General features: G+C 67.5%; 429 protein-coding genes, 5 tRNA genes, 1 other RNA gene, 2 pseudogenes and 1 riboswitch (2 of these 438 only partly in view). Of the genes and pseudogenes, 250 read left to right on the forward strand and 187 right to left on the reverse strand.

All coding sequences use genetic code 11. From position 1 onward, the window contains the following. Positions 1–688 carry the start of a S8 family peptidase gene (locus OHA70_RS11965; protein WP_328331652.1) on the reverse strand. It extends 2981 nt beyond the left edge of the window, so the window shows 688 of its 3669 coding nt (coding positions 1–688); the start codon lies at positions 686–688; the stop codon falls past the left edge of the window. A 152-nt stretch (positions 689–840) separates the two neighbouring features. Further along, the gene (locus OHA70_RS11970) at positions 841–1263 is read right to left on the reverse strand and encodes a PASTA domain-containing protein (protein ID WP_328331654.1); all 423 of its coding nucleotides are present in this window, start codon (positions 1261–1263) and stop codon (positions 841–843) included. 83 nt (positions 1264–1346) lie between these two features. Here OHA70_RS11970 and OHA70_RS11975 point away from each other — a divergent pair, with 83 nt between their 5' ends. From OHA70_RS11975 to OHA70_RS11985, 3 genes are read left to right on the forward strand one after another with little or no spacing between them, the layout of a single operon-like run. After that, on the forward strand, positions 1347–2135 hold the full coding sequence (locus OHA70_RS11975) for a PrsW family intramembrane metalloprotease (protein ID WP_328331656.1): 789 nt from the start codon (positions 1347–1349) through the stop codon (positions 2133–2135). An 11-nt stretch (positions 2136–2146) separates the two neighbouring features. After that, a complete protein-coding gene (locus OHA70_RS11980; RefSeq protein ID WP_328331657.1) occupies positions 2147–3277 on the forward strand; it encodes a pyridoxal phosphate-dependent aminotransferase in 1131 nt (376 codons plus the stop codon). Beyond that, a complete protein-coding gene (locus OHA70_RS11985) occupies positions 3274–4215 on the forward strand; it encodes an ornithine cyclodeaminase family protein (RefSeq protein WP_328331659.1) in 942 nt (313 codons plus the stop codon). Before OHA70_RS11980 ends, OHA70_RS11985 begins: the two co-directional genes overlap by 4 nt. On the opposite strand, the gene OHA70_RS11990 is transcribed toward OHA70_RS11985, so the two are convergent. Further along, complete coding sequence (locus OHA70_RS11990; protein ID WP_328331661.1) at positions 4216–4947, reverse strand: alpha/beta fold hydrolase; 732 nt, start codon at positions 4945–4947, stop codon at positions 4216–4218. Between the two features lie 94 nt (positions 4948–5041). Between OHA70_RS11990 and OHA70_RS11995 the strand changes: the two genes are divergently transcribed. The 5 genes from OHA70_RS11995 to OHA70_RS12015 all read left to right on the forward strand — a co-directional run bounded on the left by OHA70_RS11995 (position 5042) and on the right by OHA70_RS12015 (position 10050). After that, positions 5042–5464: a MarR family winged helix-turn-helix transcriptional regulator gene (locus OHA70_RS11995; RefSeq protein WP_328331663.1), complete on the forward strand. Its 423-nt coding sequence runs from the start codon at positions 5042–5044 to the stop codon at positions 5462–5464. A 135-nt stretch (positions 5465–5599) separates the two neighbouring features. Continuing rightward, a complete protein-coding gene (locus tag OHA70_RS12000) occupies positions 5600–6706 on the forward strand; it encodes a DUF4185 domain-containing protein (protein ID WP_328331665.1) in 1107 nt (368 codons plus the stop codon). A gap of 272 nt (positions 6707–6978) precedes the next feature. After that, positions 6979–8247 carry an extracellular solute-binding protein gene (locus tag OHA70_RS12005; protein ID WP_328331667.1) on the forward strand — a complete coding sequence of 423 codons (1269 nt, stop codon included), beginning with the start codon at positions 6979–6981 and terminating at the stop codon, positions 8245–8247. Between the two features lie 4 nt (positions 8248–8251). Further along, positions 8252–9220: a carbohydrate ABC transporter permease gene (locus tag OHA70_RS12010; protein ID WP_328331669.1), complete on the forward strand. Its 969-nt coding sequence runs from the start codon at positions 8252–8254 to the stop codon at positions 9218–9220. Continuing rightward, a complete protein-coding gene (locus OHA70_RS12015) occupies positions 9217–10050 on the forward strand; it encodes a carbohydrate ABC transporter permease (RefSeq protein WP_328331670.1) in 834 nt (277 codons plus the stop codon). Before OHA70_RS12010 ends, OHA70_RS12015 begins: the two co-directional genes overlap by 4 nt. Before the next feature lie 10 nt (positions 10051–10060). Here OHA70_RS12015 and OHA70_RS12020 read toward each other — a convergent pair whose 3' ends face one another. Further along, positions 10061–10765, reverse strand: a complete 705-nt coding sequence (locus tag OHA70_RS12020; RefSeq protein WP_328331672.1) for a GntR family transcriptional regulator — start codon at positions 10763–10765, stop codon at positions 10061–10063. Positions 10766–10905: 140 nt separating this feature from the next. Between OHA70_RS12020 and OHA70_RS12025 the strand changes: the two genes are divergently transcribed. The 5 genes from OHA70_RS12025 to OHA70_RS12045 all read left to right on the forward strand — a co-directional run bounded on the left by OHA70_RS12025 (position 10906) and on the right by OHA70_RS12045 (position 15107). Beyond that, positions 10906–11847, forward strand: coding sequence for a glycoside hydrolase family 16 protein (locus OHA70_RS12025; RefSeq protein WP_328331674.1), 942 nt, complete (start codon positions 10906–10908; stop codon positions 11845–11847). 341 nt (positions 11848–12188) lie between these two features. After that, positions 12189–12686: an RNA polymerase sigma factor gene (locus OHA70_RS12030; RefSeq protein WP_328331676.1), complete on the forward strand. Its 498-nt coding sequence runs from the start codon at positions 12189–12191 to the stop codon at positions 12684–12686. Continuing rightward, complete coding sequence (locus OHA70_RS12035; RefSeq protein WP_328331678.1) at positions 12683–13396, forward strand: hypothetical protein; 714 nt, start codon at positions 12683–12685, stop codon at positions 13394–13396. The genes OHA70_RS12030 and OHA70_RS12035 overlap by 4 nt, the downstream gene beginning before the upstream one ends. A 122-nt stretch (positions 13397–13518) precedes the next feature. After that, positions 13519–14658 carry an endonuclease gene (locus OHA70_RS12040; protein ID WP_328331680.1) on the forward strand — a complete coding sequence of 380 codons (1140 nt, stop codon included), beginning with the start codon at positions 13519–13521 and terminating at the stop codon, positions 14656–14658. 26 nt (positions 14659–14684) lie between these two features. Continuing rightward, the gene (locus tag OHA70_RS12045; RefSeq protein ID WP_328331682.1) at positions 14685–15107 is read left to right on the forward strand and encodes a VOC family protein; all 423 of its coding nucleotides are present in this window, start codon (positions 14685–14687) and stop codon (positions 15105–15107) included. A 636-nt stretch (positions 15108–15743) separates the two neighbouring features. Here the strand turns inward: OHA70_RS12045 and OHA70_RS12050 are convergent. Beyond that, complete coding sequence (locus OHA70_RS12050) at positions 15744–16001, reverse strand: type II toxin-antitoxin system Phd/YefM family antitoxin (RefSeq protein ID WP_328331684.1); 258 nt, start codon at positions 15999–16001, stop codon at positions 15744–15746. 473 nt (positions 16002–16474) lie between these two features. On the opposite strand from OHA70_RS12050, the gene OHA70_RS12055 reads away from it, so the two are divergent. The 3 genes from OHA70_RS12055 to OHA70_RS12065 are packed head-to-tail and all read left to right on the forward strand — an operon-like array spanning position 16475 to position 18814. Beyond that, positions 16475–17716: an MFS transporter gene (locus OHA70_RS12055; RefSeq protein ID WP_328331686.1), complete on the forward strand. Its 1242-nt coding sequence runs from the start codon at positions 16475–16477 to the stop codon at positions 17714–17716. Positions 17717–17759: 43 nt separating this feature from the next. Then, a complete protein-coding gene (locus OHA70_RS12060) occupies positions 17760–18089 on the forward strand; it encodes an ArsR/SmtB family transcription factor (RefSeq protein WP_328331688.1) in 330 nt (109 codons plus the stop codon). Then, positions 18086–18814, forward strand: coding sequence for a cation diffusion facilitator family transporter (locus OHA70_RS12065; protein ID WP_328331690.1), 729 nt, complete (start codon positions 18086–18088; stop codon positions 18812–18814). The genes OHA70_RS12060 and OHA70_RS12065 overlap by 4 nt, the downstream gene beginning before the upstream one ends. On the opposite strand, the gene OHA70_RS12070 is transcribed toward OHA70_RS12065, so the two are convergent. Further along, positions 18815–20143, reverse strand: coding sequence for an ATP-binding protein (locus OHA70_RS12070; RefSeq protein ID WP_328331692.1), 1329 nt, complete (start codon positions 20141–20143; stop codon positions 18815–18817). Positions 20144–20348: 205 nt separating this feature from the next. Here OHA70_RS12070 and OHA70_RS12075 point away from each other — a divergent pair, with 205 nt between their 5' ends. The 4 genes from OHA70_RS12075 to OHA70_RS12090 all read left to right on the forward strand — a co-directional run bounded on the left by OHA70_RS12075 (position 20349) and on the right by OHA70_RS12090 (position 24119). Beyond that, entirely contained in the window at positions 20349–21416 is a 1068-nt protein-coding gene (locus OHA70_RS12075) for a hypothetical protein (protein ID WP_328331694.1), read from the forward strand. Continuing rightward, entirely contained in the window at positions 21416–22477 is a 1062-nt protein-coding gene (locus OHA70_RS12080) for a hypothetical protein (RefSeq protein ID WP_328331696.1), read from the forward strand. Before OHA70_RS12075 ends, OHA70_RS12080 begins: the two co-directional genes overlap by 1 nt. Positions 22478–22557: 80 nt before the next feature. Continuing rightward, positions 22558–23388 (forward strand): siderophore-interacting protein, encoded by an 831-nt coding sequence (locus OHA70_RS12085; protein ID WP_328331698.1) that lies wholly within the window; start codon positions 22558–22560, stop codon positions 23386–23388. Between the two features lie 35 nt (positions 23389–23423). Continuing rightward, positions 23424–24119 carry an NADPH-dependent F420 reductase gene (locus OHA70_RS12090; protein ID WP_442913884.1) on the forward strand — a complete coding sequence of 232 codons (696 nt, stop codon included), beginning with the start codon at positions 23424–23426 and terminating at the stop codon, positions 24117–24119. A 7-nt stretch (positions 24120–24126) separates the two neighbouring features. Here the strand turns inward: OHA70_RS12090 and OHA70_RS12095 are convergent, their stop codons facing one another. Then, positions 24127–24867 (reverse strand): hypothetical protein, encoded by a 741-nt coding sequence (locus OHA70_RS12095; RefSeq protein WP_328331702.1) that lies wholly within the window; start codon positions 24865–24867, stop codon positions 24127–24129. 48 nt (positions 24868–24915) lie between these two features. Between OHA70_RS12095 and OHA70_RS12100 the strand changes: the two genes are divergently transcribed. The 5 genes from OHA70_RS12100 to OHA70_RS12120 all read left to right on the forward strand — a co-directional run bounded on the left by OHA70_RS12100 (position 24916) and on the right by OHA70_RS12120 (position 30461). Then, a complete protein-coding gene (locus OHA70_RS12100) occupies positions 24916–25824 on the forward strand; it encodes an aminoglycoside phosphotransferase family protein (RefSeq protein WP_328331704.1) in 909 nt (302 codons plus the stop codon). A gap of 18 nt (positions 25825–25842) precedes the next feature. Continuing rightward, positions 25843–26301 carry a group II truncated hemoglobin gene (locus OHA70_RS12105; RefSeq protein ID WP_328331706.1) on the forward strand — a complete coding sequence of 153 codons (459 nt, stop codon included), beginning with the start codon at positions 25843–25845 and terminating at the stop codon, positions 26299–26301. A 170-nt stretch (positions 26302–26471) separates the two neighbouring features. Then, positions 26472–27539 carry a quaternary amine ABC transporter ATP-binding protein gene (locus tag OHA70_RS12110; protein ID WP_328331708.1) on the forward strand — a complete coding sequence of 356 codons (1068 nt, stop codon included), beginning with the start codon at positions 26472–26474 and terminating at the stop codon, positions 27537–27539. Between the two features lies 1 nt (position 27540). Further along, positions 27541–29502: an ABC transporter permease subunit gene (locus OHA70_RS12115; RefSeq protein ID WP_328331711.1), complete on the forward strand. Its 1962-nt coding sequence runs from the start codon at positions 27541–27543 to the stop codon at positions 29500–29502. Continuing rightward, complete coding sequence (locus OHA70_RS12120; RefSeq protein ID WP_328331713.1) at positions 29499–30461, forward strand: ABC transporter substrate-binding protein; 963 nt, start codon at positions 29499–29501, stop codon at positions 30459–30461. The genes OHA70_RS12115 and OHA70_RS12120 overlap by 4 nt, the downstream gene beginning before the upstream one ends. Positions 30462–30464: 3 nt before the next feature. Here the strand turns inward: OHA70_RS12120 and OHA70_RS12125 are convergent, their stop codons facing one another. Then, positions 30465–31808 (reverse strand): FAD-binding protein, encoded by a 1344-nt coding sequence (locus OHA70_RS12125; protein WP_328331714.1) that lies wholly within the window; start codon positions 31806–31808, stop codon positions 30465–30467. A 76-nt stretch (positions 31809–31884) separates the two neighbouring features. On the opposite strand from OHA70_RS12125, the gene OHA70_RS12130 reads away from it, so the two are divergent. Further along, positions 31885–32481: a ParA family protein gene (locus tag OHA70_RS12130; RefSeq protein ID WP_164597010.1), complete on the forward strand. Its 597-nt coding sequence runs from the start codon at positions 31885–31887 to the stop codon at positions 32479–32481. Positions 32482–33450: 969 nt separating this feature from the next. Here OHA70_RS12130 and OHA70_RS12135 read toward each other — a convergent pair. Beyond that, complete coding sequence (locus OHA70_RS12135) at positions 33451–34668, reverse strand: ROK family transcriptional regulator (protein WP_328331719.1); 1218 nt, start codon at positions 34666–34668, stop codon at positions 33451–33453. A 182-nt stretch (positions 34669–34850) separates the two neighbouring features. Between OHA70_RS12135 and OHA70_RS12140 the strand changes: the two genes are divergently transcribed. After that, a complete protein-coding gene (locus tag OHA70_RS12140; protein ID WP_328331721.1) occupies positions 34851–35702 on the forward strand; it encodes an SAM-dependent methyltransferase in 852 nt (283 codons plus the stop codon). Here the strand turns inward: OHA70_RS12140 and OHA70_RS12145 are convergent. Both OHA70_RS12145 and OHA70_RS12150 read right to left on the reverse strand, forming a co-directional pair. Further along, a complete protein-coding gene (locus OHA70_RS12145; protein WP_328331723.1) occupies positions 35699–36610 on the reverse strand; it encodes an oxygenase MpaB family protein in 912 nt (303 codons plus the stop codon). The genes OHA70_RS12140 and OHA70_RS12145 overlap by 4 nt on opposite strands. Positions 36611–36646: 36 nt before the next feature. Further along, on the reverse strand, positions 36647–38311 hold the full coding sequence (locus tag OHA70_RS12150) for a PHP domain-containing protein (RefSeq protein ID WP_328331724.1): 1665 nt from the start codon (positions 38309–38311) through the stop codon (positions 36647–36649). Positions 38312–38441: 130 nt separating this feature from the next. On the opposite strand from OHA70_RS12150, the gene OHA70_RS12155 reads away from it, so the two are divergent. Further along, complete coding sequence (locus OHA70_RS12155; protein ID WP_328331725.1) at positions 38442–38780, forward strand: PadR family transcriptional regulator; 339 nt, start codon at positions 38442–38444, stop codon at positions 38778–38780. Then, positions 38777–39808 carry a hypothetical protein gene (locus tag OHA70_RS12160; protein WP_328331728.1) on the forward strand — a complete coding sequence of 344 codons (1032 nt, stop codon included), beginning with the start codon at positions 38777–38779 and terminating at the stop codon, positions 39806–39808. Before OHA70_RS12155 ends, OHA70_RS12160 begins: the two co-directional genes overlap by 4 nt. Here OHA70_RS12160 and OHA70_RS12165 read toward each other — a convergent pair. Then, entirely contained in the window at positions 39772–40308 is a 537-nt protein-coding gene (locus OHA70_RS12165; RefSeq protein WP_328331729.1) for a GNAT family N-acetyltransferase, read from the reverse strand. The genes OHA70_RS12160 and OHA70_RS12165 overlap by 37 nt on opposite strands. Before the next feature lie 8 nt (positions 40309–40316). After that, entirely contained in the window at positions 40317–41612 is a 1296-nt protein-coding gene (locus tag OHA70_RS12170) for an XRE family transcriptional regulator (RefSeq protein ID WP_328331731.1), read from the reverse strand. 230 nt (positions 41613–41842) lie between these two features. On the opposite strand from OHA70_RS12170, the gene OHA70_RS12175 reads away from it, so the two are divergent. Beyond that, positions 41843–42019 (forward strand): hypothetical protein, encoded by a 177-nt coding sequence (locus OHA70_RS12175; protein ID WP_328331733.1) that lies wholly within the window; start codon positions 41843–41845, stop codon positions 42017–42019. Between the two features lie 368 nt (positions 42020–42387). Here OHA70_RS12175 and OHA70_RS12180 read toward each other — a convergent pair whose 3' ends face one another. Then, positions 42388–42759: a hypothetical protein gene (locus OHA70_RS12180; protein WP_328331735.1), complete on the reverse strand. Its 372-nt coding sequence runs from the start codon at positions 42757–42759 to the stop codon at positions 42388–42390. Between the two features lie 76 nt (positions 42760–42835). Between OHA70_RS12180 and OHA70_RS12185 the strand changes: the two genes are divergently transcribed. Further along, positions 42836–43267, forward strand: a complete 432-nt coding sequence (locus OHA70_RS12185) for a MarR family winged helix-turn-helix transcriptional regulator (RefSeq protein WP_328331737.1) — start codon at positions 42836–42838, stop codon at positions 43265–43267. On the opposite strand, the gene OHA70_RS12190 is transcribed toward OHA70_RS12185, so the two are convergent. Next, complete coding sequence (locus OHA70_RS12190; RefSeq protein WP_328331739.1) at positions 43254–44270, reverse strand: GNAT family N-acetyltransferase; 1017 nt, start codon at positions 44268–44270, stop codon at positions 43254–43256. The two genes, OHA70_RS12185 and OHA70_RS12190, sit on opposite strands and share 14 nt — an antisense overlap. A gap of 42 nt (positions 44271–44312) precedes the next feature. On the opposite strand from OHA70_RS12190, the gene OHA70_RS12195 reads away from it, so the two are divergent. Beyond that, positions 44313–45188, forward strand: a complete 876-nt coding sequence (locus tag OHA70_RS12195; protein WP_328331741.1) for a proline dehydrogenase family protein — start codon at positions 44313–44315, stop codon at positions 45186–45188. Here the strand turns inward: OHA70_RS12195 and OHA70_RS12200 are convergent. Continuing rightward, complete coding sequence (locus tag OHA70_RS12200) at positions 45185–46126, reverse strand: TolB family protein (protein WP_328331743.1); 942 nt, start codon at positions 46124–46126, stop codon at positions 45185–45187. The genes OHA70_RS12195 and OHA70_RS12200 overlap by 4 nt on opposite strands. A gap of 95 nt (positions 46127–46221) precedes the next feature. Here OHA70_RS12200 and OHA70_RS12205 point away from each other — a divergent pair, with 95 nt between their 5' ends. Then, positions 46222–47235 carry a LuxR C-terminal-related transcriptional regulator gene (locus OHA70_RS12205; protein ID WP_328331745.1) on the forward strand — a complete coding sequence of 338 codons (1014 nt, stop codon included), beginning with the start codon at positions 46222–46224 and terminating at the stop codon, positions 47233–47235. Here OHA70_RS12205 and OHA70_RS12210 read toward each other — a convergent pair. Continuing rightward, on the reverse strand, positions 47232–48680 hold the full coding sequence (locus OHA70_RS12210; RefSeq protein WP_328331747.1) for an MDR family MFS transporter: 1449 nt from the start codon (positions 48678–48680) through the stop codon (positions 47232–47234). The genes OHA70_RS12205 and OHA70_RS12210 overlap by 4 nt on opposite strands. Positions 48681–48796: 116 nt before the next feature. Here OHA70_RS12210 and OHA70_RS12215 point away from each other — a divergent pair, with 116 nt between their 5' ends. Then, on the forward strand, positions 48797–51079 hold the full coding sequence (locus OHA70_RS12215; protein WP_328335111.1) for an NACHT domain-containing protein: 2283 nt from the start codon (positions 48797–48799) through the stop codon (positions 51077–51079). On the opposite strand, the gene OHA70_RS12220 is transcribed toward OHA70_RS12215, so the two are convergent. The 8 genes from OHA70_RS12220 to OHA70_RS12255 are packed head-to-tail and all read right to left on the reverse strand — an operon-like array spanning position 51062 to position 61590. Beyond that, entirely contained in the window at positions 51062–51670 is a 609-nt protein-coding gene (locus OHA70_RS12220; protein ID WP_328331749.1) for a TetR/AcrR family transcriptional regulator, read from the reverse strand. The genes OHA70_RS12215 and OHA70_RS12220 overlap by 18 nt on opposite strands. Further along, positions 51663–53219: an AMP-binding protein gene (locus tag OHA70_RS12225; RefSeq protein ID WP_328331751.1), complete on the reverse strand. Its 1557-nt coding sequence runs from the start codon at positions 53217–53219 to the stop codon at positions 51663–51665. The genes OHA70_RS12220 and OHA70_RS12225 overlap by 8 nt, the downstream gene beginning before the upstream one ends. A 48-nt stretch (positions 53220–53267) precedes the next feature. Next, complete coding sequence (locus OHA70_RS12230; RefSeq protein ID WP_328331753.1) at positions 53268–54425, reverse strand: acyl-CoA dehydrogenase family protein; 1158 nt, start codon at positions 54423–54425, stop codon at positions 53268–53270. Beyond that, positions 54422–56365 (reverse strand): ATP-binding protein, encoded by a 1944-nt coding sequence (locus OHA70_RS12235; protein ID WP_328331755.1) that lies wholly within the window; start codon positions 56363–56365, stop codon positions 54422–54424. The genes OHA70_RS12230 and OHA70_RS12235 overlap by 4 nt, the downstream gene beginning before the upstream one ends. 5 nt (positions 56366–56370) lie before the next feature. Next, positions 56371–57945 (reverse strand): acyl-CoA carboxylase subunit beta, encoded by a 1575-nt coding sequence (locus OHA70_RS12240; protein WP_328331757.1) that lies wholly within the window; start codon positions 57943–57945, stop codon positions 56371–56373. Further along, entirely contained in the window at positions 57942–59075 is a 1134-nt protein-coding gene (locus tag OHA70_RS12245) for an acyl-CoA dehydrogenase family protein (RefSeq protein WP_328331759.1), read from the reverse strand. Before OHA70_RS12245 ends, OHA70_RS12240 begins: the two co-directional genes overlap by 4 nt. Beyond that, complete coding sequence (locus OHA70_RS12250; protein WP_328331761.1) at positions 59072–60805, reverse strand: acyclic terpene utilization AtuA family protein; 1734 nt, start codon at positions 60803–60805, stop codon at positions 59072–59074. Before OHA70_RS12250 ends, OHA70_RS12245 begins: the two co-directional genes overlap by 4 nt. Then, complete coding sequence (locus OHA70_RS12255) at positions 60802–61590, reverse strand: TIGR03084 family metal-binding protein (RefSeq protein ID WP_328331763.1); 789 nt, start codon at positions 61588–61590, stop codon at positions 60802–60804. Before OHA70_RS12255 ends, OHA70_RS12250 begins: the two co-directional genes overlap by 4 nt. 182 nt (positions 61591–61772) lie before the next feature. Here OHA70_RS12255 and OHA70_RS12260 point away from each other — a divergent pair, with 182 nt between their 5' ends. After that, positions 61773–62489 (forward strand): GntR family transcriptional regulator, encoded by a 717-nt coding sequence (locus OHA70_RS12260; RefSeq protein ID WP_328331765.1) that lies wholly within the window; start codon positions 61773–61775, stop codon positions 62487–62489. On the opposite strand, the gene OHA70_RS12265 is transcribed toward OHA70_RS12260, so the two are convergent. Beyond that, a complete protein-coding gene (locus tag OHA70_RS12265) occupies positions 62490–63647 on the reverse strand; it encodes an ROK family transcriptional regulator (protein ID WP_328331767.1) in 1158 nt (385 codons plus the stop codon). It abuts the gene before it with no gap. A 99-nt stretch (positions 63648–63746) separates the two neighbouring features. Between OHA70_RS12265 and OHA70_RS12270 the strand changes: the two genes are divergently transcribed. From OHA70_RS12270 to OHA70_RS12290, 5 genes are read left to right on the forward strand one after another with little or no spacing between them, the layout of a single operon-like run. Beyond that, positions 63747–65039 carry an extracellular solute-binding protein gene (locus OHA70_RS12270; protein ID WP_328331769.1) on the forward strand — a complete coding sequence of 431 codons (1293 nt, stop codon included), beginning with the start codon at positions 63747–63749 and terminating at the stop codon, positions 65037–65039. Continuing rightward, positions 65036–65986, forward strand: a complete 951-nt coding sequence (locus tag OHA70_RS12275; protein ID WP_328331771.1) for a carbohydrate ABC transporter permease — start codon at positions 65036–65038, stop codon at positions 65984–65986. The genes OHA70_RS12270 and OHA70_RS12275 overlap by 4 nt, the downstream gene beginning before the upstream one ends. After that, a complete protein-coding gene (locus OHA70_RS12280; protein ID WP_328331773.1) occupies positions 65986–66828 on the forward strand; it encodes a carbohydrate ABC transporter permease in 843 nt (280 codons plus the stop codon). Before OHA70_RS12275 ends, OHA70_RS12280 begins: the two co-directional genes overlap by 1 nt. After that, positions 66825–68132, forward strand: a complete 1308-nt coding sequence (locus OHA70_RS12285) for an SIS domain-containing protein (RefSeq protein ID WP_328331775.1) — start codon at positions 66825–66827, stop codon at positions 68130–68132. Before OHA70_RS12280 ends, OHA70_RS12285 begins: the two co-directional genes overlap by 4 nt. Before the next feature lie 4 nt (positions 68133–68136). Beyond that, entirely contained in the window at positions 68137–69093 is a 957-nt protein-coding gene (locus OHA70_RS12290) for a carbohydrate kinase family protein (RefSeq protein ID WP_328331777.1), read from the forward strand. Between the two features lie 105 nt (positions 69094–69198). Here OHA70_RS12290 and OHA70_RS12295 read toward each other — a convergent pair whose 3' ends face one another. Beyond that, positions 69199–69624, reverse strand: a complete 426-nt coding sequence (locus OHA70_RS12295; protein ID WP_328331779.1) for a MarR family winged helix-turn-helix transcriptional regulator — start codon at positions 69622–69624, stop codon at positions 69199–69201. 57 nt (positions 69625–69681) lie between these two features. Between OHA70_RS12295 and OHA70_RS12300 the strand changes: the two genes are divergently transcribed. Both OHA70_RS12300 and OHA70_RS12305 read left to right on the forward strand, forming a co-directional pair. Further along, positions 69682–70848 (forward strand): phosphotransferase, encoded by a 1167-nt coding sequence (locus OHA70_RS12300; protein WP_328331781.1) that lies wholly within the window; start codon positions 69682–69684, stop codon positions 70846–70848. A gap of 71 nt (positions 70849–70919) precedes the next feature. Then, entirely contained in the window at positions 70920–71636 is a 717-nt protein-coding gene (locus OHA70_RS12305; RefSeq protein ID WP_328331783.1) for a hypothetical protein, read from the forward strand. Positions 71637–71726: 90 nt separating this feature from the next. Here the strand turns inward: OHA70_RS12305 and OHA70_RS12310 are convergent, their stop codons facing one another. Both OHA70_RS12310 and OHA70_RS12315 read right to left on the reverse strand, forming a co-directional pair. Further along, entirely contained in the window at positions 71727–73052 is a 1326-nt protein-coding gene (locus OHA70_RS12310; RefSeq protein ID WP_328331785.1) for an NAD(P)/FAD-dependent oxidoreductase, read from the reverse strand. Positions 73053–73078: 26 nt separating this feature from the next. After that, positions 73079–73561 carry an Lrp/AsnC family transcriptional regulator gene (locus OHA70_RS12315; RefSeq protein WP_328331787.1) on the reverse strand — a complete coding sequence of 161 codons (483 nt, stop codon included), beginning with the start codon at positions 73559–73561 and terminating at the stop codon, positions 73079–73081. A gap of 147 nt (positions 73562–73708) precedes the next feature. Here OHA70_RS12315 and OHA70_RS12320 point away from each other — a divergent pair, with 147 nt between their 5' ends. The 5 genes from OHA70_RS12320 to OHA70_RS12340 are packed head-to-tail and all read left to right on the forward strand — an operon-like array spanning position 73709 to position 79136. Then, positions 73709–74896, forward strand: coding sequence for a polyamine ABC transporter substrate-binding protein (locus OHA70_RS12320; RefSeq protein ID WP_328331789.1), 1188 nt, complete (start codon positions 73709–73711; stop codon positions 74894–74896). A 5-nt stretch (positions 74897–74901) separates the two neighbouring features. After that, positions 74902–76068 (forward strand): ABC transporter ATP-binding protein, encoded by a 1167-nt coding sequence (locus OHA70_RS12325; RefSeq protein ID WP_328331791.1) that lies wholly within the window; start codon positions 74902–74904, stop codon positions 76066–76068. Further along, complete coding sequence (locus OHA70_RS12330; RefSeq protein WP_328331793.1) at positions 76065–76973, forward strand: ABC transporter permease; 909 nt, start codon at positions 76065–76067, stop codon at positions 76971–76973. The genes OHA70_RS12325 and OHA70_RS12330 overlap by 4 nt, the downstream gene beginning before the upstream one ends. Beyond that, entirely contained in the window at positions 76970–77779 is an 810-nt protein-coding gene (locus OHA70_RS12335) for an ABC transporter permease (RefSeq protein ID WP_328331795.1), read from the forward strand. Before OHA70_RS12330 ends, OHA70_RS12335 begins: the two co-directional genes overlap by 4 nt. After that, positions 77769–79136 (forward strand): NAD(P)/FAD-dependent oxidoreductase, encoded by a 1368-nt coding sequence (locus OHA70_RS12340; RefSeq protein WP_328331797.1) that lies wholly within the window; start codon positions 77769–77771, stop codon positions 79134–79136. Before OHA70_RS12335 ends, OHA70_RS12340 begins: the two co-directional genes overlap by 11 nt. On the opposite strand, the gene OHA70_RS12345 is transcribed toward OHA70_RS12340, so the two are convergent. After that, complete coding sequence (locus OHA70_RS12345) at positions 79133–80536, reverse strand: aspartate aminotransferase family protein (protein WP_442913885.1); 1404 nt, start codon at positions 80534–80536, stop codon at positions 79133–79135. The genes OHA70_RS12340 and OHA70_RS12345 overlap by 4 nt on opposite strands. Positions 80537–80678: 142 nt before the next feature. On the opposite strand from OHA70_RS12345, the gene OHA70_RS12350 reads away from it, so the two are divergent. After that, positions 80679–82289 carry an amidohydrolase gene (locus tag OHA70_RS12350; RefSeq protein ID WP_328331799.1) on the forward strand — a complete coding sequence of 537 codons (1611 nt, stop codon included), beginning with the start codon at positions 80679–80681 and terminating at the stop codon, positions 82287–82289. 63 nt (positions 82290–82352) lie between these two features. After that, complete coding sequence (locus OHA70_RS12355) at positions 82353–83777, forward strand: gamma-aminobutyraldehyde dehydrogenase (protein WP_328331801.1); 1425 nt, start codon at positions 82353–82355, stop codon at positions 83775–83777. A gap of 128 nt (positions 83778–83905) precedes the next feature. Here the strand turns inward: OHA70_RS12355 and OHA70_RS12360 are convergent, their stop codons facing one another. Further along, positions 83906–84736, reverse strand: a complete 831-nt coding sequence (locus OHA70_RS12360) for an LLM class flavin-dependent oxidoreductase (protein WP_328331803.1) — start codon at positions 84734–84736, stop codon at positions 83906–83908. A gap of 123 nt (positions 84737–84859) precedes the next feature. Here OHA70_RS12360 and OHA70_RS12365 point away from each other — a divergent pair, with 123 nt between their 5' ends. Further along, positions 84860–85780: an N-acetylglucosamine kinase gene (locus OHA70_RS12365; protein ID WP_328331805.1), complete on the forward strand. Its 921-nt coding sequence runs from the start codon at positions 84860–84862 to the stop codon at positions 85778–85780. A gap of 90 nt (positions 85781–85870) precedes the next feature. Then, a complete protein-coding gene (locus OHA70_RS12370; protein ID WP_328331807.1) occupies positions 85871–87133 on the forward strand; it encodes a hypothetical protein in 1263 nt (420 codons plus the stop codon). A gap of 546 nt (positions 87134–87679) precedes the next feature. Here OHA70_RS12370 and OHA70_RS12375 read toward each other — a convergent pair. After that, on the reverse strand, positions 87680–89743 hold the full coding sequence (locus OHA70_RS12375; RefSeq protein ID WP_328331809.1) for a YhgE/Pip domain-containing protein: 2064 nt from the start codon (positions 89741–89743) through the stop codon (positions 87680–87682). Next, entirely contained in the window at positions 89740–90588 is an 849-nt protein-coding gene (locus tag OHA70_RS12380) for a hypothetical protein (protein WP_328331811.1), read from the reverse strand. Before OHA70_RS12380 ends, OHA70_RS12375 begins: the two co-directional genes overlap by 4 nt. A gap of 58 nt (positions 90589–90646) precedes the next feature. Between OHA70_RS12380 and OHA70_RS12385 the strand changes: the two genes are divergently transcribed. Then, on the forward strand, positions 90647–91249 hold the full coding sequence (locus OHA70_RS12385) for a TetR/AcrR family transcriptional regulator (RefSeq protein ID WP_328331813.1): 603 nt from the start codon (positions 90647–90649) through the stop codon (positions 91247–91249). A gap of 146 nt (positions 91250–91395) precedes the next feature. Beyond that, positions 91396–92070, forward strand: a complete 675-nt coding sequence (locus OHA70_RS12390) for a hypothetical protein (protein WP_328331815.1) — start codon at positions 91396–91398, stop codon at positions 92068–92070. On the opposite strand, the gene OHA70_RS12395 is transcribed toward OHA70_RS12390, so the two are convergent. After that, positions 92067–93638, reverse strand: coding sequence for a molybdopterin-dependent oxidoreductase (locus tag OHA70_RS12395; RefSeq protein WP_328331817.1), 1572 nt, complete (start codon positions 93636–93638; stop codon positions 92067–92069). The two genes, OHA70_RS12390 and OHA70_RS12395, sit on opposite strands and share 4 nt — an antisense overlap. Positions 93639–93717: 79 nt before the next feature. Then, entirely contained in the window at positions 93718–94272 is a 555-nt protein-coding gene (locus OHA70_RS12400; RefSeq protein ID WP_203590290.1) for a MarR family winged helix-turn-helix transcriptional regulator, read from the reverse strand. A 198-nt stretch (positions 94273–94470) separates the two neighbouring features. Between OHA70_RS12400 and OHA70_RS12405 the strand changes: the two genes are divergently transcribed. The 5 genes from OHA70_RS12405 (at position 94471) to OHA70_RS12425 (ending at position 101274) form a co-directional block, all read left to right on the forward strand. Continuing rightward, positions 94471–95259, forward strand: coding sequence for a hypothetical protein (locus OHA70_RS12405; protein ID WP_328331823.1), 789 nt, complete (start codon positions 94471–94473; stop codon positions 95257–95259). Continuing rightward, the gene (locus OHA70_RS12410) at positions 95259–96710 is read left to right on the forward strand and encodes a hypothetical protein (protein WP_328331825.1); all 1452 of its coding nucleotides are present in this window, start codon (positions 95259–95261) and stop codon (positions 96708–96710) included. Before OHA70_RS12405 ends, OHA70_RS12410 begins: the two co-directional genes overlap by 1 nt. A 202-nt stretch (positions 96711–96912) precedes the next feature. Then, the gene (locus tag OHA70_RS12415; RefSeq protein ID WP_328331827.1) at positions 96913–99129 is read left to right on the forward strand and encodes a glycoside hydrolase domain-containing protein; all 2217 of its coding nucleotides are present in this window, start codon (positions 96913–96915) and stop codon (positions 99127–99129) included. Beyond that, entirely contained in the window at positions 99126–100439 is a 1314-nt protein-coding gene (locus OHA70_RS12420; RefSeq protein WP_328331829.1) for a glycosyltransferase family 4 protein, read from the forward strand. Before OHA70_RS12415 ends, OHA70_RS12420 begins: the two co-directional genes overlap by 4 nt. 31 nt (positions 100440–100470) lie before the next feature. Beyond that, positions 100471–101274, forward strand: a complete 804-nt coding sequence (locus OHA70_RS12425; RefSeq protein ID WP_328331831.1) for a metallophosphoesterase family protein — start codon at positions 100471–100473, stop codon at positions 101272–101274. Here OHA70_RS12425 and OHA70_RS12430 read toward each other — a convergent pair whose 3' ends face one another. The 5 genes from OHA70_RS12430 to OHA70_RS12450 all read right to left on the reverse strand — a co-directional run bounded on the left by OHA70_RS12430 (position 101275) and on the right by OHA70_RS12450 (position 107416). Continuing rightward, complete coding sequence (locus OHA70_RS12430; protein ID WP_328331833.1) at positions 101275–104472, reverse strand: ATP-binding protein; 3198 nt, start codon at positions 104470–104472, stop codon at positions 101275–101277. Continuing rightward, positions 104462–105085 (reverse strand): hypothetical protein, encoded by a 624-nt coding sequence (locus OHA70_RS12435; protein ID WP_328331834.1) that lies wholly within the window; start codon positions 105083–105085, stop codon positions 104462–104464. The genes OHA70_RS12430 and OHA70_RS12435 overlap by 11 nt, the downstream gene beginning before the upstream one ends. A 16-nt stretch (positions 105086–105101) precedes the next feature. Beyond that, positions 105102–106196 (reverse strand): hypothetical protein, encoded by a 1095-nt coding sequence (locus OHA70_RS12440; RefSeq protein WP_328331836.1) that lies wholly within the window; start codon positions 106194–106196, stop codon positions 105102–105104. Continuing rightward, on the reverse strand, positions 106189–106674 hold the full coding sequence (locus OHA70_RS12445; protein WP_442913886.1) for a DUF4365 domain-containing protein: 486 nt from the start codon (positions 106672–106674) through the stop codon (positions 106189–106191). Before OHA70_RS12445 ends, OHA70_RS12440 begins: the two co-directional genes overlap by 8 nt. Before the next feature lie 97 nt (positions 106675–106771). Further along, a complete protein-coding gene (locus OHA70_RS12450) occupies positions 106772–107416 on the reverse strand; it encodes a GNAT family N-acetyltransferase (protein ID WP_328331840.1) in 645 nt (214 codons plus the stop codon). A gap of 51 nt (positions 107417–107467) precedes the next feature. Here OHA70_RS12450 and OHA70_RS12455 point away from each other — a divergent pair, with 51 nt between their 5' ends. Continuing rightward, the gene (locus tag OHA70_RS12455) at positions 107468–108394 is read left to right on the forward strand and encodes a hydroxymethylglutaryl-CoA lyase (protein ID WP_328331842.1); all 927 of its coding nucleotides are present in this window, start codon (positions 107468–107470) and stop codon (positions 108392–108394) included. Here OHA70_RS12455 and OHA70_RS12460 read toward each other — a convergent pair. The 3 genes from OHA70_RS12460 to OHA70_RS12470 all read right to left on the reverse strand — a co-directional run bounded on the left by OHA70_RS12460 (position 108391) and on the right by OHA70_RS12470 (position 111011). Then, positions 108391–109221, reverse strand: coding sequence for a helix-turn-helix transcriptional regulator (locus OHA70_RS12460; protein ID WP_328331844.1), 831 nt, complete (start codon positions 109219–109221; stop codon positions 108391–108393). The two genes, OHA70_RS12455 and OHA70_RS12460, sit on opposite strands and share 4 nt — an antisense overlap. Positions 109222–109279: 58 nt before the next feature. Further along, entirely contained in the window at positions 109280–109975 is a 696-nt protein-coding gene (locus tag OHA70_RS12465) for an EcsC family protein (RefSeq protein WP_328331846.1), read from the reverse strand. Between the two features lie 124 nt (positions 109976–110099). Continuing rightward, entirely contained in the window at positions 110100–111011 is a 912-nt protein-coding gene (locus OHA70_RS12470) for a class I SAM-dependent methyltransferase (protein WP_328331849.1), read from the reverse strand. A gap of 97 nt (positions 111012–111108) precedes the next feature. Here OHA70_RS12470 and aat point away from each other — a divergent pair, with 97 nt between their 5' ends. Then, the gene (aat, locus tag OHA70_RS12475; protein ID WP_328331851.1) at positions 111109–111795 is read left to right on the forward strand and encodes a leucyl/phenylalanyl-tRNA--protein transferase; all 687 of its coding nucleotides are present in this window, start codon (positions 111109–111111) and stop codon (positions 111793–111795) included. Here aat and OHA70_RS12480 read toward each other — a convergent pair. After that, on the reverse strand, positions 111779–112468 hold the full coding sequence (locus tag OHA70_RS12480) for a TetR/AcrR family transcriptional regulator (RefSeq protein WP_328331853.1): 690 nt from the start codon (positions 112466–112468) through the stop codon (positions 111779–111781). The genes aat and OHA70_RS12480 overlap by 17 nt on opposite strands. A 122-nt stretch (positions 112469–112590) precedes the next feature. On the opposite strand from OHA70_RS12480, the gene OHA70_RS12485 reads away from it, so the two are divergent. Continuing rightward, complete coding sequence (locus OHA70_RS12485) at positions 112591–113052, forward strand: nitroreductase family deazaflavin-dependent oxidoreductase (protein WP_328331855.1); 462 nt, start codon at positions 112591–112593, stop codon at positions 113050–113052. Positions 113053–113056: 4 nt separating this feature from the next. Here OHA70_RS12485 and OHA70_RS12490 read toward each other — a convergent pair whose 3' ends face one another. Beyond that, entirely contained in the window at positions 113057–113845 is a 789-nt protein-coding gene (locus OHA70_RS12490) for a DUF899 domain-containing protein (protein ID WP_328331857.1), read from the reverse strand. Positions 113846–113957: 112 nt separating this feature from the next. Further along, entirely contained in the window at positions 113958–114443 is a 486-nt protein-coding gene (locus OHA70_RS12495) for a DUF1016 N-terminal domain-containing protein (RefSeq protein ID WP_328331859.1), read from the reverse strand. 74 nt (positions 114444–114517) lie between these two features. Here OHA70_RS12495 and OHA70_RS12500 point away from each other — a divergent pair, with 74 nt between their 5' ends. From OHA70_RS12500 to OHA70_RS12520, 5 genes are all read left to right on the forward strand, one after another. After that, on the forward strand, positions 114518–115600 hold the full coding sequence (locus OHA70_RS12500; protein WP_328331861.1) for an adenosine deaminase: 1083 nt from the start codon (positions 114518–114520) through the stop codon (positions 115598–115600). Positions 115601–115634: 34 nt separating this feature from the next. Further along, complete coding sequence (locus tag OHA70_RS12505; RefSeq protein WP_328331863.1) at positions 115635–116147, forward strand: GNAT family N-acetyltransferase; 513 nt, start codon at positions 115635–115637, stop codon at positions 116145–116147. Between the two features lie 68 nt (positions 116148–116215). Next, positions 116216–116911: a PadR family transcriptional regulator gene (locus OHA70_RS12510; RefSeq protein WP_328331865.1), complete on the forward strand. Its 696-nt coding sequence runs from the start codon at positions 116216–116218 to the stop codon at positions 116909–116911. A 149-nt stretch (positions 116912–117060) separates the two neighbouring features. Next, entirely contained in the window at positions 117061–118050 is a 990-nt protein-coding gene (locus OHA70_RS12515) for an ATP-binding cassette domain-containing protein (protein ID WP_328331866.1), read from the forward strand. Further along, positions 118047–118871, forward strand: a complete 825-nt coding sequence (locus OHA70_RS12520) for an ABC transporter permease (RefSeq protein WP_328331867.1) — start codon at positions 118047–118049, stop codon at positions 118869–118871. Before OHA70_RS12515 ends, OHA70_RS12520 begins: the two co-directional genes overlap by 4 nt. Here OHA70_RS12520 and OHA70_RS12525 read toward each other — a convergent pair. Further along, positions 118868–119290, reverse strand: coding sequence for a GNAT family N-acetyltransferase (locus tag OHA70_RS12525; protein ID WP_328331869.1), 423 nt, complete (start codon positions 119288–119290; stop codon positions 118868–118870). The two genes, OHA70_RS12520 and OHA70_RS12525, sit on opposite strands and share 4 nt — an antisense overlap. Positions 119291–119316: 26 nt before the next feature. Beyond that, positions 119317–120270, reverse strand: coding sequence for a helix-turn-helix domain-containing protein (locus tag OHA70_RS12530; RefSeq protein WP_328331871.1), 954 nt, complete (start codon positions 120268–120270; stop codon positions 119317–119319). 83 nt (positions 120271–120353) lie between these two features. On the opposite strand from OHA70_RS12530, the gene OHA70_RS12535 reads away from it, so the two are divergent. From OHA70_RS12535 to OHA70_RS12545, 3 genes are all read left to right on the forward strand, one after another. Beyond that, entirely contained in the window at positions 120354–120623 is a 270-nt protein-coding gene (locus tag OHA70_RS12535; RefSeq protein ID WP_328331873.1) for a hypothetical protein, read from the forward strand. A 189-nt stretch (positions 120624–120812) separates the two neighbouring features. Then, positions 120813–121754, forward strand: a complete 942-nt coding sequence (locus OHA70_RS12540) for a DUF6528 family protein (RefSeq protein WP_328331875.1) — start codon at positions 120813–120815, stop codon at positions 121752–121754. A gap of 45 nt (positions 121755–121799) precedes the next feature. Beyond that, positions 121800–122621: a class I SAM-dependent methyltransferase gene (locus tag OHA70_RS12545; RefSeq protein ID WP_328331877.1), complete on the forward strand. Its 822-nt coding sequence runs from the start codon at positions 121800–121802 to the stop codon at positions 122619–122621. A gap of 21 nt (positions 122622–122642) precedes the next feature. Here OHA70_RS12545 and OHA70_RS12550 read toward each other — a convergent pair whose 3' ends face one another. Next, a complete protein-coding gene (locus tag OHA70_RS12550; RefSeq protein WP_185441943.1) occupies positions 122643–122786 on the reverse strand; it encodes a hypothetical protein in 144 nt (47 codons plus the stop codon). Between the two features lie 80 nt (positions 122787–122866). Continuing rightward, complete coding sequence (locus OHA70_RS12555) at positions 122867–123361, reverse strand: CbrC family protein (RefSeq protein ID WP_328331882.1); 495 nt, start codon at positions 123359–123361, stop codon at positions 122867–122869. Between the two features lie 133 nt (positions 123362–123494). Between OHA70_RS12555 and OHA70_RS12560 the strand changes: the two genes are divergently transcribed. Further along, on the forward strand, positions 123495–124352 hold the full coding sequence (locus OHA70_RS12560) for a DNA-formamidopyrimidine glycosylase family protein (protein ID WP_328331884.1): 858 nt from the start codon (positions 123495–123497) through the stop codon (positions 124350–124352). Position 124353: 1 nt separating this feature from the next. Here the strand turns inward: OHA70_RS12560 and OHA70_RS12565 are convergent, their stop codons facing one another. Then, a complete protein-coding gene (locus OHA70_RS12565; RefSeq protein WP_328331886.1) occupies positions 124354–125346 on the reverse strand; it encodes a trypsin-like serine peptidase in 993 nt (330 codons plus the stop codon). 139 nt (positions 125347–125485) lie between these two features. Here OHA70_RS12565 and OHA70_RS12570 point away from each other — a divergent pair, with 139 nt between their 5' ends. The 4 genes from OHA70_RS12570 to OHA70_RS12585 all read left to right on the forward strand — a co-directional run bounded on the left by OHA70_RS12570 (position 125486) and on the right by OHA70_RS12585 (position 130922). Further along, the gene (locus OHA70_RS12570) at positions 125486–125803 is read left to right on the forward strand and encodes a rhodanese-like domain-containing protein (protein WP_328331888.1); all 318 of its coding nucleotides are present in this window, start codon (positions 125486–125488) and stop codon (positions 125801–125803) included. 140 nt (positions 125804–125943) lie between these two features. Beyond that, positions 125944–129333, forward strand: coding sequence for a phosphodiester glycosidase family protein (locus tag OHA70_RS12575; protein ID WP_328331890.1), 3390 nt, complete (start codon positions 125944–125946; stop codon positions 129331–129333). A 36-nt stretch (positions 129334–129369) separates the two neighbouring features. Beyond that, on the forward strand, positions 129370–130008 hold the full coding sequence (locus OHA70_RS12580) for a flavin reductase family protein (RefSeq protein ID WP_328331892.1): 639 nt from the start codon (positions 129370–129372) through the stop codon (positions 130006–130008). Next, positions 130005–130922 (forward strand): S66 peptidase family protein, encoded by a 918-nt coding sequence (locus tag OHA70_RS12585; protein ID WP_328331894.1) that lies wholly within the window; start codon positions 130005–130007, stop codon positions 130920–130922. The genes OHA70_RS12580 and OHA70_RS12585 overlap by 4 nt, the downstream gene beginning before the upstream one ends. On the opposite strand, the gene OHA70_RS12590 is transcribed toward OHA70_RS12585, so the two are convergent. After that, positions 130915–132705: a S9 family peptidase gene (locus OHA70_RS12590; protein WP_328331896.1), complete on the reverse strand. Its 1791-nt coding sequence runs from the start codon at positions 132703–132705 to the stop codon at positions 130915–130917. The two genes, OHA70_RS12585 and OHA70_RS12590, sit on opposite strands and share 8 nt — an antisense overlap. A gap of 198 nt (positions 132706–132903) precedes the next feature. On the opposite strand from OHA70_RS12590, the gene OHA70_RS12595 reads away from it, so the two are divergent. Next, a complete protein-coding gene (locus tag OHA70_RS12595) occupies positions 132904–133503 on the forward strand; it encodes a DUF642 domain-containing protein (protein WP_328331898.1) in 600 nt (199 codons plus the stop codon). 41 nt (positions 133504–133544) lie between these two features. Here OHA70_RS12595 and OHA70_RS12600 read toward each other — a convergent pair whose 3' ends face one another. Both OHA70_RS12600 and OHA70_RS12605 read right to left on the reverse strand, forming a co-directional pair. Further along, a complete protein-coding gene (locus OHA70_RS12600; RefSeq protein WP_328331900.1) occupies positions 133545–135323 on the reverse strand; it encodes an ABC transporter ATP-binding protein in 1779 nt (592 codons plus the stop codon). Then, complete coding sequence (locus OHA70_RS12605; RefSeq protein WP_328331902.1) at positions 135320–137083, reverse strand: ABC transporter ATP-binding protein; 1764 nt, start codon at positions 137081–137083, stop codon at positions 135320–135322. The genes OHA70_RS12600 and OHA70_RS12605 overlap by 4 nt, the downstream gene beginning before the upstream one ends. A 191-nt stretch (positions 137084–137274) precedes the next feature. Here OHA70_RS12605 and OHA70_RS12610 point away from each other — a divergent pair, with 191 nt between their 5' ends. Together OHA70_RS12610 and OHA70_RS12615 are read left to right on the forward strand one after the other, a co-directional pair. Further along, entirely contained in the window at positions 137275–138705 is a 1431-nt protein-coding gene (locus OHA70_RS12610) for an MFS transporter (protein WP_328331904.1), read from the forward strand. A gap of 52 nt (positions 138706–138757) precedes the next feature. Further along, positions 138758–139729 (forward strand): ArsR/SmtB family transcription factor, encoded by a 972-nt coding sequence (locus tag OHA70_RS12615; protein ID WP_328331905.1) that lies wholly within the window; start codon positions 138758–138760, stop codon positions 139727–139729. On the opposite strand, the gene OHA70_RS12620 is transcribed toward OHA70_RS12615, so the two are convergent. Beyond that, positions 139726–140754, reverse strand: a complete 1029-nt coding sequence (locus tag OHA70_RS12620) for a GTP pyrophosphokinase (protein WP_328331907.1) — start codon at positions 140752–140754, stop codon at positions 139726–139728. The two genes, OHA70_RS12615 and OHA70_RS12620, sit on opposite strands and share 4 nt — an antisense overlap. Before the next feature lie 177 nt (positions 140755–140931). Here OHA70_RS12620 and OHA70_RS12625 point away from each other — a divergent pair, with 177 nt between their 5' ends. The 5 genes from OHA70_RS12625 (at position 140932) to OHA70_RS12645 (ending at position 146005) form a co-directional block, all read left to right on the forward strand. Next, positions 140932–142125 (forward strand): ATP-binding protein, encoded by a 1194-nt coding sequence (locus OHA70_RS12625; RefSeq protein WP_328331909.1) that lies wholly within the window; start codon positions 140932–140934, stop codon positions 142123–142125. 61 nt (positions 142126–142186) lie between these two features. Next, complete coding sequence (locus OHA70_RS12630) at positions 142187–143041, forward strand: DUF3152 domain-containing protein (protein WP_328331911.1); 855 nt, start codon at positions 142187–142189, stop codon at positions 143039–143041. Positions 143042–143102: 61 nt separating this feature from the next. Continuing rightward, a complete protein-coding gene (locus tag OHA70_RS12635; RefSeq protein ID WP_328331913.1) occupies positions 143103–143876 on the forward strand; it encodes a hypothetical protein in 774 nt (257 codons plus the stop codon). Beyond that, on the forward strand, positions 143873–144532 hold the full coding sequence (locus tag OHA70_RS12640) for an alpha/beta fold hydrolase (RefSeq protein WP_328335116.1): 660 nt from the start codon (positions 143873–143875) through the stop codon (positions 144530–144532). Before OHA70_RS12635 ends, OHA70_RS12640 begins: the two co-directional genes overlap by 4 nt. 22 nt (positions 144533–144554) lie before the next feature. Then, a riboswitch (TPP riboswitch) is annotated at positions 144555–144682 on the forward strand. Continuing rightward, positions 144677–146005: a purine-cytosine permease family protein gene (locus OHA70_RS12645; protein ID WP_328331915.1), complete on the forward strand. Its 1329-nt coding sequence runs from the start codon at positions 144677–144679 to the stop codon at positions 146003–146005. It overlaps the preceding riboswitch by 6 nt. Here the strand turns inward: OHA70_RS12645 and OHA70_RS12650 are convergent. After that, positions 146002–146712 carry a flavodoxin family protein gene (locus OHA70_RS12650; RefSeq protein WP_328331917.1) on the reverse strand — a complete coding sequence of 237 codons (711 nt, stop codon included), beginning with the start codon at positions 146710–146712 and terminating at the stop codon, positions 146002–146004. The two genes, OHA70_RS12645 and OHA70_RS12650, sit on opposite strands and share 4 nt — an antisense overlap. A gap of 154 nt (positions 146713–146866) precedes the next feature. Here OHA70_RS12650 and OHA70_RS12655 point away from each other — a divergent pair, with 154 nt between their 5' ends. Next, the gene (locus OHA70_RS12655; protein ID WP_328331919.1) at positions 146867–147547 is read left to right on the forward strand and encodes a class I SAM-dependent methyltransferase; all 681 of its coding nucleotides are present in this window, start codon (positions 146867–146869) and stop codon (positions 147545–147547) included. A gap of 80 nt (positions 147548–147627) precedes the next feature. On the opposite strand, the gene OHA70_RS12660 is transcribed toward OHA70_RS12655, so the two are convergent. Next, positions 147628–148194, reverse strand: a complete 567-nt coding sequence (locus OHA70_RS12660) for a methylated-DNA--[protein]-cysteine S-methyltransferase (RefSeq protein ID WP_328331921.1) — start codon at positions 148192–148194, stop codon at positions 147628–147630. Then, on the reverse strand, positions 148187–148681 hold the full coding sequence (locus tag OHA70_RS12665; protein WP_328331923.1) for an RNA polymerase sigma factor: 495 nt from the start codon (positions 148679–148681) through the stop codon (positions 148187–148189). The genes OHA70_RS12660 and OHA70_RS12665 overlap by 8 nt, the downstream gene beginning before the upstream one ends. Before the next feature lie 360 nt (positions 148682–149041). On the opposite strand from OHA70_RS12665, the gene OHA70_RS12670 reads away from it, so the two are divergent. From OHA70_RS12670 to OHA70_RS12690, 5 genes are read left to right on the forward strand one after another with little or no spacing between them, the layout of a single operon-like run. Then, positions 149042–149605, forward strand: a complete 564-nt coding sequence (locus OHA70_RS12670) for a flavin reductase family protein (protein WP_328331925.1) — start codon at positions 149042–149044, stop codon at positions 149603–149605. Between the two features lie 12 nt (positions 149606–149617). After that, positions 149618–150685 (forward strand): ABC transporter substrate-binding protein, encoded by a 1068-nt coding sequence (locus OHA70_RS12675; protein WP_328331927.1) that lies wholly within the window; start codon positions 149618–149620, stop codon positions 150683–150685. After that, on the forward strand, positions 150682–151533 hold the full coding sequence (locus OHA70_RS12680) for an ABC transporter permease (protein ID WP_328331929.1): 852 nt from the start codon (positions 150682–150684) through the stop codon (positions 151531–151533). Before OHA70_RS12675 ends, OHA70_RS12680 begins: the two co-directional genes overlap by 4 nt. After that, positions 151509–152231, forward strand: coding sequence for an ABC transporter ATP-binding protein (locus OHA70_RS12685; RefSeq protein ID WP_328331931.1), 723 nt, complete (start codon positions 151509–151511; stop codon positions 152229–152231). Before OHA70_RS12680 ends, OHA70_RS12685 begins: the two co-directional genes overlap by 25 nt. After that, positions 152228–153565 (forward strand): LLM class flavin-dependent oxidoreductase, encoded by a 1338-nt coding sequence (locus OHA70_RS12690; protein ID WP_328331933.1) that lies wholly within the window; start codon positions 152228–152230, stop codon positions 153563–153565. Before OHA70_RS12685 ends, OHA70_RS12690 begins: the two co-directional genes overlap by 4 nt. 55 nt (positions 153566–153620) lie before the next feature. On the opposite strand, the gene OHA70_RS12695 is transcribed toward OHA70_RS12690, so the two are convergent. From OHA70_RS12695 to OHA70_RS12705, 3 genes are all read right to left on the reverse strand, one after another. Beyond that, the gene (locus tag OHA70_RS12695) at positions 153621–154550 is read right to left on the reverse strand and encodes a hypothetical protein (protein WP_328331935.1); all 930 of its coding nucleotides are present in this window, start codon (positions 154548–154550) and stop codon (positions 153621–153623) included. Between the two features lie 101 nt (positions 154551–154651). Continuing rightward, entirely contained in the window at positions 154652–155626 is a 975-nt protein-coding gene (locus OHA70_RS12700; protein ID WP_328331937.1) for a zinc-binding dehydrogenase, read from the reverse strand. Positions 155627–155649: 23 nt separating this feature from the next. After that, positions 155650–156294, reverse strand: a complete 645-nt coding sequence (locus tag OHA70_RS12705) for an NADPH-dependent F420 reductase (RefSeq protein WP_328331939.1) — start codon at positions 156292–156294, stop codon at positions 155650–155652. Between the two features lie 94 nt (positions 156295–156388). Between OHA70_RS12705 and OHA70_RS12710 the strand changes: the two genes are divergently transcribed. The 4 genes from OHA70_RS12710 (at position 156389) to OHA70_RS12725 (ending at position 159392) form a co-directional block, all read left to right on the forward strand. Then, the gene (locus tag OHA70_RS12710) at positions 156389–156742 is read left to right on the forward strand and encodes a winged helix-turn-helix transcriptional regulator (protein WP_328331940.1); all 354 of its coding nucleotides are present in this window, start codon (positions 156389–156391) and stop codon (positions 156740–156742) included. A gap of 79 nt (positions 156743–156821) precedes the next feature. Beyond that, positions 156822–157703, forward strand: a complete 882-nt coding sequence (locus tag OHA70_RS12715) for a glycerophosphodiester phosphodiesterase (protein WP_328331941.1) — start codon at positions 156822–156824, stop codon at positions 157701–157703. Between the two features lie 252 nt (positions 157704–157955). Then, positions 157956–158372, forward strand: coding sequence for an ATP-binding protein (locus OHA70_RS12720; RefSeq protein WP_328331943.1), 417 nt, complete (start codon positions 157956–157958; stop codon positions 158370–158372). A gap of 45 nt (positions 158373–158417) precedes the next feature. Continuing rightward, entirely contained in the window at positions 158418–159392 is a 975-nt protein-coding gene (locus OHA70_RS12725) for a DUF5926 family protein (RefSeq protein WP_328331945.1), read from the forward strand. Positions 159393–159622: 230 nt separating this feature from the next. Here the strand turns inward: OHA70_RS12725 and OHA70_RS12730 are convergent, their stop codons facing one another. Continuing rightward, positions 159623–160825: an arginine deiminase gene (locus OHA70_RS12730; RefSeq protein ID WP_328331947.1), complete on the reverse strand. Its 1203-nt coding sequence runs from the start codon at positions 160823–160825 to the stop codon at positions 159623–159625. A 216-nt stretch (positions 160826–161041) separates the two neighbouring features. On the opposite strand from OHA70_RS12730, the gene OHA70_RS12735 reads away from it, so the two are divergent. From OHA70_RS12735 to OHA70_RS12745, 3 genes are read left to right on the forward strand one after another with little or no spacing between them, the layout of a single operon-like run. Further along, positions 161042–161842, forward strand: a complete 801-nt coding sequence (locus tag OHA70_RS12735) for a glycosyltransferase family 2 protein (RefSeq protein WP_328331949.1) — start codon at positions 161042–161044, stop codon at positions 161840–161842. Beyond that, on the forward strand, positions 161839–163455 hold the full coding sequence (locus OHA70_RS12740) for a DUF2029 domain-containing protein (RefSeq protein WP_328331950.1): 1617 nt from the start codon (positions 161839–161841) through the stop codon (positions 163453–163455). The genes OHA70_RS12735 and OHA70_RS12740 overlap by 4 nt, the downstream gene beginning before the upstream one ends. Positions 163456–163487: 32 nt before the next feature. Further along, positions 163488–163838, forward strand: coding sequence for a cupin domain-containing protein (locus OHA70_RS12745; protein ID WP_328331951.1), 351 nt, complete (start codon positions 163488–163490; stop codon positions 163836–163838). Positions 163839–163856: 18 nt separating this feature from the next. Here the strand turns inward: OHA70_RS12745 and larC are convergent, their stop codons facing one another. Then, the gene (gene larC / locus OHA70_RS12750; protein WP_328331952.1) at positions 163857–165191 is read right to left on the reverse strand and encodes a nickel pincer cofactor biosynthesis protein LarC; all 1335 of its coding nucleotides are present in this window, start codon (positions 165189–165191) and stop codon (positions 163857–163859) included. After that, positions 165188–165916: a nickel pincer cofactor biosynthesis protein LarB gene (larB, locus tag OHA70_RS12755; RefSeq protein ID WP_328331954.1), complete on the reverse strand. Its 729-nt coding sequence runs from the start codon at positions 165914–165916 to the stop codon at positions 165188–165190. Before larB ends, larC begins: the two co-directional genes overlap by 4 nt. 130 nt (positions 165917–166046) lie before the next feature. Here larB and OHA70_RS12760 point away from each other — a divergent pair, with 130 nt between their 5' ends. Further along, entirely contained in the window at positions 166047–166562 is a 516-nt protein-coding gene (locus tag OHA70_RS12760; protein ID WP_328331956.1) for a DUF4446 family protein, read from the forward strand. Positions 166563–166677: 115 nt separating this feature from the next. Here the strand turns inward: OHA70_RS12760 and OHA70_RS12765 are convergent, their stop codons facing one another. Then, complete coding sequence (locus OHA70_RS12765) at positions 166678–168270, reverse strand: diacylglycerol kinase family protein (protein WP_328331958.1); 1593 nt, start codon at positions 168268–168270, stop codon at positions 166678–166680. Between the two features lie 257 nt (positions 168271–168527). Here OHA70_RS12765 and serS point away from each other — a divergent pair, with 257 nt between their 5' ends. Further along, positions 168528–169802 (forward strand): serine--tRNA ligase, encoded by a 1275-nt coding sequence (gene serS / locus OHA70_RS12770; protein WP_328331960.1) that lies wholly within the window; start codon positions 168528–168530, stop codon positions 169800–169802. Further along, the gene (locus tag OHA70_RS12775) at positions 169799–170596 is read left to right on the forward strand and encodes an HAD family hydrolase (RefSeq protein ID WP_328331961.1); all 798 of its coding nucleotides are present in this window, start codon (positions 169799–169801) and stop codon (positions 170594–170596) included. The genes serS and OHA70_RS12775 overlap by 4 nt, the downstream gene beginning before the upstream one ends. 163 nt (positions 170597–170759) lie before the next feature. Here OHA70_RS12775 and OHA70_RS12780 read toward each other — a convergent pair whose 3' ends face one another. Beyond that, positions 170760–171401, reverse strand: coding sequence for a WhiB family transcriptional regulator (locus OHA70_RS12780; protein ID WP_328331963.1), 642 nt, complete (start codon positions 171399–171401; stop codon positions 170760–170762). Between the two features lie 466 nt (positions 171402–171867). On the opposite strand from OHA70_RS12780, the gene OHA70_RS12785 reads away from it, so the two are divergent. After that, positions 171868–172683, forward strand: coding sequence for an HAD family hydrolase (locus OHA70_RS12785; protein ID WP_328331965.1), 816 nt, complete (start codon positions 171868–171870; stop codon positions 172681–172683). A gap of 1 nt (position 172684) precedes the next feature. Here the strand turns inward: OHA70_RS12785 and OHA70_RS12790 are convergent, their stop codons facing one another. Both OHA70_RS12790 and OHA70_RS12795 read right to left on the reverse strand, forming a co-directional pair. Continuing rightward, entirely contained in the window at positions 172685–173305 is a 621-nt protein-coding gene (locus tag OHA70_RS12790) for a bacterial proteasome activator family protein (RefSeq protein WP_328331967.1), read from the reverse strand. A gap of 32 nt (positions 173306–173337) precedes the next feature. Next, a complete protein-coding gene (locus OHA70_RS12795) occupies positions 173338–173868 on the reverse strand; it encodes a CGNR zinc finger domain-containing protein (RefSeq protein ID WP_328331969.1) in 531 nt (176 codons plus the stop codon). A 25-nt stretch (positions 173869–173893) separates the two neighbouring features. Here OHA70_RS12795 and OHA70_RS12800 point away from each other — a divergent pair, with 25 nt between their 5' ends. Continuing rightward, a complete protein-coding gene (locus OHA70_RS12800) occupies positions 173894–174094 on the forward strand; it encodes a hypothetical protein (protein WP_328331971.1) in 201 nt (66 codons plus the stop codon). Here the strand turns inward: OHA70_RS12800 and OHA70_RS12805 are convergent. The 4 genes from OHA70_RS12805 to OHA70_RS12820 all read right to left on the reverse strand — a co-directional run bounded on the left by OHA70_RS12805 (position 174091) and on the right by OHA70_RS12820 (position 178668). Next, positions 174091–176730 (reverse strand): ABC transporter permease, encoded by a 2640-nt coding sequence (locus OHA70_RS12805; RefSeq protein WP_328331973.1) that lies wholly within the window; start codon positions 176728–176730, stop codon positions 174091–174093. The two genes, OHA70_RS12800 and OHA70_RS12805, sit on opposite strands and share 4 nt — an antisense overlap. After that, on the reverse strand, positions 176730–177449 hold the full coding sequence (locus OHA70_RS12810; protein WP_328331975.1) for an ABC transporter ATP-binding protein: 720 nt from the start codon (positions 177447–177449) through the stop codon (positions 176730–176732). The genes OHA70_RS12805 and OHA70_RS12810 overlap by 1 nt, the downstream gene beginning before the upstream one ends. Continuing rightward, positions 177446–178018 carry a PadR family transcriptional regulator gene (locus OHA70_RS12815; RefSeq protein ID WP_328331977.1) on the reverse strand — a complete coding sequence of 191 codons (573 nt, stop codon included), beginning with the start codon at positions 178016–178018 and terminating at the stop codon, positions 177446–177448. Before OHA70_RS12815 ends, OHA70_RS12810 begins: the two co-directional genes overlap by 4 nt. 62 nt (positions 178019–178080) lie before the next feature. Then, the gene (locus OHA70_RS12820; RefSeq protein WP_328331979.1) at positions 178081–178668 is read right to left on the reverse strand and encodes a TetR/AcrR family transcriptional regulator; all 588 of its coding nucleotides are present in this window, start codon (positions 178666–178668) and stop codon (positions 178081–178083) included. Between the two features lie 54 nt (positions 178669–178722). Between OHA70_RS12820 and OHA70_RS12825 the strand changes: the two genes are divergently transcribed. Then, entirely contained in the window at positions 178723–179145 is a 423-nt protein-coding gene (locus OHA70_RS12825; protein WP_328331981.1) for a VOC family protein, read from the forward strand. A 32-nt stretch (positions 179146–179177) separates the two neighbouring features. Here the strand turns inward: OHA70_RS12825 and OHA70_RS12830 are convergent, their stop codons facing one another. The 3 genes from OHA70_RS12830 to mobA are packed head-to-tail and all read right to left on the reverse strand — an operon-like array spanning position 179178 to position 181659. Beyond that, positions 179178–180155: an NAD(P)H-quinone oxidoreductase gene (locus OHA70_RS12830; protein WP_328331983.1), complete on the reverse strand. Its 978-nt coding sequence runs from the start codon at positions 180153–180155 to the stop codon at positions 179178–179180. Positions 180156–180197: 42 nt separating this feature from the next. Further along, on the reverse strand, positions 180198–181079 hold the full coding sequence (locus tag OHA70_RS12835; RefSeq protein ID WP_328331985.1) for a phosphotransferase family protein: 882 nt from the start codon (positions 181077–181079) through the stop codon (positions 180198–180200). Positions 181080–181119: 40 nt separating this feature from the next. Continuing rightward, complete coding sequence (gene mobA, locus OHA70_RS12840) at positions 181120–181659, reverse strand: molybdenum cofactor guanylyltransferase (protein ID WP_328331987.1); 540 nt, start codon at positions 181657–181659, stop codon at positions 181120–181122. 337 nt (positions 181660–181996) lie between these two features. Here mobA and OHA70_RS12845 point away from each other — a divergent pair, with 337 nt between their 5' ends. The 5 genes from OHA70_RS12845 to OHA70_RS12865 all read left to right on the forward strand — a co-directional run bounded on the left by OHA70_RS12845 (position 181997) and on the right by OHA70_RS12865 (position 186959). Next, positions 181997–182788 carry a carbon-nitrogen hydrolase family protein gene (locus OHA70_RS12845; RefSeq protein ID WP_328331989.1) on the forward strand — a complete coding sequence of 264 codons (792 nt, stop codon included), beginning with the start codon at positions 181997–181999 and terminating at the stop codon, positions 182786–182788. 53 nt (positions 182789–182841) lie between these two features. Next, the gene (cobC, locus tag OHA70_RS12850; protein WP_328331992.1) at positions 182842–183879 is read left to right on the forward strand and encodes an Rv2231c family pyridoxal phosphate-dependent protein CobC; all 1038 of its coding nucleotides are present in this window, start codon (positions 182842–182844) and stop codon (positions 183877–183879) included. Between the two features lie 119 nt (positions 183880–183998). Continuing rightward, a complete protein-coding gene (locus OHA70_RS12855) occupies positions 183999–184655 on the forward strand; it encodes a hypothetical protein (protein WP_328331994.1) in 657 nt (218 codons plus the stop codon). Between the two features lie 59 nt (positions 184656–184714). Continuing rightward, positions 184715–185905 (forward strand): cupin domain-containing protein, encoded by a 1191-nt coding sequence (locus tag OHA70_RS12860; RefSeq protein WP_328331996.1) that lies wholly within the window; start codon positions 184715–184717, stop codon positions 185903–185905. Next, positions 185892–186959 (forward strand): sucrase ferredoxin, encoded by a 1068-nt coding sequence (locus OHA70_RS12865; protein WP_328331998.1) that lies wholly within the window; start codon positions 185892–185894, stop codon positions 186957–186959. The genes OHA70_RS12860 and OHA70_RS12865 overlap by 14 nt, the downstream gene beginning before the upstream one ends. Before the next feature lie 192 nt (positions 186960–187151). On the opposite strand, the gene OHA70_RS12870 is transcribed toward OHA70_RS12865, so the two are convergent. The 3 genes from OHA70_RS12870 to OHA70_RS12880 form a co-directional block, all read right to left on the reverse strand. Beyond that, positions 187152–187316, reverse strand: coding sequence for a hypothetical protein (locus OHA70_RS12870; RefSeq protein ID WP_328332000.1), 165 nt, complete (start codon positions 187314–187316; stop codon positions 187152–187154). A gap of 899 nt (positions 187317–188215) precedes the next feature. After that, positions 188216–188818: a gamma carbonic anhydrase family protein gene (locus OHA70_RS12875; protein ID WP_328332002.1), complete on the reverse strand. Its 603-nt coding sequence runs from the start codon at positions 188816–188818 to the stop codon at positions 188216–188218. Positions 188819–189108: 290 nt separating this feature from the next. Then, positions 189109–190329, reverse strand: coding sequence for an MFS transporter (locus OHA70_RS12880; protein WP_328332004.1), 1221 nt, complete (start codon positions 190327–190329; stop codon positions 189109–189111). Positions 190330–190503: 174 nt separating this feature from the next. Between OHA70_RS12880 and OHA70_RS12885 the strand changes: the two genes are divergently transcribed. Next, positions 190504–190592, forward strand: a tRNA-Ser gene (locus OHA70_RS12885). Between the two features lie 65 nt (positions 190593–190657). Here the strand turns inward: OHA70_RS12885 and OHA70_RS12890 are convergent. Both OHA70_RS12890 and OHA70_RS12895 read right to left on the reverse strand, forming a co-directional pair. Then, complete coding sequence (locus OHA70_RS12890; protein ID WP_328332006.1) at positions 190658–190963, reverse strand: hypothetical protein; 306 nt, start codon at positions 190961–190963, stop codon at positions 190658–190660. A 173-nt stretch (positions 190964–191136) separates the two neighbouring features. Further along, positions 191137–191553 (reverse strand): hypothetical protein, encoded by a 417-nt coding sequence (locus OHA70_RS12895; protein WP_328332008.1) that lies wholly within the window; start codon positions 191551–191553, stop codon positions 191137–191139. An 86-nt stretch (positions 191554–191639) separates the two neighbouring features. Here OHA70_RS12895 and OHA70_RS12900 point away from each other — a divergent pair, with 86 nt between their 5' ends. Then, positions 191640–192296, forward strand: a complete 657-nt coding sequence (locus OHA70_RS12900; protein ID WP_328332010.1) for a class I SAM-dependent methyltransferase — start codon at positions 191640–191642, stop codon at positions 192294–192296. Here OHA70_RS12900 and OHA70_RS12905 read toward each other — a convergent pair. Next, entirely contained in the window at positions 192293–193117 is an 825-nt protein-coding gene (locus OHA70_RS12905) for an alpha/beta fold hydrolase (RefSeq protein WP_328332012.1), read from the reverse strand. The two genes, OHA70_RS12900 and OHA70_RS12905, sit on opposite strands and share 4 nt — an antisense overlap. 163 nt (positions 193118–193280) lie before the next feature. On the opposite strand from OHA70_RS12905, the gene OHA70_RS12910 reads away from it, so the two are divergent. Both OHA70_RS12910 and OHA70_RS12915 read left to right on the forward strand, forming a co-directional pair. Further along, positions 193281–194012 (forward strand): class I SAM-dependent methyltransferase, encoded by a 732-nt coding sequence (locus tag OHA70_RS12910; protein ID WP_328332014.1) that lies wholly within the window; start codon positions 193281–193283, stop codon positions 194010–194012. Positions 194013–194075: 63 nt separating this feature from the next. Next, positions 194076–194618 (forward strand): dihydrofolate reductase family protein, encoded by a 543-nt coding sequence (locus tag OHA70_RS12915; protein ID WP_328332015.1) that lies wholly within the window; start codon positions 194076–194078, stop codon positions 194616–194618. Between the two features lie 6 nt (positions 194619–194624). Here the strand turns inward: OHA70_RS12915 and OHA70_RS12920 are convergent, their stop codons facing one another. The 4 genes from OHA70_RS12920 to OHA70_RS12935 form a co-directional block, all read right to left on the reverse strand. Then, complete coding sequence (locus OHA70_RS12920) at positions 194625–195383, reverse strand: nuclear transport factor 2 family protein (protein ID WP_328332017.1); 759 nt, start codon at positions 195381–195383, stop codon at positions 194625–194627. 58 nt (positions 195384–195441) lie between these two features. Further along, a complete protein-coding gene (locus tag OHA70_RS12925; protein ID WP_328332019.1) occupies positions 195442–196389 on the reverse strand; it encodes a sigma-70 family RNA polymerase sigma factor in 948 nt (315 codons plus the stop codon). Next, on the reverse strand, positions 196374–197396 hold the full coding sequence (gene trpD, locus OHA70_RS12930; protein WP_328332022.1) for an anthranilate phosphoribosyltransferase: 1023 nt from the start codon (positions 197394–197396) through the stop codon (positions 196374–196376). The genes OHA70_RS12925 and trpD overlap by 16 nt, the downstream gene beginning before the upstream one ends. 143 nt (positions 197397–197539) lie before the next feature. Further along, positions 197540–198424, reverse strand: coding sequence for an SDR family NAD(P)-dependent oxidoreductase (locus tag OHA70_RS12935; RefSeq protein ID WP_328332024.1), 885 nt, complete (start codon positions 198422–198424; stop codon positions 197540–197542). Positions 198425–198524: 100 nt separating this feature from the next. Here OHA70_RS12935 and OHA70_RS12940 point away from each other — a divergent pair, with 100 nt between their 5' ends. After that, positions 198525–199325: a helix-turn-helix transcriptional regulator gene (locus tag OHA70_RS12940; protein WP_328332026.1), complete on the forward strand. Its 801-nt coding sequence runs from the start codon at positions 198525–198527 to the stop codon at positions 199323–199325. Here the strand turns inward: OHA70_RS12940 and OHA70_RS12945 are convergent. Then, entirely contained in the window at positions 199316–200068 is a 753-nt protein-coding gene (locus OHA70_RS12945; protein ID WP_328332027.1) for a glycoside hydrolase family 16 protein, read from the reverse strand. The genes OHA70_RS12940 and OHA70_RS12945 overlap by 10 nt on opposite strands. Positions 200069–200148: 80 nt before the next feature. Between OHA70_RS12945 and sigJ the strand changes: the two genes are divergently transcribed. Both sigJ and OHA70_RS12955 read left to right on the forward strand, forming a co-directional pair. Then, a complete protein-coding gene (gene sigJ, locus OHA70_RS12950) occupies positions 200149–201021 on the forward strand; it encodes an RNA polymerase sigma factor SigJ (protein WP_328332029.1) in 873 nt (290 codons plus the stop codon). 87 nt (positions 201022–201108) lie between these two features. After that, positions 201109–202383, forward strand: coding sequence for an FAD-binding oxidoreductase (locus OHA70_RS12955; RefSeq protein ID WP_328332031.1), 1275 nt, complete (start codon positions 201109–201111; stop codon positions 202381–202383). 57 nt (positions 202384–202440) lie between these two features. Here the strand turns inward: OHA70_RS12955 and OHA70_RS12960 are convergent, their stop codons facing one another. Further along, the gene (locus OHA70_RS12960; protein ID WP_328332033.1) at positions 202441–203355 is read right to left on the reverse strand and encodes an SH3 domain-containing protein; all 915 of its coding nucleotides are present in this window, start codon (positions 203353–203355) and stop codon (positions 202441–202443) included. A gap of 224 nt (positions 203356–203579) precedes the next feature. Here OHA70_RS12960 and OHA70_RS12965 point away from each other — a divergent pair, with 224 nt between their 5' ends. The 3 genes from OHA70_RS12965 to OHA70_RS12975 all read left to right on the forward strand — a co-directional run bounded on the left by OHA70_RS12965 (position 203580) and on the right by OHA70_RS12975 (position 205040). Beyond that, positions 203580–204359 (forward strand): enoyl-CoA hydratase/isomerase family protein, encoded by a 780-nt coding sequence (locus OHA70_RS12965; protein WP_328332035.1) that lies wholly within the window; start codon positions 203580–203582, stop codon positions 204357–204359. A 117-nt stretch (positions 204360–204476) separates the two neighbouring features. Beyond that, a complete protein-coding gene (locus OHA70_RS12970; RefSeq protein ID WP_328332037.1) occupies positions 204477–204632 on the forward strand; it encodes a DUF6131 family protein in 156 nt (51 codons plus the stop codon). Between the two features lie 78 nt (positions 204633–204710). Next, a complete protein-coding gene (locus OHA70_RS12975) occupies positions 204711–205040 on the forward strand; it encodes a YciI family protein (protein ID WP_328332039.1) in 330 nt (109 codons plus the stop codon). Here the strand turns inward: OHA70_RS12975 and OHA70_RS12980 are convergent. Continuing rightward, the gene (locus OHA70_RS12980) at positions 205037–206443 is read right to left on the reverse strand and encodes an MFS transporter (protein WP_328332041.1); all 1407 of its coding nucleotides are present in this window, start codon (positions 206441–206443) and stop codon (positions 205037–205039) included. The genes OHA70_RS12975 and OHA70_RS12980 overlap by 4 nt on opposite strands. Positions 206444–206630: 187 nt before the next feature. Between OHA70_RS12980 and OHA70_RS12985 the strand changes: the two genes are divergently transcribed. Then, the gene (locus OHA70_RS12985) at positions 206631–206984 is read left to right on the forward strand and encodes a YciI family protein (protein WP_328335118.1); all 354 of its coding nucleotides are present in this window, start codon (positions 206631–206633) and stop codon (positions 206982–206984) included. Next, positions 206981–208213, forward strand: coding sequence for an RNA polymerase sigma factor (locus OHA70_RS12990; protein WP_328332043.1), 1233 nt, complete (start codon positions 206981–206983; stop codon positions 208211–208213). The genes OHA70_RS12985 and OHA70_RS12990 overlap by 4 nt, the downstream gene beginning before the upstream one ends. Before the next feature lie 34 nt (positions 208214–208247). Here OHA70_RS12990 and OHA70_RS12995 read toward each other — a convergent pair whose 3' ends face one another. Then, positions 208248–208421, reverse strand: a complete 174-nt coding sequence (locus tag OHA70_RS12995; protein WP_328332045.1) for a CsbD family protein — start codon at positions 208419–208421, stop codon at positions 208248–208250. A gap of 220 nt (positions 208422–208641) precedes the next feature. Here OHA70_RS12995 and OHA70_RS13000 point away from each other — a divergent pair, with 220 nt between their 5' ends. Then, entirely contained in the window at positions 208642–209337 is a 696-nt protein-coding gene (locus OHA70_RS13000) for a hypothetical protein (protein ID WP_328332047.1), read from the forward strand. A 308-nt stretch (positions 209338–209645) separates the two neighbouring features. Here OHA70_RS13000 and OHA70_RS13005 read toward each other — a convergent pair whose 3' ends face one another. The 3 genes from OHA70_RS13005 to OHA70_RS13015 form a co-directional block, all read right to left on the reverse strand. After that, positions 209646–210194, reverse strand: a complete 549-nt coding sequence (locus OHA70_RS13005) for a DUF4240 domain-containing protein (RefSeq protein ID WP_328332049.1) — start codon at positions 210192–210194, stop codon at positions 209646–209648. Between the two features lie 12 nt (positions 210195–210206). After that, positions 210207–211712: a hypothetical protein gene (locus OHA70_RS13010; protein WP_328332051.1), complete on the reverse strand. Its 1506-nt coding sequence runs from the start codon at positions 211710–211712 to the stop codon at positions 210207–210209. A 151-nt stretch (positions 211713–211863) separates the two neighbouring features. Next, the gene (locus OHA70_RS13015; protein WP_328332053.1) at positions 211864–212811 is read right to left on the reverse strand and encodes an aldo/keto reductase; all 948 of its coding nucleotides are present in this window, start codon (positions 212809–212811) and stop codon (positions 211864–211866) included. A gap of 103 nt (positions 212812–212914) precedes the next feature. On the opposite strand from OHA70_RS13015, the gene OHA70_RS13020 reads away from it, so the two are divergent. After that, the gene (locus OHA70_RS13020) at positions 212915–213523 is read left to right on the forward strand and encodes a transglutaminase-like domain-containing protein (RefSeq protein WP_328332054.1); all 609 of its coding nucleotides are present in this window, start codon (positions 212915–212917) and stop codon (positions 213521–213523) included. 95 nt (positions 213524–213618) lie between these two features. Here OHA70_RS13020 and OHA70_RS13025 read toward each other — a convergent pair whose 3' ends face one another. Then, positions 213619–214131 (reverse strand): AAA family ATPase, encoded by a 513-nt coding sequence (locus OHA70_RS13025; protein WP_328332056.1) that lies wholly within the window; start codon positions 214129–214131, stop codon positions 213619–213621. Continuing rightward, a complete protein-coding gene (locus OHA70_RS13030; RefSeq protein WP_328332058.1) occupies positions 214124–215317 on the reverse strand; it encodes a LacI family DNA-binding transcriptional regulator in 1194 nt (397 codons plus the stop codon). The genes OHA70_RS13025 and OHA70_RS13030 overlap by 8 nt, the downstream gene beginning before the upstream one ends. Before the next feature lie 200 nt (positions 215318–215517). Here OHA70_RS13030 and OHA70_RS13035 point away from each other — a divergent pair, with 200 nt between their 5' ends. The 11 genes from OHA70_RS13035 (at position 215518) to OHA70_RS13085 (ending at position 231844) form a co-directional block, all read left to right on the forward strand. Continuing rightward, positions 215518–217023, forward strand: a complete 1506-nt coding sequence (locus OHA70_RS13035) for a sugar ABC transporter ATP-binding protein (protein WP_328332060.1) — start codon at positions 215518–215520, stop codon at positions 217021–217023. After that, positions 217020–218138: an ABC transporter permease gene (locus tag OHA70_RS13040; RefSeq protein WP_328332062.1), complete on the forward strand. Its 1119-nt coding sequence runs from the start codon at positions 217020–217022 to the stop codon at positions 218136–218138. The genes OHA70_RS13035 and OHA70_RS13040 overlap by 4 nt, the downstream gene beginning before the upstream one ends. Next, complete coding sequence (locus tag OHA70_RS13045; protein ID WP_328332064.1) at positions 218128–219147, forward strand: ABC transporter permease; 1020 nt, start codon at positions 218128–218130, stop codon at positions 219145–219147. The genes OHA70_RS13040 and OHA70_RS13045 overlap by 11 nt, the downstream gene beginning before the upstream one ends. A 26-nt stretch (positions 219148–219173) precedes the next feature. Beyond that, entirely contained in the window at positions 219174–220265 is a 1092-nt protein-coding gene (gene rhaS, locus OHA70_RS13050) for a rhamnose ABC transporter substrate-binding protein (protein ID WP_328332066.1), read from the forward strand. Positions 220266–220278: 13 nt separating this feature from the next. Then, complete coding sequence (locus tag OHA70_RS13055) at positions 220279–220614, forward strand: L-rhamnose mutarotase (protein WP_328332068.1); 336 nt, start codon at positions 220279–220281, stop codon at positions 220612–220614. Position 220615: 1 nt separating this feature from the next. Then, positions 220616–221773, forward strand: a complete 1158-nt coding sequence (gene rhaI, locus OHA70_RS13060; RefSeq protein ID WP_328332070.1) for an L-rhamnose isomerase — start codon at positions 220616–220618, stop codon at positions 221771–221773. Continuing rightward, complete coding sequence (locus OHA70_RS13065; RefSeq protein ID WP_328332072.1) at positions 221773–223806, forward strand: bifunctional aldolase/short-chain dehydrogenase; 2034 nt, start codon at positions 221773–221775, stop codon at positions 223804–223806. The genes rhaI and OHA70_RS13065 overlap by 1 nt, the downstream gene beginning before the upstream one ends. A gap of 11 nt (positions 223807–223817) precedes the next feature. Next, complete coding sequence (locus OHA70_RS13070; RefSeq protein ID WP_328332074.1) at positions 223818–225278, forward strand: L-fucose/L-arabinose isomerase family protein; 1461 nt, start codon at positions 223818–223820, stop codon at positions 225276–225278. 9 nt (positions 225279–225287) lie between these two features. Further along, positions 225288–226811 carry a rhamnulokinase gene (locus OHA70_RS13075; protein WP_328332076.1) on the forward strand — a complete coding sequence of 508 codons (1524 nt, stop codon included), beginning with the start codon at positions 225288–225290 and terminating at the stop codon, positions 226809–226811. 6 nt (positions 226812–226817) lie between these two features. Then, positions 226818–227570 (forward strand): LuxR C-terminal-related transcriptional regulator, encoded by a 753-nt coding sequence (locus tag OHA70_RS13080; protein WP_328332078.1) that lies wholly within the window; start codon positions 226818–226820, stop codon positions 227568–227570. Between the two features lie 326 nt (positions 227571–227896). Beyond that, on the forward strand, positions 227897–231844 hold the full coding sequence (locus OHA70_RS13085) for a family 78 glycoside hydrolase catalytic domain (protein ID WP_328332079.1): 3948 nt from the start codon (positions 227897–227899) through the stop codon (positions 231842–231844). Positions 231845–231885: 41 nt separating this feature from the next. Here the strand turns inward: OHA70_RS13085 and ilvA are convergent, their stop codons facing one another. Next, positions 231886–233157 (reverse strand): threonine ammonia-lyase IlvA, encoded by a 1272-nt coding sequence (ilvA, locus tag OHA70_RS13090; protein ID WP_328332081.1) that lies wholly within the window; start codon positions 233155–233157, stop codon positions 231886–231888. Between the two features lie 230 nt (positions 233158–233387). On the opposite strand from ilvA, the gene OHA70_RS13095 reads away from it, so the two are divergent. Further along, the gene (locus tag OHA70_RS13095; RefSeq protein ID WP_328332082.1) at positions 233388–234254 is read left to right on the forward strand and encodes a hypothetical protein; all 867 of its coding nucleotides are present in this window, start codon (positions 233388–233390) and stop codon (positions 234252–234254) included. Between the two features lie 66 nt (positions 234255–234320). On the opposite strand, the gene OHA70_RS13100 is transcribed toward OHA70_RS13095, so the two are convergent. Genes OHA70_RS13100 through OHA70_RS13110 form a run of 3 tightly spaced genes read right to left on the reverse strand, consistent with a single transcriptional unit; the run spans position 234321 to position 237424 of the window. Continuing rightward, complete coding sequence (locus OHA70_RS13100) at positions 234321–235280, reverse strand: acetylxylan esterase (RefSeq protein ID WP_328332084.1); 960 nt, start codon at positions 235278–235280, stop codon at positions 234321–234323. A gap of 51 nt (positions 235281–235331) precedes the next feature. After that, positions 235332–235790 carry a hypothetical protein gene (locus OHA70_RS13105; RefSeq protein ID WP_328332086.1) on the reverse strand — a complete coding sequence of 153 codons (459 nt, stop codon included), beginning with the start codon at positions 235788–235790 and terminating at the stop codon, positions 235332–235334. 56 nt (positions 235791–235846) lie between these two features. After that, positions 235847–237424: an LCP family protein gene (locus OHA70_RS13110; RefSeq protein ID WP_328332088.1), complete on the reverse strand. Its 1578-nt coding sequence runs from the start codon at positions 237422–237424 to the stop codon at positions 235847–235849. A gap of 233 nt (positions 237425–237657) precedes the next feature. Between OHA70_RS13110 and OHA70_RS13115 the strand changes: the two genes are divergently transcribed. After that, positions 237658–237747, forward strand: a tRNA-Ser gene (locus tag OHA70_RS13115). A gap of 1053 nt (positions 237748–238800) precedes the next feature. Here the strand turns inward: OHA70_RS13115 and OHA70_RS13120 are convergent. Continuing rightward, the gene (locus tag OHA70_RS13120) at positions 238801–239694 is read right to left on the reverse strand and encodes an LLM class flavin-dependent oxidoreductase (RefSeq protein WP_328332090.1); all 894 of its coding nucleotides are present in this window, start codon (positions 239692–239694) and stop codon (positions 238801–238803) included. 60 nt (positions 239695–239754) lie between these two features. Beyond that, a complete protein-coding gene (locus tag OHA70_RS13125) occupies positions 239755–242169 on the reverse strand; it encodes a beta-L-arabinofuranosidase domain-containing protein (protein ID WP_328332091.1) in 2415 nt (804 codons plus the stop codon). 136 nt (positions 242170–242305) lie between these two features. Between OHA70_RS13125 and OHA70_RS13130 the strand changes: the two genes are divergently transcribed. Both OHA70_RS13130 and OHA70_RS13135 read left to right on the forward strand, forming a co-directional pair. Then, the gene (locus tag OHA70_RS13130) at positions 242306–243292 is read left to right on the forward strand and encodes a LacI family DNA-binding transcriptional regulator (RefSeq protein ID WP_328332093.1); all 987 of its coding nucleotides are present in this window, start codon (positions 242306–242308) and stop codon (positions 243290–243292) included. 87 nt (positions 243293–243379) lie between these two features. Then, positions 243380–243613 (forward strand): hypothetical protein, encoded by a 234-nt coding sequence (locus tag OHA70_RS13135; RefSeq protein ID WP_328332095.1) that lies wholly within the window; start codon positions 243380–243382, stop codon positions 243611–243613. Here OHA70_RS13135 and OHA70_RS13140 read toward each other — a convergent pair. From OHA70_RS13140 to OHA70_RS13155, 4 genes are all read right to left on the reverse strand, one after another. After that, a complete protein-coding gene (locus OHA70_RS13140; protein WP_328332097.1) occupies positions 243590–244003 on the reverse strand; it encodes a PPOX class F420-dependent oxidoreductase in 414 nt (137 codons plus the stop codon). The two genes, OHA70_RS13135 and OHA70_RS13140, sit on opposite strands and share 24 nt — an antisense overlap. Before the next feature lie 132 nt (positions 244004–244135). Further along, complete coding sequence (locus OHA70_RS13145; RefSeq protein ID WP_328332099.1) at positions 244136–246013, reverse strand: phosphoenolpyruvate carboxykinase (GTP); 1878 nt, start codon at positions 246011–246013, stop codon at positions 244136–244138. 325 nt (positions 246014–246338) lie between these two features. Further along, on the reverse strand, positions 246339–246995 hold the full coding sequence (locus tag OHA70_RS13150; RefSeq protein ID WP_328332101.1) for a hypothetical protein: 657 nt from the start codon (positions 246993–246995) through the stop codon (positions 246339–246341). Then, on the reverse strand, positions 246992–247549 hold the full coding sequence (locus OHA70_RS13155) for a hypothetical protein (protein WP_328332103.1): 558 nt from the start codon (positions 247547–247549) through the stop codon (positions 246992–246994). Before OHA70_RS13155 ends, OHA70_RS13150 begins: the two co-directional genes overlap by 4 nt. A gap of 99 nt (positions 247550–247648) precedes the next feature. Between OHA70_RS13155 and OHA70_RS13160 the strand changes: the two genes are divergently transcribed. The 7 genes from OHA70_RS13160 to OHA70_RS13190 all read left to right on the forward strand — a co-directional run bounded on the left by OHA70_RS13160 (position 247649) and on the right by OHA70_RS13190 (position 251121). Beyond that, positions 247649–248104 carry a cupin domain-containing protein gene (locus OHA70_RS13160; protein WP_328332105.1) on the forward strand — a complete coding sequence of 152 codons (456 nt, stop codon included), beginning with the start codon at positions 247649–247651 and terminating at the stop codon, positions 248102–248104. A gap of 35 nt (positions 248105–248139) precedes the next feature. Further along, positions 248140–248694, forward strand: a complete 555-nt coding sequence (locus OHA70_RS13165; RefSeq protein ID WP_328332107.1) for a hypothetical protein — start codon at positions 248140–248142, stop codon at positions 248692–248694. 107 nt (positions 248695–248801) lie between these two features. Further along, a tRNA-Arg gene (locus tag OHA70_RS13170) sits at positions 248802–248877 on the forward strand. A gap of 433 nt (positions 248878–249310) precedes the next feature. Continuing rightward, on the forward strand, positions 249311–249505 hold the full coding sequence (locus OHA70_RS13175; RefSeq protein WP_328332109.1) for a hypothetical protein: 195 nt from the start codon (positions 249311–249313) through the stop codon (positions 249503–249505). 5 nt (positions 249506–249510) lie between these two features. Next, positions 249511–250029 carry a DUF6879 family protein gene (locus OHA70_RS13180; RefSeq protein WP_328332110.1) on the forward strand — a complete coding sequence of 173 codons (519 nt, stop codon included), beginning with the start codon at positions 249511–249513 and terminating at the stop codon, positions 250027–250029. Then, positions 250010–250867 (forward strand): helix-turn-helix domain-containing protein, encoded by an 858-nt coding sequence (locus OHA70_RS13185; RefSeq protein ID WP_328332112.1) that lies wholly within the window; start codon positions 250010–250012, stop codon positions 250865–250867. Before OHA70_RS13180 ends, OHA70_RS13185 begins: the two co-directional genes overlap by 20 nt. A gap of 47 nt (positions 250868–250914) precedes the next feature. After that, positions 250915–251121, forward strand: a complete 207-nt coding sequence (locus OHA70_RS13190) for a hypothetical protein (RefSeq protein ID WP_328332114.1) — start codon at positions 250915–250917, stop codon at positions 251119–251121. Between the two features lie 145 nt (positions 251122–251266). Here OHA70_RS13190 and OHA70_RS13195 read toward each other — a convergent pair whose 3' ends face one another. Both OHA70_RS13195 and OHA70_RS13200 read right to left on the reverse strand, forming a co-directional pair. Beyond that, positions 251267–252316: a hypothetical protein gene (locus OHA70_RS13195; RefSeq protein WP_328332116.1), complete on the reverse strand. Its 1050-nt coding sequence runs from the start codon at positions 252314–252316 to the stop codon at positions 251267–251269. A 463-nt stretch (positions 252317–252779) separates the two neighbouring features. Then, entirely contained in the window at positions 252780–253283 is a 504-nt protein-coding gene (locus OHA70_RS13200; protein ID WP_328332118.1) for a hypothetical protein, read from the reverse strand. A 179-nt stretch (positions 253284–253462) separates the two neighbouring features. Here OHA70_RS13200 and OHA70_RS13205 point away from each other — a divergent pair, with 179 nt between their 5' ends. After that, positions 253463–253939 carry a hypothetical protein gene (locus OHA70_RS13205; RefSeq protein ID WP_328332120.1) on the forward strand — a complete coding sequence of 159 codons (477 nt, stop codon included), beginning with the start codon at positions 253463–253465 and terminating at the stop codon, positions 253937–253939. Between the two features lie 874 nt (positions 253940–254813). Here OHA70_RS13205 and OHA70_RS13210 read toward each other — a convergent pair. Together OHA70_RS13210 and OHA70_RS13215 are read right to left on the reverse strand one after the other, a co-directional pair. Then, positions 254814–255740 carry a bacteriocin fulvocin C-related protein gene (locus OHA70_RS13210; protein WP_328332122.1) on the reverse strand — a complete coding sequence of 309 codons (927 nt, stop codon included), beginning with the start codon at positions 255738–255740 and terminating at the stop codon, positions 254814–254816. A 249-nt stretch (positions 255741–255989) separates the two neighbouring features. Next, on the reverse strand, positions 255990–256658 hold the full coding sequence (locus tag OHA70_RS13215) for a DUF4304 domain-containing protein (RefSeq protein ID WP_328332124.1): 669 nt from the start codon (positions 256656–256658) through the stop codon (positions 255990–255992). A 147-nt stretch (positions 256659–256805) separates the two neighbouring features. On the opposite strand from OHA70_RS13215, the gene OHA70_RS13220 reads away from it, so the two are divergent. Both OHA70_RS13220 and OHA70_RS13225 read left to right on the forward strand, forming a co-directional pair. Further along, entirely contained in the window at positions 256806–257537 is a 732-nt protein-coding gene (locus OHA70_RS13220; protein WP_328332126.1) for a VOC family protein, read from the forward strand. A 162-nt stretch (positions 257538–257699) separates the two neighbouring features. Beyond that, complete coding sequence (locus tag OHA70_RS13225) at positions 257700–258377, forward strand: alpha/beta fold hydrolase (protein WP_328335120.1); 678 nt, start codon at positions 257700–257702, stop codon at positions 258375–258377. Here OHA70_RS13225 and mraY read toward each other — a convergent pair. Next, on the reverse strand, positions 258356–259441 hold the full coding sequence (gene mraY / locus OHA70_RS13230; protein ID WP_328332128.1) for a phospho-N-acetylmuramoyl-pentapeptide-transferase: 1086 nt from the start codon (positions 259439–259441) through the stop codon (positions 258356–258358). The two genes, OHA70_RS13225 and mraY, sit on opposite strands and share 22 nt — an antisense overlap. 51 nt (positions 259442–259492) lie before the next feature. Next, positions 259493–260446, reverse strand: a complete 954-nt coding sequence (locus OHA70_RS13235; protein ID WP_328332130.1) for a cyclase family protein — start codon at positions 260444–260446, stop codon at positions 259493–259495. A 123-nt stretch (positions 260447–260569) separates the two neighbouring features. Between OHA70_RS13235 and OHA70_RS13240 the strand changes: the two genes are divergently transcribed. Beyond that, a complete protein-coding gene (locus OHA70_RS13240; RefSeq protein WP_328332132.1) occupies positions 260570–261178 on the forward strand; it encodes a GNAT family N-acetyltransferase in 609 nt (202 codons plus the stop codon). Here the strand turns inward: OHA70_RS13240 and OHA70_RS13245 are convergent. After that, positions 261061–262314 (reverse strand): MFS transporter, encoded by a 1254-nt coding sequence (locus OHA70_RS13245; protein ID WP_328332134.1) that lies wholly within the window; start codon positions 262312–262314, stop codon positions 261061–261063. The genes OHA70_RS13240 and OHA70_RS13245 overlap by 118 nt on opposite strands. Then, entirely contained in the window at positions 262314–263780 is a 1467-nt protein-coding gene (locus tag OHA70_RS13250) for an FAD-dependent oxidoreductase (RefSeq protein ID WP_328332136.1), read from the reverse strand. Before OHA70_RS13250 ends, OHA70_RS13245 begins: the two co-directional genes overlap by 1 nt. 90 nt (positions 263781–263870) lie before the next feature. On the opposite strand from OHA70_RS13250, the gene OHA70_RS13255 reads away from it, so the two are divergent. The 5 genes from OHA70_RS13255 to OHA70_RS13275 are packed head-to-tail and all read left to right on the forward strand — an operon-like array spanning position 263871 to position 266486. Further along, complete coding sequence (locus tag OHA70_RS13255; protein ID WP_328332138.1) at positions 263871–264215, forward strand: ArsR/SmtB family transcription factor; 345 nt, start codon at positions 263871–263873, stop codon at positions 264213–264215. A gap of 42 nt (positions 264216–264257) precedes the next feature. After that, positions 264258–264956: an arsenate reductase/protein-tyrosine-phosphatase family protein gene (locus tag OHA70_RS13260; RefSeq protein WP_328332140.1), complete on the forward strand. Its 699-nt coding sequence runs from the start codon at positions 264258–264260 to the stop codon at positions 264954–264956. Between the two features lie 43 nt (positions 264957–264999). Next, entirely contained in the window at positions 265000–265743 is a 744-nt protein-coding gene (locus OHA70_RS13265) for an MIP/aquaporin family protein (protein WP_328332142.1), read from the forward strand. After that, positions 265740–266141, forward strand: coding sequence for an arsenate reductase ArsC (locus OHA70_RS13270; protein WP_328332144.1), 402 nt, complete (start codon positions 265740–265742; stop codon positions 266139–266141). Before OHA70_RS13265 ends, OHA70_RS13270 begins: the two co-directional genes overlap by 4 nt. 45 nt (positions 266142–266186) lie before the next feature. After that, on the forward strand, positions 266187–266486 hold the full coding sequence (locus OHA70_RS13275) for a hypothetical protein (protein WP_328332146.1): 300 nt from the start codon (positions 266187–266189) through the stop codon (positions 266484–266486). Positions 266487–266561: 75 nt separating this feature from the next. Here OHA70_RS13275 and OHA70_RS13280 read toward each other — a convergent pair. The 3 genes and pseudogenes from OHA70_RS13280 to OHA70_RS13290 all read right to left on the reverse strand — a co-directional run. Continuing rightward, positions 266562–266718: pseudogene (locus tag OHA70_RS13280) on the reverse strand (MerR family DNA-binding transcriptional regulator); the annotation flags it as partial. Beyond that, positions 266715–267068, reverse strand: coding sequence for a hypothetical protein (locus OHA70_RS13285; protein ID WP_328332148.1), 354 nt, complete (start codon positions 267066–267068; stop codon positions 266715–266717). The gene OHA70_RS13285 and the pseudogene OHA70_RS13280, both read right to left, overlap by 4 nt. A gap of 42 nt (positions 267069–267110) precedes the next feature. Then, positions 267111–267317, reverse strand: coding sequence for a hypothetical protein (locus tag OHA70_RS13290; RefSeq protein WP_328332151.1), 207 nt, complete (start codon positions 267315–267317; stop codon positions 267111–267113). 116 nt (positions 267318–267433) lie between these two features. Between OHA70_RS13290 and OHA70_RS13295 the strand changes: the two genes are divergently transcribed. Beyond that, a complete protein-coding gene (locus OHA70_RS13295; RefSeq protein ID WP_328332153.1) occupies positions 267434–267835 on the forward strand; it encodes a DMP19 family protein in 402 nt (133 codons plus the stop codon). A gap of 7 nt (positions 267836–267842) precedes the next feature. Here OHA70_RS13295 and OHA70_RS13300 read toward each other — a convergent pair whose 3' ends face one another. Then, a complete protein-coding gene (locus OHA70_RS13300; RefSeq protein ID WP_328332155.1) occupies positions 267843–268379 on the reverse strand; it encodes a hypothetical protein in 537 nt (178 codons plus the stop codon). A 30-nt stretch (positions 268380–268409) separates the two neighbouring features. Between OHA70_RS13300 and OHA70_RS13305 the strand changes: the two genes are divergently transcribed. Beyond that, positions 268410–269066: a hypothetical protein gene (locus tag OHA70_RS13305; protein WP_328332157.1), complete on the forward strand. Its 657-nt coding sequence runs from the start codon at positions 268410–268412 to the stop codon at positions 269064–269066. A gap of 24 nt (positions 269067–269090) precedes the next feature. On the opposite strand, the gene OHA70_RS13310 is transcribed toward OHA70_RS13305, so the two are convergent. Then, on the reverse strand, positions 269091–269564 hold the full coding sequence (locus OHA70_RS13310; protein WP_328332159.1) for a DinB family protein: 474 nt from the start codon (positions 269562–269564) through the stop codon (positions 269091–269093). 125 nt (positions 269565–269689) lie between these two features. Then, complete coding sequence (locus tag OHA70_RS13315) at positions 269690–270289, reverse strand: HD domain-containing protein (protein WP_328332161.1); 600 nt, start codon at positions 270287–270289, stop codon at positions 269690–269692. Between the two features lie 179 nt (positions 270290–270468). On the opposite strand from OHA70_RS13315, the gene OHA70_RS13320 reads away from it, so the two are divergent. Both OHA70_RS13320 and folK read left to right on the forward strand, forming a co-directional pair. Continuing rightward, the gene (locus OHA70_RS13320) at positions 270469–271377 is read left to right on the forward strand and encodes an NADP-dependent oxidoreductase (RefSeq protein WP_328332163.1); all 909 of its coding nucleotides are present in this window, start codon (positions 270469–270471) and stop codon (positions 271375–271377) included. A gap of 54 nt (positions 271378–271431) precedes the next feature. Continuing rightward, positions 271432–271938 (forward strand): 2-amino-4-hydroxy-6-hydroxymethyldihydropteridine diphosphokinase, encoded by a 507-nt coding sequence (gene folK, locus OHA70_RS13325; protein WP_328332167.1) that lies wholly within the window; start codon positions 271432–271434, stop codon positions 271936–271938. Between the two features lie 42 nt (positions 271939–271980). Here the strand turns inward: folK and map are convergent, their stop codons facing one another. Continuing rightward, positions 271981–272751, reverse strand: coding sequence for a type I methionyl aminopeptidase (gene map, locus OHA70_RS13330; RefSeq protein ID WP_328332172.1), 771 nt, complete (start codon positions 272749–272751; stop codon positions 271981–271983). A gap of 66 nt (positions 272752–272817) precedes the next feature. Between map and OHA70_RS13335 the strand changes: the two genes are divergently transcribed. The 3 genes from OHA70_RS13335 to OHA70_RS13345 are packed head-to-tail and all read left to right on the forward strand — an operon-like array spanning position 272818 to position 274159. Next, positions 272818–273111 (forward strand): helix-turn-helix domain-containing protein, encoded by a 294-nt coding sequence (locus tag OHA70_RS13335; protein WP_328332174.1) that lies wholly within the window; start codon positions 272818–272820, stop codon positions 273109–273111. Between the two features lie 9 nt (positions 273112–273120). Beyond that, a complete protein-coding gene (locus tag OHA70_RS13340; RefSeq protein WP_328332176.1) occupies positions 273121–273669 on the forward strand; it encodes an AAA family ATPase in 549 nt (182 codons plus the stop codon). A gap of 16 nt (positions 273670–273685) precedes the next feature. After that, positions 273686–274159, forward strand: coding sequence for a GNAT family N-acetyltransferase (locus OHA70_RS13345; RefSeq protein WP_328335122.1), 474 nt, complete (start codon positions 273686–273688; stop codon positions 274157–274159). Between the two features lie 39 nt (positions 274160–274198). Here the strand turns inward: OHA70_RS13345 and OHA70_RS13350 are convergent, their stop codons facing one another. Both OHA70_RS13350 and aac(3) read right to left on the reverse strand, forming a co-directional pair. Continuing rightward, complete coding sequence (locus OHA70_RS13350; RefSeq protein ID WP_328332178.1) at positions 274199–275038, reverse strand: alpha/beta fold hydrolase; 840 nt, start codon at positions 275036–275038, stop codon at positions 274199–274201. Positions 275039–275093: 55 nt separating this feature from the next. Beyond that, a complete protein-coding gene (gene aac(3) / locus OHA70_RS13355) occupies positions 275094–275912 on the reverse strand; it encodes an aminoglycoside 3-N-acetyltransferase (protein ID WP_328332180.1) in 819 nt (272 codons plus the stop codon). Between the two features lie 106 nt (positions 275913–276018). Between aac(3) and OHA70_RS13360 the strand changes: the two genes are divergently transcribed. The 5 genes from OHA70_RS13360 to OHA70_RS13380 all read left to right on the forward strand — a co-directional run bounded on the left by OHA70_RS13360 (position 276019) and on the right by OHA70_RS13380 (position 279483). Further along, positions 276019–276687, forward strand: a complete 669-nt coding sequence (locus OHA70_RS13360) for a fasciclin domain-containing protein (protein ID WP_328332182.1) — start codon at positions 276019–276021, stop codon at positions 276685–276687. A 3-nt stretch (positions 276688–276690) separates the two neighbouring features. Further along, positions 276691–276861 (forward strand): hypothetical protein, encoded by a 171-nt coding sequence (locus tag OHA70_RS13365; RefSeq protein WP_328332183.1) that lies wholly within the window; start codon positions 276691–276693, stop codon positions 276859–276861. A 226-nt stretch (positions 276862–277087) separates the two neighbouring features. Next, a complete protein-coding gene (gene fgd, locus OHA70_RS13370; RefSeq protein ID WP_328332185.1) occupies positions 277088–278092 on the forward strand; it encodes a glucose-6-phosphate dehydrogenase (coenzyme-F420) in 1005 nt (334 codons plus the stop codon). Positions 278093–278098: 6 nt separating this feature from the next. Beyond that, positions 278099–278923, forward strand: a complete 825-nt coding sequence (locus OHA70_RS13375; RefSeq protein WP_328332187.1) for a DUF72 domain-containing protein — start codon at positions 278099–278101, stop codon at positions 278921–278923. A gap of 11 nt (positions 278924–278934) precedes the next feature. Further along, positions 278935–279483 carry a hypothetical protein gene (locus OHA70_RS13380; RefSeq protein WP_328332189.1) on the forward strand — a complete coding sequence of 183 codons (549 nt, stop codon included), beginning with the start codon at positions 278935–278937 and terminating at the stop codon, positions 279481–279483. Here OHA70_RS13380 and OHA70_RS13385 read toward each other — a convergent pair. Then, on the reverse strand, positions 279480–279857 hold the full coding sequence (locus OHA70_RS13385) for a hypothetical protein (protein WP_328332191.1): 378 nt from the start codon (positions 279855–279857) through the stop codon (positions 279480–279482). The genes OHA70_RS13380 and OHA70_RS13385 overlap by 4 nt on opposite strands. A gap of 77 nt (positions 279858–279934) precedes the next feature. On the opposite strand from OHA70_RS13385, the gene OHA70_RS13390 reads away from it, so the two are divergent. Beyond that, entirely contained in the window at positions 279935–280321 is a 387-nt protein-coding gene (locus tag OHA70_RS13390) for a VOC family protein (protein ID WP_328332193.1), read from the forward strand. Here the strand turns inward: OHA70_RS13390 and OHA70_RS13395 are convergent. Next, positions 280311–280850 carry a GNAT family N-acetyltransferase gene (locus OHA70_RS13395; RefSeq protein ID WP_328332195.1) on the reverse strand — a complete coding sequence of 180 codons (540 nt, stop codon included), beginning with the start codon at positions 280848–280850 and terminating at the stop codon, positions 280311–280313. The genes OHA70_RS13390 and OHA70_RS13395 overlap by 11 nt on opposite strands. 62 nt (positions 280851–280912) lie before the next feature. Then, positions 280913–281272 (reverse strand): hypothetical protein, encoded by a 360-nt coding sequence (locus OHA70_RS13400; RefSeq protein WP_328332197.1) that lies wholly within the window; start codon positions 281270–281272, stop codon positions 280913–280915. 51 nt (positions 281273–281323) lie between these two features. On the opposite strand from OHA70_RS13400, the gene OHA70_RS13405 reads away from it, so the two are divergent. Then, positions 281324–282091, forward strand: coding sequence for an SDR family NAD(P)-dependent oxidoreductase (locus tag OHA70_RS13405; protein ID WP_328332199.1), 768 nt, complete (start codon positions 281324–281326; stop codon positions 282089–282091). Positions 282092–282127: 36 nt separating this feature from the next. Here OHA70_RS13405 and OHA70_RS13410 read toward each other — a convergent pair whose 3' ends face one another. The 3 genes from OHA70_RS13410 to OHA70_RS13420 all read right to left on the reverse strand — a co-directional run bounded on the left by OHA70_RS13410 (position 282128) and on the right by OHA70_RS13420 (position 284868). Then, complete coding sequence (locus OHA70_RS13410; protein ID WP_328332201.1) at positions 282128–283069, reverse strand: FkbM family methyltransferase; 942 nt, start codon at positions 283067–283069, stop codon at positions 282128–282130. A 69-nt stretch (positions 283070–283138) separates the two neighbouring features. Then, positions 283139–283933 carry an ABC transporter permease gene (locus tag OHA70_RS13415; RefSeq protein ID WP_328332203.1) on the reverse strand — a complete coding sequence of 265 codons (795 nt, stop codon included), beginning with the start codon at positions 283931–283933 and terminating at the stop codon, positions 283139–283141. Then, positions 283930–284868 (reverse strand): ATP-binding cassette domain-containing protein, encoded by a 939-nt coding sequence (locus OHA70_RS13420; RefSeq protein WP_442913905.1) that lies wholly within the window; start codon positions 284866–284868, stop codon positions 283930–283932. The genes OHA70_RS13415 and OHA70_RS13420 overlap by 4 nt, the downstream gene beginning before the upstream one ends. Positions 284869–284994: 126 nt before the next feature. Between OHA70_RS13420 and OHA70_RS13425 the strand changes: the two genes are divergently transcribed. Both OHA70_RS13425 and OHA70_RS13430 read left to right on the forward strand, forming a co-directional pair. Then, positions 284995–285765 carry a TetR/AcrR family transcriptional regulator gene (locus tag OHA70_RS13425; protein ID WP_328332207.1) on the forward strand — a complete coding sequence of 257 codons (771 nt, stop codon included), beginning with the start codon at positions 284995–284997 and terminating at the stop codon, positions 285763–285765. Between the two features lie 200 nt (positions 285766–285965). Beyond that, complete coding sequence (locus tag OHA70_RS13430; RefSeq protein WP_328332209.1) at positions 285966–286679, forward strand: hypothetical protein; 714 nt, start codon at positions 285966–285968, stop codon at positions 286677–286679. A 257-nt stretch (positions 286680–286936) separates the two neighbouring features. Here the strand turns inward: OHA70_RS13430 and OHA70_RS13435 are convergent, their stop codons facing one another. From OHA70_RS13435 to OHA70_RS13445, 3 genes are all read right to left on the reverse strand, one after another. Further along, complete coding sequence (locus tag OHA70_RS13435; protein WP_328332211.1) at positions 286937–287533, reverse strand: FMN reductase; 597 nt, start codon at positions 287531–287533, stop codon at positions 286937–286939. Then, a complete protein-coding gene (locus OHA70_RS13440) occupies positions 287530–288660 on the reverse strand; it encodes an LLM class flavin-dependent oxidoreductase (protein WP_328332213.1) in 1131 nt (376 codons plus the stop codon). The genes OHA70_RS13435 and OHA70_RS13440 overlap by 4 nt, the downstream gene beginning before the upstream one ends. A 79-nt stretch (positions 288661–288739) precedes the next feature. Continuing rightward, positions 288740–291085, reverse strand: a complete 2346-nt coding sequence (locus OHA70_RS13445; RefSeq protein WP_328332215.1) for a hypothetical protein — start codon at positions 291083–291085, stop codon at positions 288740–288742. 167 nt (positions 291086–291252) lie between these two features. Here OHA70_RS13445 and OHA70_RS13450 point away from each other — a divergent pair, with 167 nt between their 5' ends. The 6 genes from OHA70_RS13450 to OHA70_RS13475 all read left to right on the forward strand — a co-directional run bounded on the left by OHA70_RS13450 (position 291253) and on the right by OHA70_RS13475 (position 298677). Continuing rightward, entirely contained in the window at positions 291253–292296 is a 1044-nt protein-coding gene (locus tag OHA70_RS13450; RefSeq protein ID WP_328332217.1) for a LacI family DNA-binding transcriptional regulator, read from the forward strand. Then, a complete protein-coding gene (locus OHA70_RS13455) occupies positions 292293–293876 on the forward strand; it encodes an FAD-dependent oxidoreductase (protein ID WP_328332219.1) in 1584 nt (527 codons plus the stop codon). The genes OHA70_RS13450 and OHA70_RS13455 overlap by 4 nt, the downstream gene beginning before the upstream one ends. Before the next feature lie 63 nt (positions 293877–293939). Then, entirely contained in the window at positions 293940–295160 is a 1221-nt protein-coding gene (locus OHA70_RS13460) for an ABC transporter substrate-binding protein (RefSeq protein WP_328332221.1), read from the forward strand. Positions 295161–295210: 50 nt separating this feature from the next. Beyond that, positions 295211–296065 carry a carbohydrate ABC transporter permease gene (locus OHA70_RS13465; RefSeq protein ID WP_328332223.1) on the forward strand — a complete coding sequence of 285 codons (855 nt, stop codon included), beginning with the start codon at positions 295211–295213 and terminating at the stop codon, positions 296063–296065. Then, a complete protein-coding gene (locus OHA70_RS13470; protein WP_328332225.1) occupies positions 296055–296894 on the forward strand; it encodes a carbohydrate ABC transporter permease in 840 nt (279 codons plus the stop codon). The genes OHA70_RS13465 and OHA70_RS13470 overlap by 11 nt, the downstream gene beginning before the upstream one ends. Positions 296895–297000: 106 nt before the next feature. Next, a complete protein-coding gene (locus OHA70_RS13475; RefSeq protein ID WP_328332227.1) occupies positions 297001–298677 on the forward strand; it encodes a glycosyl hydrolase family 28-related protein in 1677 nt (558 codons plus the stop codon). A 25-nt stretch (positions 298678–298702) separates the two neighbouring features. Here the strand turns inward: OHA70_RS13475 and OHA70_RS13480 are convergent, their stop codons facing one another. The 3 genes from OHA70_RS13480 to OHA70_RS13490 all read right to left on the reverse strand — a co-directional run bounded on the left by OHA70_RS13480 (position 298703) and on the right by OHA70_RS13490 (position 301757). Beyond that, positions 298703–299059 (reverse strand): tetratricopeptide repeat protein, encoded by a 357-nt coding sequence (locus tag OHA70_RS13480; protein ID WP_328332228.1) that lies wholly within the window; start codon positions 299057–299059, stop codon positions 298703–298705. 159 nt (positions 299060–299218) lie between these two features. Continuing rightward, positions 299219–300094, reverse strand: a complete 876-nt coding sequence (locus tag OHA70_RS13485) for an aldo/keto reductase (protein WP_328332230.1) — start codon at positions 300092–300094, stop codon at positions 299219–299221. Between the two features lie 79 nt (positions 300095–300173). Then, entirely contained in the window at positions 300174–301757 is a 1584-nt protein-coding gene (locus OHA70_RS13490) for an alkaline phosphatase D family protein (protein WP_328332232.1), read from the reverse strand. A gap of 133 nt (positions 301758–301890) precedes the next feature. On the opposite strand from OHA70_RS13490, the gene OHA70_RS13495 reads away from it, so the two are divergent. Together OHA70_RS13495 and OHA70_RS13500 are read left to right on the forward strand one after the other, a co-directional pair. Then, complete coding sequence (locus OHA70_RS13495) at positions 301891–302373, forward strand: GNAT family N-acetyltransferase (RefSeq protein ID WP_328332234.1); 483 nt, start codon at positions 301891–301893, stop codon at positions 302371–302373. Further along, positions 302370–302960 (forward strand): DUF6461 domain-containing protein, encoded by a 591-nt coding sequence (locus OHA70_RS13500; protein WP_328332236.1) that lies wholly within the window; start codon positions 302370–302372, stop codon positions 302958–302960. The genes OHA70_RS13495 and OHA70_RS13500 overlap by 4 nt, the downstream gene beginning before the upstream one ends. Here OHA70_RS13500 and OHA70_RS13505 read toward each other — a convergent pair. Continuing rightward, positions 302940–303767: a hypothetical protein gene (locus OHA70_RS13505; protein ID WP_328332237.1), complete on the reverse strand. Its 828-nt coding sequence runs from the start codon at positions 303765–303767 to the stop codon at positions 302940–302942. The two genes, OHA70_RS13500 and OHA70_RS13505, sit on opposite strands and share 21 nt — an antisense overlap. Before the next feature lie 59 nt (positions 303768–303826). Here OHA70_RS13505 and OHA70_RS13510 point away from each other — a divergent pair, with 59 nt between their 5' ends. Further along, positions 303827–304297 carry a hypothetical protein gene (locus OHA70_RS13510; RefSeq protein WP_328332239.1) on the forward strand — a complete coding sequence of 157 codons (471 nt, stop codon included), beginning with the start codon at positions 303827–303829 and terminating at the stop codon, positions 304295–304297. A gap of 337 nt (positions 304298–304634) precedes the next feature. On the opposite strand, the gene OHA70_RS13515 is transcribed toward OHA70_RS13510, so the two are convergent. The 6 genes from OHA70_RS13515 to OHA70_RS13540 form a co-directional block, all read right to left on the reverse strand. After that, positions 304635–306065 carry a diguanylate cyclase domain-containing protein gene (locus OHA70_RS13515; protein WP_328332241.1) on the reverse strand — a complete coding sequence of 477 codons (1431 nt, stop codon included), beginning with the start codon at positions 306063–306065 and terminating at the stop codon, positions 304635–304637. Between the two features lie 254 nt (positions 306066–306319). Then, positions 306320–307078 (reverse strand): sugar phosphate isomerase/epimerase family protein, encoded by a 759-nt coding sequence (locus tag OHA70_RS13520; protein WP_328332243.1) that lies wholly within the window; start codon positions 307076–307078, stop codon positions 306320–306322. 32 nt (positions 307079–307110) lie between these two features. Further along, positions 307111–307926: a sugar phosphate isomerase/epimerase family protein gene (locus tag OHA70_RS13525; protein ID WP_328332245.1), complete on the reverse strand. Its 816-nt coding sequence runs from the start codon at positions 307924–307926 to the stop codon at positions 307111–307113. After that, positions 307923–309080 (reverse strand): dihydrodipicolinate synthase family protein, encoded by a 1158-nt coding sequence (locus tag OHA70_RS13530; RefSeq protein WP_328332247.1) that lies wholly within the window; start codon positions 309078–309080, stop codon positions 307923–307925. Before OHA70_RS13530 ends, OHA70_RS13525 begins: the two co-directional genes overlap by 4 nt. After that, entirely contained in the window at positions 309077–310240 is a 1164-nt protein-coding gene (locus OHA70_RS13535; RefSeq protein ID WP_328332249.1) for a Gfo/Idh/MocA family protein, read from the reverse strand. The genes OHA70_RS13530 and OHA70_RS13535 overlap by 4 nt, the downstream gene beginning before the upstream one ends. A gap of 46 nt (positions 310241–310286) precedes the next feature. Next, complete coding sequence (locus OHA70_RS13540; RefSeq protein ID WP_328332251.1) at positions 310287–311021, reverse strand: cupin domain-containing protein; 735 nt, start codon at positions 311019–311021, stop codon at positions 310287–310289. Positions 311022–311247: 226 nt separating this feature from the next. On the opposite strand from OHA70_RS13540, the gene OHA70_RS13545 reads away from it, so the two are divergent. Next, positions 311248–312951 (forward strand): threonine/serine ThrE exporter family protein, encoded by a 1704-nt coding sequence (locus OHA70_RS13545; RefSeq protein WP_328332253.1) that lies wholly within the window; start codon positions 311248–311250, stop codon positions 312949–312951. On the opposite strand, the gene OHA70_RS13550 is transcribed toward OHA70_RS13545, so the two are convergent. Next, positions 312948–313910, reverse strand: a complete 963-nt coding sequence (locus OHA70_RS13550) for a zinc-binding dehydrogenase (protein WP_328332255.1) — start codon at positions 313908–313910, stop codon at positions 312948–312950. The genes OHA70_RS13545 and OHA70_RS13550 overlap by 4 nt on opposite strands. A 54-nt stretch (positions 313911–313964) precedes the next feature. Between OHA70_RS13550 and OHA70_RS13555 the strand changes: the two genes are divergently transcribed. Genes OHA70_RS13555 through OHA70_RS13570 form a run of 4 tightly spaced genes read left to right on the forward strand, consistent with a single transcriptional unit; the run spans position 313965 to position 317493 of the window. Next, positions 313965–314759, forward strand: a complete 795-nt coding sequence (locus OHA70_RS13555; RefSeq protein WP_328332257.1) for an AraC family transcriptional regulator — start codon at positions 313965–313967, stop codon at positions 314757–314759. A 45-nt stretch (positions 314760–314804) separates the two neighbouring features. Further along, the gene (locus OHA70_RS13560; protein ID WP_328332259.1) at positions 314805–315392 is read left to right on the forward strand and encodes a TetR/AcrR family transcriptional regulator; all 588 of its coding nucleotides are present in this window, start codon (positions 314805–314807) and stop codon (positions 315390–315392) included. A gap of 5 nt (positions 315393–315397) precedes the next feature. Beyond that, complete coding sequence (locus OHA70_RS13565; protein ID WP_328332261.1) at positions 315398–316030, forward strand: VC0807 family protein; 633 nt, start codon at positions 315398–315400, stop codon at positions 316028–316030. Further along, complete coding sequence (locus tag OHA70_RS13570) at positions 316027–317493, forward strand: FAD-dependent monooxygenase (RefSeq protein ID WP_328332263.1); 1467 nt, start codon at positions 316027–316029, stop codon at positions 317491–317493. The genes OHA70_RS13565 and OHA70_RS13570 overlap by 4 nt, the downstream gene beginning before the upstream one ends. Here the strand turns inward: OHA70_RS13570 and OHA70_RS13575 are convergent. Beyond that, the gene (locus OHA70_RS13575; protein WP_328332265.1) at positions 317403–318650 is read right to left on the reverse strand and encodes a glycosyltransferase; all 1248 of its coding nucleotides are present in this window, start codon (positions 318648–318650) and stop codon (positions 317403–317405) included. The genes OHA70_RS13570 and OHA70_RS13575 overlap by 91 nt on opposite strands. Before the next feature lie 203 nt (positions 318651–318853). On the opposite strand from OHA70_RS13575, the gene OHA70_RS13580 reads away from it, so the two are divergent. The 3 genes from OHA70_RS13580 to OHA70_RS13590 are packed head-to-tail and all read left to right on the forward strand — an operon-like array spanning position 318854 to position 320981. Further along, positions 318854–319258 (forward strand): cyclic nucleotide-binding domain-containing protein, encoded by a 405-nt coding sequence (locus OHA70_RS13580; protein ID WP_328332267.1) that lies wholly within the window; start codon positions 318854–318856, stop codon positions 319256–319258. Then, entirely contained in the window at positions 319239–320240 is a 1002-nt protein-coding gene (locus tag OHA70_RS13585; protein ID WP_328332269.1) for an adenylate/guanylate cyclase domain-containing protein, read from the forward strand. Before OHA70_RS13580 ends, OHA70_RS13585 begins: the two co-directional genes overlap by 20 nt. 21 nt (positions 320241–320261) lie before the next feature. After that, positions 320262–320981 (forward strand): GNAT family N-acetyltransferase, encoded by a 720-nt coding sequence (locus tag OHA70_RS13590; RefSeq protein ID WP_328332271.1) that lies wholly within the window; start codon positions 320262–320264, stop codon positions 320979–320981. Between the two features lie 51 nt (positions 320982–321032). Here OHA70_RS13590 and OHA70_RS13595 read toward each other — a convergent pair whose 3' ends face one another. Together OHA70_RS13595 and OHA70_RS13600 are read right to left on the reverse strand one after the other, a co-directional pair. Beyond that, entirely contained in the window at positions 321033–322334 is a 1302-nt protein-coding gene (locus tag OHA70_RS13595) for a DUF1700 domain-containing protein (RefSeq protein ID WP_328332273.1), read from the reverse strand. Further along, on the reverse strand, positions 322331–322660 hold the full coding sequence (locus OHA70_RS13600; protein WP_328332275.1) for a PadR family transcriptional regulator: 330 nt from the start codon (positions 322658–322660) through the stop codon (positions 322331–322333). The genes OHA70_RS13595 and OHA70_RS13600 overlap by 4 nt, the downstream gene beginning before the upstream one ends. Before the next feature lie 322 nt (positions 322661–322982). Here OHA70_RS13600 and OHA70_RS13605 point away from each other — a divergent pair, with 322 nt between their 5' ends. Next, on the forward strand, positions 322983–323918 hold the full coding sequence (locus OHA70_RS13605; protein ID WP_328332277.1) for a helix-turn-helix domain-containing protein: 936 nt from the start codon (positions 322983–322985) through the stop codon (positions 323916–323918). Positions 323919–324048: 130 nt separating this feature from the next. On the opposite strand, the gene OHA70_RS13610 is transcribed toward OHA70_RS13605, so the two are convergent. From OHA70_RS13610 to OHA70_RS13620, 3 genes are read right to left on the reverse strand one after another with little or no spacing between them, the layout of a single operon-like run. Beyond that, on the reverse strand, positions 324049–325698 hold the full coding sequence (locus OHA70_RS13610; protein WP_328332279.1) for a glycosyl hydrolase family 95 catalytic domain-containing protein: 1650 nt from the start codon (positions 325696–325698) through the stop codon (positions 324049–324051). Continuing rightward, positions 325667–326359, reverse strand: a complete 693-nt coding sequence (locus OHA70_RS13615; protein WP_328332281.1) for a glycoside hydrolase family 95 protein — start codon at positions 326357–326359, stop codon at positions 325667–325669. The genes OHA70_RS13610 and OHA70_RS13615 overlap by 32 nt, the downstream gene beginning before the upstream one ends. A 45-nt stretch (positions 326360–326404) precedes the next feature. Next, positions 326405–328420 (reverse strand): Xaa-Pro dipeptidyl-peptidase, encoded by a 2016-nt coding sequence (locus OHA70_RS13620; protein WP_328332283.1) that lies wholly within the window; start codon positions 328418–328420, stop codon positions 326405–326407. A gap of 147 nt (positions 328421–328567) precedes the next feature. Between OHA70_RS13620 and OHA70_RS13625 the strand changes: the two genes are divergently transcribed. After that, the gene (locus OHA70_RS13625) at positions 328568–329581 is read left to right on the forward strand and encodes a LacI family DNA-binding transcriptional regulator (RefSeq protein WP_328332285.1); all 1014 of its coding nucleotides are present in this window, start codon (positions 328568–328570) and stop codon (positions 329579–329581) included. A gap of 29 nt (positions 329582–329610) precedes the next feature. Beyond that, positions 329611–330525, forward strand: a complete 915-nt coding sequence (locus OHA70_RS13630; RefSeq protein WP_328332287.1) for a 1,4-dihydroxy-2-naphthoyl-CoA synthase — start codon at positions 329611–329613, stop codon at positions 330523–330525. A 22-nt stretch (positions 330526–330547) separates the two neighbouring features. Here the strand turns inward: OHA70_RS13630 and OHA70_RS13635 are convergent, their stop codons facing one another. Continuing rightward, on the reverse strand, positions 330548–331417 hold the full coding sequence (locus OHA70_RS13635; RefSeq protein WP_328332289.1) for an RICIN domain-containing protein: 870 nt from the start codon (positions 331415–331417) through the stop codon (positions 330548–330550). Between the two features lie 365 nt (positions 331418–331782). Between OHA70_RS13635 and OHA70_RS13640 the strand changes: the two genes are divergently transcribed. The 4 genes from OHA70_RS13640 to OHA70_RS13655 all read left to right on the forward strand — a co-directional run bounded on the left by OHA70_RS13640 (position 331783) and on the right by OHA70_RS13655 (position 338668). Continuing rightward, positions 331783–332292: a sigma-70 family RNA polymerase sigma factor gene (locus OHA70_RS13640; protein ID WP_328332291.1), complete on the forward strand. Its 510-nt coding sequence runs from the start codon at positions 331783–331785 to the stop codon at positions 332290–332292. Positions 332293–332324: 32 nt separating this feature from the next. Then, positions 332325–333374 (forward strand): hypothetical protein, encoded by a 1050-nt coding sequence (locus OHA70_RS13645; protein ID WP_328332293.1) that lies wholly within the window; start codon positions 332325–332327, stop codon positions 333372–333374. Next, on the forward strand, positions 333365–337858 hold the full coding sequence (locus OHA70_RS13650; RefSeq protein WP_328332295.1) for an FtsK/SpoIIIE domain-containing protein: 4494 nt from the start codon (positions 333365–333367) through the stop codon (positions 337856–337858). The genes OHA70_RS13645 and OHA70_RS13650 overlap by 10 nt, the downstream gene beginning before the upstream one ends. Positions 337859–337936: 78 nt before the next feature. After that, complete coding sequence (locus OHA70_RS13655; protein WP_328332297.1) at positions 337937–338668, forward strand: potassium channel family protein; 732 nt, start codon at positions 337937–337939, stop codon at positions 338666–338668. Positions 338669–338780: 112 nt separating this feature from the next. Here the strand turns inward: OHA70_RS13655 and OHA70_RS13660 are convergent, their stop codons facing one another. Then, positions 338781–339089, reverse strand: coding sequence for a hypothetical protein (locus OHA70_RS13660; RefSeq protein ID WP_270134663.1), 309 nt, complete (start codon positions 339087–339089; stop codon positions 338781–338783). A gap of 47 nt (positions 339090–339136) precedes the next feature. After that, on the reverse strand, positions 339137–340048 hold the full coding sequence (locus tag OHA70_RS13665; protein ID WP_328332323.1) for a hypothetical protein: 912 nt from the start codon (positions 340046–340048) through the stop codon (positions 339137–339139). 152 nt (positions 340049–340200) lie between these two features. Between OHA70_RS13665 and OHA70_RS13670 the strand changes: the two genes are divergently transcribed. The 3 genes from OHA70_RS13670 to OHA70_RS13680 all read left to right on the forward strand — a co-directional run bounded on the left by OHA70_RS13670 (position 340201) and on the right by OHA70_RS13680 (position 360805). Beyond that, positions 340201–357342, forward strand: a complete 17142-nt coding sequence (locus tag OHA70_RS13670; RefSeq protein ID WP_328332325.1) for a hypothetical protein — start codon at positions 340201–340203, stop codon at positions 357340–357342. 25 nt (positions 357343–357367) lie between these two features. Further along, positions 357368–359905 (forward strand): right-handed parallel beta-helix repeat-containing protein, encoded by a 2538-nt coding sequence (locus OHA70_RS13675; protein WP_328332327.1) that lies wholly within the window; start codon positions 357368–357370, stop codon positions 359903–359905. Between the two features lie 75 nt (positions 359906–359980). Then, positions 359981–360805: an SGNH/GDSL hydrolase family protein gene (locus tag OHA70_RS13680; protein WP_328332329.1), complete on the forward strand. Its 825-nt coding sequence runs from the start codon at positions 359981–359983 to the stop codon at positions 360803–360805. Positions 360806–360822: 17 nt separating this feature from the next. Here the strand turns inward: OHA70_RS13680 and upp are convergent, their stop codons facing one another. Next, on the reverse strand, positions 360823–361464 hold the full coding sequence (gene upp / locus OHA70_RS13685) for a uracil phosphoribosyltransferase (protein WP_328332331.1): 642 nt from the start codon (positions 361462–361464) through the stop codon (positions 360823–360825). A 130-nt stretch (positions 361465–361594) separates the two neighbouring features. Between upp and OHA70_RS13690 the strand changes: the two genes are divergently transcribed. The 5 genes from OHA70_RS13690 (at position 361595) to OHA70_RS13710 (ending at position 364725) form a co-directional block, all read left to right on the forward strand. Continuing rightward, on the forward strand, positions 361595–361765 hold the full coding sequence (locus OHA70_RS13690; protein WP_328332333.1) for a hypothetical protein: 171 nt from the start codon (positions 361595–361597) through the stop codon (positions 361763–361765). Between the two features lie 261 nt (positions 361766–362026). Continuing rightward, positions 362027–362527 carry a tRNA adenosine deaminase-associated protein gene (locus OHA70_RS13695; RefSeq protein ID WP_328332335.1) on the forward strand — a complete coding sequence of 167 codons (501 nt, stop codon included), beginning with the start codon at positions 362027–362029 and terminating at the stop codon, positions 362525–362527. A gap of 28 nt (positions 362528–362555) precedes the next feature. Continuing rightward, positions 362556–362990, forward strand: coding sequence for a tRNA adenosine(34) deaminase TadA (gene tadA, locus OHA70_RS13700; protein WP_328332337.1), 435 nt, complete (start codon positions 362556–362558; stop codon positions 362988–362990). Between the two features lie 13 nt (positions 362991–363003). Next, positions 363004–363094, forward strand: a tRNA-Ser gene (locus OHA70_RS13705). Positions 363095–363216: 122 nt separating this feature from the next. Further along, the gene (locus tag OHA70_RS13710; protein WP_328332339.1) at positions 363217–364725 is read left to right on the forward strand and encodes a potassium/proton antiporter; all 1509 of its coding nucleotides are present in this window, start codon (positions 363217–363219) and stop codon (positions 364723–364725) included. A gap of 201 nt (positions 364726–364926) precedes the next feature. On the opposite strand, the gene OHA70_RS13715 is transcribed toward OHA70_RS13710, so the two are convergent. Together OHA70_RS13715 and OHA70_RS13720 are read right to left on the reverse strand one after the other, a co-directional pair. Continuing rightward, positions 364927–365490, reverse strand: coding sequence for a LytR C-terminal domain-containing protein (locus OHA70_RS13715; protein ID WP_328332341.1), 564 nt, complete (start codon positions 365488–365490; stop codon positions 364927–364929). Between the two features lie 24 nt (positions 365491–365514). Further along, positions 365515–365808: a type II toxin-antitoxin system VapB family antitoxin gene (locus OHA70_RS13720; RefSeq protein ID WP_020388608.1), complete on the reverse strand. Its 294-nt coding sequence runs from the start codon at positions 365806–365808 to the stop codon at positions 365515–365517. Positions 365809–365939: 131 nt separating this feature from the next. Between OHA70_RS13720 and OHA70_RS13725 the strand changes: the two genes are divergently transcribed. From OHA70_RS13725 to OHA70_RS13750, 6 genes are all read left to right on the forward strand, one after another. Further along, on the forward strand, positions 365940–366644 hold the full coding sequence (locus tag OHA70_RS13725) for a L,D-transpeptidase family protein (protein ID WP_328332345.1): 705 nt from the start codon (positions 365940–365942) through the stop codon (positions 366642–366644). Between the two features lie 230 nt (positions 366645–366874). Beyond that, positions 366875–368416 (forward strand): helicase HerA-like domain-containing protein, encoded by a 1542-nt coding sequence (locus OHA70_RS13730; protein WP_328332347.1) that lies wholly within the window; start codon positions 366875–366877, stop codon positions 368414–368416. A gap of 224 nt (positions 368417–368640) precedes the next feature. Continuing rightward, complete coding sequence (locus tag OHA70_RS13735; RefSeq protein WP_328332349.1) at positions 368641–369966, forward strand: GGDEF domain-containing protein; 1326 nt, start codon at positions 368641–368643, stop codon at positions 369964–369966. Between the two features lie 81 nt (positions 369967–370047). Further along, a complete protein-coding gene (locus tag OHA70_RS13740) occupies positions 370048–370593 on the forward strand; it encodes a SigE family RNA polymerase sigma factor (RefSeq protein ID WP_328332351.1) in 546 nt (181 codons plus the stop codon). Continuing rightward, entirely contained in the window at positions 370590–371054 is a 465-nt protein-coding gene (locus tag OHA70_RS13745; RefSeq protein WP_328332353.1) for a hypothetical protein, read from the forward strand. The genes OHA70_RS13740 and OHA70_RS13745 overlap by 4 nt, the downstream gene beginning before the upstream one ends. A gap of 120 nt (positions 371055–371174) precedes the next feature. Further along, positions 371175–371648 carry a hypothetical protein gene (locus OHA70_RS13750; protein ID WP_328332355.1) on the forward strand — a complete coding sequence of 158 codons (474 nt, stop codon included), beginning with the start codon at positions 371175–371177 and terminating at the stop codon, positions 371646–371648. A 57-nt stretch (positions 371649–371705) separates the two neighbouring features. Here OHA70_RS13750 and OHA70_RS13755 read toward each other — a convergent pair whose 3' ends face one another. After that, positions 371706–372914: a hypothetical protein gene (locus tag OHA70_RS13755; RefSeq protein ID WP_328332357.1), complete on the reverse strand. Its 1209-nt coding sequence runs from the start codon at positions 372912–372914 to the stop codon at positions 371706–371708. Between the two features lie 182 nt (positions 372915–373096). On the opposite strand from OHA70_RS13755, the gene OHA70_RS13760 reads away from it, so the two are divergent. Continuing rightward, positions 373097–373615, forward strand: a complete 519-nt coding sequence (locus tag OHA70_RS13760) for a SigE family RNA polymerase sigma factor (RefSeq protein ID WP_328332359.1) — start codon at positions 373097–373099, stop codon at positions 373613–373615. Then, the gene (locus tag OHA70_RS13765) at positions 373612–374670 is read left to right on the forward strand and encodes a hypothetical protein (protein WP_328332361.1); all 1059 of its coding nucleotides are present in this window, start codon (positions 373612–373614) and stop codon (positions 374668–374670) included. Before OHA70_RS13760 ends, OHA70_RS13765 begins: the two co-directional genes overlap by 4 nt. 55 nt (positions 374671–374725) lie before the next feature. Here the strand turns inward: OHA70_RS13765 and OHA70_RS13770 are convergent, their stop codons facing one another. Both OHA70_RS13770 and OHA70_RS13775 read right to left on the reverse strand, forming a co-directional pair. Next, complete coding sequence (locus OHA70_RS13770) at positions 374726–375223, reverse strand: DinB family protein (RefSeq protein WP_328332363.1); 498 nt, start codon at positions 375221–375223, stop codon at positions 374726–374728. After that, positions 375223–376014 (reverse strand): helix-turn-helix transcriptional regulator, encoded by a 792-nt coding sequence (locus tag OHA70_RS13775; RefSeq protein ID WP_328332365.1) that lies wholly within the window; start codon positions 376012–376014, stop codon positions 375223–375225. Before OHA70_RS13775 ends, OHA70_RS13770 begins: the two co-directional genes overlap by 1 nt. A 117-nt stretch (positions 376015–376131) precedes the next feature. Between OHA70_RS13775 and OHA70_RS13780 the strand changes: the two genes are divergently transcribed. The 3 genes from OHA70_RS13780 to OHA70_RS13790 all read left to right on the forward strand — a co-directional run bounded on the left by OHA70_RS13780 (position 376132) and on the right by OHA70_RS13790 (position 379563). Continuing rightward, entirely contained in the window at positions 376132–376497 is a 366-nt protein-coding gene (locus tag OHA70_RS13780) for a nuclear transport factor 2 family protein (RefSeq protein WP_328332367.1), read from the forward strand. 66 nt (positions 376498–376563) lie between these two features. Further along, complete coding sequence (locus OHA70_RS13785) at positions 376564–378012, forward strand: alpha/beta hydrolase (RefSeq protein WP_328332369.1); 1449 nt, start codon at positions 376564–376566, stop codon at positions 378010–378012. 105 nt (positions 378013–378117) lie between these two features. After that, on the forward strand, positions 378118–379563 hold the full coding sequence (locus OHA70_RS13790) for an alpha/beta hydrolase (protein WP_328332371.1): 1446 nt from the start codon (positions 378118–378120) through the stop codon (positions 379561–379563). Here OHA70_RS13790 and OHA70_RS13795 read toward each other — a convergent pair. Next, positions 379560–380426, reverse strand: coding sequence for an aminoglycoside phosphotransferase family protein (locus tag OHA70_RS13795; protein ID WP_328332373.1), 867 nt, complete (start codon positions 380424–380426; stop codon positions 379560–379562). The two genes, OHA70_RS13790 and OHA70_RS13795, sit on opposite strands and share 4 nt — an antisense overlap. 96 nt (positions 380427–380522) lie before the next feature. Here OHA70_RS13795 and OHA70_RS13800 point away from each other — a divergent pair, with 96 nt between their 5' ends. Then, positions 380523–381305, forward strand: coding sequence for a methyltransferase domain-containing protein (locus OHA70_RS13800; protein WP_328332374.1), 783 nt, complete (start codon positions 380523–380525; stop codon positions 381303–381305). Here OHA70_RS13800 and OHA70_RS13805 read toward each other — a convergent pair. Continuing rightward, positions 381302–381910, reverse strand: a complete 609-nt coding sequence (locus OHA70_RS13805) for a TetR/AcrR family transcriptional regulator (protein WP_328332376.1) — start codon at positions 381908–381910, stop codon at positions 381302–381304. The genes OHA70_RS13800 and OHA70_RS13805 overlap by 4 nt on opposite strands. Before the next feature lie 58 nt (positions 381911–381968). Between OHA70_RS13805 and OHA70_RS13810 the strand changes: the two genes are divergently transcribed. The 3 genes from OHA70_RS13810 to OHA70_RS13820 all read left to right on the forward strand — a co-directional run bounded on the left by OHA70_RS13810 (position 381969) and on the right by OHA70_RS13820 (position 383941). After that, on the forward strand, positions 381969–382730 hold the full coding sequence (locus tag OHA70_RS13810) for an oxidoreductase (protein WP_328332378.1): 762 nt from the start codon (positions 381969–381971) through the stop codon (positions 382728–382730). A 313-nt stretch (positions 382731–383043) separates the two neighbouring features. Beyond that, positions 383044–383193 carry a hypothetical protein gene (locus OHA70_RS13815; RefSeq protein ID WP_328332380.1) on the forward strand — a complete coding sequence of 50 codons (150 nt, stop codon included), beginning with the start codon at positions 383044–383046 and terminating at the stop codon, positions 383191–383193. Then, positions 383186–383941: a hypothetical protein gene (locus tag OHA70_RS13820; protein ID WP_328332382.1), complete on the forward strand. Its 756-nt coding sequence runs from the start codon at positions 383186–383188 to the stop codon at positions 383939–383941. Before OHA70_RS13815 ends, OHA70_RS13820 begins: the two co-directional genes overlap by 8 nt. A 161-nt stretch (positions 383942–384102) precedes the next feature. On the opposite strand, the gene OHA70_RS13825 is transcribed toward OHA70_RS13820, so the two are convergent. From OHA70_RS13825 to OHA70_RS13835, 3 genes are all read right to left on the reverse strand, one after another. After that, positions 384103–384417 (reverse strand): hypothetical protein, encoded by a 315-nt coding sequence (locus OHA70_RS13825; RefSeq protein WP_328332384.1) that lies wholly within the window; start codon positions 384415–384417, stop codon positions 384103–384105. Beyond that, positions 384414–384614 carry a hypothetical protein gene (locus OHA70_RS13830; RefSeq protein ID WP_328332386.1) on the reverse strand — a complete coding sequence of 67 codons (201 nt, stop codon included), beginning with the start codon at positions 384612–384614 and terminating at the stop codon, positions 384414–384416. The genes OHA70_RS13825 and OHA70_RS13830 overlap by 4 nt, the downstream gene beginning before the upstream one ends. Before the next feature lie 396 nt (positions 384615–385010). Further along, positions 385011–386228: an MFS transporter gene (locus OHA70_RS13835; RefSeq protein WP_328332388.1), complete on the reverse strand. Its 1218-nt coding sequence runs from the start codon at positions 386226–386228 to the stop codon at positions 385011–385013. 66 nt (positions 386229–386294) lie between these two features. Between OHA70_RS13835 and OHA70_RS13840 the strand changes: the two genes are divergently transcribed. Next, positions 386295–386720 carry a helix-turn-helix domain-containing protein gene (locus tag OHA70_RS13840; RefSeq protein ID WP_328332390.1) on the forward strand — a complete coding sequence of 142 codons (426 nt, stop codon included), beginning with the start codon at positions 386295–386297 and terminating at the stop codon, positions 386718–386720. A gap of 161 nt (positions 386721–386881) precedes the next feature. Next, positions 386882–387658 (forward strand): GNAT family N-acetyltransferase, encoded by a 777-nt coding sequence (locus OHA70_RS13845; RefSeq protein WP_328332394.1) that lies wholly within the window; start codon positions 386882–386884, stop codon positions 387656–387658. A 339-nt stretch (positions 387659–387997) separates the two neighbouring features. On the opposite strand, the gene OHA70_RS13850 is transcribed toward OHA70_RS13845, so the two are convergent. The 5 genes from OHA70_RS13850 to OHA70_RS13870 form a co-directional block, all read right to left on the reverse strand. Beyond that, positions 387998–388498, reverse strand: coding sequence for a GNAT family N-acetyltransferase (locus tag OHA70_RS13850; protein WP_328332396.1), 501 nt, complete (start codon positions 388496–388498; stop codon positions 387998–388000). Between the two features lie 104 nt (positions 388499–388602). Beyond that, positions 388603–389004: a VOC family protein gene (locus OHA70_RS13855; RefSeq protein WP_328332398.1), complete on the reverse strand. Its 402-nt coding sequence runs from the start codon at positions 389002–389004 to the stop codon at positions 388603–388605. Between the two features lie 218 nt (positions 389005–389222). Next, positions 389223–391709, reverse strand: a complete 2487-nt coding sequence (locus OHA70_RS13860; RefSeq protein WP_328332400.1) for a Tex family protein — start codon at positions 391707–391709, stop codon at positions 389223–389225. Between the two features lie 251 nt (positions 391710–391960). Beyond that, positions 391961–393451, reverse strand: coding sequence for an MFS transporter (locus OHA70_RS13865; RefSeq protein ID WP_328332402.1), 1491 nt, complete (start codon positions 393449–393451; stop codon positions 391961–391963). Positions 393452–393509: 58 nt separating this feature from the next. Further along, positions 393510–394145 (reverse strand): DUF624 domain-containing protein, encoded by a 636-nt coding sequence (locus OHA70_RS13870; protein WP_328332404.1) that lies wholly within the window; start codon positions 394143–394145, stop codon positions 393510–393512. A gap of 78 nt (positions 394146–394223) precedes the next feature. Here OHA70_RS13870 and OHA70_RS13875 point away from each other — a divergent pair, with 78 nt between their 5' ends. The 4 genes from OHA70_RS13875 to OHA70_RS13890 all read left to right on the forward strand — a co-directional run bounded on the left by OHA70_RS13875 (position 394224) and on the right by OHA70_RS13890 (position 398537). Beyond that, a complete protein-coding gene (locus OHA70_RS13875) occupies positions 394224–395303 on the forward strand; it encodes a LacI family DNA-binding transcriptional regulator (RefSeq protein WP_328332406.1) in 1080 nt (359 codons plus the stop codon). A 117-nt stretch (positions 395304–395420) separates the two neighbouring features. Next, complete coding sequence (locus OHA70_RS13880; protein ID WP_328332408.1) at positions 395421–396698, forward strand: extracellular solute-binding protein; 1278 nt, start codon at positions 395421–395423, stop codon at positions 396696–396698. Further along, complete coding sequence (locus tag OHA70_RS13885; RefSeq protein WP_328332410.1) at positions 396695–397639, forward strand: carbohydrate ABC transporter permease; 945 nt, start codon at positions 396695–396697, stop codon at positions 397637–397639. The genes OHA70_RS13880 and OHA70_RS13885 overlap by 4 nt, the downstream gene beginning before the upstream one ends. Further along, complete coding sequence (locus tag OHA70_RS13890) at positions 397632–398537, forward strand: carbohydrate ABC transporter permease (RefSeq protein ID WP_328332412.1); 906 nt, start codon at positions 397632–397634, stop codon at positions 398535–398537. The genes OHA70_RS13885 and OHA70_RS13890 overlap by 8 nt, the downstream gene beginning before the upstream one ends. Before the next feature lie 335 nt (positions 398538–398872). Here OHA70_RS13890 and OHA70_RS13895 read toward each other — a convergent pair whose 3' ends face one another. Beyond that, a complete protein-coding gene (locus tag OHA70_RS13895; protein WP_328332414.1) occupies positions 398873–399433 on the reverse strand; it encodes a hypothetical protein in 561 nt (186 codons plus the stop codon). Between the two features lie 89 nt (positions 399434–399522). Continuing rightward, positions 399523–400062, reverse strand: coding sequence for a TetR/AcrR family transcriptional regulator (locus tag OHA70_RS13900; RefSeq protein WP_328332416.1), 540 nt, complete (start codon positions 400060–400062; stop codon positions 399523–399525). A gap of 119 nt (positions 400063–400181) precedes the next feature. On the opposite strand from OHA70_RS13900, the gene OHA70_RS13905 reads away from it, so the two are divergent. The 3 genes from OHA70_RS13905 to OHA70_RS13915 are packed head-to-tail and all read left to right on the forward strand — an operon-like array spanning position 400182 to position 402337. Then, the gene (locus tag OHA70_RS13905; protein ID WP_328332418.1) at positions 400182–400952 is read left to right on the forward strand and encodes an MBL fold metallo-hydrolase; all 771 of its coding nucleotides are present in this window, start codon (positions 400182–400184) and stop codon (positions 400950–400952) included. Positions 400953–400991: 39 nt separating this feature from the next. Then, positions 400992–401687 carry a phosphatase PAP2 family protein gene (locus tag OHA70_RS13910; protein WP_328332420.1) on the forward strand — a complete coding sequence of 232 codons (696 nt, stop codon included), beginning with the start codon at positions 400992–400994 and terminating at the stop codon, positions 401685–401687. Beyond that, entirely contained in the window at positions 401624–402337 is a 714-nt protein-coding gene (locus OHA70_RS13915) for a phosphatase PAP2 family protein (RefSeq protein WP_328332422.1), read from the forward strand. Before OHA70_RS13910 ends, OHA70_RS13915 begins: the two co-directional genes overlap by 64 nt. Here OHA70_RS13915 and OHA70_RS13920 read toward each other — a convergent pair whose 3' ends face one another. The 6 genes from OHA70_RS13920 to OHA70_RS13945 form a co-directional block, all read right to left on the reverse strand. Further along, on the reverse strand, positions 402338–403723 hold the full coding sequence (locus OHA70_RS13920) for an ABC transporter substrate-binding protein (RefSeq protein WP_328332424.1): 1386 nt from the start codon (positions 403721–403723) through the stop codon (positions 402338–402340). A gap of 7 nt (positions 403724–403730) precedes the next feature. After that, positions 403731–404675: a carbohydrate ABC transporter permease gene (locus OHA70_RS13925; RefSeq protein ID WP_328332426.1), complete on the reverse strand. Its 945-nt coding sequence runs from the start codon at positions 404673–404675 to the stop codon at positions 403731–403733. Positions 404676–404684: 9 nt separating this feature from the next. Further along, a complete protein-coding gene (locus OHA70_RS13930) occupies positions 404685–405605 on the reverse strand; it encodes a carbohydrate ABC transporter permease (protein ID WP_328332428.1) in 921 nt (306 codons plus the stop codon). A gap of 85 nt (positions 405606–405690) precedes the next feature. After that, positions 405691–407895, reverse strand: coding sequence for an RNA polymerase recycling motor ATPase HelR (helR, locus tag OHA70_RS13935; protein WP_442913887.1), 2205 nt, complete (start codon positions 407893–407895; stop codon positions 405691–405693). Continuing rightward, a complete protein-coding gene (locus tag OHA70_RS13940; protein WP_328332432.1) occupies positions 407882–409081 on the reverse strand; it encodes a glycosyltransferase in 1200 nt (399 codons plus the stop codon). The genes helR and OHA70_RS13940 overlap by 14 nt, the downstream gene beginning before the upstream one ends. A gap of 136 nt (positions 409082–409217) precedes the next feature. Continuing rightward, entirely contained in the window at positions 409218–409589 is a 372-nt protein-coding gene (locus OHA70_RS13945) for a nuclear transport factor 2 family protein (RefSeq protein WP_328332434.1), read from the reverse strand. A gap of 210 nt (positions 409590–409799) precedes the next feature. Between OHA70_RS13945 and OHA70_RS13950 the strand changes: the two genes are divergently transcribed. Then, positions 409800–410555: a class I SAM-dependent methyltransferase gene (locus OHA70_RS13950; RefSeq protein ID WP_328332436.1), complete on the forward strand. Its 756-nt coding sequence runs from the start codon at positions 409800–409802 to the stop codon at positions 410553–410555. A 51-nt stretch (positions 410556–410606) separates the two neighbouring features. On the opposite strand, the gene OHA70_RS13955 is transcribed toward OHA70_RS13950, so the two are convergent. Continuing rightward, a complete protein-coding gene (locus tag OHA70_RS13955) occupies positions 410607–411266 on the reverse strand; it encodes a response regulator transcription factor (RefSeq protein WP_328332438.1) in 660 nt (219 codons plus the stop codon). A 155-nt stretch (positions 411267–411421) separates the two neighbouring features. On the opposite strand from OHA70_RS13955, the gene OHA70_RS13960 reads away from it, so the two are divergent. The 3 genes from OHA70_RS13960 to OHA70_RS13970 are packed head-to-tail and all read left to right on the forward strand — an operon-like array spanning position 411422 to position 414313. Next, the gene (locus OHA70_RS13960) at positions 411422–411964 is read left to right on the forward strand and encodes a hypothetical protein (protein WP_328332440.1); all 543 of its coding nucleotides are present in this window, start codon (positions 411422–411424) and stop codon (positions 411962–411964) included. Positions 411965–411992: 28 nt separating this feature from the next. After that, positions 411993–413165 (forward strand): sensor histidine kinase, encoded by a 1173-nt coding sequence (locus OHA70_RS13965; protein WP_328332442.1) that lies wholly within the window; start codon positions 411993–411995, stop codon positions 413163–413165. Between the two features lie 17 nt (positions 413166–413182). Next, positions 413183–414313, forward strand: coding sequence for a sensor histidine kinase (locus OHA70_RS13970; RefSeq protein WP_328332444.1), 1131 nt, complete (start codon positions 413183–413185; stop codon positions 414311–414313). Positions 414314–414743: 430 nt separating this feature from the next. Here the strand turns inward: OHA70_RS13970 and OHA70_RS13975 are convergent. Further along, a tRNA-Ser gene (locus OHA70_RS13975) sits at positions 414744–414831 on the reverse strand. Between the two features lie 79 nt (positions 414832–414910). Between OHA70_RS13975 and OHA70_RS13980 the strand changes: the two genes are divergently transcribed. Together OHA70_RS13980 and OHA70_RS13985 are read left to right on the forward strand one after the other, a co-directional pair. Continuing rightward, positions 414911–415543: a CatB-related O-acetyltransferase gene (locus tag OHA70_RS13980; RefSeq protein WP_328332446.1), complete on the forward strand. Its 633-nt coding sequence runs from the start codon at positions 414911–414913 to the stop codon at positions 415541–415543. Then, positions 415540–416043 carry a GNAT family N-acetyltransferase gene (locus OHA70_RS13985; RefSeq protein WP_328332448.1) on the forward strand — a complete coding sequence of 168 codons (504 nt, stop codon included), beginning with the start codon at positions 415540–415542 and terminating at the stop codon, positions 416041–416043. The genes OHA70_RS13980 and OHA70_RS13985 overlap by 4 nt, the downstream gene beginning before the upstream one ends. 22 nt (positions 416044–416065) lie before the next feature. Here the strand turns inward: OHA70_RS13985 and OHA70_RS13990 are convergent, their stop codons facing one another. Next, a complete protein-coding gene (locus OHA70_RS13990; protein ID WP_328332450.1) occupies positions 416066–416884 on the reverse strand; it encodes a TIGR03620 family F420-dependent LLM class oxidoreductase in 819 nt (272 codons plus the stop codon). 137 nt (positions 416885–417021) lie between these two features. On the opposite strand from OHA70_RS13990, the gene ffs reads away from it, so the two are divergent. Both ffs and nadE read left to right on the forward strand, forming a co-directional pair. Next, positions 417022–417118: signal recognition particle sRNA small type (gene ffs, locus OHA70_RS13995), an RNA gene on the forward strand. A gap of 79 nt (positions 417119–417197) precedes the next feature. Beyond that, positions 417198–418016: an ammonia-dependent NAD(+) synthetase gene (nadE, locus tag OHA70_RS14000; RefSeq protein WP_328332452.1), complete on the forward strand. Its 819-nt coding sequence runs from the start codon at positions 417198–417200 to the stop codon at positions 418014–418016. Positions 418017–418138: 122 nt separating this feature from the next. On the opposite strand, the gene OHA70_RS14005 is transcribed toward nadE, so the two are convergent. Continuing rightward, entirely contained in the window at positions 418139–419008 is an 870-nt protein-coding gene (locus OHA70_RS14005; RefSeq protein ID WP_328332454.1) for an alpha/beta fold hydrolase, read from the reverse strand. Between the two features lie 56 nt (positions 419009–419064). Between OHA70_RS14005 and OHA70_RS14010 the strand changes: the two genes are divergently transcribed. Beyond that, positions 419065–420237 carry an acyl-CoA dehydrogenase family protein gene (locus OHA70_RS14010; protein WP_328332456.1) on the forward strand — a complete coding sequence of 391 codons (1173 nt, stop codon included), beginning with the start codon at positions 419065–419067 and terminating at the stop codon, positions 420235–420237. On the opposite strand, the gene OHA70_RS14015 is transcribed toward OHA70_RS14010, so the two are convergent. Further along, complete coding sequence (locus OHA70_RS14015; RefSeq protein ID WP_328332458.1) at positions 420234–420698, reverse strand: MarR family winged helix-turn-helix transcriptional regulator; 465 nt, start codon at positions 420696–420698, stop codon at positions 420234–420236. The two genes, OHA70_RS14010 and OHA70_RS14015, sit on opposite strands and share 4 nt — an antisense overlap. Positions 420699–420715: 17 nt before the next feature. Then, positions 420716–421543, reverse strand: a complete 828-nt coding sequence (locus OHA70_RS14020) for an N-acyl homoserine lactonase family protein (protein ID WP_328332459.1) — start codon at positions 421541–421543, stop codon at positions 420716–420718. Between the two features lie 62 nt (positions 421544–421605). On the opposite strand from OHA70_RS14020, the gene OHA70_RS14025 reads away from it, so the two are divergent. Both OHA70_RS14025 and OHA70_RS14030 read left to right on the forward strand, forming a co-directional pair. Continuing rightward, the gene (locus OHA70_RS14025; RefSeq protein ID WP_328332461.1) at positions 421606–422694 is read left to right on the forward strand and encodes a Gfo/Idh/MocA family protein; all 1089 of its coding nucleotides are present in this window, start codon (positions 421606–421608) and stop codon (positions 422692–422694) included. A gap of 74 nt (positions 422695–422768) precedes the next feature. Then, on the forward strand, positions 422769–424394 hold the full coding sequence (locus OHA70_RS14030; RefSeq protein WP_328332463.1) for a long-chain fatty acid--CoA ligase: 1626 nt from the start codon (positions 422769–422771) through the stop codon (positions 424392–424394). A 41-nt stretch (positions 424395–424435) separates the two neighbouring features. Here OHA70_RS14030 and OHA70_RS14035 read toward each other — a convergent pair whose 3' ends face one another. Further along, the gene (locus OHA70_RS14035) at positions 424436–425206 is read right to left on the reverse strand and encodes a nucleotidyltransferase family protein (protein WP_328332465.1); all 771 of its coding nucleotides are present in this window, start codon (positions 425204–425206) and stop codon (positions 424436–424438) included. A gap of 66 nt (positions 425207–425272) precedes the next feature. Between OHA70_RS14035 and rfbA the strand changes: the two genes are divergently transcribed. The 5 genes and pseudogenes from rfbA to OHA70_RS14060 all read left to right on the forward strand — a co-directional run bounded on the left by rfbA (position 425273) and on the right by OHA70_RS14060 (position 431324). Beyond that, the gene (gene rfbA / locus OHA70_RS14040; protein ID WP_328332467.1) at positions 425273–426145 is read left to right on the forward strand and encodes a glucose-1-phosphate thymidylyltransferase RfbA; all 873 of its coding nucleotides are present in this window, start codon (positions 425273–425275) and stop codon (positions 426143–426145) included. Between the two features lie 36 nt (positions 426146–426181). Next, a pseudogene (locus OHA70_RS14045) lies at positions 426182–427789 on the forward strand (DNA polymerase III subunit gamma and tau); the annotation flags it as partial. A 1823-nt stretch (positions 427790–429612) separates the two neighbouring features. Further along, on the forward strand, positions 429613–430086 hold the full coding sequence (locus OHA70_RS14050) for a YbaB/EbfC family nucleoid-associated protein (protein WP_328332469.1): 474 nt from the start codon (positions 429613–429615) through the stop codon (positions 430084–430086). A 1-nt stretch (position 430087) separates the two neighbouring features. Then, positions 430088–430687: a recombination mediator RecR gene (gene recR / locus OHA70_RS14055; protein WP_328332471.1), complete on the forward strand. Its 600-nt coding sequence runs from the start codon at positions 430088–430090 to the stop codon at positions 430685–430687. Beyond that, complete coding sequence (locus OHA70_RS14060) at positions 430680–431324, forward strand: DUF5063 domain-containing protein (RefSeq protein WP_328332473.1); 645 nt, start codon at positions 430680–430682, stop codon at positions 431322–431324. The genes recR and OHA70_RS14060 overlap by 8 nt, the downstream gene beginning before the upstream one ends. A 3-nt stretch (positions 431325–431327) precedes the next feature. Here the strand turns inward: OHA70_RS14060 and OHA70_RS14065 are convergent, their stop codons facing one another. Together OHA70_RS14065 and OHA70_RS14070 are read right to left on the reverse strand one after the other, a co-directional pair. After that, positions 431328–432263: a hypothetical protein gene (locus OHA70_RS14065; protein ID WP_328332475.1), complete on the reverse strand. Its 936-nt coding sequence runs from the start codon at positions 432261–432263 to the stop codon at positions 431328–431330. 80 nt (positions 432264–432343) lie between these two features. Next, positions 432344–432490 carry a hypothetical protein gene (locus OHA70_RS14070; protein ID WP_328332477.1) on the reverse strand — a complete coding sequence of 49 codons (147 nt, stop codon included), beginning with the start codon at positions 432488–432490 and terminating at the stop codon, positions 432344–432346. 207 nt (positions 432491–432697) lie between these two features. Here OHA70_RS14070 and OHA70_RS14075 point away from each other — a divergent pair, with 207 nt between their 5' ends. Further along, positions 432698–433354, forward strand: coding sequence for a hypothetical protein (locus tag OHA70_RS14075; RefSeq protein WP_328332479.1), 657 nt, complete (start codon positions 432698–432700; stop codon positions 433352–433354). Here the strand turns inward: OHA70_RS14075 and OHA70_RS14080 are convergent. Then, positions 433339–434778: an MFS transporter gene (locus tag OHA70_RS14080; protein WP_328332481.1), complete on the reverse strand. Its 1440-nt coding sequence runs from the start codon at positions 434776–434778 to the stop codon at positions 433339–433341. The genes OHA70_RS14075 and OHA70_RS14080 overlap by 16 nt on opposite strands. A gap of 90 nt (positions 434779–434868) precedes the next feature. On the opposite strand from OHA70_RS14080, the gene OHA70_RS14085 reads away from it, so the two are divergent. Then, a complete protein-coding gene (locus OHA70_RS14085; RefSeq protein WP_328332483.1) occupies positions 434869–435480 on the forward strand; it encodes a TetR/AcrR family transcriptional regulator in 612 nt (203 codons plus the stop codon). Here OHA70_RS14085 and dinB read toward each other — a convergent pair. Then, positions 435455–436654, reverse strand: coding sequence for a DNA polymerase IV (gene dinB / locus OHA70_RS14090; protein ID WP_328332485.1), 1200 nt, complete (start codon positions 436652–436654; stop codon positions 435455–435457). The two genes, OHA70_RS14085 and dinB, sit on opposite strands and share 26 nt — an antisense overlap. Before the next feature lie 90 nt (positions 436655–436744). On the opposite strand from dinB, the gene OHA70_RS14095 reads away from it, so the two are divergent. Beyond that, positions 436745–437968: an MFS transporter gene (locus OHA70_RS14095; RefSeq protein WP_328332487.1), complete on the forward strand. Its 1224-nt coding sequence runs from the start codon at positions 436745–436747 to the stop codon at positions 437966–437968. A 4-nt stretch (positions 437969–437972) separates the two neighbouring features. Here the strand turns inward: OHA70_RS14095 and OHA70_RS14100 are convergent, their stop codons facing one another. Beyond that, on the reverse strand, positions 437973–438296 hold the full coding sequence (locus tag OHA70_RS14100) for an ArsR/SmtB family transcription factor (RefSeq protein WP_328332489.1): 324 nt from the start codon (positions 438294–438296) through the stop codon (positions 437973–437975). Positions 438297–438554: 258 nt separating this feature from the next. On the opposite strand from OHA70_RS14100, the gene OHA70_RS14105 reads away from it, so the two are divergent. Both OHA70_RS14105 and OHA70_RS14110 read left to right on the forward strand, forming a co-directional pair. Continuing rightward, complete coding sequence (locus tag OHA70_RS14105; RefSeq protein ID WP_328332491.1) at positions 438555–439823, forward strand: aspartate kinase; 1269 nt, start codon at positions 438555–438557, stop codon at positions 439821–439823. Beyond that, on the forward strand, positions 439820–440920 hold the full coding sequence (locus OHA70_RS14110; RefSeq protein ID WP_328332493.1) for an aspartate-semialdehyde dehydrogenase: 1101 nt from the start codon (positions 439820–439822) through the stop codon (positions 440918–440920). Before OHA70_RS14105 ends, OHA70_RS14110 begins: the two co-directional genes overlap by 4 nt. 46 nt (positions 440921–440966) lie before the next feature. Here the strand turns inward: OHA70_RS14110 and OHA70_RS14115 are convergent, their stop codons facing one another. Continuing rightward, positions 440967–441959: a helix-turn-helix domain-containing protein gene (locus OHA70_RS14115; protein WP_328332495.1), complete on the reverse strand. Its 993-nt coding sequence runs from the start codon at positions 441957–441959 to the stop codon at positions 440967–440969. A 362-nt stretch (positions 441960–442321) separates the two neighbouring features. Here OHA70_RS14115 and OHA70_RS14120 point away from each other — a divergent pair, with 362 nt between their 5' ends. The 6 genes from OHA70_RS14120 to OHA70_RS14145 all read left to right on the forward strand — a co-directional run. Next, on the forward strand, positions 442322–442669 hold the full coding sequence (locus tag OHA70_RS14120) for a hypothetical protein (protein WP_328332497.1): 348 nt from the start codon (positions 442322–442324) through the stop codon (positions 442667–442669). Between the two features lie 315 nt (positions 442670–442984). After that, a complete protein-coding gene (locus OHA70_RS14125; protein ID WP_328332499.1) occupies positions 442985–443851 on the forward strand; it encodes an ABC transporter permease in 867 nt (288 codons plus the stop codon). Beyond that, a complete protein-coding gene (locus tag OHA70_RS14130; protein ID WP_328332501.1) occupies positions 443838–444653 on the forward strand; it encodes an ABC transporter ATP-binding protein in 816 nt (271 codons plus the stop codon). The genes OHA70_RS14125 and OHA70_RS14130 overlap by 14 nt, the downstream gene beginning before the upstream one ends. 2 nt (positions 444654–444655) lie before the next feature. Continuing rightward, positions 444656–445750 (forward strand): glycosyltransferase family 4 protein, encoded by a 1095-nt coding sequence (locus OHA70_RS14135; protein ID WP_328332503.1) that lies wholly within the window; start codon positions 444656–444658, stop codon positions 445748–445750. Then, positions 445747–447072, forward strand: coding sequence for a glycosyltransferase (locus tag OHA70_RS14140; RefSeq protein ID WP_328332505.1), 1326 nt, complete (start codon positions 445747–445749; stop codon positions 447070–447072). The genes OHA70_RS14135 and OHA70_RS14140 overlap by 4 nt, the downstream gene beginning before the upstream one ends. A 1-nt stretch (position 447073) precedes the next feature. After that, positions 447074–447703, forward strand: partial view of a hypothetical protein gene (locus OHA70_RS14145; protein WP_328332507.1) — the 5' portion only. Its footprint extends 144 nt past the window's final position; the window shows 630 of its 774 coding nt (coding positions 1–630); its start codon is at positions 447074–447076; its stop codon lies beyond the right edge, outside the window.

Raw genomic sequence — 447703 nt, forward strand, 5'->3', positions numbered from 1 at the left:
GCACTGCGACCTTGACGCCGCTGCCCTCGTATCCGGCCTGCCATGCGACGGGTGCGCCGATCTGCGGCACGCTCTTGTCGAGGCTCGCGCGGACCCTGCCGTCGAGCCAGATCTTCGCGATGCCACGGCTCAGCGCGCGGGCGTTCGCGGTCGGGTCGAGCGACTTCCAGAGCGCGGGCAGCTCGTCCTTGTCGGCGCGAACCGCCGTGGCGTCGATCGAGTCGAGCGCGCGGGTGGTCGTGGTACCGGTCAGCGACTGGGAACGGGCGGCCGACTGATCGGCGTACCGGACGATCAGCGGCAGCGTGCTCGCGGCCGAGTCGCCGAAACCGTCGGCGACCAGTTCCTCGACATCGAAAAGGTTGGCGTCGAGCACGCCGGTCGAGATGTACGGGACGGCATCGCTCGGCAGTACCCGCAGGCCGCCGTCGACCTCGATCGTGTGGAACGCGATCCGCTCGCGCCCCGGCGCCGGGTGGACGCTGGCGGCCTTCTTGCCGCCGCCGGCGTCGGTGACCTCGACGACGTCACCGGTGATGAGGGTGATGGCTTTTCCGGCCGGTACGCCGGACGCGCGCGGCGTACCGGGGATGGTGGGAGGCGGTGCTGCGCCGGCGGGGATGACCGCGGCGACGCTCAGCGCCAGGACGGCCGCCACGGTGACGGCGGGCTGGATCCGGGAGGACATGGGCAGATCTCCTCTTCGAGAGGCGTAGGGGGCAGGGCACCTCTTTCGAGTGAGTCTGCAACCGGAACCCGGGTCTGTGCCCTGTCCATGGCTGCCGTAGCTGCGACATGGCGCAACCGCGCCACCGCGGCGAATTCCGGGCGAACGGCGGGTTATTCGCCGATCTTCTTCGACCGGAGCAGGATCTTGGTGTCGAGCGAGGCGGTGGTACCGCCCTCCGGCGACTGACTGACGACGACCCAGTTGCGGTCGTTGATCAGCAGCCGTCCCTGGCCGGTGGCGTCCTCTTCGGTCAGGTAATAGAAGCCGGCCGCCTGCATCGTGTCCTGGGCCAGCTGGTGGTTCAGCCCGACCACCTTCGGTACTACGGCCTCTCGCGCCGTCTGCGGCGGAGTCGGGGGCTTGCTGGCCGCACTAGTCGGCGTCGGCGTCGGCGAGACGATCGTCTCGGATGCCGTCGGCTGCTGGGTTGGCTGACTAGCAGTGACCGTCACGGTTGCCGCGGGGCGAGGCTGGTCGGAAACACCGCAGGCAGCGGCCAGCAACAGCAGTGGCGCGCACCAGAAGATCCTCATATCGCCACCCCTCTCTGTTCGAGGTTAGCCGGACACGCGTCGTCACGAGTGCGTCCGGCGCCCGGCGGGTGCAGGATCTGCCTATGAAGGCACAGCAGTTGGTGCGTAGGTGGGCCTGGGTCGGTACGTTCCTGATCGGCGGCGGGCTCTATCTGCTCGTCCTGGCGGTGCTGACCGACACCGGGAACCCGAACCTCTTCCCGACCATGATCCTCCTCGGCGCGCTCGTCGTACCGCTCACCTTCGTCATGTTCGCGGCCGGCCGCTCCGGTCGCTGGCTGATCGACGGCCCGACGCTGGGTGGCTCTCTGCTCTTCGGTGGTGTCGTCGGCGTGGTGGTCGCCGGGCTGCTCGAGTACGACGCGATGCGAAAGCTCGGGGCGCTCCCGATGCTCGGGGTCGGCCTGATCGAGGAGGCGGCCAAGCTGGTCGTGCCGGCCGTCCTGGTGCTCTTCTTCGGTCATCGCTACCGCCACTCGATCGGAGGCGGCATTGTGATCGGCGTCGCGGTCGGTACGGGGTTCGCAGTACTGGAGACGATGGGCTACGCGTTCGTCGCGCTGCTGCAGTCGGGCGGCAACGTGGGTGCGGCCGAGCAGACGCTGTTCATCCGCGGGCTGCTCTCGCCGGCCGGCCACGCCGCTTGGACCGGCATCACCTGCTGGGGTCTGTGGCGCTACGCCGTCGCACCGAGCGGCAAGCGATTCCTCGGGTTCCTCGGCATGTACGCCGTCGCCGTCGCCCTGCACACCACCTGGGACGGCATCGGCGGGCGGCTCACCTACGCGATCGTCGGCGCGATCAGCATCGGCCTCCTCCTCATCGGCCTCCGCCGAGCCCAGCGCGACGACGCTGATCGCCCAATTGCTTAAGGAGCCGATCGATGCCGAGTCTTCCTGACTTCAAGTTGGAGACGTACTTCTCGCGGTGGGAGTTCAGCGCGCGCTATCACCTGACCGCCTCGGACGCGCAGACGCTCGCGGTGTCCGAGTTGCTCGAGCTTGCCGATGAGGACGGGCTGCGGCGGTGGGAGACGTTGGCGCTGGGGTATACCGAGACGCGCGGGCTGCCGGCCTTGCGGGAGGAGATCGCTGGGACGTACGACTTCGTAGTACCGGAGGACGTGTTGTGTTTCGCCGGGGCCGAAGAGGCGATCTATCTGGCGATGCACGCGTTGCTGGAGCCCGGTGATCACGCGGTTGTACTGACGCCGAACTACCAGGCCGCCGAGACGATCCCGCTGGCCATCTGCGAGGTGACCGGTGTCGCATTGGTTGCCGAGAGCAACTGGTCGCTCGACGTCGACGCGGTCGAGTGTGCGCTCCGGCCGAATACCAAGCTGGTCTCGGTGAACTTCCCGAACAATCCGACCGGCGCCGTCCCGGATCCGGAGACCTGGCTGCGGCTGGTGCGCTTGTGCGACGAGCGTGGGATCACGTTGTTCAGCGACGAGGTGTACCGCGGCCTCGAGCTCGACCGCCCGTCCCTGCCACAGGCGGCCGATCTGTCGGAGAACGCTCTGTCGTTGAACGTGATGTCGAAGGCGTACGGCCTGCCAGGCCTGCGGATCGGCTGGATCGCATGCCGCGATCGAGCCCTCCTGGACAAACTGGAGCGGGCCAAGCACTACACGTCGATCTGCAACTCCGCCCCGAGCGAGATCCTCGCCCTGATCGGCCTGCGCGCTCGCGACCACCTGCTCGAACGCAACCGAGGCATCGTCGCCACCAACCTGCCGTTGTTCGAGGACTTCTTCAGCAACTACCCCGACCTCTTCGACTTCACCCGCCCGCAAGGCGGCTGCGTCTGCTACCCGCGCTATCTCGGCGCGGACGGCGTCGAGGCGATGTGCACCGACCTGGTCGAGCAGGCCGGCGTCCTACTGCTGCCCTCGAGCATCTACCACTCAGAGCTGACCGAAACCCCCACCGACCGCTTCCGCGTCGGTGTAGGCCGCCTCGCCCCCGAAGAAGCCCTGGCCGAATGGTCAACCTGGCTGGACAAACGCCAATGACCGCCGCTGATGGCGGTGGTGCTCTTCCTGTTCTCGGACTCGCTGAGATCAGCGCGCTCGCGACGCCCGACGTGATCTTCGCCGCCGTCAGGGAAGCGCTGATCGCCCATGCCGAAGGCCGCACGTCGGTCCCGCCGCCGATGGTGCTGGAGTTCCCCGACCACGCGGGCGACTGCCACGTGAAGGCAGGCCACGTCGCCGGCTCGCCGCACTTCTCGGTGAAGGTCGCCAGCACCTTCGCCTCGGTCAACAACGGTCTGATCCTCGTCATCGACGCAACAACCGGTGCCCCAGCCGCAGTACTGGCCGATGAAGGCATGCTGACCGCCTGGCGCACAGCCGCCGCCGGCGCCCTGATCACCCATGCCCTCACTCCACCCGAGGTCGACGAGGTCTCGGTCCTGGGCACCGGCGAACAGGCGCTCCTCCAGGTCACCTGGCTGCGCAAACTCCGCCCCATCACCAAAGTCCACGTCTGGGGCCGTCGCCCCGAAGCCGCCGCCCGCCTTTGCCAAGCCCTTCAACGCGAGGGCATCACCGCCACCGCCGATGCCCTCGAAGCCGGCGCCCCGTGCGTCATCACCACGACGGCCGCCAGATCCCCGTTACCCCTGAAGGCCTTCCGCGGCGCCGTCCACATCACCGGGATCGGCACCGACATGCCCGGCAAGAACGAACTACCGCCAGAGCTCTTCACCGACGCGCTGATCGTCACCGACGACCACGCTCAATGCCTCCACCACGGCGACTTCGGCAACGCGGTGAGAGCCGGTGTAGTACCGCCCGACGCAGACCTTCCGGTGGGAGCGTTCTTGAAAACAACCTCCGAAGCGCCGCGGCCTGGCAGGTCGATAGCCGATCTGACCGGCGTCGGCGCAACCGACGCGGCGGTAGCTTCCGCAGTGCTGACGACCCAGCAAGCCGCCTCGACTGAGTAGCTAGCTCAACTCGACGAGTTGGACCCGGAGGGCGCCGAGCAGCTCTTCGGGCGTCTCGAGCTGCGGCAGGTGGCCCGTGCGGGGGATCAGGGTGAAGGTCGAGACCGGGATCGCGTCCGCAAAGGCCTGCCCGTACTCCGGTCCGGCGATGCCGTCGCTCTCCCCCCACAGCACGTGCACCGGGATGTCGATCTCGCCGAGCCGCTTGGCGAGCGTCGGGTCGAGCATGGCCGGTCCGGTGTAGCCGATCAGCGCCAGTACGTCCGGGCTCGGACCGGTCGTCCCGGCCGGCGGGACGGGTGCCTTGCTCGGATCGTGGAAGGAGAAGGACCGGAGTTCGGCGACGGACAGGCCGCTGACATCGGTGATCGGGTGTCCCTCGACCTCGATGCCGATCCCGTCGACGATCACGGCGGCACTGACTCGCGGGTTGTGCTGCAAGGCGATTTCAGCGGCCAGCCAGCCGCCGAAGGAGTTGCCGAGCACGGTGACGTCGGTGAGATCGAGCTCCGCCAGCAGTTCTACGTACAGGCGGGCCAGCTCGGTGACGCTGGTGAGCCCTTCGGGTTTCGGCGTACCACCGAAGCCGGGATGGGTCGGCAGCAGCACCCGGGAGTGAGTGCGCTCAGCGAGCAGGTCGGCGAAGCCCGCCATCGTGGCGACACCACCGCCGCCGTGCAGGAGCAGGAACGGCCGGGTGCGATCGATGTCCTGGATGGTGAGTGCCGTCATGGAATCTTCCTAACGCGTCGATGAGCTATATCAGGAACCTTAGATCAGCTTCCTGATATAAGCAACCTTGTCTAAATGCGCTAGGGTGGCTGCCATGAAGTACCAACCGGGCGAGGTCGCACTGGCCGTCAAGCGCCTGCAATACCGCCACCACCGCGCGCTGAGCCACGCGCTGGCGCCGCTCGGACTCTCGCTCGTGCAGTGGGACACCTTGCGTCACCTGCATCGCAAACCGGATGCCTCGCTGCACGATCTCGCCGTGCTGACCTTCCAGACCGACCAGTCCTTCGGCTCGCTCGCAACCCGGATGGCCGACCGCGGCCTGATCGAGCGGGTCCCAGGCCCGGGTCGGGCCGTGCGGCATCAACTCACCGAAGAGGGCGCACGCCTACGCGCCGCCGGCCAGGACGCGGTGGACGGCGTCGTCGAATCCTCGTTCCAGGCCCTGACCCCCGCCCAGACAGACCAACTCGGCGACCTTCTGACCCTCGCGCTCGGCGCAGACCCCACTGCCTGAGCTGCCGAGCTAGTGGGAAATCGATTTTCGACGGTGGTCGAATAGGTCTGGCCGGGAGGGGAAACGTCTGCAAGGTTCGTAGTCGACCAGTGACTCGTCGTCATCGCCCATCACGACGTCTGGAAGGCACACGCCATGAAACGACGGACATTTCTCGGAAGCATCGCGGCGGCCGGAGTCGGTACTGCCGTCGCCCCAGGGCTGATCGCGCCCGCCACCGCACAAGCCGCGACCTGGAAGAAGCGGGTGACCGGCGCCGACCTCGACACCAACAGCCGCTGGCAGGTGGCCGGTACCGACCTCGGCATCCCGTACGTGCTCGAGAACGGCTCGATCGGCTACCTCTTCGGCGACACCTTCAACACGCCATGGCCTGAGCAGGCGAACAACGACTGGCGTTCACCGGTGATGTTGCGGTCGGCCGTTCATCCGGGGGCAGCCGGCGGCATCGTCTTCGACAGTGCGGCCAAGGTGGCCGGCAACGGCCGGGCGCCCGAGATCATGCGCAACGGCCACAACGGGATCGGCATCGACGGCCTCTGGGAGGTCACGGTGATCCCGAACGACGGCATCAGCTTCCCCGAGACCGGTCGCCAGCTCGTCTCGTACATGAGCATCGAGAACTGGAACTCGGCCGGCCCGAACGGCCCGCAGTGGAAATCCCGGTACGCCGGCCTGGCCTACTCCGACAACGGCAACGACTTCGTCCGTACCAACCTGAAGTGGTTCAACAGCGGCGACAACCTCGACCCGTTCCAGATGTGGACCATGCAGCGCGATGGCGACTACGTCTACGTGTTCTCGGTCCGCTCCGGCCGGCAGGACGGCCCGATGATGCTGCGCCGCGTCCCGTGGGAGCAGCTGTTCACCCCGGCGGCGTACGAAGGCTGGGGCTGGAACGGCAGCAACTGGGGCTGGGGCCGGCCGTGCTCGCCGATCCTCAACGGCCGCTTCGGCGAACCGTCGGTCCGGCGGCTGGAGGACGGCACCTGGGCGATGGCCTACCTGAACTGCGCCACCGGCAACATCGTCACCCGGACCGCGGCCGGCCCGGACCAGGCCTGGACGAACGAGAAGGTCCAGGTCACCTTCGCGCAGGAGCCCGCGCTGTACGGCGGCTTCATCCATCCGTGGTCGACCAAGGCCGCCAACGGCCTGCATCTGATGGTGTCCAAATGGACCCGCGATCCGGCCGGCCACAGCACGGCTTACCACGTCAGCCAGTACGCCGGAAGCCTCTGACAGCAGTTGTCTCCAACTAAACTGGTCCGGTAAACAACTTACCACCGGCGGAAGTGGTATGTTGCGCAATTTGCAACGCGAAATGCGGCACGCGCTCGAAAACGGCAGGTTTCCGGGAGGTTACCGCGAGAGTGCGCTCTCACGACTTAGTAACGGATACTCCTGAACTATTGACTGGTCAGCGGCCTCTGGGCAATTCTCTACGCCACTGAACGACAGGTTCATACCAGTCAGCCGGAGGCCGATCCGGCTACTTCGCCCGAGGTGATCCGATGAAGTTCCGTTCCCTTGCCGTCGCCGCAGTCGCGGCTCTATCGCTTACCGCCCTAGCAGCTTGTGGGTCCTCCGACGACACCAAGGACAGCGCCGCCGATGCCGGTCCGAAGACCATTGACGTCTGGCTGATGAAGGGCAGCGTCTCCGACGACTTCCTGAAGCGGTTCGAGGCCGGCTTCGCCGCCGACCACCCGGAGATCAAGGCCAACGTCCAGATCCAGGAGTGGAACGGGATCGGCCCGAAGATCATCGGCGCGCTGGCCAGCAAGGACGCGCCGGACGTGATCGAGGTCGGCAACACCCAGGTCGCGCAGTACTCGGCCAGCGGTGGCGTCAAGGACCTGACCGAGAAGAAGTCCGACCTCAAGGGCGACGACTGGATCGAGGGCCTGGCCGGCCCGGGCCTGTACGAGGGCAAGCAGTTCGGCATCCCGTACTACGCCGCCAACCGGGTCGTGCTGTACCGCAAGGACCTGTTCAAGGCGGCCGGCATCACCGCCCCGCCGAAGACCCGCGAGGAGTGGCTGGCCGACACCGCCAAGGTGAACACCGGCGGCAACCAGGGCATCTACCTGCCGGGCCAGAACTTCTACGTGCTGTCCGGCTTCATCTGGGACGAGGGCGGCGACCTCGCGGTCAAGGAAGGCGACCAGTGGAAGGGCGCGCTGGAGACCCCCGAGGCGCTCAAGGGGATGGACTTCTACAAGCAGATCCAGGCGCTCGGCAAGGGCCCGAAGGACTCTGACGAGGCCAAGCCGACCCAGACCGACGTGTTCGCGCAGGGCAAGGTCGCGCAGATGATCGCCGTTCCGGGTGCCGCCGAGCTGATCGCCCAGGCGAACCCGGCGCTGAAGGACCAGATCGGCTTCTTCCCGATCCCGGGCAAGACCGCCGACAAGCCGGGCGCCGTCTTCACCGGTGGCTCCGACCTGATCATCCCGGAGGCCGCGGCCGAGCAGGACGCCGCGTACACCTTCATCAAGGAGCTGGCCGGCGAGAAGTGGCAGACCGACCTGGCCAAGTCGATGAAGTACGTGCCGAACCGGACCAGCCTGGCCTCCGCGGTCGGCTCGGACGAGGGCGTGGCGGCGATGGCGGCCGGCGCGGCCAACGGCAAGGCCACCCCGAACTCCCCGAACTGGGCCGCGGTCGAGGCGAAGAACCCGATCAAGGAGTACCAGACCAAGGTGCTGACCGGCGGTGACCCGGCCGCCGCGGCCAAGGCTGCCGACGAGATCATCACCCAGGCCCTGAACGCCAAGTAGAACTATGGCTGTGGCAGAAGTAGAGACCACAGCAGCCCCCGCCCCCGAGCCCGGTTCGCCGGTCTCGGTCCGGCGGGGGCGACCCCTGTGGGAACGCCTCCTCCCCTACCTGCTGGTCGCGCCGACCGTCGTCGGTACGGCGTACCTGCTGGTGTATCCGCTGGTCCGCAACCTGCTGATCTCGTTCCAGAAGTTCGGCATCGCCCAGCTGATCCGCGGTGGCGCCGAGTTCGTCGGGTTCGACAACTACTCGAAGATCCTGAACGACGGGAAGTTCTGGGGCGTCGTCGGCCGGACCTTCGTGTTCACGGCGATCAACGTCGGCCTGATCATGGTGCTGGCCACCCTGGTCGCGCTGCTGATCGGTGCCCTGGGCAAATGGATGCGGTTCGCCGTGATGGGTGGCCTGGTGGTCGCCTGGGCGATCCCGGTGATCGCCGCGACGACCGTGTTCCAGTGGCTGTTCCAGTCCCAGCTCGGGGTCGTCAACTGGGTGCTGGTCGCGCTCGGGTTCGAGCAGTTCGACGGCAAGGCCTGGTTCGCGGACGGCAACTCGACGTTCGCGATCGTGGTGCTGCTGATCGTCTGGCAGTCGGTGCCGTTCGCGGCGCTGACCCTGTACGCCGCGATGACGTCGGTACCGAAGGAACTGCACGAGGCGGCCCAGATCGACGGGGCCGGCTCGGTGAAGACGTTCTGGCTGATCACCTTCCCGATCCTGCGGCCGATGTTCGGGCTGATCCTGTGCCTGGAGGTGATCTGGGTGTTCAAGTGCTTCGTCCAGATCTGGGCGATCAGCCAGGGCGGTCCGGGCGACGCGCTCCTGACGCTGCCCGTCTACGCGTACCAGATCGCCACCGTGCTGAACCGGTACGACCTGGGCGCGGCGATCTCGATGGTCACCGTGCTGATCCTGGCCGTGGTGCTGCTGGCCTACTTCCGGCAGATGTTCAAGGAGGAGGGCGAACTGTGAGAACCCGCCTCAGCCGCAAGATCACCCTGAACGTGGTGGCCCTCGGCGTCCTGCTGTTCTCGATCTTCCCGGTCTACTGGATGGTGCTGACCGCCTTCAAGCCGACCAAGGAGATCCAGGCCGAGACGCCGTCGTTCTTCCCGACCCACGTCACCTTCACGCACTTCAGCACCGCGGTGCACGCGGACGGCTTCTGGACCTTCTGGCGCAACAGCGGGATGGTCGCGATCAGCGCCGTACTGCTTTCGCTGGTGGTCGCCTGCGGCGCGGCGTACGCCGTCGGCCGGATGAAGTGGAAGGGCCGGCAGGGCTTCATCCTGATGGTGTTCATCGCCCAGATGACACCGTGGGAGGCGCTGCTGATCCCGATGTACGTGATCGCCCGCGACACCGACATGTTGGACAAGCTGCCGATCCTGACGCTGATCTACTTCATGATGACGCTGCCGTTCACGATCGTGACGCTGCGCGGATTCCTGAAGGGCATCCCCGTCGAGCTCGAGGAAGCCGCCCGGGTGGACGGCTGCAACCAGTTCGAGGCGTTCCGGCGGATCGTCTTCCCGCTGCTCGCGCCCGGCCTGCTGTCGACGTCGCTGTTCGGCTTCATCACCGCGTGGAACGAGTTCGCCTTCGCGAACCTGCTGATCATCAAGAACCAGGACCAGCGCACGCTGCCGGTCTGGCTCTCGTCGTTCAGCAACACGTTCGGTACCGACTGGGGCGCGACGATGGCCGCCGCGACCCTGTTCATGCTGCCCGTCCTGCTGATCTTCCTGGTCCTGCAGGGCCGCGTCACCACCGGCGTCGCCGCGGGTGCCGTGAAGGGCTGATCAGGCTGTATCAGTTCGGGAAGGTCAACCGCGTCGTGATCCGGTACCGGTCTCCTCGGTAAATGGAGCGGGTGTACTCGATCACGGCGCGGTCCGCGTTGCGGGTGACGCGCTCGAAGAGCAGTGCAGGTGAGTGCAGCGGGACGGTGAGCAGCTCCGCCTCCTGCGCGTCGGTCACTGTCGGCTCGGTGGTCTGGACGGCTTCGCGCGCGGCCACGCCGTACCGGGATCGCATCAGGCCGTACAGCGAGCCGATCTCGAAGTCCCGGCCGGTGATGCCGGGCACGAAAGCGGCCGGGATCCGGATCCGCTCGATGCACATCGGTGCGCCGTCGACCAGCCGCAGCCGGACCACCGAGACCAACTGATCGCCCGGCGAGATCTCCATCCGCTGGCCGAGCCGGGCACCGGCAAGCTCCAGCTCGAAGCTGATCAGCTTGCTCTGCCACGGGGTGCCCTCGGCCGGCGGCACCTGGAAGTCGCCGTCGGCGGTCGGCTCCAGCGCCTGATGGATCTTGCGCGAGCTGGTGAACGTGCCGCGGCCGTGCTCGCGAGTGATCAGCCCGTCCCGGGCAAGGTCTTCCAGCGCCGCGCGCAGGGTCGGGCGGGACACTCCGAGCGACTCGCTCAGACTGCGCTCGGAAGGCAGCGGCTCACCCGGGTTGCGAAGCTCGATCAACCGGAGCAGGCGGTCCCGTGCTTCGGTCCTCCTCATCAGGCAACTCTAGCAATCTTTACCAGTGGTTTGACCGCTCCGAGTGTCGTTCCCGCCGCAATTAGGCATTGACTTTACCAATTGGATAAGCCAAGTTGTGAGGAGATCTCTCCGCCCCGAGATGAAGGTGAGTGAACCTGATGGCTCGATCACGCAAACTCCGCATCACCGCGACGGCCGTAGTACTGGCTGCTCTCGCGGCCGGTACCGCCAGTACGACGGCGAGCGCGCGGCCCAGTCCCGAGTCGAAGCAGAAGGTCGCCGCGTGTGGCGCGTTCTTCGACGACTTCAACTACAGCTCCCGCACCGACCCGAACTTCACCGGCCACGACTGGAGTGTCCGGACCGGCGGGGGTGGCCCGGGCATCGAGGGCACCTGGACCGCGAGCAACGTGACCTTCCCGGTCGTCGACGGGCAGAAGTCGCTGCAGCTTCGCGCCGCGACCAACGGCACGGTCGGCGGCACCACGCAGTCGCAGGTGCAGCAGAACCAGGAGCGCTTCTTCGAAGGCACCTACGCGACCCGGTTCAAGTTCAGCGACGCCCCGGCCAGCGGCGCCGACGGCGATCACGTCAACCAGACCTTCTACACGATCTCGCCGCTCGACTACGACTGGGAGCCGACCTACAGCGAGCTCGACATCTCGGAGTACCTGCCGAACGGCGGCTGGGGCGAGACCGGCCCGGTCGACTTCATCACCAGCTGGAACACGTACCAGGCCGACCCGTTCGACGGCTGGCGGAAGAGCACCGCGCGCAACTTCAGCCACGCGGGCTGGCACACCCTCGTCACCACGGTCGGCGGCGGCCACGTGAAGTACTACATCGACGGCACGCTGGCCGCCGATCACACCACCGACGGCGCCGGCCACAACGTCTACCCCCGCCGGCCGATGACGCTCAACTACAACGAGTGGTTCATCGACCTGGACGGGCACAGCGGCGGTACCAGCGCCTACGTGCAGTCGGCGGACTGGGTCTACTACGCGAAGAACGAAGTACTGTCGCCGGCGACGGCCGCCGCGCGGGTGAACTCCTACCGCTCTGGCGGCACCACGCACGCGGACACAATCAGCTGCTGAATCAGTGACCCGTCAGTAGTGTGAGACGGCCTCCACGACCCATGGACTTTCGGTCCGGACCTGAGTACGGTCCGTAGCGGCGTCCGCACCACGCCACCGTCGGAGAAGGACCTTACGGTCCTCCTCCCAACTGACGGTGAGGTGCCGCCCGCCAGTGGTGCCTCACTGGTGGATGGGCAAGCAGTTCGTGGCAGCAGCTACGGGCTGATGGGGGCCCGTACACCTAGGTGGGGCGGCCGAGCGCAGTGCGCTCCCGCCCCACCGACTCAATTCTTCTGCGTTCACCCCCAACGCCGTACCGCACCTGTTCGTCTTGATGATTGACAGGGAAGGTGGTGCGCATGGCTGACTGGGAATCCGCGTTCGGCGAGCTGTTGCAGGCTCGCGGTGGCGCGTTGCGGTCCTACGCCTATCTGCTGACCGGCGATACCGCGGCCGCGGGCGACCTGGTTCAGGACGCGTTGTTGAAGGTGTTCAGCCGGCTACGGGTCGGCAGCGACGTGCCACAACTCGAGAGCTACGTCCGGCGAGCGATCCTCAACCAGTACGTCGATGGCCGGCGGCGGGCCAAACTGTGGCGGCAGGCCCAGCACCTGCTGGTGAATCCACCGGTGCACGAGGACGCGGACGTCGGTATCGCCGATGAGGTCCGCAGAGCGTTGTCGACGCTCTCGCCGAAGCAACGGGCCTGCGTCGTCCTCCGGTACTACGAGGACCTGACCGTGCTCGATATCGCGGACCAGCTCGGCTGCTCCGAAGGCACCGTCAAGCGCCACCTGTCCGACGCCCGGACGAAGCTGGCCAGCCAGCTCGGCACGACCGAGGAGAGCATGAGATGACCTCCCACGACTTGAAGGACCTCCTCCAGACCATGGCTGCCGACGGTACCGACCGGGTGTCCGTGGACGAGCAGACGCTGATTCCCCGGATCCGCTCGCGCCGTCGCCGGCGTACCGGAATCGCCGCAGCCATCGCCGCCTCGACGGCGGTTGTCGTCGCCGCGGGCGCGTACGCCGTACTCCCTGGCAGCGAGGAGCCGCCTGCCGCGGCACCTGCTCCGGTGAGGCCGACTGTGACGCTCGCCCCCGATGGTGTTCGGGGATTCGCCTGTGGAGGCGCGCTCACCTCGGCGCTGGCCGGCGACCCGGCGCTGCGCTTCGATCCGGCGACGCCGGTCGCGACGCGAGATGCCACCGGGCGGAGGCTGCGGATGGAGTTCAAGCTGACCAACACGTCGGACAAGAGCCTGGACCTGTTCGGCACCCCGTACGGCCCGTGGGTCGTCGTCGTGAAGGACGGGATCGTCGTCGGCGGCACGTCGGGTGAGGCCCAGCCCGGCAAAAGCTGGCCACTCACTCCTGGGCAGACCGTCAGCCTGGAGAGCGGCTTCTCGGCTTACCGGTGTACGCCTGGTGCAGCGGAAGGAACCGAGCCGCTCGCTCCGGGCAGTTACCAGGTCTACGCGTACAAGGATTTCACGCACAACACCGACACCGGCCGGGACAAGGTGATCGCCGCCGGCGGGCCCTGGACGGTGGAGCTGAAATAGCCGGCATCGGGAGTTTGCCGGATTGTCGGACAAGTTTTGCCGGGGTTTGACGTTCGAACCAGGGGCGGTGGGGGCAGACTGACCTGCGATGCAGTGGTTCCCAACCGCCCCTGGGAGATGCCGTGCCTGCTCTTCGATTAGTACGTCCTGCTGTGGTGATCGGCGTCCTGCTGGCGCTGGTCGGCTTCGGTGTCACCCCGTCGACCGCCGCGACGACGGCCAACCTCACCGTGAGTGCTGCGATCGGGCAGCAGAACGGTTCGGTCGGTACCGTCGTCGGGTACGTGGTCGGCCAGCCGACCGCGGCCAACACGGTGATCCGGAGCGCCTACACCGGCGACACCGCGCTCGCCTTGGCCGATTCGGCTTCGCAGACCTCGACCGGGTCGATGCTGTACGTGCAGATCCCGAGCGCGTTCCGGGCGCAGTACGGGCTGCAGACGAACCCGACTCTGCTGGGCAAGCAGATCACCGTCACCGGGACGCTGACGCCCTACTTCACGCCGCATGCGGGGCTGAAGGATCCGACGGCGTTCAGTGGTGGTGGCGGCTCAGACCCGGGTGATCCAGGCGACCCAGGCGACTACTATGCAGCCGCCTCCGGCAAGACCGGCGCCGCGCTGAAGTCCGCGCTGCACACGATCATCTCGAGCCAGACCAAGCTGACCTACGAGCAGGTCTGGAACGCGCTCAAGGACACCGACCAGGATCCGGCCAATTCCAACAACGTGATCCTGCTGTACTCCGGTCGCTCGCAGGCCAAGAGCACCAACGGTGGTGGCGTCAACGACTGGAACCGCGAACACGTCTGGGCCAAGTCGCACGGTGACTTCGGTACGGCGACCGGTCCGGGTACCGACGTACATCACCTGCGTCCTGAGGACGTGTCGGTGAACTCGGCGCGCGGCAACCTCGACTTCGACAACGGCGGCACGGCCGTGACGGAGTGCCCCGGGTGTACCGCCGATGGCGACTCGTTCGCGCCGCGGGCCGCAGTACGGGGTGATGTCGCGCGGATGATCTTCTACATGGCGGTGCGCTACGAAGGCGACGACGGCTGGCCGAACCTGGAGCCGAACAACTCAGTGAACAACGGCACCGCGCCGTACATCGGCAAGCTCACGGTCCTGAAGGCCTGGAGCGCCGCCGACCCGCCGGACGCGTTCGAGAAGCGCCGCAACCAGGTCATCTTCGACACCTGGCAACACAACCGCAACCCGTTCATCGACCACCCCGAATGGGTCAGCTCGATCTGGCCGTAAGTCGGCCGGCCGTTAGGTTTGATGGCATGAGCCCATCAGTACCGCGCTTCCACCTGGCCATGCCGGTCGACGATCTAGCAGCCGCCGCGGAGTTCTACGGCTCCGTGGTCGGCTGCGATCGCGGCCGCAGCTCCGACACCTGGATCGACTGGAACCTCCGCGGCCACCAGTTCGTCACCCACCTGGCCCCGTCGCGCCCCCAAGCGATCCACAACCCGGTGGACGGCCACGACGTCCCCGTCCCCCACTTCGGCCTGATCCTAGAAATCCCCGACTTCCACCAGCTGGCCGACCGCTTCCGCGCCGCCGGTACCCCCTTCGTCATCGAGCCGTACCTCCGCTTCGAAGGCAAACCCGGCGAACAATGGACCATGTTCCTCCACGACCCAGCCGGCAACGCCCTCGAATTCAAAGCCTTCGCCAACGACGCCGACGTCTTCGCCACCTAACTCACTGTCGCCGAGGTACTCCCCACGCCGGCGCCTCCGCTAGCTCCTGCGTCGCTCACCCGGCGCTGAGCTCCCACCCACCCCGGGGCGCGGGCTCTTCTGTCGCCCGCTTGGTGAAGGCGATCCGTCGTCGACCCAGCACGTGGTGCGCGGCAGTTGCCGTCTGAGCAACTGGCGGGCTCGCCGTCGCCGGGTGTATCCCCACGCTGGCGCCTTCGCTCGCTCCTTCGTCGCTCACACGGCGCTGAGCTCCCACCCACCCCGGGGCGCGGGCTCCTCCGTCGCCCGCTTCGCGAAAGCAGAGGTGGTCGCCATGGATCCCGATCGCAGGGCTGGCCACGGCCTCGCAGCCCAGGCATCCCCGGTCGCAGGGCTGAGCGTCGTTTGCAGCGCATGGGCGCCGTCACGATGGCTGGCGGTCCATGGCTGCCCGACAGGCGATCGCAACGTCCCCACCTCGGCGGGACGGTCCGTCGTAGACACAACCGGTGTTGCAGGCGGCGACCGCCCACCCTGCCCTCCAGTTCGTCGCCCCCTCGACAACGCCCGTTGTACTCGGCTGGCTTGGGCCGTCCCATCTGCCGCGTGGCGAATCGTCGAGCCCTTTGACAACTCGGCTCTTTGGCGGGTGTGACCTCAGCGTCTCTGCTCGGCGACGAGGTCGCTCACCGGACCGTCCGCGGGGGTTGGTATCGGGGCGGGCCGCTTGGGACGGCTGGGCGCCGTGACCTTGCCCTCGGCAACTAAGCGATCCAGCCTGCTCGCTGCCCGGATCGGCACGAGTTGCGCCACAGGCTTGCCGTGGCGGGTGATCGTGAAGGTGCGCCCCTGGCTTACATCTTCGAGGTAGCGGCCGAGGCCTACGCGTAGTTGCTGGAAGCCGAGCGTGTCCACCGGATCTCCTTCGTGGCTGGTGGATTGAGCCTAAGGAGCACCGATGCGGGCGGCCCAGGGCAGATCGCGGGGCAAGATGGGGCAGGTTGGATGGCGAAGACTTCGGTCTGTCCCGCTCGACAGGACATAGTCGCCAGATCCCGCTCCAGCTTCGCCTTCTCAGGCGGAGAACCCCAGCAATCGGACACTACGTCCTGTCGAGCGGGACGCCGACGTGGCGATCAGCCGACGACGGCGAGCCCCGCCAGTCGCTCAGACGGCAACTGCTCCGCACCACCTGTTGGGTCGACGACGGATCGCCTTCGCCAAGCGGGCGACGGAGGAGCCCGCGCCCCCGGGATGGGTGGGAGCTCAGCGCCGTGTGAGCGACGCAGGAGCGAGCGGAGGCGCCGGCGTGGGGTCTTGAGGCGGAGGGTTTCCAGCAGGCTCGAATGCCTCGGGTGAGGACCTTGGGGACACCTAGCGTCGACGGTATGGCGAGCAAGACGAGCTATCGGGATGTGTTTCAGGTTCGAGAGTTTCGGGTGATGTGGCTGGCTGAGTTGCAGTCGGTGGCTGGGGATCAGTTGGCTCGGGTGGCGTTGTCGATGTTGGTGTTCACCGATACCGGGTCGGCGGCCTTGACCGGGCTCACCTATGCGTTGACGTTCGTGCCTTCGCTGCTCGGCGGGATCTTTCTGACCGGGCTGGCGGATCGGTTTCCGCGGCGTGAGTTGATCATGTGGATCGACGGGCTGCGCGGATGTCTGGTGCTGCTGGTGGCGATCCCGGTGATGCCGTTCTGGTTGTTGTGCGTGCTGGTCGGGATCGTGTCGTTGCTCCAGCCGGTGTTCAAATCGGCGCAGGTCGCGCTGCTGCCCGAGGTACTGGGTGAGGGACGGTTCGCCACCGGGATGGCGATCCGGAGTATCACCATTCAGTCCGCCCAGATGGCAGGGTTCGCGGGCGGCGGGCTGTTGATCGCGCTCTTCAACCCGTACGTCGTACTGGCGATCGACGCCGTCACCTTCTTCGGCTCCGCGTTCCTGATCCGCTCCGGACTGAAGCCACGTCCGGCAGCCGACCGAGGAGGTGCGGATGGTGGTACCGGCGTACGGCGATCGTGGCGGGCGTCGGCCGGGGAGACCTGGGGACTGTTGTTCGCGGATCGCGGGATGCGTGCACTAGTCCTGATGCTCTGGCTGATGGCGCTCGTCGCGGTCTACGAGGGGATGGCTGCGCCGTACGCCGCTGTGTTCGGCGGCAGCTCGGTGATGGTCGGGCTGATCCTGGCCGCCGATCCGCTGGGGAGTGTGATCGGGGCGTTCCTGTTCAGCAAGTACGTTCCCGAGGAACGGCGGCCGAAGTTGCTCGGGCCGCTCTCGATTCTGGCGGCCGCTCCGGTGGCGGTGTGCCTGCTGCGGCCGGGGCTGGTGGCGTCGATCATCTTGTTCGTGGTGGCCGGTGGGTTCGGCACGATTGTCGTGATGCAGACGACGACGTCGATGACGGTCATGCTGCCGGATGCGCGGCGTGGGCAGGCGATCGGCATGTCCAACTCGGGGCTGACCACGGCGACCGGCGTCAGCCCGCTCTTCGCCGGAGTACTGGCCGACAAGACCGATGCGGTCCAGGCGGTGGGTTGGTTCGGCGCGGCCGGTGTACTCGCCGCGATCCCGCTCGCCGTCCTCTGGCAGCGTGCGAACCAGTCGGAGTCTGTCCCAGCGACCGATTGATACAACTTCCACTGAATACAGCTTTCGATGTACAGTCGCGGCTGTGGACACGATCAGTCGTAGCGAGGTGCTGGCTCGGTTCGGTCATGCGCTGTCGGATCCGACCAGGACGCAGGTGATGCTGGTCCTGACCGAAGGCGCGAGCTACCCGGCTGACTTGGCTGAGCGGATCGGCGTCAGTCGGCAGTCGCTCTCCAATCACTTGGCTTGTCTTCGTGGTTGCGGTCTGGTGGTCGCAGAACCCGAAGGCCGGCGGACCCGCTACGAACTGTCCGACCCAGCTCTCGGTACCGCCCTCGCTCAACTCCTCAACGTCGTCCTGGCAGTCGACCCTGCCTGCTGCCGCCCCGACGCAACAGGTGAGTGCCGATGACCGAAGCCACAAACACCCCTCGCCAGCTCCCCGCGATCGGCGAGCCACGTCTCCTCCCTCTTGCCACTCCACAGCCGTCTGCGGCGGAGGTCGCGAGGCGTCGGCAGTTGGGGCGGCGGGCTCAGGTGCTGGCTGGGGTAAGCGTTAGTTACAACGTGGTCGAGGCTGGAGTGGCGATTGCTGCCGGCACTGTCTCGGGGTCGGTGGCGTTGGTCGGGTTCGGGTTGGACTCGATAGTCGAGGTCGCCAGTGGGCTGATCATCTTGTGGCAGTTCCGGAGTCCGATGCCGGAGACGAGAGAGCGCCGGGCGCTGCGGCTGATCGCGTTGTCGTTCTTCGGGCTCGCGCTGTACGTCTCCATCGAGTCCGTACGATCCTTGCTCACCGGTTCGACCCCCGACTCCTCGACGGTGGGGATCGGCCTGGCCATCGCCTCGCTGATCGTCATGCCGGTGCTGTCGGCCGCGCAACGGCGTACCGGCAAAGCTCTGCAATCCAACGCGGTAGTTGCCGACGGCACCCAAACCCTGCTGTGCACCTACTTGTCAGCGGTGCTCCTGGTAGGCCTCGTGCTCAACGCGACGCTCGGCTGGTCCTGGGCGGATCCGATCGCCGGACTTGTCATCGCCGCGATTGCCCTGCGCGAAGGAATCCAAGCCTGGCAAGGCAAAGGCTGCTGCGCCCCCAACAGCACAGCCCACGCCTGCGAAGACGGCTGCTGCTGACTATCCGTTGACCCGGAACGTAGTGTTCCCGACCTGCCGGGTAGAGGTGACCCTGCCCGGCACATGCTGCCCAACCGGCTGAGTGATCGCCGGCGCCGGCGTACCAGGCAAGGCGACTCCAGAATGCGCGGCCGACTGCCCAACCCGCGTCTGGACCCAGTCCTGCAACCCGGGATCAGCCAGCGATACCCGCGACCCGTTCGGGCTCTCCCGCAGCATCCCGCGAGCAACCAACCCTTGCCGCGCCGCATCCACCTCTTGCCACTTGCCCGGCCCGGCCGCCTGCGTCTCGCCCGCCATCGCCATTCCGCGCGGTCCCCGTACTGCGACCTTCGCCAGCAACTCCTTCTCCGCCGGCGAGCAAGTGTTCCAAGCAGCCTGGTAGAACACCCGAGCCTGATCGTTCACCCGAGCCGTCGCCGCCTTCGCCACATCGACCGTGATCCCCTGCGGCGGCTGCGCGAACTGCAGCGCCGTCTCGGACAGATCCCGCAACCGGCTCGGACTGCCATTGGCCGACTTGAGCAGGTTGTCCACCGCCTCCGCCTGGTACGGAATCCCGTGCCGGCGCAGCGGATCCGTCACGGTCGGCCGCAGCTCGTCGTCCATCAGCGGCGCACATTCCCGTACGTCGAAACGCCCCGTGACACCAGTAGCGATCCCGGACATCCCACCGGACGCAGCCATCAGCCGAGTCGCAGCCATCTCGCCACCCGCCCCGACGAGGTACACCCGCTGCCCCTTGCGCTCCAGATGCGCCGACAACTCGGTCAATGCCGCCAGATCCCGCTCGGACGCGACATCGAGATTGTCGACCATCAGCATCACCGGCTGGCCCTTCTTGGCGGCCAGCTCGCCAAGGTTGTCGGCGAGCTGATTGAGCGTGCTGCCGACCCCGTCCTTGCCCGGCGCCTCCCATTGCTTCTTCACCACCGCTTGCACCGGCGCGACCCCGAAACGCAGTTCGGCGCCGCGTTGCTCGCTGCGGCTGCGCTGGGTGAGGTCCCGAAGCGTCTTCTTCAGCTTGCGCAGCGCGAAGTACCCGTGCTGTTTGCGAAGCCCACCGAGATCCTCGCTGACCGCCCGGACGAACCGGTTCTCCAGCGGCTCCCGCGGAGACGCGTCGACCCGGACGGCGATCCAGCCTCGCTGCTGCGCAAAGGCCTGCGCGCGGTCCAGTTCGAGGCTCTTGCCCATCCCGGGCGCGCCGGTGAACAGCACCGAGTTGCCCTCGGGTTCGCGCAGGTCGAGCGAGATCGGCCGGCCCAGCCGATCGGTCCGGGTGACCATGGAGGCCGGGCGCCGGGGCGTGCCGAAGACGCGACTCATGCACCCAGCCAACGCCGTGCAGCGGGCCGGCACGCGATCTCCAGATGAACATCCGGACAGCCGGCGCTGAACCCCTCAGAACACTTGATGCGGCCGGAAGCCGAAAAGTTGCGCTCAATAGCCAACTAATTCTTTTTCACCGGAAATACCCAGAATAATTCACCGTACCCTGGGATGTTTGCTCTTCCCGTGCCATTCTGCGCAAATGAGCACAAGGTTTCGGATGGCAATAACCGCATTGGCAGGAATGGTGTCGATACTGGTGGCGGCGCCCGCCACAGCGATGCCCACGGCGGCTCAGTCGCCCGACCCGAGGCTGACCGTCACGGCCGTGACGCTGGGCCGGACGGCGGTCGCCGTCTCCGGCCTCAACCGGGTCTCAGTGCCGGTCACGGTCAAGGCGGGCTACAACTCCGACGACCCGATCTATGCGAACACCCTGCTGAACGTGTTCCTGCAGCGGACCGGTGGGATCGGCGCGGTCCCGCTGATGGTCGCCGGACACCTGACCCGTACCGCCGGAACGCTGAAGAACGGCACCTGGACCGGCACCGTCGACGTGCCCTCGACCGCGAACGGGACCTTCCACGTGTTCGGCGTGCTGGCCGGCGAAACCCTTGACGGCTCGGACGGCAGCTCGACCACCGAGACGCTCTTCAACGGGCCGAACATCGCGGTCACCGGGCTGCACCAGCCGAAGCTCGGCGTCTCGGTGATCCCGAGGGTGGTGCCGTTCGGCTCGGGCTTCCAGGTCAAGGCCGCCATCTACGACTCGACGACCGGCAAGCCCTACAGCAGCCGGATCCTGCTCCAGATCGCGAACGAACATCTGTGCATCGAGTACGACGCCGGCTCGAAGTACACCGATGCCGCCGGCATTCTGTTCGCTTCCTTCCCGGCCGCTGCCGCTGACTACGTGACCTGTGTCCGGGTGCGCGGCAAGTTCTTCGACACCCTGGGGACAACCTTCGTCGTGCGCCGGCCCGGCATCGTCAGCGCCGTCCCGTCGAAGACCAGCGCGAAGGTCGGCACGATCGTCCCGGTCAACGGCTCCGTGCGCGGTGCACCGGCCGGCTGTGCGGTTGTCCTACAGCGCCTGTACGCCGGAACGCAATGGCGCGGCGTGAGTACCGGAATTGTCCGCAGCAGCGGCCGCCTCACCGTCAATGCTCAACCGCCGTACGTCGGCAACGTCAGCTACCGGGTCTCCTTGCCGACCTGCAACAACTACCAAGCCGGAGTCAGCAAGACCTTCGTGATCAGGGGAATCTGATGCGCATTCGAAGTACTCGGGCGGTGATCGCGGCGCTGGCCGTGATCGGGTCGGCGCTGGTCGCGTTGCCCGCGGCGCAAGCGATGCCGCCGGATCCGGACCTGTCGGTGACGAGCGTGACGCTGGCGCGTACGTCGGTCGCCGTCTCGGGGATGAACCTCTACCCGGTACCAGTGACGCTCAAGGCCAGCTACCCGCCGAGTAGTCCGCCGACCGCCCACAAGGTTCTCGCGGTCATTCTCGAGCGCTCGGGCGGTGTCGGTCCGCTCAACCTGATCGTCGCCGGAAACCTGGTGCGGACCGTCGGTACGGCGCAGAACGGTACCTGGACGGGCAATCTCAACGTCCCGTCGACGGCCAACGGAACCTTCAAGGTCAGCGGGGTGGTCGAGGGGGACAGCTACACCGGCGATGACGGCAGCAAGCCCGGCCCGACCTCGTTCGCGGGCCCGAGCATCGCGATCCGTGGCGTCCACATCCCGAAGATCGGTGTCTCGGTGGTCCCGCGAGTGGTGCCCTTCAACGCGGCGTACCAAGTCAGAGCTGCCATCTACGACTCCGCGACCGGTAAGGCCTACGGGACCCGCATCCTGTTGCAGGTCGTCCGGAGCAACCTCTGCGCCGAGTACGACGCCGGATCCAAATACACGAACACGGCCGGGCTCCTGGTCACGAACTTCGAGGGCTCGGGGGGAGACGTCAACCATTGCGTCCGCGTCCGCGGTCCGTACGTGGACCAGCTGGCCTTCCACTTCTACCCGCTCCGGCCGGGCATCGTCAGCGCCGCACCGGTGAAGACGAGCGCGCCCGTCGGCGAGGTTGTACTCGTCAACGGTTCTGTCAAAGGGGCGTACTTTCCGACGCCGCGCCCGGTGACACTGCAGCGGCTCTACGGTTCCGTGTGGCGCGGGGTCAGCAGTTCGACGGTTCGGCAGAGTGGCCGGATCACGCTGACGGCGCAGCCGCCGTCGGTCGGGAACTTCACTTACCGGGTGTACCTGCCGGCCTTCGCCTATTACCAAGCCGGAGCCAGCAAGACCTTCGTGATCCGCGGGACCTGAGGGCCGTTGGGCGGAGTGGGTTAGCCTAACTTAGGTATGCCTAACTCATTCCGCCCGACCGTCGAGAGGACCGTGCTCGCGTGAGTACCCCCGCACCCCGTAACCGCCGCGCCAAGCTGGGGGTCGTCCTCAGGACCGAGCGCGTCACCCCGCACATGATCAGGGTGGTGCTGCGTTGCGACGACTTCGTCGACAACGGCACCACCGACCACTACGTGAAGCTCCTCTTCCTGCAGCCCGGAGTGGAGTACCCGGAGCCGCTCGACATGGGTGAGGTCCGCGAGAAGCTGCCGTCCGACCAGTGGCCGACGATGCGGACGTACACCGTCCGCTCGTGGGACGAGGCCGGCAAGGAACTGACGATCGACTTCGTCCACCACGGTGACGAGGGCATCGCCGGTCCGTGGGCCGCGGCCGCTCAGCCTGGCGACAAGCTCTGGTTCAACGGTCCCGGTGGTGCGTACTCACCGCAGGAGACCGCCGCCTGGCACCTGCTGGTCGGTGACGAGAGCGCGCTGCCGGCGATCGGCGCCGCCATCGAGGGCCTCCCGGCGGGCGCGCACGCCAAGGTGTTCGTCGAGGTCGAGGACGAGACCGAGGAGCAGAAGTTCAGCGGCTCCGGCGAGGTCGAGCTGACCTACGTGCACCGCGCCGGCGCGACCGGCGAACGCGGCGACGGCCTGGTCGCGCTGGTCGAGGCGCTGGAGTTCCCGCCCGGCGACGTCCAGGTGTTCGTCCACGGCGAGGCAGGCTTCGTACTGCGGTTGCGCAAGCACCTCTTCGGCGAGCGTGGGCTCCCGCGCGGCCAAGTCTCGCTGTCCGGCTACTGGCGACTCGGCAAGAACGAGGACGGCTGGCAGGCCGAGAAGGCCGACACCGCCCGCAAGGAACGCGAAGCCGCCGGCAACTGATCCGTCCGGCCGGATGATTCCCAGCTGCTCTGGCGTTGTCGCCTCTGGGGGACAACTTCAGAGGAGCAGACGTGAAGATCGGCATCATCGGCAGCGGCAACATCGGTGGCACCCTGACCCGACGGCTGAGCGCGCTCGGTCATGACGTCTCGGTGGCGAACTCGCGCGGACCCGAGTCCCTGCGAGACCTCGCCGCCGAGACCGGCGCGACCCCGGTCGAGGTGAGCGAAGCCGCCAACGGCGCGGAGCTCGTCGTCGTGACCATTCCCGAAGGCAAGGTGCCGGCGCTGCCGGCCGGGCTGTTCGACGGTGCGGCCCAGGGGTTCGTGGTCGTTGATACAGGCAACTACTACCCGCAGCGCGACGGCCGGATCGCGGGCATCGAGGACGAGGGCCGGACCGAGAGCGCCTGGGTCGCCCAGCAGCTCGGGCAGCCGGTGATCAAGGCCTTCAACAACATCATGTCCCAGCACCTGCTGGAGAACGGCGTCGCGTCCGGCACGCCGGGCCGGATCGCGCTCCCGGTCGCCGGCGACGACCAGCAGGCCAAGGAGAAGGTGTTCCGCCTGATCGACGAGCTCGGCTTCGACGCAGTCGACACCGGCACCCTCGCCGACTCCTGGCGCCAGCAGCCGGGCTCACCGGTCTACGGCGCAGACGCAGACGCAGACGGGGTCCGCAAACTCCTCGCCGAAGCCACCCCCGACCGCCAGGCCGCCTTGAAGGGCTGAACCAGGTTCAGCGGGCCATCCGCCGTTCGAGGATCTCGGCGATGGCCGGCGCCTCGTTCTGCGGGAGTACCCAGTCCTCGCCCTGCGCTTGCAAGATGAGCGCAGGGCCGGGGCTGCTCGCCGGAGCCAGCTTCATCGCCACCGGGTACCTGAGCCGCTCAGCGCCCGACAGCGTCACCGCATGGACTCCGGTGACAGCGGCGAGCGGGTAGGACTTCTCCCGTACGGTGCTCTGTCCGTCAACGGTCTGCAGCACCATCTGCTCGTGCAACGTGACCCGGTCAGCCCCGACGGACAGCCGCAGCCGGGTCAGCCCGCGCATCCGGAAGCTCAACTCGTACTCCGAATCCGCCAGCTCCGCGATCGCCGGGCTCATCAAAGCGCGGAAGGCGTAGCGCCCGAAGCCCGAGCCGAGGATGGTACCGACGATCGTGATCGGCAGCGACCACAGCGCCAGCGAGCCAGCGCCGAGCACATCCGCATCGAACGTGGTGAACAGCGCCGTCACGCCCCCGAGCAGGAACCCGGCCTGAGGCCAGCGAGCAGGCGTGTAGCGGCTCTTCCCCAGCCGCCACCACCCGACGGCCAGCGCCGCGAGCGGAACAAGCGCACCCACCCACTTCACCGCGCCCTCATCGGAGGACGCGGTGATCCACAGGACCAGGCCGAGGAAGATCAGCGGGATGCCGAGATAGATGAACGACACAACCAGTTGCGCCTGCCGCTGCCTTGCCTCGAGTGAGCTCACCCGGAAAACCCAAGCACAGAGACCGACAGGCTCCTAAAGTTGCCAGCGATGACCGCGCTCTTCGAAGTACCGGCCCCGCTCTACAAGACCCTCTCCGACCAACTCGCGTGGCTCGAGGCCTCGCCCGCGCTGGCGGCGGAGTACCTCAAAAGCTGGCAGTTGCGCCTCGACGGCAAGCCTCTGCACGGGATGGCCTCGGTCGTCCTGCCGGTCGTCCGCGCCGACGGCACCCCGGCGATGCTCAAGCTCCAGCCGTTCACCGACGAGAACAAGGGTGAGGCGCTCGGCCTGAAGACCTGGAGCACCGACGACGTGGTCGAGGTGCTCGACGACGATCCCGCGACCGCCACGATCCTGCTCGAGCGGCTCGAACCACGCTCGCTCGCCGACGTCCCCGACGACACCGAGGCGACGACGATCCTGGCCGAGTTGCTCGGCCGGCTGTGCGTAGTACCGGCTCCGCCCGGGCTGCGGCGGCTGGACGACATCGTCGCCGAGATGCTGGCCGACGCGACCAGGCTGATCCCGCGCCTGGCCGACCCCGACCAACAGTCCCTCGTACGCCGGTACGCGGCACAGGCGACTGAATTGGTCCAAGAGCCAGGCGACCGACTCCTCCACTGGGACCTCCACTACGAGAACGTGCTCGCCGCCCAGCGAAAGCCCTGGCTGGTGATCGACCCGAAGCCGCTCGCCGGCGATCCGTGCTTCGAGCTGCTGCCGGTGCTGCACAACCGCTGGGACGACCTGGTGGCGACCGGTGACCTGCAGAACGCGATCCGGCGACGCTTCGACCTGATGCTCGAGGTGACTGGGCTGGAGCGCGAGCGTGCCGTCGGCTGGACGATGGTCCGGATCCTGCAGAACGTGCTCTGGGACCTCGACGGCGCCGAGGACGAGCGCGAGGACGAGGTCGATCCACATCAACTGGAAATCGCCCGTGCATTGACCCGCTGAGGATGCTTACATAATTACATGACTACGCCGACGGTATACGAGTGGGCAGGCGGTGCGGAGGCGTTCCGCCGGCTGACCGAGGTGTTCTACGACAAGGTCCTGGTGGATCCGATCCTCGCGCCGGTCTTCGCGCACATGAGCGACCAGCACAAGGAGCACGTGGCGATCTGGCTGGGCGAGGTGTTCGGCGGCCCGAGCCGGTACACCGATGAGCTCGGCGGCTACCCCGCGATGCTCGGTCATCACCTGAACCTCGGCCTCACGGAGGAGCAGCGCTCCCGCTGGGCCGCCCTGATCGCCGCCAGCGCTGACCCGGCCGGCCTCCCCGCCGATCCGGAGTTCCGCTCGGCCTTCGTCGCGTACATCGAGTGGGGCACCCGCATCGCGCTCGCCAACTCGCAGCCGGGCGCCACCCCGCCGCCGAAGGCCCCGGTTCCCCACTGGGGCTGGGGCGAAGCACCGCCGTACCAGCCCTGATAGTTGTGACATAACCGTGCCGCCAAGGGCTTTTGCCGCGGTGACCCCGGGGTAAGACCAGGTAAAGGTTGCAGTGTCAGACACCCGTCGGGGGAATCAGGGAACCAGGGCTTCGATATTGTCGGCGGTTCACGACGAACCCGGTGGCCGGGATGCGAGGGTGAACCATAGTGACCGCTCAGCTCGAGTACCCCGACTTGCAGGACAGCGAGGCGCTGCTGTCGATCCAGGGTCTGTGGAAGGTGTTCGGGCCGAAGGCGGCCCGGGTCCCCCGCCGGCCGGAGCTGGCGGCGCTCAGTCGCGCCCAGCTGCTCGACCAGACCGGCTGCACCGCGGCCGTCCGCGATCTGAGCTTCGACGTCGCCCCTGGTGAGGTCTTCGTCGTGATGGGCCTGTCGGGTTCCGGCAAGTCGACGCTGGTCCGCTGCCTGACCCGGCTGATCGAGCCGACGGCCGGCAGCATCTTCTTCGAGGGCGAGGACCTGCGCGCCGCCGACGAGAAGCGGCTGCGGACGCTGCGCCGGAGCAAGTTCTCGATGGTTTTCCAGCACTTCGGGCTGCTCCCGCACCGCAAGGTGATCGACAACGTCTCGTACGGGCTCGAGGTCCGCGGCGAGAGCAAGCCGGACCGCAAGCGTCGGGCACAGGAGGTCATCGACCTGGTCGGCCTCCGTGGCAACGAGAACCTGTACCCCGAACAGCTCTCCGGCGGCATGCAGCAGCGGGTTGGCCTGGCTCGCGCGCTCGCCTGCGACCCGGACGTGCTGCTCTTCGACGAGCCGTTCTCCGCGCTCGACCCGCTGATCCGCCGGGAGATGCAGACCGAGGTCGTCCGGCTGCACCAGGAGGTCGGCAAGACGATGGTCTTCATCACCCACGACCTGAACGAGGCGCTCAAGCTCGGCGACCGGATCCTGCTGATGCGCGACGGCGAAGCGGTCCAGCTCGGTACCGGCGACGAGCTCGTCGGGGCTCCGGCCGACGACTACGTGCGCGACTTCGTCCGCGACATCCCCCGGGCTGACGTCCTCACCCTGCGCTGGATCGTCCGCCAGCCGCGCGACGGCGAGGAGCTGGCCAACCTCGAGCTCGGCCCCGACGTCCTGGTCCGTGAGGCGACCCGGCAGGTGCTGGAGTCGCCGCACCCGGTCAAGGTCGTCGCCGACGGACAGTTGCTCGGCGTGATCGGCGACGAGGAAATCCTCGCCGTGGTCGCGGACCGGAACACCTCCGCCTGACATGGCGTCCATCACCGGCAACGTAGAGCTCCACGTCCGCAAGCCGCGGCGTGGGGTGATCGTCGGCGTCCTGCTGGTCGTCTGGGTCGCCGCCTGGTTCGTGCTGAAGGGCGTCAACACGCTCGCGCTCGGCGGGCAGGAGACCACGGGGCTGCACCGCTGGCTGACCGACCATCGCGACTTCCTGGGCAGCGGCAACGTGGTCCTCGACGGGATCCGGGGCGCCGTCGACCAGCTCGTCATCCTGCTGCAGGCGGTCATCTCGCAACCGTCGTACGGGCGGCCGGTTCCGGTGATCGGGTGGCTGGGGGTCGTGGCGGTCTCGGCGTACCTGGCCTGGGCCTTCGGGAACTGGAAGGTCGCGCTGCTGACCGCGGGCGGGCTGACCTTCCTCGGGCTGCAGGGGTTGTGGCAGGAGAGCATGGACACGCTCTCGCTGACCATCGCCGCTGTGCTGCTCGCCCTGCTGGTGGGCATCCCGCTCGGTATCTGGGCGGGACTGTCGAATCGGGTCTTCAAGGTCGCGACGCTGATCCTCGACCTGATGCAGACGCTGCCGACCTTCGTGTACCTCGCGCCGCTCACGCTCTTCTTCGCGATCGGCCCGGCCGCTGCGACGATCGCGACGCTGATCTACGCCGCGCCACCGGTGGTCCGGCTGACCGCGCACGCGATCCGTTCGGTACCGCGCGAGAGTGTCGAGGCGGCACGCTCGCTCGGCTCGTCGGGTGGGCAGACGCTGATGAAGGTGCTGCTGCCGATGTCGCGCAGTACGGTCGTCGTCGGCATCAACCAGACGATCATGGCCGCGCTGTCGATGGTGACGGTGGCCGCGCTGATCGACGCGCCCGGTCTCGGGCAGACGGTGCTGAAGGCGCTCCAGACGCTCGACGTCGGTGTCGCGTTCAACGCCGGCCTGGCGATCGTCGTACTGGCCATCGTGCTCGACCGGGTGACCACTGCTGCCGGCGACCGGCCTTGGCGTACTGCGAGCCTGCGGCGCAAGGTGCTGCTCGGCGTCGGTGCCGCGGCCGTGTTGGTGGCGGTCTGGTTCTCGCGGACCTACGTGTGGGCGGCCGAGTTCCCGACCGGTGCGAATGTCGGTTCGAAGATCGCGGTCGCGGCGGCTGATGCCACCAACTGGGTGCAGGACGTCTTCGGCGGGTTCACGTACGGCGTCCGCGACGCGGTCACCAAGGGCGTGCTCAACCCGCTCGAGGGGTTGCTGACCGAGTCGCCCTGGTGGCTGGTGGCTGCGGTGATCGTCGCGCTGGCCGCCCTGCTGGGGAGCTGGCGGGGCGCAGTACCGGCTGCTGTTTGTCTTGGTCTGCTGGTTGCGACCGGGGTGTGGCACGACAGCATGGTCACGTTGGCGTCGACGCTGCTCGCCACCGTCGTGGTCGTCGCCGTCGGGCTCGTGCTCGGCGTGTGGACCGGGCGCAACCATCGCGCGGACAGCTGGCTCCGGCCTGTACTTGACGCCGGCCAGACGATGCCGCCGTTCGTTTACCTCGTACCTTTCCTGGCGCTGTTCGGGGCCAGCCGGTTCACCGCGATCGCGGCGGCTGTCGTCTTCGCCGTACCGGTGACCACCAAGATCGTTGCCGACGGCATCCGAGCGGTGCCGGTCGCGACCGTTGAGGCGGCCAACTCGGTCGGCTCCAGCACCTGGCAGGTGATCAGCAAGGTGCAGTTGCCGGTGGCCCGCCGGGCGATCACGCTGGCGGTGAACCAGGGGCTGATCTACGTACTCTCGATGGTCGTCGTCGGCGGCCTGGTCGGCGCGGGCGCACTCGGGTACGACGTCGCCGCCGGCTTCGCGCAGAGCGAGCTGTACGGCAAGGGACTCGCCGCCGGGCTGGCCATCGTGCTGCTCGGCGTGATGCTCGACCGGATCACGCAGGCCGCGGCCGCGCGTACCCGGAAGTACAAGGGAAGATCTAGAGGAGACAACCTGTGGTGACCAACAAGCTCCGTACTGCTGGAGTGCTGACCGCCCTGGCGCTGGCCCTGACTGCCTGTGGCGGTGCGAAGGTCGGATCCGACAAGCCGGCCGCCGGCAGCAGTGGCAAGGAGTGCGGCACCTTCAACCTGACCGTCAGCCCGTGGGTCGGGTACGAGGCGAACGCGGCCGTCGTCGCGTACGTCGCGACCAAGGAGCTCGGCTGCAAGGTGGTGAAGAAGAACCTCAAGGAAGAGATCGCCTGGCAGGGCTTCGGTACCGGTGAGGTCGACGTGAACCTGGAGAACTGGGGTCACGAGGACCTGAAGAAGAAGTACATCGAGACCGACAAGGTCGCGGTCGAGGCCGGGTCCACCGGGGTCAAAGGCGTGATCGGCTGGTACGTGCCGCCGTGGATGGCGGCCAAGTACCCCGACATCACCGATTCGAAGAACCTGAACAAGTACGCCGACCTGTTCAAGACCTCGGAGTCCGGCGGCAAGGGCCAGCTGCTCGACGGCGACCCGTCGTACGTGACGTACGACGAGGCGCTGGTGAAGAACCTGAACCTGAACTACAAGGTGGTGCAGAGCGGGAGCGAGACCGCGCTGATCCAGGCCTTCCGGGACGCGGAGAAGAACAAGAAGGCGTTGCTCGCCTACTTCTACCAGCCGCAGTGGTTCTTCGACGAGGTCAAGCTGGCGAAGATCAACCTGCCGGCCTACAAGGCCGGTTGTGATGCGGTTCCGGCGAAGGTCGCCTGCGACTACCCGCCGTACGACCTGGACAAGATCGTCTCGAAGAAGTTCGCCGACTCGGGCAGCCCGGCGTACGACCTGGTGAAGAAGTTCAACTGGACCAACGACGACCAGAACGTGGTGGCGAAGTACATCGCCGAGGACAAGATGACCCCGGACGCGGCCGCCGAGAAGTGGGTCAAGGACAACCAGTCCAAGGTCGACGCCTGGCTCGGCAAGTAGGTCTTAGAAGATGCCCGGTCCGGGAGTCAGGATTCCGGCCGGGTCTGTTGTGTGCTTGACCTGTTGAAGGTGTGGCCAGCGGTCGCCGTAGTGGTCGGCCCAGTCGGCCTGGGTGAAGGCGACCGATTCGATCGGGTACCGCGTGCCGCCGAGCGCGCGGGCCCGGTCGTACAGGCGGCGATTCCTCGCCAGCAGGTCTTCGCTGAAGGTGGCCGTGGCGGTCATCAGGGTGAAGAGATAGACCCAGTCGCTGTCGTCTTGCTCCGGCAGGCGAAGCGATGGCCGGGTCAGCTTGGCGCGGCGGTGGGCGTAGAGCAGGACGAAGCCGCCGTCGCCGATGTCGTCGGGGGTGAGGCCTTGGACCACCTCGGTGACGTAGCGCTCGGCGTGCGTCTCCGGTAGCCAGACGGTGAACCAGGGCTTGGCCCGGTGGTCCCAGTCGAGCGCTTCGCGGAGTTGTTCGACCGCGACGTCGATCCGGGTGACGTGCGGGAGGAAGTCGTTGTCGCTGATCGCGGTTTCGGTGGGGGTGAGATCTCGTAGTACGTGCTGGTCGTCGGGCGGCGTCGCAGTCTCGTGGAAGGTGAAGGCGCTGAGGTGCTGGCCGTCGCCGAACTCGCCGTACAACTCGCTGACCTCTGAACGGTGCAGCAGAGTCCGGAAATCCCGGAAGAACTCGCTCATCTCCGAATACGAAAGCTCATGGCCCCGCACCCGCTCCGGCGCGATCCCCAGCCGAACAGTCGCTCTGGTGATGATCCCGTACTGTCCCAGCCCGGCCAGCACGGCCTCAAAGAGCTCCTTGTCGTGCTCAGCAGAACATGTCCGCAGCTCGCCGGTGCCGGTGACCACCTCCAGCTCGATCACCGAGTCGACCTGGCCCCCCGACTGGATCGCCGGTGGGATCCCACCCAGCGAGAGCGTGCCGCCGAGGGTGAGCCCGAGGAAGCCGGTGAGTGCCGGTGGAGCCAGCCCTTTCGCGTGTGCCGCGTTGGTGAGCTGCAGCCAGTCGACGCCGGCGTCGACGATCGCGTAGTCGTCGCCGATCTCGTGGATGGTGTTGAGCGCCGTCATGTCGATCAGCACGCCGTCGGTGAGGCCCTGGCCGTCGGTGGTGTTGGCGAGACCGCGGGCGACGACTGGGATGCCTTGTTGTGCGCAACGCCTGACGATCTCCTGGATGTCCTCGACGGAGGCCGGCCGGAGCACGCCTTGCGGCACCTTCGTCCGGTACCTCCCGGCATCCTGCGACACTCGCTCGCGGCTGGCTAGGTCGACTGAGTACTCACCCTGCAAGGAGACCTCCGGCGTACAGGTTGAAGGGCCGTTGAGCTTGTTCGGGGCCACCGGCAATTATCACGCGGCGCGCGAGCAACGCCGACGACACGCCGGAAATGTGGCCGGACCGGGTAGCGTCGGTTCCATGATCATCGTGACAGCTGCACTGAAGGGCGGGGTAGGTAAGACAACCACGTCGGTGTATTTGGCCGCGCTGGCATCTTCCAACCGTCGCACAGCCACCCTCATCGACGCCGACCCGCAGGGGAGCGCCGCGGACTGGATCGCCGACTCCGACGACGAGCACCTGGCCAGGATCGAGATCGCCGAGGCGCCGACCGAGCGGCTCCTGACGAAGGCGCTGGACCGGGTGCCACCGGAAGGCATCGGGGTGGTGGACATGCCCCCCTCCCACGAACGCCTCCTGAACAAGGCGCTGGAACGAGCCCGGATGGTGGTCATCCCCACCCGAGTAGGCGGCGTAGAAACCCCACGGGTGAAGGCCGTCCTGGAGCTGGTCCCCAAAGAAATCCCGGTCGGCCTGGTGATCTGCTCGGCCCGCACCTACACGCGTTCCTACCAAGAAGCCATGCAGCAGTACGCCGAGGAAAACATCCCCGTCTGGGGCACCATCCCCGAACGAGTCTCCATCACCGCAGGCCCCACCGGCCCCCTAGCCGAAGACGGCCTGGAGTCCTACCGCAAAGTCTGGCGAAAAATCCTAGCCGCCGCCCGCAGCTAGCCGCCGCCCGCAGCTAGCCGCCGCCCGCAACTAGCCACCCCGGCGCCGCCCTTCCCCCACCCGGAAGGGCGGCCCCGCACGCCCCACCACCACCCGCCCACCCGGCTCGTGGCGCTGGCCGCCATCTCGCACCTCGAAGCAGCCCGACCTCAGCCCACCCACCTCAGGGCTCGTGGCGCTACGCGCCACCTCGCGCCAGGAAGCACAGCCCTCGGCCCGCACCTCCAGTCAGGCTCGTGACGCTTCGCGTCACCTCGCACTCCAGAGCAGGCTCAGGCAACACCGCCCGCCTGGGCTCGTGGCGCTGGGCGCCACCTCGCGGCAGGGAACAGGCCCGCACCTCGCCGTCGGGCTCGTGGCGCTGCGCGCCACCTCGCGTTCTGTAGTACAGCGAGGCCCGCAGCACTGCGCCCACCTAGGCTCGTGACGCTTCGCGTCACCTCGCGAGCTGGATAAACGGCGGAAGCGGCTCCCCCTCGCCACAACACCACCCGGCCGGCCCCCGGCTCGTGGCGCCGGGCGCCAGCTCGCACCACGAAGCAGACTGCCCGGCCCACCCACGCCCTCACCGGGCTCGTGACGCTATGCGTCACCTCGTGGGTCTGCAAGGTGAGGTGCTCGCGGCTGGGATGTGTTCCGCTCGACAGGAAGTAGTCGGTTTCGGCGCGTCCGTCGGGCGCCGGCTGGGCGTGGGGAGAGGGCGGATCGGCGAGTACCTCCTGTCGAGCGGGACATAGGAGGCAGGGAGCTACGGGCCGGGTGGTCGGCTTGTAGCGCCGCAGGTTGGAGACGAGGGTGCCGATCGTCGGCGACGGCCTGCAGTCAGATCTCGGCGCGAGCCTGAGGAATGGGAGCCAAATACCCCCGATAAGGGTTAATAACCACCCCAAGTGCCCACTGAGAATCTCCGCGAAAGAGCGGCCGGATGGAGGTGGCGGCGGGGAGGTAGGCGGTGGTGTGCAGCGCGGGTTAGCGGCTGAGTGGGGGTTCGCCTCGGACGTAGGAGCGGATGACCGTGGCGGCGGCGCCTCGGGCCCAGTCGTCGAAGGTGTGGGAGCGGAGCATCAGGCGGCAGTCGCCGGCGGCTCCGAAGGCGTGTTCGGCGAAGGCTTGGCGCATGCGTTGGTCGTAGAGGTCGTAGTCGGCGACCCCTTCACCGGCGATGACCACCAGTTCGGGGCCTACCAGGTTGACCATGGCGGCCAGGGCCGAGCCGATGACTTCGCCGGCCCGGTCGAAGGCTTCGCGGGCGTGGTCGTCGCCGTTGTGGGCCAGGTCGATCGCGCCGGCGAGGTCCAGGTCCGGCTGACCAGTGGTCTCCCGTACTCGCGCCAGAATCGCGTCCGACGACGCGACCGTCTCCACACAACCCCGTCGTCCACAAGTACAGACAAGATCCCCCGGCGCCAACGGCAGATGCCCGAGCTCGCCCGAGACCCCGTGCGCCCCGGACACCACCTCGCCGTTGATGTAGAGCCCGCACCCGACCCCGGACCCGATCGTCACCACCGCGAACGAATCCGCGTCGACCCCGACGCCGAACCAGTGCTCAGCAACCGTCAGCGCGCGAACATCGTTCGTCACGACAACCGGCACCTTCAGCTGATCCGAGAGCAAGGCAGCAAGAGGCACGTCCCGCCACCCCATGAACGGCGAGTCCCGCACCACCCCGTGGGCAGCGTCGACATCACCCGAGACCGCGACCCCGATCCCGATCAGCGGCCCGGCCGGGTCGGCAGGATCGTCGAGCGTCTCGATCAGTTCCTTGGCCAGCTCGGCCAGCCGCTTGATCACCGACTCCGCCGACGTGTCGGTCACCTGCTGGTGCCGTACCGCGCGAATCCCCGCCCGGAAGTCCGTCGTCACGCCGATCAGATCGGTCGGCGTCACCTTCAGCCCGATCACCGAGATGCTGTCCGGTACCACCGTCAGCGGACTCACCGGCCGCCCGATCCCCAGCTCGACCCGGGTCCCACTCACCTCGTCAGCCGGTACTGCGATCAGCTGGTCGGTCACGAAGCCCGCCTCGATCAGCGGCGCGACCGCCTTGGTGACGGCGGCTTGGGAGAGTCCGGTGCGCCGGGCGATCTCGACCCTAGGGATCGGTCCCTGGGTCAGAATCCTGGTCAGCACCTCGACCCCCGCCGGAGTAGCGAGAGGCAGCGGGCGGTTCGGGCGCAACGGCACAGGACCAAACTACCGGCGTCCGGCGCCTTTCATCGCTCCGGGCGCACCTCTCAGCGCAAAACAGTGCGAATCACCGCAAAACCGTGCAAAGACCTCGTCGCCGCCCGGGGGATGACCGCCGGTCCGGTTTAGCCTCGCACCAGGGGGAAAACTACCGGGGGCGAGCGAAGCGAGGTTACTGAATGCCGGACCCGACGAGGCAGGATCCCGTCGTAGCCCCCGGCGTCGACGCCACCAAGCCGAGCGTCGCGCGTGTCTACGACGCGTTCCTGGGTGGCAAGGACAACTTCGAGTCCGACCGCGCCGTCGTCCGGCAGATCCTCCAGATCGCTCCCGAGCTACCCGACTGGACCCGCGAGAACCGCCGCTGGCTCGGCCGCGTCGTCGAGTGGTTGACCCGCGAGGCGCAGGTGACCCAGTTCCTCGACCTCGGCTCCGGCCTGCCGACCGCGCAGAACACCCACCAGCTCGCGCAGCAGATCAATCCGGCCGCCAAGGTCGTGTACGTCGACAACGACCCGGCCGTGATCGCGCACGGCAGGGCTCTGCTGGTCGACAACGACCAGACGTTCTTCGTACCGGCCGACTTCACCGAACCCGAGAAGCTGCTCGCCGATCCGATCGTCGCGGACAACCTCGACCTCGGCCAGCCGGTCGGGATGATCCAGGCCTTGGTCCTGCACCACCTCGAGGACTACGAGAAGACCCGCGAACTGGTCCGGACGTACGTCGACGCGCTGCCGTCCGGCTCGTTCCTCGCGATCAGCCACGCCTGCAACCCGCGCGACGGGAGCGAAGCGGCCCGGCTGTCCACGGAGCTGGAGGACAAGTTCCACGAGAAGTTCCCGTCCCTGCGCTTCCGCACCCCGGCCGAGATCACCTCGTTCTTCGACGGCCTGGAGATCCTCGACCCGGGCGTCGTCCGCCTCTACGACTGGTGGCCGCCCGAGGCCGTGCTCGAAGAGACGCCGGCCGCCGGCCTCCGAGCAGGCGCCGGCCAGATCCTGTACTGCGGCGTCGCCCGCAAGCCTTAGTCCGTCAAGGGAGACTTGTCGACATTCATCGCCGCCTCGAGCGTCGGTGACGCCAACGCCCACCGAATCGTCCGGGTCAGCCCCTCGCCGGCGGCCCGCACGACAGTGCCCTCGGCCAGCGGCAAGAGCGGCAACCGCAACGGCCACCGAGTCCACCAGGGCAGCAGCCCGACGGCCGCAGCAGTCAGTACTGCGTACGCCGGCCGCGCAGCAAGTGGTACCGGCGGATGTACCAGGATGAAGCGAGCCGCCTGCCGCGCTTCCGTAGTACCGCGCAGCTCCGGCCGGTACTCCTCCAACATCTGCCCCAACTCCGCCTGAGTCGTCGGCGGCTCCACCACGCCCAGCGCACGAGCAACCCGAGCAGTGTCCTCGACGTATGCATCCCTCTCAGCACTGTCGAGCGGCACAGCCCCGTACTGCCGATGCGCAGCCAGGAAGCTGTCCACCTCAGCCAGGTGCACCCACTTGAGCAAGTGCGGGTCAGACGCCCGGTACCGCACACCATCCGGGCTAGACCCACGCACGCGCTCGTGCACCCCGCGTACCCGGGCCACTGCCTCCTCCGCGTCGGCTGCAGCGCCGTACGTCGTCACAGCGAGGAAGTAGCTGGTCCGCTGCAACCGTCCCCACGGATCACCCCGGTAGCCCGAGTGAGCCGACACCGCCGCCATCGCCAACGGATGCAGCGACTGCAGCAGCAGTGCCCGGAGCCCGCCGGCGAACATCGAGGCGTCCCCATGCACGCGCCGGATCGGCCGGTCCGGCGCGAACCACCGAGGCCCGGGGGTGTCGTGAACCCGGGACCGCTCAGCCAGTGGATCCGGCCCGGCCACCTTCGTCAGGATCATCCGGGCAAGCCCGTCCCTCAACGGATTGAACAGGTTCTCCTGCGGAGTGGCGGACATGACTCCAGTCTGCCCACCACTCCAAGCCCCCGACCATCAGTGGGAGACGTCAACGAACACAGGGTTCGTGTACAGCCAAGTGTCGAGCCACGGATCGCCATCGCCGTTCGGGTGCTGGATCGGCCCAGCCGGGTCGATCTTGCGGCCCAGGTAGCCAGGACCGTTCCGCCTGCCGTCGCTGCCGCGCAGGCGGAGGTAGTGCGACCGCTCTGCCCGGCCAAGCGGGATGCGCAGCGTGTAGGTCCCGGTCTTCCGGTGTACGTCGACCTGCTCGACCACTCGCGTGTCCGGTGCCCGCCAGCTGTCCTTGTCAGGCGCAGTACCGGTCACCACGCCCCGGATGACGTCCAGGTGAGCCAGTTGCGGCAGCAGCCCGTGGAAGTTCGGACGGGTCGCACTGGTCACCGTGACCCGCAACTCGAGCCGCTCAGTACGGCGTACCTTCAACCGCCCGCCCAGCGTGACCCCGCGCTGCGACGACCCGGCCGGAGCCACCCGTACGTCGATGCCGTCAACCAGCTGTCCGTGATCCACCCAGACCCGCCCGGCCCGGAGTCCAGCCATCACGTCCAGGTAGCCGTACTTCGTCACGCCCACATGCGTCCGGCTGAACTGACCAGGCCAGAAGTCGCTACCGGCCTGCGGAGTACCCGAGTCGGTCGGGGACGGCTTCCACCCGAGCGAGTCGAAGTTCTGCCCGGGTGGGAACACCCCGTCGGTCCAGGTGTCCCAAATGGTCCGGTGGTTGTCGCTGTTCGAGGTGATCGAGAACAGCTTGCCCTCGGCGAGCATGGCGTCCCACAGTCCACCCACTGTCGCCGTTGCCCAGTCGAAGCCGCCGTACGTGCGGTACGCATCGTTCGGGTACCCAGGGAAGCTGCCGGTGCCCGGGTTGTTCACGTACTCGCCGCGCTGCGAGTTGGTCGTCCCGCGGTACGCGACCCAGGCCGGATCCGCGTCGCCCTGCGAACCGGGCGCGCCTTCCATGCCGATCATCACGCCACTGTCCCGCCAGGCCCTGATCTCGTGCGGCGAGTCGATGCCCAGCCGCAGCGGGTGGTTGGCCAGCACGAGTACGTCGTCGACGAACCCGCTCCGCTTCTGCGCGGCCAGCCACTGCAGCGCCTTGATCGCGTGTAGCTCGTTCTCGGGGGTATCGGCGGAGCGGTTGGTCAGCTTGCCGTCGTACTCCCGCTCGAACTGCTGGAGCAGCGCAACGTTGTTCGGCCCCGGCGCGACCAGCACGGTGCCGTGCTCCGCGGCCGGGATGTACCACTCGAGGCCCTGGAAGATCAGCATCCGCGGGTTCTCCGACCGCGCCTTCAGCACCTCGGCGTTCTCCGCGGCTGCGCCCTTGTCCGCGTGCCCGAAGTTGCTGTGCTCGGTGAACGCCATCCAGTCCAGCCCGAACTGCGCCCCGCGCTGCGCATGCTGGGTGAAGTCGTACTTCGCGTCATGGCTGTACCGGGTGTGCACGTGATGGTCCCCCACCAGATACACCAACTCCGGATCCCCGTGCGAGGTACTGGTGCTGGCCGCCGCCTCACTGGCTCCCGCGACGCCGCTGATCCCAGCAGCCGCGAACCCTGCCCCCAGTAGCCCGGCACCCCGGATCAACCCGCGCCGAGACACCCCCTGCGGATCCAATGCCTCTTCAGGAACCTCGGGATCGGCCCACTCAGGCACTTGCTGCTCGGTCATGACGGGAACCTTTCTTGTGCTGACAAGACACTGTCAAGGCCCGTCATGACGCGAAGATGTGCACCGGATGAACTGTCGCCCTATGTACCGATGGTTGTCATATACCGATGAACTGACTATCGTTCAGGGTATGCCTTCCACCGAGATGCGCGAGCCGACGTTCCTCGTCCTGGCCGCGCTGGCCGACGGCCGCAAACATGGCTACGCCGTGATCAACGAGGTGTCCACGCTGTCCAGCGGCCGAGTCACCCTCCGCCCCGGCACCTTGTACGCAGCCCTCGACCGCCTCCGCGAGGAGGGCCTGGTCCGCCCGGCCGGCGAGGAGGTCGTCGAAGGCCGCCTCCGCCGGTACTACGAACTCACCGACTCCGGCGCCGAGGCACTGACCACCGAGGCCGCCCGCCTGCGGGCGAACGCCGACCAGGCGATCACCCGGCTCCGGCTCCGCCCGACGGGGGGTGCGGCATGAGCGCGTTGTACAGGGGAGTGCTCAGCTGCTACCCCCGTTGGTGGCGGGAGCAGCACGGCGAGGAGGCCCTCGGCCTGCTGCTCGACTCCGCCGAGGCCCGCGGTCACGCCGACCCCAGAGACTTGCTCAACCTGGCAGCCCATGCCGTCCGGGTCCGCCTGACCCAGTCGGGTCCGCCCACTCTGATCCGGGGCATCCGCAATCGTGTATCGGTGATCGCGGTGACCTTGCTCGCCGCGATCAGCAGCACCTTCCTGATCTTCGGTGAGTGGGCGCCCTGGGACCCGCAGACCGGGATGACCAACTCGCCCGTCGCCAACGTGACCACCGGATTGTTCTGTTTCCTCGCCGGTCTGCTCGCCGCGATCGCTATGGTCTTCGACCGCGCCATCGCTGCGCGCTGGCTGGCGGCAGTCAGCGCGATGAGCGCGCTCGCGATCATGTGGCTGCCGATCCAGCAGTTGGCCGAATCCCACGGCTTCACCCGGCCACCAGGCACGATCCTGCTCTTCACCGCCGTGATCGCCACCCTCGCAGCCGCGGGCCACCCAGCAAGATCCAAGTCAGCCGGCACCTCGCCAACGCCCCGCCGCTCGCGTGGTCGGTTCGCTCTGCTTGTCGCGAGCCCGTCCATCGGCGCGGTGCTGATGACCGCGCTGTCGGTCCAGTCCGACCACTGGTTCTTCTATCGCGAGCCTGGCCAGGACTCGCTGCGGGTCGGCCTCGGAGTCCTGCTCGGCACAGCCCTGATCGTGGTCGCCGTCGTCCTGCTGCTGGCCGGCCACCGCTCGTGGGGAGCTGCGCTCGCCATCAACTCGGTGCCCTGGCTGCTGCTGTTCTACCTGAACGGGCTGGTGGGCGGCGCCTGGACCTCGGACGGCCCCTTGGGCGTAGTCAGCTCCATGCCGTTCGGCGGTATCGGCGTGCTGCTAGCCGTAGTGCTGTCAGCTCTCGTCGCCGGCCGGATCGCGGTCCGGATCAACCGCCGGCGTCAGCCGGCCGGGAACTCGGTGGCCAGCAGCGAGTAGAGCGCTGAGTCGCGCCATTCGCCGTTGGTGAAGACGTGGTGGCGCAGCTGACCCTCATAGCTGAAGCCGAGCCGCTTCGCCACCGCGATCGAAGCCAGGTTCTCCGGGCCGATCGCAGCGGTGACCCGGTGCAGGTCGAGCTGACCGAACGCGAACCTGAGCAGCGTCCGGGACGCATCGGTCGCGTGACCGTGACCCCAGTGGTCGGCGCCGATCCCGTACGCGAGTTTGCCGCCCCGGTGGACTCCGGGCGCCAGCCGGGCGAACCCGATCACCTGGTCGTCGTCAAGGCGGGTGACGGCGAGCATGTAATCGGGCCGGTCCTGCTGGGCGGACCGGGTCAGGATTCCGGCGAGCATCTTCTCCGCGGACTCCGGCGTGTGGCTGTCGAACGCCATCCAGCTGGTCACCCGATCGTCACCGACGATGGCATAGAAGTCGTCCAGGTCGTCCGCCCGGAACTCGCGGAGCCTGGTGCCATCGCCGGTGAGTGGATCCATCCCGCCTGCTACCGCGGGAAGGTCTGCATCGGCGTCCGGGTGAACATCTCGATCTCTTCCTGCAGGTCGCGGGCATCCTCCGCGTGGCCCGACTGCCGCAGGGCCTGGTGCACCCGGCGGGCCGAGTGCACGACACCGTTGATCCGGCGCTCGGTCGGCAGACCGAGGACCGGCGCGAGTGCGTCGGCGGCGCCGTCGAGTTCACCGTTCGCGATCCGGGTGATGGCCATGGCGGCGTGGCTGCCGGCGGCGTCGCCGAAGGCCCACTCGGGGTGCGATTGGTCGGTGTAGGCATCCACTGCCTGCCGAGAATACTGTTCCGCGGTCTCACGCTCGCCCGGAAGCCAGGCCAGCGCGTCGGCCGCGTAGTACAGCTGGCGGTTGCGGCCGAAGGTGCACAGGCCGCCCATCTCGTCGAGCTCGTCGGCCTGGACCGTGCCCCACGCGTTCTCCGCGCGGACCAGGGCGGCCCGGGCGGCGTCCGCGTTGCCTAGCGCGGCCCAGGCGCGGGCCTCGCTCACCGGGAGCCAGACGCCGGTGGTGCTGTTGGCCTGCTCGGCGTACCCGGCGCCCAGTTGGGCGTACCGGACCGAGTCGTGCGGGTTGCCGGCCCAGTAGGAGACCAGTGACTGCAGTCCACGGACCCAGGCGCGCAGCCCGTGGTGGTCGGCGTTGTCGGCGCAGAGGAACGCGGTCCGGGCCTGAGTCAGCGCGGCGTGCGGGTTGCCGAGGTCGTGGGACGCCTTGGCGAGCAGGCCACCGGTCACGCCGCCGAGGAAGTACAGCTGCCGCAGGTGTTCCGGACGCTGCCGGCTCTCCAGCAACGCGAAGACCAGGTCCTGCGTCTCGACCAGTTGGCCGAGGATTTCCGGCAGCGGGCGCTGCGGGTAGGCCTTCGCGACGTGTCTCACGTCGTCGTACACCTGTTCCATGGCCTCGCTTCCGAGACCGGTCTGGGCCGCGAGGGCGAAAGCCCGCGCACGGCTGGCAGCCATGTCGAGTACCTCCATCTCATTACCTGTCGTGATCCGTCCACCTGCCGCAGGCGCCGGCACCACCTGGGCGGCCTGCTCGGGGACGTACGGAGCGAGGAGTTCCTCGACCGGCTTGCCGAACATGCGTTGCAGGGTGCGCCGGGTCTGTGGAGTGGTCCCTGCCCGCTCGCCCGATGCGAGGCGCCGCAGGTGCCGCTCGGTGATGGTTCCACCCAGCTCGACGAACTCGGCGACGATCTCGGAGTAGGTCTGGTTCCGGCGCTGGATCAGGTGCGCCAGGACCGTTCTAGGCGTATACCTACCCGCCATCGTTCCTCCCGTTCACGTCAGATAAGACGTTGTCTCGACTGATGCCCCACTACAAGGTGCAGTCACCCAGATGTCCGCCAGAGGTCCGGAAGAGGTCCGGCAAAGGTCCTCTCCAGGTCCTAGAGCGGTCACGGTCGGTCTGTGCACCATTACTGCCATGACAACCAGTAAGTCCAACTGGTTGCAAGGGCTGAGAGTTACGGGGTGAGCAAGCAGTGACTGTTGCGGAAATGACGTCGAGGCAGCACCGGCGCCGAGTGCGGGTCTGGTTCGGCGAGCATGTGATCGCGCAGTACGTGGCAGAAGCACCGCTGGCAGCGCGCTACGAGCAGGCGATGCGGCGCCGTTTCGCCGGTCTCAAGGTCACCAACGACCTGCTCGGCCCGCAGCAAGAAGCGGACGTTTAACAGTTCAAAAGACTTCCGGGTCCTCCTCAGACCCGGAGCTGCTCCTGGGGTCTCCTCACGTCCAGGGTCAGCGATCGAAGGTCCGGGGCACTCCTCAGCTCCGGACGAAACCTCAGGTGCGGTCCGGGGCATCCTCAGCTCCGGACCGCACCGCCCACCAGCCCGGCTGGGCTGGCGGCTGAGTCCCTGTATCGCCGCCGCCCAGCCGTTCCAAACCCACCTCCTGGCCGACACCTCGGGCCGGGCGGGGCAGTGTCCGTCGCCGGAGCCCCGAGCTCCGGCGGAGGGCACGTGTGGCTCCTGACACCTCACCAGGAGCCACACTCCGAGGTGGCCGGATCCGCTGTGTGACCGCCGCGCCTGGGCGGTCACGCAGCGGAGCCATTTCCGGGGCGGTAGCCGAGATTCACCGCCATCCGGCGCAGTACGTCGACGGTCTGCAGGTACTCCGCGTCGACGATCCCGTTGGTGATCCGCCGGCGCTGCGCCCCGACCTTCTCGCTCAGCTGCGCATGCGCGGCCACTCCGGCCGGCGTCAGCCCGTCGTCGTCGAGCCAGCCGCGCTCGGTCAGCGGACCTGTCAACGATGCCAGCTCGGCCGCATCGCCGGACAGGAACGGCGCCAGCGCGACCGCAACCGGCGCCTCTCCCTGGACCGCGTTCAGGATCTGCCACTGCCGCCGGCTCAGACCGTCCGCCGCGAGCACCTGCTCGAAGGACAGCTCGAGCAGCCGGTCCACTTCCTTCAGCCACCATCCGATAGGCTTATTGTCATCTGACATGTGCATGTCAATGAGCATATATCTTGGAGGGCTGATGGTCGACCCCGTTGCCGAGGTCGAGGCGGCGATGGTGACGATCCGGCGGCGCCAGGCGAAGAAGCTGTTCGCCCGCGCGGCCGGGGTCGCCGACGACTCCGGTCAGCAGGTGATCGACGCGATCGAGGCGGCGGGCGCCGAACCGCTGGGCGTGAACGGCATCGCCGAGGCGCTCGGCGTCGACCAGCCGCGCGCGAGCAAGCTGGTCGCCGCCGCGGTCAGCGCAGGCCTGGTACGCCGGGAAGCAGATCAACTGGACGGTCGGCGAACCAACCTCGTCCTCACCCAGGCCGGCCACGACCGCCTGGCCGCCGTCCACACCTATCGCCGAACCCGCTTCGCCGAGGCGATGACCGATTGGCCGGAGGCCGACAAGGAAACCTTCGCTGTCCTCCTCACCCGCTTCGTCTCCGCCCTCAACCGCCCGTAGCGACGTACACCGCAAACGGAGCGTCCGGGTGGACACCAATCCGACCCTCGACCAATCCATCGCTCTGGATCTCGCCGACGTACTTCATCCCCAGCCGCTCCATCACCGCGCGGGACGCTGTGTTAATGCGCTCGGTGAAAGAGATCACCGACCGAGCGCCCAGCACACCGAAGGCGTACTCGAGCGCTCCTCGACCAAGCTCGGTCGCAAACCCCTGCCCGCGAGCCGAGCCCAGCAAGGCCCACCCAAGCTCAAGCCGATCAGTTATCCACAGAGCATCGTCATCAAGGAGCGTCGCGATCTTTGCGGTGACCTCCGCGGTCGGGTCCATCCGTTCCATCCCGCCGCGTCCGACCAGTGAGCCGGTGGACCGCTCGTAGGCCATCCACTTGCTGACGCCGTTGGTCTCCCACCGTGACTGGAACCCGGCGGCCCGGCGTACCGACTCCTCGGCGGACCAGGTCTCGTCGTACCACTCCGCAACCCACGGATCGCCGTGCAGCCGCTCCAGGTCCGCCGCATGTCCGGGCAGGACCTGATCCGGTCCCGTGATCGGGACCAACATCAGGCGCTCCGTCAAATGAGTCCGGACGGCGTACGCGACGATGTCCCGCAACCGCCGATCCCCGTCGGTCCGATTGACCATCAGCAACTCCAGGTCAGCCGGCCCGACCCAGGCGCCAGCGTCGTGCTTCCCGAATTCCTCACGCGGCCGCGTGAGGTCCCCGTCAACAGCGACGAGGTAGTCGATCTCCCGCCGCACCCGCCCCTCGTACTCCCACTCCCAGTCGGTGACGGCCGCCACGATCTCCCGTACCCGCCACCCCGTCTCCTCCTCGACCTCCCGAGCCAGCGCCTGCTCCGGCGTCTCCCCGTCCTCCAGATGCCCACCCACGACATCCCAGATCCCCGGCAACAACCGCCGCTGCGCAGTACGCCGATGCACGTACACCCGCCCCTGCTCATCCCGGATCAACGCCCCAACACAGTCCACTGCCCGCATGCCCACGGACCCTAGACCTGAGGCGCTGGCAGAGTGGACGGCATGCGTGCGGACCGGGCAATTCTGTTCAAGCTGGCAACCAACGAACGACTCGAGCAACTAGTGAAGGGCATCCCCGGCGGCGAGGAGAACGCCTGGCGAGCGGCCTCCCGGTACGTCGCCGGCCGAACTCGCGACGAGGCACTCCAAGTCGCCGCAGCCCAGGTAGCCAAGGGCCACGGCATCAGCGTCGACCTGTTCGGCGAGATGTCCACCGACCCGGCAGATGCCGCCCATGTAGTCGACGAGTACCTAGAGCTGGCCAAGCTCCTCCCCGAGCCACCCGCCGACGTCTGGCTGTCGCTGGACCTGTCGCACCTCGCACTAGACGTGGACCCCGCCACTGCCGCCGACCACGTCGCCACGATCGCCGAAGCCCTCCCACCGGGCCGCCTGCTCCAGATCGGCGCCGAGGACACCGCCCGAACCGACAAGATCCTCCACTGCGTCCTAGACGTGGCTAGCCGCGGCCTGGCGGACCGCATCGGCGCCACCGTCCAGGCGAACCTGCAGCGTTCCCCCGACGACATCGACGCGCTGACAGCGGCCGGAGTACAGATCCGCCTAGTCAAAGGCGCGTACGTCGAGCCAACCGGTGCCTACCCGTACGGCGAGCAGACAGACATCGCGTACCTCCGCCTGGCCCACCAATTGGCAGCCAGCAAAGCCCGCTGGTCCCTAGCAACCCACGACGGCCGCCTACGCGAGGCAGTACTGCTCTCAGCCGGCCCTGTCCCCGTCGAGCAACTACTAGGCATCCGCCCCGAAGTACTGGACGACCTACACACCCGAGACCTCCCCACCCGCGTCTACATCCCCTACGGCCCATCCTGGTTCCGCTACTGGCTCCGCCGCCTAGCAGAGTCCCGCGGCGCCTAGGCAACTCCCCAGTCGATGAACCGCGGTGCCTCCGGCAGCGACAGGATGCGTCGCGGGCGGCCATGCCCGTTGGCCGGCATCTTCATCAGGGAGAACTTGCCGTGGTCCTCGAGCCGGTAGGCGATCCAGCAGCCGTCCGGTGAGTAGGAGCCGGTCAACGCATTGACCTCGCCACCGCTGTAGTTGGTGAGCATCCGCAACCCGGACCCGTCCGGCCGGATGGTCGCGACGTTCGCCGACGTCCCGGCGGGCTGATGGTCGGCATTGGCGATGATCGCGATCCGCGAGCTGTCCGGAGCCCAGTCGTGCTTGACCCCCACATCCAGCGAGTACGGCGTCAGCTGGCGCAGCCTGCTCCCGTCGACCCGGATCGAGAACAGGGCCTGCTCTTTCGAGGGCACCCTGGTCCGGACGAAGGTGATGAACCGGCCGTCCGGCGAGACGTTGGCATCGGTGTCGTACCCGACCCCCGGGAACGGGTTGTGCGTCAGCGTCCGCCGCCCGCTGCCGTCGGTCCGGAAGATGTCGATATTGCCGGACTCGGAGTCGAACACGATGTGCCGACCGTCAGCCGTGAACGCCGGATTGCCCTGGAACCCGGTCGGCGTCAGATCCCGCAGCCCGGACCCATCGCGGTTGATCAGGAAAACCCCCGCATGGCTCTCGCCCCCGAACTCGAACACGATCCGGCGGCCATCCGGCGACCAGTCCGGGTGAGCCGCGTCCCCATCAACGTGAGTGATCTGCCGTACGCCGCTGCCGTCCGCGCGGACAGTGAAGAGCTGGAGACCGGAGCTGGTCTGCGCCGCGTAGGCGAGCCGGCCGTTCCTGCCAGGCCCGGTCGCCTGCGCCACTGCCGGCACGGAGAGCCCGGCGAATGCCGCCAGTGGGATCAAGGTCAAGCGGCCGACCTCGCGGCGGGTCAGTTCGGTGTTCATGAATTCCCCCTTCGATTCCTCGAAGTGTCAGCGCCCCACGACCTCGCCCACACTCCCTACTTCTCGGGATGCCGCCCGGGTGTCACGATGGCCGCATGGGGGCTACCGTTCGCGCTGCCCGGCAACTGATCGCAGACACTGCGACGCTGCCCGGCACCCCGTTCGCCGAAGAGGTGATGCGGGCGGTGAACGGCGCGGTCGGGTTCGACGGCTACTACCTGTTCGCCGTCGATCCGATCACCCAGCTGCGCTGCACGATGTATGCCGAGAACGGCCTGCAGGTCGCGACCCGGCGGCTGATCCTGAACGAGACGGTCGAGCAGGACTTCAACCGCTACACCGAGTTGATCAGGCGGCCCGGCCATGTCGGCGTACTCGCCTTCCGCGCGGCTCCGGAGCCCCGCAGCCCGCGACTGCACGAGATACTCCGCCCGCAGGGGTTCAGGTCAGAGCTCCGGCTCGTCCTGGTCGACGGTGGCCGGTACTGGGGTGCGCTGTCCCTGTTCCGCGACGAGCGCCGCCACCCGTTCACCGACGTCGACGCTGAGGTAGCGGCCGACTTGGCAGGATCACTCTGTACTGCGGTGCGCCGCCACCAGGTACGCCGTACTAGCGGAGAGCCGGTGCCCGCCGCGGCCGGGGTGGTCCTGGTCGGCCGAGACGGCGAATTCCTCTCCGTGAGCCCTGAAGCCAAGACCTGGTTGGGGTATCTGAGGTCCGACGGCCTGAACTTCGACGACGTGACCCGGGTGGTGCACGAGGTGGCTCAAGCGGCTCGTGCCGGCCGACCGGACGCGCTGTGCCGGGTACGCACCCAGGACGGCCGATGGCTGGTGCTCAGCGGTAGCCGGTCTGCAGTGGCACCAGTAGAGGTCGCCGTCGTCATCCAGCCGGCCAATGTCCAGCAGGTGCTCCCGGCGTTCGCGGCCTGGTCCGGGCTGTCCCACCGTGAGTCCGAGGTTCTCGGCCTCGTCGCCGACGGCCTCGCCGCCAAGCAGATCGCCCGCAGGCTCGACCTGTCGGTCCTTACCGTGAACGATCACCTGCGCTCGACCTACCGCAAGACCGGAGTCACCGGCCGCGACGAGTTGCTCGCCCTGACGAGCTAGCTGCGGGGCATCTCGGTGACGCGGTTGGGCATGAACATGACGGCTACGACTAGCAGGACCGCGGCCGCGGCAGCGCCGTAGTACACGTCGTGGATGGCGGGGGCGAGGACCGAGGCGGGTAGGTTCTCCAGGTTGTCGTGGCTGTCGCCGAGGCGGCTGGCGACCATGGCGTTCGCGACCGCGCCGAAGATGGCGACGCCGACCGCGCTGCCGACGGAGCGGGCGAACATGTTGGCGCCGGTCACCACGCCGCGGCTGGTCCACTCGACCGATGACTGCGCGGCGACCACGCCCGGCGAGGCGGAGAAGCCGAGGCCGATACCGATCACGAAGCAGGCGAAGGCGAGGTAGACGACCGAGCTCGACGGCTTGACCGTGAGCAGCAGGCCCGAGCCGATCACGACGAAGACCGAGCCGATCGCCATCGTCCAGCGGAAGCCGATCCGCAGGTAGATCCGGCCGGCGAGCGACGCCGCGATCGGCCAGCCCAGCGTCATCGCCGCGAGCGCGAAGCCCGCCACCAGCGCCGACGTCCCGAGAACGCCTTGTGCATAAAGCGGTACGTAGGTCGACAGGCCGATCATCAGGACGCCGACCAGCAGAGCCGACGAGTTGGCGGAGTTCAGTACGCGCTGGCTGAGCACCCACAACGGCAGGATCGGCTCGGCCGCGCGGCGCTCGACGAAGCCGAAGGTCACCAGCAGCAGCACGGCGACGGCCAGGATCGCGATGCTGGTGAACGAGTCCCAGGACCACATCACCCCGCCCTCGAGCAGCCCGAGCAGCAGCAGCGAGCCGCCGACGGCGAGCAGGATCGTACCGGCGTAGTCGATCTGGTGGCGGGTGGTCCGGACGACGTTCTCCTTGAACCGGCGGTAGAACACCACGCCGGCCGCGAGCCCGAGCGGAACGTTGACGAAGAAGATCCAGCGCCAGGAGATGTAGTCGGAGAAGACGCCACCGAGGGTGGGGCCGACGAACGAGGCGATGCCCCAGACACTGGCGATATAGCCCTGTACCTTCGCCCGCTCGGCGACCGAGTAGATGTCGCCGACGATCGTCATCGCGATCGGCTGGATCGCGCCGGCCCCGAGCCCCTGGATCAGCCGGAACGCGATCAGCGCCGGCATGCTCCAGGCGAACCCGCAGAGCACGGATCCGAGCACGAAGAGCAGGATGCCGAACAGCATCAGCGGTCTGCGGCCGCGCTGGTCGGCGAGCTTGCCGTAGATCGGTACCGAGACCGCCTGGGCCAGCAGGTAGATCGAGAACAGCCACGGGAACTGGGTGAACCCACCCAGGTCCTCGACCACCGACGGTACGGCCGTCGCCAGGATGGTCGCGTCGATCGCCACCAGCCCGACACTCAGCATCACGGCGAGCAGAATCGGTCCCCGCTCCGACCGCAGCCCGACACTCGCCCGGTCGATCCGCTCAGTAGTCATAACAGCTACACAACTTACGTGACGGGATACCGATTCCCGTAGGTGATGGCCAATAGCTGGACGCTCCGGTACTGGAGGCGGTGGGGCTGCCGCGTGGGTACTCTCCGTGGGTGAGGATGCACGGGCTGGTCCGGGTGGTCGTGCTGGTGGTGACGATCTCGCTGACGCTGGTGTTGCTGCCGATCGCGATCAACGTCGGCACCGGCGGGACCGCCCCACGGTTCCTCGAGCCGTACGTCGGCTGGACCTGGCCCGCGATCGGGGTGCTCTGGCTCGTCGCGATCGCCACCGGACTCGCGCAGTACCGGAGCCGGCGCACCGTCGGGCTCTCGGCCCGCTCAGCAGACCAGCCGCGCAACCGCCCCAACGCCCTCGCCCGTGTCGACCGCTACCTCGCCGACCGGTTTGCCGGCTCGCTGGCCTCGCAGACCCGCCTCGCCCTGGCGCTCGACATCAGCCCGGAGGCGGTGATCCGCCCGTACGACCTGCTCGTCCAGCCGCTCAACAGCAGCATTACCGAGGTCCGCGAGGACGCAGACATCGCTGCGGCCTTCGACGACCTCCAGGACTCCATGCTCATCCTCGGAGCCCCTGGCGCCGGCAAGACCACCCTGCTCCGAGAGCTGGCCCGCACCCTCGCCTCCGAAGCGCACACCAACCCGAACAGCCCGATCCCGGTAGTAGTCGACCTCGCCAGCTGGAACGCCACTACTGCGCGCGAGGAGGGCGACGACCCCGGCGACAGCTCTCTCCTGGCCGGCTTCGTCCGCTGGCTTCTCGCCGAGCTCAACACCCGGTACCAGATCCCTGCCGCAGTAGGCCGGGTCTGGCTCACCAAGGGACGCCTCGCTCTACTACTGGACGGCCTGGACGAGGTAGCCCTTGCCCACCAGGAGAAGCTCGCTCCGGTACTGGCCGAGCTGGGCCAGCGCTACCTGATCGGCCAGGTGGCCGTGACCTGCCGCATCCAGGAGTACGAGGCACTCCAGCACAAGCTCAAGCTGTACGGCGCGGTCCGCATCCGCCCGCTCAGCCGCGAGCAGGTACTCGACTACTTCGCCTCCGGTGGCGAAGAGTTGGCCGGTGCATTGGCAGCGATGGAGCGAGACGACGACCTGTGGGACCTGGTCAACTCCCCGCTGATGCTGAACGTCATGGCCCTCGCCTACCAGGGCAGGGACGCGCGTGACATCGCAGGCGGAGTGCTGGCCGACCACCGGCGAGAGCTGTTCGACACCTTCATCTCCGAGGTCCTGGCCCGCTACCGGCCGAGCAGCTCACACTTCGAGTCCCGTGCCGCGGTCCGGTCGCTCTGGTGCCTCGCATGGTGGACGCGTACCAGGGCCGGCGACCGTATCGAAGTACCGCGCCGCCTCACACCCAACGGCTGGTACGGCCTGGTCCTCCCCGCCGTCGGCTACCTGGCCCACATGATCTGCCTGCCGGGCCTCTTCGCCGGTCTGGCCGCAGGAGCCGCAGCGGGCGCCACTGCCCTGTACGGCGGATCGGCCGGGCTCGCTGTCTGCGTAGCCGCGCTGGTGATGGTCCAGGTGCGCCCACAGACCTGGTGGATCCTCCAGGAAGGCCGCAACCAGCCGAGACACCAACTGCTGGCGGTGATGATCTGTATCGGCATGATCGCCGGGCTGGTGTCGGTCCTCGCCGTCACGGCTCTCGCCGAGCGGTTGCCGCCCTGGCTCGGCCTTGCGTTCCAGGGAGTGGTGGTCTGGGCGTCCTACGGCCTGGAGTACATCCTTTCCGGCAACAACCGGCGCCGGCTCCTGCTCACCGTCCGGCTGGTCGGCGTGACCGTGGCGAGCGCGGTCCTCTTCGCCGCAGTCGACGACCGCGCGGATTTCGTCGCCGGCTGCGCGATCGGCCTGATAGTTGCCCAGGGCATCCGGTTGGTGAAGGCGCTGCCGATGGACCACCTGGTCTACCCGCACAGCAAGGGGGAACACCAGGACGGCCCCGGCGTTCGCTGGCGGATGGGCAAGTGGACCCTTGGTGGCGCACTGGCCGGCCTGCTGATCGCGGTGGCTCTGGGAGCGACGCTGTGGTGGACCACTGGTCCCGAGGCGGTGTTGGGCATCGCGGCAGGCACCGTCGCGTCCAAGGCCTGGCGCCGACGGGCGCCCTTCTTTGCCGGGCCCCTGTCGCGGGGTCTGCACGGCCTCCTGCTTCGGTGGAGCGGCTACCTGCCGTGGCGACGCGCTGCCTTCCTCCGGTACGCCGCCGAGCGCTACGTCCTCACCAAGACCGGCCGCGGCGAGTACGCCTTCATCCACCTACTAGTGCGCGACCACCTGGCCGAGTGCGACCCAGACGCCTTGGCCGCCAAGGTAGATCAACGGATAGCTGCCAGAGCCGACCGCAGCAACCTAACGCGCACCCGCTAGTACCTGGTCGAGGATCCGGGACCACTGCCGCACAATGCCGTGCCGTCGCGCCGCGTCGTCGGTCAGAAGGTCCGCCAACCCCAGCCCGCGAGCCATGTCGAGCACACCCTGCACGGTCTCCCGTACTCCCGGCGTGCGCTCCTCAACCTCCAGTACCTCCAGCAGCGCCCGGTGCGCCTGCCGCCCGACATGCGCCTCCAGCCGGACGATCTGCTGCCGCAGTGGCTCCTCAGTGGATGCCGCTACCCACAGATGCAGGGCAGCTCTGAACAGCGGTCCGGTGTAGACGTCCGCGAGCATCCCGACGATCGCCTCGGTCCGCCCCTCACCACTAGGCAGCCCGACAGCCTGCTCGCGGATCTCAGCCAGCCGCACCTCGGTCATGTACTCCACTGCCGCCGCAAACAGGTCCGCCCGCGTGGGGAAGTGATGCTGCGCCGCCCCACGCGATACACCGGCCCGAGCCGCCACTACCGCGACAGTGGTCGCCGCATAGCCCACCTGTGACAGTGACTCGAGCGCCGCCTCCAGGAGCTTCTGCCGGGTCGCCCGGCTCCGATCCTGCTGCGGCTCACGCAGGACCTCACTCACGCGTGGCTTCCCGTGCTCTCAGCTCGCGTCGCAGGATCTTGCCCGACGCGGCCTTCGGGACAGCGTCGATGAACTCCACCTGACGGACCTTCTTGTACGGTGCCACGCGCTCCGCGACGTACTCGATCACGTCCGCCTCGGTCAGCTCCACGCCCGGCATCGGCACGACGAACGCCTTCGGCACCTCGTTGCCATCGGCCTGTACGCCGATGACGGCCGCATCCGCGATCCGGGTGTCGGTCAGCAGCACGGCCTCCAACTCGGCCGGCGGCACCTGGTACCCGTGGTACTTGATCAGCTCCTTGAGCCGGTCGACGACGTACAGGTACCCGCGCTCGTCCACCCGGCCGATGTCGCCGGTGTGCAGCCAGCCGTCCGGGTCGACGGTGGCGTCCGTCTCCGCGGGCCGGCCGAGGTAGCCCTTCATCACCTGCGGTCCGCGGATCCAGATCTCACCCTCGTCCGTATCGTTGCCATCGGCACCGACCAGCCGCATCTCGGTGGACGGGAACAGTTTGCCGACGGCGCCGGCCGGAGGAGCGATGTCGTCCTGCGGTACTGCGTGCGTCCCCGGAGACAGCTCGGTCATCCCGTAGCACTGCAGGATCGTGTGCAACCCGAGCCGCTTGGCGCACGCCTCGGCCAGGTCGCCGTCGAGCGGAGCCGCCGCGGACGTCACGTACTTCAGCGAGGACAGGTCCACTCCGTCGACCGCGGGGTGCTTCGCCAGCGCCAGCACGATCGGCGGGGCGACGAAGGCCCGGGTGATCTTCTGCTCGTCGAGCACGGTCAGGAACTGCTGCAGGTCGAACTTCGGCAGCACCACCACGGTCGCGCCGAGCCGCAGCGGCAGGTTCATCAGCACGCTCAGCCCGTAGATATGGAAGAACGGCAGGATCGCGATGATCCGCTCGCCCTCGTCGAGGTCGAACATCGCCTCGGCCTGGGTGAGATTCGTGCCGATGTTGCGGTGCGTCAGCATCACGCCCTTGGCGGCGCCCGTCGTGCCGCTGGAGTACGGAAGTACCGCGACGTCGTTCGCCGGGTCGATCTCGACCACCGGCTCGGGCCCGGTCGAGGCGAGCAGTTCGAGCACCGACCGGTATCCCTCGGCCTGGTCACAGACGAGGATCTCCTGGACGTCGGTGTCCTTCACCGCCTCGGTCGCCACCGGCAGGAAGAGCGAAATCGTCACCAGCAATTTCGCCTTCGAGTCGACCAGCTGCTTGTGCAGCTCGCTTGCCGTGTAGAGCGCGTTGACGGTCGTCACCGTGGCGCCCGCACGAGTCGCGCCGTAGAAGACCGCCGGATAGATGATCGTGTTCGGGCTGTGCAACGCGATCGTGTCGCCGTGCACGATGCCCAGCTCGGCGAACCCGGCCGCGATCCGCCGGCTCATCCCGTCCAGCTGCGCGTAGCTGATCTCCCGTCCGCTGACGCCGTCCACCAGCGCGATCCGGTCGCCGTACTCCTGCGCACGACCGAGCACCACGTCGTGGATCGGCGCGTCGAGGATCTCGATCGGCGGGTACTGACTCTGAATGACCACGGGCGGGGTCCTCTCTACACGACGACGGTTGGAGGAACGATGACGGAATCAGTAGGACTTCGGTAGGCCCAGACTGTGTTGCGCCACGAAGTTCAGGATCATCTCCCGGCTGACCGGCGCGATCCGGGACGCCCGCGCGGCCGCGACCAGCGACGCGACGCCGTACTCGACGGTCATCCCGTTGCCTCCGAGCGACTGGACGGCCTGGTCGGTGGCCCGGACGGTCGCCTCACCGGCGGCGTACTTCGCCATGTTGGCCGCCTCACCCGCGCCGAGATCGTCGCCGGCGTCGTACAGGGCGGCGGCCTTCTGCATCATCAGCCGGGCGAGCTCGAGCTCGATCTTGTTCTGCGCGAGCGGGTGCGCGATGCCCTGGTGGGCGCCGATCGGTACCTTCCAGACCTGCCGTTCCTTGACGTACGCGACCGCCTTGCCGAGCGCGTGCCGGCCGATCCCGATCGCGAACGCCGAGGCCATGATCCGCTCCGGGTTGAGCCCGGCGAAGAGCTGCATCAGGCCGGCGTCCTCGGAGCCGACGAGCGCCTCGGCGGGCAGTTGGACGTCATCGAGGAAGAGCGAGAACTGCTTGTCCGGGCTGATCAGATCCATCTCGATCTGCCGGAACTCGACGCCCGCAGCGTCCGTCGGCACGATGAAGAGCGCGGGCTTGAGCTTGCCCGTCTTCGCGTCCTCGGTCCGCCCGACGACGAGCACGGCCTTCGCCACGTCGAGGCCGGAGATGTAGACCTTCCGCCCGGACAACGACCAGCCGTCCCCGGTACGCCGAGCCGTCGTGGCGATCCCGTGCGAGTTGGACCCGGCGTCGGGCTCGGTGATCGCGAAGGCCATCGTGGTCGTCCCGTCGGCCAGCGACGGCAGCCACTGCTCCTTCTGCCCGTCGGTGCCGAACCGGGTGATCACCGTGCCGCAGATCGCCGGCGACACGACCATCATCAGCAACGGACAGCCCGCGGCGCCGAGCTCCTCCAGCACGATCGACAGGTCGGCCATACCGCCGCCACCGCCGCCGTACTGCTCGGGCAGGTTCACGCCGAGGTAGCCGAGTTTGCCGGCTTCCTGCCAGAGCTCGGTCGTCTGCCCGCCGGAGCGCGCTCGCTCGTTGAAGTACGCGTAGCCGTACTTCTTCCCCAGCTCGCTCACCGCCGCCCTGAGCGCGCGGCGTTCCTCGGACTCGACGAAGCTCATGCGTTCTCCTCAACTTGTACGACGGCCAGTACCGCCCCCACCTCAACCTGCTGCCCAGCTGTGACGCTCAACTCCACCAAGACCCCATCAGCCGGCGCCGAGATGGTGTGCTCCATCTTCATGGCCTCCAACCACACCAGCCCTTGCCCCGCCGTCACCTTGTCCCCAACCTCAACGCCCACCCGCACCACAGTCCCCGGCATCGGCGCCACCAACGACCCAGCCACCAACTGCTCGGACGGATCCGCAAACCGCTCCACCGGCGTAAGCGCCACCGACCCCACACACACCAGCCCCGGATAAGCAGCAACCTCGTACTTCCGCCGCACCCCGTCGACCTCCAGCACCACCCGCTCAGCCTGGGCCTCGACAACCTCCACCCCATCGATGGCAACGCCATCCCGAGTCGCCCGATAGTCGATGTCGTACTGCCGATCACCCACCGTGTAGCTCTTCCGCTGAGCCTGCGAAGCCAGATTCCGCCACCCACCAGGCAACCCACGCTGCACCTTCGCACTCGCCCGCCGCCCAGCCGCATCCGCCAACGCCGCCGCAACAGCCGCCAACCGCTCAACCGCTGGATCCGCCGCCGCACCAATCCCATGCGTCTCGAAGAACGCCGTATCGGTATCCCCAGCCAGAAAGGCCGGATGCCTGAGAATCCAAACCAGCAAATCCCGATTCGTCCGCACCCCATGGATCGCAGCCCGCTGCAGTTCAGCCGCCAACCGCCCAGCCGCCTGCTCCCGAGTAGCCCCCCACACGATCACCTTCGCCAGCATCGCGTCGTAGTACGGCGAGATCACCGACCCGCTCTCAACCCCCGAGTCAACCCGAACCCAAGGTGCCCCCTCCCGAGGCCCACCCGGCCCAAACGCAGACCCAGGAAGCTCAAAGCGGTGGAGGGTGCCGGTTTGTGGTTGCCAATCAGCAGCGGGATCCTCCGCGTACAGGCGCACCTCGATCGAATGCCCAACAGCAGCAGGCGGCTCAGCCGGCAGCGCCTCACCGGAAGCAATCGCAAACTGCAAGGCAACGAGATCCAACCCAGTGGTCGACTCAGTGACCGGATGCTCAACCTGCAGCCGGGTGTTCATCTCCAGGAAGTAGAAGCCACCATCCTCGTCGGCGAGGAACTCAACCGTCCCCGCCCCCACATACCCGATCGCCTCGGCCGCCTTCCGCGCCGCCTCGAACAACCGCTCCCGCATCCCCGAAGTACGTTCCACCAAAGGCGAAGGAGCCTCCTCCACCACCTTCTGATGCCGCCGCTGGATCGAGCACTCCCGCTCCCCAACAGCCCAAACCGTCCCCTGCTGATCCGCCAGCACCTGTACTTCGATATGCCGCCCACTAGCCAGATACCGCTCGCAGAACACGGTCCCATCACCAAACGCCGACAACGCCTCAGCCGAAGCCGCATCGATCTCAGCGGCCAGATCCTCCAACCGCCGAACCACCCGCATCCCGCGCCCACCACCACCGGCCGACGCCTTCACCAGTACCGGCAGATCCGAGGCGCTCACCGAAGCCGGCGTCAGCTCGGCCAGCACCGGCACCCCAGCCGCCGCCATCAGCTTCTTCGCCTCGATCTTCGACCCCATCGACGAGATCGCCTCGACCGGCGGCCCGATCCAGGTCAGCCCCGCGTCGATCACCGCAGCCGCGAACCCAGCGTTCTCGGACAGAAACCCATACCCCGGATGCACCGCATCGGCCCCAGCCTTCAACGCCGCCGCGATCACCAACTCCGCACGCAAATACGTGTCCCCAGGCGCGGTACCAGTCAAATGCACCGCCGCATCCGCCTCAGCGACGTACGGCGCATCGGCATCCGCAGAAGAATGCACAGCCACGCACTCCATCCCCAACGACCGCGCCGTCCGAAACACCCGCCGCGCGATCTCCCCGCGATTCGCCACCAGTACCGACGTGATCATCGCCATCACATCCTGAAGACGCCGAAATTGGCGCCATCGAAGCGGGTGCCCTCAACGGGCCCGGAGTGGATCGCCGACAGGCAGAGCCCGAGCACGGTACGGGTGTCACGTGGGTCGATCACGCCGTCGTCGTACAGGCGTCCGGACAGGAACATCGGCAGCGACTCCGCCTCGATCTGCCCTTCCACGTAAGCCCGCATCGCGGCATCACCGTCCTCGTCGTACGGCTGCCCCTTCGCCGCCGCGGCCGCCCGCGCCACGATCGACAACACTCCAGCAAGCTGCTGTGGCCCCATCACCGCCGACTTCGCCGACGGCCAGGCGAACAGGAACCGTGGATCGAAGGCCCGCCCGCACATCCCGTAGTGCCCGGCGCCGTACGACGCCCCCATCAGGATCGAGATGTGCGGCACCTTCGAGTTGGAGACCGCGTTGATCATCTGCGCGCCGTGCTTGATGATCCCGCCCTGCTCGTACTCCTGCCCGACCATGTACCCGGTCGTGTTGTGCAGGAAGATCAACGGCGTATTGGCCCGGTTCGCCAGCTGGATGAACTGCGCCGCCTTCTGCGACTCCTCGCGGAACAACACCCCACGCGCGTTAGCCAGGATCCCGACCGGATACCCGTGCACGGACGCCCATCCGGTCGCCAGCGACGATCCGTACAACGGCTTGAACTCGTCGAACACCGACCCGTCCACCACTCGAGCGATCACGTCCCGCGGATCGAACGGAATCTTGAGGTCGCCCGGCACGATCCCGAGCAGCTCGTCGTCGCTGAACAAGGGCTCCTCGTACGAGGCAGCCGGCGCCGGCCCGAGCTTCTTCCAGTTCAGCCGCGACACGATCTGCCGTCCGAGCCGGATCGCGTCCGGCTCGTCCACTGCGAAGTAGTCGGCCAGACCCGAGGTACGCGCATGCATCGCCGCGCCACCGAGCGACTCGTCGTCCGCGTCCTCACCGGTCGCCATCTTCACCAGCGGCGGCCCGGCCAGGAACACCTTCGCGCCACCGTCGACCATCACCACGTAGTCGCTCATGCCCGGGATGTACGCGCCGCCCGCGGTCGAGTTGCCGAAGACCAGCGCGATCGTCGGGATCCCCTCGGCCGACAACCGGGTCAGGTTGCGGAACATCGCGCCGCCCGGGATGAAGATCTCCTTCTGCGTCGGCAGGTCCGCGCCACCCGACTCGACCAGGCTGATCACCGGCAACCGGTTCGCCCGGGCGATCTCGTCCGATCGCAGCGCCTTCCGCAGCGTCCATGGGTTGCTCGCGCCGCCCTTGACCGTCGGATCGTTCGCGGTGATCAGGCACTCGACGCCCTCCACCACCCCGATCCCGGTGATGAGGCTCGCGCCGACCGTGAAGTCGCTGCCCCAGCCCGCCAGCGGCGACAGCTCGAGGAAGGCGGTGTCCGGGTCGAGCAGCAACTCGATCCGCTCCCGCGCGAGCAGCTTGCCGCGCTTGTGGTGACGTTCCACGTACTTCGGGCCGCCACCGGCCAGCGCCTTGGCGTGCTCGGCCTCCAGCTCGGCGAGCTTGTCGAGCATCGCGGAGCGATTGTCGGTGACAGTCATGCAGTGAACCCCAGTCGTTTGGCTGCCAAACCCGTCATGATCTCGGTGGCGCCGCCGCCGATCGCGAGGATCTTCTGGTCGCGGTACTGGCGTTCCACCTCGGCCTCGCGCATGTAGCCGAGCCCGCCGTGCAGCTGCAGCGCCTGGTCGCAGACCCAAGCGCCGGCCTCGACCGCGGTGTTCTTCGCGAAACACACCGCGGCGATCACGTCCTCGCCCGCCTCCGCCCGCCGCACCGTGTCGTGCACATAGACCCGGGCCACATCGACGCGCCGCGCCATCTCGGTCAACGTGTGCTGCACGGTCTGCCGCGAGATCAACGGCCGCCCGAACGTCTCCCGCGCCCGACACCACTCAACGGTCAGATCCAACGCGCGCTGCGCTCCCGCATACGCCTGTACTGCGAGATTCAGCCGCTCAGAGACGAAGTTCTGTGCGAGCTGGACGAACCCAGTGCCCGCCTCGCCAACAAGATTCTCGGCAGGCACCCGTACGTCAGTGAAGGACAGCTCGGCCGTGTCGGAGCAGAGCCACCCCATCTTCTGCAGCTTGCGCGACACCTCGAAACCCGGAGTGCCCTTCTCGATCACCAGCAGGCTGATGCCATGCGCGCCCGGCCCGTCGGTCCGGACAGCGGTCGTCAGGAAGTCCGCGCGGGAGCCCGAGGTGATGTAGGTCTTGGCACCGTTGACGATGAAGTCGTCCCCGTCGCGGCGCGCGGTAGTACGGAGGGAGGCGACGTCCGAACCGCCGTCGGGCTCGGTGATCGCCAGCGAGCCGATCAGCTCGCCGTCGAGGGTCGGGCGCACCCACCGGTCGATCTGCTCTTGGTTGCCAGCAGCAACGATGTGCGGTAGCGCGATCCCGCAGGTCAGCAGGGATGCGATCAGCCCGCCGGAGCTGCCCGCGTAGTGCAGCTCCTCGGTCACCGCGATCGAGTCAGCCAGTGATCCGCCGCCGCCACCGACATTCTCGGGAAACGCGACGCCGAGGATGCCGAGCTCGCCGGCCTTCTTGTGCAGCTCCCGCGGCAGCTCGCCGTCGCGCTCCCACTGGTCCAGATTCGGCAGCACCTCGGCGACCGTGAACCGCCGGACGGTCTCGCGCAACGCCTCCCGCTCGGCGTTCACAGCAACACCTCCGGTACGTCGAGATAGCGCGACCGGAGCCATTCGCCGACAGCCTTCGCTTGCGGATCGAAGCGCGCCTGCGAGGCGACTCCATCGCCCAGCAGCCCGCTGACCACGAAGTTCAGCGCCCAGAGATTCGGGAAGACATGCCTGGTCACGGTCAGATCCCGAGTCTCGGGCAGCAGCTCCTGGAACCTCTCGACCGTCAACGTGTGCGCGAACCAACGCCAGGCGGTCTCGTTCCGCACCCACACCCCGACGTTCGCGTCGCCACCCTTGTCGCCACTGCGCGCTCCCGCGATACGCCCCAACGGCACCTCCCGGGTGAGCGACCTAGCGGGCCGCCCAGCCGCGACGAGTTGCGGCAACGGCATCGGGAGCGCGCCGCCTTCCGCCTCGGCCAGCTCCTGGGTGTCTTCCGACGGCTCGATCACTTGGCGCCGGCCGTCCGGCAGTACTACGACATGCTCTAGCTGGTGCGGATCGACGTACCCGGCGGTGAACAGCCCGTACGCCTGTTCCTTGCCGGGAGGAGCCGTCACGTGGAAGCCCGGGTAGCTCGACAGCGCGAGCTCGACCGCGGCGCTGGTGAACACGCGACCGGCGACCAGGGGATCGGGATCCTTGATTGTGCACTTGAGCAGGACGCTCGCCTGCTCCTCGGTCTCCGCGTTCGGCTGCTCGCTCCAGAGGACCGACCATTTCAGCTCGGCCGGCCGCTTGACCAGGTCCTGCTCGAGCTGCCGCTGGATCAGCTCGGCCTTCGCCTCCAGCTCGAGCCCGGTGAGTACGAAGGCCACCTCGTTGCGGAACCCGCCGTGGCTGTTCAACGACACCTTGTACGTCGGCGGCGGCGGCTCGCCCTCGACGCCGGTGATCCGGATTCGGTCCGGGCCGTCCTCGGACAGCTCGATCGAGTCCATTCGCGCGGTCACGTCCGGACCGGCGTACCGGGCCCCGGTGATCTCGTAGAGCAGTTGCGCCTTGACCGTGTCGATCGTGACCGCGCCGCCGGTGCCGTCGTGCTTGGTGATTACGCTGCTGCCGTCGGCGTGGATCTCCGCGATCGGGAAGCCGGGCCGGCGGAGGTCGCGGATCTCCTGGAAGAACGAGTAGTTGCCACCGGTCGCCTGGCAGCCGCACTCGATCACATGTCCGGCGACGACGGCGCCGGCGAGTTCGTCGTACTGGTCGCGCCGCCAGCCGTGATGCGCCGCGGCCGGCCCCACGATGACCGAAGCATCGGTGACCCGGCCGGTCACGACGATGTCCGCGCCGGCCTTGAGCGCTTCGGCGATACCCCAGGCGCCGAGGTACGCGTTGGCCGTCAGGGGATCCCCGAAACCGAGTTCCTCCGCACGCGAGATGAGGTCGTCGCCCTCGACGTACGCGATCTTCGGGTGCAGCCCGAGCTTGTCCGCGATCTCTTGGAGCTTCTCCGCGAGCCCTGCGGGGTTGAGGCCGCCCGCGTTGCTGACCACCTTGACGCCGCGATCGAGTACCTCGCCGAGCGCGCCTTCGAGCTGCGCCGGGAACGTCTTCGCGTATCCCATCGACGGGTCCTTCGATCGATCCCGGCCGAGGATCAGCATCGTCAACTCAGCAAGGTAGTCGCCGGTCAGCACATCCAGCGGCCCACCGGTCAGCATCTCCTGGAACGCCTTGAAGCGATCGCCGTAGAACCCCGACGAGTTCCCGATCCGAATCGGGTCCGTCGCTCCTGCAGTCACCCGAACTGCCCTCGCTCCCGGCCCTTGCCCGGCATCCCGGCGAACGCCTGGATGATCCCCAGCCACTCGTCCGCCTCGGCACCCACCGCGTGCACATCAAGGTCGTCCCGATGCCGGCGCTGCGTCGCCAGGAAACAGAAGTCCAGCGCCTTACCCGTCACCCGCTGCTCGGCATCCTCCGGACCCCAGCTCCACAGGTCGCCCTCAGGCCCCGAAAGTTCCACGTGGAACGGCGAAGCCGGCGGCTTCCGATCGTTCAGCAGATAGGCGAAATCCCTGGTCCGTACTGCGAGGTGCGCAACGTGCCGCAGCCGGTTGGACGGCCGCCGCGTCACCCCCAGCGCATCGGCGACGTCCTGCCCATGCGCCCACGTCTCCATCAACCGCGCGGTCGCCATCGAGGTAGGACTCATCGGCGGCCCGAACCACGCCACCTTCTGCCCAGCCGGCACCGCCTTGAGCGCTTCCTGCAACTCCCCACGAGCCTGTCGCCAGTACGTCAGCAACTCTCCCGCCGGCAGTGCGGCTCCCTCGGCAGCCCCGTCGTCCACAAATCCGGCCGGGTTTTCCACAGCCTTCTGTAGCTCGACCTGGAACTCCTCCGGCTCGGCCGCCGCCAACCGGGCCGCCTCATCCGTCCATGCCAGATGCGCAATCTGATGCGCGACCGTCCATCCCTCGGCCGGCGTCGGCGTACTCCATCCACCGACCGCAAGCCCACCGACGAGCAGATCCAGCTCGACACTCTCAGCACTCAGATCGGCCAGCACATCATCCAGCTGCACGCGCGACTCCCGCCCTAGACCCGGTCCCCCGAGCCTCCCACCCAGCCCGGAAAGAATCAAGCACGCGTGCTTGTTTTTGTCCGGACCGTTCGGGAGATCCATTCGGGCACGATTGGTCTACTAGCAATTGCACGCTCTTGGAAAAGGTTCCGGGCGACCCCGGTGGGGTGTTAGGCAGAGGGATGCACAGTTCCCTGCCGGGTAAGGCCGCCGAGATCCGGGCGCTGCTGCTCAGTCTGATCGACGCCTTGCCGGAGGGGTCCGCATTGCCGCCCGAGCGGGAGCTGGCGGTGCGGTGGAATGTCGCGCGGATGACGTTGCGGCGGGCCGTCGACGAGCTGGTGATCGAGGAGTTGCTGGTCCGCCGGCACGGCAGTGGGACCTATACCTCCCGGCCGAAGGTGGCCAGGTGGCTGGGGATGATGGGTTTCGCCGAGGACATCCGGCGGCGCGGGATGCGGCCGGGGAGCCGGACGCTGGAGTTCAGCCGGGCCAAGGCTGAACGCGCGGCCGCCCGTCGGCTGCGGATCCCGGTCGGCGATCCGGTGCTCACCTTCACCCGGCTCCGGCTGGCTGACGGGACGCCGATGGTGGTCGAGCGCACCACGCTGCCCGGCAGCTACGTACCGGGTCTCGAAGCTGAGGATCTGAGCGGTTCGCTCTACGAGCTACTGACCAATCGGTACGGCATCGAGCTGGCCTCCGGTACGTCGAAACTCGAGCCCGTGATGCCCGACGCCGAGACCGCCGAATGGCTCGACATCCCGAGCACCCAGCCGTGCATGGCCTTGCACGGGGTCAGCTTCGACCGCCGCGACCGGGTCTTCGAGTACACGTCGTCCGTCTACCGCGGCGACCGCTACGCCTTCACCGCCGAACTCCGGATGACCCCGCCGTAGTTATCCGGTGACCGAGTCCGGGGTTTCCACGCGGGTGAGGAGATGGGTCGCGGCGTGGGTGGTGGCGGTGGCTATGGCGCCCACCAGGCTGGCGCGGTCGCCCAGGGCTGAGCGGACGATGGTGGGTGGAATCGGGAGGGCGGCCGCGAGCTCGGCTACTCGCTCGGCCAGGAAGTCGTTGTCACCGATGCCGCCGCTGAGGATGACGGTCTCCGGGTCGACGACGGCGCAGATGGCGGCGACGATCTCGCTGATCCGGCGGCACTCGTCTTCCACCAGGGATACGGCTTGCGGCTCGCCTAGACGAGCACGCTCGAAGAGGTCGGCTACGTCCTTCAACGCCGGGTCGAGCGCTTGGGCCTCGCGCAGGAGCGCTTTGCCACCTGCTTCGTCGGCGCTGGACGGCGTACCGCTGCGGTGGGCGTGGCCGGTCGGCAAGAAGGCGACCTCGCCGGCCGCGCCGTGGGCACCGCGCAGGAGTGCGCCGTTGTGCATGATGCCCGCGCCGACGCCGGTACCGATCGCGATGACCGCGAACATCGACGCCTCTGTGCCGGCGCCGTGCCGCTGCTCGCCGATCGCGGCGAGGTTCACGTTGTTCTCCAGCAGTACCGGTCCGTCGATCGCGGCCGACAGCTGGGAGTAGAAGTCGTACGGCTTGTCCTCGCCGACATTCCACGCGTACCGGACCATCGGATCGTGGGGATTCACCACGCCAGGAATCGACACCCCGGCAGCCAGCAACGGCACGTCCACCCGATCAGCCGCCGCCCGCGCCTCGGCAAGGAGCTCAACGGCCTGCCGTACGACGCTCGCCGCCCCCTTCGCTCGCGTCGACCGCTTCAGCTCGGCCAGCGGGGCGCCGCTGAGGTCGCAAACGGCTGCCCGAAGGTTCGTACCGCCGATGTCGATCCCGGCGACACACCCAGCAGCAGCCGGTACGCCGTACAGGGTGGCAGTGCGGCCGGGTAGACCACTTCGCTGCGCCACGGGCTCCGCCAGGCCGAGCGACTCGAGCCGCTCGACCGCGGCGAACACGGTCGGACGGGACAAGCCGCAGGCCACCGCGAGCTCGGACCGGGTCTGTGGTCCGGACCGGGTCAGCAGCTGGGTCAGCACGACGCTCGCGCTGGGAGTGCCGCTCACAACACGGTTCATGCGTCACCTCCGGTTAAGCCTTGACTACCGCCTCGGAGCCTGATGATACTTCCCATAAGTTAGGCAGGCTGCCTAACAAACTCGGAATCGGAGTGAGTCATGGCAGACAACCTCTCCCGTCGGACCGCCCTGCAAGCGGCAGGTGGACTCGGGCTGGCAGCGTTCCTGGCGGCGTGCGGCGGTGGCAAAGGCGCGACGACCGGCGACCAGGGCAGCGGCAAGGGCGAGGTCCGTGCGCTGTTCATGAAACAGGCGGGCTACTCCGAGGACGACATCACCAAGATGACGGCCGCCTTCGCCAGCGCGAACCCGGACATCACGGTCAAGCCGGAGTTCGTCGCGTACGAGGCGCTGCACGACAAGATCGTCGCTGCCGGTCCGGCCGGTACGTACGACGTGGTGCTGATCGACGTGATCTGGCCGGCCGAGTTCGGCGGCAAGAAGATGGTCACCGACGTCACCAGCCAGTGGCCGGGTGAGTGGAAGTCCGGCATGCTCGCCGGCGCGGTCGCCACCGCGGAGTACGACCAGAAGCTCTACGGCGTGCCGTGGATCATGGACACCAAGTACTTCTTCTACAACGAGGCGCATCTGCAGGCCGCCAAGGTCGACGCGGCCAGCTTCGACACCTGGGACGGCGTGCTGGCCGGCGCCCGGAAGATCAAGGCGACCGGCGCCGCGAAGTACCCGTTGATCTGGTCGTGGCAGCAGGCCGAGGCGCTGGTCTGCGACTACGCGCAGTTGCTCGGTGCGATGGGCGGCAAGTTCCTCGACGACTCGGGCAAGGCGGCGTTCAACACTGGCGGAGGGGTCCAGGCGTTGGAGTTCATGCGGCAGACGATCGTCGACGGGCTGACCAACCCGGCGTCGACGCAGTCGCTCGAGGCTGACGTACAGCGCGTCTTCCAGGCTGGCCAGGCGAGCGCGGTGCTCAACTGGACCTACATGTACGGCGCTGCCAACGACGCCAAGCAGAGCAAGATCGCCGGCAAGGTCAAGGTCCTCCAAACCCCCAAGGGCTCGGCCGGGCGGCCGGGTGTCAACGGCGGCATGGCCCTCTGCGTCACCACCGGCAGCAAGAACCAGGCAGCCGCCTTCAAGTACATCAGCTTCCTCACCAGCCAGCCCGAGCAGAACAAGTACGCCCTCGACTCGCTCCCAGTCTGGAAGACCTCCTACGACGACGCCGCGGTAGTCAAAACCAACCCAGCCGTCGTCCCCCAGGCCAAGAAGCAACTGGACGACCTGATCCTCCGCCCCCAAGCCCGCAACTACAACGCCTTCTCCCAAGCCCTACAGGCCGAACTGCAAAATGCGTTGTTGGGCCGCAAACCAGCCCAAAAGGCCCTAGACGCCGCCGCCGACAAGGCGAACAGCCTCCTGCAGTCGTGAGCCAGACACAAACCAAGCCGGCCACAGCAGGCTCGCCGGCCCCCCGCCAGAAACCCGCACGACCACGGCCGAAGGCCGTGGTCGTGCGGGGCGAGGGGAAGTTTGCAGTCTTCCTGCTGCTGCCTGCCGCCTTGGTGGTCTTCGGAGTGGTGCTCTACCCGGTCATCCGCACGCTGCTGATCTCGCTTTACAAAGTCGACAGCGCCATGCCGGGCAGCTACCCATTCGCGGGATTGAGCAACTACACAAAGGTTTTCAGCGACCCGTCCTTCTACCCGGTGCTCGGGCACACGGCGTACTTCACGCTGGTGTCGACCGCGGTCGAGCTCGTTCTCGGCATGGGCGTCGCACTCCTGCTCAACGCACCGCTGCGCTTCCGCTGGCTCTGGCGCAGCCTCGTCGTGCTCCCGTGGGCCTTGCCGACGATCGTCAACGGCGCCCTCTGGCGCTGGATCTACAACGGCCAGTACGGCGTACTGAACCAGCTCCTCGGCACCGACACCCAATGGCTCGGCTCCCCGTTCCTCGCGCTCAACATGGTGATCGTCGCCGACGTCTGGAAGAACACCTCGATCGTCGCGTTCTTCCTACTCGCCGGCCTGCAGACGATCCCCGCCGAGCTGCACGAAGCAGCCGTGGTCGACGGTGCCAGCAAGCTGCGCACCTTCTGGTCGGTCGTAGTACCGCTGCTGAAGCCGAGCATCGCCGTAGTCCTCGTCCTCCGCACGATCGAGGCCTTCAAGGTGTTCGACATCATCTACGTGATGACCGGCGGCGGCCCCGCCTCCGGCACCCAGACCGTTGCCTTCTACACCTATCTGCAGGCGTTCTCGAACCAGCTCTTCGGGTACGGCGCCGCGCTCGCGTACCTGATCGTGATCGCCGTCGGCGCACTGGCGATGTTCTACCTGCGCATCCTCCGGCAGAACCAGTTGGCAGGTGTCTGATGCGCAACCGTCCTTCTCCCGTGCTCTACATCTTCTGCGCCGTCCTCGCAGTAGTCGTGCTCGCCCCGTTCGCCTGGCTGGTCATCTCCAGCATCTCGCCGTCGAACGAGCTGACCGCCGGCACGCTCTGGCCGGACCACCCAACACTCGCCCGCTATCGCGACATCTTCACCTCGTCGGCCGGCGGCGACAACGTGGCCGGCACCTTCCGGATCGCGATGCTGAACAGCCTCATCGTCGCGTCCTGCACGACGCTCATCTCCCTGGTGGTCGGCTCACTAGGCGGCTACGCGTTCGCCCGCCTACGATTCCGCTTCCGCCGTACGACCCTGTTCGCCTTCCTGGCGATCTACATGCTCCCGCCGATCGCGCTGGTGATCCCCCTGTACCTGGCGATGGCGAACCTGCAACTGCTGGACACCAAACTCGGCCTCATCGTCACGTACTGCTCGATCGTCACCCCGTTCTGCCTGTGGACGATGAGCAACTTCTACCTGAGCCTGCCGATCGAGTTGGAAGACGCCGCCCGCGTAGACGGCTGCTCACGCCTGGGCGCCCTGCTCCGGATCGTCCTCCCGCTCGCCCGTCCCGGCATAGTCGCCACTGCCATGTTCGGCTTCCTCCTAGCCTGGGACGAGTTCTTGTACTCGTTGATCTTCACCTCAACCACCAACGCAAAAACCATCCCGGTGGCCATCGCCGAATTCACCGGCAAATTCTCCTCAGACTTCGGCCTGGTAGCCGCCGGCGGCGTCCTAGCCGCCCTTCCCCCCGTCCTGCTAGCCCTCCTATTCCAGCGCTACATCGTCAGCGGCCTGACCGCCGGCTCGGTCAAGGGATGAAATACCCCGAAGGCATCGCAGCCCAACCCGCCGCCCTAGCCACCAGCCTCGCCTCCCTCCAACTCCCTTCCTACAAAGGCGGCCTGATCGCCCTGGTAGGAATCGGAGCCAGCGAACACGCCGCTCAAGGAGCCGCCACAGCCTGGCGCGCGGCCGGCCTACAAGCAGTAGCCATCCCAGCCTCGTCCCCACCCGTAGCCGCAGCCCTAACCCTCCTAATCAGCGAATCCGGCCGCAGCACAGAAGTCCTCGCCCACAACCCCTCCTCAAGAACCATCGCCCTGACCAACTTCCCCGACAGCCCACTGGCAGCCGCAGCCGACGAGGTCATCCTCCTGAACTCCGGCCCAGACAGCCCCGCCTACACAACCGGCTACACCGCAACCCTCCAAGCCCTAGGCGTACTGGGCGACCACTGGTCCGCCACGACCTCCGCCACCGCCTTCGGCGGCGGCGGAAGAGGAGGTGAAGGCTCTCTTCCCGCTTCGGCCAAGATCAACTCGGCCGGAGCCGCCGACGCCGAATCGGCCAGTGCCGGAGGCACCAGCACTCGAGCTGCCGCGTCCGCCCACGGAACCGCAGCCGCCGCGCCCAGCGCGAGCACAGCCCCCGGCGCCAGCACCGCGCCCAGCGCGAGCACAGCCCCCGGCGCCAGCACCGTGCCGAGCGCGAGCACAGCGCCTGGCGCCAGCACCGCGCCCAGCGCGAGCACAGGGCCTGGCGCCAGCAACGCTCTCGCCTCCGGCGTCACGCCTTCCGTGAGCGCCGCCTCCTTCGGCGACACCGACGTCTCCGTCTCACCCTTCGACTGGACTGCGCTGCCGGCTCTCGTCTCCTCCGCGCTCGCCGCGCCGCTAGGCGCGGCGAGCGCGTTCCTGGATGAGGCTCGCTTGGTCGACGTCGTCGCCAGTGGTGTGAGTGTGGCAACTGCCGGCGAGGGCGGGTTGTTGCTGCGGGAGTCGGGACGGCTGCACACGGCTGTGCACGAGACTCGGAACTATCTGCATGGGCCGATGGAGATTCTTGATCGGGAGACCACTTGTCTGTTGATCGGGGATGGGCGGGAAGTGCAGTTGGCGTGTGACGTGCGGGAGTACGGGACCAAGGTTGTGCTCGTCACCACGCGGGAAGTCGAGTCGAGTGAAGGGCTTGTGGTGATCAAGGTGCCTAAGGCAAGTAACGGGCTGGCGCAGGCGGTGCTGGAGATGGTGGTTGTGCAGCGGTTGGGGTGGGAGGTCGCGCGGAAGCGCGGGCTGCAGGTGGATGGGTTCCGGCATCGGCAGAGCGATACGAAGGTGAGTTGAGGTCTTGCCCACGATTCATGTCATCGGGAACGTTCAGCTCGACGTACTGGCGAACCCGGTCACTGCCATGCCAAAGCCCGGCGGCGACTCGATCATCGATCGGGTGGACGTCCGCCCGGCCGGTGCCGCGGGCAACGTGAGTCTCGCGCTCGCAGCCCTGGGGGCCCCACACCGCCTGTTCGCCGCAGTCGGCGATGACTACGCGGGCCGGTGGGTTCTGGCCGAGTTCGAGAAGCTCAAGCTCGACCAAGACATCCTGGTCAAACCCGGCGCGACCGGCATCTCCATTGCCGTCGAGGCTCCCGGCCGTGAGCGCGCATTCATCACCGCGCACGGAGTACTGGCCGACTGGACCCTTGCCGACCTCCCGGACGACGCAACCGAAGCCGACTACGTCCTGCTCACCGGCCACTTCTCCCTCCCCGCGCTCCGCCCCGCGACCCACGAACTCCTCGCAAAGGCCCGCGCGAATGGCGCCACCACCATCCTCGACACCGGCTGGGACCCCGACGACTGGAAGACCACCGGCCGCCAGGAGATCCTCGACCTGCTCCCGCTCGTCGACCTCTTCCTCCCCAACGAGCCCGAGGCGCTGGCGCTCACCAACCTCCCCATCCCGCACGACGCCGCCATCGCCCTCACCCGGCACAGCAACCACCAGACGATTCTCAAACGAGGCCCCGCCGGCGCCCTGCTCACCAGCCCGACCCCACCCAACGGCCGCCCCGGAGCAGCCACCCCAGGCGCCGACACCATCGTCATCCCCGCCCCACCGGCCGTCCCCCTGGACACCACCGGCGCCGGCGACAGCCTCGCCGCCGCCCTCCTGGCCGAACTAGCCGCCGGCAAGCCCCTCCCCGAAGCCCTCACCTTCGCCGTCGCCTACGCCTCCGCAGTAGTAACCCGCCCCTCCCACAACCGCCACCCCACCCGCGCCGACCTGCCCCGCTTGCCGCACTAGCGCCCAGGAAGCGGCGACCTCGAACACCACGTGGTGACCTCGGACAGCTAATAACTTGTTCACGCCCACCATTTGGTGTTCAAGGTCGCCACAAGTGCACCGGGCTCAGCGGAGTTTGGCTGCTAGTTCGGTGAGTACTTCGCGGAAGACGTCGAACCGCTCAGCCCCGATCTCGGCCCGCCACGCCTCCTCCACCCCGTCCAGCAACCCACTCACCTGCGCCACCACCGCGTCCCCAGCACCGGTACGCCGAATCAGCTTCGCCCGCCGATCATCCGGGTCGGCCGCCAGCTCGACGTACCCCTCGCGCTCCAGGTGCTTGACCAGTTGCCCGAGCCCTTGACTGCTCACCCGCAACTCACCGGACAAGTCGACGATCCGGCACCCGTCCGCCGGGATCACGTCGAGCACCCGCACCTGCGCGACGCTCAGCTCCGTGAACGACGCCGGCGGTACCGCGTCGAGCCGCAGCCTCCGGTTCACCCGGTTGAGCAACTGGGCCAGATGCGGCGGTCCGTTGACATCCGCCATCAGCACTCCCTACCGTCAATACACAACCAACGTTCCTTTACTATATCCGAGGCCGCGATGACCGACCTAGAGCGTGTACTGCGTCCCCTGCTCACCGATGCGACCGTCGACGAGCTCGCCGCCTCCTTCGTGGACGACCCCACGGTGACCCGCTGGTGGACCGAACCGGTCGACTACACCTTCGGCACCCCGACCACGGTCGGCGCCCTCCGCCTCAAAGCCGAGACCAAGACCGAGCCAGGAGCGAAGACCGAGAACGAGACCGGCGCCGTCGAATGGTCGGTCTTCGTGAAGGCGATCCGCTCCGTCCGGCACTGGCCGCTGCTCCACACCCTCCCGCCGGCTGTCCGCGAAGCCGCGATGGCCAGCGACTTCTGGCGCTTCGAGGCCGACGTCTACGCGACCGACCTGACCGAAGCCCTCCCCGCTGGCCTCCGCCTCCCGGTCGTCCACCGAGTCGCAGACCTGGGTGACGAACACCTCGCGATGATCCTCGAAGACGTCCCCACCCTCGCCGACCCGCAACTCTGGGACACCGCCAGATTCGCCAAGGCGGCAGAGCTCCTGGGCCGCGCCTCCGCCCGCCTGACCGAGCGCGACGCATTGCCGGTCCAATCCCGTACCCCCGCTGGCCCGCTCGCCGTCTTCTACGACAACTACCTCGTACCGCTGATCCTCCCGACGCTGCAGAGCGACGACCTCTGGGCCCACCCGCTCCTCAAGTCAGCCGACGCCACCCTCCGCACCGACCTCAAGGAACTGGCGAGCCGGCTCCCCGCAGTACTGGACCGCCTAGCCCACCTCCCACAGGTGATGGTCCACGGCGACGCCAGCCCACAGAACCTGCTCATCCCCGCAGACCAACCAGACACCTTCGTGGCCATCGATTGGAGTCTCGGCGGCCTCGCCCCGGCCGGTGAAGATCTGGCCCAACTCCTCCTCGGCCTCGCCCATGCCGGTCAGCTCGAACTCTCCGAGCTGACCACCCTCCGCCCGATCCTGGTCACCGCATTCGCCGCCGGCCTCCGCGCCGAAGGCCGAGACCACCCCGAGGCCGACCTCGCCTACGCCCTCGACGGCGGACTGCTCTTCCGGAGCGCGTTCACCGCATTGCCCCTCGCCCGGCTCCAGGAACCACTCACCGACGAACTCGCCGAGACCTTCCGCAGCAGGTTCGCTATGACACGCCATCTCGTCGACCAGGCGCTCGCGATGCCCCGCTGACGCAGAGTAAGCGCGCAGTCACTATGATCACGATAGTGATCATGTGCGCAGAATTGTGGGCACGGTAGCCAGTGGACTTCAGTACGCCGATCAGCACCGTCATCCCCTCACTCGACGGACCCGTGCTCCAGGTACTCGCTCGCTCCGACCGCATGCTGTCCGGCCGCCAAGTGCATGCCGAAGCAGGTACCGGCAGTGTGGCCGGCGTACGCCTGGTCCTCCAGCGCCTGGCATCCACAGGTCTGGTCCATGTCGACGAGGCCGGCACCTCGCTCCTCTACCGCCTCAACCGCTCCCACCTGGCGGCCCAAGCGGTAGAACTCCTGGCGAACCTCCGCGCCACCTTCGCCGACACGCTCGCGGCGAACCTCAACTCCTGGCGCATCCCACCCCTGCACGCCAGCCTGTACGGTGCAGCCGCCCGCGGCGAAGGTAACCTCACCAGCGACGTCGCCCTGCTCCTGATCCGCTCCGATGAAGTTGCCACCGACAACCTTCTCTGGGAGCAGCAGGTCGGCGGCCTGATGAGCGACATCGTCGAACTCACCGGCAACCCGGTCGACGTCGACGAACTGAGCCGCCGAGACCTCGCCAACCACCACCACGCCGCCGTCCCCGTCATCAACGACTGGCTGCACGCCCCGACGATCCTCTACGGCCCGCCACTGCAGGTCCTGCTCGCCGGACGCGCGAGCGTCGAGCGCCCGATCCTCGCGGACCTACCGTCCCTCCCGGACCTGGCCAACTTCCCATCCTTCCCGGCCCTGACCGCCGGAGCCGTCAGCTAGAGCCAGCGCGTTCCCGGATCTCCGACGTACCCGGCGACCTCGGCCACCGGTCGGTCGATCAGGATCTCGGTCAGTACGTCGACGGCCATCTCAACCTCCGAGCAACGGCGACATCAAGCGCGCGATGCGGCTGTCTCGCCTGGTCAGCCGCTCTTCGGTGTCGGCGACCGTCATGGCACGGAGGCCGGCGTTGATTCCCAGCCAGCGTAGGGGTTCGGGCTCCCAGCGAGGCGAGCGATGGTCGACCCAGGGAAGGTGGATCAATGGGGTGTCACGGCGGAGGATGAGGTCGGTCAGCGTCCGGCCGGCGAGGTTCGTAGTACTGACGCCGTCGCCGACGTAGCCGCCGGCCCAGGCGAGGCCGGTCCCGTGGTCGATCCCGACCGACGCGCACCAATCTCGCGGTACGCCGAGCGCGCCGCCCCACGTGTGCGTGAAGGCGACATCCTCAAGCCCATCGAAGAGATCCCGCAGCGTCGCCTGCAACGCGGCGAAGACCCGCGGCTCCTCATCGAACGACGGCTTCACCCGAGACCCGAAGTGGTACGGCGCCCCGCGACCACCAAAGGCCAGCCGCCCATCGGCCGTCCGCTGCCCATAGATCACCAGATGGCGGTGATCGCTGAACGTCGGCCGATCCGCCAGCCCGATCCGCTCCCACGTCGCCGCACTCAACGGCTCCGTCGCCACCATCAACGAGTAAACCGGCGCCACCGTCCGCGCCTCACCCGCCAGCGAAGGCGTAAATCCCTCGGTAGCCCGGACGACAACCTCAGCCCGCACCACCCCGTACTCCGTAACCGCACGCCCACCCGAAATCGAAAGCACCGGCGTGTGCTCATGAATAGTCACCCCGAGCCCCTCCACCACGGCCGCCAGCCCCCGCACCAACTTGCCCGGATGAATGGCAGCGCAATGCGGCGTAAACGTTGCCCCGAGCACCTTTGTCGCCCGCACCTGCGACGCGACCTCATCAGGCTCCAGGAACCGCAGATCCCCCGGCCCCCACTCCCCAGCCGCCGCCACCTCAGCCCGGGCCCGAGCCAGTTGAGCCTTCGACCGAGCCAGCACGATCGTGCCGCCCTTGTGGTAATCGCAGTCGATGCCCTCAAGAGCGCCGACCCGCCCGACCTCGTTCACCGACCCCTGCATCGCCAGGTGCATCGCGATCGCCGACTCGCGACTCGACCCCGGCAGCGAGGCCAGCCGATGCGACGAGACCGGGAACAACGCAGAACACCAACCACCATTGCGCCCTGAAGCCCCGAACCCAACGGTCTCCGCCTCCAGCACGACGATCCGCAGCGAAGGATCAGCCTTGGCCAGGTAGTACGCCGTCCACAGCCCGGTGTACCCGGCGCCGACGATCGCCACGTCGGCATCCCGGTCGCCCGCCAGCGCCGGTCGCTCGACCACAGGTGCTGAGGCCGAGCTCCACAGAATCAGCGCACACCCCACGAGTACGTCTGCTTGACCAGCTTCAGGTACACGAAGGTCTCGGTCCCCTTGACGCCCTTGATCGACCGCACCCGCTCGGACAGCACGCGGAGCAACTGCTCATCGCTCTCGCAGAGCACCTCGGCCAGCAGGTCGAACGACCCGGCGGTGATCACCACGTACTCGATCTCGTCCATCGCCGCGAGCTCGTCGGCGATCGGCTCGAGCGCGCCCTCGGCCTTGATCCCGATCATCGCCTGCCGCGCGAACCCCATCTCCAGCGGATCGGTGACGGCGACGACCTGCATGATGCCGGCCTCGGTCAGCCGCTGGACGCGCTGCCTGACGGCGGCCTCCGACAGCCCGACCGCCTTGCCGATCGCGGCGTACGATCTGCGCCCGTCGACCTGGAGCTCGCGGATGATCGCCTTGGCGGTGTCATCGAGCAGTACAGCGTTCTTTTCGGGGTTCCCCGTGCGTCCGGTCACCAGCAGATCCTGTCAGCGTCACCGGGGGTAAGCAAGCAGGAGTATCGGAATCCGTTGCGAAATGACTATCCAACTGCGGAATCCCTTGTCTTGGCGGAAACCGTTTGACAGTATCGCCCGCTAACAGACCCTGACAGGGAGGTCCGGATGAGCCGTCGTCCCCAGCCTGTGATCGGGCGCCGGGCCGTTCTCCGCGGGGCCGCGCTGGGGCTGGGCGCCGCTGGGCTGCTCAACGGCTGCGGCATCCCGGCCGCGAAGCAGAGCGCCGGCAGCTGCGTCAGTACGGACAAGTCGGCGACCGAGAAGACGCTGATCTTCTCCAACTGGCCGAGCTACATGGACGAGTCGGACGAGAAGGTCAACGGCAAGACCGTACTGCCGACGCTGGAGGACTTCGAGAAGAAGTCCGGCGTCCAGGTCACCTACACCGCCGACGTCAACGACAACTCCGAGTTCTACGCGAAGGTCCGGGACCAGCTCGGCGCGTGTCAGCCGTGTGGCCGCGACATCTTCGTACTGACCGACTGGATGGCCGCTCGCACGGTCGGCCTCGGCTGGATCCAGCAGCTCGACCACGCCAAGATCCCGAATGTCGACGCTCACCTGCTCAAGCAGCTCAAGGCGCCGCGCTGGGACCCGAACCGCGACTACAGCGTGCCGTGGCAGTCCGGGCTCACGGGCATCGCCTACAACGCGAAGTACACGAAGGAGGTCGGCAGTTTCGCCGACCTGCTCACCCGCGGGGATCTCAAAGGCAAGGTCACCATGCTTTCCGAGATGCCCGACACCATGTCGTTCATGCTCCGGCTGGTCGGCGCCGACCCGAACAAGTTCGACGACGCCGCCTGGAGCAAGGCGCTCGACAAGCTCAGCGGGTACGTCGCTTCCGGGCAGGTCCGGCGCTTCACCGGCAACGACTACGTGCAGGACCTGAACGCCGGCAACATCGTCGCCTGCCAGGCCTGGTCGGGCGACGTCCTGGCGCTCCAGGCGGACAACCCGGACGTGAAGTTCGTCGTACCGGAAGAGGGTCTGGCGCTCTGGTCGGACAACATGCTCGTGCCGAACAAAGCGACCCACAAGGCGAACGCCGAGGCGCTGATGAACTACTACTACGACCCGGAGGTCGCGGCCACCCTGGCGGCCTGGGTGAACTACATCTGCCCGGTCGAGGGCGCCCGCAAGGCGATGGAGAAGATCGATCCCGAGCTGGTCGACAGCCCGCTGATCTTCCCCGACACCGAGGTGCTCGAGAAAACCTTCGCGTTCATGCCGCTGGACACGGCCAAGGCGAAGCTCTACGAAACCGACTTCAACCTCGCGATCGGGGGCTGACCGCCATGACCGTCACCCAGGACGACACCGCCACCGGTACCAACGCCAAGACCAGCGATCTGGTGCTCACCGGGATCAGCAAACAGTTCGCCGGCCATCGGGCCGTGCACGACCTGGACCTGACCGTGCCGCAGGGCGAGTTCTTCGCGCTGCTCGGTCCGTCCGGTTGCGGCAAGACGACGACGCTGCGGATGGTCGCCGGGCTGGAGGAGCCGACCAGCGGGACGATCAGTCTCGGCGACCAGAACATCACCGGCCTGCGACCGTACAAGCGGCCGGTCAACACCGTCTTCCAGAACTACGCGCTCTTCCCGCACCTCGACATCTTCGAGAACGTCGCCTTCGGCCTGCGCCGCCGCAAGGTCAAGGAGGTCAAGCAGAAGGTCGACGACATGCTCGAGCTGGTCGAGCTCGGCGGCTACGGCAAACGCAAGCCCGGCCAGCTGTCCGGTGGCCAGCAGCAACGGGTCGCGCTGGCCCGCGCGCTGATCAACCGGCCACAGGTCCTGCTGCTCGACGAGCCGCTCGGCGCGCTCGACCTCAAGCTCCGGCGGCAGATGCAGATCGAACTGAAACGGATCCAGACCGAGGTCGGCATCACCTTCGTGCACGTCACGCACGACCAGGAAGAGGCCATGACGATGGCCGACACGATCGCCGTGATGAACGCCGGCGTGATCGAGCAGCTCGGGTCGCCCGCGGACCTGTACGACCTGCCCGCGACCACCTTCGTCGCCAACTTCCTCGGCCAGTCGAACCTGGTCCGGGCCACGATCATCAGCCAGGCCGACGGCAACCTGGTCGTCGACGTGCATGGCGGCAAGGTCGTCGTACCGGTTCCGCGCTGCCGGGTGACCGAGGGCGACGTCTGGATGGGGATCAGACCGGAGAAGGTCTTCCTCGCCCCGGCCGGCACCGAGGACAGTACGGGCGTGAACGTCCTGCGGTCCGCGGTCGTCACCGATGTCAGCTATATCGGCGTGAGTACGCAGTACCTGGCGAAGCTGCCGTGGGGGCAGGAGCTGACGGTGTTCGAGCAGAACACCGGCGCGCGGGAAGCGTTGAAGGTCGGCGATGCCGTCGATCTGCACTGGCAGCCGTCGCACACGTTCGTGCTCGACGCGGCGCAGGACGCGTTGGCCGGCGTCGAGGACATCGCGGACGCGGGATGAGCGCCCTCGGCCAGCTTCCAGGGCCGGTGACCGGTGCACCGCCCGCCGGCGAACCTGCGCGCAAAGGCCGCAGCCTGACCGGGTACCTACTCCTCGCGCCAGGCGCGCTCTGGTTGCTGCTGTTCTTCGTCGTGCCGATCGTGTCGCTGCTCGCGGCCAGCCTGTACGACCCGAACGGCTCGATCGAATCCGGCTTCTCGATGACGTGGAGCTTCCACAACTATGTGGACGCGCTCGCCGACTACGCCCGCCCGTTCGCGCGATCGCTCTGGTACTCCTTGCTGACAACGGCTTTCTGCCTCCTGCTCGGCTATCCACTCGCCTACGCGATCGCCTTCAAGGCAGGCCGCTGGAAGAACTTCATGCTGGCGCTGGTGATCGCGCCGTTCTTCACCAGCTTCCTGATCCGTACGCTGTCGTGGAAGTTGCTGCTCAGCGACAACGGTTTTGTCGTCGACTTCCTCAAGACGGTCCACATCCTCGGCTCAGACGGCCGCCTGCTGGCCACGACCGCCGCCGTGGTCACCGGGCTCACGTACAACTTCCTGCCGTTCATGATCCTGCCGCTCTACGCCAGCCTCGAGAAGATCGATGCCCGCCTGATCGAAGCGGGTGGTGATCTCTTCGCCGGGCCGTTCACGACCTTCCGTACGGTGACCTTGCCGCTCTCCATGCCGGGCGTCGTCGCGGGCACGCTGCTGACCTTCATCCCGGCCGCGGGCGACTACATCAACGCACAGCTGCTCGGTACGCCGAAGCAGCGGATGATCGGCAACGACATCCAACGCCTCTTCGCGGCCGGCGCCTACCCAACGGCCGCGGCGCTCTCGGTCACGTTGATGGCGGCGATCGTCGTCCTTGTCCTCTTCTACGTACGCCGTGCCGGGACGGAGGAGCTGGTATGACCAAGGTCGGCCGCTGGATCGGCCAGCACCTGATCCTCTTCCTCGGACTGCTCGTCCTGCTGTACCTGTTCGCGCCGATCTTCGTCGTGATCCTGATGTCGTTCAACGCGCCCAAGAGCAAGCTGTCCTACACCTTCGACGGCTTCACCTGGCAGAACTGGCAGCACCCGTGCCGCCCGTTCGGTCTCTGCGACGCGGTCGGCACCAGCCTGCAGATCGGGCTGGCGTCCACCGTGATCGCGACCGCGCTGGGCACGTTGATGGCGTTCGCGATGGTCCGCCAGCGCTTCCGCGGGCGGTCCGCGACGAACCTGTTCATCTTCCTGCCGATGGCGTCCCCTGAGATCGTGCTCGGCTCCTCCCTGCTCGCGCTGTTCGTGTCGTCCGGCTTCGGTGGCCGGCTCGGGTTCTGGACGATCCTGATCGCGCACGTGATGTTCTGCCTCTCGTTCGTCGTCGTCACGGTGAAGGCACGGCTGTCCGGGATGGACTCGCGGCTCGAACAGGCGGCGATGGATCTCTACGCCAACGAGTGGCAGACGTTCTGGCGGATCACCTTCCCGCTCGTCTTCCCCGGCATCATGGCCGCCGCCCTGCTCAGCTTCTCGTTGTCCTTCGACGACTTCATCATCACCAACCTCAACGCCGGTACGACGGTGACCTTCCCGATGTTCGTCTGGGGCTCCGCCCAGCGCGACCTCCCTCCACAGATCAATGTCGTCGGTACTGCGATGTTCCTCCTCGCCCTGTTTCTGGTCCTCGGGGGAGAGCTGGCCCGCCGCCGACGGAGCGCTCGTGCTCGCTGACGCCGAACCGAAGGTCTACTGGCTGGACGACCCGGCAGCACCTGAACCGACTGAACAGCTCATCGGGGAACATACAGCGGACTTGGCGATCGTCGGCGGCGGATACACCGGCCTGTGGACAGCGCTCCGGGCCAAGGAGCGCTACCCATCGCTGGACGTGGTCGTCCTGGAGGCGTCGACCTGTGGGAACGCGGCCAGCGGGCGCAACGGCGGCTTCTGCGACGCCAGCCTGACGCACGGCTTCGGCAACGGGCAGGCGCGTTGGCCGGACGAGTTGCCAACGCTGGAGCGACTCGGTGAAGAGAACCTGGAAGCGATCGGCGCGACCATCGCGAAGTACGGGATCGACTGCGGCTGGGAGCGTACCGGCGAGCTGACCGTCGCCACGGCACCCCACCAACTGGAAGACCTCGCGGAGGAGGCCGACGCCCGGCAGGCGCTCGGCCACAAGGTGGCGCTGCTCGACGCCACCCAGACCCGCGCTGAGGTGAATTCCCCGACCTACCTCGGCGCGCTGGCCGACTACTCCGGTACTGCGCTGATCGAACCGGCGCACCTCGCCTGGGGACTCCGGCGAGCATGCCTCGACCTCGGCGTCCGCATCCATGAGCACTCGCCCGTCACGGGCCTGCGCGGTGATTTGTTGCGAACGGCAACTGGTTCGATACGGGCCGGCCGGATCGCGTTGGCCACCAACGCTTTCCCGTCGTTGCTCCGGCGCCTACGGCTGTACACGGTGCCTGTCTACGACCTGGTGCTGATGACCGAGCCCTTGTCGCCTGAGCAGTTGAGCGAGATCGGCTGGCGTGGCCGGCAAGGCATCGGTGACGCGTCGAACCTCTTCCATTACTACCGGCTGACCCGTGACAACCGCATCCTCTGGGGCGGCTACACACCCCTGTACTACTTCGGCAGCCGCATCGACCCAGCACTCGAGCAGCGCGATGCGATCCACGAGATGCTCGCCAGGCACTTCTTCGCGACGTTCCCCCAGCTCGAGGGCCTGCGCTTCACCCACCGCTGGGGCGGCGTCATCGACACCAGCACCCGCTTCTGCGCCTTCTTCGGTACTGCGTCCGAAGGCCGCATCGCCTATGCCCTCGGCTACACCGGCCTGGGGGTAGCCGCCACCCGCTTCGGCGCCGACGTCATGCTCGACCTCCTGTACGGCGAACAGACCGAGCGTACGGACCTCAAGATGGTCCGCGAGCGCCCGCTGCCGTTCCCGCCCGAGCCGATCCGTTCGGCAGGAATCCACCTCACCAGATGGTCGATGGCCCACGCGGATTCCCACGCGGGCCATCGCAACCTCTGGCTCAGAACCCTTGACCGGATGGGCCTCGGGTTCGACTTCTAGAGCTTGGTCTCCGCCTCGGTCAGTACCGAGCGGAGGATCTGCTCCATCTCGTCGAAGTGCGACTGGTCGCAGATCAGCGGCGGGGACAGCTGGATGACCGGGTCGCCGCGGTCGTCGGCGCGGCAGTACAGGCCGGCGTCGAACAGCGCCTTGGAGAGGAAGCCGCGGAGCAGCCGCTCGGACTCCTCGTCGTTGAAGGTCTCCTTGGTCGTCTTGTCCTTGACCAGTTCGATCCCGTAGAAGTACCCGTCACCGCGGACGTCGCCGACCAGAGGCAGGTCGAGCAGTTTCTCGAGCGTCGCACGGAACTCCCCCTCGGTGTCCCGGACGTGTTCGTTGATGCCCTCACGCTCGAAGATGTCGAGGTTCGTGAGCGCGACGGCCGCGGAGACGGGATGGCCCCCGAAGGTGTAGCCGTGGGCGAACGATGTGTTGCCCTGCAGGAACGGCTCCATCAGCCGGTCCGTGGCGATCATCGCGCCCAACGGGGCATAGCCGGAGGTGAGTCCCTTCGCGCAGGTGATCATGTCCGGTTGGTAGCCGTACCGCTCGGCGCCGAACATGTGGCCGAGGCGGCCGTACGCGCAGATCACCTCGTCGCTGACCAGCAGTACGTCGTACTGGTCGCAGATCTCTCGTACCCGCTCGAAGTACCCGGGCGGTGGCGGGAAGCAGCCGCCCGCGTTCTGTACCGGCTCCAGGAAGACGGCCGCGACGGTCTCGGGGCCTTCTTGCTCGATCGCGACGGCGATCTGGTCGGCGGCCCAGCGGCCGAACGCGACCGGGTCATCGCCGTGGATCGGGGCGCGGTAGATGTTCGTGTTCGGCACCCGGAAGGTGCTCGGGACGAGCGGCTCGAACTGCTGCTTCAGCTCCGGCAGGCCGGTGATCGACAGCGCGCCGTGAGTGGTGCCGTGGTACGCGATGGCGCGGCTGATCACTTTGTGCTTCATCGGCTTGCCGGTCAGCTTGAAGTAGTTCTTCGCCAGCTTCCAGGCGGTCTCGACGGCCTCGCCACCACCGCTGGTGAAGAAGACCCGGTTGAGATCGCCCGGCGCGTAGCCGGCCACCCGCTCGGCGAGCTCGATCGACTTCGGGTGCGCGTAGGACCAGAGCGGGAAGAACGCCAGCTCCGAGGCCTGCTTGGCCGCGGCCTCGGCGAGCTCGGTGCGGCCGTGGCCGAGTTGGCTGACGAAAAGGCCGGCCAGACCGTCCAGGTAGCGCTTGCCGCGGGCGTCGTAGATGTACGCGCCGTCGCCGCGGACGATGACCGGGACCTCGGCTGTTTCGTAGCTGCCCATCCTGCTGAAGTGCAGCCACAGGTGGTCGCGCGCGGACTGCTGCAAACGGTCGAAGGCGGCGTCGTCAAGGGCGTCGGACGGCATCATCGGGTTCCTCATCTCAGGCTGGCCGTTCCCGCCATCCTGCCCGCCAGCCTGACGACTGGCAAGTGATTTCGTTCCGCTGTGCCCAATATCCCGCCGATCTCATCGGTCGATAGCGGCATCTGATTCGGATTCCGCACTAGTGGAGGATGACTGCGTGGACACCCTCTTCACCAACGGCTCCCTCTTCGACGGCCAGACCTACCGTGCGGGCTGGTCCGTCTTGATCCGCTCCGGCCGCATCCTCGCTGCCGGCCCTGAACTGTCTGTCGATCCACAAACAGAAGTAGTAGATCTGGGTGGGGGTTTGCTGCTGCCCGGCTTCGTCGACGCCCACGTCCATCCAGTGCAAGGCGGACTCGAACGCGCCCGTTGCGATCTGTCGCCTCTGCACGGCCGCGACGCGACCCTCGCAGCGATCTCGGCGTACGCCGCAGCGAATCCCGACGTGGACTGGATCCTCGGTGGCGGCTGGCATCAACCCGACTACGAAGGCGGCGCTCCGCTGGCGAGCGACCTCGATGCCGTCGTCAACGACCGCCCGGTCTTCCTCGCCAACGCCGACCACCACGGCGCCTGGGTCAACTCGCGTGCCCTCGAACTGGCCGGCATCGACGCCCGTACGCCGGACCCCGCCGACGGCCGGATCGAGCGCGACCCCGACGGCAACCCCACCGGCACCCTGCACGAGGGCGCGATGGATCTAGTCGGCCACCTGGTTCCACCAACAACCCACGACGAGCAGGTCGCCGCCCTCCTCGGCGCCCAGGCGTACCTCCACTCCTTCGGCATCACCGGCTGGCAGGACGCGATCTTCGGCGACTACGCCAACCTCGACGACTCAACCCCGGCGTACGTCGAACTAGCCCGCGACGGCCGCCTGACCGCCCGAGTCAACGGGGCCCTCTGGTGGCGCCGCGACCTCGGCGCCGAACAACTCCCGTCCCTGATCGAGCGCCGCGAAGCCCTGCAGTTCCCCCGACTCCGAGCAGGCAGCGTCAAGATCATGCAGGACGGCGTAGCCGAGAACTACACCGCCGGTATGCTCGACCCGTACTACGACGGCTGCGGCTGCCGTACCGCCAACGCCGGCCTCTCCTTCGTCGACCCCATCGCCCTGCGCGACCACATCGCCGCCCTCGACGCCGCCGGCTTCCAAGTCCACGTCCATGCGATCGGCGACCGCGCAGTCCGCGAAGCCCTGGACGCCTTCGAAGCAGCCCTCGCAGCAAACGGCAACGCAGACCTGCGCCACCACATCGCCCACCTGCAAGTCATCCACCCCGACGACATCGCCCGGTTCGCCAAGCTGGGTGTGGCCGCGAATATGCAGGCGCTCTGGGCAGTCCATGAGCCGCAGATGGACGAGCTGACCATCCCGTTCCTCGGTCCCGAGCGGACGCGTTGGCAATACCCCTTCGGTGACCTCGCGCGCTCGGGCGCTCGGCTAGCGGCCGGCTCCGATTGGCCCGTTTCGAGTCCGGACCCGCTGGCCGCAGTACAGGTTGCTGTGAATCGGCGGAGCGGCGATGGGGAGTACGAGGCGTTCCTGCCGGAGCAGGCGCTCGACCTGGCGACGGCGCTCGCGGCGTACACGTCGGGCAGTGCGTGGGTGAACCATGCCGACGAGACCGGCCGGCTCGCTCCCGGCATGCTCGCCGACCTCGCGATTCTCGACCGGGACCCGTTCGTCGAGCCCGTCGAGGAGATCAGTGAGGCGCGGGTTGTGGCGACCTATGTCGAAGGAGATCGGGTGTATAGCGAGTGAATCCGTTGTGGGATGGCAGTCAGGCCTACCGAATTCGTTGTGAGTCCAGTTAGGCTCCCGGGCATGCAGACGCTCTCGAATCTTGTGGATGGCAAGCCGGTCGGGTCGCTCGGCGGCGCGACGTACGACGTGATCGACCCGACGACGGGTGAGGTCTACGCGCAGGCGCCGAAATCCGGGACGGAGGATGTCGATGCTGCGATGCGGGCCGCGGACCGGGCCTTCGAGACCTGGCGGGACACGACGCCGGCCGAGCGGCAGCGGATGCTGCTGAAGATCGCGGATGCGCTGGAGACGCGTGCGGACGAGTTCACCCGGGTCGAGAGTGAGAACACCGGCAAGCCGCTCGCATTGACGGCTTCGGAGGAGTTGCCGCCGTGTGTGGATCAGTTGCGGTTCTTCGCCGGGGCGGCGCGGGTGCTGGAGGGGCGGTCGGCCGGGGAGTACATGGCCGGGCATACCTCGTGGGTCCGGCGGGAGCCGATCGGTGTCGTCGGTCAGGTGACGCCGTGGAACTACCCGCTGATGATGGCGATCTGGAAGATCGCGCCGGCGCTGGCGGCGGGCAACACGATCGTGCTGAAGCCGAGCGACACGACGCCGGCGTCGACCGTACTGCTGGCCGAACTGTGCAACGAGTTCCTGCCGCCGGGTGTGTTCAATGTCGTCTGCGGCGATCGCGATACCGGCCGTGCACTGGTGGACCACGAGATCCCGCAGTTGGTCGCGATCACCGGCTCGGTGCGAGCAGGCATGGAGGTTGCATCGGCCGCGGCCCGGCAACTTAAGCGCACACACCTGGAGCTTGGCGGCAAGGCGCCGGTTGTCGTCTTCGATGACGCCGACCTGGAAGCAGCCGCTGAAGCGATCGCAGTCGCTGGCTACTTCAACGCCGGGCAGGACTGCACGGCCGCAACCCGGGTCCTCGCCGGACCACGCATTCATGACGACTTCGTTGCCGCGTTGACCGAGCAGGCTCGCTCGACCAAGACCGGGCGTCCGGAAGACGATGTCGCATACGGTGCTCTGAACAACGCTGACCAACTCAGCCGAGTCAGCGGTTTCATCGACCGCCTCCCCGACCACGCTTTGCTCCAGACCGGCGGCCACGCGGTCGGCGACCGCGGCTACTTCTATGAGCCGACGGTCGTGTCAGCGCTGAAGCAAGACGACGAGGCCATCCAGCAAGAGATCTTCGGCCCGGTCATCACCGTCCAGCGCTTCACCGACGAGGACGAGGCGCTGCGCTGGGCCAACGGCGTCGACTACGGCCTGGCCTCGTCGGTCTTCACCCGCGACCACGGCCGCGCCATGCGGATGGCCCGCCGCCTCGACTTCGGCTGCGTCTGGATCAACACCCACATCCCGATCGTCGCCGAAATGCCCCACGGCGGCTTCAAAAACTCCGGCCACGGCAAAGACCTCTCCATGTACGGCCTAGAGGACTACACCCGCATCAAACACGTCATGTCCAACATCGAGATCTGAACCGGTACTAGCGGTCACTGACAGGTTCTCGGGCTGCTGGCGTCAAGCATGACGCCAGCAGCACCAAAACCCGCCAGCCGGCTGAGCTCGTTGGGTGTGGGTGGCGGGCCGGTCGGCTTCGGCTCGCGTTAGCGGTAGGAGTCGAGTTTGGCGGTGATCTTGTCGAAGACGGCTTGTTCGTGGGGTTTCGGGGCGTAGACGACCAGTTCGTTGAAGCCGATGGCCTCGTACCGTTCGACCAGGCGGGCGAAGCCGTCCTCGGAGGCCCAGGGGTCGATCTGGCCGTACGCCAGGAGGACTCGGCGGATCTCGCGGCCGGCGAGGCCTTCGTCGAGGGTCTTCGAGCGTTCGATCGACTTGGCGTAGAACTCCTCCTCGGTCGCCGCGCCGGGGAACGTCACCCAGCCGTCGGCGTGGGCCGCGACCACCGCGAGTGCACGCGGAGCATTCGCCGCCACGATCAACGGGAGACGGTCTTGTACGGTCCCTGGCGTCATCGCGGCCAGCGTGTACGGGTAGTACGGGCCGTCGTGGTCGCTCACATCGCCTGACAGCAGCCGGTCGACGACGGCAACGAACTCGGCCAGTCGGTCGGTTCGCTCGCGCGCGGTCCATACCGGCGTACCGGCCATGCCGTGGTCGGTCGGCCAGACGCCTGAGCCGATGCCGAGATCGAACCGTCCGCCGGAGACGTGGTCGAGCGTGGTGGCGGCCTTGGCGAGCACGGTCGGCTGGCGGAACACCATGTTCGCGATCAGCAGCCCCACCCGGATCCGGCTTGTCGTCGCGGCCCAGCCGGCGATGATGGTCGGTCCGTCGTGGACCGGGATCGCGGCGTCGCGCGGGTTGCGCAGGTTGTCGCCGGTCCACAGCCCGTCGAACCCGGCCGACTCGGCGATCCCCGCCCAGCGCGCCGCGTCGTCCCACCCAGCCGGATTCACCTTGAGCCCGAAACGCATCGTGTTCCTCCCGAAGTCCTGGTCCCCCAACCCTCGCACGCCACCAGTCCGTACCTCCGAAACGCTGCCCACGAGCACAGAACCCCGCCCGAGAGGCCCGCCCCAGTGGTCTACTGACGACTCATGACCCACCTGGCTTTCGACGGCGGCCAATCAGCCCTCCGCCTCCGCGTCCTCCCCACCGGCACCACCGCCGAAGGCCCCGGCCACACCCACGGCCCCAACACCCTGCAATCCACCCTCAACGCCATCCACCAAACAGCCACCAAGGCTGGTCTGATCAAGCAGCCACCCGTAGCCTCCGCCGGTACCCACGAGGCGATCGAGGTTGCCGCGCTCGGGCTGACTGGGTTTCCGCGGGATCCGGGGGTTGCTCGGCAGTTGGCGGCCGGCATCGCGGAGGTGTTGCAGGCACGGGAGGTGCGGTTGACGCAGGACATGGTGACGGCTCATGCGGGGGCGCTGCCGGATGGGTACGGAGTGGTGGTTGCCGCTGGCACGGGACTCGTCTGCTTGGCGGTGGATCGGGACGGGGCTTGGCACAAGGTCGACGGGGACGGGTACCTGTTCGGCGACGCGGGGAGTGCCTTTGCGATCGGGCGCGCCGGGCTGGTCGCAGTACAGAGAGCAAGAGATGGGCGTGGTTCTGCGACCGCGTTGGCCGACACGACGCTTGACCCGATCGCGCTCTACTCGTCTCCGACGCTGGTGGACGAGGTCGCGCGGTTCGCTCCGGAGGTACTACGACGTGCTGCGGAAGACGACCCTGTTGCCCAGAGCATCGTCACCGGAGCAGCCGCCGACATCGCCGAGACCATCGCGACCGCGATCGGCCAACTGACAAGCAACGAACCCGTCCCCGTCGCCTGCGTCGGCGGCCTGTTCGCTGGAGCCGGCGAGCAACTCACCGAACCCCTCCGCGCACTCCTGCCCGACCGCGCCCACCTCACCGAACCAGCCGGCAACTCCCTGGACGGCGCCGAACGCCTCGCCACCGAGCCACCCGGACCGTACGCCGACCTGCTCGTCATCCACCGCAACTGAGGTCCACCTTGGTGGAGGTTTGGCCGTCCTGCCTGTCTACTTGGTCTGCACATGCAGATCAGCACGGGGTTGACGGCTGGAGCGTTGAAAATGAGTGAGCTGCTGCTGGCAGCGGTATCCCTGGACGTGACCCCACCACCGGGTCATCGCCTCGACGGATACTCCGCCCGCGAGGGCCTGGCCACCGGCACCGCGGATCCGCTCCGCGCGACGATGATCTGGCTCAGTACGGCCGACTCGCCCGGCGTGCTCTGGTTGAGCCTCGACGCGATCGCCGTCGGTACCGAACTGACCGCCGAACTCTCCGCCGCCGCCGGAGCCGCCGCCGGAATCCCACCCGAGTGCGTACTCGTCTGCGCATCCCACACCCACTCCGCACCGGCGGGCTGGACCGGCGAGATCCACCCCGTCATCCCCGTACGCCGCGAGCCGGACTTGTACGAAGCCCTGGCCGCCGCCATCGCGTCCGCGCCGATGGAACGCCTCCCGGTCCGCGCGTCCTGGCGCTCGACCGAGGTCATCGGCCTCGGCACCAACCGGCACCGGCGCAATGGCCCGCACGACAACACGGCCGGCATTCTAACGTTGCATTCCGTCGCCGACGGCTCACTCACCGCCGTCCTGCTCGACTTCGCCTGCCACCCCACCACGTACGGCCCCGAAAACCTCCTCTACTCCGCAGACTGGCCCGGCGCCACCCGCACAGCCCTGTCCCACCTCGCCTCGACTCCTGTTGTGGGCTTCCTCCAAGGAGCCGCAGGCGACGTCAGCCCGCGTTTCACCCGCCAGGGCCGAGGTGCCCCCGAGGTAGCCCGTCTAGGCGGTCTACTAGCAACCCGCGTAGCCGAAGCCATCGCCGCCCCCGGCCTCGACCTCCCCTCCGAGGCCCCCACCATCCGCCGCACCACAGTCAGCCTCAAGATCCGGGACCTCCCCACCCCGACCGACCTGGAAGCAGTAGTCGCCACCGCCGAAGCCGGCCTCCACGCCGGCCTGGACGACCCCACCCAACGCATAGCCCAAACCCGCCTGGACGGCGCCCGCGGCCAGTCCCTGATGGCCGCCGCCAACCTCCCACCGACCCTCGACCTCCCCATCAGCGTCATCATGCTCGGCGACGTCGCCTGGGTCCACCTCCCCGTAGAACTCTTCGCCAGCCACGGCTGCTTCCTGCAAGCAGACAGCCCCCACCCCATCACCCGAGTCATCGGCTACACCGACGGCTACTACGGCTACGTAGTAGACCCAGACGCCGCCCACCAAGGCACCTACGAAGCCCTCATCACCTACTTCGACCAACCCACAACCCACCACCTCCTAACCTCCGCCACCAACCTCCTGTCCCACGAGTGACCGCCCACTACGCTCGCCGCGTACTACGACCTGCTCAGCACCCTCGCAACGCGCCAACTCATGCTCAGGCAGTCCGCCGTACTGGACTGCCCCATCGACGATGCGATCGCAGCCCGATGGCGGCAATTGGCCGAGCAGCACCAAGCCCGGCTGGTCGTCGTGGACTGCGTGTGCTCGGACCAGAGGACGCACCGGGAGCGGCTGGAGGGGCGGCGGCGGGGGATTCCCGGGTGGCATGAGGTGGGCTGGGCTCACGTCGAGCGGATGCGAGCGGAGTACCCGCCGCTGTGTCGCCTGATCTCGTCCTCGACGCGATGAACCCCGTCGAGGGGAATCTCGACGGGGTTCGGGGGGTGTTAGTACGACAGCCGGAGTTCGTGATGTTGGGTGGCAGGCCCGGACCGCCACCACTCACAAACCTGCCGTTCCACCCCGGAGCACGCCTGCGCATGCTTGGCCCGATGCGATCAGTTGAGGTTTGTGAGTGGTGGCGGTCCGGCTAACGCGACGACCACACGCTGAACATCACGAACTCCGGCTGTAGTACTAGAGGGCTAGTTCTGGTTGGAGTTTTTTGGCGGGCCAGACTCGTTGTTTGCGGGCTGCTAGGGCGGAGGCGCCGAGGCCGGCTAGGAGCCAGGCGGTGAGGACGAGGAGGTCCTTGCCGAGGCTGTTGCCGGGGCCGTTGTACATGAGGTGGCGGACGCCGTCGATGGCGTAGCTCATCGGGAGGACGTGGTGGAAGAAGTACAGCGGGGCGGGAATCGTCTGCCAGGGGAAGGTACCGCCGGCGGAGACGAGTTGGATGACCATCAGGACCAGGCCGAGGAACTTGCCCACGGCACCGAACCAGGATGAGAGCGCGTGCAGGATCGCCACGAAGGTGATCGAGGTCAGCATCAGGTAGCCGACCGTCAGCAACGGATGCGCTGTATCGATGCCCAGCCCGAAGATGACCGCCGTGAAGACCAGCGCCGCTTGGATCGCCCCGAAGATTGCCGGGGGCAACCAACCGCCCAAAGCCACCCGGATCGGTGCCTGCAGACCGGCCAACGCTCGCGGCGACAGCGGACGCACGAGCAGGAAGAGCACGTACGCGCCGATCCAGCAGGAGAGGCTGAGGAAGAACGGAGCGAGACCGGCGCCGTAGCTGTCCGCAGTCGCCTGTGAGTCGTTCTTCAGTCCGACCGGAGCGCCAAGGGTCTCCGCGACGGCCTTGCGCGCCTCGGGTGACGGGTCCGGGATCTGCTTCGCGCCGTTGGTCAGAGCGGTGTTCAGCTCACCAGCACCGGTCTGGAGCTTGCCGACACCCGTCGCCAGGCTGTTGACGCCAGTGAGCAGTTGCCCCTGACCAGTGACCGCCTTCTGCTCTCCCGCCGCCAGCTGCGCAGCGCCGGATTGCAGCGAGCCGATCCCCGTCTTGAGCTGCCCAGCGCCGGTGTTGAGCTGTCCCGCACCGGCGGCAGCGCTCTTGATGCCGGCGGTCAGCGCCGGAGTCGCGTCGGCGAGCGTCTGCGCGCCGGTCGCCACCTGCCGCGCACCCGTCGCGAGCTGGTTGAGCTGCTTCGAGGTCGACTGGATCTTGGTGTTCGCCGCGACCACCGGGCCGCGCAGCTTGGCGGTCTCGGTCAGTACCTGGTTGATCTGCGCCTGGGTGAAGCCGCGTTCTTTCAGTCGGGCGGCAAGCCCCTGGTCGAGCGACGACAGATCCGACACCAGCGTGCTCGACGCCGTCGCCACCTGCTGCCCGACGCCCGCGATCTTCTCGTTGCCATCAGCAACTTGATCGGCGCCGTTCGCAAGCTTCTTCGTATCGGCCGGCAAGGTGGCCGTCTTGTTCTTCAGCGTCGTCAGCCCAGAGCTCAATTGACCGGCGCCGTTGGCGAGATCGCCCGCGCCCTTCGACGCCGTGGTGAGTCCGGTGCTCAGTTTGCCGGCGCCCAGAGACAGCTGCTGTTGCGCGGTGTTCAGCTGACCCGCGCCCGACTGCAGTTGTGCTACGCCACCGGCGGCCGAGGTGAGACCGCTCTTCAGCTGCCCAGCGCCGTCCGCGGCCTTGATGATCTGCCCGTGGATGGTGCTGAACCCGGCCAGCAGCTTGCTCGCCGCCGTCTCACTCACCTGCGCGGCGACGGACTTGGTCACCTGCGCGACGACCTGGTTCGCGATCGTGTGGGCGAGGTAGTTGTTGGCGTCGTTGGTCAGCAGCTCGAGATTCGCCTGCCGGGGCTCGAACTCCGCGCTCGACGCGAGATCCGCCGAGAAGGACTTCGGCAGTACCAGCGCGAACTCGTACTTCCCGTTCTCCACGCCCGCGAGCGCCTCGGCCCGATCGACCCGGTGCCAGTCGAAGCTCTTGGACTTCACGAGTTCATCGGCGACCTGCGGTCCGACGGACAACTTCTCGCCGGTGGACAACGTCGTACCGGCGTCCTCGACGACGACTGCCGTCGGGACCTTGTCGAGCCGGCCGTACGGGTCGTGGTTCGCGTACAGGTAGAGCCCGCCGTACAGCGTCGGGACGAGGATCATCGCGATCACGGCCAGCTTGGGCAACCGCCCCGCGGTCAACCGCCGCAGCTCGCTCATCGCCATCCGGATCGAGGTCATGCTTCGTCCTTCTTCTCGTCAACCACAGGCTCTTCGTCGTCCGCAGCCTCGACCTCAGGCTCGTCGATCTCTTCTTCTGCTGCTTCTTCGACTTCTGGTACTTCGTCCTCGACCGGTACTACGGGTTGCGTCGCCACCTCGGCCGCAACGGGCTCCACCGGAGCGACCGCCTCCACCGGAGCGGCCACCTCCACTGCAGCGACCGCCTCCACCTGCACCGGATCGGGCTGATTCACCGACCCCAGCTGCGCCGCCTCCACGCCCAGCAACCGCGCCGACGCATCAGCACACGTGATCACCACGCCGTACCCGCGCGACGCCAGCTCTCGACCCACCGCGTACCAATCATGCGGATCCCCGCCGAGCCGATCCGGCATCGTCAGGATCACGAACTTCACCTCAGGCCGCGCCACCGTCAGCTCCGCGAGCATCTCGGTCCGCACCCCAACCGGCAGATGCTCGAACCGCCGCTCCGCGAACGCCGCCCAGTCATGCTCGGTCAACCAAGCATCAACCGCCTTGCGCCCAGCCTTGCGCCCGGCGATCGCCAGCTCCTCGCCCACGATCGTCCGCACCGGCAGTGCGTCGTCAGGCTCAGTGATCCCCGGCGTATCGACCACAGCAACCCGCTGGCGCAGCAACCGACCAGAGGTATCGCCATCCAGCTGTACGTCACCACCGTTCGGCTTCAGCCGCCCGGAGAGCCCCAGGGCGAGCGCCACATGCCCAGGCCCGGGATAGCCCGCCAGCAGGACCAACTGATGGTCACTGACGCGGATCGACGTCGCATGCAGCATCGGTGCGTGCGGACCCTGCACGCTGATCGCGTGAGCTTTGAGCTCCATCGTGGACTACCCCGTTCAATACGGTTGTGTATTCAATACAGAACTGTATCCTACTGCTATGGAAACGCCCAAGCGACGTCGCTCCGCCACCCGGGCCCGGCTGCTCGAAGGTGCCCTCGAGGTGTTCGCCGAGCGCGGCTTCCATGGCGCCTCGGTCGAAGACATCTGCGAGCGGGCCGGGTTCACCCGCGGTGCGTTCTACTCGAACTTCGCTTCCAAGGACGAGCTGGTCCTCGCCCTGTTCCAGGCCACCACGGATCGCCTGCTCGAGCAGATCGCCGCGCTGCTGCCCGACCTTGCGAATCAGCCAGGAACCCTGCTGGACGCAGTACTGGGTCTGCTGGACGAGGCCGCGCCCGACCAGCGGCAGTGGCATCTCATCTCCACGGAGTTCACCCTGCACGCGCTCCGCCACCCCGAGGCCGCGGCGGCGCTCAACCTGCAGCGTGCGATGTTCCGCGATCAGCTGACCCGGCTCGTCGAGGAGATCACCAAGGCGAGCGGGCTGAAGATGAGCGTGCCGCCGCAGCAGTTCGTACGGCTGGTGATCGCGGTCCACGAAGGCGCCCGCGCCCAGAGCCTGCTGGAACCCGACCTGGTCCCGGCCGGTTCGCTCGAGCACACTTTCCTCCCGATGATCCTGGCCGCGGTCCATCGCTAACCGGGTTGGCCGGGTGTAACGTTCGAAAAAGGTCGAACGTGGGGGGGTGACCTTCCTTGAGTCAAGGTGGGCCACGGAGATCAGGCCATGACGCGTTACTGGATATCTCGGTCGAGAGCCAGGAGGCGGGCACCATCGTCGTGACGATGCTCGGAGTGCTCTCCTTTGCGACAGTGCCGAGAGTGCGAGCCGCGTTGCAGAAGTGCCTTGCGGAGCAACCTGTCTGCGTCGTGGTGGACCTGCAACTGGTCGCGGTCCAGCATCTGGCTGCGCTGAACGTGTTCGCGACGGCAGCCAGGCAGGCAACCGTCTGGTCAGGAACGCAAGTGATCCTGATCGCCAGTCCCGCGCAGGACAGCCGGCTGAAGCCACGGCTGCGAACGCTGGGCCGATTCGTCCGGATCTGTCCGACGATGAACCATGCCATGGCCGCTGCGCAGCGACGCCCGATTCGCTTGCTGTCGGTGCGCGCCCTAGCGGGTCATCCGGCCGCCGCGGCCACGGCTCGCCGGCACGTCCGCGAGATCTGCGAACGATGGGAGTGCCCGGAACTGGTCGAGGATGCCGTGCTCGTCGCCGACGAACTCGCCAGCCATGTGGTGATGAGCACCGGAATGGATTCCATCCTGAAAATGGAGCTGCGCCGCGGTCTGCTGACGGTGTCGGTGACCGCCGGTCGGACCGGCCGCGGACCCCAACCCGCTTTCGGTGCGTCAGCGTTCCAGATGGTGTCCACACTGGCCGCGGCCTGGGGATCGACGCCGGCGCAGAACGGCACGACGGTCACCTGGGTCGTTCTCCGGAACCCGACCGGAATCTAGCCGACCTTGATGTCGACGCTGTGCAGGCCGGTCGAGCCGTCCGGCGCGGGCGCGGCTTGCGCCTCGATCTGAGGATTGCCCTTGGCATCGAACGCGCGGACCTGCAGGACATGGTTGCCGCGCGGCGCGTCCCAGGTCCAGTGCCACTGCCGCCAGGTGTCGATCGACGCATCGGCGGCCAGCTCAGCCTGTTGCCATTGGCCACCATCGACGCGGACCTCGACCTTCGAGACGCCAACATGCTGATCCCACGCGACCCCGGCGACCGTCACCTGACCGGTCGACGCCTTCGATCGCGGTACGTCGATCCGCGACGACAACTTGATCGGCCCCTTCTCCGACCACCCGCGCGGCGTCCAGTACGCCTCGAACTGATCGAACCGGGTCACCTCGATCTCCGCCAGCCACTTCGTCGCCGACACATACCCATACAGACCCGGTACGACGATCCGCACCGGGAACCCATGCTCGACCGGCAACGGCTGCCCGTTCATCGCGAACGCGAGCATCGACTCCCGATCATCGGTCAGCGCGCCCAGCGGCGTACCGGCGGTGAATCCGTCCTTCGACGTCGACTTGATCGCATCGGCATCGGCTGACACGCCCGCCTCGGCCAGCAGGTCCTTGAGCAGGACGCCGGACCAGAGCGCGTTGCCGATCAGATCACCGCCGACCTCGTTGCTCACACACGTCAACGTGACCCACTTGTGTACGACCTTGCGCTTCAGCAGATCGGCGAAGTTCAGGTTGATCTCCCGATCGACCATGCCGTGGATGCGCAGTGTCCAGTCGGCCGGCATGATCAACGGCACGGACAGCGCCGTGTCGATCCGGTAGAAGTCCTCGTTCGGCGTCGCCCAAGGACCAGCACCAGCAGCCTGTACTCCGGCCGGCGGGTCGAGGCTCGGCGGCAACGGCAACTGGAGCGCGTCGCGGGCGTCCGTGACGGCTGCCCGGTGGCCGCCGACGACCCGGCCGAGGGCGCCGACCGCGATGGTACCGAGGGTCACACCGGCCGAGAGCTGGAGAAAGCCCCGGCGGCTGACGCCGTCTTCAGGGTCTCTGACGAGTCCGGACAGCCTGGTGGCGAAGAGCCGGAGGATGAGCAGTGCGGTGATACCGGCGACGAACGACGGGGCGAATCCGGTCTGGCCGGTGTCGGGCCTCGTTGCCGCGGCGATCACGGCGAAGCCGGCGAGCACGATGACGACGGCCGCGCCCGCCCAGTACCGGAGTACGGACAGAACGCCGCCCACTGCGGCGAGGGCGAGCAGGACGATGAGGATGCCGGTCTTGAGGGCGAGCTTGTCGTGCGTCCCGAAGAGCGAGATCGCGAGGTCCTTCAGCCACGGCGGGACACGGTCGATGAACGCCGAGCCGATCGCCACGACGGGCGTCTGGCGGGTGCCGAGCAGCGCGGCCGCGACCGAGCCCGCGGCGAGACCTGCGACGGCGGCGAGGATGCCGCCCGCGGCCGCTCTGAGGAAGAGTCCTCGCCGGCCTGGTCGCGCTGGACCGTCGCTACTACCAGGGTCGCTCAGGGAAGACCGGACCAAAGGATGGTTCACAGCTCAACCATCGCTCGGAGCGGCGTCCGACACCAGCCAGACGCCGCATCCGTTAGTAGCGGGTAATGCGAGGGGTGGTTCAGATCCGGTCGGCCGCGGAGAGCGAACCGAGGTTGGGCCGGCCGTTGGGCCAGCGACGGGCGTTGTCGCGAACGCGACGGAGCTTGCCGAGGACGAGCTCCCGCTCGTCCGCCAGCTGGGACATCCACAGGCTGTCGATCTCCAGGAGGTGGTCCGGCAGCGCTTCGCGAAGCCGCCGCTTTCCCTCCTCCGTGAGGACCGCGTACGAGCCGCGGGCGTCATCGGGACAAGGTTCCCGGCGCACCAGACCGAGGTTCTCGGCGCGGTCGACCAGCCGGGTGATGCCGCCGGTGGTGACGGTCAGCTCCCGGGCGAGTGAGGTGAGACGCTGCTTCTCCCCGTGGCTGCGGGCAAGCCGCAGCAACAGTTCGAACATTGCCATTTGCAGACCACTGCGCTTGAGGGAATGGCGCATCAGGTGATCGAGTTCGGCTGCTGCTTCACGCAGCAGGCCGTACGCGGTGATCACGTCGCTTTCCCAAGGTTCGGCGGCGTGAGTGGGTTCTGCATCGGCGAGCGCTAGGGGCGAGCAAAGCGAAGGCGCGATGGTCATGCGCGGACTCTATTAGCTGACGCGGTGACTTCGCTACACGGGGTGACCTATCGGCTACAGGTCGAGATCCGATTGATGACTGATTGAGCGTGACTGAGGCCCGTTCAGGTGCTGCCTGTGGATAACTTCCGCGGCGGCCGGCCGATTTTTGCCAGGCTTCCTCTTGTCAGTCCGACGAGGGGAAAGCAGGAGTTTCCGATGACCGAGCCAGCAGAGAAGTCCCCGTACGGCCCAGGCTTCATCGCCGCCTGCATCACCCTCACCGCCATCCTCGCCTGCGGCGCTCTGCTCCTCCTCACCAACCCCTCCGACACCGATCCGGCCAGCTCGGTCGTCGGCGCCCAGCCCTCCCAACCGACTTCCAGTCAGCGAGGGGGCGCCTCGAGTACCGCCCAGCCCGTAGCCCAGCCGAGCAGCTCGACATCGACGGGGTCCTCCGGTACTTCGAGCAGCTGCGGCCTGGCTGATGGCGACCAAGCCGTCCCGTCCAACCGGCCGCCGAAGGCTGACTTGTGGGAGATCAGCCGGCGAGTGGTGGTGCCGCGCTCATCGGCGTACGGGCCGGGGAAGACCGACCCGGACGGCTTCCGGAGGTGCTTCGCGCATTCGCCGACCGGCGCGGTCTACGCGGCGTACAACGTGATCGCCGCGCTGGCCGATCAGAGCAGGATCCTCCCGACCGCGACCAAACTGATGGTCCCCGGCCGCGACACCGACCTCCTGCTGCAGGAGGTGCGGAAGGAAACGGCCGACACGGCGTCGGCACCGGCGCAGGTTGCCGGCTACCGAATCGTCGACGCCGGCCGCGACCGCGTCACGATCATGCTCGCGATGCCGGTGAAGACGGAGTTCATGAGCGGCACCTTCACGCTGACCTGGCGCAACGGCGACTGGAAGCTGGTACCGCCACCGGACGCCGCCGCGGTCGGTACGCCGTATTCGCAGCACCACAACCTCAACGACTTCGTGGCCTGGAGCGGTGTCTGATGTGCGGAAAAGTCGACATCGGCTGCAAGGTCAGCGAGGGCCTCGGCAACGTGATCAGCAACGCCGCCGAAGGACTGGTCCGCCAGCTGTCCGACTCCGTGCTCTCGGTCCTGCACTCGCAGGCGACCTTCTGGATCCAGATCAAAGGCCCGACGCTGGCCACCGAGGACGCCAAGGGGCACTGGAAGAACCAGGACACGATCTCTTTCCTGCAGACGCACACCTTCTGGCTGACCACCACCTTGTTCGGGCTGGCGATCATGATCGCCGGGATCAGGATCGCCTGGGAACAACGGGGCGACCCGCTCAGACAGTTGCTCAAGGCAATGATGACGTTCGTGCTGGTGTCCGCGGCCGGTACCGCGACCCTGCAACTGCTGTCCGCGTGGTCGGACGCCTTCGCCAACAGCATCGTCACGGCGGCACTACCGCCGGATACGTCGTTCGAGGGCGCGATGAAAGGGGTGATGATGCAGGACGGCAGTCAGATTGCCCAGCGGATGCCGCTCTTCCTGATCATCTTCTCCGCCTTGGGGGTGCTGTTCGGTTCGCTCATCCAGATCGTGCTGCTGCTGATCCGTTCGGCGATGCTCGTGCTGCTGGCCGGCCTCTTCCCGCTGGCAGCGGTCGCGACGCACACCGAACTCGGCAAGGCCTGGTTCAAGAAGTTCTGCGGCTGGGCGCTGGCGTTCATCGCGTACAAACCCGCGGCCGCGCTGATCTACGCGGCGGCGATCCGGATGACTCACGACGGCATGATCAACTCCAGCGGTGACGGCCTGGTGCAGACGCTGACCGGGATGATGATGCTCGGCCTGGCCGTCGTCGCACTCCCCGCTCTGCTCCGCTTCACTGTCCCACTGACCGCCGCCGCAGCAGGCGGCAGCTCAGGCAGCGGCGCTGCAGCCCTCGACCCAGGCGGCCTCGCCTCCGGCGCCATCAACGTCGGCCGCTCATCGGGCTCCGGCTCCGGCGGTGGCATGGGCGGCGGAGGAGGCGGCAAGTCCGGCGGGGGAGGCGGCAGTGCCAGTGCAGGCACCGGCGGAGGCGCATCGGGCGCCGTCGGTGCGGGCGCAGCAGCCGCGGGCGTGGGCGTCGCCATGTCCGCCACCAAGAAGGCAGCCGGTTCGATCGCCGGCGCAGTCTCCCACTCAGCAGGCGAGGCAGGCGGCGGCTCAGGTTCCTCCTCCAGCAGCGCCCCCGCCGGTGGCTCTCGCTCAGGCTCCGGCGGTTCGCGGCCCAGCGCTCCCCGCCCAAGGGCCTCCGGAGGCGGCTCGAGAGGCGGTTCCAGTGGAGGCTCCGGCGGCTCAGGCGGAGGTGGTGGCGGTGGTGGCAGTGGAGGTGGGGCCAGACCTACCGGCTCCCGAGGCGCCCCACTCCGCACCAACTCGCCACCCCCACCACCGGGCTCCTCAACCCCGGACCCCTCAGGCCCCTCCGGCAACTGGTAACCCCAGCTCCAACCCCCCAGCCCCAGCCGAGCCCCCAGCTCCAAGGCATCGGGCGGCAATTGCCAACCGTCGGCGGTTGATCGGGTGGGACGTGGGGAGGCGGGGTGGTCGTAACCTGCGCGTCTTCTGAGGTCCACGTGGTTGAAACATGTGCTTCTTACCTTGAGAGCCCAGGTCGGCCGTGCGAGGCGGGTGAGGTTCCATGTACGAGCACGTTGACCCGTTCATCGGGACCGGCGCCACCGAGCTGCCCACGCCGAATGGCCTGGCAGGGACCTGGTGGTGGCCCAAGCCGCAGGTCGGCAACACCCACCCGGGCGCCATGCACCCGTTCGGGATGGTGTCGGCGACCCCGTACTCCGGCGCCTACCCGACCGGCTACGGACTGTACGACTTCAACACCGAGGGCGTGCCCGGCCAGTTGTACGACCGCCCGGTCGCCTCCGGCTTCACCCACTTCCAGCAGTCCGGCACCGGCGCGATCCGCAAGTACTACAACTACTTCCGCGTCACCCCGATGCTCGGCCCGCTCGATGACCTGGGCACCACCTGGGACCTCCTGGACGAGGTGGCCGAGCCCGGCTACTACGCAGCGACGCTGAGCTCAGGAGTCCGTTGCGAGGTGACGGTCGGCCCCAAGTCAGCCGTGCACCGCTACACCTTCCCGGCGAATGACGCCGCCCGCATCGTCATCGACGCCTCGACCGGCGGCCTCGCCATCCCGCACAGCCAGACCGTGCCGCTGAAGGCCCACCTGGCGATGCTGCAGCCGGGGGTAGCGCAGGGCGAGATCCACGTCGAGGGCGTTCCGCTAGCCGTCCACCTCGAGGTCGACGCCCCCGGCTGGCGGCAGGCTCTCTGGTACGACCGGCGCCTGATGCCCGGCGGCACCCGACTCGACTTCGACTACATCCGGCCGACCACCCTGCGGCCGTTCGGGCTGATCTTCATGGGCCCCTCGCGCGCCGAGCAGACCGTCGAAGTACGGCTGGGGTTCTCCCTGCGCGGGTGTGAGACGGCCCGCGACAACCTGCACACGGACGTCGGCCGCAACCAGGCCACCTTCGCCGCACGGCGCGACGAGACGGCAGCCACCTGGCGCGACCACCTCGGCAAGATCGAGATCAAGGCCGAATCCGACGACCAGGCAACGGTTTTCGGCACCGCGCTCTACCACTCGCTGGTCAAGCCGTGCTTCGCCCCGGACGAGAGCCCGTGGACGACCGAAGGCCCGTACGCGTTCGACATCTGCACCATGTGGGACATCTACCGCACCCAGTTGCCGCTGATGACCACGCTGTTCCCGGAGCGTTCGGTCGCGCTGGCCAACTCGATGCTGTCGATCTGCGAGCAGGAGGGCAACCTGCCGATCGGCTACCGGATGGCGAAGGGCGCTGACCGGTTCTCCCGGCAGGGCAGCGCTCTCGCACATACGTTCCTCGCCGACCTGTGCCAACTGGATCTGCCCGGAATCGACTGGGACTGGGCCATGGTGCACCTGGAGATGGACCTGCGCCGGACGTACGGCGAGGACTACCTCGTGCACGGTGTGGCGCACCCGATCAGCCACACCCTCGACCTGGCGTACGCCTACCACTGCACCGCGGCGATCGCCCGCAAGGTACGCGACCGGACACTGGCCCAGCAGATGAGCGACCTCGCCCATGGCTGGCGGGCCGCGTACGACCCCGGCACCGGCCTGCTCCGCGACTCCACGTTCTACGAGGGCGGCCGGTGGAACTACTCCTTCCGGCTGCTGCACGACATGCGCGCCCGGATCGCGATGGCCGGTGGCGACGAGGCGTTCGTCGGCCTGCTCGACCGGTTCTTCGGGTACGGCGCCGCACCGGTCACCCAGCCGGGAGTACGTCCGAACGTGGCAGAGATGGACGCCGGGTACAGCCTGTACCGGTTCGAGGGATTGAACAACGAACCGGACTACGAAGCGCCCTGGTCCTACCACTACGCGGGCCGGCCGGACCGTACCGCCGAGGTGGTACATGCCGCCATCGCCAACCAGTTCGGTACCGGCCGGGGTGGACTGCCAGGCAACGACGACTCCGGCGGGCTGTCCGCCTGGTACGTGTGGGCGACGCTCGGGCTGTTCCCGGTGGCCGGGCAGAACCTGTTCCTGGTGAGCGCGCCGGCCGTGGCGGAGTCCACGATCCGACTGCCGGAGAGCGACCTGTCGATCACCACCACAGGACTCGAGCCGGTCGAGGCAGGCGGACCGGTCTCGTACGTCCAATCCATCGCGGTGGACGGCAAGACCCTCGAACGCCCCTGGATCTCCGGCCGGGAACTGCGGCACATCCGCAACCTGCACATCGAGCTGGGCCCCCGGCCCTCCGGCTGGGGCACCCAGATCCGACCACCATCCACATCCGACCCACTGCACACCGCTGGAGGTGAGGCATGAACATCATCGCCGACGACACACACGTCCCGTCCAAACCCAACCGCCGCCTGGTCATCGTTGTTCGCGCCGACCCGGTGATCTGTGGGCACTCTGGTGAGGCCCGATGCCTCGCGGAGGTGGCGCTCACCCGCGGCTTCGACGACGTACGGATCGTCACCTGGCCGCTCGACGCGCTGGAGGCGGCCGGGCTGCCACTGAAACCACTCGACGGCGTACTGCCGTACAGCCCCGGTATCACCGTGGAGCGGCCCGACCCCGTCGGCGACTACCGGGTTCCGGACGGCCGGTACCTGGCCGGCCTGATCGGGCGGTTGGTCGAACTGTTCAGCGACGGCGTGCCGACGGTCGCGATGTCCCTGTACCTGAGCCCCCACGCGATCGCCGTACAAGAGGCCGTCCAGGTGGCCCGCAGCATGGGGCCTGCGCAGGTCATCACGGTGGCTGAGGCGGTGGGCTCCGACATCACCAACGTCGTGCGCGAATGCGTGAACACCGGCCGATTCGGGGCGGCCGCGCACATCCTGTCGGTCTACCTGGCGGCTGATCACTGCGTAGCGGTGTCGGAGTACACCAAGGAACTGATCGTTGCCTCGGCGGCGACCCTCGACGGCATGCATGGCACGACGTTCGCGCAGCGATGCCGTGAGCGGATCGGCATCTCCTACCCCGCAGTCGACTCCTGGTCCTACCTGTCGCTCACCGACGACAAGATCGCCGAAACTCTGACCCGACGCGGCCTTTCGCGGGACGGGTATGTGCTGTTCCTGTCCCGGATCGCCTCGGCGAAGGGGATCGATGACCTGATCGACGCGTACGCCGGATCGCGCTCAGCCGAGCGGGTGCGCCTGGTACTGGCCGGGCGCGGCCCGCAGGAAGCCGAGGTACTGGCGCGGGTGGCAGCAGCGGGTCTGGGTGACCGGGTCCGGGTGCTGACCGACGTGGACGACGCGGAGAAGCCGGCGCTGATGGCCGGGAGCGCGGCGTTCGTACTGCCGACCCGCGAGCAGCCGGAGTTCGTCGAGACGTTCGGGATCGCCCTGGTCGAGAAGGCTCTCGCCGGCGGCGGGCCGATCATCACCTGCGCGACCGGCGGCGTACCCGAGGCCGTCGGTGATACGGCGCTGCTAGTGCCCCAGCGTGACTCCGCCACGCTGCGGACCGTGCTTGACGGGGTTGTGTGCGACTGGACCCCCGAGCAGCGGACGGCAGCCGAGCTGCGCGCCCGGGCGTACGCGTTGCAGTTCGACCGCGCCCAGGTCTTCGATCGTCTCTTCGCCCGCGCCAACCCTCCCGCCGTCCACGTCGCCTGACCTCGACCTGTGGGGGATAGAAGATAGGGGCATGCCCTTACAGCGGATCGCTCTCATCTCGGATGTGCACGGAAATCTGTCGGCGCTGGAGGCGGTGCTCGCCGATATCGAGGGACGCGGGATCGAGCGGGTGTTCAATCTCGGCGACTACGTCGGCAAGGGCCCGCGGGGGAGTGCGGTGGTCGACCTGTGCCGGGAGCGGTGCGAGGTCAACATCCTCGGCAACTGGGACGACTTCTTGCCGGACCCGGACCGGGAGTACGACAGCGAAGGCCTGCGCTGGTGGAAGAACGAACTCCGCGAAGACCAGCACAGCTGGCTGCGAGCCCTCCCCTTCAGCCACGACTTCGTCCTCAGCGGCCGCCAGATCCGCCTCTTCCACGCATCGGCGACGAGCGTCCACCGCCGCGTCCGCTTCGACCACGACGAGCAAGAGTTCGTCGGCATGTTCCAGAACACCGAGGCGACCGGCGACGGCCCGATCCCGACGGTGGTCGGCTACGGCGACACCCACGACGCCTTCTACGAGGTCGACCTGCAACGCCGAACCCTCTTCAACACCGGCAGCGTCGGCAACAGCATGTCCGACCCCACCCCCGTCTACGTCATCCTCGAAGGCATCCCGGACTCCCCCGACGACGCCCCTTTCTCCATCCAGTTCGTCCGAGTCCCGTACGACGTCCAAGCCGAACTGGAAGTAGCCCGCTCCCTGGCCATGCCTGAACTCAACGGCTACGAAGCCGAAATCCTCCACGGCGTCTACCGCGGCGACCTCTACTCCAACACCACTCCCACCTACCACCGCCGTCCTTCCCCAGCGGTCCAACCCGCGTAGCTACTCGGGTGGTTTGCGGCTGGCTTGGGCTCGGGATACCACCTCGTCTGCGGTGAGGGCGCTCTGTGGGTGGTAGCTCAAGCACATCGGGATCTGCAGTTTCTCGAAGCCCAGGCCTTCGCTGGTGGCATAGAAGTGTCCGGACCGGAGCCGGGCGATGTCGTCGACACGGCCGCCCTTCGCCTTCGCGAGTTCGGTGGCGGCGCTGATCTGCGCGCCGGCGTTGAGCAGCCCGAAGAACTGCGTCGTGGCATTACCGGGGATCCGGTTGTGCAGTCCTTTCGGCGCTTGGGTGGCGAAGACCAGACCGAGCCCGTACTTCCGGGCCTGCGCGGCCAGTACCAGCGTGCTTTGCGTGCAGGCCGTCGCCGCACCGGAAGGCGCATAGGTCTGGGCCTCGTCCATCACCAGCAGCCCGCCGAGCGGACGGTCACCGGCGGGATTGCGTTTGATCCACGCGAACAGCGCCATCTGCAACTGGTTGACGAAGCTCTGCCGCTGCTCCTCGGCCGGTAATCCGACGAAACTGATCACCGAGATGCGCGCTCGATAGCCCTGCGTCGGAGTGAGTAGGACGCCCGGGTCCAGCGCCTCGCCGGTACCGCCGAACAGCGGGTCGTTCACCGTCTCGACGTTGAGGGCCTCGGCGATGTCGGCGGCGACCTTGGGTGCGCTGCGTACCCGGCTGATGCCGCGTGGCAGGTCGGACAGCAGGTCGATGAACTCCGTCAGCTCGGTGCCGCCGTCCCGGGCGAAGTGCTCGAGCGCCTCACGGAGTACCGCCTGGCCGGTCTTGACCTTCCGCCCGGTGAGCTGCGCCCGCGGCAGCAAGCCGGCCACGGCCGCCTCGACGGCGTCGCCGAACTCGTCGGGGTCATCGAGTACGTCCGCGAAGTCGGGCAATGGCCGGAAAGCCAGCGGCCGTCCCTTCGCGCGTCGCGGAGTCCAGACCACGACCTCGGTACTCCGCAAGTACGCGTCGGCCTTCTCGGCATCGCCCGCCACCCACCCGGCCGGCGTGCTGGGCCAGCCGTCGCCCAACCTGGCCAGGTCGTTGTTCGGATCGAGCACGATCGAGGAAACCCCTTGCAGCGCACACTCCTCGATCAACCGCCGCAGCAAGACCGTCTTCCCCGACCCAGACCCCGCAAACGCCACCGTATGCTTCCGCAACTGCACCAACGGAACCCCGAACACCCGCCCCGACTCAACCCCAGTCCCAATCGGCACCACCGGCTCTGCCCCACCGCCCTGGGCAGCTGCCGATGCCGGCTCCGATCCAGCTGGCCGCGCTGTCGACGCCGCGCCGGCAGCGCCCACGCCGCCGGCCCCTGCGGTGCTGCCCACACCGCCCGCGTCGCGCGGCTCGGCCGCGGCGCCCGCGCCGGCTGAGTTGGTTGAGTGGAAGACACGGCGGAAGAGTTCGGTGCTGGCCGCAGGGCGGCGGGTCTCCAGCCATTGGAGGAAGCCGGGGTCGGGATGGCGGCGGAGAGCGTCGAGGGCTGCGAAGGTTCGTAGGTCTTCGACTGTGATGGGCACCGACAGCCCGCCTGCGGCGGTGAATTCGGTGACCTCGCGGCTCGTCATCGGACCTGACGACCAGCGCGTGTTGCGGAGGATGATGAGCTTGCGTTTCGTGACACCCTGCTCGAGCCCGGCCTCGGTCCGTGCCGCGCGCAACCGCGTCAACGCAGCCCGGCCGTGCTCGCTCGCGATCGCCCGGAACCCCCAGTGCATCTCGTCGTCCGTCTGCTCGTCCAAGGTCCGCCGCAACCGCGCATGCAACGCCGGCTTGTTACCCGGCGGCGGATCCAGCTCAAACTCCTGCCCGGCACCACCAAGCTCCGCGATGTACGCGCTGAGCGCCGCCGCCAGCAGGACCGGCATCTGAAGATCCTCGGTCTTCGGATCGAGCGCGGCATCGATATCCGCGGTCTCGCGCAGTTCCGCGAACCGAGCGTCCAGCCGCCCAAGCCCAGTGGGCGCGGCGTGCTTCGCGGGACGAACCGGCTCGGGTTCAGCAGCGAAGTCGTCCAGCTCGACCAGCCGATCGGTCTCCAGACATCTCCGGATATGGCTGTCCACCCGCTGCAACAGCCGGCGCGGCGTGTAATCCCGCGCACCACCGTCCTCGAAGGCAGACCGAAGTACGGGCCAAGTCGGGTACGCCGGTACGAAGTCAGCCGCCGAATAGAGCCCCGCGAGCCGTCGAGCAACCAGATCCACCGCGATATCCGGATCGGGCAGCTGACTCTGCATGGTCACCACCCGGAAGCGATCGGCCGCCGGGCTGATCGCCGTCGTCCTGATCAACTCCCAGGTCGCCGGGATGCACGCCACCACCGACAGCGTGCGATGTGTCTGCTCCCGTAGCTCCATCAACCCATCGGCAAGCTCATTGATCAGCTTGACCCGGGCATCGTGGTTGGAAGCGTCGTCGCCGCGACCGGACGAAGCCTGGGCCATCACGCTGTCGATCTGATCGACGGCGATCACCGTGGGCCCGGTCAGCGCGAGCAGCCGCGACAACTCGCCCAGGATCTGCTGCGGCAACCGGCTGCCCCGACGGAACCCCCAGGCCTCGCGATCCGCGTCGGGAACGTCGCCGTCCAGTTCGAAGTAGCTGTATCCGACCTCCTGAGCGACCTCGTCCGCGCTCCGATAGAGCACGAGTGCGCGAGCAGTGTTCTGGCAGTCGGTACCGACCTGTGGATCGATCTGCTTGAGCCCCGCGATGAACGAGTCGAGATCGGCCCGCGTCGCCGGCTCCTCCCCGCGCAGCCGCCTCTGCAGACTCTCCGGAAGCGTGGCCTGCTCACCGAGCCGATGCAGCAGCAGGGTCAGCTGATCTCCCTGGCCGGCGTGAAATCCGTCGATGACCCCACGGACCGCGCTCGGCCAGAACGAGGCTCCGTTCACGACCTTGATCAGGAAGAAGTACCCACCGCTGTCCTGCACCCGCTGCCTGACCCACCCCAGCAGGTGGGTCTTGCCGACCCCCTTCTCCCCTTCGAGCGCGATCCCGATCGGGCTCGCGCCGGTACTACCTCGCGCGGCGGCGACCGAGGCCATCACGGTCCGGATCACGTTCGCGTGCAGGCCCTCGACGTGGTGCTCGGCCGGGCTCCAGATGTCATCCGGAGTGACCGCCCAGTTGAACTGGACCGCGGCGAGTGCGGCCCGCTCGTCATTCCTCATGGGTGTCGATCTTCAGCAGATGCCGGCTGCTGCCACCGAATCGAACCGCTGCCTCGTGGTCCGCCGGGGTCAGCACCTGTTGATTCGCCTCGGCTTGGACGTGGACACCCGGCTCCCGCGAGAGCTGCTGAAGCGCGGCGTCCAACTCCTCCCGGTCAACGTCGTCCAGCTCCGCCCGCAGTGCGGCCAACCCGACCCAGGTCGACCCCGTCCGAGCACTCAAGGTGGCGTAGGCGGCCCGGATCCGCGATTCGAGGTCCGGCTCGGCAGGTTTGAAGACGTCGGCCAGTACCTGACCAGTTCGCTGCAGGTACCGGTGCAAGCCACCGAGGATCGCGTACAACGCTCCACCTCCCGCCCCCGAACGCAGTGGCCGCTCGGCGTTCAGTTCAGCTGTGCACCAGGCAGCACCGTCGTCGGTGATCTCGTGGACGAAGGACCGACCGACCTTCTCGCTCGTGACGAGCTTGAGGTCGTTCAGCCTGAGCCTGCTGGCACCGTCCAGCTTGAGGCCGGCCGAGTCGGACAGCTCCGCGTTCGTCATCGGACGGGCCTCGGCCAGCAGTGCGAGCAGAACGGCTCGCTCCTTCAGGTTCAGCGGTTGAGCAGGCACGGTTTCCATCCTTCGATCAGGGGTTGTCGCCGACGACGCGGAGGCCGTCGGGGTCGGCGATGATGCGCACGCTGTTCGGTGCCGTGTCGGTCCACAGGCCGGTGATCTCGACCCGCTGGTGATTGCGATGAGCGGCCAGCGCCACGTCGTACGAGTCCTGTCCGGGCAGCCGGACCCAGAGCACCCGGCGCGTGCCAGGTCGGCCGGCGGACCGCAGGGTGCCGCGGACCTTCACCCGCCACCGGTCAGACCCGGTCTCGTTGTCGTTCAGGGTTTCGAGCCGGCCCGTGATCGTCACCGGGCCGGACAGATCTGGCAGGCCAGGGGCGGCAACCCGGGCTAGGCCGGAACCTCGAAGCTGGTCGGAGAGTTCCCCGATCAATGAGCCACTGCCAGGAGGAAATCCCAGCACCTGATCGGGTTGCGGCGAAGCGATCCCCCGAGCCCAGCGGAAGCCCAGCTCGAACGACTCGTCGCTCGTCCCCAATGTGGATAACGCTGTGCAAAAGTCTGGGGACAATGAGTCGGGTAAGGAATCGATGCCAGTCGGCCCGGCCGCGACAGCCCGGCGTACGGCGAAGGCTGCCTCGTACAGCTCCACCAGGACCCGGCGACCGGGCGGAGGCTCAGCCGGCGACGATTCCTCGCCGAGCGGGACCAGCAGCGTGACGCTGAACTGCTGCGAGGTCGTCGTCCCGAGATGGAGGCCACTCAGCAGATCGGCCACCGGAGTACCGAAGGGCGATCGGAGTACCGTCTCGGCCGCGATGCGGAAGAGGTCGTGCAGGCCTTGCAGGGCGCCGAGTCCGGATTCGAGAGGTATGAAGCCTTCTGGCTGCCCGATAACCGGTGTCCGGTACGACGCGGTGTCGAGCAGCGGATAGGCGATGTCCCGCGCGATCTCGCCGGCCGGACGGTTCTCGAAGCTCTCCAACGCCCGCAGCAAGTCCTTCAGCCGGGCAGCGCTGTCGCCAAGGCCGTCCCGAGGCGGTACCAACACCTCTTCCTGCCCGTTCGACCAGATCGCGGCGCCGTTCCAGGTCTGGTCGCTGCGGGACCAGCCGGCCTCCGACAGGTACGAGCTGACCGCGCCGACCCCGATGTCAGCCATCGATGAGCTGCCGCAACGTGGTCACCGTGAGCACGTTGGCCGTCGGAACACTGACCCGGACGTGCTTCTTCTTGTCCGGTTGGTCGAACGGTGTCCGGTCCCGCAGCGATACGTAGTACCCGACGTCTCTGAGCAGGAGGCCGGTCGTGTTCAGGGCCGCGTACTGGTCGGTCTTCGCCGGGACGATCACCAGGAACAGGTACCGGTGGACCAGGAAGTCCGGCCCGGCGAGCTTGTTGAACTGCGACTGGTTGAGGCCGTCGAAGTCGAACGCGGCGGCGCGGCGCTGCGGGCGCGAGGTGGTCTTGACCTGGACCTCGATCCGGGGCGACCAGCCGGTGGCGGAGTGCATCTTGATGCAGAAGTCCACACCGTCGTAGTCGATGTCGTCGGAGGAGATCAGCAGCCCGGCGGCAGACGCCAGGACCCGCACGTAGTCCTCACCGAATTTCCCCTGATGTACAAGCGCATCCAGCATTCGACCCCCGGAGTACGAAGCATCCCCCCGTGCTCTGTGTGATCGACCCTAGGGGCACCACCGTGAGTTGTCAGCCCCAAGGTGTTTCGCGCACCACCTACCGGACGAGGAGGGCCTCGGAGCCGACTGGTTGGTAGCCGGCCGATAGGAAGGTTCGGGTGGAGGCGGCGTTGCCGGGGCTTACCTGGGACCAGATGTGGGTGCCGGGTGGGATGAGGGCTCGGGCGGCGCGGGCGAGGTGGCGGCCGTGGCCTTGGCGGCGGGTGGATTGAGGGACTTCTAGGGCTACCTCTAGGCGGCCGGCCAGGCCGCGGCCGGTGAGGACCAGGCCGCCGTACGGGGTGGTGTAGGCGTGGACGTCGTCGCGGTAGCGCCAGGCTCTTTCGATGCGGGGGTGGCCGCGTTCGGTGAGCTCGGTGAGGTCTTCGACGGCGGCGGCGCGCTCGGCCGGATCGGTCAGGGCGGGGGCAAGCAGCATCTGGTCGATGGAGTTGACCCTGCGGCCGGTGAGCTGCTCGAGGGCGTACAGGAACGGCGGGTTGAGCGGGGCGGACAGGTCGCCGTCGGGGATGAGGTCGGTGACCCAGGACGGGGAGACGTCCGCGGCGATGACGATGTGGGCGGTGAAGGCGACGACGCAGGCCTCGCGGGCGGACGGCGCCGGTACCACCGTGATGCTCAGGTCCGGGGTGGGGAAGACGCCGCCTTCGATCCCGCGCAGAATGTCAGCCAGAGTTGTCATCACGAGCCATTGTGGAGGAGACCCCTCCCGGCTCCTGAATTGGAGGCACACGTGCGTAAGCCTGAGCTGGTCGCGGCCGAAGGGCTGCCCGAGAGCGTGACGATCTACGAGGTCGGACCGCGGGACGGGTTGCAGAACGAGGACGCGATCGTCGACGTCGCGGTCAAGGCCGAGTTCATCCAGCGGCTCGCCGCGGCCGGGCTGACCACGATCGAGACGACCAGCTTCGTCCACCCCAAGTGGGTGCCCCAGCTCGCCGACGCGGCCGAGCTCCTGCAGCGGCTGGACCTTCCGGACGGGCTCCGTACGCCGGTACTGGTGCCGAACGAGCGTGGTCTCGACCGCGCCCTCGAAGCCGGCGTCAGCGAGATCGCGATCTTCGCCAGCGCGACCGAGACCTTCGCCGCGAAGAACCTGAACTCGACCGTCGACGAGCAGTTCACGATGTTCGCACCGACCGTGCGGCGCGCGCTCGACGAGGGCTTGACCGTCCGTGGCTACGTCTCGATGTGTTACGGCGATCCGTGGGAGGGCGACGTGCCGATCGACCAGGTGGTCAAGGTCGGCGCGCGGCTGGTCGAGCTCGGCTGCCACGAGCTCTCCCTCGGCGACACGATCGGGGTCGCTACGCCGGGGCAGGTCGTCGCGCTGATCAGCGCCTTCGGGAAGGCCGGGGTCGGCGTCGACAAGCTGGCCGTGCACTTCCACGACACCTACGGCCAGGCGCTCGCCAACACGCTCACCGCGCTGCGCGAGGGCGTCACCACGGTCGACAGCTCGGCCGGTGGACTCGGCGGTTGCCCGTACGCCGAGAGCGCCACCGGCAACTTGGCGACGGAGGACCTGCTCTGGCAACTCGACGGCCTCGGCATCAAAACCGGAGTCGACCTCGAAAGCCTCGTCACCACCAGCGCCTGGATGGCCAAACAACTAGGCAAGCCCTCAGCCAGCCGCGTAGTACAGGCTCTTGCTGGTTAAACCTCTACAGATTCCCGACGGGTCAACGGCAGCCGCTCGCGGGTGCTGTCGTCGGCGGGGGTGTCGACGAACAGGACCAGGTCGGGGTGCGCCGGCACGGCCAGCTCGGTCACGGTGAAGGACAGCTCCCCGGCGACCGGATGGACCAGCCGCCGCAGCCGCGCCTCGCCGTCCGCGACCTCGTGCCTCGCCCAGAGTTGCTCGAACTCCGGGCTCAGCTTGCGCAGCCGGGCCAGATCGGTCTCCCAGTCGGGATCACCGATGTGCTCGACGTACGCCGACCGCATCCGGGCGACCAGATACGGCACCTCGGTGTCGTAGTTCAGCAGCTGGTCGCGCGCGAGCGGCTCGGTCACGATGCACCACAGCAGGTTGAGGTGGATGCAGGGCAGCGTGTGCCAGTCGTGGTAGAGATCCGTGGACGCCTTGTTGGACTGGAGAATGTCGTAGCGCTTGTTGGTGATCAGCGCGGGCAGTGGATCGAGTGCGGCCAGGATCTCGCTCAGCACCGACTCGTTCGCGCAGACACCGGTCTTCGTGCGCACCGGCGTCGCCTCGGCCAGTGAGTACAGGTGCGCGCGTTCCAGCTGGTTCAGTCCGAGCGTCGTCGCCACCGCGTCGAGCACCTGACCGCTCGCGTTGATCGGCCGGCCTTGCTCGAGCCAGGTGTACCAAGTCACGCCGACTCCGGCGAGTTGGGCGAGCTCTTCGCGCCGCAGGCCCGGAGTACGGCGTCGTCCGCCCGGAGGCAGGCCGACGGCTTCGGGGGTGACCTTGGCGCGGCGCGCCTTCAGGAACTCCCCGAGCTCGGCTCGACGTGTACTCACCCGATCATGCTGACACGCGGCACCGACAGTTTCCTCAGGATTTCGCCGCGCAGGAGGATTACTGCTCGATCGGCCGACGGATCCGCCGGACCAGGCTCTCGTCGGCGTACCGGCCGATCCGGTACGTCGACCAGCCATCGACCCCCGCACCGACAGCGCCGCCGAGCAGCGGGACCCGTCGAGTGACCATCAGCCCCATCCGCTTGCCGCTGATCCGCGCGATGAGCTCACCCACCACCTCGCCGGCCACCAGCCGGTCCAGCTCCGGGTCGAACACCGGCGCGGTCGCGATCGCGAGCGGTGAAGTCGGCAAACTGGCCTTCTTCAACCGATCCGTGACCCCGTCCTCGCCGAGTAGACACGTGATGACGGCCGTCCGGACCCGCGGATCGTCCAGGTCATACCCGCGCAGATGCGCGATCGACGCGACCATCCGCGCCTGTACCACCGCAATGCCGGTCAAGTTGGCCGGAAGCGCGACCGGCAGCGTCACCAGCCCGCCGATGCTAGTGACGAACCCCTGTACGCCGGCCAGCCGGATGTGCTGCTCGATCACCGTATCGACGGCGCGCTCAGCGTCACCGTCATGCTTGTCCAAATGCCGCTCGGCCACCTTCTCGGCGCCCGGAAACCGTTGGTACCCGTCGATGGCGATCTCCAGCACCTGGCGGAGCACGCCGGCCGCCGCCTGCGGAGCGAACCGCTGGGCAGCAGGCGCAAGACTGCTGGCAACAAACCTGGCTACTCCGGCCACAGCACTCCCTCACAACTCGGACACCCGTTCCCCGGAGACCCGCGGACAGGCGCAGCACTCTCAACTCTACGTGTCACCCCAGCTCGCGCCACTCGGGAGAAACCCCGGCCGGTCCCTTGCTCACTCAGAGCTGGGCGCGGGTGCACCGAGTGACGTACGGCATCGTGAGGTTCTTGCGGCCGCGCAGGTCGAGGTGCGAGTCGAGCAGCTCGGTGACCTGGTGCATGAGTTCGTCGCGGTCCTTGGCGGGCATCGTGATGACGTACGACCGTGACGCGACCATGTCGAGCAGCTCGGCCCGGGTGAGCGCGTGCTCCCAGCGGATCTCGAGTCGCTCGACCGCGCGGAACGGAGTACCGATCGGTGGTGCGGAGTCGATCTCCTGGCGAGCGTGCCGGTGCAGCACGCGATCGAGCTCGGCGACCCAGGGCACGGTGTGGTCGCGGATGTTCCACACGAGCCCAAGCGTCCCGCCCGGCGTCAGCACCCGCGCAATCTCCGGCAACGCCACAGCGGGGTCGAACCAGTGCCACGCCTGCGCCACCACCACAGCGTCAACAGCCTTGTTTTCCAGGGGAATCGCCTCGGCCGAACCATCCCGTACGTCGGCCGACGGCACCGCCGCGACCAGTTCCTCACGCATCGCCGCCAACGGCTCGACGGCCGTCACCGCAAGCTCGCGAGCGGCCAGCAGTTCCGTGAGCTTGCCAGTACCGGCGCCAAGATCGAGCACCGACTTCGCAGTACCAGGGACCAGCCAGTCGACCGCTGATACCGGATAGGACGGTCGTCCACGCCGGTACGCCGCGGCCGCATCGCCGAAGGAAGTCGCCTGGGCGTGCTTGGACCAGCGGCGACTCGCCCCTTGCCGGGTCATCCCGCACGCCTGCCCGATCTCCTCCCAGCTCGCCAGCCGCTGCGATCGCAACTGCTCGATCAGCTCGCTCCGCCGATGCTCCAGCGCGGCGATCACCTCGGTCATCCGCGCGAGCCCGTCGAGCCCACCGGAACCCTCGACCTGCTCGATGATCTCCATGCTCGGCAGCATATGTTGCGGACTGCTAGGCCTGTCAACAGATGTTGCGGCCTGGGTAGGCGTTCAACCTGTCGGCGGGGTAGGCCAGGATGGTGGGGTGCCAATCGATCCACCTGCCTCCGTGTGGGAGTTCCCGCCGGTCGCGGTCGCCGGGGCCAGCGACGTCGTGGCGGCCGGGGCGGATCTCGAGCCGGGCACCGTGCTGGCGGCGTACAAGCGGGGACTGTTCCCGATGCCGGACAGTCATGGGCCGCTGCTCTGGTGGTCGCCGGTGGATCGCGGGGTGATCGAGGTCGACGGGTTCACGCCGTCGCGGTCGCTGCGGCGGGCGCGGCAGCGGTTCGAGATCCGGGTCAACACGGCGTTCGACCAGGTCATCCGGGCCTGCGCGGACCCGAGTCGGCCGGGGTCGTGGATCGACGACGACATCATCGCCTCGTACACGAAGCTGCACGAGATGGGCTGGGTTCACTCGGTCGAGGCGTGGGACGGCGACGAGTTGGCCGGCGGGCTGTACGGCGTGGCGATCGGCGGGCTGTTCGCGGGCGAGTCGATGTTCCACCACAAGACGGACGGCTCGAAGGCCGCGGTGGCCGGGCTGGTCGAGTTGCTCAGCGACAAGTTCGCCTCCGAGCGAGTGCTCGACATCCAGTGGGTGACCAGCCATCTTGCGACGCTCGGCGCCGTCTCGATTCCGCGCGAGACGTACGTCCGCCGGGTGGATCGGGCGCTGGCCTTCCCGCTGCCGCTCGCCTTCGGCGGAAGCCTCAGCCGATACCAATAAAGGTCGCCAGCTGACCGGTCGCGTCCGCGAAGAACTCGTCGGCCGGATCCATCGTGCCGACCAGTTGGCCGAACAACTCGAAGCTGACCATCCCGTAGAGCTGGGTCAACGCGATCATCCCGCGGCCGAGCACCTTCAGCGGTACTTCGGGCGCGTACTCGGCCAGCACGCCAAGCTGCTCCGCCACCAACGTGCTGGGCTCCGGGGTGCCGTCGGGCGGAACCAGTACGCCGGAAGCCTGGGCCTCACTCAAGATCCGGAGCAACGCGATCGCCACCCGACCGGCTGGCTCGATCGTGCTCTCAGGAGCTTGGTATCCGGCGACCGGTGAGCCGTAGATCAGCGCGTACTCCTGCGGGTGCTTGATCGCCCAGGTCCGGACCGCCTGGCAGACGGCGAGCCAGGCCTCGCGTGGAGTCGCCGCATTCTTGGCGGCTGTCTCGGCCTTGGCGCCCAGCGCGTTGTACGCGTCGATGATGAGCGCGGTGAGCAATTCGTCGCGGCTGGGGAAGTACCGGTAGAGCGCCGACGAGACCATGCCGAGCTCGCGCGAGACGGCCCGGAGCGACAGCCGCTCGGCGCCCTCGGTGGCGAGCTGGCGGCGCGCGGCGTCCTTGATCTCCTGCGTCAGCTCGGCCCGGGCTCGGTCACGGGCGGTCCGTCCGGCGTTCATGCTCCGCAGTCTGCCACGATCACTGACCTAAATCGAGAGCACTGCTCTTGACTCGCGTGTCGAGCTGGTGTTCACTGGTCACAACAGAGAGCACCGCTCTCGCAAACTGGGAGGCGATCCTGATGCAGGAGTACAACGACAAGCGAGTGGTGACCACCGGCCGCGGCAGCATGCTGGCGATGAACAAGGTGGTGGCCGGCCTGACCAACCTCGGCATCAGCCTGATGGGCAGCCGGGTGCTCTCGGTCCAGGGCCGCAAATCCGGCGAATGGCGCAGCAACCCGGTCAACCTGCTCGTCGTCGACGGCGAGCGCTACCTGGTCGCCCCGCGCGGCCACGTGCAGTGGGTCCGCAACCTGCGTGCCAGCGGCAACGGCACCCTCCGTGTCGGCCGCCGAGTCGAGTCCTTCCGCGCTGAGGAGCTGGCCGACGCCGACAAGCCCGACATCATCCGCACCTACCTGGTGAAGTGGGCCTGGGAGGTCGGCGCCTTCTTCGGCAAGGACGTGCGGAAGGACTCCCCGCTCGAGACGCTGCTGCACGTGGCCCCCGGCGTACCGGTCTTCAGGATCCACAGCGCCTGAGTCGTCACAGGTCGTACTGGTCGGGCAGGCGCAGGTTGGGCCCGCCGACCTGAAGGCCCAGGGGTGTCGCCCGGCCCTTCGGTTCCTCCCACTCCTCCTGGCGGCCGAGCGCGGTGAGGTCGAGGTAGTGGTACATGTTGTGGAACTCCTCGATCCCGCGGCCGAACGTGGAGTAGGTGTGGAAAACGTCGTCACCGACCTGCAGGAAGGTGCTGATCCCCGGCATCTCCTCGCCGTTCATGTCGGGCGTCCACGGGCCGTTCGTCCACGGCGTACCGGCGTCGGCGATCTCGTCCTGGGTCCGGTAGTGCAGCACCACCGGCGCCACCCGGTCGTCGAGCGTGGCATGGAAGTCGTAGTTGAAGTCGCTTCCGAAGGACGAGTACCAGGGGAAGGCCCAGCCCATCCGCTCGCGGTACGCGGCCAGCTTCTCGTACGGTGCCCGCGACACCGCGACGAGCGAGGTGTTGCGCACGTACAGCTGCCGGAGCCGCCCGATCCCGTCGGCCGCTGAACTGCAACTGGGACAGGCGGCATCCCAATCCGGCCCGTACATGAAGTGATGCATCACCAGCTGCGGCCGGCCGTCGAACAGGTCGAGCAGCCCGACCTCGCCCTCTGCGCCTTCGAACCGGTAGTCCTTGTCCACCAGGACCATCGGCAACCGCCGGCGCTCGGCATTGAGTTCATCGCGGGCCCTGGTGACCGCCTTCTCTTTCTCCAGCAATCCCCGTCGAGCCGCGAACCACTCGTCCCGCCCGACCACCGGCGGCAAGTTCCCCATCTCGGTCATTCCGTTCCTCCTCGCTCTCCCCGACTCCGTTCCCCGCGATGCGCTTTCCAGTACCGGGGCAGCGCGGGGCAGCTGGGTTCGAGCGTGTCGGATCTGGGGGTCAAGGGCGATTTCAGTCGGTCGAGGGGCGTTTGGGCGGGCGGCGGAGGTGGGCTTGGCGGTACAGGTTGTTGGTGATGTTGGTCGTGAGGGCGGCGCGGGTCCAGTTGTTGTCGATGGACTGGCGGGCGTACCAGAGGCGGAGGGTGGGGTTGTCGAGGAGCTGGAGCAGGGTCAGGTGGTGGTACCAGGGGAGCCCGGCGAGTGGGCCCCGGGCGTACGCCTCGTGCGGCCAGGCTTCGGCGAAGGCTCGCATGTAGGTGAGGTTGCGGACCGACAGGCCTTTGTGCGCGGGGAAGCGGGCGGTGAGGTCGGTGGAGAGGTGGATCAGGCAGCGGTTCGTCCAGTCGGGCTTCTCTTGCCAGCGCAGGAGTTCACGGCCGATCCACCAATGGGTGAGCAGTGGCTCGCGGTCCAGGACGAGGTGGGCGGCGACCGCCTCGAGGAAGGCCGGGTACCAGGCCGGCATCGAGGGCCGTTCGGTGGGAGTCGAGGTCATGGGAGCCAGGATGTGACCGAGGCCGACGGCGACACGAAGGCCTTCGGCGGGCAGCTTGGGGCAAGATGGCGGGCATGATCTCGCAGCAGGAATTGAAGGTCGCGCCGAAGGTCTTGTTGCACGACCACCTCGACGGTGGGTTGCGGCCGGAGACCGTGGTGGAGCTCGCGGCAGAGGTCGGGCACAAGCTGCCGCGGACGGATGCCGGTGAGCTCGGGCAGTGGTTCGTCGAGTCTGCGGATTCCGGGTCGCTGGAGCGGTACCTGGAGACCTTCGACCAGACCGTCGCCGTGATGCAGACGGCCGAGGCGATCAAGCGGGTCGCCAGCGAGTGCGTGCAGGACCTGGCCGCCGACGGGGTCGTGTACGCCGAGGTCCGGTACGCCCCCGAGCAGCACCTCACCGCCGGGCTCAGCCTTGAGCAGGTGGTCGATGCCGTGCGTGAGGGGTTCGAGGACGGCATGGCCAGGGCCGAGCGGCCGATCGTGGCGCGGCAGTTGCTGACCGCGATGCGCCATCAGGCACGGTCGATGGAGATCGCCGAGTTGTCCGTCGCCTATCGCGACGCCGGTGTGGTCGGCTTCGACATCGCCGGCGCCGAGGCCGGTTACCCGCCCACCCGGCACCTGGACGCTTTCGAGTACCTGCAGCGCGAGAACGCGCACTTCACCATCCACGCCGGCGAGGCGTTTGGCCTGCCCTCGATCTGGCAGGCGATCCAGTGGTGCGGCGCGGACCGGCTCGGCCACGGCGTACGGATCATCGACGACATCAGGTACGACGAGAGCGCCGGGCTGGACGGCAAGGTGGAGCTCGGCCGGCTGGCGGCGTACGTGCGCGACCGGCGCATCCCGTTGGAGATGTGCCCGAGCTCCAACCTGCAAACCGGCGCGGCCGACTCGATCGCCCAGCACCCGATCGGCCTGCTCGCCAAGCTCAAGTTCCGGGTCACGGTGAACACCGACAACCGGCTGATGAGCGGTACTTCGATGAGCCGCGAACTCGCCCTGCTCGCCGAGGCCTTCGACTACGGCCTGGCCGACTTCCGCTGGTTCGCGATCAACGCGATGAAGTCGGCCTTCATCCCGTTCGACGAACGCCTCGCGATCATCGACGGCATCATCAAGCCTTGGTACGCCGAAGCGCTAAAGGGATAGACGCCGAGCCGCCGGGCGACGCAGCATCGACGGCATGACGCCGAAGCAGATCAGGTTCGTGGAGTTGTCCGGTACGACGATGGCCGCGTTGCTCGCCGGCGACCTGGCCGCGGCCAGCCAGGAAGCGGGCGTCGAGCTGACCGAGTTGTTCGCCAACGATGAGTCGAAATGGCTGTGGAACTACCGGATCGCCCAGATCGAGGACGACCCGGAAGCCGCCCGCTGGATCGTCCGGGCGGCTGTCTCCGAGCCCGAAGGCGTCGTGATCGGCCACGGCGGCTATCACGGTCCGCCCGACGAGAACGGCATGGTCGAGGTCGGCTACACGGTCGATGCGCGGTACCGGCGGCAGGGCTACGCGAAGGCGATCCTCACCGCGCTCATCGACCGTGCGGCCGCGGAGCCCGGCGTGAAGACCGTGCGCGCCTCGATCAGCCCCACCAACGCCGCCTCCCTCGCGACCATCGCCGGCTTCGGTTTCCTCGAGGCGGGCGAGCAGTGGGATGAGGAAGACGGCCTGGAGTTGCTCTTCGAGCGGTCGGTCTGACTACTTGACACCGGATACCCGGAAGCTAATATTCGGTTTCGAGTAATCGAGATCGAGGAGGTGTCCGTATGGCCAAGCGCAAAGTGGCGAACCCGTTGGCGTTCGCCGTGCTCGGCAGCCTCGGTGAGCGGTCGATGCACCCGTACGAGATCTCGACCATGCTCAAGACCCGCGGCAAGGACCTGAGCATCAAGCTCAATTACGGCTCGCTCTACTCGGTCGTCGCCGCGCTCGAGAAGAACGGTTTCATCGAGGCGGTCGAGACCGTGCGCGACGGCAATCGCCCGGAGAAGACCGTCTACGCGATCACCGCCGCCGGCCGGGACGAGTTCGCCGACTGGCTGGCCGAGCTGCTCGGCAGTCCGGAGCGGGAGTACAGCCAGCTGGAAGCGGGCCTGGCCTACCTTCCGGCGTTCTCGCCGGACCGGGTCGTCGAGTTGCTCGACCAGCGGATCGAGGCGCTGGCCGCCGAGATCGAGAAGCTGGAGACCACGCACGCGGAGATGGCGTCGAACCAGTTCCCGCGGATCTTCTGGGTCGAGTCCGAGTTCCGGCTCGCCCTTGTCCAGGCGGAGATCACCTACACCCGCAAGCTGGTCCGGGCGATCCGGACCGACGAGCTGGAGGGTTCGGCCTTCTGGCGCAAGGGATTCGAGGCCGTCGAGAAGTACGGCATCCAGCCGGCCGACCTGTTCAAGGACCCGGTCAAGTACTTCGGAGAGGAGCTCCCCTGGCTGCAGGAGATCCCACCGGAAAGTAGATAAGCACGGCCCTCGACCAGGGAGCGGCAACTCCCGGGCCAAGGGCCGCAGTTCCTCGAGTCGATCCCGCAAGCGAGACCTGACACCCAAGGCGCACTGGTCAGGATAGCCGGGTCGACTCCTCATCACTCAGCAAGAGGAGTCACGTCACCATGGCATCACCCCCTGCCCTCGAGGCAGCAGAACTGGTCAAGACCTATCCCGCCGGCCGCAAGAAGCCGCCGCTGCGGGCGCTCGACGGACTGAGCTTCACGGTCCCGGAGGGCGTAGTACTGGGATTGCTCGGGCCGAACGGCGCGGGCAAGTCCACCACCGTGAAGATCCTCACCACCTTGTCGCGGGCCGACTCCGGTACCGCGCGGGTGGCCGGCTTCGACGTCGTCAAGCAGCAGGCCGAGGTCCGGCATGCGATCGGCTACGTGCCGCAGAAGTCCAGCTCGGACCCGATGGCGACCGGCGTCGAGAACCTCGTCCTGTCCGGCCGCATCTACGGCCTGTCCAGGCAGGAGTCGGTACGCCGTGCCGCCGAACTCCTCGCCCGTTTCGACCTCACAGAGGCCGCCTCGAGGCAGGTCCGCACGTACTCAGGCGGCATGCAGCGCAAGCTCGACGTCGCGCTCGGACTCGTCCACCGCCCGCGCGTGCTCTTCCTCGACGAGCCGACCACCGGCCTCGACCCAGAAGCCCGCGCGGACCTGTGGAACGAGGTCGAGAGACTCTCCGGCACCGAAGGCCTCACCGTCCTCCTGACGACCCACTACCTGGAGGAAGCCGACCGACTGGCCGACCAGCTAGCGATCGTCGACCACGGCAAGATCGTTGCCGAAGGCACCCCTGAAGCGCTGAAGGCCGAGCTGCGCGGCGACTCGGTACAGGTCGAGCTGGTGGACGCCGACCTCGACGGCACGGTCACCAGGCTGCTGGCCACCCTGCCTGGGGTCGGCGAGATCGTTGTCGACGGCAACACTTTGCGGGCACGCGTCGACCGTGGCGCGACCGCGGTTCCCGCAGTACTGGGAGCCCTTGAGGAGAAGGCGATTCCGGTCACCGCGGTCACGGTGTCGCGGCCGTCTCTCGATGATGTCTATCTGCAGTACACGGGTCGCTCGTTCAAGACGGCGGAGAAGGAGCAGGCGGCATGAGCACGCTGACAGCAGATCGAGTCACCACATCCAGCCCTGCACGCCGGGGCGGCTTCCTCACTCACACCGCGTTCATCACCGGCCGCTGGCTGCGAGCGCAGTACCGGTCTCCCGCCCTGATCGCCTTCACACTGGTGCAACCGGCGATCTGGTTGCTGCTCTTCGGCCAGCTGTTCAAAGGTGTTGTCGCGCTGCCGGGCTGGAGCGACTCGTCGTACATCGCGTTCCTCACCCCCGGCATCGTGATGATGACCGCCCTGATGACGAGCGGCTGGAACGGCACCACCTTCATCGCCGACATGGAACGTGGCGTCATGGACCGGATGCTCACCTCGCCGGTCCGCCGAGGCGCCCTGATGGCCGGCCAGTTGATCAGCAACGGCACCACCACCGTCATCCAGACGATCCTCGTCTTCGCCATCGGCTTCGCAGCCGGCGCCCGCTACGACGGCGGCGTCCTCGGCTACGCGGTAACGATCCTCGTCTCCATGCTGGTAGGCACCGCCTTCGGCTCCCTCTCCAACGCGGTCGCCCTCCTAACCCGCCAACAAGAAGCCTTGATCGGCATCTCCCAATTCATCTCCCTCCCCCTGACCTTCATGTCCTCGATCATGCTCGACCCCAAACTCGCCCCCCACTGGGTAGCCGTAGCAGCCCGCTACAACCCAGTCGACTGGGCCGCCATCACCGCCCGCCAAGCCCTCTCAGCCACCCCCGACTGGAACTCAGCCACCCGCCACGGCCTCTACCTCCTGGCCTTCACCCTCATAGTCGGCTACCTCTCAACCCGAGCCTTCCGCACGTACCAACGCTCGGTCTAGAGCGGCTTGACCCAGCGGGACCAGTTCGGTTGGGCGGCGTACCCGGCCGCGCTCCAGGCGCGATGGGCCTCGGCATTCGCATCGAGGACCATCGCGTCGGCCCGCCGTCCGCCGTACTCCGCGAAGCGGCTCTCGGCCAATGCGACGAGAGCGCGGCCGATCCCGCGCCGGCGGTGACTCGGCGCGACGGCGAGACGATACAGATGGCACCGCCAGCCGTCCCAACCGGCGATCACCGAGCCGACCAGCTTCCCGTCGTCCTCGGCGAGCAGCAGGGCGGCGGGATCGCGGGCGATCAGTCGCACGACCGCCTCGGGTGAGTCCGGCGGCCGATCCGAGTCTTCGGCCGCATCGGCCCAGAAGGCCAGCACGCCAGGCGCATCCGCCGCTGTCGCCACCCGAAAGTCGATCGCCGCCATCTGAGCGATCGTACCTACGGCCCGTGTCAGCCTGCGGTTTGGAAGGTTCGGCGGTAGTCCTGGGGTGGGACGCCTACTACTCGGCGGAAGTGGTGGCGGAGTAGGGCTGCGGTGCCGAAGCCGGCTTCGGTGGCGATCTGTTCGATGCCTAGTTTCGTCTGCTCCAGCAGGGTTCTGGCGTGCAGGACTCGTTGGGTGGTGACCCATTTGAGGGGGGTGGTGCCGGTTTCGGCGACGAAGCGGCGGGCGAAGGTTCGGTCGGACATCTGCGCTCGGCGGGCGAGCTCGGGGACGGTGTGTTCGATGGTGAGGTTGTCGACCATCCAGTCCAGGACCGGTTGCAGGCTTTCGCCGGACTGTTCGGGGACCGGTACTTCGACGTACTGGCGTTGGCCGCCGTCCCGTTGCGGCGGGACGACCATCCGGCGGGCGATGCGGGTCGCCACCGCACTGCCGAGTTCGCGGCGGACGAGGTGGAGGCAGGCGTCGATGCCGGCGGCGGTACCGGCGCTGGTGATGATGTCGCCGTCGTCGACGAACAGCACGTCCGCGTCGAGCTTGGCCTCGGGGAACTGTTCGCGGAACTTGTCCGCATACCGCCAGTGAGTCGCGCAGCAGCGCCCGTCGAGCAGGCCGGCCGCGCCGAGCACGAAGGCGCCCGAGCAGACCGTCAGCAGGATCGCGCCCCGGGCGTGCGCTGTCCGGAGGGCGTCCAGGATGCGTTCGTCGTACGCCCCGCGCCAGGTGGTGGCGGGCAGCGCGACCAGGTCGGCGTCCTCCAGCTCCTCCAGCCCGTACGGCGCGATGACGGACGAGTGGCTGCTGGTGAGCAGCGGCTCGCCCGGCGTGGTCGAGCACACCTTGAAGTCGAAGGCCGGTACGCCGTCGTCGGTCCGGTCGATCCCGAACACCTCCGAGACCACCCCGAACTCGAACAAAGCGACGTCCTCCATCAGGACGACAGCGATCTTCCGCAGCATGTGAGCCAGTATGGCAGAAATTTGTGGGTGACAGTCAATAGTGCCAATTGTGGCTGGATGTGGTTGGTAGCATGATTACTGCCATGAACGGAATCATCGTCCTCGCAGTACTCGCGCTGGTAGTGATCGCGGCTCTCGAAGGCAGCAGCAGGCGGAACGCCGCCGGACTCGGACACGGGCCCGATGGCAGCTGGGTTGCCGACGACCGCGACACCGCCAGGTCCAAGCTCGACCTGCTCGCCCTCGGTGGCGCCGCAGAGCCGTTCTCCCACAAGCCCGTCGCCAACACCGGCAGCGTCGTCAGCATCCGCCGCGCCCGGGTCCTCCACTCACACGGCCGCCACGCGGCCTGACGAGCAGCACGCAAATGGCCGGGGAGACCACTCTCCCCGGCCATCGCTATGGAGCTGCTAGGCGGGTCTTCCGGCGTGGTCAACCACAGCAGCGGTAAGAATTTGTCAAGCAATTCGACTCGGATCGAAAGTTGACCCCGTCGGTTGGCAGGGTGGATGGTCCATCCCGACCGACGGAGGATCAGATCGATGGAGCGCAGGACCCTACTTCTCGGCCTGGCCGCGGCGCCGGCGGCAGCAGTCCTGGGGCAGCAGCAGGCACAGGCTGCGGCGACGGCGAGCTACTACGTCGGGACCACTGAGCAGACGCAGAACAAGGTGATGGTCTTCGACAAGAGCAAGGCATTCAGCGACGCGAACCGGCACTGGAGTTTCAGTCCGGGTGGTGGCGCCTGGGCCAACCTGTCGGACGTGAAGTTCCGGGCGACCGAGGCGCAGGGCTGGATCGCGCTGGTGGCCGCGTCGGGTGGCAAGGCCGGGATCGTCAACATCGGCAGCGAGAAGGACACCGAGCTGAACGACCTGTCCTGGTCGGCGACGCCGGGTGGCAATCCGCACGCGATCGAGCGCGTACCGGGCAACGGCTCGGTGATCGTCGCCAGCTCGGACGGCAAGTTGACCGTGTACGCGCCGAGCAGTGTCGCCAACCTGGGCAGCCTGGCGAAGGTACAGACCATCGACTATGCCGGGGCGCATGGCGTCCTGTGGGACCCCACCTACTCGCTGCTCTGGGTGGTCGGCAAGAACCGGTTCAGCCACTACGCGGTGACCGGGAGCAAGCGCAGTACGCGGCTGAAGTACGCCGCGCACTTCAGCCTGGGCAGTGGAAATCTCGGGCACGATCTGCAGCCCGACTACACCAACCACCAGAAGATGTTGATCACGGCAACTAAAGGCGTGTACGAGCTGCTCACCGACGGCGGGACGTTCCGCAGCCGGCAGATCTCCACCGAGCGCAGCGTGAAGTCGTACGTGAAGCACTCGTCGGGCGAAGTCGTCTCGATCAAGGGCGACGGCACCCAGCCGCGCGACTGGGCGAACAAGACGGTCCGCTTCTCCGCGTCGGCCGACCGGACCCGTACCGGCGCCCAGTTCTACAAGGCACGGATCTGGACCACCGCCTTCCAGTAGGAAAACCACAGGCGTGGTCCGGGAACCTATGTCACAGTCGGGCTCATGGACGACTACCGCACGGTGAACCGGGCCAGCTGGGATGAGCGGGTGTCGGCGCATGCCGCGTCACCCGACTACATGCTGGACAAATTCGCAGACCCGGAGTACCTGAGTCAGGTCGTGCAGTTCGACGTGCCGCGGCTGGGGGACATCGCCGGGTTGCGGGGCGTGCACCTGCAGTGCCACATCGGTACCGACACGGTGTCGCTCGCGCGGCTCGGTGCGCGGATGAGTGGGCTGGACTTCTCCGCGCCCGCAATCGAGCAGGCGCAGAAGTTCGCCGACGGGCTCGGGCACGAGATCGACTTCCACCAGGCCGACGTGTACGACGCTGTCGAGGTGCTCGGCGAAGCGCAGTACGACCTGGTCTTCACCGGGATCGGCGCGATCGGCTGGCTGCCGAGCATCCAGCGCTGGGCCGACGTCGTGGCGGGGCTGCTGAAGCCGGGCGGGCGGCTGTTCATCCGCGAGGGGCACCCGATGCTGTGGTCGCTCGGCGTCTCCAAGACGAGTGGCGAGATCGTGCTCGACGCGCCGTACTTCGAGACCGAGGCGCCGCAGATCTGGGACGAGGGCGGTACCTACGTCGAGACCGACGCCGAGTTCAGCCACAACACCACCCACGAGTGGAACCACGGGCTCGGGGAGATCTTCACGGCGCTGACGAAGGCCGGCCTCGACGTCACCGACCTCGAGGAGCACGACAGTGCTCCGTGGATGCCGCTGGCGGGTCACATGACGCGCGACGAGCAGGGCGAGTGGCGCCTCACGGATCAACCGGAGCGTCTCCCCGCCACCTACACCCTGCAAGCGCGTCGCCGCTAGGACGGTGCTCCTACCGGGTGCTTAGTGCGCGCTCCGGCGCTGCTGCACCTTCTGGAACATCTCCTTGGCCTTGCGCTGGTTCTCGGGCTTGCTGAGCTCACGCTGCGCGACCTGCAGCAGCTTGGCGACCACAGCGCCCTTGACCAGTGTCTTCACGAAACCCATTGGGGGCCTCCTTCTCTACTTCTTACGAAGGTAGCGGTACCCACAACCAATCCCCATGGGTGATCCCCCGCAGTCGTCCCTCAGACGTGGTCGGCGTAGGCCAGGTGGGTGCCGCAGTGCAGGCAGCGGAACAGGTAACCGGTCGCCTCGCCGGTCGCCGACAGGGCGGTCGCGGGCTGGTTGATCATCTCCAGTGCTTCGGGGACGACCAGTAGGTCCTCGTAGCCGACCTTGCCCAGGTACGCCGCTGCGTCGGCGCAGTGGAACATCCAGTGCTCCTGCTGCCACCCACTGAACCCAGGGGTCCGGGTGAGCACCTCGGTGAGAACCGGCTGGGGCACGTCGTCCGGGACGTCGAGGACGGCAGTGAGCTCGGCCTCGAACAGGGTTGCCGCCGAGCCGTCCGAGATGCACCACAGGCAGAGCTCCTCGACCACCTCGTCCTCGCTGTAGACCGGCCCGGTGTACATCAGCCCGCGGTGCCGGCCGCAGCAGCGGCAGGGCGCATCGCTGGTGATCACCTCACCAGTGCCCACCGGATCGGGGTGGTAGCGGAACGTCGGTACGTCGGTCACACCCAGACCTTGGCGGACCGGCGTACCGGGTGCAAGTCAGCCCGCCTCTTCCCTTGCCTTGTACTGTCCCCGCTCGCTCCCCCTCCGCTTTCCTTCCCTTGCTCTGTCCGTGCCGTAAGGCACACTTGGGGGCGTGCCCGAGTTGCCGGAGGTTGAGTCGCTGACGGGGTTCCTGCGGGAACGTGCCGTCGAGCGGGCGTTCGTGCGCGCCGACATCACCGCGATCAGCGCGCTGAAGACCTACGACCCGCCGATCTCGTCGCTGGTGGGCCTGCTGATCGACGACGTGCAGCGGCACGGCAAGTTCATCGACATCTCCGCGCAGGGCATCCACCTGATCATCCACCTGGCCCGCGCCGGCTGGCTGCGCTGGCGCGAGGAGCAGTCCACCGGCTTGGTCCGGCCTGGCAAGGGCCCGATCGCCTGCCGGGTGGCATTCGACGACGGCTCCGGCTTCGACCTGACCGAGGCCGGCACCCAGAAGAAGCTCGCCGTGTACGTCGTCCGCGACCCCGCCGAGGTGCCCGGCATCGCCAAGCTCGGGCCGGATCCGTTCACGCTGACCACCGAGGAGTTCGGCGACATCCTGAAGGCGGCCGGCCGGGTCCAGCTGAAGGGCGTCCTGCGCAACCAGTCGATCATCGCCGGCATCGGCAACGCGTACTCCGACGAGATCCTGCACGTCGCGAAGATGAGCCCGTTCAAGCCGGCCTCCAACCTGTCCGCCGACGAGCTCCAGCAACTCTTCGACGCGATGCAGGAGACCCTGCGCGACGCGGTCACCCGCTCGGCCGGCCTCGCAGTACAGGACCTCAAGTCGGAGAAAAAGAGCGGCATGCGGGTGCACGGTCGTACCGGCCAGAAGTGCCCGGTCTGCGGCGACATCGTCCGCGAAGTCAGCTTCGCCGACTCGTCCCTGCAGTACTGCGCCACCTGCCAGACAGGCGGCAAGCCGCTTGCCGACCGCCGCCTGTCCAAGCTCCTCAAATGATTCAGGTCATCTGGTTGAACATGTCCAGTACTTCGGAATTGAACGGCGTGGCCAACAGGATCTGAGGACCACTGGTGGTCCGTCGCGACGTCGCGGCGAAGATGTAGCCGAGGTTCTGGTCGATCCGGTCCTTCAGCCACGGGCCGCCGCTCGCGCCGCCGTTCATGGTGCAGCCGAGGGCCGCGTCGGTCGAGCCCGAGGCGGACGTGGTGCCGTCGCAGTAGTACGGGACCTCACCGTTGAACGGCGGCTCGGCCGGCCAGCCCCAGATCCGGGTGCCCGGTTGGCTGCGGCTGTTGTTGATGGCCAGACCGTTGCCGCCGACCGTGTCGATCAGGCTCCGGTTGTTACGCGGCCAGACCGTGAAGAACGCCTGGTCGTAGCTGAAGTTGCTGTTGTTGATCCAGGCGTTGAACGTCCGGGCAGCCGCCCAGTTCCACAGCCCGGCACCGGACTGGCCGTTGTAGTAGGACGGTGCGAAGGCGATGTTCGAGTGCCAGTTGCCGCCCTGCCCGCTGTGGATGCAGTGGCCGGCGGTGACGACGAGGTTCTTGTAGTTGTTGTTGACCGCGGCCGCGGAGCAGACGTAGTTCAGGCCGTTGTCGGAGAAGAAGACCTTGCCCGCGGTGCTTGGGACCGGGTCGTTGAGTGTCGTCCGGCCCACCGGCGCGACCGGGTGTGAAGCGATGCTCGGCGGTCCAGTCCGCGGTGCGGGATCCTGGCTCGCGGGCAGCTTCGGGTCATTCGGCAGGTCGGCGGGGATCGCGTTCCGCAGCTTCTCGGCGGTCCAATAGCCGGTCGGCTCCAGCGCACCGGCCGGCGCCTTCGACGGCAGAGCAGGCGCCTGTACTGCGGACGTCGCGGCCGGGCTGGTCGCTGCCGGCGCATCGGTGGGAGTGGCGGCGAAGGCCGATCCGGTGGCGGCGGTGGTGAGCAGGAAGCCAGCGACGGCCAGCTTCAGTGATCGTTTTCCGGGCAGGCTGAAAGTGCGCATGGTGGCTCCTCATTCGGGGCGGAACAGAGTCACTGCGTGATCACTGACAGTAGAGGGGAAACGTTCCCAATCGGCAAGGCCTCGGCCGATCTGCGGACCAGGGGGCGCGGTGGGCGGCCGGGGCTGCGATGATCACTGCATGACTCCGGAGATTCCCGCAGTGGTGGTTGCCGACGTCGACGACGCGTTGCTCGCCGAGGCGTTCGTGCTCGACGTCCGCGAACCCGACGAGTGGGCCCGCGGGCACATCGAGAACGCGGTGCACATCCCGCTCGGCCAGCTGCAGGAGCGGGTCGGCGAGGTGCCGCTCGGGCAGAAGGTGCTCTGCGTCTGCGCGGTCGGTGGCCGGTCCTCGATGGCGACCCAGTTCCTGGCGTCCCAGGGCCGCGACGCGATCAACCTCGACGGCGGTATGACGGCCTGGGAAGGCGCCGGCCGGCCGGTCTCGCTCGACTGATTCCAGACAATAATCTTCCGGTCTCCGATCAAAGACGTTACTTTGTCACCGATCGGTTGACCGGCGTACACCCGCGCCTCACACGGCGGTAGGGCTCGCGGCGTCGGATGGCCGCGTCCGTCCACGCCGAGGAGGCCGTTGTGTCGTTCCGTCGCGTTGCCGTTTGTCTCACCGCAGGTGGCCTGATTCTCGGTACTACGATCAGCCCGGCCTTCGCCCGATCCGTAGCGCAGCACCAACCGCTCCCCGATGCCGCCATCGCCGGCGACGGCTTGGTGACGAGCCGGCAGGACGACCCGATAGCGCCCGGCGTCGACCACACCGCGTTCGAGCGGCTGGACGCTCGCGGCTGGCTGCGCGGCGACATCATCGTGGCCGATCTCGACAAGCACGGCGTCACCGTCGACTACGTGAACACCGGCAAGGTCTCAGGCGGCCAGCCGCTCAGCCAGCAACTCGCAAGCAAGGGCGCGATCGCCGGCGTCAACGGCGACTTCTTCGACATCAACGACACCACCGCGCCCCTCGGCGTCGGCATCGAGCGCAACGGCAACAACACGGCCGGCCGGCTGATCAACGCCCCCGCCGCCGGCCACAACGACACCGCGGTGATCGGCAAGGACGGCCTCGGCCGGATCGCCCAGGTCTTCCTGCAGGGCACGGCGACCGACGACGACGCCACCAAGCTCGACCTGACCAACCTCAACTCACCCGGCGTCAACGCCGACGGCATCGGCCTCTACACCCCAGAGTGGGGCGCCGCACCCCTCACGAGAACAGTCGACGGCGTACCCAACGTCCGCGAGGTCCTGCTCCGCGACGGCGCAGTCGTCTCCTCGACGACCACCCCCGGTACTACGCGGCTAGCGGCCAACGAGCTGGCCCTGATCGGCCGTGATGCAGGCGCCACCTCCCTCAACGCCTTCGAACCCGGCGACAAGGTGGACATCCAATACGGCCCGCGCCCAGACGCACTCGACGCCGCCGTCGCGATCAGCGGCAACGTCCAACTAGCCCACGACGGCAAGGTCCCGGATGACGTACCCGATGCCGACCTCGCCCCGCGAACAGCAGTCGGCTTCACCGAGAACGGCCGCCGCATGGTCCTCCTCACCGTCGACGGTCGCGCGACCGGCTCCCGCGGCCTCTCCCTCAAGGAGATGGGCCAGCTGATGATCGGCCTCGGCGCCGACGACGTCCTCAACCTCGACGGCGGCGGCTCCTCCACGATGCTCGCCCGCTCACCCGGCGAGGCCGCCCCCGAGGTGGTCAATGACCCGTCCGACGGCGGCGAGCGACTGATCCCGAACGGCCTCGGACTCCTTCCCACCAAGGGATCCGGCAAGCTCAAGGGCTTCCAGCTCGAAGCAACCGGTACTGCGGCCGAGGACGCCGACACCGACGTCTCCAAGAGCTCCCGCGTCCTCACCGGCCTCACCCGAGTACTGACCGCCAAGGGCCACGACGAAACCTACACACCAGCCACCGGTACGCCGAACTGGTCCACCGGCAGCAATGCGAGCGTCACCAGCAAGGGAGTCGTCACGGGCCGCCGCGCAGGCGATGTCATCGTCACCGCCGCGAAGGGCTCGGCACGCGGCCGCTTCCCGATGACAGTCCTCGGTACTCCGATCCGCCTCGCCCCCTCGACTCGCCAGGTCTCGTTGCCCGACGCAACCGCCAAGGGCTTCTTCACCGTCAACGGCTACGACGCGGACGGCTTCTCCACCTGGGTCGAACCGCGGGACGTCAAGCTCACCTACGATCCCGCATTGGTGACCGTTGTTGCGCGAGGCAACGGCTTCGACGTGAAGGCGATCGGTACCGACGCCGTCTCGACCGTCGTCACCGCGAAGGTCGGCCAGCTCACCACGCAACTCAGTGTCACCGCAGGGCTGACCAGCCAGATCGTGGATGAGGTCGACGACCCGGCCAAGTGGGTTGCGAACGCAGTACCGGTTGGTGCCTCGACGGCATCGAGATCCGTTGCCGAGGGCCACGATGGTGGGCAGGCGATCGCGCTCGACTACTCGTTGACGGGCAGCACCGCGACGCGGGCGGCGTACCTGTCGGAGACTCCGCAGCAGACGCTGCCCGGCCAGCCGCAGAAGCTCGGCGCGTGGATCTACGGTGACGGCAAGGGCGCCTGGTTGCGCGCGAACGCCTACGACGGCGCGGGCGGCTCGGCCCAGACCCTCAACCTGGCGGCGACAGTCGACTGGACCGGCTGGAAGTACGTTGAGGCGGACATCCCGCCCGGGCTGACGATGCCGCTGCGGTTCTGGCGGATCTACGTCGTCGAGACGGTGCCGACCCGGCAGTACTCCGGCCGGATCGTGATCGACGATCTGACCGTCCGCGGCGCCCCGCCGGTGACGATCGCGCCGCCGGCCAAGGTGATCGACCCGATGGTGGTCACGGACGGCAGCGCGACCGGCGGCGGACGCTGGAAGTTCGCCGTGATGTCGGACGCGCAGTTCACCGCCGACGACCCGAACTCGGACTTCGTGAAGCAGGCCCGCCGGACGATCCGGGAGGCGCTCGCGCAGAACCCGGACTTCCTGGTGATCAACGGCGACTTCGTCGACCGTGGGTTCGCTCAGGACATCGCGCTGGCGAAGAAGATCATCGACGAGGAGGTCGCCGGCAAGGTGCCGGTGCACTACGTGCCGGGCAACCACGAGAGCTACGGGCCGGGCGACCTGTCCGAGTGGACCAAGGTGTTCGGCGCGCCGACCAGCACGTTCGACCACAAGGGCACCCGGTTCATCCTGCGCGACTCGTCGCTCGGATCGCTGCGGGCCGGTGGGTTCGCGCAGATCCTCGACCTTCGGCAGCAGCTCGACGACGCTTCCCGCAACAAGGCGATCAAGAACGTCGTGGTGATGGCCCACCACCCGATCGACGACCCGTCGCCGACGCAGAACTCGCAGCTCGGCGATCGCAAGGAGGCTGAGCTGCTGGTCCGCTGGCTCGCGGACTTCCGCGCATCGACGGGCAAGGGCGCGGCCTACATGGCGGCTCACGCGGGCACCTTTGCGGCGACTCGGACCGACGGAGTGCTACTGCCGCTGACGGGCAACTCGGGCAAGGGCCCGGCGGCTGCTCCGGACGCTGGTGGGTTCACCGGGTGGGCGCTGGTGGGGATCGACCCGTCAGCGAAGGAGGCGGCGGCTGGTGAGCGCCACTGGTCGGCTCCTGAGCGGGACTGGTTCCAGGTGGAGCTGCGGGCGCATGTGGACTCGCTGGAGCTGTCGGCGCCGGCAGTGCTCAAGCTGGGCAAGACAGGGGCGGTGGCGGCGACCGTAGTACAGGAGAACCGGCGAGTGCCGGTGTCGTTCCCGGTCTCGGCCGACTGGTTCGGATCGTCTCTCCTGCACATCGGCTCCATCCGTACCGCGCCCTTCTGGGCAGTGGCCTCCTATGACCCGGCCACTGGCACTCTGACCGGCCTGCGCCCCGGCACAGTCCAGCTAGGCGTGACAGTCAACGGCACCAGCAAGAGCACGACCGTGCAGGTCAACTGGTAGCCCTCACACGATCAGGACTGCGGCCGTTCAACGGGTATGAAGCGAATCGTTGAGCCCAAGGTCCTGTACTTCGGAACGCCAGTGGTACTCATCAGCTCGCAGAACCCGGACGGCAGCACCAACCTCGCGCCGATGTCCTCTGCTTGGTGGTTGCACAACACGGCGATGCTGGGGATGGCCGTCGCGTCGCAGACCGTACAGAACCTGACAGAGCGGCCGGACTGCATCCTCAATCTGGTCGAGCCGGCGATGGTCGCCGGCCTCGACCGGATCGCGCTGCTGACCGGGTCCGAGCAGATCCCCGAGCCCAAGCGGGCTCGCGGCTACCGCTACGAGCCGGACAAGTTCGCAGCGGCCGGGTGGAGCAGGATGCCCGGAACTCTGGTCGAGGTCGACGCCGTCGAGGAAAGCCCGATCAACCTCGAAGGGCGGATCGAGGCGATCCACACCGTCGGCGGACCCGACTCCACCCTGCGGGCGATGGAGATGTCGGTCCGTCGCGTGCACGTGCGGGAGGACCTGCTGATGAACGACGACCGCTACATCGACCCGCTGCGCTGGGACCCGCTGATCATGAAGTTCACCGAGTACTTCGCCGGCGGCGCACCGGCGTACGAGTCCTCCCTCGCCCGCGGCTGGCAGATGCCGGCGCTGCAGGTAGCGTCTGGTGCATGACTGACGTGAGGCGCCCGCGGCGGCTGCAGAGTGGGGATCGTGTCGCCGTGGTGGCACCGGCCGGGCCGCTGGTGGCCGAGCGGTTGGAGACGGGGTCCAAGCATCTCCGCGAGTGGGGGCTGGAGCTCGACATCATGCCGGCCGTGCTGACCCGGCATGAGCGGTTCCCCTACCTCGCCGGTGATGACGCTGCACGTGCGGCGGACTTCCGGGCCGCGTGGCTGGACCCGCAGTACGCAGCAGTGTTCTGCGGGCGCGGCGGCTATGGCGTGCAGCGGTTGCTGCAGCATCTGGACCTGGATGAGCTCGCTGGCGTCGACAAGGTGCTGGTCGGCTTCAGCGACATCACCGCGTTGCACGAGGCCCTCAACGCTCAGGGGCTGGTCACCGTTCACGGTCCGATGGCTGCGGCCGTCGAGCAACTCGGTGCACTCGAAGGGCGCGAGCGGCTGCATGACCTGCTGTTCGAGCCCGAATCCGTCAAGGACCTGCTGGCGCCACGTGCTGCTCGGACCGTGGTGCCCGGTACTGCGGAGGGTCGGCTGCTGGGTGGCAACCTAGCCCTGCTTGCCTCCAGCCTGGGCACTCCGACGTCAGTACGGCCGGACGGCATCGTCGTGCTCGAAGACGTGAGCGAGGACGGCTACCGGGTCGATCGCCTGCTCACCCAATTGCTGCGGGCCGGCTGGTTCGACCAGGTGACCGGTCTGGTGATCGGTGACTTCAGCGAGCCTGACGATCAGGGGCTGGTCACTGACGTGGTGCGTGAGCGGCTCGAGCCACTCGGCGTACCGATGGTCGAGGGCGCGGCGATCGGGCACGAAGAGGTCAACCTGGCTGTCCCGCTTGGTCTTCCGGTTCGTCTGGACGCGACGGCCAGCACGCTCACGCCACTGCTGCCTGCCTTCAGCTAGACAAATGCTCGCGCAGGAAGGCGAACGCCTGCGGGTAGGCGTCGAGGCGGTTGGCGCGTTTGGCCAGGCCGTGGCCCTCGTCCGGGTAGACCAGCAGCTGACACGGAACGTCTCGCTTGCTGAGTGCCTCGACGATCTGCTCCGCCTCTGACAACGGCACCCGCGGATCGTTCGCGCCATGGATGACGAACAGCGGCGCCCGGATGTCGTCCACCCGGTTCAGCGGACTGGCCTTCTCGAGGAACTCACGGTCCTCCGCCAGTACGCCGTACTCCCGCTCGCGAGCCACTCGCCGGTACGCCGACGTGTTCTCCAGGAACGTGACCAGCGAGGCGACCCCGACGACATCCACCCCCGCCGCCCAGCGCTCTGGCTGGAACGCGAGCCCAGCCAGCACCATGTAGCCGCCGTACGATCCGCCCCACAACGCGGTGCGCTGGGGATCGACGTCGATCGACGGCAGCCAGTCGTGAATCGCCGCGAGGTCCTTCACCGAGTCGAGCCGCAACTCCTTGTCGTCCAGGGCGTACCACCGCTTCCCGTACGCCGCTGAGCCGCGCACGTTGGGCACGATGACGGTATGGCCCTCCGCGGCCAGCGCCGTGACCACTGGGTTCCAGATGCGCATCGCCATCATCTCCGGGCCGCCATGTATCCACACCACGGCCGAGCCGTCCCCACTGCCGTCAACAGGCCGGTACACGAACACAGGGACCTGCTCGCCGTCGAAGGACGTCACTCGATGGCTCTCGGGATGCTTGAGCCCCTGTGGAAGCGCAGTACTCACCGGCGACTGGACGGCGACGACCTCACCCGTCGCCAGCGTGTAGCGGAACACGGACAGCGGGTCGATCGGTGAACTGTGGTTGAGCAGCGCGTAGCTGCCATCGGCCGACCAGAGCGGGTCCGGAGCCACGATGAGCCGCGCTGCGCAGCCACCGATCGGCAGGTCGAGCTGTGCGACGTACGAGGCGTCCTTGAGCTTGTGCAGCGCCATGGTGACGACGCCGTCGTCAGTGGTCCCGACCAGCAGGTGTTCGCCGTCGGGGCAGACCCATCCGGCCAGGTCGTGCCTCTCGTCGACCAGGAGATCGGTCCAGCTCGCAGTACCGACGTCGTACCGCCGTAAGGCCAGCCGCTCGCGCCCTGCATCGCTGGCGACGACGAACCCGGACGAGTCGGGCAGCCACGAAGCTCCTTCGTGGTAAGTCGGGTCGTCGTAGCCAGTGAGCTCAGTGACCGACTGTGCGGCCACATCGACCAGTAGGAGCTGTACCGAGTTGCCCGGGCCACCGGCGAGCGCGACCACCGCCCAGCGCTCGTCGGGGGACACGGTTGCTGACGTCAGGAAGCCGCCACCGTCGTACAGCGTGGTCTCGTCGCCACTGGCCAGGTTGAGCATCACCAGGTCGAAGTCGACCTCGTTGCGGCGGTTGGTGGTGAAGAAAACCCTGCCTGGCTTGGCATCCACGAGGTGATGGAAGTAGGCGAGGTCATGCGTGAGTGGAGAGAGCACCGCATTGCTGTCATCCAGATCGAGCACGGACAGCTGGCCACGCTCGTCACCGCCACTGTCGTGCTCGACGACCACTAGCTGGCCACCGGGCACGAACCGCGCCGACCGAGCTGTGTCGTTCAAGGCCGTCAGCGCACGCCAGGAACCATCCACGGCCACCAGATGGATCTGGCGGATCCCACTCTCGTCGTACCCGACGAGCAGATTGCCCGCCGGATCCACGTCGAAGGCCATCACGGTCGGCAGCGAGAGCAGCGTCGTCAGCACGCTCCAATCCTCACACGCAGGCAAGTCCTCCGGACAGCACCTTGCTGCAGCCCAGCCGGCGACGGAAGTCAAGAGTGACGACCTCTTGTTGATGACGCAGGGTAATCGTAATCTCGCAGAGGGGCATGATGCCACTGGCCGCAGGGGTGAGTCAGTGCGGACCGGCATCGATTTCATCAACCGCCGAAGGGGTCTGCCATGCCAAAAATCTCTGCACGTCTCCGTCGCACCACTCTTGCCACCGCACTGCTCGTCGCACTGTCGGCCGCATCAGGCTTCGTCAGCGCTGGTCCGGCGGCCGCCGTGACCACAACGTTCGCCGACAGCTTCGAGAACCCGGTGATCAACGTCGACTTCGTCGACTACGTGGCCGGCCAGCAGGTCGGCCCCTGGAAGGTCGTCTCGGGCAGCGTCGACCTGACCACCGACTGGCAGCACGCCCAAGGGCGTCAGTCCCTGGACCTCAACGGCTCGAATCCAGGGGCTGTCTCGCACACCGTTTCCACGACTCTGCTCACCACCTACCGGGTGACCTACGCGCTGGCGGCCAACCCCGACGCCGGTCAGGCGATCCGCACCGGGAATGTCAAGGTGAACGGGCAGTTGCTCGACTCGTTCAGCTTCGACAGCACCGGCAAGACCGTCTCCGCCATGGGCTGGGTCTACCGGACCTTCTACTTCACCAACACCCTCGCCGCGTCCGCGGACCTACAGTTCGCCAGTACGACGCCGAGCGCGTGGGGCCCGGTCATCGATGACGTGCGGGTGGAGAGCTGTCTGCTCGTGCTCTGCTTGTGAGGCCGGGGTGAGGGGCAGACAGCCTGCCCCTCACCGTCGGATCAGCGTTCGCCGTGCCAGGAGTGCCACAGCGCTGCGTAGGGGCCCTGGGCTCCTACCAGTTCGTCGTGGCCGCCGAGTTCGACGATGCGGCCGTCCTCGACCACCGCGATCACGTCCGCGTCGTGCGCGGTGTGCAACCGGTGGGCGATCGCGACGACCGTCCTGCCTTCCAGTACTCCGGCCAGCGACCTCTCCAGATGACGGGCCGCGCGTGGGTCCATCAGCGAGGTCGCCTCGTCCAGCACCAGCGTGTGCGGGTCAGCCAGGACCAGCCGCGCCAACGCGACCTGCTGAGCCTGTGCCGGAGTCAGCGAGACCCCGCCCGACCCGACCTCCGTGTCGAGGCCGTGCTCGAACCCAGCCACCCACGCGTGCGCATCGACGGCCCGCAAGGCAGTCCACAGCTCTGCGTCGGTAGCGCCGGTCCGCGCCAGCCGCAGGTTGTCCCGGACGCTACCGACGAACACATGGTGCTCCTGGTTCACCAGCGCCACATGGCTCCGCACCTGCTCGGCAGACATCTTGTCCAGCGCCGCGCCGCCCAAGGTGATGTCACCCACCCGTGGCGAGTAGATACCGGCGAGCAGCCGGCCGAGCGTCGATTTCCCTGCTCCAGAAGGGCCGACGAGCGCAACGCGGGCACCAGGCTCAACGGTCAACGTGACGCCGTGCAGCACGTCACGGCCTTCCAGATATCCGAACCGAACCTCGTCGGCCAGTACGGTCCGGCCCTCCGGCTCGTCCTGGTGACCGGCCTGCTCCTCTTCGATCTCCCGTACGCCGACCAGTCGCGCCAGCGAGACCTGAGCCACCTGCAGCTCGTCGTACCAGCGGATCATCATGTTGACCGGCTCGACCAGCATCTGGATGTAGAGCGCACCAGTGGTCAGCGCGCCGACAGTGATCCAGCCCTTGATCGACAGCCCACCACCGATCACCAGTACTGCGGCCAGCGCGACCGTGTGAGTCATGTTGATCACCGGGAACAGCACCATCCGCAGGTACAGCGTGTAGCGCTCCCAGGCGACCCACTGGCCGATCCGGGTGTCACCCATCTTCACCCGGCGGTTGCCGAGCCGGTGCGACTCGACGGTCCGCCCTGCGTCGACAGTCTCGGCCAGCGCGGAGGCGACGGCCGCATAGCCCGCAGCCTCCGACCGGTACGCCGATGGCGCGCGGCGGAAGTACCAGCGGCCACCGATGATCAGGATCGGTGCAGCGATGACGATGGCCACCGCCAGCTCCGGTGCCGTCACGATCAGGGCGCCGATCAGCAGTCCGGCCCAGATCACCGCGATGGTCAGCTGCGGAACCGCATCCCGCATGGCATGCGAGAGACGGTCGACGTCGGTGGTGATCCGGGACAGCAGGTCACCCGTGCCGGCGCGCTCCAGCACACCCGGCGGCAGTGCGACCGCCCGGACCAGGAAGTCCTCGCGCAGGTCGGCGAGCATCTCCTCGCCCAGTACCGCGCCACGGAGCCGGGTGAGCCGGACGAAGACCGTCTGCACTGCAAGGGCGATCAGGAAGCCCAGCACCACGTAGGGAAGGTTGACGTCCTTCTCACCGAGCGACAGCTTCTCCACGACGTTGCCGAGCAGGTAGGGCCCGACCATGCCGCTCAGAGCCGCCGCCGCGTTGACCAGGGTCAGCCAGCCGAAGGCACGCCGGTGCCTGCGGAACAGGGTCTTCAGATAGGCCGACACCGTTGCTGTGCCGGCCACCGGCAGGCGAGCCGCCTCCTGCGGGGCTGCCGGGTCGTACTCGGGGCGCTTCACAGCGACTCCTCAAGAGTTGGCTCTTCTTCACGGGTGACGACAGCGCGGTACCGCGGGTTGGTGTGCAGCAGCTCGTGGTGGGTGCCGACGGCGTCGACCCGGCCGTCCGGTACGAACACGACCCGCTCGGCCCGGTCCAGCATCAGCGGGCTCGAGGTGAACACCACGGTCGTCCGGCCCGACCGGAGGAACCGCAGGCTGTCCGCGATTCGTGCCTCCGTGTGGGCGTCCACGGCACTCGTCGGCTCGTCGAGCACGAGCACCGCGGGATCGACGTACAGGGACCGGGCCAGTGCGACCCGCTGCCGCTGTCCACCGGACAGGGACCGGCCGCGCTCGGTCAGGACGGCTGCTGTTGCGTCAGTGCCACCGTCGGGCAGCGACTGACGCAGTACGTCGAGGATGTCGGCGCACTGAGCAGCGTCGAGGGCCCGCTCGACCGAGACGGCTCCACTCGCCGGTACGTCGAACAGCTCACGGACGGTGCCTGAGAGCAGTACCGGGTCCTTGTCCTGCACGAGCACTGCGGTCCTTGCGGAGTACAGCGGGAGGTCGTCCAGCGCGACGCCACCCAGCAGGACAGACAAGTCATCTGGCTCGGCCTCGGGACTGTGGCCGCCCAGACGATCCGCGAGCAGACCGCCGGCATCCGGGTTGCCGCAGACGACAGCCGTGAAGCTCCCGGTCGGCACAGTCAGCCCGGACATCGGGTCGACCAGGTCACCGTGCGGCACCTCGGCCTCCGCCGTGCCCTTGGAGTCGTCCATCCGCTGCAGCGACAGCACCCGAGCAGCACGCCGCGCGGACACCTTGGAGAAGATGAACGCGCTCGCCGTCTCCTCGAACGTGTGCAGCGGAACGAGCATGAAGGTGATGAACCCGTACGTCGTGACGAGCTCGCCCACGCTGATGTGCCCGTCGGTGACCAGCCCGACGCCCATCCACACGATCAGCACCAGGAACAGCCCGAACAGCAGCACCTGGATGGCCGCGATCAGCGACCACATCCGCGCACTGCGGACCGCGCTCTGCCGGTACTCCTGGGAGGCCGACCGGTAGCGGTCGAGGAAGAGCTGCTCGCCACCGATGCCGCGCAGCACCCGCAGGCCGGCGACCGTGTCGGCGGCCAGTTCGGTGGCGCGACCGCCCTTGGCCCGCTGGGCGTCGGCGCGACGCTCGGCGGGACCCATCAGCGGCACGATCGAGAAGGCCAGGATCGGGACCGCGATCAGCACGACCAGGCCGAGCCGCGGCTCGTAGAAGAGCAGCCCGATGACGACCGCGAAGCAGGTCAGCAGCGCGGCCGCGAACCGGCCGAGCACCTCGACGAACCAGCCGATCTTCTCCACGTCACCGCTGCTCACCGCGACCACCTCGCCGGCGGCGATCCGCCGGGTCAGCATCGAGCCCAGCTCAGCGGCCTTGCGGGACAGCAGTTGCTGCAGGCGGGACGCGGTGGCGATCCAGTTGGTGACGACGGCCTTGTGGAAGAAGGAGTCGGCGCCGGCCTTGGCAGCGCCCATCGCCAGCAGCAACAGGCCGGCCAGGAACAGTCGTGGCCAGGACTTGTCGATCACGGCCTGGACGGCCAGCCCGACCGCGACGGGCGCGGCGGCGATGCCACCGAAGTACAGCAGACCCCAGCAGAGCGCCACGGCCTGACCGCGTAGCTGCTGGTGTTCGAGCCAGAGAATGAGACGGAGGCCGGACCGGGTGTCTGGCACACCCGGATCGGCGAACGGAATGAGGCGCAGCGACATGACGTCCCAAAGGAACTAGAGGGGCTTGTTCGGACCTGATCAGGCGAATAGATCCAGACTAGGTGGGGCCGCCGACAGTGCGCCAAGGCTTTTCCCGCGGGCTGGATCGGGCCTTCTGGAGACGGTTCCGGCCGCGGCCGTCGCGGTACTGGGTAGTACAGTCTTCAACAGGTCCGGAGCGAGGGAGACGAGTGCAGGAGCTGAGTCGGCGGCGTCGGTTGCTGGTGCTGGCGATCTGTTGCCTGAGCCTGTTCATCGTCGGCCTCGACACGACCGTGGTGAACCTGGCGCTGCCCTCGATCCGGTCCGAGCTGAACGCCTCGGTCTCCAAACTGCAGTGGACGATCGACGCCTACACGCTGGTGATCGCCAGCCTGCTGATGCTGTCCGGCTCGACCGCGGACCGGATCGGCCGGCGGCGGACCTTCCAGGCCGGGCTGGTGCTGTTCGGGCTCGGCTCGCTGGCCTGCGGGTTCGCGCCGACGGTCGACCTGCTGATCGCGTTCCGGATGGTGCAGGCGATCGGCGGCTCGATGCTCAACCCGGTGGCGATGTCGATCATCACCAACACCTTCACGAATCCGCGCGAGCGGGCCCAGGCGATCGGGGTCTGGGGTGGCGTGGTCGGGCTGAGCATGTCGGTCGGCCCGGTGGTCGGCGGCGCGCTGGTCGACTCGGCCGGCTGGCGGTTCATCTTCTTCGTGAACGTGCCGGTGGTGCTGGTCGCGTTGGTGCTGACCGCGTTCTTCGTGCCCGAGTCGCGGGCGGCGGTCGCGCGCCGGCTCGATCCGGTCGGGCAGTCGCTGGTGATCCTGTTCCTGATCGGGCTGACGTACGGGATCATCGAGGGCCGGTCGGCCGGCTGGGGTTCGCCGCTGATCGTCTCGTGCTTCGTCGTCGTGGTGCTGTCGCTGGTCGCCTTGGTCTTCTACGAGCGACGGCGCGAGCAACCGCTGCTCGATCCGCGGTTCTTCCGGAGCGCGCCGTTCTCGGGTGCGACGCTGATCGCGGTCGCCGGGTTCTCGGCACTGTCCGGCTTTCTGTTCCTGAATTCCCTTTATCTACAAGAGGTTCGGGGTTTCACGGCACTGCATGCCGGTCTGCTGACGCTGCCGATGGCGGCGATGACGGTGATCTTCGCGCCGGTCTCCGGCTGGCTCGTCGGCAACCGTGGGCCGCGGCTGCCGCTGGTGGTAGCCGGCACGATGCTGGCCTTGAGCGGCTTGATCCTCGCCCAGTTGACCGCGAGTACCGCGGTCCCGTTGCTGCTGCTCGGGTACCTGATCTTCGGTCTCGGCTTCGGCATGCTCAACTCGCCGATCACCAACGCGGCCGTCTCCGGGATGCCTCGCTCGCAGGCCGGGGTGGCTGCGGCGATCGCCTCGACGTGTCGTCAGGTCGGCGCTTCGCTGGGAGTTGCGATCGTCGGCACGGTGCTGACCGCTCGATTGACCGGCCCGCTGGAGACCGGCTTCGTCTCGGCGGCTCGGCTCGGGTGGTACATCATCGCGGGCTGCGGCGTACTGGTCCTCTGCTTCGGCCTGCTCACCACCGGCCGCTGGGCGCGCAGTACGGCGGCCCGCGTCGCCGCAGACATTGAGTCGCCGGCCCGAATTGCTTGACAGGCCGTCGCCGCTCGCCTTCGATCTGTAGTCGAGGCCGACTGGGGGCGACATGCTGCGAGTGATCTTCACCGAAAGCGACCTCTCCCAGGTCCGGGTCGTCCCTGCCGCCGACCCGCTGTGGGAGATAGCCAACAGCCTTGACCGCTTGCAGACCCGCCGCGGCCGGTGGGCCTACGCGTCCTGGTACCGCGCTGCCTCCGAGACCCTCACCGACCCGGTACTGCGCAAGCAGGTCACCTCGATGCTGCTGCCGCTCTTCCCTCGGGCGGCCTACTTCCCGGACTTCCTCACTCCACCTGCTGCACGCGGCGGCCTCGAGGCGGGCATCGGCGCTCTGCTGGCGACTCCTGCCGAGCGGGTCACCGATGAGCTCAAGACCCTGGCGCTGGTCCACCAAGCGCCGTCGTGGGGTCCCCGGCTGGCGGACGGCGACCTGCGGCCCGACCTTGGAGCCGCCCTGCGGACGTACCACCAGAAGGTGATCGAGCCGCACGACGAGCTGATCTCCGCAGAGCTCGCAGCCGACCGGGCAATCCGCGCCCGGGCACTGGCCCGAGGTGGTCCCGACAGACTGCTGAGCAGCTTCCAGCCCCTGATGCGCTGGCGCTCGCCGGTCCTCGAGGTCCGCTACCCCATCAACCGAACCATCCACCTGGCCGGCCGCGGCCTCCACCTGATCCCGTCCTACTTCTGCTGGCAGAACGCCATCACCCTGGCAGACAACGACCTCTCCCCAGTCCTCGTCTATCCCGTACTACGTGAGCCCCCAGGCCCCAAGGATGGAGAGGTAACGGCCGCGGCCCTACTCGGCAAGACCAGAGCCGCCGTACTCCGCGCCACCGCGTCCGGCCTGACCGCTGGTGAGATAGCCGCCCAGATAGGCATCGGCGCCCCCACCACCAGCCACCACCTGACAGTGCTCCGCGACAGCGGCCTGATCGCGACCCACCGCGCCGACAAGACAGTGCTGCACGTACTCACCCCACTCGGCGCAGCACTACTCCGCCAGCGGCCCCGCTAGCCCTCGAGCAGTCCCGCGCGGACCAGTGCCTTCAGGCGGCCGCGGAGGATCTTCTGCCGGCGCTCCTCAGCGGGGAAGAGATCCACGTACTCCGAACCCCTAGCCGCCAGCAGGTCGTCGTCGAGTCTGCGGACCGTACCGGCTGGGAAGCGATGCGTCATCGCGGCCTGCACGGCCTTGCTGTCGATGTCCTGCAGCAATGCGGTTAGCTGGTCCTCGGTGGTGACGCCGAGTTGGGCCAGGATGCCGAGGATCCACGCGTAGTGGTTCGTCTTGGCATGCGGCGCGTCCGGGTAGCGCCTGGTCAGGTACGTGGTGAGCGTCGCCGTCGTCAGGTCCATCGGCGCCGCGTCGGGCTCGGCGGCCGCCAGCTCCCGGTAGAGCTTGTCGATCTCGGCGAACTCGTTGTCCGCCAGCTCCATCAGCGCCGCCGCGAGCAGGAAGCGCCGGTCGAACTCGGGCTTGCGGTCGGGCGGGATGTCCAGCTTGTACCGGATGTCGTGCTCGAATTCGGCCCACGCGTGCTGGACCGCGGTACGGACCTGGATCTCCATCGTCAGGTTCTTCAGCACCGCGTACTCCGGCAGCTCACGGCGGTGGGCGTTCAGGCGTACCAGGTAGTGCTTGCTCGCGTACCCGAAGGCACCCTGCGCGCGGGTGTGCGCGCCCATGTCGGTGTGCTCGACGATCTCGAACTCGGACTCGATCACCTCGCAGACGCGATCGACGGCCTCGACCAGGAAGGTGATGATCCGGGCCGCGACCAGGTCGGTGATCTGGTTCAGCGGATCGTCGTACTTCGGTTTGGTGGGATCGTCCGGACGCGGTTTGGAGGCCTTCGCCAGGAACGACTCGGGATCCTTGGCCCGGGCCGTCGCGCTGAGGTAGTTGATGCCCTCTTCCTCGCCGATCAGCTCGTTGATCAGCGCTTCCAGCTTGCGGGCGCCGCCGACGTACTGCTGATGCGTCCGCTCGTACTGCGCAGCCGCCTGCACCGTCCAGTCCTGCAGTTCAGCCCCACCCATGCGCAGACCTTAGTGCTGATCGCGGTTCCTAGGCTGCGCTACGCGTGTCTAGCACTTTCTAGTGTTTTCGCTATACGGGCGCAGAGGGTGGCAGATGATTGTCGCGGCAGCGACACGCGATCGGGTTGGCTAGCGAAATCTAAGGAAAACGCTAGAGAGCCTCATAGAGTGAAATGCATGGATCCGATCCGGAATCCCTATGCGCCCGGCGCCGGCCAGCGCCCGCCCGAGCTGGCCGGACGCGACACCGAGGTACGGCAGTTCGAGGTGGTACTCGAACGCGTCGCGGCGGGACGGCCGGAGCGCAGCCTGGTGCTGTCGGGGCTGCGCGGGGTCGGCAAGACGGTGCTGCTCAACACGCTGCGGAGCCAGGCGATCAAGCGCGCCTGGGGTACCGGCAAGATCGAGGCCCGGCCAGACCAGAGCATCCGGCTGCCGATCGCCCAGGCTCTGCATACGGCCATGCGCGAGCTCGGGCACCGGCACCGGGACTCCGAGCGGGTGGACGAGTTCAGCGCAGTACTGAAGGCCTTTGCCCTGCGTACCGCCCAGAACGATCGCAAGGGCATCCGCTGGCATCCCCCGGTCGACGTGGTCGCCGCGAAGGGCCGGGCCGACTCGGGCGACCTCGAGATGGACCTGATCGAGCTGTTCGCGGATGCGGCCGACCTGGCCGGCGACCTGTCGGTGGGGGTCGGTCTGTTCATCGACGAGATGCAGGACATCAGCGCCGACGACCTGTCCGCCCTGTGCGCCGCCTGCCACGAGATCAGCCAGCAGAGCGCCGCACTGGTCGTAGTAGGAGCAGGCCTCCCGCATCTGCCCGCCGTACTGTCCGCCAGCAAGTCGTACTCCGAGCGCCTCTTCCGCTACGTCCGCGTCGACCGCCTCTCCCGTGAGGCCTGCGACCGGGCGCTGATGATCCCCGCCGAAACCGAAGGCGTCGTCTTCGAAGAGGAAGCCCTCGACGAGCTCTACGCCCAAACCGACGGCTACCCGTACTTCGTCCAAGCCTTCGCCCACGCCACCTGGGACCACGCCCCCGCCAGCCCCATCACCATCAAGGACGTAGCAGTCGCCGCCCCCGAGGCCTCAGCCGAGCTGACCGTCGGCTTCTTCGGCTCCCGCTACGAACGCGCGACTCCGGCCGAACGCGAGTACATGCGAGCCATGGCCGAGCTCGGCATCACGGCCGACGACGGCCCGGTCAACACCGCCGAGGTCGCCACCACCCTCAACCGCAAACCCCAATCCCTCTCACCGGCCCGAGACGGCCTGATCAAGAAGGGCTTGGTCTTCTCCGCCGAACGAGGCACCGTCGCCTTCACCGTCCCCCACTTCGGCAAATTCCTCCGCACGCGGACGGCCTAGGTCGATCTCCATGGAAGTTGCTCTTTTGTGATGTAACTGGGAGTCGATAGGGTTAGGCGAGATGGCTACCGGACGGAGTGGGCGGCGTTCGGGGAGTGGTGCGCGCCGACGGAAGTCAAGGCACAGCCGGACCAAGTCGTACAAGGCGCAGTGGTTCTCGGTGACCGCGCTCGCGGTGCTCGGGATCGTCATGGTGGTTCATCCAGTTGCCACTCAGGAGCGCAATCTCGCCGCGCAGTTCAGCGGCAGCGTGGTGGCCAAGAGCGAGCCGACCCAAGTACCGGTCGCTAAGCCGACGCAGGTGCCGACGCCGACGGCGACGTTCACCACGCCGTTGCGTCCGGCACCGACTTTGACGCGGCGACCCAAGGGCTCCAAGCCGAACGTGACGGTGTCGACCGGACAGCTGCTGGTGGTCGCCGGGTTCGCGAAGGCGACCGGGCCGAACAACAAGCTGACCTACCGGGTCGAGATCGAGGACGGGCTGTCGCTCAACGGCGAGAAGGTCGCGGCCGAGATCCACAAGACGCTCACCGATCCGCGCGGGTGGCAAGCGCTGGGGCCGGTACGGTTCGAGCGGACCGACAAGGTCGACGCCGACCTGCGCGTGATCGTGGCGACGCCGACGCTGACCGACAAGCTGTGCCTGCCGCTCGATACCGGCGGTGAGGTCTCCTGCCGGGTCGAGAACCGGGTCGTGCTCAACGCCAAGCGCTGGATGTACGCCGTCCCCGCGTACGCCGGCAAGGTCGACCTGTACCGCAGCTACCTGGTCAACCACGAGGTGGGCCACGCCCTCGGCCACGGCCACTCGACCTGCGCCAAGCCGAACACCCCGGCGCCGGTGATGATGCAGCAGACGAAGGGCCTGGCCGGCTGTCTGCCCAACGCATGGCCGACGATCAAAGCCACCTAGAACGACCTCGCCCGTGAGAACCTGTCCGGAGACGGTCCGAGTGAGCGGGAGGGTGTAGCGAATGTCGTCACAGGACTTCCCCACCTACGGCCGGGGCGACAACCCCGACGAGTCCCGCGAGGACCAGCACTACGCCAAGCCAGTTCCCTACGGCCAGCCGCAGTACGGGCAACCGGCGCAGCCGCAGTACGGCGTACCGAACCAGTACGCCGAACAGCCACCACCGGCCGCTTACAACCAGCCACCGGCCTACCGCCCCGGCGCCCCCTACGGCCCACCGGCGAATCCGCAGCCGCACGAGCTACCCACCTACGGCCGCCCAGCCCGCCGTGACCCGCGCGCAGCCCGGGTAGTCCTCCTAGCCGCGATCATCGCCGGCATCTACGGACTCCTGGTCATCTCCGTCCAGCGCATCTCGCTCCGGGAGATCTCCCAGCTCCCCGGCTCACCCCTGAACCACCCGCTCCGTACGGACGCCATCGACACCATCGGCCAACTCCTGACCCTGGTAGTCGGCGTCGCCGCACTGCTCATGTGGCTGCGCGACGTCGTCAACCGCCGCAAGGAAAACCGCCAGCCAGACCCGATAGAGCTGACCGGCCTAGGCCTGGTCGCCCTGTCTCTCATCCCGATCCTGGTCTGGTTCGTGATGGTCCTGACCACCGGCATGGGCGCCATCGACGACTCCCTGCACCGCCTCCCCACGGCGTACGCCTGGGGCGGTACCGGCCTCCTGATCCTCGCTGTCGGCCTGGCCCTCGGCTACCGCGAGCTCAAGCCGGAGGTACGCAACCCAGTCGTCCAGCAAGCCCCGGACCGCCCGCCTTGGGAGTGACCCAGGTCGTACTGGTTCCCGGGCTTGGCCTCGGGCCGGAGTCCTATGCCCCGACCGTCGAACACCTCACCACGCCGTACCAGGTCATCACCCTCCCCGGGTACGGCGAACCCGCCGACCCCGACGATGACCTCCACACCGAAGCCCTAGCCAACCGCTTGCTCGACCAGGTCGACGGCCCGGCGGTCCTGGTCGGCCACTCGGCCAGCTGCCAGATAGTGGTCGCAGCAGCCCTGGCCCAGCCTGACCGGGTGAAGGGCCTGGTGCTGATTGGGCCTACGGGTGACGTCACCGCCTCGGACTGGCCGACGCTCGCCGCCAGGTGGATCCGCTCGGCAGTGTGGGAGTCGCCGAGCGTCGTGCCCATCCTGGCTCCGCAGTACGCCCGTACCGGCCTGGTGTCGATGGCACGCGCGATGGAGGTCGCCAGACGCTACGACCTCGCCGAAGCGATTCGCGGAGTCACGTGCCCGACAGCAGTCGTCCGCAGCGAACACGACCGCCTCTCCCCGGCCGACTGGGCCCAGAGAATCGCCGACCTCGCAGGCGCGCAGGCCTGGACTCTGCCGACCGGCGCTCACATGCCGGTGCTGACGAACGGCGAAGAGGTTGTGACCTTCATCAAGCGGGTAGCCGGTGTATACAACGGGCAATGACGAGCTATCGTTGACGAAGTAACAAAACCTCCGCGGGAGCTCGCGCCGATCAGCGGGCTGAGAGGGCGACGAGCTGTAGAACCAGCCGGGTCGCCGACCGCCTGAACCTGACCGGGTAATGCCGGCGTAGGGAGCAGGTCAGCCATGACCACTACCGCTGCACGCACGTCCACCGCCACCGAGGCGCCGCTCGTCCTGACCACGGACGCGCCCCGCACCTTGGGGTTCCTCGACCAGTTCACGCTCTGGGGCAACTTCGGCATCTCGCTGTTCGGCCCGGTGACCGGCGCGCTCGTCGCGGCGTACACGGGTTCGCTGGTGAAGGGCCTGATCGCCGTCGTCGTCGGCTGCGGGATCGGCGCTCTGGTACTCGGCGGCGCCGCCGTCTTCGGCTCGCACACCGGCGCACCCGCGATGGCCAGCCTGCGTGGGCTGTTCGGCCGCCGTGGCTCGATGGCGCCGACGGTGCTCAACATCGCGCAGAACATCGGCTGGGCCACGATGGAGATCATCGTGATCTCGCAAGCGGCCGTGGCGGTGACGAGCGAGAGCTGGCGCTGGCTGTTCGTCCTGATCGCCGGCTTCATCGCGACCGCGATGGCCGTCCGGCCGCTCGGCAGCGTGAAGATCCTGCGCAAGTTCATGGTCTGGCTGGTCCTGCTGGCCTCGGTCTACCTGTTCATCCAGGTACTCAGCAAGCCGGTCCACGACCTGCCGCAGGACAGCGTCTTCGGCTTCTGGCCGGGTGTCGACCTCGCCGCGGCCGGCGTTGTCTCGTTCGCGCCGCTCGCCGCCGACTACACCAGGCACTCGCGTACCAACAAGGCCGCCTTCGCCGGTTCGGCCCTCGGCTACGGCCTCGCCGCGATCCTGTACTACGCACTCGGGGTGATCGCCGTCGCCACCCTGCAGACCAACAGCACCGACGTGATCACCGCGCTGGTCACCCTGCCGGCCGGCGCGATCGCGTTGTTCGTCCTGCTGGTCGACGAGGTGGACGAGGCCTACGCGAACGTGTACTCGACCACGATGGCCGCGCACAACCTGATCGGCCACATCGACCGGCGCTGGATCTCCGTTGCCATCGGCATCCTCGCCACCGTGCTCGCGCTCTTCGTTGACCTGGGCAACTACACCCAGTTCCTGTACCTGATCGGATCGGTCTTCATCCCGTTGTTCGCGGTCGCGATCGCCGACTTCTTCGTGGTCAGCAAGATGAACTGGGACGTCTCCGACACCGCCAAGTTCCGCTGGCAACCCACCCTGGCCTGGGTCTTCGGCTTCGTCGCCTACCAACTCGTCAACCCCGGCACGGTCGAAGGCTGGTCCCCGTTCTGGCTCGACCTCCAGCAGTCCCTCTTCAACAACCAGCCGGTACCGGGCTGGCTCGGCGCGACGTACACGTCGATCGTGGTGTCGATGGTCGCGGCGATCCTGTTCGGCCGGCTGGGACGGGCCAAGCAGACCGTCTAGCGGTACTCCGGATTCTCGAAGTCGAAGCGTGAACCGGCGTCCCATTCGGAGCGTTGGTTGCCGTAGGCAGGGATGCCGCCGGCGTCCTTCAGCATCCTTGCCAGGTGCAACAGGTTCCAGGTCATGAAGGTCGTGTTCCGGTTGGTGAAGTCGTTGTCCGGGCCACCCGATCCCTCGTCCAGGTACGACGGACCCGGGCCGGCCTCGCCGATCCAGCCGGCATCGGCCTGGGGTGGAATCGTGTAGCCGAGGTGCTGCAGGCTGTAGAGCACGTTCATCGCACAGTGCTTGACGCCGTCCTCGTTGCCGGTGATCACGCAGCCGCCGACCCGGCCGTAATACGCGTACTGCCCAGCGGAGTTGAGGATCGAGGAGTTGGCGTAGAGCCGCTCGATCACCTTCTTGGTCACCGAGCTGTTGTCGCCGAGCCAGATCGGCCCGGCGATCACCAGGATGTCGGCCGCCATCACCTTCTCCTGAAGGGCCGGCCACTCGTCGGTCGCCCAGCCGTGCTCGGTCATGTCCGGCCAGACGCCGGTGGCGATGTCGTGGTCGATGGCTCTGATCACCTCGACCGCCACGCCCTGCTTGTCCAGGATGTGCTTGCTCACGTCGATCAAACCCTCGGTGTTGCTGCGCTCGGGGGATCGCTTGAGCGTGCAGTTGATGAACAAGGCCCGCAGGTCGTCGTACCGGGTGGTGGACATGGCTCTCCTTCGGCGAATCGTTGCTGTGGCTCAGTGTCACGGGCCGCACCGGCGGTGCACGAGAGCGGCGCGATTACCGTTCGCCGACTTCGAGAAGGTCTCGATCCGGTTCCCGATACTGACAGTGACCCAGCGTGGCCGGGATACTGGCGCAATGCTGAACTCTGCACTGCGCAGCCGGGCCGAGTACGAAGAACTCGGGGTCGAGGGGCTGGCCAGTCGCACCACGCCGGAAAGTGACGCCGCCATCGTCCAGGCCGTCGAAGAACTCTTGGCGGGCCGCGAGTCCGTACTGGACCTGTGCTGTGGCTACGGCCGGATCAGCCTGCCGCTGCGGCGGGCGGGCAAGACCGTGCGTGCCCTGGACATCTCCCCGAACCTGGTCGAGGCCGGCCAGGCCAAGGCGCGAGAAGAAGAGCTGTCGATCGACTGGGCGATCGGGTCGATGACGGACCTGCCGTACAAGTCGGACTCCTTCGACGCGGTGATCTGCCTGTGGACGGCGTTCCACGAGCTGTTCGCCGAGGACGAGCAGATGTCGACGATCTGGGAGATCTCCCGGGTACTACGGCCCGGCGGGCTGGCTGTGATCGAGGGGCCGGTCTGGGGGCCGGCGACCGCCTCGGAGATCGCCAACGGACTGCGGCAGGGACCGGAGCACCGGATCGTCACCACCGAGCACTACGGCACCAGCAGCGTCCACTACATCCACGACGAGGCCAGCTACGGCCGGCTCTGCTCAGCCGCGGGAATCAAGGACTACAAGGTCTACAAACGCGAATGGGGCGGCCGCCGTCGCCTCATCCTCGAAATCCGTCAACCGGGTAACGAATAGAAAAACAGCAGGTCCCCACTCCACATTGGGGACCTGCTGCTTTCCCCCAGCATAAAGAAAACGATCGACCGCCGGAAAAGTTAACTTTTCGATTCCAGGTTCAGCAGGAATCGCTTGGCGTCCAGGCCGCCCGCGTAGCCGGTGAGCGCGCCGCTCGCGCCGATCACCCGATGGCAGGGAATCACCACGCACAAAGGGTTCGCGCCGAGCGCCGTGCCGACGGCCCGGGCCGCCTTCGGCCGGTCGATCTCGCCGGCCACCCGTCCGTACGTCGTCGTCTTGCCGTAGCTCGTGTGATCGGGCAGATCGGTCAGCACCAGTCGCTGGAATGGCGTCGCGAGAGTCAAATCAACAGTTAAATCAAACGCCTTTCGCTGACCGGTCAGGTATTCGTCCAATTGCCGCCGGACGTCGTCCAGCGGCCCGGGCTGGCGGAGTACGCGCGGGGAGATCGCCCGGGCGAGGCGGTCGGTCAGCGACTCCTCGTCGCCGAAGGAGCTGGCCACCACCCGGTCGCCCGCGACTGCGAGCAGCAGAGTGCCGATGGGGGTGTCGTGCAGGGTGTAGGAGACGTCGGCGGTCGGCAGGACCGGCGGGCGGGCGCCTCCCGGGGTGAGCCGGCTCAGCCGGCCTTCGAGGTCAGTCATCATTTACTCCGAGTTTGGTACGCAAGGTCGCGAGCGCATCGCTGACGAGTCGGCGGGATGCGGCGGGCGTGGTGTCCAGAGCGGCGGCCACGCCATGGTGGTCCAGGTCGCCGACGTACTTGAGCGTGACGGCGACGCGTTGCCGTTCGGGCAGGTCCTGCACGGCCTGCCAGAGCTCCGGATCGGGGAAGTCGGCGGCCTCCGGGCCGTCGACGGCGATCGGGGGCGCGTCGTCGAGGGGTGTCTGCGGTTTGCGGGCGCGGTACATGTCGGTGGCGCAGCGGGCGGTGATGGTGAGCAGCCAGCTGCGCAGGTTCTGCGCCGAGGTCAGGTTCGGGTACGCGGCGAAGGCCTTCTCCCAGGCGCGCTGGGCCACGTCGTCGCCGTCCACCGGTCCGGCCAGCGCCCGCGCGAGCCTGGCGACGTCGCGCCAGTGATCGTCGATGAGCGCCTGGAACGGCGGCAGCCTGACCTTCTCCGAAACCATCACGCCAGTAGAACGCATGCACACCCGGCCGTGTGAGGGCACTCCGTGGACCGTCGTTTCGAATACCGAGATTGTCTAGTTTTCCAGTGGACTTTGATGAGAGAGTCGTTGACATGACGACGAACCTGCCGGTGCTGATCAGCAGTCTGCTGACGCGCCGTCGCGTCATCGACCAGATGCGCACCTCCAGCGCAACCTGTCGCTAGTACCTCCGTACTGCCGCTCGTCGTGTGACTGAGCGAAGACGCCTCCCGGCCTGAGAGCCGGCTGTAACCCCACCCGCCCGGTCGCGGTCCAAAGAACTGACAGAGCCCTGCCTGTCCGCTGCCGGTCGTCCCTGCCCCGTCCCGAGGGAGAGACATGTCCGTCCATGCGATCCACCCTGCCCTGCCCAGCCGCCCCGGCCTCACCGTCGTACCGGACCCACAGGATGTCGAACGGACCGTCGACGCCGACATCTTCCGGTCGGTGTTCCGCCGGCACGCGGCCGGCGTGGTCGTGATCACCGCGGACGCGGGCAACGGCCCGGCCGGCTTCACCGCGACCTCGCTCGTCTCGGTCAGCCTGCTGCCGCCGCTGGTGTCGTTCTCGATCGCCACCACCGCGTCCAGCTGGCCGACGGTCCACCGGGCCGACAGCCTGGTGATCAACTTCCTCGACGCCGGCCAGCACGAGATCGCCGGGCGGTTCGCCACCAGCGGCGTCGACCGGTTCGCCGAGCCGACCCGCTGGTCCCGGCTGCGGACCGGAGAGCCCGTACTGGACGAGGCGCCCAGCTACTTGCGCGGACTCGTCGAACACCGCTTCGCAGTCGCCGATCACCACATCGTCGTGGTCCGGCTCGCCACCCATGCCGAACGCCGCGACCACGAGCCGTTGCTGTACCACGACGGCCGCTACGCGACCACCGACCGGCCCTCCTGAACCCCTGTCTGGATGAAGCTCATGCCTAAGAAATCCCTTGCTGTACTAGCCGCCGCGGCACTGGCCGCCGTCACCCTGCTCTCCGGTTGCGGCGGCGACGCCCAGGCCGGCGGGACCGGCGCGAAGCTCGCGCTCGACGCACCGCTGCCGACCGAAGTACCGGACGGCGTGAAGATCGTCGTCGGCGATCCGGCCACCCAGGTGGCGTTCAAGCTGTCGGGCCAGCTCGACAAGGTCTCGAAGTACACCACCTTCGCCAACCTCAGCGGTGGTCCACAGACCACCGAGGCGTTCCGCGCGCACGCGCTGGACCTCGGCTCGGTCGCGGAGATCCCGTCGATCCACGCCACCTGGACCGGGCTGCACGTCAAGATCGTCGCCTCCAAATTCCGGCTGGACCCGATCAATCACCCGATCTACGAGCTCGGCGTGGCACCCGGCGTACAGGTGAAGACGCTGGCCGACCTGCGCGGCAAGAAGATCGCGTACAGCCCCGGCCAGGCGCAGGGCGCGCTGGTGCTCAAGGTGCTGAAGAAGGCGGGGCTGACCAAGGAGGACGTCAAGCTCGTCGAGCTGCCGAGCACCGGGGACATCTACCCGAACGCGCTCGCGGCCAAGCAGGTCGACGTCGCGCCGATCGGCGGCGTCTCGATCAAGCGGTACCTGACGAAGTACGGCAAAGACGGCGGGACCACGATCCAGCACGGGCTGCGCGATGACGCCGGTCACCTCTACGGGCCGACCGAGTCGCTCGAGGACGCGGGCAAGGCGGCCGCGATCCGGGCGTACGTCGCGGCCTGGGGCGTCGCTCAGGACTGGATCGACAAGCACCCCAAGGAATGGATCGAGGGGTACTACGTGAAGGACCAGGGACTCACCGAGGCGGACGGCCAGTGGCTGGTCGACAACGCCGGCCACCCGGACATCAGCGGTGACTGGAGCGACGCGATCAAGCGGCAGCAGGAGACCATCGAACTGCTCGCCAAGGAGACCGGCAAGCCGGTGATCCAGGCCAAGGACCTGTACGACCTGCGCTTCCAGACCGTGGCGTCCGATGCGATCAAGGCGGCGGCCAAGTGACGCAGCTGGCGATTCCAGGCATCCGGACGGGGGAGCGGGAGCAACGCGCTGTCGCTCAACCGCTCCGTCGGCGCCGGCGGCTCGGGCCGGGCAAGCAGCTCAAGTTCGGCGCCGCTCTCGGCCCGATCCTCCTCCTGGTGATCTGGTCGATCGGGTCCGCGACCGGGGTGCTCGATCCGCGCGTACTCTCGGCGCCGTGGACGGTCGTCACCACGACCGGCGACCTGATCGCGGACGGCCGGCTCCAGTCGAACCTGTGGACGTCTGCGCAGCGAGCCTTCGCAGGCCTCGGCATCGGCGTCCTGCTCGGCACGGTCCTGGCGCTCTTCTCGGGCCTGAGCCGGCTGGGCGAGGCGATCCTCGACGGTCCGATCCAGATCAAGCGGGCGATCCCGTCGCTCGCCCTGCTCCCGCTGCTGATCCTCTGGCTCGGCATCGGTGAGTCGATGAAGATCACCACCATCACGCTCGGCGTCTTCGTGCCGATCTACATTCACACCCACAACGGCCTGCGCACGATCGACAGTCGGTACGTCGAACTTGCTGAGACGGTCGGGCTGTCCCGCTGGGAGTTCATCCGCTGGGTGGTACTGCCCGGCGCGCTGCCCGGCTTCCTGCTCGGCCTGCGCTTCGCCGTGACGGCTGCCTGGCTGTCGCTGGTGGTCGTCGAGCAGATCAACTCGACCAGCGGCATCGGCTACATGATGGAGCTGGCCCGCACCTACGGACAGACCGACATCATCATCGTCGGGCTGGTCCTGTACGGCGCGCTCGGCCTGCTCTCCGACGGCGTGGTCCGACTGGTCCAGAGGAGGACGCTGTCATGGCGACGCACACTGGCGGACTGACGCTGGATCACACCGTCGAGGTCAGAGGACTGACCCGGCGGTACGACGACCGCGCAGTACTCGACAACCTCGACCTCAGCATCAAGCCCGGCGAATTCGTTGCCCTGCTGGGAAAGAGCGGCTCGGGCAAGAGCACGTTGCTGCGTGCGCTCGCCGGGCTGGACTACGACGTCGCTGGCTCTGGCGAACTCGTCGTACCTGGGAACGTCTCCGTCGTCTTCCAGGACTCGCGATTGTTGCCCTGGGCACGGGTCCTCGACAATGTCGTACTGGGTCTGCGCGGCGCTGACGACCGAGGACGCGAAAGCCTTGCCGAGGTGGGATTGGCGGGGCGTGAGAAGGCCTGGCCGAACGAGTTGTCCGGCGGTGAGCAGCAGCGGGTCGCCCTGGCGCGTTCGTTGGTACGGGAGCCCGCGTTGCTGTTGGCGGATGAGCCGTTCGGGGCGCTGGACGCGCTGACCCGGCTGAAGATGCATGTTCTGCTGAGGAAACTCTGCGCGGCGCATCAGCCGGCCGTGCTGCTCGTCACCCATGACGTGGACGAGTCGATCGTGCTCGCCGACCGGGTGATCGTGCTCGACGAGGGCCGGATCGTTGCGGAGGAACAGATCGAGCTCGCCGAGCCGCGCAGCCCGGCGGATCCCGGGTTCGCTGCCGTCCGTACCAGACTTCTTGATGCGTTGGGAGTATCGCTGTGAGCCGTCATCTGCACTTGAACGCGTTCTTGATGAGCACCGGGCACCACGAGGCGTCGTGGCGGCTGCCGGAGAGCAACCCGGTCGCGAACACGGACGTGGCGCATTACCAGAACCTGGCCCGGATCGCGGAGCGCGGCAAGTTCGACTCGGTCTTCTTCGCCGACTCGCCCCAGCTGATCGGCGACATCGGGCGCCGCCCGGCCGGCGCCTTGGAGCCGACCGTGCTGTTGACCGCGATCGCGGCGGCCACTTCACGGATCGGGCTGATCGCTACCGCCAGTACGACGTACAACGATCCGTACAACCTGGCGCGACGCTTCGCGAGCGTCGACCACGTGAGCGGTGGGCGTGCCGGCTGGAACGTCGTCACCACCGCTGGCCCGGATGCGGCGAAGAACTTCAACCTGGCCGATCAGCCTGCGCATGCCGAGCGGTACGACCGGGCAGCCGAGTTCCTTGAGGTCGCCTACAAGCTGTGGGACTCCTGGGAGGACGACGCAACCCTTGCTGACAAGGAATCCGGCGTCTGGGGCGACAACGCCAAGGTCCAGCCGATCGAACACGTCGGCCGCCACTTCCAGGTCCACGGCGCCCTCAACCTGCCCCGCTCACCGCAAGGTCATCCCCTGATCGTGCAGGCCGGGTCGTCCGAGGACGGCAAGGGCCTGGCTGCCCGCTACGCCGAGGCCGTCTTCACCGCACAGCAGACGTTGGAAGACGCTCAAGCCTTCTACGCCGACCTCAAAGCCCGTACCGCCGCGCTCGGCCGCGACCCGTCCACGCTCAAGATCCTCCCCGGCATCGTCCCCGTGATCGGTGACACCGAAGCCGAAGCCCTGCGGTTGGAACGCGAACTCGACGACCTGATCAAACCCGAGTACGCCCGCCAGCAACTGGCCAAGACGCTGCGGGTCAAGCCGGAGGACCTGCCGCTCGACCAGCAACTCCCGGCCGATCTTCCCGACGAGGACGAGATCGAGGGCGCCAAGAGCCGCTACACGCTCATCGTCACCCTGGCCCGCCGCGAGAAGCTCACCGTCCGCCAACTGATCGGCCGCCTGGGCGGAGGCCGAGGCCACCGAACCTTCAGCGGCACCCCGGAACAGGTGGCCGACGCGATCCAGGAATGGTTCGACGCCGACGCGGCCGACGGCTTCAACATCATGCCTGCGGTCCTACCGTCCGGCCTGGAAGCCTTCGCCGACCACGTGGTCCCGATCCTGCAAGCACGCGACTTGTTCCGCACCGACTACACCGGCACAACCCTCCGAGACCACTACGGCTTGGCGCGTCCCACCGGCCGTACCAAGTCCCTACAGGAAGCCGTCAGCTAAAAAGACTTGCCCACCGCGTCTCCTGCAGGACGCGGTGGGCAACCAGCTCAGGAAGTCACTCGCCGAGAAGCTGCGGGCCGTCGCTCTGGGTGCGGAGGAGGCGGACACTGCTGGCCTTCGAGTGGAGCTCGACGGTGCCGAGAGGGTTGATCACGGTCTTGGTGCCGTTGGCGTGGCTGACGGCGTAGGCGGTCGCCACCTGGCTGGTCTTGCTGAGCCCGGCGAGCATGGTGCTGCTCGCGCCACACCGCTGGGCGACCAGATAGTCGTACGCCTTGAAGCCGGTCGAGCGGACCAGCTTGAGGGTTGCCTTGAACGGCGCGGTGACCGGGATGTGGATGGTCCACAGAGCGCCGGCCTTGGTGCTGGCCAGCAGGGTGTCGTACGCCGCCGTCTCGGAGATCACCGTGATCGCCTTGAATCCTGAGTAGCCAGGTGCCGACCCGTAGGACTTCACCGCGCCGGTGGTGACGTTGTACCGGTACAGCGAACCGTTGCCGTGCAGGCCGTAGAGGAACTTGTGTCCCTTCGAACCCAGCACGTTGGAGGTCGCGATGGTGCTGAACCCAGCCCAACCGGTGCCGACCCGCTGGGCTGTCGGTGCGGTGGCATCGCCGAACTCGTAGTTCGCCCTGGCGAGGTAGAGGTTCGCGCCCTGCAGGACGTACGCGCTGTAGTACGACTTGGGCGTGGTGCGACCCGTGTAGTACCAAGTGGCGCTGGCACGGATCGGGAAGTACTTGAAGTCCATCGGCCCGCCCGCGGTCAGCGGTTTGGTTGCGTAGATGGCATCTGCGCTGGCCTCTCCGGTGTTGTCCACCGCGCCGACCTGTACGTTGCACGCCCCCGCCGCTTGCGCCTTGACGGCTGCCGCAAACTCGGGCCCGGGCTTGCCCTGTACTCCGGCGGTGGCCTGGCCGGCCACCGTGGCTCCGGTGACCAGGCTGAGCCCGGCCACCGCAAGAGCAAATCGACGAATCTTCATCAGCAGAGTTCTCCCCTTGGTACCTCGATGCCCGCCCCGCGCACCGCCGAATGTCGGGCACACCCTACAGATCCGGCCACCTGATGAGCAGCAAAATTGCATCAACCTGCAACGGATACGACCAACTTGCCGACTGCTTCGCCGTTCTCCATGATCCGGTGGGCCTCGGCGATCTCGTCGAGGGTGAAGACGCGGTCGATCCGGATCGGGAGCTTGCCTGCGGCAACCAGGTCGATGTAGCGCTGGAGGGCGACGGCGGGGAGGTCGCTGGACTCGCCGCCGTAGGCGGTCAGGCGGACGCCGTTGGGGAGGTAGCCGATCGGGTAGAAGTCGGGGATGGTCCAGGCGTCGCTCAGCATGCCGGTGAAGCAGACGGTGCCGTGGACGGCAGTGGCTTTGAGGGTGTCGGGGAGGACGTTGGTACCGACCAGTTCGAGGGCCGCGTTGACGCCTTCGGGGAGGATCGCCCGGACCTGTGCCGCGACGTTGCCGTTGTCGACCAGTGGGTGGTCGACACCCAGCTCTCGCAGCATGTCCAGGCGCTTGGGGTTGCGGGTCGTGGAGAAGACCGTCAGGCCTTGCTCCTTGGCCAGTATGGCGGCAGCCACGCCGACCGACGAGGTGCCGCCGCGGACCAGGATCGACTGCCCCGCTTGGATCGCGAGCCCGGTGTGCAGCGAGCCGTGGGCCGTCTGGAGCATCTCCGGCAAGGCGCCGAGAGTCGCCCAGTCGAGGTCGGTGGTCACCGGCACGACCGAGCTCGCCGGTACGACGGTGTACTCCGCGTACCCGCCGTCGAACTCGCGCCCCATCCCGCCCATCATCGCGACCACCTGCTGCCCGACCGCGAACTCGCCACCCGGCGCCAGGTCCACCGTGCCGGTCGCCTCGATCCCCGGGATGATCGGGAACTTCGCGTTCGTCGCCATCCCCGCCCGGAGGTGGTACTCGGACCGGTTCAGCCCGAACGCCTCGACCTTGATCCGCACCCATCCGTCGCGCGGCTCGGGCCGCTCGACCAGGCTGACCTTCAACGACTCCGGCGGCCCAGGCTCGGTCAGGACAACTGCTCGCATCTGCGTCACCCGGCCAGTCTGACCTACCCCACCCGCACATCCGGTACAGCCGACCGCGGGTTGTAGCCCGCAGCCACCACCCGCATCACAAACCCGGCTGCCTCCTCCAGTTGCCGAGCGCTACTCAGATCGCCGACGACCGCCGTCTCGCCTCCGAGGTCGCCGATGAGGGTCGCGGCGACCTCGAGAGCACCTCCGTCGTCGCCGCACACGGCCACAACCGCCCGCTCGACCCCGGCGTCGGCCGCCCCGCCGTTTCGCCCCGGCCAAGACGTTCCGGCGAAGAGGTGCAGTGCCTTCACCACGTGGGCACCGGGTGCCAGCGAGGCGACCAGCGCCGCGGCCGACCCGCTCTCCGGCTTCAACCGTCCAGTCGCGTAGTCGACCGCATTGGTGCAATCGATCACCGTCTTCCCCGCGAACGCACCGTCCGGCGCCCCCGCGAGCGACAGCATCGACGGCAGCCCTTCCCACGCCACAGCGACCACGATCACGTCGGCCACCGCAGCCAGTCCGGCCGGCTCGATCGGCGTACCGGAGAAGGCCGCGGCGGCCTTTGCCGAATTGTCCGACGATCGGCCCGCGACAAAGATCTCGTGCCCGGCCGCCGCCCACACCTTGCCGAGCGCAACGGCCAGGTTCCCGGTCCCCAGAAAGGCAATCTTCATTTGATCAAATCCTCCACTCGTCCAGATTTCTGCAATTCACGCTAGGCGCCGTTCTCCGACCGATCGGTAGGGAACTTCCTGCCACAATCGGGCTGTGGACAACGGCGGCTGTGAGACCTTCGTGGCGGACTGCCGCCTGCGCCAGGCGACCGAGCTGATCGCGCACGCCTGGGACCCGCTCGTCCTGATGGCGCTCAGGCGCGGTACTACCCGCCGCCGCGACCTCCTGGCCGGGATCGGCGGGGTCAGCGACAAGGTGCTCAGCCAGGCCCTCATGCGCCTCACCAAGCACGGCCTGATCACGCGTACCGCGGTGCCCGCCGACCATCGAGGCGTCGCCTACGAGCTCACCCCCACGGGCTCCTCGCTCGCCGCCGGCCCGCTGGCGGCGCTGGCGCAATGGGCTGCCGACAACGGCGAGGCGATCCTTCCCGCCGCGCCCGCCTAGCCGCGCGACCGGTCAGCGTTTTGCAGAGGTTGGCGTGCCTGCGGGAGTTGTTGACGAGTGAGCATGTCAGAGTTGGTTCATGGCGAAACGCCCCAGCGTGGTGGCCCATCGCGGCGCCAGCGAAGTCAGTCCCGAGCACACGCTGGCGGCGTACCGCCGGGCGGTCGAAGCAGGCGCTGACGGACTGGAGTGTGACGTCCGGCTGACCGCCGACGGCCACCTGGTCTGCGTCCACGACCGGCGGATCGACCGCACCTCCAACGGGCGCGGCGTGCTGTCCACGATGAGCCTCGAGGAGCTGGACGGCTTCGACTGGGGATCGTGGAAGAACCCCTGGGCCGAGCTCGACGACGAGGCCGAGCTGCCCGACCCCGACCTGACCAAGGTGCTCACCCTCGAGCGGCTGCTGGAGACCGTACGGGACGCCGGCCGGCCGCTCGAGCTGGCGATCGAGACCAAACACCCGACCCGGTACGCCGGGCTGGTGGAGCGCCGCCTGATCGAGATGCTCGACCGGTTCGGCTGGGCGCACCCGAAGATCGGCACGGAGTCACCCATCCGCGTGATGAGCTTCTCCTGGCTCTCGCTGCGCCGCATGCGCGTCCTGGCGCCCGGCCTCCGCACGGTGCTGCTGATGGATCGCGTCCCGCTCCGCTTCCGTGACGGCTCCCTGCCCACTGGCGTCTCGTACGCCGGTCCGAGCCTGGAGATCGTCACCGCCCACCCGGAGTACGTCGATCGTGCCCACAAACACGGCCACCAGGTGCACGTCTGGACCGTGAACACCGAGCAGGACGTCCGGCACTGTCAGGACATCGGCGTCGACGCCCTGATCAGCGACCGCCCCGAGCTGGCCATCCAGACCCTCGCGAGCCCTCCGCAGACCTCACCGGCCCTCCCCAGCCAGCCCTCCCGCCGCAAGCTCCACCTCCCGCTCCGCCGGTCCCACCGCCCCGACTGAGGGCATTCGGTCCCCGCTCATTCGAGCGCGGTGGTTGCGGAGCGTTTGTGGGGTGCGTCTCACTTTGTCCGCCTGCGTGACGAGCCGAATGCGAACTGTTATTTGCACGTTCAATTCCGTCCGAATTGTCTCGGTTTCTCTGCTAAACGTGTGATCTTCGGCGCCGCTATGTAACGGAATACCTGCGAGGGTTTTCCCGGCCCTGATCGGGGGCAGAAGTGGGAGTGTTGTTCCGACCTGAGGAGACCCTGCTTGTCCTCTGCGACCTTGCCCGCCGACGTGAGCATTGTGGACGTCGTACTGCCGCACGAAGTGTCTGCGGTAGCAGATGCCCGCCGCCGTCTGGTCGGCTATCTGAAGCGGCACCGGGTGACGGAGCACGCCTGCGACGATGCGCAGCTGGTCCTCTCGGAGCTGCTCTCCAACGCGATCCGGTACGCGCCTCCGCTGCCGGGTGGTGAGGTGCGTGCCGCCTGGTGGATCGACAAGGCCGGAATCCATCTGGAGGTCGTCGACGGCCGCGGCGACACCGAGCCGCGGCGGGTCGTCGACGCTCACCCCGGAGCGGTCGGTGGCCGGGGCCTGGCGATCGTGGACATCCTGACGTCCGAGTGGGGTGTCCGGACCACGTCCGCCCGCCGGACCGTGTACGCCGTCGTCCCGCGCTGACCGCGGGTTGGTGACCGCTGGCCCGATACTGCAAGACTGCGGGGTATGGGAAAGAAGTCGCGCAACCGCGCCAACAACACCACGACCACGACCGTCACGCTGGACCCGGCCGACCTGGTCGACGTCGGCCCGCGCGAACCCTGCCCGTGTGGCTCCGGCAAGCGGTTCAAGCAGTGCCACGGCCGTGAGCAGGCGCAGGCGGCCGACACCTTCGTGGTCCGCCCGTTCGAGGGCCTGCCGTCCGAATGCGACCTGATCGCCTTCCGCGAGATCGTCCCCGCCGGTACTGCGGAGCTGACGCTGGCCGGCGAACACAAGGGCAAGACCGTCAACCTGGTCACCCTGCTGCCGATGGCGATGCCCGGGCTGGTCCGCGACGACGAGACGATCTGGATCGGCCTGCAGACGCACGCCTCGTCCGGTGACCCGAGCCGCGACGTCGCTCACGCGATCACGGCGGCGCTGGCGACCGAGCCGGGCAACCCGATCCAGCTGGGCGACCTGCTCAAGGACGGTCCGCGACTGCAGGACCTGATCGACACCTCCAAGCCGATCACCGTCAAGGTGCACGAGGGCTTCGACTACTGGGTCGGCGAGAACGTCGACGACCCGACCGGTGAGGTGGCGGCCGGGCTCGAGCGCGCCAACGCGGCGGCTGCTCCGACCGTACGGCTGGATTCGGTCGAAGCGGCGTACTGGACGCAGATCGGCGACCGCCGGTACCTGCGCTGGGTGCTGCCGCACGCGGAGGACACCGTGCTCGACGCGCTCGCCAGGCTCCACGCGGCCGGCTCGTCCGCGCTGACCGAGGGAAGCCGGCTGATCGGCTCCTTCCGCGCGCTCGGCGTACTGGCGCCGGTGTGGGAGCTGCCGGCCGACGCCGAGGCCGCCGACCTGGAGAAGCCGGCTGCCGAGTTCGCCGTCGCGCTCGACAAGGCACTCGCCACCGAGGCCGCACTGACCACTGAAGAGCGGGCCGCCCGCGCTGGTCTGGCGAGCCGTCAGTTGACGATCCGTTAGGACAGAACAAAAGGGCCCCGCACTCATCGAGTGCGGGGCCCTTTCACGTGGACGGCCCAAGTCCTGCTGACGGGGGAGCAACAGGGCCTGGGCCTAGGCATGAAGAGTACTCATAACCGGCCCGGTCGACAACCCCCGATTTCACTCCGCGTGTCGTCACCTGTACTTGCGTTGTCAGGTACCTCTCCTGATGCGGCATCGCTGCCACATCCGGACCCGTACTGCGGGCGTCAGGCGACGGTCACGGGGTCCCGGAGTACCGGGCAGGACATGCAGCGAGGGCCGCCTCGGCCGGAGCCCAGCTCGGAGCCGGCGATGCGGATGACCTCGACGCCGGACTCCTCCAGCCGCTGGTTCGTCTCGACCGTCCGCTCGTAGGCGATGCAGACGCGCGGTGCGAGCGCGAGGGTGTTGTTGCCGTCGTCCCACTGTTCGCGTTCGGCGGTGACCGGGTCCAGGCCGGTGTCGATCCGGCGCAGGGTGTCGATACCGAGCGCCTTGGCCGCGGCGACCAGGAACGGCTCGGACTCCGCGACATGCAACTCTTCGCCTTCGGCGGTGACCGCGAGAGCGCGCATCTCCTCGGCCATGTTCGGGTACATCAGCACGGCGTCGACATCGACCATCGTGCAGATGGTGTCGAGGTGCATCGTCGCCCGCTGCTGTGCGATCGGCACGGCGAGGACGGTGTGCGCCAAACCCTTTGCGAACACCCGTCGCGCGAGTCGCTCGACCCCCGCCGGCGTGGTCCGCTCACCGACGCCTACGGCCAGTACTCCGGGCCCGAGGGCGAGGATGTCGCCACCCTCGACGTGCTCCAGGCTGTGGTCGTACACCTTCTCCGCGCCGGCGAAGCGTGGGTGGTACGTGTAGATCAGCTCGGTCAGTTGCGACTCGCGCACGCGAGCCGGCATCGCCAGCGAGGTGACGGCGACGTTGTCATGGATCCAGACGCTCGAATCGCGCGTGAACAGCAGGTTCGGCAGCGGGTCGATCAGGAAGTCCTCGTGGGCCAGCAGCGACGTGACGAGCCCACCCCCGGCCCGTACTTCGTCGTTGCGCACGCCGGCCATCAACGCCTCGGCCAGTTGCTCCGGGTCGAGTGCGGTCAGCCCTGCGTGCAGGTAGGTGCGCAGCGTGTCGCCGAGTCGCAGGTCCTCGGTCGCGCCGTTGACCGCCACCGCGCGGGCGGCCGGGTCGCTGAGTGCCTCGGCGAGCAGCTTGTGGAGGTACAGGACCTCGACGCCGCGGTCACGAAGTACCTGGGCGAACGCGTCGTGCTCGTCCTGCGCGCGGCCGACCCAAGGGAGTCCGTCGAAGAGCAGCTTGTCGTTGTTCCGCGGTGTCAGCCGGCGGAGCTCGTTGCCCGGCCGGTGCAGCATCACAGTTCGCAGCGGCCCGACCTCGCTGTCGACGCCATACGCCTCGGTCATCTGCCTGCCCTCTCGTCCGGATCCCGTCCCCACCAAGCTACGGCAGCGCGCGGTTGAGCGTGCAGGCCGTTGTGATTCTGTCTGATTGTCCGACAATTTCTGCGGATTTCCAACTTGAGCAGCCGGCCGCCGGGGATCGGTCGAAAGGACGAGATATCCACAGGGCGCGGGGACGGAGGCGGGGGATCGGCTGCCGAACAACTAGGCTGCGGTGCTGTGTCCGGTACTGATCTGCCTCCCGTCGAGCCAGCCCGGGGATCCGTCGCGTGCGTGATCCCGGCCAAGGACGAGGTCGAGCGGATCGGCGCGACGATCGACGCGGTCCGCAAGATCGCCGGCGTCGACCTGGTCGTGGTCGTGGACGACGGCTCCACCGACGGCACCGCGGAGGCTGCTGAGCGCGCCGGGGCGACCGTAGTACGGCACCCGCGCAACCGCGGCAAAGCCGCCGCGATGGAGACGGGCGCAGCTGCCGTCGCCAAGCTGGACGCTGGTGCTGGTGCTGGTGCTGGTGCTGGTGCTGGTGCTGGTGCTGCGCAGCCGCGCCACCTGCTGTTCCTCGACGCAGACCTCGCCGACTCCGCGACCGGTGCCGAGCCGTTGATCGAGCCGGTACTGGCCGGACGCGCCGACATGACGATCGGCACCCTGCCCGCCCAGCTCCGTCCCGACGGCAGCAAGCCCGGCGGCCACGGCTTCGTAGTACGCCTGGCCCGCTCCGGTATCGAGCAAGCCACCGGTTGGGCCCCTGAGCAGCCGCTCTCCGGCCAGCGCTGCCTGACCCGGGTCGCCCTCGAAGCAGCCCTTCCGCTGGCCCCGGGCTTCGGCGTGGAAGCAGCCCTGAGCATCGACCTCGGCCGCAAGGGCTTCCGCATCCTCGAGATCCCCATCGACGTCCGCCATCGAGCCAGCGGCACTGACCTCCGCGGCCAGCTACACCGCGCCCGCCAATACCTCCACCTCCGCCGGGCCCTCTCCGCACGCAACGCCCTACCCTCCCGCGGACCCAGCAAATGACCACCGACAAAGACGCCACCCCGCCCCCCACCAGCGAGGCGCCCGCCCACCTTCCGCCCGCCGGCGAGGCCGTAGCTCATTCATCGGGCGCCGATCGCGACGGTCGCCGGGCGGTTGGTTTGTATCTGGCGTCGACGGTTCTGATTGTTGCTGCGGGGTTGCTCGGGCCTTCGGTGGTTGTGCTGACGTTGACGAATCGGCACGCGTGGTTGCCGTCGTACTGGTTCACCACGAAGCCGAACGACTGGCTCGTGACGCTGATGATCTACGTCGCGATCCTGCTCGGCGGCTACGGAGTTTTCCTTGCCGCGCGAGCGATCAAGAACGGCTGGGCCCCCCGCGTCAGCCGATTAGTTGCCCTAGGCATCGGTACGACGGCGGCCGTCACGCTGGTACCTCCGATGGCCTCCGGCGACGTGCTGATCTACGCGGCGTACGGGCGGATCATGTCGCTCGGCGGCAATCCGTACACGACAGCGCCCGCCGACACCATCCGCCTCGGCTACGACCCGGTGATCGCCGCGACCGAGCGCCCATGGCAGGGCGCGAAGAGCGTCTACGGCCCGATCGCGACCTGGGTGCAGTGGTTCTCGTCCTGGGTAGGCGGCGACTCGATGCAGCTCACCGTCTGGATGCTGCAGCTGTCCGTCGCGATCAGCCTGATCGTCTCCGGCCTGCTCCTCATGAAGCTGGTCGGCCCGAGCCTGCCCGCCAAGCGGCGCGTCGCAATGCTCGCCCTCGGCAACCCGCTGCTGCTCTGGACCGTACTGGCCGGCGCGCACAACGACGCGATCGCCGTGATGTTCGCGGTCATCGCGCTGGTGCTCTTCCGCCGACACATCTTCTGGGCCGGCATCATGCTCGGCATCGCGGGCTGTACGAAGCTGTCGATCGGCCTGGTCGGCGTCGCCATGCTCTGGTCGCTGCGCTCCGACCGCCGCAAGGTGATCATGTTCTGCATCGGCGGCGCGGTCTCGATGGCCGGCCTGTACGCCGTCGTCGGCCTCCAAGCATTGCAGCAGGCCCGGTCGAACAGCTCGTTCATCTCGACCGGTACGCCGCACAAGGTGCTGCTCAGCTTCTTCACCCTGTTCCTGCCGAACGGCCTGGTCCGGACGGTGCTCGCGATCGCCGCCTGGGCCGGCCTGATCGTGCTGGGGATCCTGCTCTCCCAGGTCTTCCCGAAGTCGCTCGTCCCACGCACGCATCCGGACGACCACACCCCCGAGGCGATCCGCTACACCGCGATCTACGGCATCGCCTGGATCGTCACGGCGATGTACTCCCTGCCCTGGTACGACGTGATCGCGTGGGTCGCACTGGCCGCGGTCGCCGCATCCAAGGTCGACAAGTGGATGGTCATCCGCACCACGATGATCGCGATCGCCTACGTCCCCGGCCGCGATCCGAACGCACGCCAGGTCGCACCCTTCCTGTCCGACTCGCTCGAGTGGTTCAGCACCCGTCTCCGTGACACCGTCTGCCCCGCGATCGAGCTCGCCGTCCTGATCGGCCTGATCGTCTGGGCCCGCCGAGGCGGCGCCCAGTGGTGGCCGTACGACTGGCCCAAGCGCAAGGCAAAGCCAGAGCCTCAGAAGGTCTCCACGCCCTAGGGCAGGACGACCGCGTGCCCTAGTCTCACCCGGTGCAGAAGATTTCAGGGGCGGGCGAGTTCCAGCATGCGCTGCCGAGCCATTACGCCGATCAGTTGGTGACCGAGTCGTTGTCGGTGGGGACGTACTCGATCCCGGTCGGCGGGGTCGATGACCAGCAGCCGCACCGGGAGGACGAGATCTACGTCGTCACCACCGGCCGGGCAACCCTGGTCACCCCGTCGCGGACCGAGTTGATCGGCCCCGGCGATGTGCTCTTCGTCCCCGGCGAAGAGCCTCACCGCTTCGTCGACGTCACCGAAGACCTCGCCCTGTTGGTCTTCTTCGCCCCGGCTTACACCGGCCGCCACCCGGACCTCGTCCACCCGGACGACGCTTCCTAAGACGGCGGCCGCGGGGCGTCAGCTCCAGAGTTCGTGGCCGGCGGCGATGGCCTTGGCGAGGATGGACTTGATCGGCTTCTTCAGGACCGAGGCGGCCGCGGCGACGTCGTCGTACTCGGGCTGCACGTTGACCACCTGACCGCCGTACCGGGCGATCTTGACGTGGATGCGCTGGCCCTCGACCTCGACGCTGGCGAACTCGCGGTCGGCCGCGTGCTTACGGACCTGCGACTCGCGCAGCCCGATCGCCGACGTCTCCGACAGGATCACCGAGCGGACTTCCTCGGCGTTCGCGCCGCCGACCAGAACCGACAGGGTGTGCGCCGGCCGGCCCTTCTTCATCAGGATCGGGGTCAGCCACGCGTCCGCCGCGCCGGCCTCCATCAGCCGCGCGAGCACCTGCGGCCAGATCCGCGGGTCGAGGTCGTCGACGTTGGTCTCGTAGACGAGCTCGGTGGCCGGCCGCTCGAGCCCGTCACCGACGATCACCCGCACAATGTTCGGCACCTCGACCGGGTCGCGCCCGCCCGCGCCGATCCCGGTCTGCTGAATCCGCATCGGCGGCAACGGCCCGAACTCGTCCGCCAGCGACGCAAGCAGAGCCGCGCCGGTCGGCGTAGTCATCTCGTACGGCGCTGTGCCACCGACAACGGGAGCATCCGCCTCAGCCAAAAGCGCGAGCACCGCAGGCCCCGGCACCGGAATCCCCCCATGCTGCCCCCGAACCTGCCGCCCACCCCCCAACGCGATGGTCGATACCACGATCCGATCCAGTTCCAACGCAACCGAAGCAGCAGCAACCCCAACAATGTCGGCAATCGCATCAAGCGCGCCCACCTCATGAAAATGCACCTCATCCGGCTCCACCCCATGAGCCGCCCCCTCAGCCCGAGCCAACCGAGCAAAGGTATCCAACGCCCGCTCCCGCACAGCGTCAGCCAACCCAGCCCCCTCAATCAACCGCCGAACCTCAGCCCAAGTCCGCGTATGCCCGCCAACCTCAGCGTGGCCATGCCCGTGCCCGGCAAGGTCATCCGCATGGCCATGGCCGTGCCCATGGCCAGCACTGGCCGGGTCACCAGCCTGCCCGGCCTCAACCTGATCCGAAGCGCCGGCGTTAGCCGGCGCCAGGTCCGGGAAGTTCTCTGGGTGGAGCTCTCCGCTGACTCGGACAGATGCCTTTGTTGCTGCGATCTGGTGTCTCGACGTTCGTTCGACCGTTACCGAGAGGGACGGGTCTACAGCGGCGACAGCCGCGTTGACGACCTCCAGGTCGGCCCCGGCGGACAGGAAAGCGCCCAGGAGCATGTCGCCGGAGGCGCCGGCTGCGCAGTCGATCCAGGCGATTCTCACTGCGACTTCACCTCAGTGGGTGCAGCACGTCGCGCGACCCGAGCAGCGAAGACGCCAGCCCCGAAGCCGTTATCGATGTTCACCACGGTCACCCCAGGCGCACACGAGTTGAGCATGCCCAGCAGGGCAGCCACCCCACCGAACGAAGCGCCATACCCAACAGATGTCGGTACTGCGACCAGCGGCACTCCAACCAGCCCGCCCACAACGCTAGGCAGCGCGCCCTCCATCCCGGCCACCACGATGAGGCAGTCGGCAGCGTCCAACCGCTCGCGAGCGCTCATGATTCGATGCAAGCCGGCCACCCCGACATCGGTGATCAGGTCCACATTCGCCCCGAACACCCCGACAGTCGTCGCAGCCTCGGCTGCCACCGGCGCATCCGAAGTACCGGCAGCTACTACCGCCACCGTCCCCCGCAGTACGGGTGCAGCGCCCAGGACCGCAGTACGGCCTACTGGGTCGACGACTGCTGATGGCAGGGCGGAGGTGACCGCCTCCTGCGCCTCAACGCTCAGGCGGGTCGCCAGGACGGCATGGCCGGGGTGGGTCTCGTGCAGGGTGCGCAGGAGCTCTACAACCTGCTCGGGCGTCTTCCCCGCTCCGTAGACCACCTCGGCGTCGCCCGTACGCTCCAAGCGGTCAGTGTCGAGGCGTGCGTAACCGAGGTCATGCACTCCGGGCAGCGGGCCGGGGTTGTTGCTGGGGTCAGGCAAATGAGTCACCCCGCGAATCTACGTGGCGATCCACGGTTCCCCCGATTCGGTCCCCGACGGAGCCCCGCGCTGCCCCGGCAAGGCCCAGTAGTGCGACGCAGCGCAGCCGCTTGACCACGCAGCCATTAGGCTGCGGTGCGTGTCTTCGACGTTAGCCGCTGGTTTCGGTATCGCCGCTCTGTTCGTGGCGGTGCTCGCCCTCGTGTTCGCCATTCAGGCGCTGAGGGCGCAGTCCGGCACGCCCAAGGCCGCCGCCAAGCTGCCCGCCACGCCCCAACCGCAGCCCCAGACCGAGCCGCAGCCCGCTCAGCCCGAGGCCAAGCCGGGCACGGTCAAGTCGGAGCTCCGCAGGCTGAGCAAGGAGCTGGAGGACGCCCGCAGCGAGCTCCGCGAGACGCTGCAGCACCTCGCGGTCGTCCGCTACGACGCGTACGGCGACATGGGCGGCCGGCTCTCCTGGTCGATGGCGCTGCTCGACGACAAGGGCGACGGCGTCGTCCTCACCTCGATCAACAGCCGCAACGACGCCCGCTCGTACGCCAAAGAGGTCAAGTCCTTCGAAAGCGACGCCAAACTGTCGCCGGAGGAAGAAGAAGCCCTCGAAACCCTCCGCAAAGAAGCCGCCCAACCCCGCGACACCCCAGCACCCCAGTGACCCACCATTTGAGGGGTTATCCCCTCAAATCGTGGGTTGCCCAGCGAGAATCCGAGGGGGCAACCCACCGTCTCAGGGGTTAACCCCTGAGATGTCGCGGGGCGCAGGTGGGTGGTCAGCGGCGTTTGGGGACCCGGACGACCAGGGAGCCGGGCTCGACCTCTGCGGTCAGTGTCCGGCCAGGGCCGATGCCGTCGCCGTCGAGTTGACGCTGAACGTCGACCGCCGAGGTGATCTCCACCTTGCGCCCGGTGAAGCGCTCCAGGTACATCTCCGTCCGCTTCGTCCGCGTCATCACCCGCCAGAACACCAGCGGCCACTGGGTCACCCGCCGCGGCGCGATCACCACGACGTCGATCAGCCCGTCGTCCGGCCGCGCGTCCGGCAGCAGCGGGATGTTCGCCTGCAGCATCCCCACGTTGCCGACCACGACCGTCCGCACCCGGCGCTCCACCGGCTCTTCGTCGTCCAGCACGATCCGGACCTTCACCGACGGGTGGTTGATGTTCTTCGCCGCCGAGACCAGGTAGGCCGTCCAGCCGATCTGCGCCTTGAGGATCGGCGGCGCCCCGGTGATGATCGCCGCGTCCAGCCCGAGCCCGGCCATCACCGCGAAGTGATCCGTATCGAGCCCGTCGCCGGACACCTTGACCAGGTCGATCCGCCGGTCCCGCCCGTCCAGGATCCGCTCCAATGCGTCATCCAGATCCAGCGGGATATGCAGATTCCGAGCGAGCAGATTGCCCGTACCGGCCGGAATCACACCAACCGGTATGCCCGTACCTGACAACGCCGCGCAAACCACCCGTACCGTCCCGTCGCCGCCGGCGACCAGCACCAGATCCGACTCGTTCTCGATCGCCCGCTTGGCCATCGCGTTGCCCGCATCGTCCTCCCGCGTCTCCAGCCACAGCGGGTCGTCGAACCCACGGACCGCCAGCGCCCGAGTCACCTTCCGCCGGAACGCCACCCCGTCGCCGACCTTGATCGGGTTGACGATGACGGCTGCCCGCGGCGGTATCGACGTACCGTTCCCGTCTTCCGGCGTACGCCGACGCCGGCGCCGCAACCCGGGCCTGAGCCCGAACCCGATCGACGTCGCCGTCAGGATCGCCAGCCCGAGCGCCCAGCCACCGAGTACGTCGGACACCCACTGCACGTTCAGGAACACCCGGTCCATGGACGCGATCCAGACCACCGCGATCGTCGGCAGCGTCACCAGCAGCCGGAACCGGCGTCGCCAGCCGCGCACTGACGGCAGCACCACCCCGAGCGCCCCCGCCATCACGAAGGCGGCGGTGGCATGCCCGGAGACGTACGACCAGCCGCCGGACTCGACCAGCATCTGAGTCGGGCGCGGCCGATCGAAGATGTGCTCGGTCGCCTGGACGAGCCCGAGCTCAGCCCCGGCGGAGACGATCAGCCACACGGTCAGCAGCCGGGCGCGGCGGTGCCACAGGTAGATGGCGACGACCAGGATCACGGCTCGCGAGGTCCACGGCAGGATCACCGCGCCGACCACCTGCCAGACGTCCACCATGTTGTCGTGCGCCGCGCCGTACGAGAACACCCGCGAGGCGACCGACTCATCCCAGCGCCGCAACGGCGGCCACTCCCCGAAGACCAGCAGGGTCACCACGATGAACGGCAACGCACCCAGCACAACCGTCAGCGCACGGCCAACGTGAGTCGGTGGATGGTGGTTCATACCGGCTGATTTCCCCCTTTAGAGGCTCGTGAGTGGTGTGGATCGACGCTGGAGGCGCCCAGGCACGCACCTCGCGGCACCTGAGCAGCATCCACGATGCTCCGCATCGAGGACGCTCCTCACGCACCGCGATGCACGCACCTGGCCACCTCCATCGTTCGATCCACACCACTCACGAGCCTCGATGACGTACTGGTGCCAGCTCATCATCCCGAATAGACTTCGCCGCCGCTGACACGCCCCGATACCCTGCACCTGTGATCGATGCCAAATTGCTCCGTGAGAACCCCGATGTCGTCCGCGCGTCCCTGACCAAGCGTGGCGAGAGTACCGACCTGGTCGACCAGGTCCTGGCGGCCGACGGTGATCGTCGATCGTCCATCGCGGCGTTCGAGTCGTTGCGCTCGGAGCAGAAAGGCCTCGGCAAGCAGGTCGCGCAGGCCAAGGGCGACGAGCGCACCGCGCTGCTCGAGCGCACCAAGGCGCTCGCCGCCGAGGTGAAGGCCAATGAGGCCGCCGCAGCCGAGGCCGAGACGCGTTTCGACGAGTTGGCCGGCAAGCTGCCGAACCTGGTCTCCGACGAGGCCCCGGTCGGCGGCGAGAAGGACTTCACCGTCGTCGAGGAGATCGGCAAGCCGCGCGACTTCGCCGCCGAGGGCTTCGATCCGAAGGACCACCTCGAGCTGGGCGAGCTGCTCGGCGCGATCGACATGGAGCGCGGCGCGAAGGTGTCCGGCGCCCGGTTCTACTTCCTCAAGGGCGTCGGCGCGCTGCTCCAGCTCGGCATGCTCCAGCTGGCCATCGCCCAGGCGGTGGAGAACGGCTTCACCCCGATGATCACCCCGTCCCTGGTCAAGCCCGAGATCATGGGCGGCACCGGCTACCTGAACGCCCACGACGACGTCTACCGGCTGGAAGAGCCCGAGCTCTACCTCGTCGGTACGTCCGAAGTCCCGCTCGCCGGGTACCACATGGACGAGATCCTCGACGTCTCCGCCGGCCCGATCCGGTACGCCGGCTGGTCGTCGTGCTACCGCCGGGAGGCGGGTTCTTACGGGAAGGACACCCGCGGGATCATCCGTGTCCACCAGTTCGACAAGGTCGAGATGTTCTCCTACTGCAGCCTCGAAGACGCCGCCGCGGAGCACCAGCGGCTGCTCGGCTGGGAGAAGGAGATGCTGGACAAGATGGAGCTGGCTTACCGGGTGATCGACACCGCGACGGGTGACCTGGGCGCTTCGGCGTACCGGAAGTTCGACTGCGAGGCCTGGGTGCCGACCCAGGGCGCGTACCGCGAGCTCACCTCCACCTCGAACTGCACCGACTTCCAGGCCCGCCGGCTGAACATCCGGCACCGCGACGCCGACGGACGTCCGCGTCCGGTGGCGACGCTGAACGGCACCCTGGCCACCACCCGCTGGCTGGTCGCGATCCTCGAGACGCACCAGCAGGCGGACGGCTCGGTCCGGGTCCCAGCCGCGCTCCGCCCGTACGTCGGTGGTCGCGAGGTCCTCGAACCGGTGGGCAAATGACGGACGGCTGGCGGCCGAAGGCCGTTGCCCTCGACATCGACGGCACGCTGATCGATCACGACGAGCGGCTCTCGCCCGCCGTGATCGACGCAGTGCAGCGGGCCGCTGCCGAGGTGCCGATCATCCTGGCCACCGGACGCTCCTGGCAGAGCACCCGGCCGGTGGCGGAGCTGCTCGGCCTGCCACCAGGTTTTGTTGTCTGTAGCAACGGTGCGCGGACGTTGCGGCAACCGTCCGGCGAGGTGGTGGACGAGCGGACCTTTGATCCGACGATGGTGATCGCCTCGGTCCGCGAGCACGCTCCGAACGCCCGGATGGCGGTGGAGGAGGACGACAACACCGGCTACCGGGTGACCGCGCCGTTCCCGCCGGGGGATCTGGGCTCCGACGGCGTGGCGATCAGGGTCGTCTCCGACGCCGAGCTGGCGCCCGGACACGTGACCCGGTTGATCATCCGGGACCCCGAGGCATCCGAGGCCGACTTCATCGAGCTGGCCGAGCGTCTCGGCCTGCACGGAGTCAGTTACGCGGTCGGCTGGACCGCCTGGCTCGACATCGCGCCGGAGGGTGTCGACAAGAGCACCGGGCTGAAGGTCGCGCTGGCGCAGTACGGGCTGGAAGCCGAGGATCTGCTCGCGCTGGGCGATGGCCGCAACGACATCGAGATGCTCGTCTACGCCGGCCTCGGGATCGCTATGGGCTCGGCGCCCGACGAGGTCAAAGCGAAAGCGGACGAAGTCACCAAATCGGTCAGCGACGACGGTGTCGCCGCAGTGCTCAACCGATATTTCTGAAGCTCAGCTGAGAGAACTGTTCGACCACAATGCAATAGCCTCCGGAGATAGTTTCACCCGGCAACCAAACTGTGCAACCAAAAAGGTCATGGCCCCTGCTGTAGCAAGGGCCATGACCTTTTGATGACTGACTGATAGTCCGCTGGCGGGCCGAGTATCAGGGTCAGGCGACGCGGGTACTGCCGGGACGAGGTGACTGGCAAGGCCGGTCCACCACGGCGTCGAACGCGTCCAGGACGGCGCTCAGCTCCGGGCGGGCGCGCGGGGCCTTGGTCGCCGGGCTCTGTCCCCGGCGGGCCCTACGCAGGTGGCGCTTGACGGTGGACAGCGAGCAACCCAGTCGCATGGCCAGGGATTCCAGGCTGTCGTTGGGGTACTGCGTCCGCAGGCGCAGGACCTCTTCGTGGCTGACGGGCCGGCGCGTGCCCCGCGCTCCGGCCAGCTGGTCGAAGTCGTCTGCCTGGACCTCCACGTCCAGCAGGTTCCGCATCGAGCGGCGCTGCGCGGCGGTGGTGCCGGCGACGAAGCCGCTGACATCGTGCTGGGCGACGGCGCTGAACAGGCAGTCGGTGAACAACGGGCAGGACGCGCAGACGGTCTTGGCCTCACGGACCAACTGGTCGTAGCGTTCCCGGGTCCGCCGGGTTGCCGAGGCGGGTGGCGGCTCTTCCATCAGGCGGTGCTGGAAGATGTCCGTGCGTGCGGTGCAGCCGGTCATCGCCCCTTCCACGATGGAAGATGTGTCGACAGCCGCACGAGAGCCGCTGCTCCCTTGCCCCGCTATCTTGGCGCTGTTGACGATCATCATGGCTCCCCAAGTTCCAGGGCCCGGGTGAACGAACGATGAATGACGCTCGAACTCCCGAACCCACTAGCTGATGGACCGATCTGTTGCCGACCCACCCTGTCGTCCCGGCGCGGGACGCACCGATCCATAACTGTTGACGCTGTGGCCGCGGATTTGGTTGCACCCAATTCCACATCGATATGGCGATAAGTGTTTGCAGGGTTGGGGCCGCACCGGACCGTGATCCGGAACAGGTCTAGGACGCGGTTGAAACGCCCCCGGTTCCCCGCTCGCCACCGCATGAAATCATGCAGAAACCCTGCTGTGCATGGGAACTGGCTGCCTTTGCAGCTTCCTGCCGTAACGGTCTGATGACGTTGTTCAACGGTCAATCAGATTGCAGGTTTAGCCAGGTCCAAACGGTTGCGCCCGGGTCTCTCGAAGAGGTATAGGCGACTCGGTCGCAAGAAGTTACGGTGGTCCGGTGCCGATCCCCGCAGCAGTCCGCCCGCCCCGTCTGGTCGCGACCGATCTTGACGGAACCTTAGTACACAGTGATCGTTCGATCTCGCCACGGACCAAGAAGGCGGTGCTCGCGGTGCAGGAAGCCGGCGCCCAGTTCGTCATGGTCACCGCCCGGCCGCCACGCTGGCTGCACGACCTCGCCGACCTGGTCGGCGCGCACGGCGTCGCGATCGTTGCCAACGGCGCCATTCTGTACGACGTCGTTGGCCGTAAGGCGATCCGGACCGCGCTGATCGATCCGGCGGTCGCCCTGGAGGTCGCGCTCGCCATCCGGGCCGAGCTGCCGGACGTCGAGTTCGCGATCGAGCGGACCGATCGTTACGGACAGGAACCGCACTATCTCAATCGGTGGCCGAAACCCGAGGACACGTTGATCGCGCAGCTCGACGAGTTGCTGTCCGAGCCGGCCGCGAAGCTGCTGGTTCGCCATCCCAGTTGGCATTCCGACGACCTGCTGGCCACCATCGGTCCACTGGTCGGCACGCGGGTGACGGCCAGCCACAGTGGCGGGACCAACCTGGTGGAGATCTCGGCGAGCGGAGTCTCGAAGGCGGCGATGCTCGCCGAATTCGCTGCCGGGCTTGGGATCTCGGCCGATCAGTCGATCGCGTTCGGCGACTCGCTGAACGATCTGCCGATGCTCGCCTGGGCCGGGACGTCGTACGGGATGGCCAACGCGCACGCCGACGTCCTGGCGATGGTCGACGTCGTCTGCCCCACAAACGACGAGGACGGTGTCGCCACCGTCCTCGAAGAAATCTTCAACCTCTCATGAACTACAGGTACATGCCCCCACTGCCCGGTCCGTCGGTCGTACCGGGCTGAGGCGGGCCGGGGAAGGGCGAACCGTCCTCGGGGCCCTGCATCTGCTGGCCGCCGGGGAGGGCGCGGCGCATCTGCTCCAGTTGCTGGCGGGCCGCCATCTGCTGGGCGAACAACGCGGTCTGGATGCCGTGGAACAAACCCTCCAGCCATCCCACCAGCTGGGCCTGCGCGATCCGCAACTCCGCCTCGGTGGGCGTGCTGTCCTCGGTGAAGTCGAGGCTCAGCCGTTCGAGCTCCTCGACCAGCTCCGGCGCCAGGCCGCTCTCGAGCTCCTTGATCGACGCTTCGTGGATCGCCCGCAGCTGCTGCCGGGAGGCCTCGTCGAGCGGTGCCGCCTTCACCTCGTCGAGCAGCTGCCGGATCATGTTCGCGACCCGCATCACCTTGGCCGGCTGCTCGACCAGCTCGGTCACCGAGCGCGGCTCGTCGCTGTGCTCGTCCGTCCGCTCGCGCGGCGGGCCTTCGACAGCCATGCCGTCCGGACCGACGATCAGGATCTTGCCGTCCTCGGTCTGGGCGCCGGTCATCTGTACTTCCCGCTCGCCCTGGTTCTCGCCGCTGCTCTCGCTCATACGCCCATCCTAGGTGCGTGGGTTCCAACGCTTCAGGAGGCCTTCGAGCGATGCCTGCGCACCGCGTCACGGTTCGCACACGCAGGGCTGCAATAGCGCTGACGCCCGCCTCGCGACAGATCGGCGTACACGTTCTCGCAGCCGTCCGCCGCGCAACGGCCGAGCCGGGACATCCCGCGGCCGGCCAGGTGCAGCGCAGTACCGGTGCTGATCAGTGTCGCGACCAGTCGCCCGACCGGTACGCCGTCAGGGCGGTAATGCATGTGCCAGCCATCGCCGGCGTGGTTGGTCAGCCGCGGATGCTCCGTGTACTTCGCCAGCATCGCGTTCATCAACCGAACCCGGCTGTCCTCATCAGGCGCGTCGACGACCTCCAGCCATTCGTCCAACGCGACCCGTACCGCGGCAAGGTCGGCGGACGTCACACGTCTGGCTCTCACCAGCCGGCTCTCGACGCCGCTCTCCTCGCATCGTTCGGCCAGCTCGACAGCCGTGGAAGCGGGGTTGGTCACCAGATTGACGGCCAGCAGGACCGCGTCCGCGCCGTAAGGGTTGAGATGCACAATGCCATTACAGCACGATGGACCCATGACCACCACAGATGAAGCTCACCGGCACCGCTGGCACGTCGAGTCCTCACATCCCGTCAGCGAGGGATTGCTCAGCTACCAACGCTGCGCGTGCGGCCAGTGGCGTGTCACCAGTACGCCGCTGCACCCGGTCGCCCATCCCGATCTGGCCAGGGTAGGTGCTCAGGGCAACGAGTTGCAGCGGCGTACGGCGTACTAGTCGACCCGGCTGACCATCGGCAGCCGGGACCTGGTCAGCAACCAGGCCAGCAGTCCCGCGAACAAAGGCACGACGATCACGATGCCGCCGATCTCCCGCCAGGGGATCATGAACTGCGGTGACCCGAAGGCCGCGTGAGCTGTGTAGCCGTACAAAGCGCCGACTCCCACGCCCAGCAGACATCCCAGCTCACCCAGGATCCACGCCTGCGCGGCGGCCAGACTGCGCCGTCGCCGTGGCGGAGCGCCGACCGCGGCCAACGTCGCGAGGTCTGCGCGCCCCTCCGCCGCAGACAACGAGACCGAGATGGCCACTCCGAGCAACGTGACGATGGTCGCCGCTGCCATCAACCCGAGGAACCACAGCCGCGCTGGGCTCTCATAGCCCTTCTCGATATGCAGGTAGTCGTCGTGCCCGAGGATCTTGGCCACGGCGGCGAGTTCGGCGCTGGTCGGCTCGCGTTCGAGCTGGTAGATCGCCAGGTACGGATCGACGGTGCCGAGCTTTCTGGCTGCCGCCGGGCTGATGATCGCCGTGGTCGACAGCTGAGCCGTCATCGGCGCGGAAGGAACCGAAGTCGCCGGAAAGCTGACGGCCGACTTGCTCTCGGGGTCGCCGTCCGAGCTCAACGGAACGGTTCCGCCCTTGATCCCGGCCGGCGAGGGAAGCACGATCTTGCCGGCCCGCAACTCCGCGGCGGCTTGCGGGCCGTAGCCGGGGAAGCGCGCGACGTACGCCGGGTCGACGGCCATAAGGTTGTAGCCGTTCTGCTGGTCCGTCGGCGTTGTGACCACTGCGAGCGTAGGGATATACGGACCGTTTCGCTTCGCGCCCGTCGGGATGATCTGGCCGATCTCGTAGGTCTGCTCGACCGGCAGGGCGGCGGCCACCTTCTTCACGGTCGCCGGTGAGTTCGTGACGCCACCGGGCGAGAAGCGCAGGACGGCGTCACCGGGCAGGCTCTCGGGGACGTAGTCCTCGGCGTCGGCCGCGATCGAGTTGGAGATCGCGAAGGCGATCGCCGCGGTCGCGCCGACCGACATCATGATGGCGGCCGCGGCAGGCCCGGTGCGGTGCCGATGGCGGGCAGCGTCGCGCAGCGCGAGCCGTCCGCTCAGCGGCAGGAACCGGGCGAACCCGGCCAGCTTGGCCACCAGGTTCGGCAGCATCCAGACCAGGCCGACGACGGTCGCCGTGATGCCCAGCAGAACCAGCGCGATCGGCCCAGTAGGCGTCACGGTGGCCCGGTAGTGCTCGCCCTGTTGAGCGACCTGTCGCTGAGCCTCCTCGAGCGCCCTCGACATCCAGATGCTGCCGAGGATCGTGCTGGCCACACCGAAGACGACCAGCCAGATCGCCGGCTTGCGCAGTCTGACCACTCCGCCGGCCGCGGCGAATCGCCCACTGAGTGCGGCCAATGGTGTCTGCCTTCCGGCGCTGACCGCAGGCACGATCGCCGCGGCCAGGCCGGCCAGCAACCCCAGTGCAGCGATCGGTACGAGCCTGAGCCAGGGAATCTCCGTGCTGACGATCAGCGTCGACAGCATCTTCTCCCACAGCGGCCGTCCCGCAAGGACTGCCAGGATCGCGAGCAGCAGTCCGCCGCCGGCCCCGATCGCACCCATGAACAAGCCCTGCGCCAAGACGATCCGGCGGATGTCGCGTGGCGTCCCGCCGGCCGCGGTGACCAGGCCCAGATCGCGGGTTTGCCGCCGAGCGATGACGGCGAACGCAGTACCGGCGAGCAGGACGATCTCGAGGATGCCGAAACCGATCACCAGCGCCATCACGGCGACCGCCCCGGCATCGGTGGAGGCGCCGTACGGGTCCGGTGGCGGATCGACGATGTTTGCCCGAGGCAACAGCATGAGCCCGTTGCTGAGCAGGTTGTCGCTCAGGGCGTCGGCGTCGGTACCGGCCGGGAGGTCGGCGAGGTAGACGACCGGAGCGATCGGGTCGATGGTCGCCAGTGGCGTGTCCGGAGTACCGAAGACTGTGCGCAGGCTGGGGTCGCTGAAGGTGCGGGCCAGTCCGACGACCTGGTACTTCTGGTCGTTCGCCGCGGTCAGCGTGGCACCGGCCTTCAGCTTGCCGTCGTCGAGGAGCCCGAGGTAGTCCGCGAGTGATGGCGAAACGGCCACCTCGGTGGACTTGCCCGGATACTGCCCGCCGTCGAGCCGGAAGGTACCCGCGGTCAGCTTGCTCTGGCCGGCGCCGGTGACGAGGCTGACCGAGGTGTCGGCCTCTGGTCCGCGGATATCGACCTGCCCGGCCTCTTGGAGTGCGCGGGCCGTCGTACTGCCCGTCGGCAGCAAGGGCAGCGGATCGACCTTGCTGGTATCGCGCGGCTGCTGGTCGGTGCCCTCCAGCATCCCCGGTCCGCCGGTCAGCAGACTCGGCCGCGACGGCCAGGGATTCAGCTTCGCGTACTCCGCAACGGTGACCTGCGCGTCTGCCTGGCCGATCGTAGTCCGGGCCAGCGTCTCGCCGGTCGGGCTCTGCGCCTTGTCCATCAACCCGATCCACGACGCCGCGAAGACCGGTACGCCGATAAGCGCGGCGACGAGCAGAGTCCTCCCCAAGGAACGCCGGGCCGTTCGCCGGGCGATCCGGAGTGGGGGTCCCCAGCCCGCCATCAGCGGGTTTCCAGCAGGATGTCGACCTCGGGCAGCGGACCCGACTGGCCTACCAGGACACCATCACGCAGGTAGACGACGCGATCGGCCCAGGCTGCGTGCCTGGCGTCATGGGTGACGAGGACGCCGGCGATGCCGTGCTGGTCGCAACGGTCGCGAATGAGTTGGAGGACTGCCTCGCCGGTCTCCGAGTCGAGGGCGCCGGTGGGCTCGTCGGCGAGCAGGATGCGGCGTTCTCCGACGATGGCCCGGGCGATCGCGACGCGTTGGCGCTGTCCGCCGGACATCTCGTCGGGAAATCGGTCGGCGAGCTCCGCGATGCCCACCTCCGCCAGCGCGGCATCGGCGTACTTGCGGGCAGTACGGGCGCGAGTGCCGTCCAGCTCGAGCGGCAGCATCACGTTCTCGGCGGCGGTCAGGGCCGGGATCAGGTTGAAGTCCTGGAAGACGTACCCGATCCGGCGCCGGCGCAGGGCGGCGACCGCCTTGGCGTTCAGGGTGGCCAGGTCGTTGCCGTCGACAAGGATCTCGCCACTGCTCGGCCGGTCGAGTCCGCCGGCGCAGGTGAGCAGCGTGGACTTGCCCGAGCCGGACGGGCCCATCACGGCGACGAGCTCGCCGGCCGCGACTGCCAGGTCGACGCCGCGCAGCGCATGCACGGCCTGCTCGCCGGTGCCGTGCACCCGGGTGAGATTGCGGATATCGAGGATCGTGCTCATCTCGTGGCCTCCGCCTGTTGGTCTTCCTCGGAATGAATCACCGGCGTGCTGGTCTTTCGATGGCGCGACAGCATCGACTCGCAGTGGTCCAGCCAGCGGATCTCCGCCTCGGCGCCGAAGATCATCGACTCCAGCACCAGCAGCCAGGAGATCTCACCGTCGCGGCTGCCGCGCTTGAGCCGAGTCAGCTCCTGCATCGACTGCATGGTCGACGCCCGCTGTCGCTGCAGCACCGCCGTCACGTCGATCCCCGGTACGGCGAGCGCGAGGGCCAGCTTGATCGCCAGCTCGTCCCGCGGCCGCGACTCCCGGGTCACCGGCGTCTCGAACCACTTCGCCAGCTCGTCCCGGCCGGCCTGGGTGATCTCGTACAGCGACCGGCCGTCGTCGTCCTGGCCGGCGCTGGCCTGCACCAGTCCGTCGCGTTCGAGCCGGGTCAGGGTCGTGTAGACCTGCCCGATGTTGAGCGGCCAGGTCGAGTTGGTGGCCGCCTCGAACTCCCCGCGCAGTTGGTACCCGTACTTCGGCTCCGTCCGGAGCAGCGCCAGCAAACCGTGCTTGATCGACATAGATACTGAGTATGCATACTCAGTATTCCCTGGTCAACGCCCTTTCGACTGAGGACGAACTGTCAGGGGGTGAACAGGCGGGCGAGGTGGGTGTCGAGCGACTCGGCGAGGAAGGGTGTCCGTGTGTCTTCGGGCATCGCCAGGGATTGGACGACCAGCCCGTCGATGACGGCGAGCAGCAGGGCGGCCTCGGTCTCGGTGTCGGTCACCTCGGAGAGGTCGCCCTCCGCGGCTGCCGCGTCGAGCAGTCGGGCGAGGGCGATCCGGAGTTCGTTGTCGGTCGCGGCCGCGATCTCCTTGAGGGTGGGGGAGGTGGTGGCGGCCGCGCTGAAGGCCAGCCGGACTCGGGCGTCGCGGGCGCGCGGCTCGTCGAGCGGCAACCAGAGTTCGAGGGCTTCCCGTAGTACGCGCCGGGGCGGTTTGGAGAGGTCGATGGAGGCGAGCTTGAGGTCGAACAGCTCGGTGACGTGCCGGAACGCGGCGGCGACGAGGTCTTCCTTGCTGCGGAAGTAGTACTGGACCTGGGCGAGCGAGATGCCGGCCGAGGCGGCCACGGTGCGCATGGTGGCGGCCTCGAGCCCGCGTTCGGCGATGATGTCGACCACTGCCCGCAGGACGTGTGCCCCGCGCCGAACCTGTTCCCCAGTCACTGTCCTGACGGTACTAATGTTCAGCGAGTAATCGGCGGACATCCGAGGAGTTGTATGCAGCCCGCAGCATTCGGCGCGACGGTGGTTACCGCTCGTCCGGCCCAGGTCGCCGCGTTCTACGAGCGGCACTTCGACCTGAAGATCGCCCTCGACATCGGCTGGTTCATCACCCTGCGGCGCGGCGACGCCGACTGGGAGCTGGCGATCACCGAGCGCGGCCATGCGTCGGTGCCGGCCGCTGTTTCGGCGCTGACCGAGAGCAGCAACGTCTTCGGCTTCATCGTCGACGATGCCGATCGGGTGGCGGCGGCGCTGGTCGAGGGCGGCGTCACGCTGGAGACCGAGGTGGTCACCGAGGTCTGGGGCCAGCGGCACTTCTTCGTCCGCGACCCCGAGGGCACCTGGATCGATGTGATCCAGCTGGTCGCGCCCGACCCTGAGTGGCTGGCGGCCAACTTCCCGGCCGCCTCGGAGTAGCAGCTTGCTCAGCCGCCTGGCCGAGCGAGTCGTCAGATGGTCAGCAGGATCTTGCCGATGTGGTTGGACTGCTCGAGCGCCTCGTGTGCCTGGGCGACCGCTTCGAGCGGGTAGGTGCGCTGGATGACCGGGCGCACCTTCTTGGCGGCGAAGACCGGCCAGACGTGACCGACCACCTCGGCGAGGATCTGCCCCTTCTCCACGACTGAGCGGACCCGCAGGCCAGTACCGGTGACGGAGCCGCGCCGCGACATCAGCCGCCCGAGGTCCAGCTCGCCCTTGGTGCCACCCTGCATCCCGATGATCACCAGGCGGCCGTCGTACGCGAGGGTCTTCACGTTGTCCTGCAGGTACTTCGCGCCCATGATGTCGAGGATGACGTCCGCGCCTTGTTTGCCGGTGGCCTCGTTGACCACCGACGCCCACTCGGCTTCCTTGTAGTTGATCGCGACGTCGGCGCCGAGCCGGTGGCAGAAGTCCATCTTCTCCTTGCTACCGACAGTGCAGAGCACCCGTGCGCCGTGCGCGACCCCGAGCTGGATCGCCATCGTGCCGATCCCGGACGAGCCGCCGTGCACGAGCAGCGTCTCGCCTTCCTTGAGATGGGCGGTCATGAACACGTTCGACCAGACCGTCGCGACCACCTCGGGCAGCGCGGCCGCGCTCACCAGGTCGACGCCGTCCGGTACGGGCATCACCTGCGGCGCCGGTACGACGACCTTCTCGGCGTACCCGCCGCCCGCGAGCAGCGCGCAGCACTCGTCGCCGACCGACCAGCCCTCGACCTCGGCGCCGACCGCCGCGATCGTGCCGGACACCTCGAGCCCGATCGTGCCGGGCGCCCCGGGCGGCGGCGGGTAGTGGCCCTGCCGCTGGAGCAGGTCGGCCCGGTTCACCCCGGCGGCGACCACGTTGATGACGACCTCGTCGACCGCAGGGGTCGGATCCTCGATCTCACCGATCGTCAGGACCTCGACGCCACCGGCACCCTCACAAACGACAGCTCGCATGCCTGCCACCGTACTGCTTGTCCTCAGGTCGCGGAGTGCGGCTCAGCGAACGATCTCCGCCATGTCCCCCGCGATGCTGTCGAGCGGATCGACGGTGCCTATCGTCTTGAACCAGTCCCAGAGTTCCAGTGAATGGTAGAGGCGGTAGAGCGTCATCCGGGGCCGCCAGTCGGTGGGGAGTTCGCCGTAGCCCTCGAGGAGGCCGGCGAGCTTGTCGGCGTTGCCCCAGATCGAGTAGCACTCGGTCTTGGCGAGATCCACCAGCGGGTCGGCGGCGATCGCGTTCTCGACGTCGATGAAGCCCTGGACCTGCCAGGTCTCCGGGTCCACGAGCACATTGCCCTCGTGGAAATCGTTGTGGCAAAGGGCTGGTGCGGTGTTTTTGCTCAGCAGGCCGGCGTGCTCTTCGACGTACCGGGCGATCTTCTCGCTCAGCTGCGGATCGCCTCCGAGCTCGTCGAACTCCTTGAGTTTCTTGGTGAACTGGCGGCGCATATAGGCGTCATTGCTCGGCAGCGGCTCGAGTACTTCGTCGGTGAGATACCCGTACGCCGGTTGCGGAATGCGGTGAATTCTTTTGAGTAACTCCCCGAGCTGAACATAGACGGCCTTCCAGTCCGGCGGCTCTGCCTCGGAGAGTGGCACTCCGTCGATCTTCGTCAGCACCGTGAAGGCTGGCTCACCCGGCTCGGCGTGCAGGACGCTCGGCACTGCCGCTTTCAGGTGTTCCCGCAGCAGACCGTAGACGTGGACTTCCTTGGCCTGTTTCCAGGCCCATTCCGGCTCGTAGATCTTCATGATCACCGGCTCGGCCGCTGTCCGGCGTACCTCGAAGACCTTGCTCAGCTGGCCGCCCGACCGTTCCACTACCTCGTCGATCGAACTACCCGGGCAGGCCTTCTCAACCATCGCGGCGATATCCATTGCCGCCAAGGTAGGGCGGGCATCGCCAGGTGTCGAAGGATTAATCGTCGAGGTCGGCCCAGGAGTCGACGTCATCGCCGGCCCGGCTGGGTGCGGACCACGCGAGGTCCAGCCCCAGGAACAGTCGCCGGACGGACTTGTTCTGCGGATCGCCGATCCTCTTCAAAGCATCGGTCAGCGCCGTACGCCGGTACGCCGCCGCCAGCCATTGCTCCCGACTGTCCGTATCCAGCAGCCCGAATCCGTCATGCTCACCCACCCCGTCCACCAATTGCGTCACCTCGTCAGCGGTGATCCAGGGCAGATCGCAGGAGACCAGGACGACGGTTGGCGCTCGTCCGATCTCGAGCCCAGCCGCGATACCCGCGACCGGCCCACCACCCGGCGGATCCTCCGTCGTCCAATCCACCGGCCGGCAGACTCGACGCTCAGGCCCGACCACAACCGTCGACGCCGCCGCATTCGTTGCCGTCAGCACCCGATCCAGCAACGACACCCCATCCAGCACCAGCAGCGCCTTGTCCACCCCACCAAACCGAGTAGACCCACCCCCAGCAAGCACCACTGCATCGAACTCCACCACCCCAGTCTGCCCCCTGGCCTGCTACTTGGGCATCATCGCTTGGCGGCGGGCAGCAACCTCCGCCAGTTCCTCCTCCGACATCCCGGCACGCCACCTCTCCCGGGCTTCCTGCAGCTCGGCGCGCAATCGCTCGGCCGCTCGGAGCTGCTGCTCGACCTGCTCCAGCTGCCGTCGGATGGTTCACGAGGGTCGGCCAGCTCCCCGTCCAGAACCCGGGCGACCTCACCCAGTCGCCGTCGCGAGCTCGCCGACCTGCCAGGTCCTGTCCTCGGGGTTCATGGAATCGACAGTCCGTCGGGTGAGGATCAAGTCGGATTCCTGGCACCATGGAGAGGTGAAGATCGCCGTGGTGCAGACCGCCAGCTCGCACGACAAGGCCGCCAACCGTGACCTGGTGACGCGACTGGTCGCCGACGCCGCGGTCGGCAAGCCCGATCTCGTCGTGCTGCCCGAGGCGATGATGGCCGACTTCGCCAGCGAGGGTGGTTCGGTCGGCGATCTGGCCGAGCCGCTCGACGGGGAGTTCGTCGGCACGCTGCGCAAGACGGCGGCTGAGCACGGCGTCGCGATCGTGGCCGGCATGTTCGAGCGGAGCTGCGACGAGGCCCGGCCGTACAACACGCTGCTCGCGGTCGGTGCGGACGGCGACCTGCTCGGCGCGTATCGCAAGATCCACCTGTACGACGCCTTCGGCTATCGCGAGTCGGACCAGCTGACCGCGGGCGACGTCGCGCCGGTCGTCGTCGAGGTGGCCGGGCAGAAGCTCGGGCTGATGACTTGCTACGACCTGCGGTTCCCCGAGTTGTCGCGGGCGCTGGTCGATGCGGGGGCGGAGGTGTTCGTAGTACCGGCGGCCTGGGTGCGCGGGCCGCTCAAGGAGCATCACTGGACCACGCTGCTGACGGCTCGCGCGATCGAGAACACCTGTTACGTCGCCGCGGCCGCGCAGAACGGGAAGAAGTACTGCGGGCTGAGCCAGGTCATCGACCCGCAGGGCATCGCCATCGCGGCGGTCGGCGAGGCGGACGGGATCGGTACGGCGGAGATCTCGGCGGACCGGCTGGCCGACACCCGCCGACGCAATCCATCCCTGCAGAACCGACGCTTCACAGTGACTTCTCGCTAGGTTTCCTGAGATCCGACGCCCAAAGTTCGGACAAGCGGGTTAGCCTCCTGCCTGTGACGCAACGTCGGGACGATTTCGACCTCGACCACCACGGCGACCTCGAGGTCGGCCATGGCCTGGTCGATCTCGCCGTCAACGTCCGGGCCGGTACGCCGCCGGGCTGGCTGATCGAGGAGGTCGGCGCGAGCCTTGCCGACCTGGCCGCGTACCCACGCCAGGACGCGGCGCTCGCGGCCGTCGCGGCCAGGCACCAGCGCGACCCGTCGCAGATCCTGCTCACGGCCGGCGCCGCCGAGGCCTTCGTACTGATCGCTCGCGCGTTCCGGCCGCGGCACCCGGTCGTCGTTCACCCGCAATTCACTGAGCCTGAGGCTGCCTTGAGGTCGGCCGGTCATCTGGTCGACCGGGTGATCTTGGGCCCGGAGACGGGATTCGCGCTTGATCCCCGCGCGGTACCTTCCGACGCGGACCTGGTTGTCATCGGCAACCCGACCAACCCGACGTCGATCCTCCACAGTGCCGATGACCTGCGCGAACTCGCTCGCCCCGACCGCATCCTGGTCGTCGACGAGGCCTTCATGGACGCGATCCCGGGTGAGCCGGAGTCGCTGGTGGGGGCGTCGATTCCGGGGCTGGTGGTGGTACGGAGCTTGACCAAGACCTGGGGGCTGGCTGGGCTTCGGGTCGGGTACGTCGTGGCCGCGCCCGGGTTGATCGAGCAGTTGGCGGCAGTGCAGTCGCAGTGGCCGGTGTCCACTCCTGCGCTGGCTGCTGCGATTGCTTGCAGCAACGAGCGTGCCTTGGTGGAGGCGGCGCAAGCGGCTGCTGATCTGGATCGGCAGCGGGCGCATTTGCTTGCTGGTCTTGGCTGTACCTCTGCCGTTTCGACGTACGGGGTTGCGCGCGGGCCGTTCGTACTGGTGCATGTGGCCGGGGCGGCGTTGGTGCGGGAGCAGTTGCGGGAGCGTGGTTTCGCAGTACGGCGCGGAGACACGTTCCCTGGGTTGGGTCCGGATTGGCTGCGGATCGCGGTCCGGCCGGAGGCGGTCACGGATGCATTTCTGAAGGTCTGGCAGGACGTTCTCGGCTGATCGGATGATCGCTGTTGAACCGAGTGCTCGTTGTAACGCGCTCAGGGGTTTAGTCCCGGTCTACTTTGCGCACAAGATGGGCGACAGAACACTCCGGGTACTTCGAAGGGAGCAGCATCATGGGTTTGAGCGACGACGACATGACGACCTCGTCGGCCGACAGCGAGGGGCCGGCCGACGGTGGCGCGTCCAGCGGCGCGACCGATGGCGGCGCTGACGGCGGCGGCAACACTTCCTCGAGCGGCTCCGGGTTGCCGGGGAACGCCGAGGGTGAAGGCTTCGCCGATGGCGGCGCGACGATCGGCGGCCACGATGGCGGCGCGGACGGCGGTGCTGATGGTGGAGCCGGTGAAGGCCCGGCCGACGGTGGCGCTGTAGGCGGCGGTACTGATGGTGGCGCCGATGGCGGTGCCGAGGGTCCCGCTGACGGTGGTGCTTCGCCTGGTGTCAGCGATGGCGGTGCTGATGGTGGAGCCGACAGTGGTGCTGAGGGGCCTGCTGACGGCGGTGCTTCGCCGGGTGCGACGGACGGCGGAGCAGATGGCGGCGCTGGTGAAGGCCCGGCCGATGGTGGCGCTGTAGGCGGCGGTACTGACGGTGGAGCCGACGGCGGTGCTGAGGGGCCCGCTGACGGAGGCGCTTCGCCTGGTGTCAGCGATGGCGGTGCCGACGGTGGAGCCGACAGCGGCGCTGAGGGGCCCGCTGACGGAGGTGCTTCGCCCGGTGCGACCGATGGTGGCGCTGACGGCGGTGCCGACGGGAACTACTCAAGTTGACGAGCCCAGTGCCGGAGAGCGGGCGACTTCCGGAAGGGCGCCCGGCTCTCCGGCGCTGTGTGGGCGGTGAACTCGACCTCGACGAGTTCGGCCGCTCCTACTGGGGTGCCCGCGCACTGCTCTCGCATGGCGGCGACTACGGCGACCTGTTCAGCCTGCAGGCCGTTGACGAACTCCTATCCCGCCGCGGCCTCCGCACCCCGTTCCTACGGATAGCCAAGAATGGAACGGTTGTCGGCGACAGCCAGTTCACCGGTGCCGCGGGTGTCGGTGCGGAGATCGGCGACCAGGTCCGCGACGACAAGGTCGCTGCGCTCTTCGCGAGCGGCCACACCGTAGTACTGCAGGCGCTGCATCGCACCTGGCCCGCACTGGTCGACTTCGCCACGCAACTGTCGTCCGATGCCAGGCACCCGGTGCAGATCAACGCGTACATCACCCCGGCCGAGTCGCAGGGCTTCTCCGCCCACTACGACGTCCACGACGTGTTCGTACTGCAGGTGGCAGGCGAGAAGCACTGGACCGTACACGAGCCCGTCCACGTAGACCCGCTCCGCAATCAGCCCTGGACCGACCACTCCCAGGCAGTCGCAGCAGCAGCCCGTGACCGCGCCCCGGTGATCGACGACGTACTGCGTCCCGGCGACGCCCTCTACGTCCCCCGCGGCTTCCTCCACTCGGCCAAGGCGCTCGGTGGCGTCAGTGCTCACCTGACCATCGGCCTGCACACCATGACCCGCTACCTGCTCGTCCAAGAGCTGGCCGCCCTGGCAGCCGACGAACCCGCCTTGCGCGCCGCCCTACCCCTCGGCTTCGACCCCGGCGACCCATCGCAACTAGCCGGAGTCCTAGAGGAGGTGACGGCGTTGTTGACCAAGCGGATCGAGCAAACCACTCCCGAGGACCTAGCCCCGCGTCTGCGCCGCCGCACCTGGTCCGGCAACCGCCCAGCCCCGCTACCCCCACTGGCCCACGCCGCCGCCATAGCCGCGCTCGAGCCCGGTACGGCGGTCCGCCTTCGCGCCGGCCTGCGCTTCCACCTGGCCGACGGAGACCCGGTCCGCCTCCAACTGGCCGACCGCACCATCTCCTTGCCCAAGGCAACCTATCCGGCCGTGGCGGCCCTCTGCTCAGGTACCGACGTCAAGGTAGGCGACCTCCCCCTGGACGAGCCCGACCAGTTGGTGTTGGTCCGCCGCCTCCTGACCGAAGCAGTCCTCGTAGTACAGAGCCCCCGTGAAGACAGCTGAGGACCTAGCCGAAGCCCTAGGCCTGAGGTGCGCCGCCGCAGCCGAAACCCGCGGCGACTCTTTGGTGGCCACAGCCCTACCCGCCACCCGCTGGCTCCTAATAGAACACAGAGCCGCCTGGCCCCGCCAAGCCCTAACAGCCCTAACCAGCACTCCAGTAGCCGAGCTGGCTGGTGAGGCTGGACCTGTAGTCGACCTGCCTGCCCAGGTGGGTCGGCTGTGCGCAGCGGCTGGCATCCGACCGGTACTCATCAGACGTCACGGCCGCCAAGACCGCAGTACTCCCCGCCGCTGGGCCCTAGTAGACAGCCGCCCCGGCCAAGAATCCGTCCACTGGGGCGACCTCCCCACAGACGACCACCTACTGAACGTATTAGCTGGCCGCGACCCAGGCACCCCCAGCCCGGACCCCATCTACCTAATCTGCACCCACGGCCGCCACGACGCCTGCTGCGCCATCCGAGGCCGCCCAGCCGCCGCAGCCCTCTCCGCGGCTTTCCCCGACCGCACCTGGGAATGCAGCCACATTGGCGGCGACCGCTTCGCCGCCAACCTAGTCTTCCTCCCCCACAGCCTCTTCTACGGCCACGTCCCCACCACCGAGGCTGTCACCCTGGCCACCCAATACAACAAGGGCTTTCTCGTCCCCCAGTATCTCCGAGGCTCAGGCGCCCACCCACCCCCAGTCCAAGCAGCCCAACACTTCGCCCGCACCTCCGGCGCCCCCCTCACCCTCAACGCCCTAACCCCAACCCAAATAACCACTCTCACCCCCACCACCTGGCAAATCCACCTAACCCCCGACCCCAACGCCGACACCAGTGAAAGCACCAACCCCGGTAGCAGCGCGAGCACCAGTGACAAGCCCACCAAAAACAACGGAGACAAGACAAGCGCAAGCGTCAGCGGCACCCCCGATGCCAGCGTCGCCGTCTACGTGGTGACGTTGACGGCCGGCACGACCACCATCAACGCAGCCATGACCTGTGCTTCAAAGCCCCCGGGGCAAGTAACGACCTACACCCTCACCGGCATCGAACAGACGTACCAATAGCCCGCTGCCGACAAGCCACCGAAACGACCACCGCAACACGAGCGCAAGCGGCAACCCCGATACCAGCGCCAGCATCCAGCCGGTACCAGCACTCGCGTAGCGCCATATCCGGCACCACCAACAACGCAAGCACCAAGGCTGGTACTACGCCAGCGCGAGCAACACCGCCAACACCGACGCCGGGTACCAGCGTCAGCACCAAGGCCGGGTACCGGCGGCACCGTGAGCATCGTGCTCTGTACCGAGCGCCAGCACGAGCATCAACGCCAGCGTGAGCGCCGGCGTCAAAGCCATCGAAAGCGAATGCGGCATCGCGAGCCCGAGCGGCAACGCCCGTAGCAGCAACAGCGCGGGCACCAAACCCGTACCAGCACCAGCGCGAGCACCAAGCCCGGTACTAACGCAGCGCGAGCAACAACTCCAACGCCAACGCCGGAAACCAGCGCCGGCGCGAGCATCAAGGCAGAGTACCGGCGGAAGGACACGGCCGCCGAAAGTGCCGCGACAGGCGAGCGCAAAGCGGCAACGCCGATGCCAGCGCGAGCATCAAGCCCGGTACCAACGCCAGCGCCAGCGCGAGCACCAAGGCGAGCGCCAAGCCCGGTACCAGCGCCATTGCCAACGCCGGCTCCAACCCGTCGGTGGCAAGGCCGTGGAAACGTCCGCGGTAAAGCGAGTGCAAGCGTCAGCGTCGATGCCAGCATCAACGCCCGCCCCCGCGCGAGCGCAACCATCAACTCCGGTACTAGCGCCAGCGTGAGCGCGAGTAGCAAGGCCATCGGGAACGACCGCGACAGGTGAACGCAAGGGGCAATGCCGATGCGAGCGCGAGTACCAAGGCAGGTACCAGCGACCGCACGCCGTGCCAACGCGAGTGCGGGCGTCAATGGCACCCGCCCCCACAGCCAGAAAACACGCCCCCGTCGCAGCTCGAACCGCAACCCGGCCACCGAACGACCGCGGCAAAGCGAGGGCAAGCGGCAGCGCCGATTCCGGCGGCGGGCAGGCATACCGACAGCCCGTAGCTGTCGAGCGGCTTCGGACGACGCCTGCCGTGATCGGACGAACTCACCGGAGCGCCGGTACTACGAAGCGGTGTGCTCCACCCATCAGCGCTGACCGCCCGCCAGCGCTGACCACCTGCCGCCGCTGACCATCCGTCGCTGGCGGCCGTCCGGCAGCTGTTTGCGCCAGGCGATCGGCCCAAGCCTGTCGAGGAGTGGAGGACAGATGAGGCTCGAGCCCGTGGGTGTGGGCTAAGCCGGGTCGGGGAGTTGGCGGTCGTCGTGGTGGGCGCCGTAGTACGCGGATTGGGTAGACATGATGTCGCGCATGGTTGCTTCTCTGCCCACGCCGTAGACGGTGCCGGGGAAGTTGAGGGTTTGCTGGATTTGCCAGATGTCGTCGTGGCGGTCGGGGGAGAAGAGTTGGGCGGGGTCGCCGACTGCGATCCAGCCGATCGGCAGGACGGTGCCGGCGGTTAGGCGGGAGTTGACCTGGAGCACGCTGTTGATCCGCAGTTCGGCGCCGGTGCCGGCGAACGAGCCTGGGAACAACGCGGCGCCCGTGGCGATGAAGACTTCAGCTTCGACCGTGGCGCCGTTCACGTGGGCGTGCGGTCCGACCATGACCGCAGCGCCGATCATCGCGGGATGGTCTGCCCGGCCGCGGACCAGGGCGTTCTCCATCACCACGCTGTTCTCTCCGAGGTGGACCTCACCGTCCTCCGCCGTCAGTACCGCGCCATGCAGCACCCGGCTGCCTTCGCCTAGTACGACGGCTCCACACAGCACAGCTGATGGCGCCACGTACGCGGACTCAGGAACGACCGGTCTCCGGCCACGATGTTCCAGCAACATAGGTACGTCCTCTCGTCCTGCATCACCTCGGTCTTCCTCTAGCAGTTGTACTTGGCAGCGGGCGGCTCTCCACAGCCCGGGCCCTCACTGCCCGGGCGGCCAGCGCTCGGTACCGGCTGTCCACATCGAAGGTGGGAGGCTCAGCCGCAACGAGCGAAGGTTTGGGGTGGGAGTGAAATCCGCGAGCTACGAGAAGGACATTAGAACACCTGTTCGAAGAGTGCAAGAATGCCTGACCCGTCAATCGCAGAGCCGCAAACCGCCCGCCCGAGCGCCCCGCAGCAACACGTTCAGGTACGCCGGGTCGCTACCTCAGGCAGCACCCGCTCGAGCACCACGATCGTCCCCGCCGCGACCAGCGCCAGCACCGACAGCGTCACCCAGGGCAGCTCCTGCCGCCTCTCGAAGAGCTGCGCGAAAAACGCCGGCACCAGCACACTCGCGAAGGTGAACGAGTACTGCCAGTACGAAAGGTACTTCCCACGTCCGACAGTCGGCGCAACCGCAGCAGCGAGCGCGTTCCCGGTGGCCGCGTGCAGCACATCAGCCCCGGCGAACACCACAGTGGCCAGCACCAACCCGGGCACCACCAGCCCAGCCGGCACATGCAGCAGCCCCGCCATCAGCAGTCCCCACACCGCCCAGAGGACTCCAGCGAGTACCAGTACCTTCGTGCGCCGCCGCCGCTCGGTGTGCCGCACCACTAGCGTCTGCCCGGTGGCCAGTACGACCGATGTGGCTGCCAGGAGCACGCCCACGATCCACTTCGGCGCCTCGGGCAGTGCCTCAGTCACGTACACCGGAAGCGCCACCCCGATCATCATCGTGCACAGCGCCAGGATGGTGTTCGCAGCGATCAGTACCAGGAACGCCTTGTCCTTCCGCAGCAACGGAGCAGGCCCGGTGTCCTGAGCGGCCTGTGCCTCGTGCTTGGCCCGCAGCCTGAGCAGTAGTACGCCGGCGATGAAGAACGTCACCGCATTCACCGCCATCCCGACCAGGAACGGCGCATCTCCACCGAGGCTCAGCAGTACGCCGGCCGCCAGCGCCCCAAGCCCGAACCCGGCCGCCTGCATCATCCCGCCGAGCCCGAACCACCGATCCCGATCGCCCGGGTCCGCGATATCCGCCAACAGGCTGAAGATCGCCGACCAGAAGACCCGCTGTCCGGTCGTCATCACCAGCGCGCAGAGAAACAACAACCACAGCGATCGCCCGAAGAAGAACCCCGTGAACGCCAGCCCCTGCGCGAACTGCGCCCCGATCACCAGGTTCCGCGGCCCGACCCGATCGACCACCATCCCGACAGCGGCGGGCGCCGCGATCGAGAACATGGTCGCGACGGTCAGCATCAACCCCGCAGTACCGAGTGGGATGTCCGCGACGCGGACGAAGTACAGCAACAGCAACGGTCCAGCGCACCCGCCACCGAACGAGTCGATCGCCAACCCAGCCAGCAACGGCGCACGCCCACGCATGTTGGGCAGGCCGAGGGACACCGCGGTAGGCATGACATTCCCCTGGCTTCAGTCGGACTCTCAACCGAGCACAGTAACAACCCCTTGCCGAGAGCCTCCAACCCATTTAGCCATCGCTGCCCCGCAGACCGGCCGGTACCTCCACCCCTCACCCGCTAGCCCGTACCGGTATCCTCAACCTTCGGCGCCACCTCCGGGTGACCGCCTGGAGGGCTCGCATAGTGGCCGAGTGCGCTGGTCTTGAAAACCGGTATTGCGGGTGACCGTAATCGTGGGTTCGAATCCCACGCCCTCCGCTTGCAGTAGCGCGGAAATGGCACTGCGGGCCCCTCGATCGAGGGGCCCGCAGCGTTTTGTGGGACTACTTCCAGGGGCCGCAGCCGCCCGTGTCGCCGCAGGCGCGGAACTGGACACTGCTGGCGTCGGTCCATACGCCGCGGAAGTCAGGCGAGGTGTTGATCCGGTGCACGGTGGTGTTGATGCGCACCTCCATATAACCGTTCTCGCCAGTCATCGTGCCACGGTAGTAGCCGTCCACCAGATGCGCCTCGCCCCCGAACGACGCGGCGGAACAGATCGACGCACGGGTGTTGTTCGGCGACTGGTAGAGATTGCAGATCTCCGGTGGGGCGTAGAACCCATCCACACCGATGAGTTCGCGCAGCACCGCCGAGTGTCAGCATCAACCCTGCTCCGAATGCGGCGACCAGTCGTCCTCGTACGGACATCAAACTCCCTCTGTTCGTGAACTGGAGACCGTCTGATCTCCCTGCAAAAAGCGTTTCACGAACAGATCGCCGTCGGGCGGCGGTTGCACCTTGTTGCAGAATTTCGCCTGGATCAGATGATGGTGGTCCAGATTTTTGTGCTGGCTTCGGCGCCGACGAAGGGGTTGTTGGCGGCCCAGAGGAGGCCTTCGTCGTTCTCCGGTACGTCGAAGTTGCACATGACCCAGCCGCCGTCCGCGCCGCGGTTGTTGAAGCACTCGCGGTGCCAGCTCGCGTCGGACTCGGTGTCGGAGATCGTGCCCGCTGCCGGCTCGCCGTTCGCCTTGGTGTCCTTCACCCAGACGCGGTCCCCGTACTCCGCGAAGCACGCCTTCGCGCCGGTGACTGACACGCACCAGACGCCCATACTTCCCTCGGGCGGAGCGCCGCTCGGGCTGCCTTCCGTCGCCGACGCCGGGATCGTCGTCCCGGCCAGGATGGCGACCGTAACAGCGGAAATCGCGGCCAACCCACGGACAAACCTCTTCACGCGAACTCCTCAGGTTCGAACGTTTGAGCCACGGGAGTCAATCACGCCCCGAAACCTGTCGGTGGGGCCGCCTAGCCTCTGTCGGCATGGTGACTGACAGCTTCCTGGCGACCACACGAGCCTCGTACGACACGCTGGCGGCCGAACACCCGGACGTCTTGCTGGCGAGCCTGGACGACAGCCCGCTCGACCGAGCGCTGTTCGCAACCTTCGCGGAACTCGTGCAAGCCGCCGGCGGCGGGCCGGTGGCGGATGTGGGGTGCGGGCCGGGGCGAGTAACCATCCTCTTGTCGCGCCTCAACCTGGATGCGTTCGGCATCGACCTGTCGCCGGGGATGCTGGCGCTAGCGAGGCAGTCCTACCCGGAGTTGAGGTTCGACGAAGGGTCGATGCTGGCCCTCCAGGTTCCGGACGGATCGCTGGGCGGAGTACTGGCCTATTACTCGATCATCCACATTCCGTGGGAGCAGCGGTCCCAGGTGTTCGCCGAGTTCCACCGGGTCCTGGCGCCAGGCGGAGTGCTGATGCTGGTCTTCCAGGTTGGTGATGATCGAGGGCGGCGCACCGACTACGACGGTACGGCGATCGAACTCGACTTCTACCGGCAGCAGCCGGACGAGGTCGCCGACTTGTTGCGCGAGGCTGGGTTCGAGGTGTGGATGACGGCCGTACGCGGGCGTGCGGAGTGGGAGAAGGTCGATCAGGGGTATCTCCTGGTCCGCAAGCCCGCGGCTGGGGGTTAGGACTGGAAGAATGCCAGGAGGTCGGCGTTGATGACGTCGGCGTGGGTGGTGGGCATGCCGTGCGGGTAATCCTTGTAGGTCTTGAGGACGCCGTTCTTCAGGAGTTCGGCCGAGCGGGGGCCGGAGGCGACGTACGGGACGATCTGGTCGTCCTCGCTGTGCATGACCAGCACCGGGATGGTGATGGTGCGGAGGTCCTCGGTGAAGTCGGTCTGGGAGAAGGCGACGACGCCGTCGTAGTGCGCCTTCGCGCCGCCCATCATTCCCTGCCGCCACCAGTTGGCGATGACCGCCTCCGACGACTCCACACCCGGCCGGTTGAAGCCGTAGAACGGTCCCGACGGCAGTGCGCGGTAGAACTCCGAGCGGTTCGCGGCCAGTTGCGCCTGGAGGTCGTCGAAGACCTCCTTGGGCAGGCCGTCCGGGTTCGCGTCGGTCTTCAACATCAGCGGCGGTACTGCGCACAGCAACGCGGCCTTCGCTGCCCGGTCCTCTCCATGCCGGGCCAGGTAGTGCGCGACCTCGCCACCACCGGTCGAGTGGCCGACATGGATGGCATCCCGCAGATCGAGGTGCTCGACGACAGCCAACAAGTCGTCGGCGTAGTGATCCATGTCGTGACCGTCGCCGGTCTGGGTGGACCGGCCGTGGCCGCGGCGGTCATGAGCGACGACCCGGTACCCCTGCTGCAGGAAGAACAGCATCTGGTTGTCCCAGTCGTCGGCCGACAACGGCCAGCCGTGACTGAAGACGATCGGCTGACCGCTGCCCCAGTCCTTATAGAAGATCTCGGTTCCGTCGCTGGTGGTGATCGTTCCCACGGTGATGCCTCCCTAGAAACACGTTCAGGTAGGAGAATCCCTTGTCAGCAAGGGATTCTGTGACGTTCTCACCCCTCCGTCACGATAGCGCGGTACCAAGAGGCTGAGGAGTCCCCTGAATAATTCTTTGCGCGACCGGACGGCCGCTACGTAGCGTGCGCGTATGACTGTGGATCCGTACGGCGATGAGCGGCTGGTCGAGTTGTACGACGAGGACAACAGCGCTGGGGCGGATCACGAGTACTTCCTCAAGCTCGCCGACGGAGCCAAGAAGGTCGTCGACTTCGGGTGCGGTACCGGCCTCCTGACGCGCGCCTTCGCGCAGCCGGGACGCGTGGTGATCGGGGTCGATCCGAGCGCGACGATGCTGGGCTATGCCCGCCGGCAGCCGGGTGCTGAGGCCGTCACCTGGATCGATGGCGATGCCGATGCGGTCGCGCCGGCCGGGGATGCGGACCTGGTCGTCAGCAGCGGGAACACGATGATGCACATCAGTACCGGGGATTTACCGTGGGTGCTCGAAAAGCTGGCGGCGGCGTTGAAGGCCGGTGGGGTGTTGAGCTTCGAGACTCGCAATCCGGCCGCGCGGGCCTGGGAGCAGTGGGGGCCGGACGCGACGTACGGCGAACGCGATACGCCGATCGGGCACCTCAAGGAGTGGATGGAGGTCACCGAGGTCGACAACGGCCGCGTGGTCTTCGATGCGCACAACGTGTTCGAGGACGGCGTCGACACCGTTCTCACCACCACCCTGTACTTCCGTACCGCCGGCGAGCTCCGCACCCAGCTGGAGAAGGCCGGCTTCGGCAAGATCGACCTGTACGCCGGCTGGCACGAGCAGCCGCTGGCGGACGACTCCCGCCTGTTCGTAGTACGAGCGACCAAGGCCGGCTGACTCCTCTGTCGAGAGTGGGTACGTGGTTCCGACGTACCCAGAAACGACCGAGGAGGCCGGAGTATGCGGGATCTGGTGGTGACCGAGAACATCACGCTCGACGGGGTGATCGACGCGAGCGAGGGGTGGTTCAACCCGGGGGATGCGGACCTGTCCGACGTACTGGGTGCGCTGGAGGTGCAGCGGGAGGCTGCTGACGCGTTCCTGGTCGGGCGGCAGACCTTCGAGGACATGCGCGGTTACTGGCCGCACCAGACCGATGACCCGACCGGTATCTCTGACTACCTCAACACTGTCGCGAAGTACGTGGTCTCCACGACCCTGCAGGACCCGCAGTGGGAGCACAGCACGGTACTGCGTGGGCTGGATGAGGTGGAGGCCCTGAAGGCCACCCCTGGCAAAGACATCGTCGCCACCGGCAGCATCAGGCTCGTGCACTCGCTAGCGGCCGCCGGGCTGGTCGACGAGTACCGCCTGTTCGTCTACCCGGTTGTCATCGGCAAGGGCGACCGCCTCTTCCCCGACGCGACCACACCGGCCACCCTGCAGCTAGTAGAGACCCAGCCCTTCCGCTCCGGCGTCACCTTGCTCCGCTACCGCACGTAAGGCGCACTAGCTGTGTGGGAAGGACAGGTGCTGGTGGATCAGCTTCCAGCCGTCCTGCCGTCGCTGGAACACACGGGTAGCCCGGGACCAGCTGTCGACTGACCCAGCCTGCACATGGTCAAGACCCCAGGTGACAGCCAGGTCTCCACGCGTCTCCACCCGCAGGTCGGGGGTCTCAAAGCTGACCGCATCAGCCGCCTCAAGGCCCGCAGCGCACACCGCCCGTACGGCCGCCTTGCCCACGTACTGCATCTGCCCGCCGTGCTCGTAGGACACGACATCCTCCGCGATCCCGTCCATCAGCCCGTCGAGATCCTTGGCAGCCGTCAGCTCCGACCAGCGACCCTGCAGCTCCCGTACTTCGGAAGCCGGCGAATCGTCCGACGGGAACGAGTGATGTTCATGCGTCACCACCCACCGCCCGGACTCCTTGCGCAACCCCAGCGTCAGCCGCAGTCGCGTGGGGCTGTCCGGGAACTCGCCAGCCTGCCCACACCGCAGCAGCGCGAATGCGAACGCGACATCCACCCCCGCCGTCACCGATAGCGACTCGATCTCGAAGACAGCCCCGGACGCCTGCCACTCGAAGAACCCCGGCCAGGTCTCCCGATACGCGTCCAGCCCACGCACCCCGGAGTACGGCGGTGGTACGTCGAACATGACGATGTCGTCAGCGTGATCCTCGAGCACGACCGCCAGCTCGCCAGCGTGCACCGCCGTCGCCCAACGCTCGATCAAACTGCGGATCGCCTGTTCATCAGTCATCGTTCCAGTCCTCTCTCGAAGCCACTGTCACGACTACAACCCGCGCCGCCCGCCAAACTCATCGCGGCAGCGACAACGGCAACCCGAACTCAGCGAAGTCGGCCTCCAGGAACGACACCACCTCAGCGATCGCGGACCCCCGCACTACGAGCAGGTCCAGACCCTTGGGCAGGTACCGCCCGTCCACCAGCATGTACGTGCCGAAGGCGAGCTGCCCGTTCGCCTGGCAGGGCAGGAACCTCCACTGCGCCTTCAGCGGCCCATCCAGCAGGAACCCGCGGATCCCCTCGTGCCCCTCGAACCATTGCGGCAGCGGCGGCATCGAGTACTTCGCATCCTCGGTCAGCAGCTCCACGATCGCCTCGACGTCACCCGCCTCCCAAGCGGACAGGTACCGCCGACCCAACTCCCGCGTAGCGGCCTCACCGAGACTCGCCAGCGTCGCCTGTTGAGTGGGCGCGCCACTGACGACCTTCCGAGCCCGCTGCAAGGCACTGTTGACCGCAGCGACCGTTGTGTCGAGCAACTCGGCCACCTCACTGGCAGCGAAGGCCAGTACGTCCCGCAGCAGCAGTACTGCGCGCTGAAGCGCCGACAGGTGCTGCAACGACGCCACAAAGGCCAGCTCAACACCCTCAAGCGCCAGCACCCGAGCCTCTGGCGTCAACTGCGCAGTCCAGGCCATCCTGCTCGACGGATAGGGCTCGACCCACAAGGCCTCAATAGCGGGTGTATCAGTAGGAAGCTCTCGACGGCCCCGGCGCTCGATCAGCGTCAGGCACCGATTAGTGGCGATCTTGTAGAGCCACGGCCGCACCGACTCACCCTCGAAGCGCCGCAGGCTGCTCCAAGCCCGTACTAACGTCTCCTGCACGCAGTCCTCGGCATCGTGATCCGAACCGAGCATCCGGTAGCAATGCGCATGCAGCTCGCCCCGCAACGGCCCGACCAGCTCACCGAAGGCGACCTCGTCCCCTGCCCGAGCAAGCTCTATCCGGCGATCCACCGCCCCAGTGTTGCAGCTGCCCGACCACTGTCGATCGCTTCCGCGCACTGCTTCAGCGCGACAGCCAGCTGGTCGACCAGTGGCTCGTCCGTCAGCCGCGCCACGGCCACAGCAGCTGCAGCGTTCAGCAGTACTACGTCCCGCGCCGGGCTGACCTCGCCAGCTAGGACCGAGTGCAGCACTCGGGCGTTAGCAGCCGCAGTACTGCCGCGCAGCGCAGCAAGCGATGACGGAGCAAGGCCTAGTGAGCGCGGATCCAAGGACTCGGGTACTGCCCGGCCATTGCGGACCACCCAGACGCAGGACGATGCAGTAGTCGTCAGCTTGTCGAGACCGTCATCGCCTCGGACAACCAGGGCGTCCCCACCGCGATCAGCGAGGGCTGCGGCCAGTACCGGCTGCATGCGTGCGTCGGCGACTCCCACCAGCTGATAGACGGGATCAGCCGGGTTGAGGAGTGGACCGAGCACGTTGAAGGCGGTGGGAACGCCCAGCTCACGGCGTACCGCCGCTACGCACCGCAGAGCCGGGTTGAAGCGAGGTGCGAACAAGTAGGTGATCCCAGCCCTCTCCGCGACCCTGACGGCCTCAGCGGGAGACAGGTCGAGTGGAATGCCCAAGTGCTCGACCAAGTCGGCCGAGCCACCGGTCTGTGAGGAGGCGGCGCGGCCACCATGCTTGACCACGGTGACGCCAGTCGACGCGGCCACGATCGCCGCCATGGTGGAGATGTTGATCGCGCCCGTCCCGTCGCCACCCGTCCCGACGATGTCGACAAAGATCCCCGGGATGGTGACGGAGGTGGCGTGCTGGCGGAGCGCAGAGGCCATCGCGGCGATCTCGGCCGGTGTCTCGCCCTTGGCCCGCAAAGCGATCAGGAAGCCGGATACCTGAGCCGACGTCGCCTCCCCGCTGACCACGCGGTCCATTGCCCACCAGACGTCCTCCGGCGCAACGTCACGGCCGACGAGCAGGTCGGAGATCAATCTGGACCAGGTGCGGTTCATGGTCAGTCCTCGAAGTCGGGCCGACCCCGACGAGGCTCACCTGCAGACATCACAACGGCCGCCTCATCGAGGCGGCCGGTTGGGTTCGCGCAAAGGTAGGTGGGCCGCCTAGTCGACGGGCCACCAGCTGCTCAAGCGCGTGATCACGGCTGAACAGTAACAAGGTCGCTCGCGATCTCCCAGAGGCGTTCGGCGTTGCCCGGGTCGAGGGCGAACGGAGCCACTCCGCCACCGAACATCACCGGCGGCCCGGTCAGTACGGGGGCTTCGGCGCAGTCTTCGTAGTACCGGCCGCCGGTGGTGAGGGTTGCGGCGAGGACCGAGGTTGCGGCGCCTTGCTGGACGGTCTTGCGGCGCTCGACCGGCGTACGGAGTCCGCCGGTGTGCTTCTGGAGGTTGGTCGCGATCGCTCCGGGGTTGACCGCGTTGGCGACGATGCCGTCATCGGCCCATCGCCTGGTCGCCTCGACGGCGAGGAGGACGGTCGCGGTCTTCGACTCGCCGTACGCGCCGATCGGGGTGTACGGGCGGTAGACCCAGTCGAGGTCGTCGAAGACCGGCGGCGCCATCAGGTGTGCGTTCGAGCTCAATGACACGATCCGCGCTCCGCCAGCAGCGGCGAGGGCGGCGTGGAGTCCATCAACCAAGGCGAAGTGGCCGAGGAAGTTGACGGCAAACTGCAGCTCGTGGCCTTCCGGCGTACGGGTCAGCTCCGGTATGCCCATGATGCCGGCGTTGTTGACCAGGATGTCCAGCGGTCCGTCCCACGCGCGAACAAAGGCCCGAACGGAGTCCAGAGAGGCGAGATCCAGCTCGGCAACCGCAGCACCTGAGATGTTCGAAGCGATTTCCTTGCCTGCGACAACATTCCGGACGGCGAGCACGACCTCGGCGCCGGCCGCCGCCAAGGCGCGCGCCGTCTCGACCCCGATCCCCGAGTTGGCGCCGGTGATGAGCGCGCGCTGGCCGGTGAGGTCGACACCAGCCAGTACATCGCTAGCAGTAGAAGAGAATCCAAAAGAGTTCATAACCCGATCCTGCGTCGACCAGCGCCCGGTAAGAAGGCTCTGCTGACACTGGTACCAGCAGGGGCAGGATGAGCCCGCAGTACGCCTCTACCCTGGAAGCATGAGCAACCTCGGCGAGTACCTGAAGGTACGTCGCGAGCGGCTGCGCCCAGAGGACGTAGGCCTGCCAGGCGGCAGCCGTAGGCGCGTACCGGGCCTGCGCCGCGAGGAGGTCGCGCTACTGGCCGGCATCAGCGTCGAGTACTACCTAAGGCTGGAGCAGGGCCGCGACCAGCACCCCTCCGACCAGGTACTCGACAGCCTCGCCCGCGCGCTCCAGCTGGACGCCGACTCCGAGACCTACCTCAAGAAGCTCACCACTCCCACCAAGCCGGTACGCCGCCGAGCCCGCCCCGAGCAGGTGAGCGCCGGCGTACAAAGCCTCATCAACACCTGGTCGACCACCCCAGCCCTGGTCCACGGCCGCTACATGACCACCCTGGCAGCGAACCCCATGGCCGTTGCCTTAAGCCCGTTCTTTGCGCCCGGCATCAACACGCTGAGGGCGGCTTTCCTGGAGCCGGAGATGCGCGAGTTCTACCTCGACTGGGACGAGATGACCGCCAAGGCCGTCGCCTACCTCCGCTCGATCATCGCCCCCGACATCGACGACCCCCAGATCACCACCCTGATCGGCGAACTCAGCCTGCACAGCGACCGCTTCCGCACCCTCTGGGCCAAACAGGACGTCCGCCAGAAAACCAGCGGCACCACCCGCTTCAACCACCCGCAAGTAGGCCCGCTAACCCTCAACTACGAAAAGCTCGCCCTCCCAGGCACCCCACACCAGATGCTCATCACCTACCACGCCACCCCCGGCACGCCCTCCCACGAGAAGCTCCAACTGCTGGCTCACTTGTAGCCGCGGATGTAGTCGACGACGAACTCGGGCACCGCCTCCACCGAATCATCGGGGAAGTCGAAGACGGCGAGCATCAGTTGCATCGGGTACGCCGGTGGGCTCGGGCAGCTGCGGACCAGAGCACCGTCGACGTAGAAGTCGGCGCGGTCAGGCGTCCAGTCGACGGCGTACAGGTGGAAGTCGGTGAGGTCCAGGTCCAGCCGGACTGCCTCGAAGTCTTCGGGGACCGACGGGTCGCGGAAGGTGTGCAGGCCCATGCCTACCTCGACGGAGCCGGGCAGCACGGACTTGCCGAACATCTCGGTGATGCAGATCTCGGCGCAGCGTTCGGGGCTGTCTTCCAGGCCGACCATCCACAGCGCGACCATCGAGCGGGGCGAGACGACGGCGCGGGCGCGGAGTTCGATGTAGCCGCCAGTTGGTGTCCAGCCCCAAAACGCAGGCTGCTCCTCGCGGACAACCAAGCCGTCGCGGTACGGCTGCTGGCCGACAGTACTGCCGACCGGCCCCGAGAAGTTGCCCGTCTGGATGCCCGAGACCCGCGTCGGCGGCGTGTGGTCGTCCTCACACCACAGGCCGTGCTCCGGCGGGATGAACAGCCGCAAACAGGAGTCCGCAAGCTCGTACTGCGCCGCCGTCGCGGCCCGGGAACTCCAGTGGGGAAGGTAATTCGGCAGCCAGACGGCGGTATCGAGCGTTGATCCGTCGAAGTGGTCCTCGAAGACAAGCTGACGCTGCGCCATAGCGGCCATGATCCCCGACCTGTCACATGATGAGCCCGGCAACCGTCAACGGATTGACCGCGACCGAGAGAAAGTGACCTGTGGACGACATCGACCAACTGGCCGGCCAGTTCGAGCAGAATCGTGCTCAGCTGCGCTCGGTCGCGTACCGGATGCTCGGTTCCGTGAGCGAGGCCGAGGACGCGGTGCAGGAGGCCTGGCTGCGGTTGAGCCGGTCCGACGCGAGCGAGATCCAGAACCTGGGCGGCTGGCTGACGACGGTGGTGTCGCGGGTCTGCCTCGACCAGTTGCGCAGCCGGAAGACGCGCCGGGAGGACTCACTCGACGTGTTCGTCCCCGACCCGATCCTGAGCCCGCTCGACCCCGCGGAAGAAGCGGTCCAGGCGGACGCCGTCGGGCTCGCGATGATGGTCGTGCTCGAGAAGCTGGCGCCGGCTGAGCGGCTCGCGTTCGTGCTGCACGACATGTTCGGCCTCACCTTCGACGAGGTCGCCGAGATCGTCGGCAAAACCTCGGCCGCGACCAGGCAACTCGCCTCCCGCGCCCGCCGCCGGGTCCAGGGCGCCCCGGTCACCGACAGCGACCTGAGCCGCCAACGCGAGGTCGTCGACGCCTTCCTCGCCGCCTCCCGCAGCGGCGACTTCGAGGCGCTGCTCTCCCTCCTCGACCCCGACGTCGTACTCCGCGCCGACGCCGGTACTACGGAATCCCACGGCCCCGCAGTCTCCAAGCTGGTCCGCGGCGCCCTGGCCGTCGTCGAACAAGCCCTCACCTTCACCCGCCTGGCCCCGCACACCCGCCCGGCCGTCATCAACGGCTACCCGGGCGCCATGACCGTCGTCAACGGCACCCTGATGGGCGTCATGGACGTCACCGTCCACAACGGACTGATCACCGAGATCAACATCCTGGCCGACCTGCCCCGCCTCGAAGGACTCCCGATCCCCGCCTGACTCAAAAACTTCCACCGGTCGTGTCTATCTGGGCCCTGCCGCTTCGACGTGTGTGTAAGAGCCAGGCACACGCGAGGGAGCAGCAGGATGAGCACGCAGGCGGTCTATTCGGTAGAGGCGACTGGTAGTGACGTTGTTGCGGCACTGCTCGGGTCCGGCTTCAACGGGTCGATTCACCGGGCAGGTGACGAGCAGTACGACGCACTGCGCAAGTCGATCGTCCCCACCTTTGACTCGCGGCCCCTAGTGGTCGCAGAGGCCAGCAGCCGCACAGATGTCCAGGCGGCAGTGCGGACGGCCCGGCAGCTCGGGTTGCCGATCGCAGTACAGGCGACTGGGCACGGTACTCGGGTGCCGGCCGACGGAGGCATCCTGCTCAAGACGAGCGCCATGACGTCAGTACTGGTCGATCCGCAGCGCAAGGTGGCCAAGGTAGGCCCGGGTACTCGCTGGGGCGCAGTGATCGATGCTGCTGGCCAGTTCGGGCTGGCACCGCTGGCCGGGTCGTCGCGGGACGTCGGGGTCACCGGCTACACGCTTGGCGGAGGCGTTGGCTGGCTCGCCCGGAAGTACGGGTTCGCGGCCGACAGCGTGATCCGTGCCGAGGTCGTGACCGCGGATGGCCGAGTCGTGACCGCGAGCGCCGATGAGCACCCGGACCTGTTCTGGGCGATCCGCGGTGGCAGCGGCAACTTCGGGATCGTCACCTCACTCGAGTTCCGCCTGTACGCCGTGCCGCAGGTCCACTCCGGCATCGTGTACTTCGCGATCGACAACGCAGCCGAGACGCTCAAGTTCTACCGCGACTGGTCCGCCACCATCCCCAACGAGCTCAGCACCGCGATCCTGCTGACCCGCGCCCCGGACGGCACCCGCGCACTCGCGATCAAGGCTTCGTACTCCGGTGAGGCCGAGCTGGCCGAGCACCTCCTCAAGCCCCTCTTCGAGGTCGCGGGCCAACGACTGGCCGGCGACCTCAAGACCACCCCGTACGGCGAGTCCTCGATGGGTGGAACCCCGGCCCGCCACCTGGACCTGCTCGACACGCTCGAGGACGACCTGCTCGACGAGTTGGCCAAGCTGCCCGGCGCGACCGTCGAGATCCGTCACTGGGGTGGCGCGATGGCCCACCCCGGTCCCGGCGCCGGCCCGGTCGGGCACCGCGAAGCGGCGTACTCGCTGATCATCGACCAGGAGGTTCCCGGGCTGGCCACCACCGGCCGGACGTTCCTGAACTTCCTGGCTGACCCGGCGCGCGCGACCTCGGCGTACTGCGAAGCCGATCTGACCCGCCTCCGCGCGGTCAAGCGGGCCTACGACCCGGACAACTTCTTCCACCTGAACCACAACCTGAAGCCCTGAGCACAGCAAAGCGGCCCGGCCCCTCGCGAGAGGAGCCGGGCCGCTTGAGCAAGAACCTCAGGCAGTGCCGGAGTTGCCGTAGACAGTGACGTGCACGTGGTCGTAGTGGTTGGCCGTCGTGCTGCCACGGTCCTCCATCGCGCGCCAGCCTTCGCTGCCGCGCTGGACCGTCCAGATGTGCTGCTGCCAGATGAGCTGGCTGACGCCCATCGCCTTGCGGTTGGCCTTCAGCCAGTCGGCGATCTCCTGGCCGGTCTCGCCGCTGACCATGATGTCGAGCGCGTGGCCGGAGGAGTGCTCGCTGCCGCTGTCGCCGCTGCGCAGACCGCCGTACGAGGTGACGGAGGGGAACAGGTGGCAGATCGCGCGGTGCACCCGGATGGCGTCCGCGGTCAGGCCGTCCTCGACGCTGGAGCCGGACTTGCAGGCTGCCTGCGACGGGGTGCCCGCGACGGACTCCTCGACCGGCTTGGTCGCGGCCAGGTACTGCGCCTTGACCCAGCGGGAAGCGCCGTCGCGGACGATCTCGGCCCAGATGCCCTGGACCTTGCCGGTGACGGAGACCTTGCTGCCCTTTTCCAGGACGGTCAGCAGGTTGCCGGTGACCGGGGCGGACCACACGTTCACGTCGGTGGTGGTGAACTTGCTGCCGGTGATCTTCAGCGGGGCGACCGTCTTCACGCTCTCGGCGGCCCGGGTCTTGATCGAGCTCGGCTTCGGGATCGGAGCCTGCTTCTTCAGGTGCTTCGCGACCGGCGGCGTCTTCGACGGCGCCTGGGTCGGTGCCAGGTTCAGTGACGGACGAAGGGCGTCCCGGCTGGTCGGTGCCTCACGCTTCAGCTGCAGGGGCGAGCTGGCGGTAGTCACGTCGTGCTTCGGGGCTTCGTCGGGGAATGCGACTGCGGAGCCGGTGGCCAATAGCGCCACCGCGGCGCCGGGAATCGCGACCTTCACGATGCCGGGGCCGATCATCTTGGGGCGCGGTTGACGGTGCCGCGCCTGTCTATGCCGTCCTTCAGTCACTGACTCACCCAATCTGCCGAGATCAAAACGTTATCGACCGGAGGAGTCAAGCACACAACCTGGCGAGTCAACGAACTGGCGCGGCGTTTTAACGAATTACGTACATCCCGCACGCTCAGCGGTTGTGATTTACCGCGCGGCGCCGGGGCGTGGTGTCTGCTTGACTGCCCGTCATGGGCGATCTCGGGTTCAGCGTGGAGCGGGGTGCTGTGGCCCGGGTTGTGATCGACCGGGTACCCAAACGGAACGCGCTCACTCGGGCGATGTGGGAGGCGCTGCCGGGGCTGCTGGCCGAGTTGGCGGCGGATCCTGAGGTGAAGGTCCTGCTCGTCACCGGCGCGGGTCCGACCTTCTCAGCGGGTGCTGACATCGGCGAACTCGTCTCTGGCGCCGACCCGGCCGATCCGATGGCCGAGCTCCGGGCTCATAACCTGCGAGCGCAGGCGGCGCTGCGCGAGTTCCCGAAGCCGACGGTCGCGGTGATCCGCGGCCATTGCATCGGCGGTGGGCTGGAGATCGCGGTCAACTGCGACTTCCGGTTCGCGGCGAGCGGTTCGACGTACGGGGTGACGCCGGCGCGGATCGGCGTGGTCTATCCGCCGGCCGCGATCAAGGTGCTGCTCGATCTGGTGGGGCCTGCGACTTCGAAGTACCTGCTGTTCAGTGGTGAGCTGCTGACGGCGGAGGAGGCCTATGCGAAGGGGCTGGTCGACCGGGTCTTCGCCGAGGACGCGCTCGATGCCGGTGCGGCTGAGTTCGCCGCGATGTTGATCTCGCGGTCGCAGCTGACGATTCGCTCGGCCAAGGAGACGGTCAACGCGCTGCTCGCTGGGAAGGACGCGGATTCGCCGGCCTTCCGGAGGTACCGGGAGACGATCGCCGACGGTGAGCTGGTCGAGGGGATCGCCGCTTTTCAGGAGAAACGAGCGCCGAAGTTCCCCTGGCGAGGCTGACGCCGCGTAGCCGTGCCTGTACTTCGGGTTGACGGGTTAGCGGGGGTTAGGGATGGGCACCAGAGGTAGGCGCCGCCAACCCCCGCCCTGGCGGCCAGAGGAGATAAGGGAGGCTTCATGCTCATCCTCGGACTGATCCTGTTGATTCTGGGATTCTTGCTGAGTATTCCGATCCTGTGGACGATCGGCATCGTGTTGCTCGTCGTCGGAGCAGTGTTGTTCCTGCTGGGATCGACCGGTCGTGCTGTCGGGGGACGCCGCCACTGGTTCTGATCTACTGAGGTGGTCGACGCCCCGCGAGCCTTCGGGTTCGCGGGGCGTTGTCTGTCCGGGTCGCTACGATCCGGCGGTATGAAGTACCTGGTACTGATCTACGGCGACTACCGCTCGGCTGATCTCGCGGCGGTGCGGGCGCTGACGAAGTTCAAGGACGAGCTCGCCGTGAGCGGTGAGCTGGTCAGTTCCGAGGGGCTCGCCTTCCCCAGCGAGGGCCGGGTGGTCCAGGTCCGTGAGGGCGCCAAGGTGGTCACCGACGGCCCGTACGGCGAGGCCAAGGAGCAGCTCGCGGGCTTCTTCCTGGTCGATGTCCCCGACGACGAGCGCGCTCAACAGGTAGCGGGCCGCGTCGCCACCATCGTCGGCGACCGGGTCGAACTCCGTCCGACGGTGCTCAGCACCTAAGCACCGACTACTACAGCCTCCCGAGCAGCAGCGTGCTTCTTGCCGACCAGCAGGCTCGTACCGGCCAAGCCGACCGCGATGAAGGCCAAGCACGCCGCGAACGCGACCCGGTAGCCGGACACCAGCTCGGCCGCCGTGGTGCCGTGCGTGTTCCCGATCGCAACGGCGGACAGGACCGCGATCCCGACTGCCCCACCGATCTGGAACGTCGCGTTCTGCAGCCCTGACGCCACTCCCGAGTCCTTCTCGGGCACATCGCTCAGCGCCGCGATCGCCCCGGCCACGGAGCCTGCGCCGAGTCCGGCGCCGAAGATGGTCAGCCCCCAGAACGCCAGTTCGAAGTACCCGGAGGTGACGGACAGCAGGCTCATCACCGTGCTCCCGATGCCCGCCAGGACAAGGGATGTGGCGGCGATCGGACGCGGGCCGATCCGGGTGACCAGGTTCTGCCCGACAATCGAGCCGCCGACCGCCGTGGCCGCCACGACCGACGACATCAGCCCGTAGCGGGTCGCCGAGGTGTGGAGGGCGAGCTGCGCGTACTGCGTGTAGACGAAGTTCAGCCCGAAGGCGGTCAGCCCCCAAGTCATCCCGATCAGGTTGCCGCCGACCACTGCACGCGACCTGAAGATCCGGAGCGGAACGAGCGGGGCCGCCGACCGCTTCTCCACCAGCACGAACAGCGCGAAGAGACCGGCTGAGACGAGTGCCAGCAACGTGGTCCGCCCGGCCGATGACGTGGGCGCTTCGATGACGGCGTACACGAGAACGATCAACGCAGCGGTCACTGTGGCAGCACCGGCGACGTCGAAGCCGCGTCGGCCGGGTCCACGGCTGTCCTTGAGCAGTACCGGAGCCAATGCGACCACAAGCAGGCATACGGGCACGTTGATGAAGAAGATCCACTGCCAGCCGAGCCCGTCCGTCACTGGTCCACCGATGAGCGACCCGGCGGTACCGCCGACGCCACTGGTCGCTCCCCAGACCCCCAGCGCCTTGTTCCGCTCAGCGCCGTCCGGGAACGTCGTCATCACGATCGAGAGCGCACTAGGAGCCAGTACCGCCGCAGCGATCCCCTGTAGACCGCGTGCGAACACCAGCGCATCCCCTGACCAGGCAAAGCCGCACAGGAGTGAGGAAGCCGCGAACAGCAGCAGTCCGGCGATCAGTACTCGCCGCCGGCCCAGTAGGTCAGATACGCGCCCACCGAGGAGCAGTAGGCCGCCGAACATCAGTGCATAGCCACTGGGCACCCACTGCACTCCACCGGTGGAGAAGGTCAGCTCCCGCTCGATCGACGGCACCGCGACCAGCACGATCGACGCGTCCAGGATGATCATGAACCCGGCCAGACAGAGCAGGGCGAGGGCGAACCAGCGCTTCGGATCGGGACTGTTCTCCATGATGCAGGGCCTCCGGTACTCCGGGACGCCCGGGCTGAGCGTCACTCGCCCGGTACGTCGGACCCCTTGCCGGCGGCTCGACATTTTGCGTCGCCATGTCGAAATCACCGGGGGTAGCTACGACGTACCGGGTGAGAGGGGGTCACCACGACCTCCGCGACCCGTCAGGATGGTGCCTGTGAAGTACATGCTGCTGATCTACAGCAACGAGGAGAGCTGGGCCGGACTGACGGCCGAGCAGCGCGACGGCCTGGCCCGGTCGCACGAAGAGTTGATGCACGAGCTGACCGAACAGGGCATGCTGGTCAGTGCCGCCGGACTGGCCGATCCGATCACCACCAGGACCGTCTCCGTTCGCGGCGACACCCTGACGACGACCGACGGACCGTACGCCGAAGCCAAGGAGCACCTCGCGGGCTTCTACCTGGTGGAGTGCGACGACATCGACCAGGCGATCGACTACGCCGCCCGGATGCCGGACGCGAAGTACCTCGCCGTGGAGGTGCGACCTGTGATGGACAGCTCCGGGCTGGAGATGTGAGCGACTTCGAGCTCCTGCTGCGGGAGGAGACGCCGCAGGTGCTCAGCGCGCTCGTCCGGCACTACGGGCACTTCGACCTGGCCGAGGAGGCTGTGCAGGAGGCCCTGCTCGCCGCTGCCCAGCAGTGGCCTTCAGAAGGTGTGCCTGACAACCCGCGCGGCTGGTTGATCAGGGTCGGCTCGCGGCGGCTGACCGACCTGCTCCGGAGCGAGTCGGCCCGGCGCCGGCGCGAGGAGAACGCGGCCAACCTTGCCGCGCCCGAGGAGTTCGTTGCCTCGGCCCCGGATGTCGACGACCTCGCCGGGCGGGACGACACGTTGACCCTGTTGTTCCTGTGTTGCCATCCGGCGGTGTCGGCTGCTTCGCAGATCGCCCTGACCTTGAGGGCTGTCGGCGGTCTGACCACGGCGCAGATCGCCGCCGCATTTTTGGTGCCTGAGGCAACGATGGCGCAGCGGATCTCGCGGGCCAAGCGCGGTATCAAGCAGGCAGGCAGTACTTTTGAGATGCCGCCCGAGGCCGAGCGTGATGCCCGGATGGGTGCTGTGCTGCACGTTCTGTACCTGATCTTCAATGAGGGCTACACCGCGTCGTCCGGGACGTCGTTGCACAGCGCGGAGCTGACGACGGAAGCGATCCGGCTGGTGCGCGGTGTACGCCGGTTGCTGCCCGATGACGGCGAGGTGCAAGGGCTGCTGGCGTTGATGTTGCTCACCGACGCGCGGCGGCCGGCCCGGACCGATGCTGATGGCGGGCTCGTTCCACTGGCCGATCAGGATCGGTCGAAGTGGAACAAGGAGGCGATCGTCGAGGGCGAGGCGCTCGTCACGGACGCGTTGTCCCGGACTCAGCTCGGGCCGTACCAGGTGCAGGCGGCGATTGCCGCAGTACATGGGACTGCCGAGCGGTCGGAGGATACTGACTGGCCGCAGATCGTCGCGCTTTATCAAGTACTGGAGCAGATCTCGGACAATCCGATGGTGACGCTGAACCACGCGGTCGCGGTGGCGATGGCGACCGGGCCGAAGGAGGGGCTCGCTGTGCTGGAGCCTCTCGATGCGGACAATCGGATCACTGAGCATCATCGGCTCGAGGCTGTGCGCGCGCATCTGCTGGAGATGTCGGGGGATCTGGATGGAGCCCGGGCGAGCTACTTGCAGGCGGCCCGGCGTACGACGTCGATCCCTGAACGGAACTACCTGCAGTCCAAGGCGGACCGGCTGAGCTAGCTGCTCGAGATCGGCTAGCTCAGCCACAAGCTGGTCAGTGCTTGAAGGCGTCCTTCGCCTTCTCGCCGGCCTGCTTCAGGTCGCTGACGCCCTGGTCGGTCTTGCCCTCGGTCTCCAGGCTGTCGTCACCGGTGACCTTGCCGACGACCTCCTTGGCCTTGCCGGCCAGGTCTTCCGCGGCGTTCTTGGCCTTGTCTGCGAAGCTCATGCGCTTTCCTTCCCTAGTGGGTGAACCGGCCCATCGGCTGCCCCCTGCAGCAACCGATGGACCGGCCGCGGCGCCCCCCGTCCGAAGCGCCGACAGTGGGTAAGTCGGACCTCGCCGGTACTTCGTCACGCGCCCGTGACCCAGATCACCCAGCGGCCGCCAACTGGCAACCTCGAGGTGCCGAGTCGCGCCACCGCCGCTGGTGTGTCAGCTTTGGAGTGTGGATCTCACCAAGGCATCGCTCCTGCGCGAGATGCTGACCGGGACGGAGCTCGGCAGCCGTACGACCGAGTTCGCCCACTCGCTGCGCAGGTTCACCACCCGTACGGGCGGTCTGATGCTGTTCGGCCCCGCCGACGACGAGCCCTGGCACCTCACCGCCCACCTGGACGACGAGCTGCACCGTGCCGGCATCGAGGACATCCGCCCGTCCCTGGTCCGCTGGGCCCCACCACCGGACGCGCCGCCGCACCTGTCGATCGGCCTCGACCGCCTGCGCGAGTCGGGTCGGGGTGAGTCGCTCCTGGTCGTCACCGAGCAGACCCCGGCCGGCACGTTGCTGGAGCGCATCGACGACGTACGCCGCCGCGGCACGACGATCTTCAGCATCGACAACGGCAACAAGGACCTGGCGTCCCTCTCGCACGAGTCGCTCGTGCCCGAACTCCTGCTCCCGAACAGCTTCGGCGCAGGCTGGGTCAGCCACCCGGTCGGCCAGGACCACGACGAACCGGACCACGGCCGCCACGCGATCCCGGACGAGACCCTGACGGCGTTGCGCGATGCCGTGGCCGGCTTCGAGATGACCCAGCACCTGGTCAGCCTCGCCGTCGCCGACGAAGACACCAGCCAACCCGCCGGCTGGCGCCGCTCGCTCAGAACCTTCATAGAACGCCTGAGCGGCGAACCCGCCTAACCGCCTCCACCCCCGCCAGCGATCGCAGGCGGGTCGGGCAGGCGGGTTGGGCCACTTTGTGCACGAGGTGAGTAGATCGCCGGCCGGAGAATGCTCAGCTGGAGCACAGAGTGCCTTAGGCAACTGGTTTCCGGCAGCGGACCTCGCCCCGGGAGGTGAATTCGGGGTCGGCTGGCGGGTTCTGGCAACCACCCTCTGTACCTACGAACAGGATGTCCTGCGGGTACGCCGGTAGACCCGGCTCGCTCGAGCGCGAACTGCCGGAGCGGGCGGGACTACTGCCTGTCCGTCGGTACGGACTCGCGGAGCTAGCTGTCCTGCAGGCCCGCGAGAAGTGGGTACCGAGACTCCATCTCAGAGTCGTCGTCGAAGTCGAAGTTCTCGCCAACCGGCAGATCCGGAGTGTCGACACCGGCCGCCTCGACGATCTCCCAGTACTCCGTACTGGACCCGCCTCCGGCCTCGTAGGCATGCTGGGCGACGCTCAGCATCCCCTCACCGCTGAACCCCTCGAACCCATCGCCGAGATCCTCGTCGACCACATCGGCCAGCGAGTCCGGATCGGCCAGCGCGGCCTCCCAGATCTCCCGCCCCTGCGCGGCCAGCCAGCCACGGAAGTTGTCGAACCCGTCGTCGGAGGCCCCGCCGTTGATCAGGTACGCCGCACCCCACAGATCCTGCCGGTACGACTCCGCCTGCAACAGCTCCCACTCGACGCCGAACCCGGCGATCTCCTCCAAGGCCAACTCACCCAACGCCTTGGTCAACGCGTCAGCGACTCCATCCGGATCCGCGACGGTGTCATCCACCTCAACCCGAGCCGCCTCGACAAGCTCCCAGAACCCATCCCTGTCCACCCCGAAATCGTGTCACGAAACCCGGTCCACAAGCATCCCCTCATCCGGATCCGGGACAGATATCGGTGAAGTGACCCCGCCTTCGGGCGCCTCAGCCGCCTCAACGGGCCCCATCGGCTCGACTTGCTCGGCACTGTCATCAGGCGGAGCAACCGTCTGATCGGAGTCATCCGGGCGGCTTGCTTCCTGCTCCTGTCCGTCCTGCGAGGAGAGTGCGGTAGAGGTGAGCGAGGGTCGCTCCTCAGGCTGCTCGGGCGTCTCCCGCAGACGGGGAGGTGCTGCGGTCCAGGCGCGGAGGTCCTGCAGGACGTCGCCGTAGAACGTGTTGATCGCGCTCTCGACCGAGTCGATGAACGCGCCACGGCCGCGTCCACGCTTGGAGCCGAGAGGCAGGGTGAGCGCGACCCGGAACGAGCGGAGTTCCTTCCGCGGATCCTCGATCAGGCGGACCGGTTGCTCGCGGACGTTCTTGAGCAGGTCAGCGGTGCCAGGACCACGGGAGTGCAGGGTGAAGGCTTCCAGCCTGGCTGTCTCAGGTGCGTGGCGGAGCTGGCGGACCAGCCAGTTGACCCGGGTGGTCGGCTTGCCCTCCTTGGGTGCGGCAATGTCGACGTGGCAGATCGCCTGCCCCGCACGCAGATCGGCGGTCACCACCAGCGGGCCGACAGCGTTCGGAATGCTGATCGCACCCTGCATGGTTCCGGTCGTGCACATCGACTGAACGAGCGCTTGCGAGCGCAGAGCGGGTTCCGCGATTTCCTTCCGGCTCAGCGCGGGAGTGACGTCGTCACCAAGCCGTCGGCCCAACTGGAGGCTGACGTAACGGAGCAACGCGTCGAACCGGGCGGCGACCTCAGGCGCGCACTTGTCGCCAGGGCGCAGAGTTCCGGCAGCAACCGCCTCCCGGGTCGTCACCCACGAACCGCCCATGTCATCGAACTGCAGTGCCCCTGAGCGCGGGTGTTCGAGGTACCGGATCAACTCGCCGAGGATCCAGGCCTGGTCAGGGTCGGCGACTCCCCGATGCTCTTTCTGCAGCACGGCCTCCGCCAGCACCATCGACCAGGACCAGTGGTGCAGTGCGACCCGCTTGAGTTTCTTCTTGTCCACCTTGGTCGGGTGCATGCCGGCGATCGCCGGGATCTCGTTCGAGATCGTGATCACCGCGTCGAAGTCCCGCTCCCGCGCGATATCGAGATAGGCCTCGAGTTGTTCGCACTCCAGGTTGTTTACGCCGGTCTTGACCTCGACCAGGGCGGTCCATTCCTTCTGGCCACGACGAGCGCGGATCAGCCCGTCCGGATAGAGCCGTCGATCACCGAGCTCGAACGGAACCTCGATGTAGGTCTCCAACGCACCGGCAGGCGCGCCGAGCGGCTGGGTCAGTACGCGGCCGAACTCGCGGACCGACGTCATCACCGCCAGCAGGGCTGACGTCGCCCGTCGTTCCTGTTCATCCGCTCCGTTGATTCCCGAGGTTGGGATCAGCCGGGCCTGATGCCACGTTTCCTCTGCCATTTCCTTGCCCCCCACAGGCGTTGCCGACCGCGGGCCCCCACCAGGTCCGCATCCCCTTGATCGCCCGATGAGTTCCGGACGTTACGCCTACCGTCACAGAACGTGAAGACCTGAGCGAGTATTTCAACAGAACGTGAGCATCGAAGAGTGGTTACCAGGGCTGGTCGAGGAGGGAGCGGAGTTCGGTGGGGAGGGTTAGGTGGGCGCCGGCCAGGGCGGTGGTGAGGTAGGTGGGGGTGCTGATGCCGATGATGGGGGTGATGGCTGGGGTGCCGTTGGTGAGCCAGGCGATGACTACCTCGTTGGGGGTGACGCCGAGTTCGGTGGCGACCTTGGTGAGGGCCTCCAGGCGGCGGGTGGTGCCGGGGTGGTCGAAGGCTTCGTGGAAGGGGCGGTCGGCGCGTTCGTAGCCGCCGGACATCAGGGGGCTGTAGGCGAAGAGTCGCTGGTCCGGGTTCTGCTCCGCGTAGTCGAGGACCTCGTCGGTGATCCAGCCGAAGCGGTGGTCGTGGGCGTTGTCGCGGACGAACGGCCGCGGCTGGACGTACGAGTAGCGCAGTTGCAGGGCGGTCGGCGCCTCGACGCCCTGCCGCTCCGCCAGGCCGCGCATCCTCTCCACTCGCCAGAGGGCGTAGTTCGACAGCCCGATCCGGCCGACTGTGCCGGCGGCGACGTGTTTGCCGAAGGCGCCGACAGTCTCCGCCAACGGAGTCTCGCGGTCGTCGCGATGCGCGAAGTACAGATCGATGTGGTCGATTCCGAGGCGGCGCAGCGACGTCTCCAGTGCTGCGTCGATCGCCTTGGCGCTCAGCCCCTCGGACTTCTCCGGGTAGCTCCCCGGCCACAGTGGCTCGCAGCCAACCTTGGTGGCGAGTTTGACCCGGTCGCGGACACCCGGCCGGGCGGCGAACCAGCGGCCGAGCAGTTCCTCGCTCTGCCCACCGTGACCGCTTTCGTGCTGCCAGAAGGCGTAGCAGTTGGCCGTGTCGATCCAGACGCCGCCCGCGTCGACGTACGCGTCCAGCAGAGCGAAGGAGGTCTTCTCGTCGATCCGGGTCCCGTACTCCATGGCCCCGAGGGCGATGTTTAGCTCAGTCATACCCAGAGCCCTCGATGCTGGAGTTCTCTCTAGGTCAACACCAACGACCATTAGTTGAGACGATTGGTGTCAGATCGCGGACATTCATGGCAAACTAAGGCTCGTGAGCGAGTACCTGGCTGAAGACGACGTGATCGATTACTCGCATCCTGAGATCGCCGCCCTCGCTGCCCGGCTCCGCGCTGAACACCCCGGTACTACGGACTTCGCGCGCGCTGCTTTCGACTTCACTCGCGACGAGGTGAAGCACTCGATGGACATCGCGGATCCAGTCGTGACGGTGGCGGCGTCCGAGGTACTCCAGCAAGGTGCAGGCCTCTGTTTCGCCAAGTCGCACCTGCTCACCGCACTGCTCCGGGCTGAGGGCGTACCCGCCGGGCTCTGCTACCAGAAGCTCTCCAATGGTCATGGCGGCTACTTCCTCCACGGCATGGTCGCGGTCTACCTCGACGGCGAGTGGCACCGCCAGGATCCGCGGGGCGACAAACCGGGTGTCACCACCGAGTTCTCACTGACTGACGAGCGCCTCGCCTATCAACCCCGCGAGGAGCTGGGCGAGGCCGACCTCGACCCCATCCTGGCCAGCCCGGATCCCGGCCTTGTCGCAGCCCTTCGCGGCGCCGACAACACCGTCGATCTGGTCCTGAATGACGGGCTTCCCGCCGATCTCGCCACTCGCGAGGGGGATCCTTTTCCTGCACCACACGGGTAGGGTTTGTTTTCTTCGGCCCCGGACCGGCTGAACTTACCGGCGTCCGCAGGGGTACGGCGGTCAGACAACCGGCCCGGGACCGAGGCAAACAAACGTCACGCCCAGCGCGCGAACACCTCACCGGCGACTTCGTCGGTACTACGGCCGCCCGTCCCCACCGAGAAGTCGCTGACGCCATCACCAGCCAGCTGCGCCGACAACTCGGCGGCACGCGCCACCAGCCTGGTGAGGTCGTCACCCTCCTCGCGTCCCCGGCGCTCGATGCGAACAGCCAGCTCGGCATCCGGCGCATCGAGCCGGCAGATCAGCACCGGCCCACCCGTCGCCTCCTCGAGCAGACGCCGCTCGTCCACACTCTCGACGACCCCCGCCACGATGAGCCGCTGACTCCCGGCCCGCTGGTAGTTCGCCCACACCGCAGCCAGATTGGTCGCCTTCAGCCGCGCGTTGTACGGATCGTCGACCGGCGCCGGCCAGACCGCCCCCAGCAGATCGAGATCCGCGAACGCAGGAGCCTGCCCAAGGTCGATACACCGATCCCAGATCCGCCAGCCGACCGTCGTCTTGCCGACTCCGGGTGCCCCGGACAGTACAAGCGCGCTACGCATTTCCCCGCGTTGACGTCCTGACCACCAGCTCGGGGGTGAAGGTCACGCGCTGGTGCTCATGGTCCGGGTTGGACGACTCGTCGAGCAGTAGCTCCGCCGCAGTACGCCCGAGCAGCTGCCGAGGTTGTCGTACCGAAGTCAGCGGTACTGCGGCAGCCGCCGCGAACTCAATATCGTCATACCCCACGATGGCAAGATCCTCCGGCACCCGAAGCCCGAGACTCACGCATTGCTGTAGCAACCCCAATGCCAGAAGGTCATTTGCGCAGAAAGCCGCCGTCGGCCGCCGGTCCGCAGGCAGCCCGGCAAGTCGTTGCCCAGCGCCCCTACCTTCGGCGACCGTCAGCGCTCCAGTCAACACATCGACCAGGTTCTCCGCTGGCAGACCGCCCTTCCGCAAGGCCTCGTGAGCACCCTCGCGCCGATCGCGAACCTGGCCGATCGTGTTCGGCCCGCCCACAAAGGCGATCCGTTGATGGCCGAGTTCGATCAAGTGAGTCAGCGCGACCTCGCCCCCAAGGACGTCGTCGACCGCCACCGAGCAGTGCTCCCCGTCGTCGATCGCGCGGTCGACCACAACCACCGGCGTACCGCGATCCGGCAAGGTGCTGAGCCGCGCCGAGTCAGGGTCGATCGGGGTGATGAGAACGCCTTGCACCCGTTGCTGTTCGAGTAGATCGAGGTAGTCCGCCTCGCGGCCCGCATCCTCGTTGCTGTTGCAGAGGAAGACCGACAGGCCCGCCTTCTGCGCCGCCTCCTCGACGCCGCGCGCGACGTCGGTGAAGAACGGGTTGCCGGCGTCCAGCATCAAGTAGGCGATGATCCGGCTCGAGCCGGCCCGGAGTTGTCGCGCCGATTCGTTGCGGACGAAGCCGAGCGACTCCATCGCGGATTCGACCTTGGCGCGGGTCGTCGGGCTGACCATTTCCGGCCGGTTCAGCACGTTCGAGACGGTACCGAGCGAGACGCCCGCCGCGGCCGCGACGTCCTTCACGCCGGCTGCCGACCGGGTCCCGCCACCGGGACGCAGCCGTCGGGCCTGCCGCCGCGCGATGGCCTTCGCCAGCCGCTCCTGGTCTCGCACCGCATTCGGCGTACGGGGCGGCTTCGGAGTACGGGACGGGCTCGGAGTACTGGCCGGGTCCGGCGCACGGCGCGCGCGGTCCGCTGCGCCACTCGGTGTCACGCGGCCTCCCCGGGTTGAAACGTGATAGCTGACGAAGCGTACCTGTTTTCCGGTCGAAACCCGCAGTCTTTCCCCGTGGTTCTCCACAGACTCGCTCCAGCCTCTTGACGGCCCGAGCGGCCCGCCATTACCTTCGTGCAATCTTCTTGAAACCTTTCAGCAACAGCGTCCAAGACCGTCAGAACCCGCCGGAGGTGAGCATGCCGACCGAAGCCCCAGTACTGCGGGTGCGCGAGGTGTCGAAGTCGTTCGGCGCTGTCGCCGCCGTGCAGAGCGTCTCCTTCGACCTGTACGGCGGAGAGGCGCACGCGTTGGTCGGTGAGAACGGCGCGGGCAAGTCCACCATCGTGAAAATGCTGGCCGGCGTGCATCGCCCGGACGCCGGCACCCTCGAGCTCGACGGTGCGCCGATCGAGCTGAACACCCCGGCCGACGCCAAAGCGGCCGGCATCGCGGTGATCTACCAGGAGCCGACGCTCTTCCCCGACCTGTCCGTCGCGGAGAACATCGCGATGGGCCGGCAGCCACTGGGTCGTTTCAAAACCATCGACCGCGCGGCGATGATCAAGCAGGCCGAGCAGCTCTTCACCAGGCTGGGTGTGGCGATCGAGCCGAACCGCCCGGCCCGCGGCCTGTCGATCGCCGACCAGCAGCTGGTCGAGATCGCGAAGGCGTTGTCCGCGGACGCCCGGGTGGTGGTGATGGACGAGCCGACCGCTGCGCTCACTGGGGTCGAGGTCGAGCGCTTGTTCGCGGTGGCGCGATCGCTGCGCGACGACGGTGCCGCGCTGGTCTTCATCTCGCACCGGTTCGAGGAGATCACCGCGCTGTGCGAGCGGGTGACGATCATGCGCGACGGCAAGCACGTCTCGACCGATCTGATCAGCGAGGTCAGCGTCGACGAGATGGTCCGCCGGATGGTCGGCCGCGAGCTGGGCGCGCTGTTCCCCAAGCAGGACGTGACTCCGGGCGCTGTCGTGCTGAGCGTGGCCGGACTGACCCGGGATCCGGTCTTCGCCGACGTCTCGTTCGAGGTCCGGGCCGGCGAGATCGTCGCGCTGGCCGGCCTGGTCGGTTCCGGCCGCTCCGAGGTGGTCCAGTCGATCTTCGGCGTCGACCCGCGCGACGCGGGCACGGTCAAGGTCGGCGGCAAGACGCTGAAGGCTGCGTCGCCGCGAGCCGCGATGGCCGCCGGCGTCGCGCTGGTACCGGAGGACCGTCGTCAGCAGGGCCTGGTGATGGAGCTGTCGATCGAGCGCAACGTGACGCTGCCCAGGTCGCGCGCGCTCTCGCAGCTGGGCTTCCTGACCGGCAGCAGTGAGCGCCGCTCGGCCAAGGAGTGGACCCAGCGCCTGAAGACGAAGTACGGCCGGTTGCAGGACGAGGTCGGCACCTTGTCCGGTGGCAACCAGCAGAAGGTCGTGCTGGCCAAGTGGCTGGCGACGGCGCCCAAGTTGTTGATCGTCGACGAGCCCACCCGCGGGATCGACGTCGGTACGAAGGCCGAGGTGCACCGGCTGATGTCGAGCCTCGCCGCGGAAGGGGTCGCCGTCCTGATGGTCTCGTCGGAGCTGCCCGAGGTGCTCGGGATGGCCGATCGGGTGCTCGTGATGCGTGAGGGCCGGCTGGTCGCCGAGCTCGACCGCGAGCGGGCGACCGAGGAATCGGTGATGTTCGCCGCGATGGGACAGGAGGCCTCGGTATGACCCCCGCACCCACCCGTGCCGACTCCACCGGTGCTGACTCGGCCGGCGCTGACCCGGTTGGCGCTGCTCCGGCCCGGGCCGGAGCAGTCTCGCCTGCCGCGAAGCCACCCACACCGGCCGTCCGCCGGTCCCCTCTCGATCTGGTCCTGCGAGCCCGCGAGCTCGGCATCGTGCTCGCTCTCGCGCTGCTCGTCGCCGTGACGGCGACCTCCAACTCACGCTTCCTCTCTGGCCAGAGCATCCGGGACATCCTGCTCGGCACCGCGATCCTGGCCGTTCTGGCGGTCGGCCAGGCCGTGGTGGTGATCACCCGCAATATCGACCTCTCGGTGGGATCCGTGCTCGGGCTGAGCGCGTTCACCGTCGGCACGCTGCTGCGCGATCACCCCGGACTGCCCGTCGTGCTGGCTCTGCTGATCGGCGCCGCTGTCGGCGGGGTCTGCGGCGCGGTCAATGGAGTGCTCGTCCGCTACGGCAACGTCCCCGCCCTGGTAGTCACCCTCGGCACCTTGTACGTCGTCCGCGGCATCACCTACTTCTGGGCCGGCGGCCAGCAGATCAACGCGGACGAGCTGCCGTCGGGCTTCCTCGACTTCGGCAACGCGACCCTGCTGGGCGTTCCGTACCTCGTCCTGATCGCGCTTCTGGTTCTGGTCGTCACCGGCATCGTCCTGCGGAATTACCGAGTCGGCCGCGAGCTGTACGCGATGGGCTCGAGCCCGCAGGCCGCGCGCCTGGCCGGTATCTCGGTCGGGCGGCGCACGATCGGTGCCTTCGGGGTGAGCGGCGCATTGGCCGGCCTGGCCGGGGTGCTGTTCGCAGCTCGGTTCGGAACGATCGACGCGGCAGCCGGCACGGGCATGGAGCTGAACGTCGTGGCCGCGGTCGTAGTCGGCGGAGTCGCCGTCTTCGGCGGCAGCGGTTCGGTCTGGGGTGCTGCACTCGGCGCACTACTGCTGACCACGATCGGCAGCTCGCTCGCGGTGCTGGAGATCAACCAGTTCTGGCAGCAGGCGATCGTCGGCGGCCTGATCCTGCTAGCCATCGGCGCCGACCGGCTGGTCGCCGCCCGAATGGCCGCGTCATTGAAGAAGCGAGGCTCTCATGTCAGCTGAAACTGCAGTCGAGAGCCGCACAGCAGGACTGACGGCCAGGTTCGCCAACTGGAACGTCGCGATCATCGCGGTCACCATCATCGTGCTGATCGTCGCGGCGGCGACGGTGGAGAACTTCGGCACCTCGCAGAACTTCGGCTTCCTCGTCCTCGACCTGTTGCCGATCGCGCTCGTCGCGTTGCCGATGACGCTGGTGATCGTGACCGGCGAGATCGACCTGTCCGTGGCGAGCACGCTCGGCCTGTGCAGCGCGGTGATGGGCTCCCTGTGGAACTCGAACCAGCCGATCGAGACGATCATCCCGCTCTGTCTGCTGCTCGGCGCTGTCCTGGGCGCAGTCAACGGCTTCTTCGTCACTGTGCTCGGCCTGCCGTCCCTCGCCGTCACCATCGGCACCCTCGCCCTGTACCGCGGCCTAGCGTTCGTAGTACTGGGTGACAGCGCCGTCGCCGACTTCCCAGTCCAATACACCGACTGGGTCACCGGCAACATCGCCGGTACGTCGATCCCGAACGTGCTGCTCATCATCGTGGTGCTCGCCATCGTGTTCGGCGTACTGCTCCACGCGACTCCCATCGGCCGTGCCGTCTTCGCGGTCGGCGCGAGTGAGCAGGCTGCCCGCTTCGCCGGCGTCCGCCCCGGCCGCCTCAAGTTCTGGCTGTACGTCGTCAGCGGCCTGGTGTCCGGTCTCGCCGGAATCCTCTGGACCCTGCGGTACTCCAGTGCTCGGGCCGACAACGGCGCCGGACTCGAATTGGCGGTCGTCGCGGCCGTCCTGCTCGGTGGTGTCTCCATCTTCGGCGGCAAGGGCGCACTGCCCGGTGTGATCGCCGGAGTCGTCCTGCTCGCCTCACTGCAGAACGCCTTGCGGCTGTCCGACGTCTCGAACGAGGCGCTCAACGTCGTCACCGGTGTCCTGCTGATCGTCTCCGTGCTCGCACCCAATCTCGCCAACGCCGTCCGCAGTTCTGTCCAGCGCCGCCGGCACCGGACCACCAATCCCCTGTAAGGCCACTTGTCCAGAAAGGACAGCTCATGTCTTTCCGCATCTCTCGCCGCCTCGCGGTGCCGCTGTCGACGGTGGCCGTCGCCTCCCTCGCGCTCACCGCGTGCGGCGGCGGCACCACCAAGTCGAACACCGCGAACGACGCCGGCAGCGCCCCCAGCAGCACCAGCTCGGCAGCGGCCGACCCGAACGCGCCGCTGAAGGAAGGCCTCAAGATCGCCTACCTGCCCAAGCAGCTGAACAACCCCTACACCGACGTCGAGGTCGGCGGCGGCAAGGTCGCGGTCGGCGAGCTCAAGGGCGAGTACAAGCTGGTCGGCCCGAACGACGCGAGCGCGTCCTCGCAGGTCAGCTACATCAACACGCTGATCCAGCAGACCCAGGACGTGATCGTGGTCGCGGCCAACGACCCGAACGCGGTCTGCCCGTCGCTGAACCAGGCCCGTAAGGCCGGCATCAAGGTCGTCTCGTTCGACTCCGACGCCTCGAAGAACTGCCGGGACGCGTTCATCAACCAGGCCACCACCCAGGGCATCGGCGAGAGCCTGGTGAAGATGGCCAGCGAGCTGGCCGGCGGTTCTGGTGAGATCGCCGTCCTGTCCGCGACGCCGAACGCGACCAACCAGAACTCCTGGATCGAGGTGATGAAGACCGAGCTGAAGAAGCCGGAGAACGCCAAGCTCAAGCTGGTCAAGGTTGCCTACGGCAACGACGATGACCAGAAGTCGTTCACCGAGGCTCAGGGCCTGCTGCAGTCGTTCCCGAACCTCAAGGTGATCGTGTCGCCGACCACGGTCGGCATCGCCGCGGCCTCGCGCTACATCAGCGCCTCCAACTACAAGGGCAAGGTCGCGATCACCGGCCTCGGCCTGCCGAACCAGATGCGCAAGTTCGTCAAGGACGGCACGGTCAAGAAGTTCGCCCTCTGGAACCCGGCCGACATCGGCTACCTCGCCGCGTACGCCGGCGCCGCGCTCAAGTCCGGCCAGATCACCGGCGCCGAGGGCGAGAAGTTCAAGGCGGGCAAGCTCGGCGAGTACACCGTCGGCGCGGACGGTGAGATCGTCCTCGGCCCCCCGACCGAGTTCACCGCCGCCAACATCGACAAGTTCGACTTCTGAGCACGTTGCCGTCATGAACCGCTACTGCTTCTGCCTCCAGGTCCGGCCGGATCGGCTGGACGAGTACGTCGAACGCCACCGGCACGTGTGGCCCGACATGCAAGCCGCGCTGCGCGACTCCGGCTGGCACAACTACTCGCTCTTCCTCCGCGACGACGGGCTGCTGGTCGGGTACGTCGAGGCCGAGGACCTGGAGGCGGCGCAGAAGGCGATGGCCGCGACCGAGGTGAACACCCGCTGGCAGGCCGAGATGACCGAGTTCTTCACAGGTATCGAGGGGCGGCCGCCGGACGAGTCGTTCGTGCTGCTGCCCGAGATCTTCCATCTGACTCCGAGTACCGAGGACTGATATGACCACCGTGACCGATGCACTGAGCCGTCAGGAGATCGAGCTGCCCTCATGGGCGTTCGGCAACTCGGGGACCAGGTTCAAGGTGTTCAGCCAGCCCGGCGTGCCGAGGTCGCCGGAGGAGAAGATCGCCGACGCGGCCGTCGTGCACAAGTACACCGGGGTCGCGCCGAGCGTCGCGCTGCACATCCCGTGGGACAAGGTCGATGACTACGCCGCGCTCGGGGCGTACGCCAAGGAGCAGGGCGTCCGGCTCGGCGCGATCAACAGCAACGTCTTCCAGGACGACGACTACAAGCTGGGCAGCGTCACCAACCCGGATCCGCGGATCCGCCGGAAGGCGACCGACCACCTGCTCGAGTGCATCGAGATCATGGACGCCACCGGTTCGCGGGACCTGAAGCTGTGGTTCTCCGACGGCACGAACTACCCGGGCCAGGACGACCTCTGGGATCGGCAAGACAGGCTTGCCGAGGCGCTCAAGGAGGTCTACGACCGGCTCGGCGACGACCAGCGGATGCTCCTTGAGTACAAGCTGTTCGAGCCGGCCTTCTACGCGACCGACGTGCCCGACTGGGGTACTTCGTACGCGCACTGCCTCGAGCTGGGGCCGAAGGCCGTCGTGTGCATCGATACCGGGCACCACGCGCCGGGGACGAACATCGAGTTCATCGTGGCGTTCCTGTTGCGGGCGAAGAAGCTCGGCGCGTTCGACTTCAACAGCCGGTTCTACGCCGACGACGACCTGATGGTCGGTGCGGCCGACCCGTTCCAGTTGTTCCGGATCATGAACGAGATCGTCCGTGGCGACGCCCTCGACCCGGACCGTGGGATCGCCTTCATGCTCGACCAGTGCCACAACATCGAGGCGAAGATCCCGGCCATCATCCGGTCAGTGATGAACGTCCAGGAGGCGACCGCGAAGGCGCTGCTGGTCGACCGCGACGCGCTCCGCAAGGCCCAGCAGGACGGTGACGTGCTGGCCGCGAACGCCGCGATCATGGACGCCTTCAACACCGACGTCCGCCCGCTGCTCGCCGACCTGCGGACCGCACAAGGCCTCGATCCCGACCCGGTCGCTGCCTACCACCGCAGCGGCTACTTCGAACAGATCACCAAAGACCGAGCCGACGGCCAGCAGGCCGGATGGGGAGCGTAATGACCGAGCCAGCAGCCGAGCTTGTTGCTAGAAGCAACAGGCTGGGTGCCGACCCGCGCAACACCAACTACGCGGGCGGCAACACGTCCGCCAAAGGCACTGCCGTTGACCCGGTGACGCAACAACCCGTCGAGCTCGTCTGGGTGAAGGGTTCCGGCGGGGACCTCGGCACGCTCACCGCCGCGGGTCTGGCGGTACTGCGCCAAGACCGGCTGAACGCGCTTGTCGAGGTCTACCCCGGCGTGGACCGCGAGGACGAGATGGTCGCGGCCTTCGACTACTGCCTGCACGGTAAGGGCGGAGCCGCTCCGTCCATCGACACCGCGATGCACGGACTCGTAGACGCTCCGCACGTCGACCACCTGCATCCCGACTCGGGGATCGCGCTGGCGACGGCCGCCGATGGCGAGAAGCTGACTGCGGAGTGCTTCGGCGATCGAGTTGTCTGGGTGCCGTGGCGGCGTCCTGGGTTCCAGCTCGGGCTCGACATCGCGCAGGTCAAGAAGGACAACCCGCAGGCGATCGGCGTGATCCTCGGCGGCCATGGCATCACGGCTTGGGGCGACACCTCTGCCGAGTGCGAGGCCAACTCGCTCGACATCATCCGGACGGCGGAGCGCTTCCTGGCGGATCGTGGCAAGGCCGAGCCGTTCGGGGCCGTAGTACCGGGGTATGAGGCACTGCCTGAGAGTGAGCGGCGGCAGCGGGCGGCGGCGTTGGCGCCGGTGATTCGTGGGCTGGCGTCGACGGACAACCCGCAGGTCGGGCACTACAACGACTCGGATGGCGTGCTGGAGTTCACCGCTCGGGAGCGGTTGGCCGAGCTGGCTGCGCTGGGTACGTCGTGCCCGGACCACTTCCTGCGTACGAAGGTCCGGCCGCTCGTTCTCGACCTGCCGCCGACGGCTTCGGTCGAGGAGGCCACGCTGCGGCTCAGGGAACTGCATCTGGAGTACCGCGAGGACTACGCGGCCTACTACGACCGCCATGCGACGCCTGACAGCCCGCCGATGCGCGGTGCCGACCCGGCGATCGTGCTGGTGCCCGGCGTTGGGATGTTCAGCTTCGGCAAGGACAAGCAGACCGCTCGGGTGGCCGGCGAGTTCTACCTGAATGCGATCAACGTGATGCGCGGCGCGGAAGCTGTCTCGACGTACGCGCCGATCGACGAGAGCGAGAAGTTCCGGATCGAGTACTGGGCGCTGGAGGAGGCGAAGCTGCAGCGGATGCCCAAGCCGAAGCCGCTCGCCACCCGGGTCGCCTTCGTGACCGGCGGCGGTTCCGGCATCGGCAAGGCGATCGCCCAGCGGCTGGCCGCCGAGGGTGCCTGCGTCGTCGTCGCGGATCTTGACCTCGCTGCAGCCGAGGCCGTCGCAAAGGAGATCGGTACTACGGACCGCGCGGTCGCCGTCGGTGCGGACGTGTCGGATGGCGCGGCCGTCGAGCAGGCGATGCAAGAGGCCGTGCTGGCCTTCGGCGGCGTCGACCTGGTCGTCAACAACGCCGGACTCTCGATCTCGAAGCCACTACTCGAGACCACCGAGAAGGACTGGGATCTGCAGCACGACGTGATGGCGAAGGGGTCGTTCCTGGTCTCGCGCGCTGCCGCGAAGGTGCTGATCGACCAGGGCATCGGCGGTGACATCGTCTACATCTCCAGCAAGAACGCGGTCTTCGCAGGTCCCAACAACGTCGCTTACGGCGCTGCAAAGGCCGACCAAGCGCATCAGGTCCGCCTGCTCGCGGCTGAGCTGGGCGAGTTCGGGATCCGGGTCAACGGTGTGAACCCCGATGGTGTCGTCCGGGGCTCTGGGATCTTCGCCAAGGGATGGGGTGCGCAGCGCGCTGCGGTGTACGGCGTACCGGAGTCTGAGTTGGGGGCGTTCTACGCGCAGCGGACGCTGCTCAAGCGCGAGGTGCTGCCGGAGCATGTGGCCGCAGCAGTCTTCGCTCTCGCGGCTGGGGATCTGTCCCAGACGACTGGCCTGCACGTACCCGTCGACGCCGGCGTCGCCGCCGCCTTCCTGCGCTGAGGAGTTTCGCCATGTGGAGCAGTGATCCGAGCCGCTCGGTGGACGGACACGGCGTGCTGCCGTGGGTCGAACCGCGGAAGACGCGGATCGGTCTGGTCGCGGGTGGGCTCGGCGCGTACTGGCCGCAGTTCCCCGAATTGCTTCCGCAACTGCAGGCCTCGGCTCGACGCGTGTCGGAACGGTTCTCGGCGCTCGACTGCGAGGTGATCGACGTCGGCTTCATCTCCGACGCGACCGAGGGAGCGGCGGCGGCCGAGAAGCTGAGGCTCGCGGACTGCGATCTGATCGTCGGCTTCCTCACCACCTACATGACCGCGTCGATGCTCGTACCGATCGCGCAGCGCAGCGGGGCGCCGGTCCTGCTGCTCAACCTGCAGCCGACCGAGTCGATGGATCACGCGTCCTTCGACACCGGTGCCTGGCTCGCGTACTGCGGTGCTTGCCCGCTGCCCGAGATGGCGAATGCCTTCGAGCGCTGTGGGATCGACTTCCGTTCGGTCTCGGGGTACGTCGAGGACGAGCGCGCGTGGGCGCGGATCGAGCGGTGGCTCAAGGCTGCTGGGGTTAGGGCCGCGTTCCGGCATGGGCGCCACGGACTGCTGGGACATCTCTATCCCGGGATGATGGACGTGATCACCGATCCGACGCTCGTCTCCGCGCAGCTCGGTGGGCATGTCGAGATCCTGGAGATCGACGACCTGCGGGTTCGGGTCGAGAAGGTGACCGAGGCCGAGACGGCTCTCCGGATGAAGGTCGCCCGGGAGGTCTTCACGCTGGACGATTCGGTGAACGAGGACGACTTCCGCTGGGGTGCGACGGTGTCGGTCGCGCTGGACAGGCTGGTCGAGGACTTCCAGCTGGACACGTTGGCCTATTACCACCGAGGGCTCGACGGCGAGACGCACGAACGCGTCGCCGCCGGGATGATCCTCGGCGCATCGTTGCTCACGGCAAGGGGTGTGCCGGCCGCCGGGGAGTACGAGCTGCGCACGTCGCTGGCGATGCTGGTGATGGACAAGCTGGGCGCGGGCGGTTCCTTCACCGAACTGCAGGCGCTGAACTTCCACGACAACGTGGTGGAGATGGGTCACGACGGTCCTGCCCACCTGGCGATCAGCGCTGCCAAGCCGTTGCTGCGGGGGCTCGGGGTGTACCACGGCAAGCGGGGTTGGGGAGTCTCGGTCGAGTTCGACGTGAAGCACGGCCCGGTCACTGCTTTGGGCCTGGGCCAGTTGCGCGATGGCTCGTTCCGCCTGATCGCGTCCGAGGGCGAAGTCGTCCCCGGACCCCTCCTCCAGATCGGCAACACCACCTCCCGCGTCGACTTCGGCTGCGACCCCGGCGAATGGACCGACGCCTGGTCCGCCTCCGGCATCGCCCACCACTGGGCCTTGGGCACCGGCCACCGAGTAGCCGAACTGAAAGCAGTAGCCGACCTCCTCCACCTAGACCTCCGCGTCGTAAAGGTCTGAGGCCCACCCATGGCCGTCAACCTCGCAGCAGTAGACCTAGGCGCCTCCAGCGGCCGAGTCATGCTAGGTCGCGTCGACGCCTCCGTCGGCCAGCTCGACCTGACCGAGGCCCACCGGTTCTGGAACGGCGCAGTGCGGCTCGGCGACACGTTGCACTGGGACATCCTCGCCCTTTACCGCGAGACGCTGGTCGGCCTCGCCGCCGCCAACACCCTCGCCCAAGCCGCCACCACTCCGCCGACTCACCCTGCCCCTGCATCCCCGGCCGGCCCGGCCACGGCTCAGCCGGGGCTGGCTGGCGTGGGGATCGACTCCTGGGCGGTGGATTACGGGTTGCTCGACTCGCGGGGGCGGTTGCTTGGGAATCCTGTGCATTACCGCGACGCTCGCACCGACGGGGTGATGGAGCGGGTGCTTCAACACATTTCCGCGGATGAGTTGTATGCGGTGACTGGCTTGCAGCAGTTGCCTTTCAACACGATCTATCAGTTGGCCGCTGAGCGAGGGCTCGAGCAGGCTGCGACGTTGTTGATGATTCCGGATCTGCTCGGGTATTGGCTGACCGGCGAGGTCGGGGCTGAGGCGACCAACGCGTCCACCACGCAGTTGTACGACGTACGGGCTCGGGGGTGGAGCGAGGGACTGGCGCGGCGGGTCGGAGTACCGGCCGGGTTGTTGCCGGGAATTCGTGAGGCTGGGCAGGTGATTGGACCGCTATTGCCGGCGGTTGCTGAGGAGACCGGGCTTGATCCGGCAACTCCGGTGATTGCGGTGGGGTCGCATGACACCGCGTCGTCGGTGGTTGCGGTGCCGGCTGCGGAGGGGGAGCGGTTCGCCTACATCTCGTCGGGGACGTGGTCGCTGGTCGGGCTGGAGCTTGACGAGCCGGTACTGACCGCCGAGGCGCAAGCGGCGAACTTCACGAACGAAGGGGGTGTCGACGGCCGGATCAGGTTCTTGCGGAACGTGATGGGGCTGTGGATCCTGCAGGAGTGCCTGCGGGTGTGGGGGGATGACGATCTGCCGGGACTGTTGCGCGCGGCTGCCGAGGCGCCGGCGTTCGCAGTACTGATTGATCCGGACGATCCGAGTTTCCTTGCCCCCGGCAACATGCCGGGGAGGATCGAGGAGTTCTGTGCACGCTCCGGGCAGGATGCGCCGCGGTCGCGCGCGGCCGTCGCCCGCTGTGTGCTGGAGAGCCTCGCACTGGCGTACCGCCGGACGCTCCGGCTGGCGCAGGAAGTCGCCGGGCGGGAGATCGATGTCGTCCATGTGATCGGTGGCGGTTCGCAGAACGAGTTGCTGTGCCAGCTGACCGCAGATGCCTGCGGACTGCCCGTCCTGGCTGGGCCCGTCGAGGCATCCGCCCTAGGCAACGTACTAGTCCAGGCGCGAGCACTAGGAGAACCGCTTCCCGACCTGACCGCGATGCGCGCACTGGTCCGCGCAACCCACAAGCTGCGGCCCTACCAGCCGCAGGGCAAACCGGCCGACTGGGACGCCGCCGAGTCCCGGGTGTTCGGAACAAGGTGACCCCCCATGACCACCCTCCAGAACGACCCCCTGGCCCCGGAGAACCGCCCTCACCCCAATCCACCCCACCTCCGAGCCATCACCCACAACCCACCCCACCCTCCCCAACCCACCCCCCACCGCCACGAACCCCCCGACCCTCGCGCCCTGCACCCGAGCGCCTTCCACCGTGGTGATCCAGAGCCCCGCGACCTGTACCCCGACGAGCAACAGTCCGGCGCCCTGCGCACCGGTGAGCTGGAGGCCCGCGGTCTCCACGCGGGGGATCCGCCGCCTCGGGATCCGCCGCCTCGGGACACGCTGACGCGGGAGGCGTTTGCTCGGGAGGCTTATGCGCGTGAGGCGCGCTCACGTGATCCGCTCGCTCGGGACCTGGTGGCCCGGGAGGGGCCGGGGCGTGAGCCGCTCGGGCGGGACGTGAGCGCCCGGGACGTGGTAGCGCGCGAGCCGCTTGGACCGGACATGGCAGCGCGCGAGCCGCTTGGACCGGACGTGGCGGGGCCTGAGTCGTTGGGGCGGGATGTGCGAGCTCGGGAAGCGTTGGCTCGGGTTGGGCGGGGGGCGCATCGCGAGATCAGCCACGACGACCTGCAACTCCTGCGACTCCTCGCGACCGGTCTCCCGATGGACTCCGTTGCCCGTCGTCTCGACCTGTCCGAACGCACCGTACGCCGGCGCACTCGCGCCGCCTGTGACCGTCTCGGCTTCGGCACCGCCGTAGAAGCCATCGTCTGGGCCGCCCGCCGCGGCCTCCTCTAACCGCCCCCGACCCCAACCGCCCGCGCCGGGCACCGACAACCAGCCCGGCCACAGCCGCCGGCCCCCCGACAACCAGCCCGGCCACAGCCGCTGGCCCCCGACAACTACCGGAGCCGTCTCCGCCGGTTCCGTCAGCCAAGCGGCAACCCGACCGTCCCCGGCAACCCCGACCGTCTCCGCCGGTCGGCACAACTCATCTCAACCAGGTTCACCTGTCGACTCCGTAGCCGACGGGTCTGTTCGCGCTGTCCAGTTTCGGCCTCGCCTCACCGAGTGCCGTGCTCCGTCTGAAGATCCCGCCCGAATCTCCCGAGGAGTCCGTCCAGATGTCTCTCCGTTTACGCATCGGCAGCCTGCTGGCAGCCGCCGTCCTGGTGACCCCGCTCCTACCTGCCACAGCCGCCCCACCGCCGGCAGCCGCCCCAACCGCCGCAGCCAACCCAGCCGCCGGGCCCACCACCGTGACCGGCCTGCGGACCAACAGCCTCACCAATCCGCTCGGTATCGCCCCAGGCGCGCCCCGGCTGAGCTGGCAGCTCGACGGCACCCGCCGCGGCACCGCCCAGACGAAGTACGAGGTGCACGTTGCCTCCACCGCCGGCAAGACCGCAGACCCCGACATCTGGAACAGCGGCGTCGTCACCTCCGACCGCTCGGTCGACGTCCCGTACGCCGGCCCAGCCCTGACCCCGTACACCCAGTACTTCTGGCAGGTCCGCGTCTGGGACGACACCGGCACCCCATCCGCCTGGTCCACGGTCGCTACCTTCGAGACAGCGAACCTGAAGCCCGAGGACTGGCAAGGCGACTGGATCGGCGCCGACAACCAGCCCGGCGCGGAGTGGACCGACTACACGATCGACGCCGACGTCACCCTCACCAAGGACGCGCTCGGCTTCTTCTTCCGCGGCCGTGGTGGCAACGGCTACATGTGGCAGCTCAACCAGGAGAACGACGCCCGCCCGACCCTCCGCCCCCACCTGAAGCAGTCCACCGGCTACACCCTCCTCGGTGAGATCCCGCTGACCGGCGTCAACCTCAAGCAGCGCAACCACCTCAAGATCACCATCGCCGGACACACGATCACCACCTGGATCAACAACACCCAGGTCGACCAACGAGACCGCTCCGACCACGACGCCCCCGGCCTCGTCGGCTTCCGCACCAACGGCGTCGAGGCAGGCGTCGTCCACACCCTCAAGGTCACCAACGCCGCAGGCAAGACCCTCATCGACACGGCCTTCGCCAAGGGCGACCAGACCTTCCCCGACGGCACCGTCCTCGCCACCGGCGGCCTTGAGGTCAAAGGCAACACCGACCTCTGGCTCCCCGGCAAGGCTGTCCCCGTCTTCCGCAAGAGCATCACCTTGCCCAAGAAGGTCGCCAAGGCCCGGATGTACGCCGCCGCGCAGGGCATCTACGAGCTGAGCCTCAACGGCCAGAAGGTCGGCGACCAGCACCTCGCCCCCGGCTGGACCGACTACGCGCATCGCATCCAGTCCCAGAGCTACGACGTCACCAAGCTCGTCGCCAAGGGCAGCAACACGATCGGCGCCGAGGTGGCCAACGGCTGGTTCGCCGGCAACGTAGCGATGTTCGGCTCCAACAAGTACGGCAGCCAGACGGCCCTCTCCGCCCAACTCCGCGTCACATACACCGATGGCACGACCGACGTCTTCGCCACCGACCCGACCTGGGAGACGGCGCCAGGCGCAGTACAGGCTGCTGATCTGCTCAACGGCGAGACTTACGACGCGCGCAAGACCCCGACCGACTGGACTCCGGTCCAGGTCAGGCCGAGCGCGACGTCGAAACTGGCTCAGCAAACCGACCAGCCCGTCCGGGTCACCGGAGAGCTCGCAGCCAAGGCGATCGCGTCACCTACGCCCGGCGTCTACCTCTACGACCTCGGCCAGAACATGGTCGGCGTCGGCAAGTTCCAGCTGACCGGTACCCCCGGACAGACCGTCAAGATCCGGTACGGCGAAGTCCTCAACCCCGACGGCACCCTCTACACCGACAACCTGCGCAGCGCGAAGGCCACCGACCGCTACACGTTCGCCACCAGCGGCCCGGAGACGTACCAGCCGAGATTCACCTTCCACGGCTTCCGGTACGTCGAACTGAGCGGCCTCCCCACCGCCCCACCGGCCAGCGCCGTCACCGGCGTCGTGATGGGCACCGATGGAGCCAAGACCAGCAGCTTCATCACCAACTCCGCCCTGGTGAACAAGCTGCACAGCAACATCGTCTGGGGCCAACGCGGCAACTTCCTCTCGATCCCGACCGACACCCCGGCTCGCGACGAGCGGATGGGCTGGACGGGTGACATCAACGTGTTCGCCCGGACGGCCGTCTACAACCTGGATTCGCAGGCCTTCCTCACCAAGTGGCTGCAGGACCTCCGCGACAGCCAGGCCGCGAACGGCGCCTACGCAAGCGTTGCACCGACCGTGCCCAACTCGTTCGACGGCGGTCTGGGCAACGCAGGCTGGGCCGATGCGGGCGTCAACGTCCCGTGGACGATCTGGCAGGCGTACGGCGACACGTCCGTCATCAGCCAGCACTACGACTCGATGCGCCGGTATGTCGACTACCTGGTCGCCAGCTCCAATGGCCTCATCCGTGGTGGCGGTGACTATGGCGACTGGCTGAACCTCGACGACCCGACCCCAGGCGACCTGATCGGTACCTCCTTCATCGCCAAGGGTTCTCGCCAGTTGAGCCAGATGGCGGCCGCGATCGGCAACACGGCCGACGCAGCGAAGTACCAGAAGGTCTATGAAGACACCAAAGCCGCCTTCCAGTCGCGGTTCGTCGCGGCCGACGGCACGGTGGGCACGGACAGCCAGACGGGGTACATCCTCGCCTTCACCAACGACCTGGTCCCGACCGACAAGATCACCGCGGCCGGCGATCACTTCGCCAACACGATCCTCCGGCGCGACACCCATCTGTCGACCGGCTTCCTCGGTGTCGACGGACTGCTGCCGGTGCTCACCAAGATCGGCCGCTCCGACCTTGCGTACAAGCTGTTGCAGAACACCTCGTACCCGTCCTGGGGTTACGAGATCGGCAAGGGCGCCACGACGGTCTGGGAGCGCTGGAACTCGATCAACCCGGACGGCACCTTCAACGACGTCGGGATGAACTCCTTCAACCACTACGCGTACGGCGCAGTCGGCGAGTGGATGTACCGCACGCTGGCCGGCGTCTCGGCCGCCGAACCGGGCTATCGCAAGGCGCTGATCGCACCGACGCCAGGCAATGGCATCGACTCGTCCGACTACAAGTACCAGACCCCGTACGGCGAGATCGCCAGCCGCTGGAAGGGAACGACCGAATACGGCCTGACGCTCGACGTGACCGTGCCCGCCAACACGACGGCGACCGTACGGATCCCCGCACCGAACGTCGGAGCGGTCACCGAGAGCGGCAACCCGCTGGCCGGTGCGGACCACGTGAGCAACGTGGTCGATGAGGGCTCGACCGTCGCGATGACGGTTGCCTCAGGCACCTACCGGTTCGTGGTCGAGCCGGCGCCGATCCGGCTCAGCGCGACCGGTACGCCGGCCGCGGGCGAGCCCGGTACGACCGCCACTGTTTCGGCCGTCGTTAAGAACCGTTCGACCGCCCCGGTCACCGGCAAGCTCGAGGTGACCGTGCCTGAGGGCTGGACCGCGCCGACGACCGAGCCCGTGACCCTGCCACCAGGCACGCAGACCACGATCACGGCACGTATCGCGGTACCGCTCGCGGTGAATGCAGGCCCGGTGGCGTTCGGGGTGAAGTTCCTCGACGCCGTCGCACCGTCGATCGGCTTCACCGTGAACGAGTCGCTGGAGCCGGCCAACGCCATCGACTACGTGGATCTCGGATTGATGGCGTCCGAGTCGGCGCACTCGCTCACGGCCGCGCCGTCGTCGGGGACCACCGTGGAAGCCGGCAGGACGCGAAGGTACGCCGGGATGTTCGTGCCGGGCGCCTGGTTCGAGTTCAACCTCGGCATCAAGGCCAACCAACCGTTCGTGATGCGGCTGGTGGAGACCTACGACAAGGCGCAGACCAAGGACTACGAGGTCCTTGTCAACGGCAAGGTGGTCAAGCACCGGGTGATCAGCAGCCCGGGCGCCGGACTGCAGACGTACCAGTTCGTGGTCGACGACCCGACGCTGCTCACCAATCCGACCGTCCGGGTCAGGATCCAGCACAACGCGACCGCCTCGGGCTACGACCCGTCGATCGCGGACGTCTGGTCGCTGCCGAAACCCTGATCGCGTGCATCCGTCCGGCGCTCCCAGCGCCGGACGGATGCCTAGATCAGGTAGCGGAACTCGGCCGAATCGGGCTTGATGCGTTCGATGTCGAGAGGGGCCGCCTCCATCCGGTCGAGCAGACCGGTGAGGTCAGTGGGGCGGCCGATCTCGATGCCGACGAGGGCGACACCGGTCTCCCGGTTGTTGCGCTTCACGTACTCGAAGAGCGTGATGTCGTCATCAGGCCCGAGAACGCCGTCCAGGAACTGCCGCAAGGCACCCGGCTCCTGGGGAAACGTCACCAGGAAGTAGTGCTTGAGTCCCTTGTGGACAAGGGATCGCTCGAGGATCTCGCCGTACCGGCTGACATCGTTGTTTCCACCGGACAGCAGGCACACGACAGTCTGGCCCGGCTTGACCTCGACCCCGTTGCCCAGAGCCGCCGCCGACAAGGCGCCGGCGGGCTCGGCGATCAGCCCGTCCGTTTGGTACAGCTCCAACATCTCCGAGCAGACCAGCCCCTCGGGCACCGACACCATCTCCACCCCAGCGGCCGCAACCAATGGGAGGGTCACGTCACCGACCCGGCGTACCGCAGCGCCATCCACAAAGCTATCCAGCTGCGGCAGCGTCACAGGCGAGCCGGCAGCCAACGCAGCAGCCATACTCGCCGCGCCACCCGGCTCCACCCCGACAACCCGTACGCCGGGATGCCGCTGCGCGAGCCAGGTCGCCACACCCGCGATCAGCCCTCCACCGCCGACGGGCACGACCAGTACGTCGGGCGCCTGGCCGAGTTGCTCAAGGATCTCGATGGCGACCGTGCCCTGTCCTGCAACGGTTCTGGGGTCGTCGAAGGCGGGGACCAGCGTCGCGCCGGTGGCAGTTGCCTCGGCCAGAGCGGCTGCGGCCGCATCGTCATAGGTGTCGCCGGTCACGATCACCTCGACCTGCGAACCGCCGAGTGCCGCGATCCTGTCCCGCTTCTGGCGTGGCGTAGTACGGGGAACGTAGACGCGGCCGTGGACGTCGAGGGTGTTGCACGAATAAGCCAGGCCCTGGCCGTGGTTGCCGGCGCTCGCGCAGACCACGCCGGCCTTCTTCGCCGCGTCCTCGAGCTGGGCGATCAGGTTGTAGGCGCCGCGGAGCTTGTAGGAACGGCCGATCTGCAGGTCTTCGCGCTTCAGCCAGACGTCGGCGCCGGTGCGTGCGGAGAGTCGCGGGTTGCGCTGCAGCGGAGTACGGACCGCGATCCCGTCCAGCCGCTCGACCGCGGCCTCGATCTGCTCCGCATCAACCATGCTTGAAGCAACTGCATGACTCGCCTGCATGACGTTCCTTCCCGTGCATCTGCACGTTCTTCACCGTTTTGCTCGCTGCACAAGACGCGCCCCGTCCAGAGTTCGGACCGTACAACACTGTTGCGCAACAGGTCCTTTTTTCATGCGTGAAACTCCTCTGGTGTGGGCAGTCTAGTTCTCATACGCTCACTCGGTGTAACGGCCAGGGGTCTGGACGGGATGAGCCGAGTAAACCGGTCAACGGGGACTGGAGGGCAGAGATGGAATCGATTCCGTTCAGTCTGTGGGGAGATGCGTTGTGGTGTGGGCAGGAAGTCGTGCGGGAGGCTCCGCACGAGCAGGCGATCCGTCGCTTGTTTCCTGATCCGATCCCGGCGCGTGGCGCAGACCTGGACACCACCGCGGACCTGGTCCCGGAACCGCGGAACCGCTTCGACCCTCGCTCGATCGCTGTTCGGGTGCAGGGAAGTGTGGTCGGCTACTTGCCGAGGGACGATGCGCACCGGTACCACCCGGTGTTGTCGGAACTGGTGGCGCAGGGTCTGCAACCGCAGGTCCCTTGCCACCTGTGGGTCAGTGAATGGGAGCCCGCCGATTGGGAGGGCAAGGGCGACAACGGCACCGAGTTCCACGCCAGCGTCGCCGTCGCTCTGGGCCAGCCGCACATGCTGGTCCCGGTCAACCTGCCACCGCCCGGGAGCTACCACCTGCTGCCGCCGGGCAGCGGGATCGTCGTACCGGGCAGTGAGGTCAAGCCGGACGTCCTGACACCGTTCTTCCGGCCGGAAGGCGAGTGCTGGGCGTACGGGACGATGCACGCCGTCGAGGAGGAGGACGGGTTCCAGGACCGGCATCAGATGGTCGTGGAGATCAGGCTGGACGACGAACCTGTCGGCCGGCTGAGTCCTCGGCTGAGTGCCGAGTTCCTGCCCGCCATCCACTACCTGGCGGACATGCGTGCCGAGACAGCCACACGAGTCGCCGTTCGCGGCGACCGGACCGCATCGGAGGTGATTTTGTACGCAGCTCGGAGTCATGATCTGCCGGCCACTTGGCCGGACGGTCTGACCCGGTCTCCAGTGGCTTCTCCACCCTGGCACTACTGGGTCGGTAAAGAGGCGAACTGATGCCAAGGCGGCCGCGCAGTACTCACCTAAAAGGTGGAGGCGGGTACTGCGGGGCTACCGAGGGGATCAGAGCTTCTGGCTCAGCAGCTGGAAGATCTCGTCGTGGGCGCCCGGGAGGTCGTCGTGGCCGAGGTCCGGATAGGTGCGGTGCTGCTTCGGGCTGGTGAGCTTGTTGTAGACCGCGTACTGCGTCGACGGTGGGCAGGTCTGGTCCTCCAGGCCGGAGTAGAGCGTAACTTCGGCCTGGATCCGGGCTGCCAGGTGCTGTAGGTCGATGTAGCCGAGCGTCGTGAACACCTCCTGCTCGCGCAGGTGCCTGGGGTCGCGCTTCTTGAACCAGGTGGTGATCTCGTTGTACGGGCCCTTGTCGAGGTTGAGTTCCCACGCGCGCTGGTAGTCGGCCAGGAAAGGGAACACGGCCGCCGTGTACTTGACGGTCGGCGTCAGCGCCGCGGCGACCAGGCTGAGGCCGCCGCCCTGGCTCCAGCCGGTCGTACCGATCCGTGCGGCGTCGACCCCGGGCAGGGCGCTGACGATGTCGACGAGCCGGCGGGTGTCCAGGAAGACGTGCCGGTACAGCAACGACTCTGGGCCGCCGTCCAGGCCCTCGACGAGGTGGTTGCGTAGCGAGAAGCTGTTGGGCTGCTGCGACTCGCTCCGGTACGCGACTTGCTCCCGTACGTCCAGAGCCGCGACGGTGAACCCGCGGGCGGCGTACGGGAGCAGGTCGACCCAGTTCGGCTGCTCACCGCCGTACCCGTGGAACATCAGTACCGCGGGGCCCTCTGGGTTGTGCGGGCGGAGCACCTTGGCGTGCACGCGGTAGCCGCCGGTGCCGGTGAAGTAGAGGTGCTCGGCCGTCGCGAACGGCAGCGGGAAGTCGGTCGCCGGGGCGAACTCGGTCTCCGGGTCGGTCGCCGCGAGCTCGGCCAGCGACTTCTCCCAGAACTCGTCGAAATCGGCCGGCCGGGGATTGGTCCCCTGGTAGGCGAGCAGTTCCTCGGACGACATCTCGAACGACAGCACGGTCTCCGGACTCCCCTTTGTCAAGTCTTTGTCAGGTCAAACAATCGACCCTTATTCTGCGGGGTCGGCGGTCTCCGCGGCAGTGCCGTCCCAGATCGTGTAACCGTTGGCCTTGTTGAGCCGCTCGCGCAGCTCGGCCTCGAGCTTGTCCAGCCGCGCCGGCGCTAGCCATTGCACGGGGATGAGGACGGAGTGCTCCTCCTGCTTGGTTCGCAGGACGATCGCCTGGCCCTGCGTGGTACCGGTCCGGCCGACTGCGGTGATATCGGTCCACGCGGTCCGCAGCCCGCGTACCTGGACGTCATCAGAGCCCAGCCTCAGCAGCACCGGCGGCCGGGCGAGGATCCACAGCCCGGCCAGCACCACGAGCCCACCGAGTACGCCGAACACAGCCACCGCCGCGTCCGGCACCCCGACCCCCCAAAGCACCGCCGCCACGCCAAGCAGCATCACCCCAGCAGCCGGAACCCCAAGAAACCGACCCGGCCGCATCCGGTACGTCGTACGCATCCCCCCAGGATCTCAACCCCCACCGCCGACTCAGCTGGCGGGTCCGGTCGAGTCCGTCAGTTGCCGGTCTGGGTGGGGTCGTAGGCGCAGGCGTCGGCGAGGTTCTGCGGCTCGCCGGCCGGGGGCTTCACGGTCGTCGTCTTCTTGCCCGGCTTCTTCGTCGTCGAGGAAGACGGCTTGCCGGACGGGGTCGAGGCGACCGGCTTGGTCTTCGGCTGAATCGCCTTCTGGACCAGCTCGCGCATCGCCTCGTAGTCCGGGTTCTGGCCGGTCGGGAAGTTCTTCGACTTGTCCAGGTCGACGTTGGTGACGTTGGCGTTCTTCACCTTGAGGCCGAGCTCGATGAAGTCTCCCAGGATGTCGCCCGGGATGTCGGTGCGCAGCAGCTGCTTGCCGGCGGCGGCGATCTGGTTGTAGCTCGTCACCAGGGCGGCCGGGCTCGCGCTGTTCACCAAGGCGTGGATCGTGCAGCGCTGCCGCTCCTGCCGGGACGGGTCGCTCAGGCCGTACCGGCCGCGGGCGAACCAGAGGGCGTCGTGGCCGTTGAGCTTCTGGTTGGGGCCGGGCTGCAGGTAGCCGGACGGCTTGCGGGCCGTGTTCGAACCCGGGCCGGCGCCGTAGTCGCCGCCGATCGGCACCTTGTAGTTGATGTTGACGGTGATCCCGCCGAGGGCGTCGATGATCTGCTCGAAGCCCTTGAGGTTGACCTGCATGTAGTAGTCGATGTCGAGACCGAGGGCCGCGCCGGCCGACAGCTTGAGCACGTCCGCGCCCATGTTGTCGGTCGCGCCCAGCAGGCCCGGGTACTTCTTCGGGATGTTGTCGTACATCGAGTCCAGGTAGTACTCCGGCTGCTCGGCCGGGCCGCTCGGGTCGTAGTACCCGTCGGGGAACTTCTCGTGCAGCGGGGAGTCCTCGGGGAACGGCATCCGCATCCAGTTCCGGCTGAGCGAGATCAGCGCGGTGTCACCGGTCTTGGTGTCGATACTGGCGACGATCACCGTGTCGGTCCGGGTGCCTTCGCGGCCGACGCCGTCGTCGGCGCCGAGCAGGACGATGTTGAGCCGGGGCTTCTTGGCCCACGGGTCCTTCTTGTCGACGTTCGGCCGGGTGGCGCTCTTGGAGTCCTTCTCGGACTTGAAGACGCTGCCGACCAGGTCGCGCTGGGCCATCACGGTCTGCGCGGCGAAGGTGGTCGGGACGGCGATACCGAAACAGAGCAGGCCCACGAAGGCTGAACCGGTGAACCGGCCGACCGAGGTCAGGCTGATCGGGCGGAGCAGCTTGTGGGACGAGACGACGATGCAGATCCAGATCAAGCCCATCACCAGGACGCCGCCGGTGGCCAGCAGCAGCCGGCTCGGGTTGACGGCGAGGTCGACGATGGCGCCACGCTGGGTGAGGGCCACGTACGCGGCGAGCAGCAGCAGGCCGGCGTACAGGGTGATCACGAACGCACCGAGCTTCTTACGGCCGCCCAGGACGAAACCGAGGCCGGGGATCAGAGCACTGACCAGGGTCAGGCCGAGGGCCTTGGAGACGGTCCGGCTGCGGTAGGCGCGCTGGGCGCGTTGCCGGGACCGGTTGGCGCGAGGCGCGGACCTGCGTCCAGCTGCGCGAGTACTCCGCGTCATGGCTCCGTTCCCTGATCGACGACGTGGCGGCGTGCGGGACCGTCAGAGTAGGTCCCTCTTACTCAGACGCCGACACGGCCTCCTTGGTTGACGTCAGTTACGACCCCCGTCGATTCGGCCAGGTTACAGGGGAACGGAACCCGCCCCCAAGACGGCCATCCGGCCCCACTTTGCTGCCGGGCCGGTTGTCCGGATAGTCTTGGCCGTCGTCGCATCGCAGTCGGATGCGCGGAGGAGGCGTCGCCTAGTCCGGTCGATGGCGCCCGCCTGCTAAGCGGGTTGAGGGTAATCCCCTCTCGAGGGTTCAAATCCCTCCGCCTCCGCAGTACCCGAGAGCCGCCCAGCCGCAAGGCGAGGCGGCTCTCTGCTTTCCCGCCCCCACCAGCTCCACCGCTTTCCCGCCCCACCGGCTCCACGGCTCGCCCGAGCCCGCCGGCTCCACGGCTCGCCCGAGCCCGCCGGCTCCACGGCTTGCCCGAGCCGCCAAGCCCATGGCGCGACCAGCCACGTCAGCCCACCCGATCGCCCAGCCGCCTCCCGCCACACCTCGTGGCGCCTGGCGCCACCCCGGCCCCGGACCGCCACGACACACCAAGCACGACATCAACCCACAAGCGACCCGACCCTGAGCCCGCACTTCGCTCACGCTGCAGGAGGAATGTGAGTAGGCGTGTGATGACCGCCCGCCCCGCGCCCCCTCGGCTTCCCCCCGACGCTGACGCCAACGGCCGCTTGGGGCAGGGCTCTCGTGCCTACCAGCAGGAGGCAGCCAGAGTTACCACCCAGGCCGAGGTACGCGCAGCGCCACGAGCCGGACGGCGTAGGCCGACCGTGGGGCGAGCAGTATGTTCCTGACGGCAGGTGGCTCTGCCGGGTCGTCGCACTCGCTGCAATCGTCGGCACGTCTGGTCCGGGATATGCCCGAGGTGACACCTCCGCCTCCAGGGCTGATCGGCATCGAAGGGGTCGATGTCGTCAGCATCAAGGCGTGGGCGAGGTGGCGCCCAGCGCCACGAGCTAGGGACGGGGGCGGAGCTGCACCTGTGACCACCACCCATGCCCGCGTCGACGGCGTCGGCGATCGTCGAACCACCGGTGGCTCGGGTGCTGCGCTGATCGACGCCTCTGGTCTGGGGACAGGCCCGGGGTGACCACATTCACCTCCAGGGCTGACCGCGCCAAAGGAGGTCGACGCCGTCAGCATCCAGGCGGAGCGAGGTGGCGCTCGGCGCCACGAGCTGGCGATGGCGGGGCATGCATGGGGTGGTTACGTTCGCTCATGGGCTGGTCGGCATCGAAGGGGTTGATGTCGTCAGCATCCAGGTGGAGGCGAGGTGGCGCGCAGCGCCATGAGCCTGTGTACGGCGGGCTGGTGGTTAGTCGAAGGCTAGGTGTTTGGCTTCGGCTAGGCGTTCGGCGGAGCGTGGTGTCATGGGTTCTGTACCGGCGATCAGGTGGGTTACGCCCAGGGACTCGTAGTGCTTGAAGGATTGGGCTAGGTCTTCGATTGAGCCCTTGAGGGTGTTCGCCTCAGGCTCGGCTACGGAGGGCTGGTTGGGGTCTGTGACGGTGATGCCGACGGTGAGTTCGACAGCATCGGCTGGGCGGTCGGTGGCGGCGATGGCGGACCTCATGTCGTCGAGGCGGGACTTGACCGTGTCGTCGGCCTCGCCGAACCAGGCGGTGTTCCACTGGTCGGCCCACTTGGCGGTGAGGTCGAGCATGCGGGGTCTGCGGGCTGCGACCAGAAGAGGGATCTGGCGCAAGGGTGGCGGCTGCAAAGCCAGGTCTTTCACCCGGTGGTACGTACCGTCGAACGTCACCGTCTCGTGCCGCAGCAACCGGGCGACGATCTCCAGCCATTCCTCGAACCGGCCCACCCGATGGTCGGTCGGCAGGCCGAAGGCCTCGTACTCCGGATCGTGCCAACCAGCCCCGACGCCAAGGATCAACCGCCCGTCCGACACCAGGTCAAGCGTCGCCGCCATCTTGGCCGTCAGCCCCGGATCCCGGAACGACGAGCAGAGCACCATGTTCCCCAGCTCCACCCGCGAGGTCACCGCGGCGACCGCACTCAGCAGCGTCCACGACTCGTGCATCCCGTAGATCGTCTCGTCAGGCGCCTTGTAGAAGTAGTGATCGGCCAGCCACACCGAGTCCAGCCCGGCCTCGTCGGCCGCCACCGCCATCGCCTTCGTGTCCGCCCAGGTCGGCATCTCTCCGGTCGGACCGTCGTTCCCACCGACCGGCAGCATCACTCCGATTTTCATCTCGCCAACCTAATCCGCCCGCCGCAGACGCGCTCCCCGAATCTGCGGCGGGCAGATGGGTCAGGCGAAGCTCAGCTCCAGCAGCCCGCCAGAGAAGGTCGGCTGCAGTACTGCCTCAACCCGCAGGAACTGCGCCCGCACAGGAGCAAACGAAACCGAGTTGAGCCGGTCGCGATCCACCCCGTACGCCGATGCGCCCTCGACAGCCCGCCACGTAGAACCGTCCAGCCACAGCACCCGCCAAGACGCCGGCACCCGGCATGCCCCGGACCCGGTGTCGTCGAACCAGTACGCCGCCACCCCAGACACCGCCCGCACCGACCGCAGGTCGTACTGGATCCATTCAATCGTCCCCCGCCGATCCCACCAGGTGAAGCGCGGTATGGACGTGTCTGCCGACGACGACGGAGTACGCCCGTCGTCAACAGCCTCCAGCGAGTCCGCGTCATTCACATGCGAAGCAGTGACCCGAGTGCGATACCGCCACGCAGTACCTCCGCTAGCCACCGACGGGAACGAGGTGATGCGCAACCGCGCCGCCCCCATCGGTACCAGCGTCACCTGCTCCACCGGCTGGGTCGACCGCGCCGGGCTGGCCTGGAGCAGACCGACCACGTCCTCGGAGTCCGCCTCCCACTCGGGGATGCGGCGAGCCGACCCCTTCAAGAGCAGCGGCGTACCGGCGTGAGTGAAGGGATTAGCGCCGCGCGGAACAGTACGGCGTACAAGGTCAAACCCACTACCGGCGACCAGGCCGTAGTTCCAGGGGGACTCCGGGTAGACGGCTAGCTCCGGCCACTCCGTTGTGCCGCCGATCGCCTCCGTGCGCTCCTCGATAGCCAGCGAATACGTCAGTGGGCCGCGAGAGACCGACACAGCTCCATGGTTGTCCGGCCAGACGCGAGTAGTCGTCCGCATCGGCAGTACCAGCTTCACCCGGTCCCCTGAGCGCCAGGCGCGGTCCAGCTTGACCCAGCCGCCCTCAGCCCGCGCAGGCGTCCGAACCGAGTTGACTGTGACAGTGAAGTCGCCTGCCCAGCCAGGAACCCTTAGATACAAGGGGAACCGAGCACTCCCGTCAACAGTGAAGGTGATCGTGTCCCCGAACGGGTACTCGGTGTCTGCGACGACGCTGACCGGAGTACCGGCTGCCCCGACCTTCGCTGTGACCTTGCTGGCGGCATACATAGAGGCGGCCAGCCCGTTGTCGGTAGTGGCCAGCCAGAGCTCCTGTGCGTAGTACGGCCAGCCCATGCCGTAGTTGTGCGGGCAGCAGCGGTACTGATGCACCCCGTACTTGTAAGCCTGCATGGCAAAACCGTTCTGGAACTGCCCATGCTTCACCCGGTCGTCCAGCTGGATGCTGTTGGCGGAGGTGATGTAGTGCATGACCCGCTGCTGCTCGTCGTACGAGGCTGGGAGCAGGTTGAAGGCGAGCTCCTCGCAGCGGTCCGTCCAGTCGGTATCGCCGGTGAAGCGGGTCAGCATCTCGAACGTATGCATCAGCTCGACGATCCCGCACGTCTCGAAGCCCTGCCGCGGGTCGCCGAAACCAGGTCGCGAGTTCTCGTCCCCAGCGAACCCACCGCCGGGGAACTGCCCATACAGGCCCATGATCGTCGCGTAGTTCCGGTACGTCGCTGCGCTGTGGCTGGGATCGCCGCTCAGCAGCCCGTACTGCAGTGGCTCCCGGATGCCTTGCGCCAGGTTGACGTTGTGCCAGGTGGGGATGCCGTTGACGTAGTCGGCCGAGCCCGAGTGCATCTTGGCGACCAGGTCGAGCAACCACTCATCACCGGTGCGGTTGTAGAGCCAGTAGGCGCTGTCAATGTTGTCACCCCAGCGGAAGGCGCCCCAGGACCGGTTGAAGACCTCGGCCGGCTGGTTGTCCTGGAACTGCAGATAGCGCGTCATGAACGGGATGACCCGCTCGTCACCGCTGTACTCCTGCCAAGAGCGGAAAGCGGCCAGTAGCGGCATACCCGGCCAGAAGTCGGGCCCACCCTCCAGCGACGTCCGCAACCGCGTAGGGCCGAACCACCCGTCGCCAGCCTGGGTAGCGATGATCCCGTTGAGCCAGCGCTCGGCCCTGGTCAGTACGCCGGTATCGCCGGTGACATAGCCGAGATCGCCGAACCCCCTGAGCCAGTAGGGCAGCTCCTCCCACGCACCCTGCGCCGGGTCGACCCAGCCGTTGCCCTCGTAGGGGAGGAAGTCGGAGATCTCGTCGTACCGCCCGCAAAGGCCCTTCACCTGCAAGTCGAGCTGCTGGGCCAGCCAGCCGCGGGGCTCGATCGCACCGGGTGGGAGCTTCTGGAACGGTACTGGTTGCAGGGGAGCGCGGTTGGGGACGTAGTGGCCGCCTCTGGAGGCACGCGGCCCAGTGGCGTGTGCGGCGGTTGGATTGACGGTCATGCCGACAGCCAGGGCGCCGGTGGCAAGCAGGAAGTCACGACGGTGGATCCCTTCGACCATGGTGAAGCCTTTCGCGTGATGGTTCGGGGCGGGTTGCATCACACTTACTTGCTGCACGGACGGAAAAACGGCACACGTTTTCCGTGATCGATACTAAGCTGTCGCCAGGCAGGATGGCAGGGCTCGGGAGGAAAAGATGAGGCAGCAGGCGCGGATCGTGGACGTGGCCGCGCTCGCCGGGGTGTCCGCGGGGACGGCGTCGAAGGCGCTCAACAACACCGGCCAGCTGAGCCCGGCGACGCGGGAGCGGGTTCGGCGGGCGGCCGAGCAGCTCGGGTTCACGCCGGATACGCGCGGGCGGGCGCTGTCGTCGGGGCGGACGTACACGGTGGCCTTGTTGACCACGGACAGTTCGGGGCGGTTCAGCATCCCGATCATGCGTGGGGTCGAGGATGTGCTGAGCGCCGGTGAGCTGGCGACGATTCTGTGCGACACCCGCGACGATCCGCTGCGGGAGCAGCACTACTTGCGGTCGCTGATCGCGCGGCGGGTCGACGGGATCGTGGTGACCGGCCGGCGTACTGAGCCGCGCGGGCCTATCGACGTACCGCTGCCGGTTGTTTATGCGCTGGCTGCGTCCACTGATCCGGACGATGCCTCGGTGATCGTCGACGACGCAGGTGGCGCGGCCTCGGTCGTCACGCATCTGCTGGGGCTCGGGCGCTCGCGGATCGCTCACGTCACTGGTCCGGCCAACCATCGATCGGCCACCGAGCGAGCCCAGGCGGTGGCCACCGCTGCAGGCAACGCCTTTGTGGGTGAGCCACTCTTCGGTGAGTGGAGCGAGCGGTGGGGGCGCCAGTCGGTCGATCAACTGCTGCGCAGCTCGCACCCCGATGCGATCACCTGCGGCAGCGATCAGCTCGCCCGTGGCGTCTGCGACCGACTGCGCGAGCTGGGCAAGTCAGTACCGGTCGACGTGGCGGTCACCGGTTACGACAACTGGTCGGTGATGGCCGAGGCGAGCCGGCCGCCGCTCACGACGGTCGATCTCCAGTTGGAGGAGGTTGGCCGTCGTACTGCGACATTGCTGCTCGACGCCATCGCCGGGGAGCCGCATCACGGCGTACTGGAACTCCCGACCCACCTGATTCCCCGCGAGTCGACGCTGGGAATGTCATAGTCCCTCGACGATTGGGTACTGTCGTCACGTCCAGTTTCGTGAGGCTCTCTGGGACGTTCGCGCCCCTCACGAAAGGCTGTGGTGCTGATGACGGATTTCGCGGTACGCCCGGCGGCGTACGACCTGAGAATCATTCTCGCTCTCGCCCTACCCGCCCACGTCGTCGCCCTGATCGACGACACCTGGCAACCGGCCTGGCTGATCGGCCGCCTGCATCACGCCGACGGCTGGACGGCTCTGGTCCAGTACACGGCCCCCGACGGCCGCGAACTCACCTGCCGGATCCCCGTCGACAGGCTAGGTCCACGGGCCGACACCTGAGATCTTGTCGACGGTGATGTGCGTGATGTACCCGCCCGGCAGATCATCGCCAGGCAGAAAGTCGGCATCCGGTCCCTGGTAGACCTTCGCCAGGCCCCGCAGCAACTCGACCGCGCCTCCTTCGGTGATCCGTGCCGTCCCCTTGATCACCAGGTACTCCGTCAGGCCCATCTCGTTGTGCCGATCAGTCTCGATCGACAGCGCGACCCGCCCGTCACGCCGGATGTTCTGTACTTTGCGGTTGTTGGGCACGTGCGCGGCGACGATCTCGTCCCCGTCCACGCCGACCCACACCACCGAGACCTGCGGACTCCCATCCGGATTGATCGTCACCAGATGCGCGAGGGCATCCGATTCCAGCAACTCCCGCACACTCCCCGGAATCTCCATGCGCTCAACCTAAAGGCGAAGCGCCCCGGCCCATAAGGGTCGGGGCGCTTCTGCAGTCCGACGGCGCTGGCTTCCGGTCAGCTGGTCGGCGTACGGGGTATGTCAGGTACTGCTACAGCTACAGCTACAGCGTCAGCCGAGGCGGGCCTTCAGGTTGTCGAGCTCGAGCTTGAGGGTCGCCGGGACCTTGTCGCCGAGCTTGGTGAACCACTCCTCGATCAGCGGAAGCTCGGCCTTCCACTCCTCGTCGTCGACGTTCAGCGCGACCTGCAGGGCCTCGAGGCTGAGGTCCAGGCCGGTGACGTCGAGCGCGTCCGCGGTCGGTACGAGACCGATCGGGGTCTCGACCGCGTCAGCCGTCCCGTCGAGGCGCTCGATGATCCACTTGAGCACCCGGCCGTTCTCGCTGAAGCCCGGCCAGACGAACTTGCCGGCCTCGTCCTTGCGGAACCAGTTCACGTAGAAGATCTTCGGCAGCTTGTCGGCGTCGTGCTCCTTGCCGACGGTCAGCCAGTGGTTCAGGTAGTCACCGGCGTTGTAGCCGAGGAACGGCAGCATCGCCATCGGGTCGCGCCGGACGACACCGACCTGGCCGACCGCCGCGGCGGTGGTCTCGGACGACAGCGTCGCGCCCATGAAGACACCGTGGTCCCAGTCGCGGGACTGGGTCACCAGCGGCACCGTGGTCGCGCGGCGGCCGCCGAAGATGATGGCGGAGATCGGTACGCCGTTGGGGTCCTCGTACTCGTCGGCGATGATCGGGCACTGCTTGATCGGAGTACAGAACCGGCTGTTCGGGTGGCTGCTGAGTTCGTCCGACTCCGGCGTCCACTCGCGGCCCTTCCAGTCCGTGAGGTGGTTCGGCGGGGTCTGCGAGTAGCCCTCCCACCAGACGTCACCGTCATCGGTCAGCGCGACGTTGGTGAAGAGCGAGTTGCCCTTCTCGATCGTGCGCATCGCGTTCGGGTTGGTCTTCCAGCCGGTACCGGGGGCGACGCCGAACAGCCCGAACTCGGGGTTCACGGCGTACAGGCGGCCGTCCTCGCCGAAACGCATCCAGGCGATGTCGTCGCCCAGCGTCTCGACCTCCCAGCCCTCCAGCGTCGGGTCGAGCATCGCCAGGTTGGTCTTGCCACACGCGCTCGGGAACGCCGCCGCGATGTAGTGGACCTTCTTCTCCGGCGAGATCAGCTTGAGGATCAGCATGTGCTCGGCCAGCCAGCCCTCGTCGCGGGCCATCGCGGAGGCGATGCGCAGCGAGTAGCACTTCTTGCCGAGCAGGGAGTTGCCGCCGTAACCGGAGCCGTACGACCAGATCGTCCGCTCCTCGGGGAACTGGACGATGTACTTCTCGTCGTTGCACGGCCAGGTGACATCCTTCTGGCCTGGTGCGAGCGGGGCACCGACGGAGTGCAGGCAGGGCACGTACTTCGCGTCGGTGCCCATCTTCGCCAGTACTTCGGAGCCGGTACGGGCCATGATCCGCATCGACGCGACGACGTACGCCGAGTCGGTGATCTCGACGCCGAACATCGGCACCTCGGCCGTCAGCGGGCCCATGCAGAACGGCACGACGTACAGGGTCCGACCGCGCATGCTGCCGCGGTACAGCTCCGTCATCAGCGCCTTCATCTCGGCCGGCGCCATCCAGTTGTTGGTCGGGCCGGCGTCGGCCTCGTCGACCGAACAGATGAACGTGCGCTGCTCGACCCGGGCGACGTCGGAGGGGTCGGTGCGGGCCCAGAACGAGTTCGGCTTCTTCTCGTCGTTGAGCCGGACCAGCGTGCCGGCGGCGATCAGCTCGTCGGTGAGCTTGGTGTACTCCGCGTCCGAGCCGTCGACCCAGTGGATCCGGTCGGGCTGGGTGAGTTCGGCAACCTCGGCAACCCAGGCCAGCAGGCCCTGGTGCTCAGTCGGGGCGTTGCTCAGGTCGTAGGCCGGTGTCGTCGTCGGCGGGCTCTCGACTCTGAGGGCAGTCTCGGTATGGGCAGGGCTGGCGGTTGTCGTCATCGGCGGCTCATTCCCTCTCGCTCGCGATCGTCCCGGCGTGTACTCCCGGCCCTCGACGCTGAGGTTTGGGTACGACGTCGGCCGCCGGGGTCTCCGGCGGTTCGATTCAGCTGGCTGGCGGTGTGATCTGTCGCATACCAGTACGTCTAGTGGGCGTATACCAGTGTGCAAGTGGTACTAACGGTACGCGACCGGACCGGGTGTTGAGAACCGGCTGGACGTGAGGCCCGTCACAGATTTCCGCCGACAAGGGCTTTCCCAGCAAAAAATCCGGCCGCGGGGTGGTCACGCGGGGTGTTTGCGGGTCTTGGGTGGTCTTAGACGGTTACTTCGGGGCGTGCAGGGGTCCGGGGGACGGCAGCGGCTCAGGGCTGACCAGCGGCGCAGGGGCCGGTACTGCCGGTCGCTGCTCCTTGGTCTCTGTGCCGATCTTGGTTCCGACGGAGTAGAGAGCGCAGAAAACTCCTAGCACCGCTAGTACTGCTAGTAGCCTCGGCCACCAGCGTTTGCTGCTGACTACTGCCTTCTGGCCGTTGGCCACTGCTGCGTTCTGGCTGCTGGCCACTGCGTCTTGGCTGCTCGGCTCCTGGTCAGTTGGGACTGGTAGTGCGCCGTACTGCGCCAACTGGCTGCGCACTGCGTCTACCGACTCCTGGTCGTTGCCTAGTAGGCCGTCGAGGGGATCCAGGAGTCGCTCTGCGCCTGACTGGCCGGGCACTAGTTGCGTTACGGCGTACGGGCGGTCTGCAGTGAGGTTTGCCGCCCATAGCGGCGTCTGCTGTTCGTGGGGCTCCAGTGCGGCCGTACGGCTCGCGCTGGTCAACCTGTCGCGGACCTGCGGATCTGCTGCGCCCCTGTCGCTGAGGACGAGCGCGACGATCTCCATGCCGGTGAAGGAACGCCCGCGCCAGATCTCGGCCAGTGGGTGCTCCAGTAGCCGCTGGTCGAGCTCATACCCGTGGAGTTCCGGTGTGGCGTTCACTTGCTCTCCCAGAGGGCCCGGTCGGCCAATACCTGAACTGCCCGCTGTGCGGCGACCAGGTCGATCGGGTACGCGGCGTAGTCCACCTGAACGGTCAGGTCGCCGCGGTACACGAGTACTGCGACGTGCGAGTCCCGTCCGTTGGTACCGGCGCGCTTGTCGAGCTTGGTCGGGTACGGCCGATCCTTGACCATCGGCCAGGGCTTGCGGTCGAAGGACTGCCTGGCCACTTCGGCCGGCACGAATGGTGAGCGGCCTGGGCCCGCTTGGCGGCCGGAGTACGGGGTGATCCTGATCGTGAGGGACGCTGCCGTCGGCTCTGGGACGGCGCAGGTCAGCTCGGTGCTGCCTGTTTGGATCAGCCTCGCCGTGGTGGCCTTGGGCAACAATGTGGAGATGTCGCCGAGTCTGGCGCAAAGGTCCTCGGGGAGCAGGCGTGCGGACTGGAGGTCGTCCGGTTGCGCGGGTTTGCCGACGGCGATCCCGATGCCCAGTCCGGCGACTGCGGCGATGCCACAGGCGATCGCAGTACCCCGAACGAGCGGACCAGCCATGCTCGCGACGCTTGCCACGCAGAAATTCCCCTTCGCTTTACCCCGGACGTCGCCTTTGACGCTCCGGGGATGGTCCTGGTTCCTGCCTATGCTGCGGCGGTGACTTCCTTCCCGGACATCGTCGTCGGTACCGCTGGTGAAGTACTCGAGTTGCCGTTCGGCGTCTTCACCGTGCGCATCTCCGGCTCGCAGACCGGTGGCGCTCTGTCCGTCGTCGACTCCGTGCTCGCCGCCGGTGCGCTGGGAGCGGCGCCGCACGTCCATCACGCGCATGAGGAGTATTTCCTGGTTGTCGCGGGTGAGGTCACCTTCGACACGGCGGACGGCGTACTGACTGTTGGAGCGGGTGGGTCGGTGTCGGTGCCGCGCGGGCAGGCGCACGGCTACCGGAACGCGACCTCTGAGGCGGCGCGGTTGACCACAGTGTTCACGCCGGCGGGCTACGAGAACTACTTCCGGGCGGTGGCTGCGGCTGCCGCGTCTGGGGTGGAGATCACGCCTTCGTTGCTGAATGAGCTGCGGGCTGAACAGCGGACGACACCTGCCGACTTCTGACCCCTCTGGCGTGCTTTGGGGAATACCATCCCGGCATGGATCTAGGGGATTTGCTGGGTGGGCGTGACCTCGGTGATGTGAAAAAGGCCGTTGGGTTCGTACTGGACAACTCCGACGACTTCGACAAACTGCTGAAGCTGGTCAAGGACCTGCCGGACGACGCGCTCGGTTTCATCGGCCGTCTCCCGGACCTGATGAAGACGATCGGTACCGGCCTGGCCGAAGCCGGCGAGCAGGCAGCCAAGGCCGCCGGCGCCCTGGTCGGCGACGACGGCGAGGGCGGCGCCCGCAAAGCGCTCACCGGCAGCGCGACGACGATGAACTCGGCCAAGGACAAACTCCACGACGCAGCCGGCATGCTCGCCGGTCTGGCCGGCGAACTCGACAAGATCCCCGGCATCGGCGACGCGGCCGCCAAACGCCTCAACGACGGCAGCGGCAGCATCGGCGGCGTAGCCACCGAAATCGAAAGCCTGGCCGGCAACCTGACAGACCTCTCCGGCATCCTCGCCTCAGTAGGCGAAGCCCTGGCCGGCCTGGGCACCAAGCTGACAGAGTCCGGCGGCTCCGTAAAAACCCTCCTCAACTAGCCCTCGTACGGCGTACCGACAGGCCTCCGTACGCCGTACTCACGCTCGCTGGGGAGCCGATTGGCACCCACCCCGGTCCCGCGTGTATCGTTACCCTTCGTTGTCCGGCGCTCGTAGCTCAACGGATAGAGCATCTGACTACGGATCAGAAGGTTGGGGGTTCGAATCCCTCCGAGCGCGCCAGCAAAACCCCAGGTCACCAGGTGGATGACCTGGGGTTTTGTCATTCCCAGGACCGTGGTTCCCCCACGCGGCCCCACTACGCAGGCTCCTCCGTCGCCCGCTCCGCGGACCGCTCCCACCCACCCTGGGTACGCGTGCTGCGCCCGCTGATTTGAGAGCACCCTGGATCCGTCGCCTCGGCGTTGAGTGACTGACTCCCGACCCGCGTAGCCGCGCTGACGCGGCCCGCGAGTCCCGATGAGCAGATCCGACGCTCAGCTAGCGATTGCAACGCCAGGTGCTGGCCATGATCACCTGAGTCGAACCGAGTCGGACACGGAACTCAGCGAGTTCGCGCTCGCGCAACTCCTGGCAACATCGGTGACAGGCAACAATGAGTAACCCCAGACTCGGCAGAGCAAGGTCACGCAACGACTGAAGGCAGGGGAAGATCATGAAGCTGACTCTCATCGCAGGCGACCCGGACTCTCAGCCCACCAACTCGCCCACCCTCTACAAGACCGACCGGGGAAGCTGGATCGTTCAGGGCTGGGTGGTCGACGACCCCGACGCTCTGGCAACGCTCAAGCTCCCGAACGGTGAGACCGCCGTCGAGATCCCGGATCGCATGATCCAGTTCTTCAAGTAGGACTCGTGGAAGAGATCACCGACGACGAGTTCCAAGAGCTGCTGAAGACGTTCAGCCACAGCTCTATTCACCTTGAGACCCGCGACGCGTACGGCACCGAGGTCGAGCTGCCTCACATGGCGCAGTGGGCAGCAGGCGAACCGGACGACCTTGAGTGGCTTCAAGATTGGTGCGCCACGTTGCGCGGCCATATCGCCGCCGGACGGACAGTGCGACGCGCACGGATCGTCTCTGAGCCTCTCAGTGACTATCAGCGGTGGACCCTCGCGATCGGTCATCCGATTGTCGAGGCCGGCGAAGACGTCCGTTTCGTGCCAAGGCGCGAGGTCTCCGAACTCTGTTTCCCTGGCAACGACTACTACCTGTTCGACGACGAACGAGTCGTTTTCCTGCACTACTCCGGTGCAGGACTGAACAACGCACTGACCACCACGACGAACCCGGCAACCGTCGAGATGTGCCGCAAGGCATTCGACCAGGTGTGGCCGCTGACGATTCCCTACAGTGAGTACAAGCCCGAATAGCTCAGCCCGAAAGGTTCAGGAAGCCCTAGGGCTACGCCTTCGGAATCTGCGCAAAGATGCTGGCCTGACCGGTCGTGAGCTTGCCGCCGCGACCGGTTGGCATTTCACGCGTATCAGCAAGTTGGAGCACGGCGTGCAGACTCCCACCGATGCCGACATTCGGGCTTGGTGCGCAGCCTGCGGAGCGGGGGACCAGGAGGCCGACCTGGTCGCCCAGGCGCGGGCAATCGAGTCGATGTATGTCGAGTACCGACGACGCGGTTCCGCGGGCATGAAGCAACTCATGCTCGCGTTCCAGAAGACCTACGAGACCGCCGAGCAGTTCAGGATCTATGAGCACAACGTGATTCCAGGGCTGTTTCAGACGCCTGAGTACATCCGCGCGATGCTCACCTTCTGGATGCGATTCCTCAACACCAGCAACGATATCGACGAAGCGGTAGCTGCCCGGATGCAGCGCCAGACCATCCTCTACGAAGGCCGGCGAAAGTTCACCGTGGTCCTGGAGGAGAACGCGCTCCGAACCTGGTTCGGCACAGCCGAGACCATGGCCGGCCAACTCGACCGGCTGCTGTCGCTGATGAATCTCCCGAACATCGCTCTCGGAATCGTGCCCGCCATGATCGAGCGCCAGGGCGTCGGCTCGGCGGGTTTCTGGATGTTCGATGACAAGCTCGTCACCCTCGAAACACCCACCGCCAGCATCGAAATCACCCAGCCACAAGAGATCCGCCTTTACGACCGGATGTTCGACCTACTCCGCCAGTCCGCGGTTTACGGCCCGGACGCCCGCGCCCTGATCATCCGAACGCAATCCGAGATGAACACCAGCAACTAGGCGCAACACCGTAGCCGCCTCGTTCGCCCGGTTCCTAGCGTTGCCGTATGACAACCACGGGGAACACGTCGTTCGGAGTCGAGTGGGGCGGCCACCCCGACGACGACCACACCACCGCGACCGGTTGGCCCACACTTCGGCCGGCCGAACGCTGCGACGGCGAAAACCCGATGACCGGTCGAGCCTGCATCAACGGCGACCACAAGGGCTACCACCGTGACAGCCTCGGTGCGGAGTGGCTCGACGACGACTAGCTACCGACCGGTCTGCAATTTGGTGGCCGAAACCCTGGACCTCTATTCAGCCGAACCGACCATCACCCCTCAACCGACCGGCCGCATGTGACCCCTGCAGCCACGCTGGCCCGTCACCAAATCGCTCAGATCGATGAACGGCGGCTCATTCGGTGTTGCCGGCCGCAGGATGGGCCGCGCCTGGGTTCGGGGCTACCTGCCCCCTGAGGAGTGCGCGACCAGCGGCGATGCTGGCATGAATCATGGGTGCCGTGATTGGGATGCTTCCTTCGCCGCGCCGCTGGACGATGCTGATGAAAGCGCCTTCGGTGTTGCCGTCCGCTGTGATTGCGCCATGAACCAGAAATGGCTTGAACTCTTCTGGCTGTGGGGGAACGTCGATGATGATTAGGGTGAGTCCCTGATCGGTTGGTACCAGATCGATCCGTAGGCCGTACGGCGGCGGATAGACGTGCAGGTCGAGAACTCCAAGGTAGCGGGCCGTTGTGTCGGCATAACGCGGTCTGACACCGTGAACCTGCCGGATGATCTCGCCCCCTGGGACCTTCTTCGCCTTGGCGCCAACAACGATGAGCCCACCGTCTTCCGCGTTGGCGAAGCGAGCGACAGCTTGAGCGAGGCTGATCTTTCCTTTGGTGGTCTTTAGGTCGTACTCCTCCCCTTTGGCATCTAGCCAATTGCCTTCAGGCTGGTCGATTAGCAGGTGCGCACCACCCCCGCGCACGAGATCAGCGATGGTGTTGCGCGAGACCTCAGCGTTGGCGAGCGCGTCGCAGAGCTGGAGCACGTCCTCGCCGAGGTGGTAGAGGTCAGCCGCCGTTCGGCCTCGTAGAGGTGTCGCGATCTCAAGGTCGATCGCGAGGAATTCGTGGTCAGACCACGAATAGTTGGTTTCGATGACTCCCAGTTCCGATCGGGCGCGCTTGAGGAGCGGCGCGACCAGGCGCCGAACCTGCCCCAGTGCGGGCTTCTCATCACCATCATCTGGCCATGGAGCCGTGCAGGTGACGGTGACGACTAGTTGTTTGTCTCTAGCCAGGAAGCCGATCTGGCCGAGAGGGCTGTCCGAATCGAAGTGTCCCTCGGGGACATTCGAGACACCTGCCCGGCCCCAGCCGGAGCCGTAGAAATCGCCCGCAGAGAGAAGAGCATTTTTAAGATCGGATGCAGAGACCAGAGTCAGCTCCTCTTGCATGAGTACAAGCTCGCCATCGGGCCCACTTCGGCGCTCGTCACCCCGAACAACCCAATCTTCAGTGCGCCGCGAGAATGAGATTGATGGCATCGGCTAAGACTATCGATCGGGTCGGATGACCGCAGATCATATTGCCACTGCCTCCTATTGCCGGATTGACCTCTTATGGATCAAGGGCGCGCCGCCGGCCTGGGGCGAGCCCATGCGACCTGGCGGCCGAACCTCGCCCCATCCCGGCGGCGCAGCGGGCGAACCTGCATGCATGCCTCCGGCGGGGGCCTCACAACTCCGGGATGGGTTGTCTTCCCGCCTGCCGCTCAGCCCAGTCAGGACCTATCAGGAGCCTCAGAGCGGCCAAGATCGTTCGTCCAGCAGGGCGCTCCATCTTGGCCCCTCTGGCGTCTCCTGATCGCGCTACGCGTGGGCTGAACGGCAGACGGGAAGACACCTCTTGGACTGGGGACTACGTCACTCCGAGTTCCTTCTTCATCGCCAACCGAAGAGCAGCGATGTTCTTCTTCACTGGAAGATCAATGTTGCCCTGCCTTTCCAGGATCGCCGTTGCAAGATGATCAGCCAGCCTTGCAGAGGTTGACGTAGTGATCTGATCGACGTCCTCACCCGCCAGGAGCGCTACCTTCGATTGAGCGGCATGGAGGGCTACGACGGTCTGCGTGATCTCGCTGGCAGTCGGTCGACCGGGATGCCCGATGTCAACAACTTGCGCTCTGCTCAGGACGGAGAGAGAGTCCAGTACGTGCTGGTGGAAGCTGGCATAGACGACACGTCGTTCGTCACGCAATGTCTGCTGGTTTGTGAGATGAGCTTGGTTACGCGTGTTGACAGTCTGGATTGCTCCAGTGATGAGACCGCCGAGAAGAGTCCCGGCCAGCGTGAACCAGGCGAGCGCGTACGGGGACAGGTTCGTTGCAGGATCCGAGGCTGCCGCTACTACAGCTATGACCATAAACGGAGCATAGAAGGTCACTAGCGGGACAGGCAGGCTTTAGCACCCTCATACTGAGCCTCATGAACTGGGCTCCGTTCGTCCTCGCATGCATCCCAGCAGCGACTGCCCTCTTGGCTGCGACAACCGCGGCTCGGTCAGCACGAAAAACAAAGTTGCTTGAGACGCAGGCTCAGCATGTGCGTGACCTTGAAAATCGGTTAGCCGAGAAGAAGTACGCGGTCTACCAGCCGATGATCGATCTGCTCAGCAAGATGCTGGACCTAGATGCGGCGAGGGCTGCGGACCCGGATGAGCTGAAGTCGGCTTTTGGGAAGTTCGATGCTTGGATCGTGATCTATGGCTCTGACGCGGCGGTGAGGGCCTGGCACCACTTCCGTCAAGGTTCCTTCAACGACGCACCGTCGATCTTGCTGATTCGCTTCTACGCAGACTTTGTTATGGCTGCCCGGCGCGACATGGGTCACCTGGACACGACTGTGTCCGCGATGGAGCTCGTCGGAACGAGAATCAACGATATCTATGGAGAGAACAACGAGATGGCGACGGTCCTCACCCTCGATTGGGTAGATCTAGCCAAGCACGTGGACTGGACACCGCCGTGGATGGCTGACCGTTCCAAGACAGAAGTCGAGAGCGCCAGGTCGCCAGCATGACCGGATTGGCATGAGGACCTCGATAGACACTATCGGTTCACTCGTAATCGGGGCCCGCTGCTGACCCCAGTCTGACCCCAACGTGCCCTAACGATTGGCTCCTGTTGGCACCGATCGGATCGCCGACGCGGGGGCCGCGATGAGGCGCGGCGCAGTTTGCAGGGTCCTACGGATCAGAAGGTTGGGGGTTCGAATCCCTCCGAGCGCGCCAGCACGAGCCCAAGTCATTCAGGTGGATGACCTGGGCTTTTGTGTTCCCAGTAGCGTTCAGCCGCCGTCTTGAGATCGTCGCTCGCATAGACGTAGGTCTTCATCGTCAAGGCGGCGTCGTAGTGAACAGCCCACTTGCCGCGAACAGATCGTCGGCCGACCCGGCTCCTACGCGGGTGCTGATAAGTAATCTGTCGCCAGCGGCAGATGACGGCGTACGCGCATGCGTGGGAGATCCGGGACGCCTACGTCTATCAACCGTTCGAGGGCTGGCGTGGGGGCGGGGCGGAGGTTCCGCATGTTCCTGCGCGGGTGACGTGTCACTGGCGGCGGACCTGCTGGAGGCGCCACAGGGAAGCGGGTCTCGGGAGCCTAGAGCAGTTGCGGCGGCCGGCGCGGACCGGGAATGGGCATTGGGAAGGCTCTGGAGCGGGTGGATGAAGTCGCCGCGTTCGGGCTGGGCAGGGTACGGCTGGACAGGGTTCCGCCGAACCGGCTGGCGGCACTGGCCCTGAGGGGCCTTGGGACAGAAGGCGGCAAACCTTGAGCGGATGCCGGAACGAAGCACACCGCGCTGCTGACGTCAGTCATACGGCACCGTTCGGCCCCTTGCGTCCCCCGGAGGCGCTAGGAGTGACTCCGGGGGACGTGCTGGGTGGATGGTTCAGCTACAGGTTCCGTCGCACGGTTCGACCCAGGCGGTGCCGCAGCCGCTCGGGCGGTATTCACAGTTTCCGGGGTAGCAGTGCAGGTCTCCGCACCAACCATCCGTGGTAGCGCAGGGGCAGGTGTCCACGGTGCCGGTTCTCGCCGTCTGGGTCCGTGCGGCAGGGGCGGGGCCGAGAGTCGCGATCGCGGCGTACGCCTCCGGCTTGCCGAATGCTTCGATCGCCGCGTCCCTCAGGGCGCGGAGTCTCGTCGTGTCGGCGGACCGCCCGGCCTGCGCCGGTTCCCAGATCTCGTGCCGGGCGACGAGGGCACGGGCCTCGTCGAGGACCCTGTGCTGTTCGGGAGTAAGGCTGGGCCGGGCGGCGCGGAACTGATCGAGATGGGCCGTCCACAGCCGGCTGCGGACCTCGGGCGCGGAAGCGGTGAAGATCTCCCGACGGAAGGTCAGCGGATACTTCGCGAAGGTGTCGTAAGTATCGGGCAGGGCCGCCCGGTTTACCGCGACCCAGTCACGGGCCGATTGCTTCTCGATGTCGGCGAAGGCAGGCATCGTGCCGGTCAGGGCCATGCCTGCTATGACGCCAACCCCACCCGACAGCCGCAGGAAGTGCGCCCGGCTTAGCTGCGCCGTACCGGTCGGGGCGCCCGGTAGTTCATCGGCCCGGCCGTCAGCGCGGCGGCGAAGCCTCCCCAGTGCCTGGATGACCCGGGCGCTCGCGGCCAGCCCGAGTCGACGGGCGAGTGGAACCGCGATCGCACGCCCGGTCCATGCCCGGACCCGATCGCCGTCCACCCGCAGCAGGGTCGGTGCCCACACCGGGTCAGGGCCCAACGCCCGAACCCGGAGGGTTTGTACGTCGGCGTCCCCCAGCGGTCTGATCTCCAGACCCGGTCCGGATGCTTCCGCAACCGCTTCGGACACACTGGTGCACGTTCCGCACGATGCGTCGAACGCAAGAATCCACTGCTGAACCATGGGCATCCTTTCTCGTCTCAGCCGATCACGCTGGAGAACCAGCGTGGTCGGTCACGCTACAAGGGCTGGAGGTCACGCGTTGTGGTCGAGCGGCTGCTCCAAGTGCTCCTCCGTCGCTCGCTCAGCGTGCAGCTCCCACCCACCCTGGGCGGCCGAATAGCTCCGAGGGCTGCCCCGGTCGTGTCGACGAGTGCCTCAGGCTTGGTCGAGCAGATGGCGAAGGTTGCGCAGCTCGAGGTACTCGTTCTCGACGTAGTCGCGGTGCGGCCGTCGCACGTCGTCTCGTGCGAGGTAGTCGCGTACAGCCTGCTCGGCTGCCTGGATGTTGCCCGTGGCGAGCAGGAGGTCGGCTACGTCGAGTGCTGCTGCCGGCGTCATACCGAGTTCTTCTTCGTCGCCTGCCTGGAACTTGTCGAGGATGACCTGTCGGTTCGTGAACTGACCGAGCCAAGTCAGTCCCATGTCTCGCATGGCGTCTATCGCCTGCTCCTGGGATGGCTCGAAGTCGAGCGGCCACCACACGTCGTTCTGCTCTGGCATCAGTTCGCCAATGCGCTTTCTGAGCTGACAGTCGTAGTCGTTGATCCAAGACGAGCGGGGTGGCCCGTCGCGATCCATCTCGGGGACGAACACGCCTAGGTTGATGGTGAAGAGTCCATGCATGTTGACCCTGATGCCCGCCAAGACGTCGGGTCGCCCCGATGGGTCGTAAGATCCCATCTGGAAGTTGACCAGGTGCACCAGCCCATCCTCGACGCGACGATTGAAGGTGTGGCGTCGCTTCTTGAAGCCCGCCGACTTCAGCAGCGGCGCGGCGACCGCAACGATTTGCGCCATTGCCTCAGCAGTCGGTGTCGATGACATGCGCATAGCGTTCCGTGACGCAGTTGCTGTGACAAGTCGCCCAAGATCTCCAGCAGCACCGCAGGATTAGGGATCAAGCTGGATGTCTGTGGTGGTTCGGGAAAGCCCTCGCTCTTGCTGTGTTGGGCCGTCGATAGCATCGGCGGCATGGCGACTCGGCTTGTTCAGATCAATATGAAGGCTCGGGATGATTCCGCGCTGGGTGGGTTTTGGGCCGAGGCGGTGGGGTGGAGTGTCTCTAGTGAGGGGCCTGGGGTTACCAATCTTGAGCCTGAGGGGTTTGTTTACCCCGATCCTGTTGCTGTCTGCGTCGACCTTGTTGTCTCGGCGGAAGCCAAGACGGTGAAGAACCGTGTGCATGTTGACCTCGCGACCAGATCCTCGGGCCATCAGGCGGAGGTGGTTGCGCGGCTTGAGGGGCTTGGGGCGACGCACGCCGACGTGGGGCAGTGGGACGTGCCGTGGGTGGTTATGGCTGATCCTGAGGGGAACGAGTTTTGTGTGTTGGACTCGCTCTATGAGGACACCGGGCCGATCGCGAAGGTGGTGGTCGACTGTGTTGATCCGCGAGTTATGGCTCGGTTCTGGGGTGAGGCTATGGACTGGGTTGTGCACGAGGTGACCGACGACAAGGCGGTACTGCGGTCCGCTAAAGGCGTCGGGCCGTATCTGGAGTTCCGCCGGACGCCCGATGTGAAGACCGTGTGGAATCGGGTCCATCTCGACGTGCGCCCTTACCCAGGGGACGATCCGGAGGCTGAGGCGGCCAGGCTGCGGGGGCTCGGTGCCACCGTCATCGACCTTGGGCAGAGCGAGGTCCACTGGACGGTGCTCGCCGACCCGGAAGGTAATGAGTTCTGCCTCCTGTCGCCAAGCTGACGGCCTCCAATTGGCCTGAGGGTGGGGTTGGATGGGTGGGTGGATGGCCAGGTCAGTGTGGGTGGGCGGGTTCTTCGGTTTTGTTTGTATGGGCCGGTGGGTGGGGTGCCGGTGGTTGAGTTGTATGGGACTCCTAGTACTCGGTTGCGGCGGCCTGATCAGGTGGCGGCGATGGAGGAGAGTGGGGTTCGGGTGTTGATGGCGGATCGGCCTGGGTATGGCGGGTCTACTCGGCAGCCGGGGCGTACTGTCGCTGATTTTGTGCGGGATGTTGAGGTTCTCGCGGACAGTCAGGGATGGGAGCGGTTCGCGGTGGTGGGTGGGTCGGGTGGGGGGCCGCATGCGTTGGCTTGTGCGGCGCTTTTGGCGGAGCGGGTTACCCGGTGTGCTGTGCTCTCCGGGGTTCGGCCGCGGGTTGTGACGCTGCCGCCGGAGGAAGATTTTCGGGGACAGCTCAAGCAGCTTGGCTCCGACATCTTGGCGCAGGTTGAAGCAGGCGGGCCTGAGTATCCGGGAGCGCCACCCGGGCCGCCGGCTTGGGATGACCCGGATGCCCGGGCTCGGCTGATGACGACGTTCGCGGACAGTCTCGATGGCTGGTACGACGATCAGGTCGCTCTCTCTCAGCCGTGGGGGTTCGCCCCGGAGAGCATCGGCGTCCCGGTCGGCATTTGGTACGGGACGAACGACGAGTTCGTTCCCGAGGACGATGCACGGTGGCTACTTGAGAACATTCCTGGCGCGCAGGGCCATCAGTACCCGGGCGGTCACCTTCCCGGTATCGCGACCCTGAAGGACATCCACCAGTGGGTCAGCTGTCAGGTGAGCCACGAGGCGTAGAAGATGCCTAGGCCGGTTGCTACGAAGATTCCGGCGATGATCCAGAAGCGGATCACTACGGTGACCTCGTCCCAGCCGAGGTGTTCGAAGTGGTGGTGGATGGGGGTGATTCGGAAGATGCGGCGGCCTGTGCCGGTGAGTCGCCTGGTGAGCTTGAAGGTGATCATCTGAAGGATCACCGACATGGTCTCGAGGACGAACAGTCCGGCGACGACCGTCATCAGGAGTTCGGTGCGGGACATGATCGCCAGCCCGGCCAAGGCGCCGCCGATGGCTAGGGAGCCGACATCGCCCATGATGATTCGGGCGGGCTTGGCGTTCCACCAGAGGAAGCCGACACAGGCTGCAGCGATGGCGGCCGAGAAGACCGCGAGGTCGAGAGGGTCGCGTACCTGGTAGCACTGCGACTCCACCAGCGTGGGCCGCGAGGAGTCGCACAGCTGGTTGTTCTGCCAGACGTTGATGATCGTGTACGCGCCGAAGATCAGAGCCGAGGAGCCGGCGAGTAGGCCGTCGGCACCGTCCGTGAGGTTGGCGCCGTTGGAGGTCGCGGCGACGATGAACCAGATCACCAGCAGGACCACGATCAGCGGCAGCTTGATCCACCAGTCATGAGTGGTGGAGATGTACTGCGAGGCCGGCCTGACACCGCGGTCGTCGGCGAAGAACTGCGTGGCCAGGACCCCGAAGACGAGCGCGACCAGCGTCTGACCCGCCATCTTGGCTCGGCTGCTCAGACCTTGGTTGTTCTGCGTGTAGACCTTGATGAAGTCGTCGAGGAATCCCACCACCCCGCAGCCGAGGAACAGCAACATCAGCAGCCACGCGCTGGCACTCGGCCGACCACCGGTCAGGATCGTTGCCACCAGGTACGCAGCAGCGGCACTCAGCAGGATCACCAGACCGCCCATGGTCGGCGTACCCCGCTTGACGTGATGCGTCGTCGGTCCGTCGTGCCGGATCGGCTGGCCGAAGCCGTGACGGACGAACCACCCGATGGCGATCCGGGTCCCCAGCAGCGAGCAGAACACCGCCAGCCCGCCACTCAGGAGTATTGCCCGCACAACATCAGCCCCTCTCGGCCATTTCGGGTGGTCGATCCCAGCGAGGCGTCGTCAGAAGGTGGCGATCGGGTTGACCGGGCTGCCCGAAGTACCGGCGAGGCGGAGTGGGGTGAGTGCCAGGTGGAAGTCCCATTGGCCTAGGTCGGCGGCTGTTGTTGCGCACGCCTCCAGGTCGAGGTTGTCGAGCAGCCAGAGGCCCATCGCGACGAGGCCCACGGCGTGGACGGGCATCAATACGTTGTCGTACCCCGAGGGCTGAACGTCCTGGGGTGTGTCGGCGCCGATCAGTGCGACGCCTCGTTCATGTAGCCACGGGAGGCAGGACGCGTGCCAGCCGGCCTGGGTGATGTCGCCGGACGGACCGGACTCGTGGCGGGCTCGGCCGTAGCCGGTACGTAGGAGGACCGCATCGCCGGAGCCCACCCGTACGCCCTGGCGACGCTCGGCCTCCTCGAGATCCTCGGGGAAGACACCCTCACCCGGCTCCAGCCACGGCACGTCGCGGACCTGCGCGATGTCCAGCAGGACCCCACGCGTGATGATCCCGTTCGCCGCGGCCGTGACAGCGGCCCACGCCGATCCCGTCTCGGCGTCGACGAGCGAGTCCGGTCGCCCGTTGTACATCTTGCCGTCCCAGAAGAGGTGGCAGGGCGAGTCGAGGTGGGTGATCGTGTTGCCGTGGAAGAAGATGCCGAGTCGCTCGTTCGAGAACCCCCAGCGGCGGTCGGCGTGGAATGCGGCCGGCATGTGCTCGGCGCCCGGCATGTCGGCGGCGCACGGGCAGGCTGTCGTGGACCGTTCCATTTCCTCCGGTACTGCGACCTCCCACCCGCACGACACACTCCTGCCGTGGCGCACGGCCCGCGCCGCTGCCAGCCGCACGTCGTCGGTGATGAGGTTCAGCGTGCCGAGCTCGTCGTCGTCGCCCCAACGTCCCCAGTTCGACAGCGTCTCGAAGTACCCGAGCACCTCGTCCTGTGTCGGCATCGCTCGCTCTACCGTCATCCCAGTCCTCTCCGTGAACTGGCATGACACCACATCAATAGGCCATCAGGTCGCATTCGACAACGCACAACCGGCCTCGAAAACCGTGTGCAGGCAGGAGGAAGAGGCCTTTACTCTCCGGGTATGGACATTCGCGAGGAGCTTCCGGGTGATGGCCAGGTGGTGCGGGGCATCCACCTGCAGGCGTTCGGTGACCATGGTCTCGTCGTCGCTGACATGGTTGACGCCCTGCGGGACACCACCACGGCCGCGGGTCGGCTCTCGCTGGTCGCTGAGCAGGATGTGCAGGTTGTCGGGCATGTGATGTTCACCAGCGGCTTGCTCGATGCCGATCGGCGGCTGGTTGAGGTGTACGTGCTCAGTCCGTTGGCGGTGATGGCCGAGTTTCATCGGCGCGGTATCGGGGCGGCCTTGGTGCGGTACGGGCTGGGGATCCTCGCCGAGAAGGCGGTTCCGCTCGTCTGGCTGGAGGGCGATCCGCGGTACTACATGCGTTTCGGCTTCATGCCTGGTGATGGCCGGGGCTTCCGGAAGCCGTCCCTGCGTATCCCTGACGACGCCTTCCAGGTCATCACGCTCCCGGCGTACGAGCCATGGATGACTGGGACGCTCGTCTATCCGGATGCGTTCTGGCGGTATGACGCAGTCGGTCTGCGCAGCCCTGAGGCCGAGGCGAGGAATAGTCCAGCGGTGACGCAAGCCGCAGCCGACCCGAGGACCAGCGGGCGGTAGCCGATGAGCGAAGCCAGGACGGCTGCGCCGAGTGGGGCTGTTGCGCGGCTGATGGTGGTGGGCGTGCCGAGGATGCCGGCGATGGTGGCGTAGCCCTGGTCGCCGTAGCGATCGAGCAGGATGGCCGGGGTGGCGATCGAGGCGACGCCGAAGCCGAGGCCGAACAGGACCAGGCTGACGGCGGCGCCGATGACGGTCCTGCCGATGAAGGGAAGCAAGGCGATGGCAACGCCTTGCAGGGTGATGATGGCGGCGGCGACGAGTGTGATGGGTAGCCATCGCCTGGCCACCGTCGTGATGATGCGGCCGGTGACCGACAGGAGTCCGAGCAGGCCGGTGAGGGTCGCGGCGACGGTCGGGGAGTGGCCGAGCTGGGTCAGGTACGTGACCAGGTGGACTGCCATGACGGCGAGGGCTGCGCTGTGCAGGATGAAGGCGCAGGCGATCAGCCAGAACCCGGCGTCGCGCAGTACCCGGGCAGGCGACCTGGGTACGTGGTGGGCAGCGGGTACTACTGGGCGGGTGTGGCGGAGCCCCACAGCGTGCAGCGGCACGGTGATCGCGGCGACGACGACGGCCAGGACGATCAAGGCGTGGCGCCATCCGTAGGCGTGGATGAGTTGGCCGGTGAGCGGGATGAAGATCGAGCTGGCGAAGCCAGCCACGAGGGTGATGCCCAGGAGAGCGCTGGCGCGCTTCGTAGGTGCGGTGACGGCAACGATGATGGCGAAGGCCGGTTGGTAGAGGACCATCGCCGAGGCGGCGCCGATCGCCACGAATACGGCGTACAGGTGAGCTGCAGTCTGTACCTGAGACCACGCCAGTACTGCGACGGTCGCCAGAAGCGAGCCGGTCGTCATGACGCCGTGGCCGCCGTGGGTGTCGAGCCAGCGGCCGACTGGGATTGCCATGGCCGCGCTGACGAGTACGGCGGTGGTGAGCGCTCCGGTGGCTGTGGTGGTGGAGATCCGGAGGTCATGGCTCATCGGGGCGAGGAGTGCGCTGAAGGCGTAGTACAGGACGCCGTATCCGATGGTGGTGGTGATGGCGAGGGCGGCGACGACACCGCGTTGCTGACCGTCGCGGCGATCGCCGATCACTGAGTCGGTGGCGATCGCCGCAGCGGTGCGGTTCATCAGTTGCAGCAGCTCGACTGGGTTGTTGTTGGTGCGTTGTCGATGACGGTCAGGAGGCCGCCGCTGATGCCCGTGGCCAGGCCACGGGCGGTCGGCGGCGCGGAGATTTCGACGGGTTCTGGTGACGGGCCGCAGCAGCCGCCGGCGGTGTCTGCGCTGGTGTCGCCGTAGGCGAGGTTGGAGGAGCAGACGCCGGTTTCGGGGAGGTCTAGTTGGACGTCTCGGGCTTCTTGCCAGTCGCCGGCCAGGGCGGCGACGACCGAGCGGGCCTGTTCGTAGCCGGTGGCCAGGAGGAAGGTCGGGGCTCGCCCGTACGACTTGGCGCCGATGGCGTAGTAGCCGGGCTCGGGGTGGGTTAGCTCGTCTACACCGTGGGGCGGGACGGTGCCGCAGGAGTGCTGGTTGGGGTCGATGAGCGGGGCCAGGGCTCGGGTGGATCCCATGATCGAGTCCAGGTCCAGGCGCAGTTCGCTGACCATGTCGTGGTCGGGGCGGAAGCCGGTGGAGTTGACGACCGTGTCGGCGATGACGCGTTGCGTGCCGGCGGTTAGCTCGATCCGCCCGTCGGTCGTGTGGGAGGCGGCTTCGGTGCGGAAGTTGCTGACGAGTTCGACTCGTCCGGATTGGACGAGCTTCTTCAGGCGGCTGCCGAGGGCGCCGCGGGCGGGGAGTTCGTCAGCTTCGCCGCCTCCATAGGTACGGGCTTGATCGGAACCGCGGACTACCCAGACGATCTCGGTGCCGGGTACTTGCTCGGCCAGTTCGCCGAGGTCGAGGAGCGTTGTGGAGGCCGAGTGGCCGGCGCCGACTACCGCAGTACGGCGTCCTGCGAAGCGGTCACGGTCGCGGCCGAGTACGTCGGGCAGGGCGTGAACGATGCTGTCTGCAACTAATGCTTCGCCGCGGGCGGGGATGCCGGATCCGCCGAGTACGTTCGGGCGGCGCCAGGTGCCGGTCGCGTCGATCACGGCGGAGGCGAGGATCTCGGTACCGTCGGCCAGGCGGATCAGGAACGGTGCAAGTTCTCGGCCCGCAGTACGGACGCGGTCGAAGCCGACTCGCGTCACCGCGGAGACCTCGGCGTTGTAGCGGATCCGGTCGGTCAGCTCGGGCGTCTTGGTCAGCGGTGCGAGGTAGGAGTCGATGAGGTCGCCGCCGGTGGGGAGTTTCCCGAGGTCGGGCTCGATCCAGCCGGACTGGGAGAGCAGGCGTCGGGCGGCGCTGTCGAGGTCGTAGCGCCAGGGGCTGAACAGCTTCACGTGCCGCCATTCCTCGATCGCGGCGGCGACGCCGGGGCCGGACTCCAGTACGAGGAAGTCCAGGCCGCGCTCGGCCAAGTGGGCGGCGGCGGCCAGGCCGACCGGTCCCGCACCGATGACCACAACCGGTCCCATCGATCCTGCCGGTGCCGCCGTTCCCGCGGATCCTGCCGGTGCCGCACCGGCGGCGGTGTTCTGCTCGCTCACGATCGAACTCCTCAGGTCTATCTCGACATTCATCTAATCAGTGGTGAGCCACAGCTTGCCTCTTGATTCGATAGGAGTCAAGATAGACGCATGTCGAAACAAAAGGACGTCGGATGCTGTACGCCGATCTCCGAAGCTGCCCTTGATTCCGCCGGAGCGACCGAGGGTGCGGCGGTCTTCAAGGCGCTGGCCGATCCGATCCGGCTCCGGCTGATGTCGATGATCGCGTCCGCCGACGGCGAGATCTGCGTCTGCGACCTGACCGGCCAGTTCGACGTGAGCGGTCCGACCATCTCCCACCACCTTCGGGTGCTCCGTGAGGCCGGGCTCGTGGATTGCGAACGGCGCGGCACCTGGGTCTACTACTGGCCGATGCGCGAACGACTGCAATGGGTCTCCGCTCTGCTTGCTACGCCGGCCAAGGTTCACGCCTGAGTCAGTTGACTCCGATGGATTAGCTCAGCAATCATTGAGTCAATGAACACTGAGCGATCGACTCTGATCGAGCGAGCCCGAGTCCATGCCGCGCTCGGCGATCCGGCGCGCCTGGCGATCGTCGACACCCTGGTCGCCGGTGACGCCGCACCCGGCGAGCTGAGCGCAGTACTGGACCTGCCGACGAACCTCATCGCCCATCACTTGAAGGTGCTCGAGGAGGCCGGCCTCGTCGCCCGCTCCCGGTCCGAAGGCGACCGCCGCCGTACGTACGTCCGGCTGGTGACCGAGGTGCTCGAGTCGGTGATGACGCCGACCCTGACGACGGCGCCACGCGTCGTATTCGTCTGTACGGCTAACTCCGCACGCTCGCAGTTGGCCGCGTCGATCTGGTCGCGGCGCAGCCACATCCCTGCCCTATCGGCCGGTACTCAGCCAGCGGCCAAGCCGCATCCCCGAGCCGTAAGCGTCGCCCGCAAGCACGGCCTCGACCCGGCCGGTTGGCGCACGGCTCATGTACGTGACGTGGTCGAGCGGGACGACCTGGTCATTGCTGTCTGCGACATCGCCTACGAGTATCTTCCCGCCGAGTCCCGGCCGCGCCTGCACTGGGCCGTGCCCGATCCCGCGGCGGTCGACACCGACGCGGCGTTCGAGGCCGCCTATGCCGAGCTCGCCGACCGCATCGACCGGTTGGCGCCCGTTCTTACGCCCACCGAAGTACCCAGGAGTCGACCGTGAGGCACCATCGAGAAGACCTGTCCGCTCCGGCCGTGGGTAGCCGGTGAGCGGCGCTGCGCCGTTGTGGCGGCGAGCGGTGGCCGAGGCAGTCGGTACTGGGCTACTGGTGACTGTCGTTGTCGGGTCCGGCATCGCGGCGTCGGCCTTGTCTCCGAGTGACGTCGGCTTGCAGTTGCTGGAGAACTCCTTTGCGACGGCACTCGGGCTCGCTGTGCTGATCCTGATGCTCGGGCCGGTGTCCGGTGCGCACCTCAACCCTGTTGTCTCGGCCGTCGACTGGTGGCTCGGGCGCCGTACCGGCAAGGGCCTGACTCCGCGCGAGCTCACCGCCTACGTCCCCGCGCAGGTCGTCGGGGCGGTCGCGGGAGCCGTACTGGCTAATTTGATGTACGCCAAGGCTGCGGTGTCTTGGGCGACGACAGATCGCAGTACCGGGCATCTGTGGCTTGGCGAGGTGGTTGCGACTGCGGGACTCGTCGTACTGATCTTCGCTCTCGGCTGGTCGGGGCGAGCTGCCGTTGCGCCCGCCGCTGTCGGTGCGTACATCGGAGCGGCGTACTGGTTCACTTCGTCGACCTCGTTCGCCAACCCGGCTGTGAGTATCGGGCGAGCGTTCAGTGACACCTTTGCCGGGATCGCGCCTGGATCCGTGCCGGGATTCATCGTCGCGCAACTCTTCGGGGCCGTGGTCGGCGTTGGTCTTCTTGCCGTGCTGTATCCCGATGCCGGCCAGGCCGCCGACACGATCGTCACCCCACACGCCGACACCACCGGAGCCACCACGTGAGTAAGCCTGTCGTCTTGTTCGTCTGCGTCCACAACGCCGGTCGGTCTCAGATGGCCGCTGGATGGCTTCGATCGCTTGCAGGGGATGCGGTTGAGGTTCGATCGGCCGGATCCGAGCCGCGCGATCAGATCAACCCGGTCGCCGTTGAGGCGATGCGCGAGGTCGGCATCGACATCACCGGGGCGGTACCGCAACTGCTCGAAACCGAGACGGTCCGTGGAAGCGACGTCGTCATCACCATGGGCTGCGGCGACGCCTGCCCGATCTTTCCCGGCAAGCGGTATGAAGACTGGGAACTCACCGATCCGGCCGGTCAGCCGATCGAGGTCGTCCGCGAGGTTCGCGACGACATCCGCGGTCGGGTCGAGAAGCTCATCGGAGAACTCTCTAGAGCCTGACCTCGCCACCAGGACGCAGGGTGGATTCCGAGCGATGATGGCTGCATGACCGCTGCAGACCAGACAGTCCCGCCGGGCGAATCGGTGTGCTGGTGCTGTGGCGGCGAATTCGGAAGCCGTGACATCTTGCGGCTCGGTCAGCATCCGGAGGTGGGTGTCTGTCTCCAGTGCGCCCGCTTTCTGCAGCGGCGAGCTGTCGAACGCGAGGACGAGCTCCATCCGTCGCCGGGCGCGCGGGCCCGGGCGGTCGTACGTCGAGGGCGTGACTTGGTGATCAGCCACGGGTGGCAGCAGCGGCCGATCATCGGGCAACTACTACGCCGAATCGACCGGTATCTGCCCTAGCGGATCTTTGGGTTGATGGCGTTGCGGAGTTGGTCCACGGTTGGTACCGAGTCGTTGGGCTGCCTTGATCACTCAGAGCACGGTGACGGTTTCTGGCGGATAGAGCCGGTGGCCGCCCGGGGGTGCGGTCGGGCTCGGACAGTAGGCCGCGGCGTTCGTAGTACCGGAGGGTTTGTTGGTTGACGCCGGCGGCTTCGGCGACCTGGCCGGTACGCAGCCATGAGCCGGTCATGTCGGTAGTCCTGCCGCTTTGGCTGCTCTCGCGGCCAGTGCATCCAGTACGTCGACGTGGGCCGGCGGGACTGTCACCTGGAGCCGTACCGTCCGGGCGGAGTCCGGTGTGAAGGTGAAGCGGAAGAAGGAACAGCAGCTCGTCTCGCGGGCGGTCAGGTCGCGTGCTGTTGCTTCGGCGGCGGCGTCGAGGGTGAGTTCCAGTACGGTCGGCGCCCGACGCTCCAGCCCACGCAAGCCGTCGGCGAACAGCTTGTCGAACTCCGCGATGCGGAGGGGCTGCTCAGCGGTCGGGAGCGTGCAGGCCGCTGGAGCCCAGTCCCCACCGGCCCCGACATTCAGCGTCGTCATGTTTCGACGGTAAACCTGTACCTGGGTACTGAATGCAAGTCTTCAGGCGGGCCAGTCGTTGGCGGGGAGGAGGTCGTGGAGGGGGAGTGTTCGGTTCGGGCCCAGAACTACGTCGGTGTCCAGGTTCGAGGGGTCGATCTGGCGGATGAATTCTCGGCAGCGGCCGCACGGTGGTACGGCGTGGATGCCGTCGTCGCCTCGCCAGACGGCGACGATCTTTGCGATCTTGTACTCGCGGGCGGTCACCATGGCTGCGATGGCAGCGTGCTCGGCGCAGAAGCCTGTGCCAGGGTTCGGTGGCGCACTTCTTCGTGAACCGGGACTGGTACAGCTTCGACCTCGGCGAGTTCGAGTAGGTTCGGCGCATGGGTATCGATGTCTGGGAGTTTTACGAGCAGTACGCGGAAGAGGACAGGTCTTCGCTGAACGAGCGCGATCGCCAGGTACTCGCGATCTGTGATTTCCGTCAGGAGGTCAACTCGGGCGGATTCGACTCCTATTTCCGGTACTGGGGTGGAGACACGGCGTTGACCGCGGTAGCCGGGCTGCCGCGGCTGCTCGGATCCGGATGGGCCGACCTTCTGGGCGAGGCTGTGGCGCTGTTCGGCGTCCCCTATTCGCTGGACGCCGACGACCGGGCCGAGAAGATCGACGACAACTCCCTCGACGCGACGTTCAGTGACCTCGACAAGCGTTTCTACAAACTGGAAGCCACCGCCGGCGCCGACGCAAAACTCACCGAAGCCATCGGCGCAAACCGAGGCTGAGGCACTACTACCAGTCCGAGCCGACGCCGTGGCAGGTGACTCCATGGCGTCGGCACGCGTCAGCCAATTGCTGGTCGGCGATTTCCAGGTCGGTGCGGTTGAGGAGCATGAGCTCGGCGAAATGACGGAAGCCGCTTGGCTTTGGGTCAGTTCGCGAATCGACCAGGAGGTAGGGGAACGGGCCGCCGGTCTTCGGGCCCATGGACCACATGACGTGGCGCGGCCCGCGCTCGAACAAGACGTGCCGGAGGTCTGACCATGGCACCGAGTCCCTGACCTTGCCTCGGTACATCCAGACAAGTGCGTCGTCGCGGTCGAGCAGGCGGCTGGTGGAGCAGGTTCGGGCCCACCACGTCGCGCGGAAGGCGCCGGCCAGTACGAACGCCAGGCCGACGAGAATCAAGCCTCGATCTGCGAGGCTGACGCCGCCTCCGAGGAACACGAGTCCGGCTGACCCCGGCAACACAGCACCCTTCCAAGCGCCGTACGGAGTTGCCGCAACAAGCACCGCTCCGGTTCCGTCGCTTGTCCCGTTGTCACCCACGAGAGCAAGCGTTCACTATGCTCGCCCGTCATGCGTGACTGGGATCAGTTCCTCGAGCAAACGCCTTGGTTCCTTCAGCCCGGGGATGAGGCGGTGGTTGGTGCAGAGCAGCCGTGGAGTCGAGCAGCGGTCGAGGGACTGCCTCAACTCACAGGCCTGCTGAGCTCGGCGACCGTCACGGCGGTTTCGATCTCCGGTACGGCGTACGAACTGCTCGCGTGGGGACCGCCAGGCGATCGGCGCGGCTGGCTCGGGTACCCACCTTTGGACGCAGACGTCGACGTGCACCCCACCCACAGGAGTTTCTGGCACGTCTCCGGCGGACTAGTCGAGCGCTTCGGAGAACCCGCCACCTGGTGGATGAATCAAGACGAGATCCTCACCCCGACCGTCGCGCAGACATCCGTCGCGGACGTCCTCGCCGACTACTCATGGCTCTGGGAAGACGACGGCCTGACACTCCCCATCCAGCCCAACGAGTACTACGCAGTCGCGGTCGAGGCCAATGGGAACCTCACCCTCGCTCACCGGCGTACCGGCGAACTACTGCTCTTCGCCCCGGACCACGCATTCACCGGAGCTACACCTCTGACTGGCTGTCCGCCCTACTCCCTGCTCACCTTCGACCAGCTGCCCGATCTGGCCGCCTGGATCGAAGACTGCGCAGCTGGCTGGCGATATGCCTGAAAAACAAGGAACCTGAGGCCCTGCTCACTCGCCGACGAGGCCGTCGATCGATTCCCGGATGAGGTCGGCGTGGCCGTTGTGGCGGGCGTATTCCTCGATCATGTGAACCAGGATCCAGCGGGCACTGACGGTACGGCCGTCCGGCAGGCTGCGCCGCGCCGGCTGATCCAAGACGGCCTCCGCGACAGTCGCGGCGAGTAGATCGCGGGAGCGCGATACCGCGTCCTGCCAGAGGGCGTGGAGTTCTTCAGGAGAGTCCTGGGCGGCTGTGGTCCACTCCCAGTCCGGGTCCGCATCCCAGTACTCGTCTCGCCAGATCGGCTGTCGGTCGTTCCCACACATGCGATGAGAGAACCAGTGGTCCTCGTAGTACGCCAGGTGCTTGAGCATCCCACCCAACGTCATCGTCGACACGCCCACAGTCTTCTGCAGACCAGCCGCGTCCAGCCCGGAGCACTTCCACGCAAACGTCGCCCGCTGATACTCCAAAAACCCCACCAGAGTCTCAACCTCACTACCTGCAAGGGGAGGCTCCGGGCGCCTTTCCTCATCCACAACAGTCATGGACAGGAGTTTATGGTCGCTGACTCCAAGCCAGCTGGACTAAATTCCGCGGCGGTAGGTCAGGTGTCGAGGGGGTTGGTGGTCATTCGGGTGGCGAGGTTGGAGGCTACTGCTCGGGCGGGGGTGCTGGTGGGTTTGCGGGTGGCTTGGGATTGGAAGCAGGTCAGGAACTCGTCGACCAGGTCCAGGCGGGGGTACTGGGCCAGGACTTCGGCGCGGAAGGCCGGGGTGAAGTCGTCGGCATTCTTGCCGGCGATGTCCAGGCCGGCTGCTCGGGAGATGAGGTGGCCTTCGGGGTCGGTGGTTGCGTCGACCTCGGGCCACATGTGGCGGACGATGACTTCGGCCAGGCGGTCGCGGCGGGCGGGGGGCCAGCCGGCGCCGGCGGCGAAGACTCGGGCGATGTGGCCGCCGGCCTCTTCGAAGGAGAGGGTGTGGTTGTCGAACTCCGGTACCAGGCTGATGTCGTGGAACATGGCGGCCACGAACAGCAGCTCCGCGTCGTACTCGATGTCATGCTCACCGGCGTACGCCGCCGCCCACACCCATACCCGCAGCGAGTGGCTCTGCAGGGCCGGCGACTGGTACGCCGAGGCGAGCTCGAGGGCCGCCGTCGAGGCAGTCGTAGCGGGAACAGCGAGGTCATTCAAAACGATCATGCTTCGACGGTACGGCGGAAAAGGCCTGCGTCACTGGTCCATTTCGAGAACACGATCATGGGCCATTCACCAAAGAAGCGGCCCACGATCTCGACCAGGAAGTGGCCCACGGACTGTGGGCTGAGAGTGAGTACGGTCGAAAGTAGAACCAGTACCAACGACAAACTGCGAGGACGATCATGCGTGCCATCACTGTCCGGGATCGCGAGGCCGGCATCGGCTCACTGGCCCTGACCGAGCTGCCCTACCCCCACGCCGCCGAGAACGACGTCATCGTGCAGGTCCACGCCGCCGGCTTCACCCGCGGAGAGCTGGACTGGCCGGGTACCTGGACCGACCGCACCGGCCGTGACCGCACCCCGACCGTCCCCGGCCATGAGCTGTCCGGCGTGGTCGTCGAGCTCGGCTACGGCACCACCGGTCTCACCGTTGGGCAGCGCGTCTTCGGCCTGGCCGACTGGCTCCGCGACGGTTCGCTGGCGGAGTACACGGCCGTCGAAGCCCGCAACCTGGCTCCGCTCCCCTCCGACATCGACCACGTCGACGCGGCCGCGCTGGTGATCTCCGGCCTGACGGCTTGGCAGGCCCTGTTCGACCACGCCCAGCTGAAGCCTGGCCAGACCGTACTCATCGACGGCGTCGGCGGTGCCGTCGGGGCAATCGCCGTCCAGCTGGCTCACGAGGCAGGCGCCCAGGTCATCGGTACCGGCCGAGCGGCCGACGAGGATCGGGCCAAGGAGTTGGGCGTCCACAAGTTCGTCACCGTCGAAGAGCTGAAGGGCGCCGGCGAGGTCGATGTCGTACTGGACGTGATCGGCGGCGAGATCCGCGACAGCGCCACAGCGCTGGTACGACCCGGTGGCACCCTCGTCACCATCGCCGACCCGCCAGCCGTCCACCCCACCAACGGTCGCGCCATCTTCTTCGTCGTCGAGCCGAACCGCGACCAGCTGATCCAGTTGGCCGCCCGGCTCCGCGACGGCAGCCTGAAGCCGCTCGTCAACAACATCCGCACCCTCGCCGAAGCCCCCGAAGCCTTCGCTCCCACCCTCCGCGGCCGGACGATCATCAAGGTCACCGAGGACTGAAACCCGTCGGCTGAGACACTTGCCGGACGGCCGGCGAGTAGTGGAGGCGATCGGATGACCCGTGCGGTGCTTGCCCTGGGCTCCAATTTGGGCGACCAGGAAGCCAACCTGCGCAAGGCGTTGGACGGGCTCGACGGCTATCTGGTCAAGGTCTCCGGGAGCTACTGGACGCCGCCATGGGGAGATCCGGATCAGCCGGAGTACTTGAACGCCGTCGCCTTGGTTGACGGTGATGTGTCCGCCGACGGCTGGCTCGAACTGGCCCACGAACTCGAGCAATCCGGCGGGCGCGTTCGGGACCCGGTACGCCGGTACGCCCCACGCACCCTGGATGTCGACGTCATCGCGGTGTGGGACGGCGACGAGCAACTAACCCAGGACGACCCGGTACTGACCCTGCCGCACCCCCGTGCGCACCTGCGAGCATTCGTCCTGGTCCCACTCGCCGAGATCGCACCAGACATCGACCTCGCCGGCCACGGCCCCATCAGCCAGCTGCTGACCACGGACGAGGTCGCCGCCGACGTACCAACAGTCCGCCCCGGCCCACCACTCCGCTAACCGCCCGCACCGGCCGCCCGCACCGGCCGCGCGGAGCCGCCGTCAGCTCCGCAGCGTGAGGACTTCGGCGCCGTCGGCGGTGATGGCGATCGTGTGCTCGCTGTGCGCCGTCCGGCAGCCGGTCGCGCTTCGCAGAGTCCAGCCGTCCTCATCGGTGACAAGCTCGGCCGTGTCCTCCATCACCCAAGGCTCCAGCGCAAGCAGCAGTCCGGGCCGCAGCTTGTAGCCGCGACCAGCCCGCCCAGTGTTCGAGATGTGCGGATCCTGGTGCATCGTCGACCCGATCCCATGACCGCCGAACTCCGTGTTGATCTGGTACCCGGCCGCGCTCAGCACCGTACCGATCGCATGCGAAATATCGCCGATCCGAGCGCCCGGACCGGCGACAGCGATCCCCGCGGCCAGCGCGCGTTCGGTCGCGTCGATCAGCGCGACGCTCTCCGCCGGCTTCGATTCGCCGACGATGAAGCTGACGGCCGAGTCCGCCGCCACCCCGCCCAGCAGGACGGCGAGGTCGAGGCTCAGCAGATCGCCGTCGGCCAGGGTGTAGTCGTGGGGCAGCCCATGGAGTACGCCGTCGTTGACGGAGGTACAGATGTAGTGGCCGAACGGCCCGCGCCCGAAGGACGGCTCGTAGTCGACGTAGCAGGACTGTGCCCCGGCCTCGTCGATCATGGCCTTGGCCCACCGGTCGATGTCCAGGAGGTTCGTGCCGACCGTGCTCCGGCCCTTCAGCGTCTGCAGGATGTGGGCGACCAGCGCGCCGGTGTCCTTCGCTCGGGTCAGTTCGGTGGGGCTGAGGATCTCGATCATGTGGTGCCCTTCTCCTGCAAACCAATAACTATACCGGCCATACTATCCCGGTACTATAATCGGCACATGGTCAGACTGCCGAACACTCCAGCAGAGGTCGAGCGCGGTCAGCGCCTCGGCGCCCTGTTGCGCCGGGCCAGGGGACAGCGTTCCATGCTCGAGACCGCGCTCGACGCCGGCGTCTCACCCGAGACCCTCCGCAAGATCGAGACCGGCCGGGTCGCCACCCCCGCCTTCCCGACCATCGCGGCGATCGCCGACGTCCTCGGCCTCTCCCTCGACGCGGTCTGGTCCGAGATCAACCCACCCGAGCCGGAGTCCGAACCAACCGGCCCCACCCGCGAACGGCTCGCCTCGTAGATTCTCCGGATGACGACTGGGGACGCGACGACGCGGTTGGTGGTTCTCCGGGGGAACTCGGGGTCTGGCAAGAGCACGACGGCGAAGGCGCTGCGGCGGCGGGTCGGGACCGGGGTGGCCTGGGTCGAGCAGGACTATCTGCGGCGAACGCTGTTGCGTGAGCACTGCCGGGCCGGAGCTCCGAACATCGGGTTGATCGACCTGACCGCGCGCTATGCGCTCGACAGTGGGTATCACGTGGTGTTGGAGGGCGGGCTTTACGAACCGCAGTACGGCGAGATGGTGCGGCGGCTCGTCGCGGATCATGCGGGCGTCACTGGCGTGTACTACTTCCAGCTCCCCTTCGACGAGACGGCTCGGCGGCATCTGAGCAAGCCGTTGGCGAGTGAGGTCATGGTGGAGAAGCTGCGCGAGTGGTACCAGCCGGCGGACCTTCTCGGCGTACCGGGCGAACAAACCATTGGCGCGGCCAGCACGGTGGAGGAGACAGTGGACCGGATCGTCGCCGACCTCGACTGGCGCAGCGGTGGTGAAGTCGTCAGCCCGGTCGAAGACTAGGAGCCCAGCCGTGGTGATGCTCGAGTTGGCAGTGCGGGACCTGGCCGACGCAGATCTAGCGGACTGCAGCTTCGCCGGTTCTCCGCTGCATCTCGAGCAGGTCGCCAAGGAACTCGAGCGCGCTCGGCGCGGAGAGGTCGACTACCTCGCCGTCTGCGCGAAGGCGGACCTGCCGATCGCGATTGGTGGAGTCGACTATGTACCCCACCCCGGCGCGGGCTCGCTGTGGCAGCTCGCCGTCCACCCTGCGTTGCAGTCCTGCGGGATCGGCACCCTTCTCGTCGCCGCTGCCGAGCAGCGGATCCGGGACCGAGGCCTCGACCGAGCCGAGCTCAGCGTCGAGGTGACCAATCCGCGGGCCCGTGCGCTGTACGAGCGCCTCGGCTATGTCGCGTACGACGAGCAACTCGAGTCATGGGATCAGCAAGGCCCGGACGGTTCGATCACCCGGTACGAAACGCTGTGCACCCAAATGCGAAAGCAACTTTAAGCGCGGGGCCCGTGCGTACCGGAGAAGGCCCAGACCAGCTCACTGCAGGAAGCCCTTCAAAACATCGGTGAACGCAGCGGGATCGTCCAGCCAGGGGAAGTGAGCCGCCGCCGGATGCTCGATGAAGGTCGCGGCGGCAAAGAGCGCAGCGAAGTCAGCGACCGTCGCAGGCGGCGCACCGAGATCCAGTGACCCCGCCGTCAACAGCACGGGCGCGGGGAAGGTCGCGAGGGCTGCCCGAGTGGAGTGCGGCGTGTAGGCCCCCTCGGAGCCGTATACCCCCGCCGCCTGATCGTTGCGCTGGGCATCCTCAGCGGCCTGATGCGCCTGCGCAGCCGCATCCCAACGCCCGTAGGAAAACGGCGTCAGCGCCGCCCAGTTCTCCGGCGCGTGATCGCCCGCCGCGATCGCCTCCAACGCCCCGTACGCCGCTGCGAACCACGGCTCCCCGTCCCGCAGCCGAGCCTGCGAAAGCCGCGTCTCACTGCTGATCCTGAGTCCAACCGCGTACACACTGGGCGCGATCAGAACGAGCTTGCTGACCCGCGACGGATAGCGAGTCGCGTACAGAACGGCCAAGTTGGCCCCCGCCGAGTGCCCCAGCAGATCGAGCTGCTCCAGCCCAAGCTGCTCACGCAACGCCTCGACGTCCTCCACCTGCCGATCACACCGGTACGACGCCGAATCCACCGGTACTTCGGAAGCCCCCGTCCCCCGAAGATCCAGCTTCACCAACTCCCGGTACTCCCCAAGCCCACCCAGCTCACCGAGGTACTCCGACGCCTGCATAGGCCCACCAGGCAAGCACACAACCGGCGCCCCACCCCCGACCACGTGGTAGGCCAACTTGGTCCCGTCAGGCGCAGCAAAAGTAGGCATCCCCCCGACCCTGTCAGCACCCCCTCCAGCGAGCAACCGGATTACCTCGATGACCTCAGAACCGCTCCACGAGGTACCCAACCACAGCGTCGACGGCCGGCCGAGCGGCAAACAGATGCACCTCAGCACGCCCAACCGTCGAACGAGCCCCCGCACCTGCCCGCAACGCCTGCGTAGCCAAATGCCCAACCGGATTCTCCTCGGAGTACGGCAGAACACCGTAGAACGTATCGATCGTGTTGTACTCACGCCAACCCGCTCGTGTCGGCATCCGATAAGTGCGCCAACGTTTGCCGGCCACGTCAGCGACGGCTTCAGCGTGATGGCAAAGCGTGAGCTTCTCCAGCGGCGCTCCGAGCAACAGCACCTGGCCGTTGGCAGCCACGAGCTGCCCGAGCGGCCCAGCCTTGCCCCACGGATCCTCTTCATCCGTTGCGGCGAGCAGGTCGGGCGCCTGGGGTCCGATGGCGGCGAAGCTGACCTCAGGGTGCGTACTACGAAGCGCCCCCGGCCACGTCCTGAGTCTCTCCGCGAAGCGCCCGAAGTCTCGGCGCGCTGATGACGTCTCCGGGTCGAACGCCGGCATCTCGCCGTACGCCGTCTGCCAGCGCTCCGGCCAAAGATCAACGTGATAAGGGCTGTCATCCCAACCACAGAAGGCCAACAGCGTTCCATCGGTACCGACCGCATCGCGTAGTGCGTGGACGACGGTGTCGATTCCGCCGACCACCCAGCCGAAGGCCGACAACCGGACGTGCACCATCAACGTCCCGCCTTCGACCACGCCGGCTTCACGCAAGCCCTGTGCGATCGCGCTCCGCGTGATCGGCGAGAAATTTGCATCTTGCAACAACTTTGCGGTGGGGAAGGACATGTTGGGTATCTCATCACCTATCCGCGAGGTGGGTGGTGACGAACTGGGGATGTCAACGTTCTGCGGCGTCAGCCGGAAGCGTCATCCAGTGAAAGAGGGCTTTGCCATGTCCAGGAATCTCGTTCGCGTCGGGCTCGCCGCCTCCGCGCTGTCTCTGATCTTCGTCGCCACCGCTTGTGGCAGCGGCGACGACAAGGCGAGCAGCACCCCGTCGACCAGCAGCTCGGCGTCGGCCTCGACGTCAGATACCCCGTCAGCGATGCCGTCCGTCGACAACGCCGCCGGTCTCGTCGGCCCGGGCTGTGCCGACTACGCCAAGGCGAACCCGACCGGCGCCGGTTCCGTCGACGGTATGGCCGCCGCCCCGGTCGCGACCGCTGCTTCGGGCAACCCGCTGCTCAAGACGCTCGTCGCGTCGGTGTCGGGCAAGCTCAACCCGAAGGTCGACCTGGTCTCCACCCTCAACGGCGGCGAGTTCACCGTCTTCGCACCCGTCGACTCCGCCTTCGCGAAGATCCCGGCTGCCACGATCAACACGCTGAAGACCAACTCCGCGCTGCTGACCAAGATCCTGACCTACCACGTGGTCGCCGGTCAGCTCGACCCCGCCGCGGTCGTCGGCAAGCAGACCACCGTCGAGAAGGGCGCCCTGACCGTCACCGGCTCGGGCAACAACCTGATGGTCAACAATGCCAAGGTCATCTGCGGCGGCGTCAAGACCGCCAACGCGACTGTGTACCTGATCGACACCGTCCTGATGCCCCCGGCCAGCTGACCCATGCACGTCCTGCCGAACGAGGACCATTCGGCGCTCAAGAACCACCTGACCTACGAATGCCGCCACCCGCCCCAGCAGGACTGCCAGACCTGCGCGCTCACCCCACCGCCCGCACTCAAGGTCCGAGTGCTGGCAGCGATCGGCCAGGTCCGGCAACTCCAGGCGTCCTAGCCACCGGCAACCAATACCCGCAGCGTTGAAGCGGAGCACCGAGGCGACGAATCCAAGGAAGCCCCGGCGCTCCGCGTATTTCCCACGATGCCCCCATCCACCCCACAACGCAAAACGCCCGCCGGGTGAGTCGCCACCTATCTGCTGTCCGGGGTGGAACATCTCAGGGGGTGACCGGGTTGGTGGGAGAGTGGGGGTAGGTATGGGTGACGAGACGGGAGCAAAGGTGAGTATTCGGGTCGGGTACAAGGCGTCTGCCGAGCAGTTCGGGCCGCGGGACCTGGTGGAGTACGCGGTGCGGGCGGAGGAGCTCGGGCTCGACAGCGTGACGGTGTCGGACCACTTCCTGCCCTGGCGGCACGAAGGCGGCCACGCTCCGTTCGCGCTCTCCTGGATGGCGGCTGTCGGCGAGCGGACCAATCGGGTGCTGATCGGGACCTCGGTACTCACGCCGACCTTCCGGTACAACCCGGCCGTGATCGCGCAGGCGTTCGCCACGATGGGCCTGCTCTACCCGGGCCGGATCATGCTCGGCGTCGGTACCGGCGAGGCTCTGAATGAGATCGCTGTCTCAGGTCGTGAATGGCCGGAGTTCAAGGAGCGGTTCGCGCGGCTGCGGGAGGCGGTCGAGCTGATCCGCAACCTGTGGACGCAGGATGAGGGCGTCAGCTCCGACGGACCGTTCTACAAGCTCGTCGACGCCTCGATCTACGACCGCCCGGAGACCCCGGTCAAGGTGTACGTCGCGGCCGGCGGCCCCGTCGTCGCCCGCTACGCCGGTCGTACCGCCGACGGTTTCATCGCCACCTCGGGCAAGGGCATGGACCTCTACACCGAGAAGCTCATCCCGGCCGTCAAGGAGGGCGCGGAGAAGGGCGAGCGGTCCTTTGACGACGTGGACCGGATGCTCGAGGTGAAGATCTCGTACGACCGCGACCCCGCGCTCGCGCTGGAGAACACCCGGTTCTGGGCGCCGCTGTCGCTGACCCCGGAGCAGAAGCACAGCGTCCAGAGCGCGACCGAGATGGAGCGCCTCGCCGACGAGCTGCCGATCGAGCAGGTCGCCCAGCGCTGGATCGTTGCCTCCGACCCCGAAGAGGTCGTCCGGCAACTGCAGCCGTACCTCGACGCCGGCTTCAACCACCTGGTGATGCACGGCCCCGGCCACGACCAGGAGCGGTTCCTCACCCAGTTCACGTCGGACGTCCTGCCGCTGCTGCGCAAGCTCTAGCAAACGATGGAACGCTGGGCGGATACGCCGTACCGGGTCGGGATCTCCGGCTGGCGCTATCCGCCCTGGCGCAAAGTCTTCTACCCCGAGGGTCTGCCGCAACGCGCCGAGCTGGAGTACGCCTCCCGCCGCCTGAACTCGATCGAGCTGAACGGCTCCTTCTACTCGCTGCAGCGGCCCACGTCGTACCAGCGCTGGTACGACGAAACGCCGCCCGGGTTCGTCTTCTCGGTCAAGGGTCCGCGCTTCGTCACGCATCTGAAGAAGCTGGCCGACGTGGAGGCGCCGCTGGCCAACTTCTTTGCCTCCGGCATCCTCGCGTTGGGTGAGAAGCTCGGTCCGGTGCTGTGGCAACTACCGCCGACGCTCGGCTACGAACGTGACCGGCTGGCAGCGTTCTTCGAGTTGTTGCCCAGGTCAACGAGCGATGCTTTGAAGGTTGCCAAAGGCCACGATGACCGGATGGAAGGACGGAGCCTGCTGACCAGCTCGGTCGATCAGCCGCTCCGGCACGCCTTGGAGATCCGGCATCCGTCGTACGAGAACGAAGAGTTCCTTGAGCTCCTGCGCGAGCACGACATCGCCGTGGTCTGTGCGGACAGCGCAGGCAAGTGGCCGATGCTGGATTCCACCACCGCTGACTTCGGGTACGTCCGGTTGCATGGCGCCGAGGAGCTCTATGTGAGTGGCTATGACGATAAAGCGCTCGACGCCTGGGCCGCGAAGATCCAAGCTTGGCAGCGAGACGTCTACGTCTACTTCGACAACGACGTGAAGGTGCGGGCGCCGTTCGATGCCGAGGCGCTGGCCGGACGATTGGGGATCGGTTGACGGTCGAGATAGTGCGTGACGACGATCCGCGCTGCGTGGAGCTGGAGGCGGCGGGGTACCGGATCGTCGGCGAGTCCTGGGCGGCTCGCCTGCGCGATCCCGATCCTGCGGCGCTCAAGCAGGCCGTACTCCGAGCCGCCGGCCTGACCGTCCGTGAGTTGGACCGCTCATCCGCTGCGGCCTGGCATGAGCTCGAGACCGCGAACGAGAAGGACTACCCGTACACGCCTGCCACCCGCCGCGTGGTCCAGCCGGTCGACGAGCTGGCTGAGCTGTGGACGACCGGGCGGGTCTTCGGGGCCTTCGACGGCGAGCGGCTGGTCGGGGCGACGTACATCAGCCTCCAGGGCGAGACCGGATTCACCTCCGTGCTCGACGGGTACCGCGGACGAGGGGTCGGGCAGGCCGTGAAGGCGGCGTCGATTCTCGCGCTGTACGCGGACGGAGTACGGGTGTTCGGTACTGGCGGTGCGGCGCTCAATGACGCCAGCCTCGGCGCCAATCTTGCTCTTGGTTATGTCATCGAGGAGCGCTGGCGGAGTTACGCGCCACGCGACTAGGTGGGGACGCCCTTGGGCCACCACGGCGGGACGTTCGCCGGGCAGATACCGGGCAACGTCGCCGGCGTACCGGCCCAGGAGAACAGTGCGAGGTCGGCGATAGCGATGGCAATCAAGGCGGCGAGCAACGGCATCGTCCACCTGCCACCCTTGCCGCGCCGCATAAAACGGAACACCAGGTTGAACAGCCCGATGTTGACCACAAGCGACACCGGCACCCCGACGAAGAACAGCGTCGGCCCATTACCAACCGGCCCGGTCAAATCAACATGGCAGACGTCCCAGGCCCGCCGGGTCATCACCAGCAACCCGAACGCAGCCGCCCCGCCGATCATCACCGACAGAAACGTCTCACTCTTACTGCTCTTCGCCACAACCGTCACCCTAAGCCGTCCCCAGGCACACGTCTCCAGAAGAGCCAGACCGGGGTGTCGCGGCATACTCTCCCGTCATGGCGACCCGTATGCCGCAGTCTTACGCGCGAGGCGAGCTCGTCATCGTGCTCGACGCGGCTGACCTCGAGCGATCGGCGGACTTCTGGAGTCAGGTGCTCGGGTACCGGCGAGCAGGCTCGTCAGGGAAGTACCTGAGCCTGATCCCGGCCGATGGGGTCGGCTGTGAGCTGCTCGTGCAGCGGGTCGACGACGTCAAGCGCGAGAAGAACCGCCTGCACCTCGATCTGCGCACCGCCGATCTCGAGGCGGAGGTTGCCCGGGTGGTTGCGCTCGGGGCAACTGTCTTGAGTGCGGAGCCGATCGTCGAGGACGGGTGGCGGTGGCAGGTGCTCGCCGATCCCGACGGGAACGAGTTCTGTGTGTTGCAGCTGCCTACGTCGTGATGGTTACTGGGCGGTTGGGGGGTTTTAGGGGGTCGGCGGCTAGGCGGGCGTGGCGTTCTACGTCGAAGCGGGTGCCGTCGTAGGCGAGGCGTTGGCGTTCCAGGCCTTCGAGGAGGAAGCCTGCGCTGGCGGCTACTCCGCAGGAAGCCGGGTTGTTGGTGCGGTGGCCCAGTTCGAGGCGGAAGAGGCCGGCGTCGTGGTGGGCCCAGTCGACGAGGGCTCGGAGGGAGTCCCGGGCGATGCCTTGGCCGCGGACCTCGGCGATGGTCCAGTACCACGTCCAGCCGACCTGGTGCCGGTCGATGTTGGTCACTGCCACGCAGCCGACGGGGTGGTCGTCGGCATCCGCAACGGCGTACACGTGCCCGTTGTCGAGGTCCGCCACCCGGCCGATCCAGTCGACCGCGCTCGCGGTGTCGCGGATGCCGCCCTGGTTGGCCATGTCCGGCTCTCGATGGGCGTCGGTCAACCGCAACGCATCAGCTACCCGCCACCGCCGCAGATCCAGCTTCGACACGTCATAGCCCATCTTTCGAGGCTACCGCCGCCTTCGACCCCGCAAACGCCCGTACGGCGCGTACTCACAACCCTCTAACCGGTCGCGGCCAGCGCGATCCCCGCCGCGTCGACCAGCGCGACGATGCCCAGTACGACGTACTCCGCCCGCGGCTTCTTGCCGTCGTCGACGTCGTAGGTGGTGTCCGGGTCGAAGATGAACGTCACTCCGGAGCTCACCGCGAAGGCCAGGAACAGACAACAGCTCGCCCCGACCATCAACCCGATCGGCGCCGCAACCCGCGTCCCCGTCGCAGTCGTCGCGATCACGAGCGCGAACACCCAGCTGCCCGCACAGACGAGCAGGAACCGGGCACGTACTCGCGCGACCACCGCGGCGACGACGGCTGACACCGGCCATACGGCGTATAGGGCGATCAGGAGGCCGGTGCGCATGAGGCTCACCTTAGGGCGATGAGCCGGATGGTCATGCCTAGGGTTAGGCGCATGGGTTTTCTTGATTTCAGGGATCAGGTCGTGCTCGTCACCGGCGCCAGCAGCGGGATCGGGGCCGCCGCCGCGGTCGGATTCGCTGAGGCTGGGGCGACCGTCGCGTTGCACTACCACCACAACGAGGAAGGCGCTAAGCACACCGCTAACGCAGTGAACACCGCAGGCGGTACTGCGTCAGTGCACCAGGCTGACCTCGCTGTCCCCGACTCGGCCGCCGCGCTGGTCGACGAGGTACTGGCGAAGCATGGGCGGATCGACGTACTGGTCAACAACGCCGGTGACCTGGTCAAGCGTGCGCCGGTGGTCGACGTACCGGACGACGAGTTCCACCGGATCATGGACGTCAACCTGACCTCGGTCTTCGCGATGAGCCGCCGGATCATCCCCGTACTCCGCGCGCAGGGCGGCGGCGCGATCGTCAACGTCACCTCCATCGCCGGCCGGCACGGCGGAGGCGGCGGCTCGGTCGTCTACGCGACCAGCAAGGGGGCCGTCAGCACCTTCACCCGCGGCCTCGCCAAGGAACTCGCCCCCGAAGGCATCCGCGTCAACGCGATCTCCCCTGGCGTCATCCGTACGCCGTTCCACGACCGCCACACCGGCGACGAGCAGATGAAAGCCATGCTCACCACCATCCCGATGGGCCGCACCGGGACCCCGCACGAATGCGTCGGCACCATCCTCTACCTGGCCTCCGACCGGATGTCCGGCTACGTCACCGGCCAGATCATCGAGGTCAACGGCGGCCAACTGATGCCCTAGCGACGGAGCCAGCTCGGGGTGTTCCGGCGGCCGTGGTCAGCGGATCGAGTGACGGCGGACTACCTCTCGGTCCGTCCGGTCAGGGCGGAAGAGGGTGTTGTGGTCGAAGGTGACGCCGGTTGAGCGATAGCCGAGCTCGTCCAGAGCTGTGTGCAGGCGGCGTCTGAGTTCAGGGTTCTTGTCCTCGACCAGTACTGCGCGGGGCAGGAACCGTACGAGCGTCCTAGTCGCGCCGGCAAGCGCAGCGGCCTCGGAACCCTCGATATCCAGCTTGACCACGTCCACCCGGTCCAGCGACTGCTCGCGCGCCCAGTCGTCCAGGCGGATCACCGGTACGTCCTGGACGACCTCGCCATCCGCCTGCAACGACCGGACACCGGAGTCAGCCGGGTCGTACCGGGAGTCGGCATGCAACGACGCCTTGTACTTCCGTTCGCCGAGCGCCACGGGTACCAGCGTGATGAGATCGGCCAGCCCGTTGAGCTCAGCCGCCGCGCGGAGCTTGTCCAGCGAGTCGGCGGCCGGCTCGAAGGCGATCACCCTGCCGCCACCCAGCTCACGCAGTTGCTTGGCCGCGCTGAGACTGTGCAGCCCGATGTTCGCGCCGATGTCGAGTACTACGTCGCCCGGCTTCAGCTCGGCTCGCAGGAATCGCGTCACGGCCGGTTCGTAGCGGCCGGCGTAGTACAGGACTGCCTGCAGGTTGTCGCGCAGGTCGAGTCGCCAGTGCAGGCCTTGTCGGCGTACTGCGATGTCGGTCGCGGCCCACTCCGGGGAGATCTTCACCAGCCGGGGATTCCGGTCCGCGACGCGCGGCGAGATCCGGTTCGCGATCCGGGTGACCCCGGCCTCGGTCAGCCCCTCGGCGGAGCCCATCAGGCGCGCGAGCCGCCGGGCCGAGGAGATCCCGAGCGACCGCCCGGCCGCGTGGGGAACCTCCCACACCGCCCGGCGGACGACTCCATCGCGATACTCCATCCCTCATCGTTACCCGTTTGCGGGCAGAATCACGCGCTCAGACCGTAAGAATCAGTACAAGATCGCCCGTCAGCGGGACAATCGGCGGAATCGTGCTGCTGACAGCGGCAAGAAGATCGCTGTCAGTAACACCGGGCCGATGATCGCCGCTTCCAGCGCATGATCTCCGATCCAGGAAGCCGCGGACGGATCAGCGTTGCCGAACAGCGACCGGGCAGCGGTCGCCGTCGCCGACAGCGGGTTCCACTGGGCGATCGTGCCGAGCCAGTTGGGCATCGTCGAGGTCGCGACGAAGGCGCTGGACAGGAACCCGATCGGCCAGACCACGATCTGGACGGCGACGATGCTCTGCGCGTTCTTCACCGTGAGCCCGATGAAGATCCCGATCCAGAGCAGCGCGAACCGCAGCAGGAGCAGCAGCCCGAACGCCGCCAGTGCCTCGAGTACGCTCCCATGCCACCGCCAGCCGAGCGCGAGCCCGGCGCCGCTCAGCACGATCAACGTGACGGCCGAGTCGAGCAGATCCGTGATGCACCGGCCGAGGACGACCGCGGCCGAACTCATCGGCAGGGAGCGGAACCGATCGGTGACCCCCTTCGCCACGTCGGTCGTGACCGCGGTCATCGTTGCCTCCAGCCCGAACAACATCGCCAGGGCGAAGATGCCCGGCACCAGCAACTCGTAGTACGAGTCTCCGGACGGCATCTCGATCGCGCCGCCGAGCAGGGCGCCGAACATCAGCATCATCAGCACCGGGAAGAGCCAGCCGAAGATCACCGGCCCCGGCTGCATCCGCCAATGCAGCAAGGCGCGGCGCGCGATCGTCCAGCCGTCCGCCAGGGCCCAGCCCAGTCGCGCCGTCATGCCGGCACCCCCGTCCCGGTCAGGTGTAGGAAGACCTCGTCGAGCGTCGGTCTGCGCAAGGTGATGTCCGCTGGTTCGATGCTTGCCTCCTGCAACAAAGTGGCCACTTCGATGAGCGCCCTCGTGCGATCCTTGACCGGGATGCTGACCTTCAGGTCATCCACCTGTACCTCGCCGTCGGCCAGCCGCTCGACCAGTTGCAGGATGTGCGGTACCTCATCCGTTGCCGTGAGCACCAAGTCGAGCCAGTCCGCGCCCAGCTGGGCTTTCAGCGCATCTGGGGTGCCTTCAGCAACGACTTTCCCTGCCTTGAGCATCGAGATTCGGTCCGCCAGTTGATCCGCCTCGTCCAGGTACTGCGTGGTCAGCAGCACCGTCGTTCCTTGCCTGACCAGCTCCCTGACCGCGGCCCACACCTCGGCGCGGCCGGCCGGATCGAGCCCGGTGGTCGGCTCGTCGACGAACAGCACCTTCGGCGCGACGATGAGGCTCGCGGCCAGGTCGAGTCGCCGGCGCATGCCACCGGAGTACTTCGAAGCCGGCAATGTCGCCGACTCTTTGAGGCCGAATCGCTCGAGTAGTTCATTGGCCCGGCTTGTTGCTTTGGTGTGGCCGAGATGGTTGAGCCGGCCGAACATCACCAGGTTCTGCTTCCCGGTGAGGACTTCGTCGACAGCGGCGTACTGGCCGACCAGCCCGATCGTGCGCCTGACGTCGGCGCCTTGCCGGCTCACGTCGTACCCGGCGATCCGCGCCTCGCCGGAATCCATCCTCAGCAGGGTCGCCAGGATCCGTACCGCTGTGGTCTTGCCGGCCCCGTTCGGCCCGAGCAGACCGGTCACCGTGCCGGCGCTCACCTCCAGGTCGAAACCGTTCAGCCCCGCCCCCTCCGTGCCGCCCGCGTAGTTCTTCCGTACGTCGAACGCCTCGATCATGCGCTCAGTCGTCACGTGCCACCTCTCGTCCGGTTGCGAACCGTAGACTGTACCGTACAGCGTACGGCTCAGGTACGATCGGGTCAACGACGACCGGCTGGAGTTTGTTCCCGTGACTGGAGCTCTATGAGTGGAAAGAGGGTTTCGCCCCCTGATCCCGCGCGCAGTCTGGCGCTGCTCTGGGGCAGTCACACCAAGCCGGGCAGATCCGGGCTGACCGTGCGCGCGATCATCGACGCCGCGATTGACCTGGCCGACTCTGGCGGGCTCGAGGCGCTGTCGATGCGGCTGGTCGCCGAGCGGCTGAAGGTTGGCACGATGTCGCTCTACACGCACGTACCGGGCAAGAGCGAGCTGACCGACCTGATGTTCGACACCGTCTACGCCGACCTGTACGCCGACGTCGATGAGCCGGGCAGGCAGCCGGGCGGGTGGCGAGGGGCGCTCGAATTCATCGCCCGCCGCAACTGGGGCGTGCTGACTAGTCATCCATGGCTACACGATGTGCCGGCCGGTCGGATGGCGCTCGGGCCGAACATCACCCTCAAGTACGAAGCCGAACTCCGCCCCCTGGACGGCCTCGGCCTGACCGACGTCGAGATGGACTCGACGCTCTCCCTCGTCCTCACCCATGTACTGGGCACGGCGCGCGCCGGTGCCGAGCAGATCCGCACCCAACAAGAATCCGGCCTCTCCGACCAGGAATGGTGGCTCAACACCGCTCCCGTCCTAGAGCGCTACATGGCCTCCCTGGCTGACCGCTTCCCGGTTGCAGGCCGGGTAGGCACCTCAGCAGGCGAGCAATACCAAGCCACCGTCGACCCAGCCCACGCCCTAACCTTCGGCCTCACCAGAATCCTCGACGGCACAGCCCTCCTGATCGCCGAGCGCGAGTAGATCCCCCAAGCAGCCTCCGGCGCCGCGCTCGCCTGCTCTGTCCGGCGTCCTCGGGTTCGGAGTGGTTGCCTAAGGCACCTTGTGCTTCGTCTGAGTGTTTTCACGGCCTCGAATTGCTCAGGTCGTGCACAAAGTCGCCCGTGGGTACTACGACCAAGGTCCGATGGCTGTTGCCCGTGGTGGCGGGTGAGCATCGGGGTATGGAAAACAACGAGCAGAACGAAGGCATGGGGCAGCAGCCGATTGTGGCGCGGCGGAAGTCGCGGCGGTACTTCGCCTGGGCGGGCAGCGGTGCGATCGCCGTTGTTGCGGTGACGGGTGTGGTGGCCGGCGGGACGCTTGCTTGGTCCGCGGTGACGACCGGTGATGACAAGGGTGGCGACCACCGCACTCCCAGCACGCAGACCACGCAGCTCGGCGATGACAAGGGTGGGCTCCGTACGCCGTCCAGCCACGCGACCGCTGAGCCGGGAGATGACAAGGGCGGCCTACGCACTCCAAGCGCCAGCAAGACGACCGAGCGCGGCGATGACAAGGGCGGTCTCCGTATGCCGACCGCGCGCAGGACAGCCGAAGCCGGCGACGACAAGGGTGGCCTGCGTCGTCACGCCGAGCCAGGTGACGACAAGGGCGGCCTGCGCCGTCACGCCGAGCCGGGTGACGACAAGGGTGGTCTACGCCGGCACGTGGAGGCGGGTGACGACAAGGGTGGTCTGCGCCAGCACGCCGAGTCCGGTGACGACAACGGCCACCACAGCTCCGGCTCGGGCAGCTCGGGCTCGGGCAAGTCCGGCTCGGGCAAGTCGGGAGCTGGCCACTCCGGCTCAGGCCCGTCCGGGTCGGGTTCCGGTCACTCGGGATCGGGCAGTTCGGGTTCCGGCAAGTCCGCGGACGATGGGGCCGGCCACCACTAGTCGGGCCGGCATGTACAGACGGACAGGAAGTAGTCCGCCACGGAGGCTCGACGCCAGCCGTGTCGCGCTCAGCCGGTAGGGCTGAGCAGGACTACTTCCTGTCCTTATGCACGTAAGCGGCCATGCCCCACCCAACGCACAGCCGGCGGACGCTCAAGCACCGACACCGCGACGACCGGTCCCGCAAAACCACCGGTTGGGTGGGAGCGTCCGAACGTGCCTGCGACGTAGGAGCAGGCGGCGGAGGCCGCGTGGAGTTAGCTGTTGAGTAGGTCTTCGAAGGGCGTGGGGTTGGCGTACGGGTCTACCGCGACCCGGCGTTCGTTGCCCATGGCATCGACTAGCTCGGTAGCTGCTCGTTCGATTCGGGCGTGGAGTTTGGTGGCTCCGGTGCCCCAGTCGGAGGAGGCCGCGTAGACGCCGGTCGGCATCACGATCGCCTTCAGATACGAGAAGAGCGGTCGCAGCGCGAAGTCCAGCACCAGCGAGTGCCGTTCAGTACCACCGGTCGCCGCGATCAGCACCGGCTTCCCAGTCAGCGCCTGATCGTCCAGCACATCGAAGAACATCTTGAAGAGCCCGTTGTACGAAGCGCTGAAGGTAGGCGTCACCGCGATCAACCCGTCCGCAGCAACCACCGTCTCCAGCACCTTCCCAAGCGAGGCGGACGGGAAGCCGGTCAGCAGGTTGTTGGTCAGGTCATGCGCCAGCTCGCGGAGTTCGATCACCTCGATCTTGTACTCCGTACCGCGACCGTCCAGCTGATCCCGCACCGCCGCCGACAACCGATCGGCGAGCAGCCGGGTCGACGAAGGTGTCGTCAACCCAGCCGTCACCACAGCAATGGAAGTCATCGCGTTCCCTCCAGCCCGACAGCCGCCGGGCTGACCGATTCCAGCGCAGCCGCCCGCTCAGCAGCCGCCTTCAGCGACTCGTGAGTCGGCGCCTCCGGCACATGCGCCGGCCGTAGCGAGTCGAACTCCTTGCGCAGAACAGGAACAACCTCAGACCCCAGGATGTCCATCTGCTCCAGCACCGTCTTCAAAGGAAGACCAGCATGGTCAGCGATGAACAGCTGCCGCTGATAGTCGCCGAACTTCTCCCGGAACGTCATCGTCCGGTCGATGATCTCCTGCGGACTACCAACCGCGAGCGGAGTCTGCTCCATGGTCTCCTCCATCGACGGCCCGCCACCATAGATCGGCGAGTGGTCGAAGTACGGCCGGTACTCCGAACGCGCATCCTGCGAGTTCTTGCGCATGAAGACCTGCCCGCCCAGCCCGACGATGGCCTGGTCAGCGGAGCCGTGGCCGTAGTGCTCGAAGCGCGAGCGGTAGTGCTGAATCAGCCGCGCGGTGTGGTCCGCCGGCCAGAAGATGTTGTTGTGGAAGAACCCGTCGCCGTAGTACGCGGCCTGCTCGGCGATCTCCGGGCTGCGGATCGAGCCGTGCCAGACGAACGGCGGTACGCCGTCGAGCGGCCGCGGCGTCGAGGTGAAGCCCTCGAGCGGAGTACGGAACTTGCCTTCCCAGCTGACCACGTCCTCGCGCCACAACCGGCGCAGCAGGGCGTAGTTCTCGATCGCGAGGTGGATGCCGTTGCGGATGTCCTGCCCGAACCACGGGTAGACCGGGCCGGTGTTGCCGCGGCCCATCATCAGGTCGACCCGGCCCTCGGCCAGGTGCTGCAGCATCGCGTAGTCCTCGGCGATCTTCACCGGGTCGTTCGTGGTGATCAGGGTCGTCGAGGTCGACAGCAGGATCTTCGACGTCTTGGCGGCGATGAAACCGAGCAGGGTGGTCGGTGACGACGGCACGAACGGCGGGTTGTGGTGCTCGCCGGCCGCGAACACGTCCAGACCGACTTCCTCGGCCTTCAAGGCGACCGTCACCATCTGCTGGATCCGCTCGCCCTCGGTCAGCGTCTTCCCGCTCACCGGGTCCTTCGTCACGTCTCCGACGGTGAACACACCGAACTGCATCTGCACTCCTCGGTCTCAGGGTAGTTCACAATTTAACTACCTTGCCACCCAGAACGCCAACTGGCGGCCAGTCATTCCATCATCGATGACCGTCCGGCAGCGGCCGATCGAAGTCCAGCCCATAGAAGATCCCCGCCGCGCCGTCCAGCCGTACGGTCACCTTCCCGGCAGACCGGGTCACCGTCGACTCCTGCCCGATGCAGTCGACCTGCTTCACCGTGGCGGTCCGGGCGCAGACGGTCAGATTGGTCTTGGTCGCCCAGGTATCGACCCACACCTCAGGCTCCGGGAACCGCCAGTCATCACGCGGCCCCGCCGTGTTGAGGATGTACCCATCGGTCCTGTTCCACAGCACAGCGGCCTGCCCGCGCGGTGTATTGAACAGCAGTCCCTTCGAAGCCCCGGGCAGCTGCAGCCACCGTACGAAGCTCGCGCCGTCCAGCATCCGCGAAGCCGTCGCGTAGGCCAGCAGCGACGGCTTGGCGCTCGTGTCCCGGTTCATCAGCCCGTAGTGGTACTCGCCGTTCTCCTCGTTCGCCAGCTGCTCGTTCCCGAGCACGCTGTCGTGGAACTGGTACCAGTTGACGCACCGAACCCCTTCCGCCTTGGCCAGCACGAGCGTCAGCAGCACGTTCTCGGCCGCATGCCGGTACGAGTCGTGCCACCAGGCATTCGGCTGGGTGCACGCATAGGCCTCGGTCATCCAGATCTCCTTCGGCCCGTACTGCGCGATCAGCGCCTTGAGTTGCCGCAGTCCGCCGAGGAAATTCCAGTACGAGCCGGCAGCACCCGGATCCCAGTCCTCACCGGGGCCGGGCGGGATGTAGTCCGGCGCGAAGTTGCCCCGACCCGGATGGAATGCGACCCCGTCGATCAGATCCCAGCCGCCGGCCGCGTAGAACTCCTTGAGCCAGGGCTTGTCCATCCCGGCGATGCCGTTGGTCAGCAGCTTCAGCGTCGAGCCCCGCGCCTGCACCTGCTCGTAGACCGGCCGCAGTGCCTTCGCGACGTAGTCCGCCGCGGTCCCTCCCGGCGTGTTCCATGGGCGATTCAGTTCGTTGCCGACCTCGAAGTACTGAGCGCCGGAGTTGATGGCTGTCTCGGTGCTCGCCGTGGCCCAGGCCAGCGCCGCGTCGTCGGTCATCGTCGCCAACGGCAACGGCGGCTGCAGTTCGATGTTGTGCGCCATCCCGCGCTGGTCGAAGTCCGCAGGCGGGAGGCCCGGACCGCCGTCGTACGCGATCCGCACCCATTTGATCCCGACCTTCTGCCACAGATCCAGTACTGCGCTCGCCGACGGCACCTTGAGCCACGGGTAGTTGGCGATCCCGAACATGCTCGAATCGTCCGCCTGGTAGGCGAAATCGGGCAGCACGGTCAGATTGGTCCGCGCAAACGCCGAATCGTCGCCCGCCTGCACGCTGACCTCGGTAACGATCGACCCGTACGCCGGTGAGCTCAAACTGAACGCATGGTCGACCGTCCCCCGGCCGGGAACCGTGACCGTCGCCGTGCTGGACGCGAGGACCGTGCCGTTGAAGTCGCGGGCCCACCAGGTGAGCAAGGCCGACCGGCTCTGCGCCGTCGCGTTGGCGACCTGGACCTTGACCGGCATCTGCACACCCGGACCGCTCCACAGGCTGAACGGCTGATCGGTCCACAGCTCGATCGCGAGCTCGCGACCCTGCCCGGCCGCGGCCGCAGCATTCGGCCGGAGGTCGCTGAAGATGAAGTCGGCCCGCGTGACCGCGCTGTCGGCGCCCGTCGCGGTCCCGGGCGCGTGCACCCAGGTCGTGTTGGTCCACGCCTTCTTCGACTTCTCGAGGATCAGCAGTCCGTGCGTGCCGGTCCAGGTCGACGCGTAGCCGACGCCCACCGCGGACTCGAACGGGATACCGCCGTCGGGTGCCCGGTTCCACTGGTTGATCGGCAGCCAGACGTCCGCGCCGATCCCGCCGATGATCGCCCGGCTGAACATGAACCCGTCGAGCGTCAGCGTCGTCGACCCCGCGACGGTCCACTCGTAGTGAACGCTCTTGGTCGACACCGTCACCAGGCCGGTGACGGTGATCGATCCGGCGGCGGCCGGCATCACGTAGACCATCTTGAGCGCTTGGGTGCCGTCGGCCAGGGACACGATGCTCGGCGTACCGCCAGTTGAGACCTGGGTCCCGGCGACCGTGTCCTTGAGCTGGAACTTCGAGCCCTGCATGCGGATCGTGCCGCTCGCGTCCCGGACCGTGATCATCCCGCCCGGCGATCCGGTGACCGTGATGCCCTCGGCGGTGAGAGCGGGATCGCCGGTGGTGCCGGCGTGGACCTCGCTGGGCTTCAGCCAGGTCAGTACGCCGGCGGCGAATCCCGCGGCCAGGACCTGGCGGCGGGACGGGGAGAACTGCGACTCGGATCTCGGTGCTTCCCTCACGGTGACCGTCCTCACGGATTGACAGCGGTGATGATAATTCGGATTATCAACAACGATCACCAACCTTCAACGGACGACCGCCGACTGTCAAGAGGCCGTTGCGGATCTCGGGAACCCCGTGTTAGCGTCCTGATAATTCGCATCATCAAACGGAAACAGGTGCGTGCATGGAGAAGCCACCCAAGGTCACGCAGCGGGAGATCGCCCGGATCGCGGGCGTCAGTCAGGCCACCGTGTCGATGGTCCTGAACGACCGGGAGTACTCGAACGTCCGGATCCCCGCCGCCACCCGCGAGCGGGTCCGGCGCGCGATCGAGCAGACGACGTACGTCCCCGATCCCGCGGCCCGCCGCCTCGCCGGCCTGGACAACAAGATCCTCGGCGTCTTCACCTACGAGGCCGCCCTGTCCCGCGAGAGCCTCGACTTCTACGGCCCGCTGCTGCACGGCATCGAGCAGGAGGCCGAGCGGCTCGGCTGCGACCTGCTCTTCTTCACCTCCTCGCCGGTCGAGGACGGCACCCGCAAGCTGTTCCACAAGCAGACCCGGCTGCGGCTCACCGACGGCTGCATCCTGCTCGGCCAGCAGATGGACAGCGCGGAGCTGACCAGGCTGGTCGAGGAGGGCTTCCCCTTCGTCGCCGTCGGCCGCCGCGACGAGCCGAATGTCCCGTACGTCGGAATCGACTACCTCAGCCTGACCGGCGACATCGTCGAGCAAGCAGTTGCCCTCGGCCACCGCCGGATCACCTACGCGCACTACGGCCGCAGTACTCCGGCAGCCGCCGACCGGCTGGCCGGACTGGCCCTCGCCGCTGAGACGCTGCAGGTCGAGACGACGTTGCTGAGTACCGCCGACGTCGATCTGTCCGAGGTCGCCGCGGCGATCGCGAGCACCGGCGACACCGTGGTCATCACCGAGGACGTGTTCATGGCCGAGGCGCTCGCGGTCGAGCTGGCCGAGCACGGCAAGGCTATCCCGGAGGACCTGTCGCTCGCGGTCCTCGGTGATGTCGAAGGTCACTCGCTGGGCGGACGGTCCCTGACCGGTTTCCAGCTGCCGCGCGAACAGCTCGCCGCCGAGGCGCTCGCCTTGCTGCAGGAGCTGATCGTGCGCGACGAGAAGGCCCGCGCCAAGCTCGAGCTGCGGACCATGATCGAGGGCTCGGTCGTGGCCGGGGCGACGCTGGCCCAGTTGAAGGAATCACGGTGATTCGCACCGATGTCGCCGTGATCGGCGGTGGTGTCGGCGGGGTGGCCGGCGCCCTGGCCGCGCTGCGCCGTGGGTTGCGGGTGGTCCTGACCGACCTCAACCCGTGGCTCGGTGGCCAGCTGACCTCGCAGGCCGTCCCACCGGATGAGCACATCTGGGTCGAGCAGTTCGGCGTCACAGCGTCGTACCGGGAACTGCGTGAAGGGATCAGGCAGTACTACCGGGATCACTACCCGTTGACCGACAGCGCCCGCAAGGATCCGCGGCTCAATCCGGGGCTCGGCCGGGTGAGCCGGCTGTGTCACGAGCCGCGGGTGGCCGTTGCGGTGATCGAGCAACTGCTCGCGCCGTACCGGTCGAGTGGTCGGCTCGTGGTCCTGCAGCCGTACGAGCCGATCGCCGTGGACGCCGACGGTGATGTCGTCCGCAGTGTGACGCTGCAGGGCGAGGGCCGGGAGGTTGTCGTCGAGGCGGGGTTCGTGCTCGACGCGACCGAGACCGGCGACCTGTTGCCGCTGGCCGGCACGGAGTACCGGGTGGGCGCGGAGGCGCGGGCCGAGACGGGTGAGCCAAGTGCGCCGGAGGAGGCGGATCCGCAGAACGTCCAGGCGATCTCGTGGTGCTTCGCCTTCGATCACGTCGAGGGTGACCACACCATCGAGATGCCGGCCAACTACGAGAAGTGGCGGCTGTTCGAGCCGGATTTCTGGGGTGCGCCGCTGCTCTCGTTCGTCGCGCCCAACCCGCGGACCCTCGTCCCCGAGGAGCGCACGCTTCGGGTGAATCCGGCCGAAGACCACCAGGCCGACCCCCGGATCGATCCCGGTGACATGGACCTGTGGCAGTTCCGGCGGATCACCGCCCGGAAGAACTTCGTACCAGGCACGTACGAGAGCGACATCGTGCTGGCCAACTGGCCGATGCTCGACTACCTGGGCGGATCCATCATCGACACTCCTGATGCCGCCTCGCACCTGGCGGCGGCCAAGGAGCTGTCGTTGTCCTACTTCTACTGGCTGCAGACCGAGGCGCCTCGCCCCGACGGCGGCCGCGGATGGCCCGGACTGCGCCTGCGCGGCGACATCACCGGTACGCCGGACGGCTTCGCGCAAGCGCCCTACATCCGGGAGTCCCGGCGGATCGTCGCCTGCCGGACCATCGTCGAGCAGGACCTGTCCGTTGCTGTGCGGGGTGATGCCCGGCCGGTCCGGTTCGAGGACTCGGTCGGCATCGGGATGTACCGGATCGACCTGCATCCGTCGACCGGCGGCGACAACTACATCGACGTCGAGTCGGTACCGTTCGAGCTCCCGCTCGGGGCGCTGGTCCCGGTGCGGACCGAGAACCTGTTGCCGGCGGCAAAGAACATCGGCACCACCCATATCTCCAACGGGGCCTACCGGCTCCATCCGGTCGAGTGGAACATCGGTGAGGCCTCAGGGGAGCTCGCCGCGTTCTGTCTCGAGGAATCGGTCCGGCCGCAGGACGTGCTCGCGGACCCCGATGCCGTCCGGCGCTTCCAGACCCGCCTCGTCGAGGCCGGCGTCGAACTCAATTGGCCCGAGGTACTCGGGTACTAGCGCTTAGGGAAACCGCTTATGAAAATCACCAGGAGAGTGTTCGGAACAGCCGCGGTGGGGAGCATGGTGCTCGCGCTGGTGGCGTGTGGTGGTGGCTCGTCGCCGGCGGCGGAATCGGCCGGCGGTGTCGACCTGCGGATGACGGTCTGGACCTCCAACAAGGACCAGCTGGCGTTGTTCGACTCGATCGCGGCCGCCTACCGGGCCGAGCATCCCGACGTTCGCCGGATCACCTTCGACAGCCTGCCGTTCGCCGACTACAACAGCACGCTGACGACGCAGCTCGCCGGTGGCAACAGCCCTGACCTCGCCTGGATGGGCGACATCTCGCACGACCTGATCGCGGCGAAGGCGCTGGCGCCGTTGACCGAGAAGCTCAAGGGCACGGCCGGTTGGGAGTACGGCGATCTGGTGGACAGCGTGACCGCCGAGTTCAGTCGCGACGGCGAGCTCTACGCGTACCCGTTCTCCAACTCGCCCTTCGCCCTCTACGTCAACAACGATCTGCTGGCCAAGGCCGGTCAGACGGTCGGCAAGGGCGATCTCAGCTGGCAGCAGGTCAGCAAGATCGGTGGTGCGGTCAACGCCAAGACCGGCAAGGCCGGCTTCGTCATCCGGGACTTCGACTACTCGGGCTGGAACATGCTGGGGACCGTCTGGCCGGGCTGGGGTGCGTCCGCGTGGAACGAGGACGGTACGCAGTGCGGGATGAACAGCGACCAGATGGTCTCGGCGTTCCAGTTCCTGCACGACGCGATCTACGTCGACAAGTCGATGCCAGGCCCGGGGGTGAAGGCTGACTTCTTCGCGGGCGACGCGGCGTTCACGGTTGCCCAGGTGTCGCGGGCCACGTTGCTCGACGGGGCGTTCAAGTACTCGGTCTACCCGCTGCCGACCGGGCCGTCCGGGAAGTACTCGGTGATCGGGCAGGCGGGCGTCGGCGTCCTGAAATCCAGCAAACACGTGCCGCAGGCAACGGATTTCCTTGCCTACCTGACGAATCCGGCCAACGCGGCCAAGCTCGCCCAGTACTTCCCACCGCCGCGCAAGTCGCTGCTGACCGGCCCGAAGCTGGCCGCGGTGAACAAGAAGCTGTCCGCCGCGCAGTTGCAGGCGGCCGTGATCGACCAGCTGAACGGCGCAGTGACGCTGCCCAACCACACCAAGCCGGCCGAGATCTCGCAGAAGGGAAAGGCTGCGCTGGATGCGATCTGGGCGAAGGACGCGGACATCAAGTCCGTGCTCGGCAAGACCTGTGACGCATTGCAGCCGCTGCTGAAATGAGTGTCGTTTCGAGGGGGAGTGCTTACTGGACCGGTCGGCGACGAGACAGTTTGGCGGGGTATCTGTTCGTCGCGCCGCAGATGCTCGGGGTACTGCTGTTCGTCCTGCTGCCGGTCGGACTGGCGATCTACTACAGCTTCAACACCTGGAACGTCTTCACCGGCGAGATGACCTTCAACGGTGGATCGAACTACTCGGACCTGGTGAACGATCCGCAGTTGCCCAAGGTCTTGCTGGCCACACTGATCTTCTCCGGTGGCGTTGTCGTCCTGAATCTCTCGGTCGGGCTGCTCCTGGCGGTTCTGCTCAACCGGCGACTCCCGGGCGTCACCGCCTTCCGGGCGATCTTCTTCTCGCCGGTGGTCGTTTCGGTGGTCGCGTGGACGCTGGTCTGGGGGTTCTTGCTGCAGGACAACGGGGGAATCAACGGATTGTTGTCCGTGGTCGGGATCGACGGACCGAACTGGCTTCAGCAGGGGCCGACGGCGATGGTCAGCGTCATCTTCGCGCAGGTCGTGCGCAGCGTCGGGGTCAACGTCGTACTCTTCCTGGCCGCTCTGCAAGGAGTTCCGCGGGAACTCTACGAGGCGGCCCGGGTGGACGGGGCCAACAGCCGAAAGGTCTTCTTCGGCATCACGCTGCCGATGATCTCGCCGACCTTGTTGCTGACCGGGGTCATCACGGTGGTCGGGGCGCTGCAGGCTTTCGCGCAGATCGCCGTACTGACGCAAGGCGGACCAGGGGTTTCGACGACCGTCCTTGTGTACTACGTGTTCCAGCAGGCCTTCGAGTTCAACAACATCGGGTACGGGTCGACCTTGGCCTTGATGCTGCTGTCCTTCGTGCTGGTGCTGACGATTCTGCAATGGCAGCTGCGTCGGAAATGGGTCTTCCATGAAGAGTGATGTTTTGGTGCGCCGGGGTGTTTGGTACTTGGCGCTGGCTGTTCTGTGCCTGCCGTTCGTGGTGCCGACGGTGTGGATGGTGGCGTCCTCGTTCAAGCCGTTGCGGGAGATCTTCGCGTCGCCGCCGACCTTGCTGGCCAAGAATCCGGTGGTCGGTGCGTACTCGGAAGCCTTTGCCTTCCAGCCTTTCGGGCGGCAGTACTTCAACAGCGTCTATATCGCGGTCGTCGTCACAGTGATCGTGTTGCTGGTGTCGAGTCTGGCCGGTTACGCCTTCGCACGGATTCGCTTTCCTGGTCGCAATGTCCTGTTCGTCATCGTGCTGACCGGATTGCTGGTGCCGAGCGAGACGACGATCGTGCCGTTGTTCCAGATGTTCAAGCGGGCCGGGATGATCAACACGCACTGGCCGTTGATCCTGGTCACCTCGTTCGCGGCGCCGTGTGTGCTGGCGACGTTCATCATGCGCCAGTTCTTCATCGCGCTGCCGCTGGAGCTGGAGGAGGCGGCCCGGCTGGACGGGCTCGGTCGGGTCGCGATCTGGTGGCGGATCGGCGTACCGCTGTCGAAGCCGGCCGCGTCGGCGGTCGCGATCCTCACCTTCATGTCGTCCTGGAACCTGTACCTCGAGCCAACCGTGTACCTCACCACACCCAAGCTCTTCACCCTGCCGCAGGCGCTCACCCGGTTCACCGACGCGTACGGCGGCAACATGTGGAACGTCCAGCTGGCCGGCGCCTCCCTGACCGTCGTACCGGTGCTGCTCGTCTTCGTACTGGCCCAGCGGCAGTTCGTCGAAGGGATCGCGCACTCGGGGCTCAAGGGATAGGGCCTCTGCCGTTCGGATAAGGCTTTCCGAGCTCTTGTCAGATTGGTCCCGCCCAGTGAAACTAGGTCCCGCCATGCGAAACCTCACCGCCCCGAGGAGCGCCATCATGCGACAGGACCGTCCTCAGCTCTCCCGCCGTTTGTTGCTAGGTGGTGCTGCCGCGCTGCCTGCAGCTGCCGCACTGCCCGCGGCCGCAGTTCCGTCGAGTGGAACTGCGGCCCGCAGTCCGAAGGATGTCTCGGCTGAGCTGCTCGATCAGTGGGCGGACGCGCCTGGCACGCATCCGCTCATCCCGGACATCTCGCACGCCGGGTACGGCGGCGGCGAACGCCCACGTCGGCCGCGGGTCGTCGCCCGCGTCACCGACTTCGGCGCTCGGGCGGACCTTGCGGTTGACTCCGCTGCCGCCTTCACCGCAGCCGTCCGGTACGCCGGTGAGCACGGCGGCGGCACTGTCGTCGTACCGCGAGGGACGTACCGGCTCGACTCGCCGCTGTGGATCCAGTGGTCGAACGTGGTCCTCAAGGGCTCCGGCCCCGACGACACGATCCTGCACTTCACCCGGCCGCTCGAGGAGTCGTACCGGCCGAACCTACAGCCGAGCCTGCAGAGCCGGTGGTCGTGGACCGGCGGGCAGATCTGGGTGATCGCGCCGGAGCGGAAGGCCAAGTCCGAGGCTGAGGACTTCGCTGCTTCGGAAGGGTGGTTGCTCGGCGACCCGTTGGCTTCAGTTGGGTCGGCGTCGCGAGGGCAGCGGACGCTGGTCGTGTCGGACACGAGTCGGCTCGCGGCGGGCGATCTCGTCGTACTGGAGACGGACAATCCCGCGGATGCCGGCGTACTGCGGCATGTGGCTGGGGACGTTTCCGGGGTCAGCGCTTATGACTGGCCGGTGAAGGCGCCGCAGCTGACGACTGGGTCTGGTGGGCAGTACATCCAGTACGCGACGCTGCAGTGGCCGGTACGGATCGAGGCTGTGCTGGGGAACCGCTTGGTGAGGTTGGCCCAGCCGCTGCGTTACGACCTGCGTGCGAGCTGGCCGTCGCGGCTGCGGGAGATCGGTCCGACGCTGCATGACGTCGGGGTGGAGTCGCTGACGATCCGCAACGAGCTGCGGCCGATGACGATCCACAATCGGCATCCTGGGTCGAACGGCCTTTGTTTCCAGGCGGTTCACGACTGCTGGGCGGATGACGTACGGGTCGAGAACTGTGATCTCGGGTTCGGTTTCACCACCACGAAGGCGGTCACGCTCACCGATGTGGCGGTCGGTGGCCGGTCGGCTCACCACAGCTTTGCTTGCCGGATGCAATCACATGACAACCTGGTCGACGGCTTCGAGATCGAGAAGTTCTCGGTGCCGCTGCCGGACGGCTCACTGCATCACGGTCTCAACCTGGAAGGGTTGTCGGCCGGCAACGTCTGGCGTCGCGGCACGATGGCCGAAGGCACCTTCGACACTCATCGAGCGATGCCGTTCGAGAACGCGCGGACGGACATCACGCTGACCAACAACGGCCGGGTGGGTGGCTCGGCGGCTTCGGGTCCGCTGTTCGGTGCGCGGATCGCGCACTGGAACGTCCGCATCACCAGCGGCGTCCCTTATGCGATCGACCTCGCCGACGTGGCTCCGCGCAGCATCACGGTCGGCCTCCAGGGGTTGGCCACTGCGGGCAGTGGCCTTCCCCGAGACTTCCCTGGGGACCTGGAGAACGGCACCTTCCAACTGGCGTCGCGCCCCTCGGTCGCCGACCTGTACGCCGCCCAGCGGGCTCGGAGTTAGAACTGCCCGCAGCTAAGGCTCGGAGCTAGTTCTTGGTGCTGTAGCTCTGCGAAGCCAGTAGCGAATCGTCGCCGGTCAGGGCGGCGGCGATTCGCCGGTGCTTGATGGCCTCGTCGCCACGGCTGAGGCGTTCGAGGGTACGGGCCATCAGCAGATGGGCGTACGCCTCGGTCGGCTCCCGCTCGAGGATCACCAGCAGGTGCTCCTCGGCGGGCTTCAGCGAAGCGGAGTGGTAGTAGGCACGCGCCAGCAAGAGCCGCGTACCGACGTCTTCCGGGGTCTCCTCGACGACCGGGAGCAGTGCACGGATCGCGCCGCGATAGTCCCGCTCGTCGAAGTACTGCTGGCCAAGGCCATAACTCAACGCGCGCATGTCCTCCATGCGCTCCTCAACACCGTCCGCCGCCAGCCGTATTCCGAGGGCCGGCGAGGGACGGTGTCCCGCTCGACAGGAGGTAGTCGGGTGGACGGCCGCGCGCCACGCTCAGGTGAGCGACGACTGCGTGCCGTACGGGCACTACCTCCCGTCGAGCGGCACAAGTCAGGACGCGTCGAGGGTCGCGACCTGCTCCGGGGTGAGGGTGAGCTCGACGGCGGAGTAGGAGTCGCGGATGGTCTCCGGCCGGCTGGAGCCGGGGATCGGGATGACGACCGGGGACTTCGCGAGCATCCAGGCGAGGGTGAGCTTCTGCGGGCTGACGTCAAGGTCCGCCGCCAGTTGGTGGAACGCGGGGTGCTTGTCGCCGAGCTCGGAGGCGTTGGAGATGCCGCCGAGCGGGGACCAGGGCAGGAAGGCGATGCCGAGTTCGTCGCACAGGTCGAGCTCGGGTTCGCTGGAGCGGAAGGCCGGCGAGAACTGGTTCTGCACCGAAACGAGCCGGCCGCCGAGGATCTCGTTGGCCTGCCGGATCTGCGCCGGGTTGGCGTTGGAGATGCCGGCCATCCGGATCTTGCCCCCGTCGAGCAGGTCGCGGATCGCGCCGATGGACTCCTCGTACGGCGTCTTCGGGTCCGGCCGGTGGAACTGGTACAGGCCGATCGCGTCGACACCGAGTCGCTTGAGCGAGTCCTCGGCCGCCTGCTTCAGGTGCTCGGGCGAACCGTCTTGCGTCCATGCGCCGTCGCCGGGGCGAAGGTGTCCGCCCTTGGTCGCGACGAGTACGCCGGAGGTGTCACCGCCGTACGAGTTGAGCGCCTTCGCGATCAGCGTCTCGTTGTGGCCGATGTCGGAGGAGTCCAGGTGGTAGGCGTCGGCGGTGTCGATCAGCGTGATGCCCGCGTCGAGCGCGGCGTGGATGGTCGCGATCGACCGGCTCTCGTCGGGCCGGCCTTCGATCGACATCGGCATGCCGCCGAGTCCGATCGCGCTGACCTGGACGTCGCCGATCTTGCGGGTGGTGGGGGTCTCAGAAGCCATACCCCCACCATTACCCGCCGCCAATCAGTATTCCAACAGTAAAAACCACTGAGAGTCAGCAGTAGGATTGCTGAATGCCTCAGACTTGGTGGACGTGCGGGTTGTGGTCCTCGACGACGTAGCTGGCCCGGGTGCTGATCGGGGCGTCCGGGGTGCTGACGTAGGGGAGGACGCGGAAGTCGGAGCGCCAGCGGTGCTGGTCGGCGGTGACACGGACGTAGCCCCGCTGGGAGTTGAAGAACTTGAGGTGCGGGTTGGCGGCGAGGAACTGGTCGCCTTGCGGGGTGGTGTCGGCGCCGTCGCCGCCGCTGGTGATCGACGTACCGACGAACTCGGTGCCGACCGTACGCGAGTTGGGATCGGCGAAGTCGCGCTTGAGCTCGAGGGCGTAGTTCTGATGCCGGTCGCCGGTGATCACGACCAGGTTCCGTACTCCGCTGTCCTGCGCGGCCGCGAGTACCTTGTTGCGCTCGGCAACATATCCGTCCCAAGGATCCAGCCAGACATGGGTGTCCGGGCCGGGATCCATGTCGGTCTGGCCCATCGGGGTCTGGTTGCCGATCACCTGCCAGCGGGCGTTGGACTGGCGGAATCCGTCGAGCAGCCACTTGCGCTGCTTGCCGCCGAGCATCGTGTTGTCCGGATCGAACCGGTCGTCGCAAGTTGCTGAGTCGCCGTCGCCGCACGGCTGGTCGGTGCGGTACTGGCGGGTGTCGAGGATGGTGAAGTCGGCGAGCCGGCCGTACGGGAGGCGGCGGTGGTACCGGATGTCCGGACCCTTGGGCATCTGCTGGTGACGCAGCGGCAGGTTCTCGTACATCGCCTGGAACGCCTGCGCGCGGCGCTGCCGGAAGATCACCGGGTCCTGATCCGGCTCGGTGTCGGCCTGCGAGAGGTCGCCCGCCCAGTTGTTCTCCACCTCGTGGTCGTCGAACGTGTGGATCCACGGATGCGCCGCGTGCGCGGCCTGCAGCGGCGCCTCGGTCTTGTAGAGCGAGTACTGCAGCCGGTACCGGGCCAGGTCGAACGTCTCGGTGTGGAAGCGGGGATCCGTCACCACGCCACGCTTGTTGGTCTTCACGCCGGACTCGTAGAGGTAGTCGCCCAGGTGCACGACCAGGTCGAGATCCTCGTCCGCCATGTGCTGGTACGCCGTGAAGTACCCGTCCTGCCACGCGTTGCACGAGGCGAACGCGAACCGGACCTCACGCGGCGAGCTGAGCGGATGCGGGGTCGTCCGGGTCCGCCCGACCGTCGAGATCTCCCCGCCGGTACGGAACCGGTAGTAGTACTCGTGATCCGGCAGCAGCCCGTTGACCTCCGGGTGGACCGAGTGGCCGAGCTCGGGAGTCGCGACCACGCTGGACCGGCGTACGAGGTGCCGGAAGCGCTCGTCGCGGGCGACCTCGTACTCCACGCGGACCGGCTTGGCCGGCATGCCGCCCTTGCCGTCGACGGCGAACGGGTCGAGCGCGAGCCGGGTCCAGAGCACGACACTGCTGTACTGCGGGTCGCCGGACGCCACGCCAAGGGTGAAGGGGTTGCCTGCGCCGGCCGGGGCGGCGTACGTGGTTGAGGCGTCCCAGGCGCCAGTACCGAGCAGCACCGCGCCGGCGGCACCCGCGCCTCCGAGTCCGATGAAGCGACGACGTGAAACAGCCATGAGCATTCCTCCGGTGAGCGATCGGTGGAGCCCCAGCCTTCAGTCGCCAGATGGCCCAGCGGCTACGCCTAGGTAAACGGTTGCCGCTGATTACCTGATCGCGGTGAACGGATAACGCGGCAGGATGGGCGGCATGCAGACTGATGAGCGGATTCGCCGCGCCCAGCCTTCCGACGTACCGGCGATCGTCGAGCTGGTCTACGCCTTGGCGGAGTACGAGAAGGCTCCGGACGAGTGCCACCTGACCGCTGCACAACTGTCGACGGCGCTCTTCGGCCCGGCTCCCGCCGCCTTCTGCCACGTCGCCCTGGCCGACGGCGAGGTGGTCGGCTGCGCCATCTGGTTCCTCAGCTTCTCCACCTGGCGAGGCGTCCACGGCATCTACCTGGAAGACCTCTTCGTCAGCCCCCTCCACCGCGGCTCAGGCCTTGGCAAGGCTCTCCTGACGGCCCTCGCCCAGGAATGCGTCACCAACAACTACGAACGCCTCGAATGGTCAGTCCTCAACTGGAACACCCCCGCCATCGACTTCTACAAGTCCGTCGGCGCTACACCGCAGGATGAGTGGACGGTTTACCGCCTGACGGACCAGGCGCTGACTAACCTCGGTGGATGAGCGCTGACGACTACCTCTGGTTCGAGCCGGATTGCCGAATCAGTGAGGCCTATTGCCTGACCCTCATCCAAGGACTCGATGCCTCGGAGGCACTCGCCCGGATCGACGCGGAAGTGGTCGGGCGAGCCACTGGATTGAAGGCGTTCGTCGACACGGTCCCGGATGAACACGGCGGCGAGCGGCTCTACATCGGCGCGACCACGGTGGGCGACTGGACTCTTCTGGTCGAGGAGAACGGCTACCTCGGCGTCACCCAGAAGGTGATCGAACCGCTGTCCGCCGGCACCCAGGTGGTCTCGCACTTCAAGAACGTCAACGCCGTCGACTACTTCTACTGGATGGTGGACGGCGACCTGCGCCTGCAGTTCGAGCCGCTGTTCCCCGACACCCGCGACGGAAGCGACCCCGATGGTCAACTCGACGCGATGGAGCGTGCCGGATTCGACCTCACCGACAGCGACGACGTCAACAACCTCCACACGGCGGCCGCCTTCGCCCTCGCCGAGCACCTCACCGGCGTACGGTTGACCAACGAGATGCTGGAGTCAGCTGAGTACTTGTGCGGACTAGCTCCCCTCAAGAGCTGACAGAAAGAGTCTGGCGTTGCGCTCGTTAACGCCGTCGGCACCTGTCCACCAGGAGACGGGGTAGGTGCTTTCAACGTAGGCGCGCGACGGTTGCTCGCGGTCGCAGTAGTCGACCCAGTTGTCGGCATAGCCACGGTGGCCGGCCGTTTCGAGGACTCCGCAGACGCCAAGGATGTCCAGTAGGTTGCGGCGCTGGGACTTGTTGCTTTTCGGCAGCTTGAGCTGGGCCTCAGCCTTCACGGCAGTCACTTCGGCGGGTGTGGCTCGCAAAGTTCGCAGGAGGGTTCGGCCGAGGTCCAGGTCGGCGGCCACAGGGGTGAGCCGAGGGGCCCGGAGGAACTGCTCCAGATCGAAGGCGATGTAGTCGAGGTGGTCGCGGCGTACTCCACCCCACTTGAATCGTTCGAAGTTCATGACGTTCGGGTCGGTGGAACTGGTTGGGTAGAGGCCGCAGACCGCGCAGAACCGCTCGCGCTCGTGCTCCTGGAATGTGTGGGCCGGCAGGTGACGGGCGACCGCCAGCGATCCCAGGGCTGAGCGCAGGTCGAGGCGGTGGGAGCTGAGGCTGGCGACGAATGCCTGGCCTGCGTCGGCGATCGGCACGGACTTGGCCAAGTCCCGTACTTCGCCGACCAGTTCGTCGTGGGACCGCTTTGGGATGGTCGGAAACATCACGCCGGCCGCGATCGCGGCAGCCAACTCGGCAGGTGGTGGCGGGACGCTGGGCAACCGCCAGCCTTGCGCAGACCAGTAAGTACCAGTGAGGGCTTTCAGCGCTGCCGGCGATGGGTCGTACTGCTGCTGCATGGCGACATTCTGCTGTAGGGGGAGAAGAGCGGTACACCAAACTGAGCGAGAATGGGCAGGTGGAACTGAAACCCCTGCTGATCACCCGCATCTCCAGCGCACTCGTCTGGCCGGTTCTGGCCGGTGTACTGGTCGTCGCCCTGTATGGCGACGTGCATCTGAGCGTGGTCATCGGCGTCGGCCTGGTGAGCCTGGCGGCCGCCGTCTACATCGGACTGTTCGGGTGGCGTCTCGGCGTGGTGACCGACGACGAGGGCATCGAGGTCCACGGACTGTTCCGCAACCGCCGGATCGCGCGGGACGAGGTGACCTCGATCACCGACTTCCCCGCCGTCCGCTGGAAGTCCACCGACGGCAAAACCCACTGGACCCCGATCTTCGCCTTCACCAACATCCACCGCGTGATGCCCTTGGTCGACCGCCACAACGAGGCAGCGATCGCCATCCTCCAGAACTGGCAATCCGAACCCCACCAAGCCCCCAAGCCCGACCGCAAACAACGCCGCCGCCGCCAACGGCCAACCCGCTAATCCCCACGCGGCCGCCCCTTCCGACGTCGCTCCGGCTCTGGATGCTCGCGCCCACCCGTGACAACGCCCCTCCGTCGCGCGATACGGAGGCCGCGCGTGCGGTGCTCGCGTTGAGTTGATGTCCCCACGTGCCGGCGCGTCCTGATCTGTCCCGCTCGACAGGAGGTAGTCCCCCTACAGCGGCCGGCTGCCGCTCACGTGAGCGTGGCGTTCGGCAGTAGTCCCGACTACCTCCTGTCGAGCGGCACATGCCCCCAGCTGCTAGCGCGCTGCGCCGTGTACAGGTCGACGACTGATGGACGGAGCCTCAGCGCCACGCCTCAAGTGGCTCGGTTGGTCAGGTTTGGCTGGCTCGGAAGGCGCGTTTGGCTTCGTACATGGCGTTGTCGGCGGTGCGGAGGAGTTCGTCGAGGTTGGCGGCGTACGGGCTGACAATCGCGGTGCCGATGCTGGCGGTCACCGGTACGTCGATGCCCTCCAGCGGTCGACTGATGGATTCGTCGATCCGCCGCATCAGCACATCCAGGTCGTCGCCGTCGATGTCCTCGGCAAGGATGGCGAATTCGTCGCCGCCCAGTCGCGCCACCGTGTCGCCGTGGCGGACCTCGGTCAGCAACCGATCGGCGATCTCGCGAAGCGCCTTGTCGCCGGCCTCGTGCCCGTACTTGTCGTTGACCTGCTTGAAGTGGTTGAGGTCGCAGAACAACAGAACCCCACGCCGCCCGCTCTGCCGCGACCGCTGCAGCGCCGCATTGAACCGATGCTGCAGCAACCGCCGGTTCGGCAACCCGGTGAGTGGGTCGTGAGCCGCGTGGTGGCGCAGTTCGCGTTCCTCGTCCTTGCGCGCCGTCACGTCGTCGATCTGGATCAGGATGATCCGCGGCTGGTCGACGCCCTGGTCGACGATCGCGGCGGTACCGCCCAGCCAGATGTCGTTGCCGTCGGTACGCCGGAAGGTGCGCTCGAACCGGTACGGACCGCGCCCGGTCGCGAGCTGGTCGATCTCGCGTTTCGTCTGGCCGGTCTCCTCGTCGCGCAGGTAGTCGACGAAAGTCGTGCCGACCAGCTGGGCCGGGGTGTAGCCGGTGATGTGACAGAAGGCGTCGTTGACGCGCAGGATCCGGCCGGCCTCCGGGCCGTCGAACGCGATCGTCGCCATCCCGTTGCCGGCGCCCTCGAAGACCAGGCGGAAGGTCGTCTCGCTGGCCTCCAGCCGGGCCTTCTCGGCGAGCAGCTGATCGGTCAGCCGGGCCTTGTCGATCGCGATCCCGGCCTGGGTCGCGAAGATCTCCAGCAGTTCGCGATGGATCTGCCCCGGTCGCCGCTGGTCCTCGGGCAGGTCGACGGACAGCATTCCGACCAGCTCGCCGTCGGACGAATGCAGCGGTGCGAACAGCGCGTCCAGCGGGTGCCAGGCATCCGCCGCGGTCGATACCGGGATCTCGGGCACCCAGCCGACGATCTCGCCGCCCTCGGGCAGCCGCTCGTGCGGTACGAACCGCAGGCCGCCCCACTTGTCCGCGATCGCGAACTCGGCGTCGAAGATGTCGCCCGCGCTGATCGTGCCGAGCAGCGCCTCCCGGGCCTCCGGCGAGCCGGCCACGGCGATCACCTCGAACTTGCCGTCGGCCTGCCGCAGGTTGAGCACAGCGATCCCGAAACCGAGGCCGGTGACGACTCCGTCGACGACCGCCTGCAGCGTCTCGGCCAGGCTTCGCCCGGCGCCCATCCGGGCGCTCACCTCGTACAGACGGCGTACTGCCGTCATCCGTACAGTGGGCTCGTTCTGCACGTGCGATCTCTCCGGCGTCACGGCGTCGGCGGCCTCACGGGACCCCGCCGTGGTGAGGGCCCTCTTACAGGGTGACAGACCGAACACACCGGAAGACGCTCTCCAGCGCGGCACGATCGACCGATTACATCGGGCAGGAATCGATCGCATGCAGTCAGTGACGAGAATACGCCTACCGGCACGTACCGTCGTGAATCAAGCGCTGGAATCAGCCCGCGGCTTTCAGCAAGTCAATACTTGAGCTCCGCCAGCGACCGGTACGACGTACGCGCCGACTCCCACTCATCGGTAGGGGCGTCGTGCTCGACCAGCCACTGCTGGACGCCACCCGACTCGGCCTCGGCGAAGATTGCGGCGAAGTCGAGCGTGCCGGTACCCACGTCCGCGAAGGAGCCGTCTGTCGCCATGTCCTTAACGTGCAGCGCCGGGAACCGGCCCGGGTGGTTGCGGAAGTAGTCGATCGGGTCCTTGCCGCCGTTGACCACCCAGTACAGGTCGAGCTCGAAGCCGAGCAGGTCCGGCTCCACCTCGTCGAGCAGGATGTCGAACAGCACCTGGCCGTCGACCTCGTCGAAGTCGTGGCCGTGGTTGTGGAAGAGCAGCTTGAGCCCTTCCTTCTTCGCCAGCTGTCCGGCGGTGTTGAAGGCGCGAGCGGCTTCCCGGAACCCGTCGAGCGTGCGCAGTTCGACCGGGAGCGACGGTACGACGATCCATTGGCCGCCGAGCGTCTGGACGTCCCCGAGGGCGCCCTCCCAGTTGTCGGTCAGCCGGGGATAGCCGACGTGCTCGAGCACGATCTTCAGGCCGGCCGCATCGGCGTACGTGCGGATCTCCTCGGCCGAGTGGCCGAAACGGCCGCTGACGCCGACCGTCTTGTAGCCGATCTCCGCGAGTCGCTGGAGGGTGCCGGGATAATCGGCGGCGAGTGCTTCGCGCATCGTGTAGAGGTGCATGCCGATGCCGTCAGCGGGGATAGTCCGGTCGCTCATGGGGAGATGGCTCCTTCGAGTTTCTGGATGGGTCAGGCGACGTGCTCGAGATAGCGCGCCAGGGCCAGGTCGAAGACCTCTTGGCCGGGCGCGTCCCACAGTTCCTGGTTGAAGATCTCGACCTCGATGGGGCCGTCGTACCCGGCGGCGTCGCAGGCCTCGCGCAGGCGGCGCAGCTCGATCGAGCCGTCGCCCATCATGCCGCGGCCGAGCAGGTTGTCGGCGGGCAACGGGGTGGTCCAGTCGCTCACCTGGTACGAGCAGATCCGGTCGCCGGCTCGCTCGATCTGGCGGTAGACGTCGGCGTCCCACCAGAGGTGGTAGGCGTCGACGATCACGCCGACCTGGTCGACGGGGAACTGCTCCGCGAGGTCGAGGGCGCCGCTGAGGGAGGAGACGACGCAGCGGTCGGAGCAGAACATCGGGTGCAGGGGCTCGACCGCAAGACGGACGCCGCGCTCACCGGCGTACGGGGCCAGTTCGGCGAGGCCGTCGCGGATCATGCCGCGGGCGCCGTCGAGGTCGCGCGAGCCGGGTGGGAGGCCGCCGCTGACGAGTACCAGGACGTTGGTGCGGAGGGTGGCTGCCTCGTCGATCGCGCGGCGGTTGTCCTCGATCTTGGCCTGGCGTTCGGCGGCGTCGGTGGCGGTGAAGAAACCGCTTCTGCACAAGGAGGAAACGCGCAGCCCGGCGTCGGCGACGAGCTTGGCCGAGCGCTCGACGCCGTACTCCTGGATCGGCTCGCGCCACAGGCCGATCCAGTCGAGGTCGGCTTTGGTGCTGGCAGCAACTACTTCTTCGAGCGGCCAGTACTTCGTGGTCGCCTGGTTGAGGCTGTAGCGGTTCATGCGTCGATCCCGCCGACTGCCAGGAGGCTCTTGAAGCGTCCGACGGCCAGCTCGGGAGAGGTCAGTACGCCCGCAGCATCGGCCAGCCGGAACGTGTCAGCCAGGTGCGGCAACGACCGCCCGGTCTGCAGCCCGCCGACCATGCCGAAGCCTGGCTGGTGCCCGTTAAGCCAAGCCAGGAAGGCGATTCCGGTCTTGTAATAGTACGTCGGCGCCGAGAAGATCTGCCGGGCCAGCGGGACGGTCGGCGCGAAAATCTCCTCGTACTTCGCCAGCTCCCCGTCGTCGAGCGCCTTCAACGCGGCCGCGGCCGCCGGCGCGATCGCCGCGAAGATCCCGAGCAACGCGTCGCTGTGGTGCTCGTCGTCGCCACGGATCAGCTCCGGGTAGTTGAAGTCGTCTCCCGTGTAGAGCCGGACGCCTTCCGGAAGCCGCTTGCGCAGAGCAATCTCTTTGCTTGCATCCAGCAACGACATCTTGATGCCGTCGACCTTGCTGATGTTTTCGTCGATCAGCTCGACGACCACGTTCGCCGCGGTGTCGAGCGAGCCGCTGCCCCAGTAGCCGTCCAGCGCCGGATCGAACATCGCCCCGAGCCAGTGCAGGATCACCGGCCGGGACGACTGGCTGAGCAGCCGGTCATAAACCTTCCGATAGTCATCCGGCGAGCTGGCAGCCGCGCACAGAGCCCGGCTGGCCATGAGGATGGGCTGGGCCCCGACGCTTTCCGCTACTGCCAATTGCTCTTCGTAGGCGCCGATTACAGCGTCAAGTGTGTGAGTACCCGCTGGCAGTTGGTCTGTTCCTACGCCAACGGCAATGCGGCCACCGGGCGCCTCCGCGGCCGAGCGGCGGATCAGTTCTTGTGTGGCGGGCCAGTCGAGGCCCATGCCTCGTTGGGCTGTGTCCATTGCTTCGGCTACCGACAACCCCAGCGACCAGAGGTGGCGACGGAAGCCGAGGGTGTGGTCCCAGTCGATGGCTGCGGGGGCGCCGGGGGAGTTGTCGGCCAGTGGGTCCGAGACGACGTGGGCTGCGGCGAAGGCCAACCGGGTAGTCGCCGGCTCATAGTTGCTGGCGGCAACCGGCGTACCGGTCAGCTCATAGGTTGCCAGGCCGCCGGCGCCGTCGGGTAGGCGAAGAGACAAGGTCACGGCTGCGCCTCGATGTCGAGGGCGGGGACCTCCAACTTGCGGCCTTCGCGCCAGGACTGGAGGCCTAGTTCGGCGAGCTGGACGCCCTTGGCGCCTTCGACGAAGTCCCAGGTGAAGGGGGCGTCGTCGACGACGTGGCGGAGGAACATCTCCCACTGGACCTTGAAGCCGTTGTCGAAGACCTCGTTGTCCGGCACCTCGGCCCACTGGTCGCGGAAGTCGTAGGCGGCCGGGAGGTCCGGGTTCCAGACCGGCTTCGGGGTCGCCGAGCGGTGCTGGGCGTGGCAGTTGCGAAGGCCGGCGACCGCGCTGCCCTCGGTTCCGTCGACCTGGAACTCGACCAGCTCGTCCCGGAACACCCGCGTCGTCCAGGACGAGTTGAGCTGCGCGACGATGCCGCCTTCCAGCTCGAAGATGCCGTACGCCGCGTCCTCGGCGGTGGCCTGGTACGCCTGCCCCTGCTCGTCGTACCGGGTCGGGATGTGGGTCGCGCCCTGGCAGTAGACCGACTTGACCGGGGCGAAGATCTGGTCGAGCACGTACCGCCAGTGGCAGAACATGTCGACGACGATGCCGCCGCCTTCCTCGGTCTTGTAGTTCCAGGCCGGCCGCTGCGCCTCCTGCCAGTCGCCCTCGAAGACCCAGTAGCCGAACTCGCCGCGGACCGACAGGATCTCGCCGAAGAAGCCGCCGTCGACGAGCCGCTTGAGCTTGCGCAGGCCGGGCAGGCTGAGCTTGTCCTGGACGACGCCGTTCTTCAGGCCGGAGTCGCGGACGAGACGGGCCAGATCGACGGCCGCCTCGAGGCCTTCGGCGATCGGCTTCTCGCAGTAGATCGCCTTGCCGGCCTCGACGGCGGCGCGGACGCCCTTCTCCCGGAGCTGGGTGAGCTGGGAGTCGAAGTAGATCTCGACGTCGGGCTCGGCGAGCGCCTCGGACAGGTCGGTGGTCCAGCGGCTCAGACCGTACTGGTCGGCGATGTTCTTCAGCTTGAGCTCGTTGCGGCCGACCAGGATCGGCTCGGGGATGATCATCGTGCCGTCGGCGGCCGGGATCCCGCCCTGCTCGCGGATCGCCACGATGGAACGCTCCAGGTGCTGGCGCAGGCCCATCCGGCCGGTGACGCCGTTCATCACGATGCCGACGCGTCGATCGTTCACTGTTCTACCTCTCTTCGGCGCGGTCTGCGCGGGGTGTGGGGCGGTCTCACGGGCGTTCGTTCAGGTCGTAGACGTCGAGGCGGCCGCACATGCCGTGGCGGGCGTACTCGGTGGGGGCCGGGAGCTCGTGGAGCTCGGCGGTTTGCAGGTGCGGCGCCTTGCCGGACTCGAGTGCTTCGAGGGCGGCGCCGGTTTCGTCGGCCAGGCGGCGGGCGCCTTGCTCCCAGCGTTTGCGCCAGTCGGCCAGTTGAGGCTGGACGATGCGGACAGCGGAGGCGTAGAAGGCGTCGAGAGCGGTGGGGCCTTCGGCGGCGTACGCGTCTCGGAGTACGGCGAAGCCTTCGAGGGCCAGGTTGCGGCGGGCCATCGCGGACGGAGTACGGGCCTCGCCCTCGCCGGTGAGCGTGGTGGCCTTCAGGTACGTCTCGCGGTCGGTGAGGTGCTCGGGTGGGAGCGTGAGGACGGCGTCGCCCGCCTCGGGGAGGCCGGAGTTCGACATCAGGGTGAGGATCTGCAGGCCGCCGCCGTTGACCAGCCGGTGGATCGTGCCGGGGTCGAACCAGACGACCGTGCCGGCCTGCAGCGGGGTCTCGGTGAAGCCCTTCGGGTTGAGGGTCTGGACCGCGCCGGAGCCGGCGATCACGTAGTACCCCTCGGAGCAGGCGAGGTGGACGTGCGGGGTGCCGCCGACGAGGCCGTCGGGCGCCTCGATGTCGTACACCGTCAGCCGCGAGATGCCGATACCGCCGGGTAGCGCCGCGGCCGGGCCGAACTCGCACATGCGCGTCTCCTCCGCGTTGGTCCCCGGAGCCTTGGAAAGGGCTTTCCAAGGCTCGTGACCGCAACCTTAGGTGGGCGGTCACGCCGAGTCAACCTGTCGGGAAAGTCGGTGGAAAGCGGTTGCAGGCCGATTCCGGACAGTGCGCCTCCGGACGGGTGCCGATCAGCGGATGGGGTACGGCGAGGCGTTGGGCGTTAGCGTCGTTTCAGAAGACGAAAGGAGCACGGTGGCCAAGCGCGGGGATTCGGCAGCCGACGGGGGCGAGACCGGCCCGCCGTCGCTCGACGTGACCCTGACGGAAGACCTCCGCCTGGGCGACCGTCGGCGCGCGGATCGGACGAAGATCGAGCGGACGAGGGCTGATCGGGAGCCGGCTGAGCGGCAGAAATCGAAGCGGCAGCAGGGCGAGCCGGCCGCGAGCCGGGAGACCGACGATCTCCCGGCCGTCAATCGGCGACGGGGTGAGCGTCGGCAGAGCGAGCGGCGGCAAGGGGATCGGCGGGAGTCCGAGCCGACGACCGGTGAGTTGTCGGCCGATGACCTGTCGGCTGAATTGCAGGCGGCCGACGAGCGCGCGCGGGATGAGCAGCGTGAGCTTTATCGCACTCTCGATCTCGCCCTGCGGATCGGCGAGGTCGTGCTCTCCAGCGGCGCCGGCACCGCCGACGCGACGGCCACCATCCTCAGCGTCACCGCGGCCGCCGGACTGCGCGGTTGCGAGGTCGACATCACCTTCACCTCGATCGCGATCTCGTACCAGGCCGCGCCCGACGTCGCGCCCGAGACCCACATGCGCATCGTCCGGTACCGCGGCCAGGACTTCTCCCGCCTGACCGACGTCGACCAACTCGTACGCCGCTTCGTCCGCGCCGAACTCACTCGCGAAGAAGCCAGCCGCGAGCTAGCCCGCATGGTCTCGGCCGGCCCGCCCTTCCCCCGCTGGAGCTCAGTAGTCGCCTGGGGCGTGATGGCCGGCGGCGCGACCCTCCTCCTCGGTGGTGGCTGGCTGATCACCCTGGTCGCCGTCGTCACCGCCTGCTTCATCGAGCTCAGCAACCGCTGGTTCAACCGCCAGCGCCTGCCTGCCTTCTACCAGCAGGTGGCCGGCGCCTTCGTCGCGACCGCCGTCGCGCTAATCCTGTACGCCGTCCACGCCCCAGTGAAACCATCCCTGGTAGTTGCCGCCGGCATCATCATGTTGCTGGCCGGGATCGCCCTCACCGGAGCGGTCCAGGACGCCATCACCGGGTACTACGTGACCGCCGCCGCCCGAAGTCTCGAAGCCATGTTGCTGACCGGCGGCATCATCGCCGGCGTCTCGCTAGGCATCAGCCTCGGCATCAAGCTAGGTCTCCCGGTAGCGATCGAGGCCCAGACGATCCAGCTCAGCAACCTCCCGATCATGGTCGGATCCGGTGCCCTGATGGCTGTCGCGTTCGCCTACGCGTCGTACTCACCGCTGCGTTCGCTGCTTCCGATCGCGGTCGTCGGCGCGCTGGGTTCGCTCGTCTTCACGCTGATGTCGCGCGCGCAGTTCGGCCCAGCCTGGTCGACGGCGGCCGCGGCGTTCATCGTCGGTCTCACCGGATACTCGCTGGGCCGTCGTTCGGGTGTCCCGCCACTGGTGGTTGTTGTCTCGGGCACGGTTCCGCTGCTCCCAGGACTGACCATCTACAAGGGTTTGCTCGAGCTGATGAGCCTGGGCAACCTGATCGGCATCGTGTCCCTGGCCACCGCGGTCGCCATCGGCGTGGCCCTCGCGTCAGGCGTGATCCTTGGCGAATACGTGGCTCAGCCCATCCGCCGGGAAGCCCGCCGTCTGGAGGATCGCCTGGCCGGTCCGCGGCTGGTGGGTCCGCGGCGGCCGGTACGGCGGCGTACCGAGCGCTCTCGTTCCCATCGCTCGCGGCGCACCCGTCGCAGCAGCTAGGGGATGACGACGACCTTGCCAGTGGCCTGGTTGTTCTCCATGTGGTCGTGGGCCTTGGCGATCTCGTCCAGCGTGAAGACGCGGTCGAGGTTGGGGCGGTAGACGCCGGCCTCGACCTCGTCGACGATGCGCTGCAAGGCGGTGCTGCCCGAGGCATCCTTGCTGTGGAACGTCGTGAGCCGGGTTCCGGACGGGATCATCGCGATCGGCTCGAAGTCCGGGATCGACCACCCGCTGAGCGATCCGGACACACAGACCGTGCCGCCACGGCGTACCAGTTGCAGTGAATCCACCGCGGTCCTTGCCCCGACGAGGTCGAGGACGTAATCGGGGCCTTCGGGCCAGATCGCCCGCACCGCCGTGGCCAGGGACTCACCGTCGTCGATGAGGACATGGTCGACACCGAGCGCCATGGCCTTGTCCGTACTCCGGGTAGTCGCAGCCACCGTGATGCCGTGGCCGGTGGCGATCGACGCGGCCGCCATCCCCACCGACGAGGTCCCGCCGCGAATGAGCAACCTGCCCTCGTTGATCCCCAGCGCGTCGAGTGAGCCCTGCGCAGTCAGATACGTCTCGGGGAGCGCCGCGAGAACCTCCCACGGCAGCTTGGTGGTGATCGGCATCAGCAGGCTGTTCGGCAACAACGCGTACTCGGCATAGCCGCCGTCGAAGGCCCGGCCCATCTCGCCCATCACCGCCGCGACGGTCGCGCCCTCCGGTACCAGGGGATCCGTCGACGCGACCACGATGCCGACGCACTCGATCCCGAGAACGCGCGGGAAGCTCACGCTGGGCGAATGCCCCTGCCGGGTCCTCAGCTCGGACCGGTTGAGCCCGGCGCCCTTCACCTGCACCAGGCTCCAGCCCTCCCGCACCTTCGGAATCGGTACCTCCTGGATCTCCAGTACTTCGGGACCGCCCGCCCTGACACAGACCGCTGCTCGCATCGTCGTTCGCATGCCTCAACTGTTGCCGGGAGCTGCTGTGGCGGGCCACCGGTAAACTGCCAACCGATGCCCGTTGGCCGCCAATCTCCGCAGACCTTGCACCTCTGGCCATCCGGCGGGGTGCACCACTGGCCGTCGGGCGGAACCAGTACGGCGCACTCCCACCCGCGCGGACACCTGGTGTACGCGGCTCGCGGTGTCCTGTCGGTCCATACCGAGCAAGGCACATCGGTGGTGCCGGCCAATCGAGTGGCCTGGACGCCTGGCGGGTTCACGCACTACCACCGGGCCCACGGCGATACCGATATGCGGATCCTCTTCCTGACCGCAGCGCAGGCTCGGCTCATGCCAGATCGGCCGTCCGTGTTCACCGTCTCCGACCTCGCTCGCGAAGTACTGCTCACCCTCACCGGTCCACGCAGCTACAACGCGGAAGGCCACGACAGTGCCGCACAGTCTCGCCTCGTACGCGTCCTCGTCGACGAACTCGACCAAGCTCACGAACAACCTCTGCAATTACCCGAGCCACACGACGACCGCCTGCGCGCACTCGCGCAACTCCTGTACGACGAGCCCGCCGACAACAGCTCCCTGGCCGAGCTCGGCCGCACGATCGGCGCCAGTGCCCGCACCCTCAGCCGGCTCCTCCGCGACGAACTCGGCATGACCTTCTACCAATGGCGCACCCAGCTCCGGATCTGTCACGCCCTTGTACTACTTGCCGAAGGCCACGACGCGACCCAGGTAGCCCACGCCTGCGGCTGGTCCAACCCCAGCAGCTTCATCACCGCCTTCAGCAACCTCGTCGGCACTACGCCCGGCCGCTACCGAACCTCCTCGAGTACGACGTCGTCGACCTGAAGCCGATCGCTTGACTCTTTTTATCCAACTGGGTAACTTTTACACATGCGGATAAACGGGAGAGCGGAGACTACGGCTGCGCGGCGCGAGCAGATCGTCGGGGCGACGATCGGTGTGCTCGCCGAGCGGGGGTATGCGGGGACGTCGTTCGATGCGATCTGCGAGGCGGCCGGGTTGAGCAGCAAGCGGCTGATCTCGTACCACTTCCAGACCAAGGAAGAACTGCTGGCCGAGGTGCTTCGGCGGGTGACCGCGGATGCCGCCGAGTTCATGCGACCGGCGCTCGACGCGGCGACCGGCCCGGCCGAGCTGCTCGCGGCGTACATCACCGCGAACCTTGACTTCATCGCCGCGCAGCCCGATCACGTCCGGGCCGTCCAGCAGATCGTCTTCGGCGCTGCGCCGATGCCCTCGGAGGAGGCCGACGGCGCGGTGGTGCGGCTGGTCGGGCTGTTCGAAGAGGGCCAGCGCACTGGTGCCTTCCGGACCTTCGACTCGCTGCTGATGGCCGTGACGCTGCGCGGGGCGATCGACGTCGCGGCCGGCCGGCTCGTCGCCGGCGCGGATCCCAAGGCCTACGCCCGCGAACTGACCGAGATCTTCGACCGAGCGACCCGAGCGGAGCTGTCGTGACCGTGATGACCGAAACCAAACCGAAGGCCCGCTGGGGCGCGGTCCTCGCGCCAGTCCTGATCGACCTCGTTGCGCCGCTGTTGATCTTCTATGTACTGCGCCAGAACGGCGTCGGCGTGGTCGGCGCCACTCTGGCCGGTTCGATCATTCCGGTACTACGTACCGCCTACGCGCTCGTCCATGACCGGAAGGTCGACTGGATGGCCGTGTTCATGATCAGCGCACTGGCCGTCGGCACCATCGCCTCGCTGGCACTGCACAGCCCGCGGATGCTGCTCGCCAAGGATGGCGTCATCACCGCACTCTGCGGACTCTGGATGCTCGGCACCCTCGTCGCCGGCAAGCCTCTGCTGCTGTCGATCGGTCGCGGAATCGCCGAGGCCAAGCGTGGTAAGGGTGGCGGTGAGGTGTGGGCGAGCCGCTGGGAGACCGAACCGCGCTTCCGGCACGGGTTGCGGCTGATCACGGCGGTCTGGGGTGTCGGGCTGGTGTTCGATGCCGTCGTCCGGGTCGTGATCGCCTACGCGCTCCCGCTCGACGCTGTGCCCGGTGTGACAACCGCCCAGTGGATCGTCCTGTTCGTCCTGCTCTACGGCTTCATGATGCTCTACTCCCGCAAGAACGACCTCCTCGCATGACAGCCGACGAGTTGGTCGAGGGCGGGCGGGGTGGTGCGGCGGCCGATGTGCTGGTGGTTGGGGCTGGGCCGACTGGGTTGCTGCTGACGGCTGAGTTGGAGTTGGCGGGAGTTCCGGTGACGCTTGTCGATCAGGCGGCTCAGCGCTCCGGGCAGTCACGGGCGCTTGCCCTCCAGCCGCGGTCCGTCGAGATTCTGCACTCGCGAGGGCTTCTGCAACCGCTGCTCGACGACGCTGTCGATGAGGTGCCGGGCGGGCACTTCGCCGGGCTGCCCGTCACCCTCGACTACTCCAGCTGGGACACGCGTTTCCCTTACCAGCTTGGGATTCCGCAGGCTCGGGTCGAGCAGCATCTGGAGGATCACCTGGCCGCCCGCGGCATCGGCGTACGGCGTGGTCTTGAGTTGACTGGTCTGACGCAGGACGGTGATGGAGTCGAGGTGTCGTTCGCGGACGGTACTACGATCCGCGCCGGCTGGGTCGTTGGGTGTGACGGGGCGCGCAGCGCGGTCCGCAAGCTGGCCGGGATCGGCTTCCCCGGCCGTGACGGCAGGATGTCGGCCGTTGTCGCCGACGTCGTCCTCGAAGACAACCGGGCCGAGAGCAACGGTCGCTGGGAGCTCCCTTCGCTGGTACCGCGTGACGGCGCTGTTCTGACGCTGCTACCACTCGGCGACGGCGTCCACCGCGTGCTCTTCACGGGCCCAGAGCAACAACTCCTAACGAGGGCGGACCCGATCGACTTCGCCGAGGTTTCGGGTGCCTTGAGCAACTGGTACGGCGAAGAGGTGGTCCTGCGCGAGATCCGCTGGGCCTCGCGCTTCACCGATGCGGCCCGGCAGGCGGATCGCTATCGGGTCGGCCGGGTCTTCGTGGCCGGCGATGCCGCGCACATCCATTCACCGACAGGCGGTCAGGGGATGAACCTCGGCCTGCAGGACGCGTTCAACCTGGGCTGGAAACTGGCCGCGCACCTCAACGGCGAGGCCCCAGAGGAGCTGCTCGACAGCTACCACGACGAGCGCCATCCTGTGGCAGCCTCCGTACTGGCGAACACCAGAGCGCAAGGCGTGCTGATGATCCCCGACGACGACATCGCCTGCCTGCGCGAGACCTTCCTCGACCTGCTCCAGATCCCCGAGGCGAACCACCGGCTGGCCGGCATCATCTCCGGCCTGGGAATCGCCTACGCACCCGGCGACCATCCGCTGATCGGTCAACGGATGCCCGATCTGGAGTTGGGCGACGGGACAACCGTCGCCGGGCTGCTCGTTTCAGGGCGCCCACTGCACCTGAGAGACATCGCAGGGGCCGCCCAGGTCTTGGTGCGGCCGGACGGTTACGTGCTGTGGGCAACGGATGATCCGGATGGTCAGCCGGCGACCGATTCCTCGAAGGCGTCGGCGGTCTGGGCGATGGCGTCTTCTCCGCGGAGCAGGACGGCGAGTTCGGCCGCGCGTTGACGGGGGCCGTCGGCAAGCATCGGTTCGAGGGCTGCGAACAGGGTCGGTTCGCTCAGGTCGGTGAAGCGCAGGGTGCTGCCGACGCCCATGCGCTGGAGTTGCGCACCCCAGAAGGGCTGGTCGGCGAAGACGGCGCAGACCACCGTCGGTAGGCCGGCGCGCAATGAGGTGGCCGACGTACCGGCTCCGCCGTGGTGGACGGCTGCCCGGCAGCGTGGCAGGACGACGTCATGGTTGAGGTTGCCGACGGTACGGACGGCCCCGTCGTTCGCAGTACTGGCCTTGAGGTTGACGAGAGCGCGGACGCCGAGGGTGTCGGCGACCTTCTCGATCATGGTCAATGCGGCGTCGGGCTCTAGTACGGGCATGCTGCCGAAGCCGAAGTAGACGGGTGGCTCGCCGTCGTCGAGCCAGGCGTCTAGCTCGGGATCGACCAGGTCGTCGAGCAACCTGCGCTGCTCGGCCGACGGCGAGAGGAAGCCGGTCAGCGGCCGCCGGACGTCCCAGTCGGCCAGCTCCGGTACGACGTGGCGGCTGTAGGCCTGGATCTCCAGAGCGCCCAGGCGTTCGAGCGTTGACCCGACCGATTGGTCGCTCGTGGCCAGGCCGACGCGGGTACGGACCTTGTTCAGGTACGGCTCGAAGATCGGCCAGTTGGCCTTCTCGATCTGGATGTAGGTCTCCAGGTTCCGCTCCGGCGAGAAGACGTCGGTCGAGACGAGCAGGTGCGGGAAGGCTGTGTTCCGGCGGATCGGCGCGTGGTAGACGGACGCGTACGGGATGCCCGCGGCCTCGGCGATGATGACGGACTCGACCTCGGTCGCAGTCCCGGAGACGAAGGCGTCGGCGCCGGCCGCCAGCTCGATCAGGTCGGCCTGCAACTGGTCCGCGATCTGGTACTTGTAGTCCATCAACCAGCGCACATACGACTGGAAGTCGCCCGCGGCGAGCCACCTCTGGCCCTTCTCGGACTCCAGGAACTGCCTGGCGCTCGTCCGCATGTCGACGGTTCGCAGGCCGAGAGCCTGCCCGATCCAGACCAGGTCGGACGACAGCCCGAGCGTGATCTCGTGCCCTCGCGCGGCCAGTTCGGCCCCGAGCAGGGCCATCGGTTGCGCGTCACCCCGCGTGCCCATCCCCACCAGTGCTACTCGCATGCGCCCACCCCTGAGCTTGGTACGCCGCAGAACCGGCGTACGGACCCTGATGCTAAAGGTGAACGGCCATTTACGTCGCCTCTCTGCCCAACCCCTGGTCGCGTGCTGGTGTGACCCCGGAACAAATCAACCGTTAGAGTTACTGACTGGAAACATCGGCCTGCTATCGCTGGGTCTCGGCCCGGCGGGCTCGGAGGATCGTTGTGGCACTGGGTAGGACGTCCCCGCGGGACCTACCGCTGTTCGCGGACCTGTCCGGCCGGGAGATCAAGGACATCTTCCGGGCCGGCGAAGAGGTCTCGGTACCGGCCGGCTGGTCGCTGATCCTGGAGCAGACCCCGCCCGACGCGGCGTACCTGATCCTGAGCGGGACCGCCGCGGTCCGGGTCAAGGGCGAGGAGATCGCCGTACTCGGCCCGGGCGACATCGCCGGCGAGGTCGCGGTCCGGCAGAACCGGTTGCGGACGGCAACGGTCACCGCGAAGTCGCGGCTGCAGCTGCTGCACTTCACCCGGGAGAAGTTCGACGACCTGACCGACCGGCTGCCGAACTTCCGCAACGCCATCGACGCCACCATCGTCGAGCGCCGTGGCCCCCAACCCGACTGACCAGCCCACCCCGGAGCCGGATCTGGGTGTGCTGCAGCAGGAGTTCGAGCAGGCGTTGCTCGGCGGGGAGCGGAAGTTCACCCGGATCCAGGTCTCCGAGCGGGCCGGGATCTCGATCGAGCGGGCCGAGCAGATGTGGCACGCGCTCGGCTTCGCGACCGTACCGGACGACGAGATCGCCTTCACCGACGGCGATGTCGAGGCGCTCCGGCTGGTTGCCGCGCTCGAGGACGACGGTTTCATCGATCCCGCGGTGGAGTCGTCGCTCGCCCGCAAACTCGGCCAGACCCAGTCGCGGCTGGCGTCCTGGCAGTCGGCGATGTTCTTGGAGTTGCTGGACGGCGCCAAGCTCTCCGCCGACGACGCGATCGAGGTCGCGACGTTGTTGCTTCCGGCAATGGAACGGTTGCAGACGTATGTCTGGCGCCGGCACCTGGCCGCGGCGGCCGGGCGTGCGGTGGCCGGCTCCGATGAGCTGTCGCGTGGCGTCCGGGTGGTGGGCTTCGCGGACATCGTCAGCTACACCAGGTTGACCAGGCGGCTGTCCATCGTCGAGCTGGGCAAGCTGATCGAACGCTTCGAAGGCCTGGCGGCTGATGTGGTCGCGCTGAACGGCGGCCGGGTGATCAAGTCGATCGGCGACGAGGTTCTCTTCGTCACCGACGCTCCTGCACAGGGTGCCGCGCTCGCGCTGGCCTTGCAGGACAAGGTGACTGAGGTCGGCGATATGCCTGAGCTCCGGATCGGGCTTGCCTACGGCAGCATCTTGATCCGCCTCGGCGATGTGTATGGCGAGGTCGTCAACCTGGCGTCGCGGTTGACGTCGGAGGCCAAGCCAGGTCGGGTGCTGGTCGACCGGGAGTTGGCTGCTGCGCTCGATGGCCATCCGGCGTACCGGTTGCGTCGGTTGCGGCGGGTGTCGGTACGCGGGTACCACCATCTGACGCCGTACGCGCTGCAACGCGCCTCGGACCGGTCCTGACGCGTCAGGGACAATGGGCGGGTGCATGAGATCGCAACCGCTGGGGAGTTGGCTTCACGGGCAGACGGGGACGCACTACTGGTGTGGGCCGGTCAGGGGTCGCTCGGTCGTCGTTCAAGGGCCTGGTACGCCGGTGACGCGGTCGTCGTAGGCATCCCGGACCTGTCGAAGCACGATCGGCTGGTGGTTCGCGGGCCGATGGACGACCTCGCGCCCCTGGTTTCGCGGGCGCTCGCCGAGTTGGGGCCAGGCTTTCGCCCGTTCGGCGAGGAAGCGGTGATCCGGGAGCTGGTCGAACGGTTGCCCGAGTTGTCGCTCCGCGCGACCTTCGGGTGGATGGAGACGACGACCGTACCGTCCGACGCGACCACTGCTGCCTGGCTGGACGGTGATGCCGGCGTCGAGGCGCTGCTGAGCGAGGCGTCTCCGGAGTCCTATGCCCGGCCGGGCGATTCCGGCGTACTGCGCTGGGCTGGTGTCCTGGATGACACCGGTGAGCTGTTGAGCGTCGCGGCCGACGGCTGGAGCGCGCCGGAGATCGGGTTCATGGCGGGGGTGGCGACCAGACCCGATGCGCGCGGGCGCGGTCTGTCGCGGCAGGTGTGTGCCTTCGTGACGACCGAGTTGCTGAAGCGGCACGGGCGGGTTGGGCTGATGGTGCATGGTGCGAACGAGGTCGCGGTCGGCGTGTACCGAAAACTGGGCTACACGTATCGCGCGGTTGCCGCGGCGCACATGTAGCCCAGCTCGGTCGGCCCGTTGTCGGCCTGGCTCGGTTGGCTCAGCTTTGGATCAACGGGTCGGGGTGATGGTGAGGGTGACGCCCGGCTTGCCCGTGGTGGCGGGCGGCGTCGGAGTGGGCTTGGTGCTCGCGGCCGGGGTCGACGGCTTGCCGGTCGCAGTCGGGGTCGGGGTCGGCTGAGGCGTGGTGGTCGCGCCTGGAGTTGAGCCCGCGGACGGCGTTGTGAGCGTGGTGGCCGGGGCCGGCGGTGGGACGAACGGGGCCTTGTCGGTGTCCGTGCACGGCGTGATGTCGTTGCCGTTGGCATCCGTCTGGGTCGGCTGGTCGGTCCGGACGATGGCCTGCGGGAAGACGTTGCTGACCATGTCGTCGCCAGTGGCGTTGCCGTTGGTGGCCGCGCAGTTCTGGAGCGGGAGGCTGATCGGCTTGCCGTCCTGGTCGTAGAGACGGACCTTGACCTGCCGGCCCTGCTCGTCGAACGGGTACACGTTGCTGATCGAAGTACCGTCCAGAACCAGGCCGTTCTGGGGGTAGTAGTTGTTGCTGCTGGCGGTACTGCGGTAGTTGGTGAACGGGCCGGCCGAGCCGCCGACGAAGCTGTAGGCCAGCCAGAGCGGCACGATGACCGTCGCGACCACGTTCAGCGGTACGACGTACCAGAGCCAGCGGCGATCCTGCTGGGTCCGGCGGCCGATCCAGACCGACACGACCGCGCCGGCCAGGGCGCCGACCACGGTGACGGCGAACGCACCGGACACGGCGAAGATTGCGCCGCCCCCGACGATGCCGCGCGCCACCCACCAGACCGGCTGGCCGATGGTGACCAGCTCATGCTTGACGTTCGGCGGGATCTGGTCGATCAGGCTGCGGATCTGCTCTGCGCCGTGCCGCCCGCGATGCGTGTCCAGGACGATGCGCGGATCCCTGCCCTGCAAGGCTCGCACGCCCATGAAGGCAGCGCCTGCCAGGAAGATCAGCCCGATCACGCCGAAGAAGGCGGCCTCGGCATCGCCGTTCGCCAGAGCGATGATCAGGAAGAGTGGCCCGACGATCGAGGCGATGACTCCCCAGGTCAGAGCGGCCTCGGCGCCGGTACGCTCCGGCTTGGCCGCCTTCGTGCGGGGTGGGTAACCGGCCGCGGTGCGCAGCTCATCGGCGTACTGGCTGGGCGTGCCGAGGCGGTCCTGCAATGCGGCGGCCGTCGGCTCTTCCTCGAACTCGGTGGCGACCTCGCTCAGGTGGCCGGTGACGTCCTCGAGGACGTCGGCCAGTTCGCCCGGGGGCAGGTCGCTCAGCTCGGCCTTGACTTGGGCCAGGTACGTTGCGACCGGTCCGGTCAGTGTGCTGTTCACGCAGCCGCCTCCTCGAGCAGCAACACCGACATCGTGTCGGCGAAGTGGTTCCACGTCTTGGTGGACTCGGCGAGCAGATCCAGGCCGGTCTTGTTCAGCCCGTAGTACTTCCGGTGCGGCCCTTCCTCGCTGGGCTGCACGTACGACGTCAACGCGCCGGCCGCGAACAGCCGCCGCAACGTCCCGTACACCGAGGCGTCCGCGACATCCTCAAGTCCGGCGGCCCGCAAGCGGCGCAGTACGTCGTAGCCGTACCCGTCCGCCTCGCGCAGCACCGCCAGCACAGCCAGGTCGAGCACGCCCTTGAGCAGCTGACTCGGATCCATCGCCTCCACCACCTCCGCTAGGTGCACCGCGAACCCGGCCCCCTCAGACCGGCCTCGCGGTGCTCTGCCGACCACACTACTACACACCGCAGAGTACTCCGCAATCCTGTTTCACCCCGGAGAGTCAGTAATCGGCGGGCAAGTGAGTGTTTTGTGTGCCGATGGACAGGAGGTAGTCGCTCGAATGGCGTGAACAGTGCGATGGCTGAGCGTGGGGCGGGGGAGGGGAGGGCAGTACCTCCTGTCGAGCGGGACGCGATGTGGTGCCGGTTGGGGGAAATCGATCAAGTCGGGTGGGTGGAATTCCGTGCACAGTGGAGCTATGAACTCAACGGATGTGTTCGCCGGCTTTGTCGCCGCGGTTGCTGACAGCCTTGATGAGGCTGGGACGACCGGGTGCGACCTGGCTCAGCGGGTGCATATGTCCCGCTCGCATTGCGACCGGGTGATTGCGGCTGCGACGGGTGAATCGCCCTCGGCTTTCCGGCGGCGGTTGCTGCTGGAGCGGGCGGCGTACCGGCTGTTGGCGGGTGACTCCGTCGTGCTCGACCTAGCGGTCGAGGCGGGGTACGGGTCGCATGAGGCGTTCACGCGGGCATTCAGCAGGGCGTTCGGGATGTCGCCGCGGGAGTGGCGGCGGGAGTCGTCGCGGCGGTTCTTCCTGGCGGCGCCGAGCGGGGTTCATTTCCAGCCACCGGCAGGGTTACGCCTGCCTGCTCAGAAGGAGACGAGAGGGATGGACGTACTGGTACGGATGGTTGAGCACCACGTGTGGCTCACCGGCGAAATGATCGAGCGCGGCGGGCGCCTGGACGCCGCAGCACTGGACAAGCCGATCGAGTTGTCGGTCGAGGGCATCGACGACGACGTGTCGATCCGGTACTTGCTGGACCGCCTGGTCTGGCAGGAGGAGATGTGGCTGGCATCGGTGGAGGACCGGCCGTTCCAGGTACCCGAGTGCGGCCGAGAGGTGACCACTCCGATCGCCGAACTCCGCACCCGCCATGCCGACGCCGGCTCCCGCTTCGTGGCGCTAGTCAACCGCCTCAACGACGAGGGTCGCTTCGACGACAGCTTCGTAGACACCACCTGCGAACCACCCCGCGTCTTCACCTACGGCGGCATGGTCGCCCACGTCCTCACCTTCGCCGCCCACCGCCGCTCCCTCCTCATCGGCGCCTTCCACACCGCCGGCATCACCGACCTAGGCTTCGGCGACCCCATGCACTACATCGCCGACGGCGCGCCCGCCAGCTAACCCCGACGCCGCCGAAGCCCACCCGGCGAATTAGTTGCCAAGGGCACCTTGTGCATCGCCTGAGTATCTCGCCGCCCCGAAAACACTCACACGAAGCACAAAGTCGCCACGAAGGAGTCGGCGGCGGCGGTTAGGGCGCTGGGGTGAGTTCTACGGTGCCGTCTATGAGGAGTTCGAGGCTGGTGTCGCCGTAGCGGATTCGGGTGGATTGGTTGGCGGTTCGGGCGGTGATTCGGGCGGTGGTTAGGCGGCCGACGCGCCAGGTCAGGTCGACGGTGAAGCCGCCTCGGGCTCGGAGGCCTCGGACTTCGCCGTTGGGCCACGCGGTGGGGAGGGCGGGGAGGAGTTCGATTTCGTCGGGGGTGGATTGGAGGAAGAGTTCGGCCAGGGCTCCGGTGGCTCCGGTGTTGCCGTCGGTGGAGTAGATGTTGGAGGTGGCGCCGGCGATTCCGCCTACTGAGTAGGAGAGGAGGTTGGATTCGCTGGCGTCGGAGACCAAGGCGCGCAGGTGGGCCAGGGCCTGGTCGCCGTTGAGCAGGCGGGCGTAGTACGCCATCAGGTTGGCTTCGACCCACTCGGTCTGTTCCCAGCCGTCGGCGGACTGGCGCCGGTTGATCGTGGTTTCGCAAGCAGCAGCCAGCGCAGGGTGTTCGCGGGGCGTGATCTGGCGCTCGGGGTAGAGGGCAATCAGGTGTGAGGTATGCCGGTGGCTCGGGACGGCTTCGTCGAAGTCGGTGAGCCATTCCTGGAGCTGGCCGTGCTGGCCGATCTGGAACGGTGGCAGCTTCTTGCGGGCGGCCTCGAGGTGGCTGCGGAAGGCGTCGTCGGTGTCGAGCAGGATCGACGCCTCGGCGCAGATCCGGAACAGCGCCTCGATCAGCACGGTGTCGCAGGTGGCGCCCATCGACAGCGAGCATTGGTCACCGTCAGGGGTGAGGTACCAGTTCTCCGGCGAGTCCGACGGACCGCTCAGCAGCAAGCCGGTGGCGGGGTCTTCGGTCAAGTATGCAAGGAAGAACTCGGCCGCGTCCCGCAGTACCGGATAGGCGCGCGTCTCCAAGAACGAAAGATCGCGGTTGTACTCGAAGTGCTCCCACAGTTGCAGCGAGATCCAGATCCCACTCGTCACATGCATGCCCCAACCAAGCCCCCACCCCGGCGCGGAATACCCCCAAGCATTGCTGACCGTGTGCGAAACCCACCCCGGTACGCCGTAAAGCTCACGAGCCGTCCGTTGCCCGCTGGCGCGCAGCCGGTCGATCCAGTTGAACAGCGGCAACTGGCATTCGCCCAACCCGGTGATCTCGGCGGCCCAATAGTTCTGCTGAGTGTTGATATCGAGGTGAAAGTCGTTCGTCCAAGGCCCACCCGATGCCAGCCCGTCGTTCCACAATCCCTGCAGCGCAAGGGGAAGTGGCGAGTCCGCGCGCGACCCGGCGATGGTCAGGTACCGCCCGAACTGGAAGTACAAGGCAAGCAACTCGGGATCCTCGGCACCCTTGGCCAGCAACTCGCGACGCTCATCCGTCGGCAACTCCCGGACTGCCTCGCCGGTGCGTCCGATGTCGAGCGCGACCCGGCTGATCAGCGGGGTGTAGTCGTCGAGGTGAGACTGCTTGAGCGTCGGGTAGTCGGCCGCGCCAGCCACCAGACGTGCTGACCTTTCCGCCGGGTCCGCGCCGAGCCAGTCGGTGCCGATGGCAATCAAAAGAGTGGCGGAGGTGGAGTTCTCGACGGTCAGATGGTTGTTAAAAGCAACAATAGAGCCGTCGGTTGTCACGCGGGTGCGGATGTCGACCGAGGTGCCGGCGGATCCGTTGCTGTGCAGGCTTTCGTGGGGCCCGGTAGGTGAGCTGCAGGACGTCATCCAAGGCAACTGCTGTGCCTTCGCTGAAGGAAACTCGGAACGACGTCGGCGCGCTGCTGGTCAGCCGCACCACGATCACTGAGTCCGCATGCGAGGCGAAGACCTCCCGCTCGAAGACGATCCCGCCGCGTTCGAACTGCGTCCGCACAATCGCGTCAGTCAGATCGAGCGACCGTTCAAACGCGGTCGTCGGTCCGTGAACAGCAAAGAAGTCCACCAGGAGTTCCGGCAGCTGGACATTCGTACCGAAGCTGGTAGGCCGCCCAAGCAAGTGCTCGCCAGCCAGTGCCTGAGCGGCGGAGTAGTCACCGGCCAGCAGTAGTTCGCGAATCGCCGGCAGGTTCTCCAGTGCCGTCGGGCTGACATCCGTAGAACTAGCAGCCCCGGACCAAGCCGTTGACTCGGAGAGCTGGATGCGTTCCACCCGGTCGCCCGAGTAGACCATGCCACCCAGACGCCCGTTCCCGATCGGCAATGCCTCGAACCACCGCTCCGCAGGCCGGCTGTACCAAAGCCGCCCACACTCAAACGACGAGGTGGACGGCTGTGGCTGAACTACCGAGGACTCAAGCATGAGCCCAACCCTAGGCGAATTAATTCACCAGGGTAAGTATGCGGCTCAGCGGGTGGGATCGTGCAGGTCGGGACGCTCGCTCGGGGTGGTGATGGTGACCTCGAGCGGCGCGGCCTTGGCGGTCGGCGGGTTGATCTTGCCGACCGTGATCGGCAGGTTCAGCTTGCTGTTCGCCAGGTCGATGTCGATCGTCGCGCCGGTGTCGTTCGGCGTGGTCCACTCGAGGTCGCTCAAGGTCACCGCGAGGCCGAGTATGCGGCCCTTCGGGATCACCTCGTCCTGCGCGCGCAGTGGCACGGTGACGTTGGCCCACTTGCCCGGAGTCAGCGGTTTCGGCTTGCTGAGCGAGGCGCTGTGCGCGGCGTCGATCCAGCCCCGGCTGACGATGCCGTGGTCGCTCTCCTCGGTCAGCTTCTGGGTCTCGAAGTAGCAGGAGTCGTCGTAGCTGACGCTCGAGCCGTAGCAGCTCTCATCCCTGGTTTTGGTCCGGATGCCGGCGTACCGTTCCGCCTCGCCGTACTCGACCAGCCGCGCGGTCACCGGCGTGGTGGCCGAGTCGGACTTGATCCGCAGCGTCACCGTCGCTGTGCCGCTGACCCTGATCGCGGCCGGCAGCGGCGCGGACAGGAACATCTGCCGGCCCGCGATCACCTCCGACGGGGTGGCGACGATGTCGTCCTCGGTCAGCGACGGCTCGTCGGTGATGGTGACCGTTCCCTTACCGAACGAACCGAGCTTGCCGGCAGCGAGCGGGACCGGCACCGTCTTCTTGGTGGCCGGCCAGGTGCTGTAGTTCTGCCACTTGTCCGGCGCGGTCTCGACGGTCGCGATCGGTTCGCGCATCACGTTGTTCTGCAGACCTTGCAGCCAGTAGTCGAACCACTTGTGCAGCTCGTCGGTCCACTCCTTGCGGCGGAACTCGAACGGGTCGACGTGGTCTTCCAGGCCGAGCCAGATCTTGCGCTTCACACCGAACTTGGCGAGCGCGTCCCACCATTGCGCGAAGTGGTTGGTCTGCACGTTGTAGTCGCTCAGGCCGTGCGTCAGGAAGACCGAGGCCTTCACCTTGCGCGCGTCCTTCACGTAGTCGCGCTCGGCCCAGAAGCTCGTGTAGTTCCCGGTCTCGTCCGCGTCCTGTTCGCCGAGGTCCGCACGGACGGCTTCGCAGGCGGGTGTCTGGTGGCCGACGTAGTCGCCGAGCCAGGGCATGTAGTCGATCGAGTACGGCACCCCGCCGGAACGGGAGTAGTCGTACCACGACGAGATCGCCGAGATCGGCACGATCGTCTTCAATCCCCGTACGCCGGTCGCCGCGACGCCGTTGGCCAGCGTTCCGTCGTACGACTTGCCGATCATCCCGACCGAGCCGGTGGTCCAGGTCGCGCTGACCGGATCGCCGCTGCCGGTGTGCGCGGTGTTGCGGCCGTTCAGCCAGTCGATCACCGCGACGACGGAATCGATCTCGTCCTTGCCGCCGACGTCGCCGCAACCGGTCGAGCGGCTGGTGCCGACCACGTCGACACCGACCACGGCATAGCCGAGCGGGACGAAGTAGTTGTCGTAGTACAGCGGCATCTTCTGGATGTCGCCGTTCTCGTCGTAGGTCTTGGTCTCGCCCTCGTTGCCGCGTCCGCAGCAGGAGTAGTACGGCGAGGCATCCATGATGACGGGGATCTTGCGGCCGGCCGCGGCGGGTTCGCGCGGCCGGACGATGTCGACCGCGATCACGTCGTTGGTGCCGTCGGAGTCGGTGTCCATCGTGGTGTCGACGTAGACCGACTCACGGATCGCGTTGCCGTAGTCGTAGACCGGCTTGGTACTGCGCGTGCGCGGGTCGACGTTCGGCGGTACCGACGAGGTTGCGGCCTCCGTGGTCGCGGGCGGCGGGGCCACCTGCGCACCCTGGGCCGAGTTCAGTTGCTCCGGGGTCTCGGAGGGGGCGACTACTCCAGCTGGTCCGTCCTGCGGCGGTGCGGCGGCAGCGGTACCCGTGACGGTACCCAGGCACACCAGTGCGCTGGACGAAGCCAGAAGGAGGACCCTGGCGCGGACGGTCGTCATGGCTTGGAAGGCTAGTCATTCCAGGGCCGCAAAGCCAGGTTCTGATGACATTGCCCGCCAGTTATCAGCCACACACGGTAATGATGGCGCCACTTCCGATAGTGTGACCGCCACCCAGGGGGAGATGCACGGAAGGTGGGTAAGGCGATGAACCTGCGAGCACCGGTGACACTGCTCGATGTGGCGCAGCGGGCAGGCGTGTCCGTAGCGACCGCCTCCCGCGTTCTGAACGGTGGGGACAGGGTGCCGCGCCCGGAGCTGCAGGAGCGCGTCAGGGACGCCGCGGCGGCGCTCGGCTACACCCCGAACGCGCAGGCCCAGGCACTGGCGAAATCGTCCACCAACGTGGTCGGCATCCTGGTCCACGACATCGAGGACCCGTACTTCGCGGCGATCGCGAACGGCGTGATGCGGGCCGCCGACGAACGCGGTCTGCTGGTGATGATGGCCAGTACGTTCCGTGACGCCGACCGTGAGATTGCTTACCTCTCTTCTCTACGCGCCCAGCGGGCCCGGGCGGCCGTGATGATCGGTTCCCGTCGTACCGACGCCGAAGGGCTGGCCCGGACGGCGACCGAGGTCGAGACGTTCCTCAGCTCGGGTGCGGGGCTGGCCCTGGTCAGCCAATCGGGCATGCCGGCCCACACGATCGAACCGGACAACCGGGCGGGCGCGGCCGAGCTGGCGCGATCTCTGGTGGGTCTCGGGTTGCGCAAGTTCGGCGTACTGGGTGGTCCGGAGGGGCTGGCGACCGCGCGGGACCGGCGGGACGGGTTCGTTGAAGGTTTGGCCGAGGCGGGGTTGCAGCCGGTCGCAGTACAGGCTGGTGAGTTCACTCGTGACGGTGGGCACGCGGCTGCGCTGGAAGTCCTTGCCAGCAAGGCGGATCTCGACTGCCTGTTCGCCGTCAACGATGTGATGGCGGTCGGCGCGATGTCGGCGCTGCGGTCGCAAGGGGTCGACGTACCGGGGCAGCTCGGGGTGGCCGGCTTCGACGACATCGCAACGCTGCGGGACGTCTGGCCCGGGCTGACGACTGTGCGGCTGCCGCTGGAGCAGATGGGTCGCCGTGCGCTGGAGCTGGCCGTCGAGGGCGGCGAGCCGAAGACCGAGACCTTCAAGGCCGAGGTCGTACTCCGGGAGAGCACCCGGCAGCGCTGAGCGTTGCCGATGCTGAATATGCTCGCGGGGTGACTGATCCCGTGCAGGTCTCCGAGATCTTCGACCCGTCGGCCTGGAAGCAGGTGGATGGGTTCGAGCTGACCGACATCACGTACCACCGGGCGGTGGACGCGGGAGTGGTCCGGATCGCGTTCAACCGGCCCGAGGTGCGCAACGCGTTCCGGCCGCAGACGGTCGACGAGCTCTACCGGGTGCTCGACCATGCTCGGATGTCATCGGACGTGGGCTGCGTGCTGATCACCGGCAACGGGCCGTCGCCGAAGGACGGTGGCTGGGCGTTCTGCTCCGGTGGCGACCAGCGGATCCGGGGCAAGGACGGCTACAAGTACGCCGAGGGCACGACCGCCGACACGATCGACCCGGCCAAGGCCGGGCGGCTGCACATCCTCGAGGTGCAGCGGTTGATCCGGTTCATGTCCAAGGTCGTCATCTGCGTCGTACCGGGCTGGGCCGCGGGTGGTGGCCACAGCCTGCACGTCGTCTGCGACCTGACGCTGGCGTCGGCCGAGAATGCGCGGTTCAAGCAGACGGATGCCGATGTCGCGTCGTTCGACGGTGGTTTCGGGTCGGCGTACCTGGCCCGGCAGGTCGGCCAGAAGTTCGCCCGGGAAATCTTTTTCCTTGGTGACGAGTACTCGGCGGAAGATGCTTACCGGATGGGCATGGTGAACAAAGTCGTGCCGCACGCGGAGCTGGAATCGGTGGCGCTCGAGTGGGGTAAGAAAGTTTGCGCAAAATCACCGACCGCGCAGCGGATGCTGAAATACTCGTTCAATTTGATCGACGACGGCCTGGTCGGCCAGCAGATCTTCGCCGGTGAGGCGACCCGGCTCGCCTACGGCACCGATGAAGCAGCAGAGGGCCGCGACTCCTTCCTGGAGAAGCGGCCCGCCGACTGGTCCGGCTATCCGTACGCCTTCTAGAAAACCCTTGTAGGCAAGGCGATTACGACTGCTTCCACTGCTGCTCGGCGGCGCCGGTGCAGCGGCGGAGGAACAGCCTGCCACCGTTGTCACCCTTGTCGGCGGTGATGCACTTGCCTTCCGCCGCGGGGTTGATCAGTTCGTTCTTCTGGGTCACCCGGAACTGCTGGGCGGCGTTGCCGTTGCAGGCGACCAGCTGGACCGGGGTGTTCTCCGCGATCGAGCCCCAGGCCAGGTCCATGCACTGACCCAGTGAGCGGACCGTGCCGTCAGGGTTGAACGACCAGGTCTGGCCGGCGCCCTTCGTGCAGTCCCACACCTGCAGCGGGGTGCCGTCGTTGCCGGAGCCGGCCCGGCCGTCCTTGACGTCGACGCAGCGCTTCGAGCCCCCGCTCTGCAGCGTGGTCGGGGTGTCCTTGCGGGGCTGCAGCGCCTGACCCTCAACGGCCATGCCCTGTTTACCCGGTTCTGTCACCTTGACCGTCGTAGTGGCCGTAGATGTTGTGGTGGCCGTCACAGTGGCCGGTTTCAGTGCGGCCGGCGGCGGTGCCGTCACCGTCACCGCCGGGAGCGTCACGGTGGTGCCTGGCTGAACGACGGTCACCTGTCCACCGGGTGCGGTCATCGTCACCGTGGCGGTGGCGACCGAGACGCGCGGAGTGGAGGTGACGGTGGCCGTGGAGGTCGTGGTGGCGGTCGCCGTAGTGGTTGCCGTCGGCACCTTGGTCGGCGTACCGGCCGGGGTTTTGAGGGCGAGCGGAGCGTCGACCGCGACGACGGTGTCGGACTTGGATCCGCCACCCAGGTGGGTGATCAGCGGTACGGCGACGGCCGCGCCGGCCACGAAGGCGGCGACGAACGCGGTCGTCGTCCAGGCCCGGCGGTCCGGCATCGGGGCCACCCGCGGCAGCAGGGGGCGACGGGCGAAGGTCTTGGCGAACCGAGCCGATTTCTCTCGGCTGGACCGGCTGGAACCGGGCGATCGGAAAGGCCGCACGTCAACTCCATGGGTGGGGGCGGAGGTGGCCTGCCCCTCGTTGTCAGGGCATGGCCACAACGAGAATCTCCCGAACCGGGGGCCGGAGTCAACGGATCCGTGAGTCACGCTCTCATTACGGTCAGAGACTGGATTGTTGCTGATTGTTCACCTACAGTCAGCGTTAATGGTTGCATTCTTCCACTAAGTTCAAGATCTGAATTCCAGGTCCTCCGCCCCCCAAAAGAGGTCCCGACATCGACGAGATCAGCGCGAGCCGGATGAAAGCCATCGAGCTTTGTCTGGCCGAACGCGAAACCCTGCGCCGCTATGTCAAGGGACTCCTCGGCTGGAATACGTTTGCCGTCGAAGATGTGATCCAGGAGACACTGCTGCGGGCCTGGATCCAGGCCGAGAGCCTGGACTGGGAGAGCCGGCCGATCCGGATGTGGCTGTTCCGGGTGGCGCGCAACCTGGTCATCGACCTGCACCGGCGGGAGAGCCGGGCGATCCCGGTCGGCCTGTGCCAGGACGAGTTCGAGCCTGGCGTCAGCGAGCCGGACCCGGCCGAGCAGGTGGCGCAGCGCACGGTACTGGTCGAGGCACTCGGCCGGCTGTCGCCCGCGCACCGCGAGGTGGTCACCCGAGTTCATCTTTGCGGCCACCCAGGCGAAGATGTGGCCATGGCGTTGAACGTCCCGCTCGGGACAGTGAAGTCGCGTACCCACACGGCCGTCCGTACCTTGCGGGGGGATCTGTTGCGTCGCGGATGGGGCGAGGCCGCTGCATGACGGCGATGCAAGGGGGCGGTGGTGTCCGCCAGATGCTCGGATACGCAGGCCTGGTGTTGCTGGGGCTCGTCCTGCTCAACCTGCTGGTCCGCCGGCTCGGCGGCTGGAAGCGGCTGTTCCGCTGGATCAAGCGCGAGTTCAGCCGGACGGTCCACGCGTTCTACGACCCGATCGCGGCCCGGATCCGCTATCGATTACGGGTACGGTTCCTGAGCCGGATCTTGCGCAACAAGGCCGGCTGGGCCCAAGCCGAGCAGGCGATGGGCTACGCGGCGGCGATCGACTCGGCGATGTCGCCGTACGCGCTGGCGCTGGCCAAGCAGCGGATCGGAGTACTGGTCGCTGGGATCGCGGCTGAGCGGCCGCTGCCGCCTCCCTGGGAGAAGGACGAGATCGATCCGCGGTTGTGGTGGATCGAGCGGCGAGACCTCGCCGAGTACTCCGCGCCAGGCGGGTACATCCCGCCCCAGACGCCCCTGCTGGCTTGCCTGGGGACGGACAGCACGGGGAAGAACGCGATCATGATCGACCTGCTGGCCGGGCCGCCCTCGCTGTCCGTGTACGGCGTACCGCGGACGGCGCGCGCCGTCGTCCAGGCGCTGGCCGCGCAACTCGACGTACGACTTCCCGCTGGTGCGGTCGAGGTCGCTGATGGGATTCATGGCAAGCATGACGGAATGCCGTTGGCCGATGCGATCCAGCGCCGTGGTGCGTGGTTCGTGATCGGTGCCGAGCAACTCGACCGGCCGGTGCCGACCGGCGTACGGCTGGTCAGCCTTGGCGTCGGCCGGGGGAGCTCTCGCCTGATGGAGACGACACCCGACCGCGGGCTGCGATTGCACGGCGCGGCATCGTGGCTGGAGATCGACCCGCTGCCGCTCGCTCGGGCGGTCGCCAAGTCGGTACTACGGATGCCGCCGCACGACTTCGAAACGCGTGGACCGTCCGGGCCGGCCGTTGGTGCGGATGATCTGGGCGACCTCGAGCTGCCGGTTGGTGTTGCTGGGGTGTCGGTTCTCGGAGCTGATGCAGGGCGACCGAACGATCTGGCGTCCGATGGGAAGGCGCCGTCGTGGAACTGAACCTCACAACCGTTGAGCAGCAGGGCAAACGGCGTACCGACCGGGTGATCCGGCTGCCTCGTGGACTGTCCGTCGGCGGGTTCGCCGAGGGACTCGGACGGCCCGGGCTGTCTTTGTTCGTTGGGAATCGCAGGCTGGACGCGGGTGCGCCGCTGGCTGGCTCCGGTGTTCGTGACGGCGGGGTGCTCGGTGTCGGTGCCCCGGCCGAGATGCCGAACCTGGTGCAGAGCTCGGCCGGTCCGGCGCCGGTCGTCGTCGAGTTGCACGCGGTGTCCGGGCCGGAGGCTGGGCGGGTCTGGCGGATCGGGCCGGGAAGCCATGAGATCGGGTCGGATCCGTTGTGCTCGATCAAGCTCAGCGGCAGCGGCGTACCGTCCCGTGGGCTGTGGGTGACGGTCGGCCCGTCGGGCGAGACGTACTGGCATCAGACCGAGCCGATGCGCGGCAAGGTGATGAGCCGCCGGATCGGGCCGCCCGAGGACGACGCCGCGACGAGCGCGATCCGGGTCGAGGACGCGTTGAACCCGACGGATCAGGCGTCGCCGGCGAGCGATCCAGGTGAGGTACCGGTCGGGCAGGTCAACGAGTGGCCGCCGGAGGAGGACCTCTCGGTCGGCTCGGTGTTGCTGCGGTGCAGTGGGTCGCTGGAGCCGGTCGCCGCGATCAGGGCTGCCGACGACGGCTTCGGGCTCGACTACAACCGGCCGCCGCGGATCGCGCCTCACTTGGACGACAACAAGCTGCGGCTGCCCAATCCGCCGCCGCCCCCGGCGAAACGGCCCTTCCCCTGGCCGGTCGTGCTCGCACCGGTCGTGCTCGGCATGGTGATGGTCGGGCTGTTCAACTCGTACTACTTCCTCGTCTTCACGATGCTCAGCCCGCTGATGATGGGCATGAACTACTTCAGCGGCCGGAAGAGCAACCGGGCCGAGCACCTCGAAGCGATCCGCCGGTACAACGCGCGGCGGGCGGCGCTGGAGGAGGAGATCCATGTCGCGGTCACGCGCGAGCGGCTGATCCGCAACGTGACCGCGCCCGATCCCGTTCGCGTTGCCCAGTTGGCGATGCGGCCCGGTAGCCGGTTGTGGGAGCGTCGGCGGAACGACCCTGACTACCTGCTGCTCCGGCTCGGTACCGCGGATCAGGCGTCGCTGAAGGAGCTCGACGACCAGGGCCGTGAGGAGAATCACCGGACGATTCGGTGGACGATCCCGGATGCGCCGGTCGCCGTGCCGCTACGTGGGCATGGGGTGATCGGCGTTGCCGGGCACTATGCCGAATCGCGAGCTTTGGCCAGGTGGTTGGTGATCCAGTCGGCGGTGCTCCATTCGCCGCGGCAGTTGCGGATCGTAGTACTGGCTGAGCCGGATCGGATGGACGACTGGGCTTGGGTGCGGTGGTTGCCGCATCTGCGACCTGAGGGTTCGCCGGCGGCGGTACTGATCGCCAACGACGAGGCGACGACTGTTGCCCGGGTCACCGAATTGATCTCGCAGGTGCAGGGGCGGCAGCGGCGGATTGAGGCCTCTAGCAACAAACAGGAGCCGTTGAGCGATCCCGAGGTCGTGGTGATCGCGGATGGTGCGCGGCGGCTGCGGGACGTACCGGGCTTCATTCAGGTGTTGACGGACGGGCCGGCGGTCGGCGTCTACAGCATCTGCCTGGATCGTGATGAGCGGTTGCTGCCGGAGGAGTGCGGCGCGGTGATCGCGACCGGGCTCGAGACGCTGACCGTGAAGCGGCCCGGGTTGCCGGACCAGAAGAACGTGCGCGCGGATCTGGTGTCGCCGGAGTGGAGTGAGCAGATCGCCCGGGCGCTGGCGCCGGTGCGGGACATCAGCCCCGACCACGACGCCGGTCTGCCGAAGATGGTCAAGCTGCTCGAAGAGCTCGACCTGGAACCGCCGACCGCGGAAGAGTTGCTGTCGCGGTGGGAGCGGCGGCCGGGCAGTACTTCGTTCATCCTCGGTGCTGACTTCGACGGGAAGTTCACCCTCGACCTGGTCGCCGATGGGCCGCATGCACTGATCGCCGGTACTACGGGATCGGGCAAGTCGGAGCTGCTGCAGACCCTCGTCGCGTCGCTGGCCGCGGTCAACCGGCCGGACGAGTTGACCTTCGTTCTTGTTGACTACAAGGGCGGTAGCGCCTTCAAGGAGTGCGCGGGCCTCCCGCACACGCTGGGCATGGTGACCGACCTGGACTCGCACCTGGTCGAGCGGGTGCTGGAGTCGCTGGAGGCCGAGCTGCGTCGGCGGGAGCGGATCCTGGCCGATGCGGATGCCAAGGACCTGGTGGACTACCAGGCCAAGCGGCTGGTCGATCCGTCGCTGGGGCGGTTGCCGCGGCTGGTGCTGGTGATCGATGAGTTCGCGGCGATGGTACGGGAGATTCCGGACTTCGTTCCGGGGCTGATCAGCATCGCGCAGCGTGGTCGATCGCTGGGTATTCACCTGATCCTCGCGACGCAGCGGCCGGCTGGCGTGGTCACCGGTGACATCCGGGCGAACACCAACCTGCGGATCGCGTTGCGGGTGACGGACCAGGCGGAGTCGCAGGACATCGTCGACGTCAACGAGGCGGCCTCGATCACGCCTGACATTCCGGGGCGCGCATTGATCCGGCGCGGGCCGCGGCTGGCCGACCTGTTCCAGACGGCCTGGGTAGGGGCCGAGCGCAACGTTGCGGATGACTTGATCGAGCAGGCGCCGGCTGAGCCGTCGAGTGTTCGGGTGCTCGACCTGGACTGGGAAGCGCTTGGGCGGGCGGTGGCGAAGGATGATGCGCCGGTCGAGGTGGATCAGGGGCCGGCGACGTTGGCCGTTACCGACTTGATGGCGCTGGTGGAGGCCGTTCGGTCGGCTGTTGATCAGCTTTCGGACTTCGCAGTACAGCCGAAGCCTTGGCAGCCGGCGTTGAGCGGGCAGCTGCTGGTGTCGGATCTGCCGGATACTTCGCACAAGGAGCTCTTTGCGCCTTATGCGCTGGAGGACTTGCCGGCTCTGCAGCAGCAGCGAGTGGCCGGTGTCGACTTTGAGACTTTTGGACATCTGTATGTGATCGGTGCTCCGCGGTCGGGGCGGACGCAGATGCTGCGGACCTTGGCGGGGTCGGCGGCCAAGAACATCAGCGTCGCGGATCTGCACATCTACGGGATCGATGCTGCCGGTGGCGGTCTTGCCGTCGTGGAGACGCTGCCGCATTGTGGCGCGGTCGTCTCGCGGCACGACATGGAGCGGATGAGCCGGGTACTTCGCCGGCTGAACCAGGAGATCACCGAGCGGCAGGAGCTGGCCGGCAAGCACAACGCGACCGGCCTGACCGAGCTGCGGAAGCTGCTGCCGAAGGGTTCGCGGCCGGCCCACATCCTGGTGCTGATCGACGGCTGGGACGCGTTGTCCTCGATGCTGGACGATCACGACCAGGGGCAGGTGCTGCAGGACGTCATGCGGCTGCTGCGTGAGGGCGCTGGTGTCGGGGTGCATGTCGTCGCGACTTCCGAGCGGTCGCTGCTCGGTGGTCGGTTGGCGTCGCACAACGACCATAAGCTGCTGCTGCGGCAGGCGGATCGGACTGATTACCAGGCTGCTGGGTTGCGGCTGACGAAGGTACCGGCGAATGTCCGGCCGGGTCGTGGTTGGCATGTGTTGACCGGGACCGAGACGCAGATCGCCATCCTGGCTGAGGGTGGCGGTACGGCGCAGGTGGACGCGATTCGCGAGATCGCCGCGGAGGCACGCAAGCGCGACGCGAAGGTGCCCGCGGACCGGCGGCCGTTCGCCGTCGCCGAATTGCCTTCGTCGGTGGAGTTCGCGGCGGCGTACGAGCTGGTGGCGGCAGACGACCGGCGGCCGCAATGGGGTCTCATCGGCCTCGGTGGCGACGAGGCCGGCGCGTTGGGCGTCGACCTCAGTGGGGTGGCGTCGTCTTTCGCAGTACTGGGCCCACCCGGCTCGGGCCGCAGCAACGCCCTGTCCTCCTTGGCCGTCTCACTCCTAGCCGGCGGTACTTCCCTAGTACTGATCACCCCGCGCGAAACGCCTTTGCGCACCCTCGAGCGGCACCCTCAAGTCGTCCTGATGACCCACGCCGACCCCGGCGAAGACATGCTCCGCGCAACCCTGGACGCCATCAACGGCCCCAAGGTCGTCATGATCGACGACGCCGACCTGGTCATGATGGCCGCCGCCGACAAACTCCTCAAAGAGATCGTCATCTCAGGCCGAGACAACAACGTAGGCCTAATCTTCGGTGCCTCCACAGACGGCTTCCAATCCGGCATGGGCGGCTGGCCCACCGCAGCCCGAAGAGCCCGCCGAGGCCTCCTGATCGAGCCCCGCTCGATCGGCGACGGCGACCTAATCGGCGTCCGCCTCTCCCACAACATCACCCGAGCCACCCCCAAAACCGGCCGAGCCTGGACCACCGGCCCCGGCTCCACCCCCATAGCCGTCCAAATCCCCCTGACAACATTGCGGGCCTGACGCATACGCCGCAACCACCCGGCCAACACATCGCGGCGACCTTGTTCACAGACGCCACCGCATGCTCTTCTTGGCCACATGCTGAGTGCGAGTGCGAGACGGTTGCAGGCGTACGAACGGCGGTCGGCCTGGATCTTGACGGCTGCCGCCGTGTTCTTCCTGGCGGTGTACGCGTGGCCGATCCTCCAACCCGGTCTGCCTTCCGGGCTGGTGCGGGCTTGCTCGGTCGCGAACCTCACCATCTGGATCGCCTTCGGCCTCGACTACCTGGTACGTCTCACCCTTGCGCCCAGGAAACGACGGTTTGTTCGGAGCCATCTCTTGGACCTGGTGGTGCTGGTCCTTCCGTTGCTGCGTCCGTTGCGAGCGCTGCGGGTTGTGACAGCTCTCGCGCGGTTGAACCGGACGTCGGTCTCGGTCCGCGGGCGTACTACGGCGTACGTCGTCGGCGCTGTCATCCTGCTCGGGTTCGTCTCGGCGCTCGCGGTACTCGACGCCGAGCGGGAGGTCGCCGGTGCCAACATCACCTCGTTCGGAGACGCGATCTGGTGGGCCGCCACCACGATTACCACGGTCGGCTACGGCGACCAGTTCCCCACGACGGCCGAAGGCCGCTCCGTCGGTGTCGGCCTGATGATCGGCGGCATCGCCCTCGCCGGCACCATCACTGCCGCCCTCGCCTCATGGTTCGTCGAACAGATCAACACAGCCGAACAAGCCGAAACCACCACCCGAGACGAACAACTAACCACCCTGCTAGCCGAAGTCCAAGCCCTCCGAGTCCAACTCAGTCATCGCCCACAGGCCTGACCTTGATCGCCGAGCCAAGCGGCTCAGCCGACCTTTTGCCTTTCCTGTGGGCTCTGGGCGTGCGAAGGGCCCCAGGTTGTTGCCTGGGGCCCTTCGAGGTGGTGCGGGGGGACTACTTCGACTGGTTGAGGCTGGCGCTGATGCCTTGGTCGAATTGTTCGGCGTTTTCCTTGATGGACTTGAACATGTCGGAGAAGTCCTGGATGCCCTTGACCGCTGCCTTGAGGCTGGTGTCGAAGTTGTTGTAGGTGTTGCGGATGACCTCGCTGGACTGCTTGAAGACCATTCCGTCGTCGACCAGGGTGTTCACCCGGGTGCGCAGGTTCTCGATCATCGGGGAGATCTGGTCGTGCGCGTTCGTCATCAGGTTGCAGACCTCGACGATCTTGCCGTAGTCGAGGTTGATGCCGTCGTAGGCCATGGCGGGTGCTCACTTTCTGGGTTGGGGTGAACGGGTACTGCGAACAGTCAGAAGCCGCCCGTGTAGGTGTAGTCCTCTTCCGGCGGCTTGTTGTCCTCGATGCTTTCGGGGGTCTCCACCCAGGGCTGGCTAGTACCGCGCCAGTCATCGGGGGTCCTGGTGAAGACGTGCTTGGTACCGTCCGAATTCGTCACCGTCTGGGTGCCACTGCCGTCCTTGTTCAGGTCGGTCGTGGTGGTGTCCACCTTGCCGTCAGTGTCGGTGCTGCTGGAACTGCTGTGCGAGCCGTTCGGCTTGCCGTCCGCGTCGACATGGATCTGGGTGTCGTTGTGCACGGTGCTGCCGTCGGGGTAGGTGGAGTCGGTGACGATGTGGTTGCGGTTGTCGCCGTACGTCGTCGTCGAGGTGTACGTCTTGCCGTCGTAGGTGACGGTGGTCTCCTCCTTGATGACGTTGCCCTTGTCATCGAGGGTGAGGTGGGTGTGGATGTTGCCCCGGTCCGTGACGATGGTCTGGTCCAGCGGCGCCTGGCCGGGATCGGTGGCCGAGCAGAATTCGGGCTGTTTGTCCCCGACGCACTCGTCCAGGTGGGACTGCTTGTGGTCCCACTGGTCCTTGTTCCGCTGCCAGTTCGAGAGCGCCAGGCTGCTGTTCGTCGCGTTCATGCCCTGGGCGATCTCGGCGTCGAACTGCAGGAACGCCTCGCCGACCGAGCCGAACGAGTCGCCCAGCTTGGTCAGGCCGTCCTTGGCCTTGCCCATCGTGTACGACGCGTTGGAGTGCAGCGTGTAGACGGCGTAGGAGATGTCGCTGCTGCCCAGGATGGAGTCGTCGGTGCCGTCGCCCAGGTTCTGGAAGACCTCGTTGTCCATCGACGGGATCAACTCGTCGGCCAGCTGATGCAGATCGCGCTTGGCGTCGTTCAGCAGGTTGTAGTTCATCTTCAGTTTGTCCGGCACCGGGCACCTCCGCTGTCCAAACGGTTCCACCCAGTCCACGTGGCGGCCCGCGATCGGGTTCAGAAATAGTTTTCGGCCCGGATCTGAACCTCGGAGCGCTCTCAGGCGTGGACTTTCCGGAGGGACCAGTGTCGGCGTGAGGGAGGGTTCGGATGCCGCGGCCAGGTGACTGGGATGCGATCGGTCTGGGGGGCGACCCCACGCCGGGCGACCCCGAGAAGATCAAGGCGCTGGCGGACGGCTTCCAGAAGATGGGCGGCAAGGCGCGGGAGATCATCACCGCGATCGAGGCCGTGATGAACAAGAACGACGACTCCGTGTTCGTCGGTGACACCGCCGACGCGCTCCGCGGCAAGGTGGACGGCCGGCTGCGCGGGCACGTCGAGAGCGTCGCCTCCGCCTTCGAGTCGTCGGCCACCGCGCTGCGCGAGTGGAGCGCGGTGGTGGTCGAGCAGCAGTCGAAGGCCGATGCCGCGCTGAACGCCGGCCGGGGGCTGGCCGAGGACGACCCGGACCGGGAGACCCACAAGAACACCGCCAAGTCGGCCGGTGACTACCAGTCCGAGCAGGCGTCCAGCTACGCCGGCCGGATCAACGGTGTCTCGGACATCAAGATGCCGATCTCGGACTGCGAGGTGTTCTGGGAGGCGTTCAAGTGGCTGGCGATCATCCTGATCATCCCGGCGCTGATCTTCGGCGGCCCGATCGCGCTGATCGCGCTGGGCGTGAACCTGGCCCTGTTCATCAAGACCATCGTCGACGTCGCCAAGGGTGACGCGAGCTTCCTGGACCTGTTCCTGGCCGGTCTCGGCCTGATCGCGCCGACCACCAAGGCGCTGCCGATCTTCAGCATCGTGAAGGCGATCGGCAAGGGCATCGGCGCGGGCGTGAAGGGCATCGCCCAGACCTTCAAGAACGTCTTCAGCAAGGACTTCCTGTTCAACGGCCTGCTGGCCGGGCTGAAGAGCATGCCGATGCTGGCCAACATCGCGATCAAGGAGACCGGCCTCTTCGTCGTCAAGAACATCCGGAACTTCCCGATCAACGCCGCGAACTTCGGCAACAACTTCGGCAAGATCGCGCTGAACGGGATCAAGAACCTCGGTACCGGCTTCGCCAACCTGCCGTCGACCCTGTTCCGCGGGCTGGCGAACGTCGGCAAGGGCTTCGCCAACGGCCTCGGGACCACCTTCAAGTTCGTCCAGGCGCACTTCGGCAACCTGCAGTGGACCCGGATCTTCCTGCCGGTGGCCGCGGACGAGATCCGCGCCTTCCGGCTGGCCGGGATGACGGACTTCGGCGCCTTCACCCAGGCCCTGAAGGTCGGCGTGATCGGCCGTGGCCTCCAGGGCAAGAACGTCTTCGGGATGCCGATGACGAGCGCGATCGGCAAGTCGATCGCCGGGATCCCGATCGAGACCACCGGCGGCGCGCTCGGCGGCAAGACCAACTTCCTGCACACGATGATGAACCCGCCCGAGATGATCCCGCTCAACATCAAGGGCCTCGGTGAGGTGTCCGGCGCCGGGTTCAACGCGGGGCACGTGAGCATCGCCATCGACGACATCCCGACCGGCAACTTCGCCCCGGTCAGGGGCGGCGACCTGGGCGTCAGCGTGCACACCCCGACCGTCACCACGCCGACCGGCATCCACATCCCGGCCAACGCGGGCACGAACATGCCGGTCGTCCCCAGCAGCTCGATCATCCCGTCGGCCCACGTCGGCGCCCCGCAGATGCCGTCCAACGTCGTCGCGAACCTGACCCAGCCCGCCGTCGGTACGCCGGTGCTGCCGATCCACGTCGCCACCGGCGCGACCCCGCCCTCGGTGCACGTGAACACAAACCTGGGCGCCAACGGCGTCGTCGCCAACATCCCGTCGCCGCACGTCGGCACCCCGGAGTTCGGCAACTCGCTGCACATGAACAACGTGAACGTGCAGTCGCCCGGCCTGAACAACATCGGCTCGCTGCACGTCCCGACCCCGAACGCGAACTCGGCCGGCCTGAGCGACCTGGCCGGCTCCGCGATCCGCAACAACGCCCCCACCGTCTCGCCGCACTTCGGTACGTCGATCGGCGAAGGCGCGGCCCACGGCTTCCAGACCAACCACTTCAAGCTCAGCATCGACGAGGTCCTCAACGCCCCGAGCCCGGCGAACTTCAACGGCCTGCACGCGCTGAACCCGCCGGCCGTCGACCGGATCAACGCCGCCCTCGACCTGGTGCACAACCCCGGCGCGACGACCCAGGGCGTCACCCCGCCGTCGATCCACACCGCCAAGCCGGCCGGTACCGACGTCAACGTCAACGTCCACCTGAACGGCGGCGCCGACTTCAAGCCCCCTGCGCCCGTGACGATCAAGGTCGACAACCCCGGCCTGGCCGGCGCTCAGAACGCCCCGACCGTCCCGTCGGTGAACGTCCAGCCGATCAACCTGCCGAGCCGCGCCGCCGACCTGCACATCCAGCCGGCCACCGCGCACAACGCCGGCCAAGGCACGACGCTGCCGAGTACGAACCTCCCGGGCAACGTCGGCGTACCGGGCCACGGCCTGGACGCCAAGGCCGCGATGCCCGAGACCCAACTCGTCCCGCTGCACCCGCAGCCCGCGCCGGCAGTACACAGCAACCCGGGCGTCAACACCCCCGGCTTCAACGGCTTCGACAACGCAGCCCTGCACAACCCGGGTATGCACAACCCCGGCGGCGTGCACGACCCCGGCTACTCGCTGGCCAAGGGCGCCGACATCGGCAACTCGGGCCACGGCACGAACACGATCGCGAGCCGCTCCGAGATCCAGCTGCACGGCCTGACCGACCGCCCCGGCGCCTACGTCAAGATCGAGCGGACCGAAGGGGGGATGAGCAGCTACAACCTGTACGGCGGCGGCCCCGACGGCCGGATGGACGTACTTGCTCAAGGCAACCTTCGGTTCACCGACACGGCGACCGGCCAGACCACCCGGTTCGACAGCGGCGGCATCGTGATCGACCAGGGCCTGCGGCTGACCAAGACCGACGGCGTACTGCGGCCGACCGACCAGATCGTCGTCACCAAGGGCGGCGAGTTCCGGGCCACCAGCCTGGCCGGCGACGTGATGCCGGACCTCAAGATCAGCAAGCTCGACAACGGCGGCGTCCAGCTGATCGACGAGAAGGGCCTGACGTTCCACTACAACGCCCAGGGCAAGCTGGAGAACCAGCCGCTGAGCGCCGCCTGGGACAAGGATCTGGCCGCCAAGGCCGGCGTGTTCCGCCAGCCCGGCGACACCGACGCGATGGTCAACGCGAAGATGGCCGACTTCGGCCAGGTCCAGCGGGCCCAGTCGCACTTCGACAACGCGCTCGACAACGTCGCGGTGCACGGCGAGCGGCTGGACGGGCCGTCGACCGGACCGGCGGTCGGCGACCAGGTGCACATCGACCTGCGGGCGGCCGAGAACGATCTGGCCAACGCCAAGGCGAGCTTCGAGGGCAAGCACGGGCTCAGCGTCGACAACCTGCAGCAGCAGCTCGACAAGCTGACGATCGACTCGCTCAAAGAGCGGCCACGGCTGCTCGGCGGGGTCAGCCGCAGCTTCGACCTGCCGAACGGCAACGGGATGAAGTTCGAGCTGAACGGCACCCAGATCAGCTTCACCGGACCGAAGGCCGACGCGTTCAGCAGCACGCTGAACGGCAGGACGCTGACCATCACGGAGACCGGTGGGGCGGGCCAGGCCGCGCACACCTGGACGTACTCGCTCGGCTTCGGTGGCCGGGCGAACCAGATCGGCGAGTCGTTCCCGCTGAACGGCGGCCTGTTCGACGGTCAGCCGATCAACCTGCAGGGCGCGATGGGCCAGTTCGACAAGGCGCTGGTGACCGATCTGCGCGGCAACCACCTGCCGGTGAAGTTCACCGACGACGGGCTGATCGTGCCGTCGCCGCAGGGCCCGCTGGTGTACGACAAGGCCGGCAGCTTCCACGGGCTCGGACCGTCGACCGGGCACGACCTGCCCAAGCCGGCCCCGCCGAGCCACCTGACCGGCGATGACCTGATCCGCTGGAACGCGCAGGCCGACATCTCCCGGACGCACCTCACGGTGGCGGCCGGGGACAACGACCTCAACCTGTTCATGAAGGGCGTCGCGGGCGGCTCGTACACCTCGAAGAAGGGCTTCGACGGGTACGTCAACCCGTCGGCGCTGCGCGACGGCAGCCTGGTCGGCAAGGTGCACAACTTCGAGAACTTCGCCAAGGAGCTGGCCTTCAAGGGCCCCGAGGACAACCTCACCGTGTACCGCGGGGTGTCGATGGACCCGGCCAGCGCGCAGGCCGGCAAGTTCACCGAGCGGCTGCCGATCTCCACCTCGAACACGATGAAGTTCCAGGACGAGTGGGCCAAGAACGGCGTCAACACCAACCGGGTCGTCTTCGAGATCGACGTACCGGCCGGGCACAGCAAGCTGTCGATGGCCTACCCGGACGGCTACCAAGCAGTGAAGGGCGACGCGCCGGAGATCAACGCCAGCCAGTTCGAGGTGACGCTGTCGCCGACGACGCTGGTCCGGACCGGCCCGAACCGGACGCTGGACAACGGGATGACGGTCATCCCGGTCAAGGCCGAGCAGATCCCGCCGTCGATGTACGAGTCGGTGATCACCGCCAAGTGGCCGGGGCTGTCCTCGGAGACCGCGTTCGGCGACTTCGTGAAGTCCTTCGAGCTCAACGCCCTCAAGCAGTTCCCGGACCTGGAGAACGTCACCTCGAAGGCGGTCCAGAGCACCGACGGGCTGACCCACACCGTCACGGTCAGCAAGCCGGGCTTCGAGGGCCACGACCTGACCATCACCGTGATGCGCGACCCGAAGGCCGACTCGGTCCGGGTCACCATCGCCTCCGACGGTGCGAACAAGTTCGACCAGACCTGGAGCAAGACCGACTTCAGCAACATCGCCACCGACCTGCGCGGCGGCGTCCTGCACAACAACGAGAAGTTCAGCAGCTTCCCGAAGCCGTGGGCCTGGGAGAAGGCGACGCCGTTCCGCGCCGACGGGCTCAGCGAGGCCCAGGTCCTGCAGCGGATGGACGACTGGGCCGGGGTCGAGAAGGCGCAGATCGAGCTCGACTCGATCAAGCGGGACTTCGGGCCGCAGACCGGCCGAGTCGACGGCTCGTCGAACGCGCCGTCCGTCGGCGACCAGGCGAAGCTGGAGATCCACCTCGCCGAGCAGCAGCTGGCCGAGGCGAAGGCCACCTTCACCCAGCTGCACAACCTGGACGCGAACGCGACGGCCGACTGGCTGGCCGCGCTCAAGCAGTCCGACCTCAAGCTCAACCCCGGCCTGCTGGGCGCCAGCGGCCGACCGGGCCGGGGCATCGACCTGCCGGGCGCGGATGGCGTACAACTCGTCCGCGACGGCCGGAACTTCAAGCTGGCCGGAGACAGCGCGGATCAGTTCCAGCTGCAGACCGGTGCCGATGGCAACATGCTGATCCAGAAGCTCGGCGACGGTGGCGACGTCCTGCATTCGTGGACGATGCGGCCGGGCTTCCGGCCGAGTGTGATCGCCGAGACGCTGACGCTCGGCGACGGGCCGCTGGCGGGCAAGTTCCTCGACCTGCAAGGGACCGCGGGCAAGCTCGACGGGGTCATCGACGACGTCCGCGGCGGTATGCCGGTCAAGGCGGAAGGCGACGGTATCGTCGTCGCCGCACCGGGTGGCGTGTTCAGGTACGACCGCGACGGCTTCTTCCAGGGCCCGGGCGCGCATCCGGGCAACGACCTCGGTACGCCGGTACCACCCCCGCACCTGAGCGGTGAGGACGCGACCCGCTGGACCGCGCAGGCCGACCTCTCCCGCACGCATCTCGGCGAAGCGATGACGAACAAGCCGGTCGAGAACCTGATGAAGGACGTCGCCGGCGGCAGCTTCACCTCCAAGAAGGGCTACGGCGGCTTCGTCAACCCGACGGCGCTCGAGGACGGCACGCTGCTCGGCAAGATGCAGAACTTCCACACCGTCACCCAGGACCTGCTCACCAAGGGCCCGGCCGACAACATCACCCTGTACCGCGGGGTGTCGATGGATCCCGCCGCGGCGAAGGCGAACGAGTTCACCGAGCGGCTGCCGATCTCCACGTCGAGCTCGGTGAAGTTCCAGGACGAGTGGGCCAAGAACGGTGTCAACAGCAACCGGGTCGTCTTCGAGATCGACGTACCGCCCGCGCACAACAAGCTGTCGATGTCGTACCCGGAGGGGTACAAGCCGGGCGCCGGCGAGGCGAAGGCGTGGAACCAGGACCAGTTCGAGGTGACGCTGGCGCCGACCACGTTCGTCCGGACCGGGCCGAACCGGACGCTGGACAACGGGATCACGGTGATCCCGGTCAAGGCCGAGATGATCCCACCGTCGGCGTACAACGACGTGATCAACCAGAAGTGGGGTGGGCTGGACTCCGCGACGGCGTTCAACGACTTCGCCAAGTCGTTCGAGCTCACCGCGCTGCGGCAGTTCCCCGACCTGGAGAGCGTGACCTCGAAGTCGGTACTCAGCGGCGACGGGATGATCAACAAGATCACCGTCAGCAAGCCGGGCTTCGAGGGCCACGACATGCACATCACGGTGACCCGCGACGTCGACGCCGACTCGGTCCGGGTGACTGTCGACGTGGACGGCGCGACCAAGTTCGACAAGAACTGGAGCGGGCAGCAGTTCTCCAACCTGGCAACGGATCTGCGCGGCGGCGTACTGCACAACAACGAGCAGTTCACCAACCTGCCGCAGCCGGCTGTCTGGAAGGCGGGCGACGAGCTGGGCGGTTCGGTGCACCTCGACGTCAAGGGCAAGGGCAAAGCCCTCGGCCTGGAAGACGCCTGGGCGAAGGACCTGGCCAACAAGATGGACGTCTTCCGGCGTCCCGGTGACAGCGACGCGATCGTCACCTCCAGGATGGAGGACTTCCGGCAGGTCCAGCAGGCCCAGCTCAACGTCAAGCACGCGACGGCCGACCTGGCCGAGCACGGGCACCGGTTCGACGGAACCTCTACCGATCTGCCGGTCGGCATCCAGATGCGGATCCAGCTCGGCCAGGCCGAGGCGGACCTGAAGTCGGTCACCACCTCCTTCCAGGCCAAGCACGGCATGCAAGTGGACACTCTCAACCAGCAGCTCGACGACCTGCTGCAGACCTCGCTGAAGGAACGGCCCGGCCTGCGGGCCGGTGCGCCGAGCCAGTTCCCGGTGCCTGAGGGCGGGGCGATGTTCAAGCTCGACGGCTCGTCGGTCTCCTTCACCGGAGCGAAGGCGGACGCGTTCGAGGGCGTTCTGGACGGCCGGGCGCTGAAGATCATCGAGACGAACGCCGACGGGGCCGTCGTCCGGACGCTGGACTACGAGCTCAACGCGCGGAACTGGCCGATCCTGAAGTCCGACGAGCTGACCCTCAACGGCGGCGATCTCAGCGGCCAGAAGCTGCACACCGGGATCGACACCGGCCGGCCGTCCGGCGGTTCGGTGATCGATGTCCATGGCAACGAAATGCCGGTCCGGTACTACCAGGACAACTTCCAGATCCCGTCCTCGAGCGGCGCGATGGTCTACGACCGCGGCGGAAACTTCCTGCATGTCGACTCGGGTCTGAACTCCAAGATGGGCGAGGCGATCCCGCCGGCCCACCTGACCAGCGAGACCGACGTCGCGCACTGGAAGGCGCAGGCGGACCTCTCCCGCACGCACCTGACCGCCGCCGCGAAGTACGACCATGTCAGCGACATGATGACGAAGATCCGCGAGGGCGCCTTCACGTCGAAGAAGGGCTTCGACGGGTACATCGATCCCGCGGTGCTGAGCAAGAACCTGACCAACGACGTGCACACCTTCAACGAGGTGGCCAAGGACGTCCTCTTCGACGGGCCGGTCGCGGAGACCAGGGTGTACCGCGGGGTGGCGATGGACGCGGCCAGCGCGGACGCCAAGGTGTTCACCGAGCGGCTGCCGTTGTCGACGTCGAGCAACTGGGACTTCCAGAAGACCTGGGCCAAGGACGCCGACCTGAGCAAGCGGGTCGTGTTCCAGATCGACGTACCGCCGGGCCACGGCAAGCTCTCGATGTCGTACCCCGAGGGCTACCGGCCGGGTGCCGGTGAGGCGAAGGCGTGGAACCAGGGGCAGTTCGAGGTGACCTTGTCGCCGGCCTTCCTGGAGCGGACCGGGGACAACTTCATGAAGGACGGGATGACGGTCATCCCGGTCCGCGCGAAGCAGATCCCGGACGGCCAGCTCGACGGCCTGATCAGCCAGAAGTGGCCGGGGATGTCGTCGGAGTCGGCGTTCCGCGACTTCACCCGCGGCCTGGACCAGGCGAACCTGCAGAAGTTCCCGGGCATGGCCGACGTCACCTCGACATCGAAGACGACCGACGGCCTGATCCACGAGATCGTCGTGAGCAAGCCGGGTGCGGCCGGGCACGACCTGACCATCAAGGTCACCCGGGACGTGGATGCCGACTCGGTCCGCGTCACCGCGACGGCCGACGGCAAGACGAGCTTCGACCACACCTGGAGCCAGCAGCAGTTCACCAACATCGCGACCGACCTGAAGGCCGGCACGCTGCACGACAACGACCTGTTCGTCAGCATGTCGAAGCCGGCCCAGTGGAACAAGCAGCCGTTCAGCCCGCAGTGGGACGCCGATCTGGCGGCCCGGGCGGACGTGTTCCGCAAGGCAGGTGACAGCGACGCCCTGGTCGACGCCAAGATGGAGGACTTCTCCCGGTTCCAGCAGAGCGAGCTGAACCTCAAGCACGCCGTGGAGAACGTCGAGCTGCACGGCGCCCGGCCGGACGGACCGTCGACCGGCGGGATCTCGGTCGGCGACCAGGTGCGGATGGATCTGGACGCGGCCCAGGCCGATCTGGACACCGCGAAGATCGGCTTCAAGCGCAAGTACGAGATGGACCCCGACCAGCTGAAGACCGACCTGGGCGGCGTGGTGAAGCGGCCGAGAGGGCCCGGCGCCGGCCGGTCGTTCGAAGTACCGGGCGGTGGGGTCTCGTACCAGGTCGAGAACGGCACGGTTCAGTTCACCGGCACCCGGGCGGGCGAGTTCACCGGTTCGGTGAACGGCCGCGAGATCACCGTCACGCAGCTCGGTGCCAACGGCGAGACGCTGTCGACCTGGACCTTCCGGCAGGGCTTCGGCCGGCCGAACCTGACCGGTCAGACCATCCACCTGGCCGATGGTCCGCTGGGCGGGGAGGTCGCCAACCTCAAGGGCCTGATGGGCCAGCTGGACGGGACGCTCGGCGATGGTGGCGTCTGGCCGATGAAGGTGGTCGGCGACGAGCTGTTCGTGGCGACGCCGGGCGGACCGGTGCGCTACGGCCGCGACGGCGTCTTCCACGGTCCTGCGCCGACCAGTACCTCGCACCTGCCCGCGCCGAACCTGCCGGCCAACCTGCACGGCGACCCGGTCCGCTGGACCAACCAGGTCGACCTGTCGCGCACGCATCTCGCCGCGGCCGCCGAGAACAAGGCCGTCGAGAACCTGATGAAGGACGTGATGGGCGGCTCCTTCACCTCCAAGCGCGGCTTCGAGGGGTACGTGAACCCGCTCGCGCTCGAGGACGGCACGCTGGTCGGCAAGGTGCAGACCTTCTCCGACGTCACCCGCGACCTGTTGCTCAAGGGCGGCGACCGCGACATCACTCTGTACCGCGGTGTCTCGATGGACCCGGCCAGCGCCAAGGCGAACGAGTTCGTCGACCGGCTGCCCAGCTCGACCTCGAACAACATCAAGTTCCAGGAGGAGTGGGCGAAGAACGGCGTCGCGAGCAACCGGTTCGTCTTCGAGATCGACGTACCGGCCGGCCACGGCAAGCTGTCGATGTCCTACCCGCCCGGCTACCAGGCCGGCCTGGACGAGGCACGCGCCTGGAACCAGAGCCAGTGGGAGGTCACCCTCGCCCCGACGACGCTGGTCCGGACCGGCCCGAACCGGCTCGAGAACGGGATGACGATCATCCCGGTCAAGGCCGAGGCGATCGCGCCGTCGGCGTACAGCGACCTGATCAACGCCAAGTGGCCGGGGATGAAGTCGGGCGATGCGTTCACCGACTTCGCGAAGTCGTTCGAGCGCGACAACCTGCGCAAGTTCACCGGCCTCGAGGACATCACCACGACGACGGTCAAGAGCGGCGACCGCCTCACCATCACCGGGACCAAGCCGGGCTTCGAGGGCGAGCTGAAGATCACCGTACTCCGGGACGCCGAGGCCGACTCGGTTCGTGTGACGGTGGCCGCCGACGGGACGACCACGTTCGACCAGACCTGGAGCAAGACCGACTTCAAGCACCTCGCCACCGACCTGCGGGGCAACGTGCTGCACAACAACGACCTCTTCGCCGGCCGGATGGAACCCACGTCGTGGAAGGGCACCCCGGCGGCCAAGCAGACGATGGAGCAGGTCTGGAACGCCGATTCGGCGGCCCGGCTCGACGTCTTCCGCCGGGCCGGTGACACCGAGGCGGATCTGACCGTGCGGGTCGACGACTTCACCACGGTGCAGAAGGCCCAGCACGAGTACCGCGCCGCGCTGGCGAAGTACGACGAACTGACCGGGCGTGCCGACGGCTCGTCGCGTGGACCGGCGCTCGGCGACCAGGCGCGGATCGACCTGCAGACCGCTCAGCACAATCTCGATCTCGCGAAGAACGCGTTCGACGCCAAGCACGGTGTGCAGTTCGACGGACTGCAGCAGCAGTTGGACGACTTGTTGTCGGCCTCGATCGCGGACCGGCCCCGCCTGGTCGGTGGGATGCGGGAGACCACCACCGGAGCGGGCGGAAGCGTCCGGCACAACCCGATGGGTGGTGGGCCGGTCAAGACCCACAGCCTGCCGGCCGACGTGCAGATCCGGGTTTCGGGCGGTCAGGCGGAGATCGTCGGCGGGGTGCACTCGTCGGTTCAGATGCACCAGACCGGCAACGTGCTGACCGTCACCAAGGCCGGGCCGGACGGCTTCACGCCGGCGCACTCCTGGGAGTACCGGGTCATGCGCAACGGCTCGCTCACCCTCACCGGTGAGTCGGTCCAGCTGACCCACGGCAACTTCGCCGGCAAGTGGCTGGAGATGGGCGAGGACGGCTTCACCGGCAACATCTACGCGGGCACGTTCGACGACGGAATCGGCGGGAACTGGCCGGTCAAGGCCAACGGCGACTCGATCACGATCGCCGGGCCGCAGGGCGCGCTGAGCTTCGACCGGTCGACCGGCGCCTTCCGCCAGCTGGAACAGGGCTTGACGGCCAATGCGCCCGCTCCGGTGGTACCGGCGCACCTCGGCGATCCGAATGCTGCCGCGCGCTGGACCGGCTCCGTCGATCTGTCCCGGACCCACCTCGCGGCCGCGGCCACGGACGCCAACGTGCTGAAGCTGATGGAGGACGTCCGCGACGGCGCCTTCACCTCGCACCGCGGGTACGGCGGCTATGTCGACCTCTCGATGACCAACGCGGACGCCCTGGTCGAGAAGGTCGACGACTTCGTCCGTACGACCACCGATCTCGCCTTCCACGGACCGAACGCCCGGGTCACCCTGTACCGCGGGATGTCGCTCGATCCGCTGGCGGCGCAGGCGGACAACTTCGTCGAGCGGCTGCCCTCGTCGACGTCGAACGGGATGGAGTTCCAGCACACCTGGGCGCAGAACGGCACCAAGGCCAACCGGGTCGTGTTCGAGATCGACGTACCGGCCGATCACGCCAAGCTGGCCTCGGCGTACCCGCCGCACTTCCAGCCTGGTGCGGCCGACGCGCCGCCGGTGAACCCGAACCAGTTCGAGGTCACGCTAGCCCCGACGACCCTCGTCCGTACCGGTCCGAACAGGGTCGAGGACGGGCTGACGATCATCCCGGTCCGGGCCGAGCAGCTGCCGCAGGGTGTGTACGACGACCTGATCCACCAGGAATGGCCGGGCTTCACGTCGCAGCAGGCGTTCGACGACTTCGGTCGCGCGTTCTCGGCCGACGGGCTGCGGAAGTTCCAGGGCATGACGGATGTGACGGCGACCTCGACGGTCAGCCACGACGGCCTGGTCAACACGATCAAGGTGAGCAAGCCGAACAGTGCCGACGACCTGACCATCACGATCACCCACAACGCCGGCCGCGACACGGTCACGGTGGAGGGCCGGTTCAACGGGGTCCGGTTCTTCGGCAACTCGTGGAGCGGTTCGGAGTACCTGCACTTCGCCACCGATCTGAAGGCAGGCGTGCTGCACAACAGCGACGTCTTCGCCGGCAAGATCGACCCGCTGAGCTGGCGCCAGGCGGCGACGCAGGTCAGCCAGACGTGGACCAGCGACATGGCTGCCCGGGCGAACCTGTTCCGGCAGCTGGGCGATTCCGACGCTCTGGTGCTGACCCGGATGGACGACTTCCAGGCGGTTCAGAAGACGTACGACGACTTCGCCGCCGCGGCGAGGTACGGCGACGAGAACGGCGCCAACTCGGCGAGCACCTCTAATGGGCTGTCGATCGGCGACCGGGCGCAGTTCGACCTGCATGCCGCCCAGGAGAAGTTCGTACTGGCCAAGCAGACCTTCGAGGCCCAGCACCCCGGGCTGTCGGCCGACGGGCTGCTGCAAGGGCTCGACGACCTGCGGATCGCGTCGGTCAACGAGCGCCCGCGCGGCGTGGGTGCCGGTGGTTACTGGTCGAAGCCGGAAGCCAACACGACCGGCTACCACGTGGTCGAGGGCAACCGGACGATCCACTACGACAGCGGCGGCACGCTCACCGAGGTGCACTTCAGCCTGAACGGAACCACCGACCGCTTCGTCGCCCGCGATGCCGATGGGCTGCATGTCCTCGGTGACGGCGCCGAGAACTTCGCGGTCCGCGGGCTCGACGACGGCGGCTTCCGGATCTACGACGCAGACGGTCTCATGCAGCGGTACGGACCTGACGGCGTGCACCTGGGCGATGGCGTTTCCGTTGTCAATGGCAACGGTCTCCGCGGCGACCGGTTCGTCGAGGTCGACGGGGTCGCCGGAGCGCGGCTGGTCGATCTGCAGGGCGCCCATGTCCCAGGGACGACGGTCGATCTGCTGCCGGACGGCGGCTTCCGCCTCAACGGTGCGCAGGGCAACAGCGCGCGGTTCGGCGTGGATGGCGTAGTCATCGCGGACGGCCTGCGGCTCACCGATCCGCAGGGCCTGCACCCCTCGCTGTTCACCGAGCCGAACGGGACCGGTGGCCTCCGCGTCGTGGACGTGAACGGCGCCCCGGTCCCGCACACGACCGCCACTCGGTTGGGCAACGGCCAGCTGATGGTCGTCGACACCAACCTCGGGGACATCAGGTACTTCGGTAACGGCGGCCTGCTGGAGGGCACCGGCGTACGGGTCGCGCACGCCGACTTCCCGGGACAGGTCTTCCTGTACCGCGGTACGGACGGCTCGCTGTCCTTCATCGACGACCTCGGCGCGAGGTTGCCGCATCAGGTGGATGTCCTGCCGGGCGGCGGTTTCCGGCTCACCGATCCGGCCAACGGGATCGCCCGGACCTTCGACGACGCGGGCGGCGCGATCGACCGGCGGATCCCGCTGCACCAGCCGGGAGTCCAGCCGGGCCAGCAACTGATCGTCGTCCACGATGTCCACGGAAACGTGAGCATCCGGACCGGCGCTGACGCACCTGGCCCGGGCACCGTCGAGCTGACCGGGAACGGCGGCTACCGCGCGGTCGATGGCGGCAGCTACCACGTGTACGACGCCAACGGCGCCCACCAGGCGCGCGGAGTGGTCGTCACCGTCGGCGGTGAGAACGGCTTCCTCGAGATCGGCGCGCACAACGCCCAGCGGCTGGACGACCTGTACCAGCCGATGCCGACCCACCAGGTCGCCTTCAACGCCGGTACCGGCGAGATCACCGTCACCCGGGCCGGCGGCCACGACGTGTTCGACATGCAGGGTGTGCTCGTCCGGGAGGTCACCGATATCGACGGGCTGGGCGCCAACCGGCTCGGCGGCACGGTCGCCCGGGACCAGAACGGCGTGGTCACCTTCGTCGACAACACCGGTACGGCGATGCCCAACCGGTACCACGCGACAGTCGATGCCCAAGGCAACGTCCGGGTCGAGATCCGGCTGAACGGCAGCCCGCGCAACGGCGAGTACCACGTGTACAGCCGGGCCGGAAACCTTACCGAACAAGGCTTCCCGGTGCTCAACAACGGGCAGGCCACGCCGTTCCGGTACGTCGTCGATCGCGCCAACAACACCTGGACGCGGACCGGTGGGACCAGGGCGGACGGTGTCTTCCAGCACGGCAAGATGGAGGTGACCGGGGTCGGCAACGGGCAGATCAAGCTGATCAGCTCGTCGGCCAAGGAGGTCCAGGTCTTCGAGCGCCGGTGGCTGCCGGGCGGGGAGCTCATGGACAGCTTCCGCAAGACCGACACGCTCGGCTTCGGCAACTTCAACCGGCGGACCACGTGGGCGACGTACGACAACGCCGGCGGCGTGAGCAACTGGGGCAAGCGGGAGTTCGACACCAGCGGCAACTCGTGGATGGACGTCGACCACAACGGCCGGTCGGTGCACCACTACCAGCAGGGCCTGCAGAAGTACGACAACCCGATCGCCGACGAGATCGGCCCGATGGGCAAGGCGGAGAAGGAGATCACCGGCCACGTCCTGGCCACCCGGGGCGCCGACGGCAACTGGACCTGGAACCGGTTCGACGCCGACGGCGGCCTGATCGGGTCGGGTCAACGGACCTGGGAGAAGCTCGGCGACGGGTTCACCGACCGGGTCCGGCTGCCTGGGCAGACCACCGACGACATCGCCCAGCAGAAGTGGGGCACCTGGAACAGCACCGACCGCGCCAACCAGTACCAGGAGTTCAAGCTCGAGACCGGCGCGAACGGGCTGGAGCGGCCGGGCAGCTGGGAGATCCAGGGCAAGGCCGGCAAGCCGGTCGGCAGCGGGACGAAGCTGCCCAACGACAACATCCTCAGCGCCCACCGGGTCGGCGAGCAGCGGCCGCCGGTCTGGTTCCGCGACTACATCCAGCGCAACCCGGTGCCGGAAGGCAACGTGTCGCACGTCGCGAACGACGGGCGGTACCAGCTCTACCGCTGGGAGACGACCGGCGCGAACAACCCGGGCCACGGCGTCCGGTACGTCGCGGGCGACGAGTCCTTCGTCGACGTCGGGCTCGACGGCCGGTTCGTCCGGTTCGAGGGCAAGCTGCACGACGGATCGAAGCTCAAGGTCGGCGACCAGGTCGAGGGGCTGACCGACGCGCACCCGAACCCGAACGGCGGCGCGGTCACGGCCTGGGAGAACGACGGCACCAAGGGCTGGCGGATCTTCGACAACACCAACAACAGCTGGCAGGACTTCAAGCCGTCGATGGGCCCGCACCAGCCGGGTCAGGGACCGGACTGGATCCTGGTGCGGCAGAGCCGTCCCGGTGGCGAGGTCCGCGAGTTCCCGGAGGCGGGCAACAACCACATCTGGGTGCAGCGCGACGCGCACGGCAACCTGGTCGGATCGTCGCACCAGATTCCGCCGTACGGCCACAACCCGCCGACCCGCTACATCGAGGCGACCGGACCGGCCGACGGGCCGCGCTGGACCTGGAAGGAACTGGACCTGAACGGCCGGGAGACCGGAGTGGGCGGCGAACGCTTCCACTTCAAGGGCTCCCGCGACGAGTCGATCAGCTGGGACAACTCGTTCCGCGACTTCGATGCCCGCGGCAACCTGGTCCGCGACCGGCACATGCTGGACGAGGGCCGGTACGTCGAGTCCTGGAAGTCGGGCAACAACAACTGGCACAGCGCCGAGTTCGACAAGCTCGGTCAGCGGGTCGATGGCGCGATGACGTTCGACCGGCGCTGGGGCACCGGCGACGGCCGCTGGTCGAACCAGTGGAACGCGCAGTCGACGCATTTCCGAGACGTCACCCCGAACGGCGCCGCGCGCCCGCAGGAGGTCCGGTTCGAGACGCCGCAACACATCGGCGACGGCCGCCCGGTCCGGGTCCGCGAGTACCACGTGGACGCGAACGGCCAGTCCGACCTGGCGCAGTGGAAGGAGTTCGACATCGACAAGATCGTCCGGGAACGGGCGGCGTCGGGGGCGAACTACCTGGAGACCGACAAGCTGCACGGCCAGTGGAAGATCTGGGGCCAGGACGGCCGGGTGATCGGCGAGCGGTCCGACACCGGCCTGGTCTTCGAGCTGCGCGACAACCGGCTGGTGCTGACCGGCAACGAGTTCGACTTCCGCGGCTCGATGACCGAGTTCCGCGGCTGGAACGCGCGGATCGGCGACGCCCAGCGGCAGCCGTGGCACCTGCAGTCGAACTGGACCTTCGACCCGAAGAGCCTGCAGGCGGGCGGCAACCCGCTCCGGATGGAGTCCAACTACGTCTCGTACAGCCGGCTGCTGACCCAGAAGATGCTGCTCACCGCCGGCACCGAGTTCATGCTCGACTACGCCGCCAGCCTGATCATCATGGCGATCATCGCCGACGCGCAGAACAAGCCGTTCAGCGGCACGGACGCGCTCAAGGCGCTGATGAACGCGGCGGTCGGCACGACGTTGCGCACGGTGGCCGGTACGGCGCTGACCGAGACCCGTCTCGGCGGTGGGCTGCGGGATCTGAAGCAGACGATGGGCAACCTCGACGGCGGCAAGCTGGCGACCAATCGGCCGAACAACAACAGCGCCCAGTGGGGTGTCGAGTGGGCCGGCAACACCAGCGCGACCAAATGGCGCGGCGGCACCTTCGACTACGGCTTCGGCATGCTGATGCTGCCGCTCACCGGGTTCGTGAACGGCACGATGAACGCGGCGATCTTCGGTGTCCCCGGCAAGGACGGCAAGACGCACACCGTGGGTGGCTGGCAGGCGCTGGCCGAAGGCGGCATGTCGGTCGCGACCGGCTACGCGATCGCCAACAGCATCGGCATGCTGCGCACGATCGGGATGGGCTTCAGCGCCGGGCGGTTCTTCCAGAAGGGCGGCATCGCCGACATGGCGACCGGCTTCGGGCTGAAGTTCTTCGAGAAGGGGATGGCGTCGCTGCTCGCCCCGGCCCTGCGGGCGTCGATGAACCCCGAGTGGTCGCGGCCGAATCCGCAGCCGCTGATCCTGCCGCCCAGTGTTACCGTGCCCCAGAACCAGCCACAGCCGCAGGTGACCAGCGGCGGCGTGATCCTGCCTCCGGGCGTCCAGGTGCCGCAGCCGCAGCCACTGCCCCAGCCGTCCGCCAGCCAGACCGGAACGCCGTGATCGGGCGCGAATCGATGGAGAGCCGTTGACGACGAGGTATGTCGCCCCGAAGGGTGGCCGTGGGACGTTCCGCCGGATCTCTGACGCGGTCAAGGCCGCCAGCCCCGGTGACGCCGTCGTGGTCGCGCCCGGCAGCTACACCGAGCACTTGGTCCTCGACCGCTCGGTGGTGATCCTCGCCGAGCAAGGGCAGGGCACCGTCGACGTGGTCGGCGTCGCGGGCAGTGGTCAGCCGGCGATCGTGGTCGAAGGGCTCGAGTGCGCGCTGCGCGGCCTGTACGTCCGGGCAGCCGACGACAGCGAGACACCGACCATCGGGGTCGCCGGCGGGGCCGGGCTGCTGATCGAGGACTGTGTCGTCACCGGCAGCCGGATCCATGCCCGAGGCAACGAAGCGGGCCAGGGCTCGGACCTCACCGGGTACGGCGTGACCTCAGTGCTCGTCCGCCGGTCCAAGCTCGGCAGCGGCCGGCTGGCCGCGATGCACCTGTCCGGCCGGGTCCGCGCGCAGGTCGAGGACTCCACGATCGAGAAGATCGACGGCATCGGCATCGTCTTGTCCGGCGGCGCCTACCTGGAGGCGAACCGGCTCCGGATGAGCGACACCGTGGGCTACGGCTTCCGGTTGCGCGGCGACAGCCGGGTCAAGCTCACCGACTCTGTACTACGCCAGACGGGCATGGCCGGCCTCTTGCTCGAGGACGCCTCGACCGCCCAGTTGACGGAGCTGTCGATCGACAAGGCCGGGGCGGCTGCGATCCACGCGGCCGGGTCGGCTCGGGTCGAGTTGGTGGACTGCCGGTTGCGGGACACGCAGGCGAGCGGGCTAGTCATCCAGGATCAGGCCCACGTGACGGCCAGGGGTTGTGCCGTGTCCGACTCGGGGGCCAATGGGCTGCTGATTTCCGATGGGGCTCAGGCGACGATGACTGACTGCCGGGTCGACAGGTCGAAGTACAGCGCGTTCCATCTGACCGGCGCGGCTTCCGTGAAGCTCGTCGACAGTTTGATCCGCGGTGGCGCTGAGCACGGGGTCCATGCGACCGGTACGTCGAAGGTCGAGCTGGACGCGTGTGGCATCGCCGACATCGGGCTGACCGCGTTGTCGGTGGTCGACGAGGCGACGGTGAGGGCCGAGGACTGCCGGATCACCGGCGGGACGATCGGCGTGCATCTGGAGTCGACGGCGGCGACCAGCCTCGAGACGTGTTCGGTGGCCGGGACGACGGGGACCGGGATCGAGTTGTCGGGATCTGGGTATGTCCAGCTGGACGCAGTACGGGTGAGTCGGACGAAGGCGGCCGGAATCGTCATCGGGACCGGCGCGACGGCGGAGATCACCGGCAGCACGATCGAGAAGTGCGACGGGTCGGGGCTGGTGGTGTGGTCCGGGGTCACGCCGACCGTGACCGGGTTGCGGGTCGTCGGGGTGGCCAAGAACGGGATCTACATCGCCGAGAAGGCCGCCGGGTCGTACACGGATTGCGATGTGGTCGATACGAAGTACCCGGCTCTCCATCTCAGCAACGGCTCCACGCCGGTACTACGGCACGTCCGGATCCGTGATTGCGACGGGGCGATCGGGCAGGACGACGGCGCGAAGCCGGTCTTCGAGGACTGCACGGTCGACGGCGTACCGATGACCCCGGCTCCTGCTGCGGCGTCGGCTGGTACAGGTGCGACTCCGCCGGTGCCGGTCGGGCCGGTGGGCACGCTGGACGAGAGCATGCCGCCCGAGGACGAGAAGCTCGAGGACGTACTGGCTGAGCTCGAGGAGCAGATCGGGCTCGGGCGGGTCAAGCGGGACGTCCAGTCGATGGTGAACCTCATGCAGGCGGTCCGGATGCGGCAGGAGGCCGGGCTGCCGGCGCCGCCACTGAGCCGGCACCTGGTGTTCGCCGGGAACCCGGGAACGGGCAAGACGACGGTCGCGCGGCTCTACGGACGGGTGCTGAAGGCGCTCGGCCTGCTGCGCAAGGGGCATCTGGTCGAAGTGGACCGGACGGCGTTGGTCGGTGAGTACGTCGGTCATACCGGTCCGAAGACGCAGGCCGCGGTCAACCAGGCGCTCGGTGGGGTGCTGTTCATCGACGAGGCGTACTCGCTGGCGCCGATCGGGATCGGCAACGACTTCGGCGCCGAGGCGATCGCGACGCTGGTCAAGATGATGGAGGACCATCGCGAGGACCTGGTCGTGATCGTGGCCGGGTACGTGAACGACATGGGCCGCTTCATCGGGTCGAACCCGGGGTTGTCGTCGCGATTCACCCGGACGCTGCTGTTCGACGACTACACGCCGGCCGAACTGGTCGACATCTTCGAGTACCACGCGCGAGAGCATCAGTACGAGCTGTCCGTCGATGCCCGGCAGGCGTTGTCGGAGATGTTCCAGGTACTACCGCGCGGCGAAGGCTTTGGCAACGGCCGCTCGGCACGGCAGATTTTCCAGCAAATGACCGAACGCCAGGCCTACCGCCTGGCCACGCTCACCGCCCCGACACCGGACCAGCTGGTATCGCTGGAGGCCGCCGACCTGCCGATCGACTACACGGCGAACTCCTGAGAGAAGTACTTGCGCGCGGAGGGTGGTTCGGGACGACACTGGAGCCACCGGAACCGGAGGGGGAGGTTGCGACTCATGTCTGCAGCACGGAGATCGGCGGCTCTGGTCGCCCTTGTGACAGCATTCGTCCTGCTGCTCACCAGCAGCCCGGCATCGGCTGCCGAGAGTGAGCACCGACCTGGTGAACGCTTCTACCTCTCGCTGGGTGACTCGCTGGCCTTCGGCTTCCAGCGGTTCAAGGTCGGGCAGCCGGCTGAGGCATTCAACACCGGGTACGCCGATCTGCTGGCTGCCCGTCTCCGGCACGGGCAGCGGCGGCCGACCCTGGTGAACTACGGTTGCCCGGGCGAATCGACCACCACCTTCGCGACCGGGCAGTGCCCGTGGGCCGGGGCAGGTCTCCCGCTCCACGATGTGTTCACCGGGTCGCAGCAGGCGGCCGCACTGCGCTTCCTCCGGGACCATCGGGGCAAGGTCGATCTGGTCACGCTGTCCCTGTGGGGGAACGACGCCAACGAGTTCATTGCCTCCTGCAACGGAAACGTGCAGTGCATCCTGGACGGCGCGCCGGCAGCGATCGCAGGTATCGCGGCGAACCTGTCCGGCATCCTGCAGCAGCTTCACCGGGCCGCGCCGGATGCGCGAATCGTGGTGCTCGGCGCCTTCGACGGCAACGTCGGCGCGTTCCCGCTCACCCACCCGATCATCCGGCAGCTCAACGTCGCGATGGCGGCCGCCGCGGCCGAACATCGAGCCCGGTTCGCGGACCCGATGCCGATCTTCAACCCCGAGGGCGATACCGGTGCCGCGCTCTGCACCCTGACCCTGCTCTGCCGCGACGGCGACCTGCACCCGTCGGACGCGGGCTATCGAGCCCTGGCCGACTTGCTGGGCACGTAAAGGCCCTCCCTTTTTCTTTACTGCGCTACGCCGTAGAGGCGGTCACCCGCGTCGCCCAGGCCCGGGACGATGTAGCCCTTCTCGTTCAAGTGCGAGTCCATGCCTGCGATGACGAGGGTGCAGGGGATGTGGAGGTCGGCGAGTTCGCGCTCGATCCGCTCGACGCCCTCGGGGGCGGCCAGGATGCAGATCGCGGTGATGTGGTCGGCGCCGCGGTCGACCAGGAACCGGATCGCGGCGGACAGGGTGCCACCGGTGGCCAGCATCGGGTCGAGGACGTAGCACTGGCGCCCGTGCAGGTCCTCCGGCAGCCGTTCGGCGTACGTCGAGGCGTCGAGGGTCTCCTCGTTGCGGATCATCCCGAGGAAGCCGACCTCGGCCGTCGGGAGCAGCCGAGACATGCCCTCGAGCATGCCCAGCCCGGCGCGCAGGATCGGGACGACCAGCGGCTTCGGCGACGTCAGCTTGATGCCCTCGGCCTCGGCGACCGGCGTGGTGACGCTGATCGGGCCGGTCCGGACATCCCGCGTCGCTTCGTACGCGAGCAGCGTGACGAGCTCCTCGGTCAGCCGCCGGAAGGTCGGCGAATCCGTCCGCTCGTCCCGCAGGGTGGTGAGCTTGTGAGCGACGAGCGGGTGGTCCACGACGAGGATCTGCATGCCGCGAACGCTACCGTCGGCGATTCGCCACTGGAAACTCTGTGCCCTTTTAGGATGGAAAGGCAGTCGTTTTAGGTCAGTTGGCCCCGCCCCGGGCGCCTGTTCCGAATCGACCCTGGATGGTGCCGCCGTGCCCGAGACCACCGGCAAGACACCCGAACAGCTCGATCGGCTGCGCCGCCGCGCCGCCTTCCTCCGCGAACTCGACGAGGCCCGCGCCCTGCGCGCCCGGGTCGCTCCCCGCCGTACCCGCCTCCGCCAGATCCGCGCTGCCATGCGGCGCGCCACATATCACCACTGACCGCACCACTGACCGCACCGCTGCCGCTGCCGCTCCCGCTGCCGCTCCCGCGCTCCGCGGCCCGCCGCGCACGTCTCGCCGCATTTGAGGGGATAACTCCTCAAATGGTGGGTTGCCTGGCCGGAATCCGAGGGGGCAACCCACCGCGAGCGGGGTTAACCCCTCGAACAGGGCGGGTGGGGGATCTCGGGGAGGCACCGATTTGTTGTCGAGTGCGGGAATTGTCTCGTGCGGGGGACGTCAGTCTGCGACCATGCAAAGGTGTCTGATCCCACGGCTGGGCCGATGACCACCACCGAACTCGACTTCGCGGTCGCTGCCTACACCGAGGACGGGGAGTGGCTGGTCGCCCCACTGGTGCTGCGGGGTGAACCGGACCTGTCCGCGCTCGTCTCGGCGCTGCGCCGCTATCCCGGTGATCAGGGCGTGATCGGGATGATCTCGGTCGACGAGGACTTCTTCATCATCCTCCGGGTGGTCGGTGGCCGGGCCCGGCTGCTGATCTCCGACGTCACCGCCGCCACCGAGTGGCCGCTGGCCAAGCAGGTCGTCGACGAGCTCGACATCCCGCTGGCCGATGACGACGACGAGCAGGTACCGGCCGGTGACCTGGCGATCGTCGCCGACCTGGGGATGAGCGCGATGGACCTGGGCGCGCTGATCGACGACGTCGACCTCTACCCCGAGGAGATGCTCGAGGAGATCGCCGAGGTACTCGGTTTCGGCGACCGGTTCCACGAGGCGATCGAAGCCATTGGCTAACCCCGCGCACCGCGCCTACGCCCGGCTGATGGGGCTGGCGCTGGAAGAGGCCGAGAAGGCGCACGGCAGCGCCGACGTACCGATCGGCGCGATCGTCGTGGACGCCGACGCCCAGGTGATCGGCCGCGGCCACAACGAACGCGAACTGACCGGCGACCCCACTGCTCACGCGGAGGTACTGGCGATCCGCGAGGCGGCCCAGCACGTCGGCGAGTGGCGCCTCACCGGCTGCACCCTGGTCGTCACGCTGGAGCCCTGCACGATGTGCGCGGGCGCGATCGTGCTGTCCCGATTGGAGCGCTTGGTCTTCGCCGCATACGACGAAAAGGGGGGCGCCGTGGGCTCCCTCTGGGACGTCGTGAGGGACCGCAGACTGAACCACCGCCCCGAGGTGATCGGCGGCGTGATGGCCGACGAAGCGGGCGCGAGGCTACGCGATTTCTTCACAAGCCATAGGTCTTGATAGCCTCTTCGGCGGTGGCGTGTCCGAGCGGCCGAAGGAGCGCGCCTCGAAAGCGCGTGAAGGGTACCCCCCTTCCGAGGGTTCAAATCCCTCCGCCACCGCCAACCACCCCCGGGTGGTAGATACACCGAGGACCCTGATGCTGTGTGATGCGTCAGGGTCCTCGTTTTTTGTTGCCGGAGGCACGACTCCACTAAGCTGCAGTCCCCGACCCGAGAGGGCCGCTGTGGACGTTTCACAACTTGACCGGATTCTGCTGGCTGGCGCTGCTGTGCTGCTGGTGGCGATTATTGCCGTCCGGTTGTCTGGGCGGTTGGGGTTGCCGTCGCTGCTGATCTACCTGGCGATGGGGGTGCTGCTGGGGGAGTCCGGGGCTGGGATCCAGTTCGAGGATGCTCAGCTGGCGCATGCGCTCGGGTTTGCGGCGCTGGTGATCATCCTGATCGAGGGCGGTCTGACCACCCGCTGGAACGAAGTACGGCCGGTGATGCCGATAGGTGTCGTGCTGGCGACTCTCGGCGTTGCCATCAGCGTGGGTGTGGTCGCGTGTGTCGCCCACTTCGTACTGGGCCTCGACTGGCAAATCTCGGTGCTGCTGGGCGCCGTCACGTCACCCACGGATGCCGCGGCCGTCTTCTCCGTACTGCGCCGCGTCAACGTCCGTCCGCGTCTGCGGGGGATGCTCGAGGCTGAGTCAGGCCTCAACGACGCTCCTACGGTGCTTCTGGTGACTCTGGTGAGCACTGACGGCCTCAAGGAGCACGGGCTGCCGTACTTCGCCGGCCTGGTCGTCTACGAGCTCGTGGTCGGCGCTGTGTTCGGCTTCGTGATCGGCTGGGCGGCAGTCGGGTTGCTCCGCAAGGTCGCCCTCGGCTCAGCCGGTCTGTACCCGCTCGCGATCGTCTCGCTCTGCTTCGTCTCGTACGCCGGTGGCACCGTCCTGCTGCACGTATCCGGGTTCGCCGCCGTCTACGTGACGAGCCTGATCCTCGGGCGCGCCGAGTTGCCGCACCGGATCGCGACCAGGTCCTTCGTCGACGGGTTCGCCTGGCTCGCGCAGATCGGGTTGTTCGTGATGCTCGGGCTGCTCGCGTCGCCGGGGCGGATCCAGCTGAACGACGTACTGCTCGCGCTGGTGATCGGGATCGCGGTCACCGTGGTCGGGCGGTTCGCGGCGGTGACCTTGTCGGTGTCGTGGTTCAAGATCCCGTGGCGGGAGCAGACCTTCGTCGCCTGGGCGGGGTTGCGCGGGGCGGTACCGATCGTGCTCGCGACGATCCCGTTGGCCGAGAAGGTGCCGCAGGCGGACCGGGTGTTCGATGTGGTCTTCGTGCTCGTACTTCTCTTCACCCTGCTGCAGGGGCCGTCGCTGCCTTGGCTGGCGAAGCGGTTGAAGGTGCTCGACGACAACGCGGCGCACGAGGTCGACATCGACGTGGCGCCGCTGGAGTCGCTGGGCGCGGACATGCTGCAGGTGCTGATCCCGAGCGAGTCGCGGCTGGCCGGCGTCGAGATCGGCGAACTGCGGCTGCCGCCGGGCGTGTCGGTGTCGCTGGTGATCCGCGACCAGAAGGCCTTCGTCCCCGAGCGCCGGACGGTACTCCGCGCAGGCGACGCCGTACTGGTCGTCGCCCCCTCAGCCCTGCGCGAGCCCACGGTCCGCCGCCTCCGAGCAGTCAGCCGGGCCGGCCGCCTAGCCGGCTGGTTCGGCGAACGCGGCCGCGAACAGCTCTAGCCACCTCCACCCCGACGCCCCACCGCGACCCGCGACCCGCGACCCGCGACATCTGAGGGGTTAACCCCTCAGATGGTGGGTTGCACGCTGAGAACCCGACCAGGCAACCCACCACTTGAGGGGTTAACCCCTCAAATATCGTGGGGCGAGGAGGGGGGAGGCGGTGCCTCGGAGGCGGTGCCAACCGCTCTCAGCTAGGACTCAGTTGGGGTTCTGGCCGGAGGGGACTGGTTGGCTGGGGCGGATGCTGGGGAGGCAGAGGGTGGTGTTCTTGGGGAGGGCGATCGACGGGAGGCCCTGCTCGCGCAGCCCCTGGTAGCCCTGGCCGAGGACGAGGTCGACGGTGTGGTCGGGGCGGGCGTCGGCGGTGGGCTTGAGCTTGCCCTTCACCTGGCCGGCGACGAGCCGCATCTCAGGACCGTTCGCCTCCGTGCCGCGCAGCGCGACGCCGGTGATCTTGTCGCCGTTCGGCTCGTTCGCGACCTTGGCGACGTGGAACCCGCGCTTGCGCAGGATCGCCGCCACGGCCCCCGCGCTCCCGGCCTTGGCGCCGCCGTTGTAGACGTTCACCGAGACCTGCTTGGGCGTGAGCCGGTCGTTCGCCATCTTGGTGTCGACGCAGTTCGGCTCGGCGCTCGTCTCGGTCAGCGAGTTCCAGCCCCACCAGGCGCCCCCGACCAGGACGCCGAGCAGCACCACCATGGTGATGGGCGTCCGCCAGTGGATCCCCGAGTGCGGACGCGGCTGTGGGTGGAAGGCGCTCATCTGACAGTCCCCCGACTCATCGACTCAGTCCACGACCAGGACCCGGGCGTGCAGGACGAGGCGCTGCTGCAGGGCCGCGCGCAGGGCGCGGTGCAGACCGTCCTCGAGGTACATCTCGCCTTTGAACTCGACCACGTGGGCGAACAGGTCGCCGTAGAAGGTCGAGTCCTCGTCGAGCAGCGCGTTGAGGTCCAAGGTGCCCTTCGTCGTGACGAGCTGGTCGAGCCGTACCTGCCTCGGTGGCAGCACAGACCAGTCCTTCGGCTTGTACCCGTGGTCCGGGTAAGGCCGTTCCTCGCCGACGCGCTTGAAGATCACCCACCGGAGTCTAGCGGGGGATGAGGGTCGGTGAGAGGTCAGGAATGTCACCGGAAAAAGACGCGCCGAGGACTCAACCTGGAGGGGGTCTCGGGCGTCTCATGGGGTTAAGGACTAGTTGGGGGAGAAAAATGAGGACTTTGACCCGAATAGGCGTCGGAATGGCCGCGCTCGCCGTGGTTGTCGCCGGTACTACGATCCCGGCCGACGCGCTCACCGTGACCCAGACCAAGGCGGCCCAGACCCGTCTGACCAAGCTCGGCTGCACCCCGGGGCCCGTCGACGGCAAGGCCGGCGCGATGACCCAGGCAGCCACGGTGCGGTTCCAGTCCGCCAACGCACTCAGCCAGACCGGTGCGATCAACAGTACGACGTACGCCCGGTTGCTGGCCTCCACGGCCAAGCGCTGTGACGTGCGCGCGGTACCCCGGCGTACCGGGGCAGGCCGCCGGATCGTGATCAGTCAGGGCCAGAACTGGGTCTGGCTGGTCGATGCCAAGGGCAAGGTGGTGCGCCAGGGCGGCATCATCGACAACCCGACGTACCTCAAGCCGGGCACCTACACGAGCGGGTCGAAGTGTGGCCGGGCGGCCCGGATCCGCAAGAACACCGATGGCGGCCGCCTCTACCTGAACAACTTCGTCCGGTTCGCGCCGTGCGGGATCGGCTTCCACCAGATCCCGACGTACAAGAGCAACGGCGCCCAGATCCACGCCGACTGGCTGCTCGGCACCAACTCCAAGGCCTCACACGGCTGCATCCGGGTCTCGGCCTCGATGTCGGCGACGATCTGGTCCTTCGCGGCGACTTCCGTCAGGGTCGTCGTCATCCGCTGACAAGAGCACCGAGTGCCCCGAGCGCACGGCTGCTCGATGTGGGCGTCGCCCAGGCACGCACCTCGCGGCACTGGCGAAGCATCCACGATGCTCCGCATCGAGGACGCTCCTCCAGCACCACGATGCACGCACCTGGACACCGCCCACATTCGAGCATCCGCGCGCTCGGGGCACTAGCATCTCGAACGCACGGGGAAGCTTCCCTTCGTACGTTCGAGAGGCACGCAGAGATGGCCGAGACAGCCGACGTCGTGGAGACCGTCAAGCAGGGGTACGCGTTCGGGGGGCCGGCGATCGAGCTGGGCGCGCTGCTGGTGGACGGTACGCCGAAACCCGAGGCGGCGGTCCGGATCCCGCTCTCGATGGTGAACCGGCACGGTCTGGTCGCCGGCGCCACCGGTACCGGTAAGACGAAGACCCTGCAGCTGATGGCCGAACAGCTGTCAGCTGCAGGGGTCGCCGTCTTCGCGGCCGACATCAAGGGCGACCTGTCCGGTATCTCGCAGCCGGGGCAGTCGAGCGACAAACTGCTCGACCGGACCAAGACGATCGGCCAGGAGTGGACCGCGACCGGCTTCCCGACCGAGTTCTACGCGCTCGGCGGGCAGGGCACCGGGATCCCGATCCGCGCGACGATCACGTCGTTCGGGCCGGTGCTGCTGTCGAAGGTGCTCGGGCTGAACGAAGTACAGGAGTCGTCGCTCGGGCTGATCTTCCACTACGCCGACTCGCAGGGCCTGACGTTGCTGGACCTGAAGGATCTGCGGTCGGTGATCACGCACCTGACCAGCGACGAGGGCAAGGGCGACCTGAAGGACCTCGGTGGGCTGTCCGCGGCGACGGCCGGGGTGATCCTGCGGTCGCTGATCGGGTTCGCCGACCAGGGTGCGGAGGCGTTCTTCGGTGAGCCGGAGTTCGACACCGCCGACCTGATGCAACAGCGCGACGGCAAGGGCGTCGTGTCGCTGCTCGAGCTGCCCAACCTGCAGGACCGGCCGGCGCTGTTCTCGACCTTCCTGATGTGGCTGCTGGCCGACCTGTTCCACGACCTGCCCGAGGTCGGCGATGTGGACAAGCCGAAGCTGGTGTTCTTCTTCGACGAGGCGCACCTGCTGTTCGCGGATGCGTCGAAGGCGTTCCTGAGCTCGATCGCGCAGACCGTGCGGCTGATCCGGTCGAAGGGGGTCGGCGTCTTCTTCGTCACCCAGACGCCGAAGGACGTGCCGGACGACGTACTGGCGCAGCTCGGCTCACGCGTCCAGCACCAGTTGCGGGCGCACACCCCGAACGACGCGAAGGCGCTGAAGGCGACCGTATCGACCTTCCCGAACTCGTCGTACGACCTGGGCGAGGTACTGACGCAGCTCGGCATCGGCGAGGCGATCGTGACGGTGATGAACGAGAAGGGCGCGCCGACCCCGGTCGCGTGGACCCGGTTGCGCGCACCCCAGTCGCTGATGGCTCCCGCTTCCGCCGAGCAGTTGACGGCCGCGGTACAGGCCTCTGCCGGCAACGCGAAGTACACCGAGGTCATCGATCGCGAATCGGCCTACGAGAAGCTCGCCGCTCGCGTTCAGGCCGGCGCCCAGCAAGCCGAAGAAGAAGCCAAGAACGCGCCCGAGCCCAAGGCGGCCCCGGCTCCCCGCGCCCAGAAGCACGAGAAGTCGATGGTCGAGCAGGTAGTCGGCTCCTCAGCCTTCAAACAGTTCGCCCGTACCGCCGGCCGCGAAATCGTCCGCGGCCTCTTCGGCGCCGCCCGCCGCAAGCGCTGACCTTCTCATCGTCGGAGCGCCGCAACCCCTCGGGGTGCGGCGCTTTTACGATCCTGGGGGTGCACTATTCGACCGTGCTCGAACAGTCACCGTGGGTACGTCGATCATTGATCCTTGATCAAACGACTGAATCCTCAACGAGTGACTTTCGTTTCCAACTGGTTATCCACAGCACGCCGTAGCGGATTGGGGCCAAGCCCTCACTCGACGTACCGTGAGAGGCAATGGTCGCGCAGAGTAGGCGAGCGGTACGTTCCTGGGCGCTGTGGACGCTGTCGGTCCCAGCGCTCGGCCTGGTCGTGCTCGTCGACCTCGCAGCGATCGCGTACGGCTTCGGGGCCTTCTCCGGCGTACTGTCCTGGCGCGGCATCGCGGTGGTCCTCGCGCTGACGGGATCGGCGCTGATCTCGGTCGAGGGCGCGCGCCGGGTCGAGAGCCGGCGCCGACGTGGTGGCGCGCTGCACAAGGATCTCGCGCCGGCCTGGATGATCGCGGCCGCGCTGATCCTGCAGCCGGCGCTGGCGATCATCGTCGTCCTGCTGCTGCGGAGCTGGTGGCGGATCCGGGCCGGCAAGTGCATCCCGTACCGCTGGGTCTTCTCCACCGCGGTCTGCGTGCTCGCCGTCGGCGCCGCGCACGCCGTCCACAAGTCGGCGATGGACCTGACCGGTGGCGGCGATCTCGGTCTGGTGCTCTCGATGGCCGGCGGCGCGCTCGCGTACCTCGCGACGGACACCCTGCTCTGCGGGCTGGCGATCTCGCTGATCGTGCCGGGGAGCAGCCGGCAGGACGCGATCGGCGACAAGGACGACCTGTGCGTCGACGCGACGGCCGGGACGCTCGGCTGTCTGCTCGCGGCGGCGACCCTGGTCAGCCCGTGGTTCGCCTTCATCGCGATCCCGATCACGCTGACCGCCCAGCGCGCGTTGCTGCTCGGCCAGCTGGAGACCGAGGCGCAGACCGATCCGAAGACGAGCCTCGGGCGGATCGACTGGTGGCGCCGCCGGACCGAGGAGATGCTCCGGGCATCCCGCACCCAGCGCGAGTCGATGGCCGTGCTGCTGATCGACATCGATCACTTCAAGCAGGTCAACGACCGGCACGGCCACCTGGTCGGCGACGAAGCACTGCGGGCAGTCGCGACGATCCTGCGTTCGGCGATCCGTACCAAGGATGTGATCGGCCGGTTCGGCGGCGAGGAGTTCGTCATCGCCCTGCCCGACACCGACCTGGACGATGCCACGGTGACCGCCGACCGCCTTCGTACAGCCGTCGCCGCCAGCCCTCTCGCGGCGATGTGCGCCGGCGTACTGGACGATCCCGACCTCGACCCGGACACGTTCCGCCTCACCGTCTCCATCGGCGTGGCCGTCTATCCGGCCGACGGCAGCACGGTTGACGACCTGCTCCTCCGAGCCGACCGAGCCATGTACGCCGCCAAGGCCGCCGGCCGGGACCGGGTCCGCCTGGCCGCCGACCTCAACCGCCACCCCCAACCGGCCACCCCAGCCCTCCCACGCCCGACGCCGGCGGATCTCCAGCACCGCTAGAACTTTCCTCGGCCCACGCAGAACCTTTTGCGGACCGAGGGCGTCTTCAGTGTGGGGCGTGCGGTTGAGGACGGAGAGTGGATGCAGCGGGCTGTGGGTCGGGATGAGGACTTCACGGCCTTTGTGCTTGCCAGATCCGGGCAGTTGGTGCACTTCGCGCGGATGCTGTGCGGGGATGCCGGGCTGGCGGAGGACCTGGTGCAGACGGCGCTGGAGAAGGCGTACCTGCGCTGGGACCGGATCGAGCTCGGCGACCCTTTCGCGTATGTCCGGCAGGCCGTCGTCAATCAGCATTTGTCCTGGGTCCGGCGCCGGCTGTGGCGGGAGCGCCCGCGGGGAAGTGCGGCCGAGCTCGACGAGGAGCTCGGGTTCTCGGTGTCCGGGCGGACTGCGGACCCGAGTGTTGCTGTCGACCACCGAATCGCCATCGCCGGAGCCCTGGCGACGCTGACCAGAAGGGAGCGGACCGTGGTCGTACTGCGCTATGTCGAAGACCTGACCGAGGCGCAGACCGCGGCCACCCTGGGCATCGCGGTGGGAACGGTGAAGAGCGCCAACGCCCGGGCGCTCCAGAAGTTGCGGGTCGCCCCCGAGCTGAGCGGCAGCTACGCGGGAGAACAGTCATGAACAACGAAGACCTGCGGGAGGCATTGCGCCCACCGATCGACGTCGGCCCGCTCGACCCGGCGAAGGTGATCGCCGGAGCGCAGCGCAGACGCCGGCGCGGCATCGCGACCATCGGCGCGGCCGCGGGCGCAGTACTGGCTGTCGTTGCCGTGAGTGTGATCGTCGGGACCCGGCCCAGTGACCCACCGGTCATCAATCAGCCGGTCGTGCCGTCGACCAGTACGCCGACGCCGAAGGCCACCCCGCCACCGATGCCGACGCCGGCGACGCCGAGCAATGCGCAGACGCCGAGTCCACCGCCGGGCAACACACCGCCGCCGGTCGTGCCGACGGCCAAATCACCGTCAGCGCATCCGACCAGGACGCCGACGCCACCGACCGGAAAACCGAGTGCTCCGGTGCCGCTGAGCCCGCAGTCGGTCAGCAAGACGAATACGCCGGCCACGCCACCTGCAACCTAGGACTCGCGTCAATCGTTGCCTGTGGCAACATTGTGAGATAGCCGTCGACCCAGCAGAACCTTTTGTGTGGTGGGTCGCGTCCTTCAGCCCGACAGCAAGAAAACTTTGCGGAGGGCAACAATGACGAAGACCCTGATCAAGCAGCTGGCGGCCGGCGGGCTGGTGGTCGCGGCGCTGGTTGGTGGCGCGATAGCGGCTGCGGCGGCCACGGACGGCGGAGGGCCGACCGGCAAGCCGAGCGTTCAGGCGCCGAGCAACACCCCGCAGCCGGTGGAGCCACCGACTGCCAAACCTCCGCAGGTGCCAGGCGAGACGCCCCCGCGGCCGCCGACCGCCAAGCCTTCGCGGGTTCCGGGTGCGACGCCGACGCCGATCGCGACGCCTCCGCAGCCGCCGGCCGCGACGCCCCCGCAGTCGCCGACCGCCAAGCCTTCGCAGTGGCCGGGTGCGACGCCCTCGAAGGTTCCGGGTGCGACGCCGACGCCGATGGCGACGCCTCCGCAGCCGCCGACCGCGGCACCTACCCCGCGACAGACGCCGAGCAACCCGCCGTACCCGAAGCCGCCCACCAAGTCCCCGTCTCAGGGCAAGTGAGCCGGTACGTCCGAAGAACCGGAGCCAAGGGGTGCTCCGGTACTTCGGACGTAAAGGTCAGCAGGCGCCGAAGCTACCCGCCGAGATCCAGGCCTTCGAGACGTACATGCCGGCATGGACGCGCAGCCACACGTTGGTCGTGCCCTGCGAACCGGTGACGCTCTGGCCGGTGGTCTGGCATTCGACCGTCACCTGCGCCGACTTGCCCGCCATCCCGACGACCGCGCCGCTCGAGCTGGCCGAGTTGCGCACGTTCAGATAGCCCGACGTGATCGACACGGTCCCGCGTCCACCGTCGCCGGTCCACAGGTACGTCGCGTCCACCCACGAGTTGTCCGCGAGCTTCAGCGCATCCCAGAACACGCCGTCCGCAAGGTCGATGCCGGCCGGGTTGGCGACCGTACGGCCGAACTGGTCCTTCCCGCCGTTGTAGCCGTTCTGGTACGCCGCTTGCGCCTCGGGCTTGCCCTGCGCGAGGTCCTTCCACATCTCCCGGGTGGCACTCGGGTTCCAGTAGTCGTCCTTGGTGTTCCACGGCCCGACGTCCCACACCGGCTCGAAGGCGCACCGGCTCGCGGTGCAGACCTTGACCGTGTAGTTGCCCGATCCGTTGTTCGCCAGCCCGCGGCGCGACGGCAGCGCGACGAAGTGGTCCCGGCTGGCGATGACGTGCCCGTTGGCCGTCGTACCGCCGACCAGACCCTCGCGAGTCGCGAAGACGTGCGACTTGATCGGCGCCGCCTGGATCGTCATCCTGCTGGCGGCGGCCTTGCCCGTGGGCTGCACGCTGACATCGCTGATCCATGGGCTGCCACCCTGCGGCGGCGCGACCACGATGATCCTGAGCTGGACCTGGTCACTGGCGTCAGGCAGCGCGGTTGGCTGACCTGCCTTGGCGGGCGTCCATTCCGACCAACGGTCTTTGACCAGAGCCCGTACGTCGACCTCAGCCGTCGACAGGTCCGGCGTACCGGCGGTGTAGTCGACCACGACGGCTGAGGTGGGCGAGGCGAACCGTACTGGCGTGAGGTTGGCGATGCCCGAGCGCTGCCGTACCTCGACCGAGCCCATCGAAGCCGGTGCGTCGCCGAGGATGATCCGCTGCCCGTCGACCCGGACGTTGGTCGAACCGTCCACGGGTTGGGCAGCCAGATTGACCGGGTCGGTCGGGCTTGCTGAGCTGGGTCCGGCCGCGAGCGCGAGCGGAGTGATGGCGACGGCGACGGCCAGGCAGGCGGCCGCTCGCAGCTTGGCGGTGAGATGCATGACAAGTACCTCCGGGGCGGTGAAGGTCACCGGGTGCAGCCACCCGGTGCACCCAATGTGACAAACAAACCGTCCCTATGTATAGCTCGTAGATAAATTTCCGACAATTAGTTGGTGACGAACAGAACCTAACCGGTGACCCAGCGGGTTCTAACGGGTGTGACAGAGGCTGAGGAGAATCGATGACCCGGACCGCGGACGCCGACTTCGAGCATTTCGTGCGGGCCCAGTCGACCCGATTGCTCCGGTTCGCGGAGATGTTGTGCGGGGACCGGCACACGGCCGAGGATCTCGTGCAGCAAGCGTTGATGCGGTCCTACCCGAAGTGGCACCGGATCGACGGTGACCCGCTTCGCTACGTACGCCGGGTGCTGGTGAACCGGTTCTTGTCAGCGTCTCGCCGGCACTGGTCCAACGAGGTTCCGAGTGACCCGGTCGACAACGACTGGGACCACCGCGAGGTCGCTGACTTCTCCGCGGCGGTGCAGACCAGGGAGGCCGTACTCGCGGCCCTGGCGGGTCTGACCGTCAAGGAGCGAGCAGTGGTCGCCCTGCGCTACTCGCAGGACCTCTCCGAGGCCGAGACCGCCGAGTTGCTCGGCATGGCCGCCGGGACCGTCAAGAGCACCGCGTCCCGCGCACTGGCCAAGCTGCGTCTGGCACCCGACCTGATCGACACCACTGTTGGAGGAAACCTATGACCGACGAGCAGCGGGTGCGCAGCGCGCTCGAGTACGACCTGGAGCCCTGGCAGCCCGACCCGGCCGACCTGATGCGTCGCGGCCGACGGCTCGCCTGGCTCCGCCGAGGACTGGCCGCGGCGGGCGTGACTGCCCTCGCCGGCACTGTCGCAACAGTGTCCGCCGCGGTCGGGGGACCTGCCGACGTCAAGAACCTGCTGGCCGGTGGCGGCAAGCCGCCGGTGCCGGTCACGGTCCCCACCGACACCCCGTCGGTCGACCCGACCTGCCTGCCGAAGGTACCGGGCAAGGTGCCGAGCAAGGTGGAGGTGTCTGTCAGCGTCCAGGTGCCGCCGGTGAAGAAGCCGCATGTGCCGGTGCCGACCGCGAAGCCGACGCTGCCGGGCAAGCCGAGCCTGCCGCCGGTACCGACCACCAAGCCGACACTGCCCGGCAAGGTTCACCTGCCGCACGTCGCAACGCCTTCGCTGCCAGGGAAGCCGAGCAAGCCGACCCTGCCGCCGGTACCGACCACCAAGCCGACGCTGCCGGGCAAGCCGACCCTGCCGCCGGTACCGACCACCAAGCCGACGCTGCCGGGCAAGCCGTCGCTTCCCCCGGTGCCGACGACCAAGCCGACGCTGCCGAAGCTCCCGACCACTAAGCCGTCCCTGCCAGGCAAGCCGACCCTGCCGTCCGTACCGCCGGTACCGACGCAGAAGCCGACGCTGCCGGGCAAGCCGACGCTCCCCCCGGTGCCGACTGCCAAGCCGACGGTACCGCCGTGCGTCGATGTCCCGGTCCCGACCGCCAAGCCATCACTCCCCGGCAAGCCGGAGCTCCCGCCGGTACCGACCACCGCCCCTTCCCTGCCAGGGAAGCCCGGTAAGCCCACCCTCCCGTCCGTACCCCCAGTACCGACGACGAAGCCGACCCTGCCGGGTAAGCCGACCCTCCCGCCGGTACCGACCACCAAGCCCACCCTCCCCAAGCCGTCGTGGCCCACCACCACCCCGAGCTTGCCCACCAAGCCCCACAACCCGTTGCCGACCGGTACCCCCTCCTTCAACCGGTAGGCCTTCCCCCCGAAAAGGCCGATGGAGCCACTGGGCGAGCAGAGAGATTCGACCTCTACTCCCCGGTGGCTCCATCAGCCAACTCCCGCGCGACATCAAGCTGCCCGACATGCCGCGCGTACTCCTGCAACACATGAAACAGAATCCAGTTCAAGGTCGGCCCCTCCGCGTCGAACCGCCCACCGATGGCGGCCTTCGCGGCGAGGTCTCCGGTGACGATCTCCCGGGCCCGCACACCGCCATCGCGCAGCGCTGCCAGCAATCCATCGAGCGTGTCCGATGGCTCCAGCAGCCAGGGCCCGTCGTCGATTCCGGCGGAGTCGGCGAACGGCTCCTCGAAGGGCTCGGCCGCGAACCCCCACCGCAACCATCGTCGCTCCATGAAGACGAGGTGCTTCAGCAGCTCCAGTGGGGACCAGCCGGATGGGAGCCGGCTGGTCCGAAGCTCGAGGTCGCTCAGCCCGGCGAGTTTGCGCGCGACCGTCTCGCGATAGAAGTCCAGCCAGGCCAGGTGGAGTTCGCGGGTGTCTCCGAGTTGGTCGTCCGGCAGCATCAGGTCTCCCGGAGGTACTCGGCGGTCTTCTCGTCGGCGGGGAAGAAGGACTCGATCATCAGCTCCGAGACGGTCACATCCAGTGGGGTGCCGAAGGTGGCGATTGTGGTGAGGAGCGAGAGGTCGTGATCGCGGTGGCGGAGCTTCATCGGTACTACGACCTCGGCGGCTGCGGCGAGGTCGGTGCGCTCGCCACCGGAGTACTGGCGTAGCTCGTCGTACAGGTCCTGGAGGTCGGGGTCTGCGGTGCTGGCGACCTGGCGGTGGAGGCTGGTCAGGACGCTGGCGCGGACTTCAGGGAGGTTGCCGATCCGGGGCGCCAGGCCGTCGGGGTGCAAGGTCAGGCGCAGGGCGTTGATCGGTGGTTTGAGCAGCTCGGCTGAGACTCCGTCGGTGAACAGCGCGATGCCCGCGTTCGCCTCGACGATGTTCCACCAGCGGTCGACGACCAAGGCCGGGTACGGCTCGTGGGCCTTGAGTAGTCGCCGCAGCGCTTCCCGGATCGCCAGCATCGCCGGTGAATGCAGCGACGCCTCGGAGTAGATCGGCGCATAACCGCCGGCCAGCAGCAACTGGTTGCGATCCCGCAGCGGTACTTCGAGATGCTCCGCCAACCGCAGCACCATCTCCCGGCTCGGCTTCGACCGCCCGGTCTCGACGAAACTCACATGCCGGGTGGACACCTCGACCTGGTTGGCCAGGTCGAGTTGGCTGAGCCGACGGCGCTCGCGCCAACCGCGCAGCAGCTCACCCACCGGGCGCTGGAACGTCTCGTCGATCGTCGCGGTCATGCCACGACCGTAACCGCTGAGGTGGTCACCGCCATTACCTCCGACGTCATCGACCGTCGACGCCATCCGGCGGCAAGGTTCTGGTCATCGCAAACGACCGAACCGAGGAGAAACACCATGAACGCCAGCACGATCGCCAGCCAGTACTTCGCGATGTGGAACGAGGCCGACGCCGACGCGAGGGCCGCCATCATCGAGCAGACCTGGTCCACCGACGGCTCCTTCACCGACCCGAGCTTCGAGGTCACCGGCCACGAGGGTCTGACCAAGATGGTCGAGACCGCCCACCAGATGTTCCCCGGTCACGCCTTCTCCCTCACCGGCCAGGTCCAGGAGCACCACAACCGCCTCCGCTGGTCCTGGCACCTCGCCGCCGCCGGCCAGCAACCCGTCGCCGGCGGCACCGACGTCGTCACCCTGACCGACGACGGCAAGATCCACGAGGTAATCGGCTTCATCGACTTCGCCCCAGCCGGGCACTAGATCTCAGGGATCGGCAGGGGTCTCGCCGGATGCCTTGCCGTCCGTCCTGGAGTCTAGGTTCGGGGTATGGAGAAACGCTGGTACGCAGGGGTTTCGGCGATGGTGGTTGCCGTTGGCACCATTGGGGCGGTGTTGGTGCCCGATAGTGCAACGGCGGCAACCGCCACGCCGGCGGGGGTCAGTTGGAGTGAATGCAAGCCGGGTGGGGTGGAGCAGTGCGGCAAGTTGCGGGTGCCGTTGGATTGGGCGAAGCCGGCCGGGCGGACGATCGAGATCGCGGTGGCGCGGGTGCCGGCGAAGGATCAGGCGCACAAGCTCGGGTCGTTGATGTTCAATCCGGGTGGACCGGGCGGCGGCGGGGCGCAGGCCTTGGCTCAGGGGGCGGCTGACAAGTTCTTCACGGAGTACCGGGATCGGTACGACGTGGTCAGCTTCGACCCGCGGGGGTCGGGAGATGGCAGCCTCGATTGTGGGCCGGTGTTGCGTCCCGGAGTACCGGTGTTTCCGAAGAACAAGGCTGAGTACGACGCGATGGTCGCTTCCAGTCGGGCGACCGGGCTGCAGTGTCTCAAGCAGCATGGCGAATTGATGCGCAATCTCGATACCCGCACCGCCGCTCGCGATATGGATGCCTTTCGCGCTGCACTCGGCGATGACAAGCTCAATTACCTCGGCGTCTCGTACGGGTCCTATCTCGGTACTACGTACGCGCAGCTCTTCCCGCAGCGCGTCGGACGGATGGTGCTCGACGGGATCCTCGATCACGCTCAGGGGCCGACCCGGCTGATGCTGGCCGAGGCGAAGGCGATGGAGAAGAGCTTCGACAAGTTCGCCGCCTGGTGCTCTGCCGATGCGCAGTGCGCACTGCACGGCCAAGACGTCGGGGCAGCTTGGGACAAGGTGGTTGCCAAGGCTGACAAGACTCCGCTGCAGGTGCCTGGTTATGGACCGGTCACCGGCGACGTGATGCGGATGAGCCTGCCGAGTCTCCTGCCGCGGGTGGATCGCGCCGGTGATGTCTGGGGTGCCCTCGCGCAGGCGATCGCGCTCGCAGCGAACGGGGACGGCTCGCTGTTCGCTGAGCTGACGTATGTGGGCGATCCCGGTACGGAGTACGTCGCGGTGTCCTGCATGGACTTCCCCGGTCAGCTGACCGGGTACGCCGATGCGAAGGCCCGAATGGCCAGAGCCAAGAAGATCGCACCGCGGGTCGGGGCGGCCGTCGAGGACTGGGCGATCACCGCTGCGTGCGCAGGCTGGCCGATCAAGCCGAGCAACCCGTGGCAGCCGACGCCGGTGAAGGGCATCCCGCCGATCCTGATCACGTCGACCACGGTCGACGGGTCGACGCCGCTGTCGCAGGCCAAGGGGCTGGCTCGGCAGATCGCGGGCAGCCACCTGCTCGTCGCCAACGCCTACGGTCATACGACGTTCTTCAACGCGCCTTGCGCCCAGGCCGCGATGGTGACCTATCTGATCGACGGCAAGCTCCCACCGAAGCGATCCACCTGCTGAGTGCATCAGGGGTGGGTCAGGGGTCGTCTACGACTTTCGTCGGGTCTGGCGGACCGACCGATGGGGGATGCCCCCTTACCCACCCCGCAGCCTAGGTTCATGAGTATGAAAAAACGTTGGAAACAAGGACTTTCGGCGATGGTGATCATCGCTGCCCTGGTTGTGGCGTTGACGCCGGTCACTGCGTCAGCCACGCCTGGCAAGATCACTTGGAGTGCGTGCAAACCGGGCAGTGCGGTCCAGTGCGGCTATCTGTCCGTCCCGCTGGATTGGTCGAAGCCTGGCGGAGCGAAGACGCAGATCTACGTCGCGCGGGTTCCCGCGAAGGATCAGGCGCACAAGCTCGGCTCGTTGACGTTCAACCCCGGCGGTCCCGGTGGCGCCGGGGCGTCGATCTTCGCCGAGGGCCTGGCCGACGAGGTGTTCCCGGACTATCGCGACCGGTACGACCTGGTGAGCTTCGACCCACGCGGGACCGGCCTCAGCACTGCACTCGATTGTGGGCCGGTGCTGCGTCCCGGAGTACCGGTGTTTCCCAAGAACAAGGCCGAGTACGACGCGATGGTCGCCTCCAGCCGCGCCACCGGAGAAGCTTGCCTCAAGCAACATGGCGACCTGATGCGCAACCTCGACACCCGTACGGTCGCCCGCGACATGGACGCGATCCGGGCCGCCCTCGGCGAAGCCAAACTCAACTACATCGGCCTGTCCTACGGCTCCTATCTCGGTACTACGTACGCGCAACTCTTCCCGCACCGGATCGGCCGGATGGTGCTGGACGGGATCGTCGACCACGCGCAGACGCCGGTCAGGTTCACGCTCGACGAGGCGAAGAGCATGGAGGACACCTTCAACCGCTTCGCCGCGTGGTGCTCTACCGATGCCCAGTGCGCATTGCACGGACAAGATGTCGGCGCCGTCTGGGACAAGCTGGTCGCCAAGGCCGACAGGACTCCGCTGCAGGTGCCCGATCACCCACCGGTCACCGGCGACACCATGCGGATGACCTTGCCGGCGCTGCTGCCGAAGACGGACTTCATCGGCAACCCCTGGCCGCCGCTGGCCGAGGGGATCGCGCAGGCGGTGAAGGGCGACGGCACGTTGTTCGCTCAGGTGAGCTACGTCGGCGACTACGAGACGGCGTACGCCGCGGTGTCGTGCATGGACTTCCCCGGCGAGCTGAAGGGGTACACCGATGCGAAGGCCCGGATGGCGTTGGCCAAGGCCGTCGCTCCGCGCGTTGGTGCCGCCGTGGAGGGGTGGGCGATGACGGCGGCGTGCTCCGGCTGGCCGATCGCGCCGAGCAACCCGTGGCAGCCGACGCCGGTGAAGGACGCACCGCCGATCCTGATCACGTCGACGACGCATGATCCGTCGACGCCGGTGAGCAACGCGCGCGGGTTGGCGCGGCAGCTGCGGGGGAGCCGGTTGTTGCTGGCCGATGACGCTATCGGGCACACGGCCTACTTCAACTCGCCTTGTGCTCGTGGTGCGATCGCGACGTACCTGCTCGACGGGCAGTTGCCGCCGAAGCGGTCCACCTGCGGTTAGAAGGCCTCGAAGATTCGGCGGCAGCGCTCGGGGTCGATGGTCAGGCTGTGGGCGAGTCCCCAGAGCCAGTAGTCGACCGCCCGGAACACGACCCAGTCCCTCGCCCGTTCTGGGTCGAGTTCGGCTTCGCGGACGATGGTGTCGAAGTGTTGGCGGATCTCCGCGCTGTCGGCCATCTCGTCGACGCGGGTGAGCAGCGTTCGGCCCAGGTCGCACTCGGGGTCGCCGCGGTAGAGGACGGGGTCGACCACGATCCACGGTTCGCGGGCTCCCCGTAGTACCTGGTCGGAGTGGGAGTCGCCGTTCGCCGCGAGATCTGACGTGGTTTTCGAGAGGTGATTGGCGACTGTGAGTGCCTCGGTGAGCACTGCCTGGTCGAAGGGCTTGCCGAGTCGCTCCCAGTCCGCCTGCAGTTGGGGGACGCGGTTGCTCACATTGGTCGCCGTCGAAGGCACGTCAGCGGGCGCCGGTACGGCGAGGCGGCGCATCATCCGGCCGAGCACGGCCATCGCCTCGCCGACCGGCTGGTCGGCCAGGGAGTCGCCGAGTCGCTCCAGCAGCATCGCGCCGTGCGGGAGGTCGACGTCGTACAGGCGAACCGTCCCGCGTCCGTCCCACCAGCGCAGCGCCCGGGCGTGCTCCGCGAGATCGGGACCGGGCGGGGACATCCGCAGTACCAGCTGCTCGCCGTCGCGGGTGACCCTGACGACGATCGCGTTCGACCCGTGGGAGACGGGGCCGTCGATCGTCAGCCCCCACCTCTCGCACTGCCGGTCGACGGCCGCAGGCAGGTCTGCGAGCCATTCGCCGCCCCCCGTCCACCAGCGGGGCATCGCAAGGAAGGCCTCAGGCAGCTCAATCATTTGGCCAACCGTATGAGTTCCTGGGCAAATGGTCTCCCCGTTTACCGGTTCGGCAGCCCATGATGTGGAGCATGGGCGGATTGGTTAGGCGTGTGGATGAGTAGCTTGCAGTTCGATCCGGAGGTGTCGCGGCAGATCGAATCGGTCTACACCACACCGGACGTGATCGAGCAACGACGGGTGGTACGGACCGCGCTGGCGCTCCGGCCGGGTGACCGGGTGCTGGATGTCGGCGTCGGGCCGGGGCTGCTGGCCGCGGAGATGGCGGCGGAGGTCGGGCCGGACGGGCGCGTCTGCGGGATCGATATCAGCGACAGCATGCTCGCGATCGCCAGTACCCGGGCGAAGGTCCCCGACGGTCCCGCGCTCGAGCTGGAACTGGCCTCGGCCGATCGCATCCCGCACGGCGCCGAGAGCTTCGACGTCGTCGTGTCGACCCAGGTCTTCGAGTACCTGGACGACGTACCGGCTGCTCTCAACGAGATCCGCCGGGTACTACGCCCTGCCGGGCGCGTCGTCCTGCTCGACACCGACTGGGGCTCGATCGTCTGGCGCTCCTCCGACGACGCGCGGATGGCTCGCGTACTGACCGCCTTCGAGGAACACCTGGAGGACCCGCATCTCCCACGCACCCTCGGCGACTCGCTGACCAAGGCGGGCTTCACCGTCACCCACCAGCTGGTCGTCCCGATGCTCAACACCGGCTACGACGCCCGCACCTACAGCGCCGGCCTGATCGACATCGTCGAAGCCTTCGTTCCCGGCCGCGCCAAGGTCACCGAAGCCGAAGCCACCGCCTGGGCCGACGACCTCCGCGCCCTCGCCGACAGCTACTTCTTCAGCCTCAACCGCTACCTCTTCGTCGCTTCCGCTCTCTAGGTTCTGAGGGGCAGCAGGCGATCCGCTGTGGCCCGGCCGACCTCGCGCATCGCCTCGGGGCTCATGTCCGTCTTGAGCAGGAACTGCAGACCTTGCTGGATGGTGAGCAGCAGCCGGCCCAGTTCGCGTGGGTTCGTGTCGTCGGGGAGATCGCCTTCCGCGACGGCCCGGGCGACCGCGTTGGTGAAACAGTCCTCCACCGCCTGGTACGTCGTCCGCGCATAGCCGGTCACCTCGGGGTCACGGGCCGCCAGCTCGGTCGAACTGTTCGCCAGGAAGCATCCACGGGTGGTGGCGACCGGACCGTCGTGCTCGGCGACCGGGTCGGGCGGCCCGGGGACGAAGAAACTCCGCAGTACGTCGATAGCGCGGGTATCTCGCCCGACCGCCTCGCAGACGCCGTCCGCCGTCTCATGCGCGTAGGCGCCCAGCACCTTGAGGAACAGCTGACGCTTGTCGCCGAACGCGCCGTACAGGCTGCCCTTGCCAAGCCCGGTCGCCTTCATCAGGTCATCGAGCGAGGTGGCCGCGTAGCCCTTCTGCCAGAACTCGTCGCGCGCCGCCCGCAGTACCTGCTGCTCGTCGAACATCCTCGGCCTACCCATGGCAGCCAGCATACCGGCTTATTTGACCGATCGGTCCTGAAAGGCTTTACTGGACCGCATGGTCAATTACTCACTGCAAGGCAAGACCGCACTGGTCACCGGCGGCACCCGAGGCATCGGCGCGGCGATCGTCGCCAAGCTGCTCGCCGGCGGCGCGACCGTCGTCACCACCTCCCGCACGCCGGTCGACAACCTCCCGGCCGGCGTCCATTACGTCCAGGCAGACCTCGGTACGCCGGAAGGCGCGACCCACCTCGCTGAGCGGACCCTCGACCACTTCGACGGCAAGCTCGACATCCTGGTCAACAACGCGGCCTCCGGTCAGGCGCATCCGAAGGGCGCGGCCTCCATCCCGGACGACGAGTGGCAGTCCGCGCTGAGCACGTCGTACCTGAGCTCGGTCTGGGTCACCTCACGCCTGCTGGCCAACCTGCTCGAGTCGAAGGGCGCCATCGTCAACATCTCGTCGGCCGTCACGCTCGAGGTCGTTCCCGCGCTCGCGCATTACGCGGCAGCGAAGGCCGCGCTGGAGAAGTACAGCCAGACCCTCGCCGCCGAGCTGGCTCCCCAGGGCGTCCGCCTCAACGTCGTCATCCCCGGCAACGTCCTCACCCCCGGCGCCGACAAGATCCGCCAGGACATCGCCGACGCGGCCGGCATTCCACTCGAAGCAATGACAGCCGGTACTCCGCTCGGCCGCGCCGGCATCCCCACCGACATCGCCGAAGCGGTCGGCTTCCTCGTCTCCGACCAGGCCGAGTGGATCACCGGCACGCAGTTGCTGGTGGACGGCGGCGCCTCGGTGGGCCTGGCCGCCTGACGGTCCTCGGGTGACGGCCAGGGGCGGGCGCATCGTGGGATACGCCCGCCGCCGTCGGTCGTTCTCCCGCCCCTCAGTGGGAGAACTCGCGGCTCGGTGAGCACCACCCATGCCCGAATGGGGCCGACTGAACCGCGGGATCATCTACTCGTACCCCAGTCGCCGCCGCTCACACACCACCGGTCGGAAAACTTGACGTTTCTCGTACACCCGGTGGCCGAACGGTCATGGACGGATGACACCGGGCCGCCCTAACCTGAAAGGCGATTCCGGGGCCGGGGGAGGCTGCGGGCGTCAGGGGGAGGGATATGCGATGACGGACGTCTTCGACGAGATCCACGAGGACGAGTTGACCGAGGCCGAGCTGGACGAGCTGGAGGCGCTCGGCGCCGCCGAGGATGCGGAGCTGATCATCGGCGCCTCCGAGGCCGGTCGGGTCGAGGTCGGGAAAATAGATGCCTGAGGCAAGGATCGTCTGGCGGGACACGCTGCTGAACCAGCGGACCGTGGCGATGCTGATCGCGGCCGAGAAGATCCACCGTTCGAAGTTCAAGTATCTGCAGGGCTCGTACAACAAGGGCGGGGTCGAGGCATCGGCCGGCACCCATGACGGTGGCGGCGCGGTCGACGTCGGCGTGGTGAGCCAGACTCCGGCCCAGCGGCGGGCGATCGTGCTCGCGCTGCGGCAGGTCGGGTTCGCCGCCTGGCTCCGCACGCCGGCCCAGGGCCGCTGGCCGTACCACGTGCATGCGATCGCGATCGGGGACAAGGACCTGTCTCGCGGCGCGGCGGCTCAGGTACTCGAGTACAAGCGCAAGCGCAACGGACTGGCCAACCGCGGCAAGGACGACGGGCCGGCCGGGTACTACGGGATGACCTGGGAGATCTACCTCAAGGCACACCCGGTACCGCCGCCCGCAGTACCGGACTCGTCCATCTCGCTCGGGGCGATGGCCTACGCGCGGACTCATGACGTGATGACCGGCGCATGGGCCGCCGATCGGGCCCGGGTGGTCGCCTGGGCGGCGCATCCGAAGGTCGCCGCGATCAGTCAGCACGAGACCGTGCCGCCGCCCGGGACCTCTTGGCATGTGCATTTCGGACAGATAATGCGGAGGGTCCAGCTGAAGTTCGGGCTCCCGCAGACGGGGATCTTCACCAATGGCGTGGCCGCCCAGATGAAGCGGTACGGCTACACGATCACCGCTTGAGTTCTGCTGTTCGTCTGGTGCAACGACAAAGCCCCACCGGTAGCAGCCGGTGGGGCCTTGATTTGTCCACTACCGCCCGAGTTTCCGGTGCAGCTGTGGAGGTGGAGAGCGGAACCGGCGCCGATGCAGGGGTCAAGACGCCAGCTCCGCTTGCTATGGGGTTATCTCGCGTCGACCGTCCAGACGTGCGCCTGGTGGGACTCGAGGTGCTGCTGCATTCCGACCGGTGCGCCGGCTGCTCCGAGGTGCTGGAGCGTCGGTACCACTACCGCTCGTACGTCCGTCCGCTTCACTTCGTCCAGCAGCGCGTGGAACGCGGCGGACTCGGCGGCGTCGCGCTCGGTGTACACCGTGCCGAGGGTGAATCCCTCGGCACTGGCGAACGCGGCGAGCGAGTTCGTGGCCGCGGCCAGTTCCTCGGCGCAGCCGAGCGCGTCGGCCCGGACGTAGCCGAGCAGCGTCGGACGGGTGGTCATCGCGATCGCTCCGGCGCGCCGACCGCGTCGACGAGAACCGGCTCGCTGGTCACTCGCAGCGAGGCGAACCGGCGGCGCATGGCCTCTTCGTACTGCGCCGCGTGGTCGACGTCGGCGATGTGATCGGCGATCGTGGTGGCGCCGAACCAGACCCGCACGCGGCGGTGCGAGGCGGGGATCTCGATCGACTCGGTCATCGGTGGTCCTTCACTTCGAGGGGGCTGCCCGACGCTGGGCATAAGGAAAGAACACCGTATAAAGCCGGGCCCTGGAATAGACTGGCAACGACCTTTACAGAGGCCTTACGCTCCGTGCGAAACCGCTGGTCAGAGCACTGGGAGCGGTTCCGGGAAGGGTCTGGCTTTATGGCCTGTCAAGAATGTTTGCAGTAATTTGCCAATAACGATTCGAACAACCGCCCGCTATTAGTTTCCAGCGTTAAATGTAGGACTTCCTGGTAACTCCGAGCACACGTCCGGCCACGCTCCGAACCTTTGTCCGGTGGTGATCGGATCCGGCCGCAGGATTCCCTTCGCACGGGTTGTCCGCAAATACTTACGACCAGGGCCGCAACTACACTGCGTAGCGCGTCGTCACGGTGCCGGGTGCCTCGGTCGGCTGAGTTTCGCCGGGTGGGCCGGCACTGCGAACAGCGTCACCGGCGCGGCTAGTACTGCGAACGCTGCGATCACGTTGAGGGTGATTGGCAGGCCCATGAGCTTGGTGAGGGCTGGGGCGGCGAGCGCGCCGATCACGACCGTGAGGGAGTCCATCGCGAAGAAGAGTGAACCGATGCGGCCGAGCAGGTCGGTGGGGGCGACGCGTTGGATGGTGGTTTCGGCGGTGATCAGAAGGATGCTGCCGGGAAAGCCGATCAGTGCGGTCGCGGCGATCGCTAGAGGCACGCTCGGGGAATTGAAGAGGGCGAAGAATGCTGCGCCGAGGGCGAGCTGGGTGACGATGAGCAGGTCGCGAATGCTCAACCAGGTAAGGGCTTTTGGGCTGAGTGCAGCGCCCAGGAGGAAGCCTGCGCCGAGTCCTGAGATCAGATAGCCGACGGTTTGCCCGGGCGCGTCTAGTCGCTCGACGGTGAAAGGAACCAGGAGTGCTGTCGCGCCGGCGTTGGCGGTCAGGAACACACCGTTGGCGATCAGGATTCCGGAGAGGATCTTGCTTCGGGCTACTCCTCGGAGGCCTTCTTTGAGTGCCTGGAATCCCTTGTCCAGCTGGGTTTCTGTTGTGATTCGGCGGTGGCGGATTGTGGCGATGATCGCCGCCGACAACAAGTAGCTGGCGATGTCGAGGAGTAGGACGAAGGTGATTCCCGGTCCGGTCAGGAGGAGTGCGCCGAGGGGTGGGGCGGTCAGGCGGATCACGCTGCCGGAGAAGGCGGTGAGCGAGTTCGCTGCCGCCAGTCCTTCGCCGGTCCCCACCACGGCTGGGGTGAGTGCGCGGGCGGCGGGTCTGAAGACCATGGTTGCCAGGTTTTCGACCAGTACTGCGACGTATACGAGCCAGATGCGGTCGGCGGAATCGGCGAACAGGATCAAGGCGACGGCGGCCGCGCTGACCAGATCGGACAACCACATTGCGCGGGACAGGTTCCAGCGGTCGAGCAGTACGCCTGCCCATGGTCCGACGATCAACGCGGGTACGGCCTCCAGGGCCACCGTGAGCCCCGTTGCGGCGGTCGAGCCGGTCAGTTGGAACACGTGGACCGGGATCGCGACCACCAGCAGCCAGGACCCGACACCGGAGATCGCGCCGCTGATCCAGAGCCGCCTGAAGTCGCCGTTCCTGAGGATCCTCACGGCGATGAAAACTATCCTCCTGCGACACTTCTTGGCAACAGTGTTCTGTGGAGATAGTCTGCGGGCGTGGACCTGAGCGCCGAACTGAGAGACCGCCGCAAGGCGGCCAACCGCACGATCGCCTCCGTCGCCGTCGACGCGGGACTCTCCGTTCCGTACATCGCCAACCTGGAGAACGGCCGCGGCAACCCCACCGTCGCCGCCCTCGACCGCCTGGCCACCGCCCTCGGCGCGCAGCTACAACTCACGATCGTCGACGAAACGCCTCCCGCTGCTCCCGCCCCCTCGGTAGCCGCCGACTTACTGGCCGCCTCACCTCGCGCGCCCCGAGTCATCGCCGACCTGGCAGCCGCCCAAGGCGCGACCAAACGCTCCGTCGAACGCCGCCTGACCGCAGCCATCGACAGCCTCACCGAACTCCTGCCCGGCGACCCCACCACAGCCGACCTGGATCGCCTCCTCGACCTCCTCCTCCTGGCAGACAAAACCTGAGCTGGCCAACTCGCCCGACGTCGAGCACCGCTTGTCGAGCAGCTCGGCGAAAGTACGGTGCCCCCGTGGAGTTGGCTGACTGGCGGCGCCGGTAGGTGCGGGGATTGGGCGGGGGTGGCAATTGGCGGGCCGTTGGTTGGGGGTGGGGCTAGGGTCGAGTGGTGGAGATTGCTGCGCGGATCGCGTCCGCTCAAATGGTGGGGTTGGGGAGGTCGCGTCGGCAGATCGTGGCCGGGCCGTTGGTCGGGATGCTGCATGACGAGGACGTCTGGTTCTTGTCCAGTGCGGTCGCGGCTGATCCAGGGACGCCCTTCGATCCCGAGGAAGTGTCGTGGGCTCTCGACACGATTCGCCAGGCCTTCGCCGCCGAGGGGCGGTGGCTGCACGTCGAGCTGGTCGAGGAGGCCAACCCCGGCCTTGCTGATGCCCTCGTTGCGCACGGTATGACGATCGCCGCGCGCCCGCCGCTGCTGGTGGTCGAGCCCGCCAATCTCAAACTCCCCGACTTCCCCGAAGGCATCACCGCCTCCGTCATCACCTCAGTTGAGGAACAGTCCGAGGCCGACGCAGTAGCTGCTGACGCGTACGAGACCACGGACGCGGCGAACCCGTTCCAACCCGATCCGGTCAACGGCGCCAGCGTGCTGATCCGCCAGAACGGCGTACCGGTCGCGACGGCTGCATGGACTGCGATCGCCGACGGGGTGACCGAAGTCGCCGGCGTCGGCACCCTGCATTCGCATCGACGCCAGGGCTTCGGCGCGCTCGCCACGGCGTACGCGACCCAGCAAGCCTTCGAACTCGGCGGCGCGACCCTCGCCTGGCTCACCCCCGGCGACGACGGCGCCGACCGCCTCTACCGCAGCCTCGGCTACGACCCCAAGGCAACAGCAGTCCACCTCGGCGACCCCGGCGGCCACCTCGCCGACCTGCGCTAGACCCCAACGCTCACAGCACCTCGCCGATCTGCGCTAGTACCCCCGGCGCTCGTAGCACCACGCTTTTCATGCGGGCGGTTGTCCCGCTCGACAGGAGATAGTCCGCCAAACTGCCCTCCCGGCCACCACCGCACGCGTGGCCCTGCCACCGACCGGTGACTATGTCCTGTCGAGCGGGACAACAACCTCCCGCGCCTGCCCTACCGCACGACGGCGCCGACCGCGTCGGCCAACTTCCTCGACAACTTCAAGAACTTCGTGCTGGCCCTGCAGATCCCGTTCCTGGCCCAGAAGCTGCCCGTCGTACCGCGAACCCACCTGCGGAGATGATCTACCCCGCTACCTCAGCGACTTCGTGAACATCAACGTCGCGTCGTCGTCGAGCCGCACCATCTCACCGGGCGGCACCGGCTTCCAGTCGTACATCAGCCCGCGTCCGTCCGGCAGATACCCGCGCCGGAAGTACATCCGCTGAGCGCTCCCGTAGTCGGCGTACAACCCGACCCCGATCCCCACCACACTCGACCGCTCCGCAGCCCGCGCCTCGGCCGCATCCATCAACGCACTCCCGATCCCTTGCCGCCGGAATGTCGGCAACACGTTGAGATCCTGTACCTCCGGTATGCCGGCCCCGTGGTCGTACGCCGGCTCCCAGGTCAAGGTCACATACCCCGCAAGCTCCCCGTCCACGGTCGCCACAAAGACATCACGCTCCCCAGCGCGCTGCTGTCCGAGCAATTTCTCATACCGCTCCACCGTCCGCCCCGGCCACCCCAACGCACTGAACGCCGCCGAGATCACCACCGGATCCCCGTCCTCCATCGCCCTGATCTCCAGCACCCCAGCACCTTCCGTCGACCTAGCAGGCAACGTACGGCGCGCACCCTTGGCCCAGCGACCGATTTAACCCATCGCACACAGGCTCCGGCGCGAACGGGGTGCGGTCAGGTCTGGGGGTTGGGGCCGAGGAGATCCCAGCGGTTCCCCGAGACGTCGACGAAGACGACCACGCGGCCGTACGGCTCGTCCCGCGGTTCGTTGACGAACTGAACTCCCGCCCGACGCATCCGGCCGTAGGTGTCCTCGAAGTCGTCGACCCGCAGGAACAGGCCCACCCGCCCGGCGAACTGATTGCCGACCGCCTGCTGTTGCCGCTCACCGTCAGCCTTGGCGAGCAGCAACGCGGTCGTCGCACCAGGGGGCCGCACAACAACCCATCGCTTCGGCCGCCCGTCGTTGGTGACCGACGGCGAGTCCTCGACCAGCTCGAACCCCAGCACATCGACGTAGAACCGGATAGCGGCGTCGTAGTCATCAACAATCACCGCAAACTGCTCAAGATGCATACCAGTCAGAAGATCATCCACAACCACGAACAAACAAACCGGCCGGCACCCGCGACAACCAGGCGGGCCGGCACCCGTGAAACCGGCGGGCCCACCCGCGACAACCGGGCGGGCGGGCCCGCCAAAGCAAACCGGCCGGCACCCGCGAGGGGTGCCGGCCGGTTGTTCGGTTCTGGGTCAGCGGACGGTGAAGCCTGCCAGCCGGTCCTGGTTGATGCTCAGCGGACGGTGAAGCCTGCCTTGCGGAAGGCGTCGGCGAGGGAGCCTTCGTCCATCGGGACGTCCTTGGCCGGCTGCGAGTTGCCCCGGCCGCCTTGACCGCCTCGGCCCTGACCGCCGCCTTGGCCGCCGCGACCTTGACCGCCGCCGCCCGGGCCGCGGCCTCCGCCGCCGGAACCGCCCGGACCACGGCCACCGCCAGAGCCGCCCGGGCCACGGCCGCCGCCGGAACCGCCTGGGCCGCCGCTACGGTTTTCACCGGAGCGGGCCGAGCGGCCTTCGCCGGTGCGGGGGCCGGAGGTCTGGGCGCCTACCTCGTCGTCGAGGCGCAGGGTCAGGGAGATGCGTTGCCGCGGGATGTCGACCTCGAGGACCTTCACCTTGACGATGTCGCCCGGCTTGACCACCTCGCGGGGGTCCTTGACGTAGTTCTTCGACAGGGCCGAGACGTGCGCCAGACCGTCCTGGTGCACACCGATGTCGATGAACGCGCCGAAGGCCGCCACGTTGGTGACCTGGCCTTCCAGCCGCATCCCGGGCTTCAGGTCGCCGATCTTGTCGACACCCTCGGCGAAGGTCGCGGTCTTGAAGGCCGGCCGCGGGTCGCGCCCGGGCTTCTCCAGCTCGGCCAGGATGTCGGTCACCGTCGGCAGGCCGAACATGTCGTCCACGAAGTCCGCCGCCTTCAGCGCCTTCAACGCGGGCGAGCCGATCAGCGACTTCAGATCAGTGCTGGTCGCGTCGATGATCCGCCGTACCACCGGATACGCCTCTGGGTGCACGCTCGACGAGTCCAGCGGGTCCGCGCCATCCGGGATCCGGAGGAAGCCGGCCGCCTGCTCGAACGCCTTCGGCCCGAGCCGCGGTACCTCCTTGAGCGCGGTCCGCGACTTGAACGGACCGTTCTGGTCGCGGTAGATGACGATGTTGTCCGCGAGCCCCTGGGTGATCCCGGAGACCCGGGTCAGCAGCGGCGCGGAGGCGGTGTTGAGGTCGACCCCGACCGCGTTCACCGCGTCTTCGACGACCGCGTCCAGCGAACGGGACAGCGAGGCCTCCGGCAAGTCGTGCTGGTACTGCCCGACGCCGATCGACTTCGGGTCGATCTTCACCAGCTCGGCCAGCGGGTCCTGCAGCCGGCGCGCGATCGACACCGCGCCGCGCAGCGTGACGTCCATCCCGGGCAACTCGGCCGACGCGAAGGCGGAGGCGGAGTACACAGACGCCCCTGCCTCCGACACGACTGCCTTGGTCAGCTTGAGCTCGGGGTGCTTGGCGATCAGCTCGGCCGCCAGCTTGTCGGTCTCACGCGACGCCGTACCGTTGCCAATAGCAATCAAATCGACCTTGTGTGCGGCGGCCAGCGCTGCCAGCGTCGCGATCGACCGGTCCCATTGGTTCTGCGGGACGTGGGGGTAGATGACCCCGGTGGAGACGACCTTGCCGGTCGCGTCGACCACGGCGACCTTGACGCCGGTACGGAAGCCTGGGTCCAGCCCCATCGTGGCGCGCGTGCCGGCCGGTGCCGCGAGCAGCAGGTCACGCAGGTTCGACGCGAAGATGCGGACCGCCTCGTCCTCGGCGGCCTGGCGCAGCCGGGTCCGCAGGTCGATGCCGAGGTGGACCAGGATCTTCGTCCGCCACGCCCAGCGAACCGTCTCGACCAGCCACTGGTCGGCCGGGCGGCCCTTGTTTTCCACGCCGACCTTGCGGGCGATGGTCGCCTCGTACTCGGTCGGGCCGTCCAGCTCCTCGGCCCCCGCGGGCTCGGGCTCGATGGTCAGCGAGAGGACCTCTTCCTTCTCGCCACGGAACATCGCCAGGATCCGGTGCGACGGCATCTTGGTGAACGGCTCGTCGAAGTCGAAGTAGTCCGAGAACTTCGCGCCGTCGGTCTCCTTGCCCTCGCGCACCTTCGAGCCGAGCCGGCCGCGCGACCAGACCCGCTCACGCAGCTCGCCGATCAGGTCGGCGTCCTCGGCGAAGCGCTCGACCAGGATCGCCCGGGCGCCGTCGAGCGCTGCCTGCGGGTCGGCCACCTGGTCGTTCACGAACACCGTCGCCGCGGCCAGTGGCGGCACGCTCGGGTCGGACAGCAGTCCGTCCGCGAGCGGCTCCAGCCCGGCCTCGCGGGCGATCATCGCCTTGGTCCGGCGCTTCGGCTTGAACGGCAGGTAGATGTCCTCCAGCCGCGACTTCGTCTCCGCCGCGAGGATCGATGCCTTCAGGGCGTCGTCCAGCTTGCCCTGGCTCTCGATCGACTCGAGCACGGTCTGCCGGCGCTCCTCCAGTTCGCGCAGGTACCGCAGGCGCTCCTCGAGCGTGCGCAGTTGCGCGTCGTCGAGCTCGCCGGTGATTTCCTTGCGGTACCGCGCGATGAACGGCACCGTCGAGCCCTCGTCCAGCAGCCCGACGGTTGCCCGGACCTGGCCCACGCCGACTTCCAGCTCGTCAGCGATCCTCTGCTCGATCGACTGCAATGCCACTGTCCCGCATCCCCTCTACATCCGATGACAGACGAGCATTCTGCCCCGCTCGCCGCACCCCACATCCTTCCCTATCCCCCCGACACAACACGACCACCGCCCCCACCCTGTGGACAACTCCCCCGGCCCCAGTGCTCCACCGAGCCCAGAACTGGCGACCTTGAACACCAAAGGGCGACCTTGAACAAGTTATTACCTGTTCAAGGTCGCCGTTTGGTGTTCAAGCACACCAGTTCTGGTGGCTGGGTGGGTCAGGCGGCGTCGAGTACGAGGTCTTCGTCGCCCTTGGCCTCAGCGGCCGTGGAGCGGGTGGGGCGCATCAGGGTGCAGGCGATGACTACTGCGATGGCGACGAGGAGACCGGCGACGGCGAAGGAGAGGTGGAAGCCGCTGGTCAGGGCGTCGAGGGCGGGCTTGCCGGCGGCGGTCAGGGTCTCGGTGCGGGTGGCTGAGAGGGTGGCCAGTACGGCCAGGCCGAGGGCGGCGCCTACCTCGCCCATGGTGCCGATCAGGCCGGAGGCGAGGCCGGCGTCTTCGGGCTTCACGTCTGCCATCGACAGGCCCATCAGGGCGGGGAAGCAGACGCCGCCACCCAGTCCGAGCAGGAAAAGTACCGGCATCACGTGGATGAAGTAGTTGCCGTCGACAGGTGCCTGGGTGAAGAGCGCCAGCCCGGCCACGATCAGGACGAGCCCGCCGATCAGCGGCCGGCGCGGGCCGAAGCGCATCACCAGCTTCTCCGAGTACTTCACCGACAGCAACCCCATCACCAGCGTCGTCGGCAGGAACGCCAGCCCGATCTCCAGGGCGTCGTACCCGAGTACGCGCTGCAGGTAGAGCGACCCGAGGAAGAAGATCCCGAACATGCCCGCCGAGGACAGCGCCTGGATCAGGTTGGCCCCGGTCAGCGTCCGGGACCGGAAGATCCGCAACGGCACCAGTGGGTTCGTGGCGGTCGCCTCCCGGACGATGAAGCAGGCCAGCAGAGTCAGCGTCAGCAGCGACAGCGCGATGGTCCGGGGAGCGGTCCAGCCCAGCTCAGCGGCCGGCTTCACGATCGTGAACACGCCGACCATCAGCGCCGAGGTGATCAGCACAGCACCCGGTACGTCGGTACCGCGCCCGAACCCGAGCCCCTTGTCCTTCTCGATGCAACGAACAGCCAGCAGAGCGGTGACGATCCCGATCGGCAGGTTCACGAAGAAGATCCAGTGCCAGCTGATCGCCTGCGTCAGCACGCCACCGGCCAGCAGGCCGATCGAGCCACCGGCCGAGGCGACGAAGGCGAAGACGCCGATCGCCTTGGCCTGCTCCCGCGGTTCGGGGAACAGCGTCACGATCATGCCCAGGATGACGGCCGAGGTGAGCGCTCCGCCCACCCCTTGCAGGAACCGGGCGGCGATGAGGACAGTCGAAGAAGAAGCGAGCCCGCAGAGGACGGAGGCCACGGTGAAGACGATCAGCCCGCTGACGAAGATGGTCCGCCGCCCGAGCAGGTCGCCGAGCCGGCCAGCCAGCAGGAGCAGCCCGCCGAAGGCGATCAGGTAAGCGTTCACCACCCACGCGAGGCTGGAGCTGCTGAAGCCGAGATCGTCTTGGATGGCCGGCAGCGCCACGTTCACGATCGTGACGTCGAGAACGATCATCAGCATGCCCGCGCAGAGAACATAGAGAGCAAGCCAGCGCGAGCGGCCGCCCTGCGTGGCCGGCGTCGTCGCCAGGGTGTCGGTCGTCGCGTACATCGGGGTACTCCTTCTGGTCCGGTAGGGGCCTTACACCTCTACGTCGAACCAGAAGGGGTCAGATTGACACGTCCGGCGAATCTTTTTTCGCCGGTACGGTCCTAGTGCGCGAGATCCAGTAGCCGATCAGCGCCGGAACCAGCCCGGAGCCGATCGCGAACAGGGTCGGCAACTGACTAACCAAAGCGAACCAAGTGAACAAACCGACCACGCCACCGGCGACCGCCAGCGACCGCCGCAGCAGGAAGAGGTTGGCCTCCCGGAAGAGACTCTTGGGCGTACTGTCCTCAGCCGCGGCCGGCAGGACGGCGAGCGTGCTGAGGTACAGCCCGATGATCATTCCGGTCAGCGGGATCAGGATGACCAGCGCGACGATCCGGATCGGGCCGTTCGCGTTCGCCCAGAAGAACAGGCCGAAGGCGAGCGCGATGCTGCCGAAGTACAGGGCGAGGCCGGAGAGCCAGAATCGCGGGAAGGCCCACCTGAACTGCCGGAAGAAGCGCCGTAGCAGCTGCGGATGCTCCTGGCTGAGGGCGTCCGGCAGCACCCGCTGGAACGCGAACGCCGCCGGGTAGAGCGTGACGATGCCGAGGCTGAGGACCAGGAAGACGAGCTGCAGCATCAGCAGGTCACCGACCACCGACAGCTTCGACAGCACGGCGTTGGTCCGGCCGGCTCCACCGGTCTCGCTCACACGTTCTCCCTCACCTCGAAGCTCATGATCGTATGATCACAAACAATCACATCCGGATCACCGTCCCCGGAGGACCGCATGCTCGCACCGGAACGCCACGAGCTGATCCTGCGCAGCCTGCGCCGGCACGGCCGGCTGCGGGTGGCCGAACTGGCGGCCGAGCTGGGCGTTTCCGCGATCACAGTACGCCGCGACCTCGCCGAACTGGATACGGCCGGACTCCTGCGCCGCGTGCACGGCGGCGCTGTGGGCACCACGCCGGCCCCGGTCCGCGGCAGCCAAAGCGGCAACCAGCCCACCATCGGCATCATCGTCCCGAGCTCCACCTTCTACTACACCGACGTGATCCGCGGCGCCGAGGCGACGGCCGAGCGGTACGGCGCTCGCCTGGTGCTCGGCGTCTCCGGGTACGACGTCGCCGTCGAGCAGGAGCGCCTCGAGAAGGTGCTCGGCATCGGGGTCGCCGGGCTGCTCCTCAGTACCGCCCTCGGCGACGGCCGGGCGGCCGAGATCAGCCGGACGCTGGACGCGATCGATGTACCGGTCGTGTTGATGGAGCGGGCGTTCGGGTTCCCGGATGTCGGGCGGGAGTACGACCACGTGCGCACGGATCACGCGTACGGGGCGATGCTCGCGCTGCGTCATCTCGTCTCGCTCGGCCATCGGCGGATCGGGATCAACTTGAACGCGAGCGTTACGGCGTACTGGCTGAGGCAGGGCATCAAGCAGGCGGCCGAGTCGCTCGGGGTGGAGCTGTTCATCTCGCCGGTCGCGCTGCCGGCTCGCGGTGAGGACCCGACGACGATTGCCCAGCACGACAAGTTCATGGCCGAGTGTGAGGCGTTCGGCGCCCGGGCGGCGCTGGTGCACTCCGACGAGCACGCCGCGCGACTGACCGAGCGGGCGATGGAACGCGGGCTGCGGATCCCGGACGATTTCGCGATCGTGGCGTACAACGACGAGACCGCCGCGCTGGCCGTCATCCCGTTGACGGCCGTCTGCCCGCCCAAGCTGAAGCTCGGCGAGGCTGCCTGCGAACTGCTCCTTCGAAGGCTCCGGATACCGGCCGATCAGGCCCAGGCCACCCAGCATTTGAGCCTCCTGCCGGAACTCCGCGTCCGGGAGTCCTGTGGGGCGGCACTCGGTGATCGAATTTGATCATTCGAGCGCTGGGGTATTGACGGGAAAGCCCTTTCCCCATACTTTCGCTGCACTCGGTGGTCTGGTCGTCACGTAGCTGACGCCGGTCCCGCTCGGCAGCGAAGGAGTTCCCCTGTGAGACGTGGTGCCCGGAGTGGATTGGTGGTGCTGGCCGCAGTACTCGGCCTGGCCGCCAGTAGTTGTGGCAACGGGGTGATCGACAAGTCGACCGACGGCGTGCCGCCGGCCGAGGCGACCGGGACGTTGCGGGTGCTGATCCCGTCCTTCCCGCCCAGTACGAAGGGGCGCGAGGAGTTCGACAAGGTGGTCGCGGACTTCCAGAAGACCTATCCGAAGATGAAGGTCGAGCCCGACTTCGCGACCTACGGCAACCTGAACGAGAAGATGTCGACCTCGATCGCGGCCGGCATCCCGTACGACGTGATGGTCACCGGCGCCGGCTGGATCCAGCCGTTCGCGTCGAAACGGATCTTCGCCGATCTGGCGCCGTACGGGGTCACGCCGGACCTGATCAAGGAGAAGAGCATCGGCGCGCTGGTGCCGGCCGCGACGTACGACGGCAAGCTCTACGCCTACCCGGTGGTCGCCGACGCCCGCGCCGCCGCGTTGCGGATCAGCGCCTTCAAGGAGGCCGGTCTCGACCCGGACAAGCCGCCGACCAACCTGACCGAGCTCAAGGCCGCCGCGGAGAAGCTGACCAAGCGCAACGACAAGGGCACCATCACCCGGTCCGGGATGGACCTGGCCGCGCCGACCAGCTTCCGCCAGACGTACGTCACGCTGCTCGCCTCGACCGGTACTCCGCTGTACGTCGACGGAAAGCCGAACTTCAGCAACGACAAGGGCCGCGAGGTCCTCAACTGGCTGAAGTCGATGATCAACAACGTCCAGCCGTACGGTCAGCAGAACGCCGCCCAGCAACCCCTCGTCCTGTCTGGTGACGCGGCGATGGGGATCGTCGGCGGCGCGGTCGACTGCTCCGACAAGGGGATCGGCCAGAAGAACTGCGACGACCTGAAGTTCTTCCGCTTCGACTCCGGCAAGGAGATCGAGTTCGTCGGCGGCGACCTGGCCTCGATCGGTTCGCGCAGCCGGCACAAGGACGCGGCCTGGACCTTCATCCAGTCGCTCACCAAGCCGAGCTCCGCGGACGCTATCGCCAAGCTGAACAAGAAGCTCCCGGCGTACAAGGACGTCATCAACTCGCCGCAGGCGAAGTCGAACCCGCTCAGCAAGTTCGTCGCCGGCGGGGTCGAGAAGGCCATCTACGAAGGCGGTTCGGCGAACTGGCTGGAGATGCGCGGCAACTTCGACTCCCAGCTCACCCAGGCGGTCCTCGGTCAGAAGGATCCCACCAAGGTGCTGGCCAACCTGGCAGGACAATCCCGATGAGCGCAACCCTCGAGCAAGTCACTCCCGCCGTCAGCGCCAAGCGTTCGGTCCCGCCGGCCAAGGACAGCCGCAAGCTGATCCGCAGTCAGGTCCGGGCCGGCTGGGTGCTGCTGGCCCCGGCGCTGCTGCACTCCGGCATCTTCATCGTGATCCCGGTGATCGCGGCGATCACGTTGAGCTTCACCGACTACAGCTTCGGCGACTCGTGGTCCTGGGTCGGTTTCCAGAACTACACGGATCTCTTCCGTGACCAGGACTTCCTGGCCGCGCTGAAGAACACGATCCTGTACGCCGTAGTCGTGATCCCGCTCTCGATGGCGATCTCGCTCGCGGTCGCGATGGGGCTGAACCAGAAGATCAAGGCGATCGGCTTCTTCCGGACCGCCTTCTACCTGCCGACGGTCACCGCGACGGTGGCGATCGCGACCATCTGGCTGTGGATCTACAACCCGGGCTCGGGTCTGGCGAACGGGTTCCTGAGCCTGTTCGGGTTCGCCCCCGGCCGCTGGCTGTCCGACCCGAACACGGCGCTGCCGTCGTTGATGGTGGTCGGCATCTGGCAGGGGCTCGGTACGAAGATCATCATCTACTTGGCCGCCCTGCAAGGCGTTTCGCGTGACCTGCTCGAGTCGGCCGCGCTGGACGGCGCCAGCCGCTGGCAGAAGTTCGTCAACGTGACCTGGCCGGCACTGGGGCCGGTGCAGTTCTTCGTCCTGGTCACCTCGATCGTCGGCACCTTCCAGGTCTTCGACCTGGTCTACGTGATGACCAAGGGCGGTCCCGGCACCGAGACGACGGTGCTGGTGCTGGATATCTATCAGAACGCGTTCCAGGCCCTGCGACTCGGTGCAGCGTCCGCCGAGACGGTCATCATGATGATCCTGATCGCGGCGTTCATCGGGCTCGGACGCCTGCTCCAGAAGGCGGATGTCAATGACTAGCGCAACGCTGACCGGTCCCATCGTCGGTACCAAGCCGCCGGGTCTGCGGCCGGGTCGGGTACTGCTTTATGTCGCCTTGAGCATCGGCGCGCTGCTGATGATCACGCCGTTCCTGTGGATGGTGCTGACCGCCTTCAAGAGCGACCTGGAGATCGCCAAGTTCTCCTGGCTGCCGGGCGAGCTGCGCTGGCACAACTTCGTCGAGGCGATGCAGACCGCGCCGTTCCTGCGGTACTTCCGCAACAGCCTGTTTATCGCGGTCGGCGAGACGGCCTTCACCCTGGCGGTCTGTACTACGGCGGGCTACGCGCTGGCCAAGTTGCCGATCCGTGGCTCGAAGGCGCTGCTCAGCTACTTCATCCTGCTGCTGCTCGTACCGTTCCAGATCATCCTGGTACCGCTGTTCCTGATCGTGAAGTCGATCCCGCTGTTCGGCGGCAACAACATCCTCGGCCAGGGCGGCATCGGCTGGCTCAACTCCTGGTGGGGACTCATCATCCCGCTCGGCGCCGCGCCGCTGTTCACCTTCCTGGCCAGGCAGTTCTACGTCTCCATCCCGAACGAGCTGGCCCAGGCGGCCCGGGTCGACGGGCTGGGGGAGTTCGGCATCTTCTGGCGGATCATGACCCCGCTGGTGAAGCCGGCCCTGATCACCATCTGCGTCTTCCAGATCGAGGCAGCCTGGAACGGTTTCCTCTGGCCGCTGATGATCACCACGTCGGACTCGATGCGCCCGCTGCAGCTGGGGCTGGCGATCTTCGCGCAGAACCCGGCGGAGATCCAGTGGCCGTACCTGATGGCCGGTACGGCGCTCGCGACGCTGCCGATGATCGTGATGTTCGTCTTCGCCCAGAAGCGCTTCGTCGAAGGAATGGCGAACGTGGGCATCAAGGGCTAGGACCCTCGGCCAGCGGAGGCCGGACAGCAAAAGAGGCCCCCTCTGCAGGTGCTCACCCCGCCCCGGGCGAGCACCTGCTGGGGCCCCCTCCAAATCACCGGCGATTCCGAAGAACCACCGGAGCGTCCACTTGCCCCCCTCAAGACCAGGACGTCTCAACCTTTTATCGTCACAGCCTGTAGGCCGTTACACCTTTCGCCACAATTTCCCCGAACCCCCGCATTTTTTCCGTCCGGGCCCCCTTTTCACAGCAATTCCGCTACCCGTGGAACCGGCGAGATAACTCTCCGTGACAATCGAAGCGAAAAGCTCGGTACTTCGGATTGCCCGACAGCTCACTTGACCCTGGTCCACGGCGCGCAACGCGCCGATTCGAAGGCCTTGTCGGACTTCTTGATGGTGACCACCTGGTTGCCGCCGTTGCTGTTGGCGAGGATCGAGTCGAGATCTCCGTTGGTGTTCTTCAGGCGAGCCCAGTAGCAGCTGTCGTCGGCGGAACTCCGGTACGTCCCGGGCTTGATGTCGGTCCCGACCAGCCACATGCCGTCCTCGGCGATCGCGGCAACTGGTCCAGGTGGCGGTGCGGTCACGGTCTTCACCGGGCCGGGCACCTGCACGGTCTTGGCTGCCGGCGCCGGTGCGGTGACAGTTACCTCGGCCGGTGCCGGTCCATCAGCTGGGACGCTGACTGTCACGGTCGGTGCGGCCTTGGCGGTAGCAGCTGCGTTCGCTGTGGTGGTGTCGGAACCACCACCGGCGAGGAGCCCTCCGAATGCTGCGCCGAGGAGCAACGCGGCTCCCGCGATGATCGCCCGCGACTTCCACCAAGCCTCCTGCGGCTGCTGCGGACCGGCCGGCGGGTGCGGCGGCTGGCCAGGCTTCACCCCGTACGGCAACGGCGCCGGCTGCCCGACCTGTACGCCGTACGGCCGCCGCCATTGTTTCTATCGTTCAAGACCCAGCTCCGTTACAGAGCGTAAGGACTTCAGGCGAGGTGGGCGTGGACGATGCCCGGGATGAGGTCGGCGGGATCGGTGTCGAGCAGGCCCAGGGCGTTGGTGATGGTGAGGGTGGCCAGGCCGTGGAGGTTGGTCCAGAGGGCGATGGTTCGGGTGGGGGCGTCGGGGGCGCCGGTTTGCTCGATCAGGGTGGTGATGGTGGCGAGGAGCGGGAGGGACGTCTCGCGGAGGTTGCCGCCGGCGCCTTCGAGAAGGTCGTGCCGGAAGATGAGCTGGAACATCGCCGGGCGGGTCCGAGCGAAGGCCAGGTAGCGCAACCCCAATTCGATCAACTGATCCTCGACGGTTTCGCTGGCGCCCGGAGTACGGAGTCGGTCGGCCAGGTCCGCGAGGCCGGTCGCGGCAATGGCTGCCAAGAGCGCGTTGTGCGTGGGAAAGTACCGGCGAGGCGCGCCGTGCGAGACGCCGGTACGCCGGGTGATCGCGCGCAGGGACAGTTCGGCCAGGCCTTCCTCTTCAAGAAGTTCGACACCGGCCGCGACGAGCCGCTCGCGCAATGAGTCCACAGTAGACATTGTCTAGTACGCAGCGTGCTTGGAGGTCCCTCATCTGTGCGTTTCTCCGGTGACTCGCTGCTGGTCGTCGGCTGCTGTGATGGACTGAGGGCCAGCCGGAGGAGGCTCCTATGCAGATCGGCGAGATCCGGGTGGATGCGGTCAGTGATGGGACGTTCGTTGTGCATCCGAAGTACTTCGGGGATGGGGTGGCGGAGGGGGCGCGGGCGGAGTTCTTTGCGCGGGATGGGCTGGCCTGGTTGCCGATCGGGTGTTTTCTGGTTCGTACGGGCGAGCGGACGATTCTGGTCGACGCCGGGTTGGGGCCGGATCAGGATGAGCTGGCGCATGGGATGCGGTTGGTGGGCGGGCAGCTCTTCGTCGGGCTGGGCGCGTTGGGGGTCGAGGCCGGCGATATCACCGACGTTGTCATCACTCATTTCCACACGGATCACGTTGGCTGGCTCTTCGACCTGGCCGCCGATCCGGTCTTCCCCAACGCGATGATCTGGTACGGCGCTGCCGACTGGGACTACTTCGTCAACGGGCCGGGTGATATTCGGCCGCATATTCGTGACGGGTTTCTGGCGCATGCTGACCGGCAGCACCCGCTGACGCACGACACCGCGGTCGCCGGTGGCGTTACCGCAGTACTGACTCCCGGTCACACCCCCGGTCACCTGTGTCTAGAGATTGCCTCAGGCAACGAGTCGCTGATCCTGCTGGGCGACGCCATCACCTGTCCGATCCAGTTCTCGGAGCCCACCTGGCACTCGTACGGCGACGTCGATCCCGTCGCTGCCCAGAACAGCCGGGACAGGCTCTGGGAACGGTTGAAGAGCACGCCTGGTGTCGGGGCTCATTTCCCGCACCTCACGGCCGGCCAGGTTTCTGACTGGTAGGACCGTTTCGGGGGTGAGAGCGGCGGGCACTGGGGCCTGATGACGACGGCTGGCGTGGTGTTGCGGACGCGGAGTTGGCGGTTGCTGGGCGGCGTCTTCGCGATGGGGATCTTCGCGTTGCCGGTGCTGGTGCTCGGGTTTGCTGTCCGGCAGCAGTTCGATCCCTTGATCGATGCGGACGATGCCGCGATCAGTCGCGCGACCAGCTTCTCGGTGCGGCATGGGCTCGTGACGGCGCTGGAGGTGGTGCAGGCGATCAGCCAGCCGGTCTGCGTCTACACCGTCGCGCTCGCTGTGGTGATCTGGACCTGGCGGGCGAAGAAGCTGAAGGGGCGGGCGCTGTGGGCCGGCGTCACGATGCTGGTCGGCTGGGCGATCGGGGCGGGCGCCAAGCTCGTCGTCCAGCGGGAGCGGCCGATCGTCGATGATTCGGTGCCGCATGCCCAGGGGTACTCGTTTCCTTCAGGTCACGCACTCAACATCACCCTGGCGGCCAGCGTCATGGTGTTCCTGTTGTGGCCGTTGCTGTCGGTTGCCGGCCGGCGGATCGGGATCGCGGTGGCTGCCCTCGTGGTGGTCGTCGTCGGGCTCGACCGAATCTTCATCGGCGCGCATTTCCCGTCCGACGTAGTCGCGGGATTCATCCTCGGCGTAGGGATCGTGTACTCATCATGGATCGGTTTCATCGGCAAGACGGCAGCGACCTCCTCACCCGGGCCGTCGCACCCTGCGTAGCGCTGGGCGGCGTGATCGTCGGCTTCGGGTTCGCTCTGAAGGGCCCGCTCGACGGGTTGTCGCACTCGGAGGAAGCGGTCAACAAGGATCTGGCCGACGGCCGGAGCGGTACCTGGAACACGATCACCCTGATCTGGTCGCACATCGGCAACACGGAGTCGGTGATCGGCGTCTGCATCATCGTCGCGGCCATCCTGCTCTGGCGGACCCGCAATTGGCGCCTCGCCGCAGTACCGGTGCTGGCGATCGCGATGCAGGGCCTGATCTTCCTGATCGCCTCCCAGGTCGTCGGCCGTCAACGCCCTGAGGTCGAAAAACTCGACCCCTCACCTCCGACGGGCAGCTATCCCAGCGGCCACACCGGCGCCTCCACCGGCCTGTACTTGTCTTTGGCGCTCCTGGCGCTGGCGATCCACCGCACCTGGCTCCGCACCCTGACGATCATCGTCTGCCTGTGCGCGCCCCTCCTGGTCGCGTACGCCCGCCTCTACCGCGGCATGCACCACCCGACTGACATCGCCGCTGCCTTCCTCAACGGCATCACCTGCGCGCTGATCGCCTACGCCTGGTACAACCACCGAACCCGGCAGCTCAACCGCAGCGAGCAGCTCCACCCCGTCGGCAAGCGACGGGGCAGAGCCGCCGCCTGACTACGAAGCGACCTCGAAGAGCTTGTCCAGTTGGTTGTTGAGTTTGGTGAGGGACGTGACCGGTGAGCTGCCGATGTAGACAGCGTCCAGTCGTGGTGCCATCAGCGCGGTGATGTCGGCCGCGTTGGTGGTCACCGGGAAGAGGAATGTCGTCTTGTCCTTCACCTGCTGGGTGAACGGCGTGACGTCGAGCTTGCGTTCGGTCTTGTTGTAGTTGATGGCCAGATCTGTGCCGGCCGGACGAGCCGGGAACACCACGCCGGATTGGCCGATGATGTTCTGGCATTGCTCGCCGGACAGGAACTTGACCCACTTCGCCGCGTTCTCGGGCTGCTTCGACAAGGTGGTGACCGAGTCGGCCAGGCCGTTGAACATCGACGCCCGCTTACCGCTCGGGCCGATCGGCGTCGGTGCCAGGCCGATGTCGAGTTTCTTGCCCTTGGCATCGGTCAGCTTGGTGAAGGTGGAGATCATCCACGACCCGCTGAGCCCCATCGCGGCGGTACCGGACTGGATCTGCTTGTCGGTACCGAGCGAGTTGGTACCACCGATCTCGGCGTAGCTGGGCATGTAGCCCTTGTTCACCAACCCGAAGTACCAGCTCAGCGTGTCCTGCAGCGAGGGCTGGTCGAGGTTGAACTTCGTGCCCCACGGGTTCTTGTCGGTCGCCTGCCACCCGGCGCTGCCGGCGAACGCGGACCACTGGGTCTGCCCCCAACCGCCACCGCCCGAGCCTTCGGCGGAGAGCCCGTGCATCTTGACGTGCTCCTTGTCGAAGCCCGGCTCGTCACCGCGCTTGCCGTTGACGTCGACGGTCAGGTGCGCGACCAGCTTCTCGAAAGTACCGCCATCCTTGGGGTTCCAATTGAGGTTCTGCAGGTCCGACGGGTTGACACCGGCCGCCTTCAGAACGGCGGCGTCGTAGAAGATGGCGATCGTGTCCCAGTCCTTCGGAGCGCCGTAGCGCTTGCCGTCCTGGCCCTTCCACAACTCCGCCAGGCCCTCCTGGTAATCGCCGTCCTGGATATCGGCGGTCGGCGCGATGTCGTCGAGCGGCCGAAGTACCTTCAAGTCGACGAACTGCGCGAACTTGGACAGGTGATCGGTGAAGACGTCCGGCGCCGTGTCGGCGATGAAGCCCGCGGTCAGCTTCGACCAGTACGTGTCCCAGCCGTACTGCGAGATGTGGATCTTGAGATCCGGATTCGCCTCGTGGAACGCGTCGGCGCACTTCTGGTACCCCGGCTGCTGCGCCGAGTCCCACAGCCAGTACTCGATCGTGCCGTTCGTACTTGTGCCGCCACCGCCGCTGCACGCCGTCAACGTGCTCGCGGCCAGGATGACGCCGACGGTCGCTGCCCGGATCCGTTGCCTGATAGTCGTCATGGCGTCCTCACTTGATCCCGCTGAAGCCGATGGAGTTGACGATGCGCTTGGCGAAGATCATGAACAGCAAGAGCATCGGAAGGGCGGCGACGAGCGTGGCCGCCATCAGTCCGGACCAGTCCGGGCCGGTCTGCGGCGTCTGCGACTTGAACACACCGAGCGCTACGGTCAGTACCCGGGACTTGTCGGTGTAGCTGACCAGCAGCGCCCAGAAGTACTCGTTCCAGGAGGCGATGTAGGTGAGGATCGCCAGCGTCGTGATCGGCGCCACCGACATCGGCAGGATCAGCGTGAAGAACACCCTGGTCTTGGAGGCGCCGTCGATCAGCGCCGCCTCCTCCACCTCGCGGGAGATGCCGAGGAAGAACTGGCGCAGGAAGAACACCGCGAACGGGGTCATGAACATGGTCGGCAACGCGATCCCAAGCAGGGTGTCCACCAGGCCCAGCTGCTTGATCAGCACGAAGTTCGGCAGCAGCGTGAAGATCGACGGGATCATCAGGCCGGCCAGGAAGAACCCGAACACTCGCTCGCGATGCTTCCACTGCAACCGGGCGAACGAGTACGCCGCCATCGCCGAGAAGAACACCTGACCGGCGGTGATCAGGGTGGATACGACGACCGAGTTGAACAGGTACCGCCAGAAGTGGATCTCCTGCCCGGCGCCGCCTGCGTCGATCGCCGCCTGACCGGTCTGCAGGCCGAAGACCCGCTCGAACCCGCCGGCGGAAGGTTGGACGGGCAGCAGGCTGTCGCCCCCGGCGTACAGGGCGTTGTTGCTGGACAGGGCGGTCCGGAGCATCCAGTAGAAGGGGAAGAGGCTGACCAGGATCACCAGGATCATGAAGGCCCAGGCCAGTCCGCGGCCGATACCGAATCGGCGTTGCGGTTCGGGCGATACGTCGTCGGCCGGCGTTGCGATGGCCGGCGTGCTGTCGAGAATGATGCTCATGCTCGCTCCTCAGGCCAGGTCGGACGAGTCGGCCCGGGTCAACCGGTACTGGATGAAGGTGATCGCCATCAAGACGATCAGCAGCGCGACCGACATGGCCGACGCGTAGCCGAACTGGAACCGGCCGAACGCGACGTCGTAGATGTAGAACTGCAGCACCCGGGACGAGTCGACGGGTCCACCGCGGGTGGTCACCGCGACGGTGTCGAAGACCTGGAACGAGCCGATCACGGTGATGATCAGGACCAGCGACAGGATCGGCCGCAGCAACGGCACGGTGAGGTGGCGGAACATCCGGATCTCGCTCGCGCCGTCGATCTTGCCGGCCTCGTAGACCGTGTTCGGGATGGTCTGCAGCCCGGCGAAGATCAGCAGCGCAGTGTAGCCGAGGTGCCGCCAGACGTTGATCAGCGCGATCGTCGGGATCACCCAGGTGTCCGAGGACAGGAACGCGACCTGGTCGATCCCGATCGCGCCGAGCAGTTTGTTCCCGATCCCGAGCTGGTAGTCGAGGATCCAGAGGAAGACCATCGCGGCGACCACGTTCGAGACCAGGTACGGCGTCAGCACGATGCCGCGCAGCCAGGTCTTCTGGGTCAGCCGCTGCATCATCACCGCGATCACCAGCGCCAGCACCGTCTGGATGCCGATGTTGAGGATCACGTAGTACAGGGTCACCTTCATCGCGTTCCAGAACACCGGGTCCTGGACCATCCGGATGTAGTTGTCCAGACCGTTGAACTGCGGCGGGGTGAGCAGGTTGAACTTGGTGAAGCTCAGGTAGATCCCGCGCAGGGTCGGCCAGACCATGAAGACCAGGAAGCCGATCAGTGCGGGGAGGATGAAGAGCAGGGCGAGGCGCGTGTCGTCACGCGCCCCGCCCCTGGTACGACGAGCGGTTGCCGCCGTCGGCGGCGTCGTACTGGCCATTTTGTCTCCTTCGCCGGTACTACGGCACGCGCCGGCGAGACTGACCACCTGGACATGCCTGGACGGAATTACTTCCAGGCTGAAACTAATCCATTTCATCGAGTGTGACAAGGGGCACACTGAGTATTACGAGTTGCTGGGTCGCCCGGGTCATCGCGACGTACCTATCGACGGCTCCCTCGATGCCTTCGCCGAACGACTCCGGGTCGATCAGCACGACCAGATCGAACTCGAGACCCTTGGACAACTCGGGTGTAAGCGACCGTACCCGCGGCGTAGTCGGCCCGTACGCCGGATCGCCGATGACACACGCGATCCCCTCGTCATGTTCGGCGAGCCAGTCCTCCACGATCTGGTGCAACTCGGCCGCATCCCCATGCCTGACAGGTACTCCGCTGACGCGGATCGACGTCGGTACGTTGGCATCCGGCAGCGCTGCCCGGATGACCGGCTCGGCCTCCGTCATCACCTCTTCCGGCGTCCGGTAGTTGATGCTCAGCGACGCCAGGTTGACCCGATCCAGCCCGACCCGCTCGAGCCGTTCCTCCCACGACTCGGTGAAACCGTGCCTGGCCTGGGCGCGGTCCCCGACGATGGTGAAGCTCCGCGACGGACAGCGGAGCAGCAGCATCTGCCATTCCGCGTCGGTCAGTTCCTGCGCCTCGTCGACGACGATGTGCGCGAACGGGCCTTTGAGAAAGTCCGGGTCTGCGGTGGGAAGGTCGGTCGTGTCGACGAGCGCTTCCTGGATGTCTTTGCCGCGCAGCATCGGGATCCAGCCTTCGTTGTCGTCGTCGGCCTCGATGATGTGGTCGATGACGTCCTTCATCCGTTCGCGTTCGACCGCGGCGGCCGCCTTCTGCCGGCGCTTGCGGCGAGAGGCCTCGGGGTCGCCGAGTCGCTGCCGGGCGGCGTCCAGGAGTGGCAGGTCTTCTAAGGTCCACGCCTGGGGGCCCTTGCGTTGCAGGAGTTTGACCTCCTCGGGGCTGAGCCAGGGCGCGCACATTCGGAGGTACGCGGGGACGGACCAGAGGTCGCCGACGAGGTCGGTCGGTTCGATCAGCGGCCAGGCTTTGCCGAACGCGTCGATCAGATCCTCGTTCTGCTCAAGGGATCTGCGGATGAGATCGGGCGAGAGGTCCTCGTCGTCGTATGCCTCCTCGTGCTTGTCCAGCAGGATCGTGAGCAGTTCCTCCCAGACCTCGTCGCGCGCCTCGTTGTGCGGAGTACCGGGGTCTGCTGATCCGAACGCCTCGGCCCAGTCGGCGGAGGTGAGGGCGATCTCGGACCAGTGGGTCTCGACCGTCATCCGCTTGGTGGGTGCTTCTTCGTAGAGGGCGACGGCCGGTTCGATCGCCTTCACCATGTCGGCGGTCGCCTTGAGCCTTGCGATTCTTGGGTCTTGCTCTGGTGATGCTGTGGGTCCTTCGGGGAGGAGGTCGCGCAGGGTGCAGGTCTGCACGCCTTCCTCGCCCAGGCTGGGGAGTACGTCCGAGACGTAGGCCAGGTAGGGCTGGTGGGGGCCGACGAACAGTACGCCGCCGTGACTGTGGTCGAGGCGCGGATCGGAGTACAGGAGGTACGCCGTACGGTGCAACGCCACGACCGTCTTGCCAGTACCGGGGCCGCCGTCGACGACTAGCGCGCCGCGGGAGCTTGCGCGGATGATCGCGTCCTGGTCGGCCTGGATGGTGCCGAGGACGTCCCGCATCCGGGCCGAGCGGTTGCTGCCGAGGCTGGCGATGAACGCCGACTGGTCGTCGAGGGCCGCCGCGTGTCCCGCGAAGCCTTCGGCGGTGAACACCTCGTCCCAGTAGTCGGTGATGCGGCCGCGGGTCCAGCGGTACCGGCGGCGGTTGGACAGGCCCATCGGGTTGGCATGCGTCGCGCCGAAGAACGGCTCGGCCGCGGGGGAGCGCCAGTCGATCAGCAGCCGCCGGCCGTCACGGTCGGTGAGGCCGAGGCGTCCGACGTACACGACCTCGTCGTCCGTCGTGACCATGTGCCCGAGGGTCAGGTCCAGGCCGAATCGTTTGAGTGTGCGGAGCCGTGCTGTCAGACGGTGGACCTCGAGGTCGCGGTCGAGCGCCTCCTGGCCTTCGCCGCCAGGGGCCTTGCGGGTCTCGTCAAGTCGTTCGGTGAGTTCGGTGATGGTCTGCTGGAGGCTGTCCGCGATCGCGGCGAAGTGCTCTTCGTCCTTGGCGATCAGGGCGGGGTCGGCTTTGGCGCTGAGGTTGGCGGGGAGGTCGAAAGCGCTTGTTTTGAGGGGGTTCACGTCAGCGGCTCCCATCGCGCAGCAGCAGCTCTGCGGCGACTGCTGTTCCGTCGGTGCGGATCTTGGCTGCTATCGCTTGTGCCTGGTCTTCTCGGTGGAGGGCGGCTTTGAGGGCGGTCGTTAGGGACTCAGTGGTGAAGGTCGGACCGTCGTGCGCAACGCCGATGCCGAGGTCGGCGACGCGGCCGGCCCAGTACGGCTGGTCGGCGAGTTGGGGGACGACCACTTGCGGAGTACCGGCTCTCGTTGCGGTCATCGTTGTCCCCGCGCCGCCGTGGTGCACGACGGCGGCGGTTTGGGGGAACAACGCTTGCTGGTTGATCTCGTCGACGATGAAGCAGTCGTCCTGGTCGTCGACCAGCTCGAGCCCGGCCCAGCCCCGCTTGAGGATCACGCGACGGCCTTGCGCGCGCACTGCCTCGATCGCGGCTTCGGCGGCGTTGGTCGAGGAGTGCATGGGCATACTGCCGAAGCCGACGAACACCGGCGGCTCACCTGCTGCCAGGAAAGTGCTCAGATCTTTGGGCAGCGGACGCTCGTCCTTGAGGATCCAGGCGCCGGTCTGTACTACGTCGTGCTGGTCTCCTTGCCACGGATCCAGAGTCGGGTCGGTCGCCAGCCACGGCTTGGCGCCGACCACGTACTGGCGAACGTCATCGACTCGCGGTAGCCCGTACTTGGTCCTGCTGCTGTTGAGCGCCTCACCGAACAGCACATTGTTGCTCTCAGCATCCAGATCCCAGAGCGTCTGGTTGTCGGTCACATCCGCCGGGAGCGGTCGCCCGGGCAACGCCAACGGCCGGCGTTGGCTGGACGGCAGCGTGAGCTGCTGAAAGGTCACCGAGACAGCGTCGATTTTGAGCAACTCCGCCACCGACAGGGCGCCGGCCGCAGCCGGCAACATGCCCGTGGCAACGACCACGTCAAACCCGTGCGCCGCCTCCGTGAGCACCTCGAACTCGGCAGCGATGATCTCCGCCGCCCGCTCCGGAATGGTCGCCGGCGCCGGCTTCGACTTGGTCAACCCTTCCGCCGACCGCCAGATCGGCACCATCGACAGACCGAATCCAGCCACGAACTCCTCGAAGTCCGGCGGTGCGGCCATCCGCACCTCCGCACCCTGACTTCTTAGCTCCAACGCCAGCGCCAGCATCGGCTCGACGTCCCCACGCGACCCGTACGTCGACAAAAACACCCGCATCCGCAACTCCCCAGATTGGCTACAGGGAGTGAGTGTGAAGCATCACCGGGGCCTTGCGGCAAGTCCCCCCATGCGTTATAACTTAGACACGGCAGGGAGATCCTTCTCCTTGCCTTTCGTTTTGTCTGGGCGCCGCTCAGGCTGCCGCCGGGCATTTGTGGCTCAGAACGCAGGTCCAGCGGCCGTCGGACCGTACGAAGACCTCGCTGATCCACTCGTCCGCCGCATAGGCGACGCCGTCCCAGGCGCCGGTACTCCGCTTGCGCGCTGTGACGACAACCGACTCGCCATGCCCGGCGACCCGCGCCTCCCCGACGGTCTCCATCGTGTGGTGAGCCAGCTGGCCGCCTGCGATCCAGCCGACGATGTCGGCCTTCCCCGTCGGGCCCGTCGGACCGACATAGACCCACTCGTCAGCCATGAACGCGGCGACTGCCTCCGCATCGTTGTGAACGAGCGCGGCATCCCAAGCCGCGGAAACAGCAAGAACCTCGGACTCGACACTCATGCCTTCCACCCTAGGTAGCATCCGTGCCATCGAACCTCGGGCGAGGTACCGTCCTGGTCTCGCGCTGTTCAGGGCGTGCTCAGAAGGCGAGATTGATCAATGACCGATGTCGTCTGCATTTTGTGCGGCGCCGCTGGACCGTTCCGACCGCGCGGCGCAAAGGGTGGCTACAGCATCGAGGAGTGCCCGGGTTGCGGCCTGGTGCAACTGGTGCCGACCCCCACACCGGAGACGCTGCGCGCTTTGTACGAGGAAGAGTCGTACTTCGGCGGCGAGGGCTCGGGCTACTCGCAGTACGAGAGCCAAGAAGCCGAGTACCTCGCTACCTTCCGCGAGGACGTCCGCCGCATCGCCGAGTTCACCCCAACCGGCCGGATCCTCGAGGTTGGCTGCGGCTACGGCTACTTCCTGAAAGCCGCCCTGGACGCCGGCTACGACGCGTACGGCGTCGACCTCTCCCCATCGGCAGTCAAGTTCGCCGAAGAGCGCTACCCCGGCCGCGTCTACTGCGGCTTCGTCGAAGAGGTACCGGAACTCCAAGGTGAGAAGTACGACGTCATCTTCGCCTCCCACCTGATCGAACACATCACCGATCCAGCAGCCTTCCTCCACACTGCAAGCGGTTTGCTCAACCCAGGCGGCCTGGTAGTGATGGTCACCCCCAACATCGGCAGCCTCCTCTCCCGTGTCTCGGGCTCCCGCTGGGTCTCCTTCAAAATCCCCGAACACGTCAGCTACTACGACCACAAAACAATCACCGAACTACTCCACCGAACCAACTTCCAGGTCACCGCGATCGACAGCGCCTACCAGTACTACGCCTTGCCGTTCGTCACGTCCCGGGTCCGTGAACTCCTCCACCCGGCGTCTCGCCTGATCCCGCCCTTCGAACGAACCCGCCTGCTCCGCGACCGCCGCATCCGCGTCACCAGCGGCTCCATGCGAGTAATAGCAACCCTCAAGTAGCCGACCCCGCCGTCGTTCAGCCGGCGTTACCAAGGTCCAGCGTGGCGCGGGTCAGGATCGATTCGCGAAGCCGGTTTCGTAGGCGGCGACGACGGCCTGCACACGGTCGCGGACGCCGAGTTTGGCGAGGACCCGGGCGACGTGTGTCTTCACCGTCGTCTCGGCCACCACCAGGTCCGCCGCGATCTCCGCGTTGGACAGACCGCGGGCGAGCAACCGGAGTACGTCGAGTTCGCGGTCGGTCAGTGCGGCCAGTTCGGGTGGCAGTCCCTGCGGCTGTACCGGCTCAGCGAAGCGCTCGACCAGTCGGCGGGTGATCGCCGGCTCGATCAGCGAGTCGCCGGTGGCCGCTGCCCGGACGGCCGCGATCAGCCGGCTCGAGGGGGAGTCCTTGAGCAGGAAACCGGCCGCGCCGGCTCGCAGCGCGCGGTACACGTACTCGTTCTGGTCGAAGGTGGTGAGCACGATGATCGTCGGCGGGTTCGGGTGCCGGCGGATCTGTTCGGTGGCCGACAGCCCGTCGAGCTCGGGCATCCGGATGTCCATCAGGATCACGTCCGGCTCGACCAGCTGGGCCTGCCGGATCGCTTCCGTGCCGGTATCGGCCTCGGCGACGACCTCGATGTCGCCCTCGGCCTCCAGGATCACCCGGAAACCGGTACGCACCAGGGTCTGGTCGTCAGCCACCAGCACGCGGATCTTGTCGGGCACACGCTGATTGTGCCCTCATCCCTGCGGCGACCGCGTCATCCCTGCGGAGGACGCGCGGGCCGGACAATCGTCCTTGCGCCAGACGTGGGCGGCACGGTCGCGAACCTACTGTCGCTGCATCGGGTCAGGGGGACCCGCAGCGAAAGGACAGTCCGATGAACGACATCTTCCGGGGCATCCGCCCACTCGACTACGTGCTGGCCGGCCTGATGACCGCGGCAGGAGTCATCCTGATGGTCGGCAACGTCGCCGCCTCCGACGAGGATCTGCCACACGCGCTCTCGACCACGTCGTGGGCCGTGGTGCCCACCTTCCTGGTCGTCACCCTGCCGATCCTGTGGCGCCGGCGCAACATCCTCGCGGTCGTCGGGATCACCACCGTCGCGACCGTGGCCCACGTGCTCGCCTTCGGCTGGATCACCCGGTGCGGCGTGCTCCTCCCGCTGGGGTTCGCGCTGGCGTACGCCGTCGGCCGGTTCGGCGGGGCCTGGCGCAACCATCTGTTCGGGCTCGCCGCGATCGTGGTCCTGGAGCTGGTCATGCTCGCCAGGGACGCGTCGATCGACACCGTGGCGTCCGCCCTGCCGGTGGCCCTGCCGGGTATCGCGCTCTTCTACGGCGCCGGTGTTCTCGTGCAGAATCGAGTCAGCAAGCACGCCACGGGCACCGTGCCGGTCGACCAGCGTCTGGCCGCCTGAGCGGCACTGCTGCGGGTAGGAGCCGGCGATGGGTGAGATCTTCCGCGGTGTGAAGCCCCGCGACTGGGTCCTGGCGGGAGGTCTCACCGCGCTCGGCGTCGTACTGATGTGGTTCAACACGCAGACGACCGGCGCCATGGTCGACGAAGCCATCGCGGAGGGGTCGATGGTTCACACCATGAGTTCGCGCTCGCTCTGGATGATCCCGGTGTTCGCGGCCGCCACGCTTCCGGTGCTCTGGTGGCGGCGGAGTCTCGTCGCCGTCACCAGTATCTCGGTGGCGGCGATGGCGCTGCACGTCGGGCTGTTTGGCTGGGTGACTCGCTGCGGCGCCGGGCTCCCGCTGGCCTTCGTACTGGCGTTCCTCGGAGCACTTGCCACCAAGCGGGCGACGGCCTGGATCGTCTGCGGGCTCAGCGTCGTGATGACCCTGCTCGTTCTGGTGGTCGACGCGACCACCGGGGCGGGCGCCGCACTGCTGGCCCTGCCGATCGTCGTGATCGTCTTCGCCGTCGGACTGGCCGCCCGCCACCGAACCGCGCTGAACCAGGAACTAGCGATCCGCGAGGAGGAACTGCGGCAGTTGCGTGACGAGCGGGCGGCGATCGAGGTGGCCGACGACCGAGCCCGGCTGTCCCAGCAGCTCGACGGCATGCTGCAGGAACGGCTCGCCGGGCTGACCACGGTGGCCGAGTCGGCCGGCGGACTCCCACCGACGCAGGCCAAGGCCGTACTGGAGTCGATCGAGTCCGGCAGTCGGCAGACCCTGGACGACATGCGGGAGATCGTCGGCCTGCTCCGCGGCGATGACGTGGCACTGGCGCCGGCCCCGACGGTCGCCCACCTCGACACCCTGCTCGCGCGGCTGCGGACCGTCCACTCGCGGCTGGTCGTGACGGGCGATCCGCGGGCGTTGCCGGCGACGGTGGAGTTGTCGGCGTACCGGATCGTCGAGCATCTGATCACCGCACTCGCCGATCAGGCCGACGCCCCGATCGAGGTCAGCGTGCGGGTCGACGCCGACGCGCTCGAAATCCGCGTGAACGGGCAGGTGGGCCGCAGCTCCGAGCTGAAGGCCGCCGTCGCCCGGGCCAAGGAGCGGGCCAAACTGCTCGGTGGCTCGGTTGAGGTGAAGGTCGTCAAGGGCCGGGTCGGCGCCGTCGCCCAGCTGCCGGTCGCCCAGCTGCCGGCCGTCGGCTGAGCCGAGGAGGCGGGGTCGTGGGCAAGCTCGAGCGGGCGGGGATCGCGCTCTTGGCCATCGTGCTGGTCGTGGGCACGACGGCGTACCACGGCTGGCCCACCACGTTCCTGGGTAACGTCTTCACCGCGCTGCTGCTGGCGAGTGGGCTGACGCTGGTGTGGTGGCGGACCCATCCCCGAGCGGTTGCTCTCGGGGGTGGCGGGTTCCTGCTGCTGGCGACGCTGCTCAACGCCTATGGGTGGTTTCCCGACATCTGCTTCGCGATCATGGCGGTCCTGGCGCTGGTGGCCGCGCTGGGCTGGTCGGGGGCTGCCGCCTGGGGCGCTGCGGCCGGGTTTGCGGCGTACCTGCTGATCCTCGAGCTGATCCTCAGCTCTACCAGCGACATGCCGTTGATCATGTTCACCGTCCCCAGCTTTCTCGCCGGCACGGTACTGCGGCTCCGGCGTGAGGCGGCCGACCAGCTCGCCCGTCGGAGCGTGGAACTGGAGGAGGAGCGGGAGCTGTTCACTGAGCTCGCCGTTCGTCACGAGCGGAGCCGGATCGCCGCCGAACTGCACGACATCGTCGGCCACGCCATCAGTGTCATGGTCATCCAGGCGGCCGCCGGACAACGACTGGTCGACCGGGACCCGGTCCAGGCCGACCAGGTCTTCTCCGGCATCGCGGAGTCGGCGCGCCAGGGCCATGACGACCTGCAGCGACTCGTCGAGCTCCTCGGTGGATCAGAGGTCAGCGGCCCGGACCTCTCCCTGATCGACGAGGTCGTGACCCGGGCCGCCCGCGGCGGACTGGACGTGTCATGCCGCTTCGAAGGCGACCGCGACGGCCTCGCCGCTCCGACCGCGCACATCGCGTTCCGGGTCGTCCAGGAGAGCTTGACCAACGCACTCCGGTACGCACCGGGAGCGGCCGTCCGGGTCCTCGTCAACGGGTCGGGCCGATGCCTCACCGTCAGCATCGAGAACGACCAGGCGACCCGCGACCATCCACGCCTGTCCGGCACCGGCCACGGACTGATCGGCCTACGCGAACGCGTACAGGCACTAGGCGGCCAACTGACCGCCGGCCCAGTCCCCGGCGCCGGCTGGCAAGTCAGGGCCGTCCTGCCCGACGGCCGCATCCGCTCAACCACCCGTCGCAACTGACCATTCGCAGCAGACCGATCGGCCCGGATGACGAGCGTCCCCTTAGCAACAAGGGATTGCAGGAAGCAGCCGTCCTGGCGACCGCCATCCAGCATGCGCAAGCCGTCCACACCAGCCCCGCCCTGCGCTCCCGCCAATCGGTAACACCACTGCCGGGCGTCGCGGACCGATCGTCCTCGGCGAGCCTGCGCGGGCACGTCCGAGTAGGTATCCGATACCACAGAGGCGTAGGGGTTCGTCGATGGTGGGCATGCAGGCTCACCGGGGTCCTGGAGGGCAAACATGATCGCCATGCGGTGACACGGTTTGGGCGTGGCAGCGGGCCGCGGGAGCTGGGGGTGGGGAGCGGCGAGGTACGAGCCGCGTGGGCGGAGTCGTCCCTCGGATGCAGAAGAGCCGGACGCTAGGTGCGTCCGGCTCTTCTGACGAGTGGCGGAGGATACGAGATTCGAACTCGTGAGGGGTTGCCCCCAACACGCTTTCCAAGCGTGCGCCCTAGGCCTCTAGGCGAATCCTCCAGGCGCGAGGATACGCGAGGAACGGGTGGGGAGGAAAATCGGGGGCCCCAGGGGAGGCACGCCGCCTAGGGTCGGGGGTATGACTGGTGCGCCTGATCCGGGGGTTGTTTATCCGATGGCGGGGGTTGAGCGCGTGGTGCTGCTCTCGGGGGTGGTGGACTCGGAGCTGGTGGAGGTGGGGGAGTACTCGTACTACGACGATCCGGTGGCGCCTGAGCGGTTTCTTGAGAAGAACGTGCTGTATCACTACGGGCCCGAGATGCTGCGGATCGGGAAGTACTGCGCGCTGGGTGAGGGGACGACGTTCGTGATGAACGGGGCCAATCATCGGATGGATGGGCCGTCGACGTTTCCGTTTCCGATCATGGGTGGGGACTGGGCGGAGTACTTCAACCTGATCACGGGGCTGCCTGGGCGGGGTGACACGGTGGTCGGGAACGACGTTTGGTTCGGGTACGGAGCGACGGTGATGCCTGGGGTGCGGATCGGGGACGGGGCGATCGTCGCGGCCAAGGCGGTGGTAGTTGAGGACGTACCGGCGTACGGGATCGTTGGTGGGAATCCGGCCAAGTTGATTCGCAAGCGCTTCGGGGATGACGAGATCGCCAGGTTGCTGAGCGTCGCCTGGTGGGACTGGGCGCCGGAGAAGGTCGGGCGGAACATTCCGGCGATCATGGCCGGCAGCATCGAGGAGTTGGAGGCTGCGGAGTGACGGTACTGCGGGAGCTCACGCCGGACGATGTGGATGCGCTCCAGGAGCTGATTGAGTCGGATCCGGAGTACACGCAGCGGATCACCGGGTATCCGCCAGGGCAGGCCGATGCGCAGAGTCTGTTGATGATTCGGCCCGACGGTTTAGAGGCTGAGCAGAAGAAGGTTCTCGGGCTCATCGAAGGCGAGCAACTCGTCGCGGTGGTCGATCTCATCAGGGGATATCCCAACGAGCACACGGCTTTCATCGGCCTGCTCGAAGTCCACGGCGAGCATCGCGGGAAGGGCACCGGCGCAGCGGCGTACCGGGGAGTGGAGGAGTACGTCGAGCGCGAGTGGCCGGAGGTACGGACGCTCAGGTTGGCTGTGGTCGACACCAATGCCGCGGAGGCGCAGGGGTTCTGGGAGCGGCTGGGGTTTGGGCAGACGGGTGAGGTGAAGCCTTATCGGTACGACAAGCTCGAAAGCGTGACGCGGCTCTATGAGAAGCAGTTGTCCTGAGGTCAATGAAATAAGGCGGTTGCTACGAGAGCAGGGCGGGGGCCAGTGCTCGCCACTGGTCGACCGGCTGGGGGCCGGTGATGCCGGTGATGACGTTGATGGCTACGTGGTCTGCGCCGGCGGTGTGGTGTTGGTGGAGCTTGTCGGCGATCTCAGATGGCGATCCCCAGGCGGCGAGTGAGTCGACCAGGTGGTCCGGGAGGTCGGCCAGGTCCGCGTCGGTGAAGCCTTGACGTTTGAGGGAGGCGGCGTAGCCGGGGATCTTCGGGAAGAAGCTGATCGTGTCTCGTGCGATTGCTCGGGCCCGGGCTGGGTCGGACTCTAGGACGACGAGGTGGGCGACGGTGAGCAGCTTGTCTGGGCCCAGGGTCTTGCGGGCCTCGGCGGTGTACTCAGGAGTGATCAGGAACGGGTATGCCCCAGCAGTCCGTTCGGCAGCCAGTTCGAGCATCCGCGGCCCGAGCGCTGCTAGCAGCCGATGGTTAGTCGGTACGCCGTCCAGCTGGTCGAGGTACTCGTTGAGCCGGGCGATCGGGTGAGGGCCGTGGGCGCCGCCTAAGCCGACGATGAAGCGGCCGGGGGCGGCGGCCTCCAGGGCGGCGTACGCGGAGGTCACGTCGGCGGCACTGTAGGTGTCGACCGACAGGATGCCGGTGACGAATCTGATCGTCGAGGTCGCTCGGATGAGGTCGGTGACGGTCTGGAGGCCGGGCAGTGGACCGCCGGAGAGCCAGATGGCGGGGTAGCCGAGGTCCTCGGCGGCCTGCGCTGCGTCGAGGGAGTCGGAGCTGCTGGTCAGACCGGTGGTGATCCCGAAGGGGCCGAAGTCGAGGCTCGTCATAACGATGCCAACCTGGCCGGCCGCGCAGGCATTCCGGCGACTCGGCATCCGCCAGGCCCGGCGGCGCGGGGAGTCGGGGTTCCGCAGTACCGGAGGGCCGGATTCTGAGGTGGGGGGCCTGATCACGTACACTTCTGGCTGGTTCCCCGCGTGGCGGTATCTCGCCCAACTCCCCCAGGGCCGGAAGGCAGCAAGGGTAAGTGAGCTCTTCCGGGTGCGCGGGGAATCCTTATGTCCGGACCCATCGCCGCAGCCTCCAACCGCGGCGAAATAGGCTGGGATCGAAAACGATCCACGCCTACGAGGGAGTCCGATGAGCGAGCTCGACCGCCGGTACCTGCAGGAACTGATCATCGGCGAGCTCGGGGTGACGCCGTCCTTCGACGCCGACGTCGAGATCGAGCGCCGGATCGCGTTCCTCGTCGACCAGCTCAGGAGTTCGGGCGCCAAGGCGTACGTGCTGGGTATCTCCGGCGGCGTCGACTCCAGTACTGCGGGCCGCCTCTGCCAGCTAGCCGTCGAGCGGGTCCGGGCCGAGGGCGGCCAGGCGACCTTCATCGCTATGCGGCTGCCGTACGGGGTACAGGCCGATGAGGATGACGCGCAGCGGGCGCTCGAGTTCATCCGCCCGGACGAGACGCTCACGGTCGACGTCAAGCCGGCCACGGATGCGCTGGTCGAGTCGGTCCGGCACGCCGACCTCGGTGATCGCGAGGACTTCCACAGCGGCAACGTCAAGGCGCGGCAGCGGATGGTCGCGCAGTACGCCGTCGCCGGTGCGCGCGGCGGGCTCGTGGTCGGGACGGATCACGCGGCTGAGGCGGTGATGGGGTTCTTCACGAAGTACGGCGATGGCGCCTGCGATCTGACCCCTCTGGCGGGGCTGACCAAGCGCCGGGTGCGTGCCGTCGGCGCGAAGCTCGGTGCGTCGGAGCTGATCACCGGCAAGGTGCCGACCGCCGACCTGGAGACGTCCAACCCGGGTGTGCCGGACGAGCTGGTGCTCGGGGTGACGTACGACGAGATCGACGACTTCCTCGAGGGCAAGCAGGTCAGCGACAAGGCCGCCGAGACGATCATCAGCTACCACCGCCGCACCATCCATAAGCGCGCCGTCCCGATCGCCCCCTGACGCCCCGGACCGCCACCACTCACCAACCCTCGCTGCGGGCCACCCAAAGCTGCGGTTCACGCCTGGACGCGGCGGTGGTCCAGCCCTCAGCTGGGCTTTGTGAGTGGTGGCGGTCCGCGCGTTCAGCTGAGGACGAACTCAGTCACCAGCCGGGTGTAGGCGTCGGCGGCTTCGACGTGGGCGAAGTGGCCGGCGGCCTCGAAGTACCGGTACGTGCCGTTGCGGACGTCCTGCTGGAAGCGGGTGATCTCGGTCGGGCTGGTCACCGGGTCGTATCCGCCCTTGATGAGCAGTGCGGGCTGCGGTACCTGGCTGAGGAGAGGCAGGAGCGATTCGAGGAAGCCGGGCGAGTGGATGATGCTCTCGGCGAAGCGGCCGGCCCGGCTCTGGATCTCGTCGGGTAGCTCGTCGGCGGGCAGCTTCAGGTCCTTCGAGCCCGGTCCGAGGTAGACCTCCATCCGGCGGTCGCCGAGGCGTTGCATCGCGCTGATCCGCTCCTCCCACTTCTGTACGGTCATCGGGCCGCGGTCCTCGAGCAGTTCGGCCACGCCTTTGTCCAGACCGAGTTCGCGCAATAGCGGCAGGCCTGCCTGGACCAGGTTCCGGGTGACGAGGTCGAAGTCCCAGGCCGGGTTCTCGAAGATCACCCGCTCGACGATCGCGGGATGCAGTACGGCGTACCGGAGAGCCAGCCGGCCGCCGAACGAGTGGCCCAGGATCGCCCATCTATCGATGCCCAGCGATGCCCGTACTGCCTCGAAGTCGGCGATCAGGTCGTCCTCGGTGACTTCGCCGACCAGCGGATCGGAGTGCTGGACGCCGCGCTGGTCGACGGCGATCAGGCGGAGCTGCTGGGACAGTGCATCGCCCTGGAAGGAGAGGAAGTCGTACGTTCCCGAGCCCGGCCCGCCGTGCAGGAAGAGGAGCGCCGGAGCGTTCGAGGGCCCGCGCTGATCGACGTACAGGCTGGTGCCGCGAATCTCCATCAGCATGTGAGCGAGGGTAGAACCGCCTACGGTGGGTTGAAAACCCATTCGATGGAGGGCTGATGGTCGACTTCTCGCTCAGTGAGGAACAGCGGGCGATCCGCGAGACGACGCGGGAGTTCGTCCGCCGGGAGCTGATGCCGCTGGAGAACGAGGTGCTCAAGCGGGAGCGGGAGGGGTTGCCGGGGATCGAGCCGGACGTGGTCAAAGAGCTGCGGCTGAAGGCGAAGTCGTTCGGGTTCTGGGGGTTGAGCACGCCCGAGGAGTACGGCGGGATGGATCTGTCGGCGGTCGACCAGACCCTGATCACGAGCGAGCTCGGGCGTACTTTCGTGCCGTTCTCATTCGGCGGCGAGGCCGACAACATCCTCTTCGAGAGCAACGAGGAGCAGCGCAAGGAGTACCTGCTGCCGACGATCTCGGGTGAGCGCAAGTCGTGTTTCGCGATCACCGAGCCGGGCGCCGGCTCCGACACCCGGGCGATCCGGACCACTGCCCGCCGCGACGGCGACGACTGGGTGATCCGGGGTGAGAAGACCTTCATCACCGGCGGCAACGAAGCGGATTTCGCGATCGTCATCGCGGTCACCGATGGGGAGTTGGGGTCGAAGGGCGGGTTCACCGCCTTCCTCGTCGACCGGGACCGCGGCTGGACCTCCGACCCGATCGTCACCATGGGCCAGGCGGTGCCGGCGACCTTGAACTTCGACGACGTCCGGGTCCCTGCCGACCATGTACTCGGCGAGGTCGGTCAGGGGTACGAGCTGGCGATGCGGTGGATCATGAAGGGCCGATTCATCATCCCCGCGCGCGGTATCGGCGCGTGCGAACGCCTGCTCCAGTTGGCGATCGAGCACGCGACCACGCGGGAGACCTTCGGCAGCAAGATCGGCGACAACCAGGCGATCCAGTGGATGATCGCGGACTCCGAGGTCGAGCTGGAGGCGGCGCGCTGGCTCGTCTTCTACGCCGCGTGGTCCGTCGACCAGGGGCGCCCGCCGCAGCATGACAGCGCGATCGCCAAGCTGTACGGCACCAACACCGTCAACCGGGTCGCTGATCGGGTGCTGCAGATCCACGGCGGGATGGGGTACACGAAGGAGCTGCCGATCGAGCGCTGGTTCCGCGAGGTCCGGCTGTGGCGCATCTTCGAGGGGACCGACGAGATGCAGCGGCTGATCATCTCCCGCGACCTACTCCGCGGCTATCGCAAGCCGGGAGCCCACTTCAACTAGTCCTTCTCTACTGCGCGTCGCCTGGCTAGTGCTTCTCCTGCGGGGAAGGCGCCGGCCAGGGCGCGCAGGGTGGTGAGGGTCTCGGCCACTGGTTGTCCGGCGACTAGTTGGTCGATACCGGTGTGCAGCTTCTCCTCGACGGCGACGATGCGCTTGCTGAGCGCCTTCCCCTCGGTGGTGAGGCTCAGTGCTAGGTACCGCCGGTCGTCCGGGTCCGTGTCGCGTTGCACTAGGCCCTGCGCGACCAGGCGATCTACTAGGCGGCTGGGGCTGTTACCTGTCTCGCAGACGAGCAGGCCGCCGAGTGCGCTGAGGGTGAGGGGGCCGTGGTCACGTAGTACGCGCAGTACTTCGGCCTGCGACGGCGTGACTCCCAGCGGACGGAGGTCGGCGGCCAGCAGCCGGTTGCCCTCACGCTGGATCGCCAGGATCAAGTACCGCAGCTCTTCGGCATCCTTCATAGATGGACATCCTCTCGCTAGTGCAGGGCGAGGTGTGCGGCGGGATCGTGGGCGGCCAGGACGACCAGGTCGGGGAACAGTTCGCGCAACTGGTTGACCTTGGCGACTGCGCGATGCAATTCCGACCTGTTGCCGACTCCGGGGATCTCGCCGGCGGCGAGTAGGTCGGCGTCGTACGTGAGGTCGCCGACCATCAGCAGCGGCGGCGCGCCGGTACGTCGTACCAGCATCGAGAGCGAGCCTGGGGTGTGGCCGGGTGTCGGCAGCAGTACGAGACTGCCGTCCCCGAACAGGTCGTGTCCCTGGTCGAAGGGGCCGATCGGGTCGATGCCCTCGTGGTGGATGCGCTCCCACCTGAGGTCGGGGCGCTCGATGTGGCGTCGCAGGTAGCCGCGGGCGGCGGCGAGCGGACGGCGCATCGACCTCCACTCCTCGTCCGCGATGACGATTCTTGCCTTACTGAGGTTGGGGAGGCCGCCGATGTGGTCCTGGTGCAGATGTGAGAGCACCGCCGTGTGGACGTCGGCAATGTCGTACCCGGCTGCGGTCAGCAGGTTCGGGAGGGTCTGATCGGGGGCGATGTCGAAGGTCGCCAGTCGGTCGTAGACGAGGCCGGTGGGGCCGCCCGGGAAGTAGTGCGGGTCGGTGACGGAGGCACGGTCCTGGCCGGTGTCGAAGAGGACGAGCCCGTCTTCGTGCTCCACGACGTAGACGTTGATCGGACGCGGTTGGGTCCAGCTCTTCGAGGTCGCGAGCCAGACGTACATGTTCTTGTCCGTGGGGCCGACGTGTTCGGGCCGGATCCGGACGCTTCCGGTGCTGAGGGTGCTCACTTTGCTGATCATGATTAATACATTACACGACATGTATGTCGTGTCAACTAATCTACTGGGGTGAGACTTGGCGCATGTCTGAGCAGCCGGGGCGGTACGGGATCGTGGGGAGCGGGTGGAGGAGCGAGTTCTTCCTCCGGTTGGCGGAGGTGATGCCCTCGCGGTTCGCGGTGAGTGGGGTGGTCACGCGGACGGCCGAGCGTGGGCAGGCGGTTGAGGGGCGGTGGGGCGTACCGGCGTACCGGTCGGTGGATTCGTTGCTCGCGGCGGGGCGGCCGGACTTCGTTGTTGTCTCGGTGCCGTGGGAGGTCGCGCCGGTGGTGACCGCGGAGTTGGTTGCCGAGGGCATCCCGGTGCTGACCGAGACGCCGCCGGCTCCGTCGGTGGAGGGGCTGCGGGAGCTTTGGTCCGCTGTGGGCGGCAGCGGGCTGGTGCAGGTCGCCGAGCAGAATCCGTTCCTGCCTTCGCATGCGGCGCAGTTGGCCGTGATCCGGGGCGGTGCGCTCGGGGAGGTCGGATCTGTTCAGTTGTCGTCCACGCATCTGTACCACGCGGTCTCGGTGATTCGGATGCTGTTGGGGGTCGGGATGGCGCCGGCGACGGTCGAGGCGCGGGAGTTCGTGGCGCCGCTGGTCGATCCGATGACGCGTGAGGGGTGGACGGGTGTTGGGTCGGTACGTTCGGCCGTCACTACCTTGGCGACACTGGATTTCGGTGGTCGGGTCGGGCTGTATGACTTCACCGACAACCAGTGGCACAACCCCTTGCGTAGCAGCCGGATCGTGGTTCGTGGGAGTCATGGTGAGCTGGTCGACGATCGTTTGGTGCGGCTCGTCGATGCGGTGACGGCTGTCGAGTCGCGGCTGGTTCGGCGGCAGTCGGGGCTCGGCGGGAACCTGGAGGGGTTCGCGCTCGACCATCTGAGCCTCGACGGCTCGGTGGTTTACCGGAACCCGTTTCCCGGGGTTCGGCTGAGTGACGAGGAGATCGCGATCGGGTCGTTGCTGGCCGGTATGACGGCGTGGTGCCGGGGTGCGGGAGAGCCGCCGTACCCGCTCGATTCGGCTTGCCAGGACCACCTGATCGCGCTGGCGATCTCTTCGTCCGTTCTGTCCGGTGCGGCGGTGGAAACCGGTTCGGAGGTCTGGTCGTCGGCGGTGTGAGTTCCTTCTCAGTGCAGTTGCAGGTCACCAAGCGGTCATGGTCAACCTGACACCGGTACTGGCACAGTGTGTCCATGAAGGGTCTGATGCAGGATTCCCAGCTGTCCCTGGACACGATCTTCCGCCGGGCGGAGCAGTTCTTCCCGGACAAGACCGTCTATACCGGCGGCCCCGCACCTACCAGTACTACGTACGCCGAGTGGGCCGCGCGGACCAGACGGCTGGGCGGCGTCTTCGACACGCTCGGCATCAGCTCGGACGGCCGGGTCGGCACCTTCGCCTGGAACTCGGGCCGCCACCTCGAGCTGTACTTCGCTGCGCCCTGCACCGGGCGGGTGCTGCACACGCTCAACATCAGGCTCTTCCCGGACCAAGTCGTCTACATCGCGAACCATGCCGAGGACGAGGTGGTCTTTGTCGACCGGTCGTTGCTCGGGCTGTTCCTGCCGTTGCTCGACCGGCTGCCGCTGCTCCGCCACATCGTGGTGATGGACGATCTGCCGGCCGGCGCCCCGAGCGTCGAGCTGCCGGACGACGACCGCTTCCACGACTACGAGGAGCTACTCGCCGCCGCTGAGCCGGTCGAGTTCCACGTCGAGGACGAGAACCAGGCCGCCGCGATGTGTTACACCAGCGGGACGACTGGCAACCCCAAGGGCGTCGTCTACTCCCACCGGTCGACCTGGCTGCATTCGATCGGGGTGCTCACCAATGCCGCCATCGGACTGCACGAGACCGACGCCGTTCTGCCGGTGGTGCCGATGTTCCACGCCAACGCCTGGGGTCTCGCGCATGCGGCCCCGATGGCCGGCGCGAGCCTGGTCTTCCCCGGACCGGACATGTCACCGCAGGGCATCCTCAAGCTCCTGAAGGAGCAAGACGTTACGGTCGCCGCGGGTGTGCCGACCATCTGGCAAGGGCTGTTGCCGTTGCTGGACGGCGTGGAGCTGCCCAAGCTGCGGCGGATTCCGTGTGGTGGCTCGGCCGTGCCGCTCGCGCTGTCCGAGGCCTTCCGGGCGAAGTTGGGCAAGCCGATCCTGCAGGCCTGGGGCATGACCGAGACGAGCCCGGTCGCGACGGCGTCACACGTCCCGATGCGCGACCAAGAGCTGCCCGAGGAGGAGCAGGCCAAGCTCCGGGCTCGGCAAGGACTGCCGTTGCCGGGGGTCGAGGTCCGGATCGTCGAGCCCGGATCCATCACGCCGCTCCCCTGGAACGACGAGGCGACGGGTGAGCTGCAGGTCCGCGGGCCGTGGATCGCGGCGGAGTACTACCGGCCCGACGAAGGGGTCGAGCTCAACACCGAGGACGGCTGGATGAAGACGGGCGACGTCGCAGCCATCGACCAGTACGGCTCAGTGCGACTCGTCGACCGGACCAAGGACCTGGTGAAGTCCGGTGGCGAGTGGATCAGCTCGGTCGAGTTGGAGAACCTGCTGATGGCCCACCCGGCAATTCGGGAGGCGGCGGTCATCGGCGTACCGCATCCGAAGTGGGACGAGCGGCCGCTGGCGTGCGTAGTACTGCAAGAAGGAGCGACTGCGACCTCCGAGGAGATCCTCGCCTACTTGGAGCCTCTGGTTGCCAAGTGGTGGCTCCCCGATGCGGTCGAGTTCATCGACGAGGTCCCGAAGACCAGCGTCGGCAAGTTCTCCAAGAAAACCCTCAGAACCCGCTTCGCCGACTACCACCTCGAATGACACCAACGATCCGGTGGACCGGCCAGGGCTGCCTCACCGGTCTAGGAACTGGTGGCGAGTGCGAGGCGGGAGCTGCAGGTGGTGCGGGTGGTGTCGATCAACGCGGTGAGGGTCTCGGGGTCGGTGCTGTGGTTTGCGAGGAGGTCGTTGATCGAGTTCAGGCCGGCGTCTGAGAGCAGGCGCTTCTCGTTGGTTACCCACCGACCCTCGGCGGCCATCACCGCGTGGGCCGCCATCATGGTTGCCTGCGCCACTAGACCGAGGCATTGGGTGAGGCGCCCAGGTTGCGTGCAGTTGTTCTTGGCGTAGCCGAACAGCAGGTCGGCGCTGGCCCACCACCTCGCCGAGGCTCGCTCTCGGAGCAGGGGCGGGTAGGCGGGCCGGGGGAGTTCGCCATGAAGGACTTGCGCAAACGCCAGCTCCGCCGCGAGGAGATAGCTGGGGATGCCAGCCAGGTGGAACATCAACGGTTCGATCGTGAACTGCCCAACCTCGGCCTCTGCGATCACCCGCTCGACCACGTCGAGATCGCGGTAGTGGACGTCCACCTTCCGACTATCGATCTCGAGCCAAGCGCCCCCGTTGAAGACGCCGCCACCCCAGGCGCCCAGCTCGAAGACCTCACCGGCCCACCCGACATCCCTCAGCCGCTGCGGATCGAAGGAGTTCTGGTAGTAAATGCCCAGGTCCCAATCGCTGTCAGCCCGATGCGTCCCCTGCGCCCGCGAGCCACCGAGCGCAACTGCGGTCACCCCAGGCAGCTTCGCGAGCTCGGTCACGACCTGGGCGAGGAAATGCTCATCGGCCAGCATGAGCCGCATCCTCCCCGAATCGCCGGTCGTCTGCCAAAGGGTTTGGGCGTCGGTAGGGTGGCGGGAATGCGAGGGATCATCCTGGCCGGTGGCGACGGTACCCGGCTGCATCCGCTGACGATGGGGGTCAGCAAGCAGCTCTTGCCGGTGTACGACAAGCCGATGATCTACTACCCACTGTCGACGCTGATCCTGGCGAACATCCGTGAGGTCCTGGTGATCACCCGGCCCGGCGACGCCTCGCAGTTCCGGCGGTTGCTGGGAGATGGCTCGCAGTTCGGGATGGAGATCTCGTACGCCGAACAGCCGAGTCCCGACGGTCTGGCCCAGGCGTTCCTGATCGGTGAGTCGTTCATCGGCTCGGACCCGGTCGCGCTGGCGCTCGGCGACAACATCTTCTACGGGCCGGGACTCGGGTTGCACCTGCAGCGGTTCAACGAGGTCGACGGCGGGGTCATCTTCGCGTATCGGGTCGCGGACCCCTCGGCGTACGGGGTGGTCGAGTTCGACGCGGACGGGCGGGCGTTGAGCATCGAGGAGAAGCCGGTGCGGCCCAAGAGCAAGTACGCGGTACCGGGGCTGTACTTCTACTCCAGCGACGTGGTCGAGGTCGCCAAGGAGGTCAGGCCGTCAGCGCGTGGCGAGCTGGAGATCACCGCGGTCAACGCCAGTTACCTGCAGGACAAGCGGTTGCAGGTGGAGGTACTGCCGCGTGGTACTGCCTGGCTCGACACCGGGACGTTCGACGCGCTGATGTCGGCCGGGGAGTACGTCCGGGCGGTCGAGACGCGCCAAGGGCAGAAGATCAGCTGCCCGGAGGAGATCGCCTGGCGCCGCGGGTTCATCGACGACGCCGGGCTGCAACGCTGCGCCGACGCGCTACCCAAGTCCGGCTACGGGGACTACCTGCTCGGGCTGCTGGAGGAAGGTCTGCACTGAGCTGCCGGGCGAGGTCTGCACTGATCTGTACGCCGCCTGTGCACGGGGGAGAGTGGATTGTCGGCGCGCGGCGCTAGGGTTGCCGTCGTGGAAGCACCCCTTGCGTTGTACCGCCGGTATCGCCCGGAGACCTTCTCCGAGGTGATCGGGCAGGACCATGTCACCGTTCCGCTGCGGAACGCGCTGAGCAACAACCGGGTGAACCACGCCTATCTGTTCTCCGGTCCACGCGGCTGCGGCAAGACCACCAGCGCCCGGATCCTGGCCCGCGCGATCAACTGCGAGAAGGGCCCGATCGCCGAGCCGTGCGGGGTCTGCAAGTCCTGCACCGACCTGGCCCGCGGCGGCCCCGGCAGCATCGACGTGATCGAGATCGACGCTGCCTCGCACGGTGGTGTCGACGACGCGCGCGACCTGCGCGAGCGGGCCTTCTTCGCGCCGGTCGAGAGCCGCTACAAGATCTACATCATCGACGAGGCGCACATGGTCACCACGCAGGGCTTCAACGCCCTGCTGAAGCTGGTCGAGGAGCCGCCGCCGCACCTCAAGTTCATCTTCGCGACGACCGAGCCCGAGAAAGTCATCGGCACGATCCGGTCCCGCACGCACCACTACCCCTTCCGGCTGGTACCACCGAAGGCGCTCGCCGAGTACATGGCGACCCTGTGTGATGCCGAGGGCGTCACGATCGAGCCGGCCGCGCTGCCGTTGGTGGTCCGCGCGGGTGCGGGGTCGGTGCGTGACTCGCTGAGCGTGCTCGACCAGCTGATCGGTGGGGCGAACGCTGATGGCGTGACGTATCGACTGGCCGTGCAGCTGCTCGGCTTCACGCCGGACTCGTTGCTGGACGCTTGCGTGGATGGGTTCGCGGCGCATGACAGCAAGGCCGTCTTCGAGACGATCGAGAAGGTCATCGAGACCGGGCAGGACCCGAAGCGGTTCGCCGAGGATCTGTTGCGGCGGTTGCGCGACCTGGTGATCCTGTCGGCGGTACCGAACGCTGTCACGTCCGGGCTGATCGAAGCGGCCGAGGACCAGGGCGAGCGGCTGCAGACCCAGGCGGCGGGCATCGGCGCGGCCGAGCTGACCCGCGCGGCGGACATCGTCGCAGCCGGCCTGCTGGAGATGCGCGGCGCGACGGCTCCCCGCCTCCAGCTGGAACTGATCTGCGCCAAGGTCCTCCTCCCCGGCGCCGACGACTCCACCAACGGCATCCAAGCCCGCCTGGACCGAATGGAACGCCGCCTAACCATCACCGGCGGCTCCATCCCAGCCGGCACTCCGGCCGCCTTCGCGGCAGCACCCACCCAGCAGCCCCAACATCAGCCGCCCGCTCCGTCCCACACCGCCGCTCCGCAGGCAGCTCCCACCGGAAACCAGCCTCCGCAAGCAGCTCCGGCAGGAAGCCAGAGCTCGCCTTCGCAGGCTGCTCCAGGTGGCGGCCAGCCAGCCGCCTCGGATCACGCGACGAGCGCGCCGGGTGCTGCCGCGTCGCAGCAGACTCCGACACCTGGCTCGCCGCAGACTGGCGCAGGCAACGGGCCGCAGGCTCAGGAGCAAGTGGGTGCTGGCCAGGGTCAGCCGTCGTCGGCACACGCAGGCTCGTCCACGACGTCCCCGGAGTCCGGCGCACCGGCGGCAGGGCAGGGCGGTTCAGGGTCGGCGCAAGCCAGCAGTCCGTCAGGGGCGGCGCAGGCCGGCGCTTCGGTGCCGGTTGGGAACAGCGGGTCGCGTTCCGGTGCGTGGGGAGCTGAGCCCGCAGCGGGCTCGACGCAAGGCGGGTCTTCGCAGGCTGCCTCAGGTGCTGCGTCCGGCGGCGGAGACGGGACCGCGGCCGGCGGGGCAGCAGGTGCCGCGGGCGGTGGAACGACTGCGGGTTCGGGATCTGCCAATGCGCCTGCGCAGGGGGCTCCCGCTCAGGGCGCGCCCGGCCGCGGGCCCGCGGCCGGGACGTCTTCGGGGTCTGTTGGGTTGATTGATGTTCGGCGGTTGTGGCCGGAGATTCTTGAGGCGGTGAAGGCTAAGCGGCGGTTCGCGTGGATCATGCTGAGCCAGAACGCGCAGGTCATCGCGATCGACGAGCAGACCCTCACGCTCGGGCTGGTGAACGCCGGTGCTCGCGAGAGCTTCGCGCGCTCCGGCAGCGACGAGATCCTGCAGCAGGCGATGATCGACACGATCGGCCTCAACCGCCGCATCGAAGCTGTGGTCGACCCCTCCAGCGACCCAGGCGCAACCCCGCCTGCAGCCCCACCCCCCAGCTCGCCGCCCCCGTCGTCCTGGGATGCCGGCAACTCGGCCCCCGGTACTACGAACGCGCCCACCGCAGGACCGGGCGCTGGTGCCGCGCAGCAGCCTCCGGGCGCAGGCGCTGGTGCAGCGCCGCAAGCTCCGGGCAGTGGCCCTTCGAGCAGCATGCAAGGCCCAGGCACCCACGGGTCGGCACCCGGAACAGGTACGCCGGGTTCGGTCGCCCAAGCAGCAGGCGCTCCAGGTGCTGGTGTCCCGGGAGCAGGAGCTTCCGGTTCGGGCACTCAGGGACCGGGCGCTCCGGGGTCGGGTGCTCTGGCTGGTGATGGTGGGGCCGGTGCTGGCCACGGGCCGGATGCGGCCGGTGCAGCAGGTGGTGGCAACGGCTCGGCGGGAGCGGCCGGGGGGAGCGCTCCGGTGGGTACCGCTGGCGGGAGCACCCCGGTGGGAATGGCTGGGGGTAACGCATCCGCGGGCGTGGTTGGTGTGAACGCTGGCGCCGTGGGTGGGGACGGTTCGGCGGGTGCGGTGGCTACCGCGTTGCGTGAGCCAGAGGCATTGTCGGGTGGGCCGGCTGTCGGCGTACAGGCTGGTGGGGGACCGGCGGTTGCAGTGCAGGAAGCACCGGCGGCCGACCACAGCGGGTTGCAACCGGGGCAGCAGGCTGGAGGGCCGCCGGCGCCGGCGGCTAGTCCTGAGCCGGTTCAGGACCGGCGGGAGCAGGCGGCTAGTAAGCGGCGGGCGGCTGAGGCTGCTGTGGCGGCTGAGCAGAGTCGGCGGGCTGCCGAAGTACAGGTTCAGGAGGCGCCCCTCACGCCTGAGGAGGAGGCCGAAGCGGTCGGCGAGGACGACATCGTCCTTGAAGAAGACTCTCGCAGCCATACCAACCTGCTGGCAGAGACCCTCGGCGCGCAGATCATCAGCGAAGAATCCAACTAGCCGACCCGTTCCCCGCGGACGCCTGCCCGCCGGCGGGAAGGGGTGCGAAGTGAACTCTTTTCGAATTCACAGGTTGGGTGTTGTTCATCCACAGCGGGCGGGACAGTGGGCAGGCTCTGGCGGGCCAGTCGTCCACAGCCTGTGGATAAAGGTGTCCACAACTTGTGGAGAAGGCTTGGGAGACTCATCGGTTTCCACCGGAGCGCGGGGTTGTCGGGGCGACCGGCTAGGCTCGGGGAGCAAGTGGAACTGGGAAGCAGTTCGGACGGGAGATCGCGGTGTTCGACGGTGGCGGTTCGCAGGGCGCTGGTGGCTTCGACATGTCCAACCTGCTGGCCCAGGCGCAAGCCATGCAGAGCCAGTTGATGGAGGCTCAGGCCAACCTGGAGAGCCAGGAGGTCGAGGGCAGTGCCGGCGGTGGGCTGGTGACCGCGCTCGTCTCCGGTACCGGTGAGCTGCTCAGCCTGACCATCAACCCGCAGGCCGTGGACCCCGATGACACCGAGACGCTGGCCGACCTGGTCGTTGCCGCCGTCCGGGACGCCTCGGAGAACGCCAAGCAGGTCGCGGCCAACGCGATGGGCCCGCTGGCCGGTGGCCTCGGCGGCGGTATGCCCGGCCTCGACGGCATGTTCGGCGGCGCGGATGACGACGACACGTCCGCCGCCGACGTTCCCGGCGTACAGGACCGGCCGAGCATCGGCTTCGGCAAGCCAGACGCGACCGGTTCGCCCGGTCAGAACCCGGGCTGACGTGTACGAGGGGGTCGTCCAGGACCTCATCGACGAGCTCGGCCGGCTCCCCGGCGTCGGTCCGAAGTCCGCCCAGCGGATCGCTTTCCACCTGCTCTCCACCGACGAGACCGACGTCCGCCGGCTGGCGCACGTGCTCGTGCAGGTGAAGGAGAAGGTCAAGTTCTGTGAGATCTGCGGCAACGTCTCGGAGGAGACGCAGTGCCGGATCTGCCGCGACCCGCGTCGCGACCTCGCGCTGATCTGCGTGGTCGAGGAGGCCAAGGACGTCGTGGCGATCGAGCGGACCCGCGAGTTCCGCGGCCGCTATCACGTCCTCGGCGGCGCGATCTCGCCGATCGAGGGGATCGGGCCGGACGAGCTGCGGATCAGGGAACTGATGCAGCGGCTCGCCAGCGGAGAGGTGACCGAGATCATTCTGGCCACCGATCCGAACCTCGAGGGTGAGGCGACAGCCACCTATCTGAGCCGGTTGCTCCGGCCCATGGGGTTGCGCGTCACTCGTTTGGCTAGTGGACTTCCAGTAGGCGGTGACCTCGAGTACGCCGACGAGGTCACACTCGGACGGGCGTTTGAAGGGCGACGATCGATCGATGACTGAATCAACCGATATTGCAGAGCGCGCTTTGGCCACGGATTCCGAGGACCTGCTGGAATTCGCCGAACAGATCGCGGACCAGGTGCAGAGCTTCCTCATCTCGGTGCGCGACATCGCCGCGCAGCCCGATGAGGACGGCGTCGACGAGGGTCTCGCCTCGCTGCCGTACCTGCTGCTCGAGGTCAGCCAGCTGCTGCTGGCCGGCGGGCGGCTGGGTGCCTTCGAGGACTTCGTCCCGGAGGAGCGGTTCGAGAGCGACGCGGGTCCGGATCCGGACCTCGATGCGATGCGCGACCGGCTGGCGATCCTGTTCGAGGGCCTCGACGAGTACGCCGAGGTCTTCGACCCGTACGCCGCTCCGCCGGAGATCACCGTCAACCGGCTCTCCGACGACCTGACCGCGATCGCGACCGACCTGGTGCACGGACTCGCGCACTACGAAGAGGGCCGGGTCGTCGAGGCGCTCTGGTGGTGGCAGTTCTCCTACGTCTCCACCTGGGGCGCGGCCGCGAGCGCAGTACTGCGCGCCATCCAATCGCTCATCGCGCACGACCGGCTCGAGCCGGCCCACGACCCGGAGACCGAGGCAACGGATCGCGAGCTCGTCGAGGTCGCCGAGGAAGCAGTCCAGCGCCGCTGACTTTCAGGTACGCCGGTTCGCTGCGACAACGAGGATCGAGCGAACCGCGACCCAGCCGATCCACAGGGTCACTAGTGCGAGGATCGCGATGATCCACGCGTCGCGCCCAGCTGGCTGCGTTGCTGTCAGCCAGTGGATGCCGTAGGTGCCGGCTGCGGCCGTGGTGAAGGTCATGGTCCAGAAGGTCAGGCTGAACGGGAGTTTCGCCACCGTGGGGATCAGGGCGACCTGGACCAGCAGGAACAAGATGAAGGTGCCCAGCCAGGCGTGCTGGAAGACGTCCGGTCGTCCCGTCAGCGCGAAGTACGCGTTGCCGCCGACGGCTGGTGGCGCGGCGTAGATCGCGAACGTCGGGATCAGTGCCTCAGGCAACAATGGCCGCGTTGCGAGCCGGACCGTGATCGCGGCTCCGACTACCAGCCAGAGCAGCACGCCGACCCCGAAGGACGCGAAACCGAGTTCAGGCAGGCCGACCGTCGCCAGCGTCTGGGCGCCGATGAAGGTGATCGCGACCGTCGGCAGCAGGTACGCCGGGTGGAGCTGATCGAGTTCCAGCCCGCCCAGCATCAGCCGGTGCACGAAGTACGCGGCCAGTACTGCTGTCAGCACCGCCATGATCACCACGACCGTCTTGCCGGTCGTCGACGCGTACTGGCTCAGCCGCGCGCCGAGCAGCAGCCCGCTCGCCGGGATCAGCCCGACGAACACGCCCTGCACCGGGTGGTGGACATCGGCCAGCACCTGACGCACAGTACGAGCGCCGAGGCCGTACCTGACCAGGCTGATCAACCAGATGCCTGCGGCAATGATCCACAGCGCGTTGGCGATGCCAGCCGTGAAGTGCAGAGCGTCTGCCGCGACGGTCCAGGTACCGGCCAGACCGGACAGACCGAACGCGATCCCGAACAGCGGAAAGGGAAATGCTTTACCAGCGACCATGAACTGTGCAGCCTCCGGATTCCAGCGGGTATTCCGGACGGACTAGTGGGTAGTTCCTACCAGCTCGAAGGCTGTCGCTCTCACCGTACAGCGACCTGTACCAGCGCCCGCTTCCGTCGATTGACTGTCATGAAGACGATCGAGCGCATTGCGATCCAGCCGATCAGCAAGGTGACGGCGGCCAGGATCACGACCGTCCACGCGCCGCCCACCGCGCCCCCCGACATGGTCAGCCAGTGGATTCCGCACGGCCGGACAGAGCGAACCAGGCGTTACCGCCGACGGCCGGCGGTGCGGCGAAGATCGCGGGCGTCGGAACGAGCGCCGTAGGCAACGAAGGCGGGCGGGCGTGGATATTCCCGCTCGGCGCAGGTTGTCCACAGGGCGCCGCGGCCGGCCTCGCGACGGGGCCCGCGAACCGGTTGAATGTCCGCGTGTCTGTTTATGAATTGATCCGCCGGTTGCCCGACGTCGACAAGGTTCGCCGGACCAGTCGCGCCCTGGCCATGCTCGATGCCGTGCTCAGCCCGGAGCCGGAGTACCGGATCTACTCGTTCGACGCGCAGTGGTCGCCGACCGACGAGGCGGCGCTGATGAAGAGCGGCACGGGCGACAGCTACTCGATCGTCTTCTCGCCCGACGGCGTCATCGCCCAAGGGTTTGACCACGAGTCGCCGATCTCACCCTGGGGTCGCCGGACCAGCGAGACGTGGCCCGGCCTCTTCATCGGGGTGCCCGACGTGCTCGCGCCAGCCCTGGACGAGCCCGCGCTCACCAACGACCAGGGCGATCGCGAGGTGACCGTCTGCTTCTGGCGCACGCCGGCGGACGACGGCTGGCAATGCGGACCGGTCGAAGGGGTGGAGAAGGACGGCGCCGACTGGCTGTTCGACCTGCTCGCCGACGGCCGGCCGGAGGCGTACCTGACCTTCGCCGAGAAGTACTACGAAGTCGCCCTGGAACTCGGCGCGATCCAGCATGTCTACGCGCTGATGCCACTGACCGAGGAGATCGTCACCGCGCTCAACCCCGAGGTCTTGCTGAAGGATCTCAAGGACGACATCACCGAGATCGGCTACCCCCGCCCCTGACCGTCCGCCGGGCCGGCGAGTGTCCAGACCGAAAGAGCTGCCACGCCAAGGAAGGCGGCGGCTCCGAGGCTTGCGACGGTGAAGCCGTGGACGGTTGCCAGCGGGCCGGATCCGGGATGCACGGCGAGGTAGTCCGCAGCCGCTGTGCCGGCGATCGTGCTGAGGAGTGCGGTGCCCATGGAGGCGCCGATCTGTTGTGACGTCATCACCATGGCACCGGCGACGGCGGTGTCCTGACCGGCGCCGAGGGTTGCGGTGCTGTTGGCCGTCACCAGGACGAAGCCGGTGCCGAGGCCGACCAGCAGGAACACCGGGAGCGCCTGCAGGAAGTAGTTGCTGTCAACGCGTAGCAGGCCGAGCAGGACCAGCCCCGCCGCGACGATCAACATGCCCGGGACCAGCAACCACCGCACCGCGACACGGGCGATCAGCGGGCTCACCAGCCGAACGCCGATCATCAGCCCGGCAGTCAATGGAAGGAAGCCGAACCCGGCCTTGATCGGCGAGTAGCCGAGAACGTCCTGCAGGTAGAAGGTCAGGAAGAACAATGCCGCGAACATCCCCGCAGCCAAGCTGAGCACCGCCAGATAGCAGGCGGCTCGGCGGCGGTTGAGCACGACCCGCAAAGGCAGCAGCGGAGCGGCGACCCGACTCTGCGTCCACATGAACGCGGTCAAGGCAACCACACCGAACGCCAGGAATCCGATCGTCGTCACCGTGCCCCAGCCATCGGTCTCGGCCTGGGCGAACCCGGCGACCAGCGCCATCAACCCAGAGGTCGCGAGCAGGGCTCCCACCAGATCAATCCGTACGCCGCTCGCGCGCGGGCTCGGCCGTACCGCGTACAGCACGCCGGCCGCCGCAGCGACCGCGATCGGAAGGTTGACGTACATGCACCAGCGCCAGTCGAGGTAGTCGGTGAGGATCCCACCGAGCACCACGCCGAGTCCGGACGAGCTCCCCAGTGCCGTGCCATAGATTCCGAAGGCCTTGCCGCGCTCGGCCGGCAGCGGAAAGGCGATGGCCAGCGTCGCGAGTACCGACGGAGTGAGCAGGGCCGCGAAAACCCCTTGCAGGGCGCGCGATCCGAGCAGCATCGCGGGATCGATCGCGGCGCCACCGAGTGCGGAGGCGAAGGCGAAACCAGCCAGGCCGATCAGCAGACTGCGCCGACGGCCGAGGAGATTCGACAGCCTGCCGCCCAGGAGCAGCAGGCTGCCGTAGGCGAGTGCGAAGGCCGTGATCACCCATTGCCGTTGGGGCCCGGACAGGCCGAGGTCGAGCTGCACGGACGGCAGCGCGATGTTCATCACCGTCAGATCGAGACCGATCATCAGCTGGGCCGTCGTCACGGCGGCGAGGGCCCACCAGCGGCGGTGGTCGACGGTCGTACCGGCCGCGGGCCGGGTGGGGCGGACGGTCATCGGGCGGACCGGAGGCTCATGATTCTCCTTATGTGAACAGCTGTAGTGCTACGACTGTAGCGTGACATCCGTAGCACTACAATCGAGCTCATGAAGCCGACGACGCCGCGCGACCGGAATCCGCGCGGACAGGGGGAGCGGCTGCGCGAGCAGATCGTCGACGCCGCCGTTCGGATGCTCGACGAGTTGGGCGACGACCAGCCGCTGTCGATGCGAGCCGTGGCCCGCGAGATCGGGGTCGCGGCGACCTCGGTCTACCTCCACTTCGCCGACCGCGACCAGCTCGTGTACGTGGCTCTGAAGCAGGCGCATCACGACCTCGTCGAGTCCGTTCAGCACGTCGGCGGCGCCGATCCGGTGGCCGAGTTGCGGGCGCGGATCCGGGTGCTCGCGCGCTGGTCCGGCGAGCATCCCGGTCTCTACAAGGTGCTGAACGAGAGCTCGCTGAACCAGCGGGCGGACATGTCGTTCAAGCTCGTCGTCCGCGAGCAGACCGTCGAGATCGTCCAGCGCTGTATGGACGCGGGCCTGGTTCCGCGCGATGACGCCGCGGCCGTCGCCTTCGATCTCCGCGCGGCCGTGCATGGCACGGTGTCGATGCGACTCAACGAGCCGGATCTTCCCTGGCCGCCGCTCGACGATCAGATCGACCGTTACCTGGTGAAGCTCGTCGGGGTCAGTCCGGCAGCATTGGGACGGTGAGGCCCTGGTCGCGGCCGAGTTGGTTGCCGCGGGTGACCGCGTTGCTGCCGAACCGATCGCGGACCCCGTCGAGGGCCGAGTCGAGCTCGTCGTTCGCGGCCTTGTCGAAGGGCAGCGCCAGTTGCAGGCTGGCCTCGTTCTCCAGGTTGCCGACCGAGATGCCGACCATGGTGATGCCCTGCTTCTCGATGATCGGCCGGGCCGTCGCCATCAGCGAGCGCGCGGTGATCAGGATCGCCCGCGTCTGACCAGTTGCCTGAGGCAACGTATGTGAGCGGGTCGCCCGGGTGAAGTTGTCGAACCGCAGCCGCAGGGTGACGGTCCGCCCGGCCCGTCCCGCCGATCGCATCCGGCGAGTGACCCGATCCACCAGCCCGGCCAGTACCGCGTCCAGGGTCTCCGCCGACTTGGGTGAACGTCCGAGGGCGCGCTGTGACCCGATCGACCGCCGTCGCCGGCCGACCTCGATCGGCCGCGGATCCCGGTTGTGCGCGAGCGCGTGCAGGTGCCGTCCCGAGGCTCGCCCGAGCATCGCGACCAGTGCCGCCTCGGGCAACATCGCGACATCGCCGACCTTTGTCAGCCCGCGGTTTCGCAGCTTCTCGGCGGTCACCTCGCCGACGCCCCAGAGCCGCTCGACCGCCAGCGGATGCAGAAACTCAAGCTCCCGATCGGGCGGCACCAGCAGCAATCCGTCCGGCTTGGCGACCCCGCTGGCCACCTTCGCCAGGAATTTCGTCCGCGCGACCCCGACGGTGATCGGCAACCCGACCTGAGCCAGTACTTCGGAACGCAGCCGGCGGGCGATCTCCATCGGCGTACCGGCGATCTTGCGGAGGCCGCCGACGTCCAGGAACGCCTCGTCGATCGACAGCCCCTCGACCAGCGGGGTGGTGTTCTCGAAGACGGCGAAGACCGCCTTCGACGCTTCGGAGTACGCCGACATCCGCGGCTGCACCACGATCGCTTGGGGGCAACGGCGGTACGCCTGGCCACCGTTCATCGCCGTACGGACTCCGTAGGCCTTCGCCTCGTAGCTGCAGGCGAGCACGACGCCGGCGCCGACGATCACCGGACGGCCGCGCAGGCGTGGGTCGTCCCGCTGCTCGACCGACGCGTAGAAGGCGTCCAGGTCGGCATGCAGGATGGTCGCTTCGCCGTCGGGCACGAACATATGTTCGCATACTCTCTAGGTGTCCGAGTAGCCGTGAATAGGGAGAAATCCTGAGGCGGAGTGTCGGTGCGACAGGACAGAATTCGGCTTATGGACCTGTCGGCATATCGCGACCTGTGGCGGACCCGAGGCGTTTTCGCGCTGCTGGCCTCGGCGATCTTCGCCCGGCTGCCGGTGATCGCCTCGATGGTGCCGGTCTCGTTCCTGGCCAAGGACGCGGCCGGCAACTTCGGCTGGGCCGGGATCGTGGCTGGCGCGTACTCGGTCGGTATGGCCCTCGGTGGGCCGGTCTGGGCGCGGCTGGCCGACCGCCGCGGGGCCAGGACGGTCGTGATCACCGTTGGGGTGGCCTGGGGTGTGGTGATGGCGGTGCTCGCGCTGCTGCCGTCCGAGTGGTACCGGCTGATGCCAGTGGTCTCCGGTATCGCCGGGATCCTGGTCGCGCCGGTCACTGCGATCCAGCGGGCCGCCTGGGTACGCATCGTCCAGGGGCCGCGCCTGCGGGCGGTCTATGCGCTGGATGCGACGGCGGCGGAGGTGCTGTTCGCGATCGCGCCGATGATCGGGGCACTGGTGGTCAGCTTCGCCAGCCCGCGGGCCGGCGTACTGGGTGCTGCGGTGGCGGCGGCCATCACGGTGTGGTGGTTCGGGATGCTCCAGCCTTCGTCGGCTCAGCACGTCCCGGCGAAGGGTGCGCGGTTGACGGCTCCGCAGCTGCTCTGGCATCGGTACAGGCTGCCGATGATCCTGTCTTTCGCCTTCTGTGTAACGGCTTTCGCGTCGGTCTCGCTCGGCATCGTCGCGTTTGCGGACGCGCACGGCAATCGGCTGATCGCCGGTGTCCTGGAGACGGTATGGGCGATCGGCAGCCTCGCTGGCGGCGTACTGGTCGGCGCTCTGCCCGCTCGGCGGCGGTCCTACGTCTGGCGCCGGGCAGTGCTCGTCTCGGCCGGCATGCTCCTCTGCGTCTTCGCCACCTGGTCGCCCGTCTCGCTCGGGATCGCCTTGTTCCTCTCCGGACTAGCACTGGCACCCACTGTCGGCGCCCTGTACGAGCGGCTCGGCGCGATGACGCCCGACTCAGTCAAGACCGAGGTCTTCGGCTGGATGGGCAGCGCCGGCATGGCAGGCGGCGCCGTCGGCTCCGCGGTCGCAGGCCTGGTCGTAGAAGCCTTCGGCGTCCGCTACGTCTGGGTCATGGCCGCCCTACTCACCCTCGCCGCAGCAATCTCCCTCCTACACATCCCGCCCCACCAACCCACCGACCCCGAAGCCCCCGCGGACCTCCAGCCCCTGGTTCAAGAGGCCGTGTAGTAGGTCAGGTCTTGCGGCGGCCGCGGTGGAGTTCGGTTTCTAGGGCGTCTAGGCGGTTGGTCCAGAATTGGCGGTAGCGGTTTAGCCAGGTGTCGATTTCCTGGAGGGGGGCCGGGTTGACGGCGTAGAGGCGGCGGGTGCCGGCGATGGTGACGGTGGCGAAGCCGTTGTCGCGGAGGACGCGGAGGTGCTGGGAGACGGCGGGTTGGCTGATGCCGAATTCGTCGCCGATCGTCGACGCGATCTGGCCGGCCGGGAGTTCACCGTCGGCGAGGAGTTCCAGGATCCGGCGGCGGACCGGATCGCCGAGGATGTCGAAGGCGTGCATACCCAGACTATTTCAGCCAGCACTTATATAAGCAACTGGTCCGAGCCGACGGAAGGTCTGCGGCCGGAGGTTGCGGCGGCTGGTGTTCCTCCCGGTCCGTCGGCGCGGCGCAGGACGGGCCGACCAGTCGGTGGTCGGCCCGTAGGCAACGAAGAGATCACGGCTAGAATGAGTCGAACGACTACGCCCGGTGCAGCGCCGCACGGCGTACCGCAACCAGCGCAGCACCGCTGGGGATTCAAGCTATGAGGAGACTCTGTGGGACGCGTCGTGCACAAGTACGGCGGTTCTTCGGTCGCTGACGCCGATTGCATCAAGCGCGTGGCCCAACGGATCGTCGCGACGAAGAAGGCCGGGAACGACGTCGTGGTGGTGATCTCCGCGATGGGTGACACCACCGACGAACTGATGGACCTGGCCAAACAGGTCTCCCCGCTGCCGCCACCGCGCGAGCTGGACATGCTGCTCACCTCGGGTGAGCGGATCTCGGCCGCGCTGCTGGCGATGGCGATCGCGAACCTGGGCTATGAGGCCCGGTCGTTCACCGGCTCGCAGGCCGGCGTGATCACCACCTCGCGGCACGGCAACGCCCGGATCATCGACATCACGCCGGGCCGGATCGAGGAGGCCCTCGGCGAGGGCCATGTCGCGATCGTGGCCGGCTTCCAGGGCGTCGCCCAGGACACCAAGGACATCACCACGATGGGCCGCGGCGCCTCCGACACCACCGCGGTCGCGCTGGCCGCCGCGCTGGAGGCCGACTACTGCGAGATCTACACCGACGTGGACGGCATCTTCACCGCGGACCCGCGGATCGTGCCGGCCGCCAAGCAGATCCCGAAGATCTCCTACGAGGAGATGCTCGAGATGGCCGCCTGCGGCGCCAAGGTGCTGCACCTGCGCTGCGTCGAGTACGCGCGGCGCTACAACGTCCCCGTCCACGTGCGCTCCTCCTTCTCCCAGAAGGAAGGCACCTGGGTTGTCGATGCGAAGGAACTGACAGACATGGAACAGGCGATCATCTCCGGCGTGGTCCAGGACCGCAACGAGGCCAAGATCACGGTCGTCGGCGTACCGGACAAGCCGGGTGAGGCGGCCCGGATCTTCGAGACCGTGGCCGGCGCCGAGACCAACATCGACATGATCGTGCAGAACGTGTCGGCGGTCGCCACCAACCGGACCGACATCTCCTTCACGCTGCCGCGCGTCGACGGCGCCCGGGCGATGTCCGCACTCGCCCGGCTGAAGGACGAGGTCGGCTACGAGCAGCTGCTGTACGACGACCAGATCGGCAAGATCTCCGTGGTCGGCGTCGGGATGCGCTCGCACCCCGGTGTTTCGGCGAAGTTCTTCTCCGCGCTGGCCGAGGTCGGCGTGAACATCGAGATGATCTCGACATCCGAAATCCGGATCTCGGTCGTCGTCGACGAGAACCTGGTGGACGTGGCCGTCACAGCGGCGCACACTGCATTCGACCTGGACGACGAGCACACCCAAGCTGTCGTGTACGGAGGAACTGGACGGTGACACCTGTGAGCGCACTCGATCAGACTGAGGACCGGACCGGGCTCCCCTCGCTGGCGGTGGTCGGCGCGACCGGCGCCGTCGGCACGGTGATGCTGACCCTGCTCTCGACCAGAGAGAACGTCTGGGGCGAGATCCGGCTGATCGCTTCCGAGCGCTCCGCAGGCAAACGGCTGAAGGTCCGCGGCGAAGAGGTCGAGGTGGTCGCGATCAGCGCCGACGCCTTCGACGGCATCGACGTGGCGATGTTCGACGTACCGGACGAGGTGTCGGCGCACTGGGCGCCGATCGCCGCGTCCAAGGGCGCCGTCGTGGTCGACAACTCCGGTGCGTTCCGGATGGACCCCGACGTACCGCTGGTGGTGCCCGAGGTGAACGCCGAGGCGGCCCGCAACCGGCCGAAGGGGATCATCTCCAACCCCAACTGCACGACGCTGTCGATGATCGTCGCGATGGGCGCGCTGCACCACCGGTACGAGCTCGAGCAGCTGATCGTCGCGTCGTACCAGGCCGCGTCCGGCGCCGGTCAGGAAGGCATCGACGCGCTCTACGACCAGCTGATGAAGGTGGCCGGTAATCGCGAACTCGGTACGACGCCGGGCGATGTCCGCCGGGTGATCGGCAACGCGCTCGGCCCGTTCCCGGCGCCGCTGGCGATGAACGTGGTCCCATGGGCCGGCTCGCTCAAGGACGACGGCTGGTCGTCGGAGGAACTCAAGGTCCGTAACGAGTCGCGCAAGATCCTCAACCTGCCGGACCTGAAGGTCTCCGCGACCTGCGTCCGGGTGCCGGTCATCACGACCCACTCGCTGTCGGTGCACGCGCGCTTCAGCCAGGTGGTCGATGTCGACGAGGCTCGCGACGTACTACGGGATGCTCCGGGAGTACTGGTCTTCGACAACCCGGCCGAGGGCGAGTTCCCGACCCCGGCCGATGTCGTCGGCACGGACCCGACCTGGGTCGGCCGCATCCGTCGCTCGCTCGACGACCCGCAGGCTCTGGAGCTCTTCGTCTGCGGCGACAACCTGCGTAAGGGTGCCGCGCTCAACACGGCTCAGATCGCCGAGGTCGTCGCCAAGGAGTTCATGCCGGCCAAGTAGATTCGTCAACAACACAAGGGCCCTGGCAACAGGGCCCTTGTGTCGTTTACAGCCAGTTCTCGCGGGCCGCGTGCAGGGCCAGCTGGAAGCGGGTGCTGGCGCCGGTGCGGTTCATCAGCCGTTCGAGGTACCGGAAGAAGGTCCGGCGGCTGATGCCCAGCGTGCGAGCGATCGTGTCATCCGCTGCCCCTGTCGCCAGCAGGGCCAGCAGACGGCGTTCGATCGGTTCCAGCCGGTCGTCCTCGGTGCCGACGGATGCGTGCAGGGGCAACGCATTGCGCCAGCACAGCTCGAACATCCCGATCAGCGCGGTCAGCAGCGAGCTCGGCCGGATGATCAGCAGCGACCGGTTCACGTCGGTGTCGCGCACCGACATCGACACGAACGCGATCGAGCCGTCGATGATGGTCAGCTTCGCCGGTACGTCGGGCAGCACCCGCGCCTGCTCACCCGCCTCCACGCAGGGCAGGATGTTCTCGGTCAGGTACCCCGGCACCTCGACCGATTCGGGCGAGTAGACGACCCGGTAGGAGACGCCGCGGTTGAGCTGCTCGATCTCCATCTGGTTCGGGCCCGCGCCGAGGTAGTACGGCGGGGAGTCGATGGCCAGGATCTCCCGTTGCGAGCTGCCCTTGATCTGGTTGATCCGCTCGACGATGGCGCTGCCGGTGACCACCTCGATCAGGTGCGTGGTCGACTCGTTGTGCACGGTCCGGCGGAACTCGTCGTACGCGTTCAGGACCTCGATCCGGGCCTGCTTGAGCTCCGACTCCCGGCGCAGCGTCAGCGCCTCCAGACCGGCGTCAGGGGGCACCGGGAGGAACCTGGAGTGGTCCGACCCCGACCGGCGCGCCAGGCCCGCCTGGACCAGCCCGCCGAGCGTCGCGTCGATGCCCACCGCCTGGCCCGGTACCGCCTCGTCCAGCTCGGTGATCGACGCCGGCCCGGCCCGCAGCAGGTGCTGGTAGACCCGGATCTCGTCGTCGTTCAGGCCGAGCACCCGTAAGTGGTCGGCACGCTCCGTGTCGGTCGAGCTCATGACTCTCCCTTCCCTCCCGAGCGCGCTCACCGTGCGCCACCGCCGCACCAGGGTAGAACGAACGCCGAAATCCCACCGGCACCGTCCGTATCCCGGCGACTGCACCGAGCAATAATTGTTGAACTGTCAGCATTCTTGTGCCGTGTCACCATCTGGCCACCATTTCTGCGCAGTTGTGAGCGAGAATTGAGGTCCAGCAGCCCGGCGACGGACCACCTGAGCGCCGCCGGGCTGCTGTTCCAATTCTGGCCCCAGTTCGCATTCAAGTCAGCGAACGCCGTTTCGGTTGGGTCTCGATCCCGGCGTATCGGTGCCCTCGCACTTCCGTGCCATCACCGGCTGTGCCGGAGGGTGTACAAACTGTGCAACTCCATCGTGAGGCCGATGAGGAGGAGACCACCGTGTCGCAGCAACTGCGTCAGGTACTGCCCAGGCATCATCGCCGGGCCTTCGGCCATGGCGCGATGACCGCCGCCCTGGTCATCGTGCCGCACCCGGGCCCTCGGGTCGCCGGTGGGATCCATGCAGTGTCAGGTGAGCTTCCGTGGATGGTGAGGCTGTCCACGGGCGACGGTGCCGGCAGCGGCACCGGTCAGCGGTCGCTGACCACCGGACCCTGGGTGGATCCCACCGGGCACACGGTGAGTTCGCCGCGACGGCCCTTGCTGGCTTCGGTTCCGGCGTACCGGTCGGCCAGTCACCTCTTCTGAACGAGGGCTGCGGGCAACCTCTGAACAAGGTCAATTCTGTTGCGTCGATTACGTCGTCAGGCGTGATCGGGGTACGTTGATTAGCTTCGCGTGAGGTGTCAAATGTATATTCCAGATAACGATCGCCGGAGGTGACTCCACGGTCGGTTGCGACGTTCGGTAGCCGTCTGTGCGTCGCTGCTCACCCAGGAGGCACGCTGTGTCGTCGGTCCCGACGCCAATCCGCTACTCTGCTTCCGGTTTGCGTGGCCCCTTCACCGTGGACCCCGTTCGGATTTCGATGACTACGACCGTCCCCAGAGAGGCGTCGCCTGAATGAACGCGACTAGCGTCGACGAGGAGTTCAACCCGTCGGTGCATGTGTACGAACCGCACAAGGTAGGCCTACCGCCCCTCCGCCCGTACTTCAAGGCGCTGTGGGAGCGGCGGGAGTTCGCGGCCGAGATGTCGCGGACCGGCATCCGCGCGGCCAACACGAACACTTTCTTCGGCCAGGTGTGGCTGGTTCTGAACCCGCTGCTGCTGGCCGCTGTGTATTACCTGCTGGTGGACATCATCGCGGGCGGTGCCGCCAAGGACGACGCCGGTGCGCGTTTCGCTCATATGTGTGGTGGATTGTTCGTCTTCTACTACTTCTCCAGCGCGATGCTGTCGGGCGCGGCCAGCGTCGTCGGCGGCGGCAAGCTCTTGATGAACATGTCGTTCCCGCGGATGCTGCTGCCGCTGGCCGCGCTGCGGACCTCGTTCTTCCGGTTCCTGCCGACGATGGTCGTGTACCTCGGCATCCACCTGGTCACCCGGCAGAAGTGGCACTGGGCGATGTTGCTGGCGCCGGTCTTCCTGATCTGCCTGACCGTCTTCGCGGCCGGCATGGGGATGATCTTCGGCGCGCTGCAGGTGTACTTCCGCGACACCACCAGCTTCCTGCCGTACTTCGTCCGGATCTGGCTCTACCTGTCGCCCGTGCTCTGGTACGCCGACCAGGCCCCGGCCAAGTTCAAGGGCTTCATCCAGTACAACCCGCTCTACTCGCTGATCGGTGGCTGGACCGACCTGCTGGTCCGGGGCGACGTCCCGGAGCTGAAGATGTGGCTCGGCGCCGTCTTCTGGGCCGTCGTGGCCGGTGTGATCGGCTCGTTGTTCTTCATGTCGAGGGAGCGTGAGTTCGTTGTCCGTCTCTGAGGCCGAGAAGAAGTCGATGCAGAACAAAGATCTGGGTCCGGCCGTCAAGGTCCAGGACGTCTCCATCACCTACCGGACCACGTTCGAGCGGGTGCCGACCTTCAAGAGCGCCCTGGTCCGGCTGGGCCGCGGCGAGCGCGCGGTGCGCGAGGTCAAGGCTGTCCAGAACGTCTCCTTCGACGTCGACCACGGCACCACGATCGGCATCATCGGCGCGAACGGCGCCGGCAAGTCGACGCTGATGCGTTCGCTGGCCGGCATCCTGCCGCCGACCAGCGGCCGGATCGAGGTGCACGGCCGGGTCAGCACGCTGCTGTCGCTGGGCGTCGGCTTCAACGCCGCGCTGTCCGGCAAGGAGAACGTCGTGCTCGGCGGTCTGGCGGCCGGTCTGAGCCGCAAGGCGATCCAGGAGCGGTACGAGGCGATCGCCGCGTTCGCCGAACTGGGCGACTTCATGGAGATGCCGATGCGGACGTACTCGTCCGGCATGTTCAGCCGGCTCGCGTTCTCGGTCGCCGTGCACATGGACCCCGACATCCTGCTGATCGACGAGGCCCTGTCGGCCGGTGACGCCTCCTTCAAGCAGAAGGCGGCCGACAAGATGAAGGAACTCGTCACCAACAGCCGGACGATGTTCCTGGTCAGCCACGCGATGAGCAGCGTCCGCGACCTGTGCAACGACGCCATCTGGCTCGACCACGGCAAGCTGATGATGCGCGGTACCCCCGACGAAGTGATCGCCGAGTACACGAAGTTCCTGCAGGTCAGCGCGAAGAGCGCTGCCACCCTCGAGGACTTCTGACGATGCGATCCACCCCCGTGCCGGACGTGGGCATCATCACGTCCGGCCACGACGTCGCCGACGCGCGGCTGCACAAGATCACCGCAGCCCTGCAGAAGCGCGGTCTGAACGTCGAGTTGTGGGGTCTCGGCGACCCGGCCGGGGGACCGGCCGGCGCCGTCGTGCACGCCGGCGACCGGGGCAGCCTCGTCCAGCGGCTGGCCCGGACCGCCGTACTGCCCTGGCGCACCAGCGCCAAGGTGGTCGTCACGGTTGATCCGGACATGATCCCGGTCACCCGGCTCGTCACGAAGCTGCGCCGCCGGAAGATGGTGGCCGACGTGCACGAGGACTACGGCCGGTTGCTCCGCGACCGGGCCTGGGCGAGAGGGCCGGTGGGGCTGCCAGCCCGGCTGATGGTGGCCCTGAGCACCCGGCTGGCCGCCGGAGCCGACCTCACCGTCGTCGCTGATTCCCACCTCTCGCCCCACCAGGCCAAGCACCGGATGGTTGTCACCAACCAGCCGGTCGCGGCTTTTCTGGCCCCGGCACCGCCCGCCGGTGAGCCCCGGGTGGTCTACGTCGGCGACCTGCGGGTGAGCCGTGGGCTGTTCGACATGGTCGACACCATCGCCGCCGCACCGGGCTGGTCGCTGGACCTGATCGGTCCGGTCGCCGGCGCCGATCGCGACGAGCTGGAACGCCGGATCGCCCAGCCCGACGTCGACGGCCGGATCCGGTTGCACGGACGCCAGCCACCGGCCGAAGCCTGGCGGATCGCCGAGGGAGCCTGGGCCAGCCTCGCGCTGCTCCAGCCGACCCCGGCGTTCATCGAGGCGATGCCGTCCAAGATCTACGAGTACCTCGCGAGCGGGCTGCCGGTGGTCTCCACCAGGCTGCCGCGGCAGACGAGGATCATCGAGGAATCCGGCGGTGGTGTGCTGATCGACACCGTCGCCGAGGCCGCGGAGACGTTGCGCCGTTGGTCCGGTGACCCGGGTGAGCTGGAGAAGCTGCGCGACTGCGCACTCCAGTGGGCCGCCGACCACCTGCCGTCGACGACCCCGTACGACGAAATGGCTGACGCCATCCAAGACCTGCTGCGAGGAAGTGCATGAACCAGGCCCGCCCACACATGCTGTACGTCTGCTGGGGCTACCCGCCCTGCCGAGGCGGCGGCGTCTACCGCGCGCTCGCGACGGCGAACCGGTTCGCCGAGCAAGGCTGGAAAGTCACCGTGCTGACCGCGGACAAGGAGACGTTCCACCGCTTCACCGGCGCCGACCTGACGCTGGAGGAGCGGATCCACCCCGACATCGAGATCGTCCGGGTGCCGTTCGAGTGGCCGATCCTCGAGGCCGACCTGCGCAAGTGGACCAAGTCCCGGGCGCAGAACCCGAAGCTGTGGAGCAAGTGGCGCACCCGGCGCGACCAGATCCCCTTCCCTGAAACGGGTTACGGCCCGTGGCGGAGCACGATCGAGAAGGCCGCCGAGCAGATCCACCAGGCGAACAAGGTCGATCTGACCGTCGCCACCGCGAACCCGCACGTGACGTTCGCCGCGGCGTACGACCTGTTCAAGAAGTTCGATGTGCCGTACGTGATGGACTACCGCGACGCGTGGCTGCTGGACGTCTTCAGCGGTGACCGCCTGCACGAGCCGAACAGCCGCGCCGCCCGCTGGGAGCGCAAGCTGGTCAAGGACGCCCAGGAGGTCTGGTTCGTCAACGACCCGATCCTGGACTGGCACAAGGACCTCTACCCCGAGCACGCCGGCAAGATGCACACGGTCGCGAACGGCTTCGATCCCGACCTGGTGCCGTCGACGCAGGACCGCGGCGCGGTGACCGATCGCCCGCTGGTCTTCGGCTACGTCGGCACGGTCTCGCCGAAGGTGCCGCTCGGCGACTTCGTCAAGGGCTGGCAGCTGGCCAAGCAGCAGTCCGACGAACTGCGCGACGCCAAGGTGAAGATCCACGGCTATCTCGGGTACTACGCGCAGCCGCGGGCCGACATGCTCGCGATCATCAACAACGCCGCCGACGACCAGGTCAGCTACGAGGGCCCGGTCGGCAAGGCGGAGATCGCCAAGGCGTACGACGAGTTCGACGTCCAGCTGCTGATGCTGGGCAAGGGCCGGTACGTCACCAGCGGCAAGGTCTTCGAGTACCTGGCCACCGGGTTGCCGATCGTCTCGGTGCACGACCCGATGAACGCGGCGTCCGACGTACTGCGGGGGCATCCGCTGTGGTTCCCGGTGAAGGATGTGGCGGACACGCAGACGATCGCGGACGCCCTGATCGAGGCGGCTCACGCGGCGCGTACCGCCGACGAAGGCATTCGGGCGAAGGCAAGGGAGTTCGGCGCGAGCTACCGGCGCGACCTGCAGCTGGACCCGCGGATCAAGGCACTGGGCGAGCGCGTTGGGGCGGTGGTCTGACATGAAGGTCGTACTCCTGAGCACCCGGCGGCTTCCTCCGTCGTACTTCGACACCGTCCGCGCCGACCTGGGCAGCCCGGAAAACCTGGACCTCGACGTGGTCGCCTGGGTCCCGCCCTCCGGCCCCGTAGACGGCCTGGTCAAAAGCTTCACCCTCGTCGGCCCCGGCCGCATGCCCGTCGCAGTCGTCCCGCCGGCCGAGCCGGTCGAAGACGCAGCTGAAGCAGACGAGATCCCAGTCGCAGTCTCCGAGTCCGCCAAGGCACCTGCTCCCGAAGCGGTCGTTGACGAGACCGCAGTCGAGTCCAGCGATACCGAAGCCGACGAGGTAGCCGAGGCGACTGAGGGAGCCGTGGCCGCCGAGGCCGAGGCGATCAACGAGCCGAAGCCCACTCCGGTAGCACCCAAGCCGGCTGCGAAGCCGCGGCCTACTGGGGCCAAGCGGGTTGTGAAGGCGGCGCAATGGCGGGCGCGGAAGTTGCGGCGGGCCGGCGGGAAGATGTTGCCTTCGGCAATTAAGAAGTCCGGGCCGGTGAAGAAGCTGACCCAGAACCGCAAGGCCGACAACCTCGCGAAGACGTACTGGAGCAGGGTGAACACCCGCGCCGACGTGATGACCACCATCGCGCAG

The organism is Kribbella sp. NBC_00382 (assembly GCF_036067295.1).
Taxonomy (GTDB): domain Bacteria; phylum Actinomycetota; class Actinomycetes; order Propionibacteriales; family Kribbellaceae; genus Kribbella.

What these genes read in the sequence shown, in the direction of transcription:
- OHA70_RS11970 (WP_328331654.1), bottom strand. Translation starts at nt 1,263, where the DNA reads ATGAGGATCTTCTGGTGCGCGCCACTGCTGTTGCTGGCCGCTGCCTGC.
- OHA70_RS11975 (WP_328331656.1), top strand. Translation starts at nt 1,347, where the DNA reads ATGAAGGCACAGCAGTTGGTGCGTAGGTGGGCCTGGGTCGGTACGTTC.
- OHA70_RS11980 (WP_328331657.1), top strand. Translation starts at nt 2,147, where the DNA reads ATGCCGAGTCTTCCTGACTTCAAGTTGGAGACGTACTTCTCGCGGTGG.
- OHA70_RS11985 (WP_328331659.1), top strand. Translation starts at nt 3,274, where the DNA reads ATGACCGCCGCTGATGGCGGTGGTGCTCTTCCTGTTCTCGGACTCGCT.
- OHA70_RS11990 (WP_328331661.1), bottom strand. Translation starts at nt 4,947, where the DNA reads ATGACGGCACTCACCATCCAGGACATCGATCGCACCCGGCCGTTCCTG.
- OHA70_RS11995 (WP_328331663.1), top strand. Translation starts at nt 5,042, where the DNA reads ATGAAGTACCAACCGGGCGAGGTCGCACTGGCCGTCAAGCGCCTGCAA.
- OHA70_RS12000 (WP_328331665.1), top strand. Translation starts at nt 5,600, where the DNA reads ATGAAACGACGGACATTTCTCGGAAGCATCGCGGCGGCCGGAGTCGGT.
- OHA70_RS12005 (WP_328331667.1), top strand. Translation starts at nt 6,979, where the DNA reads ATGAAGTTCCGTTCCCTTGCCGTCGCCGCAGTCGCGGCTCTATCGCTT.
- OHA70_RS12010 (WP_328331669.1), top strand. Translation starts at nt 8,252, where the DNA reads ATGGCTGTGGCAGAAGTAGAGACCACAGCAGCCCCCGCCCCCGAGCCC.
- OHA70_RS12020 (WP_328331672.1), bottom strand. Translation starts at nt 10,765, where the DNA reads ATGAGGAGGACCGAAGCACGGGACCGCCTGCTCCGGTTGATCGAGCTT.
- OHA70_RS12025 (WP_328331674.1), top strand. Translation starts at nt 10,906, where the DNA reads ATGGCTCGATCACGCAAACTCCGCATCACCGCGACGGCCGTAGTACTG.
- OHA70_RS12030 (WP_328331676.1), top strand. Translation starts at nt 12,189, where the DNA reads ATGGCTGACTGGGAATCCGCGTTCGGCGAGCTGTTGCAGGCTCGCGGT.
- OHA70_RS12035 (WP_328331678.1), top strand. Translation starts at nt 12,683, where the DNA reads ATGACCTCCCACGACTTGAAGGACCTCCTCCAGACCATGGCTGCCGAC.
- OHA70_RS12045 (WP_328331682.1), top strand. Translation starts at nt 14,685, where the DNA reads ATGAGCCCATCAGTACCGCGCTTCCACCTGGCCATGCCGGTCGACGAT.
- OHA70_RS12055 (WP_328331686.1), top strand. Translation starts at nt 16,475, where the DNA reads ATGGCGAGCAAGACGAGCTATCGGGATGTGTTTCAGGTTCGAGAGTTT.
- OHA70_RS12065 (WP_328331690.1), top strand. Translation starts at nt 18,086, where the DNA reads ATGACCGAAGCCACAAACACCCCTCGCCAGCTCCCCGCGATCGGCGAG.
- OHA70_RS12070 (WP_328331692.1), bottom strand. Translation starts at nt 20,143, where the DNA reads ATGAGTCGCGTCTTCGGCACGCCCCGGCGCCCGGCCTCCATGGTCACC.
- OHA70_RS12075 (WP_328331694.1), top strand. Translation starts at nt 20,349, where the DNA reads ATGAGCACAAGGTTTCGGATGGCAATAACCGCATTGGCAGGAATGGTG.
- OHA70_RS12080 (WP_328331696.1), top strand. Translation starts at nt 21,416, where the DNA reads ATGCGCATTCGAAGTACTCGGGCGGTGATCGCGGCGCTGGCCGTGATC.
- OHA70_RS12100 (WP_328331704.1), top strand. Translation starts at nt 24,916, where the DNA reads ATGACCGCGCTCTTCGAAGTACCGGCCCCGCTCTACAAGACCCTCTCC.
- OHA70_RS12105 (WP_328331706.1), top strand. Translation starts at nt 25,843, where the DNA reads ATGACTACGCCGACGGTATACGAGTGGGCAGGCGGTGCGGAGGCGTTC.
- OHA70_RS12115 (WP_328331711.1), top strand. Translation starts at nt 27,541, where the DNA reads ATGGCGTCCATCACCGGCAACGTAGAGCTCCACGTCCGCAAGCCGCGG.
- OHA70_RS12130 (WP_164597010.1), top strand. Translation starts at nt 31,885, where the DNA reads ATGATCATCGTGACAGCTGCACTGAAGGGCGGGGTAGGTAAGACAACC.
- OHA70_RS12140 (WP_328331721.1), top strand. Translation starts at nt 34,851, where the DNA reads ATGCCGGACCCGACGAGGCAGGATCCCGTCGTAGCCCCCGGCGTCGAC.
- OHA70_RS12145 (WP_328331723.1), bottom strand. Translation starts at nt 36,610, where the DNA reads ATGTCCGCCACTCCGCAGGAGAACCTGTTCAATCCGTTGAGGGACGGG.
- OHA70_RS12150 (WP_328331724.1), bottom strand. Translation starts at nt 38,311, where the DNA reads ATGACCGAGCAGCAAGTGCCTGAGTGGGCCGATCCCGAGGTTCCTGAA.
- OHA70_RS12155 (WP_328331725.1), top strand. Translation starts at nt 38,442, where the DNA reads ATGCCTTCCACCGAGATGCGCGAGCCGACGTTCCTCGTCCTGGCCGCG.
- OHA70_RS12160 (WP_328331728.1), top strand. Translation starts at nt 38,777, where the DNA reads ATGAGCGCGTTGTACAGGGGAGTGCTCAGCTGCTACCCCCGTTGGTGG.
- OHA70_RS12165 (WP_328331729.1), bottom strand. Translation starts at nt 40,308, where the DNA reads ATGGATCCACTCACCGGCGATGGCACCAGGCTCCGCGAGTTCCGGGCG.
- OHA70_RS12170 (WP_328331731.1), bottom strand. Translation starts at nt 41,612, where the DNA reads ATGGCGGGTAGGTATACGCCTAGAACGGTCCTGGCGCACCTGATCCAG.
- OHA70_RS12175 (WP_328331733.1), top strand. Translation starts at nt 41,843, where the DNA reads ATGACGTCGAGGCAGCACCGGCGCCGAGTGCGGGTCTGGTTCGGCGAG.
- OHA70_RS12185 (WP_328331737.1), top strand. Translation starts at nt 42,836, where the DNA reads ATGGTCGACCCCGTTGCCGAGGTCGAGGCGGCGATGGTGACGATCCGG.
- OHA70_RS12190 (WP_328331739.1), bottom strand. Translation starts at nt 44,270, where the DNA reads ATGCGGGCAGTGGACTGTGTTGGGGCGTTGATCCGGGATGAGCAGGGG.
- OHA70_RS12195 (WP_328331741.1), top strand. Translation starts at nt 44,313, where the DNA reads ATGCGTGCGGACCGGGCAATTCTGTTCAAGCTGGCAACCAACGAACGA.
- OHA70_RS12200 (WP_328331743.1), bottom strand. Translation starts at nt 46,126, where the DNA reads ATGAACACCGAACTGACCCGCCGCGAGGTCGGCCGCTTGACCTTGATC.
- OHA70_RS12205 (WP_328331745.1), top strand. Translation starts at nt 46,222, where the DNA reads ATGGGGGCTACCGTTCGCGCTGCCCGGCAACTGATCGCAGACACTGCG.
- OHA70_RS12210 (WP_328331747.1), bottom strand. Translation starts at nt 48,680, where the DNA reads ATGACTACTGAGCGGATCGACCGGGCGAGTGTCGGGCTGCGGTCGGAG.
- OHA70_RS12215 (WP_328335111.1), top strand. Translation starts at nt 48,797, where the DNA reads ATGCACGGGCTGGTCCGGGTGGTCGTGCTGGTGGTGACGATCTCGCTG.
- OHA70_RS12230 (WP_328331753.1), bottom strand. Translation starts at nt 54,425, where the DNA reads ATGAGCTTCGTCGAGTCCGAGGAACGCCGCGCGCTCAGGGCGGCGGTG.
- OHA70_RS12235 (WP_328331755.1), bottom strand. Translation starts at nt 56,365, where the DNA reads ATGATCACGTCGGTACTGGTGGCGAATCGCGGGGAGATCGCGCGGCGG.
- OHA70_RS12240 (WP_328331757.1), bottom strand. Translation starts at nt 57,945, where the DNA reads ATGACTGTCACCGACAATCGCTCCGCGATGCTCGACAAGCTCGCCGAG.
- OHA70_RS12260 (WP_328331765.1), top strand. Translation starts at nt 61,773, where the DNA reads ATGCACAGTTCCCTGCCGGGTAAGGCCGCCGAGATCCGGGCGCTGCTG.
- OHA70_RS12265 (WP_328331767.1), bottom strand. Translation starts at nt 63,647, where the DNA reads ATGAACCGTGTTGTGAGCGGCACTCCCAGCGCGAGCGTCGTGCTGACC.
- OHA70_RS12270 (WP_328331769.1), top strand. Translation starts at nt 63,747, where the DNA reads ATGGCAGACAACCTCTCCCGTCGGACCGCCCTGCAAGCGGCAGGTGGA.
- OHA70_RS12280 (WP_328331773.1), top strand. Translation starts at nt 65,986, where the DNA reads ATGCGCAACCGTCCTTCTCCCGTGCTCTACATCTTCTGCGCCGTCCTC.
- OHA70_RS12285 (WP_328331775.1), top strand. Translation starts at nt 66,825, where the DNA reads ATGAAATACCCCGAAGGCATCGCAGCCCAACCCGCCGCCCTAGCCACC.
- OHA70_RS12295 (WP_328331779.1), bottom strand. Translation starts at nt 69,624, where the DNA reads ATGGCGGATGTCAACGGACCGCCGCATCTGGCCCAGTTGCTCAACCGG.
- OHA70_RS12300 (WP_328331781.1), top strand. Translation starts at nt 69,682, where the DNA reads ATGACCGACCTAGAGCGTGTACTGCGTCCCCTGCTCACCGATGCGACC.
- OHA70_RS12320 (WP_328331789.1), top strand. Translation starts at nt 73,709, where the DNA reads ATGAGCCGTCGTCCCCAGCCTGTGATCGGGCGCCGGGCCGTTCTCCGC.
- OHA70_RS12325 (WP_328331791.1), top strand. Translation starts at nt 74,902, where the DNA reads ATGACCGTCACCCAGGACGACACCGCCACCGGTACCAACGCCAAGACC.
- OHA70_RS12330 (WP_328331793.1), top strand. Translation starts at nt 76,065, where the DNA reads ATGAGCGCCCTCGGCCAGCTTCCAGGGCCGGTGACCGGTGCACCGCCC.
- OHA70_RS12335 (WP_328331795.1), top strand. Translation starts at nt 76,970, where the DNA reads ATGACCAAGGTCGGCCGCTGGATCGGCCAGCACCTGATCCTCTTCCTC.
- OHA70_RS12345 (WP_442913885.1), bottom strand. Translation starts at nt 80,536, where the DNA reads ATGAGGAACCCGATGATGCCGTCCGACGCCCTTGACGACGCCGCCTTC.
- OHA70_RS12355 (WP_328331801.1), top strand. Translation starts at nt 82,353, where the DNA reads ATGCAGACGCTCTCGAATCTTGTGGATGGCAAGCCGGTCGGGTCGCTC.
- OHA70_RS12360 (WP_328331803.1), bottom strand. Translation starts at nt 84,736, where the DNA reads ATGCGTTTCGGGCTCAAGGTGAATCCGGCTGGGTGGGACGACGCGGCG.
- OHA70_RS12365 (WP_328331805.1), top strand. Translation starts at nt 84,860, where the DNA reads ATGACCCACCTGGCTTTCGACGGCGGCCAATCAGCCCTCCGCCTCCGC.
- OHA70_RS12370 (WP_328331807.1), top strand. Translation starts at nt 85,871, where the DNA reads ATGAGTGAGCTGCTGCTGGCAGCGGTATCCCTGGACGTGACCCCACCA.
- OHA70_RS12375 (WP_328331809.1), bottom strand. Translation starts at nt 89,743, where the DNA reads ATGACCTCGATCCGGATGGCGATGAGCGAGCTGCGGCGGTTGACCGCG.
- OHA70_RS12380 (WP_328331811.1), bottom strand. Translation starts at nt 90,588, where the DNA reads ATGGAGCTCAAAGCTCACGCGATCAGCGTGCAGGGTCCGCACGCACCG.
- OHA70_RS12385 (WP_328331813.1), top strand. Translation starts at nt 90,647, where the DNA reads ATGGAAACGCCCAAGCGACGTCGCTCCGCCACCCGGGCCCGGCTGCTC.
- OHA70_RS12390 (WP_328331815.1), top strand. Translation starts at nt 91,396, where the DNA reads ATGCTCGGAGTGCTCTCCTTTGCGACAGTGCCGAGAGTGCGAGCCGCG.
- OHA70_RS12400 (WP_203590290.1), bottom strand. Translation starts at nt 94,272, where the DNA reads ATGACCATCGCGCCTTCGCTTTGCTCGCCCCTAGCGCTCGCCGATGCA.
- OHA70_RS12405 (WP_328331823.1), top strand. Translation starts at nt 94,471, where the DNA reads ATGACCGAGCCAGCAGAGAAGTCCCCGTACGGCCCAGGCTTCATCGCC.
- OHA70_RS12410 (WP_328331825.1), top strand. Translation starts at nt 95,259, where the DNA reads ATGTGCGGAAAAGTCGACATCGGCTGCAAGGTCAGCGAGGGCCTCGGC.
- OHA70_RS12415 (WP_328331827.1), top strand. Translation starts at nt 96,913, where the DNA reads ATGTACGAGCACGTTGACCCGTTCATCGGGACCGGCGCCACCGAGCTG.
- OHA70_RS12420 (WP_328331829.1), top strand. Translation starts at nt 99,126, where the DNA reads ATGAACATCATCGCCGACGACACACACGTCCCGTCCAAACCCAACCGC.
- OHA70_RS12425 (WP_328331831.1), top strand. Translation starts at nt 100,471, where the DNA reads ATGCCCTTACAGCGGATCGCTCTCATCTCGGATGTGCACGGAAATCTG.
- OHA70_RS12430 (WP_328331833.1), bottom strand. Translation starts at nt 104,472, where the DNA reads ATGAGGAATGACGAGCGGGCCGCACTCGCCGCGGTCCAGTTCAACTGG.
- OHA70_RS12440 (WP_328331836.1), bottom strand. Translation starts at nt 106,196, where the DNA reads ATGGCTGACATCGGGGTCGGCGCGGTCAGCTCGTACCTGTCGGAGGCC.
- OHA70_RS12445 (WP_442913886.1), bottom strand. Translation starts at nt 106,674, where the DNA reads ATGCTGGATGCGCTTGTACATCAGGGGAAATTCGGTGAGGACTACGTG.
- OHA70_RS12450 (WP_328331840.1), bottom strand. Translation starts at nt 107,416, where the DNA reads ATGACAACTCTGGCTGACATTCTGCGCGGGATCGAAGGCGGCGTCTTC.
- OHA70_RS12470 (WP_328331849.1), bottom strand. Translation starts at nt 111,011, where the DNA reads ATGGAGATCATCGAGCAGGTCGAGGGTTCCGGTGGGCTCGACGGGCTC.
- OHA70_RS12480 (WP_328331853.1), bottom strand. Translation starts at nt 112,468, where the DNA reads ATGAACGCCGGACGGACCGCCCGTGACCGAGCCCGGGCCGAGCTGACG.
- OHA70_RS12485 (WP_328331855.1), top strand. Translation starts at nt 112,591, where the DNA reads ATGCAGGAGTACAACGACAAGCGAGTGGTGACCACCGGCCGCGGCAGC.
- OHA70_RS12490 (WP_328331857.1), bottom strand. Translation starts at nt 113,845, where the DNA reads ATGACCGAGATGGGGAACTTGCCGCCGGTGGTCGGGCGGGACGAGTGG.
- OHA70_RS12495 (WP_328331859.1), bottom strand. Translation starts at nt 114,443, where the DNA reads ATGACCTCGACTCCCACCGAACGGCCCTCGATGCCGGCCTGGTACCCG.
- OHA70_RS12500 (WP_328331861.1), top strand. Translation starts at nt 114,518, where the DNA reads ATGATCTCGCAGCAGGAATTGAAGGTCGCGCCGAAGGTCTTGTTGCAC.
- OHA70_RS12505 (WP_328331863.1), top strand. Translation starts at nt 115,635, where the DNA reads ATGACGCCGAAGCAGATCAGGTTCGTGGAGTTGTCCGGTACGACGATG.
- OHA70_RS12510 (WP_328331865.1), top strand. Translation starts at nt 116,216, where the DNA reads ATGGCCAAGCGCAAAGTGGCGAACCCGTTGGCGTTCGCCGTGCTCGGC.
- OHA70_RS12515 (WP_328331866.1), top strand. Translation starts at nt 117,061, where the DNA reads ATGGCATCACCCCCTGCCCTCGAGGCAGCAGAACTGGTCAAGACCTAT.
- OHA70_RS12520 (WP_328331867.1), top strand. Translation starts at nt 118,047, where the DNA reads ATGAGCACGCTGACAGCAGATCGAGTCACCACATCCAGCCCTGCACGC.
- OHA70_RS12525 (WP_328331869.1), bottom strand. Translation starts at nt 119,290, where the DNA reads ATGGCGGCGATCGACTTTCGGGTGGCGACAGCGGCGGATGCGCCTGGC.
- OHA70_RS12530 (WP_328331871.1), bottom strand. Translation starts at nt 120,270, where the DNA reads ATGCTGCGGAAGATCGCTGTCGTCCTGATGGAGGACGTCGCTTTGTTC.
- OHA70_RS12535 (WP_328331873.1), top strand. Translation starts at nt 120,354, where the DNA reads ATGAACGGAATCATCGTCCTCGCAGTACTCGCGCTGGTAGTGATCGCG.
- OHA70_RS12540 (WP_328331875.1), top strand. Translation starts at nt 120,813, where the DNA reads ATGGAGCGCAGGACCCTACTTCTCGGCCTGGCCGCGGCGCCGGCGGCA.
- OHA70_RS12545 (WP_328331877.1), top strand. Translation starts at nt 121,800, where the DNA reads ATGGACGACTACCGCACGGTGAACCGGGCCAGCTGGGATGAGCGGGTG.
- OHA70_RS12550 (WP_185441943.1), bottom strand. Translation starts at nt 122,786, where the DNA reads ATGGGTTTCGTGAAGACACTGGTCAAGGGCGCTGTGGTCGCCAAGCTG.
- OHA70_RS12565 (WP_328331886.1), bottom strand. Translation starts at nt 125,346, where the DNA reads ATGCGCACTTTCAGCCTGCCCGGAAAACGATCACTGAAGCTGGCCGTC.
- OHA70_RS12570 (WP_328331888.1), top strand. Translation starts at nt 125,486, where the DNA reads ATGACTCCGGAGATTCCCGCAGTGGTGGTTGCCGACGTCGACGACGCG.
- OHA70_RS12580 (WP_328331892.1), top strand. Translation starts at nt 129,370, where the DNA reads ATGAAGCGAATCGTTGAGCCCAAGGTCCTGTACTTCGGAACGCCAGTG.
- OHA70_RS12585 (WP_328331894.1), top strand. Translation starts at nt 130,005, where the DNA reads ATGACTGACGTGAGGCGCCCGCGGCGGCTGCAGAGTGGGGATCGTGTC.
- OHA70_RS12595 (WP_328331898.1), top strand. Translation starts at nt 132,904, where the DNA reads ATGCCAAAAATCTCTGCACGTCTCCGTCGCACCACTCTTGCCACCGCA.
- OHA70_RS12605 (WP_328331902.1), bottom strand. Translation starts at nt 137,083, where the DNA reads ATGTCGCTGCGCCTCATTCCGTTCGCCGATCCGGGTGTGCCAGACACC.
- OHA70_RS12615 (WP_328331905.1), top strand. Translation starts at nt 138,758, where the DNA reads ATGCTGCGAGTGATCTTCACCGAAAGCGACCTCTCCCAGGTCCGGGTC.
- OHA70_RS12620 (WP_328331907.1), bottom strand. Translation starts at nt 140,754, where the DNA reads ATGGGTGGGGCTGAACTGCAGGACTGGACGGTGCAGGCGGCTGCGCAG.
- OHA70_RS12625 (WP_328331909.1), top strand. Translation starts at nt 140,932, where the DNA reads ATGGATCCGATCCGGAATCCCTATGCGCCCGGCGCCGGCCAGCGCCCG.
- OHA70_RS12630 (WP_328331911.1), top strand. Translation starts at nt 142,187, where the DNA reads ATGGCTACCGGACGGAGTGGGCGGCGTTCGGGGAGTGGTGCGCGCCGA.
- OHA70_RS12635 (WP_328331913.1), top strand. Translation starts at nt 143,103, where the DNA reads ATGTCGTCACAGGACTTCCCCACCTACGGCCGGGGCGACAACCCCGAC.
- OHA70_RS12645 (WP_328331915.1), top strand. Translation starts at nt 144,677, where the DNA reads ATGACCACTACCGCTGCACGCACGTCCACCGCCACCGAGGCGCCGCTC.
- OHA70_RS12650 (WP_328331917.1), bottom strand. Translation starts at nt 146,712, where the DNA reads ATGTCCACCACCCGGTACGACGACCTGCGGGCCTTGTTCATCAACTGC.
- OHA70_RS12655 (WP_328331919.1), top strand. Translation starts at nt 146,867, where the DNA reads ATGCTGAACTCTGCACTGCGCAGCCGGGCCGAGTACGAAGAACTCGGG.
- OHA70_RS12660 (WP_328331921.1), bottom strand. Translation starts at nt 148,194, where the DNA reads ATGACTGACCTCGAAGGCCGGCTGAGCCGGCTCACCCCGGGAGGCGCC.
- OHA70_RS12665 (WP_328331923.1), bottom strand. Translation starts at nt 148,681, where the DNA reads ATGGTTTCGGAGAAGGTCAGGCTGCCGCCGTTCCAGGCGCTCATCGAC.
- OHA70_RS12670 (WP_328331925.1), top strand. Translation starts at nt 149,042, where the DNA reads ATGTCCGTCCATGCGATCCACCCTGCCCTGCCCAGCCGCCCCGGCCTC.
- OHA70_RS12675 (WP_328331927.1), top strand. Translation starts at nt 149,618, where the DNA reads ATGAAGCTCATGCCTAAGAAATCCCTTGCTGTACTAGCCGCCGCGGCA.
- OHA70_RS12685 (WP_328331931.1), top strand. Translation starts at nt 151,509, where the DNA reads ATGGCGACGCACACTGGCGGACTGACGCTGGATCACACCGTCGAGGTC.
- OHA70_RS12695 (WP_328331935.1), bottom strand. Translation starts at nt 154,550, where the DNA reads ATGAAGATTCGTCGATTTGCTCTTGCGGTGGCCGGGCTCAGCCTGGTC.
- OHA70_RS12700 (WP_328331937.1), bottom strand. Translation starts at nt 155,626, where the DNA reads ATGCGAGCAGTTGTCCTGACCGAGCCTGGGCCGCCGGAGTCGTTGAAG.
- OHA70_RS12705 (WP_328331939.1), bottom strand. Translation starts at nt 156,294, where the DNA reads ATGAAGATTGCCTTTCTGGGGACCGGGAACCTGGCCGTTGCGCTCGGC.
- OHA70_RS12715 (WP_328331941.1), top strand. Translation starts at nt 156,822, where the DNA reads ATGGCGAAACGCCCCAGCGTGGTGGCCCATCGCGGCGCCAGCGAAGTC.
- OHA70_RS12725 (WP_328331945.1), top strand. Translation starts at nt 158,418, where the DNA reads ATGGGAAAGAAGTCGCGCAACCGCGCCAACAACACCACGACCACGACC.
- OHA70_RS12730 (WP_328331947.1), bottom strand. Translation starts at nt 160,825, where the DNA reads ATGACCGAGGCGTATGGCGTCGACAGCGAGGTCGGGCCGCTGCGAACT.
- OHA70_RS12740 (WP_328331950.1), top strand. Translation starts at nt 161,839, where the DNA reads ATGACCACCGACAAAGACGCCACCCCGCCCCCCACCAGCGAGGCGCCC.
- OHA70_RS12765 (WP_328331958.1), bottom strand. Translation starts at nt 168,270, where the DNA reads ATGAACCACCATCCACCGACTCACGTTGGCCGTGCGCTGACGGTTGTG.
- OHA70_RS12775 (WP_328331961.1), top strand. Translation starts at nt 169,799, where the DNA reads ATGACGGACGGCTGGCGGCCGAAGGCCGTTGCCCTCGACATCGACGGC.
- OHA70_RS12780 (WP_328331963.1), bottom strand. Translation starts at nt 171,401, where the DNA reads ATGATCGTCAACAGCGCCAAGATAGCGGGGCAAGGGAGCAGCGGCTCT.
- OHA70_RS12790 (WP_328331967.1), bottom strand. Translation starts at nt 173,305, where the DNA reads ATGAGCGAGAGCAGCGGCGAGAACCAGGGCGAGCGGGAAGTACAGATG.
- OHA70_RS12800 (WP_328331971.1), top strand. Translation starts at nt 173,894, where the DNA reads ATGACCACCACAGATGAAGCTCACCGGCACCGCTGGCACGTCGAGTCC.
- OHA70_RS12805 (WP_328331973.1), bottom strand. Translation starts at nt 176,730, where the DNA reads ATGGCGGGCTGGGGACCCCCACTCCGGATCGCCCGGCGAACGGCCCGG.
- OHA70_RS12810 (WP_328331975.1), bottom strand. Translation starts at nt 177,449, where the DNA reads ATGAGCACGATCCTCGATATCCGCAATCTCACCCGGGTGCACGGCACC.
- OHA70_RS12815 (WP_328331977.1), bottom strand. Translation starts at nt 178,018, where the DNA reads ATGTCGATCAAGCACGGTTTGCTGGCGCTGCTCCGGACGGAGCCGAAG.
- OHA70_RS12825 (WP_328331981.1), top strand. Translation starts at nt 178,723, where the DNA reads ATGCAGCCCGCAGCATTCGGCGCGACGGTGGTTACCGCTCGTCCGGCC.
- OHA70_RS12830 (WP_328331983.1), bottom strand. Translation starts at nt 180,155, where the DNA reads ATGCGAGCTGTCGTTTGTGAGGGTGCCGGTGGCGTCGAGGTCCTGACG.
- OHA70_RS12835 (WP_328331985.1), bottom strand. Translation starts at nt 181,079, where the DNA reads ATGGATATCGCCGCGATGGTTGAGAAGGCCTGCCCGGGTAGTTCGATC.
- OHA70_RS12855 (WP_328331994.1), top strand. Translation starts at nt 183,999, where the DNA reads ATGGGTTTGAGCGACGACGACATGACGACCTCGTCGGCCGACAGCGAG.
- OHA70_RS12875 (WP_328332002.1), bottom strand. Translation starts at nt 188,818, where the DNA reads ATGTTGCTGGAACATCGTGGCCGGAGACCGGTCGTTCCTGAGTCCGCG.
- OHA70_RS12880 (WP_328332004.1), bottom strand. Translation starts at nt 190,329, where the DNA reads ATGCCTACCGCGGTGTCCCTCGGCCTGCCCAACATGCGTGGGCGTGCG.
- OHA70_RS12900 (WP_328332010.1), top strand. Translation starts at nt 191,640, where the DNA reads ATGGTGACTGACAGCTTCCTGGCGACCACACGAGCCTCGTACGACACG.
- OHA70_RS12910 (WP_328332014.1), top strand. Translation starts at nt 193,281, where the DNA reads ATGACTGTGGATCCGTACGGCGATGAGCGGCTGGTCGAGTTGTACGAC.
- OHA70_RS12915 (WP_328332015.1), top strand. Translation starts at nt 194,076, where the DNA reads ATGCGGGATCTGGTGGTGACCGAGAACATCACGCTCGACGGGGTGATC.
- OHA70_RS12920 (WP_328332017.1), bottom strand. Translation starts at nt 195,383, where the DNA reads ATGACTGATGAACAGGCGATCCGCAGTTTGATCGAGCGTTGGGCGACG.
- trpD (WP_328332022.1), bottom strand. Translation starts at nt 197,396, where the DNA reads ATGAACCGCACCTGGTCCAGATTGATCTCCGACCTGCTCGTCGGCCGT.
- OHA70_RS12935 (WP_328332024.1), bottom strand. Translation starts at nt 198,424, where the DNA reads ATGAACTCTTTTGGATTCTCTTCTACTGCTAGCGATGTACTGGCTGGT.
- OHA70_RS12940 (WP_328332026.1), top strand. Translation starts at nt 198,525, where the DNA reads ATGAGCAACCTCGGCGAGTACCTGAAGGTACGTCGCGAGCGGCTGCGC.
- OHA70_RS12945 (WP_328332027.1), bottom strand. Translation starts at nt 200,068, where the DNA reads ATGGCGCAGCGTCAGCTTGTCTTCGAGGACCACTTCGACGGATCAACG.
- OHA70_RS12955 (WP_328332031.1), top strand. Translation starts at nt 201,109, where the DNA reads ATGAGCACGCAGGCGGTCTATTCGGTAGAGGCGACTGGTAGTGACGTT.
- OHA70_RS12960 (WP_328332033.1), bottom strand. Translation starts at nt 203,355, where the DNA reads ATGATCGGCCCCGGCATCGTGAAGGTCGCGATTCCCGGCGCCGCGGTG.
- OHA70_RS12965 (WP_328332035.1), top strand. Translation starts at nt 203,580, where the DNA reads ATGGGCGATCTCGGGTTCAGCGTGGAGCGGGGTGCTGTGGCCCGGGTT.
- OHA70_RS12970 (WP_328332037.1), top strand. Translation starts at nt 204,477, where the DNA reads ATGCTCATCCTCGGACTGATCCTGTTGATTCTGGGATTCTTGCTGAGT.
- OHA70_RS12975 (WP_328332039.1), top strand. Translation starts at nt 204,711, where the DNA reads ATGAAGTACCTGGTACTGATCTACGGCGACTACCGCTCGGCTGATCTC.
- OHA70_RS12980 (WP_328332041.1), bottom strand. Translation starts at nt 206,443, where the DNA reads ATGGAGAACAGTCCCGATCCGAAGCGCTGGTTCGCCCTCGCCCTGCTC.
- OHA70_RS12985 (WP_328335118.1), top strand. Translation starts at nt 206,631, where the DNA reads ATGCTGCTGATCTACAGCAACGAGGAGAGCTGGGCCGGACTGACGGCC.
- OHA70_RS12995 (WP_328332045.1), bottom strand. Translation starts at nt 208,421, where the DNA reads ATGAGCTTCGCAGACAAGGCCAAGAACGCCGCGGAAGACCTGGCCGGC.
- OHA70_RS13010 (WP_328332051.1), bottom strand. Translation starts at nt 211,712, where the DNA reads ATGGCAGAGGAAACGTGGCATCAGGCCCGGCTGATCCCAACCTCGGGA.
- OHA70_RS13015 (WP_328332053.1), bottom strand. Translation starts at nt 212,811, where the DNA reads ATGACTGAGCTAAACATCGCCCTCGGGGCCATGGAGTACGGGACCCGG.
- OHA70_RS13025 (WP_328332056.1), bottom strand. Translation starts at nt 214,131, where the DNA reads ATGCGTAGCGCGCTTGTACTGTCCGGGGCACCCGGAGTCGGCAAGACG.
- OHA70_RS13035 (WP_328332060.1), top strand. Translation starts at nt 215,518, where the DNA reads ATGCCGACCGAAGCCCCAGTACTGCGGGTGCGCGAGGTGTCGAAGTCG.
- OHA70_RS13040 (WP_328332062.1), top strand. Translation starts at nt 217,020, where the DNA reads ATGACCCCCGCACCCACCCGTGCCGACTCCACCGGTGCTGACTCGGCC.
- OHA70_RS13045 (WP_328332064.1), top strand. Translation starts at nt 218,128, where the DNA reads ATGTCAGCTGAAACTGCAGTCGAGAGCCGCACAGCAGGACTGACGGCC.
- rhaS (WP_328332066.1), top strand. Translation starts at nt 219,174, where the DNA reads ATGTCTTTCCGCATCTCTCGCCGCCTCGCGGTGCCGCTGTCGACGGTG.
- OHA70_RS13055 (WP_328332068.1), top strand. Translation starts at nt 220,279, where the DNA reads ATGAACCGCTACTGCTTCTGCCTCCAGGTCCGGCCGGATCGGCTGGAC.
- rhaI (WP_328332070.1), top strand. Translation starts at nt 220,616, where the DNA reads ATGACCACCGTGACCGATGCACTGAGCCGTCAGGAGATCGAGCTGCCC.
- OHA70_RS13065 (WP_328332072.1), top strand. Translation starts at nt 221,773, where the DNA reads ATGACCGAGCCAGCAGCCGAGCTTGTTGCTAGAAGCAACAGGCTGGGT.
- OHA70_RS13070 (WP_328332074.1), top strand. Translation starts at nt 223,818, where the DNA reads ATGTGGAGCAGTGATCCGAGCCGCTCGGTGGACGGACACGGCGTGCTG.
- OHA70_RS13075 (WP_328332076.1), top strand. Translation starts at nt 225,288, where the DNA reads ATGGCCGTCAACCTCGCAGCAGTAGACCTAGGCGCCTCCAGCGGCCGA.
- OHA70_RS13080 (WP_328332078.1), top strand. Translation starts at nt 226,818, where the DNA reads ATGACCACCCTCCAGAACGACCCCCTGGCCCCGGAGAACCGCCCTCAC.
- OHA70_RS13085 (WP_328332079.1), top strand. Translation starts at nt 227,897, where the DNA reads ATGTCTCTCCGTTTACGCATCGGCAGCCTGCTGGCAGCCGCCGTCCTG.
- ilvA (WP_328332081.1), bottom strand. Translation starts at nt 233,157, where the DNA reads ATGCAGGCGAGTCATGCAGTTGCTTCAAGCATGGTTGATGCGGAGCAG.
- OHA70_RS13095 (WP_328332082.1), top strand. Translation starts at nt 233,388, where the DNA reads ATGGAATCGATTCCGTTCAGTCTGTGGGGAGATGCGTTGTGGTGTGGG.
- OHA70_RS13105 (WP_328332086.1), bottom strand. Translation starts at nt 235,790, where the DNA reads ATGCGTACGACGTACCGGATGCGGCCGGGTCGGTTTCTTGGGGTTCCG.
- OHA70_RS13110 (WP_328332088.1), bottom strand. Translation starts at nt 237,424, where the DNA reads ATGACGCGGAGTACTCGCGCAGCTGGACGCAGGTCCGCGCCTCGCGCC.
- OHA70_RS13120 (WP_328332090.1), bottom strand. Translation starts at nt 239,694, where the DNA reads ATGAAAATCGGAGTGATGCTGCCGGTCGGTGGGAACGACGGTCCGACC.
- OHA70_RS13125 (WP_328332091.1), bottom strand. Translation starts at nt 242,169, where the DNA reads ATGGTCGAAGGGATCCACCGTCGTGACTTCCTGCTTGCCACCGGCGCC.
- OHA70_RS13130 (WP_328332093.1), top strand. Translation starts at nt 242,306, where the DNA reads ATGAGGCAGCAGGCGCGGATCGTGGACGTGGCCGCGCTCGCCGGGGTG.
- OHA70_RS13135 (WP_328332095.1), top strand. Translation starts at nt 243,380, where the DNA reads ATGACGGATTTCGCGGTACGCCCGGCGGCGTACGACCTGAGAATCATT.
- OHA70_RS13140 (WP_328332097.1), bottom strand. Translation starts at nt 244,003, where the DNA reads ATGGAGATTCCGGGGAGTGTGCGGGAGTTGCTGGAATCGGATGCCCTC.
- OHA70_RS13145 (WP_328332099.1), bottom strand. Translation starts at nt 246,013, where the DNA reads ATGACGACAACCGCCAGCCCTGCCCATACCGAGACTGCCCTCAGAGTC.
- OHA70_RS13155 (WP_328332103.1), bottom strand. Translation starts at nt 247,549, where the DNA reads ATGGCTGGTCCGCTCGTTCGGGGTACTGCGATCGCCTGTGGCATCGCC.
- OHA70_RS13165 (WP_328332107.1), top strand. Translation starts at nt 248,140, where the DNA reads ATGGATCTAGGGGATTTGCTGGGTGGGCGTGACCTCGGTGATGTGAAA.
- OHA70_RS13175 (WP_328332109.1), top strand. Translation starts at nt 249,311, where the DNA reads ATGAAGCTGACTCTCATCGCAGGCGACCCGGACTCTCAGCCCACCAAC.
- OHA70_RS13190 (WP_328332114.1), top strand. Translation starts at nt 250,915, where the DNA reads ATGACAACCACGGGGAACACGTCGTTCGGAGTCGAGTGGGGCGGCCAC.
- OHA70_RS13195 (WP_328332116.1), bottom strand. Translation starts at nt 252,316, where the DNA reads ATGCAAGAGGAGCTGACTCTGGTCTCTGCATCCGATCTTAAAAATGCT.
- OHA70_RS13200 (WP_328332118.1), bottom strand. Translation starts at nt 253,283, where the DNA reads ATGGTCATAGCTGTAGTAGCGGCAGCCTCGGATCCTGCAACGAACCTG.
- OHA70_RS13215 (WP_328332124.1), bottom strand. Translation starts at nt 256,658, where the DNA reads ATGTCATCGACACCGACTGCTGAGGCAATGGCGCAAATCGTTGCGGTC.
- OHA70_RS13220 (WP_328332126.1), top strand. Translation starts at nt 256,806, where the DNA reads ATGGCGACTCGGCTTGTTCAGATCAATATGAAGGCTCGGGATGATTCC.
- OHA70_RS13235 (WP_328332130.1), bottom strand. Translation starts at nt 260,446, where the DNA reads ATGACGGTAGAGCGAGCGATGCCGACACAGGACGAGGTGCTCGGGTAC.
- OHA70_RS13240 (WP_328332132.1), top strand. Translation starts at nt 260,570, where the DNA reads ATGGACATTCGCGAGGAGCTTCCGGGTGATGGCCAGGTGGTGCGGGGC.
- OHA70_RS13245 (WP_328332134.1), bottom strand. Translation starts at nt 262,314, where the DNA reads ATGAACCGCACCGCTGCGGCGATCGCCACCGACTCAGTGATCGGCGAT.
- OHA70_RS13255 (WP_328332138.1), top strand. Translation starts at nt 263,871, where the DNA reads ATGTCGAAACAAAAGGACGTCGGATGCTGTACGCCGATCTCCGAAGCT.
- OHA70_RS13260 (WP_328332140.1), top strand. Translation starts at nt 264,258, where the DNA reads ATGAACACTGAGCGATCGACTCTGATCGAGCGAGCCCGAGTCCATGCC.
- OHA70_RS13275 (WP_328332146.1), top strand. Translation starts at nt 266,187, where the DNA reads ATGACCGCTGCAGACCAGACAGTCCCGCCGGGCGAATCGGTGTGCTGG.
- OHA70_RS13285 (WP_328332148.1), bottom strand. Translation starts at nt 267,068, where the DNA reads ATGACGACGCTGAATGTCGGGGCCGGTGGGGACTGGGCTCCAGCGGCC.
- OHA70_RS13290 (WP_328332151.1), bottom strand. Translation starts at nt 267,317, where the DNA reads ATGGTGACCGCCCGCGAGTACAAGATCGCAAAGATCGTCGCCGTCTGG.
- OHA70_RS13295 (WP_328332153.1), top strand. Translation starts at nt 267,434, where the DNA reads ATGGGTATCGATGTCTGGGAGTTTTACGAGCAGTACGCGGAAGAGGAC.
- OHA70_RS13305 (WP_328332157.1), top strand. Translation starts at nt 268,410, where the DNA reads ATGCGTGACTGGGATCAGTTCCTCGAGCAAACGCCTTGGTTCCTTCAG.
- OHA70_RS13315 (WP_328332161.1), bottom strand. Translation starts at nt 270,289, where the DNA reads ATGATCGTTTTGAATGACCTCGCTGTTCCCGCTACGACTGCCTCGACG.
- OHA70_RS13320 (WP_328332163.1), top strand. Translation starts at nt 270,469, where the DNA reads ATGCGTGCCATCACTGTCCGGGATCGCGAGGCCGGCATCGGCTCACTG.
- folK (WP_328332167.1), top strand. Translation starts at nt 271,432, where the DNA reads ATGACCCGTGCGGTGCTTGCCCTGGGCTCCAATTTGGGCGACCAGGAA.
- map (WP_328332172.1), bottom strand. Translation starts at nt 272,751, where the DNA reads ATGATCGAGATCCTCAGCCCCACCGAACTGACCCGAGCGAAGGACACC.
- OHA70_RS13335 (WP_328332174.1), top strand. Translation starts at nt 272,818, where the DNA reads ATGGTCAGACTGCCGAACACTCCAGCAGAGGTCGAGCGCGGTCAGCGC.
- OHA70_RS13340 (WP_328332176.1), top strand. Translation starts at nt 273,121, where the DNA reads ATGACGACTGGGGACGCGACGACGCGGTTGGTGGTTCTCCGGGGGAAC.
- OHA70_RS13345 (WP_328335122.1), top strand. Translation starts at nt 273,686, where the DNA reads ATGCTCGAGTTGGCAGTGCGGGACCTGGCCGACGCAGATCTAGCGGAC.
- OHA70_RS13350 (WP_328332178.1), bottom strand. Translation starts at nt 275,038, where the DNA reads ATGCCTACTTTTGCTGCGCCTGACGGGACCAAGTTGGCCTACCACGTG.
- OHA70_RS13360 (WP_328332182.1), top strand. Translation starts at nt 276,019, where the DNA reads ATGTCCAGGAATCTCGTTCGCGTCGGGCTCGCCGCCTCCGCGCTGTCT.
- OHA70_RS13365 (WP_328332183.1), top strand. Translation starts at nt 276,691, where the DNA reads ATGCACGTCCTGCCGAACGAGGACCATTCGGCGCTCAAGAACCACCTG.
- OHA70_RS13375 (WP_328332187.1), top strand. Translation starts at nt 278,099, where the DNA reads ATGGAACGCTGGGCGGATACGCCGTACCGGGTCGGGATCTCCGGCTGG.
- OHA70_RS13390 (WP_328332193.1), top strand. Translation starts at nt 279,935, where the DNA reads ATGGCGACCCGTATGCCGCAGTCTTACGCGCGAGGCGAGCTCGTCATC.
- OHA70_RS13395 (WP_328332195.1), bottom strand. Translation starts at nt 280,850, where the DNA reads ATGGGCTATGACGTGTCGAAGCTGGATCTGCGGCGGTGGCGGGTAGCT.
- OHA70_RS13400 (WP_328332197.1), bottom strand. Translation starts at nt 281,272, where the DNA reads ATGCGCACCGGCCTCCTGATCGCCCTATACGCCGTATGGCCGGTGTCA.
- OHA70_RS13405 (WP_328332199.1), top strand. Translation starts at nt 281,324, where the DNA reads ATGGGTTTTCTTGATTTCAGGGATCAGGTCGTGCTCGTCACCGGCGCC.
- OHA70_RS13410 (WP_328332201.1), bottom strand. Translation starts at nt 283,069, where the DNA reads ATGGAGTATCGCGATGGAGTCGTCCGCCGGGCGGTGTGGGAGGTTCCC.
- OHA70_RS13415 (WP_328332203.1), bottom strand. Translation starts at nt 283,933, where the DNA reads ATGACGGCGCGACTGGGCTGGGCCCTGGCGGACGGCTGGACGATCGCG.
- OHA70_RS13420 (WP_442913905.1), bottom strand. Translation starts at nt 284,868, where the DNA reads ATGATCGAGGCGTTCGACGTACGGAAGAACTACGCGGGCGGCACGGAG.
- OHA70_RS13425 (WP_328332207.1), top strand. Translation starts at nt 284,995, where the DNA reads ATGAGTGGAAAGAGGGTTTCGCCCCCTGATCCCGCGCGCAGTCTGGCG.
- OHA70_RS13430 (WP_328332209.1), top strand. Translation starts at nt 285,966, where the DNA reads ATGGAAAACAACGAGCAGAACGAAGGCATGGGGCAGCAGCCGATTGTG.
- OHA70_RS13435 (WP_328332211.1), bottom strand. Translation starts at nt 287,533, where the DNA reads ATGACTTCCATTGCTGTGGTGACGGCTGGGTTGACGACACCTTCGTCG.
- OHA70_RS13440 (WP_328332213.1), bottom strand. Translation starts at nt 288,660, where the DNA reads ATGCAGTTCGGTGTGTTCACCGTCGGAGACGTGACGAAGGACCCGGTG.
- OHA70_RS13450 (WP_328332217.1), top strand. Translation starts at nt 291,253, where the DNA reads ATGGAGAAGCCACCCAAGGTCACGCAGCGGGAGATCGCCCGGATCGCG.
- OHA70_RS13460 (WP_328332221.1), top strand. Translation starts at nt 293,940, where the DNA reads ATGGTGCTCGCGCTGGTGGCGTGTGGTGGTGGCTCGTCGCCGGCGGCG.
- OHA70_RS13470 (WP_328332225.1), top strand. Translation starts at nt 296,055, where the DNA reads ATGAAGAGTGATGTTTTGGTGCGCCGGGGTGTTTGGTACTTGGCGCTG.
- OHA70_RS13475 (WP_328332227.1), top strand. Translation starts at nt 297,001, where the DNA reads ATGCGACAGGACCGTCCTCAGCTCTCCCGCCGTTTGTTGCTAGGTGGT.
- OHA70_RS13480 (WP_328332228.1), bottom strand. Translation starts at nt 299,059, where the DNA reads ATGGAGGACATGCGCGCGTTGAGTTATGGCCTTGGCCAGCAGTACTTC.
- OHA70_RS13485 (WP_328332230.1), bottom strand. Translation starts at nt 300,094, where the DNA reads ATGGCTTCTGAGACCCCCACCACCCGCAAGATCGGCGACGTCCAGGTC.
- OHA70_RS13490 (WP_328332232.1), bottom strand. Translation starts at nt 301,757, where the DNA reads ATGGCTGTTTCACGTCGTCGCTTCATCGGACTCGGAGGCGCGGGTGCC.
- OHA70_RS13495 (WP_328332234.1), top strand. Translation starts at nt 301,891, where the DNA reads ATGCAGACTGATGAGCGGATTCGCCGCGCCCAGCCTTCCGACGTACCG.
- OHA70_RS13500 (WP_328332236.1), top strand. Translation starts at nt 302,370, where the DNA reads ATGAGCGCTGACGACTACCTCTGGTTCGAGCCGGATTGCCGAATCAGT.
- OHA70_RS13505 (WP_328332237.1), bottom strand. Translation starts at nt 303,767, where the DNA reads ATGCAGCAGCAGTACGACCCATCGCCGGCAGCGCTGAAAGCCCTCACT.
- OHA70_RS13515 (WP_328332241.1), bottom strand. Translation starts at nt 306,065, where the DNA reads ATGACGGCAGTACGCCGTCTGTACGAGGTGAGCGCCCGGATGGGCGCC.
- OHA70_RS13520 (WP_328332243.1), bottom strand. Translation starts at nt 307,078, where the DNA reads ATGAGCGACCGGACTATCCCCGCTGACGGCATCGGCATGCACCTCTAC.
- OHA70_RS13525 (WP_328332245.1), bottom strand. Translation starts at nt 307,926, where the DNA reads ATGAACCGCTACAGCCTCAACCAGGCGACCACGAAGTACTGGCCGCTC.
- OHA70_RS13540 (WP_328332251.1), bottom strand. Translation starts at nt 311,021, where the DNA reads ATGTGCGAGTTCGGCCCGGCCGCGGCGCTACCCGGCGGTATCGGCATC.
- OHA70_RS13550 (WP_328332255.1), bottom strand. Translation starts at nt 313,910, where the DNA reads ATGCGAACGACGATGCGAGCAGCGGTCTGTGTCAGGGCGGGCGGTCCC.
- OHA70_RS13555 (WP_328332257.1), top strand. Translation starts at nt 313,965, where the DNA reads ATGCCCGTTGGCCGCCAATCTCCGCAGACCTTGCACCTCTGGCCATCC.
- OHA70_RS13560 (WP_328332259.1), top strand. Translation starts at nt 314,805, where the DNA reads ATGCGGATAAACGGGAGAGCGGAGACTACGGCTGCGCGGCGCGAGCAG.
- OHA70_RS13565 (WP_328332261.1), top strand. Translation starts at nt 315,398, where the DNA reads ATGACCGAAACCAAACCGAAGGCCCGCTGGGGCGCGGTCCTCGCGCCA.
- OHA70_RS13570 (WP_328332263.1), top strand. Translation starts at nt 316,027, where the DNA reads ATGACAGCCGACGAGTTGGTCGAGGGCGGGCGGGGTGGTGCGGCGGCC.
- OHA70_RS13575 (WP_328332265.1), bottom strand. Translation starts at nt 318,650, where the DNA reads ATGCGAGTAGCACTGGTGGGGATGGGCACGCGGGGTGACGCGCAACCG.
- OHA70_RS13600 (WP_328332275.1), bottom strand. Translation starts at nt 322,660, where the DNA reads ATGGATCCGAGTCAGCTGCTCAAGGGCGTGCTCGACCTGGCTGTGCTG.
- OHA70_RS13605 (WP_328332277.1), top strand. Translation starts at nt 322,983, where the DNA reads ATGAACTCAACGGATGTGTTCGCCGGCTTTGTCGCCGCGGTTGCTGAC.
- OHA70_RS13615 (WP_328332281.1), bottom strand. Translation starts at nt 326,359, where the DNA reads ATGCTTGAGTCCTCGGTAGTTCAGCCACAGCCGTCCACCTCGTCGTTT.
- OHA70_RS13620 (WP_328332283.1), bottom strand. Translation starts at nt 328,420, where the DNA reads ATGACGACCGTCCGCGCCAGGGTCCTCCTTCTGGCTTCGTCCAGCGCA.
- OHA70_RS13625 (WP_328332285.1), top strand. Translation starts at nt 328,568, where the DNA reads ATGAACCTGCGAGCACCGGTGACACTGCTCGATGTGGCGCAGCGGGCA.
- OHA70_RS13635 (WP_328332289.1), bottom strand. Translation starts at nt 331,417, where the DNA reads ATGCCGGACCGCCGGGCCTGGACGACGACCGCGTTCGTCGCCGCCTTC.
- OHA70_RS13640 (WP_328332291.1), top strand. Translation starts at nt 331,783, where the DNA reads ATGAAAGCCATCGAGCTTTGTCTGGCCGAACGCGAAACCCTGCGCCGC.
- OHA70_RS13645 (WP_328332293.1), top strand. Translation starts at nt 332,325, where the DNA reads ATGCTCGGATACGCAGGCCTGGTGTTGCTGGGGCTCGTCCTGCTCAAC.
- OHA70_RS13655 (WP_328332297.1), top strand. Translation starts at nt 337,937, where the DNA reads ATGCTGAGTGCGAGTGCGAGACGGTTGCAGGCGTACGAACGGCGGTCG.
- OHA70_RS13660 (WP_270134663.1), bottom strand. Translation starts at nt 339,089, where the DNA reads ATGGCCTACGACGGCATCAACCTCGACTACGGCAAGATCGTCGAGGTC.
- OHA70_RS13670 (WP_328332325.1), top strand. Translation starts at nt 340,201, where the DNA reads ATGCCGCGGCCAGGTGACTGGGATGCGATCGGTCTGGGGGGCGACCCC.
- OHA70_RS13680 (WP_328332329.1), top strand. Translation starts at nt 359,981, where the DNA reads ATGTCTGCAGCACGGAGATCGGCGGCTCTGGTCGCCCTTGTGACAGCA.
- upp (WP_328332331.1), bottom strand. Translation starts at nt 361,464, where the DNA reads ATGCAGATCCTCGTCGTGGACCACCCGCTCGTCGCTCACAAGCTCACC.
- tadA (WP_328332337.1), top strand. Translation starts at nt 362,556, where the DNA reads ATGGGGCTGGCGCTGGAAGAGGCCGAGAAGGCGCACGGCAGCGCCGAC.
- OHA70_RS13715 (WP_328332341.1), bottom strand. Translation starts at nt 365,490, where the DNA reads ATGAGCGCCTTCCACCCACAGCCGCGTCCGCACTCGGGGATCCACTGG.
- OHA70_RS13725 (WP_328332345.1), top strand. Translation starts at nt 365,940, where the DNA reads ATGAGGACTTTGACCCGAATAGGCGTCGGAATGGCCGCGCTCGCCGTG.
- OHA70_RS13730 (WP_328332347.1), top strand. Translation starts at nt 366,875, where the DNA reads ATGGCCGAGACAGCCGACGTCGTGGAGACCGTCAAGCAGGGGTACGCG.
- OHA70_RS13735 (WP_328332349.1), top strand. Translation starts at nt 368,641, where the DNA reads ATGGTCGCGCAGAGTAGGCGAGCGGTACGTTCCTGGGCGCTGTGGACG.
- OHA70_RS13740 (WP_328332351.1), top strand. Translation starts at nt 370,048, where the DNA reads ATGCAGCGGGCTGTGGGTCGGGATGAGGACTTCACGGCCTTTGTGCTT.
- OHA70_RS13745 (WP_328332353.1), top strand. Translation starts at nt 370,590, where the DNA reads ATGAACAACGAAGACCTGCGGGAGGCATTGCGCCCACCGATCGACGTC.
- OHA70_RS13750 (WP_328332355.1), top strand. Translation starts at nt 371,175, where the DNA reads ATGACGAAGACCCTGATCAAGCAGCTGGCGGCCGGCGGGCTGGTGGTC.
- OHA70_RS13755 (WP_328332357.1), bottom strand. Translation starts at nt 372,914, where the DNA reads ATGCATCTCACCGCCAAGCTGCGAGCGGCCGCCTGCCTGGCCGTCGCC.
- OHA70_RS13760 (WP_328332359.1), top strand. Translation starts at nt 373,097, where the DNA reads ATGACCCGGACCGCGGACGCCGACTTCGAGCATTTCGTGCGGGCCCAG.
- OHA70_RS13765 (WP_328332361.1), top strand. Translation starts at nt 373,612, where the DNA reads ATGACCGACGAGCAGCGGGTGCGCAGCGCGCTCGAGTACGACCTGGAG.
- OHA70_RS13770 (WP_328332363.1), bottom strand. Translation starts at nt 375,223, where the DNA reads ATGCTGCCGGACGACCAACTCGGAGACACCCGCGAACTCCACCTGGCC.
- OHA70_RS13775 (WP_328332365.1), bottom strand. Translation starts at nt 376,014, where the DNA reads ATGACCGCGACGATCGACGAGACGTTCCAGCGCCCGGTGGGTGAGCTG.
- OHA70_RS13780 (WP_328332367.1), top strand. Translation starts at nt 376,132, where the DNA reads ATGAACGCCAGCACGATCGCCAGCCAGTACTTCGCGATGTGGAACGAG.
- OHA70_RS13785 (WP_328332369.1), top strand. Translation starts at nt 376,564, where the DNA reads ATGGAGAAACGCTGGTACGCAGGGGTTTCGGCGATGGTGGTTGCCGTT.
- OHA70_RS13790 (WP_328332371.1), top strand. Translation starts at nt 378,118, where the DNA reads ATGAAAAAACGTTGGAAACAAGGACTTTCGGCGATGGTGATCATCGCT.
- OHA70_RS13795 (WP_328332373.1), bottom strand. Translation starts at nt 380,426, where the DNA reads ATGATTGAGCTGCCTGAGGCCTTCCTTGCGATGCCCCGCTGGTGGACG.
- OHA70_RS13800 (WP_328332374.1), top strand. Translation starts at nt 380,523, where the DNA reads ATGAGTAGCTTGCAGTTCGATCCGGAGGTGTCGCGGCAGATCGAATCG.
- OHA70_RS13805 (WP_328332376.1), bottom strand. Translation starts at nt 381,910, where the DNA reads ATGGGTAGGCCGAGGATGTTCGACGAGCAGCAGGTACTGCGGGCGGCG.
- OHA70_RS13810 (WP_328332378.1), top strand. Translation starts at nt 381,969, where the DNA reads ATGGTCAATTACTCACTGCAAGGCAAGACCGCACTGGTCACCGGCGGC.
- OHA70_RS13815 (WP_328332380.1), top strand. Translation starts at nt 383,044, where the DNA reads ATGACGGACGTCTTCGACGAGATCCACGAGGACGAGTTGACCGAGGCC.
- OHA70_RS13820 (WP_328332382.1), top strand. Translation starts at nt 383,186, where the DNA reads ATGCCTGAGGCAAGGATCGTCTGGCGGGACACGCTGCTGAACCAGCGG.
- OHA70_RS13825 (WP_328332384.1), bottom strand. Translation starts at nt 384,417, where the DNA reads ATGACCACCCGTCCGACGCTGCTCGGCTACGTCCGGGCCGACGCGCTC.
- OHA70_RS13830 (WP_328332386.1), bottom strand. Translation starts at nt 384,614, where the DNA reads ATGACCGAGTCGATCGAGATCCCCGCCTCGCACCGCCGCGTGCGGGTC.
- OHA70_RS13855 (WP_328332398.1), bottom strand. Translation starts at nt 389,004, where the DNA reads ATGCATCTTGAGCAGTTTGCGGTGATTGTTGATGACTACGACGCCGCT.
- OHA70_RS13865 (WP_328332402.1), bottom strand. Translation starts at nt 393,451, where the DNA reads ATGTACGCGACGACCGACACCCTGGCGACGACGCCGGCCACGCAGGGC.
- OHA70_RS13875 (WP_328332406.1), top strand. Translation starts at nt 394,224, where the DNA reads ATGCTCGCACCGGAACGCCACGAGCTGATCCTGCGCAGCCTGCGCCGG.
- OHA70_RS13885 (WP_328332410.1), top strand. Translation starts at nt 396,695, where the DNA reads ATGAGCGCAACCCTCGAGCAAGTCACTCCCGCCGTCAGCGCCAAGCGT.
- OHA70_RS13890 (WP_328332412.1), top strand. Translation starts at nt 397,632, where the DNA reads ATGACTAGCGCAACGCTGACCGGTCCCATCGTCGGTACCAAGCCGCCG.
- OHA70_RS13905 (WP_328332418.1), top strand. Translation starts at nt 400,182, where the DNA reads ATGCAGATCGGCGAGATCCGGGTGGATGCGGTCAGTGATGGGACGTTC.
- OHA70_RS13910 (WP_328332420.1), top strand. Translation starts at nt 400,992, where the DNA reads ATGACGACGGCTGGCGTGGTGTTGCGGACGCGGAGTTGGCGGTTGCTG.
- OHA70_RS13915 (WP_328332422.1), top strand. Translation starts at nt 401,624, where the DNA reads ATGGATCGGTTTCATCGGCAAGACGGCAGCGACCTCCTCACCCGGGCC.
- OHA70_RS13920 (WP_328332424.1), bottom strand. Translation starts at nt 403,723, where the DNA reads ATGACGACTATCAGGCAACGGATCCGGGCAGCGACCGTCGGCGTCATC.
- OHA70_RS13925 (WP_328332426.1), bottom strand. Translation starts at nt 404,675, where the DNA reads ATGAGCATCATTCTCGACAGCACGCCGGCCATCGCAACGCCGGCCGAC.
- OHA70_RS13930 (WP_328332428.1), bottom strand. Translation starts at nt 405,605, where the DNA reads ATGGCCAGTACGACGCCGCCGACGGCGGCAACCGCTCGTCGTACCAGG.
- helR (WP_442913887.1), bottom strand. Translation starts at nt 407,895, where the DNA reads ATGGGAGCCGCTGACGTGAACCCCCTCAAAACAAGCGCTTTCGACCTC.
- OHA70_RS13940 (WP_328332432.1), bottom strand. Translation starts at nt 409,081, where the DNA reads ATGCGGGTGTTTTTGTCGACGTACGGGTCGCGTGGGGACGTCGAGCCG.
- OHA70_RS13945 (WP_328332434.1), bottom strand. Translation starts at nt 409,589, where the DNA reads ATGAGTGTCGAGTCCGAGGTTCTTGCTGTTTCCGCGGCTTGGGATGCC.
- OHA70_RS13960 (WP_328332440.1), top strand. Translation starts at nt 411,422, where the DNA reads ATGAACGACATCTTCCGGGGCATCCGCCCACTCGACTACGTGCTGGCC.
- OHA70_RS13965 (WP_328332442.1), top strand. Translation starts at nt 411,993, where the DNA reads ATGGGTGAGATCTTCCGCGGTGTGAAGCCCCGCGACTGGGTCCTGGCG.
- OHA70_RS13980 (WP_328332446.1), top strand. Translation starts at nt 414,911, where the DNA reads ATGACTGGTGCGCCTGATCCGGGGGTTGTTTATCCGATGGCGGGGGTT.
- OHA70_RS13990 (WP_328332450.1), bottom strand. Translation starts at nt 416,884, where the DNA reads ATGACGAGCCTCGACTTCGGCCCCTTCGGGATCACCACCGGTCTGACC.
- nadE (WP_328332452.1), top strand. Translation starts at nt 417,198, where the DNA reads ATGAGCGAGCTCGACCGCCGGTACCTGCAGGAACTGATCATCGGCGAG.
- OHA70_RS14005 (WP_328332454.1), bottom strand. Translation starts at nt 419,008, where the DNA reads ATGCTGATGGAGATTCGCGGCACCAGCCTGTACGTCGATCAGCGCGGG.
- OHA70_RS14010 (WP_328332456.1), top strand. Translation starts at nt 419,065, where the DNA reads ATGGTCGACTTCTCGCTCAGTGAGGAACAGCGGGCGATCCGCGAGACG.
- OHA70_RS14015 (WP_328332458.1), bottom strand. Translation starts at nt 420,698, where the DNA reads ATGAAGGATGCCGAAGAGCTGCGGTACTTGATCCTGGCGATCCAGCGT.
- OHA70_RS14020 (WP_328332459.1), bottom strand. Translation starts at nt 421,543, where the DNA reads ATGATCAGCAAAGTGAGCACCCTCAGCACCGGAAGCGTCCGGATCCGG.
- OHA70_RS14025 (WP_328332461.1), top strand. Translation starts at nt 421,606, where the DNA reads ATGTCTGAGCAGCCGGGGCGGTACGGGATCGTGGGGAGCGGGTGGAGG.
- OHA70_RS14030 (WP_328332463.1), top strand. Translation starts at nt 422,769, where the DNA reads ATGAAGGGTCTGATGCAGGATTCCCAGCTGTCCCTGGACACGATCTTC.
- OHA70_RS14035 (WP_328332465.1), bottom strand. Translation starts at nt 425,206, where the DNA reads ATGCTGGCCGATGAGCATTTCCTCGCCCAGGTCGTGACCGAGCTCGCG.
- rfbA (WP_328332467.1), top strand. Translation starts at nt 425,273, where the DNA reads ATGCGAGGGATCATCCTGGCCGGTGGCGACGGTACCCGGCTGCATCCG.
- OHA70_RS14060 (WP_328332473.1), top strand. Translation starts at nt 430,680, where the DNA reads ATGACTGAATCAACCGATATTGCAGAGCGCGCTTTGGCCACGGATTCC.
- OHA70_RS14065 (WP_328332475.1), bottom strand. Translation starts at nt 432,263, where the DNA reads ATGGTCGCTGGTAAAGCATTTCCCTTTCCGCTGTTCGGGATCGCGTTC.
- OHA70_RS14070 (WP_328332477.1), bottom strand. Translation starts at nt 432,490, where the DNA reads ATGTCGGGGGGCGCGGTGGGCGGCGCGTGGACGGTCGTGATCCTGGCC.
- OHA70_RS14080 (WP_328332481.1), bottom strand. Translation starts at nt 434,778, where the DNA reads ATGACCGTCCGCCCCACCCGGCCCGCGGCCGGTACGACCGTCGACCAC.
- OHA70_RS14085 (WP_328332483.1), top strand. Translation starts at nt 434,869, where the DNA reads ATGAAGCCGACGACGCCGCGCGACCGGAATCCGCGCGGACAGGGGGAG.
- dinB (WP_328332485.1), bottom strand. Translation starts at nt 436,654, where the DNA reads ATGTTCGTGCCCGACGGCGAAGCGACCATCCTGCATGCCGACCTGGAC.
- OHA70_RS14095 (WP_328332487.1), top strand. Translation starts at nt 436,745, where the DNA reads ATGGACCTGTCGGCATATCGCGACCTGTGGCGGACCCGAGGCGTTTTC.
- OHA70_RS14100 (WP_328332489.1), bottom strand. Translation starts at nt 438,296, where the DNA reads ATGCACGCCTTCGACATCCTCGGCGATCCGGTCCGCCGCCGGATCCTG.
- OHA70_RS14115 (WP_328332495.1), bottom strand. Translation starts at nt 441,959, where the DNA reads ATGAGCTCGACCGACACGGAGCGTGCCGACCACTTACGGGTGCTCGGC.
- OHA70_RS14125 (WP_328332499.1), top strand. Translation starts at nt 442,985, where the DNA reads ATGAACGCGACTAGCGTCGACGAGGAGTTCAACCCGTCGGTGCATGTG.
- OHA70_RS14135 (WP_328332503.1), top strand. Translation starts at nt 444,656, where the DNA reads ATGCGATCCACCCCCGTGCCGGACGTGGGCATCATCACGTCCGGCCAC.
- OHA70_RS14140 (WP_328332505.1), top strand. Translation starts at nt 445,747, where the DNA reads ATGAACCAGGCCCGCCCACACATGCTGTACGTCTGCTGGGGCTACCCG.